Here is a 342,502-nt window from a genome sequence, read left to right on the forward strand (position 1 = left end):
CGCGAGCGCCCTGGCCACGGCCACCCGCTGCCGCTGCCCGCCGGAGAGCTGGCCGGGCAGCGCGCCGGCCACGCCCGCGGGCAGGCCCACCAGGTCCAGCAGCTCACGCACGCGGGCCTCGCGCTGGGCGGGGGTGCCGCGGCCGTGCACGTCGAGCGGGTCGCGCAGGATGCGCCCGACCGGCAGCCGCCGGTTGAGCGCCGTGGACGGGTCCTGGAAGATCAGGCCGACGCCGCCGCCGACGAGCGCGCGCCGCTCGCCCTGCGTCAGCGTCCACAGGTCGCGGCCGTGCAGGCGCACGCTTCCCGAGGTCGGCCGCTGCAGCCCGACCAGCACCTTGGCCAGCGTGGACTTCCCGCAGCCCGACTCCCCCACGATCCCGACGGTCTCGCCGGGCGCGACGGTCAGGGAGGCGGCGGTCAGGGCGTGCACGCGGTCGCGCGAGAACAGCCCTCCCGACCGGGCCTTGTGCACGACGTGCACGTCGTCCAGCTCAAGCATGTCGCTCACTCCCCACGAGTTCGACCGCCGGGTGGTGGCAGGCCACCGCGTGCCGCCTGGCCTCTCCGGCCAGCACCGGGGCCTGCGTACGGCACATGTCGGTGGCCATCGGGCATCGGTCGGCGAACCTGCACCCGGCCGGGAAGTCGGCGGGCGCGGGCACCACGCCGGGGATCTGCGTCAGCCGCTCGGCCCCCGACTCCAGCGACAACACCGCGCCGAGCAGCCCACGGGCGTAGTGATGGGCGGGCTCGCCGACCAGGGCGGCGGTGGCGCCGGTCTCGACGATCTGGCCGCCGTACATGACGACGACGCGGTCGGTGACGTCGGCGACCAGGGCGAGGTCGTGCGAGACCAGGATCAGCGCGAACCCCAGCTCCTCGCGCAGCCGCAGCAGCAGCTCGATGACCTGCGCCTGGACGGTCACGTCGAGCGCGGTCGTCGGCTCGTCGGCGACGATCAGCTTGGGCTCGCGGGAGAGCGCCATCGCGATCAGCACCCTCTGCCGCTGGCCGCCCGACAGCTCGTGCGGGTAGGCGGACAGGGTGCGGCGGGCGTCGAGGCCGACCAGTTCGAGCAGCTCGGCGGGGGTACGCCGGCCGCCCCTGCGGGTGACCTGCCTGAGCTGGGCCCTGATGGTCATGGCCGGGTTGAGCGAGGACAGCGCGTCCTGGTAGATCATCGCCATCTCGTGACCGAGCAGGCGGCGGCGGGCGCCGCGCGGCAGGGCGAGCAGCTCCTTCTGGTCGAAGCGCACGTGCCCGCTGACGTGGGCCGCACGTGGTTGCAGGCCCATGACGGTCAGTGCGGTCAGCGACTTGCCGCAGCCGGACTCGCCGACCAGGCCGACGACCTCGCCGGGCCACACCTCGAAGCCGATGCCGTCCACGATGTCGATGTCCGGCTCGAAGCCGATGCGCAGGCGTTCGACGCTGAGGATCGGCTGTCCTTGGGGCAGCGGGCGGGCGCGTTCGGCCAGCCGGCGCGCCGCCTCGGCCAGGCCGGGCAGTTCGAGCACCTGGCCGGTGCCGGGGGTGGCCTGCTCGTACGCGTCGTCCTTCTTGGGGGCGGCTCTGCGTACCGGGGCGGCCCAGGCGTCGGAGATGCCCTCGGACAGGATGTTCAGGGCCAGCACGGTGAGCAGGATCAGCAGGCCGGGGAAGACCGTGGCCCACCAGCCGCCGAGCAGCACCAGGTTCTTGCCGTCGGCGATGACGCTGCCCCACGAGGGGTTCGGCGGCCGTACGCCGGCGCCGATGAACGACAGCGACGCCTCGAACACGATCGCGTCGGCCACCATCACCGTGCAGAACACCAGCACGGGCGCCGCGCAGTTGACCGCGACGTGCCTGACCACGATGTACGGCGTGCGGGCGCCGATGACGCGTTCGGCCGCCACGTAGTCCTCGCCGTACTGGGCGATCACGTTGGCCCGCACGACCCTGGCCACGGACGGCATGTAGAGGAAGGCCATGGCCATGACCAGCACCGGGATGCTGCCGCCGAACACCGCGACCAGCACGGCGGCCAGCGCGATGCCGGGGAAGGCCATGATCACGTCGAGCACGCGCATGACGGTCTCGTCCACGACCCGGCGCGAGGTGGCCGCGACCGCGCCGACGACCGCCCCGGCCACCAGGGCGAGCCCGGTGGCGCCGAGCCCGATGATCAGCGACCAGCGGGCGCCGTACAGGAGCCTGGACAGGATGTCGCGGTTGGCGCTGTCGAGGCCCATCCAGTGCGCGGCCGACGGGCCGCCGCCGGCGGCCTCCTGGAAGTACGGCGAGTGCGGCGCGATCAGCGGCGCGAACAGGGCGGCCAGCACGACCAGGACGATGACGCCGACCGCCGGCCAGGACGCCAGGGGCAGCCGCCGGAAGGCGACGCCGGGCCTGCCGGCCAACACGACCAGGCGTTCGGTGAGTCCGCTTCTCATCAGGCGGCACTCCTCAGGCGGGGGTTGACCAGCAGGTAGAGGATGTCGACGACCAGGTTGACCACCATGAAGCCGATCGCGATGGTGAGCACGACGCCCTGCACGACGGCCGGGTCGCCGTCGCGCACCGCGTTGATCATGAGCTGGCCCATGCCGGGCAGGCCGTAGATCGTCTCGATGACCACCGTGCCGCCGATCAGGTAGCCGATGCGCAGGCCGAGCACGGTGAGCGGGTTGATCAGCGCGTTGCGCAGCACGTTGCGGCCGACCACGACGATCATCGGCAGGCCGCTGCCGATCGCGGTGCGCACGTAGTCACGGTCCAGCTCCTCGACCATCGACGTGCGGATGATGCGGGTGAGCTGGGCGGCAATCGGCAGCGACAACGACAGCGCGGGCAACGTCATCGACTGCAGCCAGCCGGTGACGGAGTCGGCGGGGTTGATGTAGCCGCCGGTCGGGAACAGTCCCTCGCCGACCGCCAGCCACTGGATCATCAGCAGCGCCAGCCAGAACGCCGGGGCCGCCACGCCGACCAGCGACACGACCCGGATCGCCTGGTCGGGCCAGCGGTCGCGGAACAGCGCCGCGGTCACGCCGAACACCAGCGACAACACGACCGCCACGGCCAGGCCGAGGAACGTGAGCTGGAGGGTCAGCGGCAACGCGGTCGTCACCGACTCGATGACCGGCTTCTTGGTGAGCACGCTGGTGCCCATGTCGCCCTGGGCGAGGTCGGCGACGAAGCGCACGTACCGCAGCGGCAGCGGGTCCAGCAGGCCGTTCTCCTCCTGGAAGCGGTGGATCTGTTCCGCCGTGGGGTTCGCGCCCTGGAAGTAGGCGTACTCGGGTTTGACGCCCGAGAAGCGCATCACGACGAACACGAACGCGACCACGCCCAGGACCAGCGGGATCAGGATGAGGAGCCGCCGCAGCAGCATCCTGAGTACGAGCGTCATGTCCTCTTGGCCTGCAGCAGGTTGATGCCGGGGTAGGGCTGGGCGCGGATGCCGGAGATCTTCTTCGGGTCCCAGGCGGTCATCAGCTCGTTGTGGACGACGGGGTAGAGCACGGCCTCCTCGGCGACCAGGTCCAGATATTTGTGGATCTGCTCGGTCTTCTTGGCCTTGTCCGTCTCCTTGCCGGCCGCGTCCATCATGGCGAACAGCTTCTCGGCGTCCTTGCTGCCGTCCCAGTGGCTGTACTTCATCCACAGGCCGCCGGGCACGTAGTTGTAGTGCAGGATCAGGTCGGCGTCCATGCCGAACTGGTTGGGGTTCGAGGCCGCCGCGACCACCTGGTAGTCCTGGAACTGGTCCATCTTGGTGAACAGCGCGGCCGTGTCCTGCGGCTCCAGCGTGGTCTTGATCCCGACGGCCTCCCAGGAGGCGGCGATGGTGGGCAGGCAGTCGGCGATCCAGCTCACGTTGACGGCCATGAGGTTGACCGTCAGGTTCGTGACGCCCGCCTCCTTCAGCAGCGCCTTGGCCTTGTCGGGGTCGTAGTCGTAGACGACCGAGGCGCGGCGGTGGTCGGGGTGGCCCTCGTTGAGGAAGGAGCTGGAGGCCGTGCCGTGGCCCTTGAGCGCCACGTCGATCATCTTCTGCTTGTCGATGGCGTAGTGCAGCGCCTGGCGGACGCGTACGTCGTCGAAGGGCTTGGCGGCGGTGTTGAACATCAGGAACATGTGGTTCATGCCCTTGCCGCCCTCGACCGTGAGCCCCTGCTGCTTGAGCTGTTCGACGTTGGCGTACGGGATGTTGTCGGCGATCTGCGCCTCGGCCGAGCCGCCGGAGATCTTGGCCACCCGGGCGGAGGCGTCCACGATGGTCAGCCAGTTCATCTTCTTGACGGTGGCCGGGCGCGGCCCGTTGTAGCCGTCGAACGCCTCGAAGGAGGTGTTGGATTTCGGGTTGTGCGCCGTCTGCTTGTACGGCCCGGAGCCGACCGCCATGCCGCTCTTGGCCTTGTCCCACGCGCCCGCCTGGCTGAACACGTGCTTCGGCATGATCTTGGCGATGGTCAGCCGGGGCGCCGCGTCGGGGAAGGGGAACTTGAAGACCAGTTCCACGTTCCGGTCGTCGACCTTCTTCACCTCCTGGAGCCAGGACTTGAAGAAGTTGCCGGTCAGCACGTTGTCGGGGCCGAGGATGCGCTCGAACGTGAAGACCACGTCGTCGGCGGTGACCGGCTGCCCGTCGTGCCACTTGGCGCCCTCGCGCAGGGTGAACGTCCAGGACGTGGCGTTCGGGTCGGCGGGCAGCGTCGTGGCCAGGGCCGGGTACGGCTCCCGGGTGACCGGGTCGGTGTCGAGCAGTCCTTCGTAGACGTGGCTGATCCCGGCCATCGCGAACGCCGACGCGGTCTGCGTCGGGTCCCAGCTCTGGTCGTTGCCGTAGCCGATGACGGCGGTGATCAGGTCTTTGTTCGATCCGGCGCCGACCGAGCCGGTCGAGGCCGGGCCTCCGGAACAGGCGGAGAGGGTGGCCGCGATGAACGCCGCCGCACCCGTGGCCCCGCTGTAGCGCAGGAAGTCACGGCGGCTGAACTCAGAGCTCACGGATGCCTCCTGGGGGGAAAGGTAGAACGTAGGACATCCCATGTCCTATCTTGTGCGTAACGTGGACGCTAAACGCCAGAGCGTCTTGAGGTCAACAGAGGATTTCCGGAATGTTACCTACGATGAAAGGAAGCTCCATGACCGCAGTCCCGCGTCCGGCACGTCCCAGCCGGGCCGTCGAGGCCCAGGAGGGCGTCAAGGACCTGATCGTCAGGCGCGGGCTGGTCGCGGGCGACCCGCTGCCCACGGAGTCGGAGCTCATGGAGGAGCTCCAGGTCAGCCGCAACTCCGTCAGGGAGGCGCTGAAGGCCCTCCAGGCGGTCGGCATCGTGGACATCCGCCACGGCTTCGGCATGTTCGTCGGCCGGATGTCGCTGTCCGGCCTCGTGGACGAGCTGGCCTTCCACAGCCGCATCACCCTCCAGAACGGCCGCAACCACCTGGCGCACCTCATCGAGATCCGCGAGATCCTGGAGAGCGGCCTCGTCCAGCGGCTCATCGACCTGGGCCCGGAGGCCGACCTCGCGCCGGTGGCCGACGTCATGGCCCGCATGGACCACGAGTCACAGGTCGGCGAGGTCTCCCCCGAGACCGACCGGCTCTTCCACGACCTGCTCTACCGGCCGCTCGGCAACCCACTGGTCAGCCAGCTCCTCGGCGCGTTCTGGGACGTCTACCACCAGCTCCGCGACCACCTCGGCGCCCCCGACGAGCCGCCCGGCGACGTGGCCAGGCGGCACCGCGACATCTACGCCGCGGTGCTGGCCGGCGACCGGGCCGCCGCGGCGTCGGCCGTGTACGCGCACTTCGACGGCGTGCGCAACCGGCTGGCCCGGCTGGGAGGCTAGTCCGGGAAGCGGGCCACGCGCCTGGCCCACGGCCGCTGCCATTCCTCGTACCACTCGGCGAACCAGGGGTGGGGCGCGGCCAGCGGCACGATGGAGGAGACGGTCTCCTGGTAGCAGTGCTTCTGGAACCGCCAATGGAGGCGTTGCAACTCCTGCACCTTGCTCACCCCGACGGCCAGCTTCACGAGCACGGCCTGCGCGGGGGCCTTGGCCAGCGCGGCCAGGTGGTCGGCCCCGGCCTGCCCGGCGGGCCTGGTCACCCAGCGGACGAGTCCGGTCACGTCCGCGCCGAACCGCCGCGCGAGCTCCCGCTCGGTGCACGCCGTGTCCTCCAGCACGTCGTGCAGCACGACCGCGGTCAGCACGTCGGGGTCGCGCACCTGTGCCCCGGCCACCGCCACCTCCAGCGCCTCCAGCAGGTGCTCCACGTACGGCCGCCCGGTGGGACGCTGCCGCACGCCGTGCTGCGTCCGCGCGAAGCGCACCGACTCGCGCAACCTCGTGACGGCCTGCGACGGGAGCGCCTCGGCCAGGGGTCCGGCGGCCTGGCCCCACGACATCCAGCTCGTGAAGATCTTCATCGGGCTCCTCTCGACGTCCTAGGCTGAGAATATGACCGAGATCGCCGTTCTCGACGGCTCGTGGACGTTCAACGGAGAGATGCTGCGCGTGGTCCCAGGCGGCGACAAGAACGTCCATGAGCTCCGCAAGGTGCTCGGCGAGGTCGCCGTGCCGCTGGAGGCCATCGCGACGTGCGCGTTCGAGCCCGGCCGCAAGGGCGGCCAGCTGCGCCTTCGCCTGCGCTACGGCGCCGACCCCCTGTCCGACCTCGTCGCCGGGTCGCTGGCCGCGCCCGCCGACCCCTACCGGCTGGCGGTGCCCAAGGAGCGCGCCGGCGCCGCCCAGTACTTCGCCGACGAGGTCCGCGACACCCTGGAGATCAACCAGACGCCGACCGGCCCCTGCGAGCACTACCTCCTCCCCGGCCCCGCCATCCCCGTCTCGGCCACGGCCGGCGACGGCACGGCCGTCTTCGACGGCGAGCGCGTCCGCCTGGAATGGACGGGTTTCGCCAGCTCGGAGAAGGAACGGGCGGGGTCGCAGGAGTTCCCGCTGGCCGACCTGGTGGGCGTGGAGTGGAAGCCGCAGTCCGGCCTGGGCTACGGCACGCTCCGCTTCCGGCTCAAGGGCGACGGGCCCGGGGTCACCCCGCAGAAGGACCCCCACTGCGTCTCCTGGGGCATCCAGCGCTTCGGCGGCGCGACCGCGCTGGTCGGCGCCGCGGTGCTGGCCCGGCTGCCGCGGGAGGAGCCCGCCGAGCTTGAGCCGCCGACCGCCCCCGGCGGTGACGCGCACGACGCGGTGCTGCGCCGCCTGGCCGAGCTGGGCGAGCTGCACCGCTCGGGCGTGCTGACCGACGACGAGTTCGCGGCGGCCAAGCAGGCCATGATCCGCCGGCTCTGACCTGTTGCCTTTTATCCGCTTGGCGGCCGTCCGTGCCCTGTGGGACGGTTGAGCCGTGTCCGACCAGCTTCCCCGTACCGTGGACGAGGCCGTCGCGGCGGAGCGGAACGGCCGCCGGCCGCGTTACCTCTACTTCTGGGGCCACCGCCCGTCCCGCGACGGCGGCCCAGGCCGCGGCTGCCTGTCGCAGTGGTGGCCGGCGACCTTCACCGAGGACGGCCACACCTTCGCCTCGGCCGAGCACTACATGATGGCCCACAAGGCGTGGCTGTTCGGCGACCACGACATCGCGGGCCGCATCCTGCGCGCGGCGACCCCGGCCGAGGCCAAGAAGCTCGGCCGCACCGTACGCGGCTTCGACGAGGCAGTGTGGGACGCCCATCGGCTCGACATCGTCACCCGGGCCTCGCTCGCCAAGTTCGGGGCGCACGCGGACCTGCGGGAGTTCCTCGTCGGCACCCGCGCGCACGTGCTGGTCGAGGCCAGCCCGCTGGACCGGGTCTGGGGCATCGGCCTGGCCGCCGACGACGAGCGCGCCGCCTCCGCGGCGACCTGGCGGGGGCTCAACCTGCTGGGTTTCGCCCTGATGGCGGCCCGCGACGAGCTGAACGCCTGATCAGGTCAGCACCTTGGTGATCTTGGCCAGGTCCAGCAGCCGGAACTCGGCGGGCTCGTGGCACCACACGTCGAGGTCGGCGCCGCGTACCTCCGGGCCGCTGACCGTGAGGTCCTCGCCGTCGTAGGCGATCCGGGCCGTGCCGTGGTACTGCAGCTCCATCGCCACCCGTTCGCGGGCCTTGGGGGGCAGGGCGGTGGCGTACCGGCTGAAGACGTCGCGCAGCCCGTGGAAGACCGGGGCCGGCTCGCCCGCGGTGGCGACCAGCCAGGCGGCGGCGCGTTCGGGGCTGAGGACCGCCTGCTCCCGGCGGGCCGGACGGGCGGGCGCGCGCCTGGAGGTGCGGCCGGTCACGGCGAGCGAGCCGTCGGCCTCGCGGGCCACCGGCGCGTACCCGGCCTCCCTGAGCAGGACCAGGGTCTGCGCCGGATCGAGGGCGCTGGCCAGGACAGTGGGGGCGAGCAGGCGCGGACGCAGCTTCGCCAGCCTGCGATGCGCGGCCACCTCGGCCAGCAGAGCGTGGTCGCCCACCACGCAGCAGCCCACCGGGACCACCTCGACCTCCCCGTGCCGCCGCGCGACGTCGTGGACGAGATACGTCAGAGGCTGCGGCAACGGGCCGGAGGCCACCTCGGCCAGGGCGGAGACGAGGTCGGCCGCGGTGTGGCCGGCGTCGAGGGCGCGGCGCACCGAGGCCGGGCCGAACCGCCACGTGCCGCCGGGCTCGCGGTCGGCGGCCCGGTCGAGCACCTCGGCCAGGGCGGCGGCGGGCGGGCCGGTGACCACGGCGGTCAGGTCGGTGCCGAACAGCGCCTGCTGCCGGGCCGCGGCCAGCAGCCCTGCGGCGGCCTCGCCCGCCTGCGGGGCCGAGGGCGACCGAAGGGCCAGGCCGGGCGGGCTGAGGGCGTCCGCGCCGACCAGGCCCAGCAGCCTCGACTCGGCCAGGACGGCCAGCACGACCTCGCGGCAGCTTGCCCGCTGCACGAGGGGAAGGTGCCAGCTCGCGGCCGCCGCCACCTCCTCGGCGTCCGGGACGGCCGCGCCCTCTCCCGTGGCCGTCACGTCGGCGAGCAGCTCGAAGACCACCTCCCGGATGACGCTGGACGGCGTCCCGGTCCCGGCGGGGGCCAGCGGGGTGCGCGGTTTGCCGTCGTACCGGCGGGTCGGGCTGATCGGCAGCCCCCACCACGCCTCGACCAGCACGGTGTAGCGATCGGCCGGCTCCAGGCGCATCCACGCGTCGTAGCCCTTGGTCGGCGAGACCCCGGTACGCCGCGTCTCCGTCGCGCGCCGGGTGCGCACCTGCGTGACCGGGTTGGCGGCCAGCAGCCCGGCGGCGTGCACGACGTCCAGCAGCAGGCGGACCTCGTCCTCGGCGCAGCCCAGCCGGCCGGCCAGGCGGCGCACCTCCTTGACCCCGACGCCGCCGCCCTTCAGCTCGGGCAACGGCTCCGCCGCCGCGGCCTCCAGCAGGGCCGCGGCCCGGTCCAGGAGGCGGAGGGCGGCCACGGACGCCTCGTGGGCGACGAGCTCTCCGGCGACCGGCCGCGTAGTGATCGCCGGTCGCTCGACCGGCAGGTCGATCCGGTGGTCGCGCCCGCGCAGCGCGAGCGCGACCTCCATGGGCATGACGTACGTGCGCTCCCAGTCGACGCTCCAGACGAGACCGTGGTCGCGGGCCCACCGCGCCGGGGTCGTCGCACGTCGCGGCTGGTGCTGGCCGCGTGGCGGGAACTCGTCGAGCACCCGCGCGGGCCCTCGCTCGACGAAGTCGTCCAGCAGCTCGCGGGTGCCCGCCGGGGCGCGGGCGACCAGCCGGGCCAGCCGGTCGGGGTCGCCGAGCGCCGCCGTGACGGACTCCATCAGGATCGCCTTGCGCCCCGCGCCGGTGCCGCCCAGCCGCCGGTCCACCTCGGCCAGCTCGGCCATGGTGACCTGCGGGAGGATCGCGGCCAGGTCGGGACCGAGCCCCAGGGGCGTGGGCAGCACCGCGGGCAGCCCGGCGGCGAAGCTCAGCGTCCCGTCCTCGTCGCGCCGGACGAGCGCGGCGCGTTCGAGCCGGTCGATCAGCCCTGAGAGGTCGGCCCCGGAGGCCACCAGGCCGGACAGCGGCCGCCCGGTGCGGGCCGCCACCAGGATCGCCTCGGTCAGCAGCAGGCAGGGCAGCGGCGTCCGGGACAGCGCCAGGTGCACGGACTCGGGCGCGTCGAGCCGTTCGGCCAGCTCGACCAGCCGCCGCGGCGGCACGGGCCGCAACACGTCCGGCCGCGACGTCAGCACCTCGGCCAGCCTCTCCCGCCCCAGCCCCGCCAGCCACTCCAGAAGCGTCTCGTCCACCCCCTGATTGTCGCAGCGCCGGGGTGCCGCCGCCCCGATGATCAACTTCCTCGACGGCCGTTCTTGAGCGGCCCGGCACGGGAGCGGCGGGCCGCGGGTGACGCCGAGCGGCTCGGGGGCGTCCAAAGGGTTCCGGGAAAGCAGAAACCCCAGGTCAACACAGTGACCTGGGGTTTCTCTAGGGTGCGCCGCCAGGGACTCGAACCCCGGACCCGCTGATTAAGAGTCAGCTGCTCTAACCAACTGAGCTAGCGGCGCAACAGGGTTAACTGTATCAGCCGCCGGACGGTGCCCGCACATCAGCCGAGCCGCTCCCCCAGCCTCCCGTACGCCCCCAGCACCAGGTCCCAGAACCCCTTCACGTCCACGGACGTCGCCACCAGCGCGTTCGCCTGCCGTCCGCGCAGGTCGAAGTCGGTGACGGTCATCCCCCGTGTGTACGTCCCGACGGTCTCCACGTTCACCACGGCCGGCACGCAGGTGAACAACGACGGGTCCAGCACGTACGCCACCGCGCAGGCGTCGTGGATCGCCGGGCCGCCCTCGGCCGTCACCACGCCGTAGAACTGCGCGGCGGGCACCAGCAGCTCCGACAGCCGGCCGAGCGGGCGCATGCGGTCGAGCACGTCCGTGGTGACCAGGGCGGACAGGGTCACGTCGAGGCCGAGCTGCCGTACCTGCCAGCCGGCCTCGAAGACGATCGCCGCGGCCTCGGGGTCGGCCAGCATGTTGAACTCGGCCGCCGGGTTGTGGTTCCCCCGCGTGTACGAGCCGCCCATGATCACCAGCTCGCGGGCCCACTCGACGACGCGGGGCTCGCGGCGTACGGCGAGGGCGATGTTGGTCAGCGGGCCCACCGCGACCAGCGTGATCTCGCCGGGGGCGGCACGCAGGGCGTCCACGATGAAGTCCACCGCGTGGCCGTCAGACAGGGGGCGTACGGGGGCGGGCAGGACGACGTCCCCCAGGCCGGTGGCGCCGTGGACGTGGCCGGCGCGGACCGTGCGGTGCAGCAGGGCGCCCGCGCTGCCGGGCGTGACCGGCACGTCACCGAGGTCGAGGAACTCCCTGAGCGCCAGCGCGTTGGCGGTGGTCAGCTCCAGGTCGACGTTGCCGCCCACGGTGGTGACGCCCACCACTTCGAGATCGGGAGAGCCGGCCGCGAGGGCCAGGGCGAGCGCGTCGTCGATGCCGGGGTCGCAGTCGATGAGAACTTTCTTCACACCACAGGACAATACGCATGCCCCGCCACCTGTGAGCCAAAGGCGGAGCGGCGGGGAGTGGCAGGGGGTGGGCATGGATCGAGGCCGGGCAGTTTCCCCCAAATCTGCCCGGCCTCGATCGGTGGCGGTCCAGGCCGACGTCTTCCCCCAAAAACGTCGGCGGTCCCGCACTCGCGGACCGCGGTCCCCCTCCGCGTCCGCATCGGTGAAGGTCTGTTGTGGCCTCTCGACCTGCTACAACGCTACCGAGACGAATGCAACGGTCGCGTCATAACGGGGTCGAATAAGCGTTTAATCCGACTAGGGAAGCTCCAATCGAACCTCTGTACCGTCCTGCAACGATCTGCTCACCGTGCAGTACTTGTCGTGCACCCGCCCGGCGACCGCCCTGAACACCTCGTCGGCCTCCTCCGAGGGCAGCTCCACGTCGTAGGTGACCGTCACCGGCCCGAGCTTGTTCGGCTCGACCTTCTCCGACTCCACCGTCATGGCCAGGCGCACCAGCCGGTGCCCGCGCTTGGCCGTGAGCGGCTCGACGGTGACGATGTTGCATCCGCCCACCGCCGCGAGCAGCAGCTCCACCGGGGTGAACACGCCCTCCTCGTCGCCGCCGCCGATCCTCACCTCGGCGCCACGGGCGTTCGTGGCCCGGAAACCGCCGTCTTCTGTCCGCTCAACACGCACGTTAGCCATGTTTCAGACCTTACTCAGAAAGCTCTCATGTTCCTTCAGCATCGTCATAGGCATGGCTAGTGAGGTGAATGCGAGTCACGGTCCCATCCTCTTCTGGTGCGGGGTCGCGGTCGCCGAGTTCGGCGCGATCCAGCCGGGGTTCGGCTACCCCTGGCGGCCCACCGCGTACGCCGCCGCGGCGCTGCTCGTCGCGCTCGGCTTCGCCATCGTCAAGGCCGCCGACCTGCTCCGGACGGAACAGGCCAGGCAGCGGCTGCGGCTCGGCGGCTACCTCGCCGGCGCGCTGCTGGTGGCCCACGAGTTCAGCTCCACCGCGTACGTGACGGCGCCCAGCCGTCTTGGGTCGCTCCTGCTGTACGCGATGGCGGCCGTCATGGCGGTACGCAGCCACACGGTGACCCCCGAGACCAGGGGCAAGGTGCTGATCGCGTCCGGCATGGACGCGGAGACCCTACGCGCCCGGCTGGCCCTCGCCACAGGACCCGGCGCCGGGCCCGACAGCACGCCGAACATCGTGGCCGTGTACCGGACCGAGCGCGCCAGCAGCGAGCTGCGCGACCTGGAGGCCAGGTACGGCCTCATCCTCGTCACCGGCACCGAGCACGACCCGAGGGCCAAGGAGCGCATCAGCGCCTCCGGCCTCAGCCGCCAGATCCCCGACATCGCCGAGCGCGAGGTGGTCGTCGAGGGCCCGCGCCCGTTCACCCGGTACGTCGGCGGCGCGTTGTCACGCCTTGCGATCCCCAGATCACAGGTTCATTTCAAACCGGAGCAAAAGGTTTAGCCCCACGTTACGGCCGACGTGAGAGCGTGGTCTGCGGACAAGGAGGCCAGGTGACGATTTTCCCCGGAAGCGCCCGTGTCGACACGGTCATGGGCATGCCCGTCAGTGTGGACATCCGCACGGCTCTGCCGGCCAGAGAGCTCACCCCCCTGCTCGACGACGCCTTCTCCTGGTTGCGCTGGGTGGCCGACACCTTCAGCCCGGCCAAGGAGGACAGCCAGATCTGGCGGCTCAACCAGGGCCTGACCATCAGGCAGATCCCCGAGCTCGTCGAGGTGCTGCACCGCTGCGAGGAGCTGAGCGAGGCGACCGGCGGCTGGTTCGAGCACCGGATCAACGGCGTGATCGACCCCTCCGGCTACATCAAGGGCTGGGCCCTCGAACGCCTGTCGCGGGCGCTGTGCAACGCCGGCGCCGGGGACCACCGCATCAACGCGGGCGGCGACATCAGGGTGCGCGGCTCGGCCGCCCCGGGCAAGGCCTGGCGCGTCGGCATCCGCGACCCGCGCACCGACGTCGTCAGGAAGGCGCTGTTCGCCCACGACCTCGGCATCGCCACCTCGGGCGGCGCGGCCGTGGTGGACCCGCGCACCGGGGAGCGCCAGCAGACGCTGGGCTCGGTCACCGTGATCGGCCCCGACCTCGGCGTGGCCGACGCCTACGCCACCGCCATGTACGCCATGGGCCCCACCCTGGCCCCGCGCTTCGCGGCCGACCTGGCCGAGGCGGGCGCGTACGACACCATGATCGTTCTGCGGGACGGGCAGGAGGTCAGCACGCCGGGCATCTCCGGGATCGACGCGGGGGCGCGCCTGGCCGGCTGAGCACGGCTCAGGCGTCGGGATGATCCCGCAGATACTCCAGGTAGATCGGGCGCAACGCCTCGCCCAGTTCACCCTCGCCCGCCGCCAGCGCGTCGCTGAGCAGCGCGGAGACCCGGCTGAGGTCGTTGGCGGTCTCACTCTCGTGACCACTGGCGGCCTCGGCGGCGGGGATCACCTTGAGCAGGTTCCACAGGAAGCCCAGATCCCCATGGCGTACGGCGTACCGCACCGCTCGGTCGTGCAACTCCGCCGCGGGCAACGAATCAAGACCATTAGCGTCCATCTCGCTCCCTTTCCCGACAGGAGTCACAGGTAACCGCCACTACCGACAGTGATCGATCGACGTCCCTCCGTCCGTCTATCGCGCCGGCGATCGCGAAGTGGGAGGATCAACCAGCGTGAGATTCATCATCAGAACCGTGGCCGCGGCCGCCGCCCTCTGGGTCGCCATCCAGTTCCTCGACGGCATCAAGATCACCGCCCCCGAGAACTCGGCCAAGTACTGGGGCGTCCTGCTCCTCGTGGCCCTGATCTTCGGCGTCGTCAACGCCATCGTGAAGCCGATCGTCAAGGCACTGGGCTGCGCGGTCATCGTGCTGACCCTGGGGTTGTTCCTCCTCGTCATCAACGCGGCCATGCTGCTGCTGACGAGCTGGATCGCCGGTCAGTTCGACATCCCCTTCCACGTCGACAACTTCTACCCCGCCGCCTTCTGGGGCGCGATCATCATCAGCGTCGTCAGCTGGCTGCTCGGCCTGTTCATCCCCGACAACGACTGACCCCCTCCCCATGCAGCTCAACGGCGCGGACCTGACCTGCGCCCAGGTACACGAAGCCGCCCACGGCCGGGCCCGGGTCACGATCGGCTCCCTCGATCGGGCCCGGGCCTCGTGGGCCACCGCCCAGGGGCTGACCGGCCCGGTCTACGGCCGCAGCACGGGCGTGGGCGCCAACCGGGACGTCCGGCTCGACTCCCCCGGTCTCGACCTGCTGCGCAGCCACGCCTGCGGAGCGGGCCCCCTGGTGGAGGCCGAACGTGCGCGGGCGATGCTCGTCGTGCGGCTCAACCAGCTCATGGCGGGCGGTTCGGGCATCGACCCGGCCGTGCTGCCCGTCCTGGCCGACGCGGTCGCCGGGGGGTTCACGCCGCCGGTCCGCACGTACGGCGCGATCGGCACCGGCGACCTGACCGCGCTCGCCACCACGGCCCTGTGCCTGCTGGGCGAGGTGCCCTGGCGGCGGGCGGGCGAGGAGGCGGCCGGGCCGCGCTTCGCGCTCGCCTCCGGCGACGCGCTGCCCTTCATCAGCTCGGGCGCGGCCACGCTGGCCGACGCCGCCCTGGCCTGCCATCGCCTGGGCGAGCTGCTGGAGGCCGCCGTGGAGGTGGCCGCGCTGTCCTTCACCGCCGTGGACGCCTCCGCCGAGCCCCTGGCCGCCCCCGTCCAGGAGGCCAGGCCGCACGCGGGCCAGTCGCGCGTGGCCGGACGCCTGCGCGGCCTGCTCGCCCACGAACCGGCCCCCCGCGTCCAGGACCCGTACGGCTACCGCGCCTTCGCGCAGGTGCACGGCGCGGCCGTGGACGCGTTGGAGCGTGCCACCGCGACCGTCGAGACCGACCTGAACGCCGCCACCGAGAACCCGCTCGTCACCGGCACCCTGGCCTGGCACAACGGCAACTTCCACTCGGCCCCGGTGGCCCTGGCACTCGACGCGCTGCGGGCTGCCTTGGCCCATACCGCCCAGCTCAGCACCGCCCGCCTGGCCACCCTCATGAACCCCGCCTACACCGGGCAGCTCCCGTTCCTGGCCGACCGGCCGGGCGCCTCCGGCCTCATGATCCTGGAGTACGTGGCCCAGGACGCCCTGGCCGAGCTGCGCCACCTCGCGGCCCCCGTGACGACCGGGACCGCGGTGATCTCGCTGGGCACCGAGGACCACGCCGGTTTCGCCACCCAGGCCGCCCGCCACGCGCTGCGCTGCCTCGAACCGCTGGAGATCGTGCTGGCCTGCGAGCGCGCCGCCGCCGTACGGGCCCGCAAGGGGGCGCGGCCCGACGGCCGGCTCACCGACGAGCTGGACGAGGCGCGGGCGGCGCTTGCGCGACCGAGCCACGCTCCCTGAGCGTCGGCTCCTGGACGACGCGGCGGCGCCGGGTGCCGCCGTCGGCCGCGGCCGCGATGAGACGCACCGCGGCCCTGACGATGCCGTCGATGTCCCAGTCGACGGTGGTCAGGCCCGGGGTGAGCAGCCCTGACATGGGATGGTCGTCGTAGCCCATGACCGACACGTCGCCGGGGATGGACAGGCCAAGCTCCTTGGCCGCGGCGTAGACGCCGTAGGCGATGGAGTCGGCGAAGCAGAAGACCGCCCCCGGCCTGGACGTGGAGAGGATCTCGTGGGCCGCCGACGTGGCCGCCGCCAGGTCGTGGGGGGCCGAGACGACCTCGATGTCGAGCCCCAGGCGGTCGGCCTCGGCCAGGACGTGCACGTCGGCCGGACGGTCGGGCGTGCTGGCCTGGGTGGGCGTGAGCACGGCGACCCGGCGGTGACCGAGCCCGGCCAGATGTTCGAGGGCCAGCGTGACGCCCCGGCGGTTGTCGAAGACGACCTCGCCCGCCGTGCCCGCCAGCGCGTCGCCGATCGCGACGACGGGCAGCGACTCGCACAGCTCGGCCCAGAACGGCGCGGCCGGATCGACCGGCTGCACGATCAAGCCGTCGACGCGCTGGTCGCGGAGCTGCTGGGCGAGCACGCGCTCACGCTCGGGGTCGCCGACCGCGTCGAGGATCAGGGCATAGCGGTCTTTCTCCCGCAGGCCCCTGCTGATGCCGACCGCCAGCGACTGCTGCCACAGGTCTTCGAGCGAGCCGCAGAGCAGGCCGATCATGCCCGTGCGACCGCTGGCCAGGGCCCTGGCGATGGGGTCGGCCTCGTAGCCGAGCTCGGCGGCGGCGGCGCGGACGCGCTCCATCGTCTCCTCCGAGACCTGCATGCCGCGCAGCGCATAGGAGACGGCCGCCGGAGACAGACCGGTCGCGCGGGCCACTTCCCTAATCGTCGCTCTCTTCCGCGGCATCCAGCCAGCCTATTGCCTGCCACCGACAGAAGCCGGGTTCCCGCTCGGGCTCGCGTCCTTCTTCTTGGTCCGGTCTCGACGTGCGAAGCGTTGACAAATAGGACAGTGAAGCGGTTCACTGAACCGTATCACTGAAACGGTTCACAGGTTTGATTTCGCAGTACAGTTCGTTTACCTGTAATCTCAGTAGGAAATAGAGGGAGGTGTGATCGTGAGCATCGACGTGCATCAGCATCTGTGGACGGACTCGTTCGTCGCGGCGCTGCGCGCTCGCACCGCCCCTCCCCGGCTCGACGGCTGGACGCTGCTCCTCGACGGCGAGCCGCCGTACAAGGTCGATCCGGCCGACCACGAGCACCGGGACACGAGCGGGCTCGACCTGGCGCTGGTGTCGATGTCGAGCCCGCTGGGCGTGGAGTTCCTGCCGCCGGAGGAAGCCTGGCCGCTGATCGACGCCTACCACGAGGGCGCGCTCGCGCTGGGCCGGCCGTTCGGGGTGTGGGCGGCGACCTGTCACAGCGAGCCCGATCCTGAGCGGCTGGCCAAGGACCTCGACCGGGGGGCGGTCGGGTTGCAGATCCCGGCCACCGCCGTACCGGACGACCGGCTGCTCGACGTGCTCACCGAGCGGGATCTGCCGCTGTTCGTGCATCCCGGCCCGGCCGCCGTGCCGCCGTCGCCGGGGGCGCCGTCGTGGTGGCCGGCGCTGGTGCCGTACGTGCAGCAGATGCACGCGTCCTGGCACCACTTCCACGCCGTGGTCAGGCCCCGGCATCCTCGGCTGCGGGTGTGCTTCGCGCTGCTGGCGGGCCTGGCGCCGCTGCACTCCGAGCGGCTCATCGCCCGGGGCGGCACCGGGCGCGGCCTGGTCGACCCCGGCTTCTACGTGGAGACGTCCTCATACGGGCCGCGTGCCATCGACGCGATCGTCCGCGAGCTGGGCATCGACGTCGTCGTCAACGGCTCCGACGCCCCGTACGCCACCGCCCCCGACCCCGGCCTCGGCGCCGCCGCCCTCCACGCCATCCGCTCCACCAACCCCCGCCGCCTCCTCTCCCTCCCGACCCCATGACCCCCGCGAGCAAGCACCGGCACCTGGCCGTCAACCCCACCCCACGCAGTGGGGCGGTTGAACCCGCGAGGGAGCGCCGGCCTGCGGGCGACCGAGCCGCCTCACGCAGTGAGGCAGTTGAACCCGCGAGGGAGCGCCGGCGCCTGGAGGAGCGGCGGGAGCGAAGCGACCAGAGCGGGGGAAGGCGCCGGCATTCCGGCGACCGAGCCGCCTCACGGAGTGAGGCCATGAGCACTAGGCCGCCTCACGGAGTGAGGCCATGAGATACAGAAAGGAGACTCGTACGTGAGTGACATCCAGATCCAGGGCGGCGGCGTGTGTGCCGGGCTGCCGGAGCGCGCGCTCGACCGGCGTGAGCTGCGCGACCTGGTCGACGAACTGGCCGCCAACCCGCAGGAGTGGCGCGAGATGGTCGACTTCCCGACCGACGGCGGACGGCACTACGCCTCCCTGTACCGGGACGCCTACGTGGACGTCTGGGTGCTGTGCTGGCGTCCCGAGGACGACACGGGCTGGCACGACCACGACATCTCCTCGGGCGCGGTGCACGTCGTGCAGGGGGCGTTGCAGGAGAGCAACCCGCGCATCGGCGGCGAGCACCTGGAGACCGTGGTGCCCGCCGGGCAGTCGTTCTCGTTCGGGCCCGACCACATCCACCGGCTCGGCGGCGCGGAGGGCGAGAGCGTCTCGATCCACGCCTACTCGCCGCCGTTGTGGCGGCTCGGCCAGTACTCGATCGACGACAGCGGTGTCATGCGCCGCGTCTCGGTGAGCTACGCCGACGAGCTGCGTCCTATGGACGAGCCTGTCGCGGTGGCCTGAGCACGCAGCAGCTCCCGCACGCCTCGACGTCGGGCAGGGTGATCCACAGGCAGCACGTCCTGCGGAAGTAGCCGTCGTCGGCGGGCTCGACCAGCCCGTCGACCGGCCTGCCGATCTCGGCGAGCAGGGCCATGTAGTCGCCCTCGACGATGGTGACCAGCGGATGGGCGAACGCCTCGGCGGTCGAGCCCCACAGCGTGCGCTCGCCGACCTTGGCGAGCACGCTGATGGCCTTGACCAGCGGCTGCTGCGCCTCGGCCAGCGACTCGCGGATGGGCTCGACGCCCGTGCCCCAGGTCACCCGGCTGGCGGCGATGGTCACGCCGGCGTCGGAGACCTTGAAGTAGGTGTCGGCCAGCCGCATGACCGGGACGCGGCCGTCGAGGGCCCAGCCGAGCGCCATGGGCAGGCTGTGCCAGTAGCCGAAGGTCTTCCAGAACAGCGCCGCGCCGACGTGCCTCGGCGCGTTCCAGCGCGCCGCCGTCTGCGCGACCAGCTCTTCCAGCAGCGTGTACGGCTCCCGCGCGAGATCGGCGGCGGCCGTCCAGCTCTCGTCGGGGTCGATCACGAGGCCGGGCTCGACCCCGATGACGCCGCCCCGGCCGTCGGCCAGGCGCTGGAGAGCCTCGGTCAGCACGCTGCGAATCCCTTCTACAGGTTAGCCTTACCTAAGGTAGCAGGGCGTCCGGCCAGCCATCCAGCCACCAGCTGCGCTCCGAGGACGCCCAGGCCGACCGTCAGCGGCAGGGTCCAACCGCCCGAGAGCTCCCTGAGGTAGCCGAACAGCAGCGGGCCCAGCGCGGCCACCAGGTACCCCACCGACTGGGACACGGCCGACAGCGCGGTCACGCCGGCGGGATCGGCCGGGCGCAGCGCGATGATCAGCAGCGCCAGCGCGAACGAGGCCCCCTGGCCGACGCCGAGCACGATCATCCACAACCACGGCACGGTGGCCGGGGCCAGCAGCACGCCGAGGTAGCCGAACACGGTCAGCACGCCCGCGCCCACCACGTACGGCACCTGCGAGGCCCGGCGGCCGGCCAGCACCGGCACCGCGAGCGAGGTGGCGACCTGGACCAGGTTCGTCAGGCTGAGCAGGTAGCCGGCCTGGTCGGCGGGCAGGCCGGCGTCGAGGAAGATCGTCGGCAGCCAGGCCAGCATGACGTAGAAGGTGAGCGACTGCAGGCCCATGAGGGCGGTCACGTACCAGGTGACCCGGCTGCGCAGGATGGCGCCGAACGGTCTCGGGCCGCCCTGCTCGGCCACCCTCCCCCGGACCGCCTGCGGCAGCCAGAGCAGGGCCGCGACCAGCGCGGGCACGGCGAGCAGCGCCGAGACGCCGCGCCAGTCGAAGCCGGTGGCCCGCTCCAGCGGGATCACCAGGGCCGAGGCCCCGGCCGCGCCGGCGACCACGGCCGAGACGTAGACGCCGGTGAGCAGGTTGACCCGGGTCGGGAAGTGCTGCTTCACGATGCCGGGCATGGAGACGTTCATGACGGCGATGGCGGTGGCGGCCAGCGCGGAGCCCAGGTAGAGCATGGGAACGCCGTCGAGCCCGCGCAGCATCTCGCCCGCCGCGACCACGAGCAGGCCGGCCAGCAGCGTCCTGTCCAGGCCGATGCGCCGCGCGAGCAGCGGCGCGAGCGGGCCGAACACGCCCAGGCAGACCACCATGACAGTGGTGATCGCGCCGCCGGCCGACGGCGACAGCCCCAGGTCCTTCATGATCTCGTCGAGGAGCGGCGACAGGCCGGCGATGGCGGGCCGCAGGTTGAGCGCGGCCAGCACGAACCCGGCCACCAGCAAGGCGTGTCTCAACGGCATAGGGCACCTACTCTGGCACAGGCGTCTGACAGCGTTGTCCGCCTGGGTGGAGTAGGACATGATCCATGCGTGAGACCGACGATGAAGGACGTCGCGTCGGCGGCGGGCGTGGCGCTCAAGACCGTCTCGCGCGTCGTCAACGACGAACCCGGCGTCCATCCGGCGACCGCCGAGCGGGTGCGGGCGGCCATCGACCGGCTGGGCTACAGCCGCAACGAGAGCGCCCGGGGGCTGCGCACCGGCATGACCGCCACGATCGGGCTGGTCATCGAGGACGTCGCCGACCCCTTCTACGCCGGTCTCAGCAGGGCCGTCGAGGACGTCGTCATCGACCACGGCTGCCTGCTGCTCAGCGGGTCGTCGGGCGAGGAGCCGGGCCGGGAGCGCGAGCTGGTCCAGACGTTCTGCGCGCGCAGGGTGGACGGGCTGATCGTCGTCCCGGCGGGTGACGACCACGCGTACCTGCGGGGTGAGCTGGAGACCGGTACGCCCGTGGTGTTCGCCGACCGGCCGCCCGAGCCCGGGATCGACGTGGACACCGTGCTCGCCGACAACGCGGGCGGGGCCGAGCAGGCCGTACGGCACCTGCTCACGTACGGGCACCACAGGATCGCGTTCCTGGGGGACGATCCGGCGATCTACACGGCGGCCGAGCGGCTGGCGGGCTACCGGCGGGCGCTCGGCGGGCTGTTCGACCCGCGGCTGGTGGCGATGCGCACGCCGTCCCCGGACGACGTACGGGCCGACCTGCGGCGCATGCTCGCCCTCGACGCGCCGCCGACCGCGCTGTTCACCGGGAACGGGCGGCTCACCGTGACCGCGCTGCGGGTCCTGGAGGGGCGGCGGCTCGCGCTGGTGGGGTTCGACGACTTCGAGCTGGCCGACCTGCTGCGGCCGGGGGTGAGCGTGGTGGCGCAGGATCCGGCGTGGATGGGCCGGGTGGCGGCCGAGCTGCTGTTCCGCCGCCTGCGCGGTGACGGCGGGCCGCCGGAGCACGTCGAACTGCCCGTACGTCTCATCCCACGCGGTTCCGGCGAACTCCCGGCGACGTAACCCCACCAGACGTGGCGGAACCGGACGACGCAGCCTCACCGGACGACGCGACGTGACCGGCCGGCGAGGCCGGGTGCGGCGAGGCCGGGTGCGGCGGGCGCAGGGCCCCGAGCAGGGCCAGCGCCCCCAGGACGCCCGCCGCCCCCGCCACCACGATCGCGGGCCCCGGCCCGATCGACTCGCCCAAAACGCCGACCAGCGCCGCACCGGCCGCCTGGCCCGTCATCAGCCCCGCCGACTGCAGCCCGAACGCCTGCCCGCGCCCCTCCTCGGGCACCGCGTCCACGAACCGCCGCTGCAACCCGAGCTGGTACGCCAGCCCCGCCGCCGCGCACGCGGCCAGCACCGCGGCCCACCCGATGCCCGGCCCCAGCGCGAACGCCAGCCACGGCACCCCGAGCAGCACCGCGAGCGGCGCCGACAGCCGCTCCCGCAGCGGCGGCGCGGCGAACCGGCCCACGGCGAACTCCCCCACCGCCATCCCGGCCGCCGCCGCCGCGAGCACCACGCCCGCCCGCCCCTGACCGCCCAGGTACGGCACGATCATCGCCTCCGCCCCGGCCAGGAACATCGTCGGCACCCATCCGGCCAGCAGCAGCCCGCGCACCCGGGGATCGGCCAGCAGCGACCGGTTCATGCGCAACGTCTGCCGCACGGCCCCCGTCCCGCCCCTTCCCGAGGCGGTCCGGGCCGGCCGGTCGGGCAGGCCGAGGCGGAGCACCACCGCGCCGGCCACCGCCAGCGCGGCGGTGGCGGCCAGCGCGCCGGGCGCCCCGGCGAAGGCGAGGAAGGCGCCCCCGGCCGCGAGCCCGCCGACCTGCGAGGCCGCCGAGGCGACCCCGAGCACCGACCGCCCGAGCACGAACGCGTCCCCCGGCAGCACGTCCGGCAGCGCCGCCGACCTGGCCGCGCCGAAGACCGGCGAGAACAGCCCGCTGACCAGCACCAGCGCCAGCATCGCCCACACCGGCAGCCCGGCGTAGGCGAGCAGCAGGCACACCGCCGCCCTGACCAGCTCTCCGGTCACCATCAGCGCCCGGGGCCGCAGCCGGTCGGCCAGCGACAGCAGGAACATCCCGCCCACGATGTACGGCAGCCACCCCGCCATGTACGCCGCCGCCGACAACCCCGGCGACCCGGTACGCGCGTACACCAGCACGGACAGGGCCAGCATCTTGATCGAGTCCCCGGTGACGAGCAGCGCGAAGCTGCCGAACAACACCCGGAACTCCTTGACGGCGAACACGTCGCCGTACGTCGCCGCTCTCACACCCCCGATGCTGCTGAACCGGTCCCGGCAGGGCCACAGTTTCGGATATAACCGAAAGATGGCACTGAAGATCCAGGTGTCCCCGCAGGACCTGGTGGCCAGCCGGTTCGCGATCTCGCCGCTGATCGAGACCATGCACGCCCACTGGACGCTCGACGGCAGGAACGAGCCGGGCATGCACCGCCGGTGGGTGGAACGGTGGCGTGGCCCGTACCTCGACCTGGTGCGACGGCATCCGGCGCTGCGCGCGCTCGCGGCGGTCAGCGGCAACAAGGGCGACGCGAACGTCGACTTCATCGCGCCGCCCCCGGCCGGGATGAGCGTGCCGTTCGAGACCGAGCTGGCCTCGATGCGCCGGACCCCGGTGGCCCAGGCCCACGAGGAGGTCACCAAGGTGCTGGCGGGACTTCCGCCGCTGCCGGAGCAGCTCCGGGACGTGCTGTTCTCGCCACGGGTGGTCCAGGTGCTGGCGGACGCGTACGAGGCCCTGTGGCGGGAGATCGTCTCGGTGAGCTGGCCGCGCTTCCACACGATCCTGGAACGCGACGTGATCCAGCGCGCCGGACGCCTGGCCGCCTACGGCTGGGCCGCCGCGCTCGACGACCTCAGCGACCAGGTGCGCTGGCGCCAGGACGGGCACATCGAGGTGCGCCTGCACACGCTGCACGGCCTGCACGTGCTGGGCGGCAAGGGCCTGCTGTTCCTGCCGACGGCCTTCTCCCGTTCGGTGGGGGCGTACCTGGAGGAGTCCTGGCCCAACGCGCTGGTCTACCCGGCGCGCGGCACCGGCGCGGGGGTCGGCGTGCCGGACGGCGACCTGGCGCTGCTGATCGGGCGCACCCGGGCGCGCGTCCTCACCGAGCTGGCCGTGCCCGCGACGACCACGCACCTCGCCGCCCTGCTCGGCCAGAGCCTCGGCGCCACCGGAGGCCACCTCGCCGCCCTGCGCCGGACGGGTCTCGTCGTGGGCACCCGCACGGGCCGTTCCGTCCTTTACGCACGTACGCCGCTCGGTGACGCGCTGGTCGGCCGATCGCTGGCGTAGCGGGCCTGGCAGCTCTGGGTGCTGAGAAAGGCCGTCACGGGCCGCCGCCTCGCCGGGACTTGGCCAGGTAGTGGAGCCCGATGCCCAGCCCGGTGGTCAGCAGGACGAGCCCGAGGGCGATCATGGCGATGACGGTGGGCCATTGGAGAGGCTGCGGCAGGTGCAGGGCCAGGAACCACGATCGGGTGACCTGGCCGGTGGTCAGCATGAGTGCGGGCACGACGCCCTGGGCCACCAGGGGCACCCAGGACAGGGTGAGGCTCGCGATGACGTACGCGCGCCGGCCCGCCGGGGCCAGGTCGAGTCCGAGCTTGTCCAGACCGAGCCTGTCCAGGTCGAGGTCGGGCTTGGGCAGGTGCGGCTGCCTCCGGTCCAGGGCGGGGGCCGGTCGCCTCCGCCTGGGCGAGACGCCGGTGCGCAGGTGCAGGAGCAGCTCGGGCGCGCTCGCTTCGAGTCTGGTCGCGGCGAGCCGCCCCAGCAGCCAAGCCGTCGCGGCGCCGCCGCCCAGCCCAATGACCGGTCCCGCCCAGACCGGCCCCAGCCGGACCGCGAAACAGGCGGGGGCGGCGGTCGCCGCGGTGAGGATCAGCACCAGCAGCACCTGGGCGAAGTCGGTGCCGTTCTCCACCAGGTTGCCGCCTCGGCGGTGCGGGTCGGTCATGGGCACCGGTCGCAGCACCGACACCAGCACGGTCACGCCCGCGCCGCCGCCCAGCAGCGCTGGCACGAGCGCCGCCAGCCAGGGCCACAGACCGAATTCGCCGGTGAGGACGACCAGAACGGCGGTCAGGACGAGCGTCGGCGGCGCGGTGACCAGCAGCCAGGCAAGCTGACGGCCGCGCACGTCGTGGCGCGCGGCGCCGGGGACCATCATCTTGCCCCACAGCTCGGTGCCGTCCTCGCCATAGAGGTTGGCGGAGATGGCCGCGACCCACAGGGCGAAGACCGCTCCGGTCCAGGGCAGGAAGATCGTCGCGCCGGCGGCCAGCGGCAGCAGGCAGAACGCCAGGGCGTAACCCAGGGCGAAGACCAGGTAGTGAAAGCGCAGCAGGTCCCGGGACCAGGTGCGCAACTCCCGGGCGGCGACCGCCGTCACCGGCCCCTTGGCCCAACCGCCGGAAGCCACCCGGACCGGGCGGCCGCTCGCACGCCGGGTGGTCAGCCGCCGCTTCAGCAAGGCGGCCCAGCCATACCAGCACACCGCGCCGAGCGCGGCCAGCCCCGCCAGGGCGGCGGCCACCGTCGGCCACTGTCCCTGCCCGGCCGCCCGCACGGCCACCAGACCCCAGCCGGAGGGCAGCGCCGCGACCCAGGCGGAGAAGGGCGCGGAGAACCCGGTGCGCAGGGCGGCCTGCACCAGGGGCGAGAGCACCCAGCTCGAATGCAGGCCGGCCAAGATGACGGCGCTGACGAGAGCGGCCGACGCCGCACCCGCCTTGGACCGCATGACCTGGCCGAGCACCGCGGTGACCAGCCGGGAGGCGAGCACGCACACCATCAGCTGGAGGACGACGGCGAGCGCGCCGACCGCCGTGGCCGCCGCACCGAGCCCGGCCTTGACGGCCACCACCACGAGCGCGGAGAAGGCCACGAGCGTGACCAGAGGTGCGACGCCGACGAACGCGGCCCCCGCCAGCCCGGCCGCCAGGCGACGCGGCGTGAACGACAACAACGAGAAATGCTCGGGACGCAGCGTCTCATCGCCGCCGCCGAACAGCGCCGGGCCCAGCAGCCAGCCCGCCGTCCACACGGCGAACCCCACCCCCAGCAGGTCGAACGGCAGCGACGCGAGCGGGTAGTCCTGCCCCGCGAGCACGATCAGACCCCCCGCGAGGGCCGACCCGGTCAGCGCGCCGGTGATCATCTGGGCGGCCCGCCGGCCGGTCATGGAGTGCCCCAGCACGGCCAGCTTCATCCGGATCAGGAGGACAGCCACGCCAGCTCACCCACCTCGGGGATCTGGCCGGCGACCAGGCTCACGAACCGCTCCTCCAGGCTCCGGCCCGCCCGCACGGCTCCCAGCGGGCCCGAGGCCACGACCCGGCCGGAGGCGATCACCGCCACGTGGTCGCACAACTGCTCGACCACGGCCATCACATGACTGGAGAACACCACCGAGCCGCCGCCGTGCACGAACCGCCGCAGGATCACTTTGATGGTGGCGGCCGAGACGGGGTCGACGGCCTCCAGCGGCTCGTCCAGCACCAGCAGCCTCGGCGCGTGCAGGAGTGCCGCGGCAAGACCGATCTTCTTGCGCATGCCGGTCGAATACTCCATCACCAAGGTACGCTCGGCCCTGTCCAGCTCCAGGATCTCCAGCAGTTCGCCCGCCCGCCGCTCGACCTCCTGGAGGTCCATGCCGCGCAGCAGGCCGGTGAAGCGCAACAGCTCCCGGCCGGTCAGCCGCTCGGGCATGGACAGTCCGTCGGGCAGCACGCCGATCAGTTCCTTGGCTCGCGCGGGGTCGGCCCACACGTCGAGGCTGAAGACCTCGGCCCGTCCGCCGTCGGGACGCAGCAGCCCCACCGCCATCGACAACGACGTCGTCTTGCCTGCCCCGTTGGGGCCGACCAGGCCGTAGAAGGACCCGCGCGGCACCTCCAGATCGATGTGGTCGACCACCAGTTCGCGGCCGAAGGTCTTGGTCAGAGCGGCGAGCCGAAGCGCCGTGTCCGGGCCGGACGATCCCACAGGACCCCTCCTCATCCTGAACGGCACGTGCCGTGCCGCTAATGGAGCATGACGGGGATGATCCGCACTGTCAACACGGCACGTGCCGTTCCATTACCGTGGTGGGGTGACCGACAAGCGCGGCAGCCGTGCCACCGACCGGACCGAGGCCATCATGCGGACCACGCTGGAACTGGGGGAGGAGATCGGCTACGCCAAGCTCAGCATCGAAGCAGTCGCCGCCCGCGCCGGCGTCGGGAAGCACACGATCTACCGCCGCTGGTCGTCCAAGGGCGCCCTGTTCCTCGACTCGCTCCTGTCGCTGAACAAGTCCGATCTGGACTACCCCGACACCGGCGACGCCGTCGCCGACCTGCGCCGGCAGATCCACGCGGCCATCGACCTGCTGGACCAGCCACCCGTGGGCCCCCTGTATCGGGCCCTGATCGGCGAGGCCCTGCTCTCCCCCGAGGTCGCCGCGGCGCTCAACGACCACTTCATCACCCCGCAGGCGGAGAAGACCCTCGGCCGGCTGAAGGCGGCCCGCGACCAAGGGCAACTGTCGCCCGGCTTCGACCTGGACCTGGCGATGGACATCCTGTCGGGCCCGCTGTACTTCCGGGCCCTGATCACCCAGAAGCCGCTGACGCACGAGTACGTCGACCGCTTGATCGAGGCCCTCTTCACCGGGATGGGACCAGAGCCCAAGCCTGAGTCGCAGGGGCCCGCTCGGACCTGACGCGACACTCAGTCACCGTGCGGCCGGCACAGAAGGCGGGGTGCCGCGTCGATCAGCACCGTGAGGCAGGCTCTACCCCTTCAGCGCCCCCGCCATCAGGCCGCGCATGAAGAACCGGCCGAGCAGCACGTAGATCAGCATCGTCGGGACGGAGGCCAGGACGGCGGCGGCCATCTGCTGGCTGTAGGGGGTGGCCTGGGCCCCGGCGATGTTGTTGAGCATGACGGTGGTCGGCCAGCTCTGCGGCCCGGTGATGAAGACCGCGAACAGGAAGTCGTTCCACAGCGAGGTGAACTGCCAGATGATCACCACCGCGATCGCGGGCCACGACACCGGAAGCACGACCGACCAGTACGCGCGCAGCATCCCCGCGCCGTCCACCCGCGAGGCCTCGATCAGCTCGTCGGGGATCGTGACGTAGTAGTTCCGGAAGATCAGCGTGCAGATGGGGATGCCGTACACGACGTGCGCGAGCACCAGGCCCGGGATGCCGCCGTAGAAGACGCCCTGCAGCCCGGTCTGCTCGTTCAGCCAGACCATGAGCTTGACCAGCGGGATCATCACGCCCTGATAGGGGATGAACATGCCGAACAGGAACAGGGTGAACAGCACGTCCGCGCCGGGGAAGCGCCATTTGGACAGCACGTAGCCGTTCATCGACCCGAACGCGCACGACAGCAGCGAGCCGGGGACGGCCAGCAGCACGCTGTTCCACAGGCCGGGGGCCAGCTTCTCCCAGGCCACCCGCCACGCCTCGGTGGTCCATGTCCTCGGCAGGTTCCATGCCTGGCCGGGGTCGGCCTCGGTGAGCGGCTTGAAGCTGGTGGCCAGCAGCACGTAGATCGGGACGAGGACGACGACCACCAGGGCGAGCAGCAGGCAGAACCGCACCACCCCGAACCTGCTCCGGCGCCCGCCGGCGACGGCCGTCATGGCCTGCGCTCCTTGCGCACCGACCAGATCAGGTACGGGATCACGAACACCGCCACGCTGAGCACGATGTACGACGCGATCGTGGCCCCCTTGGCCGGGTCGTGCGAGTCGTAGACCGCCACCCACATGAACACGGCGGGCACGTCGGTGATGATCTGCTTGCCGGACACCGCCACGATGAGATCGAAGACCTTGAGCGAGATGTGTCCCAGGATGATCAGCGCCGACAGGGTGACCGGCCTGAGCATGGGCAGCACCACGTGCCGGTAGACGCCCCACTCGCCGGCTCCGTCCACCCGCGCGGCCTCGCGCAGCTCCTCGGGCACGCCACGGAACCCCGCCAGGAACAACGCCATGACATATCCGGACATCTGCCAGATCGCGGGGAGCGCCATCGCGGCCATCCCCCAGTCCGGATCCCTGAACCACTGCCACTGCGGCAGCCCGATCGCGTCGAACAGCCGATTCAGGCCGACCGCCCGCTCACCCGTCCCCGAGTTCATCAGCCACCGCCACACGATGCCGGTCGCGACGAACGACACGGCCATCGGGAACAGGTAGATCGCCCGGAACGTGCCCTCCCCCCAGATCCCCTTCTCCATGAGGAACGCCAGGAACCAGCCCAGCACCAGCGCCCCCACCACGAACGTGATCGTGAACACGATCGCGTGGTTCACGGAGAGGCGCCAGCGCGCCTGGTCCCAGATGTCGATGAAGTTCTTCAGCCCCACGAACGTGCCCTCGGACACCTCATCGTGCTGGTCGGTCATGGCCAGGCGGAAGTTCCAGCCCAGCATGCCGTACACGAACACGCCGATCGCCACGATCGACGGCGCGACGAGGAGGAGTCCGGGCAGCCAGGTGCGTGCCCGCCTCACAACCGTTTCCCTTCGCGCGGGTACGGCGGGAGCGCCCCGCCGTACCCGCATGCGTCACTGAGCGTTGGCCTTGGCCGCGTCGGCCAGGCCCTGCTGCAGGCCCTTGACGTCCTTGCTGCCGATGAACAGCCCGACCGCCTCGTTGATCGAGGCCAGCCACGGCTGGCTCACCGAGACGCCGTGCTGGATGGAGCCGGCGAGCTTGTTGCCCGACCAGTCCTTCAGCGCGTCGGCCAGGTAGTCGGTGTAGAGCGACTGGTCGGCGTCCTTGCGGGCGGGGATGGAGCCCTTCTTGGGGTTGAAGGCGTCCTGGCCCTCCTTGCTCGCCGCGACCTTCAGCCACGCGACGGCCCCATCCCGGTTCTTGGCGCCCTTGGGCAGCGTGAAGCTGTCCGACAGCCACATGTAGGTGCCCTCGGTGCCGGGCGCGGGCGCCCAGTCGAAGTCCGTCTTGGACGTCTTGCCGAGGCCGCCCTCCGGCGGGTTGTGGAAGTAGCCGTAGGCCCAGTCGCCCATGATGTTGAACGCCGCCTCGCCGTCGGCCACCTGCTTGGCCGCGGGCTGCCAGTCGTCCTGCGGGTCGCCCGCGTACGACATGATCTTGGCGTAGTTCTCCAGCGCCTTGGTCATCTGCGGGCCGCTCCAGTCGGCGCCCGGCTTGAACAGCGCGTTGTAGGCGTCGGTGCCGAGCGAGCCGAGCAGCACGTTCTCCAGCAGGTGGGTGGCGGTCCACTCCGAGCCGACGGAGATCGGGATCTTGCCCTTGGCCTTGACCTTCTCCAGGTCGGCGATGAACTCCTCGATCGTCTTGGGCGCGGCCGCGATGCCGGCGTCCTTGAGCACCTTGGGGTTGAACCACAGGACGTTCGACCGGTGGATGTTGACCGGCACCGAGTAGATCTTGCCCTCGACGCTGATCTGCTCGACGAGCTGGGCCGGGAAGACGTCCTTGAGCTTCAGTTCGTCGTACAGGAACGTCAGGTCCTCCAGGTTGCCCGCCTTGATGTAGCCCTGCAACTCGGCGCCGGCGTGCCCCTGGAAGGTGTCGGGCGGCGTGTTGGCCTGCAACTTCGACTGCAACAACGCCTTGGCCTTGTCACCCGAGCCGCCCGCCACGGCGGCGTCGAAGAACGTGTAGTTCGGGTTCTTGTCCTCGAATATCTTCTTCATCGCCTGGAGGCCGTCGGCCTCGCCGGGGCCGGTCCACCAGGAGAAGACCTCCACCTGCTGCTTGCCGCCGCTGCTCGGCGCGGCCGACTGGGAGGCCTGTCCGCCGCTGCCTCCGCCGCAGCCCGCCAGGCCGAGAACGCCCGCCATCGTGATCGAGACGGCCGCTAACCACCGTCGCATCGCACACCATTCCCTTCGATTCCCCCGAAGTTGGTGACCTTTGACAACGTTGTCAACAACGGATATCAACCCACTTCGCGCGCGCCGACGTCAAGGGCGGAGCAGGTAACAGGTCCGCATACTCAGCCGACGCGCTCCAGCGTGCCGTCCGGGCCGGTGAGCACGGTGACGCCCGCGTCGTAGCCGTGACCGGGCAGGTCACCGCGGCCCGCGGCCACGATCAGCGCCCCCCTGGACAAGGCGAGGCCGACCAGCGCGGGCAGGTCGGCGCCGTCGCCGGGCGGCCACGTGCTGAGCACGACGTCGGACTCCTTCAGGCCGACGGGCACGTCGAGCTCGTCCATCCTGGCCAGCAGGTCGGCGTGGGTGAGCCGGGCGCCGCCGGGGAGCGTCAGCGCGTCCTGCCGCTCGGCGTCGAGCGCGGGCAGCGCGATCGGCTCCAGCACGAGCAGGCCGCGGAAGTCGAACGTGTCGAGCGCCGGGCCGAGGCAGACCACCTGGCGCACGCGGGAGCCGTCGGCCGCCGCGAGCGCCGTCCCGGCCAGGTCGGGGGTGGTGATCAGCGTGCGGGCGTCGCACTCGCGCAGCAGCCCGGCCACCTCGTCGGCGCCGAGCCCGGGATCGATCGGCGCGGCCACCCCGCCGGCCGCCAGCACGGTGTACAGGGCCACCGTCTGCGTGCCGGTCGTGGGGACGTGCACCCCCACCACCTGGTCGCGCCGCGCTCCCCTGCGCACCAGCCCGGACGCCGCCCTGGTCACCTGGGTCACCAGGCTGCGGTAGCCGTAGACGTGGCCGCCGCGCAGATCGATGAGCGCCGGCCGCTCGCCCCGCTCGTAGGCCCGGCGGAACACCTCGTGGATCACGGTGCCGGAGGACGAGGCGGACGGCGTCATGCCCGTCAACGTACGGTCGCCCGCGCGCCGGCCGCATCCACCGATCTATGTAGAGCGGTGTGCATTTCCCCAGCCCAGGGGCGAGGTGGGCGGGCCCGAGCCCTGCGCGACTCGAGCCCGCTGTCACGCGTCCGGGAACCGGGCCCCCACCCCTCCGAGAAGGCCCGGCTCCGTCGGGACGCGTGACGTCCCTCGGTCGACCGGCCGCCGCGGCCCCCGGCGCGAGGACGGGGAGCGCGGAGCGCGTTCGATCACAGGCAGAACGGTAGGCGTCAGGGCCCCGGCGGCACATGCGCTGACATGGCCATTCGACGATGTAAGCGCCGGACGGCGCCGATGTGTAGAGAACCCGCCGGGATCAGCGTCCGCCGATCATCCATGCGGCAATCTGTGTACGCGTGGAGAAGCCGAGCTTGCCGAGGATGTTGGCGACGTGCCGCGCGGCCGTGGCCGGGCTGATCACCAGTTCGTCGGCGATGGCCCGGTTGCTCAGCCCGCGGGCCACCAGCTCGGCGATCTCGCGTTCCCTGGCCGTCAGCCTGCTGTCCTGGACGCCCGGGGCGACCGGCTCGACCGGCAGCTCGGGCAGCGGGCCGCCGAGCGCGCAGGAGACCGCCTGGTCGGCCGTCATCGTCAGGCCCTCGGCCCACAGCAGCGCCACCACGGCCTCGCCGAGCCGTTCGCGGGCGGGGGCCAGCAGCTCTTCGGCGCGGGCGTCGGGGCGGCGGCCGCGCAGCCCCAGCGAGGCGGCCGACAGCAGGACCGCACGCCGGGCGTCGCCCTCGGCGGCCACCAGGCGCGCCCAGGCCGCCAGCCGCCGGGCGATGCCGTCGCGCAGGCCCGCGTCACGGCTGAGCACCAGCGCCTCGGTGAGCCGCGTGCGCGCCTCGGCCAGGTCGCCCTCGTCGAGCGCGACGCGGCCGAGCCCGGCCAGGCAGCTCACGATCTGCTGCCGGGCGTCGATGTGCCGCACCAGGCGCAGGCCGGCCTCGTAGTGCCGTCTGGCGCCCACCCGGTCGCCGGTGCGCCGGGCGATCTGGGCCAGGCCGACGTGGCCGTAGGACTGGCCGAGGTGGTTGTCCAGCCGCTCGCTCAGCGCCAGGACCTCCTCGAACGCCCGCCGCGCCTCGTGCAGGCGGCCGGTCCGCAGGCCGAAGTCGGCCCGGGTGCCCTGGGCGAGCGACTCCAGGATCGGGTCGCCGCGCCGCCGCGCCGCCTCCAGGGCCGGGGTCAGCGGCTCCTGGTCGCCGGTCGCCTGGGCCAGCATGATCAGGCCCACGGCCTCGCCGTAGGCGTCGCGGGCGTCGACGCACAGCGCCAGCCCGATCTGCACGCACCGGGCCGCGAGCTCCGTCTCGCCGGCCGCGAGCGCCAGCTCACCGCGCAGGATCATGGCCTGCCCGCGTAATCCCCCGGACACCTCGGGGGCGTCGAGCGCGAGCAGCCGGTCGAGCCGATCGGCGATGTCGAGCCGGCGTCCGCTGGCCATGAGCAGGTAGCGCACGTCGGTCAGCAGTCGCAGGGCGGTCTGCGGGGAGCCGCTGGCCACGGCCCAGTCGCAGGCCGCGCCCACCTCGGCCTTGAGCCCGTCGAACAGGTTGACGAAGCGCTCGACCACGGGCCACGACGTGTGCGCGCCCGGCGCGAGGACGTCCTTGAACCGCCCGGCCAGCCCGGCGAGGGCGGACAGGTGCGCGCGCCGCAGCGTCACCTCCTCCCCGGACTCGGCGAGCTGCTCCAGCGCGTATTCGCGGACGGTCTCCAGCAGCCGGTAACGGGCCTGGCCGGCGATCTCACCGTCGAGCACGACCAGCGACTTGTCGACCAGGTCGCACAGGCGCGGCAGCACGTCCTCCTCGGGCAGGCCGGAGCCCGCGCACACCGCTTCGGCCAGGTCGAGCGTCCAGCAGGAGCGGAAGGCCGCCACGCGGCGCAGCAGCAGGCGTTCCTGGGCGCTGAGCAGCCGGTAGCTCCAGTCGACGGCGGCGCGCAGCGTACGGTGCCTGGCGTGGGCCGTACGGGCGCCGCCCGCCAGCACCCTGAACCGGTCGTCGAGCCGCTCGACGAGCTGCCTGACCGACAACACCCGGACCATCGCGGCGGCCAGCTCGATCGCCAGCGGCAGCCCGTCGAGCGCCTGGCACAGCTCGACCGCGAGCGGCAACGTCTCCTCGGTCAGCTCGAAGCCGGGACGCGCGGCGCCGGCCCTGGTCACGAACAGGCGCACGGCCTCGCTCTCCTCGCCGACGAGCGAGAGCGGCGGCACCCGCCAGACGGTCTCGCCCGGCACGCGCAGCGGCTCGCGGCTGGTGGCCAGCACGGTGAGCCTCGGGCAGGCGCCGAGCAGGTCGCGGCAGAGCTCGGCGCACTCGCCGACCACCGGCTCACAGTTGTCCAGCACGAGCAGCACGCGACGGCCGCCGACGGTGTCCGCCAGGTCCTCGGCGACGCCGAGCGCGGCCGCGACCCGCTCCCGCAGCTCGCCCTTCTCCAGGTCGGCCAGCTCGACCAGCCACACGCCGTCGGGGTGCTCGGAGGCGACCCTGGCGGCCAGGCGCAGGGCGAGGCGCGTCTTGCCGATGCCTCCGGCGCCGCACAGCGTCACCACCCGCGACACCCGGCTGAGGTGCACCAGCTCATCGAGATCGGACTCCCGGCCCACGAACAGGTTCGGCTCGGCCGGCAGGTTGCGGAAATCGGCGGTTCGCAGCATCACTGTGAGTGTGGCATCAACTACCGTTCGCGCCCAGACTCAAATCTGTGGGGAACTCGGCCGACGGCGGTCAGGCGAGCGCCGCCTCCAGCACCGCGCGGGCGACCCCGGCCACCGCCGCGGCCCGGGGGCCCGGGTCCTCCAGCACCACGCCGACGGCCACCTCGGGGGCCCGCACCGGGGCGAACGCCGTGGCCAGCGCGTGCTCTCCGTCCGCCACCGCGATCTTGGCGGCCACCTCGACGCCGGGGACGGCCACCGCCGCGCCCGGCCCGCCCGCGTGCGTCACCGTGGTCATCATCGCGGCCAGGTAGCGGGCCTGGGCGGGCGTCATGGTGGTGCGGTACGGCGTCGACCCCGCCTGGCCGAGCATCGAGCCGTCCGGCAGGCTCACCTCCTCCACCAGGTACGGCCGCATCAGCACGCCGTTGTTGGCCACGGCCGCCGACAACATCGCGACCATCAGCGGGGTGGCCCGGTCCTGGTCGTGGCCGACGGCCGACAGGGCGGTCCGGGCCCGGTCCATACCCTGCGGGAACGTGCTGGGCGTCGCGGCCAGCGGCACCCGCAGTCCCCTGTCGCCGAACCCGAACGCCTCGGCCTGGTCCCTCAGGATGTCCTGGCCGAGCTGCACCCCGATGCCCGCGTACGCGGTGTCGCACGAGGTCTGGAAGGCGCGCAGCAACGTGGGACGGGCCCTGCCGCACGGCCCGGCGAGCGGGGCGGGCAGCCGCAGGCGGACGGCGGCGTCCACGGGCGCCGTGGGCGTGTACTCGCCCGAGGCCAGCGCGGCGGCCGTCGTCACCAGCTTGAACGTGGCCCCCGGCGGATAGACCTGGTTGAGCGCCCGGTTCAGCAGCGGCCGTCCGAGTGCCTCCCGCAGCCGGCCGAGCGTGGCGTCGAGCCGGGCGGGGTCGAAGGTGGCCAGGGCGTTGGGGTCGTAGGACGGGTAGCTGGCCAGGGCGAGGATCGCGCCGGTCGCCGGGTCGAGGGCCACGGCCGCGCCGGGCACGCCGGCGGCCTCCAGCGCGTGGTAGGCGGCCCACTGGGTGCGCTGGGCGATGGTCAGCCGTACGTCGGCGCCGGCCACGTCGCCGTCGCTGACCATCGAGCGCACCTTGACCTTGGCGTCGTCGCCGGACAGGACGCCGTCCTCGGCCTCCTCCACGCCCGTGGAGCGGTAGAGGGACATGTAGCCGGTGACGGGGGCGTAGAGCTCGCCGTCGGTGTAGACCCGCTGGAACCGGTACGGGCTGCCGGCGGGCGCCGGGCGGCTCCTGGCCATGGTCGCGCCGTCGTAGGTCAGGATGTCGCCGCGCGGACGGGCGAACCGGGCGATGAGCGAGCGTTCGTTGCGCCGGTCGGCGTTGAGCGCCCGCGTCCCGAACGCCTGGACGACCGTGATGTGGGCCAGCAGGACGAACAGCATGGCCGCGCAGGAGGCGGCCAGGTGGCGCAGCGGGACGTTGATCCGCTTCGCCCTGGTGACGGCCATGGTCTTTGGTCTAACAACCGGACCACCAAGGCAGGGCTACAGAACGCTGCGGTAGTAGGAAATCTTGCGGTGGATGTAGTCCTGGCGCTCGGTCAGGTTGGCGATCTGGGCCTGGACCTGCCGGTCGTGCTCCTCCAGGAGCCTGATGCGGTCGGGGATCGTCCGGTCGCCGCCGCGTACGAGCTCGGCGAAGCGCAGCAGCATGGCGATGGGCATGCCCGTGTCGCGCAGGCATCGGATCATGCCGAGCCAGCCGACGTCCTCCTCGCTGAACCTGCGCTGACCGGCCGCGTTGCGCTCGATGCGCTCCAGCAGGCCGATCTTCTCGTAGTAGCGCAGAGTGTCGAGGCTGAAGCCGGTCTCCTCGACGACCTCGGCGGGTGTGTACACGCTCACGCTCCCCAGTCTTTCACCTGGAGCGCACTCCAGGTCAACGGCTTGACATGGAGTGCGCTCCAGGTCAGAGGGTCTGGCCCATGAACATCGCACTCGGCACGATCCCGTTCGGCACCGGCGTCGGCCTGCGGGAGACCTTCGCCATCCTCGACCGCTTCCAGGACGCCGGCGGCACCATGCTGGACACCGCCAACAACTACCCCTTCTGGGACGAGGGCCGCACCGGGGACGAGAGCGAGGAGGCCGTCGGGGCCTGGCTGGCCGCGCGCGGCAACCGGGACCGGATCTTCATCGGCACCAAGGGCGGGGCCCGGCCGACCGTGCCCGGCGACCGCACACTCGGCTCGGCCGAGGGCCTGTCGGCGGCGGCCGTCACGCGGGCCGCCGAAGGCAGCCTCCGGAGGCTGCGGACGGACCACATCGACCTGTACTGGTCGCACATCGAGGACCGTTCGGTGCCGCTGTCGGAGACGCTGGGCGCCCTGAACACGCTGGCCGAACAGGGCAAGGTCCGCGCGCTGGGAGCGAGCAACATCGCCGCCTGGCGGCTGGAGCGGGCCAGGAACGTCTCAGGCGCGCGCGGCTGGCTGCCGTACGGTCATGTGCAGCTCCGCCACACCTACCTGCGCCCGCGGCCCTTCACCCGGCTCCCGGAGGGCGGCCACACGCTGGCCTCGGACGAGACCCTCGACTACGTCGCCGCCGAGCCGGACGTGACGTTGTGGGCCTACAACACGCTGATGTCGGGGGCGTACACGCGGGCGGACCGGCCGATGCCGGAGATCTACGACCACCCGGGCACGGCCCGCCGCCTGGCCGTGCTGCGCGAGGTCGCCGGCGAGCTGGGCGCGACGCCCAACCAGGTGGTGCTGGCGTGGCTGATGGCCGACGGCCACGTGCCCGTGGTGGGCGTGTCCACGACGGCCCAGCTCGACGAGGTCGTCGGCGCGGCGGACGTCAAGCTGGACGCCGAGCTGCACGCCCGCCTCGGCGCGGTCGCCTGACGGGATCAGGGCAGGTGGTCGGCGAGATAGCGGCGGACGAGCTGCTTGCACTCGGCGATCAGGTCGGCGTCGCCGTCGGGATCGACCCGGAAGGCGAGCTTGAGCACGGCGTCCGTGGCCTCGACGGCCACCACGAGCGCCCGGTCGAGCCCGGGGCCGGCGGGCGCGTGGAGCAGGGCGAGGGTGAGCGCGCGCAGCCGGTCGGCCACGATGACGTTGTTGTCGAGGGCGCTGTCGAGCGTGCGCTTGGTGCCCTCCAGCGGCGGCCCGCCGGGGGTGGGCAGCACCTCGCCGAAGTCGACCACCCCGAACCCCGGGGTGGTGCGTTTCATGTCGACGAACTCGTCGATGGCCAGGTCGACCAGGTCGGTCCAGTGGCCGAGGTCGGCCTCGGCGATGCGCTGGGTGACCCGCTGGAGGAACGCCTCCAGGTTGCGCAGCGCGAGGGCGCGCACCAGGCCCTGCTTGTCGCGGAAGAACTGGTAGAAGGTGCCGATGGGGACCTCGGCGCGGCGCGCGACCTCCTTCGTGGTCAACGCCTCGTAGCCGACCTCGTCGAGCAGGAGCGCGCACTCGTCGAGCATCCGCTCCACCCGCTCCACGCTCCGGCGCTGGGCGGGACGGCGGCGCAAGGTACTCGTCATGCTCCCCATCCTGGCTTATTACCAGCAGGTACAGACCGGCCTCTTTGCCGTCCGTTAACATGAGCCATACTCGCATAAAGGAGCCGAGATGTTCTTATGGGGTACGGCGACCGCCGCCTACCAGATCGAGGGCGCGGTGACCGAGGACGGCCGGGGCGCGTCCGTCTGGGACACCTTCGCCCACGAGCCCGGCCGCACCAGGGACGGCCACACCGGCGACGTGGCCTGCGACCACTACCACCGCTGGCCCGAGGACATCGGGCTCATGTCCGGCCTCGGCGTGAACGCCTACCGCTTCTCCATCGCCTGGCCGCGCGTGCAGCCCCTCGGCGCCGGCGAGGTCAACCCCAAGGGCCTCGACTTCTACGAACGCCTGACCGACGGCCTGCTGGCGGCCGGCATCCAGCCCGTGCCCACGCTCTTCCACTGGGACCTCCCCCAGGCCCTCCAGGACGAGGGCGGCTGGACGAACCGCGACACGGCCGGACGCTTCGCCGACTACGCCGCGATCGTCGCCGAGCGCCTGGCCGACCGCATCCCCCTGTGGATCACCCTGAACGAGCCCTTCGTCCACATGGCCTTCGGCCACGCCATGGGCATCCACGCCCCCGGCCAGGCCCTCCTGCTCGACGCCCTTCCCGTGGCCCACCACCAGCTCCTCGGCCACGGCCTGGCGGTCGGGGCCCTGCGGGCGGCGGGCGCGCGGCAGGTGGCCATCACCAACAACTGCACGCCGGTCTGGGCCGCCTCGCAGGAGGAGGCGGACGTCAGGGCCGCCGACGCCTACGACGTCCTGCACAACCGCCTGTTCAACGACCCCGTGCTCCTGGGGAGCTATCCAGACCTCTCGGCCTACGTCCCCGCTCTGGACTTCCTGCGCGACGGCGACCTGGAGACCATCTCCGCCCCCCTGGACGCCCTCGGCATCAACTACTACAACCCCACCCGGATCGCCGCCCCGCCTCCCGGCGAGGTGCTCCCGTTCACCGACACCGGCCTCACCGGGTATCCCACCACCGCGTTCGGCTGGCCGGTCGTCCCCGACGGCCTGCGCGAGCTCCTGACCGGCCTCAAGGCCCGGTACGGCAGCGCGCTCCCGCCCATCCACATCACCGAGAACGGCTGCTCCCAGCCGGACGAGCTCACCCCGCGGGGAACCGTCGAGGACCAGGCCCGCATCGACTACCTGCGCGCCCACATCGACGCCGTCATGGCCGCCCGGGCCGAGGGCGTGGACGTGCGCGGCTACTTCGTCTGGTCGCTGCTGGACAACTTCGAGTGGGCCGAGGGCTACCACCAGCGCTTCGGCCTGGTGCACGTGGACTTCGCCACGGGCCGCCGCACCCCCAAGGCGTCCTACGCGTGGTACCGGGAGCGCGTCGCTCAGAACACCGACACGTGAACGTGGTCGTAGTGGTTGGCGGTCACGCCGCCCCGGTCGGACATGGGGTCCCAGCCCCCGCCTGACCGGATGTCGTAGTACCGCTGCTTCCAGATGATGTACATGACGCCGAGCCGCGAGCCGTTCCTGATGAGCCATTCGGCCAGGGCGTCCCCGCGGTCGGCGTCGGCCCCGGCGGCCATGGTGCCGCCGGGGGACATCATGAAGTCGCAGGCCCGGCCCTTGCCGTGCTCGCCGGGGTCGCCGGGGCGCAGGCAGCCCACGCCGTACTTCATCGGGAAGTTCTGCATGATCTCGGCGCGGACCGCGATCAGTCGCGGGGTCAGGCCGTCGGCGCCGCCGGGCTGCTGGAAGCCGTACTTGGCGAGCAGGCGCTCGATCTCGCGCCGCTTGCCCTGAAGGGTCCTGATCTCCTTCTTCAGCTTGCTGATCTTGTCGTTGGCGTTGAGCTTGGCCTCTTTGGACTTCGCGATGAGCTGCTGGATGCTCTTGACGCGCTCGGTGCGCTCGGTGGCCATGTACGACATGTTCGCGGCCTGCCCGAGCGCGATGGCCGGGTCGACGCTCAGGCCGAAGAGCTGCACGCCGTCGAGGGGGCCGTTGACGTAGGTCTGCCGCGCGATGTCGGCCACGTCGGCCTGGGCCGCGGCCAGGCGTGCCGCCAGGTCGCCGGAGGTGTCGGTGGCGTTCTTGGCCTGGACCCTGATCTCCTCCAGGCTCTGGATCTGGCCGCGGTAGAGGTCGTTGAGCCGGGACGCCTGTTTGGTGAGTCTGCGCAGCTCATCGATGTTGGGATCGGCCGACGCCGGCCGCGGGAAGGGGAAGCCGAGCAGCCCGGAGAGGACGACGACGACCGCGGCGAGCCGCCAGATCCTCACACCCGTCCCCTCCTCGCATAGACGGACCGAAACTATAGAAGATGATCTTGATTGCTGTCATCCGAACGTGCCAAGTGGCGCACCTTTGGCGAAGTTCATGGTCTTGTGTCGGAAACAGCGAGGACCACTTGCCGGCGCCCGGAGGGTTGCGGCACGCCCCTCTTGCGTGTACGGACAGAACATGGTTCGGTCGCCTTGAGGCGTACGGCCAACAAGCAAGCATTCGGTCAAGCAGGAGGCTCACGACATGCGCCAGCACGACAAGCTGTTCATCGGGGGCGAATGGGTGACCCCCGCGGGCACCGGGACGATCGACGTCATCTCCCCGCACACCGAGGAGGTCGTGGGCCGCGTCCCCGACAGCACGGCCGAGGACGTGAACCGCGCGGTGGCCGCCGCCCGCCAGGCGTTCGACCACGGGCCGTGGCCGCGCATGACGTTCGCCGAGCGGGCCGCCGTGATCGAGCGGCTGGCCGCGATCTACAACGAGCGGCAGGGCGAGATGGCCGCCCTGATCACCGAGGAGATGGGCTCGCCCATCACCTTCTCCAACCTCGCCCAGGCGCCGCAGCCGCTCGGCATGCTGCAGTTCTACGCCGGGCTGGGCAAGGAGTTCGCGCAGGAGGAGGAGCGTCCGGGGCTGTTCGGGCCGATCACCGTGCGGCGCGAGCCGGTCGGCGTCGTCGCGGCGATCGTGCCCTGGAACGTGCCCCAGTTCGTGACCATGACCAAGGTCGCGCCGGCCCTGCTGGCCGGGTGCGCGATCGTGCTCAAGCCCGCGCCCGAGACGCCGCTGGACGCGTACCTGCTGGCCGAGTGGGCGGCCGAGGCCGGGATCCCGGCGGGCGTGCTCAACATCGTGCCCGCCGGACGCGAGGTGGGCGAGCACCTTGTCTCGCACCCCGGCGTCGACAAGGTGGCGTTCACCGGCTCCACCGCCGCGGGCCGCCGCATCGCCTCCATCTGCGGCGAGCAGCTCAAGCGGGTCAGCCTGGAGCTCGGCGGCAAGTCCGCCGCGATCATCCTGGACGACGCCGACCTCCAGGCCGGCATGGGCTTCCTGGCCATGGCCACGCTGATGAACAACGGCCAGGCGTGCGTCGCCCAGACCCGCATCCTGGCCTCGCGCAGCCGGTACGACGAGGTCGTGGACGCCGTGGCCGCCATGGTCAACTCCCAGCCCGTCGGCGACCCGGCCGACCCGGCGACCGGCATCGGCCCGCTGGTGGCCAAACGCCAGCAGGAACGCGTCGAGGGCTACATCAAGATCGGCATGGACGAGGGCGCCAAGGTCGTCGTCGGCGGCCTCGACCGTCCCCGCGACCGCGGCTGGTACGTCGCCCCCACGGTCTTCGCCAACGTCAGCAACGACATGCGCATCGCCCGCGAGGAGATCTTCGGCCCGGTCCTGGCGGTGATCCCGTACGAGGACGAGGCCGACGCCCTCCGTATCGCCAACGACAGCGACTACGGCCTGGCCGGCACGGTCTGGACGGCCGACACCGAGCGCGGCATGAACGTCGCCCGCCAGGTGCGCACCGGCACCTACGGCGTCAACTGCTTCATGCTGGAGTCGAACGCGCCCTTCGGCGGCTACAAGGCCAGCGGCATCGGCCGCGAGCTGGGCCCCGAGGGCCTCAACGGCTACCTGGAGTACAAGACGATCGCCCGGCTGGGCTGAGAACGGCGGACGGGAGGGGCCCCGCGCGCCGCGAGGCCCCTCCCGGGCCGGGAAGGCACCCAGCGTGCCCCCGCGACGCTAGGTGCCGGATCGGCCGCCTACAGTGGGCGACTGCCCGACTACTGAAGTATGTCCCACGGCCACCGCACAGGCGGTTTCCTTCCCCAGGGACTTTTCTCCCGGCGGATCCTTTCCATCCGCCTTAGGTAGACGCGTATTACTCACGAAAGGTTCGAGGAGATCCATTTACCGATACGCCGGATGAGTTCGGGGCTGGCGGCCGACTCCGCGTGCCCGTAGCCGGGCTCGATCCACAGCTCCTTGGGCTCGCGGGCGCCGTCGTAGAGCTGGTGGGCGTGGTCCAGCGGGAAGAAGGCGTCGGCGTCGCCGTGCACGATCAGCAGCGGCGCGGGCGAGACCAGGGCGGCCGCCTCGTGCGGCGGCATCGGGATCGGGTCCCACTGCCCACTGGCGATCCTGGTGCGCTTGGCCACCCGCGCGGCGAACCTGCCGAACGGCTGCTCGATGGCCCAGTGGACCTGGCGCATGGGCTTGGTGCCCCGGTAGTACCAGCGGGCCGGGCCGCTGACGGCCGCCACCGCGTCCACGCCCCGGCGCAGCGCCGCATGCCGTACGGCCACCGCCGCGCCCATGGAGAAGCCCACGACCGCGATCCGGCGGTAGCCGACCACCCGGGCATGCCGTACGGCCGCCTCCACGTCGAGGATCTCCAGGTCGCCCACGGTCGTCTCGCCCCCCGAACGGCCGTGCCCGCGGAAGTCGAACGCGAGCACACCGCCGTAGCCGCTGAGCACGTGCGCGATGCGGCGGGCGGTGCGCTCGCGCCACGACCCGGTGAAGCCGTGCGCCATGACGATCCCGATGTCCCCGGCCGCCGAGGGCGTGTGGACGGCGTCGATGCGCACACCGTCCTCGGTTCTGAGCATCACCGGGAAATTGGGCGCGAAAGGCATGAATACCAGCTTATGTGGGGTGCGATTCGAGGCCGTGCTCGGTGGCCCACACCGCGATCTGCGCCCGGGAGGCGAAGCCCAGCTTCTCCATGATGTTGGCTACGTGCCGGGCCACGGTGGCCGGGCTGATCACCAGCTTCAGCGCGATGGCCCGGTTGCTCAGCCCGCCCGTGAGCAGCGCGGCGATCTCCAGCTCCCGGCCGGTCAGCCCGCTCTGCCAGGAGCCGTTCATCGGCCGGGGCCCGCCCGCCGGGACGGCCTGGCCGGGGTCGAGCACGCGCCTGGCGACCTCCTCGGGCGACTGCCGGGCGCCCTTGGCCCACAGCAGCGACACCCGCCCCTCGCCGAGCCCGCCCCTGGCCCGGGTGAGCAGCTCCTGGACCGGGCCGGGGACGCCGTACTGGCCGATGGCCTCGCGCAGCGCGGTCGCGGCGGCGGCGGCCAGCACCGCGCCCTCCAGGTCGCCCTGCTCGCCCGCCAGCGCCGACATGGCCATCAGCGCCCGCACCACGCCCCTGCGCTGGCCGGTGCGGGTGCTCAGCTCCAGGCTCGCGGCCAGATGCAGCCGGGCGGCCGGATAGTCGTGCATCCGCGCCGACACCCGGCCCAGCTTGGCCTGGCAGCGGGCCAGCTCGACCCGGTTGCCCATGTCCTCCAGCAGCGGCAGGGCCGAGGTGTGGCAGGTCACGGCGGCCTCCAGGTCGCCCGCGGCCTCGGCCACCGCGCCCAGGTGGGTCAGCGCCCTGGCCAGCGTCCAGTGGTGGCCGGCCTCCCTGGCCAGGGCCAGCGCCTCCTCGCCGCGCCGGCGGGCCTGGCGGAGCTGGCCGCGGAAGAGCGCCAGGTTGAGCTGGGCGATGCGGACCGTGGCCAGGTTGAACGGGTCGTCGTGCGCGGTGGCCGCCGCCTCCAGCTCCTCCAGGTAACGCAGCGCCTTCTCGCTCTGACCGGTGCGGAAGAACACGGCAAGCGCGACGCTGTAGGTGACGCCCAGCCAGTGGGTGTACGGATGCCGCTTCTGCTCCTCGACGCCCTGCACCACCAGCTCTTCCGCACGGGCCAGCTCGTCGCAGATCTCCAGCCCGTACGCCAGGCCGCCCTTGGCCACGGCGACCACGTCGGAGGGCACCCGCGACAGGTCGAGGGCGAGCAGCCGCCGGTGCCAGCCGACGGTCTCGCCCAGCTCACCGCGTACGGCCAGGATCGCCAGGGCGGCGCGGGCCAGGCGCAGCCCGAGCACCGGGTCGGCCGACTCCACCGCCCGCTCCACCGCCGCCCGGCAGTCGTCCATCAGCGCGCGGCCCCTGGCGAAGTGGGGGACGCGGGCGGGCCAGGGCATGCGAGGGTCGAGCGCGCCGGCCTGGTAGCAGAACTCCATCTCCTCGCAGATCACCCGCAGGTGCCGGTCGCGCAGCCGCGTCAGCTCGCCCGCCTCGGCCAGCCGCTCGGCGGCGTACTGCCTGATGGTCTCCAGGAGGCGGTAGCGCCCGTCGTGGTGGAGCACCAGCGACTTGTCCACCAGGCCGCTGAGCAGGTCGAGCAGCTCGGCCCTGCGCACGATGCCGCCGTCGGCGCACACCCGCTCGGCCACGGCCAGGTCGAACAGCCCGGCGAAGACCGACAGGCGGCGCAGCAGCACCCGCTCCTTGGGCCGCAGCAGGTCGTGGCTCCACTCGACGGTGGCCAGCAGCGTGCGCTGCCGGGCGGGCGCGGTACGGTCGCCCCTGGTCAGCAGGGTGAACCGGTCGCCGATGCGGTCGGCGATGCGGCCGGGGCTCATCAGGCTCGTCCGGGCCGCCGCCAGCTCCAGCGCCAGCGGCAACCCGTCGAGCGCCCGGCACAGGCGGACGACATCGTCCATGCTGCCGGTCACCGAACGGGCCCCCGCCGCCAGCGCCCGCTCGACGAACAGCAGCACGGACTCGGCGTCGGGGTGGTGGTCGTCGGGCAGTTCGAGCGGCGGCACCCGCCAGACCAGCTCGCCGGGGATGTGCAGCGGCTCCCGGCTGGTGAGCAGGAAGCGCAGCTCGGGGCAGTCGGCGATCAGACCGGCGACCAGCTCGGCGCACCGGTCGACCAGATGCTCGCAGTTGTCCAGCACGATCAGCGCCCTGGCCTCGCGCAGCCGTACCCGCAGGCCGTCGAGCAGCCGCCCGGGGGCCTCGTCGCGGACGCCGAGCACGCCGGCCATCTCGTTGACGATCAGCGCCGGGTCCGCCACGCGGGCCAGCTCTACCAGCCAGACGCCGTCGGCGAAGCCCGGCGCGGCCCTGGCCGCCACCCGCAGCGACAGGCGGGTCTTGCCGATGCCGCCGATGCCGCTGAGCGTGACCACGCGTTCGTCGTGGACCAGCGTGCTCAGCTCGATCAGGTCGCGCCCGCGGCCGACGAAACGGTTGGGCTCTGCGGGCAGGTTGTGCGGAACTGGCGGAGTCATGTCGGTGCCCAGGGTCAGCGGAGGATCACATTTCCGCTAAGTCTCCACCTCCGGCCGGGTCCGCGCGATCACTTTCCGTGGACTGTCCGCGACTGTTCGGATACGGATGCCGTCCGTTCAGCTCGGCGACGCTCATCACGATCCGCACCCGTGACTCCTCGGCCGCCTCCAGCGCCGCCGGCACGTCGGAGATCATGACCCGCGCGCCGCTGGCCCGGATGCGCTCACCCAGCCCGGCGCGGTCGAGGTCCACGGGCACCGGCCAGACGACGCCGCCCGCCGCCATCACCGCGTCGGCCGCCACCAGCAGGTCGGGCCCGACGGGCAGGCAGACGAGCACCGTGTCGCCCGCGCGCACGCCTCTGCGCCGCAACTGGACGGTCGCGATCGCCGACCGCTCGTCCAGTTGCTTCTCGGTGAGCTCCAGGCCCGTGCCCGCGTCCACCATGACGATGTGCTCATCCATGGCGTCCACGGTAGGGAGGGGGTCACGTGCCTACATGGGGCGGAATATGCAGATCCCTATGCAGAAGCGCTGGGGTGCTCGGCGGCCCACACCGCGATCTGGGCGCGGGAGGTGTAACCCAGCTTCTCCATGATGTTGGCGATGTGCCGGGCGACCGTCGCGGGGCTGATCACCAGCTCCTCGGCGATGGCCCGGTTGGACAGACCCCGGGTGAGCAGGCCGGCGATCTCCAGCTCGCGCGCGGTCAGCAGCGAGTGCCTGACCGGCTCGGCCGCCACGGGCGGCGGGGACGCCGGCCGCTCCCCCGCCAGCACCTGGAGGGCCGCGGCGTCGGGGCTCATCGCCCGGCCGCGGGACCACAGCGAGGCCGTGCGGCCCTCGCCGAGCTTGGCGCGGGCGCGCGAGAGCAGCTCCTCGATCCTGATCGTGGCCGAGTGCTGGCCGATCGACTCGCGCAGCGTGGCCGCGGCGGCGGCGGCCAGCACCGCGCCGTCGAGGTCGCCCTCGTGCTCGGCCAGCACCGACAGGCCGGCCAGGCACCGGGCCACCCCCTGCCGCTGGCCGCTCTGCCGGCTCAGCGCGAGGCTGTCGGCCAGCCGCTCCCTGGCTGCGGCGAACTCGCCCAGCATGGCGGCCACCCGGCCGACCCTGGCCAGGCAGCGCGCCAGCTCCGAGTCGCTGCCCAGCTCCCACAACCACGGGACGGCCTGCTCGTACTGGGACTTGGCGGTCTCCAGGTCGCCGCGGGCCTCGGCCACCGCGCCGAGCTGGGCGGCCATCCTGGCCATGAGCCAGCGGTGGCCGTGCTCGCGCGCCCGCGCCAGGGCCTCGTCGCCCAGCCGCTGGGCCTCGCGCAGCCGGCCCCTGGTCAGCGCGACCGCCGACAGCCCGGCCAGCCCCGCCGCCTGGTTCCAGGCGTCGCCCGACTCGGTGGCGTCGGCCAGGCCCCGCTCGGCGTGGTGCAGCGCCTCGTCGATCCGGCCCATGCGCAGCAGGAGGATGACCACGAGGCTGTGCATGACGCAGCGCGTGAACGCGTTGCCGCCGTCGCCGCCGAGGCCCGCCAGGCTCTCGGTGGCCACCTCCAGCGACCGGCTGAGCTCGTCACGGGCCTCCAGCCCGTAGGCGAGGTACGCCTTGCCCTGCGCGACCTGCGCGTCGGGGACGAGTGACAGGTCGAGCGAGAGCAGCCGCTCGGTCCAGCCGACGATCTCCGTCAGGTTGCCGGAGATGGGCAGCAGGGCCGTGCTGGCGGCGCACAGCCGCAGGCCGAGCAGCGCGTTGCCGGACTCGGCGGCCCAGTCGAGGGCGGCCCGCTGGTCGTCGAGGAGCTGCTTGCCGGCCATCAGGCACTCCAGCCGCTCCGGCCAGGGCACGCCCGGCCGGACCATCTCGGTCGTGAAGTGGCGTTCCTGAAGGTCGCACAGGACGCTGAGATGCCGCTCGCGGACGGCCTCGCGCTCGCCGGCCCGGTCCAGCCGCTTCATCGCGTACCGCTTGATCGTCTCCAGCATCCGGTAGCGCCTGCGTTCCTCGTCGCACAGCACGAGGGACTTGTCGACCAGCCCGCCGAGCAGGTCGACGATCTCCGCCCGCGCGATGGGCGGCTCGGCGCAGACCTGCTCGGCCAGGTCGAGGTCGAAGTCGCGGGCGAAGACCGACAGCCTGCGCAGCAGCACCTGCTCCTTGGCCGACAGCAGGTCGTAGCTCCAGTCGACGGTGGCCAGCAGCGTGCGCTGCCGCGCCGGGGCGGTACGCCCGCCCGTGGTCAGCAGGGAGAAGCGGTCGTCGAGCCGGTCGGCGATCTGCCCGGGGCTGAGCAGGCTCGTACGGGCCGCCGCCAGCTCCAGGGCCAGGGGCAGCCCGTCGAGCGCCTGGCACAGGCGGACCACATCGGGCAGGGTGTCGTAGCCGAGCCGGGTGCCGGCGGCGGCGGCGCGGTCCATGAAGAGCTGCACCGACTCGGCGTCGGCGTACCCCATCTCGGGCAGGTCGAGCGGCGGCACCCGCCAGATCAGCTCGCTGGCGATGCGCAGCGGCTCCCTGCTGGTGGCCAGGACGCTCAGCCGGGGGCAGCAGGCGACCAGCTCGGCGGCCAGCTCGGCGCACCCGTCGATCAGATGTTCGCAGTTGTCGAGCAGCAGCAGGCAGCGCAGGTCGCGCAGCCGGGCGGTGACGGTGTCGAGCAGCGGGCGCCCGCTCTCCTCGCGCACCCGCAGCACCCGGGCGATCTCCTGGACGATCTGCTCGGGACGGCCGACCCGGGCCAGCTCGACCAGCCACACCCCGCCCGGATAGCCGCCCACCAGCCCGGCGGCCACCCGCAGGGCCAGCCGGGTCTTGCCGATGCCGCCGACGCCGCACAGCGTGACCACACGTGTCTCGCCGAACAGCCCGCGAAGGTCGTCGAGGTCGCGTTCGCGGCCCACGAACCGATTGGGCTCTGCTGGAAGGTTGTGCCGGGGGGCCTCTGGCATGTGTTCACCCTGCGTCGCCGAAGGATCACACTCTTCCACAGTGTCGCACTTTTCACAGGCCAAGCGAGCTGACGATCGCCCTTTCGTCCACAACGCGCAGAATGGGGTTGCCCAGCAGCCGCCTGGCGACGTCGTACGGCGCCACGACCATGGTGGCCCTGCGCTCGGCGGCCAGCACGCGGCAGCCGATGACGGTCGGCTCGTTGGCGGCGATCACCACGTGGGCGCCCGACATCAGGGCCAGGTCGAGCACCCGCAGCCCTTTGAGCAGGTCACCGGCCGCGTTGACGACGACGTCGTCCTTGCCGATCACCAGGCGGGCGGCCAGGTTGCGCAGGTCGGCGGCGAGCTCGTCGTGATCGAGGACGCGTCCTTCGCCCAGCGCCAGCGCCGCGCCCGCCAGCGGGCCGAACTCCACCGGGTTCGCGTTGAGCAGCCCGGCGAACGGGAGCGTGCCGGGCGAGGGACGGAAGGCGTAGACCCGGTCGGCGGCGACCGCGCCGAGGTCGCGAGGGCCGCGGGTGATCATCATGCGGGCCGGGCCCGAGCCGTTCAGCACGGCGACGCCGCCCGCCCAGGACACCGCGTGGACCGCCACCGTCAGGGACACGCCGAGCGGCAGATCGATGAGGACGCGGTCGCCGTAGGTCAGGCCGTCGCGCCGCAACCCGCCCGCCGCCCGGGTGACCCGCCTGGCGAACTGCGCGTACGACAGCACCTCGCCGGTCCTGACGTCGCTCACCGCCGGCTGGTCGCCCTTGCTCGGGGCCGAGCTCATCACCAGCTCTGTCCACGTCATGACGACAATGTAGGGATCGCTGCGGCTCCTGCCATGCACACAAATGTGCAACCTGCTATGTACGTCCCGGCTCGCGCTCGTACAGCTCGGTGAGGGGGGCGAGCCGGTCGGCGGGCACGTTCTGGCGCAGGCCGGCGGCGATCTCCAGGGCCAGCGACGCGCCGCCGATCTCCGCGGCCAGCGTGAGCAGGTTGATGAGGAACGACGCCGCCAGGTTGAGCAGTCCCGCCCGCGGGCCGAGCCGTTCGCGTACGAGGTCGAAGACGGGCCGGCCGGAGACCGCGGCGATCCGGCCGGACATCTCGGCGAACAGGCAGATGCCCACCACGCCGACCACCACGACCCACGCCAGCGACATCCCGAACCGGGCGCCGACCAGCGAGTTGGCCACGAGGTCGCCGATGTCCACGAAGCCGCCGACGGCACTGAGGATGCCGAGCGTGACGGCGAAGAGCTTCTTCACCCCAGCGACTCCAGCTCCCGCACCGCACCGGCGGGGTCCCGATCCGGTTCCGGCGGACCTGGATGAGCAGGTCGTCCACCAGGCTCTCGGCCCGCTGGATGCGGTCGAGCAGCCGGTCGCGCACCTGGTTCTCGGCCCGCTGGATGCGGTCGAGCAGCCGGTCGCGCACCTGGTCGGACCGCTCGGACGGCGGCTGGACCCCGCCGAACTGGTCGCCGACCGCGTCCAGCTCCCCGGCCGCGTCGGTGAGCAGGGTCTTCAGCTACGGCCTGGTCAGCTTGTGGGAGTTCTGCACGGCCAGGCGGACGATCCGCAGGGTCGAGGAGACGCTCTCGTCCGACTGCTCGGCCTTGAGCGCGTAGTCGTGGTCGTCCCAGGCGGGGCTCACGCAACCGGCCACGAGCAGTGCGAGCAGCACGAGGACGGCCGCGGCCCGCTTCACGTACGCCCTCGGAGCAGGAAGTAGGCCAGCAGCCCGAGAAGCGCGGCGAACTGCCCCCACGCGGCGAGCAGCACCAGTCCTTCGTCCCTCACGGTCGCTCACTGCCCGCCCGCCCGTGATCCATGCGGGGGGCGGGAATCAGACACCCCGGGCGGAACGTTCACCCGTACAGCGCCGCAGACGCGTTGTCCCGCTCTTGCCACGAGAGGGGATCAACTAGACTTGGTGGGTCGCGACTTCGCGCGGCCGCCCCCACGACACAGAGCGAGAAGTCATCATGCCTTTGAACAGCCGCGACGACCTGCGGAACATCGCGATCATCGCGCACGTCGACCATGGCAAGACCACACTGGTCGACGCCATGCTCTGGCAGTCCGGGGCCTTCCGCGCGAACCAGGACGTCGACGACCGGGTCATGGACTCCAACGACCTGGAGCGCGAGAAGGGCATCACCATTCTCGCCAAGAACACCGCCGTCCAGCACGGCGGCATGACCCTGAACATCATCGACACCCCCGGCCACGCCGACTTCGGCGGCGAGGTCGAGCGCGGCCTCTCGATGGTCGACGGTGTGGTGCTGCTGGTCGACGCCTCCGAGGGCCCGCTGCCGCAGACCCGGTTCGTGCTGCGCAAGGCCTTCGCCGCCAAGATGCCGGTCATCCTGTGCATCAACAAGGTCGACCGCCCCGACGCCCGCATCAAGGAGGTCGTCGACGAGGTCTACGAGCTGTTCATGGACCTCGACGCCACCGAGGAGCAGATCGACTTCCCGATCGTCTACGCCTCGGCCAAGGCCGGCCGCGCCTCCATGAACCGTCCCGACGACGGCGGCATGCCCGACTCGGAGGACCTGGAGCCGCTGTTCGACATCATCAAGTCGACGATCCCGGCCCCCACGTACGACCCCAACGCGCCGCTGCAGGCGCACGTCACCAACCTCGACGCCTCCTCCTACCTGGGCCGCATCGCGCTGTGCCGGATCCACCAGGGCGTCATCCACAAGGGCCAGCAGGTCGCCTGGTGCCGCACCGACGGCACGATCCAGAAGGTGAAGATCACCGAGCTGCTGATGACGGAGGCGCTGGAGCGCAAGCCGGCCGAGCAGGCCGGCCCCGGCGACATCATCGCCATCGCGGGCATCCCCGAGATCATGATCGGCGAGACGCTGGCCGACCCGGAGGACCCGCGCCCGCTGCCGCTGATCACGGTCGACGAGCCGGCGATCTCGATGACGATCGGCACCAACACCTCGCCGCTGGTCGGCAAGGTGAAGGGCTCCAAGGTCACCGCCCGCATGGTCAAGGACCGGCTCGAGAAGGAGCTGGTCGGCAACGTGTCGCTGCGCGTGCTGCCCACCGACCGTCCCGACGCCTGGGAGGTTCAGGGCCGTGGTGAGCTGGCGCTGGCCATCCTGGTCGAGCAGATGCGCCGCGAGGGCTACGAGCTGACCGTGGGCAAGCCGCAGGTGGTCACCAAGACCATCGACGGCAAGGTGCACGAGCCGGTCGAGCGCCTGACGGTCGACTGCCCGGAGGAGTACCTCGGCGCGGTCACCCAGCTCCTGGCCGTCCGCAAGGGCCGCATGGAGCACATGACCAACCACGGCACCGGCTGGATCCGCATGGAGTTCGTGGTCCCGGCCCGCGGCCTGATCGGCTTCCGCACCGAGTTCCTGACCGAGACCCGCGGCACCGGCCTGGTCCACCACGTGTTCGACTCCTACGAGCCCTGGTTCGGCGAGCTGCGCACCCGCAACAACGGTTCGCTGGTGGCCGACAGGTCGGGCCCGGTCACCGCGTTCGCCATGCTCAACCTCCAGGAGCGCGGCACGCTGTTCGTCTCGCCGACCACCGAGGTCTACGAGGGCATGATCATCGGTGAGAACTCGCGTTCCGACGACATGGACGTGAACATCACCAAGGAGAAGAAGCTCACCAACATGCGCTCGTCCACGAGCGAGGAGACCGAGAAGGTCATCCCGCCGCGGACGCTGTCGCTGGAGCAGGCGCTGGAGTTCATCCGCGAGGACGAATGCGTGGAGATCACGCCCGACGCGGTCCGCATCCGCAAGGTCGTGCTCGACGGCGCCACCCGTGGCCGGGCCGCCGCCCGCGCCAAGCGCGCCTGATCCGTCCAGCACGTCCCGCATCACGGCCGCGTGTCACCTTCCCGGTGACACGCGGCTTCTGTGTAGACGGAGCCGGTCACGAAGGCCGGCGATGCGCTCAGCGGCGCGGCAGCTCGCTGCCCCTGACGTGCGCGCACTGCCACTCGACCAGCGCCGCGCAGTCGCGCCAGGCCCGCTCGACGCGCCCGCGCACCTCGGCCGTGTGCACCCACGGCTCGGGCTCGTAGCGGACGCCCGCGAACAGGGACCTGTGGCGCAGCAGCTCGATGCGGGGATGGTCCTCGTCGAAGCCGCGCGGCCTGGTCTTCAGGCGGTCGCCGCCGATCGTGTAGCCGGCTTCGGCGAGCCTGGCCGTGATCGACTCCAGCGGCTTGCCGGTCAGGTCCTCGTCCACGGCCGCGCGGTAGCGGGCGACCTGGTCGGGGGCCTGGGTGTAGCGGCCGCCCGCGACGTACAGGCCGGCGGCGCTGATCTCGACGTAGAAGCCGATGCCGGGCATCAGGTCGACGAACGCGCCCTGATGGGTCTTGTACGGCGTCTTGTCCTTGGAGAAGCGCACGTCGCGGTAGGGCCGGAAGAGCTGGGCCGGGCCGAACTCGTCGGCCAGCTCGTCGGTGAGCTCCGTCATGGGCGCTCGGACGGCGTCCTCGTACAGGTGCTTGTGGCGGGTGAAGTAGGTCTTGGAGTTGTCCGCCTCAAGACCCTCGTAGAAGATGAACGCCTCGTCGGGGAAGCCGGTGAAACCCATGGCCCAAGGGTGCCATGCCGCTCATCGTGCGGTGTACGTGCGGCCCGGCGTGGGCGGACGGCCGTACAGCTCCGAGACGGTCACGAACGTGTAGCCCTTCTTGGCGAGCGTGTCGAGCACCTTCGGCACGGCCTCGATCGTGGTGGGGTGGATGTCGTGCATGAGCACGATCGACCCGGCCTTGGCGGTGTCGGCGCGCCTGACCACGGCGGCGGGCTCGCGATGCAGCCAGTCGAGGGTGTCGACGTCCCACAGGATCTGGGCCAGGCCCTCGCGGCGGGTCTCGGCGGCCACGGCGTCGTCGGTGCTGCCGTACGGCGGGCGCATCACCCGCATCCTGACCCCGGTCAGCCGGTGGACCAGCTCCTGGGTGTGCCCAAGCTCGTGCTGCACCCCCTCGCGCGACAGGCCGGTCAGCGACGGGTGGGACCAGGAGTGGTTGCCGATCTCGTGGCCCTCGTCCACGATGCGGCGGGTGATCCGGCCGCCGGTGTCGGCCGCCACCATCTCCCCCAGCACGAAGAACGTGGCCTTGACCTGGCGTTGACGCAGCAGGTCGAGCAACTTGCCGGTGTAGGGCCCGGGACCGTCGTCGAAGGTCAGGGCCACACACTTGATCTTGCCGCAGTCGAACCTGCGGCTGCGCGGCCAGTCGGCCTGCTGCGCGACCAGCCGCTTGGCCAGGACCTCAGGACTGACCGGCGGCCGGACCGCGGCGGAATGCCGGCGCGGCACCGGTTGAGCGGCACAGCCCACGAGAACGAACAGAACGAACGGCAAAGCCCAAATGCGCATGTTTTCCCCCGAAACACCGCACGCGGGGGCCTCACGGATAGTCCTGAACCGGTCTCCCCCGTAGTTCCCTGGTCAGGTCGTCCCACCAGGGTGGGATGTCCGCGTGCAGCTCCTTGTAGCGGCGCGCCACACGCATGGCACATCCAACCGGATCCGTACCCAGATGACGACGTTTAACCGGACCTTCCTGCCAACGGTAAAACCCGTCCCTGTAATGCACGACGAGACCTATCCAGACCGAGATGGTCGCTCCGTCCCCCACCTCGTACGCGCTGGTGACACCCAGCCCGTGCAGCTCCGCCTGGAGTTTCTCCGTCGCCGCGCGGGCTTCGGTCACACGCCACCCCCTGCCGACGTTCGCATACACATGCGGTGTACCCAGCAACGGGCATCAGTCGTCCAAGACATGGAGTAATCATCAAACTCCGGGGGGTCATCCGCAGGCGATCGACGTTATTGGTCCGGTTGCGCGGCCGGGCCGGCCCTTGTTACGTTTCCGCCGTGCGCCGGGAGCGGGCACAGTCGCTGAAGCACGTCGCGGTACCGTACGACTCGGATCGGGCCTTCCTCGACCTCGTCGTGCCGCGCGTGCGCACCGCGCTGGACGAAGACAGGCGCGTGCTGGTCGTCAACCGACCCGACCGGCTGGCGCTGCTGTCGGAGGCCCTCGACGGCGACGCGCGCCGCATCGACAGCCGCCTGTCCAGCTCCTGGTACGGCCACCCCCACCGGATGCTGGCCGCCTACCACGAGTACACGCGCGGGCGGCCCACGCTCGTCATCGGCGAGCCCGTCTGGACCGATCTGAGCGAGCCGCGGATCCAGGACCTCATCCGCTACGACTCGGTCGTCAACGCCGCCCTCGCCGCGGCCCCGTCCGTCATGATGTGCCTGTACGACCTGCGCCATGTGCCCGAGCCCGTCCGGGAGCTCACCTCGGTCGTCCACCCGCTGGTGCTGGGGGCCGGGGGCGAGACCGCGAGCGGCCGCTTCGTGGAGCCCCACGAGCTGGTGCTCGACGGCGACGACGCGCCGTTCCCCGAGCCGGGCCCGGGGGCCTGCCTGGTGCGTTTCACGGCCCGCGAGCTCAAGCGCCTGCGTCAGAGCGTCGGCGACTACGCCAGGGCGGCCGGAATGGACCGCAACCTCATCTCGTCGCTGGTGCTGAGCGTCTCGGAGATCGCCGCGAACTCCGTCGAGCACGGCGCCGGGTTCGGCACGATCACGATGTGGGTGGAGGAGCGCGACCTCGTCTGCGAGATCGCCGATCCCGGCGGGACGCTCGACGACCCCTTACCGGGCTACATACCGCCGGAGCCCGAGGCCCCACGGGGGTACGGGCTCTGGATCAGCCGGCAGCTCTGCGACCGGGTGCAGATGCGCGACGAAGGCGGCGTGTTACGCGTCCGCCTTCGTCTGTCCCTGGACTCGCCCGGTTCCTCCTAGGCGGCCGCGCGGGGGGCGGGAAGGCGCACGGCGCCCTCCTCCCGCGCGTAGTCCTCCAGCATGCCGCGGAGCTGGCGGCGGCCACGGTGCAGGCGGGACATCACGGTGCCGATGGGCGTCCCCATGCGCTCGGCGATCTCCTTGTACGCGAACCCCTCGACGTCGGCCAGGTAGACGGCCACGCGGAAGTCCTCGGGCAGGGAGCGCAGGGCGTTCATCACGACGCTGTCGGGCAGCCGGTCGAGCGCCTCGGTCTCGGCCGAGCGCAGGCCCGTGGAGGTGTGGGACTCGGCGGCGTGCAGCTGCCAGTCCTCGATGTCCTCGGCGGCCGACAACTTCGGCGAGCGCTGCTTCTTGCGGTAGTCGTTGATGAAGTTGTTGGTGAGGATGCGGTGCAGCCACGCCTTGAGGTTGGTGCCCTCACGGAACTGGTGATAGGACGTGTACGCCTTGGCGACCGTCTCCTGCACCAGGTCCTCGGCGTCGGCGGCGTTACGGGTCAGGCGCATGGCGGAAGCGAACAGCTGCGACGTCACGGGCACGACATCGCGCTCGAACCAGTCCTGACGCTGCTCATCGGTCATAGTGATCAATTTCATTCCCCCTTGCGCTATCCCCCGTTCGGCACAAGCCGCCTGACAGCGTTCCTCATCCTCGCAACTCCCGAGTAAGGGTGGCGTTAGGAGAGTTCGCCTAGGTCAGAAGGGGTTTCAGTCCATCTGGCTCGCGGCGTGCGTGGTCACGTCCACGGCCGGACAAGTCTCATTATCATAACACTACCCACCCAATATCGTAGGAATAGTGGTCAGAGTCACAGGGGATAGCGTATGGGCATGGAATCTGTGGACCGTCACGACACGGGGACACGCCGGTGGGTGGCGGAGGCCATCCGCAAGGTGGAGGCCGACGCCAACCGGAGTTGTGACACTCACCTGCACGTCTTTCCGCTTCCCTCGGACTGGGGTGTAAACCTCTACCTGAAAGACGAATCGGTGCACCCGACCGGTTCACTCAAACACCGGCTCGCACGGTCCCTGTTCCTGTACGGCCTCGCCAACGGCTGGATCGGCCCGGCCACCACGATCGTGGAGGCGTCCAGCGGTTCGACCGCGGTCAGCGAGGCGTATTTCGCCCGGTTGCTCGGCCTGCCGTTCATCGCCGTCATGCCCGCGTCCACGTCGCCCGAGAAGTGCCACCTCATCGAGTTCTACGGCGGGAAGTGTCATCTGGTCGCCGACCCGGGAACGATCTATGACGAATCTCACCGGCTGGCCGCCGAGACCGGGGGCCACTTCATGGACCAGTTCACCTACGCCGAACGCGCGACCGACTGGCGAGGCAACAACAACATCGCCGAGTCGATCTATTCCCAGATGTCCATGGAGCCGCATCCCGAGCCCGCCTGGATCGTGGTGGGCGCCGGCACCGGCGGCACGTCGTCCACGATCGGCCGCTACATCCGCTACCGCCGCCACCCCACCCGCCTGGCCGTGGTCGATCCGGAGGGCTCGGCGTTCTACCCGGGCTGGGTCTCGGGCGACACCTCGGTGACGGCGGCCGGGTCGCGGATCGAGGGCATCGGGCGTCCGCGGGTGGAGCCGTCGTTCCTGCCCAGCGTGATCGACCGCATGATCGCCGTCCCCGACGCCCGGTCGATCGCCGCCATGCACTGGACCCGCGAGGTCACCGGTCTCGACGTCGGCGGCTCGACGGGCACCAACCTGGCGGCCTGCGTCGACCTCGTCAGGGAGATGCGCGAGGAGGGCCGCCAGGGCAGCATCGTCACCCTGGTCTGCGACCGCGGCGACCGCTACAAGGGCACCTACGACAACCCGGAATGGCTGGCCGGCCAGGGGCTGGACCTCGAACCCCATCTGGCCGACCTGCGGGCCTTCCTGCCGCGCTGAGCGTCCGCGCGGGTCAGGAGGCGGGCTTGGCGGGGTCGACCGAGAACGTCTGGGCCAGGTCGTCCAGGATGGCGTGGGCGCCCTGGATGCCCACGGCGCTCATCCACGTCAGGTCGCTGACCTCGTGCTTTTCTCCCTTGAGCCGGCCCCACAGCGGGTTGCCGACGAACTTCTCCTTGGGGCCGTCGCTGGCCGGGTCCGGATAGGTGGCGACGAAGATGTGGTCGGCGTCGAGGTCGGCGATGCGTTCCTGGCTGACGTCCACGGCGATGGCGTCGTCCTTGGTGGGCTGGCCCTCAGGACGCGGGAAGCCGACGTCCTTCAGCACGACCCCGGAGTAGGACTTCTCGACGTACAGCCGGACGGTGGGCTCGCCGGCGAAGCGCACGATCGAGATCGTCGGCAGCTTCCCGCCCTGCTTGTCCTTGATCGCGGCCCCGATCTTGCCCGCGCGCTCCTCGAACGCCTTGATCCTGGAGTCGGCCAGGTCCTCCTTGCCCAGGGCGCGGCCCATGAGCCGCAGGTTGTCCTTCCAGATGGCGCCGGTCGTCTCGCTGAAGACCGTCGGCGCGATCTTCGACAGCTTGTCGTACAGAGCCTCGTGCCGGACCTTGGCCGACACGATCAGGTCGGGCTTGAGCGCGGCGATCTTCTCCAGGCTCGGCTGCTCCAGCGTGCCGACCGAGGTGGCCTCCTTGCCGTACTGGGCGACGAGCGGGCCGAGGTAGTCGGGCAGCTTGGTGTCGATCGACCGGTAGGTGGTGTAGCCGATCACCGGGGTCTCCAGCGTGAGCACCGCGTCCACGAAGCTCTGGTCGAGCGCGACGACCCGCTTGGGCTGCCCGGAGATCTTGGTCGAGCCCATCGCGTGCTCGATCGTCCTGGCGGCCGGGTCGGCCGTCGACGCGGCCGAGGATCCCGCCGGGGTCTCCGTCGAAGTCCCTGTCGAGCCGCACGCGGCCACCCCCGCCACCAGCAGTGCACCGGCCAGCAACCGCCACGCTCTCATCAGAACCCTTTCCCTAGGTAAGGCGAACCTAAATTAGGTTAGCCCTGCCTAACCTGGCATACTTCACCACGATCGGGCAAACAAGGGGAGGAAATCTGGTGACCGCGCTCGCGCCCCGCCTCATCGGCATCCGGCGCCGGCGGCTCGTCCTCCTGCTCGTCCTCCTGGCCGCCGTCGCGGTCGCGGTGGTGCTGAGCATCACGGTCGGCTCGAAGCCCGTACCGCCGGGCGCCGCCTGGCAGGCCCTCACCGCGCCCACCGGCAGCGAGAACGACATCATCATCCGCTCGCTGCGCGTCCCGCGTACCGTGCTCGGGGTGCTGGCCGGGATCGCGCTCGGCGTCGCGGGCGCCCTCATGCAGGGCCACACGCGCAACCCCCTCGCCGACCCCGGCCTGCTGGGCGTCACGCAGGGCGCGGCGTTCGCCATGGTGGCCTCGATCATCCTGCTGGGCGCCTCCAGCCTGCTCGCCTACATCTGGTTCGGCCTGGCGGGCGCCCTGGTGGCCAGCGTGGCGGTGTTCGCGCTCGGCATGACGGGCGGCAGGGGCGGCCCCACCCCGGTCACGCTGGCCCTGGCCGGCACCGCGGTCAGCGCCCTGCTGTACGCCATGACCTCGGCCATCGTGCTCCTCGACGAACAGGCCATGGACGTCTTCCGCTTCTGGCAGGCCGGCTCCATCGCCGCCAGGGGCCCCGACGTGGTCTGGCAGGTGCTCCCGTTCATCCTCGCCGGCCTGCTGCTCGCCCTGGTCAACGCCCCGGGCCTGAACGCCCTGTCGCTCGGCGAGGACGTCGCCCGCTCGCTCGGCCAGAACATCGCCCTGACCAGGACGGTCGGCGTCGCCTCGGTCACCCTGCTGTCGGGCGCGGCGGTGGCGGCCTGCGGCTCGCTGGCGTTCGTGGGCCTGATCGTGCCGCACCTGGCCCGGCCGCTGTCGGGCACCGACCACCGGTGGCTGCTGCCGTACTCGGGGCTGGTCGGGGCGGCGTTGCTGCTGGTCGCCGACGTGATCGGACGCGTGGTCGCCCCTCCGGGCGAGCTGGAGGTCGGCGTCGTCCTCGCGCTGATCGGCGCCCCCTTCTTCGTCGCCCTGGTCCGCCGCAGAAAGCCGGTACGGCTATGACCGCGCTCCCCCTGCGCCTCGGCGCCCTGTCCTGGCGGCTGCGCCTGCGTGCCGTCGCCGTCAGCGTGACCGGGCTGGTGCTCCTGGTGGTGCTCATGGCGCTGAACATGCGCATCGGCGACCTCCCGATGAGCCTGACGGAGGTGCTCCAGGGCACCTTCGACGTCAACAGCGCGGCCCACTTCGTCATCATGGAGCTGCGCCTGCCGCGCGCCCTGACCGGCGCCCTGGTCGGCGCCGCGCTCGCGCTGTCCGGCGCGATCATCCAGTCCATCGCGCGCAACCCGCTGGCCAGCCCGGAGATCCTCGGCGTCACGACCGGCGCCTCGGTCACCGTCGTGGCCGGCGTGGTGGCCAGCGGCAGCGTCTACGGCGGCACCAGCGGCCTGCTGGCCAGCCTGGGCGTCCCCGCGCTCGCGCTGCTCGGCGGCCTGCTCGGCGCGGCCGTCGTCTACGGCCTGGCCTGGCGGCGCGGCCTGGACGGCTACCGCCTGGTCCTGGTCGGCATCGGCGTGGCCGCCGTGTTCACGAACGTGAAGTTCTGGCTGCTGACCGTCGGCGACGTGAACGACACCGGCCGGGCCATGGTCTGGATCAGCGGCTCGCTCAACGGGCGCGGCTGGGAGCACGTCGTGCCCGTGGCGCTCGCGCTGGCCGTGCTCATCCCGGCCACCCTGCTCGGCACCCGCTCGCTCGACGCCCTGCGCTTCGGCGACGACGTGGTCACCGCCCTCGGCGTACGCGTGAACGCGGCCCGCGCCCTGCTGATCCTGGCCGCCGTGCTGCTGGCCGCCGTGGCCACCGCCTCGGCCGGGCCGATCGCGTTCGTGGCGCTCGCCTCACCGCAGATCGCGCTCAGGCTGGCCCGCTCGGCCCGGCCGCCGCTGCTGTGCTCGGCGGTCACCGGGGCCGTGCTCACCGCCGGGGCCGACCTGATCGCGCGGACCGTCTTCTCGCCGATCGAACTGCCCGTCGGCATCGTCACGGCCGTGCTGGGCGCACCGTACCTGATCCACCTGATCTGGAGGGCACGCAAATGAGGCTGCAGGCCGCGGGCGTCAAGCTCGGCTACGGCGACCGGACCATCGTGGACGGCCTCGACCTCGGCATCGAGGCCGGCACGGTGACCACCATCATCGGCCCGAACGGCTGCGGCAAGTCCACCCTCCTGCGCGCGCTGGGCCGCCTGCTCAAACCCCAGGGCGGCCAGGTCCTGCTGGACGGCAAGCGCATCGACGCCATCCCCACCCGCGAGGTGGCCAAGGTCCTCGGCGTGCTGCCGCAGGCGCCCTCGGCCCCCGAGGGGCTCACCGTGGCCGACCTGGTCGCCAGGGGACGCCATCCGCACCAGACGTGGTACCGGCAGTGGTCCTCCGACGACGAGTCGGCGGTCGCCGCGGCGCTGTCCATGACCGGCCTGGCCGACCTCGCCGAACGTCCGCTCGACGAGCTGTCGGGCGGCCAGCGGCAGCGGGCGTGGATCTCCATGGCCCTGGCCCAGGGCACCGACCTGCTGCTGCTCGACGAGCCCACCACGTTCCTCGACCTGGCCCACCAGGTGGAGGTGCTGGAGCTCGTCCGGCATCTGCACGAGCAGGCGGGCCGCACGGTCGTCATGGTCCTGCACGACCTCAACCTGGCCGCGCGCTACGCCGACCGGCTGGTGGCCATGCGCGCCGGCAAGGTCGTGGCCGCGGGCGCCCCGCACGAGGTGCTGACCGAGGAGCTGCTGCGCGAGGTGTTCGAGCTGGACGCGAAGATCATCGAGGACCCGGTCGCGGGGACGCCTCTCGTGGTGCCGATCGGGCCGCTCGCGGCTCCGCGAGCCTGACCCGCCGCACCGGCGACAGCGCCACGCCCGCCGCGATCACCAGCCGGCCCGCCCCGGCGAAGGCCGCGCATCCCCTCAGACCTCGGCCAGCGCCCGTCCGACGTCCTGGTCGTCCGGGGCCAGCTCGGCGGCTCGGAGCAGGTCCTGTCTGGCCTCCTTCGCCCGGCCCAGCTCCCGGTAGACCATCGCCCGGTTGAACAGCAGCTCGGCCGTCTCCGTCAGCTTCAGCGCGCGGGTCAGGTCGGACAGCGCGCCGTCGTGGTCGCCGCGTTCGAAGGCGGCCACGGCACGGTTCCCCCACGCGGCGGCCAGGTCGGGGTCGATCTCCAGCGCGCCGTCGAAGGCCGCGTACGCCTCCGGGTAGCGCCCCTGGGCCGTCTCCACCTGGCCGAGCACGCACAGCAGGTGGGCGTCGCGCGGCCGGAGCGCCAGGCCGCGCTCCACGTCGCGTCTGGCCTGCTCGTACTCGCCGTGGAGGGCGAGCAGGCCGCATCTGTTGACGTACGCGGGGGCGAAGCCGGGGTCGAGCTCCAGCGTGCGGTCGAGGTCGGCGCGGGCGCCTTCGAGGTCGCCGGCCGCGAACCGCAGCTCCGAGCGGTTGTAGTACGCCTCGGGGAAGGGCGGGCTGAGCCGCATGACGGCCTCGTAGTCGGCCAGGGCCTCGGCCGGTCTGCCCAGCATGTTCAGCAGGTTGCCACGGTCGAGGTAGTAGTCCGGATAGCCGGGGTCGGCGTCGATCGCCGCGGTGTAGTCCGCCAGCGCCTCGTCGTACCGGCCGGCCTGGGCCAGCAGCTGGGCCCTGTTGGCGCGCAGCACCAGCAGGTGGACCGGGTGCTCGCCCGCCAGGTGCTCCTCGGCCAGCGCGACGGCCTGCTCGACCAGCCGCAGCGCGGCGTCGGGACGCCCCGCGCGCAGCTCGACCAGGGCCTTGCCGTTGAGGTCGAAGCCCAGGTGGAAGGCCCGTTCGCGGACGTCGGGCAGCAACGACGTGATCGTGACGGCCTCGTTGATCCACGCCATCGCCTCGCCGGGGTCGCGGCGCGCGGGGTCGTGGTGGCGTACCAGGATCATGGCGGTGGCGTAGGCGATCGTGGCCCGGTGCTTGGGGTCGGTGCTGACGCGCCTGGCCCGGTCGTAGAGCTCGCGGGCCTCCTCCTCGCGTTCCACGGCCTCCAAGGCGGCGGCGACGCGCTGGACGAGCGTGCGCCACCCTTCGGGGTCGTCCTCGTACGCCATGCCGCGCAGCGCCTCCGTGCCCGACTCCGCCATCGCGTGATGGAAGCCTTCGTCGCGGTAACGGTCGAAGTCCCCGCACAACGGGCCCTCACCGGGCGACGACGGGCCTTCCTCGACGCGCAGCAGCCCGGGGTCGAGCCGGCGGCGCAGCACCTCGACCAGCTCGGCGTCGGTGTGGTCGGCCTCGCCCAGGTTCGACACGACGAGCGTGAGCGGCCCCGTGACGGTCAGCAGCTCGCGGACGAACTCGGCCAGCCCGTTGGCGATCCTGAGGCTGCGGCGCGCCCCCGGGATGAGGATGCGCTGCGCCCTCGGCAGGTCGTCGGCCAGCGAGCGCCTGCGCGCCGGGACGAGCGGCCGCAGGCGGGGCGCCGCGACCCGGAGTTCCACGTCGTGGGCGGCCACCAGGTCGGGCCGCCGGTCGAGCGCCTCGGGGACCAGCAGGTCGAGCAGCGCGGCGGCCATCGTGTAGGGGCCGGCGGCCCGGCGGTCGGCGTCCAGGGCGATCGTCCTCACGACCGCCCCCTTCCCAACGGTCGGCGTTCCCGTGCGGAAACGCCGACCCAGAGACAGGTCAAACGCAGTGCCGCGGTGAGGCGAGCGTGGTGGGCCTGACAGTCCCGGGACGATGGACGACGATCTTCTTCATGGGCATCCCCTTGGTGATCGCGGATAACCCGAACATGTCAGCACAAAGCTAACTAACGACTCAAGACTTTTCTGGTAACGGCTATTTCGGCATGAATTAGGACATGACCGATAAAAGCGGTCAGTCGCCCAGGATCGCGTCCACGAAGACCTCGGGGTCGAAGGGCGCCAGGTCGTCGGGCCCCTCGCCGAGCCCCACGAGCTTGACCGGCACGCCCAGCTCGCGCTGCACGGAGATCACGATGCCGCCCTTGGCGGTGCCGTCGAGCTTGGTGAGCGCGATGCCGGTGATGTTCACCACCTCGGCGAACACCTGGGCCTGGCGCATGCCGTTCTGGCCGGTGGTGGCGTCGAGGACGAGCAGCACCTCGTCGACCGTGGCCTTCTTCTCGATGACCCGCTTGACCTTGCCCAGCTCGTCCATCAGGCCGGTCTTGGTGTGCAGGCGGCCCGCGGTGTCGACGATGACGACGTCGACCTTGTCCTCGATGCCCTTGGCCGTGGCCTCGAAGGCCACCGAGGCCGGGTCGCCGCCCTCCGGGCCGCGCACGGTCTCGGCGCCGACCCGTTCGCCCCACGTCTGGAGCTGGTCGGCCGCCGCCGCGCGGAAGGTGTCGGCCGCGCCGAGCACGACCTTCTTGCCGTCGCCGATGAGCGAGCGGGCGAGCTTGCCCGTGGTGGTGGTCTTGCCGGTGCCGTTGACGCCCACGACGAGGACCACGGCGGGCCGCTCGCCGTGCTTCTGGACATGCAGGCCGCGGTCGAGGCCGGGGTTGACCTGGGCCAGGAGCTGCTCGCGCAGCAGGGCCCTGACCTCCGTGGGCGTGCGGCTGCCCAGCACCTTGACCTTGGTGCGCAGTTCCTCGACCATCGCCTGGGTCGGGGCCACGCCCACGTCGGCGGTGATCAGACTCTCCTCGATCTCGTCCCAGACGTCGTCGTCGAGCCGGTCACGCGACAGCAGCTCCAGCAGCCCGCGGCCGAGCGCGCTCTGCGAACGCGCCAGACGCGAACGCAGCCGCACCATCCGCCCCGCGGACGGCGGCGGCACCTCGACCTCGGGCGCGATGACCATCGGCTCGGCCGGCGCGACCGGCGGCGGCACCGTGGTGACCGCGCCGTCGACCTCCTCGACCGGGCCGGCCGGCCGCTTCTCCTCCTCGGGAAGCGGCGGCGCCTCCGGCGGCGGCACGGGCGGCGCCGCCTTGCCACCCGGCTTGAACAGCAGGAAGAGGCCGCCGGCCGCCAGCAGGGCGACGACGACCACGATCACTATGACGCCGAGGTAACCATCCACAAGATGTCAGTTTTCCAGATCGACCGGCATGGTCATGCCCAAGGCACACGGATGATGACAGGCCGGATCAGGCGGATTCGCGCTCCCGCAGGCGCTGGCTGACCACCTGCGTCACGCCGTCGCCGCGCATGGACACGCCGTAGAGGGCGTCGGCGATCTCCATCGTGCGCTTGTTGTGGGTGATGACGATGAGCTGGGAACTCTGCCGCAGCTCCTCGAACAGGGTCAGCAGGCGCTGGGTGTTGGTGTCGTCGAGGGCGGCCTCGACCTCGTCCATGACGTAGAAGGGCGAGGGCCGGGCCTTGAAGATGGAGATCAGGAACGCCACCGCGGTCAGCGAGCGCTCGCCGCCCGACAGCAGGGACAGCCGCTTGACCTTCTTGCCCGGCGGTCTGGCCTCGACCTCGATGCCGGTGGTGAGCATGTCGGTGGGGTCGGTGAGCACGAGCCGCCCGTCGCCGCCCGGGAAGACCCGGGTGAAGATCTGCTCGAACTCGCGGGCGACGTCCTCGTACGCCGAGGCGAACATCTGCTCGACCCGGTCGTCGACCTCCTTGACCACGGTCAGCAGGTCGCGCCGGGTCTTCTTGAGGTCCTCCAGCTGCGAGGTCAGGAACGCGTGGCGCTCCTCCAGCGCGGCGAACTCCTCCAGCGCCAGCGGGTTGACCTTGCCGAGCTGGGTCATCTGCCGCTCGGCGGCCCTGGCCCGCTTCTCCTGCTCCTCCCGGACGTACGGGACGGGCGGGTCGCCGGGCACGAGGGCGTCGGGGCCGTACTCGGAGATCAGCGTCTCGGCCTCGACGCCGAACTCCTCCATCGCCCGCTCCTGGAGCTGCTCCAGCCGCAGGCGCTGCTCGGTGCGGGCCACTTCGCTGCCGTGGGCGCGGTTGACCAGCTTGTCGAGCTCCTGGCCGAGCTCACGCACGCGCACGCGGACCTGCTTGAGCTCGGCGTCGACGGCGACGCGGGCGAGGTCGGCGTCGTCGCGCTCGCGGGAGGCGAGCTGGATCGAGGAGGTGAGCGCCCTGAGCACCTGTTTGGCGCCCTTGCTGACCGCCTCGGCCAGCACGGCCTGCCGCCTGCGCCTGGCCCGCTGTGCGGCGGCCTGGGCACGTTCCTGGCGCTCGCGCTGGGCGGCCCGCAGCAGGCCGTCGGCGCGGCCCTCGATGCCCTTGACGCGCTCCTCGGCCGTGCGCACCTGCAGGCGGGTGTCCATCTCGCGGTGCCTGGCCGTCTCGCAGGTGGCGGCCAGGTCGTCGCGCAGGTCGGTGGTGGGCTCGGTCTCCAGCTCCTGGGCGTATTCGGCCTCGGCCAGCCGGATCTCCAGCTCGGCCAGCTCCTCCAGCCCCTCGGTGCGCGCGTCCTGGGCCGCGGTGACGCTGCGGGCCAGGCGTTCGGCCTCGGCGTGCGCGGCCTGCGCGGCGGCCTCCAGCTGGGCCAGCCGCTTGGCCGCCGCCGCGTTGCGCTGGTCGGCCTCCCGCTGGCGGGCCCTGACCTGGTCGAGCACGCCCTGGGCGGCGCTCACGCCCGCCTGGGCGGTGGTGACCGCGCTCTGGGCCTCGTTGACGTGCGCCTGGGCCGCCTCGACGGCGGTCTGGGCCGCCTGCTCGGCCTCGATCGCCTGGTCGAGCGCCTCGGCCGTGGCCTCCGCCCTGGCCTCGGCCTCCCGCAAGTCGTGGACGGCTTCGTCGAGCGCCGCCCGCACCTGCAGGACGGAGGTGCCGCCGGCCGACCCGCCGCTGGCCAGATGGGCCCCCAGCACGTCGCCGCCCTCGGTCACCACGCGCAGGTCGGGACGCAGCCCCACCAGCTCGCGGGCCGCTTCGAGGTCGCCGACCACGACGACCCCGGCCAGCACGTGGTCGAGCGCGGGCCGCAGCTCGTCGGGCACGGTGACCAGATCGGCGGCCCACCGCCCGCCCTGCGGCGCCTCGGGCCGCGATCGCGCAACCTGGGAGTGATCGGCGCTGTCCGAAACCCCGGCCTGGGCCACCAGCAGCGTGACCTGCCCCGCGTCGGCGTCGCGCAGCAGGCCCAGCGCCTCGACGGCGCTGTCGAGCGTCTTGACGGTGACGGACTCGGCGACCGGGCCGAGCACGGCGGCCACGGCCAGCTCGGCGCCCGGCGTGACCTGCATCGAGGCGGCCAGCGGGCCGAGCACCCCGGCCAGGTCGGCGTCGAGCAGCGCGGCGCCGCCGTCGCCCTTGGCCAGGCCCAGCTCCAGGGCGTCGCGGCGGGCCTGGAGCGCGGCCACCGACCGCTGGGCCTGCTGGTCGGCGGCGCGGGCCGTGGTGACGCCCGCCTTGGCGGCCTGGACGGCGGCCCGCGGCCCGTCGAGCCCGGCCTTGGCCTCGTCGGCGGCCACGCGGGCCTCGTCGGCTGCGGCCCTGGCCTCCTCGACCACGGCCTGCGCGGTGGCCAGCTCCTCGGCGAGCGCCGGATCGACCGCGGGCTCCTCCTCGCGCTGGTTCTCCAGGTCGATCAGGGCCTGCCGCTCGCGCTCGGCGGCGTCGGCCACGGCCTTCTCCAGCCGCCCGATCTCCTCCTCGGCCGCCCGCGCCCTGCTGCGTACGGAGTCGACCTGCCCGCGCAGCCTGGCCAGGCCCTCGCGGCGGTCGGCGGCGGCCCGCGCGGCCATCGCCAGGCGCTGCTCCTCCGCGCTCAGCTCGGCCTCGGCCGCGGCCCGCCCCTGGACGGCCTCCGCCAGCAGCTCCTGGGCGTGTTCGAGCTCGGCTCCGAGGATGTGCTCCTGCTCGCGCACCTCGCCCGCCTCGCGTTCGAGGTCTTCGGGGTCGCGGCCGCGGCGTTCGATGGCGGCGGCGTCGAGGGCGTGGCGGTGGCGTTCGGCGGCGAGCTGTTCGAGGCCGGTGATGCGCTCGCGCAGGGAGGAGAGCCTGAAGAAGGTCTCCTGGGCGGCACTCAGCCGCGGCTGGGCCTCGGCCTCGGCGGCCTCCAGGGCGGCCTCGCGCTGCTGGCCCTCGGCCAGCTCGGTCTCGACCTGATGGCGCCTGGTCGTTACGGCGGCCTCGTCGGCGGCCTCGCGTTCGAGCGTGGCGCGCAGGATGCCCAGGTCGTCGGCGAGCAGCCGCAACCGGGCGTCACGCAGGTCGGCCTGGATGACGGCGGCCTTGCGGGCGATCTCCGCCTGGCGGCCGAGCGGCTTGAGCTGGCGGCGCAGCTCGGTGGCGAGGTCCTGGACCCGGGTCAGGTTGGCCTGCATGGCGTCGAGCTTGCGCAGCGCCTTTTCCTTGCGCTTGCGGTGCTTGAGCACGCCCGCGGCCTCTTCGATGAAGGCGCGGCGATCTTCGGGGCCGGCGTGCAGCACGGCGTCGAGCTGGCCCTGGCCGACGATGACGTGCATCTCGCGGCCGATGCCCGAGTCGGACAGCAGCTCCTGGATGTCGAGCAGGCGGCAGGTGTCGCCGTTGATGGCGTATTCGCTCTGTCCCGACCGGAACATCAGCCGGCTGATCGTGACCTCGGTGTAGTCGATCGGCAGCGCGCCGTCGGAGTTGTCGATGGTCAGCGTCACCTCGGCGCGGCCCAGCGGCGGCCTGGAGGAGGTGCCGGCGAAGATGACGTCCTCCATCTTGCCGCCGCGCAGCGACTTGGCGCTGTGCTCGCCCATGACCCAGGCCAGGGCGTCGACGACGTTGGACTTGCCCGAGCCGTTGGGGCCGACGACGCACGTGATGCCCGGTTCGAGACGCAGGGCGGTCGCCGAGGCGAAGGACTTGAAGCCGCGCAGGGTGAGGGCCTTCAGGTACAAACGCCGACCCCCTGTCTTCCCGGCCTCCGGCTGAACGGGCTTCGGAAAAGCCTACTGGTCCCCGCCGCCCGTCGTGGGCATGTCGGTGACCAGCGCTTTTTCACCAGGGAAAATAACAAGGGACGCCTCTTCGAGACGTCCCTGGGTCTTGCGCTCCGATCACTCTCAGGTGAGTGCCGGCTCGCGCTCCTGCAAGCGACTGAGCGCTTCGTCGCGGGTCTGCGCCGCAAGAGCGTCGTTCGTGGCCTGAAGTCGGATGAGTTCTGCCTCCAGATCCCGGATACGCTGCTGCAAGCGGCGCATCTCCGAGACCATTCGAGGGTCAGGACCGCCGACGTGGCCGAGTAGAGCCTTCGCCATGGTAAAGGGTCCTCCACGCTGAGTGACCAGACTGGTTCGCGCACTTCTATTCCGCGGGAGGGGTGCGCGTGGTACTTAACAAGAGTCGCACCGGCAGTGTGGGCGGTCAAGTCGATCCAACCGCAACGCCCCACTGATAGGCACTCCCGACATATAACTATACCCTATTTGGGCCGTTTAGCAAAAGCGACTACCGCTCTACAAAACCGCTCAAACTACCTCGGGGTTCACTCCATCGTTCCACTACTCCATCGACCCTTCCCGGCGTGTCGCAACCCTTGAGCAGCTCCAACAGCTTGACGCACGCCTCCTGCGGCCCCTCGGCGACGACCTCGACCCGGCCGTCGTCGGTGTTCCGCGCCCAGCCGGTGAGGCCGAGCTCCAACGCCCGTGCGCGCGTCCACCATCGGAAGCCCACTCCCTGGACCCTGCCCCGCACCCAGGCGGTTACTCGGACGTTTCCCGAAGCTTTGTCGCCATTACTCTTCGTATCCGTCATGCCGCCACCGTCTCATGCCGCCGTACGACTTCCATGGCCAACTCGTTGAAGGCCAGGATCGAGGCCGTGCGTCCGGCCCGCAGCCAGGCCAGGCCCAGGATCGACGGAGGCAGGCCGGTGACCGGCACGAACGCGATGTCGGGCCGGCGGTGGTGGTCGGCGCTCGGCTTGCAGAAGAGCATGCCACCGCGGTTCAGGGCGACCTGCGTCAGGCCCTCCTGGGTGGTGGCCACCGAGCCGGCCCGCGCGATCGGCCGCCCGGAAGGGGTGAGGGTGGGGGCGATGTGCTCCTGCCAGCGGCGCGGGGCGGGGTCGTCGAGGCCGAACAGGGCGACCGAGGCCAGCTCCTCGGCGTCCACGCCGGCGCGGGCGGCCAGCGGATGGCGTACGGACAGGCCCAGCTCGACCGGGCAGTGGTTCAGCTCCGCGCCGCCCTCCAGGTCGGGCTCTTCGAGGGGCAGCAGCGTGAACGTCAGGTCCACCCGCCCCTCGCGCAGCTTGCTGAACGGGTCGGAGAGCGGCACCTCCACCAGCTCGACCATGCAGCCCGGGTACCGGCGCTCGAACGCCGCCACGCTCCCGGTGACGATCTCGGTGGGCGTGGCCAGGAACCCCACCCGCAGCAGGCCCGCGACCTCCCGGGCCGAGGCCGTCGCCCGCGACACGGCCGCCGCCATGCCGTCGTAGGCGGGCCGCAGGTCGGCCAGGAAGCGACAGCCGAGCGGCGTCAGGCGCACCCGTCTGCTGGTGCGGTCGAACAGCCGGCCGCCGATCCGGGTCTCCAGCGCGCCGATGAGCTGGCTCACCCGGCCGGGCGACAGATACAGGCGCTCGGCCGTACGCGCGAAGTGCAGCTCCTCGCTCAGCACGACGAAGCACTCCAGTTCCCTGAACTCCATGCCACTCCCCGGGACGCGATCGCTTAGCCTGCCTAAAGCAAGGCTTCGAGCTTCGTCATTGTTCCGCCCCCGGCCGATGACGAGGCTGAACGGCATGACGACTCTTGAGACCTCCACTGTCGCGCGGGCCCGCTGGCTCGCCGTGCTCGCGGTCGCGGTGGGCACCTTCACCGTCGTGACCAGCGAGATGTTGCCCGTCGGCCTGCTGACCTCGATCGCCTCCACCCTAGGCGTGTCCGACGGCACGGCCGGGCTGATGATGTCGCTGCCGGGGCTGGTCGCGGCCGTCTCGGCGCCCGTGCTGGCCCTGGCCACCCGGCGGCTGGACCGCCGCGTCCCCTTGCTCGGCCTGATGGCGTTGCTCGCGGTGGCCAACCTGGCGGCGGCGTTCGCGACGAGCTTCCCCGTCATGCTGGGCGCGCGGGTGCTGACCGGGATCAGCATCGGCGGGTTCTGGGCCTTCGCGGCCGGGCTCGGCCTGCGGCTGGTGCCCGAGCGTTCGGTGGGCCGGGCCACGTCGGTCATCCTGGGCGGCGTGTCGGTGGCCTCGGTGCTCGGCGTGCCCGCGGCCACGCTCATCGCCTCGGCGGCCGGGTGGCGCACGTCGTTCGGGGTCATGGGCGGGGTGGCGCTGGTGCTGCTCGGGGTGCTGGCCGCCGTGCTGCCGCCCATGCCGGGCGAGGACGCCGCCGGTGGCTCGCGCGCGCCGCTGCCGGGAGCGCTGCGGGTCGTGCTGGCGGCGACCGTGCTGATCATCACCGGGCACTTCGCGGCCTACACCTACGTCCGGCCGTTCCTGGAGCAGGTCTCCGACGCCGGTCCCGCCCTGGTCAGCGTGGCCCTCCTGGTGTACGGCGCGGCCGGCGTCGTCGGCAACTTCGTCGCGGGCGCCAGGGCGGCCAGGAACCCCAAGCCGGTGCTGATCGTCCTGGCCCTGCTCATCGCCGTGTCCACGGCGGCGCTGGCGCTGGTCGGGCTGCCCCTGGTGATGCTCGTCGTGTGGGGACTCGGCTACGGCGGCGTCGGCGTGGCGCTGCAACTGTGGATCATGCGCTCGGGCGGGGGCGAGCTGGGCACCGCGCTGTTCGTGGGCGCGTTCAACGTTTCGATCGCGCTCGGCTCGTTCGTCGGCGGCCGGGTGGTGGACGGCGTGTCGATCTCGTCGGTGATGTGGCTGGGCGCCGCGCTGGCCCTGCTCACCGCGGCTTTCGCTGGCATTTGGGGCAGGAGTACGACGACCGGTTCATGAACGCCTCCCGCCTGATGGGCGTGCCGCAGCGGGAGCACGGCAGGTCGCGGCGGCCGTAGACCTCCAGGGAACGGTCGAAGTAGCCGCTCTCGCCGTTGACGTTGACGTAGAGGCTGTCGAAGGAGGTGCCGCCCTGCTGCAGGGCGGCGCCCATCACCGTGCGGACGCCGGCCAGCAGCTCGGCGACCTTCGGACGGGTGAGCGTCTCGGTGGGACGGGCCCAGTGCAGCCGGGCGATCCACAGCGCCTCGTCGGCGTAGATGTTGCCGACGCCGCTGATCAGCGACTGGTCCAGCAGCGCCCGCTTGATCTCGGTGCGTCTGGCCCTGAGCCTGCGGGTGAACTCCGCCTCGTCGAACGACTGCTCGAACGGGTCGGGCGCGATGTGCGCGATCGGCGCGGGCACGCCGCCGACGAGCGGGGTCAGCATGACGTGGCCGAACGTGCGCTGGTCGACGAAACGCAGGTCGGGGCCGCCGTCCTCGAAGCGGAGGCGTACGCGCAGGTGCTTCTCGGGCGGCGTCTGCGGATCGACGACGAGCAGCTGGCCGCTCATGCCCAGGTGGGCCAGGAGGGCCTCCTCGGCGCCCGACAGGGGCAGCCACAGGTATTTGCCGCGCCGCTCGGCCGACAGGACCGTACGGCCCTTCAGGCGGGCGGCGAACTCGTCGGCCCCGGGGACGTGCCGCCGGATCGCCCGTGGGTGCAGCACCTCCGCGGCGGCGATCTCGCGGCCGACGACCCATTGCGCGAGGCCGCGCCTGACGACCTCGACCTCCGGCAGCTCAGGCACCGTGCACCAACCGTCCTCTCGACTTCCCCGGCCGCAGGGCATGCCGCGGCGGAGACGGATCCGCAGTCACAACGCCGGACGCGGGCCGGGGCTTCCCGAGTGCCGGGGTCAGCTCGCGGGCTGGCTCTCGCGCTGCTCGCGGCGGGCCCGGATGCGCGTCCAGGCCGCCTCGGCCGCCTGCTGCTCGGCCTCCTTCTTGCTGCGCCCGGTGCCCGAGCCGTAGGACTCGCCGCCGACGCGGACCATCGCCGTGAACGACTTGGCGTGGTCGGGCCCGCTCTCCTCGACGTGGTACTCGGGCACGCCGAGCGCCTCGGAGGCGGTGAGCTCCTGAAGGGAGGTCTTCCAGTCGAGCCCCGCGCCCAGCGAGGCCGAACGCACGATCAGCGGGTCGAACAGCAGGTGGACGACCCGGAACGCCTCGTCGAGGCCCTTGTCCACGTAGATCGCGCCGATCAGCGCCTCAAGCGTGTCGGCCAGGATCGAGGACTTGTCGCGGCCACCGGTGCCCTCCTCGCCCCTGCCGAGCCGCAGGAACCGGCCGAGGCCCAGGTTGCGGGCGACGTCGGCCAGCGCGCGCATGTTGACCACCGCGGCGCGCAGCTTGGCGAGCTGCCCCTCGGGCAGGTCGGGGTGGTTGCGGTAGAGGGTGTCGGTGACCACGAGACCCAGCACCGAGTCGCCGAGGAACTCCAGGCGCTCGTTGGTGGGCAGGCCGCCGTTCTCGTACGCGTACGAGCGGTGCGTCAGGGCCCGCTCAAGGATGTCGGGGTCGAGGCCGACGACCAGGACCCGCTGCAGCTCTTCCCGGGCGACCTCCACGGCCACCGGCTTAGGACCTGCGCCCACGTGTTTCCTCCTCGGACATCTTCACAAGGCGGCCGCGGAAGATGCCCGAAAACGTGGTGGGCGTCGGGGTAACACGTTAGCCCCGGCGTCCACCACGGCCGCGGGCGAACCGCCGCCGTACGCTTCTACAGACGTTAACGCCGACCGAGGCACAATGGCACCCGGTCGGCATCACGTCAACTGCTGACGGTGAGCCCGCCGCCGGCGTGACGGGCGGGCCGGCTGTCAGTGTGATCAGGCGGACGGCTCGATGACCTGACGACGGTTGTAGGTGCCGCAGGTGGGGCACGCGATGTGCGGCTGCTTGGGCGAACGGCACTGCGGGCAGCTCACCAGGGCGACAGCAGTCGTCTTCCACTGGGAGCGACGGGCGCGGGTGTTGCTCCGCGACATCTTTCGCTTCGGGACGGCCACGTCACTTCTCCTGATCGTTATCGTTCTCGGAAATCAGACCTTGCAACGACGCCCAGCGGGCATCGATCTTCTCGTGCCGGTGATCGGCGCCGGCCTCGGCCAGCTTGATCCCGCACTCCGTGCAGAGCCCCTCGCAGTCCTCGCGGCACACGGGGCTCAGCGGCAGTGCGAGCACCACCGCGTCACGGAACGTCGGCTCGAGGTCGAGCAGCTCCCCGTCGAGCAGCGAGTCCTCCTCCGAGGCGTCCTCGTCGGAGTAGAAGAACAGCTCCTGCAGATCGACCTCGATGTCCGAGGTGATCGGGTCAAGGCACCGCGCGCACTCCCCGGCGAGCGGGGCGTGCGCCGTGCCCGAGACGAGCACGCCTTCCATCACTGCTTCGAGCCGGAGGTCCAGCTCGACTTCGGCGTCTTTGGGGACACCGATCATGTCGACGCCGAGGTTAGCCGGTGCCGGAAGGGACAGGGTCATCTGCCGCATCGTGCCCGGTCGCTTCCCCAGATCATGAGTGGAGAGCACCCAAGGGGAGCGGGGGTCGAGGTGCTGAGTCATCCTGCTCTCGCTAGGCATGGCGAAGACGCTCGCCGTCGTACAAGGCCGAAATGAAAGGATACCAGGTCGCGGTCAGCCCCTGAGACGCTCGATGAGCAGCTTGTGCACCAGGTCAGGGACCAGGCCGGACACGTCGCCACCATACCGCGCGATCTCCTTGACCCGGCTGGAGGACAGGAAGGAGTACTCGGGGTTGGTGGGCATGAACAGCGTCTCGACGCCCGAGAGACGGTAGTTGAGCTGGGCCATCTGCAACTCGTAGTCGAAGTCGCTGACCACCCTGATGCCCTTGACGATGGCGGGGATGTCGTTGTGCTTGCAGAAGTCCACCAGCAGGCCGTGGAACTTCTGCACCTTGACGTTGGGGTACTCCTTGGTCACGGTCTGAAGGATCTCGATCCGTTCGTCGACCGTGAACAGGCTGCTCTTCTCGATGTTGATGAGGACCGCCACGACCACCTCGTCGTACAGGCGGGCGGACCGGCCGATGATGTCGAGATGGCCATTGGTGATGGGGTCGAACGACCCCGGGCAGACAACGCGGCGCAAGACGCCTCCCAGGTCTACGGGTTCCCGGCGGCGCGACCGTACCAAACGGATGCTTCGCCGTATCTACGGACCCTCTCCTCAACATAACCTTCCGGCCATATCAAGGACTTTCCCCTGGTTTCCCGCTCGAACGCCACCAGCCCGTCGTCCACCAGCCAGCCGAGGTCACGCAGCAGCTCCAGGACCCGCGTCACCTCCCCGTCGCCCAGCGCGTACGGCGGATCGGCGAAGACGATGTCGTACGGCTCCTCCGGCGGCTTGGCCAGGACCCGTTCCACCTTGTCGCCCACCAGCTCGGCGCCTTCGAGGCCGAGCGACTGGATGTTGGCCCTGATCGTCCGGATCGCCTTGGCGTCGGACTCGACGAGCAGCGCGTGGGCCGCGCCCCTGGACAGCGACTCCAGCCCCACGGCGCCCGAACCGGCGTACAGGTCGAGCACGCGGGCCTCGCGCAGGCCGTAGAGGGAGTCGAGGGTCAAGAAGATGCCTTCCCTGGCCCTGTCGCTGGTCGGCCTCGTGCCGCGCCCCGGCGGCACGGCCAACCGCCGCCCGCCCGCGCTCCCCGCGATGATCCGAGTCATAAGGGCCATTGTTCCGCATGTTCGCGCAGGTCAAGAGTGGACAAGTGTCGGCCTCGACTGCGCAAGGGTGATTCACATCGGGCGGATCGGCCCGCATGATGAATCTGCGGCCTTCAAGGTGACCCACATGAAGGCCGACCGGCGTGATCGTGAGCCCTTCCGCACGCCGGTTCCCTCGGCACCTGACCCGAGGGTGGGCCCAGCCGGGGACGGCATTCGGGGGGAGGCCGTCCCCGCGGCTGGGCCTGTAAGACCTTCATCTCTTACGGCTTCGCGTGGTTCCTCCACTCGCCGTACTTCGGCTGACGGCCCTCCATGTAACGGCCCCTGACCCTTCACCGGCTTGCCGCCGTTACGCGAGCCCCCGTCGCCCTGCTCCGTGGCTCTCCGTGGCTCTCCGGGGCCCTCACGTCTTCTCCAGGTACTCCGCCTTCTCGTCCTCCAGCAGGCGGGCGATCTCCGCGCGCAGGCCGTCGTGGGTCGCGAGCTCCGGGTCCTCGGCCAGCAGGGCGGCCGCCTCGTCCCTCGCCGTGGTGATGACGTCTTCGTCGCGGAGCAGTTGCAGAAGCTTCAGCGAGCTGCGTTTGCCCGACTGGGCCGCCCCCAGGACGTCGCCCTCGCGGCGCTGCTCCAGGTCGACGCGGGACAGCTCGAAGCCGTCGAGCGTGGCGGCCACCGCGTCGAGGCGGGCGCGGGCCGGGGTGCCCTCGGGGAAGTCGGAGACCAGCAGGCACAGGCCGGGCAGGCCGCCCCGGCCCACCCGCCCGCGAAGCTGGTGGAGCTGGGAGACGCCGAAGCGGTCGGCGTCCATGATGATCATGACCGAGGAGTTGGGCACGTCGACGCCCACCTCGATGACCGTGGTCGCGACCAGCACGTCGACCTCGCCCTTGGTGAAGGAACGCATGATCGCGTCCTTCTCCTCCGGCGGGAGCTTGCCGTGCAGGGTCTCGACCCGCAGATCCTGGAAGGGGCCCTGGGTCAGCAGCTCGGCGACCTCCAGCACGGCCAGCGGCGGACGTCGCTCGTCGTCGCCCCCCGACGCCAGGTCGCCCTCGTCGCCCTCCAGATCGCCGATCCGCGGGCACACGATGTACGCCTGCCGGCCCAGCTCCACCTCCTCGCGCACCCGCTGCCAGGTGCGTTCGAGATAGTGGGGCTTCTCGGCGGCGGGCACGACGTGCGTGGTGATGGGCGCGCGCCCCGACGGGAGCTGCGACAGCGTCGAGACCTCCAGGTCGCCGAAGACCGTCATGGCGACCGTGCGCGGGATCGGGGTCGCGGTCATCACCAGCACGTGCGGACGGCCGCCGCCCGCCTTCTCGCGCAACGCGTCACGCTGCTCCACGCCGAAGCGGTGCTGCTCGTCGACCACCACCAGGCCCAGGTCGGCGAACTGGACGTGCTCCTGGAGCAGGGCGTGCGTGCCCACCACGATGCCCGCCGTGCCCGAGGCCGCGTCGAGCAGCGCCGAACGCCGGGCCGCCGCGCCCATCGAACCCGTCAGCAGGGTGACCGCCGTGCCGCCGAACATGCCGCCCTGGGCCAGCTCGCCCAGCATGTTCGTGATCGAGCGGTGGTGCTGCTGGGCCAGCACCTCCGTGGGCGCCAGCAGCGCGGCCTGGCCGCCCGCGTCGACCACCTGGAGCATCGCGCGCAGCGCCACGACCGTCTTGCCCGCGCCCACCTCGCCCTGCAACAGCCGGTGCATCGGGTGCTCCAGCGCCAGGTCGGCGGCGATCTCCTCCCCCACCTGCGCCTGCCCCTCGGTGAGCGTGAACGGCAGCCGCCCGTCGAAGTCGGCCAGCATGCCGTCGGAACGCCTCGGACGCGCCTTGGCCGGCCACGCCGTGGCCGCCTGACGCCGCTGGAGCAGCACCGCCTGCAGCACGAACGCCTCGTCGAACTTCAGCCGCTTGCGCGCTTTCCCCACCTCGGCGAAGTCCTTCGGCCGGTGGATGGCCACCAGCGCCTCGGCCAGCGGCTGGAGGCCGTGCCTGGCCCGCAGCTCGGCGGGCAGCGGGTCGTCGAGCGGGCCCAGCGTGTCGAGCACCACGCCGACCGCCCGCCTGATCGCCCACGGCGTCAGGTCCTTGCCCGCCGGGTAGATCGGCACCGGCGCCGACGCGAACTCCTCGGCGCTCGCCTCGCCCTCCTCGAACAGCTCGAACTCCGGGTGCGAGAGCTGCCAGCGCGGCTTGGACCGCGCCCCGAACAGCCCCACCTTGCCGGCGAACATGCCGCGCCGCCCCGGCTTGAGCCGCGACTCGGCCACATGGGAGCCCTTGCCGAAGAACGCCAGGTAGATCCGGTTGCCGTTGCCGTCGACGACCTCGGCCTCCAGCCACGTGCCGCCGCGGTTGCGCATCGGCTTGCGCATCAGCCTGGTCACCTCGCCGACCACGGTGACGTGCTCGTCGACCTCCAGCGCGTCGAGCGAGGTCAGCTCGCCGCGCTCGGCGTAGCGGCGCGGGTAGTGGCGCAGCAGGTCGCCGACCGTCTCCAGGCCGAGCACGCTGTGCAGCAGCTTGGCGGTCTTCGGGTCGAGCGCTTTGGTCAGGGGCTCGTCGAAACGGCTCACGGGATCCAGTTCTACCGCCTGCGGCCGACAGGAATCCCGCATCGGGGCTTGGAGTCGCCCCCGGAAGGGGCCTGTGCCGCTACTCGACGCCGATCAGCAGCGGGTAACCGCCCTGCTCGCCGTCGTAGACGACCAGGTCCACGTCCGGCCGGGTGCGCCGCAGGTGGTCCTCCAGGTGGACGGCGAGCCGTTCTGGCAGGCCGGAGCCCGTGACCAGGGTCACCAGCTCGCCGCCGCCCGCCAGCATCCTGTCGACGATCAGCCTCGCCACGCGTTCCAGGTCGCCGCCGATGACCGCCACGTCGCCGTCGATCAGGCCCAGCACGTCGCCCGGCCGGCACACGCCTGCGCTGGTGAACGCCTCCCTGTCCGCCACCGCCAGATGCCCGTGCCTGGTGTGGCCGGCCGCGTCCGTCATGGCCACCACGTCGTCGTCGAACCGGCGCAGCGGGTCGTGCACGGCCAGCGCCGACAACCCCTGCACGGTCGCCCTGGTCGGCAGGACGCTCACGGCCACGCCGTCCTCGCGGGCGATCTCGGCCGCCGCGACGGCCACCGCGAGCACGCCCTCGTCGTTCGGCAGCACGGCCACCTCCGCGCCCGCCTGCCTGATCGCGGCCAGCAGCTCGGGCAGCGCCGGACGGGTGCCGGGCTCGCGGCGCACCACGACCGCGCCGCTCTCCTCGAACAGCGCCGCGATCCCGTCGCCCGCCGCCACCGCCACCACGCCGCTGCCCGCCCTGCCCCGGTGCGTACGCTCGGCCAGGTACGTGATCCTGATCCGGTACGGCCGCCCCGCCCGCAACCCCGCCTCCACCGCCGCCCCCGCGTCGGCCACGTGGACGTGCACGTTCCACAGCCCCTCGCCGCCCACCACGACCAGCGACTCGCCCATGGCGTCGAGCTCGGCGCGCAGCCCGGCCACGGCGCGCTCGTCGGCGTCCAGCAGGTACATCACCTCGTAGCCCGCGCCCACCTCGGTCATCGGCGTCACCCGGGCGGTCGGCGCGGGCACGTCGTAGTGATCGCTGTAGGAGTCCGTGAGCACGGCGGCCAGGGTCTCCAGCACGATCGCCGCCCCCGCCCCGCCCGCGTCCACGACCCCGCTGCGGGCCAGCACCTCCAGCTGCCCCGGCGTACGGCGCAACGCGGCCCGCGCCTCCCGCGCCGCCTGCCGCGCCACCTCGCCCGCGTCGCCGTCCACGTCCTGGGCGGCCCGCGCGGCCGACTCCAGCACGCTCAGCACCGTGCCCTCGACCGGCCTGGCCACGGCCTCCCTGGCGAGCGTGGCCGCCCTGAGCAGCCCGGCACGCAGGTCGGTACCGTCCTTGAGCACCTCGGCCAGCCCGCGCAACGCCTGGCTGACGATGACCCCCGAGTTGCCGTGCGCCCCGACCAGCGCGCCGTACGCGAGCGTCTGCCACACCACGGCCGCGTCGACGTCGTCGGGCAGGGACTCGACGGCCTCGGCCGCGGACAGCATGGTGAGGTGCAGGTTCGTGCCGGTGTCGCCGTCGGCCACGGGGAACACGTTGAGGGCGTCGATCTCCGACCTCGCACCGCCGAGCGCGTCGGCGGCCAGGCGGGCCCAGCGGCGCACCGCGGGCGGGTCGAGGGCCTTCATCTGCGCTCCTTCGACCTCCCCGTATGCGCTACCTTGTTGGAGGAGAATATCCCCGCACCGGTCACCGTCCAGTGCTCTGGTTCGCGCCCAATGGTGTGGATCAGATATTCTCGTCTGGCTGGCCGGTTGTCCCGGCATGCCCTCCGCCCGGAAAGCATCAGCGGACAGGGCTACATCGACTGTTTTAAGGAGCGATACCGTGGCTTCCGTCTGCGATGTCTGCCGCAAGGGGCCGACCTTCGGCAACAACGTGTCCCACTCCCACCGCCGTACCCGTCGTCGTTGGAACCCCAACATCCAGACGGTCCGCGCGGTCATCGGCGGCACGCCGAAGAAGCTGAACGTGTGCACCTCGTGCATCAAGGCGGGCAAGGTCACCCGCTAGTTCTCGTCTTTCGCGAAGCCCGTCGCTCCCGGTGAAGGAGCGGCGGGCTTTCGTCGTGCCCGCCGCCGCCCCCACCAATCCTCCGTCACCCCCACCCGCTCCCCCGTTGCCCCCAGGTCGTCTCCGGTGACCCCAGGAGATTCCGCTACTCCCCGGGTGGTTCTTGGTGACCCCAGGAGGTCCCCCGCTGCCCCTGGTATTGGCCCCAGGAGGTCGGTCGCTGGCCCCTCCCCCGCCGCCCCCGGTAGTCCGCCCCCAGGCGGCGCCGGCCCCAGGGGCCCCCACTGCCCCCAGCCCCTCCCCCGCTGACCCCAGGCGATTCCCCCACTGGTCCCGCTGGGGAACGGTGGGCGAGGGGTGGGGCTGAGCAGGTCCGGGGGCGGGGGTTGGGGCGGGGTGGGGCCCTGAAAGCGGGGAGGGTCAGTGCCAGAGCCAGGCGTGGTCGACCGGGCCGATGCCGTCGCCCAGGGGGAAGCCGTGGGCGATCGCGCCCGTCACGTACTCCTTGGCCTTCCCCACCGCCGTCGGGACGTCGTCGCCCAGCGCGAGGCGGGAGGCGAGGGCCGAGGCCAGAGTGCAGCCCGTGCCGTGGGTGTGGCGGTTGTCGAGGCGTTCGGCGGCGAAGCGGTACTCGGTCGCGCCGTCGGTCAGGAGATCGACGGGAGCGCCGGGCAGGTGGCCGCCCTTGATGAGGGCCCAGGCCGGGCCGAGCGCGAGCACCGCGTCGGCGGCCCGGCGCAGGTCGTCCTCGCCCTCGACCTTGACGGAGGTGAGCTGCTCCACCTCCCACAGGTTGGGCGTCACGACGGTGGCGACGGGCAGCAGACGGGTCCTGAGCGTGTCGACGGCCGCGGGGGCGAGCAGGGAGTCCCCGTGCTTGGAGACCCCGACGGGATCGACCACCACCGGCGCGCCGTACGCCCCCAGCACCTCGGCCACCGTCTCCACCAGCACCGGCGAGGCCAGCATCCCGGTCTTGACCGCCTGCGCCCCGATGTCGCCCAGCACGGAGTCGAGCTGCGCGCGTACGGCCTCCGGCGGCAGCTCCCAGTAGCCCTGGACGCCCAGCGAGTTCTGGGCCGTGACGGCGGCGATCACGCTCATGCCGTGCACGCCCATCGCCATCATGGTCTTCAGGTCGGCCTGGATGCCCGCGCCGCCTCCCGAATCGGAGCCCGCGACGGTCAGCACACGTGGAGGGGTCGTCATGAACCCCATCCAACCACTCGACCCGGACTTGTCCGGCACTCAGCCGATGGCGCACTCCCCGCCGACCAGCCCGCACGCGCCCGGCTCCTGCGCCTTCCCCGTCGCCGAGTACGTGACGTCCACCGAGTCGCCGGCGGCCAGCGAGCCCGACAGGTCGATGATCAGCAGGTCGCCGTCCTGGGTCCAGGCGCCGCCGTTCACGTTCGTGACGCGGCCCTCTACCGGCAGGGAGAAGGTCGCGTTGTCCAGCGGAGCCTGCGACTGGTTGGTGACGCGCAGCGTGGCCGAGTACGCGGTGAGCCGCTGCTTGACCGTCTGCCGCACGTTCACCGAGCCGCCGCTCCCGCCGTAACCGGCCGTCGAGGTGGTCTCGGGCACGGCGCTGCTGCCCACCGTGGGCACCACGCCGCCGTCGGTGTTGCCCACGGTCGTGGCGTCGTCGGTCGGGGTCTCGGTGATCGCCTCCTCGGGGGGCGGCTCGGGGGCCCGCGTCGGCTTGGTCGAGGGCTTCGGCCTCGTCCTGGTGGGCGTGGGGGTGGGGGCCGAGCTGCGGCGCGGGGGCCGGTTGCCGTACGTGGGGGCGGTGGTCGTCGGGGCGTCGGAGGGCGTGCTCGCGTCTTCGTCCTCCGACGGCTCGTCCGTCGGCTCCTCCGAGGGCTCCTCCTCGTCCGTGGGGTCGGAGACCGTGGCGGTCGAGGGGCTGGTGCTGGTGTGGACGGCGGCGCAGCTCGCGTCCGCGCACGTGCCGGGGTCGCCCGAGGAGCTCATGAGCTTCACGCCGGCGACCGTGCCGCCGAGCACGACGGCCACGGCGGCGACCGACAGCAGCGCCAGGCGTCCCTTGTTGTTGCCGTTGCCCTTGCCTCTGCCCCTGCCGCCGCCGGTGGGGGCGTTCAGGTCGTCGTCGTCGCCGTCGCCGCCGCCACCGGACGACCTGCGCCGTCCGCCGCGGCGGCGACCGCGGGACTCGTCGGTCTCGTCGAGTTCGTCGAGGTCCTGGTCGGAGGACCAGCCCGAGCGCAGGAAGCCGGTCTCGGCCTCCGCCCAGGCGGGGGTGTGCACGGCGGTCGGCTCCCCGGCCACCTTCACGTCACCGGGCTCCGGCGGCCTCCCCGGGAAGCCGCCGTCGGGGCCGCCGGGCACGTCGAACCTCGCGGTGCTGCCCGGCTCCGGCAGGTCGAACCTGGCCGTGCCACCGGGTTCCTGGGCGTCGAAGGGGCCGGTGTTCCTGCCCTGCCCGTCGAACGGACCCGTGTTGCGGCCAGAGGCGTCGAACGGACCGGTGTTCCGCTGAGGGGCGTCGAACGGGCCCGTGTTGCGCTGGGGCGCGTCGAAGGGGCCGGTGGTGCGGCCGGAGGCGTCGAAGCTGGGCGGGGCGCCGAAGGCGGGCGTGGCGCCGGGCTGGGACGGCGGCCCACCAGAGGGCCCGACGGCGTCCCAGTCGGCCGGGCGGGCGAAGGCGCCCGTCACCTCGAACGGCCCGGCCCCGTTCGGCTCAGGGTACGGAGCCCCGGGAAACGCGGGCCCGTTCGACTCGGAGTACGCAGACCCGGAGAAGGCGGGCCCGTTCGGCTCAGAGTAGGGAGACCCGGAGAACGCGGGACCGGACGGCGGCGGAAAGGAGCCGGCGGGGTCGTCGGACGGCGTGAACCCTGGGGCGGCGTCGGCGGGCACAGCGAAGGCCCCCGTGGTCTCGAACGGCTCGGGCTGCCTGCCGCGCTGCGGCGGGCCGTCCTCGCGGCGCGGCATCGGGGCCCACTGCCCCGTCACCTCGACCTGGTCCGGCAACGCCGGCCAGCCCGGCGCCTCGGCCGGGTCGTCGGGACCCCAGAAAGCGCTGCCGTTCCCCCGTTCATCCCCATCGTCGGATCCACCGGTGCCGTGGCGGCCCATGTGTGCCCTTTCTCGCGGTTACAGTGGCCGCCAATCTTCATAACACCTTTGCTACGTCCTTGTCACAACAATCCCGCTAGTGCTACCCCAAACCAGGAAAATTTCACGTAAATCGGGACAAGTCATCACCGAAAGTGATCCCAGCCGCCTTGTCCCATCTCGCGGCCGTACACCAGGACGCCCTCCCCCTCGACCACCCGGCCCACGACCTGCCACGCCGGCGGCAGCCGTACGTCAGAGGGGAAGACCGCGGCGAGCGCGTGATCCTCGCCACCCGTGAGCACCCATTCGAGTGGATCGTTCCCCAGCTCCTTGGCCGCCGCCGCCACCGGCTCCCCCACGGTGAACGCCTCGGGATCCAGCTCGACGCGTACGCCACTGGCCTCGGCGACGTGCCCGAGGTCCTGCACCAGGCCGTCGCTGACGTCGAGCATCGCGCTCGCGCCCAGTTCGGCCGCCCGCGGCCCCTCCTCGTACGGCGGGCAGGGCCGCCGATGGGCAGCCACCGCCTCCTCCAGCACGGCGGAGCCCGCGGCGACCCCGGCCCCCAGCAGGGCCAGCCCGGCGGCGGCGTACCCCAGCCGCCCGGCCACGGCCACCACCTCCCCCGGCCGCGCCCCGGACCGCGTCACCGGCGCCCGCCCGCGCAGGTCGCCCAGCGCGGTGACCCCGATGACCACCAGGTCGGAGCGGGTGATGTCGCCCCCGACCACGCTCGCGCCGACCACCGCGCACTCCTCGCGGAACCCGTCGGTCAGGGCGTCGAGCCAGGCCACGGGCAGGTCGGGCGGGATGCCGAGCCCGACCACGATGGACGTCGGCACGGCTCCCATGGCGGCGATGTCGGCCAGGTTCTGGGCGGCGGCCTTGCGGCCCACGTCGCGCCCGCCGGACCAGTCGAGGCGGAAGTGCCTGCGCTCGACCAGCAGATCGGTCGACACGACCACCCGGCCGTCGGGCGCGGCGACCATGGCGGCGTCGTCACCGGGGCCGAGCATGACCCCCTCTCCCTGGGGCAGACGTCCGGCAATACGATTTACGACACCGAATTCGCCGAGATCTCCGACTGTGATGACGCACCTCCTGATGCACACAGGGTACGGTGGCCCTTCGGCGTGATCCAATCGCCCGGGAGGACGTGATGGTGCAGGCCTACATCCTTATTCAGACCGAGGTCGGCAAGGCCGCCGCCGTTGCCGAGGAGATCTCCGGAATTCCGGGGGTCACCCAGGCGGAAGACGTGACGGGGCCCTACGACGTGATCGTCCGCGCGGAGGCGCGCAACGTCGACGAGCTGGGCAAGCTGGTCGTGGCACAGATTCAGGCGGTGGAGGGGATCACGCGTACTCTTACGTGTCCGATCGTTCATATCTGACACATTCGAGGTTCGGGTTCCATGCGCGCCGCCGCTGTTCTGCTTCTTCTTCTCGCACTCGCCGGCTGCGGCGGCGCCGTACAGGTCGATCCGCCCAAGCCTTCGGGGGAGGCGGCGGCGGCCTGTGACAGGCTCGCTTCCCTGCTGCCCAAGACGCTCGACGGCGCCGAGCGCGGCGTGTCGGAGCCGGCCTCGCCGTACGTGGCGGTCTGGGGGGAGTCGTCCATCGCGTTGCGCTGCGGCGTGCCGCGGCCTGCCCGGATGGCGCCGACCGACCAGCTCCAGGAGATCAACGGGGTGGGCTGGTTCGCCGACCCGGACAAGCCCATCCTGTTCACCGCCGTGGCCGCGCCCACGTACGTGGAGGTCACGGCCGGCGGCGACCACTCGGCGCCCGACGTGCTCGCGCAGCTGTCGGGGCCGATCGGGCGGGCGCTCTCAACGCAGTCCGGCTGAGCGCGACAGCGCGAGCTGGATCAGCCGGTCGACCAGCGCCGGGTAGGACACCCCCGAGGCCGCCCAGAGCTGCGGCGCGACCGACAGCGAGGTGAACCCGGGCATCGTGTTGATCTCGTTGAAGACCAGCCGACCGTCGGGCGTGTAGAAGAAGTCGACCCTGGACAGGCCCTCGCAGTCGAGCGCCTCGAAGGCCCGTACGGCCATCGCGCGCAGCTCTTCGGCGGTCTCGGCCGGGATGTCGGCGGGCACGGTGAGCGACATCTGGTCGGGGTAGTACTTGGCCTCGAAGTCGAAGAACTCCTGGCCGCCCTCGACCTTGACCTCGCCGGGGATCGACGCGGCGGCGGGCTCGTCGCCGAGCGACTCCAGCACCGCGCACTCGATCTCGCGGCCCTCGATCGCGGCCTCGATGAGCACCTTGGGGTCGTGCAGCCTGGCGGACTCGACGGCCGACTCCAGCTCGGCGCGGTCGTGGGCCTTGGAGATGCCCTGCGAGGAGCCGGCCCGGGCGGGCTTGACGAACACCGGGAAGCCGAGCTCCTCGGCCTCCTTCAGCACGCACTCGCGGTTGAGCCGCCAGTCGCGGTCGCGGACGACGACGTATCGGCCGATCGGCAGCCCGGCGGCGGCCATCACGGTCTTCATGTGGGCCTTGTCCATGCCGACGGCGCTGGCCAGCACGCCGGAGCCGACGTAGCGGACGCCGGCCATCTCCAGCAGGCCCTGGATGGTGCCGTCCTCGGCGAACGGGCCGTGCATGACGGGGAAGACCACGTCGACCGAGCCGAGCTCGACCGGGATGCTGCCGGGGTCGTAGGCGACCAGCCCGGTGCCGCCGCTGGGCAGCGCGAGCGCGGCGCCCGAGGTGTCGACCTCGGGCAGTTGCCCGGCCTCGATGGCGAACCGCTGGTCGGACGCGGCGAGCACCCACCTGCCGTCCTGGGCGATCCCGACGGGGATCACCTCGTACTTACTCCTGTCGATCACATCCAGCACGCTGCCCGCGCCCATGAGGGACACGGCATGCTCAGAATTGCGACCTCCGAAAACGACGGCGACGCGTGGCTTGCTCATGACGTCCGAATCTACCGGGGTGTCCCCCTGACAGCGAGTCGAGCGCGCGGTGACGTCCGGATTCACACGCCGTACCGTTCGGGTTTGGGCGAGCGGGACATGAGCAGCATGCCCGCCTCCGACGGCGACATGCCGTCGTGCACGACCCCGACGACGACCTCGGTGATCGGCATCTCGACGTCGTGCTTCCTGGCCAGTTCGAGGACGGACTCGCAGGACTTCACGCCCTCGGCGGTCTGCTTGGTGGCGGCGACGACCTCGGCGAGGGTCATGCCGCGGCCCAGGTTCTCGCCGAAGGTGCGGTTGCGCGACAGCGGCGAGGTGCAGGTGGCCACCAGGTCGCCCATGCCGGCCAGGCCGGCGAAGGTGTGGGGGTCGGCGCCGAGCGCGGCGCCCAGGCGGGAGATCTCGGCCAGGCCCCTGGTGATGAGCATGGCGCTGACGTTGTCGCCCATGCCCATGCCCGCCGAGACGCCCACGGCCAGCGCGATCACGTTCTTCACCGCGCCGCCCAGCTCGACCCCGACCACGTCGGTGTTGGTGTACGGCCGGAACCACGGCGGCAGGTGACAGGCCGCCTGGAGGCGTTCGGCGACCGACTCGTCGGTGCAGGCGACGACCGTGGCGGCGGGCTGCCGGTGGGCGATCTCCTTGGCCAGGTTGGGGCCGGACACCACCGCGACCCGCTCCTCGGGCACCTCGGCGACCTCGCGGATCACCTCGCTCATGCGCTTGGTCGTGCCGAGCTCGACGCCCTTCATGAGGCTGACCAGGACCGCTCCGGACGGGATGTGCTCGCGCCAGGCGGTCAGGTTGGGCCGCAACATCTGCGAGGGCACGGCGAGCACCACGAAGTCGGCGCCGTCGAGCGCGCGCACCGGGTCGGTGGTGGCGCGCAGGGCCTCGGGCAGCGTCACGCCGGGCAGGTAGTCGGGGTTGGCGTGGTCCTTGTCGATCGCCTCGACCAGCTCGGGCCTGCGCCCCCACAGCGTCACCTCGTTGCCCGCCTCGGCGAGGACCATGGCGAACGTGGTGCCCCACGAACCCGTGCCGAAAACGGCTGCCTTTGTCATGCCATCACCGCCTGGCGGGGTCGTAGGGAGTTTCGGGGGCCTTCTCGCCGCGCAGCTCGGTCAGTTGCTCGGTGATGGCCGCCATGATGTCGGCGGTCGCCTCCCGCAGCACACTGGCCCGCAGGGGCTGCCCCTCGTACTTGGACAGGTCGACCGGTGGGCCGACGGTCACGTGGAAGGTCTTGCGCGGGAACAGCCTGGGCTTCTTCGCGCCGTACGGGAGCAGCTCCTGGGCGCCCCAGTGGGCGACGGGGATGACCTGCACGCCGCTCTCCAGCGCCAGCCGGGCCGCGCCGGTCTTGCCCACCATGGGCCACAGGTCGGGATCGCGGGTGCAGGTGCCCTCGGGGTAGAACAGGATGGCGGCGCCGTCGCGCAGCCGCTGGGCCGAGGAGCTGAGCGACCTGGCCGCCTCGCTGCTGCCCCGCTCGACGGGGATGGCCAGCAGGCCGTTGAGCGCCGGGCCCAGGAAGGGCACCTTGAACAGCGCGGCCTTGGCCAGGATGACGGGCCAGCGGCCGTTGTTGAACAGGAAGTGCGACAGCAGGACGGGATCGGTCCAGGACAGGTGGTTGGCCGCGATGATGATGCCGCCGGTGCGCGGGAGACGCTCGCCGTTGCGCCAGTCCCTCTTGACCAGGAGCGTCGACAGCGGCTTCACCACCGCTACGGCGAATGACTCCCAGAAACGCGAAGGTCGCGTGGGGCGGCTCATGCTCTCCTCCAACCCGTACGGTATTCGCCCCAAGTCTCCCGGTTGGCCGCGTGGGATGTCGAGGCGAGATGCTTAAGCCTATGAGCAACCGCTGGTCTCTGGTCATTCCGGTGAAGACGCTGGTCGCGGCGAAGACCCGGCTGGCCGCCGCCACGGGGCCGCATCGTACGCGGCTGGCCGTGGCCGTAGCCTGCGACACCGTGGCGGCGGCGCTGGCGTGCCCGATGGTGGCGCGGGTGGTCGTGGTGACCGCCGATCCGGCCGCGGCGGGGCCGCTGGGGGCGCTGGGGGCGGAGGTGGTGCACGATCCCGACCGAGGGCTCAACACCGCGCTGCGCACGGGCGCGGCCCATGCCGTACGCGTCGCTCCCGGTGACGCGGTGGGCGCCCTCCAGGCCGACCTGCCGGCGCTGCGACCGGCCGAGCTGGCGACGGCGCTGACGGCGGCGGCCGAGTTCGACCAGTCGTTCGTGCCGGACGCGCAGGAGGTCGGCACGACGTTCTACGGCGTTCTTCCCGGCCGGCCGTTCACGCCGCGGTTCGGCGGCGAGTCGCGGGCCAAGCACCTGGGCGGCGGCGCGAAGGAGTTGTGCCCGCCGGGGATCGACTCGCTCCGGCGGGACGTGGACACCCCCGACGACCTGCGCGCGGCCCTCGTCCTGGGGCTGGGCCGGCACACGGCGGCGGTGGTCGCCGACCTGTGGCCGGACGCGTGATCCTCCGGGCCGCCTCTCGCCCGCCGGGCGGCGATCGGCTTAGGCTGGTCGGCGTGCAGGCGACGGTACGCAGCTTCGACGAGGTCACCCGTTCCGGCTCGGTCTTCCTCGACGACGGGACGGTGCTGGAGTTCGGCACGCGCGCCTTCGACGCGGGGCCGCTGCGGCTGCTGCGCACGGGGCAGCGGGTGAATCTCGCCACCGACGGCGGGGAGATCACCTACATCACGCTGTCGACGTTCCCGATTCCCGCGCCCGAATGACGACGCGGTCCCGGAAAACAGCGAACGCCCGGGCGTGGGCCGCCCGGGCGTGATGTCCGCTGAGACTATTTCTTCTTGCCGACCTGCTTGCCGCCCTCGTTCACCAGGTCCTTGAATTCAGAGCCGGGACGGAACTTGGGCGCCCAGCTCTCGGCGACCTTGATCTCGGCGCCGGTCGACGGGTTCCTGGCAGTGCGGGCGGGCTTGTTCACCATCTCGAACGCGCCGAAGCCCGTGATGGAGACCTTGTCCCCGCTCGCCACAGCCTTCTGGATGGCCTCGATGACCGCGTTGACGGCCTCGGTGGCCGTCCTTTTGTCGCCCACCCGATCGGTGATGGCGTCGACGAGCTCTCGCTTGTTCATGAAAGTCCTGCTCCCCCAGTGACGGCTCGGGGTTCCAGCTCTCGAGTTCGACGTAGAAACCCCTTACGCGCTCGAAAGTAGGCGGGATCGCGGGGGAACTCAATCACCCTGCGTGTTTTTCCCCTCGCGTGGCGTGTCGAGAGCGCTCAAAAAGGCGTCGAGGCGGGCGGCCGCCCTTTCCGGATCGCGCTTGGCGAGATCACAGATGGACAGGTAGCGGCGGGCCGCCCGTTCCTTGTCGGCGGCGGGGAGCATGCGGACGCGGCGGTGCGCCTCGCGCAACCGCCGCGCCAGTCGGTCGTCCTCTAGACGGTCGTCGGCAGCCATGGCTGCCGACCATTCTCGTACGTGGCCACATCGTCGGCGTGACGCAGGGTCAGCCCGATGTCGTCCAGGCCTTCGGTGAGCCGCCAGCGGGTGTAGTCGTCGATCTCGAACGGCACGACCTCGCCGGCCCAGCGGACCTGACGTTCCAGCAGGTCGACGGTCACCTGGAGCTTGGGGTCGGCCTCGACGGCGGCCTGCAGGGCCTCGACCTTCTCGCCGGGCAGGACGACCGGCAGCAGGCCCATCTTGGTGGAGTTGTTGCGGAAGATGTCGCCGAAGCGGGCGGCGATCACGGCGCGGAAGCCGTACTGCTGCAGGGCCCACACGGCGTGCTCGCGGGAGGAGCCGGTGCCGAAGTCGGGGCCGGAGACCAGGATCGAGCCGCCCTCGTAGGACGGGTCGTTCAGGACGAACGTCGGGTCCTCGCGCCAGGCGGCGAACAGGCCCTTCTCGAAGCCGGTGCGGCTGACCTGCTTGAGCCAGACGGCCGGGATGATCTGGTCGGTGTCGACGTTGCTGCGGCGCAGCGGCACCGCCGTACCGGTGTGGGTGGTGAAGGCGTCCATCGGTCGTTCTCCTTACAGGTCGGCGGGGGCGGTCAGGCGGCCGGTGACGGCGGTCGCGGCGGCGACCTGCGGCGACACCAGGTGGGTGCGTCCGCCCTTGCCCTGGCGGCCCTCGAAGTTGCGGTTGGAGGTGGAGGCGCTGCGCTCGCCGGGCTGGAGCGTGTCGGGGTTCATGCCGAGGCACATCGAGCAGCCGGCCTCGCGCCACTCGGCGCCGGCGGCCTTGAACACCTCGTGCAGGCCCTCCTGCTCGGCCTGGAGCTTGACCAGCATCGAGCCGGGCACGATCAGCGTGCGGGTGCGGACCTGGCGGCCGCGCAGGATCTCGGCGGCCGAGCGCAGGTCCTCGATGCGGCCGTTGGTGCACGAGCCGACGAACACGGTGTCGACCTCGATCTCGCGCAGCGGCGTGCCCGCGGTCAGGCCCATGTACTCCAGCGCGCGCTCGGCGGCCGAGCGCGCGACCGGGTCGGCGAAGCTGTCGGGGCTGGGCACGGACTCGCCCAGCGGCAGGCCCTGGCCGGGGTTGGTGCCCCACGTGACGTACGGGGTCAGGGTCGTGGCGTCGATCTCCACGACCTTGTCGAACACGGCGTCGTCGTCGGTGCGCAGCGACTTCCAGTACTCGACGGCCTGGTCCCACAGCTCGCCCTTGGGGGCGTGCTGGCGGTCCTTGAGGTAGGCGAAGGTGGTCTCGTCCGGGGCGATCACGCCGGCGCGGGCGCCCGCCTCGATGGACATGTTGCAGACGGTCATGCGGCCCTCCATGGAGAGCTTGCGCACGGCCTCGCCGCGGTACTCGACGATGTAGCCCTGGCCGCCGCCGGTGCCGATCTTGGCGATGATCGCCAGGATCAGGTCCTTGGCCGTGACGCCGGCGGGCAGCTCGCCCGAGACCTCGATGGCCATCGTCTTCGGCCGGTAGGCGGGCAGCGTCTGGGTGGCCAGGACGTGCTCGACCTCGGAGGTGCCGATGCCGAACGCGATGCCGCCGAAGGCGCCGTGGGTGGAGGTGTGCGAGTCGCCGCACACGATCGTCATGCCCGGCTGGGTCAGGCCGAACTGCGGGCCGATGATGTGCACCACGCCCTGGCCGGCGTCGCCCATCGGGTGCAGCCTGATGCCGAACTCGGCGGCGTTCTTGCGCAGCGTCTCGACCTGGGCCTTGGAGACGGGGTCGGAGATCGGGCCGAGGACGGTCGGAACGTTGTGGTCCTCGGTGGCGATGGTGAGATCGGGCCTGCGCACCTTCCGGCCGGCGAGACGGAGTCCGTCGAACGCCTGCGGACTGGTCACCTCGTGAATGAGGTGCAGGTCGATGTAGAGCAGGTCGGGTTCGCCCTCCGCACGGCGGACGACGTGCTGCTCCCAGACCTTCTCGGCCAGTGTGCGGCCCATGATCTCCTCCTTGAGATTGCCTCCGACTTGCTTTCTCATATGTCGAGACGGCAGTATCGGTGTATGGACAACTCTAGCGGAGTCGGAGTACTCGACAAGGCCGTTCTTGTACTCAATGCCCTCGAAGCGGGTCCCGCTTCCCTGGCTCAGCTCGTCCAGGCCACCGGCCTGGCCCGCCCCACGGCCCACCGGCTGGCCGTCGCACTTGAGCACCACCGCATCGTGAGCCGCGACACGCAGGGCCGATTCGTGCTCGGGCCGCGGCTGTCGGAGTTGTCCACGGCGGCCGGCGAGGACCGGCTGCTCGCGGTGGCCTCGCCCGTGCTGACGCAGCTGCGCGACCTGACCGGCGAGAGCGCGCAACTCTACCGGCGCCAGGGTGACGAGCGGGTCTGCGTGGCGGCGGCCGAGCGGGCCAGCGGCCTGCGCGACACCGTCCCGGTGGGCTCTGCGCTGCCGATGACGGCGGGCTCGGCGGCCCAGATCCTGCTGGCCTGGGAGGAGCCGGACCGGCTGCACAGGGGCCTGCGCGGCGCCAAGTTCACCGCCGCCACCCTCGCCTCCGTACGGCGCCGCGGATGGGCCCACAGCGTCGGCGAGCGGGAGCAGGGGGTGGCCAGCGTGTCCGCCCCCATAAGGGGCAGCGGAGGCAAGGTGATCGCCGCCGTCTCGGTCTCCGGGCCCATCGAGCGGCTCACCAGAGCGCCCGGCCGGCTGCACGCCGTACCCGTCATGGCGGCCGCAGAACGCATCACCGAGGCCATGCGCCGCACGTCATGATCGGCGAAAGCTCGTATTTCGGGGGCCGACTGCCTCGTGGGCGCACTAGCCTGAGTGCGTGACAGATCGCATCGAGGTAGCCGCCACTGAGCTGCGACCCCTGCTCGAAGAGTTCATCATGTGGGCGCGCTCCAACGCGCCCGGAAGCGACCCCGAGCTCGTGGGGCCTGCCGCACTCTGGCACCGTCTCGCCTTCTCGCAGGACCTCGGCACGTGGAAGCGTGCCGACCTGCGCAACCTGCTGCTCGACCGCATGCCGAAGGTCGTGGAGGATCCCGACGCCGCCGCCGACGGCATGCTGCCCGCCGTCGACGCGTACCTGACGTTCCTCTCCCAGACCGGCAGGCTCGCCAAGGGCTCCGACACCCTCGCCGATCTGCAGGCCGAGCTCGACGACGTCGAGGACGAGTTCGTCGAGCTCATGGAGGAGCTGCTCGACGACGACGGCGCGGGTGACGACGAGGACGAGACCGGCGACCTGGGCGACTTCGAGGCGTTCGCCGACGAGCTGGCCGAGCTCGACACGATCAGGCTGCGGCCCGACTCCGAGCTGGCCGCGGCCGCCCGCCAGGCGCCGCTGGTCGGCAAGGCCCGCGACCTGGCGCTGTGGGTGGGCTCCGGCCGCCGCGTCGGCGAGGACACCCTGCTCACCGACGCCGAGGTGGAGGAGGCGCTGGCCGTCGTCGGCCTGCCCAGGCCCGAGACCGACGGCCCGGTGGCCGAGGCGGTCCCGCAGCTCTGGAACATCTGGAACCTCGCCGTCGACCTGGAGTTCCTCGAACCGGGCGAGGGCAACACCGTGGCCGTCCAGGACGACACCTCCGAGTGGCCGTTCGACGACGACGAGGACGTCCTCGACGCCTGGATGCTCGGCCTGCACTCCGTCGACTACGGCGACCCCGAGCTCGACGACGACGACCTGACGATGGCGCTGGCCGGCCTGACCCGGGGCCTGCTGGTCAGGCTGCTGCTGGCCGGCGGCTCGCGCGAGCGCGACGACCTGGCCCGCGAGCTGGCCGAGGCCGCCGCCGACCTCGACGAGCTGGGCGGCGACGCCTGGGAGGCGGCCGGCGACCCGCTGGCCCCCGCCATCGACTGGCTGGTCGGCTACGGCATGATCGAGGTCGAGGGCGTCACCGTGCGTCTCACCCCGCTGGGCACCGAGGGCGTCGTCCACCTGGTCGACGACGCCGACATCGAGGTCGACGCCCGGCCCGCGATCGAGTCGATGAGCGCCCACGAGCTGCTCGCACTGAGCGCCGAGCTGCCCGAGGACGAGGCCGACGCCGAGTTCGCGGCCTGGATGCGGCTCAGGGAGCCGGCCAAGGCCGCCGAGGAGCTGCTCGACGCCGCCGCCGAGGACGAGAGCGACGCCCTGATCCGGGTGCAGGCCGCCAGCGTGGTCGGCACACTGGGCGAGGCCGCCGTCCCGGCCTGGCAGGAGGCGCTCAAGCAGCCGTCGCTGCGGCCGTACGCGGCGACGCACCTGAGCCAGCTGGAGATCGAGGGGGCGCCCGAGCCCACCCAGGACGACACCCACTGGCTGATCCTCGACATGTGGACGATCTCGGCCGGGCTGGGGCGTTCCGAGTTCGTCAGCAGCCTGCAGGACATCGGCCCCGACATGGTCAACGGGCTGCTCGAAGTGATCTGGAAGATCCCGCACGCGCACGTGGAGGAGCTGCTCGACCTGATCTCGCAGGTCCACCCCGACAAGCAGGTCGCCAAGGCGGCCCGCCGTGCCCTGTTCAAGGCCCGCTCCTCGGCCTGACCCCGCTACGGCCAGGGCTCCACGCGATCGGCGTGGGGCCCTGTTCCCGTTCGGAGGCGGGCCCGTGCAACGCAAAAACGCCCCGGTGCTTGACGCACCGGAGCGTTTTGAGTGAACGTAGTCCCGACCGGATTCGAACCGGCGCTACCGCCTTGAGAGGGCGGCGTCCTGGGCCACTAGACGACGGGACCTTCGCTCAGCTTGTGACAGTGGTAGTCCCGACCGGATTCGAACCGGCGCTACCGCCTTGAGAGGGCGGCGTCCTGGGCCACTAGACGACGGGACCCTGTTCACAAGCTGGTGTGCCGGGTCTCCCCGGCGACGCAGGTAACTCTACCGCACCCCGCAGACCACAACCAACCCGCTTGTCAGCGCATGAGATCAGGCCGGTGGCGGCGGACCCAGTCGCCCATCGGCCCCCGTTCCCACAGCGGGTCGATCTCGCCGAGCGGGATCGCCACCTCGGGCCGTCCGGTGACGGGGTCGACGGGCACCCGGGCCAGGCGCTCGCGCATCCACTGCGGCGCCCGCGGCGGGAGCGTGCGCTCGCCCCACCCGACCAGCCCCACCGAGCGCAGGGCCTGGACGCGTACGCGGACGCCGCCGGGCCGGCCCAGGAGCCGGGGGTCGGCCGGCCGGGTGTCCACCACGCCGATCCGGGCGATGTCGGGCCAGCGCAGCCGCACCCTGAAGCCGCGGGCGTCGGCCAGCTCCACGCCCTCCGGCGAGAAGCGCACGACCGTGCCCGCGACCAGCCGGCGGTGCTTGACGACGAGCACGCCGGTCAGGGCCGCCGTGGCGAGCGCGCCGAGCACGACGCCCAGCGCCGAGCTGCCGGTGAAGATGGCCCCGAGCAGCAGGCAGACGGCGAAGAAGAGCGCCAGCGGCGCGGCGAACGGGGCGACGAAACGGGCAAGGCCGCCCTCGCGCATGCGGAATTCGTCCATGAGGCGAGGGAGGCTACCCGCCGAGCAGCCCGCGGCGGAAGGCCACGGCGGCGGCGCGGTCGCGGACGTCGAGCTTGGCGTAGGCGTGCAGCAGGTGCGTCTTGACGCTGGCCTCGCTGATGAACAGCTCGGCCGCCGCCTGCCGGTTGGTCGCTCCCCCGGCCACCAGCCGCAGCACCTCCAGCTCACGTCTGCTCAGGTCGCCCCGCCTCGGCCTGCGCACGTGGTCGGCCAGCCGTCCGGCCACGGCGGGGACAGGACGTCGGTGTCGAACGTCGTGAGCACCAGCACCCGCGGCCCGCTCCCGCTCAGCTGCCTGATCGCGGCCAGGCCGTCCATGCCGGGCATGCGCAGGTCCATGAGGACGACGTCGGGCCGCAGCTCGGCCGCCAGCCGGACGGCCTGGGCGCCGTCGGCCGCCTCGCCCACGATCTCCATGCCGGGCTCGGCGCCCAGGGCGGCGCGCAGGCCGTCCCGGACGATCGGGTGGTCGTCCACGATGAGCAGTCTCACGGTCGTTCGCCTTCCGCGGGTATGACGGGTACGGCCGCGGCCACGGCGCTCCCCCGGCCCGGCTCGGACTCGACCTCCCGCGTGCCACCCACCGCGCGGGCCCGCCGGCGCATGCCTTCCACCCCGAAGCCCTCAGCAGCCTCCTGCGGAACGAAACCGCGCCCGTCGTCACGGATGTCGAGCATGACGACTTCGTCCGTGTACGACAGGGTGAGGGCCGTCCTGGTGGCATCGGCGTGCTTGGCTGGCGGCGGCGGTCGGCCTCGGCGGTGAGCGTCACGCCCGCCGTCACCAGGCGGGTCGGCAGCAGGGCGACGGCCAGGGGGTAGCCGAGCGAGGCGAACACGACGAGGGCCGGGTTGCCCGCCACCAGCGCGCCCGCGAGGCCCATGAGCAGCACGTAGTACGGGACGACGAGAACGGCCTGCCGGTGCCGCCGGGAATGCAGCCACGGGACGGCGGCGGCGGCCACGGAGATCGCCAGCAACCCGTAGCCGAGCGCGACGTGGAGCAGACGCTCACGTCCTGGTGCCCGGCTCACGCCTCCAGCCCGGCACGCCGCCCGGGTCAACCGATCGGTGGATGGGCGGACTCAGCCGTACGGACCGCCGGACGGGCGATGTGCAGGCCCTGCCGGCCTGGGCGAACATCGGCCCATGAGCGATCGAGAGAGCGGATCCCGGCCCGGCCGGGTGACCACGTTCGTGTTCGTCACCGGGGCCGGCGGCGTGGCACAGGGAGATCCGGAGCTGACGCTGCGCGGGCACCGGACCGTGGGCGTGGAGCTGCCGGGGCACCTGCCCGCCGAGCAGTTCAGCCGCGCCTACCAGGCCCCGCAGGACCCGGCGGCGCTGGCCACCGCGCCCTCGCCGGTGTCCGGGGTGGCCCTGGACGACTACGTCGAGGCCACGGTGAACGTCGTGCGCAGGGTCGCCGCGTACGGCCCGGTGGTCCTGGTGGGCGGGAGCCTCGGCGGAGCGGCGGTCACCAAGGCCGCCGACGAGGTCCCCCACCTGCTCGACCGGCTGGTCCACGACACGGCCTTCTGCTGCACGCGGCTGCGCTCGCCGGCCGAGTACCTGGAGACACCCGAGGCCGCCACGAGCCTGGCGAAGGGGCTGGTGGCCGGGTTGATCGGCGACCCCACGGCGCTCATGGCGGTGCGGATGAACTGGCGGACGTCCGACCCGGCGTTCCTGGCCGCGGCCAAGAAGGCGTTCATGGCCGCGGCGGCCGACGGCGAGTTCCTGGCGCTGCTCAACACGTTGCTGCCGGACGAGAGCCTGCTGGTCTCCGCCGCGGACGCGCGCGGCAGGACGGACGCCTGGGGGCGGGTGCCGCGGACGTACATCAGGCACACCCGGGACCGGATGATCAGGGAGGCGGACGCGGCCACCCCGGGCAACAGGTTCGAGGTGCGCACGGTCGACACCGGGCACGCGGCCACGGCCGCGGAGTACGGGAGGATCAGCGAGATCCTGGACGCCCTGGCGACCTGACGGGCCGCCGACACGAAAAAACGGACGTCTCTCAGGGAGACATCCGTTTCGGTGACTTGCTGGGGTACCAGGACTCGAACCTAGACTAACTGAACCAGAATCAGTCGTGCTGCCAATTACACCATACCCCACCGCTGCGAACCCCTTCGAGGAGCGCGCTTGGCGACGTCCGAAAGAATAGCCCAGCTCGGGGGGTAAGACCAAAACGATTGCCGAAGCGGTCTCCGGCGGACTGCGGCACGGGCTCCGGCGTGCCAAGCTGAAGAGGACAAAACACCACGTGGAGGAGCCCCAGCGTTGGCCGAGAACCCGTTCTTCGCCCCTAGTAGCCTGCCGTACCAGTTGCCTGCGTTCGCGGACGTCCGCGAGGAGCACTACCTGCCCGCGTTCGAGCGCGGCATGGCCGAGCACCTGGCCGAGGTCGACGCGATCGCGAACAGCACCGAGCCGCCCACCTTCGACAACACGATCGCGGCCCTGGAGCGTTCTGGGCGCGTTCTCGGCCGTACGGCCACGGTCTTCTTCAGCATGGCCGCGTCCAACTCCAGCGACGGGATCATGGAGATCGAGAAGGAGATCTCCCCGAAGCTGACCGCGCACAACGACGCGATCCGCCTCAACCGGGCGCTGTGGGCGCGGATCAAGCAGGTCGGCACGTCCGACGCCGAGGAGGCGTGGCTGCTGGAGAAGTACCGGGAGGACTTCGTCCGGGCCGGGGCCGACCTGTCGGAGTCGCAGCAGGACCGGCTGCGCGAGCTCAACGGCGAGCTGTCGAAGCTCTCGACCGAGTTCGCGCAGACCCTGCTCAAGGCGTCCACCGAGGAGGCCCTGGTCGTCACGGACGCCAAGGAGCTCGACGGCTTCGACGAGGCCAGGATCGAGTCGCTGCGCCAGGACGACGGCACGTACGCGCTGCCGCTGCTGAACTTCACCAACCAGCCCGGCCTGGCCCAGCTCACCGACCGCGACGTGCGCCGCCGCCTGTACGAGCTGAGCGTCGGCCGCGCCCCGGCCAACTTCGGGCGGGCGGTCCAGATGGCCACGCTGCGGGCCGAGCGGGCGGCGCTGCTCGGCTTCCCCGACCATGCCGCCTACTCGGTGGCCGACCAGACGGCCAAGACCGTCGAGGCGGTCGAGGAGATGCTCGGCCAGCTCGTCGGCCCGGCCGTGCGCAACGCCGGCAAGGAGGCCGAGGCGCTGGCCGGGCAGGCCGGGTTCGCGATCGAGCCGTGGGACTGGTCGTACTACTCGGAGAAGGTGCGGCTGGCCCGCTACGACTTCGACGCCGACGCCATGCGGCCCTACTTCGAGCTCAACCGGGTCTTCAGGGACGGCGTGTTCTTCGCCGCCACCAAGCTCTACGGCCTCACCTTCACCGAGCGGCCCGACCTGGACGGCTACCACCCCGACGTGGCCGTCTTCGAGGTGTTCAACGAGGACGGCGCCCCGCTGGGCCTGTTCCTGCTCGACCCCTACGCCAGGGCGAACAAGCGCGGCGGCGCGTGGATGAACAACCTGGTCGACCAGTCGTACCTGTTCGACGAGCTGCCGGTGGTGATGAACAACCTCAACATCACCAAGCCGGCCTCGGGGCCGACGCTGCTGACGTACGACGAGGTGAACACCGCCTTCCACGAGTTCGGGCACGCGCTGCACGGGCTGTTCTCGGAGGTGCGCTACCCGCGTGTGTCGGGCACCAGCGTGCCGCGTGACTTCGTCGAGTACCCCTCGCAGGTCAACGAGATGTGGGCCACCTGGCCGGAGGTCCTGACCAACTACGCCAAGCACCACGAGACGGGCGAGCCGATGCCCGCCGAGCTGGTGGAGAAGCTGCACGCGGCCGAGAAGTTCAACCAGGGCTTCACGACGGTGGAGTACCTGGCGGCCACGCTGCTCGACTGGGCCTGGCACCGGCTGGCGGCCGGCGAGCAGGTGGCCGACGCGCAGGCGTTCGAGCAGGCGGCCCTGGAGGCGGCCGGGATCGACGTGGCGCTGGTGCGCCCCCGCTACCGGACGAACTACTTCGCCCACATCTTCTCGGGCGGCTACAGCGCCGGCTACTACTCCTACATCTGGAGCGAGGTGCTCGACGCCGAGAGCGTGGAGTGGTTCAAGGAGAACGGCGGCCTGACCAGGGCGAACGGCGACCACTTCCGCCGCGAGCTGCTCTCCAGGGGCGGCAGCCTCGACCCGCTGACCGCCTTCCGCAACTTCCGCGGGCGCGAGCCGGGCATCGGGCCGCTGCTGGCCCGCCGCGGCCTCGACTGACCGTCCCCTCCCCCGGGAATCGTCTCCCCTACGGCTCCGGCAGCTCCTCGATGCGCTGCCGGAGCCATTCCTTCTCCGCCCGGCTCGACGCCCGGGCGATCTCCAGCATGCCCCGCCGGTACGGGTCCGGCTCGTCCTTGATCCGGACGGGCCGGCCGCCCTCGTGGAAGAAGCTCGCCGGGGCCTCCAGGAAGGCCAGCCTGAGGCGCAGCACCCTTGACCGGTCGGCGGGGTCGGGCAGCGCCGACAGGAACGTCAGCAGGGCGAAGAAGCGCGTCTGGTCGCTGATGTCGAGCTCGCTCGGGTCGCGCAGCCGCCGCAGCAGCTCCTGGCGGCCCTCGCCGGTGAGCGTGAGCACCTGCCTGCGGGCCGCCGCCGCGCCCGCCTCCTCGTGCCGTTCGACCAGGCCCTTGGCCTCCAGTCTCGATATGGCGGGGTAGAGAGCGCCGTCGCTGACCGGGCGGAGGTGGCCGGTGAGCGCGGTCAGGCGGGCCTTGAGCTCGTAGCCGTGCATCGGACGCTCGTTCAGGAATCCCAGGATGGTGAGGGACAGATCCCCGCCGCTTGCCATGGCCCGCATCGTAACGCTATACCTCTAAAAGAGGTATAGCGAAACGAGGTATTGGCATGTTCAGGCTGGCTCTCCCCATCTACGTGGAGCTGCTCACGGCCGTGGTCGCGGTGGGCGTGATCGACCTGCTGTGGGTCTCGGGGCTCGGGGAGGGGGCCATCGCGGCCGTCACCGTGGGCACCACGGCCGAGTACCTGGCCTACGGGCTGTTCCTGGCCGTCCCGACGGGGGTGACCGTGCTCGTCGGGCGGCGTGACGGGCAGGCGCCGATCGGGCCGGTGATCAGGACGGGGTGGATGTTGTGGGCCGCGTTCTCGGTGGCCGTCGCCGTCCCGGGCGTGCTGCTGCGCGAGCCGCTGGCGGCTCTGTTCACCGACGATCCCGGGCCGACGGCGGGGTTCTTCCTGATCTCACTGGGCGGGCTGCCGGTGTTCTTCGCCCAGACGGTCGTGGACGCGATCCTCAAAGGGCTGGGCGACACGAAGACCCCCATGCGGAACGCGCTGATCTGCAACGCCCTGGTCATCGTCCTGGACCCGCTGTTCATCTACGGCCTCGACCTGGGCGTCCAGGGGGCCGCGCTGGCCACCGTGGCGGCGCGGCTGGTCACGCTCGGGGTGGCGGTCACCTCCGTCGTACGGCTGCGCGCCGACCCCGGCGACGGCCTGCTCGCCGGGGAGGTGCTGCGGACCGGCCTGCCCATGTCGGGAGACTTCCTGGCCCGTTCCCTGGTGGGCATGGCGCTGGTGGAGATCGTGGCCGGGTTCGGCACGGCCGAGGTCGCCGGGTACGGCATCGGTCAGAAGATCATGCTGGCGGGGGTCATGGTCTTCTACGCGCTGCGCCAGGCGGCGATGATCCGTACCGCGCGGTCGGAGCCGGTCGGGTCGCCGCTGCGGCTCGGGCTGGCGACCGGGGCGGTGGTCGCGGTCGTGCTCAACCTGGTGGCCGCGCCCGCGGCCGGCCTGTTCACCGGCGATCCGGCGGTGACCGTGGGCTTCCTGCGGTGGATGACGCTCTACCTGGTGCCGTTCGGCGGGCTCATCGCCGTCGGGGGGGTGCTCCAGGCAAGCGGAAGGGGCAGCCGCCTGCTCGCCGCCACGCTGGCGGGCTTCGCGGTGCAGCTGCCCCTCGCCTATCTGCTGAGCTCGTGGCTCGGCGTCACGGGGGTGTGGCTGTCGATGGCCGTCGGGTCGTCGCTCAGCCTCGCAGGCGCCCTAGCGCCGCTCGGATCCGTTCCGTGGCACGCTCGCGCCCGAGCACCTCGATCGACTCGAACAGCGGCAGGCCCACGGTCCGGCCGGTGATCGCCACGCGCACGGGGGCCTGGGTCTTGCCCAGCTTGAGCCCGAGCGGCGCGCCGACCTCCTCCAGGGCCTCCTTGAGCGACTCCGCGTCCCAGGGGACCGTCTCCAGGCGGGTGAGGTAGGCGCCGAGGATCTCCTCCGGGGAGTTCTTCATCGCCTTGTCCCAGGACGGCTGGTCGAAGACGGGCTCGTCGAGGAAGAGGAAGTCGACGTTCTGCCTGATCTCCGACAGCACGGCGATGCGGGTCTGGGCCAGCGCCGCGACCTTGCTGAACAGCTCGCGGTCCCAGGCGGGGTCGAGGTACGGAGAGCAGCGCTCCTCGAAGGTCTCCAGCGGCAGCGCCCTGATGTACTCGCCGTTGAAGGCCCGCAGCTTCTTCTCGTCGAAGAAGGCGCTGGCGGAGTTGACGTCCTCCAGCTTGAACAGCGGGACCATCTCCGCCCACGGCATGATCTCGCGGTCCTCGCCGGGGCCCCAGCCGAGCAGCATGAGGTAGTTGACCATGGCCTCGGCGAGGTAGCCCTCGTCGCGGTAGTCCTCCAGGGCCACCTTGTCGCGGCGCTTGGACAACTTCTTGCGCTGCTCGTTGACGATCACCGGCAGGTGGGCCCAGATCGGCGGGTTCGAGCCGAGCGCCGGCCACAGCAGCACCTGCTTGGCGGCGTTGCCCAGGTGCTCCTCGCCGCGCACGACGTGCGTGATGCCCTGGGTGATGTCGTCGACGGCGTTGGCCAGCACGTAGAGCGGCGAGCCGTCGGTGCGGGCGATCACGAAGTCTTCCTGGGCCTCGTTGGGGAACTCGACGTTGCCCCTGATCAGGTCTTCGACGACGGTGACGCCCTCGTCGGGGGTGCGGAAGCGCACCGCGCCCTCGGTCAGGCCGCGCTCACGGCAGAAGCCGTCGTAGCCCTTGTGCTCGGAGTCGGTGCGGGCCACCAGGGTCTCACGGGTGCAGTCGCAGTGGTACGCCTTGCCGTCGGCCAGCAGCTTGGCCACGGCCTCGCGGTGCTGCGGCTCGTAGGCCGACTGGAAGTAGGGGCCCTCGAACACCGGGTTGGTGCCGTTGATGCCGATCCAGTCGAGCGCCGAGATGATGCCCTCGGTCCACTCCGGACGGTTGCGCGTGGCGTCGGTGTCCTCGACGCGCAGGACGAAGCGGCCGCCGGACTGTTCGGCGAGGGCCCAGTTGAACAGCGCCGTGCGGGCGCCGCCGACGTGGAACATGCCGGTCGGGGACGGGGCGAAACGCACCCGTAGATCAGTCACGGGAGACCACCTTGTTCGTGAGAGTGCCGATGCCTTCGATGCCGACGCTGACCTCGTCGCCGATCTCCAGCGGGCCGATGCCCGCCGGGGTGCCGGTCAGGATGACGTCGCCGGGGATCAGCGTCATGACCGCGCTGACGTAGGCGACCAGCGCGGGGATGTCGTTGATGAGCTGGCTGGTGCGGCCGCTCTGCCGGATCTCGCCGTTGACCGTGGTGGTCAGCGCCAGGTCGCTCGCGTCGAGATCGGTCTGGATCCAGGGCCCGAGCGGGCAGAACGTGTCGAAGCTCTTGGCCCGGGTGAACTGCACGTCCTTCTTCTGCAGGTCGCGGGCGGTGACGTCGTTGGCGCAGGTGTAGCCGAAGATGACGTCCTTGACCCGGTCGACGGGCACGTCGCGGCAGAGCCTGCCGATCACCACGGCCAGCTCGCCCTCGTAGTCGACCCGGTCGGACAGCGAGGTCGGGTAGGCGATGGCCTCCCCGTGGCCGATCACCGACGTGGACGGCTTCATGAAGATGAGCGGCTCGTCGGGCACCTCGTTGCCCATCTCGCGGGCGTGCTCGGCGTAGTTCCTGCCGATGGCGACGACCTTGCTCGGCAACATCGGGGCCAGCAGCTTCACCTGGGACAGCGGGAAGCGGTCACCGGTGAACTGCACCTGGCCGAACGGATGGCCGGAGACCGTGGAGACGAACTCCTCGCCAGGGCCGCCTTCGACCACGCCGAACGACACGCCTTCGCCTGTGGAGAACCTCGCTATACGCACCTGACAAGGCTATCGCCGCCGTCGCAGGGGTCCGCCCACCGCCGCAAAAGTCAGGAACCCTCCATAAATGCCCCCAGAGTCCGTTTTGTTGGGTATCGGAGGTGATTAACCGGATATCTCTGCCTATCTAGAGACTTCTAGGGGGTGATGGAACGTGCCGGACACGATGGTCAACCAGACCTCTGCCGTACCGCGGGCCAGAACACAGGACGGCGGATCGGCGAACCCGCTGGTCACCGACAAGGGCACGACGAGCATCGACGACGTCGTCGTCGCCAAGATCGCCGGACTGGCCGCACGCGAGGTCTCCGGCGTGCACGCCATGGGCGGCGGCGCCGCCAGGGCGCTCGGCAGCATGCGCGGCATGGTCGGCGGGGAACGCAGCGTCGCGCAGGGCGTCTCGGTCGAGGTGGGAGAACGCCAGGCGGCCGTGGACATGGACCTGGTCGCCGAGTACGGCACCGCGATCCCGGACCTGGCCGCCGCCGTGCGCAGGAACGTCATCGCGGCGGTCGAGCGCATGTGCGGCCTGGAGGTCACCGAGGTCAACATCAGGGTCGACGACGTGCACCTGCCCGGCCAGGACCGCGACAAGGACAGGGAAATGGGCGACGGTCGCCGCGAGGTCATCGAGCAGCCGGAGCCCCGGGTCCAATGACCCGGCCCGACGCCCCCGCCTGTGGCAGGGCCGACACCGAGACCGACGCCGAGGCGGAGGCCGAGGCGCTGGCCGAGCTCGTGCGGGCCTGCCCAGGGGTGGCGGGGCTCTCCGGCGGCCCGTTCGGGACGGTGGCGACGTACCTGCGCGGGGAGCGGGTCAGGGGCGTCTCGACCGGCGAGGACGTGGTGGAGGTCGCCATCGTGGCGACCCTGGAACGGCCGCTGCCCGAGACCGCCGAGGACGTCCGCCAGGCAGTGTGGAAGCTGACCGGCGGGCGTCCCGTCAACGTACGCATCGACGACGTGGTGGAGGAATCATGAGCAACGTCCCTTGGCTGCCGGTCATCGGCATGATGGTCGGCATCATCCTCGGATTCGCGGGGGCCTTCGGCGGCCTCGGCGCGTTCCTGCTCGTCCTCGTGCTCGGCGCGGTCGGCTTCCTGGTCGGCAAGATCGCCGAGACCGGCGAACTGAACCTGTCGGGCCTGACCGCGAGGCGGCGATGATCACGACCGCTCCCCAGGTGACGGTCCCCCGGCAGCGGCTCGCGCCGGGGGACGAGCCGGAGCGGCGGGGCCGTACCGAGATCGCCGACCGGGTGGTCGCCAAGATCGCGTGCTGCGCGGCGCGGGAGGTTCCCGAGGTGCGCGACGTGCAGCTGGGCGGCGTGCCGTGGACGCGTTCGTCCAGCGCCGAGGTGCGCGGCGAGCGGGCCACCCTGAAGCTGAACGTGACCGTCGCCTACCCGGCCCCGCTGCACGCCGTGGCCGCGCGGCTGCGGGAGCACGTGCGCAACCGGGTGGCCATGCAGACCGGCCTGAACGTCACGCGCCTCGACGTGATCATGACCGATCTGGCGGGAGGCCCGGAATGACCCGCCCCCTCCCGCCCGAAGAGCCTGAGGAGGCGCAGGGGGCCGTCCCGGCGGATGGGGCCGGGGCCCATCGGGGCTGGGCGGAGGCCGTGCCGCCGCGCGACAAGGGGGCCGACCGGGCCGCGGTGCGCGCGTTCCGGCCGCAGCGCCGGGCGCCCGCCATCGTGGTCGCCGTCCTGCTCACGCTGCTGGGCCTGCTGGTCGCCGCCGAGACGGTGTCCGCGCTGGTCGGCAGCCCGTTGCGATGGCTGCCGTACGACCGGATGCTGGCGTGGGCGTCCACGACGCCGTGGTCGCACCCGCTGGTCCTGGCCGGGGCCGCGATCGTCGCGCTGATCGGCCTGGCGCTGCTGGTCACCGCCCTGGTGCCGGGACGGCCGCGGATGGTCCCCGTACGGACCGGCGACCCCGACCTGATCATCGGGGTGCGTCCCAAGAGCTTCACCAGGGCTTTGGAGCACGCCGCCGAGGAGGTGCCGGGGGTGCGCTCGGCCCACGCCACCCTGCGCGGCCGCACGGTCGCCGTCACCCCCGCCACGTCCGGCTGGGACGACGAGGGCTTCGGCCACGCCGTGCGCGAGGCCGTGCTCACCAGGCTCGCCGGGCTGGACCCGGTGGAGCCGTACCAGGTGGCGGTCAACGTCAAGGAGCGGCGATGAACAGGCGGACCGGGCGCGGCAACCGCTGGGGGCTGGCCCTGGTCGGCCTGGTGCTGGCCGTCCTCGGCGGCCTGACGCTGGCCCGGGGCCTGCTGGGGCCGTCCACGCCGATCGTGGACGCGGGCACGCGCGGGTTCTTCGCCGGCAACAGCCCGCTCGTGTGGTGGGTCGTGGCCGCCGTGTCGGTCCTGGTCGCGCTGCTGGCCCTGCGCTGGCTGGTCGTGCAGGGCCGCAGGGACGCCCGCACCCGGCTGCGCCTGGAGAGCGGCCCGGACGGCGTCACCGAGATCGCGGCGGGCGGGATGGCCCACGCGGTCGCCGCCGACGTCGAGGCCAGCCCCGCCGTCCTGAACGCCGACGCCGACCTGGTCGGCCCGCGCGGCCACCCCGAGGTACGGCTGCGCGTGGCCGCCGACGAGGCCGCCCCGATCGCCGAGCTGAGCGAGCACCTGTCCAGGGTCACCCTGCCGAACCTGCGGGACGCGCTGGACAGGGATCACGTGCCGGCGGTGGCCCGCGTTAGCCTGGAGCCCTCACCTGCGACGCAGCGGGTCGTGCGCTAAGGCTTCGCCGAGAGGGGTCCTCCGTTGTCCATCGTGAAGATCAACGTTCTGACCGTGCCCGACGAGATGCGCGAGGAGCTGGAGAAGCGCTTCTCGGGCCGGGCCGGGATGGTGGAGTCGGCCGACGGGTTCGAGTGGTTCGAGCTGCTGCGGCCGGTCGAGGGCACCGACCAGTACCTCGTCTACACGCGCTGGCGCAGCGAGGAGGACTTCCAGACCTGGCAGCAGGGTCAGGCGTTCCAGCGCGGCCACGCCCAGGCCGCCGCGGCCGCCGGGCAGGGGCAGGGACAGGGGCACGGTCACGGGCAGGGCCCGGCGGCGACGGGCTCCCAGGTGTGGAGCTTCGACGTCGTGCAGAGCGCCGGGCCCAAGGGTTAGGCGTCGAGCGGGTTGTTCGCGATCCGGTCGGCGGCCCCGTTGCGGACGAACCGGCCGGCGATGCTCGACGGCTTGCGCGCCCCCTGGTCGGCGATGCAGGCGGCGAACTCCTTGGCGATCTCCAGCCGCGGATGGCGCTCCAGAACCTCGCGCCGCACGCCGTCGGGGATGTCCTCGGTACGCCGTCCGGAGATGTCCATGCCGGTGGAGAGCTCCAGCAGGTGACCCTCCGGGTCCTCCTCCAGCGGCACCTCCTCCCACATGTGCCGGACGATCACCTCGGAGGCGCGCAGCCGGCGCTCGGGCGACCAGCCGGCCCCCGCGCAGAACGCCCAGGCCACATGGCCGCCGGCCTCCTCGAAGGGCACCGTCTGGCTGTCGAACTCGGCGACCAGGCCGAGATCGTGCAGCATCGACGACACGTAGAGCAGCTCGGCGTCGAAGTCGATCGCCCTGCTCTGGGCGTACGCGGCGGCCCACAGGTAGGCGCGCACGGAGTGGTTGAGCAGCGAGGGCGTCTGGTAGCGCGTGGCCACCTCCAGCGCACCCCGGCAGGCTGGCGTGTCAGGGATCACGATGTCGTCGTATCTCACGGATTCAGCATGACATCCGCGCTGCCGCAGGCACCGGTGGGCATCGGGCCGTTAACGATCCGGTACGCGACTTGACCGCTTGATCGTGATTCCGAAAGCATGTCCCGCCCTCACTTCTTTGTCCGGAAGGAACCCTGGCGTGCGCCGGCTCGCGATACCTCTTGCCCTCATGCTCGCGACCAGCGGGCTGGTGAGTCCCGCGCAGGCCGCCGACAAGGTGACCCGCACCGCGCAGTGCCAGGGAGACTGGCTGCCGGGCACGCCGACGGCCGAGGACGTCATGAAGGGCGAGATCTCCCTGGTGGGGCTGCCGGCGTACAAGCTGGGCAAGAACGTCGACTGGGGGGCGAGCCCGTACCGGAACCGGTCGTGGGAGTTCGTCTTCCAGTCGCTGCGCTGGATGGGCACCCTGGTCGTGGCCTACGAGAACACCGGCGAGCAGCGTTACCTGGATCGTGCCACCGAGATCACCAAGGACTGGGTGGCGAGCAACCGGCGCGGCGCCGCCGCGACCAAGCCGTACGTGTGGAAGGACCACCCCGTCTCGCTGCGCACGCAGCCGCTGCTGTGCCTGAGCATGCACGTCAAGGAGAGCTGGCTGAAGGACAGCCTGGCCGACCACGCCAAGCTGCTGTCGGACGCGCGGTTGTACAAGAAGGGCCACAACCACGGCATCGACCAGGACATCGCCCTCATGGGCATCGGCTGCCGCTACGGCCGCTCCGACTGGTCGAACCTGGCCTCCAGGCGGCTCACCGGCACGGTCAAACTGGACGTCGACTCCCAGGGCGCGCTCATGGAGCAGGCCCCCCGCTACGCGGTCTACGTGTACGGCCGCCTCCAGGTCGCCATGACCAACATGAAGGCCTGCGACCGCAAGGTGCCGTCCGAGATCAGCCGGCGGGCCGAGGCGCTGAAGGACTTCATCGCCCACTCCACGATGCCCAACGGCTACATGGCCCCGATCGGCGACGGCAGCGCCGAGACCGAGCCCAAGATGGAGACCGGCACCCCGAAGCAGAAGGTCAAGGTCTACAAGGCCGGTTACGTCTACGGCCGGACGGCCTGGGGCAAGCCGGACTCGTCGTACTACTCGATCAGGTTCGGCCCGGGCATGAAGTTCCACGGGCACGAGGACCACCTGGGCGTCACGTACTACGCCCAGGGCCACGACATCCTCATGGACGGCGGCTTCCACTCCTACGAGAAGAGCGCCTACCGCTACTGGACGCTCTCCCCCGAGGCGCACAACGTGCCGACGGTCGAGGGGGCCCGGTTCCGGCCGCGCACCTCGTCCAAGCTGACCAAGACCTCCTACGGCAAGGACCGGCAGGCCTTCCGGCTCACGGACAAGGCCTACGGCGTGAGCCGGACGCGTGCGGTGCTGGTGAACCACGGCCAGGACCTGATGGCGGTGCTCGACACGGCCTCCGGGGGCAAGAAGGTCAGGAACCTGTGGCGGTTCGCGCCCTCGTACAAGGTCGTCTCGAACTCCGGCGGCAAGGTGGTGCTGGCCGACGGCGCCTTCAAGGTGACGCTGATGCAGTTCTCCGCGTGCCGCCGGGTCGGCGGGCAGAAGGTGGAGCGCGGCGGCAAGCTGGGCTGGGTGTCGCCCACGTACCTGGCCAAGGAGGCCACCAACGTGGTGGTGTCGCCGGCGGCCAGGTCGCTGCTGACGGTGATCGTGCCGGGCACCGACTCGCCGAAGGTGTCGTGCTCGGGCGGCAAGCTCAAGGTCGAGGGCCAGCCCCTCTCCGCCGGGCTGCTCTAGAACGCGATCCGGCGGTACCACTCGTTGGACAGCATCTGGGCGCGGGCCCGCTCCGGCAGCCCGGTCAGCATGGTCATCGACGCGCCGCGCCCGACCTCGGACTCGTGGGCGAGCATCGCCGCCCACTTGCGCTCCGACCAGCGCGACACGTCGATCGCGGCCGAGACCTGGTCGTCGGGGACCCCGGGCAGGGCCTGGCCCGGCTCCGGGTCGGCGCCGAAGACCGCCCGCCAGTGTGACGTCACGACCGAGCGCGGGATGGTCGCCAGGTAGAGCGCGTGCGGCCGCCAGGGCTCGCCCGCGTCGCGGTGGAGCTGGTCGTACCCGGCCGCCTCGACGGCGGCCAGGGTGACACGGTGCACGTGGACGTGGTCGGGGTGGCCGTAGGCGCCGAAGCCGTCGTAGGTGAGCACGACGTCGGGCCTGACGTCCCTGATGTGCTCGACCAGCAGGCCCACCGCCTCGTCGAACGGCACGTCGAGGAAGCGCGGGCGGCCGAGGGCGGACTCGGGCTTGTTCGCGTCGGCGAAGCCCAGCAGCCGGGGCTTGCCCGCGCCGAGGATGTCGAGGGCCCGTTCCAGCTCCTGCGCGCGCTGGGTGCCCTCGGCCCACGTGCAGGTGACGACGGCCGTCCGCGCGCCCTCGTCGGCGTATTTGGCGAGGGTGCCGCCCGTCCAGATCGCCTCGTCGTCGGGATGGGCGTGCACGCCCAGCACACTGAAGCTCATGGATCACCATCGTATGGAGGCCGGGCACCGCTCCGGACCCACGTAAGCTCGGGCGGAACATCCGGCGCGGAAGAAATGACCCGATGAGCGAGCCCGTACCCCCTGATCTGATGGAGATCGCCGACGTGCTCGTGCCCGGCGCTCCTCTCGACACGGCGCGGCTGGCCCGTGGCGGGATGCACGACGTCGTCCTGGTGCCCGGGGTGGCGGCCGTGCGGGTCGGCCGGCGGCCGAGCGTGTCCGAGGCGCTGCCGCGGCGGACCGAGCTGCTGCGCGCGATCGGTGCCGCCGGGCTGCCGTTCGCCGTGCCCGAGCCGCTGACGCCGGTGACGACGTTCGGGGAGCGCGCGGCCGTGGCGGTGTCCTGGGTGCGCGGCGCCGGGCACGACGCGGGCCAGGGCGACCCGGCGCTGATCGGCGAGCTGCTCGGGGCCCTCCGCGAACTTCCGGTCACCCCGGAGCTGCGTGCCCTGCTGCCCGCCCCGCGCGCGTACGCCGGGCCGGCGAGCTGGAGCACGATCCTCGCCGAGGAGGTGCTCCCCCGCTTCCCCGCCAGGTGGCGCGACGAAGGGCGGCGACGCCTGGACGACGCCCTGGCCCTGGAACCCGTCCCCGACGCGCTGGTCCACGGCGACCTGGTCGGCGACAACGTCCACTGGGACGAGAACGGCAAGCTGGTCGGCGTCCTCGACTGGGACCGGGCGCACCTGTTCGACCCGGCGATCGACGCGGCCTTCATGGGCTGGCACGGCTGGCACACCCTGCGCGACGCCGTCGACGCCGGCACCTACCGGCGGGCGGTCACGTGGGAGCGCGCGTTCGGGGTCAACCAGCTCGTCGCCCTCCTCCTGCTCGGCGGCGAGCCCCTGACCCTCGCGGACAGCTTCACGACCCACGTCGTCGCCTGGCTGGACGAGGACGGTGGCCCGGACCGGCTCTAGACGGCCCGCTCCCGCGCGACCGGCATGCGGATGATCGACACCCCGACGGCTCCGAACGCGGCCAGCAGGATGACCGGACCGCCGATCCCCAGGACCAGGTTCCACGCGCTCGCCCCGAACAGCCACACGACGATGCCCAAGAGCACGCCCGCCGGGAACCACCAGCCGGCCCGCGCGTACGCGACCGCGACGAGCACCAGCCCCAGGAAGGACCCGATCATCCCGGGCAGTTGCCAGGCGGCGATCAGGGCGGGCACGAACAGCACCCAGGCGTAGTGCAGGAGCGTCGCGCTGACGCCCACCGCGCCCGGGTTGCGCGCGTAGACCAGCGGATCCTCGACCCCAGGCCGGGACGGGTCGAAGATCATGCCGAGGATCAGGCAGACCGGGGCCAGGACGAGGCTCGCGCCGGCCAGGAAGCGGCGGATGAGGAGTGCGTCGGTGAACATGCCGGGCACGGTAGGCGTCGCCCGCCGGGCCGGTCGTCAAGGCAGGCTTGGATCCGGCGTCCCCCTCACGGCGGATTCCGCAGCGCATCGCGGCAGGTTTTCGCCCGAACTCGCTGCACAAGGTGACAATCCGGGCGGGCTACTCTCGGCTCATGCTCCACCGCCGTTCCCCCTCCCCGGTCGACTGGCTCGTCGCGGCGATCGTGGCCCTGTTCGCGGTCGCGGAGGAGGTCAGCGTGCGCTCGATGGCCTCCCCGCGCTCGCATGTGCTCCTGTGGGTCGCCGCCGGGCTGGTCACGGCCGCCGGGGTGCTGTTCAGGACGCGCGCCCCCTTCGCGATCCTGGCCGTCTTCTCGGCCGCCGACATCGCGACGTTCGCACTGGCGCTCGGGCCGCCCGCGGCCTGGCAGTTCTACACCCAGCTCGTGCTGCTGTGCACGCTGCTGGCCGAGGTGCGCGCCGACAGCGTGAAGGCCGTGGCGGGGCTGGGGCTGACGGGCGTGTTCGTGGCCGGCATGCTGGCGACGTCCTCGCCGCCGCCGGGCTGGGGGGACGTCGCCGTGGCGCTGGTGATGTGCGCCATCGCCGCCGGAGCCGGGCTGGCCGTACGCCGCCACCGCGTGCTGGCCGTGCAGGCGGCCGATCGCGGCGAGCTGCTGGCCCGCGAGTCCGTGCAGGAGGAACGTGCCCGCATCGCCCGCGAGCTGCACGACATCGTCGCGCACAGCGTCAGCGTGATGACCATGCACACCGGCACCGTACGGCTGCTCCTGCGCGCGGACCAGGAGCCCGAACGGCAGGCGCTCACCACCGTGGAGGCGGCCGGGCGGGAGGCCATGGAGGAGCTGCGGCGCATGCTCGGCCTGCTGCGCGGCACGCAGGCCGGCGACCCGCTCCCGCAGGCCGGGCTCGACCGGCTGGAGGACCTGCTGGAGCAGTTCAGGTCGGCGGGGCTCGACGTGACGCCGGCGATGTCGGGCGAGCGGGTGCCGCTGCCTCCCGGGCTGGATCTGTCGGCGTACCGGATCGTTCAGGAGGCGCTGACCAACACGCTCAAGCACGCCGGCCCGACGCGGGCGGCGGTCAACGTCACGTACCTGCCGGGAGAGCTGCGGCTGGAGGTCACCGACGAGGGCCCGCGCGGAGCCCGGCCGCCGTCGGGCGGGGGCGGCGGCCACGGCCTGATCGGCATGCGCGAGCGGGCCGCCCTCTTCGAGGGCACGCTGACGGCGGCCCCCCTCCCCGCGGGCGGCTTCGCGGTACGGGCGGTGCTCCCCCGGTGACGCCTACCTCCCCCGACCCCGACGACGAGCCCGGACGGATCGGCGTGGTGATCGCCGACGACCAGGCGATGATCAGAGCCGGGCTGCGCCTGATGATCGGCACCCAGCCGGACCTGGCCGTGCTGGGCGAGGCGGCCGACGGGGAGCGGGCCGTGGAGCTGGCCCGCGGCCTGCGTCCCGACGTCGTCCTGCTCGACATCGCGATGCCCCGCCTGAACGGGCTGGAGGCCGCCGGACGCATCCTCGCGGCCCCCGCCCCGCCCCGGGTGATCATGCTGACCACCTACGACACCGACGAGAACCTCGACCTCGCCCTGCACGCCGGGGTCAGCGGGTTCCTGCTCAAGGTGTCGCCGCCCGAGCACCTGTTCGCCGCCATCCGCAGCGCGGCGCGCGGCGACGTCCTGCTGGACCCGGCCGTGACCGGGCGCGTCGTGGCGGCCTACCGGCGTACGGCCCCACCGGCGTCCCCGGCGGCCATGGGGGTGACCGCCCGGGAGGAGGAGGTGTTGCGGCTGGTGGCGCGGGGGCTGTCCAACACCGAGATCGCCGGCACGCTGTCCATCACGGAGGCGACCGTCAGCACCCACATCAACCGCCTGCTGACCAAGCTCGCCCTCCGCGACCGCGCCCAGCTGGTCCGCCACGCCTACGAATCAGGCCTCGTCCGCCCCGGTGACCCCCCGGACGACATCCCATCGATCAGATAATCTGATTCCATGAAGGTGATGACCGCCACCGAAGCGTCCAGAAGCTTCGCCGCCGTCCTCGACGAGGCCGAACACGGAGAGACGATCGTGGTCACTCGCGGCGGGAAGCAGATCGCCGTGATCGGACCGGCTCCCGCGGCACCGGGCCGCATGGTCAAGGCGTTCCTGGCGAGAAGCGCGGCCTCCTTGGACGCCGACTTCGCCACCGATGTCGCCGCAGCCCGCGAGGCGTTCGACGACGAGATGAGGGACACGTGGCCCGACGCCTGATCCTGGACACAGGGGTGCTCATCGCAGCCGAGCCCGGCAGGGCGGCGATCGACGCGGTGATCGGGGACACCGACGATGTGGCGATCGCGGCGATCACCGTGGCCGAACTGCTCGTGGGCGTCGAACTGGCCGACGACGCCCGTCGCCCGTACAGGCAGGCGTTCGTGGACGAGGCCCTCGCCCTGATTCCGGTCGAGGAGTACACCACGGACGTCGCCAGGGTTCATGGGCGCCTCATGGCCCATGTCCGGCGGGAGGGGAAGAAGCGAGGAGCCTACGACCTGCTCATCGCGGCGACGGCGGCGGCCACCGCGCGCGTCGTGGTCACCATGGACGCCTCCGCCGCGTTCGACGATCTCCCCGGCGTACGGGCCGTGGTCCTTCCTCACTGACACCGGCAGCGCCCAGCGATCCGCCACCGGGCCCGCCCGGCTCACCCCTCGCCCCGCGACCCCGACCGAGGGCCACCCCTCCAGGAGGGCGGCCCTCAGCCGCGAAGCCCGCTCGGAGCGAGCGTCGCCTCGGGGGTCAGCCGCAGTCGCGGCCCGCGCGCAGCAGGCCGTACGTGACCGCCTGCTCCAGCGCCTGCCAGGAAGCGTCGATGATGTTCTCGGCCACCCCCACCGTCGCCCACTCGGCGGTGTCGTCGCTGGAGGTGATGAGGACGCGGGTGACGGCGTCCGTGCCGTGGGTGCCTTCGAGGATGCGGACCTTGTAGTCCACCAGCTCCAGCCTGGCCAGCTCCGGGTAGAGCTGCTCCAGCCCCTGCCGTACGGCCTTGTCCAGGGCGTTGACGGGGCCGTTGCCCTCGCCGGTGGCGACGATGCGCTCGCCCTTGGCACGCAGCTTGACGGTGGCCTCGCTGACCAGCTCGCCGCCCTTCGTACGCTCGACGATCACCCGCCACGACTCCACCTCGAAGTGCCGGCGGCGCTCCCCCTGGACGGTGTCGCGCAGCAGCAGCTCGAACGACGCGTCCGCGGCCTCGAAGGTGAACCCCTGCGACTCCAGCTCCTTGACCCGCTCGACCAGCGTCTTGGTGTGCTCCGGGGTCAGCTCGTAGCCCAGCTCGCGGCCCTTGAGCTCGACGGAGGCGCGGCCGGCCATGTCGGAGACGAGCATGCGCATGTCGTTGCCCACGGCGGCCGGGTCGATGTGCTGGTACAGGTTGGGGTCGACCTTGATGGCGCTGGCGTGCAGCCCGGCCTTGTGCGCGAAGGCGGACATGCCGACGTAGGGGGCGTGCGAGTTGGGGGTGACGTTGGTGACCTCGGTGATCGCGTGCGCGATGCGGGTCATGTCCGCCAGCGCCTCCTGCGGGACGAGGTCGAAACCGCGCTTGAGCTGGAGGTTGGCGACGACGGTGAAGAGGTTGGCGTTGCCCGAGCGCTCGCCGTAGCCGTTGGCGCAGCCCTGGACGTGCGTGGCGCCCGCCTTGACCGCGGCGAGGGTGTTGGCGACGGCGCAGCCGGTGTCGTCGTGGCAGTGGATGCCGACGCGGGCGCTGGTCTGGACGGCCGCGTGCACGGTCTCGGCCAGCTCGTCGGGCAGCATGCCGCCGTTCGTGTCGCACAGGGCGATGACGTCGGCCCCGGCTTCGGCGGCGGTCCGCAGCACTTCGAGCGCGTAGGCTGGGTTGGACTTGTAGCCGTCGAAGAAGTGCTCGGCGTCGAGGAAGACTCGCTGTCCCTCCGCACGAAGGTGAGAGACCGTGTCGCGGATCATCGCGAGGTTCTCCTGGAGAGTCGTGCGGAGGGCCAGCTCCACGTGCCGGTCGTGGCTCTTGGCGACAAGGGTCACGACCGGCGCGCCGGATTCGCGCAATGCGGCTACCAAGGGGTCGTCGGCGGCCTTCACACCGGCCCGGCGGGTCGCGCCGAACGCGGCGAGCTGCGCGTGCTTCAGGTCGAGCTCTGTTCGAGCGCGCCTGAAGAACTCTGTGTCCTTGGGGTTGGCGCCCGGCCAGCCCCCCTCGATGAAACCGACGCCCAGGCTGTCCAGGTGCCGCGCGATGGCGAGCTTGTCGACGACGGTGAGGTTGAGTCCTTCCTGCTGCGCGCCGTCGCGCAGCGTCGTGTCGTAGACGTGGAAGCGGTCGTCGGCCATGAGTCTCTTCTTTCGGATCCGTGTCCTGGAAAACAAAAAGACCCCTCACGGACGTGAGAGGTCTGCGCGCTGGCGGTGTCCCTGTGTCAGCCAGCGCGCCTGCCGATAATGAGCAGACTGTAGAACATGGTGCCTGCCAGTCTGCCACAGGGATTCACCATCTGGCACATCGGTCTCAACTCGTGGACACGACCTTTACACTTGCACGCCGGTGCCGCCGACGATGACGCGTTCGAGCGCCGCCGGGTCGAACACCTCGTTGCCGAGCTGCTGCCCGTTGAGCAGGACGGTCGGCGTGCCCTGGATCTGGATCTTCGCGGTCTCCGCCAGGTGCGTCTTGGCGTACGACTGCGAGGTCACGCACTCGTCCACCGAGGCGCCCGCCTTCCTGGCCGCCGCGACCAGCTCCTGCACGGTGAAGCCCGAGGCCGTGCCGTGCGGGGCGGGCTGCATCGCGTAGAGCGCGTCCCTGAAGGCCAGCCAGTTCTCCTCCGGCATGCACCGGGCGGCGGCCGCGGCCCTGATGGAGTTGGAGCGCATGGGCTCGTCCTGGAAGATCGTCACGGGGTGGAAGACGACCTTGAGCCTGCCCTCCTTGGCCAGCTTCTGGATCGTGCCGTCGACCTTGGAGTGCATCTCCTTGCAGATCGGGCAGTCGAAGTCCTCGTACACGTCGAGCACGGGCGCGTCGCTGGACCTGTCGGCCAGGACCATCGAACCGTCGAGCTGCCTGGTCAGGCGTACCGACCCGGCCGTCTCACCCGGCTCCGAGAAAGCCAGCACACCCAGCACCACCAGGGCCGCACCCGCGACCACGACCGCAATCAACCGCTTCATCATCCGCCCATTTCCCCGCTCACCGATCGCGCAGACCCTACCAACGCCAGAACCACTCTCCGGACGGCCGCCCGGCGCGGCTCCCTCATTGGTACCTGATGACGGTGAGAGAACGCTGTGAGGAGAGAATGACCTTCATGAAGGCGAACCTCCTCGACCCCGCGGTGGGCCGGTACATCCTCGACCACTCCACCCCGCCCGACTCCCTGCTGGAGGAGCTGGCACGGGAGACGGCCGAGGCGACGGGCGACCGCGCCGGCATGCAGATCTCCGCCGACCAGGGCCGCTTCCTGACCATGCTCACCCAGCTCGCGGCCCCGGCCGTGGCGGTCGAGGTGGGCACGTTCACCGGCTACTCCTCGATCTGCATCGCGCGGGGGCTGTCCGGCGGGCGGCTGCACTGCTTCGACGTGAGCGAGGAGTGGACCTCGATCGCCCGGCGCTACTGGGAGAAGGCGGGCGTGACCGACCGCGTCTCGCTGACGCTCGGGCCCGCCCTGGAGACGCTGGCCGCCTTCGACGAGCCCGTCGACCTGGCCTTCCTCGACGCCGACAAGGGCAACTACCCCGGCTACTACGAGCTGCTGGTCGAGCGGCTGCGGCCGGGCGGCCTGCTGCTGGCCGACAACACGCTGCGCAGCGGGCACGTGGCCGACCCGGCGCACGCGGAGCCGACGACGGTGCAGATCCGCGAGTTCAACGACCTGGTGATCGAGGACCCGCGGGTGAGCGTGGTCGTGCTGCCGATCGCCGACGGGATCACGATGATCAGGAAGAACCACTAGACCCCCCTTGACCACGGGATCCCGGCGGTGGCCGGCGGCTGAACGCCGGCCTCCCGGGCACGCCCTAGGCGATCTTGTGGATCCAGCCGCGGGTGTCGGGGCGGGCGCCGTACTGGATGCCGACGAGCTCCTCGCGCACCCGCATGGTCACCGGGCCCGGGGTGCCGTCGGCGATGGTCCAGGAGCGGTCGGCGCCCCTGACCGAACCCACGGGGGTCACCACGGCGGCGGTGCCGCACGCGAACACCTCGGTCAGCTCGCCGGCGGCGCAGGCGGACTCCCACTCGTCCACCGAGATCAGCCGCTCCTCGGTCTCCAGGCCGAGCTCGTCGGCCAGCTCCAGGATCGACTCGCGGGTGATGCCGGGCAGCAGGGTGCCGGTGAGCGCCGGGGTGACGAGCTTGTTGCCGAAGACGAAGAACAGGTTCATCCCGCCCATCTCCTCGACGTACTCGTGCTTGTGGGCGTCGAGCCAGACGACCTGGTCGCAGCCGTTCTCGACGGCCTGGCGCTGGGCGACGAAGGCGGCGGCGTAGTTGCCGCCGCACTTGGCGAAGCCGGTGCCGCCGGGCGCGGCGCGCGTGTACTCGGTCGACAGCCACACCGAGACGGGCTTGATGCCACCGGCGAAGTACGAGGCCGCCGGCGAGGCGATGACCATGTACTTGTAGGTCTTCGACGGGTAGTTGACGCCGAGCCCGGCCTGCGTGGCGAACATGAACGGACGCAGGTAGAGGCTGTGGCCCTCGGTGGTCGGCACCCACTCCTTGTCGGCCGAGACCAGGAGCTCCAGCGACTCCACGAACGCCTCCTCCGGCAGCTCCGGCATGGCCATGCGCTCGGCCGAGCGGTTGAAGCGGGCGGCGTTCGCGTACGGACGGAAGGCCACGATCGAGCCGGAGATCTGCCGGTACGCCTTCAGTCCCTCGAACAGCTCCTGCGCGTAGTGGAAGACCGAGGTCGCGGGGTCGAGCAGGAGCGGCCCGTACGGCAGGAGCGCGGCGTCGTGCCACCCCTGGCCCTCGGTGTAGTCGATCGTGATCATGTGGTCGGTGAAGACCTGCCCGAACCCGGGGTTCGCCAGTACCTGCTCCCGCTCGGCCGCGGTGCGAGCGTGGTCGGAATGCTGCACGTCGAAGCTGAGCTTCTGAGCGATGGTCATGACGGCGGTCCTTCTCTCTGCGAATCTACGATCCTGAAAGCTACTGCCCACGAGCAGTATTCGTACTTCCTATTGTCTTGCCATTTGGGATGGCAAGAGGCAGTTGGGATGGGTTCAACCCTCTGGACGCCAAAAAGCGCCTGGCAGTCCTCGTCGGGACCGCCAGGCGCGTACGGGGCTAGACGGTCCTAGCCGGATACTCGCGCGGAGATGTCGTCGCCGATCTCGCTGGTCGAACGGCCGGCGCGGCCGGTGACGCGCTCGGCGATGTCGGCGGCCACGGCCTGCTCGACCTTGGCGGCCTCGGCGTGCAGGCCGAGGTGGTCGAGGAGCATGCCCACGGACAGGATGGTGGCGGTCGGGTCGGCCTTGCCCTGACCGGCGATGTCGGGCGCGCTGCCGTGCACCGGCTCGAACATGCTCGGCGAGGTGCGCTCGGGGTTGATGTTGCCGCTGGCCGCCAGGCCGATGCCGCCGGCGATCGCGGCGCCGAGGTCGGTGATGATGTCGCCGAACAGGTTGTCGGTGACGATCACGTCGAAGCGCTCGGGCTGGGTGACGAAGAACATCGAGGCCGCGTCGATGTGGCTGTAGTCGGTGGTGACGTCGGGGAACTCCTCGGCCACGCGGTTGACCATGCGCTGCCACAGGTCGCCGGCGAAGGTGAGCACGTTCGTCTTGTGGACGAGCGTGAGCTTCTTGCGGGGCCGCGACTGCGCCTTCTGGAAGGCGTAACGAACGACGCGCTCGACACCGTGGGCGGTGTTCAGCGACTCCTGGGTGGCGATCTCGTGCGGCGTGCCGCGCCGCATGACGCCGCCGGTGCCGGCGTAGAGGCCCTCGGTGCCCTCGCGGACGACGACCATGTCGATGTGCTCGGCGGTGGCGCCGGCCAGCGCGGTCTCGACGCCGGGGAACAGCTTGACCGGGCGCAGGTTGACGTAGTGGTCGAACTCGAACCTGAGCTTGAGCAGCAGGTCGCGCTCCAGGATGCCCGGCGGCACGCTGGGGTCGCCCACGGCGCCGAGCAGGATCGCGTCGTAGCCGCGCAGCTCTTCGAGCACCGCGTCGGGCAGCGTCTCGCCCGTGCGGTGGTAGCGGGCTGCGCCCAGGTCGTAGTGGGTGGGCTCGATCTTCGTGCCCACGGCCTCCAGGGCCTTGAGCCCTTCGGCTACGACCTCGGCGCCGATGCCATCCCCGGGGATGACGGCCAGGCGGATGTTACGCGACTCCATGGGCGGTACCTTACCGGCTCGTCTCGGCTGACGAACACATCATCTCAATCTCCGGACAATCCGTTTTGGGGGGATTGCGACCTTTTGACCGTTTCGTTAGAGTCCGACGAGCCTAATCCACGCAGCCGCTGCGTGGAGCCGGGGACCCATCTTTCCCCCCGGGGCGAATCGGCACCGCTCTCAAGCACCGCCGTAGGGCTACTTCCAGGCCCGAGCCCGTCAGCTAACCCGGCCGGCCACGTGGAAGGACAGTCCCCTGTCTAGCATCGCCATTCTCCTGGCGGTGGCGGCGGGCGGAGCGGGTCTCGCGCCCGCCGCTCCCGTCGCTCCCGCCGCCCCCACCCCCGCCATCACCCTCACCGGCCCCCAGGTGAAACAGGTCCAGGAACGGCACGTGCCGAAACCGGCCTGGAAGGTCGCCCTCGAATACGCCATGGACAAGCGCGGCACCCCGTACGTGTGGGGCGGCGCCAGCGAGCGGGGCTACGACTGCTCGGGCCTCATGCTCCGGGCCTACGAGGACGCCGGCATCGAGCTCCCCAGAGTCGCCGCGGATCAGTACGGCGCCTTCTCCAAGAAAATCGCCTGGAAGGACCTCAAACCAGGCGACCTGGTGTTCTTCAGCGGCCTCGGCCACGTCGGCATGATCTCCAAGCCCGGCTACATGGTCCACTCCCCCCACACCGGCGACGTGGTGAAGGAGGAACGCCTGTCGCAGTGGCGCAGGCAGGCCTTCGTCGGCGCGGTACGCCCCGACCCCAAGGGCGTCAAGCGCTGGGCCGACTACGCCCAGCTCCGCAAGGCCCCGGCCCCCGCCATGCTCACCGCGACCCTGTGACGACGACCTTCCCCGGCGAGTGTCCCTCCTCCTGGTAGCGGACGGCCGCCGGGATCTCGCCGAACGGGAAGGTCCTGTCGATGACCGGGGTGACCTCCCCCTGCTCGATCAGCCCGGTCAGCGTCAGCAGGTTCGCCCTGTTGCTCCCGCAGCGGACCACGTCCGCCCTGACGATCCGCTGCGGGACGAAGGACGCCGACGCCAGTGCGGCGAACATGTGGCCGGCCGGCTGCACCCAGCGGCCGGCCGGCCCGCCGACCAGCACGTACGTGCCCTTCCTGGTCAGCACGCGACGGCAGTCCGACAGCCGGCGGCCGCCCGCCACGTCGATGAGGAGGTCGAAGCACCGGCCCGAGGCCGCGAAGTCCTCCTTGGTGTGGTCGACGACGTCGTCCGCGCCGAGCGAGCGGACCAGGTCCGCGTTGCGCCCGCCGCACACGCCGGTGACGTGGGCCCCCATCGACCTGGCGAGCTGCACGGCGAACGTGCCCACACCGCCGGACGCGCCGTTGACCAGCACCTTCTGGCCCGGCTGCACGCGTCCCTCGTCGCGCAGCGCGATCAGCGCGGTGTTGGCCGCCATCGGCACCGCCGCCGCCTGCTCGAACGACAGCCCCCGCGGCTTGGGGGCCACCTCGTCCTGCCGCAGGCAGACGTACTCGCCGAAGCCGCCCCGCAGGGACATCGCGTACACCTCGTCGCCGGGGCGGAACAGCGTGACGTCCTTGCCCGCCGCCTCGACCTCCCCCGCCACGTCGGCCCCGAGGACGGCGATGCTCGGCCGCAGCAGCCCGACCCCGCCGCCCATGACCCGGGCCAGGTACGGCTCTCCCCGCATGAAGTGCCAGTCATAGGGCTGCACGGACGTGGCCCGCACCCGGATCAGCACCTCGTCGTCGCGCGGCACGGGCCGCTCGACCTCGGTCAGGACGAGCTGGTCGGGCGAGCCGAACCTGCGCAGGACGTAGGCCTTCATCGTTTCCTCCCTCGTGGATGTGCCGTCAGTGTGGGCGCGACCTGCGCGGACCCTCAACGGTCGAAAGGCGACGGCTCGATGGCCGAAAGTACGACGGCCCGTCCCGCCGATGGTGCGAACAGGGAGGGGCCGTCCGCGCGATGACCCGGCACGGCCGCGGCCGTCACGCTCTTCCCCATGAGATGGATCGCACCTGCCGGGCTGCTCACGCTCAGCGTCGTCCCCCTGGTCGCCGGCGCCCTCCGGGTGACCGAGCTGGCCTCCGGCGCCGCCGTCACGGCCGACAACGCGCGGTTCTTCGCCATGCCCCTGCCGGTGCTGCTGCACATCCCGGCGTCGCTGGCGTTCTGCGTCCTCGGCACGTTCCAGTTCCAGGCCGGGTTCCGGGCCCGGAGGCCCGGGTGGCACCGGGTGGCTGGGCGGGCGCTGGTGGCGTCCGGGCTGGTCGCGGCGCTGTCAGGGCTGTGGCTGACGCTCTTCTCCGACCTTCCGGCGGGCGACGGCACGCTGCTGGCCGCCTTCCGGCTGCTGTTCGGGACGGCCATGGCCGCCTGCCTCCTGCTCGGCCTGGCCGCGATCCGGCGGCGCGACGTCGCCCGGCATCGGGCCTGGATGGCGCGCGGGTACGCGATCGGGCTCGGCGCGGGCACGCAGGCGTTCACCCTGGCGTTCGGGCTGGCCGCCTTCGGGCCACCCGGCGAGCTGGGCCGGGCGCTGCTCGTCGGCGCGGGCTGGGTGATCAACCTGGCGGTGGCCGAGTCGGTCGTCCGCCGGGGTCAGGTGCGTACGCGGTCGGTCTCGTAGGCCCACATGGCGATCTCGACGCGGTTGCGCACGCCGAGCTTGGTCATCAGGCTCGCGACGTGGCTCTTGACCGTGCTGAGCGAGATGTGCAGCTCGGCGGCGATCTCGCTGTTGGTCCGGCCGCGGGCCACCGCGCGCAGGATCTCCTCCTCGCGGCCGGTGAGCGCCTCGACCGGCTGCGCGGGCGCCTCGGTACGCCCGGCCCCGGCGAACGCGGCCAGCAGACGCGCGGTCACGCTCGGGGCGATGAGCGCCTCGCCGCCGGCCGCCGCGGTCACCGCCTGGGCGAGCAGCGCTGGGCCGGCGTCCTTGAGCAGGAAGCCCCTGGCTCCGGCGCGGAGGGCGGCGTAGACGTACTCGTCGAGGTCGAAGGTGGTGATCACGACCACCGCCATGGGGTCGGCGACGTCGGGCCCGGCCAGCTGCCGGGTGGCCGCGATGCCGTCGAGGCCGGGCATGCGGATGTCGAACAGGCACACGTCGGGACGCAGGCGGCGGGCCAGCTCGACGGCCCGCCTGCCGTCGCCGGCCTCGCCGACGACCTCGATGCCGGGCTGGGCGTCGAGGATCATCCTGAGCCCGGTGCGGGCGATCTCCTGGTCGTCGGCGACGAGCACCCGGATGGCCCCCGCCTCCCGCTGCTCGGTCACGCGGGCTTCCCCTGGTCGGTCACGCGGCCTCCCGTCGGTCGGTCATGCGGCTTCCCCTGCTCGGTCATGCGGCTGCCGCTGGTCGGTCATGCGGCTTCCCTGGGCAGGACGGCGGTGACCGTCCAGCCCCGGTTGGGGTTGGGGCCCGCCTCGCAGGTGCCGCCGAGCAGGGCGGCGCGTTCGATCATGCCGATGAGACCGTAACCGGGGGCGGCGACGCCACCGGCGCGGTCGCCGTCGTCGCTCACGGTCAGGCGGACGGAGGCGTCGTCGGCGGTGACGCGGACGGTGATGTGGGTGGCGTGGCGGGCGTGCCGCCGGGCGTTGGTGATCGACTCCTGGGCGATGCGGTAGAGCGCGGCGCCCGCCGACGGCGGCAGGTCACCGAGCCCGTCCGCGACCTCCACCTCGACGGCCGGGCCGACCCGCGGGCGGCCGGCGAGCTGCCGCAGGTCGTCGAGGTGGCGGCCCGGGGCCAGCTCCGCCGGCTCGTTCCTGCGCAGCACCCGGACCATGGCCCGCATCTCGGCGAGCGTGCGCGACGCCTCGGCCTCGATCACCCGCAGCGCGTCGGTGGCCGCGCCCGGCTCGGAGGCGGCGGTGGCCAGGCCCGCCTGGGCGCGGATGGCCATGGCCGAGACGTGGTGGGCGACGGTGTCGTGCAGGTCGCGGGCGAGCTGTTCGCGTTCGAGCAGCTTGACCTGGTCGAGCTCGCGCAGCCGCGCGCCGGCCCGGTACCGGAAGGCGCTGCCCAGCCCGACGGTCGCGACCAGCACGCCCAGCGCCGGGACGACGTCGCCGATCGCCATGCGGCCGGAGGCCAGCGACAGGCCGACCGCGACGAGCCCCGCCGCCATCCCGATCCCGGCCTCGCGCCCCGAACCCCACCGGAACAGCGCGTAGAGCACGATCGTCACGAAGACCAGCGTGTACGTCTCCACCGGCTCGCCGCCGGTCAGCAGCGGGGCCAGGGTGGTGACGCCGAAGACGAGCGCGACCATGAGCAGCGGCCTGGTCCGGCGCCACAGCAGCGTGGGGATCAGCGCGACGGTGACGGCCGTCGAGACCACCGGCCACCGGAGGTCGGGCCGCAGGACGCCCTCGATCACCGCGGCCGGCACGAGCGCCGCGACGAGCGCCCAGTCGCGCCACACCCGCACCGGCGGGCCAGGGGGACGAGGCTCGCGCCACACGGAACGAAGGAGGCCGGCCACCCCCACATCGTAAAGGCGCCCCCCACCCCCCGCAGAGCCCAAACCCCCACCAAAGCACGCAAGGCGCGCCCCCCAGACCCGCACCGCCCGAAGGCGCGCCACCCGAACGCGCCGCCCCCGTAGCCTCCGGGGGTCCGGGGCCGGGGCCGGGGAGCCCGGGGGTCCGAGGGGCCGGGGCCCGAGGGGCCGGGGGTCAGTGTCTGCGGGCGTCGAAGATGAGGTCCCAGGCGCGGGACTTGGCGTGGGCGACCGCGCCCAGCAGGACGCCGCTGTCGCCGAGCACGCTGGCCACCACCCGCGGACGCAGCGGCCCGAGCTCGGCGATGCGGCGCTCGACGGACGCGCCCAGCAGGTCGAGGTTGCGGCCCACTCCCCCGCTCAGCACGATCACCTCCGGGTCCAGCACGGCGGCCACCGCCACCAGCAGCCCGCCGATGCGCCGGCCCTCGGCCTCCACCACCGACCTGGCCGCCTCGTTCCCGTCGGCGGCGGCGGCGAAGACCTCCCTGGCCGTCTCCAGCTCCAGCCCTGCCGCCCGCGCGGCGCGCACGACACCCGGGGCGGAGGTGACGGCCTCGGTGGCCCCGTGCGCGAACGCGTCGGCACCCTGGGCGAACGAGTCCCCGCCCGCCACGAAGGAGTCGGCGCTCTGCGCGGCGGTGACCGGTTCTTCGGCGGCGGGGACGTAGGAGACCTCCCCGGCCGCCCCCCGCGCCCCCACGTACAGCTCGCCGTTGATCACGATGCCCATGCCGACGCCCGTGCCGATGGACACCAGGGCGAAGTTGGCCTTGCCGCGGCCGGCCCCGTGGGCGTGTTCGCCGACGGCGGCCAGGTTGATGTCGTTCTCGATGACGAGCTCGACGCCGAGGGCCGCGCGCAGCCGGTCGGCCAGGTCCGGCGGGCCGGGCAGGTTGGGGGCGAAGTCGAGGCCGCCGCGGACGGGGTCGTACACGCCGGGCGAGCCGACCACCGCGCAGGTGATCGTGCGCCACTCGACCTCCGCCTCGCGGGCCGCCGCCCTGGCCAGCTCGCCCACCAGCCCGGCCAGCTCGGCCGAGGTACGGGCCGTGTTGCGCCCGTCGGTACGCCCCGCGAACGTGCCGCGCAGGTCGGCCACGGCCACCCGGATCCAGTCGCGGCCGATGTCGATCCCGGCGACGTGGGTGGAGGCGGCGTTCATGTCGTAGAGCGAGGACACCGGGCCGGGCCGCCCGGACACCTCCCCGACCAGGTGGACCAGGCCGTCCTCCGCCAGCCCGGCCAGGGCGGCCGAGACCGTGGGCTTGGACAGGCCGGTGCTCTTGGCCAGGTCGGCGCGCGAGGCCGGGCCGTGCTCGTGGAGCTGGTCGAGCAGGCGGCGCTCGTTGAGCACCCGCAGCAGCCGTGGATTGGCCAGGTCGCGTCGCATGTCCGGCCTCCCTCCGAGGTGCACTCTAGCCAACTCGCCTGATAGTAAACTACCTTTCTTACCAAGCGGGGGCGGGCATCTTCTGAGAGGACGAAGTGCGATGCACCGAGCTTGGCGACTCATCCCCGCGGCGGCGGTCCTGCTGGCCGCCGCCTGCGGGAACAGCACCACCGGCACGACCACCACCACGCAGGCCACCACGCAGACCGACACGGCGCGACAGGGCGGGACGATCGCCCTGTTCCTCCCCGAATCCAAGACCACCCGGTACGAAGCCTTCGACCGTCCCCTGTTCGAGGCCAAGGTCAAGGCGTTGTGCCCCGGCTGCAAGGTGATCTACGGCAACGCCGAGCAGGACGCGGCCAAGCAGCAGCAACAGGTCGAGGCCGCGCTCACCCAGGACGCCGACGTGCTCGTCCTGGACGCCGTGGACGCCAACGCGGTGGCGCCCCTGGTCAACCAGGCCAGGCAGAAGAAGGTCCCCGTGGTCGCCTACGACCGTCTGATCTCGGGGATCGACTACGCCTACTACGTCTCGTTCAACAACGTACGGGTGGGCGAGATGCAGGGCCAGGCGCTGCTCGACGCCATGAACGCCAAGGGCACCACGGCCAAGGGGCAGATCGTGATGATCCACGGCTCGCCCACCGACCCGAGCTCGGCCGACTACAAGAAGGGCGCCAAGAACGTCCTGGACGGCAAGGTCAAGGTCGGCAGGGAGTTCGACACCCCCGACTGGAGCCCCGACAAGGCGCAGCAGCAGATGGAGCAGGCGATCACCGCCCTCGGCCGGGACGACATCGTGGGCGTGCTGTCGGCCAACGACGGGATGGCGGGCGGCGCGATCGCGGCCATGAAGCGCGCCGGCTACAAGGAGCTGCCGCCCATCACCGGGCAGGACGCGGAACTGGCCGCCGTGCAGCGCATCCTCACCGGCGAGCAGTACATGACCATCTACCTGGACATCAGGACGGAGGCGGAGAAGGCCGCCGAGCTGGCCGTCGCCCTGACCAAGGGCGAGCAGCCCGCCGCCACCTCCAAGGTGAACAACGGCACCGCCGACATCCCGGCCTTCCTCCTCGACCCGATCGCGGTCACCGCCGACAAGATCAAGGACACCATCGTGAAGGACGGGTTCTACAAGGCCGAGCAGATCTGCACGGCCGAGGTCAAGGCCGCCTGCGCGAAGGCGGGCATCGAGTAGATGATCGCGGCGACCGGGATCTCCAAACGGTACGGAGCGGTGCGGGCGCTCGACGGGGCAGGGCTGGACCTGCGTCCCGGCGAGGTCGTGGCGCTCATGGGCGACAACGGGGCGGGCAAGTCGACGCTGGTCAAGACCATCTCCGGCGCGGTCGTGCCGGACGAGGGCCAGATCACCGTGGACGGCGTGCCGGTGCGCGTCGCCACCCCGCACGACGCGCAGGCGCTCGGTATCTCGACCGTCTACCAGGATCTCGCGCTCTGCGAGAACCTCGACGTCGTGGCCAACCTGTTCCTCGGGGCCGAACGCCGCCGCTGGTCGGTGCTGCGTCACCTGAGCATGGAACGCGCGACCCGCGACCTGCTGGCCCAGCTCGACGTGCGCATCGGCGACATCAGGGTGCCGGTGTCGATGTTGTCGGGCGGCCAGCGGCAGTCGGTGGCCATCGCCAGGGCGCTGCTCGGCGAGCCCCGGCTGGTCATCCTGGACGAGCCGACCGCCGCGCTCGGCGTCGAGCAGACGGCGCAGGTGCTCGCGCTGATCCGGCGGCTGCGCGAGCGCGGGCTCGCGGTGCTGGTCATCTCGCACAACCTCGCCGACGTGCGCGAGGTGAGCGACCGGGTGGTGGTGCTGCGCCTCGGGCGCAACGCCGGTGAGTTCCGTACGGCCGACGCCTCCCGCGAGGAGATCGTGGCCGCGATCACAGGAGCGGGCGAATGACGGCGATGCCGATCGCGGTGACCGGACGGCTGCGCCAGGGAGAGGTCGGCGCCTGGCCGGTGGTCGGCGGACTGGTGGCGATCACGATCGTGTTCAGCACGCTCAACGACCGTTTCCTGTCGCCCGAGAACCTCACCAACCTCGTCCTCCAGATGGCCGCCACGGGCACGATCGCGCTCGGCCTCATCATGGTGCTGCTGCTCGGCGAGATCGACCTGTCGGCCGGCTCGGTCAGCGGCCTGTGCGCCACGATCATGACGATCGTCCACGTCAAGCAGGGCTGGAACGCGCTGCTCGCCATCCTGCTCGCGCTGGCGGCCGGGGCGGCGATCGGGCTGCTGCACGGGCTCATGCTGACCAAGCTGCGGATGCCGTCGTTCGTGGTCACGCTGGCCGGGCTGATGGGCTGGCTCGGGCTGCTGCTCTACCTGCTGCGCGAGGGCGGGACGATCAACCTGCCGTTCAACGGGTTCGTCTCCGGGCTGAGCGACACCTGGCTGCCGGGCTGGCTGTCCTGGGCGCTGGTGATCGGGCTGGCCGGCGGGCACGCCGGGATCGCCACGCTGGCCAGGCGGGCGCGGCTGGCCGCCGGGCTGCCCGTGGCGCCGGCGTGGCAGGTCCCCGTGTCGTCGGGCGGGCTGGCGGTCGTGCTCGGCGCGGCGGTGGCGGTCATGTCGGCCGACCGGGGCGTGCCGCTGCTGCTGGTGCTCTTCGGCGCGCTGGTCGTCCTGCTGGACCTGGTGCTGCGGCACACCGCCTTCGGCCGCCACCTGTACGCCGTCGGCGGCAACGCCGAGGCCGCCAGGCGCGCGGGCATCAACGTGACCAGGATCAGGATCCTGGCGTTCGTGCTGGCCTCCACGTTGGCGGCGGCCGGCGGCGTGCTGGCGGCCAGCCGGCTGTCGGCGGTCAACCAGGGGTCGGGCGGGAGCGACATCCTGCTCATGGCCATCGCGACGGCGGTCATCGGCGGCACGTCGCTGTTCGGCGGCCGGGGCCGCGCCTACGCCGCGCTGCTCGGGGTGCTGGTCATCCAGTCGATCACCAACGGCATGTACCTGCTGAGCGTGGACTCCTCCGTGCGGTTCATGGTGACGGCCGGCGTGCTGGCCCTGGCGGTGGCGATCGACTCGCTGGCCCGCAGGGGCGCCGCGCGATGAGCCGGGTCCTGGGCATCGACGTCGGCGGCACCAAGGTCGCGATCGGGGTGTCGGGCTCCGACGGGCCCGTGGTCGCCGGTCGCACCCGGCTGGAGACCGGGCCGGACACGCTCGTCCGGGCCCTGGCCGCGGCCCGCGTCCTGGACGGGCGGCCGGCCGCGGTCGGCTTCTCGACCTGCGGGGTGATCAGGGACGGCGTGGTGCGCCTGGCCCCGAACGTCCCCGGTTGGGAGGGGCTGGAGCTGCCCAGGCTGCTGCGGGAGGAGTTCGGCGCCACGCCGGTGGCCATCGACAACGACGTGAACGCGGCGGCGGCGGCCGAGCTGCGGTGGGGCGCGCTGCGCGGCGTCTCCACGGGCGTCTACCTCAACCTCGGCACCGGCCTGGCGGCGGCCCTGGTGGTCGGCGGCCGGGTGGTGGCCGGGGCGCACGGCGCGGCCGGCGAGATCGGCTACCTCCAGGTCACGCCGGGGCAGGCGGCCTTCGCCGACGGGCGGGTGCCGCTGGAGGAGCTGGTCTCCGGCGCGGGGCTGGCGGCCAGGGGCGGCGCGCTGCTCGGCCGCGCGACCACGGCGGAGGAGGTGCTCGCCGCACGTTCCGGGCCGCTGGCGGAGCTGGTGGAGGAGACGCTGCGGGTGCTGACCATGACCGTGGCGAACCTGTGCGTCACGCTCGACCCGGAGCGGCTGGTCGTGGGCGGCGGCATGATGGGCGCGGCCGGGCTGATCGTGCCCAGGCTGGCCTGCGAGGTGCGGCGCGCCGTGCCGTTCCCGCCGGAGATCCGGCCCGGCCGGTTCACGGACGACGCGCCGCTGCTCGGCGCGCTCGCCCTGGCCCACGCCGCGGCGCGGGCCTGAGGGCGGGCGCTACCGGGCCGAGTTCTGGGGCGCGCCGCCGTTGTCCCTGCGGTCCAGGGCGGTCTGCAGGGCCTCGGCGGCCTCGTTCTCGTTCTCTTCGGTACGGTTCCAGGCATACATCTCGTACATGTCGCTCATCTCGTTTCGCGGGCGCATTCCAAAGGGGGGGCGTCGGACCCCGGTCGCGAATCCGACCGGGCCTGCTCTCGCGGGTCCGGGTCACGGACCGGGCGAAGGAAAAGGGACTGACCGGCCGACGACGTCACCACTCACCGCGGCGGGTCGTCGGCCTGCCCTAACAGGCCCCGCCGCGGCAGGTAATGAGTACGAGCACCTGGCGCATTTCCATCCACGGTACCCGGCGGCGGTTTGGCTGTCTCGTTGGATGTCCTACTATCTCGCATTCTGAGACAAGAAAAGGCCGCCACCCGGAACGGTCCAGGTGACGGCCTTCCCCCAGATCTGGGGGTCGGTCCCGCGGCGGCGGAGGTCAGTCCTCCAGGTCGACCGAACGGCCGCTCTCGGCGCCGATCTCGGCCGCGATCTGGTCGATCACGGCGGCCGGGATGGCCGAGTCGACGGTCAGCGCGATCAGCGCCTTGCCGCCCTTGACGTCACGGGCCACCTGCATCGAGGCGATGTTCACGGCGGCCTCGCCGAGCAGCCGGCCGACCACGCCCACGATGCCCGGACGGTCGGTGTAGGTGAAGAACGACAGGTGGGCCGTCGGCTCGATCTCCATCTCGTAGCCGTTGACCTCGACGATCTTCGTGATCTGCCGGGGGCCGGACAGCGTGCCGGAGACCGAGACGTGCCGGCCGTCGGCGAGCACGCCGCGCAGGGTCACCACGTTGCGCCAGTCGGGGCTCTCGGAGCTGGTCACCAGCTCCACGCTGATGCCCCGCTCCTTGGCCAGCAGCGGCGCGTTGACGTACGTGACCTGCTCCTCGATCACGTCGGCGAACACGCCCTTGAGCGCGGCCAGCTCGATGACCCGCACGTCCTGGGAGGCGATCTCGCCGCGGACCTCGACGTCGAGCTTGGTGGCGACCTCGCCGGCCAGGGCGGTGAAGACCCGGCCCAGCTTCTCGGCCAGCGGCAGGCCCGGCTTGACGTCCTCGGCCACCGCGCCACCCTGGACGTTGACCGCGTCGGGCACGAACTCGCCCGCCAGCGCCAGCTTCACGCTCCGCGCGACCTGCGTGCCGGCCTTCTCCTGGGCCTCGTGCGTGGAGGCGCCGAGGTGCGGCGTGGCGACGACCTGGTCCAGCTCGAACAGGGGGCTGTCGGTGCACGGCTCCTTGGCGAACACGTCGAGGCCGGCGCCCGCGACGCGGCCCTCCTTGATCGCCGAGTAGAGCGCGGCCTCGTCCACGATGCCGCCGCGGGCCACGTTGATGATCCGCACGGACGGCTTGACCTCGTGCAGCTCCTTGTCGCCGATGAGCCCGAGGGTCTCCTTCGACTTCGGCAGGTGCACGGTGATGAAGTCGGCCTGCTTGAGCACCTCTTCGAGGCTGAGCAGCTTGACGCCCATCTGCGCGGCGCGGGCCGGCGGCAGGTAGGGGTCGTAGGCGATCAGCTCGACGCCGAACGGCTGGAGCCGCTGGGCCACGAGCTGGCCGATCTTGCCGAGGCCGAGGATGCCGACGACCTTCTCGTCCAGCTCGACGCCGGTGTACTTGGAGCGCTTCCACTCGCCGTTCTTCAGCGCGGCGTGGGCCTGGGCCGTGTTGCGGGCGCTGGCCAGGATGAGCGCGATGGTCTGCTCGGCGGCGCTGGTGATGTTGGAGGTCGGCGCGTTGACGACCATGACACCGGCCTTGGTGGCGGCCTCGACGTCGACGTTGTCGAGGCCGACGCCGGCGCGGGCGACCACGCGCAGCTTCGGCGCGGCGGCGATGGCCTCGGCGTCGACCTGCGTGGCGGAGCGCACGATCAGGGCGTCCACGTCGGCGAGGGCGGGCAGAAGCTGGGAACGGTCCGCTCCGTCGGTGTGGCGGACCTCGAAATCGGCGCCGAGCACGGCGAGGCCGGCCTCGGACAGCTCCTCTGCGACCAGAACGACGGGCTTGTTCACAGGCGTGGATCCTTAGGGGCATGCGGCGGGCTGGAGGGACACGTCGATGGGTCCCTCGGATCTCTCTGAGTCTATCCGCGCTTGTGAACGCGTTCACGAGGGACCCACGATTTGAGACGACCCGCCCGGCGTCACGGGCTCCCGGACGCGGCTCCGGCTACCCCCGTCGCGGCAAAGTCATCCACTTCGCATACATCTTTGTCTTGATCGGGAGATTTATTCGCCATTAGCCTGATAAGCCGTGGCCGACTACCTATGGTTCGTCATATGAGCATCGGGAATCCTGCGCTTGCCGACGTGCTCGCACAGCATGGCACGCCCCATCGCCTGCTGGCGGCCCTCGCCGACGGTGGAGTCCTGGTGGCAGTGCGACCAGATCGATCGGTCGTCCTTGGGACGACCCAGGCGGGTGACCGGGTTCTGCTCGGTTACACCAGCCCTACGACCTATGCCCGGCACCGAGGCAGCCATTCCCTCTCGGTGTGCGACGCCGACACCATCCTGGACATCCAGCGCGTCACCGGCGTGCGGGAGATCGTGATCGACGCCGCCGGCCCCGCAGCCGCGGCCGTGCCCATCGACGATCTCCAGCGCTTCCTCACCGGTACGCGCTCGGGGCACACGCCCGTACTGTCGGGGGCGGTGCCCGCCGCCTACGCGACGGGCGCGATGGCCACCGTCTCGCGCGTGCCCGCGATGGCGCAGGCGGCCCCGCCGACGCCGCAGGCGCCCGCGCTGCCGTGGGTGCCCGCGCCCCGGCCCCACCTGTCGGGGCCGATGCAGCAGGTGGACCCCGGCTACCGCCGGTGCACGCACCCGATCCTGCCGGCGCTGCGGCAGGCCATCGCGCAACTGCTGGCGGACTTCCCGCTCGTGCACCACGTGTGGATCTCCGAGGCCGGCACCGCGTCCGGGGCGACCGGGATCATGCTGCACGTGAAGGTGCACATGTCGGCCGCCGAGGACGTCGTCCGCGACCTGCACCGGCTGGTCCGCGCCCGCCTGCCGCAGTTCGCGGCCAGCGGCGCGCCGATCCTCATGGCCAGAGTCGCCGACGCGCGCAGCGAGCGCCGGATGATCGAGATCGGCGCGCACGTGGTGTGCGCCAACGTCCGGGAGTAGCCGCCGTTCTGGAGTGGCCGCCGGTGGGGCCCGGGAAACTGGGCCCTACCGAACAAGCTCTCGCTCGGCTTGAATAAGGCTCATGATCACAACGCCGGTGAGCGCGCCCACGGTCTCCAGGGGCGTGCGCCTCGGCTACGGCGTGGGCTCCTTCTGCACGGCCACGGTCAGCGCCGTGCCCGGCCTGCTCCTGCTGTACTACATGACCAACTTTCTGGCGGTGCCCGCGTGGCTGGCCGGCGTCGTGGTCACCGCCCCCAAGGTCTGGGACCTGATCATCAACCCGCTGGTCGGCCGGTGGTCGGACCGGACCGTCTCGCGCATGGGACCGCGCCGCCCCTGGCTGCTGGCCGGGTCGCTGACGCTGCCCGTCGCCTTCTTCCTCGTCTTCGCCGGGCCGCCGCTGACCGGCGTCCCGGCCGCCCTGTACGTCGGGCTGTGCTTCATGGCGACGGCCACGGCGTACGCGCTGTACGAGGTGCCGTACAAGGCCATGCCCGGCGAGATGACCGACGACTACCACGAGCGCACCTCACTGCTGCAGTGGCGGATGGTCTTCATCGGCGCGGCCACCGCGATCAGCGGCGTGCTGGCCCCGATGATCGCCACCGGCCAGGGCGAGGAGGGCACGCTCGGCAGCTACCGGCTGATGGGCCTGACGATCGCGCTCATCCTGCTGGCCTCGATGCTCGGCTCCTTCTTCGGCACCGCCCGCGCCCCCATGACCGGCGCCCCGGAGGCCGACCACGGCGGGTGGCGCGAGCAGTTCGCGGCGATCCGGGGCAACCGGGCGTTCCTGTGGCTGACCGTCATGGCCTGCCTGCAGATGCTGGCCGTCAGCATGATGCTGGCCGCGGCGCCGTACTTCGCGTCGTACACGCTGGGGTCGCCCAAGAGCACGCAGACGCTCTTCGCCGCGCTGGTCGGGCCGATGCTGCTGACCATGCCGCTGTGGGTGTGGCTGGCCCGGCGCTTCGACAAGCGCGGCGCGATGATCCTGGCCGCGCTGCTGTTCGGCGGCGGCACGGCGGCGGCCATGGCGACCCCGCTGTTCGGCCCCCTGTACGCCCACCTGACCATCCTGCTGGTCGGCATCGGGATCGCCGGGGTCGAGCTCATGCTCTTCTCGATGCTGGCCGACGTGGTCGCCACGGACGCGGCCGAGTCCGGCAAGCGGCGGGCGGGCGTGCTGACCGGGTTGTGGACGGCCATCGAGAGCGGCGTCAGCTCGTTCGGCGCGCTGATCTTCGGGATCATCCTGTCGATCGGCGGCTTCGTCGAGTCCGACGCGGGCACGCCCGTCCAGCAGCCGGACAGCGCCGTGACCGCGGTCCTCATCGGGCAGACCGCGGTCCCGGCGTTGATCATCTTCCTGTCCGTGCTGGTGACGCTGCGCTACCGGCTCAGGCCACCCGCCGCGCCAGCACCAGCCGCGTCCGGGTGAACAGCCCGGCCACCAGGGCCGCGACCAGCGGCAGCCCCAGCACGAGCGCGGCCAGGAACAGCCACGGGATGTCGATCATGGTGGGACCGTCCAGGAAGGGCCGCGAGCCGGCGTTGCCCTCCCTGGTCGCCGGCCAGGTCGCCGCCACCCCGGCGACGCATCCGGCCAGGAGGCCCACTCCCGCGCCGAGTCCCGCGATGTAGGCGGCCTGGGCGGCCACCACCAGCCTGCGCACCCGGGGCGCCGCGCCGACCGCCGACAGGTTGTTCAGGTCGGGACGCATGTCGGCCGCCGCCAGCCCCGTGGCCGCGAACGTGCCCCCGAGCACGAGGGTCAGCGCCGCACCGAGCAGGATCATGAGGACGAAGGCGCGCTCCTCCCCCATCCCCCGCTCGGCGTAGAGGAACAGGTTGCCGTTCACCTCGCCCCGCAGGTCGGCCTCCATGCGCCGTTCGTCCCGCGGCGGGGACGCGGTGTAGAGCAGCCGCTCGACCACGCCGAACCCGGCCTTGGTCAGCGCCTGCGGCGGGATCATGGCGCCCGCCTGACGGGGCTCGGCCCCGGTGGACAACACGGCCGGGATCCGGATGGTCCTGATGGTCGAGCGGGTGGTCGAGTCCTGGCGGTCGACGGAGACCTCGATCATGCCGTCGCGCACCACGTCCGGGCTGAACGCCACGGCCTTGCCCGCCGCCAGCGCGGCGGCCGCCTGCGGGTCACGGCGCTTCTGGAGAAAGGCGAGCAGGTCGGCGCCGCCGATCGGGGGACGGTCGTGGACCCACGGTGAGCACAGCTCCGTCCCGCACGTCCCGTTCAGGGTCAACCACATGGTCCGGCCCTTGGCGTCCGTCACCTCATGTCCGGTGACGATCTCCGTGCCGGGGAAGCGAACGCGGACGGCCTGCTTCAGCCGGGTCCACGTCTGGTCGTCCATCGCCGTGGCGCCGCCGATCACCGTGCTGCCCAGTGGGAACACCGAGACGTTCATCTCCTCCCGGTGGGCGTAGGCGCTACTGCTGCCGATGCCGAGCGTGACCGCCCCCATGGTGGCCGCCATGACGGCCGCGGCGGCGGAGGCCGTACGGACGCGGTGGCGCGCGGCGTCGCGCACGGACAGGCGCAGCGCGAGCGGCAGCCTGACGGCGATCCGCGAGGTGGCCTGGACCAGCCACGGCATCAACGCGACCACGCCGAGCACGAACGGCACGAAGGCCGCCGTCATCGACACCACGCCCCTGGTCATGGCGTAGCCGGTCGCCCCCAGCCCCACCACCAGCAGCAGGACCCCGAGCACGGGACGCCGGGCCCGCCCCCGGACCTCGGCGGCCCGCCCGGCCAGCACCAGCGCGGTGTTCTGCCGGCTCGCCTGCACCGCGGGCACGATCGCCGCGACCAGCCCGCTGACCAGGCCGAGCACCGCCACGCCGAGCACCGGCAGCCAGGGCACGTCGGCCGGCCCGTGCGTCCAGTCCAGTTCCCTGGCCGCGATCGACTCGACCAGCAGGCCGGGGCCGATGCCCAGGACCACCCCGAGCACGGCCGCCGCGCCGCCGAGCACCAGGCCGTCGGCCAGCACGATCATGCGCAGGTGCCGCGCCGACCCGCCCTGCGCGGCGATCATCGCCAGCTCCCTGCGCCGCCGCCGCAGCCCCACGGCGAACGCCGGCCCGGCCAGCAGCACGGTCTCCATGACGACGAGCACGATCGCGACGCCGAGCTGGACCAGGTCCCGTGTGTTTCCCGGGCCGTCGAAGCGGGAGTCGTCCCCCGCGTGGGCGTCAAGCACCGCGCGGGAGGTGACGCCCAGGCCCACCCGGTTGAGCTGCTGCACCTTCGACCACATGACGGGAACGGCGGTGTCGGCCAGCCAGCCGCTGCTGTTGCCGTCGTTCTGGCGCTGGAGCAGGCCCTCCGGCAGAGCGACCAGCTCAAGGATGCCGGGTCTGTTGGGGTTCTCGACGACGCCGACCACCTTCACGGTGCGCTCCGGCCGCCGCGTGACGAGCGTGTCGCCCACCCGGACGCCGCTGTCGGCCATCTTCGACGAGATCGCCACTTCCCCCGGCGCGGTGGCGAACCGGCCCTGCTTCAGTGGGCGCATCCCGGCCGTCATCGGGTCGCGCAGGTCGATCTCCAGGACGTCCGCCATATTGAAGCCGTCGGGCAGCCGGACGTTGACCACGCTCTCCTGGTAGCGCAGCAGGCGACCGGGGAGCAGCGTGTTGATCTCGGCGGTCGTCCACGGCCGCATCGGGCCGGTGCTCTGGCTCTGGTACGCGGAGTAGCCGTCGTAGTTCTGCTTGACCGGCAGGCGGAACGAGAAGGTGGACAGGCGGGCGTCGGCCGCCCCGATCTCCGACACGGCCCTCTCCTGCATGGTGATGTTGGTCGTGGCGGCCCCGGTGAGCACCGCCGTGATCACCAGCACCGGCAGCCCGATCATCACCATGATCAGCGCGGTACGGCCCTTGGCCCGCCACGCGCTCCGCCTGGAGATGCGCAGGGCGGCGAGGAAGGCGCTCATCGAGAGCTCTCCAGCCGCACCGCCGACGCCTCCGCGATCAGGCCGTCGCGCAGGTAGACCACCCGGTCGGCCCAGGCCGCGTAGCGCGGCTCGTGGGTGACCAGCAGCACCGCCGCGCCCGCGTCGCAGCGCTCGCGCAGCAGGTGCAGGATCTCGTCGCCGGTGGCCGTGTCGAGGGCGCCGGTCGGCTCGTCGGCCAGCAGCAGCCGCCGTTCGCCGACCAGGGCCCTGGCGATGGCCACGCGCTGGCGCTGGCCGCCGGACAGCTCCTCGGGGAACCGGTCGGCGATCTGCTCCACACCCACGTCGGCCAGGACGGCCAGCGCCTCCCGGCGGGCCTGGGCGGCGCGGACGCCGTCCAGCTCCCTGGGCAGCATCACGTTCTCGGCGGCCGTCAGGGACGGGATCAGGTTGAGGTCCTGGAAGACGTACCCGACGCTGCCGCGTCGCAGCGCGGCCAGGTCGCGGACCCCGGCCAGGTCACGGCCCTCGATCAGGACCGCTCCCGACGTGGGCCGGTCGAGGCCGCCCGCCAGGTTGAGCAGGGTCGACTTGCCCGAGCCCGACGGGCCCATGACCGCGACGAGCTCCCCCTGCCCCACCTCCAGGCTGACGCCGCGCAGGGCGTGCACCTGGCCGTGCTCGCGGGTCACGTCCCGCAGCTCCACCACAGTCATTGGTTCTTCTCCTTGACAACGGCCTCGCAGTGGTCAAGCCAGCGCTGCTCGGCCTCGACCTTGAAGATCATCGATTCCAGGACGAGCCGCTGGGCGAGACCGCCCCCCGTGGCCCTCTTGGCCCTGGTCAGGTCCTGAAGCGTGCGCATGCCCGCCATCCGCTGGGCCTGGATGACCTCCCCGACGTCCACGTCGGTGGCGGCGACGGCCATCGCGATCTTGATGACGAGCTCGTCCCGAGGCCGGTCGGAGTGGTCGACGGGGGTGCTGAACCATCGCTCCAGCTCCTCCCGACCGGCCTCGGTGATCGTGTAGACGGCTCTGCCCTGCTCGTCGGCGCCGCCGGGCGCCACCAGGCCGTCACGTTCCAGGCGGGAGAGCGTCGTGTAGACCTGGCCGATGTTGAGCGGCCAGGTCGCCCCCGTCGACGCCTCGAACTCCACCCGGAGCTGATAGCCGTAGCGCGGCGCGCTGCTCAGCAGAGCGAGCAGTCCGTGTCTGATCGACATGGATACTGAGTATGCATACCGAGTATGGCCACCGCAACCGATCCGCGTATTCTGGACACGGAACGCCGTTCAGGCCGATACTCGGGACATGAGCTCCACACAACCGCCGTTCCGCGCCTCCGACGGGGAACGCGACCGTGCGATCGACGAGCTCAAGCACCGGGCCGTGGAGGGCCGGATCTCCCACGACACCTTCGTCGGCCGGGTCGACCAGGCGCTGCGGGCGCGCAACCAGCACGAGCTCGACGAACTGGTCGCCGACCTGCCGCGACGTGCGACGATCAGGCAGCGGCTCACGGACGCGGTCTCGTCGGTGTCGGAGTTCACCACCCGGCTCCAGTCGGCCTGGCGGCGGCCCCGGCTGCCCCGGCTGGCCCTGCCGGACGACGACCGGCTGCGTTACGTCGTCGGCCGGGGCTCGGCCTGCGATCTTGTCCTGTCGGACCTGACGGTGTCGCGCGTGCACGCCGAGCTGCGGCGGGAGGGCGACGGCGGCTGGATGCTGGTCGATCTCGGCTCGCTCAACGGCACCCGGCTCAACGGGTGGCGGCTGGTGGGGCCCGCCCGGGTGAAGTCGGGCGACGAGATCTCCTTCGGCGACTGCGGCTTCCTGCTGGCCTCGGACATTTCGTCCGTCTGACACGGCGCGCCGCCGGAGCTCGCCCCAGAAATACGGATATTTGCGGATTACACGGCGACTGCGCTGATTCATGCTCACATGCGATCCCCCAGTCCCTTGGAGACCACATGCGGCGCACCTCAGCCTCCCTCCTCGCGGGCACGCTCGTCGCGGCACTCGCGTGGGCGTCCGGCCCCTCCACACCGGCGGTCGCCCTCGACCCCTCGCCCGGCGTGGCCGACCTGACCCAGGACATCAACCAGATCCTCGGCGACTCCCGGCTCACGATCGGCCGGGCGGGCGTCGTCGTGAAGAGCGCCGCGAACGGCGAGCAGCTCTACGCCACCGACGCCGGCAAGCTCCTGACCCCGGCGTCCAACACCAAGCTGTTCACCTCGGCCGCGGCGGTGCAGACGCTCGGCCTGGACTACCGCTTCCCGACCACCGTGCTGAACGCCGGCCGCAAGGTCGGCTCGGTGCTCACCGGCGACCTCGTGCTGCGCGGCACCGGCGACCCGACCATGCTCGCCGAGGACTACGACGCGCTGGCGGCCAAGGTCGCCGCATCCGGCGTCAAGGTCGTCACGGGCAAGCTGATCGCCGACGACACCTGGTTCGACGGCCAGCGGCTCGGCACCGACTGGGCCTGGGACGACGAGACCGCCTACTACGCGGCGCCGATCTCCGCCCTGACCGCCTCCCCCGACCGGGACTACGACGCCGGCTCGGTGATCGTCTCGGTGGAGGCCGACGGCGGCCAGGTCAAGGTCTCGACGACCCCGGAGACCGACTACCTGAAGATCGTCAACAAGGCCACCGTGGGCGCCGAGACCGACGTGCTCATCGAACGGCAGCACGCTTCCCGGACGGTCGTGATCACCGGCACGGTCGCGGACCCGTACCAGGAGTGGGTGGCGGTGGACGACCCCACGGCGTACGTGTCCACGCTGTTCCGCAAGGCGCTGGCCGCGCACGGCGTACGGGTGCTCGGGCCGACGGCGACGGGCGCGGCCCCCGCCGGGGCGGCCGAGCTGGCCAGGCACGACTCGATGCCGCTGAGCGAGCTGCTGGTGCCGTTCCTGAAGCTGAGCAACAACATGCACGCCGAGATCCTGACCAAGGCCATGGGCCGCAAGGCCGCGAACCAGGGCACCTGGTCGGCCGGCCTCAAGGTCGCCACGGACTTCGCCAAGGCCAACGGCGTCCAGGTGATCAACATGCGGGACGGTTCCGGGTTGTCGCGCCGGGACGGCTTCTCGCCGGACTCGATCGTGCAGCTGCTGACCGCCGTACGGACCAAGCCGTGGTTCAGCACCTGGTACGAGGCCCTGCCCATCGCCGGCAACGCCGACCGCTTCACCGGCGGCACGCTGCGCAGCCGGATGCGGAACACCCCCGCGGCGAACAACGTGCACGCCAAGACGGGCTCGCTGACCGGCGTGACCTCGCTGTCCGGCTACGTGACCAGCGCCGAGGGCGAGCCGCTGGTCTTCTCCATCATGCTGAACCAGTTCCTGTCCGGCTCGCCGAAGGACATCGAGGACAAGATCGCCGTACGGCTCGCGCAGTTCTCGCGGGCGACGGCGACCGACGTCACCGCCCAGCTCAAGGCCGCCGACCAGGGAACGGCGGGCGACCTGGAGTGCTCGTGGCTCAAGCCGGCCCAGTGCTAGCGGCCCGGTAGAGGGCCTGGCGGCCTCCGACGCATGGGGGCCGCCCCGGCTCGACAGAGGTGATCACGATCCGATCACCTGGAGCCCCAGATATAGTCCACATTTTCACTACATAGCCGACACAGGCGCGCCAGAATTCGGAGTCAACGCCGAGGCGAACCCCCAGATCCCGGGAGCGCCGGGCCGTCACCGGCCACACCCCCAAGCCGGTCGTCCCACCGAATGCCCGGCACGCTCCCTCCCGGCGGGCCCGCGCCGCACGTCCCCCCGCACACCGGACCGCGGCCGGGCCCGCCCCCCCTCGACCGGGGGACCGGCACAGGCCACGCCGCGTCGCGGCACGGCAAAGGGGCCCGCCCGGACGGGCGGACCCCTCGGTCACGCAGTTCAGCCGCTGAGGAATTACGTCAGCTGACAGCGCACTTCGTGTCTTTGCTCTTGATGCCGAGGATCTGGCTCAGGATGTCGCCGGTCTCGAGGACGAGCACACCGCTGGTGCTGTTGTCGACCTCGCCACGGGCGAAGATGTTCTCGTCACCGCAGACGAAGAGAACCCGGCCCGGGTCCTCGTCGGAGTGAGGGACGAAGGCCATGTGAGGGGTCGCCGCTAGAGCCGAGCCGCCGACCATGACCATCCCGCCGACGAGCCCGGCCAGGATGAGCCCTTGTCTGAACATATCGATTCTCCTTGATACCTATCGACTACTCTCCGTAGCTATCGGGAGGAGATTTGCCCTAGGCCCTCTTTCAACAAACGCCGGTATTTCTGTCTTTACCTGCGCAAACACGCGGCATGAGGGAAGGGATGACACGGCCCGCCCTTCTTGACCGACAGGTGTACGCGGCAGAGGAATATCCGGCTCCGCCGTGACCCCGCACTGACGCGTCCTCTCAGGGGAGGGTGAGAACCACCGGGCCGTCGGCGGTGATGGCCACCGTGTGCTCGACGTGGGCGCTCCTGCTGCCGTCCCCGGAGCACACCGACCAGCCGTCCTCGGCCATGCGGTACTCGTCGTCGCCGCCCGCCATCAGGCTGGGCTCGATGGCGATCACCAGGCCGGGACGCAGCCGCAGTCCCAGTCCGGCGCGCGCCTCGTTGGGCACGAACGGCGACTCGTGCATGGCCCGGCCGATGCCGTGGCCGCCGAAGTCGTTCTGCATGCCGTAGCCGGCGCCGCGGCCGACCAGCGACATCGCGTGGCCGATGTCGCCCATCCGGCCTCCGGGCACGGCGGCCGCGATGCCCGCCGCCAGCGTCTCGCCGGCCACCTGGACGAGCTTCAGGTCCTCGGCCCGCGCGCGCCCGACGGAGAAGCTGACCGCGCCGTCGGCGTGCCAGCCGTCCACGTGCGCGCCGAAGTCGACGCTCAGCAGGTCGCCGTCGCGCAGCCGGTACGGCGTCGGCAACCCGTGCAGCATGACCCCGTTCACGGACGTGCACACCACCCCCGGGTACGGCATGGCCCCGAACGACGGATGGTAGCCCAGGAACGACGACCGCGCCCCCGCCTCGTGCATGACCTCGCGGGCCACCTCGTCGAGCTCCAGCAGCGACACCCCGACGGCGGCCCGCTCCCTGACGGCGGCGTGCACGGTGGCCACGACGCGGCCCGCCTCCCGCATGGCGTCGATCTCCCCGGCGGTCTTGAGCGTGATCACAGCGGCCTCCCAGCCCTCGGCACGATAACTATACCGGTATTATTATCACGCTTCACGGGGGCTTCAAGACTCCCCACCGAACCCCAAGACCGGACGGGGATCTCTAGACGGACCCGATAACACCCGACTCATTGACTAATTACGTAGAGTAACCGCTATAGTGCTCGGAGTATGCGTTTCGGACGGTTCTCGATGCTCGCTCTGGCGCTCGCGGCAGGGGCCGTCGACGCGCTGAGCTTCCTTGCGCTCGGCCAGGTGTTCACCGCGAACATGACCGGCAACATCGTCCTTCTCGGCCTGGCCATCGGCACCGGCGACACCTCGCACGTCATCCGCTCGGGCCTCGCCCTGGCCACGTTCTGCCTGGGCCTCACCGCGGGCTTCACCCTGCTGGGCCGCACCCCGTCCGCGGGACGGGATCCCCCGGCGGCGGTGCCGGCGCGTCCCCTGACGGTGCTGCTCGCCGAGCTGGCGCTGCTGGTGCTGGTGGCGGCCGGATGGGCGGCGCACGTGCTGCCGCGTCCGGCGCTGATCGCCGCCTCGGGGACGGCGATGGGCCTGCAGAGCGCGGTCACGCGCTGGGCGGGCGGCCCCGGGCTGTCCACCACCTACCTCACGGGCACACTGACCAGCCTGGCGGGCCGGGCGGTCGGTCCGCGCTCGGGGATGCTGCGCCCGCTGGGCGTGGTGCTCTGCGTGGTCTCCGGCGCCGTCATCGCGGCCCTGGCGCTACGCCTGCACCACCCGCTCACGCCGTTCATCGCCCCGGCCACGGTCGCCGCCGCCATCGCCGCCTGGGCCCTCACCTCCGGAGACCGCGCTCACCGCGGTGAAGGTCAGGACGGCTTGCGGTAGGTCAGCAGGTAACGCCAGAAGAGCCGCCGGCGCAGGGAGAAGCCGGGGAGCAGCGACGCCGCCTCCTGCCGGACCTCCTCCAGGGACATCTCCGGCGGCCGTACAGGCGCGGGCACATGCACGGCACGACGCCCTCCGTCCCGACCTCCCGCCCGCTCCCCCGCCGCCACCGCCACCCGTGCCGCCGCGTTCGCCGGTACGGCCGCCAGGCTCCAGACGAAGTCGGCCGTCGTCCGCTCCGCGTAGCACCCGAGGACGGCCAGCACCCCGCCGGGCGCCAGCGCGTCCCGGAGGGCCGCCACCGTCCCGAACGGCATGTGGTGCAGGCTGGCCAGGCAGGAGATGTAGTCGTAGCGCCCCGGGGGCAGCTCCATGCGCGTGACGTCGGCGCACACGAACCGCACGCCGTCCACCGGCGACGCCGAGGCGGCCTCGATCACCTCCGGGGCCGGGTCCACCGCGTCCACCTCGATCCCGAGGCCCGCGAGCCGCCGCGCGAAGCGCCCGGTGCCACAGCCGACGTCGAGCGCCGTACGGGCTCCTCCGGGCACGAGCCGGGCCATCGCCCGGTGGTAGTGATCGTTGTGATCGAAGGGCATCCCGGCATCATGCCATCGGACCGCCCGAAACCCCCCGAAGTCGGGGAAAAGACATCGCCCGCCCGCTGACCGTGCAGCGGGCGGGCGACGTGCGGCGCGAAGGTCAGCCCTTGAGCCAGCTCATCATCGGACGCAGCTTGGCGCCCGTCTTCTCGATCGGGTTCTCGGCCAGCTCCTCGCGGTAGCGCGTGAAGTCCTTCTGGCCGCCGTCGAACTCCTCGACGAGCTGCCGGGCGAAGGTGCCGTCCTGGATCTCGCCGAGGATGCGGCGCATCTCCTGACGGGTCTCGTCGGTGATGACGCGCGGGCCGCGGGTGTAGCCGCCGTACTCGGCGGTGTCGGAGACCGACCAGTACATCTTGGAGATGCCGCCCTCGTACATGAGGTCGACGATGAGCTTCATCTCGTGGAGGCACTCGAAGTAGGCGACCTCGGGCTGGTAGCCGGCCTCGATGAGGGTCTCGAAACCCGCCTTGATCAGCTCGGAGACGCCGCCGCACAGCACGGCCTGCTCGCCGAACAGGTCGGTCTCGGTCTCCTCGGTGAAGGTGGTGCGCAGCGCGCCGGCGCGGGTGCCGCCGATGCCCTTGGCGTACGACAGCGCCAGGTCCAGGGCCTTGCCGGAGGCGTCCTTCTCGACGGCGACGAGACACGGGACGCCGCGGCCGGCCTCGAACTGGCGGCGGACCAGGTGGCCCGGGCCCTTCGGGGCGACCATGCAGACGTCGACGCCCTCGGGCGCCTCGATGAGGCCGTAGCGGATGTTGAGGCCGTGGCCGAAGAACAGCGCGTCGCCCTCGACGAGGTTGGGGGCGACGTGCTCGGCGTACAGGTGGCGCTGGATGTGGTCCGGCGCGAGGATCATGGTGAGGTTGGCCTCCTCCACCGCCTCGGCCGGGGTGACGACCCGCAGCCCGTCGTTCTCCGCCTTCTCGCGGCTCTTGGAGCCCTCGGGGAGGCCGACGCGCACGTCGACGCCGGAGTCACGCAGGGAGAGCGCGTGGGCGTGGCCCTGGCTGCCGTACCCCAGCACGGCCACATGACGTCCCTGGATGATCGACAGGTCGGCCTGGTCGTCGTAGTAGATCTCGGTCACTTCTGTAGAACCTTTCAGGCGGTACGGTCCAGTGCCCTGAGGGACCGGTCGGTAATGGAACGGGCGCCGCGGCCGATGGCCACCATGCCCGACTGGACGAGCTCTTTGATCCCGAACGGCTCAAGGACCTTGACGAACGCCTCAAGCTTGTCGGGAGTGCCGGTGACCTCTATGGTCACCGCGTCGGCCGCGACGTCCACGCAGCGCGCGCGGAAAAGATTGACGAGTTCGAGCACGTGCGACCGGTTCTCGGCGTCGGCCTTGACCTTGATCAGCATGAGCTCGCGCTGAACGGACTGCGACGGGTCCAGTTCGACGATCTTCAGGACGTTGACCAGCTTGTTGAGCTGCTTGGTGACCTGTTCAAGGGGCAGCTCCTCCACGCTCACCACGATCGTGATGCGCGAGATGTCGTCGTGCTCGGTGGGCCCGACGGCGAGCGAGTCGATGTTGAACCCCCGCCTGCTGAACAGCGCGGAAACACGTGCGAGAACGCCCGGCTTGTTCTCCACGAGCACGGACAGCGTGTGCCTGCTCATCGGTCGCTCCTAGTCATCCTCGTTCTCCCACTTCGGCGCCATGTCCCGGGCGATCTTGATGTCGTCGTTGCTGGTGCCGGCCGCGACCATGGGCCACACCATGGCGTCCTGGTGGACGACGAAGTCGATCACGACCGGCACGTCGTTGATCTCCATGGCCTTCCTGATGGTCGCGTCGACGTCCTCGGCGCGCTCGCATCGCAGGCCCACACAACCATAGGCCTCCGCCAGCTTGACGAAGTCGGGGATGCGACGCGCGGTCTGCAGGTCGGTGTTGGAGTAACGCTCCTCGTAGAAGAGCGTCTGCCACTGGCGGACCATGCCGAGGTTGCCGTTGTTGATGACGGCGATCTTGACCGGCACGCCCTCCAGGGCGCAGGTGGCCAGTTCCTGGTTGGTCATCTGGAAGCAGCCGTCGCCGTCGATGGCCCACACCGTGGCCTCCGGCCGGCCCATCTTGGCGCCCATGGCGGCCGGGACGGCGAAGCCCATCGTGCCGAGACCGCCGGAGTTGATGAACGTCCCGGGGTTCTCGTAGTCGATGAACTGCGCGGCCCACATCTGGTGCTGCCCGACCCCCGACACGTAGTACGCGTCGGGCCCGGCGATGGCGCTCAGCCGCTCCATCACGTACTGGGGGGCCAGCGTGCCGTCCTCGAAGGTCTCGTAGCCGAGCGGGTAGGTCTCCTTGTAGCCGTTCAGGACGGTCCACCAGTCGGTGTAGTCGCCCTTCTGGCCCGAGGCCTGGATCGCGCCGACGAGGTCGCTGATGACCTCCTTGCAGTCGCCCACGATGGGCACGTCGGCGTGCCGGTTCTTGGAGATCTCGGCGGGGTCGATGTCGGCGTGCACGACCTTGGCCTGCGGCGCGAACGAGGACAGGTTGCCGGTCACCCGGTCGTCGAAGCGCACGCCCAGCCCGATGATCAGGTCGGATCTCTGCAGGGCGCCCACGGCCGAGACGCTACCGTGCATGCCCGGCATGCCCATGTGCTGGGGGTGGCTGTCCGGGAACGTGCCACGCGCCATCAGGGTGGTGACGACCGGGATGCCGGTCAGCTCGGCGAGCTGCAGGAGCTCGGCCGATGCACCGGCCTTGTGCACGCCGCCGCCGACGTACAGGACGGGCCTGCGCGACTCGGCGATCAGCTTGGCGGCCTCGCGGATCTGCTTGGAGTGCGGCCTGGTGACCGGGCGGTAGCCCGGGAGCTGCATGACAGGCGGCCAGCTGAAGGTGGTCTGGGCCTGCAGGGCGTCCTTGGAGATGTCCACCAGCACCGGGCCGGGACGGCCGGTCGAGGCGATGTGGAACGCCTCCATGATCGTGCGGGGGATGTCCGCCGGATCGGTGATCAGGAAGTTGTGCTTCGTGATCGGCATGGTGATGCCGGAGATGTCGGCTTCCTGGAAGGCGTCCGTGCCGATCATCGGCGCGGCGACCTGGCCGGTGATCGCCACGATCGGCACCGAGTCCATGAAGGCGTCGGCGATGGGCGTCACCAGGTTGGTGGCCCCGGGGCCGCTGGTCGCCATGCACACGCCCACCTTGCCGGTGGCCTGCGCGTAACCCTCGGCCGCGTGGCCGGCGCCCTGCTCGTGCCGTACAAGCACGTGCCGGACCTTGGTCGAGTCGTAGAGGGGATCGTAGGCGGGCAGAATCGCGCCGCCCGGGATCCCGAACACGGTGTCGACTCCCACGTGCTCCAGCGCCCTCACCAGGGCCTGTGCACCTGTCATCCGTTCGGTCATCGGCTCGTTCCTTGCGTGGCTACTCACTTAAGGACATAAAAAATGCCCCGTCCCACCGGCGGAGGTGGGTGTGGGGCGGCGCGCAGGTCGGAGTGCTTCGCTATCGGCCTGCGCGCCGGCGAAGTACTACGAGAATCTCACTGCGAAGCATGGCTTACACCATAGCCGCTCAGAACGCCCCGGTGTCAACTTGGCGGGACACGAGTCTCAAACGGTGAGACTCGTCCGCATCAGGCTGTCCACGCCGCGCGCCGCCATGGGACGTGCCACCAGGAAACCCTGCCCCCTGGTGCAGCCCATCTCGCGCAGCAGCTCCAGCTGCTCCGGCCGCTCGATGCCCTCGGCCACCACGGTGAGCCCGAGGTCGTGGCCGAGCCGCACGATCGTCCGGGTGAGCAGGGTCAGCGTGTCGTCCCTGCCCAGCCCGGACACGAACGACGGGTCGATCTTGATCATGTCGACCGGGAGCTGCCGGAGGAAGGCGAGGGAGGCGTAGCCGGTGCCGAAGTCGTCGATCGCCAGGCGCACGCCCAGCGCCCGCAGCTCCGAGAGCCGCTTGATGGTCTCCTCGGCGTCCTCGACGAGCATCTCCTCGATCACCTCAAGGGTGAGCGCGGAGGCGGGCAGGCCGCTCTCGGCCAGCGCCTGCTCGACGGTCTCGACGAACCGGGGGGCGGTGATCTGCCGCGCCGACAGGTTGAGCGACAGGCCGATGTCCCAGGACGAGGCCCGCCAGGCGGCCACCTCGCGGCACGCCTCGCGCAGGATCCACTCGCTCAGCGGCACGATCAGCCCGGTGTCCTCGGCCGGGCCGAGGAACTGCTCGGGCGGCACGAACACCGAGCCCCGCCACCACCGCACCAGCGCCTCCACCGCGGTCACCCGGGACGTGGCCAGGTCGACCACGGGCTGGTACTCGATGGCGAACTGCTGCTCGATGAGCGCCCGCTGCAGGTCGGCGGCCAGCTCCAGGCGGCGCACGACGTCGGCGTGCATCTGCGCGGCGAACACCTCGACCCGGCGGCCGCCCAGTTCCTTGGAACGCGCCATCGCCACATCGGCGTTGCGCATGAGGTCGCCGGCGGGCAGGCCGTCCTCGGTGAAGGCCACGCCCACGCTCGCGGTCAGCGCAACGTCGCGGTCGGCCACCCGGAAGGGCTCCTGGGAGACCGCGCGTACCAGGCGCTCGGCCATGTCCACGGCCATCTGCGCGTCGCCGCCGGTCTCCACGAGCACGGCGAACTCGTCACCGCCCCAGCGGGCCAGCGTGTCGTCGGCGCGTACGGCCCCGCGCAGCCGCCGGGCGGCCTGGCCGAGCAGGTAGTCGCCGCTGGCGTGCCCCACCGAGTCGTTGACCGAGGTGAACCCGTCGAGGTCGAGGAAGATGACCGCGACGTTGCCGGACGTGCGGCCCGACAGCACCTCGCGGGTGCGCTCCTCGAAGTAGGCGCGGTTGGGCAGCCCGGTGACGCCGTCGTGGAAGGTGAGGTGGGCGACCTGGTTGCGCAGGGCCTCCTCGTCGCTGACGTCGCGGGTGGTGACGAGCATGAGGTCGTCGCCGCCGATGTGGCGGGTGGCGACGGACTCGGTGGGCCGCCAGGTGCCGTCGGCGGCGCGCACCCGGCAGGCGATCATGCAGGCGCCCGGCGCGGCGCCCTCCTCGTCGGTGGTCATGGCGCGCATCGCGGCCTGGATGCCGGGGACGTCCTCGGGGTGGATGTAGTCGAAGATCGAGCCGCCGACCAGGTCCTCGGGAGGGTAGCCGTAGGTGACCTCGACGCCGGCGCCGATCTGGTGGACCACGCCCTCGTAGTCGCACAGCAGCACCACGTCGCCGGTGCTCTCGGCCAGCTCCCTGAGCTGCCGCTCGCCCAGCGAGACCAGGCCGCGCAGCCGGATGGAGGCCGCCGAGAGCACGAACAGGCGGACGAGCAGGAGCAGCACCACGGAGACCGCGACCACCACGACGCCGGTCACCGGCTGCGCGGCGCGGGAGCCCGCGAGGTGGGCCAGCAGCGTGCAGGCGGCCACGGCGACGAGCGCGAGCGGCATCATCGCGACCACGTTGCGCACGACCGGACCGCCCACCGGCCGCGCCCGCGGCCCCCAGGGCACGGCGGCCAGCAGCAGCAGCGCCACCGGCACGAGCATGACGGTCGTCATGGGCGGCTGCTCGCCGGACAGACGGGCCATGGCGGCCGACAGCCCGCCCACGGTCATGGTGGCGAGCACGCCCACCCCGGCCAGGCCGAGCAGCCAGGAGCCCGCCCTGCTGTTGAGCACCGAGGGGATCACCCCGCAGGTGACGAGCAACGCGATCATCGGCGGCACCATGGCGAACGTGAACGTGGGCGCGTCGCCCGTGTCCTCGTAGTAGTGGCGCAGCGCGACCACCCAGCCGATGAGGAAGAGCGAGGCCGCGCACAGGTACGCGTCCGTGAGATGCCTCAGCACGACCTTGGCCGGGAACCTGCGGTCGGCGGCGATCAGCGCGCCGCCCGCGATGATCACGGTGCCGAGCAGGACGAACAGGTCGGCGAAGCCGACGACGAAGCTCGTGGCAACCGAGCGCAGCGCCACACCCGCGGCCCACACGACCGCGCCGCCGCCCATCCAGCGCGCGGCCATCGCCGTCGAGCGGTGTTCGGCCGACCTGAGCGAGACCCCCAGCAGCGAGGCGGCGGCGACGAGGGCCGCCACGCCTCCGGCCACGGCCCCGGTCAGCAGGGCCGGCCCGCCCGCGAGGAGCGCGGCGGCGAACGCCACCACTCCTGCCGCCCCTGCGGCGGCCAGCGGCGCCCGTGGATCACGCCAGCGGATCACAGTCGTTGCCCATCCTGTCTTGAACCCTGCACCAGTGTCCGCCGAAGCCCGGCGGGCACATCGCCAGTGTGTGCGGTCGCGGATGCGCGGGTGGTGACAACGCCGATGTCGTCACCGATCTGATAACCACACAGACCAATTTCCGCCAAGAGTTCCTTGACAGCGAGTCAGGAACTCCCTGCAGACGCCACCGTACGCACGAAAGGTCACGGACCAGCCACGTTCCGGAATCCTCTCAATACGAGTCGGTAATGACGTTGATCAACTCTTCACCTGCGAGGAAACGGCCGAGCTGCTCGCGGATCAGCCGGAGCGTGCGTCGCACGGAGGCGGGGGTGCTGCCCGCGATGTGCGGTGTGATCAGCACGCCCGGCGCGTTCCAGAGGGGGTGGCCCTCGGGCAGCGGCTCGGGCGCGGTGACGTCGAGCGCGGCGCGTAGCCTACCGGTTTTGAGCTCGGCGATCAGGGCTTCGGTGTCGACCACGCCGCCCCTGGCGGCGTTGACCAGGACGGCGCCGTCCTTCATGCGGGCCAGGAAGGCGCCGTCGACCATGCCGGCGGTGTCGGCCGTGGCGGGCACGAGCAGGACCACGACGTCGGCCGCCGGCAGCAGCGCGGGCAGCTCCTCCATGGCGTGCACGCCCTCGCGCGCGCTCCTGGCCACCCGGACGACCTCGACCTCGAAGCCGCTCAGCCGCCGCTCGACCGCCGCGCCGATGGACCCGTGGCCGACGATGAGCACGGTGGAGTCGGCGAGCACGCCGGTGTGGTGGTAGGTCCACTCACCCCTGCGCTGGGCGTCGGTGAACCCGGGGAACTCCCTGAGCACCGCGATCATCGCGCCGACCGCCCACTCGGCGGTGCCGGCGTCGTGCACGCCGCGGGCGTTGCACAGCACCACGCCCTCGGGCAGGTGCGGCCGGTACGGCTCCACCCCCGCGGTGACGGTCTGCACCAGCCGCAGCGAGCGCATCCGCGCCAGCGTCTCCGCCACGCCGGGCACCACGACCAGCGGCGGGATCCAGACCTCGACGTCCTCGATGCCGTCCGGCATGGACGAACCATCGTAAACAGCGCACTCAACGCCCGGCAGGTCAGACAGGACGTCCGCCGCCGCTTCGGACGGAACCCAGATCTTCATGCCGAGAACCTTACGACCCGCGGGGAAGTATGGAACACATGAGGAAGCTCTGGACGATCGTGCTCCTGGCCGCGCTCACCGCCTGCTCCGGCGACGGCGAGACGCGCCCTGCGGCCTCCGTCCCCACCCCCGCGGCCACCTCCGTCCCGACCGCTCCCACCGCCTCCGTGCCGGCGGCCGTGGCGCCCGGCGCGCCCAAGGACGTGGCGGCCGGCCTGGCCGTGCCGTGGGCGATCGCCTTCCTGCCCGGCGGCGACGCCCTGGTCACCGAGCGCGACACGGCCAGGCTGCTGCGCGTCACCCCTGCGGGCAAGGTCACCGAGGTCGGCCGGATCACCGGCGCGCGGCCCGGGGGCGAGGGCGGCCTGCTGGGCGTGGCGGTCAAGGACCGGCAGGTCTTCCTGTACTACACGGCCGAGCAGGACAACCGGATCGTCCGCTACCGGCTCGGCGACGACGGTCTCCGCGACGAGCAGATCATCGTCCAGGGCATCCCGAAGGGCGGCATCCACAACGGCGGCCGGCTCGCCTTCGGCCCCGACGGCTACCTGTACGCCACCACCGGCGAGACCGGCGACCGCGAGCTGGCCCAGCGGCGCGACTCGCTCGGCGGCAAGATCCTGCGCATGACCGCGGACGGCGCCCCCGCCCCCGGCAACCCGTTCGGCACGCTCGTCTACAGCTACGGCCACCGCAACGTCCAGGGCCTGGCCTGGGACACCGCGGGCCGCCTGTACGCCTCGGAGTTCGGCGCGAACACCTACGACGAGATCAACCTGGTCCGGCCGGGCGCCAACTACGGCTGGCCGGAGGTCGAGGGCAAGGGGAACGACGCCCGCTTCGTCAACCCCATCCTCACCTGGTCCACCGGCGAGGCGTCGCCGTCCGGGATGGCGTACGCGGACGGCGCGCTGTGGGTGGGCACGCTGCGCGGCCAGCGGCTGTGGCAGGTGCCGCTGGGCCGGGACGGCTCGCCGGGCACGCCCGTGGCCCGCCTGACCGGCCGCTACGGCAGGCTGCGCGCGGTCACCGCGGCCCCCGGCGGCGCCCTGTGGGTGAGCACCAGCAACAAGGACGGCCGCGGCTCACCGCGTCCGGGGGACGACCGGATCATCTCGGTCCCCCTGTCCTAGCCAGGTCCTAGCCGGGCGCGCCGCAGGTGAGCGCGGTCTGCGGCCGGTACTTGGTGACCAGCTTCTTGTCCTTCTTGACGACCTCGCCGTCCTTGTAGAACACGCGGGTGACGTCGATCGTGAACCCCTGCTGGCCCGTGGTGGCCACGCAGCCCGCCTCGCCGCTGGTCGCCCGTCCGAACGGCTTGAAGTCGCGCCGCTCGGACTCGACCGCCTCGATCTTGTCGTACCGCTTGGTGCTCCACAGGGAGACGGTGACCGTCGTGGGGGTGGTCGTGGTCTTGATCAGCACGCCGTACTCGGAGTCGTTGCGCCACTTGAGGTCGCGGTCGGGGTAGAGCAGCGCCACGTCGCGCCCGGCGGGGTAGGAGGGCGCGTAGTAGTCCATGGGCTCGCGCTCGACCAGGTCGAAGCCGCCGAGGAAGGCCGCGTTGTACATGGTGGTGGCGAACTGGGAGACGCCGCCGCCGACGATGTCCACCATCCGGCCGCCGACGATCTGGCCGGCCTGGACGTAGCCGTCCTCGACCGTGCGCTCGCCGGTCGCCTCGTTGAGCGAGAACGTCTCTCCCGGCTTGACCAGCCTGCCGTCGAGCTCCTGGGCCATGCGCCGGATGTTGGTGACGCGCGGCGGGCAGCAGTCGAACGTCGTGCTGAACGTGCCGACGTTCTCCTTGATGCCGAGGCCGCGGATCTGGCCGGTGGTGACCTCCGGGGTGACCACGCCCAGCTTGACCTCCACGGTCCGCGGACCGTCCGAGCCGAACAGCTTCTCGATGTCCCGGGCCAGCAGCTTGGCGTTCACGCCCCTGCCCTTGCGCGCGGGCACCAGCACCGGCTTGTCGCCGACGATCTGGTACGTGGCGTCGCGCGGCTGCTGCGTGGCGTCCACGAGGCTGTTCTCCACCGGCGCGAGCGCGGCCTCGGCGTCGAACTCGGGGACGAGCGCGCCGTCGTCGCCGGGCGCGTAGGACAGGTGGGCGGCGATCATCGCCGGGGTGAGCTGGGCCTGCTTGCCGGCGAGGGTCAGCGTGACGGGCGCGGAGACGGCCTTCCTGGCCTCGGCCAGGGCCGACTCGACGGACTCCGCCGAGGTGGCGGGCTTGGCCGGGCGCATGGTGAGCACCACCGCGCCGCCGCCGCGCAGGAACGCCTCGCCGATCCGGCGCACGGCGTCGTCCCGGTCGAGCAGCACGCCGTCCTCGGGCATGCGGGCCTTCGGCACCAGCCCGGAGAAGACCACCTTGCCCTCGCGGGTCTGCTTGTCCACGCCTTCGGCCAGGCCCTCGACGGTCCTGGTGAGCTGCGAGGTGTCGATGGTCAGCTTGGGCGGGACGTCGGTCGTGCCGGTCAGGCCGCGCCAGACCTCGACCGGGCCGGGGAAGCCGCTGGGGGCCTGCCCGATGGTGCCGACCACGTCGAGTTCGAGCCCGGCCTCGTCGGGCTGGATGGTGTCCTTCTTGGCGCCGGCCTGCACGGTGACCGGCCGGCTGAGCCTGGCGCCCAGCTCGGTGCGCAGCTTGTCGGCCGCCTGGGTGACGGTCAGACCGCCGATGTCCACGCCGCCGACGCGGGTGCCGCGCAGCACGGCCCCCGACATCATCACGGCCGGCACCACGTACGCCAGCGCGGCCAGGACGAGCACCAGCACGAGCAGGCCGGGCAGCAGGCGGCGCCGGCGGGCGGGCTCGGGCTCGAAGGAGGACGGCCGGTCGCCGCCGCTCCCCCCGAACACGGGGGCGGACGCGGCGGAGTCCTTGTCCTTCATCGGCCACGGCTGCGCGGGCGGCGCCTTGGGTGGCAGCGCGCCGCCGGTCTGACCGCCGGGCGCGCTCGGTCCTGGGGCCGGCCGGGGCTCCTGCTGGTCCTGCGGGCCGAAGATGTCACGGGACACGCCCGGAGGTAATCCTTCGATCCGCGGCTTCTTGGAGACACCCGACGTGGGCAGAGGCACCGAGGCGAACGGGTCGGTCGGTGATTCGATCGGTCCGGCGTTTCGCACGCCTCAATCTCCTCCCGGTCCGCAGCCAAGTCTCAGGCAACAGTAAGGCACGAGTATCCGACTATGTCACGAGAAACGAATACGGAAGTGTGTCAACCTAGCCACCGGTAGCGATGTTCCGGCCGTCCCGCGGTGCCGTACCTGGGATGCAGCTCGGCCCGGCCCGAGGCGCACAGATGCTCCAGGTACCGCCGCGCGCTCACCCTCGACAGGCCCGTGAGCTCGGCCGTCTCGGCCGCCGACAGGTCCCCTCCGGCCTCGCGCAGCGCCCCTTCCACCAGCGCGCAGGTGGCCGGCGACAGGCCCTTGGGCACCGGGACGGCCTGCCGGGGCGCGCCGAAGAGCCGGTCCACGTCGTCCTGGCGGGCCTGGGGGCCGATGGCGGTGAGCCGTCTGCGGGTGTCGGCGTACTGGCGGAGGCGTTCGGTGAGCGCGGCGGCGGTGAACGGCTTGATCAGGTAGTTGACCGCGCCGCCGCGCATGGCTTCCCTGACCGTGGCCACGTCGCGGGCCGCGCTGATCATCAGGACGTCCACGTCGGTGATTGACTTGAGCACCTCCAGGCCGGACATGTCGGGCAGGTAGATGTCGAGCAGGACCAGGTCGGGCCGGAGCTCGGCCACGGCGGCCAGCGCGTCGGCCCCGCCGTGCGCCACCGCGACGACCTCGAAGCCGGGGACGCGCGAGACGTACCCGCTGTGGATGCGGGCGACCATGAAGTCGTCGTCCACCACCAGGACCCGTACGTCGTTCACGCGCGGGCCTCGGCGGGCAGCAGGGCGGTGAAGACGGCGCCTCCCGCGTTGCGCACCCGGACCCAGCCGCCCCTGCGCAGGCACGCCTGCCGGGTCAGGGCCAGGCCCAGGCCGCGCGGCCCCGAGTGGGCGGCCTTCGTCGTGAAGCCCTCCCTGAAGACCTCCTCCACCAGCTCGGGGGTGATGCCGGGGCCGGAGTCGCCGACCCGGACGTGCAGGCCCTCGGCGTCGGCCACGACCGACACCTCGATCGTCCCGCCCGCGCCGTCGAGGGCGTCGATCGCGTTGGCGACCAGGTTCCCGACCACCAGGACGGCGTCCTGCGGGTCTCCGAGCGCGCCCTCGGGCACGGCGGAGTCCTCCGACAGCACCAGCCGGGCCCCGCGTTCGGCCGCCTCCGCCGACTTGGCCAGCAGCAGCGCGGCCAGCGTGGGGTCCTGGACGCGTTCGCGCAGGCCGGTGGCGTACGCGCCGGCCGTGGTGCGGGTGATGAAGCCGATCGCGGCCTCGTGCTCACCGAGCTCCAGCAGGCCGACGACCGTGTGCATGCGGTTGGCGAACTCGTGGGCCTGGGCGCGCAGGGCCTCGGTCGCGCTGCTGCTGTCGTCCAGCTCGCGGGCCAGGCGGACCAGCTCGGTGCGGTCGCGCAGGGTGACGACCCAGCCGCGATGGCGGCCGCGTACGGCGACCGGGGTCCTGTTGAGTACCAGCACGCGGTCGCCGTGCAGCACCACGCGGTCCTCGCCCGGGTCGGCGCCGGTCAGCACGTCGCGCATGCGCTCGGAGACCGGCATGCTCGTCACGTCGGCCCCCAGGTCGCCGAGCAGGTCGCGGGCCGCGTCGTTGACCAGCGTGACGCGTCCGGCCAGGTCGAGGGCGAGCACGCCCTCCTTCACGCCGTGCAGCACGCCCTCGCGCTGCTCCAGCAGTTCGGCGATCTCACGCGGCTCCAGCCCGAACGTCTGCCTGCGCACCCGGGCGGTGATCAGCGCGGCCAGCGCCAGACCGGCCAGCAGCACGGCCAGCGCCGTCCAGATCAGCGGCGGCAGCGCGCCGCCGAGCTGGCCGGTGACCGTGGTCTGGAGCACGCCGACCGAGACCAGGCCGATGACGTTGCCGTATTCGTCGCGGATGGGGGTCTTGCCCCTGACCGTGGTGCCGATCGTGCCGGTCTCGGTGCCCACCCAGCTCCGGCCCGTACGCAGGACCGCGGTGCCGTCGGTGGACAGCCGTTTGCCGATCAGGGCGGCGTTGGGATGGGCGTAGCGCTTCTGCTCGGCGTTGGCGATGGCCACGTAGTCGGCTCCGGTCTCGTGCTGGACGCTGAGCGCCAGCGGTTGCAGCACCGACTCCGGGTTCTCCAGCCTGAAGGCGTCGCGCACCTGCGGAAGGGCGGCCACCGACTGCGCGATGGCCAGGGCGCGCTGCTGGTGCAGCGCGTCGAGCTGCTCCCGCGTGTGCCCGGCCCACACACCGGCCGTGCCGCCGACGGCGAGCAGCACGATCACCATCTGGAGCACGAACAACTGGGTGCCGAGGGGGGCATCGGTAACCCTGCGCACGCCCACATGGAAACAAAGCCAGGTCACGGCCAGGTCGCGACCAATACGACCACTATGACGGCAATCGCCCAAAGCCTCGACCGGACGGGGAACGGGCATCACCATCGCAGCCCTACGACTGTGAGAATCCCCCTTGGAGTGATCATGCGCTTGCGCGTATTCGCCGCCGCCCTGGCGGCACTCTCCGTCACCACCCTGTCCGGCTGCGGCGGGACCGGCGCCTCCGGCGGCGAAGCGTCCCTGCGGATCATGGCCCCGGCGGCGGCCGGCGGCGGCTGGGACCAGACCGCCCGCACGGCCGAGCAGGCGCTCAAGACGGCCGACCCCAAGCGCAAGGTCGAGGTCTACAACGTGCCGGGCGCGGGCGGCACGATCGGCCTGGCCCAGCTCGCCGGCGAGAAGGGCAACGGCAATCTGCTGATGACCATGGGCCTGGTCATGGTGGGCGCCATCGAGCAGAACAAGTCGAAGGTCACCCTGGCCGAGACCACGCCCATCGCCAAGCTGACCGAGGAGTACGAGATCGTCGTGGTCCCGGCGGACTCCCCGTTCAAGACGCTGGCCGACATGGTGGCCGCGTGGAAGGCCGACCCGGCGAAGGTCTCCGTGGCGGGCGGCTCGGCGGGCGGCACCGACCACATCGTGGCCGGGCTGATGGCCAAGGCCGCCGGCGTGGACCCCAAGCAGGTCAACTACATCGCGCACTCCGGCGGCGGCGAGGCGCTCAACGCGCTGCTGGGCAGCAAGGTCAGCGCGGGCATCTCGGGCGTCGGCGAGTTCGCCGAGCACGTGAAGTCCGGCAAGCTGCGGGCGCTGGCCGTCAGCAGCGGCTCGCGCGTGGCCGGCCTGGACGCGCCGACCCTGAAGGAGGGCGGCCTGGACGTCGAGCTGGCCAACTGGCGCGGCTTCGTCGCCCCCGGCGGCCTGGACGACGCCGCCAAGAAGTCCCTCACCGACCTGGTCACCAAGATGCACGACTCCCAGCCGTGGAAGGACGCCGTCGCAAAGAACGGCTGGATCGACTCCTTCCAGACCGGGCAGCAGTTCACCGACTACCTGAAGTCCGAGGAGAGCAAGGTCAAGGGCATCATCGCCGAAATGGGGCTCGTGTCCTGATGGCTCGCTGGTGGCGGCCCGAACTCGGGCTGGCGGTCGTGGTGCTCGCGCTGGGCGTGTTCGTGGTGGTCGGCACGCTCGACGTCTCGGCCGCGGCCTCCCGGCTCGGCCTCGGGCCGCGCTTCTTCCCCATGCTGGTCGGCGGGGCCATGGTGCTGATCGGCGTGTTCTATGTGATCGACGTCCTGCGCGGCGGCGCCGGCGACCCCGAGGAGAGCGAGGACGTGGACGCGGGCGCCCCCACCGACTGGCGCAGCGTCGGCCTGGTCAGCGGCGTCTTCCTGGCCTTCGCCGCGCTCCTGGACGTGCTCGGCTGGGTCATCGGCGCCAGTCTGCTGTTCTTCGGCCTGTCGGTCGTGCTCGGGGCCGAGCACAGGCTGCGGGCCGCCGTGGTGGCCGTGGTGCTCGGCGTGACGACGTACCTGCTGTTCGTCAAGGGGCTCGGCGTCTCGCTGCCGGCCGGGCCGCTCGGCGGGGTGATGTGAGATGGGCTCGATCGACCTCCTGATGGACGGCTTCGCCGCCGCGCTCACCCCCGTCAACCTCCTGTACGCCCTGATCGGCGTCACCCTCGGCACCCTGGTCGGCGTGCTGCCCGGCATCGGGCCCGCGATGACCGTGGCGCTGCTGCTGCCGATCACCTTCACCGTGCCGCCGGCCAGCGCGTTCATCATGTTCGCCGGCATCTACTACGGCGGCATGTACGGCGGCTCGACCACCTCCATCCTGCTCAACACGCCCGGCGAGTCGTCCTCCATGATCACCGCCCTGGAGGGCAACAAGATGGCCAGGCGCGGGCGGGCCGCGCAGGCTCTCGCCACGGCGGCCGTCGGGTCGTTCGTGGCGGGCACGATCGCCACCGCACTGCTGGTGGTGGCCGCGCCCGCCGTGGTGAGCTTCGCGATCTCGTTCGGCCCCGAGGACTACTTCGCGCTGGCGATCCTGGCCTTCACCGCCGTGTCGTCGGTGTTGTCCCGCTCGATCGTGCGCGGGCTGGCCTCCTTGGGGCTGGGCCTGGTGATCGGGCTGATCGGCATCGACCAGCAGACCGGTCAGGCGCGGCTCACGCTGGGCGTCCCGCAGCTGCTCGACGGCATCGACGTGGTGATCGTCGCGGTGGGCCTGTTCGCGGTCGGCGAGGCCCTGTACGTGGCCTCCCGGCTGCGGCACGCCACCCCCGAGGTGGTGCCCGTGGGCCGGGCGTGGATGGGCCGTGCCGACTGGCGGCGTTCGTGGCTGCCGTGGCTGCGCGGGACCGCGCTCGGGTTCCCGTTCGGCGCGCTGCCCGGCGGGGGCGCGGAGATCCCCACCTTCCTGTCGTACGCGGCCGAGAAGCGCCTGGCCAAGGGCGTGGCCAAGGAGGAGTACGGCAAGGGCGCGATCGAGGGCGTGGCGGGCCCGGAGGCGGCCAACAACGCCTCGGCGGCCGGGACCCTGGTCCCGCTGCTCACGCTGGGCCTGCCCACGTCGGCCACGGCCGCCATCCTGCTGGCCGCCTTCCAGCAGTACGGCCTGCAACCCGGCCCGCAGCTCTTCGACCACAACCCGGCCCTGGTGTGGGCGATGATCGCCTCGCTGTTCGTCGGCAACACGATGCTGCTCGTGCTGAACCTGCCGCTGGCTCCCCTGTGGGCGCGCGTCCTGCGCATCCCCCGGCCGTACTTGTACGCCGGGATCGTGCTGTTCGCCGCGCTCGGCGTCTACGCCCTGAACGGCACGGTCGTGGACCTGTTCGTCCTGTACGTCCTCGGCCTGCTCGGGTTCTCCATGCGCCGCTTCGGCCTGCCCGTCGCGCCCGCGGTGATCGGCATGATCCTCGGGCCGATGGCCGAGATCCAGCTCCGCCGCGCGCTCGCCATCGGCGCGGGCGACGTGAGCGTGCTGGTACGCAGCCCGATCGCCGCCGTGCTCCTGGCCCTGGCCCTGCTCGCGCTGCTGACGCCGCTGTTGCGGCGGCTGATGGCACGCCGGGGCGTCGATGCGGTCACACCCGTGTCACGCGAGGACTGACCGGCCCGCCCACCGGGAACGTCGCCCGGTGGTTCTTGGAGCCCGCCTCCCCGAGGCGGGTGGTCATGGGCGCGACCCCTCGGTGGCCCTGTCGATATGTCCGGATCGACGGGACCACCTGGGGCCCCGCCGATGTGCCGGACCTCCTCCCATCGGCGGAACCACCAGGGGTTCCGCCGATGTGCCGGACCTACTCCGAGACGCCCAGCTTCTCCAGGATGAGCTCCCGGGCGCGGGCCGCGTCGGCCTTGCCGCGACTGGCCTTCATCACGCCACCGACCAGCGCACCGGCGGCGGCGATCTTCCCGGAGCGCACCTTCTCGGCCGCGTCCGCGTTGGCGGCCAGCACCTGGTCGATGATCGCCGACAGCTCGCCCTCGTCGTTGACGATCTTCAGGCCGCGCGCCTCGACCACCTCGTCGGGCGTGCCCTCACCGGCCAGCACGCCTTCGAGCACCTCCCGGGCGAGCTTGTCGTTGAGCGCGCCCGAGGCCACCAGCTCGGTGACCCTGGCGATCTGGGCCGGCGTGATGGGCAGCTCGGCCAGCGCGACGCCGCTCTCGTTGGCGCGTCGCGCCAGCTCGCCCATCCACCACTTGCGCGCGTCGGCCGCCGGGGCGCCGGCCGCGACCGTGGCCTCGACCAGGTCGAACGCGTCGGCGTTGTGCATGGCCTGCATGTCGAGGTCGGACACGCCCCACTCGGCCTGCAGCCGCTTGCGCCGGACCGACGGCAGCTCGGGCAGCGCCGCCTTCAGCTCGGCCACCCACACCGGGTCGGGCTCGATCGGCACCAGGTCGGGCTCCGGGAAGTACCGGTAGTCCTGGGCCTCCTCCTTGGACCGGCCGGACGTGGTGGTGCCGGTGTCCTCGTGGAAGTGCCGCGTCTCCTGGAAGATCTTGCCGCCCTCGGCGAGGATCCCCGCCTGGCGCTCGATCTCGCTGCGCACCGCCCGCTCGACGCTGCGCAGCGAGTTGACGTTCTTGGTCTCGGTGCGGGTGCCCCACTCCGAGGCCCCGCGCGGCATGAGCGAGACGTTGACGTCGCAGCGCAGCGAGCCCTCCTCCATGCGCACGTCGGACACGCCGAGCGAGCGCATGATCTCGCGCAGCTCGGTGACGTACGCCTTGGCCACCTCCGGCGCGAGCCGGTCGGTGCCCGGGATGGGCTTGGTGACGATCTCCACCAGCGGGATGCCGGCGCGGTTGTAGTCGACGATCGAGTAGTCGGCCCCGTGGATGCGGCCGGTCGCGCCGCCCATGTGGGTGGACTTGCCGGTGTCCTCCTCCAGGTGCACCCGCTCGATCTCGATGCGCACGGTCTCGCCGCCGACCTCGACGTCGACGTAGCCGTCGAAGCAGAGCGGCTCGTCGTACTGGGAGATCTGGTAGTTCTTCGGCATGTCCGGATAGAAGTAGTTCTTCCGGGCGAAGCGGCACCACTCGGCGATCGAGCAGTTCAGCGCCAGGCCGATGCGGATCGTCGACTCGATGGCCATGGCGTTGGCCACGGGCAGCGAGCCGGGCAGCGCCAGACAGGTCGGGCAGACCTGCGTGTTGGCCGGGGCGCCGAAGGCGGTCTTGCAGCCGCAGAACATCTTCGACTTCGTGCCGAGCTCGACGTGCGTCTCCAGCCCGAGCACCGGCTCGAACCTGTCGAGCGCTTCGTCATAGACCATGGTCATAGCGACGGGGCCTCCTTCAGCAGCGGGCCGCCCCAGCGGCTCTCCAGGGCCTTCTCGACGGCGGCGCCGACGCGATAGCAACGGTCGTCGGCCAGAACCGGGGCCATGATCTGCAGGCCGACCGGCAGGTTGTCCTCGTCGGCCAGGCCGCACGGCACCGAGATGGCCGCGTTGCCCGCGAGGTTGGACGGGATGGTGCACAGGTCGGCGAGGTACATCGCCATCGGGTCGTCGGTGCGCTCGCCCAGCCGGAACGCCGTGGTCGGCGTCGTCGGCGAGACCAGCACGTCGACCTGCTCGTAGGCCGCCTGGAACTCGCGCGAGATGACCGTGCGCACCTTCTGCGCCTGGCCGTAGTAGGCGTCGTAGTAGCCGCTGGACAGCGCGTACGTGCCCAGCATGATGCGCCGCTTGACCTCGGGGCCGAACCCGGCGGCCCTGGTCAGCGCCATGACCTCCTCGGCACTGCGGGTGCCGTCGTCGCCGACGCGCAGGCCGTAGCGCATGGCGTCGAAGCGGGCCAGGTTGGACGAGCACTCCGACGGCGCGATCAGGTAGTACGCCGGCAGCGCGGTCGTGAACGACGGGCAGGACACCTCGACGACCGTGGCGCCCAGCGACTCGAGCAGCTTGACGGCCTCGTGGTAGCGGGCCAGCACGCCCGGCTGGTAGCCCTCGCCGGCGAACTCCTTGACCACGCCGATGCGCATGCCGGACACGTCGGGGTTCCTGGCCGCCTCGACGACGCTCGGGACCGGCGCGTCGACCGACGTGGAGTCCATCGGGTCGTGCCCGGAGAACGCCTCCTGAAGCAGCGCCGCGTCGAGCACGTTCCGCGCGAACGGCCCCGGCGTGTCGAGCGAGCTCGCGAACGCGATCAGCCCGTAACGGGACGAACCACCGTAGGTCGGCTTCATGCCCACGATGCCCGTGACGGCGGCCGGCTGCCGGATCGAGCCACCGGTGTCGGTGCCCGTGGACAGCGGCGCCTCGTACGCGGCGACGGCCGCGCTGGACCCGCCGGACGAGCCGCCCGGGATCCTGTCCAGGTCCCAAGGGTTGCGGGTCGGGTGGTAGGCGGAGTTCTCCGTGGAGGAGCCCATGGCGAACTCGTCGAGGTTCGTCTTGCCGAGGATGACCAGCCCGGCCTCGCGCAGGCGCGCGGTCACGGTCGCGTCGTACGGCGGCCGCCACCCTTCGAGGATCTTGGACCCGGCCGTGGTCGGCATGTCGCGGGTGGCGAAGATGTCCTTGTGCGCGACGGGCACCCCGGCCAGCGGCCCGAGCTTCTCTCCCGCGCGCAGCCGGGCGTCGACCGCCCGCGCCTGCTCAAGGGTGGTCTCCCGGTCGACGTGCAGGAACGCCTGGACCTTGGGCTCCACCTCGGCCATGCGGTCGAGGTGCGCCTCGGCCACCTCGGCGGCCGACACGTCACCCGCGGCGATCATCGCGCCCAGCTCGGCGGCGGTCTTGCGGATCAGACTCATGCCTCCTCCCCGAGGATGCGCGGCACACGGAAGCGGTCGTCCTCGACGGCGGGAGCGCCGGAAAGGGCCTGCTTGGGCGTCAGGGACTGTCGCACCTCGTCGGCACGGAAGACATTGGTCAGCGGAAGCGCGTGCGACGAAGGCGGCACGTCCTCGGCAGCGACCTCGGCCACCTTCGCGACCGACTCGATGATGGCATCGAGCTGGGTGGCGTAGTGGTCGAGCTCGTCGTCGGTGAGCGCCAGCCTGGACAACCGGGCCAGGTGGGCGACCTCGTCGCGGGTTATGGCGGACATGAGTCGTTGAACCCGTTTCGTGGATGGAGTTTGGGACACTGCCATCCTAGGGGGCTTGACGCCGCAGGCCCGAACCCTTAACCCGCCGGAAACACACTCACCCGTAGAGCTCCTTCAGGCCGATCGCCAGCACGTCGCTCTCCTGGGCCAGTGCGGGGTCGAAGCCGGCTCCGCTGTAGCAGACCAGCTTGGCGTCCCGCACGTCGAATCCCTTGGCGTCGAGCAGGTCTCGTGCCCTCCTGAGCCGGGCGACGTGCCGGGGCCCCATGACCTTGCCCCATTTCACCTCGCCCAGCGACAACACCCGCTTGCGCTCGCCGCGCATCGCGGGTGCGAAGACCGCGACGTCGATCTGGATCTGCTCGTGCCGTACGGGATCGACGACGACCCCGGCCCCGATCTCGCCCGGCGACTTCCCCAGGACCTCGAGTTCCAGCAGGTGGAACTGACGGCACATCTCCTCGAAGTGCGGGCCGAGCACCTGGTCGCTGAAACTGGCCTTGGCGTTCTCCCAGGCGTTGGTGGCCAGGCCGCTCTCCAGCAACCCCCACTGCGGCCGCATGACGACCTCGTAGAAATGGATGAGCGGCTCGCACACGCGGTACACCGATCGTGAGGGACGGAAGACGTCCGGCTCTCTCCGCAGCAGGCTGCTGTCCTCCAGCACGTTGAGGTGATGACCGATGTCGGCCGCCTTGCGCCCCACATAGTTCGCGATTCCGCCTCGTGTGCTGTTCCCCGTGGCCACCGCCGCCAGGACGGACTTGTACATGGAGTCCCGCGTCTCCGTCTCCTCTTCGAGGACGTAGCGAGCTTCCCTGAAGAGCGGGGTTGTGGACCGCAGCGCCGTTCGCCGCACCCAGTCGTCGAAGTCACCGAGGCCTTTCGGCCTGTCGTTGTTGACCAAGGGCAGGTAGGCGGGCGTTCCTCCGGTCACCGCATGCAGCTGGACGGCCAGCCGCGGGTCGGTGATCCCCCAGTACCGGGCGGCGAGACGGTAGTCGAACGGCCGGACCGAGAGCTCCATGGAAGCCCGGCCGCGCAACGGCGCGTTGCCCGCCAGGAGCCGGCCCATCACGGACATCGCCGAGCCGCACAACAGCAGCGACACGGGCAGTTCGTCGAAGACGGCGCGATCGATCTCCCGCTGGATGATCGAGGGCAGCGCCGGCGATGCCCTGCTGAGGTAGGGGAACTCGTCGATCACCATGAGCTCGCGTCGCTCGGCGCTGATGGCGAAGAGGTGCCTGATCGCATCGTCCCAGGTCGCGAAATGGATCGGCGGCGCCCCGAGGTGGCGGCTCAGCGCGTCCGCGAACAGGTTCAGCGACTCCCTCTCCGTGGCCTCCGACGCCCCGAAATAGAAGCCGCCCGTTTCGCGGGCCATGGAGGCGACCAGGAGGGTTTTGCCCTGGCGGCGCCTTCCGCTGACGACGCCCATCTGCGGACGAGAGGTGCGACGCTCGACGAAATCGGACAGCGCCCGCCACTCGAAGTCTCGCGCGAAGATCCGCTTCGGCTTCGGGATCACTGGGCCTCCAGGACATCGAAATCAACTTCGACGAAGTATACTTCGACGAAGTACAGTCCTGTAATCGTTCAAGCCGTCTGGGTGACCTCTGACTGGTAGCCGTACTCGATGCCGGGCGCCGGGGTGAAGCGGTCGACGAGCCAGGCGGTGGCCTCGGCGGCCGGCATGGGCTGGCAGAACAGCCAGCCCTGGCCCAGGTCGCAGCCCATCTCGGCCAGGCGCACGGCGACCGCGTCGCACTCCACGCCCTCGGCCACCGAGCGCAGGCCGAGCGAGCGCACCAGGTCGACGATCGAGCGGACGATGCGGTGGTCGTCCTCGGAGTCGGCGATGCGGCGGACGAACGAGGCGTCGATCTTGACCTCGGAGACCGCCAGGCGCTGGAGCCTGATCAGCGAGGAGTAGCCGGTGCCGAAGTCGTCGAGGGACAGGGGCACGCCGAGCGCGGCCAGCGCCTTGATGGTCTCCTGGGTGTAGGCCTGGTCGCCGGTCAGGATGCGTTCGGTGACCTCCAGCTGAATGGCGGCGGGCGGCAGGCCGTAGCGGGTCAGGCCCACCTCCAGCTGCTCGGGCAGCGCCGCGTCGAGCAGGTCGCGAGCGGAGATGTTGACCGAGATCTGCACCTGCAGGCCGGTGTGCCACCAGCGGGCGGCCTGCTCCAGCGCGGATTCGACGACGTACTCGGTGAGCTGGCGCATCAGGTACGTCTGCTCGGCCAGCGGGACGAAGTCCGACGGCGGGATCGGCCCGTGCACCGGATGGCGCCAGCGCAGCAGGGCCTCCACCCCGGTCACCGCGCCGCCGGTCAGGCCGACCTTGGGCTGGTAGTGCAGTTGCAGCTCGCGGTTGTCGATGGCGCGGCGCAGGTCGCCCAGCAGGTTGAGCCGTTCGGGCGAGTTGCGGTCTTTGTCGGGCTGGTAGAGCTCGACCCCGGTACGCCCCTCCTTGGCCAGGTACATGGCCACGTCGGCGCGTTGCAGCAGCAGCTCGAAGTCGGGGGCGTGGTCGGGATAGAGCGCGATGCCGACCGAGCCGTCGAGGTCGAAGCTCATGCCCTCCAGGCGTACGGGCTCGGTCAGGGCGGCCCGCAGCCTGGCGGCCACCTCCCTGGCGGCGTTGGCGTCCCTGATCGAGGGCAGCAGCACGGCGAACTCGTCGCCGCCAAGCCTGGCCACCACGTCGCCCGGACGTACGGAATGGGTGAGCCGGTGGGCCACCATCTGGAGCAGGCGGTCGCCCACCGGATGGCCCATCGTGTCGTTGACCTCCTTGAACCGGTCGAGGTCGAGGAGGAACAGGCCGACCCGCTCGTCCTGGCGGGACTCGGCCAGCGCCTCCTCCGTGCTGACGATGAGCATCTTGCGGTTGGGCAGGCCGGTCAGCTCGTCGTGCATGGCCTGGTGGTCGCGGCGCATGGAGAGCGTGGCGGTGAAGTAGACGGCGGCGAGGGGGGCGACGAAGAGCGGCACGAGAGCGGGCGAATGGTCCATCACCACGACGACCAGCGGCGCCAGGCCCAGCAACGCCGTGTAGACGAGCCCCTGCGGCCCGGCGGTGACCCGCAGCACGCGGACGATCGAGCGCCGCTCGTGCAGCGCGACCGCCCCGGACACGAGCGCGGCCCTGGTGACGAAGTAGGCCACCCCGGCCAGCACGATCGCCGGCAGGTCGGCCCCCCTGGGCACCCACGGCACGGCCGGGCCCGGCACGACGCCGAACAGCCCGAGCACCACGGCGGCGGCGGTGAGCGCGAGGGTGGACTGGGCGACGTTGAACATGACCCGGTGCCACGCCTTGCGCGTCACGACGCCGTTCATGGCGATGGCGACGGCCTGCATGAGCACGGCGGTGGACAGCCCGAAGTGCAGCAGCACCGCGAAGGTGAACATGGTCGACGGGTACGTGCCGCCGACCGCGGTCGCCGAGGACACCATGACGGGCCGCAGCTCGCCCAGCACCACCAGAACCGCCAGCACCCAGAACAGCGGTGTACGGGCGAGCTCCGCCAGCGCGACCGGATCGAGCCGGAGCAGCGCCACGACCAGCGCGGTGAAGCCGATCACGGTGATGCCCGCGAGGAACGCCCAGAGCGGCGTGCCGACGCGTGGTCCGGTGTCACGGGTGTCGGTTGGGTCAGTCATCGGTAACAGAACCCCCATTAGGTCACTATGGGAGGGTACGACCTTCACCCCACTTCGCGAAACCAAGCGCGTACGTTCCGTCACTTCTCGTTTCCGACATATACCCAAAAACCACTATGGGTAGCGCGGCCATCGACAGTCCGTACACAATCCTGATCCCCGGCCGGCCGGGGCCGCATCCGCGAGGTCACCGAACACGAGCCCCGGCGCAAGGGCGAACCGGCCCGATCTCAGTGCCTTCTCGGCCCTTCCAGGCTTCCCCGGCCCTGCTCCACATCCCCGCTTCCCCTACATCTCCCCGACTCTTCCGCGCATCCCCGACTCCTTCCGCAGGTCCCCGACTCCTCTACGGCTCCCCGGTTCCCTTACGTCTCCTCGGTGACCGCCACCCGGGCGGCGGCCTCCGGGCCCTCCGTCAGCAGCACCTCGAACCCCTGCTCGTCGAGGATCGGCACCTTCAGACTGACCGCCTTGTCATACTTCGACCCGGCGTTCTCCCCCGCCACCAGGAACGACGTCTTCTTCGACACCGATCCGGCCACCTTCCCGCCCCGGCCGGTCAGCGCCTCGGAGGCGGTGTCACGCGTGTACGCCTCCAGCGTCCCCGTGACCACGAACGTCAGCCCCTCCAGAATCTGGGGCTCCGTCTTCTCCGGAGCGGGACCGTCGTCCATCCGCACCCCGGCGGCCCGCCACTTCTCGACGATCTCCCGGTGCCAGTCGACCTCGAACCACTCCCGGATCGTCGCCGCCACACGCGACCCGATGCCCTTGACCGAGGCCAGCTCCTCCTCCGAGGCGTTCATGATGGCGTCGATCGACCTCATGGAGTCGGCCAGGTCGCGGGCCGTCGGCGGCCCGACGTGCCGGATCGACAGCGCGACCAGCACCTGGGCGAGCGGCGCCGCCTTGGCCCGGGCCAGCTCGTCGACCAGCGTGCGGGCGGCCTGGCTGGGCCCGCCGTCGAGGTTGGAGAACAGGGAGACGACCTTCTGCTCACCGGTCTCGGGGTCGAGCTTGGGCAGCCCGGTGTCCTGGTCGCGGACGACCGACCGGATGGGCATGAGCTGCTCGATCGTCAGGTCGAACAGGTCGGCCTCGGTACGCAGGACGGGCTCCTGCGGCGGCACCGGCTGGGTGAGCGCGGTCGCCGCGACGTAGCCCAGCCCGTCGATGTCGAGCGCGCGCCGCCCGGCCGCGAAGTAGAGGCGCTCGCGGATCTGCGCGGGGCAGCCGCGGGCGTTGGGGCAGCGCAGGTCGGCGTCGCCCTCCTTCTCGTAGGCCAGCTCGGTGCCGCACTCGGGGCAGTGGGTCGGCATGACGAACTCCCGCTCGGACCCGTCGCGCAACGCCGTGACCGCGCCGACGATCTCGGGGATGACGTCGCCCGCCTTGCGCAGCACCACGGTGTCGCCGACGAGCACGCCCTTCTTGATCACCGTGGCCGCGTTGTGCAGCGTGGCCCGCTCGACCGTCGAGCCCGCGACCACGATGGGCTCCATCACCGCGTACGGCGTGACCCGGCCGGTGCGCCCGACGCCCACCTGGATGTCGAGCAGCTTGGTGTTGACCTCCTCCGGCGGGTATTTGTAGGCGATCGCCCAGCGCGGCGCCCGCGAGGTGGACCCCAGCTCCCGCTGGGTACGGAAGTCGTCGACCTTGACCACGACCCCGTCGATCTCGTACGCCGGATCGTGCCGGTGCGCCCGGTAGTGCTCGATGAACTCGTCGACCTCGGTGAGGCCGGGCACCACCTTGAACAGGTCGCTGACCGGCAGCCCGAACTCCCGCAGCCGCTCGTAGACCTCCGACTGGGCGCGCGGCACGGCCGAGCCCTCCCAGACGCCGATGCCGTGGACGAGCATGCGCAGCGGGCGCTGCGCGGTGACCCGCGCGTCCTTCTGCCGCAACGTGCCCGCCGCCGAGTTGCGCGGGTTGGCGAACGGCTGCCGGCCCTGCTCCACGAGCTGCTCGTTGAGCTGCTTGAACCCCTCGACCGGGATGTAGACCTCGCCGCGCACCTCGACCAGGCTCGGCACGCCCTCGCCCTTGAGCCGGTGGGGCACCCCCTTGATCGTGCGGACGTTGGCCGTGACGTCGTCGCCGACGCGGCCGTCGCCCCGGGTCGCGCCGCGCTCCAGCTTGCCGTCGCGGTAGACGAGCGCGATGGCCAGCCCGTCGATCTTCAGCTCGCACAGGTAGGGGCCCGGGTCGCGCTCGGCCAGCCGCTCGACGCGGGCCGTCCAGGCGGCCATGTCGGCCTGGTCGAAGGCGTTGTCGAGGCTCTCCATGCGGTTGAGGTGACTGACCTTGGCGAAGTCGCCCGTGACCGGCGCGCCCACCTTCTGGGTGGGCGAGTCGGGCGTCTGCAGCGCCGGATGGGCCTCCTCCAGCGTCAGCAGCTCGCGGAACCACTCGTCGAACTGCGCGTCGCTGACCGTGGGCTGGTCGAGCACGTAGTAGCGCCAGCGCGCGTCCTCGACCAGCTCGCTCAGCTCCGCATGCCGCTTGAGCGCGGCCACGGGCACGCCCCCGACCTCGGTGTCACGCTCGCTCACGCTGGGTCTCCTTCCACGTCCGACACGCTGAGCAAACGCTACCGCCGGGCCCCGACAGGAACGACTCGCCGGCTCATCCGCCCTGGGCCCAGACGCCTTCCCAGACCGAGCAGTTACCGGTGATCTTCCTTGCCGTGCCCCGGCAGACCCGGCCCTCGATGGAGAGCATGTAGCCGGTCTTGACCGAGAACTCCAGCGGCCGGGTGCCCGAGCAGTTGCGGTACGTCTTGTGCCCCTTGCCGCCGTCGTCCTCGACCCAGCGGAACTGCAGCCACGAGCACCCCGTACGGCCCGGGAAGTCGTACAGCCTGCCGCTGACCACGAACCCGGGCCGGTCGAGCAGGACCTTGCCCTTGGCCTTCCCGGCCCGGTCGGCGGAGTAGATCGACCCCCAGCTCCAGACCTCGGGGTTGGCCGAGGCGCCGGCGGGGACGGCGATCGAGGCGGACGCGATCAGCATGATGGCACCGACGGCCAGAGCGCGAACAGTCATGGCCCGGACGGTACTCAGCCGCCTTGCATCCCGCTTGCCGGATCGTCCTTGAGCACCCGGGCGGCCTTCGCGCACGCCGCCAGGGCCGCCCGCGCGTAGCGGGGAGAGGCTCCGGCGAGGCCGCAGGCGGGCGTCAGCGTGACCTTGGCGGCCAGCCCGTCGGGGGCGAACCCGAGCCGGCGCCACAGCTCCACCGCGGGCCTGGCGACCACCCCGGTGTCCGGCAGCGCGACGTCCCGGCCCGGCACGACGCCCAGGAACAGCCCCATCCCGGCCTCGAAGAGCTCGCCGAGCTCGTCGTCGTCCCGGCGGCGCAGCAGCGACGCGTCGACCGACACGGCCCGCGCCCCGGCCCGCCTCAGCAGCGCGTAGGGCACCCCGGGCGCGCAGCAGTGGACCACCGGATCGGGGAACAGCCGCAGCGACTCCTCCACCCGCCACTCCTCGACCGCCGCGAGCCGCCCGAACCCCGACGCGGTCGGGACCGTGCCCGCCAGCACGCCCGGCAGCCCCGGCTCGTCGAGCTGCAACACGATCTCGGTGACGCCGGGCAGCCGCCGCCGCACCTCGGCGCAGTGGTCGGCGACCCCCTGGGCCAGCGACGCGACCAGATCGCGCACGGCCCCCGCGTCGGAGAGCATCTTGTCGCCGAACTTCAGCTCAAGGGCTCCCGCCAGCGTCCACGGCCCGCACACCTGGAGTTTGAGCGGCCCGGAGTAGTCGTGCGCGACCTCCTCCAGCCCGTCGAGGTCGCGGCGCAGGTGGTCGACGGCCCGCCGGTGGTCGCGGCCCGGCCGGTCGGCCAGCCGCCACCCGGACGGCTGCACCTCGGCCGGCAGGTCGACCAGCAGCCCGGCCGTCCTGCCGATCATGTCGGCGCCGACCCCGCGGGCCGGCAGCTCTGGCAGGTACGGCAGGCCGGGCACCTCGCCGAACACGACACGGATCGCCTCAAAATGATCCTCACCCGGATGCGACCCGACCCCGGTGGCTTCCCACGTAGACATGACCACAAGCGTAGGCTCTGCCGAATGGAGCTCACCAAACTCACGCACGCCTGTGTACGCCTTGAGAAGAACGGCAAGGTCCTGGTGATCGACCCGGGCACCTTCTCCCAGGAGCCGGTGCTCGACGGGGTCGACGCGGTGCTCATCACGCACCAGCACTTCGACCACTTCGACATCGAGAAGCTGAAGGCCGCTCCCGCCGGGGTCGAGGTCTGGACGTGCGAGGGCGTCGCGGCCCAGCTGACCGACGTGCCGGTCAAGGTCCAGGTGGTCCGGCACGGCGATGCCTTCGACGCGGCGGGTTTCCAGGTGAAGGCGTTCGGCGAGTGGCACACCAAGAACCACCCCGATGCGCCTGTCGTCCAGAATGTCGGTTTCATGCTGGACGACGAGGTGTTCTACCCGGGCGACGCGCTCACGTTGCCCGGCGTCGACGTGCCCACCCTGCTGGCGCCGACCAACGCCCCCTGGATGAAGCTCAGCGAGATGGTCGAATACCTGCGGACGCTGCGCCCGGCCCGCGCGTTCTCCACGCATGACGGCCTGCTCAACGACATCGGCCTGTCGCTGGTGGACACCTACCTGGAGCTGGAGTCGGACAAGCAGGGCGCCGACATGCGCCGGCTCAAGGTCGGCGAGTCGGTGACGCTGCCCTAGGCGGCCGAGACGATGGTGGCCGAGCCGATGACCGTGTCGCCCGAGTAGAGCACGGCCGCCTGGCCCGCCGCGACGCCGGTGGCCGGGCGGTCGAGGTCGATGCGCAGGCCGCCCTCGGCCTCCTCGAAGCGGCAGCCGTAGACCTCGCCGTGGGCCCTGAGCTGCACGGTCAGGTCGTCGGAGCGGGACGGGCCGTTCCAGACCGGGCGGGCGCAGGTGATCGAGGTGACCTCCAGCGCGGCGCGCGGGCCGACCGTGACCGTGTTGGAGACCGGCTCGATCGACAACACGTAACGCGGCCTGCCGTCGGCGGCCGGACGGTCGATGTGCAGGCCCTTGCGCTGGCCCACCGTGAACCCGTGGGCGCCCTGGTGGGTGCCCACCACCGCGCCCTCCTGGTCGACGATCGGGCCCTCCTCGGCGCCGAGCCGGCCGGCCAGGAAGCCACGCGTGTCGCCGTCGGCGATGAAGCAGATGTCGTGGCTGTCGGGCTTGTCGGCGACGGTCAGGCCGCGCCGCGCGGCCTCCTCGCGCACCTCGGCCTTGGTGGAGCCGCCGAGCGGGAAGATCGCGCGGCTGAGCTGCTCACGGGTGAGCACCCCCAGCACGTACGACTGGTCCTTGCCCTGGTCGACGCTCCTGGACAGCACGCCGTCGGACAGCTTGGCGTGGTGGCCGGTCGCGACGGCGTCGAAGCCGAGGGCGAGCGCCCGGTCGAGCACCGCCTCGAACTTGATCTTCTCGTTGCACCGCAGGCACGGGTTGGGGGTGCGGCCCGCGGCGTATTCGGCCACGAAGTCCTCCACCACGTCGCGCTGGAACCTCTCGGCCATGTCCCAGATGTAGAACGGGATGCCGATCACGTCGGCGGCCCGCCGCGCGTCGCGGGAGTCCTCGACCGTGCAGCAGCCTCGCGCGCCCGTACGGTGGGATTGGGGGTTGGCCGACAAGGCCAGATGCACACCAGTGACGTCGTGACCGGCCTCGGCGATCCGGGCGGCGGCCACGGCGGAATCGACGCCGCCCGACATGGCGGCAAGCACACGCAGTCCCATGACCGTTCCAGCGTACTGTCCGGCGGGGAGTGCGCGGCCATCGGCTCCGTCTGGAAGGATTCAGCGCATGCGACTGTTCGGGCGCAAGGACGCAGAGGAAGAGGCCGACCGGCCCGGCGACGGCGTGGCCGGGTTCTGGGCGTGGTGGCAGGAGGCCAGGCCGCGGCTCGACCCGCTGGTGGCCGCGGGCGCGGCCGAGGGCATCGAGGAGCTGCTCGCCCCCGCCGTGGGCGCGCTCCATCCTGACCTGGTCTGGGAGGTGGCGCCCGGCAGGAACGCCGCGCACGCCCTGGTGGTGACCGCGGCCGGCGACGCCGAGCTGCGCTCGCTCGCCCACCGCTGGGCGAAGGCGGCGCCGCCGGCCGACCTGTTGTGGGAGTTCCATCCGTCCCGGCGGGCCAACCCGCAGGCGCTGGAGCTGACGCTCGACGTGGGCGGGTTCGAGTTCGCCCTCGACAAGCTGGCGTTCGGGCTGCGCGTGCCGCGCAACCAGCCGCGGGTCGACGTGGCCGCCTACCACCCGATCTTCAGCGAGCTCGACGAGGAGACCCGCCTGGAGGCGACGCTGCTCGCCCTCGACTGGCTGCTGGGCGAGGACGACGTGGCCAGATGGGTGGGCGAGATCACGCCCGCCACCTTCCAGCCGATCGACGCGGTCGCCGCCGTCCACCTGCCCGCCGTGGTCGCCGACCTGGCCTCGAACCACCAGGACGAGGAGTGGCTGTCGCTCGAAGGCCGGACCGGCGAGGGCGCGTCGCTGGTCGCCGTCGCGCGCTTCCCGCTGCGGCCCGTCGACCACCCGCTGTTCGACCAGCACATCGAGATCACCCTCCCGTACGCCCACCGCGACGACGACGGCCTGCCCGCCGGCGAGTCGCTGACGGCGCTGCGCGACTTCGAGGAACGCCTGGCCGCCCGCCTGCTGGAGCTGCGCGACGACGCCCTGCTGGCCGCGCAGCTGAGCGCCGCCGGGCACCGGGTCGTCCACCTCTACGCCGACCCGGACTCCGACGCGGCGACCCGTGTCGAGGAGCTGATCGCGAGCTGGAAGGAGGGCGAGCCGCGGATCGACGTGGGCAGTGACCCCGCCTGGGCCGCGGTCTCCCCGTTCCTCAGCTGAGCCCGGCCCTGCGGGCGCGTTCGACGGCTGCGGGCAGCACCTCGATCAGGCGGTCGACGTCGGCGCCGGTCGAGGTGTGCCCCAGGGTGAACCTGAGCGAGCCGCGCGCGGCCGCCGCGTCGGCGCCCATCGCGAGCAGCACGTGCGAAGGCTGCGCCACGCCCGCCGAGCAGGCCGAGCCGGTCGAGCACTCCACGCCCTTGGCGTCGAGCAGCATGAGCAGCGCGTCGCCCTCGCAGCCGGGGAAGGAGAAGTGGGCGTTGCCGGGCAGCCGGCCGGCCGGGTCGCCGTTGAGCACGACGTCGGGGACGGCCTGACGGACGCGCTCGATGAGCTCGTCGCGCAGCGCCGTCAGGCGGCGGCCCAGGGCCTCCTGCTCCTTGACGGCGGTCCGCACGGCGGCGGCGAGGCCCGCGATGGCGGGCGCGTCGAGGGTGCCGGAGCGCACGTCGCGCTCCTGGCCTCCGCCGTGTTGCACCGACACCGGCGTCAGCCCTCTGGCCAGCAGCAGCGCGCCCACGCCCATCGGCCCGCCGACCTTGTGGCCGGTGAGCGTGAGGGCGTCGGCGCCCGAGTCGGCGAAGGAGACCGGGAGCTGCCCGATCGCCTGCACCGCGTCGGTGTGGAACGGGACGCCGTGGTCGTGGGCGATGGCCGCCAGCACGTGGACGGGCTGGATCGTGCCGACCTCGTTGTTGGCCCACATGACGCTGACCATGGCGACGTCGTCGGGGGCGCGCTCGATGGCGGCGCGCAGCGTGTCGGGATGGACCCGGCCGTACTCGTCGACGTCGAGCAGCTCGACCTCGGCGCCCTGGCTCTCGGCCAGCCACGCGGCCGGGTCGAGGGCGGCGTGGTGCTCGACGGAGCTGATCAGGATGCGCCGGCGCGGCCTGCGCGCCCAGTAGAGGCCCTTGATGGCGAGGTTGTCGGCCTCGGTGCCGCCCGAGGTGAACACGACCTCGCTCGGCCGGGCCCCCAGGGCGTCGGCGATGGTCTCGCGGGACTCCTCGACGACCCTGCGCACCTGACGGCCCGCGGCGTGCAGCGAGGAGGCGTTGCCGACGCGTTTGAGTTGCTCCGTCATGGCCTCGATCGCTTCGGGCAGCATGGGCGTGGTCGCCGCATGATCAAGATAGGCCGACGGTCGTGTCACCAGATCAGGGTATCTCGTTTGCCACTGTACCGTCCGGACGGTACAGTCGAGGCATGCGAAGGGACGAGCTGTTGGACGCGGCGGAAGACCTCCTGTGCGACCAGGGGTCGGCCGCGCTGACGCTGTCCGCCGTGGCCGACCGGGCCGGGGTGAGCAAGGGCGGCCTTCTTTACCACTTCGGCACCAAAGAGGCCCTGATCAAGGGCATGGTCGAACGGCTGATCGAAGAGTTCGACGAGCTGATGGCCGCTCAGCCGCAGGGCACGTACACCGAGCGGTACCTCGGGGCCACGCTGGTCGCCGTGCGCTCGGGGCGGCTCCGAAGATGGGCGGTCGTGACGGGCGCGTCGGGCAACCTCTTCCTGCTGGCGCCGCTGCGGGAGGCGATGTCCCGATGGCACCGGGAGGGGCTGGGCGACGAGCCCGACCCGCTGGCCGCGCAGATCGTCCGGCTGGCGTGCGAGGGGTTGTGGGACGTGGCGAGCCATGACCCGCAGCTCAACTCCGAGGCCGACCTGCGGGCCCTCGAAACCCGCCTGAGAGCCCTGCTCAAACCCGGCTGACCTTCGCGCCGCTACGTGTCGCGGGTCACTCCCGCCCCGGGAATGCGCGGGGGTCACTTCTGGTTCAGGTGTCGGAGCTCCTTCGCCGGAGCTTTTCCCGGTGGACTGGAACGGATGGGGGTGGCCTCGCGATGACGATGACGCGCTCCCACGACCCCTGTCGCCGGGCTTCCAGCCGCCCACCCTCAAGACCTGACGCCTCGGCGACGCCCGCCGTCCTCGCCCGTCCGGCCCGTACCGGCCGGACGAACGGGCTCGCCCCGAGCAAACGGTAGACCGGGGCGCCGGGGGCCGGTCGAGCGGCGCGAACGAGCCACTCAGGCGGCACGAACAAGCCGCTCGGATGGCACGGACGAGCCGACCAGGAGTGCGGATCAGACGCTCGGGAGCGCGGACCAGCCGATCAGGGGCGCGGACCAGACGCTCGGGGGCGCGGACCAGCCGGCCTGGCCGGTGAGCCGACTCGGGCGGGCCGTCCGCTTCTGAGCGGCCCCGCCTGAAGCGGGCGCCGCCAAGGACCCGGCACGGTCGCCAGGCGACACGAGGCGAGCCCCCAACCGGCCCACCCCGAACCGCCGCCCTCCCCAGCCGCACCACCCCCCGAACAGCCATTCGCTCTGAGTCGGCCGACTCAGGGCGGTCGGCTTCGGGCCGGTCAACGCCTCGGCGGGCCACGGCCCGCCTCAACACGAGCCGGGCCGGCGCGTCGGGCCGGTGGTTCTTGTCCCTTCGAGTTCTTGTCCCCCCGAATCTTCCAGGCGCCCCCACGCGGGGAGCGCCTGATTTGTGACGACCGAACGATCTTGTGAGAGGTGTGCCTTATGACCCGCGACCTGAGGACGGCCCGCTACGGGGCGATCCTCACCTTTGTCCTTGGCGGCCTGATGGTGGGCACGATGACCGTGCGCATCCCCGCCCTGACCGACAAACTCGGCCTGTCCGAGTCGACGGTCGGCGCGGTGCTCCTCGCATGGGGCCTCGGGGCCCTCGTGACCATGCAGTCCATGCGACGGATCATGGCCCGCGCGGGCAGCAGGGCGGTTCTGCGGATCGGCGCCCCACTCACCGCGATCGGCCTGCTGGCCGTCGCCTTCGCCCCGAACCTCCCCCTCCTCATCGTGGCCGCCACGTTCTTCGGCATGGCCTTCGGCACCGTGGACGTCGCCATGAACGCCCAGGGCTCCACCGTCGAGCAGGCGTACGGCCGCCCGCTGATGAACGGCATGCACGCCGGCTGGTGCGTCGGCGCGATCTCGGCGGGCGCCCTGGGCAGCGTGTCGATCGCCGCCGGCCTGTCGTTCACCGCCAACCTGGCGCTGGTCGCCCTGGTCTCGCTGCCGGTCGCGGTGCTGCTCGGCCGTACGTACCTGCCGGAGGCCCCGGCGACGGAGGCGGCGCGCACGGCCCGGCACCGCATGCCGGCGATCATCTACCTGCTCGGCGCCATCATGTTCTTCGCCTTCATGGTCGAGGGCGTGGTCGCCGACTGGAACGGCCTGTACATGCGCAACGAGCTCGGCGCCCCCGAGGCGCTGGCCGCGCTCGGCTACCCGGTGTTCGAGGCCGGCATGCTGCTGGCCAGGCTCACCGGCGACCGGCTGCGCTCCCGGTACGGGGTGCGCGGCATGCTGACCGTGTCGGGCGTGGCCACGGCCGGGTTCTTCACGGTCGTGCTGATGGCCCCGGCGGCGCTGGTGGCGGTGCTGGCGATGTTCTTCGTCGGGCTCGGCGTGGCGACGATCGCGCCGCTGACGCTGTCCCTGGCGGGCACCGCGACCGACGCCCCCGGACCGGCCATCGCCCAGGCGGGCGCCATGGGCTACGCGGGCCTGCTGCTCGGCCCGGTGGTGATCGGCTTCCTGTCGGACGCCACCTCGCTGCGCGGCGCGCTCGGCATCGCGGTCGTCCTGGGTGTGCTGATCGCGGTGGCGTCGCGGTTCCTGCCCCGGCGGGAGGCGCCGGTGTTCGGAGCCGTTCCCGTGCGGGAGCCGGTGAAGGTCGCCGCATAGGACCTCTGTCGTCCCAACAGCTCCGCCCAGCCGGCGGGCGTCCTCGGGGGTCATGTACCCGGCCCGCACCCGGAGCGCGTCCGCCTGAGACGGCGGAAGCGGCGCCGCACGTCGTGCGGCGCCGCTTCCGTTCGACGCTACTTGCGCTTGCCGACCTCTTCGGTGAGCTGCGGGACGACCTGGTGCAGGTCGCCCACGACCCCGTAGTCGGCGAGCTCGAAGATCGGCGCCTCCGGGTCCTTGTTGATCGCGATGATGGTCTTCGCGGTCTGCATTCCGGCCCGGTGCTGGATGGCGCCCGAGATCCCGGCCGCGATGTAGAGCTGCGGCGAGACCGTCTTGCCCGTCTGGCCCACCTGGAACTGGTGGGGGTACCAGCCGGCGTCCGTGGCGGCGCGCGAGGCGCCCACGGCCGCGCCCAGCGCGTCGGCCAGGCCCTCGATGACGGAGAAGTTCTCGGCGGAGCCCACGCCCCGGCCGCCGGAGACCACGATCGCGGCCTCGGTCAGCTCGGGCCTGGCGCCCTTCTCCTGCTTGACGCGCTCGACGATGCGGGCGGCCTTCGCCGCCTCGCTCAGCGCGACCGACACCTCCTCGACGGCCCCGGCGCCCGCGGCGGCCTGCGGGGCCGTCGAGTTCGGGCGTACGGCGACGATCGGGGTACCCCTGCGCACCTTGGAGTGCACGTTGACGCCACCGCCGAAGATCGACTGGTCGGCCACGAAGCCCTCGGACAGGCCCACGGCGTCGGTGATGACGCCGGAGTCGGTCTTGACGGCCAGGCGACCGGCGACCTCCTTGCCCTCGGCCGTGGCGGCCACGAGCACCGCGGCGGGCGACTTCTCGGCGACGAGCTGGGCCAGCAGCTCGGCCTTGGGCGCCACCACGTGGTCAACGATGTCGGCGGACGCGGCGTCGTAGATCTTCTCGGCGCCGTACTCGGCCAGCTTGGCCTTGGCGGCGTCGCCGAGGCCGGGGCCGGCCCAGACGGCGGCGGGCGTGCCGAGCGAGCGGGCCAGGGTCAGCAGTTCGAGCGTGACCTTCTTGACCTCGCCTTCGACCTGCTCCACGAGAACGAGAATCTCCGACATATCAGTAAAACCCCCGTTCTCAGATGAACTTCTTGGAGGCGAGGAAGTCGGCGGCCTTGGAACCGCCGTCGCCCTCGTCCTTGACGATCGTGCCGGCGGCGCGCGGCGGCGCGGCGGCGAAGTCGACCACCTCGGACCAGGCGGCACCCAGGCCGACCTGGGCGGCGTCGATCTCGGCGTCGGCGATGGCCAGCGTCTCGACCGGCTTCTTCTTGGCCGCCATGATGCCCTTGAAGGACGGGTAGCGCGGCTCGTTGATCTTCTCGACCACGGACACGACGGCCGGCAGCGTGGCCTGGACCTTGTCGTAGCCGTAGTCGGTGATGCGCTGGACGCTGATCGAGGAGCCTTCGACCTCGACCTTGTTGGCCAGGGTGAGCTGGGCCGTGCCCAGGCGCTCGGCCAGCATCGCGGCCAGCACGCCGGTACGGGCGTCGGTCGACTCGGAGCCCAGGACGACCAGGTCGAACCCGATCTTCTTGAGCACCTGGGCCATCGCGTACGAGGTGGACAGCGCGTCGGAGCCGTGCAGCGCGTCGTCGCTCAGATGGACGGCCTTGTCGGCGCCCATGGCCAGGGCCTTGCGGATGGTCTCGGTGGCCTTGCCCGGGCCCATGGTGAGCACGGTGACCTCGCCACCGTGCGCCTCCTTGAGCTTCAGCGCCTCCTCGACCGCGTACTCGTCAAGCTCGTTGACCACGCCGTCGACGGCGTCACGATCGAGCGTGTTGTCATCGGACCGCAGCTTGCGCTCGGTCGCCGTATCGGGGACCTGCTTCACGCAGACGACGATGTTCATGGCCGGTGGCCGACCTCCCGTGTTCGCGTGCGCCCACCGCGTCGCTGCGATAGGCGCCGAATGCAATGCTGACCAGACTGCCAGGTTCCCGACGGGCTCCTGACACGGGGTGGGTCAGAGTCGTGCCCTGGCTCCCGCGGTCATGTTACCCGTGGGTAGCTTACGCGCAAACCAGCGGTTCCCGCGAAAATCCCTCCCGTTCCCACCATACCGAACTTTATTCGGTACGGTCCGACCGCCCCCATGGGGAAGTCAGGCGGACAACAGGAACACGATGCCCACCACCAGGGCCGTACCCGCGAACAGGGCCAGTGTGAACGTGCTGAACACCGCGGCGAGCCCGAAACAGAGCCCCACCACCCCCGCCACGCTCACCAGGTCGGTCACCATCCGGCTCCGCCGGAACGGCCCCCGCGAGAACAGCGCCACCCCGGCGTCGCTCACCACCCCCAGCGCGTAGGCGGCCAGCAGGAAGAGCGCCACCTCCGGCAGCGGCCCGCGGGCGGCCGCCGCCAGCAGCGACACGAACAGGCCCGAGCCGATGAGCCACCGCCTGCGCACCTTCTCCCGGTGCCGCGCCCTGGACTCCTCGACCGACCTGCGACGGCTGTCGCCCGGCCGCCACTCTCTCGTGCTCATGTCGTCGGCCGGCCGGGGACCCGCCGCCGTGGCCGAGGGACGGGGACCGGCCGGGCGTACGTGCGGGACGGCGGCGACGCCCAGCCGGGCGCAGATCCGCGCGGCCGTGGGACGCGCGGCGGGGTCGGTGGACAGGCACTCGCGTAACAGCGGCGCCAGCCACTCCGGCACGCCCTCCAGGTCGGGCGGGTGGTGCACCACCCGGTAGGCCACCGCCGAGGCCGGCCCCTGCCCGTACGGCTGCCGCCCGGTGGCGGCGTAGGCCAGCGTCGCGCCGAAGGAGAACACGTCGGCCTCGACGCCCGCGCTCCCGCCTTCGAGGATCTCCGGGGCCAGGTAGCCGGGCGTGCCGACGACCGCGCCCGAGGCCGTGACCGACAGCGAGTCGAGCGCGCTGGCGATGCCGAAGTCGATGACGACCGGGCCGTCCTCGCTCATCATCACGTTGGCCGGCTTGAGATCGCGGTGGACGACCCCGGACTCGTGCATGGCGAGCAGCGCGTCGGCCAGCCCCGAGGCCAGGGCGGCCAGGTCGGCGACCGGCACGGGCACGGCGCTGAGCGGGCGGCCCTGGACGTAGCGGGTCACCAGGTAGGGCCTGGAGCCGTCGAGGGAGGCGTCGAGCACCTCGGCGACGTGCGGACCGCCGACCCGGCGCATGGTCTCGACCTCGCGGTCGAGGCGGCCGAGCGCGAGGCCGTCGGCCGCGACGTGCGGATGCAGCACCTTCACCGCGACCGTGCGCCCCTGGGCGTCGAGCGCCAGATGGACCTCGCCGAAGCCGCCCGCGCCGAGCCGGGAGAGAAGCTCGTAGGGGCCGAGGCGCTCGCTCATACCTCATCTCTCCCCCGCCACGCCGACGGGGACACTCAGGACCACGGAGTCAGGAAGCCCAACCCCAGTCCGTCGAGCAGACTTTCGATCAGACCGGTGATCAGCCCGATCGTGCTCTGCCTGGCGTCGCTCGCCAGGCCGTCGATCACGCTCTGCGGGGCCCGCCAGGGCGCCCAGACCGGGTCCTGGCCGAGCGCGAACATCGCCGCGAACAGCGCCGCCGTGCCCACCGCGACGACCGCCACCAGCGCGGCGCCGGGGCTGCGCAGCACGCCGGTGAGCGTGCGGGTCACGGCCTTGCGCGGCGCGCCGCCGCCCGGCAGCACGAACAGACCGCCGGCGAACGCGCCCGCGGCGAAGGCGGCGGCCTGGTTGGTGCCCATGCCGCCGGCCCAGTGGAGCGCACCCCAGACGCACGCGCCGAACAGCAGCGCGAGCGGCACGTGGACCAGCGTCACCAGCGCGGCCTTGACCAGCGCCCACGGCGTGCCGACCAGCGCGAGCAGCGGATCGGCCGAGCTGCTGCCGCGGATCTGGCGGCGCTTGACCATGTCGCCGAACAGGTACTCGCCCACGCGCAGCACCACCGCCAGCGCGACGGCCACCGCGCCCACCACGACGGGCATCATGACCGTCAGCGCCACCAGCGTGACCAGCAGCAGCAGCCCGGTCACCTGGGCGCCGAACAGATACCTCTTCCGCTCCGCCGGCGGCACGTGGCTGCGCGGCTGGGGCGGCGGCGTGTAGGGGCGCGGCTGCGGCGGCGGCGCCGGGTAGCCCGCCACGCGCTGGTCGGTGCGCGGCACCGGGCGCGCCGACGTCGGCGCGGGCACGTAGGGCGGCGGCCGCTCGTCGCGCCGCGCGGGCGGCGGAGGTGGCGGGGGCGGCGCGGCCTTGCGGTACTCGACCGGCGGCAGCAGGTCGGAGAACGTGTCCATGGCGCGCGTGCCGCTGCCGATGCGCTTGGTGCCGGTCGGCCCCTCGAACTCGTTGAACGTGGTCACCGACGGGTCGAGCTCCCTGGCCATCCGCAGCAGTTCCTGCGCGCTCGGCCGGGCGGTGGGGTCGACCCGCAGCGCGCGCGACAACCAGCCGCGCAGCCACGCGGGCGCCCGGTCGAGCTGGGCCCGCCCCTCCATGATGTTGAAGCAGACCGCCTCGAACGTCCCGGTGCCGAACGGCGGCGCGCCCGTGGCGGCGAAGAACACCGTCGAGGCCAGCGCGTGCACGTCGGCCGCCTGGGTGATGTCGCTGTCGCGGATGATCTCGGGCGCCAGGTAGCCCGGCGTGCCGACGAACATGCCGGTCTGGGTCAGCCGGGTCGCGTTCACCAGGTGGGCGATGCCGAAGTCGATGACCAGCGGCTCGCCGTCGACCAGCATGACGTTGGACGGCTTGAAGTCGCGGTGGATCACGTCGGCCGCGTGGATGGCGACCAGCGCCTGGCACAGCCCCTGGGCCAGCCTGATGACCTGCCGCGCCTCCAGAGCGCCATCGCTCAGCACGGTCTCTTCCAGCGTGCGGCCCGGGGCGAAGCGGGTCACGACGTAGGGCTGGCCCCCCACCAGCTCGGCGTCGATGACCTCGGCGACGTGCGGGCTGCGCACCCGGCGCATGGTCTCGACCTCGCGCGTGAGCCGGTCGCGGGCCTTGAGATCGGCGGCCACGTGCGGGTGGAGCACCTTGATGGCGACCTCGCGGCCCTCACCGTCGAGACCCAGGTGGACGACCCCCATGCCGCCCTCGCCGATCTTTCTGACGATGCGGTAGGGGCCGAGGCGTTCCGGCGCTTGGATGCTCATCGCCACCTTCCTCGGCTCAGCCGCCCTTCAGGCTGGTGAGCTGCTTCGTCACGGGTGTGACGTCCAGCGGACTCCATACACTCCCCCTTGGCGTGTCCCCGAACGTGCCATAGGCGAGGATCAGCGAGAGCGCGGCGCCCACCGCCAGCACTCCCGCCATCACCATGGCCGCTGTTCTCGAGGGTACGAGCGATGAGAGCGTTCTGCGCATCTGCCGCCCCGGGCCCTCGACGCCCGGCCCCGCGCAGAGGGTCCAGAGCGCGACCGCGGCGCCCCACGCGAGGGCGTTGGCCGAGTCCATCTTGACCACCACGCTGAGCAGCAGCGTCACCGGCAGGCCGAGGATGAGGGCGTACAGGACGAGGGCGAGCGTGATGCCGACGGACTTGGCCAGCGCCTGCGGCCGGGCGAAGACCCTGAGCACGTCGAGCGCGGCGGCGCCGGCGGGCCTGCGGCCGTTGAAGGCCGGCTGGGCCAGGTCGGCCGCCCGCAGCAGCACGGCGATCGGGATCGCCACCACCGCCACCAGGACGGGCGCCGTCACCGCCGCCACGATCATGAGGATCAGCAACATCGCGCTCGCCACCCCGTACGCCTTCGAGCGCTGCAACGTCTGCCCCGGACGCGCGCCCGGGTTGTACGGCTCGTGAGCGGCCTGCGGGTCATGGGGCGGATATTGCTGCTGCACCGGGATGTAGGGCGGCGGCTGCGCGGGCACCGGGCCCGGCCTGCCGTAGTCGTGCTGCTCGGCCGCCGCGTTGCCCCGCCGGTAGTCGATCGCGTCCGGGCCGGCGTTGACCCGTCCGTAGTCCATGGCTTCGGGGCCGGCGTTGGCGCGGCCGTGGTTCACGGGTTCCGGGCCGGCGGCGTACCGGCCGTGGTCCACCGGCTGGGGGCCGGAGCTGAGCCGGCCGAACTCGGCCGAGTCCGGGCGTACGCGCCGGGTGGGCACGTCGGCCTCGTGGTGGTCGACGTGCGGCTGCGGCTGGGGGTGGAGCGGGGGCTGCTGCTGCGGCCAGGGCTGGCTGGGCCCGGCCTCGCGCTGGATCTGGCGAAGCTCCTCCGGCGACACCCGGCGGGTCGGCCACGGGTCACCCGCGCCCGGCAGCTCCGCGCCGTGGTCGGCCGGCCCGGCGCCCTGTCCGGCCAGGCCCTGCCCGGACAGGCCCTGGCCGGGAAGCCCCTGGCCGGGCAGCCCCTGGGCCGGCGGTCCCTGAACGGGCAGCCCCTGGGCGGGCGGTCCCTGGCTGGGCAGCAGCGAGACGAAGTGCGGGTCGGCGGGCGGCTGGACCGGCTGCTCCTGGCCGTCGATCAGCCGGCGCGGCGTCATCGGCGGCGTGGAGACGTCGTAGGAGGGCTTCTCCCCCACGAACGGCGCCCGCCTGGTCGGGTAGTCCTCGGGCGCGTCGGGCCGCGGCACGGTGGAGATCTCGTCGGGCCCGCCCAGCGGCGGCCTCGGCAACATCCGGGCCGTCTGCTCGGCCAGGTCGGCGGCCTTGGGACGCTTGGCCGGGTTGCGCTGGAAGCCCGCCTTGAGCAGCGGCTGCAGCTCGGACGGCACGCCGCTGATGTCGGCCTTGCCGGCGGTGATGTTGTAGAAGATCATCTCCAGCGTGCCCTTGCCGAAGGGCGGCTGGCCGGTGGCGGCGTAGAGCAGCGTGCCCGCCCAGGCGTGGATGTCGACCTCGGGGCCGGCCTCCTGGCCTTCGATGATCTCGGGCGCGAGGTAGCCGGGCGTGCCGATGAACATGCCGGTCTGGGTCAGCCGGGTCGCGTCGACCGCCTGGGCGATGCCGAAGTCGATCAGGACGGGCTCGCCGTCGAGGATGAGCACGTTGCCCGGCTTGAGGTCGCGGTGGATCACGCCGACGGAGTGGACCTCCGACAGCGCCGAGGCCACGCCATGGGCGATCCGGACCAGCGCGGGCAGGTCGAGCGGCCCGTCGTCCTTGACGATCTCGTCGAGAGGACGGCCGGGCACGTAACGCGTGACGATGTAGGGACGATGACCGGTTACGTCCGCATCGACCACTTCTGCAATGAATTTGCTGCGGACCCGGCGCATGGTCTCGACCTCGCGCGAAAGCCGCCGCCTGGCGACCTCGTCACCGGCGACCTCTCCGCGCAGGACCTTGACCGCCACCTGCCGGCCCTGAGGGTCGACAGCGAGGTGGACAACGCCCATCCCGCCTTCACCGAGCCGCCTGAGCAGCCGGTAAGGGCCTAGTCGGTCATCGTTCATGGCATGAAGCACCATACCGGCTTAATCCCCGCCCACGAGATGAACCATGAGGCCACATTCCCAGTCGTACAACGTCCGATACGGCCTCATCGGTTTCCCATCCAACGGTCTCGAATTGGCTTCAGTTCGGCTTCGGCGCCTTCAGGTGGTCAGGGACAGGACCTCGGCGCCCTTCAGCCCGGCCAGCGTGGCGCCCGGGACGGCGAGCTTCGACCTGCGCAGGCCGCTGCCGATCACCACCCTGGGATGGGCGGCGACGTGCTCGTCCACCAGGACGGGCCAGTCGGAGGGCAGCCCGAGCGGCGTGATGCCGCCGTACTCCATGCCGGTCAGCTCGACCGCGTCGGCCATCGGCGCGAAACTCGCCTTCCGGGCGTCGAGGTGCCTGCGCACCACGCCGTTGACGTCGACACGCATCGTCGCGAGCACCATGCAGGCGGCGTAGCGCGTCTCGCCGCCGCGCTTGGCGGCCACGACCACGCAGTTGGCGGACTCGTCGAGCCGTACGCCGTAGCGTTCGCAGAACGCGGCCGTGTCGGCCAGGTCGGGGTCGATCTCCGTCACCTCGGCACCCTCGATGCCCGGGACGGCGAGCGCCACCGGCTCGGCCAGCAGGTCACCACGGTCGGTCGCGGGCACCCAGTGCAACGTCATCCTCGTCTCCTCGATCGCTCTTCCCCGACCGACCCTATGCCGGTCGCGGAAGCAGCGTGCGACGTCACGTGGACTGCAACACCCGCTGGTGCAGCAGGGTGACGACGCTGCGGGCCGACTCCATGGCGCCTGCCTGCCAGGCGATCAAGTGGGTGAGCCAGTCGCCCGCGAAGTAAACCCTTCCGGCGGGGCGTTGCAGAAGAGTGAAGGACGAATCAAAGGAGGGCCAGTACATCCAGCCTCCCTGGATGTGCTCCTGACGGTGCCAGGCGATGGAGACGCTGGACAGGAGGTCCTGACGGTATTTGTCGCCGTGGATCTTCCTGCCCTGGGTGAGCGCCTTGCGCCGTCTGTCCTCGGGGGTGAGGGAGCCGTACAGCTCGGCGTTCTGCTCGGTGTTGTAGTAGCCGACGATCAGGCCGCGTTCGGAGTGGTAGCCGTGGGAGGGGTACCAGATGTGGGTGATGTCCAGGTCGGTCTCGGTGACGCCGCCGTAGATGCGGTCCTCCAGCTCCCACCAGCGCCTGCCGTACTCCAGGCCGATCTTGCCGGCGGCGATCGGGATGGGGGTGCTCAGTGCGCTGGTGATCTGCGCTCCGAGGTTGTGCGGGATCTTGGCGAGGAGGTGCGGGGGGAGGGTGGCGACGCAGTAGTCGGCCTTGACGCTGCCGCCGCTGTACGTCACCTCGACGCCGTCGTCCAGGGTCGTGATCCTGGTGACCTTGGCGCCGGTCCTGATGCGGTCGGCCCCGACGGCCTCGGTCAGCTTCCTGACGATCGCGTCCATGCCGCCGACCGGCTGGAACATGGGGGTGGCCATGTCGTAGCCGAAGTCGTTGGTGATGGCGCGGCCGGTGGCGGCGGCCAGGACGTCGTGCAGGGTGCCGGGGGGCGGGACGGGGGTTCCGGTGTCGAGCGCCGGGTACTTGGTGAACCCGCGCCGGGATGAGCCCTCGTAGTCGAGCTTGGGCCCCAGGTCGCCGAACCGGCGGAGGAATTCGAGCAGGCGCTGCCGGTCGTCGGCGGTGACCGCCTTGTCGAGCGCACCGATATTTGTGGCTTTGGCCAGCAGTTCTGCGACATATCCGTACATGTCGGCTCGGGCGGTGCGGGCCCGCACGGTCCTGCCGTTGGTGTGGACGTACGCGGAGGCGTTGTTGTTGACGAACGTCTCGATCGGGACGCCCAGCTCGCGGCAGTAGTCGAGGGTGACCATCCAGGGGGCGATGCGTCCGGGCCCGGCGTTGAAGTAGACGCCCTCGCCGAGCCTGACGTCCTGGGCCGGGCCGTTCAGCTCGGTCAGGCGGTCGCCGCCGCGCAGCGTGAGGTTCCGGCCGCCGGCCCTGTCCCTGGCCTCCAGCAGGGTGCAGTCGTAACCGGCCTTGCCCAGCTCGTACGCGGCGGTCAGTCCGGCCACGCCAGCGCCGAGGATCACCACCTTGGCCGCGCCCTTGCCGCGCAGGGAGAAGTCGCCGGGGCGCGGCGCGGCGAACTCCTTGTCCTGCTCGGAGGGGGCGAGCCCGAGCGCGCCCATGGCGGCGTACATGGCGCCCGCGCCGCCCACCGCCCCGATCCCGACGAGCAGCCCCCGCCGGGTCAGCGCCGCGCCTTCCACCGTCACCCGCTCCCTAGGTCAGCAGTAACCGACATGTCAGCCGTAGGGCCCGCTGCCGCAGGCCACCTGGCCGCCGATGGTGGCGAAGATCCCGAGCAACGCCATGATCTGGCGGAAGTCGTCGGTGGTGAACTCGATGTGCCGCGAGCCGACGGTCTTCACGCCGGGCACCAGCGCCACCGCCGCCGCGATGGCGGTCGAGTTCCACTCCACCCCCAGCGTGTACGGCGCCTCCACCCGGTAGGGCGTGAAGTCGCTCAACCTGGAAAGCCCGCGAGCGGCGGCCTCACGAATCTTCGCCTGGGCGACGCTCGGCGGCAGCAACTCGGCCGAGAACTTGTCGATCCCCTTCTTCACCGCGACCGTCTCGACGTCGCCGAGCAGCTCGCGCGCCTCCTCGCCGACGGCCTCGTCCCCGGTCACCAGCACCACGGGCACGCCGTGGAAGCCCGCGCACGCCGCGACCAGCCGGGTCTCGCCGCACAGCTCGCCGTTGAGGTAGACGTTCTGGATCTCCTTGCCCATCCACGTGTGGTTGAGCACGCCGTGCTGGACGCCGGCCCTGGCGTGGTAGCCCACGAAGCACGCTGCCTGGAACGTGCCGTCGAGCCCCTGGGCCATGCGCTGGGCCTTGCCCGGCCCCCTGATCAGGGTGGCCCGCGGGTCCAGGAGGTCGATCCGCAGGTTCTTGGTGGACCCGTGCGCGTCGTTGACCAGCACCGACCCGGCGCCGGCCGCGAACGCGCCCTCGACGGCGGCGTTGGCGTCGGCGGTCATCAGCTCGCAGCCGCGGTCGTAGCCGCGCTTGCCGGCGTGCATCTCCTCGGGGTCGGTCAACCCCGTCACGCCCTCCATGTCCACCGACAGATAAACCTTCACGCAGTCAACTCCTCGTACTTCACCGGATCCGTCCCGTGGACGGTCACGCGCCCCACGTCTCCACCCGCCGCACCTCGGCCTCGGTCATGAGACCGACCTTGGAGGTCAGGAAGGCGGCCGCCTCCGTCCGCCACGGCTCGGGGATCTCCTCGATCGCCGGCGGGTAGCAGTGGTCGAGCCAGCTCGTGGACTCCTCGGTGGCCTCGAAGTGGTCGAGGGCCTTGGCGAACAGGGACCGTTCGATGCCGGGGACGCGGGCCAGGCCGTACTCGATCATCTCCTGGCCGCCGTAGGGCGGCGGCTGCAGCCACTTGCGGGCCACGGGACGGTCGGCGGTGACGGGCGTGTCCAGGGGACGGCGCTCGACGGCGGCCTGGATGAGCTCCTTGTACAGGCACTTGCCGCAGGTGCGGCAGGGGCCGTCGGTGCCGCGCAGGCACCAGCGCACCTGGTCCTTGAGCTCTGAGTTCAGGGCCAGCCGCATGGTGACGGCCTCGCTCACGCCGCCGACCGGGAGCACGATGTGCACGCCCGCGGCGGCGAACAACCGGCCCCACGCGCCGTGCGGCGCCCACATGGGGTTGTCAGGCGTGAACCGCAACAAGTAACGGTCGCCGCCGAGCCAGCGTGAACCGAGTTCATAGCCGAAGCCCAGGCCGCCGAGGTTCATCCGGTCGGCCAGCAGCAGCGCCCCCGCCGCGACGGCGTGGTGCTCCGGATAGCCCGGACGCGGCTCGGCGAGGGTGAACTCCAGGTCGGAGGTGACGGTGGTGAGCTCGCGGCCGGTCCGCTCGGCGAGCTTGGCCAGCACGTCGGAGCGGTAGTGCGTCCACCGGTTGGGCACCCTCGGATGCGGCACCCGGCGGAAGTGCACGAACGGCGCCGACGGATGGATGGCCGCCGCGGCCACGGAGTCGGCGCCGCCGCTGTAGGAGATGGCGAGCCTGTCCCCGGCCCGGCGCGGCTCGGCGCCGACCGGCCCGGCCTCGATGCCCCAGCCGTCGTGCAGGGCTCCGGCCACCTCCGCGGAGACGGCCCGGTCGAAGGTGATCCGCCGCCTGGTCCAGGGCGCCACGATCGTCCAGGCGGCCACGGCGAACAGGTCGGGGTGGGCGTCGGCGGGCACGCCGCCGATCGAGCAGGAGTTGGTGGCCAGCTTGACGGGGTGGTCGTCGGCCGCCCTGCCGGTGATCTCGTCCTCGGGGTCGAGGCGGAAGGTCAGCTCGCCGCCGGACCAGGTCACGCGCACGGCCGGCCCCCCTCGGCGGCCCCGGGGACGCGGGCTCTCAGGTCGTCGACGGCCTGCCAGACGAGCACCTCGTTCTGGAGCACGCCGTCGAGGGCCTTCGCGGTCTCCTGCGCCAGCCGGTGCGCGTCGTCCAGCTTGGCCTTGTCGATCAGCGGGGTGATCAGCGGCGGGCGGGCGTCACGCAGGCGCTCGACCTCGCCGTGCAGGGTGGCCATCTCCCTGCGCAGGGTCTGGACCTCCCAGAGCGCGTCCCGGATGTCCTGCCGGTGGTCGGCGACGGAGATGTAACGGGAGTCGAACCACGAACGCACGGCTTGACGCAGCCGGGCGGGGACCGGGACGCGCATCATGGAACGCCACCATACTGGCAAACCCGCTCCCCCCTGGACGGCCTACTCCAAAGGGTTGTATTCGTACGGCGGCCGGACGGTCACCGTCCGGTGAACTTGGGCTTGGCCTTCTCCGTGAAGGCCCGCATGCCGATCCGGGCGTCGTCGGTGGCGAACAGGCCCGAGAACTGCAGGCGCTCGATCTCCAGGCCCGAGGCGAGATCCACCTCGACGCCCTGGTCGACGGCCTGCTTGGCGGCGCGCAGCGCCACGGCCGGCCCGCCGACGAACGTGGCCGCCCACTCCAGGGCCGCCGTGTAGACCTGCTCGTCCGGCACCACCCGGTCGACCAGCCCGATGGCCAGGGCCTCGGCGGCGGCGACGTGCCGGCCGGTGAAGATCAGGTCCTTGGCGCGGGACGGGCCGACGAGGCGGGGCAGGCGCTGGGTGCCGCCCGCGCCCGGGATGAGCCCGAGCAGGATCTCCGGCTGGCCGAGCCTGGCCGACTCGCCCGCGACCCGGAAGTCGGCGCACAGGGCCAGCTCGCAGCCACCGCCCAGGGCGTAGCCGGTGACGGCGGCGATGACCGGCTTGCCGATGCGGGCCACCGTGGTGAAGCACGCCTGGAGCGTGCGGGAGTGGGTGGACATGTCGGCATAGGACATGTCGGCCATCTCCTTGACGTCCACGCCGGCGGCGAAGACCTTCTCGCCGCCGTAGAGGATCACCGCCTGGACCTGGTCGTCGGCATCGACCTGAAGCGCCGCCTCGACGAGCTCCCGCTGCGTCTGGACGTCGAGCGCGTTCATCTTCGGACGGTCAAGACGGATCGTGGCGATCTGGTCGGCCACCTCGACGCTCACAAACTCACCCATGAGGCGAACCTAACAGAGCGCTCCCCGCTCACCCCGCTGCGGCCGACCTCACCGCGTCGGCGGTCTTCTCGCTGTTCGACACGCGTACCAGCGCCGCCGACAGGCGGACGAGCTCGTCGCCGGAGCCGGCCAGGCGGACCAGGCCGCGTTCCTGTCGGGGCAGCCCCAGCCGGGCGGCGCCGTCCAGCACCCGTCTGTCCAGGTGCGGCGCGACCTGCGGCCAGACGCCCTGGACCTCGCGCAGGAAGATGTCGGCGCCGGTCGGGCCGATGCCGGGGAACTCCCGCAGCAGCTCGCCGATCCGCCCGGGATCGCCCCCCGCCTCGTCGCGCAACCTGCGCAGGTCGCCCTTCCAGCGGTCGAGCAGCAGCTCGGCGCCCTTGCCGAGCATGGTCGAGGTGCGTTCGTCGTAACGCCTGTAGTGGCCGCGGCCGAGGGCGTCCACGCGGTCCTGCCAGCTCGCCCGCGTCATGGCCCGTGGCGTGCGGTACCCGGCCGCGAACAGCTCGCGCGCCGCCGCCACCGCCACCCCGGACGAGATCCGCGCGCTCAGCAGCGTGGCCAGCACGAGGAGCTGGTACAGCGGCCGTGGCCGGTCGGCGAGCTTGATGCCCGCCTCCCCGGCGAACGTCTGGCCGCACTGTTCGAGCAGGGCGTCCAGCATGCCCTTGTCCTTGTCAGCCATGACGCTCCGCTACCCCCGTGGAGGGCGCTCATCCCGGCCCGGCGCGTTTGCCGCCCTGGTCGCGGGGGAGGCGGGGGTTCTCCAGCGGGAAGGAGCTCATCGTGCTGACCCTGACTGACAACGCCGTGGTCGCCATCCGTGACCTGATGGTCGGCGAGGACGTGCCCGCCAATGCCGGCCTGCGGATCTCCCCCAAGCCGGACGAGGCGGGCACCTTGGAGGTGTCGCTCGCGAGCACGCCGTACGCCGGGGACCAGGTCATCGAACAGGAGGACGTCCGGGTCTTCGTGGCCGAGGACGCGGCGCCCATCCTCGACGACAAGTCACTGGACGCCCAGCCGGGCACGCCGGGGCATCCGACGTTCCGGCTGGACCGCCGTACCTGACCGCCGTACCTGAACCGCAGCCCCTGACGGACGCTCCCGGTGGCCCGCCCGGCAGCTCAGGGCCGCCGGGAGGCCGTCAGTGCGCCTCGCGGCCGGCGCGCACGGCGTCGGCCAGCTCGACCAGCAGGCGCTCGGTCTCGTCCCAGCCCACGCAGGCGTCGGTGACGCTCTGCCCGTACGTCAGGCCCTCCACCGGACCGGGCTCCTGCCGCCCCGGCAGCAGGAAGCTCTCCACCATCAGCCCCGCGATGCCCTGCTCGCCCGCCGCCAGGCGCCCGGCCACCTCGCGGACCACCGCCGCCTGCCGTACGTGGTCCTTGCCGCTGTTGCCGTGGCTGGCGTCGATGATCAGCCGTTCCGGCAGCCCGGCCTTGGCCAGCAGCGCGAGGGCGTCGCCGATGGACTGGGGGTCGTAGTTCGGGCCGGTGCGCCCGCCGCGCAGGATGACGTGGCAGTCGGGGTTCCCGGTGGTCGAGACGACCGCGGCCCGGCCCTCGTCGTCGATGCCGAAGAACACCTGCGGGTGCGAGGCCGCCTTGACGCCGTCGATGGCGACCTGCACGTCGCCGTCGGTGGCGTTCTTGAAGCCGACCGGCATGGACAGGCCGGAGGTGAGCTGGCGGTGCACCTGGCTCTCGGGCGTGCGGGCGCCGATCGCGCCCCAGGTGACGGCGTCGGCGATGTACTGCGGGCTGGTGGGCTCCAGGAACTCGCAGCCCACCGGCAGCCCGGTGTCGAGCACGTCGAGCAGCACCGTCCTGGCCAGGCGCAGCCCGCGCTGGACGTCGTGGCCGCCGTCGATGTCCGGGTCGTTGATCAGGCCCTTCCAGCCGATGGTGGTGCGCGGCTTCTCGAAGTACACGCGCATGACGACGCAGAGGGCGTCGCCGAGGTCGCGGGTGGCGGCGGCCAGGCGGCGGGCGTAGTCGAGGGCGGCCTCGGGGTCGTGCACCGAGCACGGGCCGACGATGAGCAGCAGGCGGTCGTCGTCACCGGCGAGCACGTCGCGCACCGCGTTCCTGCTCGCCGCCACCAGGGCCTCGCGCTCGGGGCCCAGCGGCTGTTCACCGATCAGCTCGCGGGGCGTGGGCAGGGGTTCGAACGAGTTGATACGCAGGTCGCTGGTCGTGGTCATGGGCTGTGTCCTCCGCTTTCGATGGGAGTTGCGAAGGCGGTACGGCCCACATCCGTGGCCCCCGGAGCCGTCCGCCTGAACGACGAAAGGCAGAGACGGACGTCTCTGCCTTTGGGCTCCGGGTGATCAGTAAGTCAGCGCATGTGACCTTCGGCTCCACCCGGAGCCGCCACATAGCGCCAAAATCGGCTGATCACTGACATGCTGTTGACGCTAGCAGACGCCCGGTGACGGCTCCAAATCCCGTCCGCTATCCGAGATCGGATTCCCAGCCCGGTTCGCGCAGGTCGCCGAGCCCGTAGAGCCCGACCAGGGTGCCGTCGGCGCGGGTGACGACGACGTGGTCGACGTTCGCGCCTTCCATGCGCCTGGCCAGGGCGTCGAGCTGCTCGCTGGGCCGTACGGTGGTGACGCCGGTGTCCATGGCGGCCTCGGCGGTGCCGGTCAGGTCGGCGCCCTTGAGCTGGCGCGACCCGATGACCCCCTGCACCACGTCGTCCCTGTCCACCACGACGGCGAGCCCGGCCGGGTCGGCGACGATGCGTTCGCTGAGCTCCTCCAGCGGGTCCTCCAGATCGGCGGTGACCGGGTCGCGCCGGGCGCCCGAGCCCACCAGGACGGCCTCCCCCTCGTACGGCAGGTCGGCCGACAGCCAGTCCATCTTGCCGAGGCCGTAGTCGTGCACGTCGGCGAAGCCGAGCCGGACGAGCCGGTGGGCGGCGCGCGGGCTGAGGTCGCAGAGCCAGTCGTGGCAGTAGACGACGACCGGGCGCGACCGGTCCAGCAGGTCGTCGGCCAGCCGGTCGAGCGAGCCGAGCGGCAGGTGCACGGCTCCGGGCAGGTGTGCCCAGGCGTACTCCCGCTCGGGCAGCACCTCGGCGAGCTGGGCGCCGCGCGTCGCCAGCAGGTCCTGGACGCCCTCACGGTCGATGATCTCCGTCATGAGACGCTCAGCGCTCCCCGCCGTGGGGCCGTTCGGACTTGGGCCCTTCGGCGCGGTCGCCGCCCACCTTGCGCGGGCTCTTGGCCGGGTCCGACTGGAGTTTCCTGGCCACGCGCTTCTTGAGCTCCTGCTCGCTCAGCCCTTGCCGGTCCAGCTGCTTGCGGAGCCGGCGGCGCTCGTTGTCGTAGGAATGACTTCCGGGTCGAGGCATGACAGCTCCCCCTCTCCTCCGTAGGCCGCCTACCCAGCCCCTCACCTGGTAGTCCTTCGTATCGGCCCGCCGGGCCCGGTCCGGCGGGCCGTTAAGCGATGAAAAATATCTTCGCAAAGTTCTCGCCAGAGAAGGAAAATGTTGAGACGCTGATCGCGCACCACCCCCCAGTCAAGGAGCGGTTCATGCGCAGAGCGCTGGCGATCGCGGTCGTCGCCTTGTTGCCCTTAACCCAAGTGCCCTCGGCCTCCGCCGAAGAGCCCGCCGACCGGCAGCAGGCATTCGCCGCGGCGGCCGACGAATTCAAGGTCCCACAGAGCGTGCTGCTCGGGGTCTCGTACCTGGAATCGCGGTGGGAGGCACACGCGGGCCAGCCGTCGAACAACGCCGGGTTCGGCCCCATGCACCTGACCGACGCGGCCGCGTACACCACCTCGAACCACCACGGAGAGGGCGAGGAGGACGCCCGCGGCGACGAGACCAGGCCGCTCGCGGCCACCCCGGCCCCCGCGCCGGCGGAGATCCCCGCCTCACTGCGCACGATGGAGCGGGCCGCGCAGCTCACCGGCGAGAGCCACGAACGCCTGCGCACCGACGACGCGGCCAACATCCGCGGTGGCGCCGCGCTGCTCGCCGACTACCAGAAGAGCCTCGGCGCGCCCCTGAGCGCCAACCCGGGCGAATGGTACGGAGCCGTCGCCAAGTACTCCGGCGCCGAAGAGGCCGACGCGGCCAAGTTCTTCGCCGACGAGGTCTACACCACCATCCAGGAAGGCGCCGAGCGCACCACGGACGACGGGCAGAAGGTCACCCTGCCCAAGGTCCCGGACCTGGAGAAGATCGAGAAGTGGCTGGAGAAGCTCGGCCTGCGCCCCGCGAGGCGCGACGGCGTCGAGTGCCCGGCCTCAGTCTCCTGCGAGTGGATCCCCTCGGCCTACCAGGAGCTCCCGCCGGACGACTACGGCCACTACGACCTGGCCAACCGGCCGGTCAGCCAGAAGATCGACTACATCATCATCCACGACATGGAGGGATATTTCCTCCCGTCGATCCGGCTGAACCAGGACCCCAACTACGGCGCGAGCTGGCAGTATTCGGTCCGCTCCAGTGACGGGCACATCGCCCAGCACGTCAAGGCCAAGGACGTCGCCTGGCAGGCCGGCAACTGGTACATCAACTCCAAGTCCATCGGCATCGAGCACGAGGGCTTCCTGGCCGAGGGCAGCACCTGGTACACCGAGGCGATGTACCGCTCGTCGGCCCGGCTCGTCCGCTACCTGGCGCTCAGGAACGGCGTGCCGCTCGACCGCGCCCACATCCTGGGCCACGACAACGTCCCTGGCACGATCCCGAGCACGGTGCGCGGCATGCACGAGGACCCGGGGCCGTTCTGGGACTGGGCGCACTACTTCCAGCTCATGGGCGCGCCGCTGCACCAGCTCGGCGGTCCGAAGTCCGGCTCGGTCATGATCAAGCCGGACTTCGCCACCAACAAGCCCTACTTCTACGGCTGCGACCGCAAGAACCCCGAGGCGGCCTGCCCGCCGCTCAGCGCCGGCACCGTGTGGCTGCGCACCGAGCCGCGCGAGGACGCCCCGCTGATCAAGGACATCGGCAAGCACCCCACCGGCGGCTCGCTCTACAGCGTGTACGACCACAGCGCCAGGGCCAGCACGGGCCAGCGCTTCGCCGTCGCCGACCGTCAGGGCGACTGGACGGCCATCTGGTACCTCGGTCAGAAGGCGTGGTTCAACAATCCGGCGGGCGCCCCGACCGCGGTCCCGTCCATGGGGCTGGTCGTCACGCCGAAGCCGGGCAAGGCGACCGTACCGGTGTTCGGGCGGGCCTATCCGGAGCAGGAGGCGTATCCGGCCGACATCCCGTACCAGGCGGTGACGCCGCTGCAGTACACGTTCTCGGCGGGCGAGAAGTACACGCTGGCCGGGCCGGCCGCCGCCGAGTACTTCCGGGCGGTCACGTTCAACCTGGAGGACCACAAGGTGGTCAGGGGGAAGACGAAGTACCTGGAGATCCAGTTCGGGCACCGCGTGATGTACGTCAAGGCTGACGACGTGCAGGTGACGTTCTCCGGGTGAACTCCTTGACGGCGCGCCTGGTGCTCGCGAGCGCCTCCTGAGAGGAGTCGAACGTACGCTGGGCGACGCCGACGAACACGCAGTCGACGACGAGGAGCTGGCTGATCCTGCTGGCCAGGGCGCCGGGACGGAACTCCGTCTCGCGCCCGGCCGAGATCAGCACGTGCTCGGCCAGCTCCGCGATCGTCGAGCGCGGGTTGTTGGTGACGGCCACCGTGGTGGCCCCCGCCTCGCCCGCCCGGCGCAGCGGCTCGATCACGTCGGGGGTCTCCCCCGAGGTGCTGATGCCGATCGCCACGTCGCCCGTCTTCAGCAGGACGGCGCTGGTCAGGGCCAGATGGGCGTCCTGGAAGGCGTGGCTGGACAGGCCGATGCGCAGCAGCTTCTGGGCGACGTCCTCGGCGACTAATCCCGAGGCGCCCACGCCGTAGGCGTCGATGCGCCTGGCCCCCACGATCGCGTCGACGACCAGGCCCAGGCGCTCGCTGGTGAGCTGGGCGACGGTGTCGTTGATGGCCTCCGACTCGGCCCTGGCCACCTTCTGGATGACCTCCGACAGCGGGTCGTCGGGCGCCAGGTCGCCGGGCACGAGCCGGTCGGGCTGCGCGGCCGCCGCGGCCAGGGCCAGCCTGAGCTGGGGGTATCCGGCGAAGCCGAGCAGCCGCGCGGTGCGCACGATCGTGGCCTCGCTGGTGCCGGAGGCGGCCGACAGCTCGGTGATGGTGCTGCGCGCGACCGTCGCCGGATCTTCCAGGATGAGCCGGGCGACGGTCTGCGCGGCAGGCGTCAGGGACGGCAGGACACCGCGGACCGTGGCCACCAGATTGTCGGCCCGCAGGCCGTTCCCGCTGTCGTCCACGGTCCTGATTATGCACCGCTCGACCACCGGCCCGACCTCGTCCGGATATATCAGCGCAACGTACCGTTCGTCATACCTACCGGCTCCTCGGGGACGGCGATCAGCCCCAATTCCGCCGGAGTGGCAGCGAACGGGTGATGCGGGACGACCCGGACGGTGTATCCGAAAGCCCCCGTACGGTCGAGCGGCACCCGGCCCGTGTAGTGGGCGTGGCCGTCATCCTCCAGCGATTCCACCGCCAGCCGGGCGTACCGCGGGTGGACCAGCTCGTCGTGCGGCCCGACCTTGCCGTACGCGGCCTCGACCAGCACGTCGCCGGGCTCCAGGTCGCCGAGGGCGATCGTGGCCCGCAGCTCGACCGCGGCGCCCACCTCAGGGGTGTCGCCCACGCCCGACGCCTCGACATGCTCGACCCGCACCCCCGGCCAGGCCCGCGTGACGCGCACCCGCCAGGCCGCGAACGCCCTGGCCGCGGCGTAGGAGTCGGCCGACAGCGCGCGGGCCGACTTGGCAGCCGGGGTGTAGAGGCCCACGACGTAGTCGCGGAGCATGCGCCCGGCCAGCACCTTGGGCCCGAGCGAGGCCAGGGTGTGCTTGACCATCTCCATCCACCTGCGCGGCAGCTCGTCGAAGGGCCGGTCGTAGAAGCGGTCGGACACCTCGTGCTCGATCAGGTCGTACAGGGCGCCGGCCTCCAGCTCGTCGCGCCGGTCGGGGTCGCTGACCCCGTCGGCGGTGGGGATGGCCCAGCCGTTGGTGCCGTCGTACCACTCGTCCCACCAGCCGTCGCGGATCGACAGGTTGAGCCCGCCGTTCAGCGCCGACTTCATGCCCGAGGTGCCGGACGCCTCCAGCGGCCGCAACGGGTTGTTCAGCCACACGTCGCAGCCCTGGACCATGAGCTGGCCGAGCGTCATGTCGTAGTCGGGCAGGAAGACGATCCGGTGGCGCACGTTGTGCTGGTCGGCGAACTTGACGATCTGCTGGATCAGCTTCTTGCCGCCCTCGTCGGCCGGATGCGCCTTGCCGGCGATCACGATCTGCACCGGCTTGTCCGGGTCGAGCAGCAGACGGGCCAGCCGCCGGGGATCGCGCAGCATCAGCGTGAGCCGCTTGTACGACGGCACCCGCCGGGCGAAGCCGATCGTCAGCACGTCGGGGTCGAGCGCGTCGTCGATCCAGCCCAGCTCGGCGACCGAGGCGCCGCGCTCGCGCCACGACCTGCGCAGCCGCTCGCGGGCCCCCTCGACCAGCCGCCTGCGCAGCTTGCCGCGGATCTCCCAGATCTCCTTGTCGGAGATCTTCTGGACGCCCTCCCAGCCGCGGGCCCGCTCGATCAGCGACGGCAGCTCGCGGCCGGCCAGCTCCATGAACTCGCGCCCGACCCACGTGGGCGCGTGCACGCCGTTGGTGATCGAGCCGATCGGCACCTCGTCGAGGTCGAAGCCGGGCCACAGGTCCTTGAACATCTCCCGGCTGACCTCGCCGTGCAGCTCGGAGACGCCGTTGACGCGCTGGGCCAGGCGCATGCCCATGACGGCCATGTTGAACCGGCCGGGCTCGGCCTCGGCCCCCAGGGCCAGGATGCGCTCGACGGGCACGGTCGGCCAGGCGGCCTCGCCGCCGAAGTGGCGTTCGATCAGGTCGCTGGGGAAGCGGTCGATGCCCGCGGGCACCGGCGTGTGCGTGGTGAACACCGTGCCCGCGCGTACGGCCTCCAGAGCCTCGTCGAAGGACATGCGCGACTCGGTCAGCTCGCGGATGCGCTCCAGGCCGAGGAAGCCGGCGTGGCCCTCGTTGGTGTGGAAGACCTCGGGCTCGGCGTGGCCGGTGACGCGGCAGTAGGCCCTGATCGCGCGTACGCCGCCCACGCCCAGCAGGAGTTCCTGCATGAGCCGGTGGTCGGTGCCGCCGCCGTAGAGGCGGTCGGTGACGTCGCGGGCGGCGGTGTCGTTGTCGGCCACATCGGAGTCGAGCAGCAGCAGCGGCACCCGGCCCACCTGCGCCACCCAGACCTGGGCGTGCAGGACGCGGCCCTCGGGCAGGCCGAGCCGGATCTTGACGGGTTCGTCGCCGTCCTTCAGCAGGGTCAGCGGCAGCCCGCCGGCGTCGAGCGCCGGATAGTGCTCAAGCTGCCAGCCCTCCGGCGAGAGCGACTGGGTGAAGTAGCCGTGGCGATAGAGCAGGCCGACCGCGAGGATCGGCACGCCCAGGTCGCTGGCCGCCTTGAGGTGGTCGCCGGCGAGGATGCCGAGACCGCCCGAGTACTGGGGCATCGCGGCGGCGATGCCGTACTCGGGGGAGAAGTAGGCGATGGCGCGTGCGACGTCGGGCAGCGTCTGGTACCAGCGCGGCGATGTCATGTATTCGCGCAGGTCGTCGGCCGCGTCGGCGAGACGGCGGAGGAAACGGCGGTCGGCGGCCAGCTCGTTGAGCCGGGCCGGTGTGACGGCGCCGAGCAGGGCCACGGGATCGTGACCGACCTGTTCCCACAGAGCCGCGTCGACCTCGGCGAAGAGGTCGAGTGTCTCCGGGTGCCAGGACCATCGGAGATTGTGCACGAGCTCGCCCAGGGCGGCCAGCTCCGTGGGCAGGACGGTGCGGACGGTAAACCGGCGGATAGCTCTCACGTTTCTGCACCCTACGGGCTAGGAGGGACCTCTCAGTCCTTCACCCCCAAGAAGCACCTTCAAACCCCGGCCCGCAACAAGCATGAAGTCGGACGATTGGGGCAACTTTCCTCTTTGTTGGCTCTCCCGGGAACACACTCGGGAGGTCTATCCGCTGCTGTCCAGTATTTACGTGCAAGGATCGTTACTGCCGGGGTAGGCCGTATCCAGCGGTCTCTCACGGTTGCGAAATCTTGCACATACGGAAAGCCTCCGGCGGCGCCGAGCGCGCCGTCGCAAACCCTGCGATTGCGATGATCGGACGAATTCCCATCACGGACATCTCCCCCGTCGTCGACTGCGGGCAGTGGCCCGCCAAGGCGGTCGCCGGCGAGACCTTCCAGGTCTCGGCCACCGTCTTCCGAGAGGGCCACGATGCCGTGGCCGCGGGCGTGGTGCTCACCTCGCCCGATGGACAGCGTGGCCGCCTGAGACCCATGCGCGAGCTCGCCCCAGGCACCGACCGCTGGGGTGTGGACGTGTGCATGCCGGCCGAGGGCGACTGGATGTTCCGCGTGGAGGCGTGGAGCGATCCCATCAGCTCGTGGCTGCACGACGCCGAGATCAAGATCCCGCGCGGGCTCGACAGCGACCTGATGTGCGAGGAGGGGGCCCGCCTGTTCGAGCGGGCCGCCAAAGCCGTCCGTACGGCCGACTGCCCCGCCCTCCCCGGCGGCCAGGCCGGCGCCGCGAACGGCCACTCCAGGAACGGGATGGGCAACAGTAAGGGCAACGGCAACGGCGACAGTGCGTGCGGGCACCGGGCGGCGCTGCTGTCGGTCGCGGCCACGCTGCGTGACGAGGAGCTCGACCCGCGGGCGCGGCTGTCCATCGCCCAGCTCCCCGAGACGGCCGCGCTGCTGGCGGCGCACCCGTTCCGCGAGCTGGTGACCAGGGCGAAGCCGTACAAGGTCAGGGTCGACCGGCGCAGGGCGCTGTACGGCTCCTGGTACGAGTTCTTCCCCAGGTCCGAGGGCGCGGTCGTCAGCGAGACCGGCGTCTCGAAGTCGGGCACCTTCCAGACGGCGGCCAAGCGGCTGCCCGCCATCGCCAAGATGGGCTTCGATGTCGTCTACCTGCCGCCGATCCACCCCATCGGCCAGACCTTCCGCAAGGGCCGCAACAACACGCTCAGCCCGGAGCCCGACGAGCCCGGCTCGCCGTGGGCGATCGGCTCCGAGGACGGCGGCCACGACGCGATCCATCCCGATCTGGGCACCCTTGAGGACTTCGACGAGTTCGTCAGCCGCACCCGCGCCCTGGGCATGGAGGTCGCGCTCGACTTCGCCCTGCAGTGCGCGCCGGACCACCCGTGGGTCAAGGAGCACCCGGAGTGGTTCACGATCCGGGCGGACGGGACGATCGCCTACGCCGAGAACCCGCCGAAGAAGTACCAGGACATCTATCCGATCAACTTCGACAGGGACCCCGAGGGCATCTTCGCCGAGGTCCGGCGGGTGCTGCGGCACTGGATGGAACACGGCGTGCGGATCTTCCGGGTGGACAACCCGCACACCAAGCCGGTGTCGTTCTGGGAGCGCATGCTGGCCGACATCCACGCCACCGATCCGGACGTGGTGTTCCTGGCGGAGGCGTTCACCCGGCCCGCGATGCTCCAGACGCTCGCGAAGGCCGGCTTCCACCAGTCGTACACGTACTACACGTGGAAGAACTCCAAGTACGACGTGGAGACGTACCTCTCCGAGCTCGCGCACGAGACGTCGGCGTTCCTGCGGCCGAACCTGTTCGTCAACACCCCGGACATCCTCCACGAGTACCTGCAGCACGGCGGCGTGCCGGCGTTCAGGATCAGGGCCGTGCTGGCCGCTCTCGCGTCGCCGACCTGGGGGGTCTACTCCGGGTACGAACTCGCCGAGAACGTTCCTGTGCGCCCAGGGAGTGAGGAATACCTTGATAGTGAGAAATATCAGTACAAGCCACGCGACTGGGCGGCGGCCGAACGCGACGGAAGGACCCTCGCCCCGCTCATCACCCATCTGAATTTGTTCCGAAGAGCGCATCCGGCGTTGCAGGAATTGCGTAACCTACGGTTCCACAGGGTCGACCATCCGGACATCGTCTGCTTCTCCAAACGGCTTCCGGGCGCCTATGACACGGCCACACGAAGGCACGGGCTGGGCGACGTCGTTCTGGCGGTTGTCAATCTGGATCCGTACCACACCCACGAGGCGACGGTAGATCTCGACCTGCCCGCCATCGGTCTCGACTGGAACGCCGAATTCGTCGTGGACGACGAACTGTCGGGCGAGTCCTACCGCTGGAGGCAGAGCAACTATGTGCGTCTCGACCCTCACATCCAGCCTGCCCACATTCTCACCGTACGAGCCGCGCCACGGTAGAACAGAATTCAGCGGGGAGTCTTCAACGTGTGTGAAAGCGCCCTCCTCATGAGCCCCTCGTGGGGGAGCTCATGAGCGCCACACCCATTCCCAACACCTTTGACGAGGAAAAACCGCGCGATCCTTACTGGTACAAGCGCGCCGTCTTCTACGAGGTTCTGATCAGGGGATTCGCCGACTCCAACGGCGACGGGACCGGAGACATCAGAGGTCTGATCAGCAAACTCGACTATCTGCAGTGGCTGGGCGTCGACTGCCTCTGGCTGCTGCCCCTGTACGAGTCGCCGCTGCGTGACGGCGGCTACGACATCGCCGACTTCATGAAGATCCTGCCCGAGTTCGGGGACCTTGGGGACTTCGTGAAGCTGGTCGACGAGGCGCACAAACGCGGCATGCGGGTGATCGCCGACCTCGTCATGAACCACACCAGCGACGCCCACCCCTGGTTCCAGGCCTCCAGGCACGATCCGGAGGGCCCGTTCGGCGACTTCTACGTCTGGTCGGACACCGATGAGAAGTACCAGGACGCCCGGATCATCTTCGTCGACACCGAGACGTCCAACTGGACCTACGACCCGGTGCGCGGCCAGTACTACTGGCACCGCTTCTTCCACCACCAGCCCGACCTCAACTACGAGAACCCGGACGTGCAGGAGGCCATGCTGGAGGTGCTGCGGTTCTGGCTGGACCTCGGCATCGACGGCTTCCGCCTCGACGCGGTGCCCTATCTCTTCGAGGAGGAGGGCACCAACTGCGAGAACCTGCCCAGGACGCACGAATACCTCAAGAGCATCCGGCGCGAGGTCGACCGCCTCTTCCCGGACCGGGTGCTGCTCGCCGAGGCGAATCAGTGGCCTTCGGACGTGGTGGAATATTTCGGCGATCCAGTAGGCGGCGGAGACGAATGCCACATGGCATTCCACTTCCCGCTCATGCCCCGCATATTCATGGCGGTCCGCCGGGAGTCGCGTTACCCCATCTCCGAAATCCTGGCACAAACGCCGAAAATTCCCGAACATTGCCAATGGGGGATTTTCCTCCGCAACCATGATGAGCTGACGCTCGAAATGGTGACGGACGAAGAACGCGACTACATGTACACCGAGTACGCCAAAGATCCGCGTATGCGGGCGAACGTCGGCATCCGCCGGCGGCTGGCGCCCCTGCTGGAGAACGACCGCAACCAGATCGAGCTGTTCACCGCGCTGCTCCTGTCGCTGCCGGGCTCTCCCGTGCTCTACTACGGCGACGAGATCGGCATGGGCGACAACATCTGGCTCGGCGACCGCGACGGCGTCCGTACCCCGATGCAGTGGGACCCCGACCGCAACGCCGGGTTCTCCGACTGCGACCCCGGGCGGCTGTACCTGCCCGTGATCATGGACCCGATCTACGGCTACCAGGCCATCAACGTCGAGGCCCACCAGAAGAACGCGGGATCGCTCCTCCACTGGACCAAGCGGATGATCGAGATCCGCAAGCGTCACCCCGTCTTCGGGCTCGGCGAGTTCGCCGAGCTGAACTCCTCCAACCCCAGCGTGCTCGCGTTCGTCCGGGAGCTGGGCGACGACCGGATGTTGTGCGTCAACAACCTGTCGCGCTTCCCGCAGCCGGTCGAGCTTGACCTGCGCAGATTCGTCGGCGTCTCCCCCGTGGAAACCATGGGAGGGGTCCCATTCCCGGCAATTGGCGAACTACCGTATCTTTTGACGCTTCCCGGGCATGGGTTCTATTGGTTCACACTCCCACCGGCACACACCCAGGAGGAGTAGGGCGTGATAGACGAGCTCCTTGCCGCATGGATCGGCCGCCAACGATGGTTCGGCGGCAAGGGGCGCCCGATCGACCGTTTGTCGATCGAATCGGACGTCGAGCTGACGCCAGGACTCCGGCACCTGATCGTGGCCGTCTGGCAGGAAGGCTCGCGCGACCGGTACCAGATCTTCATGGGCGAGCGGCACGAGCTGCCCGACCGGCTCAACCACGCCCTCATCGGCAGTCTCGGCGAGACCTTCTTCTACGACGCCGTCCATGACGCGGACAGCATGAGCTGGCTGCTGGAGGGCATGGCGGGCGACGAGACCCGCAGCGGGCTGCGCATGCGGCACGCGCCCGGCGTCACCATCGACACCGGCCAGCGCAGCCTGGTGCTGGGGGCCGAGCAGTCCAACACCTCGCTCGTGTACGGCGACTCCTACATCTGCAAGCTGTTCCGGCGGCTGATCCCCGGCGTCAATCCCGAACTGGAGATCATCAGCGCCCTGGCCGCCCGGCACGCGCCGAACATCGCCCAGCCGTACGGGTGGATCGAGGCCGACCTGGACGGCACGGACACCACGCTCGCCTTCATGCAGGAGTACCTGTCCAACGCCAACGACGGCTGGGACCTCGCGCTGACCAGCGTCCGCGACCTGTACGCCTCGCTGCCGGAGGTCACCGCCGCCGAGGCGGGCGGCGACTTCGCCGCCGAGTCCGTACGGCTCGGCGTGGCCACCGCCCGCGTCCACCACGAGCTGGCCGCCGCCTTCCCCACCGGGCTGGTCGAGATCCACGAGGTCAAACGCATGGCCGAGGGGTTCCGGCGGCAGCTCGGCCGGGCCGTGGCCGAGGTGCCCGAACTGCGGCCGCACATGCCGGCCCTGGAGGACGCCTATCACCAGGTGGAACTGCTCACCAGGGAAGTGCCCGTGCAGCGTGTTCACGGGGATTACCACCTCGGCCAGGTGATGCGCACGCCCACCGACTGGGTGGTGCTCGACTTCGAGGGCGAGCCGGGGCAGCCGCTGGCCGAGCGCCGGGCGCTGTCGTCGCCGCTGCGGGACGTGGCGGGGATGTTGCGCTCGTTCGACTACGCGGCCAGGCACCTGCTGGCCGACCACTCGCAGGCCGCCGAGCTCCTGCCCCGGGCCGAGGCCTGGGCCGACCGCAACCGCACCGCCTTCCTGGAGGGGTACCGGGAGGGAGGCGGCGTGATCACGGTGGGCGACGCGGCGCTGCTGCGGGCGTTCGAGCTGTCGAAGGCGGTGTACGAAGTGGTCTACGAGGCCCGCAACCGCCCGTCCTGGGTCTCCATCCCCCTGGCCGCCTTCCAGCCCCGCCCCTCCTGACCCTGCCGGCCGGTCCGATGCCGGACTCGGGCTCAGCGCAGCTCTTCGACCAGGCCGGGCAGTCCTTCGGCGCCGTGTCCGCGGGCGACCCGCTGGTCGATGATGGTCTTCATCGGCAGCAGGAGGTCGGGCTTGACCTGCTGTTCCCTGAAGGCGCGCACCAGGTTCTCCATGCCGGACCTGTTGATCTCCAGGTTCGACATCAGGGTCGTGTAGTCGCGAGACTCGACGGACCTGGCCCACTCCGGCTGGAGGGAGGCCATCGCGTTGAGCCACGGGACCAGGAGGGTGCTGGTGAAGTCGGTCAACGGATAACCGGCGGCGTCGACGAGCGCCATCGCCTCCAGGGCGCCGGCGATCTGGCCGTACATGCCGGTCAGCATGGCCAGGTCGAGGAGCGGGGCCATGCCGGGGTCCGTGCCCACGTAGCGGGGCTCGGCCATGGCGCGGAACGCCTCCTCGTAGCGGTCGTACGCCGCCTGCGAACCGCTGTAGAGCACGAGCGCGCCGGGCCGGCCGATCATCTGGGGCACGGCCATGATGCCGCCGTCCACGTACTCGCCGCCGCGCGCGGCCACCCATTCGGCCGCCTGGCGGGCCTCGACGGGCCGGCCGGTGGTCAGGTTCGCCACCACGCGGCCCTCCAGCGGGACATCGGCCAGCAGCTCGTACACGGCCGGGTAGTCGAGCACGCAGACGATCACCAGCGGACTCGCCGCGACCGCCTCCGCCACCGTCGCGGCGCGGGTGGCGCCCCTGGCGACCAGGGGGTCGGCCTTGTCCGCCGAACGGTTCCACACGGTGACGCGGTGCCCGGCGTCCAGGAGGCTGCCGGCGAGCGCCGCGCCCATGAGGCCGAGCCCAATGACCGAAATTTCTTGTGACATTTCGTGATTCCTTAGTGTTTGACTGATGCGTTCACCCTGCCTGCGGGGGGTTATGGTCTGATTCGGAGTTGCTTATGGGGGGCGGAGTGCGGTTCGGGGTGCTGGGGGCGCTCGCCGTGTGGGGGCCCGGGGGCGAGCCGGTCCAGGTGCTGGAGGTCAAGGTCCGGGCGCTGCTGGCCGACCTGCTGATCCACGCCGGACGGCCGGTCTCCGCCGACCGGCTGATCGAGGACCTGTGGGGCGGCAGGCCGCCGGCGAACGCCCTGGCCGCGCTCCGGGTGAAGGTGTCCCAGCTCCGCCGGGCGCTGGGCGACCGGGAGCTGGTGGCCTACCGGGCGCCGGGTTACCTGCTGCGGGTGGAGCCCGAGGCCGTGGACGCCGGGCGGTTCGCGGCCCTCGTCGGGCAGGCGCAACGCAGCGCCGACCCCCGGACCCGCGCCGGGCTGCTGCGGCAGGCCCTCGACCTGTGGCGGGGGGCCGCGTTCGCGGAGTTCGCCGACGAGGAGTTCGCCAGGACGGCCGTGGCCAGGCTCGACGAGCAGCGGCTGGTGGCCGTGGAGGAGCTGGCCGAGGCGCGGCTCGGGCTGGGCGAGCACGCGCTGCTGGCGGCCGAGCTGACCGACCTGGTGACCGAGCACCCGCTCCGCGAGCGGCTGCGGGCCGCGCACGTACGGGCCCTGTACCGGGCGGGGCGGCAGAGCGAGGCGCTGGCCGGCTACGCCGACCTGCGGACGCGGCTGGCCGACGAGCTGGGGCTCGATCCCGGTCCCGAGCTGGTGGCGCTGCACCAGGCGATCCTTGAGCAGGACCCGGCGCTCGACGGGCCCGGACGGCGGCGGACGAACCTGCCCGCGCCGCTCACCGGCCTCGTGGGGCGGGAGGAGGCGGTGGCCGAGGTGCGCGCCCTGCTGCGGGTCAACCGGCTGGTCACGCTCACGGGCCCCGGCGGGGTCGGCAAGACCCGCCTCGCGCTCGCCGCAGCGGACTCCCCCGGCCCGGCGGGCTTCGGCGGCGGCGTGTGGCTGGTGGAGCTGGCCGGGCTGCGCGCCGGGGCGCCGGCGGTCGAGGTGGCCGAGGCGGTCGCAGGGGTGCTCGGCCTGCGGGACGACGTGGCCGGCGCCGCCGAGGACCTGACCGCCCGGCTGGCCGGCGTCCTGGAGGGCATGGAGACGCTGCTCGTCCTGGACAACTGCGAGCACGTCGTCGAGCAGGTCGCCGCGCTGGCCGGACGGCTGCTGCGGGCCGCCCCTGGCCTGCGGATCCTGGCCACCAGCCAGGAGTCGCTGCGCATCGAGGGCGAGGCCCTGTGGAGCGTCCCGCCATTGGGACGGGAGGCGGCGGCGGAGCTGTTCGCCGCCCGCGCGGGCATCGAGCCGGACGCCGACGTCGCCGAGATCTGCGCCCGGCTGGACGGCATCCCGCTGGCCCTGGAGCTGGCCGCGACCCGGATGCGCACGCTCACCCCGCGCCAGCTCGCCGAACGGCTGGACGACCGGTTCAGGGTCCTCGCCTCCGGCCGGCGCGGCGCTCCCGCGCGGCAGCAGACCCTGCGCGCGATGATCGACTGGAGCTGGGAGCTGCTGGGCGAGGACGAGCGCGTCGTGCTGCGGCGGCTGGCCGTGCACGCCGACGGGTGCACGCTGGAGGCGGCCGAGGAGGTCTGCGCCGAGCCGGGGGTCGACGTCCTGGACGCGGTGGCCAGGCTGGTGGACCGGTCGCTGGTGGTGCGGGCGTGGGGTGACGGGGAGCCCCGGTTCCGGCTGCTGGAGTCGGTGGCGGCGTACTGCGTGGAGCGGCTGGACGCGGCGGGCGAGCCGGCGGACGTCCGGCTCCGGCACGTGCGCCACTACACGGGCCTGGCCGAGCGGGCGGAGCCGTACCTGCGGGGGCACGGGCAGCGGCGCGCGCTCGCCCGGCTCGACGCGGAGAGCGGCAACCTGCGCGCGGCGCTGGAGACGGCGGTGCGGCTCGGCGCGGCGGCCGAGGCGCTGCGGATGGTGAACGCCCTGGCCTGGTACTGGGTGCTGAGCGGCCGGCTGGGCGAGGGCAAGCGGGCACTGGAGGCGGCGCTCGCGATCCCGCCGGACGTCAATGCGGACGACGATCCGGGCGCCCCGCGGGCCAGGGCGTGGCTGGCGGGCATGCGCCTTCTGGTGGGACAGCCACCGGGCCCGGACGTGGCGGAGCTGTTCCCGGCGATCGAGGACGCCCGGGAGCGGGCCAGGGCGCGGTGGTTCGTCGGGTTCGCCCTGTTCGGGTACGACGACCTGTCGGTCAGCGCCGGAATGGTCGAGACGGCGTTGTCGGAGTTCGGCGAGCTGGACGACGAGTGGGGCATGGCCGCCGCCCTGACCGTCAGCGCCAGGTGGGCGGGGATGCGCGGCGACCTGGAGGGCATGCGGCACGCCGGCGAGCGCGGCCTCGCGCTGTTCAGGCGGGCCGGTGACCGCTGGGGCGAGCTGCGGGCGGCGGAGTGCCTGGGCAGCCACGCCGAGATCATCGGCGACTACGACCGCGCCGCCGGGCTGCGCGCGGAGGGCCTGCGCATGGCCGAGGAGCTGGGCCTGTGGAGCTCGGTCTCCGACGCGCTGTCCCGTCTGGGCCGGATCGCCATGTTGCGCGGCAACCACGCGGCGGCCGAGGACTACCACGAGCGGGCCAGGCGGCTGGCGGTGTCGCAGTCGAACCGTCCGGCCGAGGAGTTCGCCGAGATCGGGCTGGCGCTCGGCGCGCGCCGGCAGGGACGCCTCGACGAGGCCGAACGGCTGCTGACAACCTGGCTGGACTGGGTGCTGGACGTCTCCGGCGAGCCGGGCGCGGCGCTGATCCTGGCGGAGCTGGGGTTCGTGGCCGAGCAGCGCGGCGACGCGGCGGGCGCGCTGGAGTTCCAGCTTCGCGGGCTGGCCGCCGCGCGCAAGATCGGCGACCCGCGCGCGACCGCTCTCGGGCTGGAGGGCCTGGCCGGGGCGCGGGCGCTCGGCGGGCGGCACGAGGACGCGGCCCGGCTGCTGGGCAAGGCCGCCGCGCTCAGGGCGTCCGTCGGCGCGCCGCTTCCGGCGGGCGAGCGGGGCGACGTGGACCGGATCACGGCGCTCGTGACAACCGGCCTGGGAGCGGCGGCGCTGGCGACCGGCCTCGCCGAAGGGGCCGGCATGACGGTGGACAATCTTCTCCAGGACGCCGCGGGCGGGTGACCCGCGCTCTTCAGGGCGTGTCCAGCCACGACACGGCCAAGGATCATCCATGACGATCCCGCCTACTTCTGCGATCATCCCGGGATTTTGCACATTCGGTGATTGTCACCGTGAAAGCGGGCAGTGCCTGAGATGGACGGTCATCATAAGGCAGGGTTGGGAGCATGCCCATGAGGACAGAGCTCGACCGCCTGGCTGGCGGGGCACACCACGATCCGCACTCCGTGCTCGGAGCGCATCCCGTCTCGGGCGGCGTGGTGTTCCGCGCGCTGCGCCCGCTGGCCGAGCGGGTACAGGTGGTGCTCGACGACGGCACGGCCCACGACATGAGACATCAGGCCCACGGCGTGTTCGAGACCACGGTCGGCGGGCTGGACAAGGTGCCCGACTACAAGCTGCGCGTCCGGTACGCCGGCGGGGAGCCGTACGAGGTCAGGGACCCGTACCGGCATTGGCCCACGCTGGGCGAGGTGGACCTGCACCTCATCGGCGAGGGGCGGCACGAGCGGCTGTGGGAGGTCCTGGGCGCCCGCGTGATGGAGCACCAGGACGTGCCCGGCACCGCGTTCGCCGTCTGGGCCCCGAACGCGCGCGGCATCAGGGTCGTCGGCGACTTCAACCATTGGGACGGCACCGCCTACCCGATGCGCTCGCTCGGCCGGTCGGGCGTGTGGGAGCTGTTCGTCCCCGGCTTGGACGCCGGTGAGCGGTACAAGTTCCAGATCCTCGGCGCCGACGGCCTCTGGCGCGACAAGGCCGACCCCATGGCCCGGCGGACCGAGGTGCCCCCGATGACCGCCTCCGTGATCGACCAGTCCTCCTACACCTGGGCGGACGACGACTGGATGGCCGAGCGGCACGACCGGCCGGCGCAGCTCGGGCCGATGAGCGTCTACGAGGTGCACCTCGGGTCGTGGCGGCCGGGGCTGTCGTACCTGGAGCTGGCCGACCAGCTCTCCGAGTACGTGGCCGACATGGGGTTCACGCACGTGGAGCTGCTGCCGGTCGCCGAGCACCCGTTCGGCGGCTCGTGGGGCTACCAGGTGACGTCCTACTACGCGCCGACGGCCAGGTTCGGCACCCCTGACGAGTTCCGGCACTTCGTGGACCGCATGCACCAGCGCGGCATCGGCGTGCTGCTGGACTGGGTGCCGGCCCACTTCCCCATGGACGAGTGGGCCCTGGCCCGCTTCGACGGCACCCCGCTGTACGAGCACGCCGACCCGGCCAGGGGCGAGCACCCCGACTGGGGCACCTACGTCTTCGACTTCGGCCGCAGGGAGGTCAAGAACTTCCTGGTCGCGAACGCGCTCTACTGGCTGAAGGAGTTCCACGTGGACGGCCTGCGCGTGGACGCGGTCGCCTCGATGCTCTACCTCGACTACTCGCGCCGCGAGGGCGAGTGGACCCCCAACGTCTACGGCGGCCGAGAGAACCTGGACGCGGTCGAGTTCCTCAAGGAGATGAACTCGGTCTGCTACCGGGAGGCTCCGGGCATCTCGACCGTCGCCGAGGAGTCGACGGCCTGGCCCGGCGTCTCGCGGCCGGTGCACCTGGGCGGGCTCGGCTTCGGGTTCAAGTGGAACATGGGCTGGATGCACGACACGCTCGAATACCTGCGCCGCGAGCCGATCTTCCGCCAGTACCACCACCACCAGATGACGTTCTCCCTCATCTACGCCTATTCCGAGAACTACGTGCTGCCGCTGTCGCACGACGAGGTCGTGCACGGCAAGGGCTCGCTGCTGGGCAAGATGCCGGGGGACGAATGGCAGCGCTTCGCCCAGCTCAGGGCGTTGCTGGCGTTCATGTGGGCGCATCCGGGCAAGCAGCTGCTGTTCATGGGCGGCGAGTTCGGCCAGGGCTCGGAGTGGTCGGAGGAACGCGGGCTCGACTGGTGGGTGCTGGAGTTCGACGGGCACAAGGGCGTCCAGCGGCTCGTCCGCGACCTCAACAGGCTCTACAAGGAGACCCCGGCGCTGTGGGAGCAGGACGGCAGGCCGGAGGGGTTCCGCTGGATCGACGCCGACGACGCGTCCGGGAACACGTTCTCGTTCGTCCGGTACGCGGCCGACGGGTCGGCGGCGGCCTGCGTGGTCAACTTCAGCGGCGGACCGCACGAGAGCTACCGGCTCGGCCTCCCGTACGGCGGCCACTGGGCGGAGGTCGTCAACACCGACGCCTACGACTACTGGGGCAGCGGCGTGGGCAACATGGGAGGGGTCGAGGCCGAGGCCGAGGCGTGGCACGGGCTGCCGTTCTCCACGACGTTGCGGGTGCCGCCGATGGGCGCGGTGTGGCTGACCAAGGAGGCGCCGGCCGATCCGCTGAACATTTGAGGTGCGTGCGCTGAAAGTTCGGTGAGAAACAGGGCTGGACCCTGTGCTGGCGGGATAAATCGCCCTAAACTCCGAGATCATCCCCTTCGGAGGACGCGTGCGATTTCGCCCCCTGATCGTGAGCTCGATCGTGCTGGCCCTGTTATCAGCCTCGGTCCCGGCGTTCGCCGACGACCCGACGCCGACGCCCACGCCCTCCCAGAGCAAGCTGGAGGAGGGCCTCGCGCTCGACGGCGACACCACCCGCGCCATCGTGGAGCTGACCGACGCGGCGCAGCACGAGCCGGTGGCCGGCGCGGCGGCGGCCCAGAGCGTCGACGTGCTGCTGCAGCCGCAGAGCCAGCCGTTCATGGTGGTGGAGGGCACCGCCGAGGAGCTGGCCAGGCTGGCCGAGGACCCACGCGTGACCTCCATCCACCGCGACCGGACGTACGCGCCGGCCGAGGTGGGTTCCAACATCACCCAGATCGGCGCGGACAAGGCCCACGAGAAGAACTTCACCGGCGCGGGCCAGAACGTCGTCATCCTGGACACCGGGATCGACCGCGACCACCCGTACTTCGCGGGCCGGCTCGCCGGTGAGGCGTGCTTCTCGGCGGTGGAGAGCGGCGTGGAGTCGCTGTGCCCCAACGGGCAGCCCCAGCAGACCGGCGAGGGCGCGGCCGACGCCACCACCGCCAAGTGCCTGTCCGGCGGCGTGAACCTGTGCGAGCACGGCACGCACGTCGCCGGCATCGCGGCGGGCAGCGGCGGCGTGGCCCCGGGCGCCGGGATCATCGCGGTGCAGGTGTTCAGCCGGGTCAACGACGAGGACATCTGCATGGGCGAGTCGTCGTGCCTGCTGGCCTTCGAGTCGTCGCTGCGGCTGGCCATGGACTACGTGACCACGCTGACCCAGCCCATCGCGGCGGTGAACCTGAGCCTGGGCGGCGCGCTTTCGGAGACCGACTGCGACGCCACCGAGGAGGGCGCGGTCTTCAAGCCGAAGATCGACGCCCTGCTGGCCAAGGGCATCGCGACCGTGGTCGCCGCCGGGAACGAGTTCTTCGAGGGCGCCTCCTACCCCGCCTGCGTCTCCTCGGCGGTCGCGGTCGGCGCGAACGACGGCGCCGACGCCATCGCCGACTTCTCCAACCGGGGCTCGCTGGTCGACTTCTTCGCCCCGGGCGTGGACATCCAGTCCTCGGTGCCGGACAACCAGATGGCCGTGCACAGCGGCACCTCGATGGCGACGCCGCACGTGGCCGGCGCGCTGGCGCTGATGAAGGCGGCCTCGCCGCAGACGCCCATCGCCGACCTGATCAACACGCTGAAGACCACGGGCCGGCCCTACCAGTACGAGGCCAACGGCGCGCAGGTCACCACCCCCCGCCTGGACGTGGGCGCCGCCCTGGCCGGCACCGCCACCCAGCCGCCGATCAGCCAGGCGCCGACGGCCGGCCCCGGACCCGACCCGACGGACGGCAGCGGCCCCACGCCCCAGCCCGACCCCACGGACGAGCGGGACCCCGCGCCGGTCCCGACGTCCTCGGCCACGCCGGTCCCGCTGCCCACGGTCACGGTCACGGTGACCGTCACGCCGACGCCCGCCCCCTCGGCCGCCGCCGTCTGCACGCGCGGCACGGCCGGCGCCCGGATGACGGCCGGGAAGTGGGCCGTGGAGATCCACCGCAGCAGCGGGACGATCCCCGACAACACGCTCAACTGCTACCTGAAGCTGATCGGCAAGGCCAGCAAGGTGTTCCCGGAGCTGACCAAGGCGTCGTCGCTGGGCAAGGCGTACCGGGTGCTGAAGGGCACGAAGACGACCAGGGACAAGCTGGACGGCGCGCTGCTGACGGCCTGGCTGAACTGGGCGCACGGCACGAACGGCACCACTGTGCTGACCGCCGCGGAGAAGGTGCGGCTGAGCGGCTCGGCGTCCAAGGCGGCGCTGAAGAAGGCGACGAAGAACGTGCTCAGATCCCTCTGAGCGGCTTCACCAGGGCGAGGGCCGGTCACCTCCGACCGGCCCTCGCGCTTTCCCGCCGCAAGGCAAAAAGGCACTCAGCTTTCCCTGCTTTCACATAGGTCACGCACATCGCACTTGTCACACCCGGGGATGGACACCTCACATCGGACGATCCTCGGAGGAATAAGTGAGGCTACGGTCCCTGTCGGCCTGCGCCGCCGCGCTGGCCGCGACATCCGCCGTGCTCTGTACGGCGCCACCCGTGCACGCCGACGCGCACGACACCGGCGACCCGGTCATCAGCCCCGCGCTGGTCGCGGAGGTCCAGGCCAAGAGCAAGGTGCGCTCGATCATCCAGCTCAAGCCGGGTCAGAACGTGCAGGCCGTGGCCAAGGACCTCGAACAGGCCTCCGAGGGCAGCCGGGTCCTGGAGGCGGCCCAGTCCCCCCACTTCTTCGTCGCCGAGCTGGACGGGAAGACCCTGGCCCAGCTCAGCAACGACGAGCGCGTCCAGGCGGTCTACAAGGACGAGCTGCGGCCGGCCGTCCTGGACACGAGCACCCGGCTCATCGGCTCCGACCGGGCCAACGCGGCCGGCTGGACGGGCCGGGGCACGACGGTGGCCATCCTTGACACGGGCATCGACCGCGACCACCCGTTCTTCGCCGGCCGGATCGTGGACGAGGCGTGCTTCTCCTCCTCCGACGCGAGCGACGGATCGGTCTCGCTCTGCCCGAACAACCAGCCGAGCCAGACCGGCCCGGGCGCCGCCGACGCCGAGACCGCCCAGTGCGTCGTGAACGGCGTCAACGCCTGCTCGCACGGCTCCCACGTCGCGGGCATCGCCGCCGGCCGGATGACGACCGGCGCCCCCTCCGACGGCGTCGCGCCCGGCGCGGGCATCCTGCCGATCCAGGTGTTCAGCCGCATCGACAGCGCGATGACGTGCGCGGTCATCGGCTCCCAGGCGCCCTGCTTCCTCAGTTACACCTCCGACCAGAAGCTGGCGCTGGAGTACGTCGCGCGGGTGGCCGCGGCCCAGCACGTCGCCGCGGCGAACCTGAGCCTGGGCGGCGGCGGGCCCTACCGGGCGAGCTGCGACTCCGACCCGAACGCGGCGGGGCTCAAGCCGGACTTCGACGCGCTGATCTCCCTCGGGGTCGCGCCCGTGGTCGCGGCCGGCAACAACGGGTTCCCCGACGGCGTCTCGGCGCCCGCCTGCATCTCCTCCGCGATCGCGGTGGGCGCCACCGACGACCGGGACGCGGTGGCCGGCTTCTCCAACCGGGGCACGCTGCTCGACCTGTTCGCGCCGGGCGTGGGCATCAGGTCCGCGGTCCCGGACGACACCTACGCCGACAAGAGCGGCACGTCGATGTCCACGCCGCACGTGACGGGGGCGTTCGCGCTGATGCGGCAGGCGTACCCGAACCTCACGGTGGCGCAGCTCCTCCAGCGGTTGCAGTCCACCGGCCGGAGCATCGGCTACGCCTCGGGCGGCGCCCAGGTGCGCACGGCACGCATCGACGTGTTCGCCGCCACGGCCCAGGGCGCGCCCAGGGCCTGAGACCGGAAGGGCCGGACGCCCGATCCGGCCCTTCCGCGACGAAGCCTCGCAAACCAGCCTCTTCCACGCCTCACCCGAAATGTGTCGCTTAGGGTGGCTATATGGACGCAGGCAGGGCGATCTTCGAAACCGTCGACAAGCTTCGCCAGCGGCGCACCGGCCCGCTGGTCCTGGAGCTCGATCTCACCGAGGGCCTCACGGAGGGACCGCCGGCCGACCCGGTCGCCGCGGTGTTGTCCATGCGCAGGACCCGCCTGTCGGACGTGCTGTCCGGGCTCCGGCGGGCCGGCCGGGACTCCAGGGTCAAGGCGCTGGTGGTCAAGCTCGGCGGCAACCCCCTGGGCCTGGCCATGGTGCAGGAGCTGCGCGAGGCCGTCACCCGCTTCCGCGCCTCCGGCAAGCTGACCGTGGCCTACGCCGAGACGTTCGGGGAGTTCAGCGGGGGCACGGTCCCCTACTACCTGGCCACCGCGTTCGAGCGGGTCTACCTCCAGCCCAGCGGCGACGTCGGGCTCACGGGCGTGGCGATGGAGCAGCGCTTCCTCAAGGGCGCGCTGACCAAGCTGGGCGTGGAGGTCGAGGCGGGGCAGCGGCACGAGTACAAGACCGCGGTCAACACCTTCACCCAGGAGCACATGACCGAGCCCCACCGCGAGTCGATGACCCGCATCGTGGAGTCGGTCGCCGAGCAGCTCGTCCGCGGCATCGCCGAGGGCCGCAGGCTCGACCCCGGCAAGGTGCGCGAGCTGATCGACCGCGGCCCCTTCACCGCGTCCGAGGCGCAGGAGACCGGCCTGGTGGACGCCCTCGCCTACCGCGACGAGGTGTACGACGAGGTCAGGCAGGCCGCGGGCGGCGAGGCGCACCTGCTGTTCGTCTCCCGGTACGCCAGGAGCGCGGCGGTGCGGAAGCTGCCGCATCCCATGGCCGACAGCATCGCGCTCGTGCACGGCCACGGCCAGATCAGGAGCGGCCGCAGCGGACGCAGCCCGCTCGGCGGGGGCGGCGCGATGGGCTCCGACACGATCAGCGCGGCGCTGCGCGCGGCCCGCCGGGACGAGCACGTCAAGGCCGTGGTCTTCCGCGTGGACAGCCCCGGCGGCTCGTACGTGGCCTCCGACACGGTGTGGCGCGAGGTGACGCTGACCCGCCGGGTGAAGCCGGTGATCGTCTCCATGGGCGACCTGGCGGCGTCGGGCGGCTACTTCGTGTCCATGGGCGCCGACGTGATCGTGGCCCAGCCCGGCACCCTGACCGGCTCGATCGGCGTTTATGGCGGCAAGCCCGTCATGACTGACTTGCTCCAAAAAATCGGGATAAATACTGAACTGGTCGCCGACGGGGTGAACGCCGGCATGTTCTCCACCGCCCGCGGCTTCTCCCCCGAGCAGTGGGACCGGGTGAACGCCTGGCTCGACCGCATCTACGACGACTTCGTGGGCAAGGTCGCCCAGAGCCGCGGCCTGACCCGCGAACGCGCCCACGAGCTGGCCAGAGGCCGGGTCTGGACCGGCGCGGACGCCCACGCCAACGGCCTGGTCGACGAGCTGGGCGGCCTTGAGCACGCCCTCGGCCTGGCCCGCGAACGCGCCGGGCTGGCCGACGACGCCCCCGTGCGGGTCTACCCCAGGCTCAACCCGCTGGAGCGCCTGCGGGGCCCGGAGTCCAGCGAGGACAAGTCCGCCGCCCTGGCCAGGATGCGCCTGGACGCCTGGGGCCCGCTGGCCCGCCTGTCGGCCGAACTGGGTCTGCCCGCCACCGGCCCGCTCTCTTTGCCCGGTTGGTACATCATCAGATAATTTGATCTTGTATGCTCCCTGATCCACGGGGAGCGTGGAACCCGGCCAAGCGCGCCTGGACCCGGGTGGACGGCGCGGTCAGCGTCTCCCCGGACGAGCGCTGGCAGGTGAGGCAGAACGACGGTGCGAGTGGCGTGCCGAAGGTGACCTTCCTGGACCGCCGGTCGGGCAAGGAGAGCGAGGTCGAGCTGCCCGTGCCGGAGGACCCCGAGCGGGAGGGCCAGTACCTGCAAACGGTCTGGCCCACCTGGTCGCCGGACGGCCGCCGCCTGCTGCTCAACGTGTTCGAGCCGGGCGGCGAGCCGCGTTCGGCGGGCATCGTGCTGATCGACGTGCCCTCGCTGGAGGCCCGGTTCGTCCGGATCGAGAAGGCGCTCATCACCGTGGGCGGCTTCCAGTGGACGCCCGGCCGCCTCCGGGTTCGGCGCGTTCAGCCCGTCGGGCCGTCGCTTCGTCACCGCCTGCACCTCGCCGGAGAAGGCCGCCTGCGTCTGGGACACCCGTACCGGCAAGGCCGTCACCCAGATCGAGCTGGCCTTCAGCCCGGTGTGGGGCCCGACGCTCGGCTGGTACGACGAGCGGCACCTGCTCGCCCCGGTCAAGGACGGCGTGGGCGTCGTCGACCTCACGGGCCGGGTCGTCGAGACGCTGGTCAAGGCCGGTAAGAAGACGAACCTGTATCCGCATTTCGAGCGCCGGGGCTGAAGAAGGCCGCGGCCCGCTCCAGGGCGCCGGTGTCGCGCAGGATGTCGCCGGGGCGGTTGGCGTAGCCCACGAGCGTGCCGCCCCACGACCCGAAGTACTCCGCCGACAGGCGCAGCGTGCCGACCAGCGGATCGGCCACGGACTCGTCCTCCTCGCTGATCGTGGTGACCGCCCAGACGGTCTTGCCCGCCATGCGCGCCTTGAAGTCGTACCCGGGGACGCGCATCCAGGCCGACCAGTAGTCCAGGTAGAGCTTGGTGGTGGCGGAGACGCTGTACCAGTAGAGCGGGGAGACGATCACCAGGTCGGTGGCGTCGAGCGTGGCCTCGGCGAGCAGCTTCTCCGCGCCCTCGGGGACGGGGTAGACGCCGTCGCCTGAGTGGCGGATGTCCTGGAAGGGCGGGAGCGGGTGGTCGTCCAGGCGCAGCCAGCGTTGCCGGACGTCCGGCGCGAGAGTGGCCGCGGCGTGCCTGGCCAGGGTCTCGGTGTTGCCGTCACGGCGGCTGCTGCCCAGGAGGAAGAGGAAACTGCGCATGCATCATCCCATCGGCCGGTAGCGGGCGCGCAGCCGTACCAGTGGCTGAAGCCCGGGGGTGACATAGGGGACGGCGAGCACCTGGGCGACGAAGAGCGTGTGGTCGCCGGCCGGGACGACCTGGGTCGTCTCGGCCTCCAGGGCCGCCACACCGCCCTCGACCACCAGCGCCTCGGTGTGCGTCCCCCGGTGGTGAGGGGTGCCCGCCACGAGGAGGCGGGCGCTGGGACGTCCGGCGGTGGCGAAGCGGCTGGCGACGGCGGCCTGGCCGGAGGACAGCAGCGAGGCCGCCCACCGGTCCTGCCGGAGCAGCACCTCGCAGAGATAGCCGCGCGAGGCCAGGCTGACCAGCACGAGCGGCGGCTCGGCCGAGACGGACATCAGCGTCGAGACGGTCACGCCCAGGTCGTCCCGCCCGTCCTGGACGGTGATCACCGCGACGCCCGCGGCCAGTTGCGCCATCGCCTCCGTGAACTCGCTCACAGCGGGGACCTCCCCCCGGAGGCCCCCGCCGCGGGCGTCAGGCGAGGCCGTTGGAGGTCAGCCATTCCTTGGCCACCGTGGCGGGCTCGTCCTTGTTGACGGAGATCTTCTGCATCATGTCGAGCAGGGACTGCGTGCTCAGCTTGGCCGAGACGCCGTTGAGCGTGGTGCGGATCGTGTCGTTCGCACCGGCCTTGAACAGCAGGGGCGTGACGTTCTGGGCGGGGAAGATGTTCTTGGTGTCCTGGAGCGGCACCAGGTTGTTGGCCAGCATCTTGGGGTCCGTGGTGAACACGTTGCCGACCTGGATCGAGCCGTCCTTCAGGGCGTCGGCCGTGGCCGGGCCCTTGGGCTCCCACTGCTTGAACTCGATCCCGTAGACCTCCTTGAAGCGCGCCTCCCACCGCTTCTTGAACTCCGGCGGGCCGCCGACCACCATGTTCTTGGAGACCTTGGCCAGATCCTCCATGCTGTTCAGCGACTGCTTGGTCTGGGTCTCCTTGGTGACCGAGAGGCTGTCCTTGTCCTCGGCCGGGGAGGAGTCGAGCACTTCGAGCTCGGCCGGGAGCTTCTCCTTCAGCGCCGCGTTGACCTCGTCGGTCGTCGAGGCGGTGTTCTTCAGGTCGATGAAGGCCAGCAGGTTGCCGTTGTACTCAGGAACGATGGTCAGGCCGCCGTTCTTGACCTGGTCGTAGACCGCCTCGCGGCTGCCGATGCGCGGCTTCTCCTCAACCTGCACGCCCTTGGCCTCAAGCGCCTGGGCGTAGATCGACGCGAGCAGCACGCTCTCGTCGAAGTCGAAGGAGCCGATGACGGCCTTGCCCCCGGCCGCCGCGGCCGACCCGCTGGGCGCCGCGCTCGTGGTGTCGAGCGGGTTGCCCCCACCGCCGCCACCGCCACCGCAGGCGGCCAGCGCCAGCGTCGCCGACACGAGCACCGCCGCGGTGCCGATCATGCGTCTCATCTCGAATTTCCCTTCTAAAGCGGCAGGTAATACCGGAGACTATCGAACCTTCAGTCTCTGGCTCACCCCCGGCGAAACGGTCACCCTCTGGATGAGGGCGAACACGATCTGCACGACAAGCGCGAACAGCACAATCAGTACTGAACCCCCCACGACGCTCGCGTAATCCTTCGTCGCGAAACCGTCGATCACGAATCGGCCGAGCCCGCCGAGCCCCGTGTACGCGGCGACCGTCGTGGTGGAGACCACCTGGATCGCCGACAGCCTGAGCCCGAGCAGGATCAGCGGCAGCGCCACCGGGACCAGCACCCGGCCGAGCACCTGCCCGCCGCGCAGCCCCATCCCGTACGCCGCGTCGCGCAGCTCCGGATCGACGCCCTTGATGCCCTCGTAGGTGTTGACCAGGATCGGCGGCACCGACAGCAGCACCAACGGGATGATCACCGGCCAGATCGAGGACGTGCCCAGCAGCAGCACGAACAGCACCAGCAGGCCGAGCGTGGGCAGCGCCCTGGCCAGGTTCGCCGAGATGACGACCACGACCTCGCCCCGGCCGGTGTGCCCGATGGCCAGGCCCAGCGGCACCGCGATCAGCATCGCCAGCGCCAGCGCCAGGACCGAGAACTCCAGGTGCTCCAGCAGCCGCGCCGGGATGCCGTCGGGGCCGGTCCAGTTCGCCCCGGTGCCGAAGAAGTCGGCCAGCCAGCCGAAGAACGAGCCCAACCAGCTCATGACGTCCCCTTCCGCGCGCGTACCCAGGGGGTGAGCAGTCGCTGGGCCAGGACCAGCAGGCCGTCGGCCACCAGCGCCAGCGCGACGATCAGCACGATGCCGGTGATCACCGGCGGCATGAACGGGTTCTGGTAGGCCCGGGTGAACAACCCGCCGAGCCCGCCCTGGCCGATCAGCGCGCCCACGCTGACCAGGCTGATGCTGGAGACCGCGACCACGCGCAGCCCGGCCAGCACCACCGGCGTGGCGATGGGCAGCTCGACCTGGAGCAGGCGGCGCATGGGCGTGAACCCCATGGCGACGGCCGACTGTCGGACGTGGTCGGGCACCGAGTTCAGCCCGTCGACCACGGCGGGGATGAGCACGGCCATGCCGTAGAAGGTCAGCGGGATGATCACGGTGGTCTGGGACAGCCCGGTCACCGAGATCAGCAGCATGAACACCGGCAGCGACGGCAGCGCGTAGACGACGTTCATCAGGCCCGAGGTGGGCTGGTAGAGCCAGCGCCAGCGCACGCAGGCCAGGCCGAGCGGCAACGCGAGCACCAGCGCGGCCAGGATCGGCACCAGGGACATGGTCAGGTGGTCGGTCAGCAGGTTCCTGATGCTGTCGGCGCGGCCGGTGTCCCAGTTGCGCGCGATCCACTCCCAGATGCTGGGCGGACCTTCACGCATCGGCGGCCTCCGCCAGCGCCTCGTCCAGGGCCTCCCTGGTGGCCACGCCGACGACCCTGCCGTCCTCGTCCACGGCGACCGAGCAGCCGGAGGGCGACAGCAGCGCCGCGTCCAGCGCCGACCGCATCGAGTCGCGGCCGAGCACGAACGTCCCGTACGGCTCCAGTTCCTCGGGCCGCGAACCGGCGAACCAGCCCACGGGCCGGTCGTCGTCGCTCACGACCAGCAGCCATGGCTCGTCGCTGGCCGCCCGCTCGCGCACGGTCAGGTCGGTACGCAGCCTCAGCCCCTTCGTGGAGATGAACTGCAGCCGCCTGATGCCCCGGTCGTGGCCCAGGAACTCGCGGACGAAGTCGTCGGCCGGCTCCGACAGCAGCGTCTTGGGGTCGGCGAGCTGGGCCAGCCGTCCGCCCACGCGCAGCACGGCCACGCGGTCGCCGAGCTTGATCGCCTCGTCGATGTCGTGGGTGACGAACACGATGGTCTTGTTCAGCTCCGCCTGGAGCCTGATCAGCTCGTCCTGGAGGCTGGTGCGGACGATCGGGTCGACCGCGCTGAACGGCTCGTCCATGAGCAGCACCGGCGGGTCGGCGGCCAGCGCCCTGGCCACGCCCACGCGCTGCTGCTGCCCTCCGGAGAGCTGGAACGGGTAGCGGTCGGCGAACGCCGCGTCGAGCCCGACGCGTTCGAGCAGTTCCATGGCCCGCGCGCGGGCCTTCTTCCTGTCCCAGCCCAGCAGGTACGGGACCGTCGCGATGTTGTCGACGATCTTCCGGTGCGGGAAGAGACCCGCCTGCTGGATGACGTACCCGATGCCGCGGCGCAGCGTGGGCGGGTCGATGCCGCTCACGGGCACCCCGTCGAGGAGGATCTGTCCTTCGGAGGCGTCGATCATGCGATTGATCATCCGGAGGGACGTCGTCTTCCCGCAGCCCGAGGGGCCCACCAGCACGGTGATCTCGCCGGTGGGCGCCTCAAGGCTGAGTGCGTCCACGGCGGTGGTGCCGTCTGGATAGCGTTTGGTGACAGCGTCGAATGTGATCACGCGTGACCTCTCGCTCGATGGCAGGGCCGCGGCCCCCCTGCCACGACCGCCGCATGATCTCGGTGGCCCACAAGACTACGGCGGCCCGGACCCCCGTGTCCCCACGGGGGACGGCTTAAGCGTTTCACTGACCAGGGAGATTTACCGGAATTTCCGATCAAGTGGTGCGCCGGACCTGGGTGAGTTGGCATGATTACCTCCACAATCTCCAGACGCGTACCCCTCACCTCAGCGTCCGCACATTTAGCAAGAGGATCGGCCCCGTGCCCCAGCCGCTCACCGGTCAGCGCGCCCGCGCAGAACTGATCGCAGAGCTCTACGACCGCCATGCCGCCGGGCTGTTCGCGTACTGCGCCGACCAGCTCGGCGATCCGGGCACCGCGTCCGACGTCCTGGCGTCCGTGCTCGGCGGAGTGCTCGCCGGCGTCCCCGACGCCGTCCCGCCCCGCGCCGCCCTGTACGCCTACGCCCGCCGCCAGATCCACCGGCGGGACGTCGTCTACACCCCTCCCGTCGTGGACCCGCTCGTCGACCCGGCCTCTGCGCTGGTCGAGCGCGTGCTGCGCGAGCTTCGCCCGCAGCAGCGCGAGGTGCTCGTGCTGTGCGCGGTGTGCGAGCTGAGCAGGGCCGAGCTGGCCTGGGTGCTCGACGTCGCGCCCGACACCGCCGAGGAGCTGGTCGTCGGGGCGAGCCACCGCTTCCGCCAGGTCCTGGGCATGGCCCTGGCCGCGCTGGCCGAAGGGCGGGTGCCGAAGCCGCTGTCCGATGTGTACGGCGCGCTCGCGGTCGCGCCGCTGCGGGACGTCCTCGGACGTCTGCCCTGGCCGGAGCCGCCCGCGATCCTGCGCGTGCACTTCGCCGGGTCGGTTCCCGCCGAGCCGGGGCCGCTGTTCGTCAAGCCGCTCTGGCCCGCGCCGCCGCAGTGGCCGCTGCCGCTCGCCGAGGCCGACCCGGCGACCAGCACCGGGATCTTCCCGGCGGACCTGCTCACGCCGCCCTCCGGCGAGCGGCCGTCCGTGCACGAGGCGACGACCGCGCCGATGCCCAAGTTGCGCGACCCGCTGGGCGCGCTGGACTCGATGGGGCCGCTGCGGGACCCGGCCGCGCGGGCGGCGGCCGTGCGGCCGTTCCTCACCGGACACCCGCAACCGTCGCAGGCCCTGCCGGAGTCGGACCGCCCCTCGCTCCAGCCCTTCAGTACGGGCGACTTCACCGCACCTCCCGTGGCGGACGCCGCGCCCGAGGCCGTCGTTCCGCCGCCTGGGGAGCGGCCCTTCTTCCTGGGTACGCCCGTGCCCGCGGACGTGCTGGACGACGAGCCGGTGACGTTGGAGATGCCCGCCATCAGGGACGTGCCGCCGCACACGGACCCGCCCCACGCCCCGCAACATCCCGCCGCACAAAGCCCCACCGCACAACCTCCCGTCCCGCAACGGCCCGCGCCGCAGCGGCCCCTCGCGGCGGAGCAGCCGGTCAAGGAGGCCGCGCCGCTGTTCACCCCGAGGTCCAGGGCCACCGCCGAGCCGGTCTACCGCATGCCCGCGCCCGAGCCCCCGTCCGGCCCGGCCGCCTCCGACCCGGCCCCCGCCACCTCGGCCTTCTCCGGCCCGGCCCTGTCCGGCTCCGACCTGTCCGGCTCCGACCTGCCCGAATCCACCCTGTCCGGCTCCGGCCTGTCCGACCCCAACCGGCCCGGCGCGGCGCCCGGCGAGCGGAGCCGGGCCGCGGACTTCGCCTTCGAGCTCGCCCGCGAGCTAGCAGCCGACCGCGAACTCCACCCCGATCCGATCCGCGACCTCCAGAGCCCGTCCCGCCGCAAGCCCGGCGCCGGACCGGCCGGCTCACCGGGGAGAGGCGGCGCCAAGCCCGGCGCCCGCAAGCAGCCGCCGGGCAAGAAGAAGGCCGCGGCCAGGAAGAAGGCGCTCAAGCGGCGCAGGGAACGGCACTACGACTGGGCCTGGGAGTTGATCGGGTTCCTGATCTGCGTGGCGATCGCGATGATCGTGTTCTTCTCCGTGCCGATGTTCCTGGGCCCGTGAACGCCTACATGGTGTTGACGATCAGCCCGATGTGCGTGAAGTAGTTCAGCGCGCCGAACAGGAGGAACGCCACCCCGGCGACCCCCCAGCACACCCCGGTCACGGTCGTGACCGGGCCACCCCTGGCCCGCAGCGCGAACGGGAACAGCACCGCCCCCACGCCGACCAGCACGTACAGGCCGGAGATGAAGGTGGCCTCCAGCAGCGGCATGCCGGCGAAGGCCCCCGAGATCGGCTCCTGCGGCGGCGCGGCGAACAACATGTACGTCCACCCCGCCGCGGCGATCCCGAAGCAGGCCAGCCCCATGGCGAAGACGAACAGCGAGATCGGCCCGGCCGTACGCGCCACGAGCTTGCGCCGGTCGGGCGCCACGGCGACCAGCCCCCAGCGTTTCCACAGGTAGATCGCGGCGGCCAGCAGCAGCACGCCGAACGCCAGCGAGGGCTCCCCGAAGATGATGTTGTCGAACGGGAAGCCCTGCCCGGCCAGCGGCCAGGTGAGCGTCATGTGCAGCCCGGTCACCGTCAGGACGGCCCCCATCGCGCCGAACGCCAGCGCCCAGCCCTCCACGTGCTCCAGCGGGTCGCCCCTGAGCAGCCGGCGGCCGAAGGAGACCACGAGCAGCAACCCGACGCCGGCGGCGACCGCCATGATCGTGTTGTACGTGGGCATCCTGGTCCAGTCGATCTTCAGCTCCGGCTGCGCCAGGACTCCCCAGAATCCACTCATACAGACGCGATTACCCAAAGTGTCCAATTGCTAACACAATGTCACGCCGACGACAGGATCAGGCCGCTCGTCGGCACGCCGGTCCCCGCCGTGACCAGGACGTTCCGCACCCCGGCCACCTGGTTGGCGGCCGTCCCGCGGACCTGCCGGACGGCCTCGGCGATGCCGTTCATGCCGTGGATGTACGCCTCGCCCAGTTGCCCGCCGTGCGGGTTGACGGGCAGGCGGCCGTCCAGCTCGATGCCGCCGTCCCGCAGGAAGTCCGGGGCCTCGCCGCGCCCGCAGAAGCCCAGCTCCTCCAGCTGGGCCAGGACGAACGGGGTGAAGTGGTCGTACAGGATGGCCGTCTGGATGTCCTGCGGGGACAGCCCGGACATCTCCCACAACTGGCGGCCGACGACGGACATCTCCGGCAGGCCGCTCATGTCGTCCCGGTAGTAGCTCGTCATCATCATCTGGCCCGCGCCCGCCCCCTGCGCCGCCGCCGTGATCACCGCGGGCGATCTGCGCAGGTCGTGGGCGCGTTCGGCGGACGTCACGACCAGGGCCACCGCGCCGTCGCTCTCCTGGCAGCAGTCGAGCAGGTGCAGCGGCTCCACGATCCACCTGGACGCCTGGTGCTCCTCCAGCGTGATCGGACGCCCGCGGAACCAGGCGGCCGGGTTCGTGGCGGCGTGCCGGCGCATGGCCACCGCCACCCGTCCGAAGTCCTCCGACGTCGCCCCGAACTCGTGCATGTACCGCCGCGCGAACATGGCGACCCACGCGGCCGGGGTCATCAGCCCGTACGGCACGTGCCAGCTCATCTCCAGGCCCTGGGAGGTGGGCTCCCCGGTCAGCCGGGCGTTCGGCTGACCGAAGCGGCGGCCGGAGCGCTCGTTGAAGGCCCGGTAGCAGACCACCGTGCGGGCCATGCCGGTGGCCACGGCCATGGCCGCGTGCGCGACGGTGCCGCAGGCCGCGCCGCCGCCGTACTCGACGCGGGAGAAGAAGGTGAGGTCGCCGACCCCGGTCTCCCGGGCGACGGCGATCTCCTGGTTGGAGTCCTGGGTGTAGGTGACCATGCCGTCCACCTCGGACGGCGGCACCCCGGCGTCGTCCAGGGCGGCGAGCACGGCCTCGGCCGCCAGCCGCAGCTCCGACCGGCCCGAGTCCTTGCTGAACTCGGTGGCGCCGATGCCCGCGATCGCCGCGCGCCCGCCCGGCATCACGCGCTCCCGGGCAGGACGAAGGTGACGGTGCCGGTGGCGTGGTCGCCCAGGCTCACCCGGCCGCGCACCTGCGCGGTGTACCGGTCGCCGTCGCGCTCGACGATCACGCCGCTGAAGCTCAGCCGGTCCCCCGCGTACGCCGGGACGCCCAGCCTGACGTTGATGCTCGTGATGACCGCCTCCGGGCCCGTCCAGTCGGTGACATAGCGTTCCACCAGGCCCATGGTGGTGAGGATGTTGAGGAAGATGTCCTTCGAGCCCTGGGCGCGGGCCTTGGCGGTGTCGTGGTGCACGGGGGTGAAGTCCCTGGTGGCCAGGGCCGTGGCGATCACCGTCGTCGGGGTCAGGTCGACGGTCAGCTCGGGCAGGGCCGTGCCGGTGGCGGGGGTCACGGCTCCTCCGGCGTCCACATCGGCAGGACGAGCTCGTCGTCCATCGACCGGTACGTCACCCGCAGGGCCATCCCGACCTCCACCTTCTCGACCGGGCAGTCCACGACGTTGCCCACGATCCGCACTCCTTCCGGCAGTTCCACCACGCCCACCACGAACGGGACCTCGCGCCCCGGCACCGGCGGATGGTGGTGGACGACGTAGCTGTACAGGGTGCCGCGGCCGCTCACGACGACGTGCGACCGGTTCGCCGAACGGCAGGCCGGGCACATCGGGCCGGGCGGGTGCCGCAGCTCGCCGCAGTCCGCGCAGCTCTGGACGCGCAGCTCGCCGTCCCGCACGCCCTCCCAGAAGAACGCGGTGTCCCTGTTGACCGCCGGCCGCAGCGGGTACGGCTCCCGCGCGCGCGGGGCAGGAGCCTTGGGGCGGAACTTCAGCACCCGGAAGAGCATCTCGGCGACGGGCCGGTCGTCGTCGCCGTACCAGGTGACGTTCCAGGTGGCGAAGTAGCCCTCACCCAGGGCGGTGCGCTTCGGGCCGGACAACGACGTGAAGCGGGTGGCGGGCGTCAGCAGCTCGCCGATCCCGGCGTACCGGTGGTAGGTCTGCTCGCAGTTGGTCGCCACGACCCCGGTGAAGCCCGCGGCGTCGAGCGCGGCCAGCAGGTCGTCCACCGGCGAGCGGTCCTTGGCCCGCGAGCCGGGCCCCTGCATGGTCCACACCTGGGCCATCGCGGGCGGGGCCACCCCCTCCTCCAGGTAGCGCGGGTTGGCGTCGCCCATGGCCTCCAGCCAGTGGCGGATCATGGGCGCGTTCACCGGGTCGGCGGCCGGGGTGCCGCGCAGCTCCCCCATCGCCACCTGCTTGCCGGCCAGCTCGCGCAACTCGGCGTCGGTCATCGGGTCGGTCATCGGGTCGGTCATCGGGTCGGTCATCGGGTCGGTCATCGCGGCGGCCTCGGCAGGCTCAGGCCGAGCATCGCGATCAGCTCGCGCTGCACCTCGTTGACCCCGCCGCCGAACGTCAGCACCACCGCGCCCTTGACGCCGTGGTCCATGCGCTCGGCCAGCTCGGCCGTCTCCGGGTCCGAGGGGTCGCCGTACCTGGACACGACGTCGCAGACCAGCCGGCCGATCTCCTGCATGCGCTCGGAGCCGTAGATCTTGGTGGCCGAGGCGTCGGGCGCGCCCAGCCAGCCGAGGTCCATGTTGGCCGCCACCTGCCAGTTCAGCAGCTCGTTCGTACGGAAGGCGGCCCGCACGCGGGCGAGGGCGCGGCGTACGTCCGGGTTGTCCGTCAGCCCGGCGTGCCTGGCCCAGGCGAGGAAGCGGTCGTAGGTCTGGCCGAGGTTCCCGGCGGGGCCGAGGGTGACGCGTTCGTGGTTGAGCTGGTTGACGATCAGGTCCCAGCCGCGGTCCACCTCGCCGACCACCATGTCCACCGGGACGCGGACGTCGGAGAAGTAGGTGGAGTTCGTGTGGTGGCGGCCGTCCATGGTGACGATCGGGGTCCAGGAGAAGCCGGGGTCGTCGGTGGCGGCGATCATCATCGTGATGCCCTTGTGCTTCTTGGCCTCGGGGTTCGTCCGGGCCGCCAGCCAGATGTACTGGGCGTAGTGCGCACCGCTGGTGAAGATCTTCTGGCCGTTGACGACGTAGTGGCCGCCGTCGAGCACCGCCGTGGTGCGCAGGGAGGCCAGGTCGGTGCCGGCCTCGGGCTCGCTGTAGCCGATCGCGAAGTGGCACTCCCCGGCCAGGATGCGCGGCAGGAAGCGGTCCTTCTGCTCCTGGGTGCCGTACTGCATCAGCGTCGGGCCCACCGTCTGCACGGTGATGATCGGGTACGGCACGCCCGCGCGGGCGATCTCGTTGGCGAAGATCTGCTGCTCCAGCGGGCCGTAGCCGCCTCCGCCGTACTCCTTGGGCCAGCCCAGCCCGAGCTTGCCGTCGCGGCCGAGCCGGCGGCAGTGCTCCATGTACGCCTCGCCGAACGGATCGTCGGCGATCTTGGCGCGGTCCTCGGCGGTCAGGCAGCCGCGGAAGTACTCGCGCAGCTCGTCGCGGAGCGCGCGCTGCTCGGGGGTCAGGTCGATCAGCATCAGACGAGGGCTCCGATCAGGTCGAGCTGGGCGTCGGCGCCGCCGAGCAGGTGGGACAGGTGCTTGGCCTGCGCGAAGTAGCGGTGCAGCGGGTAGGTGACGTCCAGCCCGAGGCCGCCGTGCAGGTGCTGGCAGGTGTAGAGGGCCTTGACGGCCTCGCAGACGTGGAACGCGGCCAGCGCCACGTCCTCGTCGGCGGGCAGCCCCTCGCCCAGCCGCCAGGCGGCCGACCACATGGCGACGTCGAGGGCCCGTCCCGCGATGTAGACGTCGGCGATCTGCATGGTCACGGCCTGGAACTCGGCCAGCGCCCGGCCGAACTGCCGCCTGGTCCTGATGTAGGCGGTGGTCAGGTCGAGCGCCCCGGCCAGGACGCCGCTCGCCTGCGCGGCGACGGCCACGGTGAACAGCCGCCCGGCGTCGGCGGCGGCCTCGGGCCCGGCCACCCGCTCGGCGGGCGTGCCGTCCAGCAGGACCGTGGCGGCCGGCTCGCCGGTCGAGGTGAACTCCGGGCTCGCGGACGGCGACGCCACCAGGAACAGCCCCTCGTCCGCGGTGACCAGGACGTCGTCCGCCGGGTACGGCACCGAGACCTTCCGCCCGGTCAGCGACCAGCCGTCACCCTCGCGGCGGGCGACCGTCTCGGGCGGATCGGCCGGGGCCCGGCCGGGCTCGCGGCGGGCCAGCGTGCCACGCGTGACCCGTCGCCGCTGGTCAGGGCTGCCGTGACGGGCCAGCGCCAGCGTGCTCACCAGGACGGGCAACGCCGGTACGGCCGCCGCCCGCGCCCCGACCTCGCGCAGCACCACGGCCATCTCGACCGGTCCGAGACCCGCGCCGCCCGCCTCCTCGGACGCGCACACGCTCATGAGCCCGGCCCGCCACAGCCCGTCCCCGGCCGTCGCGCCGCCCTCCTTCCCGGCGGCTCCGGTCCCTTCCCCGGCGGCGGCCTCCTCCCTGGTCAGAACTTCGGCGGTCAGCTTTTTCAGGTCCTGCTGGGTCTCGTCCAGGTTGAAATCCATCAGCTCTCCAAAAGGTGGTGCCTGCCGTGCTCGACGAACTCGTCCTCGATCGCCTTGACGTCCGCGCCGGTCAGGGGGCGCAGCCCGGCCGGGGACCGCCACCAGACGGGGTCGCCGGTCCGCCACGCCTCCTTGGCCAGGATCCGCTTGATGACCTTGTGAGAAGGGGTCAGCGGAAGTTCACTACAAATCCGGATATAGCGGGGTAAGGACTTGGGGCCCAGGTCGGTCCGACCTGCCAGGAACGCGGTGAACGCCCCGGCGTCGAAGGGGCCGTCCAGGATCAGCGCCGCCATCACCTGGTCGCCGGCCGCCGCGTCCGGCACCGGGTAGACCGCCGCCTCCACCACGCCGCCGAACTCCCGCAGGGCGGCCTCCACCGGCGCGACCGCCAGGTTCTCGCCGTCCACGCGCAGGCGTTCGGTGCCGCGCCCGGCGAAGAAGACGTGCCCGGCGGGGTCGGCGTAGGCCAGGTCGCCGGACCAGAACGCGCCGTCCCTGACGCGTTCGGCGTCCGCGTCCGGGTCGTTGTAGTAGCCCTCGAACAGGCCAGGGCCGGAGGTGTTGACCAGCTCGCCGACGGCCTCGTCCGGGTTGAGCAGGCGGCCGCCCTCGATGCGGGCGGGCGGGCACGGGCGTCCGGTGAGGGGGTCGAGGATCTCCACGCCCGCGCCCAGCCTGCCGAGGCTGCCGGGCGGGCCGCCGGGGTCGGGGGTGAAGGAGATGGCCGTCTCGGTGGAGCCGAAGGCGTCGATCACCCGGCAGCCGAACCGTTCGCCGAACCGCCTGGTCGCGACCGCGCTGCCCTCGTTGCCGAAGGCGATCCTGAGGGGGTTGTCGGCGTCGTCCGGGCGTTCGGGCGTGGCCAGGACGTAGGAGAGCGCCTTGCCGACGTAGTGCAGGTACGTGCAGCCGTGCCGCCGTACGTCCGGCAGCAGGCCGGAGGCCGAGAACCGCCTGCGCACGGCCAGCGCCGCCCCCGAGGCCACGGCCGGGGCGTAGGCGGCCATCAGGGCCCCGGAGTGGAACAGCGGCATCGAGCAGTAGACGACGTCCTCGGGCGTGAGCAGCGCCGCCAGGCTCAGCCCCGGCAGGGCCAGCTTGCGCTGCGTGATCCGGACGGCCCTGGGCCGGCCCGAGGTGCCCGACGTGAAGATCAGCATCACCAGGTCGCCGGGCCCCGGCTCGGCGGCCCGGCCCTCGCCCTCCCCCAGGGACGACACCGTGGACAGCGGCAGGCTCTCCAAACCCAGCGCCTCGGCGACCGGCCGGGCCAGGCCCGCGAAGGGGGCGTCCCAGAGTAGGAGGTCCACGTCGGTGGCGCGGGCATCCCGGATCAGCTCGTCCACCGGGCGCGTCGGATTCAGCGCGACCAGCACGTGCCCGCCGAGCGCCGCGCCGCCGAGCAGGAAGAGCAGTTCCGGGACGTTCTCCCCCAGCACGCCCACGTGCAGACCCCGGCCGCGCCCGCTCAGCCAGGCCGCCGCCGCCCGGCAGCGGGCGACGTGCTCGCGCCACGACCACACCGCGCCCTCGAACATCAGCCCAGGTCGGTCGTCCTGCGCCCGGTCGAGGAGCAGGGCCGCCAGCGTCTGCGCGATCATCGAGCCTCCAGCAAGCGCTAGGTAAGCCGAATGGCAAACTAGAACAGATTCTAATATCTGTCCAGTGCCGGCCTTGTTCCCCATGTTCCGACTTAGTCCTGTAACGCCGTAGACATGGGCCGATACGGCCTGTTTGTGACTCGCGAGTAACAAGCCGCGTTGTCGAGAAATCAGATAACGTGTTCTTATGCGTACCTCGCCCGGGTCATTCTCCGCGCCCCCCAGCGACACCGAGGGGGCCGCCGAGGGCCGCGCCGCGGCGGGCGGTCGCAGTGTCCGCACCCGCAGCCAGCACCAACGCCGCAAGCGCATCGTCCAGGCCGCCGCCGCGCTGGCCTCGCGCGGCGGCGTCGAGGCCATGCAGATGCGCACGGTCGCCGAGCGCGCCGGCGTGGCGCTGGGCACGCTCTACCGCTACTTCCCGTCCAAGATGGACCTGGTCGTGGCGGTCGTGGGCGAGGAGATCGACCTGCTGGAGAGCAGCATCGAGCGCCGCCCGCCCGGGGCCTCCACGCCGGCCAGCCGGGCCGTCGACGTGCTCATGCGGGCCACCCGGGGGCTGATGCGCGAGCCGGAGCTGGCCGACGCGCTGATCCGGTCGCTGATCATGGCCGAGGTCCAGACACCGTTCGGCGACCGCATGACGGGGCTGCTGCTGCGCGTGTCCGCCGACGGGCTGACGGTCGACCAGGCCGGCGAGGAGCAGCTCGACCTCGCGGGCTCGCTGGCCAGCGTGTGGGTGCAGGAGCTGCTGGAGATGTTGCGGGGGCGGCGCACGTACGACCAGATCCAGCGGCGCATCGAGACCGCCGCGAATCGCCTCCTGTCCGACATCTAGCCTCTTGTCGGACATCTCCGTCATGCCCTAAAACCGGCCGGGGCCGCCACCGAAATTGTCGGTGGCGGGAGCTATACAGGGGGCATGAGCGACAAGCCGACGAGCGACGACTTCCTCCGGCTGGCCGATCCGATGCGGCGCGAGCTGTTCGCACACTGCTACCGGATGCTGGGGTCGGTGCACGACGCCGAGGATCTCGTGCAGGAGACGTATCTGCGCGCGTGGCGGGGTTACGACGGGTTCGAGGGGCGGTCGTCACTGCGTACGTGGCTCTACCGCATCGCCACCACCGCCTGCCTGACCGCGCTCGACAGCCGCAGCCGGCGGCCCCTGCCGACCGGCCTCGGCGCCCCGAGCACCGAGGCGAGCGCGCCGCTGGTCCAGGACGGCGAGGTGCCCTGGCTGGAGCCGGTGCCCGACACGCTGGCCGGGGTCGAGGCGGGCGGCGACCCGGCCTCGATCGTGACCTCGCGCGAGAGCATCAGGCTCGCGCTCGTCGCCGCGCTGCAGCACCTGCCGCCCCGGCAGCGCGCGGTGCTGATCCTGCGCGACGTGCTCAGGTGGCGGGCGGCCGAGGTGGCCGAGGCGGTCGGCCTGTCCACGGCGGCCGTCAACAGCATCCTCCAGCGGGCCCGCGCGCAGCTCAGCGAGGTCTCGCCGACTCTCGACGACCCGGTCGAGCCGCTGTCGGCCGAGCAGCGCCACCTGCTCGACCGCTACGTCGCCGCGTTCGAGAACTACGACGTCGACGAGCTGGTCTCGCTGTTCACCAAAGACGCGATCTGGGAGATGCCGCCCTACGTGGGCTGGTACGAAGGCCCCGACGCGATCGGCGAGCTGGTCTCCAACCAGTGCCCCGCGAGCCGGCCCCACGACCTCAAGCTGCTTCCGGTCGCCGCCAACGGCCAGCCCGCGTTCGCCGTCTACTTCCGCGAGGGCGACACCTACCGCCCCTTCGCGATCATGGTGCTGGCGCTGCGCGACGAAGGCATCAACCACGTCGCCATGTTCTTCGACCTGCAGCTTTTCGACACCTTCGGGCTGCGTGCCGAGATCCCCGCCGGAAGCGAGGCTTCCGCCAGAAAGTAGAACGCGTTACAGTCGCGGCCAGAGCAACGTTCTGGAGGCGACTGTGGGTACACCGATGATCGTCGAGGCCGTTCGCACGCCCATCGGCAAGAAGGCGGGATGGCTGTCGGGGCTCAAGCCGCAGCAGGTCCTGGCCGCGGCGCTGAACGGGCTGGTCGAGCGCGCCGGCGTCGACCCGGCCGCCGTCGGCCAGGTGTTCGCCGGATGCGTCACCCAGGCGGGTGAGCAGGGCGGTCACGTCGGCCGCCATTCCTGGCTCTACGCCGGGCTCCCCTACCAGACGGGGGTCACCACGATCGACGCCCAGTGCGGCTCCTCGCAGCAGGCCGTGCACCTGGCGGCCGCGTTGGTCAGGGCGGGCGTCATCGACGCGGGCATCGGGTGCGGGGTCGAGGTCATGAGCAGGGCGCCGCTCGGCAGCAACGTGCGGCCCGCCCGGCCGCGTCCCGACGACTGGAGCATCGACCTGCCCGACCAGTTCACCGCGGCCGAGCGGATCGCGCGGCGGCGGGGGCTGACCAGAGAGCGGCTCGACTGGTTCGGCGCGCGCTCGCAGCGCCTGGCGGCCAAGGCGTGGGCCGACGGGCGGTTCGACCGGGAGATCGTGCCCGTCGGGTCCGTACGCAGAGATCAGGGGTTACGCGAGACCACGGTGGAGAGCCTGGCCGGGCTCAAGCCGGTCGCCGAGGGCGCCCTGCACACGGCCGGCACGTCCTCGCAGATCTCCGACGGCGCGGCCGCCGTGCTGGTGACGAGCGAGCAGGAGGCCCGCCGGCAGGGGCTGCGGCCCAGGGCGCGCATCCTGGCGCAGGCGCTCGTCGGGGCCGAGCCGTACTATCACCTCGACGGTCCCGTGGAGGCGACCGCGAAGGTGCTGGCGGCGGCCGGGATGACCATGGGCGACATCGACAGGTTCGAGGTGAACGAGGCGTTCGCGTCCGTGGTGCTCTCGTGGGCCGCCGCGCACGAGCCCGACTTCGACCGGGTCAACGTCAACGGCGGGGCCATCGCGCTCGGCCATCCCGTCGGGGCCACCGGCGCCCGGCTCATCACCTCCGCCCTGCACGAGCTCGAACGCTCCGACGGCAACACCGCGCTGGTCACGATGTGCGCGGGCGGCGCACTGGCCACGGCGACGATCCTCGAACGCATCGCCTGATCTACCATTCAACGCACGTGCTCGATCGGGGGAACCGGTGGGGAAGACCAGGCGCAGGCCGTACTCGGAGCAGCGGCCGCAGGAGCTCGGCGGCGGGGTGTGGAGCGTGCCGGTGCCCATCCCGGGCAATCCTCTCGGCTACACGCTGGTCTACGCCGTCGAGTCGCCGCGCGGGCCGGTGCTGGTCGACGCCGGCTGGAACCATCCCGACGCCTGGGAGGCGCTCAGCGGCGGCCTGGCCGAGCTCGGGCTCGACGTCGCGGCCGTGAGCGGCGTGGTCGTCACCCACTTCCATCCCGATCACGCCGGGCTCGCCGGGCAGGTCAAGGAGGCGTCCGGGGCCTGGATCGCGATGCACGAGGCGGACGCGGCGCTGGTCCGGCTCATGCACGGGCTCGCCGCGGAGGAGCACGCGAGCTTCCAGTCCGACATGCTCCGGCGGGCCGGGGCCGATCCCGCCGAGGCGCGCGAGGCGATGGGCGCCCGGCCGACGCCGCCCGCGCTGCCCGACCGCGAGCTGCGCGACGGCGACCTGGTGGACCTGCCGGGCCGCAAGCTGCGGGCCGTGCACACCCCCGGTCACACGCCGGGCCACATCTGCCTGCACCTGGAGGACGCCGACCGGCTGTTCACCGGCGACCACGTCCTTCCCGACATCACCCCGCACATCGGGATCTATCCCTACGACCGGGACGACGTCGATCCGCTGGGCGACTTCATGGACTCGCTCGACCGGGTCGGCGAGCTGGGCCCCCTGGACGCTTTGCCCGCACATGAGTGGATATTTCCTGATGTTGCCGCACGCGCCGCCGAGATCCGCCACCATCACGAGGAGAAGCTGATCCGGTTGCGCACCCTCCTGGCCGAGCGGTCGCGACCGCTGACCATCTGGGAGGTCGCCGCGATGATGACCTGGAACCGGCCCTGGGACGACCTGGCCCCCGTGCTGCGCGGCATGGCGGCCGGCGAGGCCGCGGCCCATCTGCGCACGCTGGAGACCCGGGGTCTGATCCGCCGCGTCCCGAACGTCGATCCCGTACGCTTCCAGGCTCTAGACTCCTAGACATCCGATGTCTAGGGAGAAGAGTGTGGCGGTCACCGACGCGGCCATCGACAAGATCAAGCAGATGATCCTCTCCGGCGAGCTGACTCCGGGCGACCGCCTGCCGAAGGAGGCCGACCTCGCCGAGCGGCTCGGCCTGTCGCGCAACTCGCTGCGCGAGGCCGTCCGCGCGCTCGCCCTGATCAACGTGCTCGACGTACGCCAGGGCGACGGCACGTACGTCACCAGCCTGGAGCCGCACCTGCTGCTCGACACCATGTCGTTCGTGCTCGACCTGCACCGCGACGACACGGTGATCCAGTTCTTCGAGGTCCGCCGCATCCTTGAGCCGGCCGCGACGGCCATGGCCACCGAGCTGATGAGCGAGGCGGACATCGAGGAGCTGCGGCTCATCCTCGACTCGCTGCCCGCCGAGCCGACGGTCGAGGAGCTGGTCGCCAACGACCTGGAGTTCCATCAGCGCATCGCGCGCGGGTCGGGCAACAGCGTGCTGTGTTCGTTCATCGAGAGCCTGTCAGGTCCGACCACTCGGGCCCGGGTGTGGCGCGGCCTCACCCAGGAGGGCGCGATGACGAAGACCCGCGAGCAGCACACCGCGATCTACGAGGCCATCGCCGCCCGCCAGCCGGACGTGGCGCGCTCCTGGGCCACCGTGCACGTCGCGGGCGTGGAGGCGTGGCTGCGCAAAGCGCTCGACTGATCGGCACGCCGGACCGCTCCCCGGGTAGTACCCGTGTCGTGCCCGACAAACTGGAGCGATACCGCAGCAAACGCGACCCCAGCCGGACCCCCGAGCCCGTGCCCGCCACCTCCCCCGAGGACGGTGGCGGCGCCGCGTTCGTCATCCAGGAGCACCACGCCCGGTCCCTGCACTGGGACCTGCGGCTGGAACACGACGGCGTGCTGGCCTCCTGGGCGGTCCCCAAGGGCCTGCCCGCCGACCCCGGCACCAACCACCTGGCCGTGCACACCGAGGACCACCCGATGGAGTACCTCACCTTCCACGGCGAGATCCCCCAGGGCGAGTACGGCGGCGGCACGATGACCGTCTGGGACACCGGCACGTACGAGACCGAGAAGTGGTCCGACCGGGAGGTCAAGTTCGTCCTGCACGGCAGGCGGGCCTCCGGCCGGTTCGTGCTGTTCCGGACGCGGGGCAAGAACTGGATGATCCACCGCATGGACGCCCCCGTCCGCGACCCGTTCCCCGACGTGGAGCCCATGCTGCCCACCGAGCGCGTCCGGCCGCCCAGGGACGCCGCCGCCTACGCCTTCGAGTTCGCCTGGCGCGGACGCCGGCTCCTGGTCCCCATCGACGGCGGGCGCACGACGGCCGCCCGCGAGCACCCCTGGCTGCGTCCGCTGGCCGAGTCGTTCGGCAGCCGGACGGCGGTGCTGGACGGCGAGGTGGTCACGCTGGGCGGGACCGAGATCCTGGTCGTCCACGACCTGCTGTACGACGAGGGCCGTTCCCTGCTGGACGAGCCGTTCGCCGACCGGCGGGCCGCCCTGGAGGCGCTGGAGCTGGCCGGTCCGCGCTGGCAGACCGCGCCCTCGTGGCCCGGCGAGGCCGGTCCGGTGCGGCAGGCGGCGCGCGAGCAGGGCCTGCCCGGCGTGGTCGCCAAACGCCTGGACTCCCGCTACGAGCCCGGCACGTCCAGGTCCTGGCTGTTCATCCCCTCCTGACGCCGCCGGCGTCGCGGTCAGGCCGTCAGCAGGCCCTCGTCGGCCAGTTCCAGCCACAGGTCCTCGGGGACCGGGCGGGACCACAGGGTGGCGTTGGCCAGCACCTCCTCGGGCGCGCGGGCGCCCAGGACGATCGAGGCGACCGCCGGATGCCGCAGCGGGAAGGCCATGGCCGCCTGCGGCAGGGTGACGCCGTGGCGCTCGCAGGTCTTGGCGATCCGGACGGCCCGGTCGAGCAGCGGCGCCGGCGCGGGCGCGTAGTCGAAGGTGCCCGACGGCGTCGGTGTGGCCAGCAGGCCGCTGTTGAAGACCCCGGCCGCCAGCACCCTGACGCCGCGTTCGGCGCACTCCTCCAGCAGCGGCAGCCCCGACTGGTCGAGCAGCGTGTAGCGGCCGGCGAGCATGACGACGTCGATCCCGGTCTCCCGGACGAACCGCAGCGGCGCCCGCCACTGGTTCATGCCGACGCCGATCGCCTTCACCACGCCCTGTTCCCGCAGCTCGGCCAGCGCCGGGTACGCCTCGGCGAGCGCCTGCTCCACGTGGTCGTCGGGGTCGTGGATGAGCGCGATGTCGATCTCGGGCAGGCCGAGCCGGGCGAGGGAGTCCTCCAGGGAGTCGCGCACCCCGTCGGCCGAGAAGTCCCATGCGCGGCCCAGCCCGACGGGGACGTCGAAGATCTCGTCGTCCTCGCGGACCTGCGAGGGCACCACCAGCCGGCCCACCTTCGTGGACAGGACGTAGCCCGACCGCTCGGCGAGCGCGGCGCCCAGGCGGCGCTCGGACAGCCCGAGCCCGTAGTGCGGCGCGGTGTCGTAGAGCCGCACGCCGCTGTCCCAGGCCGCGTCGACCGTGGCGCGCGCCTGCTCGCCGGAGACCGCCTGGTACAGGTTGCCGATCGGGGCGCCGCCGAAGCCGACGCGGGGCAGGTCGATCACGTCATCTCCCAGACCGGCCGCAAACCGCCCGCCGACTTGTCGAAGTCGCCGTCGAGCAGGCGGTTCATCTGACGCTGCCAGGCCTGGTCGGCGGGGTCGTCCCTGAGCGCGGCCTGCAGCGCGGCGTAGTCCTCGACCTCCACGAAGTGGAACAGGTCAAGGCCGTCGCGCCAGATGCGCCACGAGATCACGCCGCCCGCGCGCATGGCGGACTCCAGAGCGGCCGGGATCTCGGCGTGCTCCCTGTCGTAGATCTCCTCGCACCCGGCCTTGAGCCTGGTGCGGAGGGCGAGGCGTTCCATCAGTCCTGCGCCTTTCCGCCGGCGATCCTGCTGATGATCAGTGCGATCAGAATGATGCCACCGTAGATCACCGGTTGCCAGAAGCCGGAGACCCCGATGAGGGTCAGGATGTTCTGGACCAGGCCGATCACCAGCACGCCGGTCAGCGCGCCGAGGACGGTGCCCTTGCCGCCGTCCATGCTGACGCCGCCGATGACGGCCGCGGCGAAGACCATGAAGATCCAGCCGTCGCCCATCTCGTTGCCGATCCCGCCGAGGCGTCCGGTCTCCAGGATGCCGGCCGTGGCGGCCAGGATGCCGCCGAGCACGAACACGCCGAACAGCACGCGGTCCACCCGGATGCCGGCGGCGCGGGCCGCGTCGGCGTTGCCGCCGATGGCGTACAGGGCGCGGCCGAGCCTGAGGTAGGTCAGGCCGAAGACCCCGGCGGCGAACAGCAGCGCGGCGATCCAGATGGCGGCGGGCAGGCCGAGCCAGGTGGCGCTGCCGAGGTAGAGCAACGAGTCGGGCAGCTCGAACAGCGTCTTGCCCTGGGTGAGCCCCTGCTGGAGGCCGTCCACGATGATCAGCATGGCCAGCGTGACGATGAACGCCGAGAGCTGGAACCTGATGATCAGGAACCCGTTGAACGCGCCGATGGCCGCGCCCACGAGCAGGGCCAGCGGGATCACCAGCCAGCCGGGCAGCCCGAGGCCGAACCCGCCCGCCGACGCCGGGACGACCAGCATCACGGCGATGCTGGGCGCGCTGCCGACCGTCGACTCCAGCGACAGGTCGAACTTCCCGGCGATCAGGATCATCGCCTCGGCCAGCACGAGCAGCGAGATCGCCGCCTGCTGCTGCAGGACGTTCGTCAGGTTGCCCGCCGTCAGGAAGGTCGGGTCGAGGAACGCGCCCACGACGAGCAGGAGCAGGATCACCGGCACCAGGGTCAGGTCGCGGAACCTGGCCAGCCGCAGCCGGGGGGCCGGAGCAGTCAATGTGGTCACTCTTGTATGCCTTCCATCACGGCCACGAGCTCGTGGTCGGTCCAGCCACGCGGCACGTCCTTGACGACCCGGCCGTGGAACATCACCAGCACCCGGTCGCAGATGCGCAGGTCGTCGAGCTCGTCGGAGACCACGACGGCCCCCGCGCCCCGGCCGACCGCGTCCTCGACCGCGCCGAGCAGGGCCTGCTTGGCCTTGACGTCGACGCCCGCGGTCGGGTTGATCACGACCAGGGCCCTCGGGTCGTCCACGAGCGCCCGCGCGAACACGACCTTCTGCGCGTTCCCGCCGGACAGGTCGCCGACGGGCTGGTCGGGCCCCTCGGTCTTGATGTCCAGGCTCTCGATCATCTGGACGGCCCTGGCCCGGCGCCGCGCGGGCGAGACGATGCCGTAGGGGCCCAGCTTGTGGGCGATCGGCAGGGTGGCGTTCTCCCCCACGGACAACATCGGGACGAAACCCTCGTGATGCCGGTCCTCGGGCACGAACCCGAGCCCGGCCCGCATGGCGGCGGGCACGTCGCCCGGCCTGACCTGGTCGCCGTCGATCGTGACCGTGCCCGCGTCCGGTTTGCGCAGCCCGACCAGGGTCTCGGCCAGGCCGACCTTGCCGCTGCTCGCCGAGCCGGCCAGGCCCACGACCTCGCCGGACCTGACCGCGATGTCCACGTCCTGGTAGCGGCCGGCCAGCGACAGGCCAGCGCCCGCCAGCACGACCGCCTCGCCCGGCGTGCGCTGCCGGGCCTGGTAGGCGGCCGTGGCCTCGCCGGTCATCGCGTCCACCAGCTCGTTGTGCGGGAAGCCCTCGACCGGCCGGGTCACGATGTGCCGGGCGTCGCGGAAGACCGTGACGCTCTGGCAGATCTCGTACACCTCGTCCAGGTGATGGGAGATGTACATCATCGTGACGCCCTGCTCGCGCAGCGAGCGCATGCGGGTGAACAGCCGCTCGATGGCCGGGCCGTCGAGCCTGGCGGTGGGCTCGTCGAGGATGATGAAGCGCGCGCCGAACGACAGCGCCCGCGCGATCTCCACGAGCTGCCGCTGCTCGACGCTCAGCTCGCCGGCCAGCGCCCGCGGGTCGACGTCCACCTCGTACGTGTCCAGCAGCTCGCGCGCCTTGGCCCGCAGCGTCCGCCAGTTGATCACCCGGCCGCGCTCGGTCTGGCGGTTGACGAACAGGTTCTCCGCGACCGTCAGCGCCGGGATGATCGTGGACTTCTGGTACACGCAGGCGACGCGCCGCCGCCAGGCGTCGCGGTCGCCGAGGGCGGGCGCCGTCTCTCCCGAGAACAGCACCTCGCCCTCGTCCGGCCGCTGGAGCCCGGTGAGGATCGACACGAGGGTGGACTTCCCCGCGCCGTTCCGGCCGACGAGGGCGTGGGTCTGGCCCTCGGCGATGGCGATCTCCGCGCCGTTCAGCGCGGTGGTCGGGCCGAAACGCTTGACGACATTTCGGGCTTCAACGTGATATTTCATCACTTGACCTGGTTACCCCAGAGGTTCTGGTCGTCCACGTTGTCCTTCGTCACCAGCGGCGCCGGGAGCTGGTCCTCGAAGCCGTTGGGGAGCTGGATGATGTTGCTGCCGTGGTCGGTCGGCCCCGGCTGGAACGTCTTGCCGTCGACCGCGGCCTTGGCGTAGAAGATCGCGTACCGGGCGTAGAGGTCGGCCGGCTGCGACACCGTGGCGTCGATGTTGCCCTTGCGGATCTCCTCGAACTCCTGCGGGATGCCGTCGTTGGAGACCACGAAGACGTGCTTGGGGTCGGTCGGCGGGACCAGCAGATTCTTCTGCTTGAGCACCTGCAGCGTCGGGGCCAGGTGCACACCGCCGGCATGCATGTAGATGCCCTTGATGTCCGGGTTCTGCTCCAAGCGGGTCTGGAGCATGGACGCCGCCTTGCTGCCCTCCCACTCGGTCGGCTCGCTGAACACTGTGATGCCGGGGAACTTGCTCTTCATGCACTCGTTGAACGCCTCGGACCGGTCGCGGCCGTTGATCGAGCTGAGCGCGCCCTCCAGCTGCACGACCTTGCCCTTGCCGCCGAGCTTCTCACCGAGGAACTCGCACGCCTTGGTGCCGTACGCGCGGTTGTCGGCGCGTACGACCATGTAGACCTTGCCCTTGTCGGGGCGGGTGTCCACGGTCACCACGGGGATCTTCTTGTTCTTCAGCTGCTGGAGCGTGTTGGCGATGGCGCCGGTGTCCTGGGGGGCCATGACGATCGCCTTGGCGCCCTGGCCGACCAGCGCCTGCACGTTGTTGACCAGCTTGGAGACGTCGTTCTGGGAGTTCGTGGCGGGCATCAGGTCGACCTTGAGCTCGGTCGCCATCTGCGGGACGTACTTGATATAGGAGTTCCAGAAGTCGGAGTCGGCGCGCGGGTGGTCGATGCCCACCTTGCCGCCGCCTCCCCCTTCCGCCGTGGAACCGCTGGTGCCGCTCGTGCCGCTGGAGCCACAGGCGGCGACGACCGCCAGCAGGGCCGCGCTCGCGACCACCGGACCGATCTTCATGGGGGGTTACCTTCCTTGGTTGGTTGGCCGGAGCCGCAGCCCCTGCATGCCGCCGTCGACCGCGAGCGCGGTGCCGGTGGTCGAGGCGGCCTCGGGACCCGCCAGATAGGCGATCGCCGCGGCGACCTCCTCGGCGCTGACCAGACGGCCCATGGGCTGCCGGGCGTTCAGCGCCGCTCGTTCGGCCTCGGGATCGTCGGCCGAGTCGAGCAGCCGCCCCACCCACGGGGTGTCGGCGGTGCCCGGGTTGACGCAGTTGACGCGGATGCCCTCGCGGACGTGGTCGGCGGCCATGGCGAGGGTCAGCGACAACACCGCGCCCTTGGTCGCGCTGTAGAGCGCCCGGTCCGGCAGCCCCGCGGTGGCCGCGATCGAGCAGGTGTTGACGATGGCCGCGTGCCGCGACTCGCGCAGGTACGGCAGCGCCGCCCGGCTCACCCGCACCATGCCGAACACGTTGACGTCGAAGACCTTCCGCCACTCCTCGTCCGGGTTGTCCTCGACCGTGCCCTGGGCGCCGACGCCCGCGTTGTTGATCAGGATGTCGATGCCGCCCAGCCGCTCGGCGGCCTCGGCCACCGCCGCGCGCACGGACGCGTCGTCCGCCACGTCCGCCTTGATCCCGACGAACGGGTCGCCGGGCGGGACGAGGTCGAGGCAGGCGACCTTCATGCCGCGCGCCACGAGCAGGGTGGCGGTGGCCAGGCCGATGCCCGAACCGCCGCCGGTCACGATGGCCTTGAGCGTCATGACGCGGACCTCCAGACCTCGCCGTCGGGGAACGTGTGGGCGGTGATCGACGCCGTGTGCATCTCGGCGCTGAAGCCGGGCGCCATGGGGGCGGCGTAGCGGCCGTTGTCGATGACGACCGGGTGCACGAAGTGCTCGTGGAGGTGGTCGACGTACTCGATCACGCGGCCGTCCATCGTGCCGGTGACGGCCACGTAGTCGAACATCGACAGGTGCTGCACCAGCTCGCACAGCCCGACGCCGCCCGCGTGCGGGCAGACCGGCACGCCGAACTTGGCCGCGAGCAGCAGGATCGCCAGGTTCTCGTTGACCCCGCCGACCCTGGCCGCGTCGATCTGCAGGAAGGAGATCGCGCCGGCCTGGAGGAGCTGCTTGAAGACGATGCGGTTCTGGACGTGCTCGCCGGTGGCGACCGGGACCGGCCTGATGCCCTCGGCGATGGCGGCGTGACCGAGCACGTCGTCGGGGCTGGTCGGCTCCTCCACCCAGTGCGGCCGGTACGGGCTCAGCGCGCCGACCCACTCGATGGCCGAGGCGACGTCCCAGCGCTGGTTGGCGTCGATCGCGATCGGGTAGTCGGGGCCGCAGACCTCGCGGGCCACGCGGAAGCGGCGCAGGTCGTCGTCGAGGTCGGCGCCGACCTTGAGCTTGATCTGGCCGAAGCCCTGGTCGAGCGCCTCCTTGCAGAGGCGTCGCAGCTTGTCGTCGTCGTAGCCGAGCCAGCCGGGAGAGGTGGTGTAGGCGGGGTAGCCGGTCTCGATGAGCCGCTGGATCCGCTCTTCCTTCCCCTCTTCTGCGTTTTTCAGGATCTGGAGGGCTTCGTCCCGGGTGAGCGCGTCGCTCAGGTAGCGGAAGTCGATCAGCCCGACGATCTCCTCGGGGGACATCTCGGACAGCAGCCGCCACACCGGCTTGCCCGCCCGCCTGGCCTTCAGATCCCACAGGGCGTTGACCACGGCGGAGATCGCCATGTGCATGACGCCCTTCTCCGGCCCCAGCCACCGCAGCTGCGAGTCGTTGACCAGCTCCTTGTACAGGGCGCCCAGGTCTTCGACGTCCCGGCCGAGCACGTACGACTCAAGCGCCCGGATCGCCCCGGTCTGCACGTCGTTGCCGCGCCCGATGGTGAACGCGAACCCGTGCCCCTCGACCCCGTCGTCGGTCCTCAGCACCACGTACGCCGCGGAGTAGTCGGGGTCGGGGTTCATCGCGTCCGACCCGTCCAGCTCGCGCGAGGTGGGGAAGCGCACGTCGTGCGTCTCCAGCGCGACGATTCTGTACGACATCAGCCCTGCCCCACCGTCTGGCGCTGGCGGCCGAGCCCGTCGATCTCCAGCTCCATCACGTCACCGGCGCGCAGGTACGGCTGTCCGGGGATGCCCATCGCGACCCCGGCCGGGGTGCCGGTGTTGATCACGTCACCGGGTTCGAGCACCATGAACCGGCTCAGATAGCGCACGATCTCGGCCACGTCGAAGATCATGTCCTTGGTGGCGCCGTCCTGGCGCTGCTCGCCGTTCACCCAGAGGCGCAGCCCCAGGCTCTGCGGGTCGCCGACTTCGTCCGCCGTCACCAGCCAGGGGCCCAGCGGGTTGAACGTCTCGCACGACTTGCCCTTGTCCCACTGACCGCCGCGTTCGAGCTGGAACTCACGCTCGGAGACGTCGTTGGAGATCGCGTATCCGGCGATCACGTCGAGGGCCTCCTCCCGGCTGTCGAGGTAGCGGGCCTGCTTGCCGATGACGACCGCCAGCTCCACCTCCCAGTCGGTCTTCACGCTGCCGCGCGGCACCAGCACCTCGTCGTACGCGCCGATCACGGTGTTGGCGGCCTTCATGAACACCACGGGCTCGGCGGGCGGCTCGGCGCCGGACTCGGCGGCGTGGTCGCGGTAGTTCAGCCCGATGCAGACCACCTTGCCCGGACGGGCGATCGGCGCGCCCACCCGCAGCCCGGCGGCGTCGACGACGGGCAGGTCGCCACGCTCCAGCGCGGCACGCACGCGCGCCACTCCCCCGGAGGCGAGAAAAGCCCCGTCGATCTCGGGCTCCCCGATGTCGCGCAGGGTGCCGGAGGCGTCCATCACCACCGGCCGCTCCTGCCCGACAGGTCCCACTCGCAGCAGCTTCACACCGCACCCTTCAGTCATTCATCGGATGTCTGTGTCTCAGATGCTGCTGCGGGATGGCGGCGCATGTCAAGGGCGTCCAGCGGGATACATCCGATCCGTAACCTGAACCCACACCTCGAACCCCAAGCAAACCACCCAACCCAGCCCCCACAGCTCCGACGGCTTCCTCTTCTCTGCCGATCACCTCGCCTTGGAAAACATCGGACGTGCCTCAGAGGTGCGCCGCTCGGCGTGGAACGGGGGCTGGGGGCCCTGTGCGCCGGCCGTGGTCGTCTCGCACGTGCGCCCGCGGGCCCTACACCCGGGGCGACACCCCTTCCCACGCTCGCTCCCCTGCGTCGTGGCCGGAGCAGCAGCAGCCCGGTGATGGTGAGCGCGCAGGCCGGGATGACGAATTGCACGCCGTAGTGGAGGGGCCTCGTCGGGAGCAGAAGGTGGCCGATGTGCACGCCGACCGCCATCCACAACGTGCCCGTACGCGCCCGCGCCGCCGCGCACGCGAAGCCGAGCGCGACGGCCTGCAGCACGTAGAGCAGGCGTTCGGCCGGTGAGCGCCTCGCCCTCCACCTCAGGGCCACCGACCACCCCACCCCCTGACCGCCCGCCCCCCGGAGGACGGGCGAGAGGACGGCGGTCAGGGGTGGCGTTCTGCGGGGTTACATCGGGGTGTCCGGTCGGACGGAAGCTCGGGGCCGGACCGGGGCTACTTGACGGGCGTACAGTGGCGTAATAGAACACGTTTCAGTACATATAAAACAAGCGCTTGATCAAGAGGTGACCGCGCGTGCATATCGACCTCGTCGACAGGGACCGTTACGCCACTTCCGGCCCACCCCACGAACAGCTCGCCTGGCTCCGCGCCAACTCCCCCGTCCACTGGCACGAGGGCGAGCCCGGGTTCTGGGCGGTCACCCGCTACGAGGACGTCGTGCACGTGTCCCGCCACTCCGAGCTGTTCTCCTCGGCCAAGAAGCTCGCCCTCTTCGACGAGATGCCCGAGGACCAGATCGCCCTCCAGCGGCTGATGATGCTCAACCAGGACCCGCCCGAGCACACCAGGCGGCGTTCGCTGGTCAACCGCGGCTTCACCCCCCGGACGATCGGCGCCCTCGAACAGCACATCCGCGACATCTGCGACGACCTCCTCGACAAGTGCTCCGGCGAGGTGGACTTCGTCACCGAGGTCTCCGCCCCCCTCCCCCTGTACGTGATCTGCGAGCTGCTCGGCGCCCCCGCGACCGACCGCGACAAGCTGTTCTCCTGGTCGAACCGCATGATCGGCGCCCAGGACCCCGACTACGCCGCGACGCCCGAGGAGGGCTCCGGCGCGGCCATGGAGGTGTACGCCTACGCCAACGAGCTCGCGGCGCAGCGCAGAGCCAGCCCCAAGGACGACATCATCACCAAGCTCCTCCAGCCCGACGAGAAGGGCGAGAACCTCAGCGAGGACGAGTTCGACCTCTTCGTCCTGCTGCTGATCGTCGCGGGCAACGAGACCACCCGCAACGCGGCCTCCGGCGGCATGCTGGCCCTCTTCGACCACCCCGACCAGTGGGACCGCCTGGTCGCCGACCCCACGCTGGCCAGGACGGCGGCCGACGAGATCGTCCGGTGGGTGTCGCCGGTCAACCTGTTCCGGCGCACCTCCATGGCCGACCAGGTGCTCGGCGGGCAGCCCGTCAAGGACGGCGACAAGGTCGTGGTCTTCTACTCCTCCGCCAACCGGGACGCCTCCGTCTTCCCGGACCCGGAGGTCTTCGACATCGGGCGCACGCCCAACACGCACATCGGGTTCGGCGGCGGCGGCGCGCACTTCTGCCTCGGCAACCACCTCGCCAAGCTGGAGCTGCGCGTGCTGTTCGAGCAACTGGCCAGGCGCCGCCCGCGCATCCGCCAGGCCGGCCCGGCCCGCCGCCTGCGCTCGAACTTCATCAACGGCATCAAGGAGTTGCCGGTCACGATCGCCTGACCCTCCCGAGGGCGCCGGGAACGCCCTCACGAGAAGCGCCGGTGCCGGGGATGGTGGTGGATCCTGCGGCGGGCCGCGCGGATCTGGCGGAGGACGTGGACAGTGCCCTCCGGGCCCGGTTGCCAGCCTTGCTGGATCAGCGCGTCGGCGACGTGGCGGAGAAGGCCGGCGATCTGGCCGGGGATGACGTCGCGGCGTACGGCGATCACGCGCCAGCCGAGCCGCCGCAGCTCGGCGCGGCGGTCGTCGTCGCGCCGCCGGTCCTCCGGCGAGGTGTGGTGCTCCCGGCCGTCGTACTCGACCCCCACCTTGTACGGCTCCCACCCCAGGTCGAGGTAGGCCCGCCTGCCGCCGCCCAGGTCCACGGCGAGCTGCGTCGTGGGCAGTGGGAGGCCGCCGTCGACGAGGATGACCCGCAGCCAGCTCTCCCGGGGCGAGGCGGCACCCGCGTCGGCCAGGCTCAGCGTGTCGCGCAGCCGCCAGGAGTTGAGCGGACGACGCCACAGGGCCTCCATGTCGACCCCCAGCCGGGCGAACTGGTCGAGCGCCGCCACGGCCTCCGGACGCGGCAGCGACCGGGCGCAGTCGAGGGCCGTGCGCGCCATGGTGGTGAGCCGGACGCCCCGATGGTCGGTGACGTCGTCGGCGGGCAGCTCGCCCACGTACGTGACGCAGCCGGGGATCGCCAGGTGAGCGGGGGCGATCACCTCCACCGGCCAGTCGGCCTCCGGGACGGAGAGCACGCTCAGGCCCCAGACATGTGCGGCCGTCTGCCGGCAGGCGACGGCCTGCCGGCAGGACCGGGTGATGCGCTCGGCGCGGCCGAGCAACGAGAGTGAGCCGTTCACGGGCCCAGGGTGACGGCCTTCCCCAGGCCCCCGCAGAGCCGAGCCACGTTCTGTGGAAAACCAGCGAACTCCGCGCCCTCCCGAAGCCCGCCCGCCCAACCGGCGCCCACCCCCACGTCAGCGCGGAGGCTGATCGGTCCAGCCTGCGGTGACCCAGACGAAGCTCGGGCCCCACGCCACTCCCCCGTCGCCGCCGTAGAGGTAGTTGGTCCGGATCACCCGGGCGCTCGCAGGGTCGACGACCGTCCTGATCTCGGGGCCGCCGTCGGGGTTGGGGAACCGCAGCTCCTGCCCGTCCTCGACCTCGCCCGCGTTCTCGACCCCGGGTGTCGCGGCGAGTGCCCGGAACGCCGCGGACCGGACCTCCGGCGGCGCCGGCAGCTCCGAGATCAGCGCGACCAGTGAGAACAGCGGGTCACCACGCTGCTCGGAGGAGGTCATGTCGCGGGCGAGCCCGGGAAGGGCGGCGATCCGGGCGATCAGGGCGGCCGGCTCCGTCGGCAGCCCTTCGAGCTCCTCGATGCTCACCTCGGCCCCCTTGAGCCTGAGCGGGTTCGGGTCGGGCACGACGACACCCGCGGGGGCGTCCGGCCGGCCCCTGGACCAGCGACGCCCGTCCCGCGCGGTCCAGCTCTCCCGTGAGGGGATGTCGGCGTCCCGGTACTCGCGGGTGACGTGCCAGTACCGGCCGGCGCCCTCGGGCGTACGCTCGGCGCTGGCGGCGGCCATGAGCAGGACGTCCTTGCCCGAGGCCGGTGTGCCGGCAGGCGCGATCACGCCCGTGGCGAGGACCGTGACGACAGCGGCGGCGGCGGCCAGGGCGAGCGACGGCACGAGCCACCGGGTCCGCCGCCGCGCCGTACGGCCGCGCATCCTGTCCTGGAGGCGGCCCCTGCTGCGCGCGATCGCCTCGGTGGCCGGTTCGGGCTTGGCCAGCAGGGTGGCGAGCTCGTTCAGGTCATCCATGAGCGGTCTCCTTGTCGACGAGGGCGTGGATCTTCGCGCGCGCCCGGCTGAGCCGGGAGCCGACCGTGCCGGCGGCGATGCCGAGCGCCTGGGCCACCTCGTCGTAGCTGAGCTGGCCCAGGGCCACGAGCAGCAGGACGTCGCGCTCGCCCCCGGACAGCGCGGCGATCGCCCTGGCCAGGTGCGGCTGCATGCGCTGGGCAGCGACGGAGGCCACGACCCGGTTCTCATGGCCTTCCACGGCTGGTTCCGGGCCCAGCCGGGCCAGCGCCCGGTAGTGGCGGACCTCCTTGCGCCGGTGCCTGGCGATCAGGTTGGTGGCCAGGCCGAACAACCAGGGCCGCAAACCCCCGCGTTCCGGGTCGAACCGGTCGCGCTGGTCGAAGGCCAGCAAGAACGTCTCGGCCGTGATGTCCTCGGCGATCTGCGTGTCCAGCCGGCCGGCGACGTACAGGTAGATGTCGCGGTAATGGCGATCGTGCACGATGGTGAACAGGTCGGGGTCCCGCCGGTACCGGGCGACCAGCTCGGCGTCGGTCAGCTGTTCGCCCGCTTCGGCGATCACGTTGTCGTCTCCGTCATCAGGCGCCTTCACGAAGTGGTGGACTGTCACCCATCCTTCGCCGCAGGCCCGGATCGTCTTCCGCGCGTCCCGCCGCCGGTCAGGAAGTCAGCGCGCGGAGGGCGGGCAGCACCTCCCCGGCCAGGCGCTCCGCCTGGGCGCGCGGGTCGGGGCCGACCGGCGTGAAGTTCATCGACGTGAACCCCATGGCCACGAACTCCGCCAGGCGGCCGGTCACCTCCGACGCCGAGCCCGCGACCATCCCGTCCCCCTCGGCGGCGGCGCCGATGCGGAAGGCGACGTTGTACACGCACTCGACCGGGCGACCGGCCGACAGGACGCGCTCCCTCATGGGTGCCGCCCGTTCCGGCGGCGCGAACCCCAGGGAGGGGATCCAGCCGTCGGCCAGCCGTCCGGTGGCGTCGAGGGCGCGTGGGCCGTACGTGCCCAGCCAGATCGGGATGGGGCTGAGGGGCTTGGGCTCGATGGTGGCCCGATCGGTGTGGTAGCGAGAGCCTTCGTACGTGAAGTGCGATTCGGACCAGAGGCCGCGGATGACGTGGATGGCCTCCACCATGCCGTCCACCTTCTCGCGGGGTGTGGGCACGCCCAGCCCGAACGCGCGGAACTCCTCGTCGGAGTAGCCGCCCCCGAGCCCGAGGATCAGCCGGCCGCCGGAGAGCCGGTGCAGCGTCTCGGCCATCTTGGCGACCATCGCCGGCGGCCGGTACGGCACCCCCAGCACCCGCGTCGCCACCCTGATCCGCGAGGTGGCGGCGGCCACCCAGGTCAGCATCGTCCACAGCTCGTACGTCGGCTCGCTCCCACAGGGATGGTCCGAGGCCGAGACGAAGTCGAAGCCCAGCTCCTCGGCCGCGCGAGCGTCCCCCACAGGATCGGCCCCCGGCCCCGCCGAGGTCGATATGCCCAGTCCGAACACGACGTGCCTCCTCCAGATTGGTTTACATGTAAACCTAGATCTGAGGTCGGTTACACGTCAACTAAACTCCGGGACATGGAGCCCAACTGGCTGGACGACGCCGAGTTCCGGGCCTGGATCGGCTACCGCAGGATGCGCCTGCTGCTGGACGCCCAGGTCAGCCGCGACCTCGCGCGCGACTCAGGGCTGTCGGCCCCCGACTACGACGTCCTGTCCGCGCTGACCTCCGCGCCCGACCACCGGTGGCGGCTCACCAGGCTGGCCGACCGGATGCTCTGGTCGAAGAGCCGCCTCTCGCGGCACATCTCGCGGATGGAGCAGCGCGGGCTCGTCACGCGCGAGGGCTTCGAGGGGGACGGGCGCGGCGCCGTGGTCGTGCTGACCGAGAGAGGTCTGCGGGCCATCCAGGAGGCGGCGCCCGCCCATGTGGCGTCCGTCCGCAGGCACTTCATCGACCTGCTCTCGCCGGAGCAGATCGAGGTGCTCGCGACGATCGCCGAGACCGTCCTCGATCACCTGCCGGACGCCGATCACGACAAACCCGGCTGAACCGCTCAGGACTCGACCCACATCGGACGCCAGTCCGGCACCTCGTGGAAGCGCCGCAGCTCCGCCACCCCGGACAACATCCCGCCCCAGGCCGCGTACGGCGGGCGCTCGGCGTCGAAGCCGCTCTGCACGAGCGTCAGCCGCGTCCGGCCGGCGGACCCGGCGAGCTCCCACGAGCTCACCCCCGGGCCGCCCCAGTCGACGGAGAACCGGCGCTCCGGCTCCAGCTCCAGCACCTTGGCCGGCGACGGGTCGTTCGCGAACCCGCCCATGGCGAACCGGCCGCCGACGTACGGCTCGATCTCGATCGGGAACCCGAACCACTTGGTGGCCGTCTCCGAGTCGATCAGCGACTCGAAGACCTGGGCGGGCGCCGCGTCGATGGTGACCTCGGCGCGCAGCTCGCGCGCGGTGAAGTCGACGCGCGGCGTGAGCGGCCGGCCCTCGACGTGCTCGGCCAGGCTGGCCAGGACCTGGTACCAGTACGTCTGCAGCACGCCGCGGATGCTCGCGCCGGTGACGACGTCCTGGAAGTCGTAGTGCGACTGCGACACCGAGACGATCGTCGCCGACTCGCCGTCCTCCTCGACCGTGATGCCGGCGGTCGTCTCGACCCCGTCCAGCAGCCAGGCGAACTGCACACTGCGGTCGTCGGCCGACAGCACGCGCTGGTGCGGCGCGTCGCCCTCCGGCGTCGTACGCCCCCAGAACTCGAACCGGTCCGGCAGGTCCACCTCGGCGTGCTCGGCCAGCCAGACGCGCGCCGCGGCCGAGTCGGTCAGCGCGTGCCACACCTCCTTGACCGGCGCGTGGACGCGGACCTTCGCGATCATCGGCTCACTCATGCTCTTCTCCCTTGGGGTAACAGGCCACGGCGAGCTTGAAGGCGTCACCCTCAGCGCCGCCGTAGCGAGTGAAAAGCTCCTGCAGCATGCCCTGCAGGTCGTTCAGGAACTGCTGGCGGCTCTCCGGACGTACGTGGATCTCTCCGGACAGGCCGATGGACGGCAGCTCGGGCGCGTCCCGGTCGAGCGCGGCGATGTCGGCCTGGACCTCCTCCATGAGGTCGAGCAGGTAGCCCAGGCTCAGCTCGTCGCGTGCCTTGCGCAGCCCGATGCGCCCGACCAGCCGCGGTGACAGCCAGTACGAGCGGGCGCCGGCCTGGTAGATGCCCTCGTGGATGCCGCGCACCTTGCGCTCGGACACCAGGTCCACGAGGCCCGCCTCGACCAGCCGCTTGACGTGGTAGTAGACCCGCTGCGGCGTCTGCCCGAGGCGTTCGGCGACCTCCGAGCACGTGCGCGGCTCGGCCAGTTGCCTCAGCACCTCGACCCGCTGCGGCTTGAGCAGCGCCTCGGCCTGCTCGATCTGTTCCAGATACAGGACATCTCTCATCGCAAAATCAATCTTTTACGTAAAAATCCTCTTTGTCAATGGGATCCGCGGGATCGCCGTGACGACTCAGAGGGCCCACGGAGCGTCGCGTGACGGCGGGTCACCGGTGAAGGGTCAGCGGCCGTGCCCCTGGAGGGCCCTCAGCCGCAGTACGGCGGATGGCCCGACCACGCGAAGCCGTGAAGAGACAGCAGAACCCGCACCGGAACAGGCGGCCACAACCGCACAGACCCCGGGAAACAACGACCGGCAGCAGTCCGGTCTACGGCCAGGAGCTGTCCTGGTCGGGGTCGCCGCCGGCGGAGAGGAGGCGGAGGTCGCTCTCGACCATCATGGCGACCAGCTCGTCGAACGACACGCTCGGCTCCCACCCCAGCTGCGCCCGCGCCTTCTTCGGGTCGGCGCACAGCAGGTCCACCTCCGCCGGCCGGTGCAGCGACTGGTCGACCACCACGTGCCGCTCCCAGTCCAGCCCGGCGGCCGTGAAGGCGGCCTCCACCAGCTCGCGCACCGACTTCATCCGCCCGGTGCCGATCACGTAGTCCTCGGGGCTGGCGGCCTGCAACATCAGGTGCATCGCCTTGACGTAGTCGCCGGCGTAGCCCCAGTCGCGGCGCGCCTCCAGGTTGCCCAGCCGCAGCTCCGTGGCCAGCCCGAGCTTGATCCGGGCCACCCCGAGCGTGACCTTCCTGGTCACGAACTCCGCGCCGCGCCGCGGCGACTCGTGGTTGAACAGGATGCCCGACACCGCGAACATCCCGTACGACTCGCGGTAGTTCTGCGTGAGGAAGTGCCCGTACGCCTTGGCCACCCCGTACGGCGAGCGCGGGTGGAAGGCGGTGCGCTCGGTCTGCGGCGTCTCGGTGACCTGCCCGAACATCTCCGACGACGAAGCCTGGTAGAAGCGGATCTGCCCCGACGGCGACGATCCCCCACCTCTCGACACGCCCGAACACACCCGGATGGCCTCAAGCATCCGCAGGACGCCCATCCCGGTCACCTCGGCGGTCAGCTCGGCCTGCTCCCACGACATGGGCACGAACGAGATCGCCCCCAGGTTGTACACCTCGTCGGGTTGAACGCGTTCCACCGCGGAGATCAGCGACCCCTGGTCCAGCAGGTCACCCCGTACCACCTGGACGTCGGCGAGCAGCTTGCGCATGCGCGAGACGCGCGGGTTCGCCTGTCCGCGGGCCAGCCCCCACACCTCGTACCCCTGGTCGAGCAGGTGCTCGGCCAAGTAGGAACCGTCCTGGCCGGTGATGCCGGTGATCAGAGCGCGCCTGGCCAAGGGGTCCTCCAACTATCACGTAGGTACGGTGGCCCGCACCGCGTCCCTTTGGGACGGGAATGTACAGCTAAGCGCCTGGACGCAGCACCAAGCCACCTAGAACATGTTTCACCGAACCACGCTCGGTTACCTTAATGTCGCAGTTCGCACGGCCTGTGGAGACTGTTGTGAACAATTCCAGGTGACCTACCGAATGGTAGCCTTCTCGGACTAAGGTCATCTTTCACGGTACACGCCCGCCTCTTGGGGCCTTACCGCAGAAAACATGGGCCTACCGGCGGAGAAAGGGGTGTCCGTGAGCGAGGCGCTGCGGATCGCGCTGCTGTCCTATCGCAGCAAGCCCACCTGCGGCGGGCAGGGCGTCTACCTCCGGCACCTGAGCCGTGAACTGGTCGCGCTCGGTCACCACGTCGAGGTGTTCTCCGGACCGCCCTACCCCGAGCTGGACGAGGGCGTCGTCCTGCGCAAGGTGTCCAGCCTCGACCTCTACCGGGACGAGGACCCGTTCAGGACCCCGAAGCTGGCCGAGTACCGCGACTGGATCGACCTCCTGGAGGTCGGCACCATGTGGACGGCCGGCTTCCCCGAGCCGCTGACCTTCACCCTGCGCGCCTACCGCGAGCTGAAGAAGCGGGTGGGCGACTTCGACGTCGTCCAGGACAACCAGACCCTCGGCTACGGCCTGCTCGGCATCCAGAAGCTGTTCCCCGTGGTCGGCACGATCCACCACCCGATCAGCGTCGACCGGCGGATCGAGCTGGAGGCCGCCACCGGCTACAAGAAGCTCACCATGCGCCGCTGGTACGGGTTCGTGAAGATGCAGTCCCGCGTCGCCCCCAGGCTCAGCCCGATCCTCACCGTCAGCGAGTCGTCGCTGGCCGACATCCACCGGGACTTCAACGTCCCGCAGGCCAACATGCGGCTGATCCCGCTCGGCGTGGACACCCGCTACTTCCACCCGCGCCCGGACAAGCCGCGCCGCAAGGGCTCGATCGTCGCGGTCGCCAGCGCGGACTCGCCGATGAAGGGCGTGGCCACGCTGCTGCGCGCGGTCGCCAAGCTGGCCACCGAGCGCGACGTGAACCTGACCGTCGTCAGCAAGCCCACCCCCGGCGGCCCGACCGAGCGGCTCGTCCAGGAGCTCTCGTTGCAGGACCGGGTGCGTTTCGTGCACGGCATTTCCGACGACGAGCTGGGCGAGCTGATCGCCACCTCGGAGATCTCGGTGGTCCCTTCGCTGTACGAGGGCTTCTCGCTGCCCGCCGTCGAGCACATGGCCTGCGGCACGCCGCTGGTGGCCAGCCGTACGGGCGCGCTGCCCGAGGTCGTGGGCGACGCGGCCGTCCAGGTGCCGCCGGGTGACGCCGAGGAGCTGGCCGCGGTGCTGCGCCGCCTGCACGACTCCCCCGAGGAGCGCGAGCGGGTGGGCAAGGCCGGCTACGACCGCGTCATGGAGCGCTACACCTGGCACGTCGTCGCCAAGCGGACGGTCGAGGCGTACCGCGAGGCGATGGCGGCGCACAAGAGCCGCCGCTGACCCCTGTACGAAGAGCCCCAAGAGCTGATCAAGGAGAAGCGACAAAGTGCTGACCGTGGACTTCGACCGGCTCCCCGTGGGCCCCGGCGTGCGTGTGCTCGACCTGGGCTGCGGCGGCGGCAGGCACGCCTTCGAGGTGCTGCGCCAGGGCGCCGACGTCGTCGCCTTCGACATGGACCAGTCCGAGCTGGACAACGTGGCGGCCATGTTCGTGGCGATGGACAAGGCGGGCGAGGTGCCGCTGGGCGCGACCGGCGAGACCGTCCAGGGCACGGCGCTGGACATGCCGTTCGAGGACGGCGGCTTCGACCGGGTCATCGCGGCCGAGGTGCTGGAGCACATCCCCGACGACCTGGCGGCCATGCGGGAGATCTTCCGCGTGCTCAAGCCGGGCGGCACCGCGGCGATCACCGTGCCGAGCTTCCTGCCCGAGCGCATCTGCTGGGCCCTGGACGAGGACTACCACACCGCGCCGGGCGGCCACGTGCGGATCTACACGCTGGCCGAGCTGTCGGCCAAGCTCAAGTCCGTCGGCTTCGAGATCGGCCCGCACCACCACGCCCACGGCCTGCACGCGCCCTACTGGTGGATCAAGTGCGCGGTGGGCGTCAACAACGACGACCACCCGGTCGCCAAGGCGTACCACGAGCTGCTGGTGTGGGACATCATGAAGCGGCCGGCCGCCACCAGGATCGCCGAGGCGCTGCTCAACCCGCTCATCGGCAAGAGCGTGGTCCTCTACGTCAAGAAGCCATGATCTCCCGCGAGGAGGTCGTCCGCACGGCCCTCAGCATCGCGGCCATCCAGCAGGACGACGGCGGAGTGCCCTGGCCCGAGGGGCACGTGGACGCGTGGAACCACGTCGAGTGCCTGATGGGCATGTGCGTGGCCGGGCTGGCCGAGCCGGTGCGGCGCGGCTGGGAGTGGCTGGCCCGCCACCAGCGCCCCGACGGCTCCTGGCCGATGAAGCTGCTCGACGGCGTGGCGGCCGAGGCGGGCGGCGAGTCCAACCACGCCGCCTACGTGGCCGCCGGCGTCTGGCACCACCATCTCGTCACCGGCGACCGCGAGCACGCCGAGCGGTACTGGCCCATGGTCAAGGCCGCTCTCGACTACGTGGTGGGCCTGCAGACCGAGCGCGGCGAGATCGTCTGGGAGCGGGACGCCCACGGCCGGCCCGCGGCGTACGCGCTGCTGACCGGGTGCGCCTCGATCCACCAGGGCCTGCGCTGCGGCGTGCTGCTCGCCGACCACCTGGGCGACCCGCAGCCGCACTGGGAGCTGGCCGCCGACCGGCTCGCCCACGTGCTGTCGGCGCACCCGGAGGCGTTCGCCGACAAGAGCCGGTTCTCGATGGACTGGTACTACCCGGTGCTCGGCGGCGCCGTACGCGGCCGGCAGGCGTTCGAGCTGCTGGATCGTGAGTGGTCCACGTTCGTGGTGCCGGGGCTCGGCATCCGGTGCGTGTCCGACCAGCCGTGGGTCACCGGGGCCGAGACGTGCGAGCTGGTGCTGGCCCTGGACGCCATGGGCGACCGTACGCGGGCCGCCGCGCTCTTCGCCGACGTGCAGCACCTGCGGCACGAGGACGGCTCGTACTGGACCGGCTGGCAGTTCGTCAACCGCAAGCACTTCCCGCACGAGCGTTCCGGCTACACCGCGGCCGCGGCCGTCCTCGCCGCGGACGCGTTGCAGCGCCTCTCCCCCGGTTCCGGGCTGTTCCGCGACATCGCGGGCACGTCGGTGTCCGATCCGGAGGCGTGCGGGTGCGTGGAGCGGCGGTCCTTCAGGTCGGCGCCCCCCGGCTGACCCGCCGCAGGTGGCGCAAGGGCTTTTGCGGGTTCTTTGCCGGGGACATCCGGTGCGCCGCCGGTGAACGGCGCAATGGGGTTACTAGCTTCGTGTCTGGCCGTAGGAGGCGTCTTCGGGGGAAGCGTGGGCGACACGGGCACAACAGCGTTCTTGGACCAGGTCAGGATCGAGCCGACACTGTCCCCGGCGAGGGGGCTGCGGAGGTTTCTGACCAAGGATCCTTCGGAGTCCGATCTGAGCCGGCGCAGGTTCCGGTCGCGCGCCGGGGCTCCCCGGACAGTCTTCGCGGATGCCGAAAAGTCGTACGTATTCGGCTTCAACGCGGTGATGTCGCGGGAAGTCGAGAAGATCGAAGAACTATCACCTGAGCAGCGGCCTTACGGCTACGAGGGCGCGGCGGCGGCCTGCACCGTGCTCGACCTGCTCACCCTGACCCGGGGCCGGCGCCTTCACGAGCTACTGGCCGGCCCCGCCCAGCATCACCGCCACGCCGCGTACGTCGGCGCCGGACGCGGCTACGCGCTGCTGCGGCTGCGTCCGGTCTGGGGCGCGCGGCGGGCGCACCCGCTGATGCGCTGGCTGGCCGTGGACGGCTTCGGCTTCCAGTGGAGCCTGTCGCGCGCCGACCGCATGGTGGGCCGCAGGAGCATGCCCGACCTGCTCACCCGCGCCCACTGCGCGGTGTTCGACCAGGGGCTCGGACGGCTGCTGTGGTACCACGACTGCGCCTCGCCGGACGACGTCGGCGCGCGGATCGCGGGCTTCCCGGCGACGCGGCGGGCCGACCTGTGGAGCGGCGTGGGGTTCGCGGCCACGTACACGGGCGGCGCCGACAGCGACGAGCTGTGGTGGCTGACCGAGCACGCCGGGGCCGACGGCTTCCGCGCCCACCTCGCGCAGGGCTGCGCCTTCGCGGTCACGGCACGGCTGCGGTCGGGGGCGCTGCCGGACCACGCGCGGCTGGCCGTGCCGATCCTGGCCGCCGTCGCGCCCGACGAGGCCGCCGCGTGGACCGACCAGGCGCTCCTCGCCCTCGGCCACGACGCCCACACGCACGAGGACTTCCAGCGCTGGCAGGCCCACACCCGCAGGTCGTGGAACCGCCGCCACCGCGGCTAGACGCGTTCCGGAACGCTTCTGCCCGGATGCCATGCCCGACGCGTTCGAGGACGCGCGGCGAGCCCTCGGCTAGATGCCCGGGGCCACGCGTTCGAGGACGCGCAGCGAGCCCTCCACCGACACCTCGCGGAAGGCGCCCGACGCGAGGGCCCGCAGGTAGACCCGGTACGGCGCCTGCCCGCCGTCGGCCGGGTCGGGGTAGATGTCGTGGAAGACCAGCGCGCCACCCTCCATGACGTGCGGCGCCCACCCCTCGTAGTCGCGGGTGACCGGCTCCTCGGAGTGGCCGCCGTCGATGAAGAGCATGCCGAGCGGCGTGTTCCACAACGCGGCCACCCGGTCGGACCGCCCGACGACGGCGATCACCTCGTCCTCCAGCCCGGCGGCGGCGATCGTGGCGCGGAAGACGGGCAGCGAGTCCATCCGCCCGAAGCGCGGGTCCATCAGCGTCGGGTCGTGGTGGGCCCAGCCCGGCTGGATCTCCTCCGAGCCCCGGTGATGGTCGACGGTGACGACCACCGAGCCGACGTGCCGGGCCGCCGCGCCGAGGTAGATCGCCGACTTGCCGCAGTAGGTGCCGATCTCGCAGACCGGGCCGCGACCGCCGTACCGGCAGGCCGCCTCGAACAGGGCCAGACCCTCCTTCGGCGGCATGAATCCCTTGGCGTGCTCCGCTGCGAGGAGCAGCTCCGGCGGCATCGTCATAGGCATGCACCCTAGCCGAACCGAACAACATTCCAGCGCCCTCTTGCCGTGCTTCTTTGCAACCTGTTCTACTTGGCACGTGAATCAGCGCGCTCGCATCGCGATGTCCGACGACGAGGTCACGGCGTTCCTGGAGGGTTCGCGGAAGGTCCAGCTCGCGACCATCAACCCCGACGGGACACCGCATCTGGTGACCATGTTCTACGGGCTGGACGAGGGCCGCATCGCCTTCTGGACGTACGGCAAGGCGCAGAAGGCACGCAACCTGGCCCGCGACCCGCGGGTGAGCTGCCTGGTCGAGGCGGGCGACGACTACGACGAGCTCCGGGGCGTCCTGGTGTACGGCGTCGCCGAGCAGGTGGACGACCGCGACCGCGTGCTCGGCGTCGGCATGGCGATCGCCCGCAGGATGACGCCGGGCGTCCCGGACGACCTGCTGAGCCCGTACGTCGAGCAGACCGGGAGGAAACGGATCGCCTACGTCGTCGAGCGCACCAAAGTGGTCTCATGGGATCACAGGAGGCTCACATGAAGGTCAAGGTCGATGAACTGGTCTGCGAGGCCAACGCCGTGTGCATGGGCCTCGCGCCCGAGGTGTTCGAGGTCGATGACGACGACCAGCTCCACATCCTGCTCCCCGAACCACCCCCCGAAATGCGGGACCGCGTCCGCAGCGCGGTCAGGTCCTGCCCGAAAGCCGCCCTGTCGCTAGAGGACTAGCCGTAGCCGGAGGAGGAACCCCATGCGCGCCGCGATCCTGCACGCCGTAGGCAACGACAAGCTGGACATCCGCGACGACATCACCCTGGCCCCCGTCGGGCCGACCGATGTCCGCGTACGGATCAGAGCCACAGGCGTGTGCCACTCGGACCTGTCGGCCATGTCCGGCGTGCTTCCGCAGCCGGTGCCGCTGGTCCCGGGCCACGAGGGCGCGGGCGAGGTGGTCGAGGTGGGCGAGCACGTCACGTCGGTCGCGCCGGGCGACCACGTCGTGATCAGCTGGCGCCCGGCCTGCCAGACCTGCGACCTGTGCGTGGGCGGGCAGCCGTACATGTGCATGAAGTACGTCATCGAGTCCTTCAGCAAGGGCAACTTCCGCTTCGGCGGCGACAACGCGACGGCGTTCGGCATGGCGGGCTGCGGCACCTGGGCCGAGGAGGTCATCGTGCCCTGGCAGGGCGCGATCAAGATCGACGAGGACGTGTCGTGGGAGGCGGCGGCCCTGATCGGCTGCGGCATCACGACCGGCGTCGGCGCGGCGATCAACACCGCCAAGGTGCGTCCCGGCTCCACGGTCGCGGTGATCGGCTGCGGCGGCGTCGGCCTGTCGGTCATCCAGGGCGCCCGCCTCTCCGGCGCCAGGACGATCCTCGCCATCGACCCGCTGGAGTCCAAGCACGCCCTGGCCAAGAAGGTCGGCGCGACGCACGCGATCACGCCCGAGCAGGTCCCCGAGGCCCTGAACGAACTGACCGGCGGCAGCGGCTTCGACTACGGCTTCGAGGTCGTCGGCAAGGCGGCGACCATCCAGAGCGCCTGGCAGATCACGCGGGCGGGCGGCGACGTGGTCGTGGTCGGCGCCGGCGCGGTGGACGACATGGTCTCCATCTCCGCCTTCAGCCTGCTGTTCGAGGGCAAGAAACTGCTGTCCAGCCTGTACGGCGAGGCCGACGTGCGGCACGACTTCCCGTACTTCGCCAAGCTCCACAAGGCAGGGCAGCTCGACCTGGAATCGCTGATCAGCGCCCGCATCCGGCTCGGCGACCTGAACGACGCCGTCGCGGCCCTGCGGGGCGGCGAGGTGCTGCGCCAGATCGTCATCATGGACTGACACCGACCCCCGGTTTCCGGCCCTCGCGGTCGCGGAGCGATCGGCGACCCTGGTCGCATCCCCTTGCTGTCGCAGCCATTGCTAAGGAAACTTTCCTAATAGATACTCCGGGTTGAGTGCCCACACCCCCCAAGGAGTATCCATGCTTCGTCGCGGCCTCGCCCTGCTCTCGCTCGCCTCCGCCGCCCTGCTCGCCGTCGCGGCGCCCGCCCAGGCGGCCGTCGTGGACGTGCCCTTCGGGCCGCTCTCGATCGGCGACTACTGTCACGCCAAGGTCAACTCGGCCTCGTGGATCGGCTTCTACGAGTCCGGCGGCCTGCGCTGCTACACCGAAGGCCCCGGCGGCACCAGGGCCTACGCGGGCTCCGGCGACCCCTACCTGGCCTGCAAGTTCCTCACGACGGACGTGGTGATGTCCGCGCTGCGCGGCACGTCCGACGCCCTGATCTGCCGCGTCGTCCGCTGACCGCCCCCGGCGGCACGGCCCCGGGAGCGGCCCCCGCCCCCACCGTGCCGCCCCGGCCGTCAGGCGTCACCGGGGGCAGGGTTTTCCCTCGTGGGCGGCCTTGGCGGCCAGCGTGATGACCGAGTCGAGCTTGTCGCGCGCCTTGACCAGCTCGCCGATGCGGTCCTCGATGCGGCTCCGCTCGGCCGAGAGCCGGCCGAGCAGCTCCGGGGTCACCTGGCCGCTCTCCACGCACGGCATCAGGTCCACGATCGACCGGCTCGCCAGGCCGGCCGCGTAGAGCTGCCTGATCAGCCAGACGCGTTCCACCGCGCTCTCGGGGTAGTGCCGCTGGCCGCCGGAGCTGCGTTCGGAGACGAGCAGGCCCTGCTCCTCGTAGTAGCGCAGGGCCCGTACGCTCACGCCCGCCCTGGTGGCGAGCTCGCCGATGCGCATGGCGGCTCCCGCCGTGATCCTGCTCACAACACTTGCCTCTCACGTCAACGTCAGGTTTTAGCGTAGCCCCGAACCCGACACCGACCTGCCAGGAGGCAGTCATGGACATCTCCGGATCCGTCGCCCTCGTGACCGGCGCCAATCGCGGCATCGGCCGCCACTTCGTCACCCAGTTGCTGGAGCGGGGGGCGAAGAAGGTGTACGCCACCGCCCGCAGGCCCGAACTCGTCGACCTCCCGGACGTCGAGGTGCTGCGCCTGGACATCACCGACCCGGCCTCCGTGTCGGCCGCCGCCGAGGCCGCCCAGGACGTCACCCTGCTGGTCAACAACGCGGGCATCGCCACCTTCACGAACCTCGTCGACGGCGACCCGGCGAGGATCCGCCAGGAGATGGACACGCACTTCTACGGCACGCTCGGCATGGTCCGCGCGTTCGCCCCGATCCTGGGCGGCAACGGCGGCGGCGCCATCCTCAACATGTTGTCCGCGCTGTCCTGGTTCTCCCACGACGGCGCGAACGCCTACAGCGCCGCCAAGGCGGCCGCGTGGAGCCTGACCAACGGCGTCCGCCTCGAACTGCGCGCCCAGGGCACCCTCGTCACCGGCGTGCACCTCGGCGCCGCCGACACCGACATGATGGCCGGCTACGAGGGCCCGACCCTCGACCCCGCGGACGTGGCCGGGGCCGCGCTCGACGGCGTCGAGGCCGGCCGGTGGGAGGTGGTCGTGGACGAGTGGAGCCGCACCGTCAAGGCGTCCCTGGCGGCCGACCCCGGCCTGTTCTACGCGCTCTGAGCGCGCGGCGGGGCCGACCGTCGAGGGCGGCTCAGGACGGCAGGAGAGTGTCGAGGGGGACGGCGGGGTCGGCGAGCCCGGCCCGGTCCACGGGCTTGCGGGAGCGGATGAGGGCCTGGGTGTGGTCGGTGACGTCCCAGACGTTGACGTTCATCGCGGCCAGCACCTTGTCCTCCTCGTCCAGCCAGAACGCGATGAATTCGCGGGCGTCCAGGTCGCCGCGCACCACGACGTCGGGGGTGTGGCCGGGCGGGATGTGGCCGACGTACTCCATGCCCAGGTCGTACTGGTCGGTGAAGAAGTAGGGCAGCTTGTCGTAGGCGTCCTCCCGGCCGAGCATCGCGCGGGCGGCGGTGGCGGGCTGGTTGAGCGCGTTCGCCCAGTGCTCGACCCGGACGTGGTGGCCCAGCAGCGGGTGGTAGGCGTTGGCGATGTCGCCGGCCGCGAAGATGTCGGGGTCGGAGGTGCGCAGGTCGGCCCCGACCTTGACGCCGTCCTCGACGGTCAGCCCGGCGGCCCGCGCGAGGGCGGTGTCCGGGTCGGCCCCGACGCCGGCCACGACGACGTCCGCCTCGACGTGGGCGCCGCCTTCGAGCAGGACCCCCGAGTCGGTGATCTCGGCGGGGCGGGCGTCGAAGAGGAAGTTCACGCCGCGCTCGCGGTGCAGCGCGGTGAACACCTGGGCGACGTACGGCCCCAGCACGCGCAGCAGCGGCGCGGACGCCGTCTCGATCACGGTGACCTCGGCCCCGGCGGACCGCGCGGCGGCGGCCACCTCCAGCCCGATCCAGCCGGCTCCGAGGATCGCGACGCGACCGGCGCGGGCCAGGGTGGCGCGCAGGCGTTCGCTGTCGTCGACGGTACGCAGGTACAGCACGTCGGACCGGTCGGCCCCGGGGATGCCGGGACGGCGCGGCCGGGAGCCGGTGGCCAGCAGCAGTTTGTCGTAGCCGAGCCGCTCACCGCCGGTGAGCGTGACCTGGTGGCCGCCGGGGTCGATGGCGGTGACCTCGACGCCCAGCCGCAGCTCGACGTCGTGCTCGGCGTACCAGGAACGGTCGTGGACGAAGATCTTGTCGCGCTCGGCGCCGCCCTGGAGGTAGTCCTTGGACAGCGGCGGCCGCTCGTACGGCAGATGGGTCTCGCTGCCGACCAGCACGAGCCGGCCGTCGAACCCCTCCTCGCGCAGGGCCTCCGCGGCCTTGGCGGCGGCGAGGCCGCCACCGGCGATCACGATGGTCACGGGTTCAGGCATGGTCGGATCTCCTCTTCCTGTCCTGGACGACGGGCTCGGCGCCCGGACGGGGCCGGGCATCGACGCGATGATCGCGGCGCACCTCAGCTCTTACCCACACCGAGCGCGCTGAGCAGCACCAGGACGACGGTCACGACCGCGAACAGCCCATGACCGGCGACGACGGCGACGGGGAAACCCCGTTCGGCCGGAACCGGCGAGCCCGCCGCCGGCCCCGGGCCCGAGCCGAGCCGGGCGACGCGGGCACGATGGACGGGGATCCACCGCGCCAGCATGACGAATCCGAGCAGCGCGACCGGCACGAGCAGCCCGAACGCCGGCCAGGCCGGGACACCCCGACGCTGGTCCGGCTGCACAAGCCTCGACGCCCCCGCCGTCCAGGCCACCCTCATCCCCCGTCCGGGCCACTGCTGCGTCGAGCTCGGCGTCCCGGAGGGCCCCGGCGGTGAGGAGGCGGGCGAACCGGCGTGCGCCAAGGACGGGGGCGCCTCCCCGGAGTTCTGACCGGGTTCGGGCAAGGGTTGCGCATTGGCCGGTCCGCAGCCGGGCGGGCGCTCTATCTTGGGACCCTCCAGCTCCGCCGGAGCGGCGACGTGGTCGGGGAAGGCGTCTGATGGTCGCAGCCATCGCCAGGGTCCATGGCCTGTCGGCAGCGCTGGTCCCGTGCGCGTACGGGGCCGCGGTGCTGACGCTGACCTGGCTGACCCAGGACGGGAACCTGGGCGACGTGATGTACGGGGACCTCGCCATGATCGTCATGGCCTTCCCGCTCTACCTCGCCGCCGGCCCCCTGAACGGCACACTGCTCCAGGCGGTCCGTCCGAGGCCGTACGACCCCGCCTACGGATGGGATTACCCCTACAGCTGGGACTACGTCCTCATGGCGTGGCCGGGGGTCGTCATGGCGGCCCTGCTGGCGGTCCTGCTGGCACGCCGGCGCACCCGTACGGCGGGCCGGGTGCTCGGGTGGCTGTCGGCCGCGGCCGTCACCCTGGTGGGGGTGGCGACCACCTTCGACGGCTGGGGACCGCGCCGGCCGTTCGGGTGGCCGTTCCTCGTCTACGGGCTGGCGATGATCATCGGGTTGATGACCGCGCGGAGCCCGGCCACGAAGAAGACCGCCACCCCGGACGTCTAGCACGGTCCCCTGGTGGGCCGGGCGTCCTACGTGGTGGAGAAGGCCGCGTCGAAGGACGTGGCGGGCGGCGTGATGGAGTTGAGCCTCCTGATGTACCCCAACGCCTCCCGGGCCCCGTCCAGCCGGTCCATGCCCGCGTCCTCCCACTCGATCGAGATCGGGCCGTCGTACCCGATCGAGTTGAGCGCCCGGAAACAGTCCTCCCATGGCACGTCCCCGCGCCCGGTGGAGACGAAGTCCCAGCCCCGGCGCATGTCCGCCCAGGGCAGGTGCGACGACAGCCGCCCCTTCCGCCCGTCGCCGATCCGGACCCGCGTGTCCTTGCAGTCCACGTGGTAGATCCGGTCCTTGAAGTCGAGGATGAACGCCACCGGGTCCAGGTCCTGCCACACCATGTGCGACGGGTCCCAGTTCAGCCCGAACGCCGGCCGATGCCCGATCGCCTCCAGCGTCCGCTGCGTCGTGTAGTAGTCGTAGGCGATCTCGCTCGGGTGGATCTCGTGCGCGAACCGCACCCCCACCTCGTCGAACACGTCGAGGATCGGGTTCCAGCGGTCGGCGAAGTCCTGGTACCCGGCCTCCACCATCGACGCCGGCACCGGCGGGAACATGGCCACGGTGTGCCAGATCGACGACCCCGTGAACCCCACCACCGTGTCCACGCCGAGCGCCGCCGCCGCCCTGGCCGTGTCCTTCATGTCCTCGGCCGCTGCCCGCCGTACGGACTCGGGGTCGCCCGAGCCCCAGATGCGCGCGGGCAGGATCGCCTTGTGCCGCTCGTCGATCGGATGGTCGCAGACGGCCTGGCCGACGAGATGGTTGGAGATCGTCCACACTTTCAGGCCGTGCTTGTCGAGCTGGGCGCGCTTGTGCTCCACGTACGACGGGTCCGCCACGGCCTGCGCCACGTCGAAGTGGTCACCCGAGCAGGCGATCTCCAGGCCGTCGTAGCCCCATTCGGCCGCCAGCCTGCACACCTCCTCGAACGGCAGGTCCGCCCACTGCCCGGTGAACAGCGTTACTGGTCTCATCAGTCCTCCACAGGGGTGTACCGGCTGCCGTCGGCCGCGCTCGCCTCCACCGCCGCCAGCACGCGCTGCACCCGCAGCCCGTCGGCGAACGACGGCGAAGGGTCGGTTCCGGCCGCGACGGCCTCCAGGAAGTCCTTGATCTCGTGGGTGAAGGTGTGCTCGTAGCCGAGCCCGTGCCCCGGCGGCCACCACGCGCCGACGTAGGGGTGGTCGGGCTCGGTGACCAGGATCCGCTCGAACCCGCCCCCGCCCGCGCTGAACCACAGCTCGTTCATGGACTCGAAGTCGAACGCCAGGCTGCCGAGCTGCCCGTTGATCTCGATGCGCATCGCGTTCTTGCGCCCGGTCGCGAACCTGGTGGCCTCGAAGGAGGCCAGCGCGCCGCCCGACATCCGCCCGATGAACAGCGCGGCGTCGTCGACGGTGACCGCCCCCCGCTCCTCGGTACGCGAGCCGCCCAGCCCCGCCGACTCCCCGGCCAGCGGACGTTCCTTGACGAACGTCTCCGTCAGCCCCGACACGCCCACCACGTGCTGGCCGGTGACGAACTCGGCGGCGTCCACGATGTGCGAGCCGATGTCGCCCAGCGCCCCCGCGCCCGCCTTGTCCTTCTGCAACCGCCACACCAGCGGGAACTCCGGGTCCACGATCCAGTCCTGGAGGTACTGGGCCCGTACGTGCCGGATCTCGCCGAGCCTGCCCTCCTCGACGTACCGGCGGGCCAGCGCGACCGCGGGGACCCGCCGGTAGTTGAAGGCCACCATGCTCCTGCCCGGCGCCTCGGCCGCCGCCGCGACCATGGCCTCGGCCTCGGCGACGGTGTTGGCCAGCGGCTTCTCGCAGATCACGTGCTTGCCGGCGCGCAGCGCGGCGACGGCGATCTCGGCGTGCGAGTCACCCGGCGTGCAGATGTCGACGATCTGCACGTCGTCCCGCCGTACGAGCTCTCTCCAGTCCGTCTCGACGTCGGCCCAGCCGAGCCGGGCCGCCGCGGCCGCGGTGTGCTCCTTCGACCGGCCCGCGAGCACCGCCATGCGCGGCGTGAGCGGCAGGTCGAAGAACGCGCCGACGCTCCGCCACGCCTGAGAGTGGACGCGGCCCATGAACGCGTAGCCGATCATGCCCACGCCGATGGTGGTCTTGTCTGACATGCAACCCCCGATCAGGATTCGAATCCGAGCGCCAGATACTTGTCGACGTTCTCCTTGGTGATCGTCTCCGACGCGAGGGTGATCGACTGGGGGACCTGGTTCTCCACGAGGTCACTCATGCCCTTGCCCTGCGCGATCAACCTGGCGAGCCTGATGGCCGAGGAGGCCATCGTGGGACTGTAGGTGACGGTGGCCTTGAGCACCGAGGTGCCGGCCTGGATCTCCTTCATCGCGTTCAGCGAGCCGGCGCCGCCGACCATGACGAACTCGTCGCGGTTGGCCTCCTTGATGGCGGCCAGCACGCCGATGCCCTGGTCGTCGTCGTGGTTCCACAGGGCGTCGATCTTCTTGTGCGCCTGCAGCAGCGAGGTCGCCACCTGGTTGCCGGTCTCGACGGTGAACTTGGCGTCCTGCTTGGCCGTGACGCTGAACCCGTACGTCTTCAGCGCGTCGGCGAAGCCCTTGCTGCGGTCCTGGGTCAGCGGCAGCGTGGCGATGCCCTGGATCTCGACGATCACCGGGTTCGCGACGCCCTTGTCCTTGAGCTGCTTGCCGATGTAGTGCCCGGCCGCGACGCCCATGCCGTAGTTGTCGCCGCCGATCCACGTGCGGTAGGCCAGCTTGTCCGGGAACACCCGGTCGAGGTTGATGACCGGGATGCCCGCCTGCGCCGCCTGCAGCGCGACCTGGTTGAGCTGCTGGCCGTCGTTCGGCAGGATGACCAGGGCGTTCACCTTGGCCGCGATCAGCGACTCGACGGCCGAGATCTGCTGGTTGATGTCGTTGGTCGGCTCGACGGGCTTGAAGTCGACGTCGCCGAACTGCTTGGCCGCGGCCTCGGCGTTCTTGGCGATGGCCGCGATCCAGCCGTGGTCGGCGGCCGGGGCGGAGAAGCCGATCGTCACCTTCTGACCGGGTTCGTCGTTGCCGCTCGCGGCGGGGGCGGGCGCGGGCGCCGCCGAGGTGGGTGCGGCCGCGGGCTCGTTGCTGGTGCAGCCCGCAGCTAACAGCACTGCCCCGCCGACGAGGAATCCCCTGCGCGCGACGTTCTCACTCATATTGCTCTCGCTTTCAGGTTCCGCCGCTGGAGAAGGACGGCGACGACGATGATCAGGCCCTTGGCGATCAGCTGGTCGCTGGTGTTGAGCCCGTTGAGGATGAACAGGTTCGTGATGAGGGTGAAGATCAGCAGGCCCAGGATCGAGCCGATGATCGTCCCCCTGCCTCCGGTGAGCAGGGTGCCGCCGATGATGACGGCGGCGATGGCGTCGAGCTCGTACAGGTCGCCATGGGTGGACGAGCCTGTCGTCGTGCGGGCCATGATGAGGATCGCGGCGACGCCGCAGCAGAAGCCGGACAGGGCGTACAGGAGCATCGTGTGCCTGCGTACGTCGATGCCGGCCAGCCTGGCCGCCTCGGGGTTGCCGCCGACCGCGTACGTGCGGCGGCCGAACGTGGTGCGGTTCAGGACGATCCACCCCAGCACCACGACCAGGGCGAACACGTAGACCAGCAGCGGGATGCCGAGCAGCCTCGTGGTGGACAGCTGCACGATGCCCTCGACCTGGATGAGCTGCGTCTTCCTGTTGGACATGCGCTGGGCCAGGCCGCGGGCGGCCACGAGCATGGCGAGGGTGGCGATGAACGGCACCATCCGCCCGTAGGCGATCAGCAGCCCGTTGACCAGCCCGGCCCCGGTGCCGACGAGGATCGCGCAGACGGCCATCACCACCGGCCCGTACGACTGGGTGGCCAGTGTGGTCGCCCATACCGAGGCCAGGGCCATGACCGCGCCGACGGACAGGTCGATGCCGCCGCCGATGATCACGAAGGTGGCCCCGACGGTGATCACGCCGATGGTGGCGGCCAGGGCGAGGATGCTGACCAGGTTGGAGGTGGTGGCGAAGTTGTCGAACCGGGTGACGAGGCCGACGACCACGAGCAGCGCCAGCGCGCCCAGCAGGCCGAGATGGCGGACCTCGGCGATCCCGTTCAGCAGGGACGGTCTCGGCCGGGCGACCCCGGCGGCGGGTCGTTCGGGCGCCTCAATGGGGTCGCTCATCACGCGGCCCTCCCATCCATGATCATGTCGAGTACGCGGTGCTCGTCCAGGCCGGCCGCCTCGCCCTGGTGGATGACGGCGCCCTCGCGCAGCACGAGCACCCGGTCGGCCAGGCCGAGCACCTCGGGCACCTCGCTGGAGACCAGCAGCACGCCGATGCCCTGGTCGGCCAGGTCGCGGATGACGGCGTACAGTTCGGCGCGGGCGCCGACGTCGACGCCGCGGGTGGGCTCGTCGAGCAGCAGCAGCCTGCGTCCGCCGAGCAGCCAGCGGGCGAGCACGGCCTTCTGCTGGTTGCCGCCCGACAGGGTCCTGATCGGGCGTTCGGGGTCGGGCGGGCGGATGTCGAGGAGCTCGGCCAGGCGGGCGGCCTCGGCCCGCTCGCGCCGGCGGTCGATCCAGCCGAACCTGGAGAACTCCGGCAGCGTGCCGAGGGTGATGTTCGCGGTGACGCTCTGGTCGAGCAGCAGGGCCTGGGCCTTGCGTTCCTCGGGGGCCAGGCCCATGCCCTGCCGGACGGCGCCGGTCACGCGGCGGCTCGCCGGGCGGCCGGCGAGCGTGACGCGGCCGGAGGCCGGACGGGCGCCGTAGACCGCCTCCAGGATCTCCGAGCGTCCGCTGCCGACGAGCCCGGCCAGCCCGACGATCTCCCCGGCGCGGACGGAGAAGGAGACGTCGGCGAACAGGCCGGGCGCGGTCAGGTTCTCGACGCGCAGCACCTCCTCGCCGGGGGGCCGGGTGGGGCGGGGCGGGAAGACGTACTCGACGTTGCGGCCGGTCATGAGGGAGACGATCCGGGCGGTGGGCGTGTCGCGGGCGGGCAGGCCGACGGCGACGGTGCGCCCGTCCTTGAGCACGGTGACGCGGTCGCCGATCTCGCGGATCTCCTCCAGCCGGTGGGAGATGTAGACGACGGCCACGCCCTGGGCGGTGAGCTCGCGGATGATGCGGAACAGGTTGGCGACCTCGTCGTGGGCCAGGGCGGCCGACGGCTCGTCCATGATGATCAGGCGGGCGTCGTGGGAGAGGGCGCGGGCCATCGAGACGACCTGCTTGGCGGCCGGCGAAAGCCGTCCGACCTCGGTGGACGGGCGGATCTCGCCGTGGCCGAGCCGTTCCAGCACCTGGCGGGCGGCCCGGCGGCCGGCCTGGCGGTTGACGAAGCCGAAGCGGGCGTGCTCGTGGCCGAGGAAGATGTTCTCGGCGACGCTGAGGCCGTCGACGAGGTCGAGTTCCTGGTAGATGGTGGCGAAGCCGAGCCGGATGGCGTCGATCGGGCTGCTCGGCCGGACCGGCGCGCCGTTGAAGACGATGGTGCCCTCGTCGGGCTGGTGGGCGCCGGCCAGCACCTTGATCAGGGTGGACTTGCCCGCGCCGTTCTGGCCGAGCAGGCAGTGCACCTCGCCCGCCCGTACGTCGAGGTCGACCCCGTCGAGCGCGCGCACGCCGGGGAACTGTTTGACGATGCCCTTCATGACCAGCATCGGGGGTCCCCTTCAGGCGTTGACGATGCGGTTGATGTTGTCCGGTGACAGGTAGTGCTCGATGGCGAGCAGGCCCGCGCCGAGCGCGGCGGCGTTGATCCCGGTGCGGCTCGGGGTGATGGACAGGTGGTGGGTGGCCAGCGGCAGCGACCGACGGTAGATCGTCTCCCTGATGCCGGCGAGCAGGTGTTCGTGGACACGGGACAGCGCGCCGCCGATGACGATGACCTCGGGGTTGAAGAAGTTGACCAGCCCGGCCAGCACCTCGCCGATGAGCCGGCCGGCCTCCCTGACCAGCCGCAGCGCCTGGGTGTTGCCCGACTGGACGAGCGCGACGACGTCGGCGCCGCTCTCGGCGGCCAGCCCGAGCTCGGCGAGCCGGCGGGCGATGGCGGCGCCGCCGGCCACGGCCTCCAGGCAGGCGCTGTTGCCGCAGCGGCAGCCGGCGTCGTCGTGGCCGCTGACGCGGATGTGCCCGATGTCGCCGGCCGAGCCCTGGGCCCCTCTGTGGAGCTTGCCGTCGGCCACGATGCCGCAGCCGATGCCGGTGCCGACCTTGACGAACAGCAGGTGGCTGGTGCCGGCGAAGGCGTTGCGGTGCTCGCCGAGCGCCATGACGTTGACGTCGTTGTCGACCAGCACCTGGATGCCGTCGAAGTACTCGGGGACGGGGTAGTCGTTCCAGCCGGGCATGATCGGCGGGTTGTTGGGGCGGCCGGTGGCGAACTCCACCGGGCCGGGCACGCCGATGCCCATCGCGCGCAGCGCGGCGCGTGGGCGTCCGACCTCGGCGAGCAGCCGGTCGAGCCGCTGGTCGACGTGGGCGAGCACCTTCTCGGGGCCCTCGCCGATCTCCAGCGGGTCCTCGCATTCGGCCAGCAGGCCGCCGGTCAGGTCCATGAGCGCGACCCGGCAGTGGGTGGCGCCGAGGTCGACGCCGGCGAAGGCGTGCTGCTCGGTGTGCAGGCGGAGCTGGCGGGGCGGGCGGCCGCCGGTGGACTCGCCGCTCTCGGTCTCCTCGACGAGGCCGCGCTCGATGAGCGCGTCGACGCGCTGGGAGATCGTGGATCTGGCCAGTCCGGTGAGGCGCGCGAGATCGGAACGGGTGGTCGCCGATCCGGCGCTGATGAGCGTCAGGACGTCGGCAGCCGAGCCCGGCTGGGGGGTCATGCGGGAACAATAAGATCACTCATGCGGCAAATCAAGAGTCTGATTCGACCGAACTTCCCAGACTTATGCCGAAGATCGAACAAAGCCTGCCATGTGACGCCCGCCGAAACCTCCCCGAACGCGCGGAAGCCGGCCGCCGCCCGGACGGGCGGTGACCGGCTTCCGGCAGGTGCGGGCGCTAGAGCATGGCCTTCATCGAGTCACCGGCCGTCAGCACGTACGGCTGCTCGGCCATCACCGATCCCCAGTTGTCGGCGATCGCCTCGGGCGTGAGGTCGTCGGTCTTCCAGCCCGGCCCCTCGGCCACGAACACGCGGGCCACCCGCCCGCCGCCGACGGTGAACACCTCTCCGCTCGACTCGCACGAGTCGTGCGCGAGGTAGGCGACCAGCGCGCTCACCCGCTCGGGCGTGAACTTCGCCTCGAACTCGGCCGGCAGCAGCGCCTCGGTCATCCTGGTCCAGGCGATCGGCGCGATGGCGTTGGCCTTGATGCCGTTGCGCGCGCCCTCGATGGCCAGCGTCTTGGTCAGGCCCACCAGTCCCATCTTGGCCGTGGAGTAGTTGGCCTGGCCGAAGTTGCCGAACAGGCCGGCCGGGCTGGAGGTGTTGACGATCCGGCCGTGCCCGGCCTCCTTCATCAGCGCGTACGCGGCCTGGCTGACCAGGTACGACCCGCGTACGTGCACGGCCAGCACGCCGTCGAAGTCCTCGACGGTCATCTTCCCGAACGACTTGTCCCGCAGGATGCCGGCGTTGTTGACGACGATGTCGACCCCGCCGAACGCGTCGACGGCCGTCTGCACGAGCGCCCTCGCGCCCTCGGGGGTGGCGACGTCGTCGGCGTTGGCGACGGCCTGGCCGCCGTTCTTGGTGATGAGCTCGACCACCTCGGCCGCCGGGCCGGTGGAGGCGCCGGTGCCGTCGAGGGCGCCGCCGAGGTCGTTGACCACGACCTTGGCGCCCCGCTCGGCGAGCAGGAGCGCGTGCGCCCTGCCGAGGCCGTGCCCGGCGCCCGTGATGATCGCGACCCTGTCATCGAACCGAAGCATCGAACCTCCAGAGCAAGAGAACAACATTCTGGTAGGAGTACGATAACCGACCGGCTCAGGCGCGTCTCCAGAGCTCGGGCTCGCCCTCCTCCCTGCGTACCCTGCCCCGTCCGGCCAGCCACACCAGGTGGGCCAGCGTCTCGTTGTTGGCCGCGCGGCGCATGAACGGCGGGATCGTCTCCCAGGGCCGCGACCAGCTCAGCCGGGTGGCGACCTCCCAGCAGGTCACGCCGTCGTCCTCGCCGACGACCCGGTCGATCTCGGCCAGCCGCTCGTCGTGGTGCGCCAGCACGTGGTCGACGCGTCCGGCCAGCTCCAGGAAGCGGTACTCGTGGCCGGGCAGCACCTCGTCCACGTCCAGGTCGCGCACGGCGGCCAGCGAGCCGAGGTAGTCGGCCAGCGGGTCCGGGCCCGACTGGGGGTGCACGGCCACGATCGGCGTGATCTTCGCCAGCACGTGGTCGCCGGACAGCAGCAGCCGGCGCCCCGGCGAGACGAAGCACAGGTGGCCGGGCGTGTGCCCGGGGGTCCAGACGGCCCGCAGGTCCCAGCCGGGCAGCCCGAGGTCCTCGCCGTCCTCGATCAGCCGGTCGGGGCGGGCCGTCGTGACCATGTGCCTGATCATCATGGAGGCCCCGGCCAGCTCGTCCAGGCTCAGCTCGGGCACGCCGGAGCGCCGGAGCAGGGCCCGCTCGCGCTGGACGAGCGAGTCGATGGCGTCGTCGTCGTACCGCTCGCGCACGAGGCCCGCGTCGGCCGGGTGCAGCCCGATCCAGGCGCCCGACGCCTCGCGGACGCGCCCCGCCAGGCCGTAGTGGTCGGGGTGCAGGTGGGTGACCAGGACGGCCTTGACGTCGGCGATCCCGTAACCGGCCACGGCCAGCCCGGCGGCGAGGGCGTCGTACGCCTCGTCGGTGTTCCAGCCCGCGTCCACGATCGCCACGCCGTCGGGCAGTTCAAGGGCGTAGACGAGCACGTACCGCAGCGGGTTGACCGGAATGGGCACCGGGATCGACCACAACCCCGGCCGGACCCGCTCGACCTCGGGAACCGCCCCACTCACCCATGCCTCACGCTGCGCCACGCTGGAAGGAGTCACCACGAACTTCGCCATGGCCCCGAATATAGTTCTGGTCCCGAATCATGTTCTACTAGGGGTCATGAAGCTGAGCCGCGAGATCTCAGACGATGGCCGCTTCGTCCGGCAGCCGAACCGCTTCACCGACCGGCTCGGACCGCCCGAGCCCGGCCGTTACCGGCTCTACGCCTCCTACGCCTGCCCGTGGGCACAGCGCGTGCTGATCGTCCGCGCCCTGCTCCGCCTGGAGGACCTGCTGGACGTCACGATCGTCGACCCCGTCCGCGACGACAAGGGCTGGCGGATCCCCGACGGGGACCCGCTGTACCTGTCGGAGCTCTACCACGCCACCGAACCGGGCTACACGGGCCGCTACACCGTGCCCTGCGTCTGGGACGCCCGGGACGAACGCATCGTCACCAACGACTTCCCACAGATCACCCTCGATCTGGAGACGTCGTGGGGCACCGCGCCCGACCTGTACCCGGAACGCCTGCGCCCGGACATCGACATCATGAACGACCGCCTCTACCACGGCCTCAACAACGCGGTCTACGAGGCCGGCTTCGCGCGCGGGCAGCAGGCGTACGAGGACGCGGTCACACGCGTGTTCACCACGCTCGACCTGCTGGAGGTACGCCTGGCCGAGTCGGAGTTCCTGTTCGACACGCTCACCGACAGCGACGTGCGGCTGTTCACCACGCTGGTCAGGTTCGACACGGTCTACCACGGCCACTTCAAGTGCTCGATCAGGCGGCTGACGGACTATCCAGCGTTGTGGGCGTACGCCCGCAAGCTCTACGCCATCCCCGCCTTCCGCGACACCACGGACTTCGACCACATCAAGCGCCACTACTACCTGACCCAGACGAACATCAACCCGAGCAGGATCGTTCCGGTAGGGCCGGAACTCGACTGGAGCCTGTGACCCCCGGCCTCGGCATCGCCACGAACAGCAGCGCCGAGGCCAGCACCACCCCCGAGGCCACCCACCAGGCGGCGGACGCCCCCGTCTGCGCGGCGAGCAGGCCGAGCGTGGAGTTGGCCAGCACCCCACCCGCCTGCAACGACAGCGAGGACGTCGAGGTGACCGTGGTGCGCTCGGCGGCGGACACCGCGCTGTGCTGCATCTCCAGGCAGAGCAGCCCGGTCACCGACAGCCCGGCGAACATGACGAGGTAGGCCAGCCCGGCCGTCACCAGGCCCGGCACGCCGTCCAGCCCGGCGGTGGCGGCCAGCGAGCCGACCGACAGCGCGCAGAGCACCGCGCCCGCGGCGGCCCCCCGGGCCGAGCTCCCGGCCAGGCGCGCCACGCGGGGGGCGAGCACGCTGCCCGTGGCGCTGGCGGCGTAACCCAGGGCGGCCACGACGGCGTAGGCCAGGCTGCCGCGCTCGGCGGTGCCGGCCAGCTCGGCCAGCCGCCCGGGGGTCAGCAGCTCGATCGTCATCAGCAGCACACCGGACGCGGCGGCGGCGAGCATCAGGCGGCGCAGCACCGCGCCCCCGGCCGCCAGCCGGATCCCGGAGACCACCGTGGCGGGCACCTCGCGCAGCACGCCGCCCAGCGACCGCCGCGCGTGCGCCGGCTCCGGCAGCGCGAACACCACCACGACCAGCAGCACGACGGCCGCCGCCGCCCCCAGCAGGGGCGGCACGGCCAGCGGCGTCATCAGCCCCGGCGGCACCAGCAGCGGCACCGCGCCGCCCACCAGCACGCCGACGCACAGGGCCACCGACTCCATCGCGCCGCCGCGCGCCAGGCCCGGCTTGAGGTCGGCGCCCTCGCCTTCGAGCCCGTGCAGGGTGTCGACGTACCAGGAGGTCGCCGGACCGCTGGACAGGGCCCTGGCCACCCCCTTGAGCACGCCGCTGACCACGAACATCCAGAACGCCGTGGAGACGCTCATCAGCGCGAGCCCCGCCGCGGTGAAGACCGCCGAGCAGGCCAGCACCATCCGCCGCCCGACGACGTCGGCCAGGCCGCCCGTGGGCAGCTCCAGGCTCGCGGTGACGACCGAGAAGACGGTCACCGACAGGCCGATCTCGGCCAGGCCGAGCCCCCTGTCGGTCATCAGCAGCACCATGCAGGCGACCATGAGCCCGGGCGGCAGCCAGGTCAGGAAGCTGACGAGCATGTAGCGCCGCAGGGCGGAGCGAGCGGTCATCGGTCCTGCTCCTCTTCCTCGGTACCGGGGCGGGGGAAGCCGCCCCTCCAGATGTGCACCTGCCGGACGTCGGGATCTTCGGCGTGTCGCGCCACGAGCTCGCGGAGCAGCTCGTCGACCCGCTCGTCGAACTCCCTGAGCCCGGCCGGCGACAGCTCGACGAAGTCGTCGCTCAGGCCCGCCGCCCGCACCCACTCGGGGGACCAGCGGCTCTCGTCGTGGTCCTGGGCCACGCGGGCGAGGGTCTCGACCTGGCGCATCCGCATGATCCGGACCGCCTCGCGGCCCTCGTCGGTGCCGGACAGCTCGCTGTTGTCCCAGGAGGTGTAGCGGTGGCGGGCCCGCCAGCGGCGTTCGCGCCCGTCGCGCCGGTCGGGGTCCTCCTCGATGAAGCCGTACTTGAACAGCTCGCGCAGGTGGTAGCTGGTCGAGCCGGAGCTCTCCCCCACCTTGCGCCCCAGCTCGCTGGCGGTGGCCGGGCCGTCGCTGCGCAGCAGCCCGAGCAGCCGCACCCGCAGGGGGTGGGCGACCACTTTGAGCACCTGCGGGTCACTGATCTTGTACTGCTCCTCCATGAGGACGACTCTAGACCGCAAAGGCTTTTTTGCAAAGTGATTTTTGCGAATTTCCCGGCCTTCTAAACTGGGCGCATGCTCGACGACATCCGCGTGGACGACGCCGTCCTCGCCCTGCGCCCCGACTTCGCCGTCCTGGTCATGCTGGCCCACGACCTGCGTAACGGCCCCACCGACGACCTCACCCGCGCCTGGCTGGCCGAGGCGTCGCAGGCCGAGGTGCAGAGCGACAAGATCGACGCCTGGAAGGACGCCTACCGCGCCTTCGGCGCCAAGCCGCAGCGCACCAGGCCCTCGGTCGACGCCCTGACCCGGCGCATGCCGCTGCCGGAGATCAACCGGGTGGTCGACGCGTACAACACGATCAGCGTCAAGCACGCGCTGCCCATCGGCGGCGAGGACCTCGACCGCTACCAGGGCCCGGCCCGGCTGGTACGGGCGACCGGCGACGAGCACTCGGAGGAGGCGCTCGGGCAGCCCGAGCCCGGCGAGGTGATCTGGCGCGACGACACCGGCGTGACCTGCCGGCGGTGGAACTGGCGTCAGGTGGCGCGCACCCGGCTCACCGAGGAGACCACCAACGCGATCTTCCTTCTCGAACGCCTTGAGCCGATGTCGATGGAGGAGCTCCAGCAGGCCGGGAAGGAGCTGGCGGACCTGCTGTCGCAGCTGTCACCCGGGGTGCGGATCACCAGCAGGATCGTGCCCGGCGGGAAATAAACCTGGCGGCCACACGTTGATACCAAACAGTAACAATGGCGACTCTCCCTGGATTGACTAGGCGGGCGTGACCTCTTCGGCGTGTCCTGAGAGGATCGTTCGGGGCGGCACGTGCTCTTCGGCGCGCGCTGCCGGTCCGGGCGAGTAGCCTTGGACAGGTTCTCTAACATCAACGCCGATCTGCGGAAGAGGGCGATTTCCGCCGTGTCGTCTGAGTCGTCGCGGACAAACCCGCTGGCAAGCTTTGGTCAGAACGAGTGGCTTGTCGACGAGCTGTACCAGAAGTACCTTCAAGATCCAGAGTCTGTCGACAAGGCCTGGTGGAACTTCTTCGCTGACTACAACCCTGATAGCGGGCCGGGCCGTACCCCGGTCAGGGAGGCGGCGAACGGCACTGCGACCGCGCCCGCTCCTCCCAAGGCGCCCCCGAAGGCGCCTCCGGCAGCTGAGAAGCCGAAGCAGCCGGCCACCCCGGTGCCCAAGGGCGCCGAGGAGGTGAAGCTGCGCGGCGCCGCCGCACGCACGGCCGCCAACATGGACCTGTCCCTGACGGTCCCCACGGCGACCAGCGTCCGGGCCATCCCGGCCAAGCTGCTCATCGACAACCGCATCGTGATCAACAATCACCTCAAGCGGGGGCGTGGCGGCAAGATCTCCTTCACGCACCTGATCGGCTTCGCGATCGTCAAGGCGCTGAAGGCGATGCCGGAGATGAACCACTCCTACACGGAGATCGACGGCAAGCCGACGCTGGTCAAGCCCGAGCACGTCGGGTTCGGCCTGGCGATCGACGTCCAGAAGAGCAACGGTGAGCGCCAGCTCCTCGTGCCCTCGATCAAGGGCGCCGAGGAGATGGACTTCCGCCAGTTCTGGGTGGCCTACGAAGAGGTCGTCCGCAAGGCCCGCGCGGGCAAGCTGGGCGTCGACGACTTCTCCGGCACCACGATCTCGCTGACCAACCCCGGCACGATCGGCACGGTCCACTCGGTCCCGCGCCTGATGCCGGGCCAGGGCACGATCATCGGCGTCGGAGCGATGGAGTACCCGGCCGAGTACCAGGGCGCCTCGCCCGACACGCTCTCGCGCCTGGCCGTCTCCAAGGTCATGACGCTGACCAGCACCTACGACCACCGGATCATCCAGGGCGCCCAGTCGGGCGACTTCCTGCGCCAGATCCACCGGCTGCTGCTCGGCGAGGACGGCTTCTACGACGAGATCTTCGAGGCGCTGCGCATCCCGTACGAGCCGGTGCGCTGGGTCCAGGACATCTCGGCCTCGCACGACGACGACGTGGCCAAGTCGGCCCGGGTCATCGAGCTGATCCACGCCTACCGTGTGCGCGGCCACCTGATGGCCGAGACCGACCCGCTGGAGTACAAGCAGCGCAAGCACCCCGACCTGGACATCCAGTCCCACGGGCTGACCTTGTGGGACCTTGAGCGCGAGTTCGCCACCGGCGGTTTCGGCGGCCGTGCGCTGATGAAGCTCCGCGAGATCCTGGGCGTGCTGCGCGACTCCTACTGCCGCACGGTCGGCATCGAGTACATGCACATCCAGAACCCCGAGGAGCGGGCCTGGATCCAGGCGCGGGTGGAGAAGCCGCACGCCTCTCCCGAGCGCGACGAGCAGCTCAACATCCTGTCCCGGCTCAACACCGCCGAGGCGTTCGAGACGTTCCTGCAGACGAAGTTCGTCGGCCAGAAGCGCTTCTCGCTGGAGGGCGGCGAGTCCCTGATCCCGCTGCTCGACTCGGTGATCAGCGACGCCGCCGACGAGGGCCTCGACGAGGTCGTCATCGGCATGGCCCACCGCGGCCGGCTCAACGTGCTGGCCAACATCGTGGGCAAGTCCTACGCGCAGATCTTCGGTGAGTTCGAGGGCAACATCGACCCGCGCACCGCCCACGGCTCCGGCGACGTCAAGTACCACCTGGGCGCGAGCGGCGAGTTCACCGCGCCCAGCGGCAAGACGATCACCGCGTCCGTGGTGGCCAACCCCTCCCACCTGGAGGCGGTCGACCCGGTGCTGGAGGGCGTCGTCCGCGCCAAGCAGGACCTCCTGGAGCGCGGCGAGGAGGGCTTCACCGTCCTTCCCGTCCTCGTCCACGGCGACGCGGCCTTCGCCGGCCAGGGCGTGGTGGCCGAGACGCTCAACCTGTCGCAGCTGCGCGGCTACCGCACCGGCGGCACCGTGCACGTGGTGGTCAACAACCAGGTGGGCTTCACCACCTCGCCGGCCTCCTCCCGCTCGTCGGTCTACGCGACCGACGTCGCGCGGATGATCCAGGCGCCGATCTTCCACGTCAACGGCGACGACCCCGAGGCCGTGGTGCGCGTGGGCCAGCTGGCCTACGAATACCGCCAGGCGTTCCGCAAGGACGTCGTCATCGACCTCATCTGCTACCGCCGCCGCGGCCACAACGAGGGCGACAACCCCGCCTTCACCCAGCCGCTGATGTACGACCTGATCGACGCCAAGCGCTCGACCCGCAAGCTCTACACCGAGGCGCTGATCGGCCGGGGCGACATCACGGTCGAGGAGGCCGAGTCGGCGCTGCGCGACTACCAGGCCAAGCTGGAGCAGGCGTTCACCGAGACGCGCGAGGCGGCCAAGAAGCCCAAGGAGGCGGCCGCCATGCGGGTGCCCCCGGCCGAGGTCGTCAAGTGGTCCCACGCCGACACGCCGACGGCGATCAGCGACGAGACGCTCAAGCGCATCGTCGACACCCAGCTCAACCTGCCCGACGGCTTCACGCCGCACCCGCGCCTGGCGCCGGTGCTGCAGCGCCGCGGCCAGATGGTCGAGACCGACTCGATCGACTGGGCGATGGGCGAGACGCTGGCGTTCGGCTCGCTGCTGATCGACGGCCACCCGGTGCGCCTGGTCGGCCAGGACTCCCGGCGCGGCACGTTCACCCAGCGGCACGCGGTGCTGGTCGACCGGATGACCGGCGCCGACCACACCCCGTTGAAGCAGTTCAACGAGGGCACCACGAAGTTCTACATCTACGACTCGCTGCTCAGCGAGTTCGCGGCGCTCGGCTTCGAGTACGGCTACAGCGTCGTGCGTCCCGATGCCCTGGTGGCCTGGGAGGCGCAGTTCGGCGACTTCGTCAACGGCGCCCAGACGATCATCGACGAGTTCATCTCGTCCGGTGAGCAGAAGTGGGGTCAGCGGTCGTCGGTCGTGCTGCTGCTGCCGCACGGCTTCGAGGGTCAGGGCCCCGACCACTCCTCGGCCAGGATCGAACGGTTCCTGCAGGTCTGCGCGCTCGACAACATGACGGTCGCGCAGCCGTCCACGCCGGCCAACTACTTCCACCTGCTGCGCTGGCAGGTGGAGTCCAACCGGCACAAGCCGATGGTGGTCTTCACGCCCAAGTCGCTGCTGCGGCACAAGGCGGCCACGTCGAAGGCGTCCGACTTCACCACCGGCACCTTCCAGCCGGTCATCGGCGACACCACGGTCGATCCGGCCAAGGTCACCCGGGTCGTCCTGGTCTCGGGCAAGCTCTACTACGACCTGGCCGCGCAGCGTGACAAGACGGGCCGCGACGACGTCGCGATCGTCCGGCTTGAGCGGCTCTACCCGTTCCCGACCGAGGAGCTCACCGCCGAGCTGGCCCGTTACGGGCAGCAGGCCGAGCTGGTGTGGGCACAGGACGAGCCGGTGAACATGGGCCCGTGGCCCTACCTGACGCTGAAGCTGGCCGAAGACCCGCAGACGCTCGGCGGCCGGTCGCTCCGTCGCGTCTCGCGCACCCCGAACAGCTCGCCTGCGACGGGTTCGCACAACTCGCACGACACCGAGCTGGAGGAGATCCTCCACCAGCTCTTCGGCTGAGCAGGCCGCCAGTGAGCCCCCGGCCGTCCGGCCGGGGGCTTCTGTGTTGACCGGCGGGGGTGAGGCCCTGCCCGCACGAAGGAGAAACCCATGTACTTCACCGATCGAGGCATCGAGGAGCTGGTCGATCGGCGGGGCGAGGAAGAGGTCAGCGTGCTCTGGCTGGGCGAGCGGCTGCGCGAGTTCGTCGATCTCAACCCCGAGTTCGAGACCCCGATCGAGCGGCTGGCCACCTGGCTGGCCCGCCTCGACGACGAGGACGACGACTGACGCGAACCGGCCCTCCAGACGCGATACATCTTGAGTTTTCGAGTAACGCGACATATCGTGTTCTCGTAGCAGACGTACTCGTCGAGGAGGCATACGTTCATGGAGAAGTGGACGCTGGAGGCCCCTGAGCAGCTCACGTTCGGGCCGGTGGAGTCACTTGACGTGCGGATCGTCGCGGGCAGGCTGGCCGTCCTGGCCAGCGAGGGCCCGCCCACGCTGGAGCTGACGGAGATCGAGTCGGCCGCGCCGCTGCTGGTCAGCTACGACGCGGTGACCAAGGAACTGGTCGTCACCTACGAGGGCCTGACCCTGGACGGCCTGCTCACCTGGCTGCGGCGCGACCGGCGCAGGACCAACCTGACCCTCACCGTGCCCAAGGGATGCAGGGTGAGCACCGAGGTGGTCTCGGCGTCCACGGTGCTGGCCGGGTTCGAGCGTTCCACCCGGGTCAAGAGCGTGTCCTCCGAGGTCGTCCTCGACGGCGTGAGCGGCGAGGTGAGCGCCACGACGGTCTCCGGCTCGATCGAGAGCCGGGCCATGGAGGGCGACCTGGCGTTGAAGACCGTCTCGGGCGAGCTGACGCTGGCCGACGGCAGCCCGCGCCGGCTCAAGGCCAGCACGGTGTCCGGCCGCATCACCGCCGACCTGAGGCTCCGGCCGACGAGTCACGTGACGCTCAACAGCGTCTCGGGTGCCATCCTGGTGCGGGTGCCGGAGAACGCCGAGTCCGACGTCAGCATGAGGTCCACCTCCGGCCGGCTGAGCTCGACGTTCGACGGGCTGTCGGCGGCCAACAGCCCCGGCTCCAAGACGCTGTCCGGGCGGCTGGGCGGCGGCATGGCCTCACTGTCGGCGTACACCGTCTCGGGCGAGGTCGCGTTGCTCAAGGGAGAGAAGGAATGAGCCCTGTCTTCGGTCACGGCCGGCTCCGGCTGTACCTGCTCAAGCTGCTGGAGGAGAGCCCGCGGCACGGCTACGAGGTCATCCGGCTGCTCCAGGACCGCTTCCTCGGCGTCTACTCGCCTTCCCCCGGCACGATCTACCCGCGCCTGGCCCGCCTGGAGGAGGAGGGCCTGGTCACGCACGAGGTCGTCGACGGCAAGAAGGTCTTCTCCATCACCGACAAGGGCCGCGAGGAGCTCAACGCCCGGCTCGACGAGCTCGACGACCTGGAGCAGGAGATCTCCGCCTCGGTGCGCGACATCGCCCGCGAGGTCAAGGAGGACGTCCGCGACACGGTGAAGTCGCTGCGCGACGAGCTGACCCGGATGGCCAAGGACGTCCGCACCGGCACCCGCGACAGCGCCAAGACCCGGGCCGAAGACCTCAAACAGCTCAAGGAGCAGCAGAAGCGGCAGTGGATGGCGCACGCCAGCCAGTGGCAGGTGGAGAGCGACCGGCTGGCCGGCGAGTGGCGCCGGATCTGGTCGGACATCTGGACCACGCTCGGCGGCGACACCGTGCGCCGCATCGAGCTCGACAGCGAGCTGGGCGAGCTGCTGGCCGACTTCGTGGCCCAGGCCCGTACGGAGGCCGCCGACGCCGCCCTGACCACGCAGAAGCTGGCCGAGCTGCACGCCGTGCTCGACGAGGCGTCCGCCCGCATCCGCGACATCCTCGAACGCTGAGCCGCCACTGGCCGCCACTGGCCGCCACTGGCCGCCGCTGAGCCGCCTGCCTGGCCGCCGGTGAGGCGTCGTCAGGCGGAGCGCAGTGAGCGTGCCGGGCGTTCGAGGCCGCGGGCCGCCCTGCGGGCGTGGTAGGCGGCCGGCATGTAGCGCAACCGCTCGGGCAGGCGCGCGGTCAGCATCGCCACCGCGTGCCCGAGGTGCCGCAGCCGCCGCTCGTCCCGGGCCGTCCAGCGCAGGCCGAGCTTCCTGCGGGCGGCCGGCGGCAGGGTGCCGACGGTGACGAAGTGGTTGAACTCCCCCGACCCCAGCCCCACCGGCGTCCACAGGCGGCGCAGCGGCCTCGGCAGGCCGGGCGGGGCGGGCGTGCCGTGCATCACGGCGAGCACCTCCAGCGCGGTCGGGTGCGGTTCCAGCCGCTCGGCGATCATCATGTCGAAGTAGCGCCAGAACGCCTCCAGATCCGCCGGCATCTCCCGCTCCGGCACGTGCAGGATCGCGCCGAGCCGGCGCGACTCGGCGTACATGCGGCGTTGCTGCTCCTCGGTGTACGGGGTGCCGAAGTAGCGGTTGAGCGTGACGAACCGCTCGAACAGCGACAGGTGCACCCAGGCCCACGCCTCGCCGTTCAGGGCGTGGTAGGCGCGGCCGTGCTCGTCCACGCCGCTGATGGACCGGTGCAGCTCGCGCAGCCGCCGCCCTTCGGCCAGGCCGCCCTCCCCGCCGTAGACCCACTTCTGGACGGAGGCGAGCGTGCGGTTGAGCCGCCCCCATGGGTCGTCCTTGTACGTCGAGTGCTGCGCCACGGCCGCGCCGACCGCCGGATGCATGGTCTGCAGGACCAGCGCGCTGCCGGCCACGAGCAGGTTGCGGTATTCGCCCGCGGTCTCCCAGTGCATCGAACCCGGGCCGAACGGCTCCACGTCCATGGTGACGCCTCCAGGGTGATACGGCCTCATTCTTCGTGTATCACCCGGAAGGCGGACAAGTAACCCTTCACTTATTCAGCCGGTAAAGACGATCTTTCCGAAGATCTCCCCTTCGGCCATGGCGGCGAAGCCGTCGCGGGCCTCGGCCATCGGCAGCGTGCGGTCGATCACCGGCCGCACGCCGGTCTGCTCCAGGAACACCGCCAGCCGCTGGAGCTGGTCGCGCGTGCCCATGGTGGTGCCGACCACCGAGAGCTGCAGGAAGAAGACACGGTTGAGGTCGGCGGGCGGGACCGCGCCGCTGGTGGCCCCGGAGACCACGATGCGGCCGCCCGGCCTGAGCGACTTGAGCGAATGGTCCCAGGTGGCCTGGCCGACGGTCTCCATGACCGCGTCCACCCGCTCGGGCAGCCGCGCGCCGGTCTCGAAGACCTGGTCGGCGCCGAGCTCGCGGGCCCGCTCGCGCTTCTCCTCCGAGCGGCTGGTCGCCCAGACCCGGAAGCCGCCCGCCCGGCCGAGCGCGACGAGCGCGGTGGCGACGCCGCCGCCGGCCCCCTGCACCAGCACGGTCGAGCCCGGTTCGAGCCCCGCCTTGTCGAACAGCATGCGGTAGGCGGTCAGCCAGGCCGTCGGCAGGCAGGCGGCCTCCTCGAAGCTGAGCGCGGCCGGCTTGGGCACGAGGTTGCGCCGCGGCACGGCCACCCGCTCGGCGAACGTCCCGTCGTACACCTCCGACAGCAGGGAGCGCCTGGGGTCGAGCGTCTCGTCCGCGCCCGTGCCGATGACCGCGTGCACGATGACGTCGTTGCCGTCCTCGTCCACGCCGGCGGCGTCGCAGCCGAGCACGATCGGCAGGCGGTCCTTCCTGATGCCCACGCCCTTGAGCGTCCACAGGTCGTGGTGGTTGAGGGCCGCGGCGCGTACGGAGACGGTCGTCCAGCCGTCGGGCGCCTCGGGGTCGGGGTGCTCACCGAGCGTCAGCCCGGCGAGCGGATTGTCGGGATCGGTCTGTGTGGCGGTTACGGCGAACATGGCCGCACCTTACTAACCGGCCCACCGCCACCCACGGCACCGCCCCGCCGCGCGACACCTTGCCGGCGTTCGACCTTCACCCGGACCCCCTGGCCCGCCTGTCACCGCCCGACCTTCACCCGGACCCCCTGGCCCGCCTGTCAGCGTTCGACCTTCACCCGGATCCCCGCCAGGGCGCGGCGTCTGAAGTCCTCGGGGCCGGCGACGGCGACCTCCACGTCCCCCCGGCACGTCCACTCGCCCGGACGCCCGCGCCCCTCGATCACCTTCGGCAGCCGGGCCTTCTCCGCGCAGTCGGGCGTGGGCACCAGCACGACCATCTCCCGCACTCCCCCGCCGAACCAGAGCTGCGGCCCGGCCGGATCCCCCTGCACCGTGGCCCCCGGCCCGGCCAGCCGCACCGACCCCTTGCCCGACAGCACGAGGTAGCCGTCCCTGGTCACCTTCCCGCGCAGCTCCCGCGCCAGGGCCGTGCGCTGGTCGAAGGTCAGCCCCTCGCCCCGGTCCTGCATCGCCACCCGCCACCGTCCGAACGAGAACAGCAGCACCTGCCCGCTCCCCCCGCCGGGCTGACGCGGCCACAGGGTGACGCCGGGGCCGTAGCTCCTGATCGGCCGGCCGCCGCCGGTCACCTCGGCGACCCCGTTGTACGGCACGCCGAACTGCCGGAACTGCCCGTCTATCCACGCCCCCTGGAACGGCCGCACCCCCAGCTCGTTGAGGTCGAGGTCGGCCGGATAGCGCACCTCGGCCTTCAGCCCGTCGGGGAAGACGACGTCGATGATCTCGTCCCGTCCCTTGGTCCTGGCCGGGATCCGCAAGGTGCTGGGGCCGTTGTCGATCGTCGTGAGGGACCGGATGGGCGCGGTGGCGGACGGCGCGGGCGGCGGCTGCGGGTCGCGGCTGAGCAGCAGGCTGACGGCCGGGATCACCAGCAGGGCCACTACCGACGCCAGCCCGATCCATCGGCGGCGGCCACGCCCACCTGCCTCGATGACGTCGAACTGGTCGGACACGACGTGCCTCGCCGGGTTAGTGCGGGTTGCGCCCTTCACTCCCAGTTCAGTTGAGCGACCTCCACCCGCGCAAGCCCTCGGACCCGGCGAAGTCGCCGTCCGAGGTCACAACTTCACAACCTCCCGGGCTCACCAGGTGGCGACGTTGAGCCTGCCGTCGGTGACCAGCTCGACCCGCTGCCCCACCAGCTCCCTCGACATGGCGTCGGCCAGCAGCTCCGGCTCCAGCACGTGCGCGTGCGCCCGCCCGCCGTCCGGCAGGTCCACGACGAGGATGCCCTTCTCCGGCCCGCCGTCCCGGCCGTGCGCGACCGTGTACCCCGCCACGGCGGCAGGGCCGGCGTACGCGTCCACCACGGGCACCCCGGACGCCGTGAACACCGGCGTGGCGTCCCCCAGGAGCCCTCCCGGCTCGCTGGACCACACCGCGTACGTGTGCTTCGTCAGGTGCATCCCCACGCCGGTCACCAGCCCGTGCCCCGGCCGCGCGCGCAGCAGCCCGGCCATCGTGGCCGTCGAGTGCAGCACGTAGTCGCTGGACGGGCCGCCGGCGTACGGCAGGCCGCCGGTGACCGTCAGGCCGCGCCGGTCGAACGGGTCGAGCCCGATCGCGTCGCACGCCTGCCGCAGCGCGACGGCGAAGCAGCTGTACAGGTCGAGGGCGTCCATGTCGCCGAGGCCGAGCCCGGCGCGGCGGAAGGCGGCCTTCGCGGCGGCCCCGATCGCCCGCGAGGAGCCGAGCGCGGGCCGGGCCGCCACCTCCCAGGTGTCCTCCGCGTACGCCCAGCCGCGCAGGTGGACCCGCCGCTCGTCCGGCACCCCGAGGCGGTCGGCCAGCTCCGCGGAGGCCAGGACGACGGCCGCCGCCTGGTCGACCTCCATGACGGCCACGGTGTTCCTGGTGTACGGCCAGCCGACGAACCTGTTGCCCTTCACCAGCTCCTCGGGCGTGCGCACGGACCGCCGCCACGCGTACGGGTTGGCCGCGGCCAACTCGGTCATCGGCGCCATCATCCGCCCACGGTCGAGCATCTCCTCCTCGACCGTCATCCCGGCCGCCGCCCGCCGCGCGGTCTCCATGATCGCGTACGTGTGCACCGGCAGGAACAGCTCGTGCGCCAGCTCGGCGGGGTGCGGCGGACGTTCCCAGCCGTAGGGCGGCTTGGGGTCGGCGGCGTGGCTCCACGGCACGTGCTCGCCCGCCTGCCGGTAGGCCCGCCGGGTGGCCAGCGCCTCGGCCCCGGTGATCAGCGCGCAGTCCAGCTCGCCCGCCGCGATCCGGGCCGCGGCCTCGCCGACGAGGAGCTGCGGAGCCGTGCCGCTGACCTTGGAGTAGGACTCGTGGCGCGGGGTGGCGCCCAGGCGCTCGGCCAGCCGTCCGGTCGGGGAGTCGTACTGCCAGGAGTCGGTGTACACGACCTGGATCGAGTCGAGCCGTCCGAGGGGGAGCCGGGCGTCCTCGGCCGCCTCGCGGGCGACCGACTCCCACAGGTCGAGCGGTTCGGGGCCGGGCTGATCGCGAATGGTCCGTTGGGCGATGCCGATGAGACAGGGGGTGCGTGGATCCATGCACACATCCAACCAGAACAACATTCGGTTGATAAGTGTCAGCGTTTGATAATCAGCGTTACCGGTATTGCCACAGGCTAATTACCGCCACTCTGACCTGGGAGAACGCCTTCTTTTTCGTAACGGGACCGAACCGGTGCCCGCTTTTTCGCGTTCCTTCCTGGCCGACGGGTTGCGCCATTCATCAGCGTTCTCGACGTCTTCCTGGCCCACCGGCGGACTGGCGACATGCCGCGATCCGGCCCGTCGGTCGAGGCCCCGGATCCTCCTCGGGCGGGATCCGGGGGCCTTCCCCCGCCGTTTCGCGTCCCACGGCCCCCCTCAGGGGATTGGTTCAGACGCGGAAGACCGGTCCCGTGGCGACGGCGAGCGCGCAGGCGTTGGGGAACGTCTGCGAGTAGCGGTAGCGGTCGCCGTCCCAGACACCCCACGCCCGTACGTCCACCGGCTCATAGTCGGCGGTGCAGGAGACGCCCGGACGGCCGGTCAACTTGGCCGGGTTCCCGTGCACCTGTTCGAGAGCGGCGCAGGCGGCGACCTGCCCCGGGGCGACCCGGCCGGGCGTGCACTGCAGCACGCCTTGACGATCTCCCACACTGATCCGGAAAAGCCTTTGGTCCTTGTGCGGCGTCTGGACATCGGACGGGCCGGTCGTGGCGTACGCCACTGGAGCGGCCGCGAATGCCGCACAGGAAAGCGCGGCGATGGCGAGAATTCGGTGCATACGCGAAGCCTCTATCACCCCTCTGACCTGCGGCAACGACCGACACGCGTGATCATTTAGACGTATCGGGAGGGATCGGCTGATGGTGTCCTTATCGCACACGGTGCACTCTTGATCAGGTAACGAATCTCTATCCGGGCTGCAATACAGGCAGTTGATCTGGAAAAATCCACCCTTACGACCCTAAGAAAGGCATTTCATGATCTCCCGGGCCAGGCAACTGGCAGCGGCCGCCCTGGGCGGCGCGCTGCTGCTGCTGCCTGCCTTCACGGGGATCGCGAACGCCGCGCCGGCGAGCGCGTGGACGAGCGCGTCGGCCAGCAAGGTCTTCGGCGTCACGCTGGCCAGGACCGCCACCGACATGAGGAAGGTCGCCGACTACTGGCGGCCCGACCGGCTCAAGCAGGCCGACAACTACAGCCCCGCCACGCCGGGCGCCCAGGCCGCCCCGACGTCCTCGGCCGGCGCGGTCTCCGGCCCGATCTCGCCCGCCACGACGGCGCGGCGGACGTCCGCGACGCAGGACGTGGTGCCCGTGCTTCCCAGGCAGGGCGGCGCCGCCAAGACCATGGGCAAGGTCTTCTTCCGGTTCGGCACCAAGGAGTACTGGTGCTCGGCCAGCGCGGTCGCGTCCAGGAACCGCAGCGTCGTGGCCACGGCCGGGCACTGCGCGTACGACTCCCGGCAGGCCAAGGCCGCCGAATACTGGATCTTCGTCCCCAACCCCGGCCCCAACGGCGAGACGCCCGACGGGATCTACGTGGGCGCCGCGCTCAGCCTGCACGAGGACTGGCCCGGCAAGGGCGACTACGACTACGACTACGCGTTCGTGACCGTGCACCGCGGGTTCGTCTGGGAGCAGGCCAAGGACGGCACGTACTCGATGAAGGACGTCGGCAGGCTCCAGGACAACGTGGGCGCCCAGGGTATGGAGATCAACAAAAAGCCGGCCGCCTACACCGTGGCCGCCTTCGGCTTCCCGGCCGGCGCGCAACCCGACGGCACCCGCCCGTTCGACGGCAAGACGTTGCGGACGTGCCAGGGCGGCGTCACGTACTGGACCGTGGCCCCCGCGCTCGACCTGCAGAAGGGCGTGCGACTGCAGCCGTGCGACTTCAGCCCCGGCGCCAGCGGCGGCCCCTGGCTGGTCGACTACGACGCCACCCGCAGGCTCGGCAGCCTGAACGGCGTCAACAGCCTGACTTGGAACAGAGACGCCAAGGGGGCCTACGACGCGGTGTCGTCGCCGTACTTCGACACGACCACCGCGGAGGTCTACCGACGCGCCGCCGCGATCACCACACCGGGAAATGTGGCGTAAGTCACATGTTGCGGTGTGATCACTGCTGGTGATCAGCCCATCCGTTGATCTCGACACGGTAACGGGGCACTTGGGAGCGCTGACACGATCTTCCTAAAATTTTCATAAGCACTGTCAGCGTTATAGGTTCCGGGTCGTCCGTTTGCTGAGTTATGGGGTGCAAGAGGCGCCTCCTGTCAGCGCAACCTGGAGATACCTTGAAGCGAATCCTCCTCCCCGTCGGCGGCGCGGTCCTGGCGACCGGTCTCCTCGCCGCCGGGCTCTCCGCCACCGCCCAGGCCGACGGCGACGTCTCCAACGACCCGATGGCCGGCAGCAACTCGCAGGCCGCCTCGATCGCCTCCTTCTGGATCGCCTCGAACGGCGCCGCGCTCCGCCAGGCCACCCAGTACACCTGGGACTCCAAGGAAGTGCGGAAGGTCGTCTCCAAGGGCGGCTACGACCCCGACGGCCGTCCCGGCATGACCGCGCCCACCGGCGCCCAGAAGGCCGGCGCCTCCCAGAACGTGAACCTCCCCAAGAGCATCGGCAAGGTCTTCTTCGTCGACGGCTCCGGCAAGTTCCGCTGGTGCTCGGCCACGTCCATCCAGTCGGGCAACCGCAACCTGGTGGCGACCGCCGGCCACTGCGTGTACGACACGGACAGCAACAGCGACACGCTGTCCAACTGGGTCTTCGTCCCCGGCTACTACCAGGGCAAGGCTCCGTGGGGCATCTACGTGGGCAAGCAGGCCTTCACCCACTACGACTTCGACAACTACGAGGACTACGACCGCGACTACGCGTTCGTGACCGTCTACAACGGCATCCAGTTCGACGGCGTGAAGCAGGTGGACCGCAAGGACTACGACAGCTTCAGCGGCCCGAAGCGCTCCTGGGGCGGCCACTACTACATCCTGCTGTCCAAGGACGCCGGCCGGCTCGGCGACGCCGTGGGCGGCCAGGGCTTCGCCTGGAACCAGCCGACGGGCAAGTTCGTCCGCACCTTCGGCTACCCGGCGGCCCCGCACCCCGACGGCAACAAGCCGTACAGCGGTGTGACGCCGAAGAACTGCTACGGCAAGACCACGGCCAAGACCGTGGGCGCGTCCTGGCTCAAGATCGAGGAGCACGTCGGCCTGAAGTGCGCCGTCACCCCCGGGTACGACGGCGGGCCGTGGCTGCTCAACTACAACAACGCCAAGCGCCTCGGCTACGTGAACGGTGTCACCAGCACCTTCGCGGACCAGGACGGCAACGACCGCATCGACTACATCACGTCGCCTTACTTCGACGGTGAGACGGCGGCCGTTTACAAGGCAGCCACCAACTTCCCGTCGGGGAAGATCGTGGGCCCGAACGGCGAGCTGTACAAGTAAGCCCTCACCAGGGGAAAGAGGGTCCCGGCGTTGCTCCTTGCCGCCGGGGCCCTCACTTGTGTCCAGACCAATCGTCGGACGCTCCACGCCCACAGAGGCCATCGAGCGCCCTCGGCGCCATGGCCCCCGATGGGCCTGCCACCACCCGCCCCCTGATCGCCTTCGCCGAAGAAGGCGTTTCGCGCCTACAGCGGCGCAGGGCCTTGATCCGGCGCCTGGCGGCGTGACCCACGCGCGTGCGGCCCACTCCCTGGAATGAGTCACCGGCGGGGATTGCCGTCTTCCCGGCACGGCTCCCGCTCACCACGCGGCTCGGCGTCTCCGCGGGGAAGCTGGGGCCATACCCTGCGCCCACCCGTCTCCCTGTTGTCGACCGGCTCCGCGGAAATCCGGCCCCTTGCACTGCCTCGCGAATCCGAAGCGTTTCGGGACGTGATTCGCCAGCGCTTGTGGCGCAAGATGTCGGTATGACCGAGGATCACCGCGAGACCACCACCGCCCCCGCCTTGCCGGGCCCAGAGGTCACGATCACCCTCGACCCTCACGTCAAGGCGTACGTCGACCGGGCGGTCGAGAACGGTGAGTTCGAATCCGTGTCCGCCGCCTTCAACGAAGCGATGCTGGAACGTATGCGCCGCCGCCCCCGCGTCCGCAGCTGGTGACCACGACGGCCGTACGAAAGCCACAGGGCCCTCCCGGACTCCGCCGGACAGAACGACCCGGCCGTCCGCCCAGGACGCACGGCCGGGCCCATGACTGGCGGACGGTGACGCGGTCGCCCGCCGGCGCCGACACCGGCGCATGGGCGACCAGGTAGCCCGCGAGCGCCCCGGTGTCGTCCGGCCCGCTCGTGTACGTGGTCGTCCCCTCCCAACGCGGCCACCCGTCGAAGCCGGCGATGAGACTCCAGGCGCCCGCGACCTTGATCTCTTGTGTGGCGCTCACCGGCACCCCGTCGAGCGTCATCGACAGGACCTTCCCGCCGCCGAGGGTGTAGCGCAGCCCGGCCGACGGGGTCAGCACCCAGCCCGCCGGATTGGGTGTGGCCAGCAGGGCCATGAGCTGCCCGCCGCTCATGGTCTGCACATTGACGGCGAGCCCGCCGGGATGCACGTTCCACAGGTGCTCGAACCCGATCGGGCCGGCAGGCAGGTCCGCCTTGACGTCGTACCTGTTGACGAGCGCGACCTGCGCGCCGGAGCGCCTGCACCGACGCGAGCTGCGCGTCGGCCGCCAGTTCGGCCAGCGGCCCGCCGCTCGCCGTACGCGTGATGTTCTCGGCGGCCTCGCCGAACGTCTCTCCGGAGGGCGGGGTGTTGCACTTGAAGTAGTAGAGGACGTTGGACCGCAGGCCGTCGGGCTGATTGATCTCGATCTGGACCGAGTAGTCACGCGAGTCCGGCGCCGATTCCCACGTGACGGTCTCCAGCAGAGCCCGATGGACGATCAGCCGCTTCGCGGGCACGACGAGCGTCGTCCACTCCTGGGCGCCGACGAGCCGGTACTGGACGGTCTGCTCGCCGGGAGGCAGCCCCCGGAAGTAGCCGTGGACGTCGAAGCTGACCGGGCACTTCGACGCGGTGGTGCGCTCGAAGGCGATGGGGCTCGGCCTCGACACTCCCCCGATGCGTACGGGCGTCCCCCATCCACGGACAAACCCTCTTCAGTGACGCAAGGGCCCGATGTCTAACATGACCCCCATGCTGATCGACGCGGTGACCGAGATCCTTCGCGAGACCGCCGAGATCGCGATCCTCCCCCGGTTCCGCGCCCTCGCCGCCGGTGACGTCTCCGAGAAGACGCCGGGCGAAGTGGTCACCGTGGCCGACCGCGAGGCCGAAGACCTGATCAGCCGCCGCCTCCGCGACCTCCTGGACGCCCCCGTCGTCGGCGAGGAGGCGACCGCCGCCGACCCCGCGCTCCTCTCCGCCCTCCAGGACGCCCCGACGGCCTGGCTCGTCGACCCCCTGGACGGCACGGCCAACTTCGTCGCCGGCCGCCCCGAGTATGCGGTGATGGCGGCCCTGGTCCGGTCCGGCGAGACGGTCGCGTCCTGGGTCGTGCGCCCGGCCGAGGACGACGTCTACGTCGCCGAGCTCGGCTCCGGAACCTGGCGCAACGGCATCCCCGTCCACCGCGCCCCCGCTCCCGCCGACCCCGCCCACCTCCGCGGCGCCGCCCTCACCCGCTTCCTGGACGACGCCACCAAGGCCCACGTCAGCTCAGCCGCCCACCGCTTCGCCGCCCTCACGCCAGGCACGAAGTGCGCCGGCGTGGACTACCCCCGACTCCTGAACGGCGACCAGGACTTCCTCCTCTTCCACCGCACGCTGCCCTGGGACCACGCGCCGGGCGTCCTGCTGCTGACGGAAGCCGGCGGAACCGCCCGCCACCTCGACGGCACCCCGTACAGCCCGTCGATCCCCAAGGCCGGCCTGCTCGCCGCCGCCGACGAAGCCTCCTGGCAGACGGTTCGCACCCTCCTTCTCCCCTGACACCCCGCAAACGCGGGGCCGCCTAGGGACGAGCTCCCCCTTGAAGACGCACCGCCGGAGATCCCGGCGGCGCTTCGCCATGCCCAATACCGACAAAAGGCACAAAAGGCACACGGACCGAGCGGTCAGGTTGCCCCCACACCCCCTGCAAAATCGGCCAGATTGTCGAATCCTGAGGGCTCCCGACGCGAACCTGAAGATCACCTGTGAACGATGGACCGATTTAGACGGATGAGCCCTAAATCTGGTTCCTGTGATCTGAGTCACATTCAACCGGTCACAGAGAGCGACAGGCCACTAACGGAACTTTCGTTCCAATGGTCAAATTCCCTACAGGGCCAGCGAAAACATCACCTTCCGGTAACATCACGCTAAAGCCTCTGACAGATAACAGCACGGTCACGGGGGAAACGGCGCTTACCGATCGCGTCAGAACGGCTTTCACCTGCGGAGATCACTGGCTATGTTCCTTGCTATCCCTTTACTGACGCATGGGACGCATGTTGCGACCCACGACAGAGCAAGGAGCAGTTCCCTTGAAGCGCATCCTCATCCCCGCCGGTGGCGCCATCCTGGCTACCGGCCTCCTGGCCGCCGGCCTCGCCGGCACGGCCTCGGCCGACAGCGACGTCTCCACCGACGCGATGGCGGCGAGCGCGGCCAACGCGAAGGCCATCGCCCAGTTCTGGGCCGAGAACAACGGTGCCGCCCTCAAGGCCGCCACCGAGTCCAACGTCTGGGACAAGGCGGACGTCGCCAAGCTGCAGAGCAAGGGCGGCTACAGCGCCGACACCAAGCCGGGGTCCACCGCCCCGATTGGTGAGGAGAAGAAGACCACCGCCAAGACGCAGAACGTCAACATGCCGCGGACCATCGGCAAGGTGTTCTTCGTCAACGGCAAGGGCGAGAAGAAGTGGTGCTCCGCCACTTCGATCCAGTCGAAGTACCGCAACCTGGTCGCCACGGCCGGTCACTGCGTCTACGACACCGGCGCCAACGCCGACGTCCTGTCCAAGTGGGTCTTCGTCCCCGGTTACTACCAGGGCAAGGCTCCGTGGGGCATCTACGTGGGCAAGCAGGCCTTCACCCACTACGACTTCGACGTGTACGAGGACTACGACCGCGACTACGCGTTCGTGACCGTGTACAACGGTGTCTCCCTCAGCGGCAAGACCACCAAGGTCACGCCGAGCGAGTACAAGTCGCACGTCGCCAAGGGCGGCATCGGCTACGTCGAAGAGAAGACGATCACCAAGGAAGAGTTCGACGCCGGCTTCGAGAAGTACGGCCAGGACGGCCCCTTCAAGTCGAAGGCTGTCGACCCCAAGGTCGAGACCGTCGCCAAGCCGGGTGACGTGACCGACAAGAACATCGACGCCTACATCAAGGGCGAGGGCCCCACCAAGGGTGTCCAGCTCACCGGCGCCGAGGTTTACAAGTCGCAGTACACCGCGGCCGGCACCGGCTGGGACAACGGCGACAAGTTCGAGCGTCTGAGCAACGAGGTCCCCGTCAGCAAGGAGGACTACGAGTCGCTCAAGTCCGCCAAGGCTGACGGCAAGTTCCTCGGTGAGGTCCGTGCCGAGCTCGGCAAGGACGGCAAGACCGAGATCGCTTGGTACAAGCAGCAGTTCTTCATCAAGAAGTGGATCAAGACCACCGCTCAGATCAAGTACTGGGTCGAGGACTACTACGTCGTCGACATCTCGGGCAAGGACTACGGTCGCCTCGGCGACAACGTCGGCGGCCAGGGCTTCGCGTGGAACCAGCCCACCGGCAAGGACGTCCGCGTGTTCGGCTACCCGGCCGCGCCGCACCCCGACGGCCACAAGAACTACACCGGCGTCACGCCGAAGTGGTGCTACGGCAAGACCACCAAGAAGCTGGTCGGTTCGGCCGCCAAGAAGATCGAGGAGCACGTGGCGCTCAAGTGCGCCATGACCGAGGGCGCCGACGGTGGTCCTTGGCTCCTCAAGTACAGCAACTCCAAGCGCCTCGGTTACGTGAACGGTGTCACCAGCACCTTCAACGACCAGGACGGCAACAACCGCGTGGACTACATCTCCTCGCCGTACTTCGACGGTGAGACGAACGTCGTCTACAAGGCCGCTGCCAACGTTTGGTCCGGCAAGATCGTCTAAGGACGGCTCCCGACGAATGGCTCTGACCGTTCGTGAGAACCGTTAGCAGCTGAAGGGCCTGGCATCCGCCGGGCCCTTCAGCCTTTCCGGCCCGGAAAGTGAAGGCGGTTGGACGCACGCGACGCCGAATCGGTGCCATCAACCTAATGTGATCTGCGTCACATCGCCCGAGCGAACCGGATCGCCGGCGACCGGAGAGCCCGCCGGTCCGGCTCACGCCTTCTTTATGTTGATCAGGGCAAACGGTCTCAAGCCCGACTTCATTCAACTCCTGCGCAACATCAGCCTAAACATCACAGAACGATAACGCCCGGCTTGTCGCATCTTTTCCTCTCAAAGCGGCTACCGGATCTCAAGATCGACACTGTATGTTCCTGGCTATCCCTTTACTGACGCATGGGACGCAAGAAGCGTTCCACGACAGCGCAAGGAGTTACCTTGAAGCGCATCCTCCTCCCCGCCGGTGGCGCCATTCTGGCCACCGGTCTGCTGGCCGCCGGTCTCGCCGGTGCCGCCCAGGCCGACCCGGACGTCGACGCTGCCGCTCTGGCTGCCAGCCAGCAGAAGGCCGCCGAGGTCCTGAACTTCTGGACCAAGTCCGACAACGCTGCCCTGAAGCAGGCCACGGCCTACTACTGGGACAACAAGGACGTCAAGAAGATCGTGCAGAAGGGCGGGTACGTCGCTGACGGCAAGCCCGGCTCCACCCCGCCGATCGGCGCCGAGAAGACCACCACGGTCAAGTCGCAGAACGTGAACCTGCCGAAGTCCATCGGCAAGGTGTTCTTCGAGGGCCGCGACGGCAAGCTGTACTGGTGCTCCGGCACCTCGATCCAGTCGAACTACCGCAACCTGGTTGCGACGGCTGGTCACTGCGTGTACGACATCGCCGCCAACGACGAGGTCGTGTCCCGCTGGGTGTTCGTCCCGGGTTACTACCAGGGCAAGGCTCCCTGGGGCATCTACGTGGGCAAGCAGGCCTTCACCCACTACGACTTCTCGAACTACGAGGACTTCGACCGCGACTACGCGTTCGTCACCGTCTACAACGGTGTTGGCGGCACGCTGGGCGCCAAGAAGTCCGAGGTCACCCGTAGCGAGTTCGACGGCTACAAGGGTGTCGGCGACAAGTACTTCGAGGACGAGGAAGTCACGAAGGCCAAGTGGGACGAGCTTGCGGCCAAGTACGGCCCCAAGGCTGTCGACCCCACCAACGGCCCGCTGATCAAGGTCGAAGAGGGCGAGACCACCGACAAGGTCGGCCACGACTTCGCTGGCGCGAAGAAGCTGGTGGACCTCGAGGTCGACGTCAAGACCTGGCAGGCCGCTCCGGACTCCACCCGTGAGAACAAGAACGGCGAGCAGTCCAACACCGGCCGTGACGGCATGGTCGTGACCCCGGTCTCGGAGTCGCAGTACAACGAGTTCCTGAAGAACAAGGCTGACGGCAAGGAGCTGGGCTTCGCCATCAAGCAGGGCGACCAGATCAAGCACCGTCGCTGGACCTGGACCTCTGACGGCTGGTACATCGTTCGTACCTACGTCAAGCAGTGGTACAAGAAGACCGACGTCAAGTACATCGTGCGCCACTACTTCATCGTGGAGCACGACCTCAAGGACGCCGGCCGTCTCGGCGACAACGTCGGTGGCCAGGGCTTCGCGTGGAACCAGCCCACCGGTAAGTACGTCCGTACCTTCGGCTACCCCTACGCCAAGCACCCCGACGGCTCGAAGCCCTACTCCGGCGTTACGCCGAAGTGGTGCTACGGCAAGACCGGTGCGAAGGCCACCAAGGTCCCGAGCCTGAAGATCGAAGAGCACATCTCGCTGAAGTGCGCCGTCACTGGCGGCTACAACGGCGCCCCGTGGCTCCTCAAGTACAGCAACGCCAAGCGCATGGGCTACGTCAACGGCGTGACCAGCGTTCTGTACGACACGGACAACAACGACCGCTGGGACTACATGTCCTCCCCGTACTTCGACGGTGAGACCAACTCGGTCTACGCCGCCGCGGCGAACGTGTGGTCGGGCAGCATCCTTCCGAAGGCCGACAGCTGATCTTCGGACGGATCCCGGGCTGAGGGTCCAAACCTCCGCTCAACCTAGCTTCACCCGAAGGGCTCGGCATCTGCCGGGCCCTTCGGCCTTTTCTGGCGAAAGAGACAGTAACCCTTACCAGAGTGACTAAAGGGTCGATAGTGTCTTTACGCCATTCTTGACAACTTCGTGGAGCCTCCCTTGAAGCGCCTGCTCATCCCCCTCGCCGCCGCCGGCTTGAGCGCCGCCCTGCTTGCCCACCCCTCCAGCGCCGTCCCCAGCTGGGTCAGCGACAACCTCATGCCGAAGCCCGCCGACGCGTACAGCACCGCCAAGTTCTGGCTGGGCGCGAACGGCGCGGCCCTGCGCAAGGCGACGCAGTACCACTGGGACGCCAAGAACGTCTCCAAGCTGGTCGCCACGCAGAGCAAGGACGGCGCCCCCGACGGCAAGCCCGGCCTGACCGCTGCCACGAGCGCGCCGAAGCCCAGCGCGAGCAAGAACGTCAACCTGCCCAAGACCATCGGCAAGGTGTTCTTCGTCGACAGCGCCGGCCGCCACCGCTGGTGCTCGGCCACCTCCATCCAGGCCCGCTACCGCAACCTCGTGGCGACCGCCGGCCACTGCGTGTACGAGACGGGCAAGGACGTCTACTCCAAGTGGATCTTCGTCCCCGGTTACTACCAGGGCAAGGCTCCCTGGGGCGTCTACGTCGGCGCCTACGCCTTCACGGCCTACGACCTCGACACCTACGACGACTACGACGGCGACTTCGCCTTCGTCGCGGTGCACAACGGCTTCTCTTTGACCGGCAGCAAAGAGGTCACCAAGAGCGAGTTCACCGCCTGGGGCGGGGACAAGTGGATCGACCAGGAAGAGGTCAAGAAGGACGAGTACGACACCGGCCGGGAGAAGTACGGCTCGGCGGGACCGTACTGGTCGAAGGACTTCGACGTCACCCCGGACAAGGTGGGCCACGACTACAAGGGCGAGAAGGCCCTGACCAGGGTCGAGGTCACCGACGCCGACTACGCGAAGGCTCCGGCGGGCACCCGGGACGACAAGAACGGCGAGCAGTACGAGAAGGTCGGCCCCACGCCCATCAGCCAGGAGACCTACAAGAAGCTCGTGGCCGACAAGGCCGACGGCAAGGTCCTCGGCAAGCTCGACGTCACCAAGGACGCCAACGGCACCGAGACCGGCTGGTTCGAGACGCACTACTACCTCAAGCAGTGGGTCAAGGCGGGCAAGACGGTCCGCTACTTCCGCGACCACTACTTCATGGGCATGGCCAAGGACATGGGCCGGCTCGGTGACGTGGTCGGCGGTCAGGGCTTCGCGTGGAACCAGCCGCGCGGTCAGAAGGTCACCGTCTTCGGCTACCCCGGCGACCCGCACCCCGACGGCGACAAGCCCTACACCGGCGTGACCCCCAAGTGGTGCTCCGGCAAGACCGGCACGAAGACGTACCAGGTCAACACCTTCCGGGTGGAGGAGCACCAGGTGCTCAAGTGCTCCATGACCGGCGGCGCCGACGGCGGCCCCTGGCTCATGAAGTACGACAACGGCAAGCGCACCGGCTACGTCAACGGCGTGACGAGCATGTTCCACGACCAGGACGGCAACGACCGGATCGACTACATCAGCTCCGCCTACTTCGACGGTGAGGTGGCCGATGTCTACAACAAGGCCAACTACGCCGAGACCAAGAGCATCGTCGGCCCGAACGGCGAACTCCTCAAGTAGCGCAGCGAAGCCCCGGACCGCCAGGAAAGGCGGCCCGGGGCATCACACGGACGTCAGCTCGCGCGTACGCTCCCGCAACGCCATCACGGCCCGCTCGTTCTTGAACGGCTCCAGCCGCCGCCGCAGATCCGCCGCGTACGACCGCGACCGCGCCGACTGCAGCTCCCCCGCCAGCGAGAGCGCGCTCCCCGCCGCCTGGCACGCCTCGTCGAGCTCGCCGCACTCCAGCAGCCCCGCCGCCAGCAGCGACAGGTTGAACATGCGCCCCCGGACGTACCGGGTGTCCATGTCGAGGGAGCGCCGCGCCAGCCGCACGGTGCGCTCCCCCTCCCCCAGGTCGCGGAAGCAGTGGGCGAACTTGGCCGACAGGTAGGCCTCGTCGAAGTAGCTGAGCCAGCGCGGCTCCTCGGTGGGCCTGCGGGCGTCGAAGGCCAGCTCGGCCTGGTGCAGGGAGGCGCCGCAGGACCTGGGGTCGCCGAGACCCGCGTGCGCGTGGGCCTCCAGGACCTGGGCGGAGGCCAGCAGGGTCTGGACGCCGGCCCGCCGGGCCGCGAGCTGGGCGGCCCTGGCGAGGTCGAGCGCGTGGGCGGGCTGGCCCATGTAGATGGCCTGGTGGGCCATGCCGGCCAGGATCTCGCCGCCCAGGGTGTGGTCGTCGGCGCCCCTGGCCAGGCGGAGGGCCTGGATGAGATAGCGCTGGGCCAGGCCGTGCTGCTCCATGTCGTAGGCCATCCAGCCGGCCAGGCGGGTCAGCTCGGCGGCCGCGGCGGCGAGCTGCTTGCCGGTGGACTCGCCGTAGCTGCCGTCCTTGAGCAGGGGGGAGACGGCGGTGTCGAGGTACTTCACGACGGACGAGCGCACCCGGCCACTGCCGAAGCGGTTGTCGAGCTCGCCGAAGGACCGGGTCACCTCGTGGATCGCGGCGACGTCCGCCCGGCCCACCCGGCGTGCCCCGGTGCCGCTGGGACGCCCGTCGGCGGGCGCCGTCAGCCACCGTATGGCTCCGACGGAGCCTGCTCCGATCGCGAAGGTGGAGTCGATCAGAAACCTCCGTCTCTCTACGTCGGCCCGCCACAACGCCGTCACGGTCGCGACCCCCTCCTGCCACGTGTGGGTGAACTCCTGACCGAGGTCGAGGGGCGTGATGTTGGTCGGCATGCCCAGATCCTCCGAGCTCACCGGGCGACCGAGCCGCAACGCGAAGATCTCCGTGAGCAGGCACGGGACGGGATCCCGTGGTTTCTGGCCGCCGATCCACCGCAGCACCGAACTGTGGTCGTACTTGAGGCCCGGCGTGCCGCGCGCGGCTCCGAGATCGTTGAGGCGCCGGGCCAATCCCTTGTGGGAGAAACCCGCCTCCGCGATGAGCTGCTGCAGCAATCGATTAGGCTCGCGTTCCATCGCTCTCCTCGTCACAGGAGTCGGCGCCCACAACCTTACAGAGAGCTATTGTTATAGCACGTTGTGTAAAGGCTTTCCGGCAGTTCCCCAAGGTCACGCGAACTCCATCGCAATCCCTCCGCCAGCCCTGCTCGGGACCCGGATCCGCATCCGTTTCCCCTGGACGGGGAACTCACCTACCCACGCCGCGGCCGGGAAACAGCAATGCCCTCCGACCTGCGGGGAAGCGCGAAAAAGCGGCGAACGGGGGCCGATCGGCCCCCGTTCGCAACAGTGTGGATCAGGCGCGGGCGACGCCGTCGGCGCGGGCCTGGGCGGCCACGGCTGCGGTCACGGCCGGGGCCACGCGCTGGTCGAACGGGCTCGGGATGACGTACGTCGCCGAGAGGTCGTCGCCGACGACGGCGGCCAGCGCCTCGGCGGCGGCCACCTTCATGTTCTCGGTGATGGTCGTGGCCCGCACGTCGAGCGCGCCCCGGAAGACCCCGGGGAAGGCCAGGACGTTGTTGATCTGGTTGGGAAAGTCGGAGCGCCCGGTGGCGACCACCCTGGCGTGCCTGGCGGCCACCTCCGGGTGGACCTCCGGGGTGGGGTTGGACAGGGCGAAGACGATGGCGTCGGGGGCCATCGACGCGATGGCCGCCTCGGAGACGGTCGAGCCGGACAGGCCGAGGAAGACGTCGGCGCCGGCCAGGGCCTCCTCGGTGGAGCCGGTGTGGCCGGCCCGGTTGGTGTCGCGGGCCAGGGCCTCCTTGACCGGGTTGAGCCCTTCGCGGCCCTCGTAGATCATGCCCTTGGAGTCGGCGACCGCGATGTCGCCGATGCCGGCGCCCAGCAGGATGCGGGTGACGGCGACGCCGGAGGCGCCCGCGCCGGCCACGACGGCGCGCAGGTCGCCGAGCGTGCGGCCGGTCAGGCGGGCCGCGTTCTGCAGGGCGGCCAGCGCGACGATGGCGGTGCCGTGCTGGTCGTCGTGGAAGACCGGGATGTCGAGCAGGTCGCGCAGGCGGTCTTCGACCTCGAAACAGCGCGGGGCGCTGATGTCCTCCAGGTTGACGCCGCCGAACGACGGCGCGAGACGCACCACGGTCTCGACGAGCGCGTCGACGTCGGTGCAGTCGAGGCAGATCGGGACGGCGTCGACGTTGCCGAACTCCTTGAACAGCAGCGCCTTGCCCTCCATGACCGGCATGGCGGCCGACGGCCCGATGTCGCCCAGGCCGAGCACGGCGGTGCCGTCGGTGACGACGGCGACCACGTTGGAGACCCAGGTGTAGTCGTTGACCAGCGAAGGCGTCTCGGCGATGGCGGTGCAGACCCGGGCGACCCCGGGCGTGTAGGCGAGCGACAGGTCGTCGGCGTCGCGGACGGGAATGGTCGAGCGGACCTCCAGCTTGCCCCCGCGGTGGAGCGCGAAGGCCGGATCGAGGTCGAGCGATTCGACGGAAGCAGAAGCGGGCGTGGCAGACACAGCGACCCCAGTATTCATCGGAACGGACGAAACCATCGGCGTACGAGCGCGAGTGGGCCGGCTTCGGTAGCTGCCGGGCTCCCCTCGTCGGTCGTCTCTGAGGGGTTACGGGGGTCACCCGTCTCCCCATAGTGCCACATGGTGAGATGGTCGATGGTGTCGGAGCCGACGCCGTTCCGTTGACGCATCGTTAAACGCAGGATGACGGACCGCTGCTAAACCCCATTTAAACTGCACAAAACGCAAGTTACGTGGCATAACTCTTTCGAGGAGGCCGTACATGGCCCTCAGCCCCCAGGGCCGCCGTGGCTACGCTGTCGGCGCGCTCGCCCTGACCGCCGCTCTCGCCCTCAGCGCGTGTGGCAGCGACACCGGAGGCTCCTCCGGCAGCACGACCGGTGCGAGCTCCTCCGCGGCCGGCGGCGTGAAGCTCGTCCAGCCCGGCAAGCTCACGGTCTGCACGAACATCCCGTACGAGCCGTTCCAGTTCAAGGACGACAGCGGCAAGATCGTCGGGTTCGACGTGGACATCGTCGACCTCGCCGCGAAGAAGCTGGGCGTGACCCAGAACATCGTGGACATCGACTTCGCGGTGATCAAGAGCGGCGCCGCCATGGCCGCGGGCAAGTGCGACGTGGCCGCCGCCGGCATGACGATCACCGACGAGCGCAAGCAGAACATCGACTTCTCCGAGCCCTACTTCGACGCCACCCAGGCCCTGCTGGCCAAGAAGGGCTCGGGCGCGAAGTCGCTGGAGGACGTCAAGGCCAAGAACCTCAAGCTGGGCGCGCAGGCCAGCACGACCGGCCTCGACTACGTCAAGAAGCAGGGCTTCAACCCCACCGAGTACGCCGACTCGGCCAAGGAGCTGCTGGCCCTCCAGGCAGGGCAGGCCGACGTGATCGTCCAGGACCTTCCCGTGGTGCTGACCTGGCTGAAGAAGCCCGAGATCGCCGAGAAGTTCGAGCTGGTCGCCAGCCTGGACACCGGCGAGCAGTACGGCATCGGCCTCAAGAAGGGCGCCGACCCGACCCTGCTCAAGACGATCAACGAAGAGATCACCAAGGCCAAGCAGGACGGCTCCTACGAGAAGATCTACGTGAAGTGGTTCGGCAAGAAGCCCGGCGAGCTGGGCTGATCCATGGCCGACCAGCCGAAGACCGCTGAGCCCGGCCGTGCCGGGCTCAGCCCTCGGAAGAAACAGCAGATCACGCGTACGGTCCAGTACGTCGTGCTGGCCGCCGCGCTCGTCGCCGTGGTCCTGTACGCGGACTGGGCCAGCCTCGCGCAGAACTTCACCAAGGCCGACGTCGCCAAGCAGGCGCTGCCCGACCTGTTCACGGTCGCGCTGCGCAACACGATCATCTACACGGTGGGCGGGTTCGTCGTCTCGTTCGTGGCCGGGCTGCTGCTGGCGCTCATGCGGTTGTCGCAGGTGCGGCCGTACCGGTGGATCGCAGTCGTCTACATCGAGATCTTCCGCGGCCTGCCGGCGCTGCTGATCTTCCTGATGATCACCTTCCTGCCGCTGGCGCTGCCCGGGTTCGAGGTGCCGTTCGGCACGTACGGACAGGGCATCCTGGGCCTCGGCCTGGTCGGCGCCGCCTACCAGGCGGAGGTCTTCCGCGCGGGCCTTCAGGCGGTCCCCAAGGGCCAGACGGAGGCCGCCAGGTCGCTGGGCATGTCCGCGACCCGGGCACAGGTGACGGTGGTCATCCCGCAGGCCATCCGCATGGTGATCCCGCCGACCACCAACCAGTTCGTGTCCCTGCTCAAGGACTCCTCGCTGGTGCTGTTCCTGGGCGTCTCCGGCGAGTACGTCGAGCTGGCCAAGTTCGGCAACGACCTGGCCTCCCAGTACGCCAACGCCACGCCCATCATGGTCGCCGGCGTGACGTACCTGATCGTCACGATCCCGCTGGGCTACCTCGCGTCCCGGCTTGAGGGGCGTAAGCGGAGGAGCCAATGACGCACGCCATCGAGCTACGAGACCTGCACAAGTACTTCGGCAAGAACCAGGTGCTCAAGGGCATCGACATGACGGTCGAGCCGGGTCAGGTGGTGTGCGTCATCGGGCCGTCCGGCTCGGGCAAGTCCACGCTGCTGCGCTGCGTGAACCTGCTGGAGGAGCCCACCAAGGGCAAGGTGTTCGTGCAGGGCGTGGAGGTCACCGACCCCGACGTGGACATCGACGACGTACGACGCCGCATCGGGATGGTCTTCCAGCAGTTCAACCTGTTCCCGCACATGACGGCGCTGGAGAACGTCATGATCGCGCAGCAGCGGGTGCTGAAGCGCGGCAAGCGGGAGGCCGAGGTCGTGGCCCGGGAGAACCTGGAGAAGGTGGGCGTCGGCGCCAAGTGCGACTCCTACCCCACCCAGCTCTCCGGCGGGCAGCAGCAGCGGGTGGCCATCGCCAGGGCGCTGGCCATGAACCCCGACCTGATGCTGTTCGACGAGCCGACCTCGGCGCTCGACCCCGAGCTGGTCGGCGACGTGCTCACGGTCATGCGCAAGCTGGCCGAGGAGGGCATGACCATGCTCGTGGTCACCCACGAGATGGGCTTCGCCCGCCAGGTGGCCGACCGGGTGGTCTTCATGGACGGCGGCGTCGTCGTCGAGGACGGCGACCCCGCCCAGGTGATCGGCGACCCGCAGCACGAGCGCACCCGCACGTTCCTGCACCGGGTGCTGCACCCGGAGGAGTGACCCTTCCGGGCCCCCGGAGGTGCCGGGGGCCCGGCAACTCGTGTAATACTCCCGCATGGACCTGACCTCTTACGCGGAGTGGGCGGTCCGCCTGATCAACGATCCCGCCCCGCCCCCGGAGCTGACCGGCCTGCGCGCCGAGCTGGCCGCCGTGTTCGACGCCGCGGGCGACGCGCACGCGGTGGCCGACCGCCTCAACGCTCTGCTGGTGCGCTACCCGGTGCACCCGCGGCTGTCGGACCACGACGGCCAGGGCTGGCACCTCCATCTGGCCGAGGACTCCGCCGCCAGCGCGGTGATGGGCCTGGCCGCCGTCGTCGCCGAGCTGGGCGCCGACCGGCTGGGCCGCTGCCACGAGCCGCGCTGCGCCCGCGCCTTCCTCGACACCTCCTCCAACCGCTCCCGCCGCTACTGCTCCTCCCGCTGCGCCACGCGCGCGAACGTGGCGGCCTACCGGCGCCGCAGGAGCGCCCAAGAAGGCTGAGGGGCCGCCCACGGGGTCGCAGCGGTCGCCTGAGAGGTCAGCTGCGGCGCACCAGCGGCCAGTAGCGCAGCACGACGCGCCCGACGATCTCCTCGACCGGCCCGAAGTCCCAGCTGTCCCGGCGCCCGCCGGCGCGCTGGTTGTCGCTCTCCAGCCACCAGCCGCCCTCGCCGTGCCATTGGGCGCGTTTCACGATGAGCTGCTCGGGATCGCCGGGCAGCCTGGCCACGACGAGGTCGCCGGGATGGACGACGGCTCCCCGGCGGACCAGGAGCCAGTCGCCGGGAACCAGCGCGGGACGCATCGAATCGCCCTCGACACGCACTCTCATGGGCAGAGACCCCCTACTCCACAGGCGTTGGGACCCGAGTAAGGTCGGTTGTGGACCAAGCTGATTCAGCATCAAGGAAGGACTTTCTGATGCTCGCACGACTGCTACGACCCAAGCATGTCGCTTCCGCCCACTGCGACCTGCCCTGTGGTGTCTACGACCCCGCCCAGGCCCGGATCGAGGCCGAGTCGGTCAAGGCGATCATGGAGAAGTACGAGGCCAGCGACGACCCGGTCTTCCGTACCCGCGCGCTCATCATCAAGGAGCAGCGCGCCGAGCTGGTCAAGCACCACCTGTGGGTGCTCTGGACCGACTACTTCAAGCCGCCGCACCTGGAGCAGTACCCCCAGCTGCACCAGCTCTTCTGGGAGGCCACCAAGCTGGCGGGCGCCGCGGCCGCCAAGGGCACCGTCGACGGCGGCAAGGCCGACGAGCTCCTGGCCAAGATCGACGAGATCTCCAAGATCTTCTGGGAGACCAAGGCCGCCTAAATCGGCACAAAAGGCTCTGTGCGGTCCAGACCGCACAGAGCCTTTTCCGTTGATGGCGAGTCTGAATCCGCCAAGCACCTCCCGGGAGCGGTAAGTTGCAGTTGGCGTCGGAAACGCGAGGAGGAACGTGACCGAGGAAACCGAGACGCGTCCGGAGGGCGTGGCCGGCATCCGTGACGTGGTGAGCATCAGGCTCCCGGCCGCGAGTGCCTACCTGTCCGTGCTGCGTACGGCCACCGCCGGCCTGGCCGCCCGGCTCGACTTCACCCTGGACGAGATCGAAGATCTGCGCATCGCGGTCGACGAGGCGTGTGCCATGTTGCTGAGCGAGGCGGTCCCGGGCACCGACCTGACCGCCGAGTTCGAGCTGACCGGCGACGTGATGAAGGTCAGCGTCGAGGTGGCCACGGTAGGCAACTCCGCCCCGAAGCGCGACGACTTCGCCTGGATGGTCCTGACCGCCCTGGCCGACGACGTCGACGCCGTGACCGACTCCCCCGACCGCATGGCGATCGTCCTGCGTAAGCGCCGAGGCGCAGCGAGGCCGGCGTGACGGAAAGGACTGGAGCCATGGCCACCAGCGAACACGCCGTGCCCGACAGGGTGCGCGCCCGCATGCTCTTCGCCGAGCTGGCCGAGCTGGGTCCCGAGGAACCGCGCCGCCAGCGCATCAGGGATGAGCTGGTCGAGCTTCACCTTCCTCTGGTCGAATACCTGGCCCGCCGCTTCCGCAACCGCGGCGAGTGGCTCGACGACCTCACCCAGGTCGCCACGATCGGCCTGATCAAGTCGATCGACCGGTTCGATCTCAAGCGCGGGGTGGAGTTCTCCACCTACGCCACGCCCACCATCGTCGGCGAGATCAAGCGGCACTTCCGCGACAAGGGCTGGGCGGTCCGGGTGCCGCGCCGCCTGCAGGAGCTGAAGCTCTCGCTGACGAAGGCGATCAGCGACCTGTCGCAGCGCGAGGGCCGCGCGCCCACGGTCGCCGAGCTGGCCGCCTACCTCAAGATGACCGAGGAGGAGGTGCTGGAGGGCCTGGAGTCGGCCAACGCCTACTCCACGGTGTCCCTCGACGCGCCCGACTCCGGCGACGACGACGCCCCCGCGGTGTCCGACTCGCTGGGCATCGTGGACGAGTCGCTGGAGGGCGTCGAATACCGCGAGTCGCTCAAGCCGCTGCTCGAACGGCTGCCGCCGCGCGAGAAGCGCATCCTGCTGCTGCGGTTCTTCGGGAACATGACGCAGTCGCAGATCGCGACCGAGCTCGGCATCTCGCAGATGCACGTGTCCCGGTTGCTGGCCCGTACCCTCGCCCAGTTGCGCGAGGGGCTGACCGCGGAGGACTAACCGTCCCCGTAGAGAGCATGGGTGGTGGGGGGCGCGAGCAGCGCCACCAGCCCGGTCAGGGCCACCACGATCAGCGGAACGCCGATCAGTGGCTGGTCCGACTGGATGAGCGTGACCCCGACGGGCAGCAGGAAGATCTGTGCCAGCACGCCCGGCGACCTCCCCCACCGCTCCGCCCGGAGCAGGCCGCCCCAGGCGACCCAGAGCAGCCCGGCCCCGATCATCAGCCCGAAGGCCGACTCCGCGATGGCCGTGGTGAGGCTGTCAGGCGTGCTCACCACCGTCTCCACCGCTACGTAGATCCCGAGCCCGACGGCGACGAGCCCCTCCAGGGCCACGACGACGGCGGCGACGAGCAAACTCCACGGACGCTTCGACACAGCCAAACCCTATCCGCCCCGGGGTTCGGTCCCGCCGGGGATGTTCCCCCACCCCGAGCAGGTCGGCGATCAGCGGCTACGCTGGCGATATGCGCGCAATGTTGCTGGTCAATCCCAAGGCCACCACCACCAACGCCCGCACGAGAGACGTGTTGATCCGCGCGCTCGGCGCGGCCGTGGAGCTGTCGGTGGAGGAGACCGGCTACCGGGGGCACGCCGCGACACTGGCGGCCACGGCCCATGCCAAGGGGTTCGACGTGGTCGCGGTGCTCGGCGGCGACGGCACGATCAACGAGACCGTCAACGGCCTGCTCAACCCGGTCAACGGCCACGACACCCCGCCGGCCGATGACCCCAGCTCCGGCCGCCCCGGCCTCATCGTGATCCCCGGCGGCAGCGCGAACGTGTTCGCCCGTTCACTCGGCCTGCCGAACGAGCCGGTCGAGGCCACCGGCGCGGTCCTGGAGGCGCTGCGCGAGGGCCGGCGCCGGACCGTGGGCCTGGGGCAGGCGCTGTGGGAGGGGCACAACCGGTATTTCACGTTCTGCGCGGGCATGGGGTACGACGCCGAGGTCGTGCGGGCCGTGGAGGGCCTGCGGGGCACGGGGAGGAAAGCTACCCCGGCCCGGTATGTGAACACCGCTCTGCGGCACTATCTGGCCACGGACAAGCGGCATGCTCCGATGACCCTGACCGGGCCGGGCATCCCGGCGGCCGAGGGCGTGTTCATGACGATCATCACCAACACCTCGCCGTGGACGTACCTGGGGGGCAAGCCGGTGACGCCGACGCCGTGGGCGAGCTTCGAGACCGGGCTCGACCTGCTCGGGCTGAGGCGGATGGGGCCGGTCCAGATCGCCGGGTTGATCCGGCAGATCCTCACGGAGAGTGACGCCGTCCCGTCCGGCAAGCATCTCGTCCAGCTGCACGACGAGGCCGAGTTCACCCTCACCGCCGACCGTCCCGTGGCCTTCCAGCTGGACGGGGACTACCTGGGCGAACGCGAATCCGTAACATTCCGGTCTACCCCGAACGCGTTACAAGTTCTGGTCTAGCCGGTTACATTCGGTCATTGTGTGACGCATCCGACATCCATAACCCCCAAAACTTCGCCCCAACCCTCTTGCGTGCACTCTGCGTGGCTGAAAAGCTCAACACTGACGTCGGAACGTAGGACCTTTAACAACCCCAAGGCCCTCCGGCTGTCGGCGGACAACCCCGGTCCAACACCTGGATGCGGGTAATTGTTCGCGCGAGTTAGTGAAACTCTTCACAAAGTAGCCGCACGGAGCCGACCAAAGGTTCCATCTACTAAGGAGTGGACGCATGGACTGGCGCCACCGAGCTGCCTGCCGTGACGTGGACCCCGAGCTGTTCTTCCCGATCGGCAACACCGGCCCTGCCCTGATGCAGATCGAAGAGGCCAAGCAGGTCTGCCGGTCCTGCCCGGCCGTCGACGCGTGCCTGAAGTGGGCGCTGGAGTCCGGACAGGACGCCGGCGTCTGGGGCGGTCTGAGCGAGGACGAGCGCCGCGCTCTCAAGCGCCGCACCGCCCGCGCCCGCGCCCGCGCCTCCGCCTGACCCCGCTGTTCCCCGCAGGAGCCGTCCAGCTTGGCGTGATCGACGTTTCCGCCAAGACCCCGTCGCGACGCGTACGCGGCGGCCAGGCTCGTACGGACCGGGCGCGCCGCCCCTGAGGCGGCCGCCCGGACCTGCGGAACCTCACGCGGACGGCATCGGGATCGACAACCCGACGTGCGTGCCGCCCCCCTCGCGCGGCTCGATCGTGAGCCTGCCCGACAGCTCCCCCTCCACCAGCGTGCGGACGATCTGCAGCCCCAGACTGGTGGACTTGTCGAGATCGAAGTCCGCGGGAAGGCCGCGCCCGTCGTCCCAGACGGTGACGTTCAGCCGGTCGGGAGCGGGCTCGACCACCACCTCCATGCGCTTGGGACGCCCGTGCTGCAACGCGTTCTGCAGCAGCTCGGTCAGCGCCATGGCCAGCGGCGTGGCAATGAGCGAGGGCAGCACGCCGAACGCCCCCACCCGCCTCGGCGTGACCGCCGCCTCGGCCGCCGACACCTCGCCCGCCATCGCGATCACCCGGTCGGCGATCTCGTCGAAGTCGACGAACTCCTCCGGCGCGTGCGACAACGTCTCGTGCACGATGGCGATCGAGCCGACACGGCGCACGGCCTCCTCCAGCGCCTCGCGGCCCTCGGGCACCTGAAGGCGCCGCGCCTGGAGCCGCAGCAGCGCGGCGACGGTCTGGAGGTTGTTCTTGACGCGGTGGTGGATCTCGCGGATCGTGGCGTCCTTGGTCATCAGCTCGCGCTCGCGCCGCCGCAGCTCGGTGACATCCCTTATGAGGACGAGCGCGCCGATGCGGCCGCCGCCGACGATCAGCGGGATCGCCCTGAGCTGCACGATCGTGCCGCCCGACTCGACCTCGGTCTCCTTGGCCGCGCGCCCGCTGGCCACGATCATCAGGTCTTCGTTGATCGGCTCGTCGGAGTAGCACAGCGTCGCCGTCACCCGGCCCAGCTCGGCGCCCACCAGGTCGGCGTGCAGGCCGAGCCGCCGGTAGGCCGACAGGGCGTTGGGCGAGGCGTACGTGACCCGCCCGGCCCGGTCGAGCCGCAGCAGGCCGTCGCCGACGCGGGGCGAGCGGACCAGGATCGGCTCCTCCCCCGAGAACGGGAAGCGCCCCTCGGCGACCATCTGCGCCAGGTCGGACGCGCTCTGGAGGTAGGTCAGCTCCAGCCGGGACGGCGTGCGGGCCGAGGAGAGGTTCGTGGAGCGCTGGATGACGCCGAGGAAGCGGCCCTCGCCGTTGTCGACCGCCCGGCGCACCGGGATGGTCTCCTCGCGGACCGGGACCCCCGTGGACCAGTCGGGGTCGCCCTCGCGGCAGATGCGGCGCTCGTTCCAGGCCGTGTCGATGAGGTGGCGCTCGCCCTTGGCGGCCATGCTGCCGACGATGTCGTCGTGGTAGACGGTGGGGCCGGTGGTGGGGCGCATCTGGGCGATGGCGATCCAGCCGTTCTCACCGAGCAGCGGCGCCCACAGGATGAGGTCGGCGAAGGACAGGTCGGCCAGCAGCTGCCAGTCGGAGACCAGTGAGTGCAGCCAGTCGAGGTCCGCCTCGTCGAGTGCGGTGTAGCGGGCGACGAGGTCGCTGAGAGTCGGCACGAGTGCATCATGCGTGCTTCGGCCGCCAACAGCCAAACCGACCCCCTGATCGAATGCGCAGCTCCTGGCCGGGGAAGGACTCCGCGCACCGCACACGGGTGCGCCACCGTGCGCCCGGCGCGACTTTCGGGGAATCTCATGGTGTGAGAACCGTCACACGGCGGGGTCGCCCGATCCCCATGACGGGACTTCACGGGCATGCCGGAGGTGATCGACACGGGCGGGTGGCTCCTCGATGACGCGGGCCCGGCACCGGCCTCGGTTGCGATCGCGCACGCTGCTGTGGATATCCTTCACAATCAGTCTGAGCTGCCCGGATTCGCGCGTACTTGGTGGTGTGCGCGCTCCGTGCGGATATGCCGTCCCTCCAGGTGGTTGACCGCTCGGGCCGATATGAGTTCCGATGATCTCGCGGTGATCAGACACGCCCTCACCGCCGTGCCAGAAGTGAAGGTGAGAGCGTGACCGACGACGGCCCCCGCGTTCCCAAGTACTACGACGTGAAGCGCAGTCTTCTGGAGCTCACCAAGAGCCTGCCCACGGGCACCGCCCTGCCTCCCGAGCGCACGCTGGCGGTGCGGTTCGAGACCTCGCGCACCACCGTCCGCCAGGCGCTGACCGAGCTGGTCGTCGAAGGCAGGCTGCTGCGCATCCAGGGCAAGGGCACGTTCGTGGCCCAGCCGAAGGTCGCGCAGGTGCTCCAGCTCACCTCCTACATCGGCGACCTGCGCACGGCGGGCCTGGAGCCGGACACCAAGATCCTGGAGATCGGCTACATCACCGCCGACGAGGCGCTCGCGCGGCGGCTGGCCATCAACCCCGGCGGCCGGGTGCTGCGCATCCACCGGCTCCGGCTGGCCAACGGCGAGCCCGTCTCCATCGACACCACCCACCTGTCCGCGCGGCGCTTCCCCCGCCTGCGCCGGGAGCTGGAGGTGCACGCCTCCCTGTACGAGACGCTGCACAACGCCTACAACGTACGGCTCACGGACGCCGAGGAGATCATCGAGACCGTCCTGGCCACCCCGTACGACGCCAAGGCCCTGGGCGTGGACGTGGGCCTGCCGATGCTCCTGCTGACCCGCCACGCCTTCGACGCCGACGGCCACCCGGTGGAGTGGGCGCAGTCCCTCTACCGCGGCGACCGGTACAAGTTCGTCACGCGCCTGCGGCGTCCCTGACCGCGATCGCGGACGGCGGCTTCTAGGCTGGGACGATGAGCGTTCTCGTCGTGGCCGGCACCGACTTCGGCGTGGGCAAGACCGTCGTGTCGGCCGCGCTGGCCGCCCTGGCCGTGGAGCGGGGGTCGTCCGTGGCCGTGGTGAAGCCGGCGCAGACCGGCGGCGGCCACGACCTCGACGAGGTGATCCGGCTGTCCGGGGTGAGCACCACGTTCGAGCTGGCACGCTACGCCGAGCCGCTCTCCCCGGCCGCCGCGGCGCGGGTCGCCGGGGTGCCGCCGGTGTCGCTGACGGCCGCCGCCCGGTTCGTCGAGGAGCTGGCCGAGAGCAACCGGCTGGTCGTCGTCGAGGGCACGGGCGGGCTGCTGGTGCGGTTCGACGAGGACGGCGCGACGATCGCCGACCTGGCCCGCCTGGTGGGCGCGCAGGTGCTCGTGGTGGCCGGGGCCGGGATCGGGGCGCTCAACCACACGGCGCTGACCCTGGAGGCCCTGGCGCACCGGGGGCTCGACCCGGCGGGCGTGGTGATCGGGCGCTGGCCGGCGGAGACCGGGATCATCGAGCGGAGCAACGTCGCCGATCTGGAGATGCTGGCCGCGCGGCCGCTGGCGGGGGTGCTGCCCGAGGGAGCCGGGAGACTCGGCCGCGAGGCGTTCGTCCGGGCGGCGCGCGAGGGGCTGGGCGCCACGCTGGGCGGTTCGTTCGACCCGTCCGCCTTCAAGCGGCGGGTGGGGGTGCTCTAGCAGGCGGCCTCGGGGAGGCGGCAGACCCTGACGGTCATCTCGCGCGCCTGTCCGATCAGGCCCTTGAAGCCCTTGAGCGGCAGGCTCCTGGTCGGCCAGGCCGACTCGCCGGCGATGTAGAGGGCCGCGCCGCGCCTGACGGCGACCGCGTGCTCGCCGTTCTCGAAGAAGCGGCCGCCGGCGCGCAGGCCGTCGTCGCCCACGTCCAGGGGCCGGGTGAAGTAGCGGCGGCGGTTGACGCCCTTGCCGACGTCGGCGCAGCGCCTGAGGTCCGCGCGCAGGACGCGCATGGCGGCCTCGGCGTGCCGGACGTCCTGGTAGACGACGAGCTGCTCGTACTTCATCTCGTCCTCGCTGGAGTACAGGACGGCCCGCGCCTCCAGGCGGCCGCCGTCCCGCCTGCGGTACGACAGGCACGGGGCGAGCTGGAGCGGCAGTTCGACGGAGTTCTTGACGGTGTAGGTCTCCCACTGCCTGGCGGGCGGGTGCTTCTCCAGGAACAACATGCCGTGCGGTAACCCGCCCAGCAGCGTGGACGCGGCCGCCAGCGCGGCGACCCCTGCTGCGAACATGCGAACCTCCCCTTGGTCTGTTGGGAAATGAGATGTCCGGTGCGCGGCAATGGTTCGAGGGTGGGGTTAGCCCTACCGTCCACCGGCACACCAGACCCATTTCGCGGGGGTCTGGTGGGTCAATACCTTTGACGCATGAAAGTCCCCCGTCCCTGGTCGGCACGTGCCTGGCTCGACACGTCCCACGTGATGATCGGGCTGCCGGTCGCCATGGTGCTCGGCGGGCTCACGTTGCTGCTGGCCGTGGCCCCGCCGGTGCTGCGGCGCGGCGTCCCGGTGTTCACCCGGGTGCAGCGGTCCAGGTTCGCGGCCTTCCTCGACGTACGCATCCCGCCGCCGGTGGGACCGGCCGGCTGGCGCAGGGCGACCACCTGGCGGCAGATCGCCTACCACCTGCTGTCGCCCTTCGTGGGCGCGGCGGCGGCCTTCCTCGTCGCACTGGCGTGGGGCGGCGCCGTGGTGGGGCTGCTGGCGTTCCTGCCACCGCGCATACAGGCGCCGCCGCTGGTGTTCCTGGTCGACCTGCGCGATCCGGTCATCGTGGGAGTCTCCATGGGGACCGGCCTGGCGCTGCTGCTGCTCGCCCCCCTCCTGGCCAGGGGCATGGCGGCGCTCGACCTGTCGGTGGCGCGCACGCTGCTCGGGCCCAGCCGTAACGAGCTGGGGCAGCGCATCGAGACGCTGACCGAGAGCCGGGCCGGCGTGATCGACGCCGCCGACGCCGAGCGCCGCAGGATCGAGCGCGACCTGCACGACGGCGCCCAGCAGCGCCTGGTCTCGCTCGCCATGAACCTCGGCCTGGCCAGGGCCACCCTCACCGACCTGCCCGAGCCCGCCCGCGAGGCGATCGAGCGGGCCCACGAGGAGGCCAAGCAGGCGCTCAAGGAGCTGCGCGACTTCGTCCGCGGCCTGCATCCGGCCGTGCTCAACGACCAGGGGCTCGACGCGGCGCTCTCCGGCGTCGCCGCCCGCGCCCCGCTTCCCGTACGCCTGCGCGTCGACATCGACCGGCGCGTCTCCCCGACCATCGAGGCGGTGGCCTTCTTCATCGTGTCCGAAGCACTGACCAACATCGCCAAACACTCCGCCGCGACCAGGGCCGAGGTGACGGCCCGGCGCGAGCGCGACCGCCTGCACGTGCTGGTGCACGACAACGGCTGCGGCGGCGCCCGGCTCGACGGCGGCACCGGGCTGCGCGGCCTGGCCCAGCGCATCGACTCCGTGGACGGGACGCTGCGCCTGTCCAGCCCGCTCGGCGGGCCGACCACGATCGAGGTGGACCTGCCGTGCGAGTAGTGCTGGCCGAGGACTCCGTCCTGTTGCGCGAGGGGCTGATCAGGCTGCTGGACGCGTCCGGCATGCGGGTGGTGGCGGCCGTGGACGAGGCCGAGGGCCTGCTGCGGGCCGCCGAGGAGCACCGGCCGGAGCTGGTGATCACCGACGTCCGGATGCCGCCCACGCACACCGACGAGGGGCTGCGCGCCGCTCTCGTGCTGCGCCGCCAGCATCCCGGCCTGCCCGTGCTGGTGCTCTCCCAGTACGTCGAGGAACGCTACGCCGCCCGCCTGCTGGCCACGGCGACCGGCGGCGTCGGCTACCTGCTGAAGGACCGGGTGGCCGACGTGGCCGACTTCATCGACGCCCTGCGCAGGGTCGCCGGCGGCGGCACCGCCCTCGACCCGGAGGTCGTCGCCCAGCTCCTGCTGCGCGGCGACAGCGACCCGTTGGAACGGCTGACGCCACGCGAGCACGAGGTGCTCAAGCTCATGGCCGAGGGCCGCTCGAACGCCGGCATCGGCCAGGCGCTCGTGCTCAGCGAGGGGGCCGTGGGCAAGCACATCGGCAACATCTTCACCAAGCTCGACCTGTCCCCCGCCGAGGGCGATCACCGCCGGGTCCTCGCCGTCCTGCAGTTCCTCAAGATCAGGAGCATGCCGTGAGGGCCATATGGCTGACGGCGGGAGCCGTGGCCACGGTGGCCGCCCTGCTGCTGTCCGTCCTGCTGGTCTGGAACGGGTTCGCCCGGGCCACCGCGCCGCAGGAGAGGCAGGTCAGGTCGGTGCCGTTCGAGCTGAGCACGCTGAAGGTCACGACGGGCAGCGGCGAGGTGAACGTGGAGATCGCCCCGGGCCCGGCGGGCGAGCTGACGATCGCGCGGAACGTGGGCTGGACCTCGATCGACCGGCCGGTGATCACCGAGGACTGGAACGGCGACACCCTGCGGCTCGACATCCGGTGCGGGGCCTCGCGCGACCCGGACGGTCCCGTGTGCCGGGCCGACTACACGCTTCTGGTGCCGTTCGAGACCGGGATCGAGGCCCGGACGACCGTCGGCGACCTCTCGGTCGGCAACGTGGTCGGCGCCGTGCGGCTGACCACCGTGTCGGGGGACGTGCGGGCCGAGGGGATCACCGGCGGGCTGTGGGCCAGGTCCGGTTCGGGGACCGTCAACGGCAACTCGCTGCTCGGCACCCAGGCCGACGTCGAGACCGGCTCGGGCGACGTACGGCTCGACTTCGCCAACCCGCCCCTCACGGTCAGGGCCGTCGCGCGGGCCACCGGCGACGTCGAGCTGCGCCTGCCGCCGGAGACCTACGACGTGACGACCGAGGGACGGCGCACCGAGGTGGAGGTCGACGCGTCCACGGGCGCGCCCAGGAAGGTCGAGGCACGGGCGCCGCTGGGCTCGGTCCGCGTCTGCTGCGGATAGCGGCAGAGCACCCGGTCCAGTCCAGACGCAAGCCTGAGGATCTGTTTACTCTTATCACTGGTTGGTAAGTTCCCGGCATGGAGTCTGCGAAGCACGCCGGTGACGTCGCCGTCGCCGTGTCCAAGGCCTATGGCGTCGAGACCATGTTCACCCTGTCGGGAGGCCACGTCTTCCCGCTGTACGACGGCGCGGTGCACGAGGGCATGCGCATCCTCGACGTACGCCACGAGCAGAGCGCGGTCTTCGCCGCCGAGGCGACGGCCCGGCTGACCAGAAAGCCCGGCCTGGCCGTGCTCACCGCCGGCCCGGGCATCACCAACGGCGTCAGCGGCATCGCGACCGCGCACTTCAACGGCTCGCCGGTGGTCGTCATGGGCGGCCGCGCCCCCCAGTCGCGCTGGGGCAGCGGCGCCCTCCAGGAGATGGACCATCCGCCGCTGCTCGGCCCGATCACCAAGCTGTCGTTCACCTCCTCCGGCGCCGACTCGGTCGGCCAGGACGTCGAGTCGGCCTTCCGCACCGCCGTCGCGCCCCAACGCGGCCCGGTCTTCCTCGACTTCTACATGGACCACCTGTTCGCCCCCTCGCCCGCCCACGAGGTGCACACGCAGTCGCCCTCGCCGCTGGAGCCCGACCCCGACGACCTGGCCTCCATCGCCCGGCTGCTGGCCGAGGCCCAGCGTCCGGTGCTGGTCTACGGCTCCGACGTGTGGATGGACCGGGCCGAGGAGGCCGCGCGCGACTTCGCCGAGACCTGGCGGCTGCCGGTCATCCCCAACGGCCAGGGCCGCGGCATCCTGCCCGCCGGGCACGAGCTGCTCGTCACCCGCGCCCGCGGCCTGGCCTTCTCCCAGGCCGACCTGGTCATCGTGATCGGCACCCCGCTCGACTTCCGGCTCGGCTACGGCTGGTTCGGCGGCAAGGACGGCGCGCCGCTGGCCCGCGTCGTGCACATCGCCGACGCGCCCTCGCAGCTCGCCACGCACATGCAACCCGCCGCCAAGGCCGCGGGCGACCTGTCGGTGGTCCTGTGGAGCCTCGGCGCGGCCTGCGGCGACGCCGGGGTCAAGCCCGGCTCGTACGCGTCCTGGCTGTCCACGCTGGCCGACGCCGCCGCCGCGGCGATCGAGGGCGACGCCGGCCTGCTGGCCGCCGACACCGACCCGATCCATCCCATGCGCATCTACGGCGAGCTGGGCAAGGTCCTGGCCGACGACGCCGTGGTCATCGGCGACGGCGGCGACTTCGTCTCCTACGCCGGCAAGTACGTCGAGCCCAGGCAGCCGGGCAACTGGCTCGACCCCGGCCCGTACGGGTGCCTCGGCACCGGGCTCGGCTACTCCATCGCCGCCCGGCTGGCCCGTCCGTCCTCGCAGGTCGTGCTCCTGCTCGGCGACGGCGCCGCCGGCTTCTCCCTGATGGACGTCGACACCCTCGTACGCCACCGCCTGCCGGTCGTCATGATCTGCGGCAACAACGGCATGTGGGGTCTGGAGAAGCACCCCATGCAACTCCTGTACGGCTACGACGTGGCCGCCGACCTCCAGCCGCAGTGCCGCTACGACCAGGTCGTGACGGCACTGGGCGGCGGCGGCGAGCTGGTCACCAAGCCGTCGGAGATCGGGCCCGCGCTGCGCAGGGCGTTCGACTCCGGCATCCCGTACATGGTCAACATCGCCACCGACCCGCAGGTCGCCTACCCCCGCAACACGACGGGGATCTGACCCCCTACGACTTGGGCGTGGCCGAGGGGGTCGGCGACGGCGTCGGCGTCGTGCAGATGCCGTCGATGACGTAGAGCGTGATCACCTTCGTCTCCGGGACCACCGTGCCACCGGCCGGCACCGTCTTGGTGATCTTGCGGCAGGCGGGGTCGTCGGTGGTCACGGAGGTGTCGCGGACGTGGACCTGAAGGCCCGCCGCCTCGATCATCTCCTGCCCCTTGAGGAAGGACAGGCCGGCGACCTCGGGCACCTTGATCTTCTTGACCGTCGACGTCGGCGTGCTCGTCGGCGTCTTGGTCGGTCCCTTCGTGGTGGTCGGGGTGGTGGTGGGCGTGGTCGTCGGCTCCTCCTCGGGCTCCGACGGCTCCTCGCTCGGAGGGTGCGTGGGCGGCCTGGTGGTGGGCGGCAGGGCCGGCTTCGTGGCAGGCGTCGCCGTGGGCTTGCCGCCCTTCTTGGGGCCGGACTTCGTCGGCGTGGGGCCGTCGTCGCTGTCGCCCTGATGGGTGATGGTCGAGGTCGGCGTCGGCGTGCCGGGGACCATGCCCGTCAGCGCCACCGCGCCGGCGCCCACGCCGAGCACCACCGCGGCCGTGAGCCCGACGACCAGGCCGGTCCTGCGCGGCGCCTTGGCGGCGCGGCGGCCACCCGGGCGGCGCTCGCCGACGGCGGCGGTGGTCTCCTCCGCCGACGCCGGCAGGTGCGTACCCGTCTGGAACGCGCCACCCCCGGCCGGCGGCTGCCCGCCCTGGTAGGCGGGCGGCTGCCCCTGCTGGTAGGCACCGGTCTGCGAGGGCTGCCCCTGCTGATAGGCGCCCGTCTGCGAAGGCTGACCCGGCTGGTAGGCGCCCGTCTGCGGGGACTGGCCCGCCTGGTAGGCCCCGGTCTGGTACGACTCGGGCGGCGGGGCCATCGCGGCCCCCGTGGCCGGCGGCGCGATCTCGGCCACCGGCGTGATCGCCTGGCCCGACCCGGCCGTGCGGGCCGCCTCGCTCATCGCCTTCGCCGTCGGGAACCGCCTGGCGGGGTCCTTCGACAGCGCCACCTCCACCAGCGTCCGGATCGGCGCCGGGATGTCGGCGGGCAGCGGCGGCGGCGCCTCCCGGATGTGCTTGAGCGCGATCGTGACCGCGCTGTCACCGTCGAACGGCCGCTGACCCAGCAGGCATTCGTAGGCGACCACGCCGAGCGCGTAGATGTCCACGGCCGGCGTGACGGGCGCGCCCTCGGCCTGCTCGGGCGCGCAGTAGGCGGCCGTGCCCAGCACCATGCCGGCGTCGGTCAGCCGGTTGGCCAGGTCGGAACGGGCGATGCCGAAGTCGGTCAGCACCAGCGTCCCGTCGCGCTGCACCAGCAGGTTGCCCGGCTTGACGTCACGGTGCACGATCCCCTGGTCGTGCACCGCCTGCAGCGCCGAGGCGGCCTGTGCGATGAGCTCCATGGCCGCCTGGGGCGGAATCCGGCCGAGCCGGGCCAGGAGCCGGTCGAGCGGCTCCCCGTCCACGAACTTCATCACGAGGTAGACGGTGTCGCCGCTCACCCCGTAGTCGTAGACGTCCACCACGCCGGAATGGTTGATCGTGGCCATCGCCCTTGCTTCCCCCTGGAAGCGGGCGACGAATCCGCGATCATCCATGCGGCCTGGGAGCAGCACCTTGACGGCGACGGTGCGGGCGAGCACGATGTCCTCGCCTCGCCACACCTCGCCCATGCCGCCGGCGCCGATGCGGGTATCCAGCCGATACCGCCCCGCCAGCGTCGTGCCTTGGGCAACCATGACTCCCCCGCTACCCCCCTACATCGGTAACCTCGCCCACCCCGCGGTTCTCCAACAAAGCGAACTTTTGTCGCGGTGAGGTAACACCGTGGTCACGGAAACTCCGAGAGTGTACCGGTCTCAGGAGTCCCATATGCCACTCAAATGCCGCAAGCCGTACAAACCCTATCCTGGAGCCTTATAGGCGTTGTTGTCCGCGTTTCCTGGAGATCAGAATCGCCCTGGGTAGGCTGATTCCCATGACGCTCTCACCTGGACTCCGCTCCCAACTGCTCACCATGGTCGAGAGATCCGACACAGCCGAGAAGTTCGGCAGCGGCGACGTGCCCGTGCTGGCCACGCCCAGACTGCTCGCGCTGGCCGAACGGGCCACCGTCGAGGCCGTACGCCCCCATCTGGCCGAGGGCGAGACGTCGGTCGGCACCCGGGTCGAGCTCGAACACCTGGCCGCCAGCCCCCTCGGCGCCCACGTCGAGCTCACCGCCGAGCTCACCGAGGTGGACGGCCGCCGGCTGGTCTTCACCTTCGAGGCCCGCGACCTGCAGGGCACGGTCGTGGGCAGGGGCACGGTCGAGCGAGTGGTCGTCGACCGCGCCAGGTTCCTGGCCCGCGTCAGTCGATGACGGCGATCAGATCGCCCTCCTGGATCACGTCGCCCTCGGCGACCTGGAGCTGGGACACCACGCCCCCGTCCTCGGCGAGCACGGGGATCTCCATCTTCATCGACTCCAGGATGACCAGCGTGTCACCCTCGGAGACCGCCTCGCCCTCCCGGACGACCACCTTCCACACGTTCGCCACCATCTCGGCGCGCACCTCAGCCACCGGGGCTCCTCTCTTCCGACGCCACCAACCATGTCAACAGGGTCAAGCCCGCATTCGCCCGACCAGTCCTGTGTCGTAGTCTCCCGCGACGAATGCCGGGTTCTCCAGCAGCTCGGCGCAGAAGGGCAGATTGCTCTTCGGCCCTTCCACGGTGAACTCCGCGACCGCCTTGCGGCCCAGCTCCAGCGCCTCGGTACGGTCGGCCCCGACCACGCACAGCTTGGCCATCAGCGGGTCGTAGTACATGCTCACCGTGTTGCCCACCTCGTAGCCGGAGTCGACGCGGACGCCGTCGCCGGCGGGCTCGTCCCAGGCGGTGATCCGGCCGGGCCCGGGGAGGAAGCGCTTGGGGTCCTCGGCATAGACCCGGAACTCGATCGCGTGCCCGGTGGGCGCCACCGTGATCTCCGGGCTCTCCCCCGCGGCCACGCGCAGCTGCAACTCCACCAGGTCGAGGCCGGTGACCAGCTCCGTGACCGGGTGCTCGACCTGGAGCCTGGTGTTCATCTCCAGGAACACGAAGTCCTGGGCGTCGGCGTCGACCAGGCACTCGACCGTGCCCGCCCCGACGTAGCCGACGGCCTCGCCGGCCCGCACGGCTGCGGCCAGCATGCGTTCGCGCAGCTCGGGGCCGATGCCGGGGGACGGCGACTCCTCGACGACCTTCTGGTGGCGGCGCTGCACCGAGCAGTCGCGCTCGCCCAGGGCCAGCACCCGGCCGTCGGGCAGGCCGAGGATCTGCACCTCGACGTGGCGGGCGCGTTCGACGTAGCGCTCCAGCAGGACAGCGGGCCCGGCCAGCGCGTCACCCGCGCCGCCCGCCGCGGCCGCCGCGGCGAACCTGGCCGCCGCCCTGGCCGCCTGCTCGAACGCCTTGGCCAGCCCGGCGTCGTCGCGGGCCACGCTCATGCCGATCCCGCCACCGCCGCCGGCGGTCTTGACCATGACCGGGTAGCCGATCAGCTCGGCCGCGTCGAGCGCGGCGACCAGGTCGGTGACCGGTTCCCTGGTGCCCGCGGCGACGGGCACGCCCGCCTCCTCCATGAGGTTCCTGGCGTTGATCTTGTCGCCCATACGGTCGATGCACTCCGGCGACGGCCCGATCCACACCAGCCCGGCCTCGATCACCGCCCGCGCGAACGCGGCGTTCTCCGACAGGAAGCCGTAACCGGGGTGAACCGCCCCCGCTCCCGTGGCACGGGCCGCCTCCAGGAGCCTGGCGGGGTCGAGGTAGCTCTGCGCGGGGTCGGCCGGGCCGATCAGCACCGCCTCGTCGGCCTCGCGCACGAACGGCAGCCCGGCGTCGGCCTCGGAATGGACGGCGACGGCCCGCAACCCCATCCGCCTGACCGTGCGGATGATCCGCCGCGCGATCTCCCCGCGGTTGGCGATCAGAACGGGCCCGAGCGTCTCAGCAGTCACGCAGACAACCCTATGACCGCCGTCAGCTCGTCCCCTTTCCCCTGGGCGCACCGATCAACAGAGCATGATCTGTAGGAACCCCACAAAACCGGGCGATTCAGCTAGATGCGGCCTCTGCCGACCACCCGGGTCAGGGCGTCGAGCGCGGCGGCGTCGTACGCGCTGCCCGCCGTGAGCCTGATGCGCTCCAGCGCCGCCCCCGCCCGGTCGCGATCGGTGGACGGCCCCACCAGGTCGTCGTAGGCGTTGGCGACCCTGATGATGCGGCTGGACAGCGGCGGGTCGTCGGCGATCTCGTCGCACTGCCTGCGGACCACCTCGGCCACCCGGTCGAGCACGCCCGTCTGCCTGATCACCTCGGCCCCCAGCTCGGCGATGCGCCGCGCCTGCTCCGGATCGGCGAGCACGGTCGCGCCCCCCGGGATGGGGTCGCGCAGCGAGAGCTGGCCGATGTCGTGCATGAGGGCGGCGTACTCCAGCTCCAGCAGCTCGGGTTCGGCCATGCCCAGCTCCCGGCCGACCGCCACGGCCAGGCGGGAGACCCTGCGGGAGTGGCCGGGCTCGACGTAGCCGCCGACCTCGGTGACCCGCGACAGGGCGCGGACGGTCTGCAGGTAGGTGGCGCGAATGCCGGCGTACTTGCGGAAGGCCACCTGCGTGACCAGCAGCGGCGCGGCGAAGACCAGCAGGGCCACCAGGTCCATGCTGTGCGTGGCGAGCGCGAGCAGCACGCCGGAGGCGGCCACGGCGGCGCCCAGCGGGAACGCCATGTTGATCTCGTCGCGCACCGCCACCCGGAACGCCGTGCGCAGCCGCTCGGCCCGCAGCAGCGCGGCGATCAGCACGTCGACCAGCAGCGTCACCGTGATCAGCGAGACCATCACGACGAGCGCCGGCCACCAGGTGTGGGCGCCCGGCGGCGGCTTGGTGAGCTGGTAGAGCGGGTCGGCCAGCGGGCGGAAGGCGAAGGCCAGCAGCGCGCCGGTGAGCAGGCGGCGGGCCATCGCGTCGAGCCGCGGCGGCCGGCCGACGGCCAGGTGGGGCAGCGCGCCGGCGACCATCCCCGCCGCGATCACGGCCACGACCTGCAACGCGGAGTGGCGCAACTGGTTCTGGCTGAGGTCGAGCAGCAGGGTGTAGCCGAGCGCCGCGGCGGCGCCGATGGGCGCGACCTCCCTGTTGCCCGGCATGGTCAGCCGGGCCAGCTCGCCCACCGCGATCAACGCGCCGAACCCGATGGCGATCTCGGGACGGTCGAGCCCGACGGCCGCCGTGTGCGCCACCCCCGCGACGGCGACCAGGCCGGCCGCGCAGATCAGCAGCAACTGGCCGGAGTCGAGCCTGCGCAGGACGGTGGCCTGCGCCCTGTCGGCGCGCCGGACGCGCTCGGTGGTGGTCATGGCCCGCTCACGACCTGGATGGGCATCGTCGGGTCGTCGTGGTCCTTGATCGTGGCCTCGGCGGCGTCGGGCGGCGGCGCCTCGACCCGGCGCGGCGGCTGCCACGGATTGCGTTCCAGCGCCTTGATGAACGCGGCCACCATGATCGGGTCGAAGTGCGTGCCGGAGCATTTGCGCAGCTCCTCCACGGCCACCTCGACCGGACGCGCCCCCCGGTAGGAGCGGTCGGAGGTCATCGAGTCGAACGCGTCGGCCACCGCGATCACCTTGGCGAACTCGGGGATCTCGTCGCCGGCCAGGCCCATCGGGTAGCCGGTGCCGTCGTGGCGCTCGTGGTGGTGCATGATCCCGGCGTAGGCCTCGTCGAGGAAGCCGATGCCGCGGACGATCTCCAGCCCGCGCATCGGATGGAGCTGGATCGCGGCGAGCTCCCCCTCGGTGAGCGGCCCGTCCTTCTGCAGCACCTTCGTGGGCACGCCGAGCTTGCCCACGTCGTGGAGCATGCCGGCGTAGCGGATGGCGCGCACGCGTTCGAGGCCCATGCCGATCTCCTGGGCGATCATGCTGGAGGCGAGCGAGACACGCGTGCAGTGGCCCCGCGTGTAGTAGTCCTTGGTCTCGACGGCCTGGCAGAGCGCGGCGATGGTGGCGTCGTACGAGCGCTGCTGGGCGTGGTACTGGCCGAACGCCCAGCGGGCCACGAACAGCGGCATCAGCACGAGCACCGCCGAGATCGACTGCACGGTCGCCCACAGCCCGGCCACCAGCAGCCCGAACGTGCCGTAACCGAGGTAGGACAGCAGGAACTGCACCATGCCGCGCAGCGGCACCTCCGTGGCCCGCACGCTGGTCGCCAGGCTGATCATGGTCAGCGTGAGCACGATGTTGAGCGGCACGAAGACGGCGGTCGCGGCGGCGTAGGGGCCGATGAGGCTGTCGAACTCGTTGACCCGCGGCACCCCGATCGTGCCGTGCAGCCACTCGTAGACCCAGCCGGAGGCGTAGCCGCAGACGGCGAACTGGGCGCCGTTGAACAACCGTTTGATCAACGGCAGCCCCGGCCGCACGCTGACCGCCGCGGTGAGCCCCACGACCGCCGCGCCCTCCGGCCCGATCAGCACGACCGCGGCCAGCGACGCCGAGAAGCTCACCGACACCGCGAACTGCTCGACGTTGAGCAGCGTCGGCATCGACTCGCACACCAGGAAGAGCAGCGCGAGCACCAGCAGGATGTCGAGATTCTCCGGCGCCACGAGCGGGCCGGAGACGATCGCGCTGTGCCCGATGAGAGCGGCCGCCGCCGCGATCACGGCGACCAGGTAGACCCTCGCGGGCCAGGGCAGGTCACGCATTGCCGCCCCCTACTGCGGTCAGGTCCAGGACACCCCTGGCGGAAGCGCGCCGATACCGGCCAGGACCACCGTCGAGGCGACCACGATGACGGCGGCGAGCAACCAGGTGAACCTGTCCTTCAACATCCCACATGCCTCCACGTCGACTTCTGGAGTTCACGCTACAGAAGAGGACGTCACCGTACGGGCCGAGCGGGAAATCGCAAGCAAAGTGTAATCAAGCAACTACCTGGCGCGACTCCGCGCCCAGGCCACGGTGCTCTTGACACCGGTCGGCAGGTCGGTGCGCGGCTCCCAGCGCAGCCCCTCGTGGGCGGGCACCGGGTCGACGGCCATCGCGGGCAGGTCGCCGACGCGCGGCGGCGCGAACCCCGGCTTGTCGTGGGCCCCGGCCGCGTCGGCGATCAGCGAGTGCAGGCGCCTGTCGGTGGTCTGGATGCCGGTGCCGAGGTTGAACCGGCGGCCGTTGCCATCGCTGCCGCAGGCCCGGACGAAGCCGTCGACCACGTCGTCGACATAGACGTAGTCGCGGGTCTGGGTGCCGTCGCCGTAGAGGACGGTGGGGGTGCCGTTGAGCAGGGCGTCGGTGAAGATCGACACGACGCCGGCCTCGCCGTCGGGCGACTGGCGCGGGCCGTAGACGTTGGAGAGCACCAGCGTGGTGTACTCCAGGCCGTAGAGGGCGCGGAAGGTCGCCAGGTAGGTCTCGGCGCTCAGCTTGGAGGCCGCGTACGGCGAGCGCGGGTCGGTGGGCGCGTCGCCCGGCACGGGGATCGTGGACGGCCGGCCGTAGACCGCCACGGAGGAGGCGAACACCACCTTGCGCGTGGTGCCCTCCTTGGCCGCCGTGAGCACCGAAGCGGTGCCCTCGACGTTGAGCCGGGCGTCGTGGACGGGGTCGGCCACGCTCTTGCGCACACTGATCTGGGCGGCCAGGTGGCAGATGACCTCGGGCCGCAGCTCGGCCGCCAGCCCGATGATCGCCGGGTCGCGCACGTCGAGCACGTGCAGGCTGAAACGGTCGCTCTCGGCCGCGTTGACCAGGTTGTCCCTGCTGCCGGAGGACAGGTCGTCTACGGCGACGACCTCGTGTCCGTCCGCGAGCAGGCGGTCGACGAGATTCGACCCGATGAAACCGGCACCACCGGTGACTAGGACGCGCATGGCGTGAATCCTAGTCGGCCAGCTCCGACCTCACCTGCTCGATCCGCGCCAGCACCTTGGAACGCAGATCGGCGGGGACGGGGTCGCAACCGCAGTGCTTGGCCACGAGCGCCTTGACGGCCTTGTCGAGGTCGTACTCCTTCAGGCACGGGCTGCACTCGTCGAGGTGCACCCGGATGTCGGAGACGTCATGGTCGGTCAGCTCGCCGTCGAGATAGGCGTAGACCTTGTCCAGCACCTCGCGACAGTCGGTGTCGTGCGGGTTGCCACAGCTCATTTCGTTCCCTCCGAGGGGACCAGGCCGCGCTCGCGGGCGTAGTCCTCAAGGAGGCCCCGGAGCTGCCTGCGTCCCCGATGCAGCCTGGACATCACGGTGCCGATGGGAGTGCCCATGATGTCGGCGATCTCTTTGTAGGGGAAGCCTTCGACGTCGGCGAGGTAGACGGCGATCCTGAACTCTTCCGGCAGTGCCGCGAGCGCCTGCTTGATGTCGCCGTCGGGGAGGTGTTCGAGCGCCTCGACCTCGGCCGACTTCAGCCCGCTGGAGGTGTGGGACTCGGCCCGCGCCAGCTGCCAGTCCTCGATCTCCTCGGTGCCGGACTGCTTGGGCTCGCGCTGCTTCTTGCGGTAGCTGTTGATGAACGTGTTCGTCAGGATCCGGTAGAGCCACGCCTTGAGGTTCGTGCCCTCCTGGAACTGGTGGAACGACGCGAACGCCTTGGCGAAGGTCTCCTGAAGCAGGTCCTCCGCGTCCGCTGGATTCCGGGTCATCCGGAGCGCGGCGGAGTAGAGCTGTTCGAGATACGGCATGACGTCGCGCTCGAACCGCTCGCTGCGCTGCTCCAGAGTCTCCGCGCCTGTCGCGGGCACCGGACCCACCCCCCTAAGATCACCGGTGGCCGGCTGTGGCGGTACACCGTACTCAGGGGAGAATACCCGCTGGCCGATGACCTCCTGGTCATCGGGGCGCGGTCTTTCCAATGTGAGCATGCTCGTCGCAACACGCCCGCGCCCTTGTCTGTTCCCGCAAGATAGAAGGTACAGAGGACCCGGTGCGGGGAACGTCAATACGTACCGGCTGGTAGCCCTTTTTCCGGAACTCAGGAGTCGCGTGTGCTGCCCATTCCGGCCGAGGAACTGAACGGCTCTGGGACGCTCGGGCCGTACTGGACCTTCTACCGCGCCGTCGCCGCCGAGCAACTGAACCGATGGCTCCCCGGCGAACCATCGGTGATCCTGGATCTGTCCGGCGGCCGCGGACGCTGGTCCGGCCAGGCCGCGAGGGCGGGACACCGGGTGATCGAGGTGCTCGACTTCCGCCGGACCGTGGACGCGCAGTCCCGTTTGCGGGACGCCGACCGGGTTCGGCACGTACGCGCCGATGATCTGGCGTTTCTTCCCGACGAGAGCGTCGACGCGGTGCTCGCCGAGGAACGCGCGATGTCGATCGAGCTCATGGCCGAGTCGGCGATGAGCGACGTGGCCAGGGTGCTGCGTCCGGGCGGGCGGGCGCTGGTGTGCGTCGACTCGCTGGTGCTCGGCATGGCGATCCTGGCCGAGCAGGAGCAGTGGCAGCACCTGCGGCAGACCGGCGAGGTCATGCTGGTGCCCTGGCCCGACGGCAGCATCACGCGCTGCTTCAGCAGCGGTCAGCTCCGGGAGCTGCTGATGGGGGCCGGGCTGGAGGTGGAGTGGATGCGGCCGCGCACGGTGTTGTCGCCGTCCACGGTCGACCACGTGCTCGGGTCCGACGGGCGGTCGCTGACCTGGCTCGTGCGCACCGAGCTCGACGCCCATCCCGACGACGACGACACGGTCGGGATTCACCTGGTGGCCAGCGCCCGCAAGAGCTGAGCCGCCGGCCGGTCCCGGGGGCCGCCGTTCTTCGTGTCCGGCGGCCTTCGGCTCCCGCCCGCGCGGCTCCCGTCCGCCGGGGCGGCGTCCGGGCGGTCAGCGGCGGCGTTCGCGTCTTCCCTGGCACTGTACGCAGCGGGCGGCCTCCGGGCGGGCCTCCAGCCGACCCTCGGGCACCGGCTTGTCGCAGTCGACGCACCTGCCGTACGCGCCTTCGTCCAGGCGGGTGATCGCCTCGGTCACCGCGCGGCGCTGCGCGGTCGCCGCGGTGAGCATGGCCTGCGCGCGGTCGGCGTCGGTGAGGTCGGAGCCCGCGTCGGCCGCCGAGCGTTCACGGATCGCGACGGGGTCGCCCCGAAGGACCCCGATCGAACGGTCCAGCTCCACGAGCATGTCTTCGAGCCGCCTGCGAGCGGTCGCGACGTCCACGAATCCGCACCTCCGGGTGAAAGGGGGACGCCCGCGGCGAGGACTCCCCGGTTGTCCCGCCCGGCGCAATTAGGGGCATGTCAGAGCGGTGACACCGAGTGAACGGTTGCATCGCTTTCCTCACCGAATGCCCACTTACCCTGCTTCTTACACCTTTAGAAAAGGCCGGCTTCTTCCCCGTCGGGCAGCGGTTTGATGAGATCCGGTCCATTGTTCCGGACATTATTGACATCAGTGGAAACGGGATATGCCGCCAGCCTCCCGGCCTCCGCGGGCACCAGGAGACGCGAGGCGCGGTCGGTGTCGGTCAGACCCGGGTCGAGCCAGTCGGCCCAGCGGTCGCGCTCGATCATCATGGGCATCCTGTCGTGGATGCGGCCGAGGTGGTCCTCCGCGTCCGTCGTGATGACCGTGCAGGTCACCAGCCACTTGAGCGGGTCGTCGTCGTCGCGCGTACGGTCCTTCCAGAACTCGTACAGGCCGGCCATGGCCAGCACGCCGCCGTCCTCGGGGTGGATGAAGTACGGCTGCTTCTTCTTCTCGCCCTCGACGGCCATCCACTCGAAGTAGCCGTCGGCCGGGATCAGGCACCTGCGCTTGGCGAACGCCTGCCGGAACGACGGCTTCTCGGCCAGCGTCTCGGCCCTGGCGTTGATCAGCCGGGAGCCGATCGACGGGTCCTTGGCCCAGACGGGCACCAGGCCCCACTTGACGATCCTGAGCTGCCGGACCGCGTGCTCGTCCTCCTTGGACGTCCGGCTCATGACCGCGTAGACGTTCTTGGTGGGGGCGACGTTGAAGTCCGCGCCCAGCTCCTTGTCGGGCTCGCCGTCGAGCTCGACCTGGAACTCCTCCAGCAACTCGTGCTTCTTGCGCGCCGAGGCGTATCTACCGCACATGTCCCCACATTGCCATACGTGTGTTCGCTTCCGGCCCCGCCGGACGGGGTAGGCGTGCTCGCGTGAAGGCTTACCAGCTCGTCGAGCCCGGCAGAGCCGAGCTGACCGACGTCGACGTGCCCTCCCCCGGACCCGGCCAGGTGCTGCTGCGCGTGGCCGGGTGCGGCGTGTGCCATTCGGACCTGCACCTGCTGCACGCCGCCTCGGGGCTGCCGTACCCGATGACGCTCGGGCACGAGCCCGCGGGCACGGTGGCGGAGCTGGGGGCCGACGTGCGCGGGTGGGAGGTCGGCCAGGGCGTCGTCGGGTACATCGTGTGGGGCTGCGGGGTGTGCCGCCGGTGCGCCGAGGGGGCCGAGAACGCCTGCGAACGGTTCCCGCGCGGTCTCGTGCCCGGCCCCGGGCTGGGGTTCCCCGGGGCGATGGCCGAGTACATGGTGGCCCCGGCGCGTTCGCTGGTGCCGCTCGGCGGGCTCGACCCGGTGGAGGCGGCGCCGCTGGCGGACGCGGGGCTGACGCCGTACCACGCGATCGACCGGTGCCGCGCGCTGCTCACGCCGGCCGCGACCGCGGTGGTGATCGGGGTGGGCGGGCTCGGGCACATGGCGGTGCAGATCCTGCGGGCGGTCACGGGCAGCAGGATCGTCGCCGTGGACCTCGATCCGGCCAGGCTGGCCGCCGCCGGGGGCTACGGCGCCGACGAGACCGTCCTGTCGGACGGCGACGCGGCCGGACGCGTGCTGGAGCTGACCAAGGGGGTGGGCGCGGACGTGGTGCTCGACTTCGTGGGCGCCGGGCCGACGCTGTCGCTGGCCGCGGCGGCGGTGTCCTCGTACGGGCAGGTCGTGGTGGTGGGCCTGGCGGGCGGGACGCTGGCGTTCCCGGCGGCGAGCCCGCCCCAGGGCCTGCCGTGGGGCGCCGCGGTCGTCAAGCCGTACGCCGGGACGCGGCGCGACCTGCACGAGGTGCTCGCGCTGGCCCGTGAGGGGCGGATCAGGGCTCGGGTGGAACGCCGGCCGCTGGCCGAGGCCGCGTCGGTGCTGTCCGAGCTGGAGTCCGGCGCGATCGAGGGGCGCGCGGTCCTGACCCCTTGACCCCTCGAACACGTGACGACGCGTTGTCCACAGGCTGTGAACGCGCCGTACCAGGCCCAGTAGGCTTTGGACATGCCCGCTCAGCACTGGCCCGCGCCGACGGCCGCCACCCCCGTCAACGCCTCCGTCCGCCTGCCCGGCTCCAAGTCCGTCACCAACCGCGCGCTGCTGCTGGCCGCGCTGGCCGACGGTCCGGGCGTCGTGCGCCAGGCGCTGCGCAGCCGCGACGCCGACCTCATGGTCTCGGCCCTGCGCGCGCTGGGCGCCACGCTGACGGCCGTGCGCGAGACCACCGACGCGGTCGACTGGGAGGTGACGCCGGGCCCGGTCAGCGGCGGCGCCCGCATCGACGCCGGTCTGGCGGGCACGGTCATGCGGTTCGTCCCGCCGATGGCGGCGCTGGCCGACGGGCCGGTCTTCTTCGACGGCGACCCCTACGCCCGCAGGCGCCCGATGGGCCCGATCCTCGACGCCCTGCGCGTGCTGGGGGCACGCATCGACAACGACGCGCTGCCGTTCACGATCAGCGGGCCGCTGACCGGCGGCGAGGTCACGATCGACGCCTCCGGCTCCTCGCAGTTCGTCTCGGGGCTGATGCTGACGGCGGCGCGGTTCGAGAAGGGCGTCACGATCCGCCACGTCGGCCCGCCGGTGCCGTCCCAGCCGCACATCGAGATGACCGTGCACATGCTGCGGGAGGCCGGGGTCAGGGTCGACGACGCCGAGCGCGACGTGTGGCGGGTCGAGCCGGGCCCGATCGCGGCCAGGGACATGACGGTCGAGCCCGACCTGTCCAACGCGGCCCCCTTCCTGGCCGCCGCGCTGGTCACGGGCGGCACGGTCACCGTCCCCGGCTGGCCACCGGAGACCACCCAGCCGGGCGACGCGCTGCGCGGCCTGCTCACCACCATGGGCGCCACGGTGACCCGCGACGGCGACGACCTGCTCGTCACCGGCACGGGCGAGGTCAAGGGCCTCGACGCCGACCTGCACGAGGTGGGCGAGCTGACCCCCACGATCGCCGCGCTGGCCGCCCTGGCCACCACGCCGAGCCGCATCCGCGGCATCGGCCACCTGCGCGGCCACGAGACCGACCGGCTGGCCGCGCTGGCCACCGAGATCAACGCACTCGGCGGTGACGTCGAGGAGACGGCCGACGGCCTGCTCATCCGCCCGCGCCCGCTGCACGGCGGCGTGTTCCACAGCTACGACGACCACCGCATGGCCACGGCCGGCGCCGTGATCGGCCTCGCGGTGCCGGGCGTCGAGGTGGAGAACATCGCGACGACCGCCAAGACGCTGCCCGAGTTCGTCCAGATGTGGGCGGCCATGCTGGAGTCCCGATGAGCGGCGTTGATCGGGCGTTTCGCGGCAGGCGGCGGGGGCAATTCGCAGGAGGGTCCGGCATGGTGAGAGGAAGCGAGCGCATGGGAGCGGACCGCTGAGAAAGCGGGAGTACGACGAGGACGACGTACGGGTCAGGCCGGGCAAGGGCTCGCGCCCGCGCACCCGCATCCGTCCCGCGCACGAGGACGCCGTGGAGGGCTTCGTGGTCGCCGTCGACCGGGGCCGCTACACGACCCTGGTCGAGCCCGAGCGCGGCCACAAGCGCAAGCAGCAGCAGCGCCGGCTGGTGGTCGCCATGAAGGCCCGCGAGCTGGGCCGCAAGGGCATCGTGGTCGGCGACCGGGTGGCCCTGGTGGGCGACGTGTCGGGCCGCCCCGACACGCTGGCCAGGGTGGTCCGGGTGGAACCGCGCACCTCGATGTTGCGCCGCTCGGCCGACGACACCGACGACACCGACGGCATCGAGCGCCCGGTCGTGGCCAACGCCGACCAGCTCGTGATCGTCACCGCGCTGGCCGACCCGCCGCCCCGGCCCCGGATGATCGACCGGATCCTGGTGGCGGCGTTCGACGCCGAGATCGACGCGCTGCTCTGCCTCACCAAGTCCGACCTCGCCCCGCCGGACGAGCTGGTCGCCCTGTACGAGCCGCTGGGCGTGCCGCACATCGTGGTCCACAAGGGCGGCTCGCTCGACGAGCTGCGCGAGCATCTGGCCGGCCGCATCAGCGTGCTGGTGGGCCATTCGGGCGTGGGCAAGTCCACCCTGGTCAACGCCCTGGTGCCCGACGCCAACCGCGCGGTCTCGCACGTCAACGCGGTCACCGGCCGCGGCCGTCACACCTCCACCTCGGCCGTCGCGCTGGAGCTGCCCGAGGGCGGCTGGATCATCGACACGCCGGGGGTGCGCAGTTTCGGCCTGGCCCACGTGTCGGTCGAGACCGTGCTGGCCGCCTTCCCCGATCTGGTCGAGGGCACGGTCACCTGCCCGAAGGGCTGCACCCATCTCGGCGACGGGTGCGCGCTCGACGCCTGGGCGGCCGAGGGCAACGCCGACCCGGCCCGCCTGGAGTCGCTGCGCCGCCTGCTGTCCAGCCGCGAGGGCGCCCCCGACGAGCCGGCCGCCTGACCCCCGGCGGGTTCAGGGGCGGTTGGGGCGCAGGGTCCAGGTGACGGTCAGGCTGGTGACCAGGGTGCCGGCCGCGTCCCGCACGTCGACCAGCACGTCGAAGACCGGGCGCTCACCGGCGTCCAGCTTCGCGACGACCTCCTCCCTGGTGGCCGCCACCCGCGCCTCGGCCCGCACCTCCCCCAGGGCCACCTTCCGGAACTCGATGGTCGCCGTCGTGGGCAGCGGCACGCTCCGGCTGAGCTGGTCGCCGAACCTGGACAGCACCGCCGCCCCCGACGCCGACTCGGCCAGGGTGAACAGCGTGCCCGCGTGCGGCCCGGCCACGTGGTTGTGCAGCTCGGGCCGGTCCGGCAGCCGGCACTCCGCCCGGCCGTCCTCGACCGAGTCGAACACGATCCCCAAAGTACGGGCGAATGGAACGGTTTCGAGGAGGAAGGCACCTACATCAATGGACATAGGAGACATGTTACTGGTCAGTAGGTGAAAAGGGAGTTACCAGAAAAGGGCGCCGGTGACTGATGTCCGGCACGACTGACGCGATAGCGTGGCTGACCGTGCAGGGTTACAACGACAATCTACGCCTCGCTCACGTCATGGCGGACGCCGCCGACGACCTGACCATGCGGCGGTTCAAGGCGGTCGACCTCAAGGTCGAGACCAAGCCCGACCTGACGCCGGTCAGCGACGCCGACCGCGCCGTCGAGGAGGCCATCCGCGGCACGCTGCGCCGCGCCCGGCCCCGCGACGCGGTGGTGGGCGAGGAGTTCGGCAAGACCGGGTGGGGAGCCCGGTCGTGGATCATCGACCCCATCGACGGCACCAAGAACTACGTGCGCGGCGTGCCCGTCTGGGCCACGCTGATCGCGCTCATGGAGTACGGCAAGGTCGTCGTCGGCCTGGTGTCGGCCCCCGCGCTCGGCCGGCGCTGGTGGGCGGCGACCGGCGGCGGCGCGTGGACCGGCAGGAGCCTGGCGAAGGCCACCAGGATGAACGTCTCCTCGGTCGCCAGGCTGGAGGACGCCTCCTTCTCCTACTCCAGCTTCGGCGGCTGGGAGAAGCTCGGCAAGCTGGACAACTTCCTCGACCTCGGCCGCACCTGCTGGCGCACCCGCGCATACGGCGACTTCTGGTCGCACATGATGGTCGCCGAGGGCTCGGCCGACGTGTCCGCCGAGCCGGAACTGTCCCCCTGGGACATGGCGGCCCTGACCGTGATCGTCGAGGAGGCCGGCGGCGTGTGGACCGACCTCGCCGGCGTGCGCGGGCTGGAGGGCGGCAGCCTGGTCTGCACGAACGGCGCCCTCCACGACGAGGTGCTCAACCGCCTCAACGGCACCACGATCATCTCCTGAGCCGGGGCGGCCCGCCCTCAGGCCGTCTCGAAGTCGGTGCACAACCATTGGTGTCCGTGCCGCTCCAGCCGTACGGCCAGAACGTGGCTGCGTTCACCGCAATGCACCAGCAGGCACATCTCCACAGCCCCTTCCCTGGGCTCCTTGACGTGCGGGCTCCCGACGAACGGCGGCCGCTCGGCGGAGATCATCCGCCCGGCCCTGACGAGGTCGCGGTAGGCCCGGCCGGTGAGCCGGTCGGCCACCGACTCCGGCGGACGACGGCCGGTCAGCACCTCGGCCAGCGCCTGCCCGAGCTGACGCAGCCTGCGCCCGTCGGGCCGGGCCCCGGGCGGCCCCCAGACCAGCGGGGTCAGGGCCAGTGCGCCGTGGGTGAGGTCGTCCGCCATGCGTCCTCCAATTACTCAGGGGGAAGAAGGAAACGCCTTAATGAGTTTCCGGCCGGGGCCGCCGGATACGAAATCCGCCAACTTTACCCGGCCATCGTCCTCTTTCATCCGCTTGGGCGAAGAAAGGCTTCCCCGAGCTGGATCCCCTATTTCTTTATCGGTTGTTCACAGCGACAACACCCTGGCGACCGCATTCATCAGTGAATCGCGGTAGGAACCTCCGTACAGGACCACGTGCACCAGCAGCGGATGCAACTGGTGCAGCGGCACCCGCTCCCGCCACCCCGGCGCGAGCGGGAACTCCTCCCGGTAGGCCCCCATCACCTGATCCAGGTACGGCAGCCCGAACAGGGCGAGCATGGCCAGATCCGTCTCCCGATGCCCGCCGTGGGCCGCCGGATCGACGAGCACCCCCGTGCCGCCGGACCACAACACGTTCCCGCTCCACAGGTCCCCGTGGACGCGGGCCGGGGGCTCGGGCGGCCCGGCCACCTCGGCGAACCGTTCCACGGCCCGCTCCACCAGCGCCGCGTCCCGGGCCGGCAGCCGCGCCAGGCGCAGGAACGGCAGCACCCGCCGGGTCGCGTAGAAGGAGGGCCAGTCGCCGTCCGGCGAGTTGTCCATGGGCAGCTCGGCGATGAACCCCGGCCAGGGCGCGCCGAACCCGTCGGCCCCGGCCCGATGCAGACGGGCCAGGTCGCCGCCGAACCGCACGGCCGCCGCCGCGGTGGGCGCCTCCTGCGGCACCCACGACAACACCAGCCGGTCCGGGCCCACCTCCACGACCTCGGGCACGGTGATCGCCTCACCCAGCCAGCGCAGCGCGGCGGCCTCGGAGGCGAACACGTCGGAGGCCGCGCCGAGCTTGGCGAACACCTCCCGCCCGTCCGGCAGCACGCCTCTGAGCAGCCGCCAACCGTGGGAGGAGCCGAGGTCCTCAGTCGATCTCATCGGCGATGTGCCCGGCCACGCCCTCCGAGGCCGTCTCCAGCATGGTCAGCACCTCCTCGAAGCCCTCGCGGCCACCGTAATAGGGGTCGGGCACCTCGGCACCGTCCGGCGCGCCGGCGTCGAACGAGCGGAACAGGCGCACCTCGACCCCGCCGGGGACCAGCCGGCGCAGGTTGGCCGCGTTGTCCCGGTCCATCGCCAGCACCAGGTCGTAGCGGTCGAACCAGTCCTCGGTGAACTGCCTGGCGCGGTGGGCGGCGCCGTCGTAGCCGTGCTCGGCCAGGATGCCCAGCGCCCGCTCGTCCATCGGGTCGCCGACGTGCCAGCCGCCGGTGCCCGCGCTCTCGACGACGACCCGGCCGCCGAGCCCGTGCTCGTCCAGGGTGCGCCGGAGCACCACCTCGGCCATCGGTGAACGACAGATGTTCCCCATGCACACGAGACACACGCGATAGCTCATGGATCCCATCTTCCCTGGTCAAATTGATGGAGATGACCAGGCGCGTTCACCGAACGTTCACCCTTGTTGGGGGGTCTGAGTCACTTTGCCTGCATAACTTCATGGACGACTAAGGACCAAGTGAGGGGAACCCAACCGTGAAGTATGCAGGCCGGCTCGCCGCCGTCGCCGTCGTCGGCGCGCTCTCGCTCGCTGCGTGCGGCACAGACAACAACAGCTCGGGGAGCACGAACGGCACCACCGCCGCCAGCGCACCCGCCGCGGGCAACGACAACGGCCTGAGCGGCACCATCAACGCCGCCGGCTCCTCGGCCCAGGCCAACGCGATCGACCAGTGGAAGAAGGACTTCCAGGCCAAGAACTCGGGCGTGAGCCTGAACTACCAGCCGAGCGGTTCGGGTGCCGGTGTGCAGTCGTTCATCGCGGGCACGGTCGACTTCGCGGGTTCCGACTCCGCCCTCAAGGACGACAAGGGCGAGCCCGCCCAGGCCGACGCCCGGTGCAAGACCGGCAAGGCCATCAACATCCCGATGGTGACCGGCCCGGTCGCGGTGGTCTACAACGTCCCCGGCGTGGACGGCCTGCAGCTGTCGCCCAAGACCATCGGCGGCATCTTCGACAGCAAGATCACCAAGTGGGACGACGCGGCCATCAAGGCCGACAACCCCGACGCCAAGCTCCCGTCGACGCCGATCTCGGCCTTCCACCGCTCGGACGAGTCGGGCACCAGCGACAACTTCACCAAGTTCCTCAAGGCGACCGCCGGCTGGCCGTACGAGCCCGCCAAGGCGTGGCCCGCCGAGGCCAAGGGCCAGGGCGCCAAGGGCTCCGACCAGGTCGCGGCCAGCGTCAAGAGCACCGAGGGCTCCATCGGCTACGTCGAGCTCTCCTTCGCCGAGAACTCCCAGCTCAGCAAGGCCAAGGTCGCCAACGGCTCCGGCGAGTTCGTCGAGCTGACCGCCGACAGCGCGGCCAAGACGGTCGAGACCGCCGAGATCACCGGCACCGGCAACGACCTGAAGCTGAGCATCGACTACGCCACCAAGACCGCGGGCGCGTACCCGATCGTGCTGGTGACGTACGAGATCACCTGCGAGAAGGGCCTCGCGCCCGAGCAGGCGAAGATCGTCAAGGAGTTCCTCACCTACACCTCCAGCGACGAGGGCCAGGCCGCGCTGAAGGAGCTCGGCTACGCCCCGCTCGCGGGCGAGCTGCTCACCAAGGTCCGCACCGCCGTCGGCGCGATCTCCTAGCAGAACATGACGACCAACGTTCGTACCCGTGGGGGCGGGCCGGCCACGGGCCGGTCCGCCTCGCGGCGCAGCCATGGTGAAGGCCCCTTCAAGTTCGTCTCCACCGGTGCCGGCGTCCTGCTGTTGGGGATCATGGCGGCCATCGCCGTCTTCCTCATCAGCGAGGCCGTCCCGGCCCTGCAGGCGAACAAGGGCAACTTCTTCACCGACCTGATCTGGGAGCCCAACGGCAGCCAGGTGTTCGGCATCGGCGCGCTGGCCTTCGGCACCGTCCTCAGCTCGGCGATCGCGCTGGTCATCGCCACCCCCATCGCGGTGGGCGTGGCGCTGTTCATCTCCCACTACGCGCCCCGCCGCCTGGCCGGGCCGCTCGGCTACCTGGTCGACCTGCTGGCCGCCGTGCCCAGCGTCGTCTACGGCCTGTGGGGCGTGACGTTCCTGGTGCCGCTGCTGCGCACGCCGTCGCAGTGGCTCAACGAGAACCTCGGCTGGTTCCCGCTGTTCTCCGGCGAAGGGGCCATCGGCGGCAAGACCATGCTCGCCGGCGGCATCGTCCTGGCGATCATGATCCTGCCGATCATCGCGGCCATCTCGCGCGAGGTCTTCCTCCAGGCCCCGAAGATGAACGAGGAGGCGGCCCTGGCGCTCGGCGCCACCCGCTGGGAAATGATCAGGATGGCCGTGCTGCCGTTCGGCCGCCCGGGCGTCATCAGCGCCGCCATGCTCGGCCTCGGCCGCGCGATGGGCGAGACCATCGCGGTCGCGCTGATCTTCCCCGCCACCTTCGACATCAGCTTCGAGATCCTCACCCCGCACGCCAACAGCATCGCGGCCAACATCGCCAACGGCTTCGGCGAGGCCACGCAGGTCGGCCGAGGTGCGCTGATCGCCTCCGGTCTGGTGCTGTTCGTCATCACGCTGCTGGTCAACATGGGCGCACGCATGGTGATCAACCGGCGCAAGGAGTTCAGGGCGGTAGGGGCATGACCATCCAGCACATCTCAACCGGCCGCCGGATCAAGGACAGGTTCGTCCAGGGGCTGGTCTATCTGGCGTTCGCGCTGGCCGTGGTGCCGCTCATCTCGGTCCTCTGGCTGGTGATCTCGAACGGCCTGCCCCGCTTCGACCTGGAGTTCCTCACCCACTCGATGCGGAACATCGGCGCCCGCGACGTCGGCGGCGGCGCCTACCACGCCATCATCGGCACGCTGGAGCAGGTCCTGCTGGCCTCGCTCATCTCGGTCCCGATCGGCCTGTTCACCGCCATCTACCTGGTCGAGTACGGCCACGGCGGCCGGCTGAGCCGGGCCATCAGCTTCTTCGTGGACGTCATGACCGGCGTCCCTTCAGTCGTTTCCGGCCTGTTCATCCTCGCCTTCTGGGTGCTCTTCCTGGGCAACCCGTTCTCCGGCTTCGCCGGCGCGCTCGCGCTGTCGATCCTGATGATGCCGACCGTGGTCAGATCGGCCGAGGAGATGCTCCGGCTGGTGCCCAACGACCTGCGGGAGGCGTCGTACGCGCTGGGCGTGGCCAAGTGGCGCACGATCCTGAAGGTCGTGCTGCCGACCGCGTTCACCGGCATCGTCACCGGCGTCATGCTGGCCGTCGCCCGCGTGGCCGGCGAGACCGCGCCGCTGCTGCTCACGGTGTTCTTCACCGACTCCATCAACAACGATCCGTTCAGCGGGCCGCAGATGGGCCTTCCTCTCTTCGTCTTCGACCAGGCGGCCCGTCCCAACGACACCGCCATCGACCGCGCCTGGGCCGGAGCCCTCACGCTGATCCTGATCGTCATGCTGCTCAACCTGGTGGCGCGCCTGATCGCCTGGTGGCGCAGGCCCGCCAGGGGCCGATAGGGGGTAACCGCCACAATGTCCAAGCAGATCCAGGTCTCGGGCCTCGACGCGTACTACGGGTCGCACAAGGCGATCGAAGACGTGTCGATGACCATCGAGCCGCGCTCGATCACCGCGTTCATCGGCCCGTCCGGATGCGGCAAGTCGACGTTCCTGCGCACGCTCAACCGCATGCACGAGGTGATCCCCGGCGCCCGCGTCGAGGGCAAGGTCCTGCTCGACGGCGAGGACCTGTACGCCCCCACCGTCGAGCCCGTCTCGGTCCGCCGGATGGTCGGCATGGTCTTCCAGCGCCCCAACCCGTTCCCCACGATGTCGATCTACGAGAACGTGGCCGCCGGGCTCCGCCTCAACGGCCGGGTCGGCAAGTCCACCCTCGACGGCATCGTGGAGGATTCGCTGAAGGGCGCCAACCTCTGGAACGAGGTCAAGGACCGGCTGAACAAGCCCGGCGCCGGCCTGTCCGGCGGTCAGCAGCAGCGCCTGTGCATCGCCCGCGCCATCGCGGTCAAGCCGCAGGTCCTGCTCATGGACGAGCCGTGCTCGGCGCTCGACCCGATCTCGACGCTGGCCATCGAGGACCTGATGGCCCAGCTCAAGGAAGAGTTCACGATCGTGATCGTGACCCACAACATGCAGCAGGCCGCCCGCGTCAGCGACCGGACCGCGTTCTTCAACCTGGCCGCCCAGGGCAAGCCCGGCAAGGTCATCGAGATGGACGAGACCTCCCGCATGTTCACCAACCCCTCGGAGAAGGCGACAGAGGACTACATCACGGGACGCTTCGGCTGATGACCCCACAGCAGGCGGCATCCACGATGAACGGGGACACGCGGACCAAGCCCGTACTGCTCATCGCCGACCCCGACGAAGGCGTCGTCGAAGACCTGGCCACGGCGCTGGAACGCGAGGGCGTGGCCGTCACCGGCGCGCCGGACGGCGCCCAAGGGCTGCTGCAGGCCGGGGCGCTGCAGCCGGACGTGGTGCTCGTGTCGGCCACGCTCCCGGTCATCGACGCGGTGGAGTTCGTCCGCGCGGTACGGCTCGCGCGAGCCGTACCGGTCCTGCTCGGCGTCGGCGAGGGCAACGCCGAGCAGGCCGTACGCGCGCTCGCGGCGGGGGCGGCGGCCTGCGTCGCCCGGCCGTACCGGGTGCCGGAACTGCTGCCCTTCATCCAGGCGGCCTCCCCCGAGTCCCGCAAGGTGCTGGCCGTCGGCGCCGTCGAGCTGGACGTCCAGGCGTATCAGGTACGCGTCGACGGCCGCGCGGTGCACCTGCCGCTGCGCGAGTTCGAGCTGCTGCAGTACCTGATGCGCAACGCCGACCGCACGGTCACCCGCGAGCAGATCATGCGGCACGTGTGGCACGCCGCCGCGACCACCTCGACGAACACCATCGCGGTGCACGTCAAACGCCTCCGGGCGCGCCTGGGCGACAACGACGACCGGCTCATCCAGACCGTTCGCGGCGTCGGCTACCGGCTGGTCACGCCGGGCAGCTCCGGAAGCCGCGCCTGATCCGTTCGGCGACGCCGCCCCCACTTCGGCGAGGACGGCGACCGCGTAGTCGTGCCCGCGGCCCCGGACACCAGCGCCTCCATCAGGCGAACGTGGTCATCCACTGCGCCTCCCGCCGGCCTATGTGAATCCCGCCGCGCCGCCATCAGAATCTGGACCTTGGCCGTGCCGGCGGTGATCAGCCGTTCGCCAAACGTTCTCGCGCCGCCCGCGATCACGCCGTGAATTATCACGAAGAATGACGACAGACCGCCAGGAGTGGCTGGAAATCATCTTCACCTACTCCACCTTGCGCGAAGACCCCGACCACCCCCCAGACTGGCGATGTGACCACTGGTACGATTCCCCTCTTTCGGGGTTTCCCAGCACTCTCGGGGCAAAAGTGACAACGGGGCCGACTTATCCGCAGTATCAGGGGCAACAGCAGCAACAGTGGCCGGGCATGCAGCCGCCGCCACCACCACCTCCCACTCCTCTTCCTCCTCCCAGGCGCAGGACCGGCTTCTGGGTCACCATGGGCATCGTCTCGCTCGTGGCGGCGATCGCCGTGGGCGCCGGGGTCGGCTTCGTCCTGCGGGGGCGCATAGGCGGCGTCCAGGACCCGCTGCGGCAGGAGGCGTCGGGCAAGAGCGACCCGAACGCCGTGGTCGTCACCGACCAGGAGATCAACAAGCTGGTCTACGAGCACGGCAAGGCGTTGAGCAGCGGCAACGCCGACGCGTTCACCTCCATCTTCGACAAGGGCAACGCGGCGCTCATCCGCGACCAGCGCAAGGTGTTCACGAACCTGCGCAAGGTGCCGCTCAGCGAGGCGTCGTACAAGGTGATGCGCCGCGAGGGCCGCGCCGAGGACAGCTTCGGGCGGGCCCTGAAGTTCACGCAGGACGTCGCGTTCGTCCACCGGTTCGCCGGCATCGACCTGCGGCCGGTCTCGGAGTGGTACCGCTGGACGCTGGAGAAGGCGTCCAAGGACGCGCCGCTGGTCGTCACCAAGGTGGACGGCGCGCCACCGCCGATGGTGAGCGAAGGCTCCAAGTCCGTGTACTACCCGGGCCCGTGGGACATCTGGCCGGACATCGCCGTGGTCCGCGCGGGGGCCAGCGTCGTCCTGGCCCGTCCCCAGGACGCGGCCATGGCCAGGCGCGTCGCCCCGGTGGTCGCCGGCGCGGCGAAGAAGAACCTGGACTTCTGGAAGCGCAACGGCGACCCGTCCGCGCCCGTACCGGCCGGATTCGTGGTCGCGCTGGTGGAGGGACAGAACCAGCTCGGCAACCTGTTCCGCAAGGAGAAGGCGCACGAAGCGGGCGTGTCCATCCCCATGCTCGCCTGGAACTCGCTGGGCGACGACGTGAAGGTCGGCGGCACGCGGGTCGTCATGGACACCACCTCAAGCTTCTTCCGGTCCTCCGGCGGCATCCTGGAGATCAGCACGCACGAGCTGGCCCACTCCCTCCTGGCCGGCCTGGACAGCGCCGACTTCTCCCTCTTCGGCAAGCCGAACTGGGTCATCGAGGGCTTCGCCGAGTACGCCGCCAACCGCGGCCGGCCGCTCAACCAGAACATCCGCGTCCAGGAAGGCCGCGCGTACGTGGCCGGGCGCCTCAGCACGCCCTTCTCCGGCCATCTCCCTGACAACCCGTCCTGGGACTCCAACGGCATGACGAACGTGCACTATCTGATGGGACACCTCGCCATGCGCTACATCGCCCAGAAGTACGGCGAGCAGAAGCTGACCACCGCCGTGGTCGCGTCCTACCGGGCCAAGGGCGACGAGGGCGAGACGGCACTGTTCAAGGTGCTGGGCGTGAGCAAGGCGGACTTCGAACGGCAGTGGACGTCGTACGTCCGCGGGCAGCTGGCCTGAACGGGGAACCAACCATGACCGACCACTCCAACACCCCACCCGGCCCGTACGGCCACCAACCCCCCAACCCGTACGGCCAGCCGGCGTCCACTCCCGGCTCCTACCCCCCGCCCTCCCAGCCGTGGCCCCAGAGCCCCGCCGCATATCCCCCACAAGGGACGCCCCCGACCGCCTACCCACCCGCGGGCCACCCACAACCGACCGCGGGCCCGACCTCCTACGCCCCCACCGGGGCGCCTTCCTACCCTCAGTCCCCGACGGGCTATCCCCCGCCCCCGACGGGCGCGGCTCCCTACCCGCCACCGACGGGCAACCCAGCCGCATACCCACCGAACTCCCCCTCGCCCGGCGCTCCCTCGCCATACGGACAACGCCTGCAGCCTCCCGCGAACGGCGGCTACCCCGCGCCCACGCACCCCCAGCAGAGCCCCCGCCCCAAGTGGAAGACCGCCCTGCTCGCCACCGGCGCGGCCGTGGTCCTCCTCTCCGTCAGCACGGGCACCGCCTGGTTCGTCGCCACCACGGGAACCACCAGCGGGGGCATCACCGCGTTCGGCGGCGGGGACAGCGCAGGTGAATGGGACGTCCCCCTCCCCAACGCCGGAAGCTGGGACTTCACCACCGCCCTGGCCTTCGGCAGCTGGCTGACCGACAAGGTCGTCATCCGCGCCCAGAAGGACGGCGTCCTGGCCTACGACCTCACCTCCGGGAAACGTGCCTGGGGCATCCCCTCACCGGGCGCCCAGCTCTGCGGCGCCACCCCGGACCTGTCACAGGGCAAGGCCGCCATCGCGTACGGCAGCAACACCTCGTGCGACCACCTGGCCGGCATCGACACCACCACGGGCAAACTCACCTGGAAGATCAAGATTCCGGCCGAGAAGTCCACCCTCGCGAACTCCATCAACGTCCCCCGCATCATGAGCGCCGACGGCGTGGCCGTCACCGAGCTGAACGACTCGGTCACCGCCTACCGCCTCTCCGACGGCCGCAAGGCGTGGAGCGCCACCACCTCCCGCGACGACGGCTGCCATATCAAGGACATCAACACCGCCCCCACCCGGGTCGCCGTGATCCTCGACTGCACCTTCAGAGGCGGCACCCGCCTCCAGTACATCGACCCGGGAACCGGCAAGATCACCAAGCAGGCCCCCCTCGGCCAGCTCGGCCTGATGAGCAGCCTCCTGTCGGCCTCCCCCGCCATCATCCGCAACGAGTCCGGCGGCCAGAACAGCTTCACCGTCTACTCCGACACCGCCACCAAGGTGACCGAGATCAAGACCGCGGAGGTGGACATGCTCGCCATGAACACCGTGGCCTTCGTCAGCGGCCTGTACGAACAACGCCGCTACACCATCCACGGCGACCGCCTCTACCTGGCCTCGTTCCCGGAGAACGTCCCGCAGAGCATGCGCTCCCGCAACAAGGCCCTGGCCTTCGACCTGAAGACCGGCAAGCAACTGTGGGAATCCTCCGGCACCCACGACACGATCCTCACCTACATCCGCGCCGACGATAAGGGCCTGCTGGCCGTGGAAACGGGCGACCGCCGCGACCTGGCCCCCCGCCTCATCCGCCTGGACGCCGCCACCGGCAAGGTGACCGAACTGGCCACCCTCCCCCAGAAGTACGGCACGGAAGCCGAAAAGGCCCACGTCTTCGAACGCAACGGCGCAGTGATCACCGTCCCCTGGACCTCCGTAGCCACCAAGTACGCCGTCACCTACGTCAACACAAAGTCCGACTGACCTCCAACGCAGAAGGGCCCCACGCATCCCGCGTGAGGCCCTTCTCCCATATCCAGCAACCCCACAGGCCTCCCGCTAGAACCCCCGCCGCCCTACCGAGCCTCTCTGCCGAGAGCAGGTGGTGGAAGAGCCACGTTGTCAGGCGCAGGGCTTCGGACAGGCCCGGGTTGTGAAGGCTTTGAAACGGGCCCGGTGGTGGGGCAGTGCGCTGCTGTGTGAAGGTCTCTGATCGGGCGGGGGACGCAGGGTGGGGTTCGCCTTCTCATGGAGGGCGCGGTTGTGATGCTCGTGAGGGGCGCTACTGGAGGGTGGAGGCGCCTGGGTGTGGTTGGGCGGAGCCCCCGGGGAGGTGTCCCTGGGATCTGGGGCAAGAGGGTGGGGAAACTGAGGGTGTGGGCTGGTTCCCTGGGTGTGTGGGGGGTGTCGGTTTCAGTGGGAGGCGACCGTCGGCTGTCTGCCCCGTCAAACCGGACCGTTCGCTGCCCGCCTCTAACGAGCCGGTGACGCCGCGCTCAATGGCCTACCGCTCCGACACCATCCCAGCCGTCGCCTCTCAAATGCCGACGGCCCGGCGCGCAGCACCCGCCGCCACGCCCATTGCCCCACACCTGCCGCCCGCCAGGGGACCCGCAACCGCGCTCGCCAGCTGTTTCACCCGGCGCATCCCGCAGTCCCCATCGCACGGCCTCGCCCCATCACGCACCCGAAGCCCCGGCCCACCCAGCACCGGCCCGCACCCTCGCGAGTGCCCACCCTGCCGGCCCACACCTCACGCCAGCCCGAGCGCAGCACCAGCCGCGACATCCCGGAGCGCGGCCAGCCACACCACCACGCCCATATGCCCTCGAAGAGAACCAGGCGCGTGGAGAATGCTCCAGACATGCAGAAAGGGCCCCGACCTAAGTCGAAGCCCTTTCAAAAGATTGTCCGGCGGTGACCTACTCTCCCACACCCTCCCGAGTGCAGTACCATCGGCGCAGAGAAGCTTAACTTCCGGGTTCGGAATGTAACCGGGTGTTTCCTTCCCGCCATAACCGCCGTAACCCTATGAAACTGTCAAACGAACAACGCCGTTTGCTGTCTCAGAATTGCCTAGTGGACGCGAGCAATATGCTTTGAGGTCAAGTCCTCGGCCTATTAGTACCGGTCAGCTCCACACGTTACCATGCTTCCACCTCCGGCCTATCAACCCGGTCGTCTACCGGGAGCCTTAC

323 protein-coding genes, 4 tRNA genes, 2 rRNA genes, 1 pseudogene and 1 riboswitch (1 of these 331 only partly in view) are annotated in these 342,502 nt (G+C 71.3%); of the genes and pseudogenes, 137 read left to right on the top strand and 193 right to left on the bottom strand.

What is annotated here, in order from left to right:
• The 4 genes in view from ACIA8R_RS10030 to ACIA8R_RS10045 are tightly spaced (each overlapping or abutting the next) and all read right to left on the bottom strand, a layout consistent with a single transcriptional unit that may run on beyond the window.
• Window positions 1-501, bottom strand: partial view of an ABC transporter ATP-binding protein gene (locus tag ACIA8R_RS10030; protein WP_364084876.1) — the 5' portion only. It extends 492 nt beyond the left edge of the window; the window shows 501 of its 993 coding nt (coding positions 1-501); the start codon lies at window positions 499-501; its stop codon lies off the left edge, out of view.
• Window positions 494-2,437, bottom strand: a complete 1,944-nt coding sequence (locus ACIA8R_RS10035) for a dipeptide/oligopeptide/nickel ABC transporter permease/ATP-binding protein (RefSeq protein ID WP_364084879.1) — start codon at window positions 2,435-2,437, stop codon at window positions 494-496. Before ACIA8R_RS10035 ends, ACIA8R_RS10030 begins: the two co-directional genes overlap by 8 nt.
• Window positions 2,437-3,396 (bottom strand): ABC transporter permease, encoded by a 960-nt coding sequence (locus ACIA8R_RS10040; protein WP_357698994.1) that lies wholly within the window; start codon window positions 3,394-3,396, stop codon window positions 2,437-2,439. Before ACIA8R_RS10040 ends, ACIA8R_RS10035 begins: the two co-directional genes overlap by 1 nt.
• Complete coding sequence (locus ACIA8R_RS10045) at window positions 3,393-4,997, bottom strand: ABC transporter substrate-binding protein (protein ID WP_397037702.1); 1,605 nt, start codon at window positions 4,995-4,997, stop codon at window positions 3,393-3,395. Before ACIA8R_RS10045 ends, ACIA8R_RS10040 begins: the two co-directional genes overlap by 4 nt.
• Window positions 4,998-5,134: 137 nt before the next feature.
• On the opposite strand from ACIA8R_RS10045, the gene ACIA8R_RS10050 reads away from it, so the two are divergent.
• Window positions 5,135-5,845, top strand: coding sequence for a FadR/GntR family transcriptional regulator (locus ACIA8R_RS10050; RefSeq protein WP_397037704.1), 711 nt, complete (start codon window positions 5,135-5,137; stop codon window positions 5,843-5,845).
• Here ACIA8R_RS10050 and ACIA8R_RS10055 read toward each other — a convergent pair.
• The gene (locus ACIA8R_RS10055; protein ID WP_357698988.1) at window positions 5,842-6,426 is read right to left on the bottom strand and encodes an HD domain-containing protein; all 585 of its coding nucleotides are present in this window, start codon (window positions 6,424-6,426) and stop codon (window positions 5,842-5,844) included. The genes ACIA8R_RS10050 and ACIA8R_RS10055 overlap by 4 nt on opposite strands.
• 31 nt (window positions 6,427-6,457) lie before the next feature.
• Between ACIA8R_RS10055 and ACIA8R_RS10060 the strand changes: the two genes are divergently transcribed.
• Both ACIA8R_RS10060 and ACIA8R_RS10065 read left to right on the top strand, forming a co-directional pair.
• Window positions 6,458-7,309 carry a DUF4429 domain-containing protein gene (locus ACIA8R_RS10060; protein WP_397037706.1) on the top strand — a complete coding sequence of 284 codons (852 nt, stop codon included), beginning with the start codon at window positions 6,458-6,460 and terminating at the stop codon, window positions 7,307-7,309.
• A gap of 55 nt (window positions 7,310-7,364) precedes the next feature.
• Window positions 7,365-7,925 carry an NADAR family protein gene (locus ACIA8R_RS10065; RefSeq protein ID WP_397037708.1) on the top strand — a complete coding sequence of 187 codons (561 nt, stop codon included), beginning with the start codon at window positions 7,365-7,367 and terminating at the stop codon, window positions 7,923-7,925.
• Here ACIA8R_RS10065 and ACIA8R_RS10070 read toward each other — a convergent pair whose 3' ends face one another.
• The 4 genes from ACIA8R_RS10070 to ACIA8R_RS10085 form a co-directional block, all read right to left on the bottom strand.
• Entirely contained in the window at window positions 7,926-10,262 is a 2,337-nt protein-coding gene (locus ACIA8R_RS10070; protein WP_397037710.1) for a helicase-associated domain-containing protein, read from the bottom strand.
• Between the two features lie 184 nt (window positions 10,263-10,446).
• Window positions 10,447-10,520: transfer RNA gene (locus ACIA8R_RS10075), tRNA-Lys, on the bottom strand.
• 41 nt (window positions 10,521-10,561) lie between these two features.
• Entirely contained in the window at window positions 10,562-11,485 is a 924-nt protein-coding gene (locus tag ACIA8R_RS10080) for a nucleoside hydrolase (RefSeq protein ID WP_357698980.1), read from the bottom strand.
• A gap of 300 nt (window positions 11,486-11,785) precedes the next feature.
• Window positions 11,786-12,178 carry an OsmC family protein gene (locus ACIA8R_RS10085; protein ID WP_357698978.1) on the bottom strand — a complete coding sequence of 131 codons (393 nt, stop codon included), beginning with the start codon at window positions 12,176-12,178 and terminating at the stop codon, window positions 11,786-11,788.
• 52 nt (window positions 12,179-12,230) lie between these two features.
• On the opposite strand from ACIA8R_RS10085, the gene ACIA8R_RS10090 reads away from it, so the two are divergent.
• The gene (locus tag ACIA8R_RS10090; RefSeq protein ID WP_364084898.1) at window positions 12,231-12,962 is read left to right on the top strand and encodes a hypothetical protein; all 732 of its coding nucleotides are present in this window, start codon (window positions 12,231-12,233) and stop codon (window positions 12,960-12,962) included.
• Window positions 12,963-13,012: 50 nt separating this feature from the next.
• Window positions 13,013-13,786 (top strand): FAD:protein FMN transferase, encoded by a 774-nt coding sequence (locus ACIA8R_RS10095; RefSeq protein WP_357698974.1) that lies wholly within the window; start codon window positions 13,013-13,015, stop codon window positions 13,784-13,786.
• Window positions 13,787-13,793: 7 nt separating this feature from the next.
• Here ACIA8R_RS10095 and ACIA8R_RS10100 read toward each other — a convergent pair whose 3' ends face one another.
• The gene (locus ACIA8R_RS10100; protein WP_352319467.1) at window positions 13,794-14,069 is read right to left on the bottom strand and encodes a hypothetical protein; all 276 of its coding nucleotides are present in this window, start codon (window positions 14,067-14,069) and stop codon (window positions 13,794-13,796) included.
• Between the two features lie 115 nt (window positions 14,070-14,184).
• Between ACIA8R_RS10100 and ACIA8R_RS10105 the strand changes: the two genes are divergently transcribed.
• Both ACIA8R_RS10105 and ACIA8R_RS10110 read left to right on the top strand, forming a co-directional pair.
• On the top strand, window positions 14,185-14,565 hold the full coding sequence (locus tag ACIA8R_RS10105) for a phage holin family protein (RefSeq protein WP_357698972.1): 381 nt from the start codon (window positions 14,185-14,187) through the stop codon (window positions 14,563-14,565).
• Between the two features lie 10 nt (window positions 14,566-14,575).
• Window positions 14,576-15,907 (top strand): aromatic amino acid ammonia-lyase, encoded by a 1,332-nt coding sequence (locus tag ACIA8R_RS10110; RefSeq protein WP_397037714.1) that lies wholly within the window; start codon window positions 14,576-14,578, stop codon window positions 15,905-15,907.
• On the opposite strand, the gene ACIA8R_RS10115 is transcribed toward ACIA8R_RS10110, so the two are convergent.
• On the bottom strand, window positions 15,849-16,832 hold the full coding sequence (locus ACIA8R_RS10115; RefSeq protein WP_397037716.1) for a LacI family DNA-binding transcriptional regulator: 984 nt from the start codon (window positions 16,830-16,832) through the stop codon (window positions 15,849-15,851). The two genes, ACIA8R_RS10110 and ACIA8R_RS10115, sit on opposite strands and share 59 nt — an antisense overlap.
• Window positions 16,833-17,073: 241 nt before the next feature.
• On the opposite strand from ACIA8R_RS10115, the gene ACIA8R_RS10120 reads away from it, so the two are divergent.
• Both ACIA8R_RS10120 and ACIA8R_RS10125 read left to right on the top strand, forming a co-directional pair.
• On the top strand, window positions 17,074-17,934 hold the full coding sequence (locus ACIA8R_RS10120) for an amidohydrolase family protein (protein ID WP_397037718.1): 861 nt from the start codon (window positions 17,074-17,076) through the stop codon (window positions 17,932-17,934).
• Between the two features lie 285 nt (window positions 17,935-18,219).
• On the top strand, window positions 18,220-18,756 hold the full coding sequence (locus tag ACIA8R_RS10125) for a cysteine dioxygenase family protein (protein WP_357698964.1): 537 nt from the start codon (window positions 18,220-18,222) through the stop codon (window positions 18,754-18,756).
• Here the strand turns inward: ACIA8R_RS10125 and ACIA8R_RS10130 are convergent.
• Both ACIA8R_RS10130 and ACIA8R_RS10135 read right to left on the bottom strand, forming a co-directional pair.
• Entirely contained in the window at window positions 18,728-19,393 is a 666-nt protein-coding gene (locus tag ACIA8R_RS10130; RefSeq protein ID WP_397037720.1) for a hypothetical protein, read from the bottom strand. The genes ACIA8R_RS10125 and ACIA8R_RS10130 overlap by 29 nt on opposite strands.
• Before the next feature lie 14 nt (window positions 19,394-19,407).
• Window positions 19,408-20,574 (bottom strand): MFS transporter, encoded by a 1,167-nt coding sequence (locus ACIA8R_RS10135; protein WP_364084913.1) that lies wholly within the window; start codon window positions 20,572-20,574, stop codon window positions 19,408-19,410.
• A 75-nt stretch (window positions 20,575-20,649) separates the two neighbouring features.
• Here ACIA8R_RS10135 and ACIA8R_RS10140 point away from each other — a divergent pair, with 75 nt between their 5' ends.
• The gene (locus ACIA8R_RS10140; RefSeq protein ID WP_397037722.1) at window positions 20,650-21,633 is read left to right on the top strand and encodes a LacI family DNA-binding transcriptional regulator; all 984 of its coding nucleotides are present in this window, start codon (window positions 20,650-20,652) and stop codon (window positions 21,631-21,633) included.
• On the opposite strand, the gene ACIA8R_RS10145 is transcribed toward ACIA8R_RS10140, so the two are convergent.
• The gene (locus tag ACIA8R_RS10145; protein WP_397037724.1) at window positions 21,596-22,903 is read right to left on the bottom strand and encodes an MFS transporter; all 1,308 of its coding nucleotides are present in this window, start codon (window positions 22,901-22,903) and stop codon (window positions 21,596-21,598) included. The two genes, ACIA8R_RS10140 and ACIA8R_RS10145, sit on opposite strands and share 38 nt — an antisense overlap.
• Window positions 22,904-22,961: 58 nt before the next feature.
• Here ACIA8R_RS10145 and ACIA8R_RS10150 point away from each other — a divergent pair, with 58 nt between their 5' ends.
• Window positions 22,962-23,948 (top strand): ArsR family transcriptional regulator, encoded by a 987-nt coding sequence (locus ACIA8R_RS10150; RefSeq protein ID WP_397037726.1) that lies wholly within the window; start codon window positions 22,962-22,964, stop codon window positions 23,946-23,948.
• 34 nt (window positions 23,949-23,982) lie between these two features.
• Here the strand turns inward: ACIA8R_RS10150 and ACIA8R_RS10155 are convergent, their stop codons facing one another.
• Window positions 23,983-25,884, bottom strand: coding sequence for a hypothetical protein (locus ACIA8R_RS10155; RefSeq protein WP_397037728.1), 1,902 nt, complete (start codon window positions 25,882-25,884; stop codon window positions 23,983-23,985).
• Complete coding sequence (locus ACIA8R_RS10160; protein WP_397037730.1) at window positions 25,869-26,639, bottom strand: ABC transporter ATP-binding protein; 771 nt, start codon at window positions 26,637-26,639, stop codon at window positions 25,869-25,871. The genes ACIA8R_RS10155 and ACIA8R_RS10160 overlap by 16 nt, the downstream gene beginning before the upstream one ends.
• A 106-nt stretch (window positions 26,640-26,745) precedes the next feature.
• Between ACIA8R_RS10160 and ACIA8R_RS10165 the strand changes: the two genes are divergently transcribed.
• On the top strand, window positions 26,746-27,357 hold the full coding sequence (locus ACIA8R_RS10165; RefSeq protein ID WP_364084925.1) for a TetR/AcrR family transcriptional regulator: 612 nt from the start codon (window positions 26,746-26,748) through the stop codon (window positions 27,355-27,357).
• Window positions 27,358-27,429: 72 nt separating this feature from the next.
• Here ACIA8R_RS10165 and ACIA8R_RS10170 read toward each other — a convergent pair whose 3' ends face one another.
• The 7 genes from ACIA8R_RS10170 to ACIA8R_RS10200 all read right to left on the bottom strand — a co-directional run bounded on the left by ACIA8R_RS10170 (window position 27,430) and on the right by ACIA8R_RS10200 (window position 36,018).
• The gene (locus tag ACIA8R_RS10170; RefSeq protein ID WP_397037732.1) at window positions 27,430-28,290 is read right to left on the bottom strand and encodes a carbohydrate ABC transporter permease; all 861 of its coding nucleotides are present in this window, start codon (window positions 28,288-28,290) and stop codon (window positions 27,430-27,432) included.
• Complete coding sequence (locus ACIA8R_RS10175; RefSeq protein ID WP_364084929.1) at window positions 28,287-29,168, bottom strand: sugar ABC transporter permease; 882 nt, start codon at window positions 29,166-29,168, stop codon at window positions 28,287-28,289. The genes ACIA8R_RS10170 and ACIA8R_RS10175 overlap by 4 nt, the downstream gene beginning before the upstream one ends.
• Window positions 29,169-29,222: 54 nt before the next feature.
• Window positions 29,223-30,518 carry an ABC transporter substrate-binding protein gene (locus ACIA8R_RS10180; protein WP_364084932.1) on the bottom strand — a complete coding sequence of 432 codons (1,296 nt, stop codon included), beginning with the start codon at window positions 30,516-30,518 and terminating at the stop codon, window positions 29,223-29,225.
• A gap of 122 nt (window positions 30,519-30,640) precedes the next feature.
• On the bottom strand, window positions 30,641-31,414 hold the full coding sequence (locus ACIA8R_RS10185; protein WP_364084935.1) for an AMP-binding protein: 774 nt from the start codon (window positions 31,412-31,414) through the stop codon (window positions 30,641-30,643).
• 358 nt (window positions 31,415-31,772) lie between these two features.
• Window positions 31,773-34,127 (bottom strand): ATP-binding protein, encoded by a 2,355-nt coding sequence (locus tag ACIA8R_RS10190; protein ID WP_397037735.1) that lies wholly within the window; start codon window positions 34,125-34,127, stop codon window positions 31,773-31,775.
• Window positions 34,128-34,197: 70 nt separating this feature from the next.
• Complete coding sequence (locus tag ACIA8R_RS10195; RefSeq protein ID WP_397037737.1) at window positions 34,198-35,622, bottom strand: penicillin-binding transpeptidase domain-containing protein; 1,425 nt, start codon at window positions 35,620-35,622, stop codon at window positions 34,198-34,200.
• A gap of 36 nt (window positions 35,623-35,658) precedes the next feature.
• Window positions 35,659-36,018, bottom strand: coding sequence for a MerR family transcriptional regulator (locus ACIA8R_RS10200; RefSeq protein WP_357697748.1), 360 nt, complete (start codon window positions 36,016-36,018; stop codon window positions 35,659-35,661).
• A gap of 80 nt (window positions 36,019-36,098) precedes the next feature.
• On the opposite strand from ACIA8R_RS10200, the gene ACIA8R_RS10205 reads away from it, so the two are divergent.
• Window positions 36,099-37,022 (top strand): aldo/keto reductase, encoded by a 924-nt coding sequence (locus ACIA8R_RS10205; protein ID WP_364084944.1) that lies wholly within the window; start codon window positions 36,099-36,101, stop codon window positions 37,020-37,022.
• A gap of 5 nt (window positions 37,023-37,027) precedes the next feature.
• Here the strand turns inward: ACIA8R_RS10205 and ACIA8R_RS10210 are convergent, their stop codons facing one another.
• Window positions 37,028-37,666 carry a TetR family transcriptional regulator gene (locus ACIA8R_RS10210; protein ID WP_357697746.1) on the bottom strand — a complete coding sequence of 213 codons (639 nt, stop codon included), beginning with the start codon at window positions 37,664-37,666 and terminating at the stop codon, window positions 37,028-37,030.
• Window positions 37,667-37,754: 88 nt separating this feature from the next.
• Here ACIA8R_RS10210 and ACIA8R_RS10215 point away from each other — a divergent pair, with 88 nt between their 5' ends.
• A complete protein-coding gene (locus tag ACIA8R_RS10215; protein WP_357697744.1) occupies window positions 37,755-39,068 on the top strand; it encodes a GH1 family beta-glucosidase in 1,314 nt (437 codons plus the stop codon).
• Here the strand turns inward: ACIA8R_RS10215 and ACIA8R_RS10220 are convergent.
• Entirely contained in the window at window positions 39,050-39,946 is an 897-nt protein-coding gene (locus ACIA8R_RS10220) for a coiled-coil domain-containing protein (RefSeq protein ID WP_397037740.1), read from the bottom strand. The two genes, ACIA8R_RS10215 and ACIA8R_RS10220, sit on opposite strands and share 19 nt — an antisense overlap.
• Before the next feature lie 247 nt (window positions 39,947-40,193).
• Between ACIA8R_RS10220 and ACIA8R_RS10225 the strand changes: the two genes are divergently transcribed.
• Window positions 40,194-41,627 carry an aldehyde dehydrogenase gene (locus ACIA8R_RS10225; RefSeq protein WP_357697740.1) on the top strand — a complete coding sequence of 478 codons (1,434 nt, stop codon included), beginning with the start codon at window positions 40,194-40,196 and terminating at the stop codon, window positions 41,625-41,627.
• A gap of 221 nt (window positions 41,628-41,848) precedes the next feature.
• Here the strand turns inward: ACIA8R_RS10225 and ACIA8R_RS10230 are convergent, their stop codons facing one another.
• The 7 genes from ACIA8R_RS10230 to ACIA8R_RS10260 form a co-directional block, all read right to left on the bottom strand.
• Window positions 41,849-42,601, bottom strand: a complete 753-nt coding sequence (locus ACIA8R_RS10230) for an alpha/beta hydrolase (RefSeq protein ID WP_397037742.1) — start codon at window positions 42,599-42,601, stop codon at window positions 41,849-41,851.
• Window positions 42,602-42,611: 10 nt separating this feature from the next.
• The gene (locus tag ACIA8R_RS10235) at window positions 42,612-45,035 is read right to left on the bottom strand and encodes a LuxR C-terminal-related transcriptional regulator (RefSeq protein ID WP_397037744.1); all 2,424 of its coding nucleotides are present in this window, start codon (window positions 45,033-45,035) and stop codon (window positions 42,612-42,614) included.
• Between the two features lie 25 nt (window positions 45,036-45,060).
• The gene (locus ACIA8R_RS10240; protein ID WP_397037746.1) at window positions 45,061-45,501 is read right to left on the bottom strand and encodes an AMP-binding protein; all 441 of its coding nucleotides are present in this window, start codon (window positions 45,499-45,501) and stop codon (window positions 45,061-45,063) included.
• A 56-nt stretch (window positions 45,502-45,557) separates the two neighbouring features.
• On the bottom strand, window positions 45,558-47,978 hold the full coding sequence (locus ACIA8R_RS10245) for a LuxR C-terminal-related transcriptional regulator (protein ID WP_397037748.1): 2,421 nt from the start codon (window positions 47,976-47,978) through the stop codon (window positions 45,558-45,560).
• A gap of 52 nt (window positions 47,979-48,030) precedes the next feature.
• On the bottom strand, window positions 48,031-48,777 hold the full coding sequence (locus ACIA8R_RS10250; protein ID WP_357697732.1) for an AMP-binding protein: 747 nt from the start codon (window positions 48,775-48,777) through the stop codon (window positions 48,031-48,033).
• A gap of 55 nt (window positions 48,778-48,832) precedes the next feature.
• A complete protein-coding gene (locus ACIA8R_RS10255) occupies window positions 48,833-49,240 on the bottom strand; it encodes a divalent metal cation transporter (RefSeq protein WP_397037750.1) in 408 nt (135 codons plus the stop codon).
• Window positions 49,241-49,502: 262 nt separating this feature from the next.
• Window positions 49,503-49,682 (bottom strand): hypothetical protein, encoded by a 180-nt coding sequence (locus ACIA8R_RS10260; RefSeq protein ID WP_397037752.1) that lies wholly within the window; start codon window positions 49,680-49,682, stop codon window positions 49,503-49,505.
• Between the two features lie 277 nt (window positions 49,683-49,959).
• Here ACIA8R_RS10260 and typA point away from each other — a divergent pair, with 277 nt between their 5' ends.
• The gene (gene typA / locus ACIA8R_RS10265; protein WP_357697726.1) at window positions 49,960-51,810 is read left to right on the top strand and encodes a translational GTPase TypA; all 1,851 of its coding nucleotides are present in this window, start codon (window positions 49,960-49,962) and stop codon (window positions 51,808-51,810) included.
• Window positions 51,811-51,907: 97 nt separating this feature from the next.
• On the opposite strand, the gene ACIA8R_RS10270 is transcribed toward typA, so the two are convergent.
• Window positions 51,908-52,558, bottom strand: coding sequence for a DUF2461 domain-containing protein (locus ACIA8R_RS10270; RefSeq protein WP_364084976.1), 651 nt, complete (start codon window positions 52,556-52,558; stop codon window positions 51,908-51,910).
• A gap of 21 nt (window positions 52,559-52,579) precedes the next feature.
• Window positions 52,580-53,293 carry a polysaccharide deacetylase family protein gene (locus ACIA8R_RS10275; RefSeq protein WP_357697722.1) on the bottom strand — a complete coding sequence of 238 codons (714 nt, stop codon included), beginning with the start codon at window positions 53,291-53,293 and terminating at the stop codon, window positions 52,580-52,582.
• Between the two features lie 561 nt (window positions 53,294-53,854).
• On the opposite strand from ACIA8R_RS10275, the gene ACIA8R_RS10280 reads away from it, so the two are divergent.
• The gene (locus ACIA8R_RS10280) at window positions 53,855-54,799 is read left to right on the top strand and encodes a sensor histidine kinase (protein WP_364084980.1); all 945 of its coding nucleotides are present in this window, start codon (window positions 53,855-53,857) and stop codon (window positions 54,797-54,799) included.
• Here ACIA8R_RS10280 and ACIA8R_RS10285 read toward each other — a convergent pair.
• On the bottom strand, window positions 54,796-55,383 hold the full coding sequence (locus ACIA8R_RS10285) for a sigma-70 family RNA polymerase sigma factor (RefSeq protein WP_352324845.1): 588 nt from the start codon (window positions 55,381-55,383) through the stop codon (window positions 54,796-54,798). The genes ACIA8R_RS10280 and ACIA8R_RS10285 overlap by 4 nt on opposite strands.
• A 249-nt stretch (window positions 55,384-55,632) precedes the next feature.
• On the opposite strand from ACIA8R_RS10285, the gene ACIA8R_RS10290 reads away from it, so the two are divergent.
• A complete protein-coding gene (locus ACIA8R_RS10290; RefSeq protein ID WP_397037756.1) occupies window positions 55,633-56,706 on the top strand; it encodes a PLP-dependent cysteine synthase family protein in 1,074 nt (357 codons plus the stop codon).
• Window positions 56,707-56,719: 13 nt separating this feature from the next.
• Here ACIA8R_RS10290 and ACIA8R_RS10295 read toward each other — a convergent pair whose 3' ends face one another.
• The gene (locus ACIA8R_RS10295; RefSeq protein ID WP_397037758.1) at window positions 56,720-57,715 is read right to left on the bottom strand and encodes an ABC transporter substrate-binding protein; all 996 of its coding nucleotides are present in this window, start codon (window positions 57,713-57,715) and stop codon (window positions 56,720-56,722) included.
• 98 nt (window positions 57,716-57,813) lie between these two features.
• Here ACIA8R_RS10295 and ACIA8R_RS10300 point away from each other — a divergent pair, with 98 nt between their 5' ends.
• The 3 genes from ACIA8R_RS10300 to ACIA8R_RS10310 are packed head-to-tail and all read left to right on the top strand — an operon-like array spanning window position 57,814 to window position 60,673.
• Entirely contained in the window at window positions 57,814-58,842 is a 1,029-nt protein-coding gene (locus ACIA8R_RS10300; RefSeq protein WP_357697715.1) for an iron ABC transporter permease, read from the top strand.
• Entirely contained in the window at window positions 58,839-59,882 is a 1,044-nt protein-coding gene (locus ACIA8R_RS10305) for a FecCD family ABC transporter permease (RefSeq protein ID WP_397037760.1), read from the top strand. The genes ACIA8R_RS10300 and ACIA8R_RS10305 overlap by 4 nt, the downstream gene beginning before the upstream one ends.
• The gene (locus ACIA8R_RS10310; protein WP_357697711.1) at window positions 59,879-60,673 is read left to right on the top strand and encodes an ABC transporter ATP-binding protein; all 795 of its coding nucleotides are present in this window, start codon (window positions 59,879-59,881) and stop codon (window positions 60,671-60,673) included. The genes ACIA8R_RS10305 and ACIA8R_RS10310 overlap by 4 nt, the downstream gene beginning before the upstream one ends.
• Before the next feature lie 75 nt (window positions 60,674-60,748).
• Here ACIA8R_RS10310 and ACIA8R_RS10315 read toward each other — a convergent pair whose 3' ends face one another.
• From ACIA8R_RS10315 to ACIA8R_RS10340, 6 genes are all read right to left on the bottom strand, one after another.
• The gene (locus tag ACIA8R_RS10315) at window positions 60,749-62,425 is read right to left on the bottom strand and encodes a tetratricopeptide repeat protein (RefSeq protein WP_397037762.1); all 1,677 of its coding nucleotides are present in this window, start codon (window positions 62,423-62,425) and stop codon (window positions 60,749-60,751) included.
• Window positions 62,426-62,678: 253 nt separating this feature from the next.
• A complete protein-coding gene (ftsY, locus tag ACIA8R_RS10320; protein WP_397037764.1) occupies window positions 62,679-63,854 on the bottom strand; it encodes a signal recognition particle-docking protein FtsY in 1,176 nt (391 codons plus the stop codon).
• A gap of 67 nt (window positions 63,855-63,921) precedes the next feature.
• Entirely contained in the window at window positions 63,922-67,623 is a 3,702-nt protein-coding gene (smc, locus tag ACIA8R_RS10325) for a chromosome segregation protein SMC (RefSeq protein WP_397037766.1), read from the bottom strand.
• Window positions 67,624-67,788: 165 nt separating this feature from the next.
• Window positions 67,789-67,983 (bottom strand): hypothetical protein, encoded by a 195-nt coding sequence (locus ACIA8R_RS10330; RefSeq protein WP_026214481.1) that lies wholly within the window; start codon window positions 67,981-67,983, stop codon window positions 67,789-67,791.
• A gap of 190 nt (window positions 67,984-68,173) precedes the next feature.
• The gene (locus ACIA8R_RS10335; RefSeq protein ID WP_357697705.1) at window positions 68,174-68,482 is read right to left on the bottom strand and encodes an acylphosphatase; all 309 of its coding nucleotides are present in this window, start codon (window positions 68,480-68,482) and stop codon (window positions 68,174-68,176) included.
• A complete protein-coding gene (locus ACIA8R_RS10340) occupies window positions 68,479-69,381 on the bottom strand; it encodes a LysR family transcriptional regulator (protein WP_364085007.1) in 903 nt (300 codons plus the stop codon). Before ACIA8R_RS10340 ends, ACIA8R_RS10335 begins: the two co-directional genes overlap by 4 nt.
• A gap of 94 nt (window positions 69,382-69,475) precedes the next feature.
• Between ACIA8R_RS10340 and ACIA8R_RS10345 the strand changes: the two genes are divergently transcribed.
• Complete coding sequence (locus ACIA8R_RS10345; protein WP_364085010.1) at window positions 69,476-70,630, top strand: MFS transporter; 1,155 nt, start codon at window positions 69,476-69,478, stop codon at window positions 70,628-70,630.
• Here ACIA8R_RS10345 and mutM read toward each other — a convergent pair.
• The 8 genes from mutM to ACIA8R_RS10385 form a co-directional block, all read right to left on the bottom strand.
• Window positions 70,578-71,423, bottom strand: a complete 846-nt coding sequence (gene mutM, locus ACIA8R_RS10350; RefSeq protein WP_357697699.1) for a bifunctional DNA-formamidopyrimidine glycosylase/DNA-(apurinic or apyrimidinic site) lyase — start codon at window positions 71,421-71,423, stop codon at window positions 70,578-70,580. The genes ACIA8R_RS10345 and mutM overlap by 53 nt on opposite strands.
• Window positions 71,424-71,531: 108 nt before the next feature.
• Window positions 71,532-72,251: a ribonuclease III gene (gene rnc, locus ACIA8R_RS10355; protein WP_357697776.1), complete on the bottom strand. Its 720-nt coding sequence runs from the start codon at window positions 72,249-72,251 to the stop codon at window positions 71,532-71,534.
• 255 nt (window positions 72,252-72,506) lie between these two features.
• On the bottom strand, window positions 72,507-72,686 hold the full coding sequence (rpmF, locus tag ACIA8R_RS10360) for a 50S ribosomal protein L32 (protein WP_033409409.1): 180 nt from the start codon (window positions 72,684-72,686) through the stop codon (window positions 72,507-72,509).
• Window position 72,687: 1 nt separating this feature from the next.
• Window positions 72,688-73,257 carry a YceD family protein gene (locus ACIA8R_RS10365; RefSeq protein WP_397037770.1) on the bottom strand — a complete coding sequence of 190 codons (570 nt, stop codon included), beginning with the start codon at window positions 73,255-73,257 and terminating at the stop codon, window positions 72,688-72,690.
• 54 nt (window positions 73,258-73,311) lie between these two features.
• Window positions 73,312-73,788 (bottom strand): pantetheine-phosphate adenylyltransferase, encoded by a 477-nt coding sequence (coaD, locus tag ACIA8R_RS10370; RefSeq protein WP_352324821.1) that lies wholly within the window; start codon window positions 73,786-73,788, stop codon window positions 73,312-73,314.
• Between the two features lie 14 nt (window positions 73,789-73,802).
• Window positions 73,803-74,369, bottom strand: a complete 567-nt coding sequence (gene rsmD, locus ACIA8R_RS10375; RefSeq protein WP_397037772.1) for a 16S rRNA (guanine(966)-N(2))-methyltransferase RsmD — start codon at window positions 74,367-74,369, stop codon at window positions 73,803-73,805.
• Between the two features lie 406 nt (window positions 74,370-74,775).
• The gene (recG, locus tag ACIA8R_RS10380) at window positions 74,776-76,950 is read right to left on the bottom strand and encodes an ATP-dependent DNA helicase RecG (protein ID WP_364085018.1); all 2,175 of its coding nucleotides are present in this window, start codon (window positions 76,948-76,950) and stop codon (window positions 74,776-74,778) included.
• Window positions 76,951-77,029: 79 nt separating this feature from the next.
• Window positions 77,030-78,574, bottom strand: a complete 1,545-nt coding sequence (locus tag ACIA8R_RS10385) for a DAK2 domain-containing protein (RefSeq protein ID WP_364085021.1) — start codon at window positions 78,572-78,574, stop codon at window positions 77,030-77,032.
• Between the two features lie 199 nt (window positions 78,575-78,773).
• Between ACIA8R_RS10385 and rpmB the strand changes: the two genes are divergently transcribed.
• A complete protein-coding gene (gene rpmB / locus ACIA8R_RS10390) occupies window positions 78,774-78,959 on the top strand; it encodes a 50S ribosomal protein L28 (RefSeq protein ID WP_049556934.1) in 186 nt (61 codons plus the stop codon).
• A 420-nt stretch (window positions 78,960-79,379) separates the two neighbouring features.
• Here the strand turns inward: rpmB and thiD are convergent, their stop codons facing one another.
• The 3 genes from thiD to ACIA8R_RS10405 all read right to left on the bottom strand — a co-directional run bounded on the left by thiD (window position 79,380) and on the right by ACIA8R_RS10405 (window position 83,149).
• Window positions 79,380-80,177: a bifunctional hydroxymethylpyrimidine kinase/phosphomethylpyrimidine kinase gene (thiD, locus tag ACIA8R_RS10395; RefSeq protein WP_357697689.1), complete on the bottom strand. Its 798-nt coding sequence runs from the start codon at window positions 80,175-80,177 to the stop codon at window positions 79,380-79,382.
• 30 nt (window positions 80,178-80,207) lie between these two features.
• Window positions 80,208-81,956: a hypothetical protein gene (locus tag ACIA8R_RS10400; protein WP_397037775.1), complete on the bottom strand. Its 1,749-nt coding sequence runs from the start codon at window positions 81,954-81,956 to the stop codon at window positions 80,208-80,210.
• 230 nt (window positions 81,957-82,186) lie between these two features.
• On the bottom strand, window positions 82,187-83,149 hold the full coding sequence (locus ACIA8R_RS10405) for a thiamine-phosphate kinase (protein ID WP_364085646.1): 963 nt from the start codon (window positions 83,147-83,149) through the stop codon (window positions 82,187-82,189).
• A gap of 53 nt (window positions 83,150-83,202) precedes the next feature.
• Between ACIA8R_RS10405 and ACIA8R_RS10410 the strand changes: the two genes are divergently transcribed.
• Window positions 83,203-83,436, top strand: a complete 234-nt coding sequence (locus tag ACIA8R_RS10410; RefSeq protein ID WP_125637145.1) for an Lrp/AsnC family transcriptional regulator — start codon at window positions 83,203-83,205, stop codon at window positions 83,434-83,436.
• A 21-nt stretch (window positions 83,437-83,457) separates the two neighbouring features.
• On the top strand, window positions 83,458-83,892 hold the full coding sequence (locus ACIA8R_RS10415; RefSeq protein ID WP_357697683.1) for a DUF3515 domain-containing protein: 435 nt from the start codon (window positions 83,458-83,460) through the stop codon (window positions 83,890-83,892).
• On the opposite strand, the gene ACIA8R_RS10420 is transcribed toward ACIA8R_RS10415, so the two are convergent.
• The 3 genes from ACIA8R_RS10420 to ACIA8R_RS10430 all read right to left on the bottom strand — a co-directional run bounded on the left by ACIA8R_RS10420 (window position 83,875) and on the right by ACIA8R_RS10430 (window position 86,703).
• Window positions 83,875-84,969 (bottom strand): D-alanine--D-alanine ligase family protein, encoded by a 1,095-nt coding sequence (locus tag ACIA8R_RS10420; protein WP_364085029.1) that lies wholly within the window; start codon window positions 84,967-84,969, stop codon window positions 83,875-83,877. The two genes, ACIA8R_RS10415 and ACIA8R_RS10420, sit on opposite strands and share 18 nt — an antisense overlap.
• Before the next feature lie 62 nt (window positions 84,970-85,031).
• Complete coding sequence (locus ACIA8R_RS10425; RefSeq protein ID WP_357697679.1) at window positions 85,032-86,042, bottom strand: NAD(P)H-dependent glycerol-3-phosphate dehydrogenase; 1,011 nt, start codon at window positions 86,040-86,042, stop codon at window positions 85,032-85,034.
• Between the two features lie 4 nt (window positions 86,043-86,046).
• The gene (locus tag ACIA8R_RS10430; protein WP_364085032.1) at window positions 86,047-86,703 is read right to left on the bottom strand and encodes a lysophospholipid acyltransferase family protein; all 657 of its coding nucleotides are present in this window, start codon (window positions 86,701-86,703) and stop codon (window positions 86,047-86,049) included.
• A gap of 134 nt (window positions 86,704-86,837) precedes the next feature.
• On the opposite strand from ACIA8R_RS10430, the gene cofC reads away from it, so the two are divergent.
• Together cofC and ACIA8R_RS10440 are read left to right on the top strand one after the other, a co-directional pair.
• On the top strand, window positions 86,838-87,473 hold the full coding sequence (gene cofC, locus ACIA8R_RS10435; protein WP_357697675.1) for a 2-phospho-L-lactate guanylyltransferase: 636 nt from the start codon (window positions 86,838-86,840) through the stop codon (window positions 87,471-87,473).
• A gap of 53 nt (window positions 87,474-87,526) precedes the next feature.
• Entirely contained in the window at window positions 87,527-87,736 is a 210-nt protein-coding gene (locus ACIA8R_RS10440; protein WP_357697673.1) for a hypothetical protein, read from the top strand.
• Between the two features lie 65 nt (window positions 87,737-87,801).
• Here ACIA8R_RS10440 and ACIA8R_RS10445 read toward each other — a convergent pair whose 3' ends face one another.
• The 4 genes from ACIA8R_RS10445 to leuC all read right to left on the bottom strand — a co-directional run bounded on the left by ACIA8R_RS10445 (window position 87,802) and on the right by leuC (window position 90,392).
• Window positions 87,802-88,101 (bottom strand): HU family DNA-binding protein, encoded by a 300-nt coding sequence (locus ACIA8R_RS10445; protein ID WP_125637152.1) that lies wholly within the window; start codon window positions 88,099-88,101, stop codon window positions 87,802-87,804.
• Between the two features lie 99 nt (window positions 88,102-88,200).
• Complete coding sequence (locus ACIA8R_RS10450) at window positions 88,201-88,428, bottom strand: hypothetical protein (RefSeq protein WP_364085037.1); 228 nt, start codon at window positions 88,426-88,428, stop codon at window positions 88,201-88,203.
• Entirely contained in the window at window positions 88,407-88,994 is a 588-nt protein-coding gene (gene leuD / locus ACIA8R_RS10455) for a 3-isopropylmalate dehydratase small subunit (RefSeq protein ID WP_357697668.1), read from the bottom strand. Before leuD ends, ACIA8R_RS10450 begins: the two co-directional genes overlap by 22 nt.
• A 12-nt stretch (window positions 88,995-89,006) precedes the next feature.
• Complete coding sequence (leuC, locus tag ACIA8R_RS10460; RefSeq protein WP_397037779.1) at window positions 89,007-90,392, bottom strand: 3-isopropylmalate dehydratase large subunit; 1,386 nt, start codon at window positions 90,390-90,392, stop codon at window positions 89,007-89,009.
• A 63-nt stretch (window positions 90,393-90,455) separates the two neighbouring features.
• On the opposite strand from leuC, the gene ACIA8R_RS10465 reads away from it, so the two are divergent.
• Together ACIA8R_RS10465 and ACIA8R_RS10470 are read left to right on the top strand one after the other, a co-directional pair.
• Window positions 90,456-91,172 (top strand): IclR family transcriptional regulator, encoded by a 717-nt coding sequence (locus ACIA8R_RS10465; protein ID WP_357697664.1) that lies wholly within the window; start codon window positions 90,456-90,458, stop codon window positions 91,170-91,172.
• Window positions 91,173-91,230: 58 nt separating this feature from the next.
• Complete coding sequence (locus tag ACIA8R_RS10470) at window positions 91,231-92,943, top strand: hypothetical protein (protein WP_397037782.1); 1,713 nt, start codon at window positions 91,231-91,233, stop codon at window positions 92,941-92,943.
• A gap of 118 nt (window positions 92,944-93,061) precedes the next feature.
• On the opposite strand, the gene ACIA8R_RS10475 is transcribed toward ACIA8R_RS10470, so the two are convergent.
• The 5 genes and pseudogenes from ACIA8R_RS10475 to ACIA8R_RS10495 form a co-directional block, all read right to left on the bottom strand.
• A tRNA-Glu gene (locus tag ACIA8R_RS10475) sits at window positions 93,062-93,134 on the bottom strand.
• 19 nt (window positions 93,135-93,153) lie between these two features.
• Window positions 93,154-93,229, bottom strand: a tRNA-Glu gene (locus ACIA8R_RS10480).
• A gap of 82 nt (window positions 93,230-93,311) precedes the next feature.
• Window positions 93,312-93,890, bottom strand: coding sequence for a hypothetical protein (locus ACIA8R_RS10485; protein WP_397037783.1), 579 nt, complete (start codon window positions 93,888-93,890; stop codon window positions 93,312-93,314).
• A gap of 13 nt (window positions 93,891-93,903) precedes the next feature.
• Window positions 93,904-94,403: pseudogene (locus ACIA8R_RS10490) on the bottom strand (response regulator transcription factor).
• Window positions 94,400-94,588: a hypothetical protein gene (locus tag ACIA8R_RS10495; protein ID WP_397037785.1), complete on the bottom strand. Its 189-nt coding sequence runs from the start codon at window positions 94,586-94,588 to the stop codon at window positions 94,400-94,402. The pseudogene ACIA8R_RS10490 and the gene ACIA8R_RS10495 overlap by 4 nt, the downstream one beginning before the upstream one ends.
• A 471-nt stretch (window positions 94,589-95,059) precedes the next feature.
• On the opposite strand from ACIA8R_RS10495, the gene ACIA8R_RS10500 reads away from it, so the two are divergent.
• A complete protein-coding gene (locus ACIA8R_RS10500; protein ID WP_397037787.1) occupies window positions 95,060-95,902 on the top strand; it encodes an alpha/beta fold hydrolase in 843 nt (280 codons plus the stop codon).
• 59 nt (window positions 95,903-95,961) lie between these two features.
• On the opposite strand, the gene ACIA8R_RS10505 is transcribed toward ACIA8R_RS10500, so the two are convergent.
• Window positions 95,962-96,033: transfer RNA gene (locus ACIA8R_RS10505), tRNA-Gln, on the bottom strand.
• 166 nt (window positions 96,034-96,199) lie between these two features.
• On the opposite strand from ACIA8R_RS10505, the gene ACIA8R_RS10510 reads away from it, so the two are divergent.
• Window positions 96,200-98,170, top strand: coding sequence for a M3 family metallopeptidase (locus ACIA8R_RS10510; RefSeq protein ID WP_357697652.1), 1,971 nt, complete (start codon window positions 96,200-96,202; stop codon window positions 98,168-98,170).
• Window positions 98,171-98,198: 28 nt separating this feature from the next.
• Here ACIA8R_RS10510 and ACIA8R_RS10515 read toward each other — a convergent pair whose 3' ends face one another.
• Window positions 98,199-98,741 (bottom strand): PadR family transcriptional regulator, encoded by a 543-nt coding sequence (locus tag ACIA8R_RS10515; protein ID WP_357697650.1) that lies wholly within the window; start codon window positions 98,739-98,741, stop codon window positions 98,199-98,201.
• A gap of 56 nt (window positions 98,742-98,797) precedes the next feature.
• Between ACIA8R_RS10515 and ACIA8R_RS10520 the strand changes: the two genes are divergently transcribed.
• Complete coding sequence (locus ACIA8R_RS10520) at window positions 98,798-100,048, top strand: MATE family efflux transporter (RefSeq protein ID WP_397037789.1); 1,251 nt, start codon at window positions 98,798-98,800, stop codon at window positions 100,046-100,048.
• Here the strand turns inward: ACIA8R_RS10520 and gltX are convergent.
• Both gltX and ACIA8R_RS10530 read right to left on the bottom strand, forming a co-directional pair.
• Window positions 99,942-101,315 (bottom strand): glutamate--tRNA ligase, encoded by a 1,374-nt coding sequence (gltX, locus tag ACIA8R_RS10525; RefSeq protein WP_397037791.1) that lies wholly within the window; start codon window positions 101,313-101,315, stop codon window positions 99,942-99,944. The genes ACIA8R_RS10520 and gltX overlap by 107 nt on opposite strands.
• Window positions 101,308-102,084: a fumarylacetoacetate hydrolase family protein gene (locus ACIA8R_RS10530; protein ID WP_364085062.1), complete on the bottom strand. Its 777-nt coding sequence runs from the start codon at window positions 102,082-102,084 to the stop codon at window positions 101,308-101,310. The genes gltX and ACIA8R_RS10530 overlap by 8 nt, the downstream gene beginning before the upstream one ends.
• Window positions 102,085-102,250: 166 nt before the next feature.
• Between ACIA8R_RS10530 and ACIA8R_RS10535 the strand changes: the two genes are divergently transcribed.
• The 7 genes from ACIA8R_RS10535 to ACIA8R_RS10565 are packed head-to-tail and all read left to right on the top strand — an operon-like array spanning window position 102,251 to window position 105,218.
• Window positions 102,251-102,742 (top strand): Asp23/Gls24 family envelope stress response protein, encoded by a 492-nt coding sequence (locus ACIA8R_RS10535; protein WP_397038025.1) that lies wholly within the window; start codon window positions 102,251-102,253, stop codon window positions 102,740-102,742.
• On the top strand, window positions 102,739-103,065 hold the full coding sequence (locus tag ACIA8R_RS10540) for a hypothetical protein (protein ID WP_397037793.1): 327 nt from the start codon (window positions 102,739-102,741) through the stop codon (window positions 103,063-103,065). Before ACIA8R_RS10535 ends, ACIA8R_RS10540 begins: the two co-directional genes overlap by 4 nt.
• Window positions 103,062-103,250, top strand: coding sequence for a hypothetical protein (locus ACIA8R_RS10545; RefSeq protein ID WP_364085071.1), 189 nt, complete (start codon window positions 103,062-103,064; stop codon window positions 103,248-103,250). Before ACIA8R_RS10540 ends, ACIA8R_RS10545 begins: the two co-directional genes overlap by 4 nt.
• Window positions 103,247-103,618: an Asp23/Gls24 family envelope stress response protein gene (locus ACIA8R_RS10550; RefSeq protein ID WP_364085074.1), complete on the top strand. Its 372-nt coding sequence runs from the start codon at window positions 103,247-103,249 to the stop codon at window positions 103,616-103,618. Before ACIA8R_RS10545 ends, ACIA8R_RS10550 begins: the two co-directional genes overlap by 4 nt.
• Window positions 103,615-104,277, top strand: a complete 663-nt coding sequence (locus ACIA8R_RS10555) for a DUF6286 domain-containing protein (protein WP_397037794.1) — start codon at window positions 103,615-103,617, stop codon at window positions 104,275-104,277. Before ACIA8R_RS10550 ends, ACIA8R_RS10555 begins: the two co-directional genes overlap by 4 nt.
• The gene (locus ACIA8R_RS10560; protein ID WP_364085080.1) at window positions 104,274-104,840 is read left to right on the top strand and encodes an alkaline shock response membrane anchor protein AmaP; all 567 of its coding nucleotides are present in this window, start codon (window positions 104,274-104,276) and stop codon (window positions 104,838-104,840) included. The genes ACIA8R_RS10555 and ACIA8R_RS10560 overlap by 4 nt, the downstream gene beginning before the upstream one ends.
• A 24-nt stretch (window positions 104,841-104,864) precedes the next feature.
• A complete protein-coding gene (locus tag ACIA8R_RS10565) occupies window positions 104,865-105,218 on the top strand; it encodes an antibiotic biosynthesis monooxygenase family protein (RefSeq protein ID WP_397037795.1) in 354 nt (117 codons plus the stop codon).
• Here ACIA8R_RS10565 and ACIA8R_RS10570 read toward each other — a convergent pair.
• Window positions 105,215-105,811, bottom strand: a complete 597-nt coding sequence (locus tag ACIA8R_RS10570) for an HD domain-containing protein (RefSeq protein ID WP_357697628.1) — start codon at window positions 105,809-105,811, stop codon at window positions 105,215-105,217. The genes ACIA8R_RS10565 and ACIA8R_RS10570 overlap by 4 nt on opposite strands.
• Before the next feature lie 139 nt (window positions 105,812-105,950).
• On the opposite strand from ACIA8R_RS10570, the gene ACIA8R_RS10575 reads away from it, so the two are divergent.
• Window positions 105,951-107,582: a heparinase II/III family protein gene (locus ACIA8R_RS10575; RefSeq protein ID WP_397037796.1), complete on the top strand. Its 1,632-nt coding sequence runs from the start codon at window positions 105,951-105,953 to the stop codon at window positions 107,580-107,582.
• Here ACIA8R_RS10575 and ACIA8R_RS10580 read toward each other — a convergent pair.
• Window positions 107,579-108,310, bottom strand: coding sequence for a PIG-L family deacetylase (locus ACIA8R_RS10580; protein ID WP_397037798.1), 732 nt, complete (start codon window positions 108,308-108,310; stop codon window positions 107,579-107,581). The genes ACIA8R_RS10575 and ACIA8R_RS10580 overlap by 4 nt on opposite strands.
• Window positions 108,311-108,393: 83 nt before the next feature.
• Between ACIA8R_RS10580 and ACIA8R_RS10585 the strand changes: the two genes are divergently transcribed.
• Complete coding sequence (locus tag ACIA8R_RS10585; protein WP_364085092.1) at window positions 108,394-109,251, top strand: phosphotransferase; 858 nt, start codon at window positions 108,394-108,396, stop codon at window positions 109,249-109,251.
• On the opposite strand, the gene ACIA8R_RS10590 is transcribed toward ACIA8R_RS10585, so the two are convergent.
• Window positions 109,248-109,700 (bottom strand): hypothetical protein, encoded by a 453-nt coding sequence (locus ACIA8R_RS10590; protein ID WP_397037801.1) that lies wholly within the window; start codon window positions 109,698-109,700, stop codon window positions 109,248-109,250. The genes ACIA8R_RS10585 and ACIA8R_RS10590 overlap by 4 nt on opposite strands.
• A gap of 152 nt (window positions 109,701-109,852) precedes the next feature.
• Between ACIA8R_RS10590 and ACIA8R_RS10595 the strand changes: the two genes are divergently transcribed.
• Genes ACIA8R_RS10595 through ACIA8R_RS10610 form a run of 4 tightly spaced genes read left to right on the top strand, consistent with a single transcriptional unit; the run spans window position 109,853 to window position 112,355 of the window.
• Window positions 109,853-110,983 carry a sensor histidine kinase gene (locus ACIA8R_RS10595; protein ID WP_397037803.1) on the top strand — a complete coding sequence of 377 codons (1,131 nt, stop codon included), beginning with the start codon at window positions 109,853-109,855 and terminating at the stop codon, window positions 110,981-110,983.
• A complete protein-coding gene (locus tag ACIA8R_RS10600; protein WP_397037805.1) occupies window positions 110,980-111,693 on the top strand; it encodes a response regulator in 714 nt (237 codons plus the stop codon). Before ACIA8R_RS10595 ends, ACIA8R_RS10600 begins: the two co-directional genes overlap by 4 nt.
• A gap of 9 nt (window positions 111,694-111,702) precedes the next feature.
• A complete protein-coding gene (locus tag ACIA8R_RS10605; RefSeq protein WP_397037807.1) occupies window positions 111,703-111,963 on the top strand; it encodes a type II toxin-antitoxin system Phd/YefM family antitoxin in 261 nt (86 codons plus the stop codon).
• Window positions 111,948-112,355, top strand: coding sequence for a PIN domain-containing protein (locus ACIA8R_RS10610; protein WP_397037809.1), 408 nt, complete (start codon window positions 111,948-111,950; stop codon window positions 112,353-112,355). Before ACIA8R_RS10605 ends, ACIA8R_RS10610 begins: the two co-directional genes overlap by 16 nt.
• 136 nt (window positions 112,356-112,491) lie before the next feature.
• Here ACIA8R_RS10610 and cimA read toward each other — a convergent pair whose 3' ends face one another.
• Together cimA and ACIA8R_RS10620 are read right to left on the bottom strand one after the other, a co-directional pair.
• Entirely contained in the window at window positions 112,492-114,069 is a 1,578-nt protein-coding gene (gene cimA, locus ACIA8R_RS10615; protein WP_364085110.1) for a citramalate synthase, read from the bottom strand.
• Between the two features lie 195 nt (window positions 114,070-114,264).
• The gene (locus ACIA8R_RS10620) at window positions 114,265-114,909 is read right to left on the bottom strand and encodes a thioredoxin domain-containing protein (protein WP_364085113.1); all 645 of its coding nucleotides are present in this window, start codon (window positions 114,907-114,909) and stop codon (window positions 114,265-114,267) included.
• A 134-nt stretch (window positions 114,910-115,043) separates the two neighbouring features.
• Between ACIA8R_RS10620 and ACIA8R_RS10625 the strand changes: the two genes are divergently transcribed.
• Entirely contained in the window at window positions 115,044-115,691 is a 648-nt protein-coding gene (locus ACIA8R_RS10625; protein ID WP_357697613.1) for an O-methyltransferase, read from the top strand.
• Between the two features lie 64 nt (window positions 115,692-115,755).
• On the opposite strand, the gene ACIA8R_RS10630 is transcribed toward ACIA8R_RS10625, so the two are convergent.
• Window positions 115,756-116,853 carry a branched-chain amino acid aminotransferase gene (locus ACIA8R_RS10630; protein WP_357697612.1) on the bottom strand — a complete coding sequence of 366 codons (1,098 nt, stop codon included), beginning with the start codon at window positions 116,851-116,853 and terminating at the stop codon, window positions 115,756-115,758.
• A gap of 188 nt (window positions 116,854-117,041) precedes the next feature.
• On the bottom strand, window positions 117,042-118,088 hold the full coding sequence (locus tag ACIA8R_RS10635) for a 3-isopropylmalate dehydrogenase (RefSeq protein ID WP_397037812.1): 1,047 nt from the start codon (window positions 118,086-118,088) through the stop codon (window positions 117,042-117,044).
• Between the two features lie 99 nt (window positions 118,089-118,187).
• Window positions 118,188-118,341, top strand: a riboswitch (cyclic di-AMP (ydaO/yuaA leader).
• A 30-nt stretch (window positions 118,342-118,371) separates the two neighbouring features.
• Here ACIA8R_RS10635 and ACIA8R_RS10640 point away from each other — a divergent pair.
• A complete protein-coding gene (locus ACIA8R_RS10640; RefSeq protein ID WP_397037814.1) occupies window positions 118,372-118,926 on the top strand; it encodes a C40 family peptidase in 555 nt (184 codons plus the stop codon).
• Here ACIA8R_RS10640 and ACIA8R_RS10645 read toward each other — a convergent pair.
• Window positions 118,910-119,902: an NAD(P)-dependent alcohol dehydrogenase gene (locus ACIA8R_RS10645; protein WP_397037816.1), complete on the bottom strand. Its 993-nt coding sequence runs from the start codon at window positions 119,900-119,902 to the stop codon at window positions 118,910-118,912. The two genes, ACIA8R_RS10640 and ACIA8R_RS10645, sit on opposite strands and share 17 nt — an antisense overlap.
• Window positions 119,903-120,079: 177 nt before the next feature.
• Between ACIA8R_RS10645 and ACIA8R_RS10650 the strand changes: the two genes are divergently transcribed.
• Window positions 120,080-120,706: a DUF2306 domain-containing protein gene (locus ACIA8R_RS10650; RefSeq protein ID WP_397037817.1), complete on the top strand. Its 627-nt coding sequence runs from the start codon at window positions 120,080-120,082 to the stop codon at window positions 120,704-120,706.
• On the opposite strand, the gene ACIA8R_RS10655 is transcribed toward ACIA8R_RS10650, so the two are convergent.
• From ACIA8R_RS10655 to ACIA8R_RS10665, 3 genes are all read right to left on the bottom strand, one after another.
• Window positions 120,679-121,356 carry a response regulator transcription factor gene (locus ACIA8R_RS10655; protein WP_364085124.1) on the bottom strand — a complete coding sequence of 226 codons (678 nt, stop codon included), beginning with the start codon at window positions 121,354-121,356 and terminating at the stop codon, window positions 120,679-120,681. The two genes, ACIA8R_RS10650 and ACIA8R_RS10655, sit on opposite strands and share 28 nt — an antisense overlap.
• 86 nt (window positions 121,357-121,442) lie before the next feature.
• Window positions 121,443-122,570 carry a sensor histidine kinase gene (locus tag ACIA8R_RS10660; RefSeq protein ID WP_397037819.1) on the bottom strand — a complete coding sequence of 376 codons (1,128 nt, stop codon included), beginning with the start codon at window positions 122,568-122,570 and terminating at the stop codon, window positions 121,443-121,445.
• Window positions 122,571-122,763: 193 nt separating this feature from the next.
• Entirely contained in the window at window positions 122,764-123,981 is a 1,218-nt protein-coding gene (locus ACIA8R_RS10665) for an ROK family protein (protein ID WP_397037821.1), read from the bottom strand.
• A gap of 100 nt (window positions 123,982-124,081) precedes the next feature.
• Between ACIA8R_RS10665 and ACIA8R_RS10670 the strand changes: the two genes are divergently transcribed.
• The 4 genes from ACIA8R_RS10670 to ACIA8R_RS10685 are packed head-to-tail and all read left to right on the top strand — an operon-like array spanning window position 124,082 to window position 127,922.
• Complete coding sequence (locus tag ACIA8R_RS10670) at window positions 124,082-125,185, top strand: sugar ABC transporter substrate-binding protein (RefSeq protein WP_397037823.1); 1,104 nt, start codon at window positions 124,082-124,084, stop codon at window positions 125,183-125,185.
• Window positions 125,186-125,905: an ATP-binding cassette domain-containing protein gene (locus ACIA8R_RS10675; protein WP_357697595.1), complete on the top strand. Its 720-nt coding sequence runs from the start codon at window positions 125,186-125,188 to the stop codon at window positions 125,903-125,905. It begins immediately after the preceding gene.
• Entirely contained in the window at window positions 125,902-127,065 is a 1,164-nt protein-coding gene (locus ACIA8R_RS10680) for a sugar ABC transporter permease (protein WP_397037825.1), read from the top strand. Before ACIA8R_RS10675 ends, ACIA8R_RS10680 begins: the two co-directional genes overlap by 4 nt.
• Window positions 127,062-127,922, top strand: coding sequence for an ROK family protein (locus ACIA8R_RS10685; protein WP_397037827.1), 861 nt, complete (start codon window positions 127,062-127,064; stop codon window positions 127,920-127,922). The genes ACIA8R_RS10680 and ACIA8R_RS10685 overlap by 4 nt, the downstream gene beginning before the upstream one ends.
• 490 nt (window positions 127,923-128,412) lie before the next feature.
• On the opposite strand, the gene serA is transcribed toward ACIA8R_RS10685, so the two are convergent.
• Window positions 128,413-130,002, bottom strand: a complete 1,590-nt coding sequence (gene serA, locus ACIA8R_RS10690) for a phosphoglycerate dehydrogenase (RefSeq protein ID WP_357697589.1) — start codon at window positions 130,000-130,002, stop codon at window positions 128,413-128,415.
• A gap of 297 nt (window positions 130,003-130,299) precedes the next feature.
• Here serA and ACIA8R_RS10695 point away from each other — a divergent pair, with 297 nt between their 5' ends.
• Both ACIA8R_RS10695 and ACIA8R_RS10700 read left to right on the top strand, forming a co-directional pair.
• A complete protein-coding gene (locus ACIA8R_RS10695) occupies window positions 130,300-131,124 on the top strand; it encodes a hypothetical protein (RefSeq protein ID WP_357697587.1) in 825 nt (274 codons plus the stop codon).
• Window positions 131,125-131,206: 82 nt separating this feature from the next.
• Window positions 131,207-132,568, top strand: coding sequence for an MFS transporter (locus tag ACIA8R_RS10700; RefSeq protein ID WP_364085142.1), 1,362 nt, complete (start codon window positions 131,207-131,209; stop codon window positions 132,566-132,568).
• Here ACIA8R_RS10700 and ACIA8R_RS10705 read toward each other — a convergent pair.
• The 3 genes from ACIA8R_RS10705 to ACIA8R_RS10715 are packed head-to-tail and all read right to left on the bottom strand — an operon-like array spanning window position 132,528 to window position 136,278.
• Window positions 132,528-135,092, bottom strand: a complete 2,565-nt coding sequence (locus ACIA8R_RS10705) for an FtsX-like permease family protein (protein ID WP_397037830.1) — start codon at window positions 135,090-135,092, stop codon at window positions 132,528-132,530. The two genes, ACIA8R_RS10700 and ACIA8R_RS10705, sit on opposite strands and share 41 nt — an antisense overlap.
• On the bottom strand, window positions 135,089-135,769 hold the full coding sequence (locus tag ACIA8R_RS10710) for an ABC transporter ATP-binding protein (RefSeq protein WP_397037832.1): 681 nt from the start codon (window positions 135,767-135,769) through the stop codon (window positions 135,089-135,091). Before ACIA8R_RS10710 ends, ACIA8R_RS10705 begins: the two co-directional genes overlap by 4 nt.
• Window positions 135,766-136,278 carry a helix-turn-helix transcriptional regulator gene (locus tag ACIA8R_RS10715; protein WP_357697579.1) on the bottom strand — a complete coding sequence of 171 codons (513 nt, stop codon included), beginning with the start codon at window positions 136,276-136,278 and terminating at the stop codon, window positions 135,766-135,768. The genes ACIA8R_RS10710 and ACIA8R_RS10715 overlap by 4 nt, the downstream gene beginning before the upstream one ends.
• 88 nt (window positions 136,279-136,366) lie before the next feature.
• Here ACIA8R_RS10715 and ACIA8R_RS10720 point away from each other — a divergent pair, with 88 nt between their 5' ends.
• A complete protein-coding gene (locus ACIA8R_RS10720; RefSeq protein WP_397037834.1) occupies window positions 136,367-136,918 on the top strand; it encodes an FHA domain-containing protein in 552 nt (183 codons plus the stop codon).
• A gap of 107 nt (window positions 136,919-137,025) precedes the next feature.
• Window positions 137,026-138,570 (top strand): D-alanyl-D-alanine carboxypeptidase/D-alanyl-D-alanine-endopeptidase, encoded by a 1,545-nt coding sequence (dacB, locus tag ACIA8R_RS10725; protein WP_397037836.1) that lies wholly within the window; start codon window positions 137,026-137,028, stop codon window positions 138,568-138,570.
• Window positions 138,571-138,977: 407 nt separating this feature from the next.
• Here the strand turns inward: dacB and ACIA8R_RS10730 are convergent, their stop codons facing one another.
• Both ACIA8R_RS10730 and map read right to left on the bottom strand, forming a co-directional pair.
• A complete protein-coding gene (locus ACIA8R_RS10730) occupies window positions 138,978-139,247 on the bottom strand; it encodes a hypothetical protein (RefSeq protein WP_352318980.1) in 270 nt (89 codons plus the stop codon).
• A 214-nt stretch (window positions 139,248-139,461) separates the two neighbouring features.
• Window positions 139,462-140,229 (bottom strand): type I methionyl aminopeptidase, encoded by a 768-nt coding sequence (gene map / locus ACIA8R_RS10735; RefSeq protein ID WP_364085156.1) that lies wholly within the window; start codon window positions 140,227-140,229, stop codon window positions 139,462-139,464.
• A 171-nt stretch (window positions 140,230-140,400) separates the two neighbouring features.
• On the opposite strand from map, the gene ACIA8R_RS10740 reads away from it, so the two are divergent.
• A complete protein-coding gene (locus tag ACIA8R_RS10740; protein ID WP_397037838.1) occupies window positions 140,401-141,084 on the top strand; it encodes a YoaK family protein in 684 nt (227 codons plus the stop codon).
• On the opposite strand, the gene ACIA8R_RS10745 is transcribed toward ACIA8R_RS10740, so the two are convergent.
• The 6 genes from ACIA8R_RS10745 to ACIA8R_RS10770 form a co-directional block, all read right to left on the bottom strand.
• Window positions 141,066-141,683: a class I SAM-dependent methyltransferase gene (locus tag ACIA8R_RS10745; RefSeq protein WP_397037840.1), complete on the bottom strand. Its 618-nt coding sequence runs from the start codon at window positions 141,681-141,683 to the stop codon at window positions 141,066-141,068. The two genes, ACIA8R_RS10740 and ACIA8R_RS10745, sit on opposite strands and share 19 nt — an antisense overlap.
• Before the next feature lie 103 nt (window positions 141,684-141,786).
• The gene (ilvC, locus tag ACIA8R_RS10750; protein WP_125637313.1) at window positions 141,787-142,770 is read right to left on the bottom strand and encodes a ketol-acid reductoisomerase; all 984 of its coding nucleotides are present in this window, start codon (window positions 142,768-142,770) and stop codon (window positions 141,787-141,789) included.
• A 23-nt stretch (window positions 142,771-142,793) separates the two neighbouring features.
• A complete protein-coding gene (gene ilvN / locus ACIA8R_RS10755) occupies window positions 142,794-143,318 on the bottom strand; it encodes an acetolactate synthase small subunit (RefSeq protein WP_352318972.1) in 525 nt (174 codons plus the stop codon).
• Between the two features lie 9 nt (window positions 143,319-143,327).
• Complete coding sequence (locus ACIA8R_RS10760; protein ID WP_357697567.1) at window positions 143,328-145,094, bottom strand: acetolactate synthase large subunit; 1,767 nt, start codon at window positions 145,092-145,094, stop codon at window positions 143,328-143,330.
• Between the two features lie 180 nt (window positions 145,095-145,274).
• Complete coding sequence (locus tag ACIA8R_RS10765; RefSeq protein WP_397037843.1) at window positions 145,275-147,890, bottom strand: putative bifunctional diguanylate cyclase/phosphodiesterase; 2,616 nt, start codon at window positions 147,888-147,890, stop codon at window positions 145,275-145,277.
• Between the two features lie 235 nt (window positions 147,891-148,125).
• Window positions 148,126-148,944, bottom strand: a complete 819-nt coding sequence (locus tag ACIA8R_RS10770; RefSeq protein ID WP_357697564.1) for a 2-hydroxyacid dehydrogenase — start codon at window positions 148,942-148,944, stop codon at window positions 148,126-148,128.
• Window positions 148,945-149,069: 125 nt separating this feature from the next.
• Between ACIA8R_RS10770 and ACIA8R_RS10775 the strand changes: the two genes are divergently transcribed.
• On the top strand, window positions 149,070-150,164 hold the full coding sequence (locus ACIA8R_RS10775) for a PQQ-dependent sugar dehydrogenase (RefSeq protein ID WP_397037845.1): 1,095 nt from the start codon (window positions 149,070-149,072) through the stop codon (window positions 150,162-150,164).
• A gap of 7 nt (window positions 150,165-150,171) precedes the next feature.
• On the opposite strand, the gene ACIA8R_RS10780 is transcribed toward ACIA8R_RS10775, so the two are convergent.
• The 3 genes from ACIA8R_RS10780 to ACIA8R_RS10790 form a co-directional block, all read right to left on the bottom strand.
• Complete coding sequence (locus ACIA8R_RS10780; RefSeq protein WP_397037847.1) at window positions 150,172-152,058, bottom strand: VanW family protein; 1,887 nt, start codon at window positions 152,056-152,058, stop codon at window positions 150,172-150,174.
• Between the two features lie 200 nt (window positions 152,059-152,258).
• The gene (locus ACIA8R_RS10785) at window positions 152,259-152,882 is read right to left on the bottom strand and encodes a response regulator (RefSeq protein ID WP_397038027.1); all 624 of its coding nucleotides are present in this window, start codon (window positions 152,880-152,882) and stop codon (window positions 152,259-152,261) included.
• Between the two features lie 35 nt (window positions 152,883-152,917).
• Window positions 152,918-154,483, bottom strand: a complete 1,566-nt coding sequence (locus ACIA8R_RS10790; RefSeq protein ID WP_364085180.1) for a sensor histidine kinase — start codon at window positions 154,481-154,483, stop codon at window positions 152,918-152,920.
• 144 nt (window positions 154,484-154,627) lie between these two features.
• Here ACIA8R_RS10790 and ACIA8R_RS10795 point away from each other — a divergent pair, with 144 nt between their 5' ends.
• From ACIA8R_RS10795 to ACIA8R_RS10805, 3 genes are read left to right on the top strand one after another with little or no spacing between them, the layout of a single operon-like run.
• Window positions 154,628-155,599, top strand: coding sequence for a tripartite tricarboxylate transporter substrate binding protein (locus tag ACIA8R_RS10795; protein ID WP_397037849.1), 972 nt, complete (start codon window positions 154,628-154,630; stop codon window positions 155,597-155,599).
• Window positions 155,599-156,084 carry a tripartite tricarboxylate transporter TctB family protein gene (locus ACIA8R_RS10800; RefSeq protein WP_397037851.1) on the top strand — a complete coding sequence of 162 codons (486 nt, stop codon included), beginning with the start codon at window positions 155,599-155,601 and terminating at the stop codon, window positions 156,082-156,084. The genes ACIA8R_RS10795 and ACIA8R_RS10800 overlap by 1 nt, the downstream gene beginning before the upstream one ends.
• Window position 156,085: 1 nt before the next feature.
• Window positions 156,086-157,609 carry a tripartite tricarboxylate transporter permease gene (locus tag ACIA8R_RS10805; RefSeq protein ID WP_357697553.1) on the top strand — a complete coding sequence of 508 codons (1,524 nt, stop codon included), beginning with the start codon at window positions 156,086-156,088 and terminating at the stop codon, window positions 157,607-157,609.
• Window positions 157,610-157,799: 190 nt separating this feature from the next.
• On the opposite strand, the gene gatB is transcribed toward ACIA8R_RS10805, so the two are convergent.
• The 8 genes from gatB to ACIA8R_RS10845 all read right to left on the bottom strand — a co-directional run bounded on the left by gatB (window position 157,800) and on the right by ACIA8R_RS10845 (window position 168,806).
• Window positions 157,800-159,287 carry an Asp-tRNA(Asn)/Glu-tRNA(Gln) amidotransferase subunit GatB gene (gatB, locus tag ACIA8R_RS10810; RefSeq protein WP_364085651.1) on the bottom strand — a complete coding sequence of 496 codons (1,488 nt, stop codon included), beginning with the start codon at window positions 159,285-159,287 and terminating at the stop codon, window positions 157,800-157,802.
• Between the two features lie 2 nt (window positions 159,288-159,289).
• Complete coding sequence (gene gatA / locus ACIA8R_RS10815) at window positions 159,290-160,780, bottom strand: Asp-tRNA(Asn)/Glu-tRNA(Gln) amidotransferase subunit GatA (protein ID WP_357697551.1); 1,491 nt, start codon at window positions 160,778-160,780, stop codon at window positions 159,290-159,292.
• Entirely contained in the window at window positions 160,777-161,076 is a 300-nt protein-coding gene (gene gatC / locus ACIA8R_RS10820; protein ID WP_397037853.1) for an Asp-tRNA(Asn)/Glu-tRNA(Gln) amidotransferase subunit GatC, read from the bottom strand. The genes gatA and gatC overlap by 4 nt, the downstream gene beginning before the upstream one ends.
• A gap of 97 nt (window positions 161,077-161,173) precedes the next feature.
• Window positions 161,174-162,607, bottom strand: coding sequence for an ATP-binding protein (locus tag ACIA8R_RS10825; protein WP_397037855.1), 1,434 nt, complete (start codon window positions 162,605-162,607; stop codon window positions 161,174-161,176).
• A gap of 68 nt (window positions 162,608-162,675) precedes the next feature.
• Window positions 162,676-164,748, bottom strand: a complete 2,073-nt coding sequence (locus ACIA8R_RS10830; RefSeq protein ID WP_364085191.1) for an EAL domain-containing protein — start codon at window positions 164,746-164,748, stop codon at window positions 162,676-162,678.
• A gap of 365 nt (window positions 164,749-165,113) precedes the next feature.
• Entirely contained in the window at window positions 165,114-167,306 is a 2,193-nt protein-coding gene (gene ligA, locus ACIA8R_RS10835) for an NAD-dependent DNA ligase LigA (RefSeq protein WP_364085193.1), read from the bottom strand.
• A 73-nt stretch (window positions 167,307-167,379) separates the two neighbouring features.
• Window positions 167,380-167,799 (bottom strand): hypothetical protein, encoded by a 420-nt coding sequence (locus ACIA8R_RS10840; protein WP_397037858.1) that lies wholly within the window; start codon window positions 167,797-167,799, stop codon window positions 167,380-167,382.
• Between the two features lie 14 nt (window positions 167,800-167,813).
• Complete coding sequence (locus ACIA8R_RS10845) at window positions 167,814-168,806, bottom strand: methionine synthase (RefSeq protein ID WP_397037860.1); 993 nt, start codon at window positions 168,804-168,806, stop codon at window positions 167,814-167,816.
• Window positions 168,807-168,830: 24 nt separating this feature from the next.
• Here ACIA8R_RS10845 and ACIA8R_RS10850 point away from each other — a divergent pair, with 24 nt between their 5' ends.
• On the top strand, window positions 168,831-169,463 hold the full coding sequence (locus ACIA8R_RS10850) for an MBL fold metallo-hydrolase (protein ID WP_364085202.1): 633 nt from the start codon (window positions 168,831-168,833) through the stop codon (window positions 169,461-169,463).
• On the opposite strand, the gene mnmA is transcribed toward ACIA8R_RS10850, so the two are convergent.
• A complete protein-coding gene (gene mnmA / locus ACIA8R_RS10855) occupies window positions 169,460-170,518 on the bottom strand; it encodes a tRNA 2-thiouridine(34) synthase MnmA (RefSeq protein WP_397037862.1) in 1,059 nt (352 codons plus the stop codon). The two genes, ACIA8R_RS10850 and mnmA, sit on opposite strands and share 4 nt — an antisense overlap.
• Before the next feature lie 67 nt (window positions 170,519-170,585).
• On the opposite strand from mnmA, the gene ACIA8R_RS10860 reads away from it, so the two are divergent.
• Window positions 170,586-171,638 (top strand): DUF695 domain-containing protein, encoded by a 1,053-nt coding sequence (locus ACIA8R_RS10860; RefSeq protein ID WP_397037864.1) that lies wholly within the window; start codon window positions 170,586-170,588, stop codon window positions 171,636-171,638.
• Here ACIA8R_RS10860 and ACIA8R_RS10865 read toward each other — a convergent pair.
• Window positions 171,631-172,794, bottom strand: a complete 1,164-nt coding sequence (locus tag ACIA8R_RS10865; RefSeq protein WP_397037866.1) for a cysteine desulfurase family protein — start codon at window positions 172,792-172,794, stop codon at window positions 171,631-171,633. The genes ACIA8R_RS10860 and ACIA8R_RS10865 overlap by 8 nt on opposite strands.
• 53 nt (window positions 172,795-172,847) lie before the next feature.
• On the opposite strand from ACIA8R_RS10865, the gene ACIA8R_RS10870 reads away from it, so the two are divergent.
• Both ACIA8R_RS10870 and ACIA8R_RS10875 read left to right on the top strand, forming a co-directional pair.
• A complete protein-coding gene (locus ACIA8R_RS10870; protein WP_357697532.1) occupies window positions 172,848-173,357 on the top strand; it encodes a TetR/AcrR family transcriptional regulator in 510 nt (169 codons plus the stop codon).
• Between the two features lie 821 nt (window positions 173,358-174,178).
• Window positions 174,179-175,366, top strand: coding sequence for an MFS transporter (locus ACIA8R_RS10875; protein WP_397037868.1), 1,188 nt, complete (start codon window positions 174,179-174,181; stop codon window positions 175,364-175,366).
• A gap of 137 nt (window positions 175,367-175,503) precedes the next feature.
• Here ACIA8R_RS10875 and ACIA8R_RS10880 read toward each other — a convergent pair whose 3' ends face one another.
• The 12 genes from ACIA8R_RS10880 to ACIA8R_RS10935 all read right to left on the bottom strand — a co-directional run bounded on the left by ACIA8R_RS10880 (window position 175,504) and on the right by ACIA8R_RS10935 (window position 189,059).
• Window positions 175,504-176,457 carry an electron transfer flavoprotein subunit alpha/FixB family protein gene (locus ACIA8R_RS10880; RefSeq protein ID WP_397037870.1) on the bottom strand — a complete coding sequence of 318 codons (954 nt, stop codon included), beginning with the start codon at window positions 176,455-176,457 and terminating at the stop codon, window positions 175,504-175,506.
• 19 nt (window positions 176,458-176,476) lie between these two features.
• Window positions 176,477-177,256, bottom strand: coding sequence for an electron transfer flavoprotein subunit beta/FixA family protein (locus ACIA8R_RS10885; protein ID WP_357697526.1), 780 nt, complete (start codon window positions 177,254-177,256; stop codon window positions 176,477-176,479).
• Between the two features lie 252 nt (window positions 177,257-177,508).
• A complete protein-coding gene (locus tag ACIA8R_RS10890) occupies window positions 177,509-178,729 on the bottom strand; it encodes a serine/threonine-protein kinase (RefSeq protein ID WP_397037872.1) in 1,221 nt (406 codons plus the stop codon).
• 35 nt (window positions 178,730-178,764) lie between these two features.
• On the bottom strand, window positions 178,765-180,531 hold the full coding sequence (locus ACIA8R_RS10895; RefSeq protein ID WP_397037874.1) for a serine/threonine-protein kinase: 1,767 nt from the start codon (window positions 180,529-180,531) through the stop codon (window positions 178,765-178,767).
• Between the two features lie 16 nt (window positions 180,532-180,547).
• Window positions 180,548-182,788, bottom strand: coding sequence for a serine/threonine-protein kinase (locus ACIA8R_RS10900; protein WP_397037876.1), 2,241 nt, complete (start codon window positions 182,786-182,788; stop codon window positions 180,548-180,550).
• Between the two features lie 126 nt (window positions 182,789-182,914).
• Complete coding sequence (locus ACIA8R_RS10905; protein WP_357697520.1) at window positions 182,915-183,427, bottom strand: YbaK/EbsC family protein; 513 nt, start codon at window positions 183,425-183,427, stop codon at window positions 182,915-182,917.
• 64 nt (window positions 183,428-183,491) lie between these two features.
• The gene (locus tag ACIA8R_RS10910; protein WP_397037878.1) at window positions 183,492-185,048 is read right to left on the bottom strand and encodes a flavin monoamine oxidase family protein; all 1,557 of its coding nucleotides are present in this window, start codon (window positions 185,046-185,048) and stop codon (window positions 183,492-183,494) included.
• A 30-nt stretch (window positions 185,049-185,078) separates the two neighbouring features.
• Window positions 185,079-185,921 carry a M55 family metallopeptidase gene (locus ACIA8R_RS10915; protein ID WP_364085228.1) on the bottom strand — a complete coding sequence of 281 codons (843 nt, stop codon included), beginning with the start codon at window positions 185,919-185,921 and terminating at the stop codon, window positions 185,079-185,081.
• Window positions 185,922-185,964: 43 nt separating this feature from the next.
• Window positions 185,965-187,170 carry a DUF6395 domain-containing protein gene (locus tag ACIA8R_RS10920; protein WP_364085231.1) on the bottom strand — a complete coding sequence of 402 codons (1,206 nt, stop codon included), beginning with the start codon at window positions 187,168-187,170 and terminating at the stop codon, window positions 185,965-185,967.
• A complete protein-coding gene (locus ACIA8R_RS10925; RefSeq protein WP_357697512.1) occupies window positions 187,161-187,520 on the bottom strand; it encodes a hypothetical protein in 360 nt (119 codons plus the stop codon). Before ACIA8R_RS10925 ends, ACIA8R_RS10920 begins: the two co-directional genes overlap by 10 nt.
• An 80-nt stretch (window positions 187,521-187,600) precedes the next feature.
• Window positions 187,601-188,374: an enoyl-CoA hydratase-related protein gene (locus ACIA8R_RS10930; RefSeq protein WP_364085236.1), complete on the bottom strand. Its 774-nt coding sequence runs from the start codon at window positions 188,372-188,374 to the stop codon at window positions 187,601-187,603.
• A 28-nt stretch (window positions 188,375-188,402) separates the two neighbouring features.
• Window positions 188,403-189,059: an endonuclease gene (locus ACIA8R_RS10935; protein WP_364085238.1), complete on the bottom strand. Its 657-nt coding sequence runs from the start codon at window positions 189,057-189,059 to the stop codon at window positions 188,403-188,405.
• 101 nt (window positions 189,060-189,160) lie between these two features.
• On the opposite strand from ACIA8R_RS10935, the gene ACIA8R_RS10940 reads away from it, so the two are divergent.
• The gene (locus ACIA8R_RS10940) at window positions 189,161-189,445 is read left to right on the top strand and encodes a Fe-S cluster assembly protein HesB (RefSeq protein ID WP_357697506.1); all 285 of its coding nucleotides are present in this window, start codon (window positions 189,161-189,163) and stop codon (window positions 189,443-189,445) included.
• Between the two features lie 76 nt (window positions 189,446-189,521).
• Here the strand turns inward: ACIA8R_RS10940 and ACIA8R_RS10945 are convergent, their stop codons facing one another.
• The 3 genes from ACIA8R_RS10945 to ACIA8R_RS10955 all read right to left on the bottom strand — a co-directional run bounded on the left by ACIA8R_RS10945 (window position 189,522) and on the right by ACIA8R_RS10955 (window position 191,734).
• The gene (locus tag ACIA8R_RS10945; protein ID WP_364085242.1) at window positions 189,522-190,580 is read right to left on the bottom strand and encodes a 3-deoxy-7-phosphoheptulonate synthase; all 1,059 of its coding nucleotides are present in this window, start codon (window positions 190,578-190,580) and stop codon (window positions 189,522-189,524) included.
• A gap of 250 nt (window positions 190,581-190,830) precedes the next feature.
• On the bottom strand, window positions 190,831-191,523 hold the full coding sequence (locus ACIA8R_RS10950; protein WP_364085245.1) for a CBS domain-containing protein: 693 nt from the start codon (window positions 191,521-191,523) through the stop codon (window positions 190,831-190,833).
• A 7-nt stretch (window positions 191,524-191,530) separates the two neighbouring features.
• Complete coding sequence (locus tag ACIA8R_RS10955; protein ID WP_364085248.1) at window positions 191,531-191,734, bottom strand: hypothetical protein; 204 nt, start codon at window positions 191,732-191,734, stop codon at window positions 191,531-191,533.
• Window positions 191,735-191,919: 185 nt separating this feature from the next.
• Between ACIA8R_RS10955 and ACIA8R_RS10960 the strand changes: the two genes are divergently transcribed.
• Window positions 191,920-193,830: an N-acetylmuramoyl-L-alanine amidase gene (locus ACIA8R_RS10960; RefSeq protein ID WP_364085251.1), complete on the top strand. Its 1,911-nt coding sequence runs from the start codon at window positions 191,920-191,922 to the stop codon at window positions 193,828-193,830.
• Here ACIA8R_RS10960 and ACIA8R_RS10965 read toward each other — a convergent pair.
• On the bottom strand, window positions 193,793-194,689 hold the full coding sequence (locus tag ACIA8R_RS10965; protein WP_357697496.1) for a MurR/RpiR family transcriptional regulator: 897 nt from the start codon (window positions 194,687-194,689) through the stop codon (window positions 193,793-193,795). The genes ACIA8R_RS10960 and ACIA8R_RS10965 overlap by 38 nt on opposite strands.
• Window positions 194,690-194,739: 50 nt before the next feature.
• Entirely contained in the window at window positions 194,740-197,319 is a 2,580-nt protein-coding gene (gene glgP, locus ACIA8R_RS10970) for an alpha-glucan family phosphorylase (RefSeq protein WP_364085255.1), read from the bottom strand.
• Between the two features lie 293 nt (window positions 197,320-197,612).
• Here glgP and ACIA8R_RS10975 point away from each other — a divergent pair, with 293 nt between their 5' ends.
• From ACIA8R_RS10975 to ACIA8R_RS10985, 3 genes are all read left to right on the top strand, one after another.
• Window positions 197,613-199,718: an alpha-1,4-glucan--maltose-1-phosphate maltosyltransferase gene (locus ACIA8R_RS10975; protein WP_364085258.1), complete on the top strand. Its 2,106-nt coding sequence runs from the start codon at window positions 197,613-197,615 to the stop codon at window positions 199,716-199,718.
• Window positions 199,719-199,789: 71 nt separating this feature from the next.
• Window positions 199,790-201,490 (top strand): maltose alpha-D-glucosyltransferase, encoded by a 1,701-nt coding sequence (gene treS / locus ACIA8R_RS10980; RefSeq protein WP_357697490.1) that lies wholly within the window; start codon window positions 199,790-199,792, stop codon window positions 201,488-201,490.
• 3 nt (window positions 201,491-201,493) lie between these two features.
• Window positions 201,494-202,825, top strand: a complete 1,332-nt coding sequence (locus ACIA8R_RS10985; protein WP_397037884.1) for a phosphotransferase — start codon at window positions 201,494-201,496, stop codon at window positions 202,823-202,825.
• A gap of 32 nt (window positions 202,826-202,857) precedes the next feature.
• Here the strand turns inward: ACIA8R_RS10985 and ACIA8R_RS10990 are convergent, their stop codons facing one another.
• Window positions 202,858-203,712, bottom strand: a complete 855-nt coding sequence (locus ACIA8R_RS10990) for an NAD(P)-dependent oxidoreductase (RefSeq protein WP_397037886.1) — start codon at window positions 203,710-203,712, stop codon at window positions 202,858-202,860.
• Between the two features lie 74 nt (window positions 203,713-203,786).
• Between ACIA8R_RS10990 and ACIA8R_RS10995 the strand changes: the two genes are divergently transcribed.
• From ACIA8R_RS10995 to ACIA8R_RS11020, 6 genes are all read left to right on the top strand, one after another.
• On the top strand, window positions 203,787-206,906 hold the full coding sequence (locus ACIA8R_RS10995; RefSeq protein ID WP_397037888.1) for a BTAD domain-containing putative transcriptional regulator: 3,120 nt from the start codon (window positions 203,787-203,789) through the stop codon (window positions 206,904-206,906).
• Window positions 206,907-207,076: 170 nt separating this feature from the next.
• Window positions 207,077-209,245, top strand: a complete 2,169-nt coding sequence (glgB, locus tag ACIA8R_RS11000; protein ID WP_397037890.1) for a 1,4-alpha-glucan branching protein GlgB — start codon at window positions 207,077-207,079, stop codon at window positions 209,243-209,245.
• A gap of 97 nt (window positions 209,246-209,342) precedes the next feature.
• Window positions 209,343-211,217 carry a S8 family peptidase gene (locus ACIA8R_RS11005; RefSeq protein ID WP_397037892.1) on the top strand — a complete coding sequence of 625 codons (1,875 nt, stop codon included), beginning with the start codon at window positions 209,343-209,345 and terminating at the stop codon, window positions 211,215-211,217.
• A 166-nt stretch (window positions 211,218-211,383) separates the two neighbouring features.
• A complete protein-coding gene (locus tag ACIA8R_RS11010; RefSeq protein WP_397037894.1) occupies window positions 211,384-212,763 on the top strand; it encodes a S8 family peptidase in 1,380 nt (459 codons plus the stop codon).
• A 101-nt stretch (window positions 212,764-212,864) separates the two neighbouring features.
• Window positions 212,865-214,562 carry a signal peptide peptidase SppA gene (gene sppA / locus ACIA8R_RS11015; protein ID WP_364085280.1) on the top strand — a complete coding sequence of 566 codons (1,698 nt, stop codon included), beginning with the start codon at window positions 212,865-212,867 and terminating at the stop codon, window positions 214,560-214,562.
• Window positions 214,563-214,573: 11 nt separating this feature from the next.
• Window positions 214,574-215,227, top strand: a complete 654-nt coding sequence (locus ACIA8R_RS11020) for a hypothetical protein (protein WP_397037896.1) — start codon at window positions 214,574-214,576, stop codon at window positions 215,225-215,227.
• On the opposite strand, the gene ACIA8R_RS11025 is transcribed toward ACIA8R_RS11020, so the two are convergent.
• Genes ACIA8R_RS11025 through ACIA8R_RS11050 form a run of 6 tightly spaced genes read right to left on the bottom strand, consistent with a single transcriptional unit; the run spans window position 215,215 to window position 219,700 of the window.
• Entirely contained in the window at window positions 215,215-215,802 is a 588-nt protein-coding gene (locus ACIA8R_RS11025) for a flavodoxin family protein (RefSeq protein WP_397037898.1), read from the bottom strand. The two genes, ACIA8R_RS11020 and ACIA8R_RS11025, sit on opposite strands and share 13 nt — an antisense overlap.
• Window positions 215,803-215,805: 3 nt before the next feature.
• Window positions 215,806-216,285 (bottom strand): flavin reductase family protein, encoded by a 480-nt coding sequence (locus ACIA8R_RS11030; protein WP_357697471.1) that lies wholly within the window; start codon window positions 216,283-216,285, stop codon window positions 215,806-215,808.
• A gap of 37 nt (window positions 216,286-216,322) precedes the next feature.
• Complete coding sequence (locus ACIA8R_RS11035; protein WP_364085290.1) at window positions 216,323-217,249, bottom strand: ABC transporter substrate-binding protein; 927 nt, start codon at window positions 217,247-217,249, stop codon at window positions 216,323-216,325.
• Between the two features lie 39 nt (window positions 217,250-217,288).
• On the bottom strand, window positions 217,289-217,981 hold the full coding sequence (locus ACIA8R_RS11040) for an ABC transporter permease subunit (protein WP_357697468.1): 693 nt from the start codon (window positions 217,979-217,981) through the stop codon (window positions 217,289-217,291).
• Entirely contained in the window at window positions 217,978-218,655 is a 678-nt protein-coding gene (locus ACIA8R_RS11045; RefSeq protein ID WP_357697466.1) for an ABC transporter permease subunit, read from the bottom strand. Before ACIA8R_RS11045 ends, ACIA8R_RS11040 begins: the two co-directional genes overlap by 4 nt.
• The gene (locus ACIA8R_RS11050; protein WP_357697464.1) at window positions 218,648-219,700 is read right to left on the bottom strand and encodes an ABC transporter ATP-binding protein; all 1,053 of its coding nucleotides are present in this window, start codon (window positions 219,698-219,700) and stop codon (window positions 218,648-218,650) included. The genes ACIA8R_RS11045 and ACIA8R_RS11050 overlap by 8 nt, the downstream gene beginning before the upstream one ends.
• Before the next feature lie 263 nt (window positions 219,701-219,963).
• Here ACIA8R_RS11050 and ACIA8R_RS11055 point away from each other — a divergent pair, with 263 nt between their 5' ends.
• Window positions 219,964-221,739 carry a sigma factor-like helix-turn-helix DNA-binding protein gene (locus tag ACIA8R_RS11055; protein WP_397037901.1) on the top strand — a complete coding sequence of 592 codons (1,776 nt, stop codon included), beginning with the start codon at window positions 219,964-219,966 and terminating at the stop codon, window positions 221,737-221,739.
• A 4-nt stretch (window positions 221,740-221,743) separates the two neighbouring features.
• On the opposite strand, the gene ACIA8R_RS11060 is transcribed toward ACIA8R_RS11055, so the two are convergent.
• From ACIA8R_RS11060 to ACIA8R_RS11090, 7 genes are read right to left on the bottom strand one after another with little or no spacing between them, the layout of a single operon-like run.
• Window positions 221,744-222,469, bottom strand: coding sequence for a DUF981 domain-containing protein (locus ACIA8R_RS11060; RefSeq protein WP_364085299.1), 726 nt, complete (start codon window positions 222,467-222,469; stop codon window positions 221,744-221,746).
• Window positions 222,470-222,510: 41 nt separating this feature from the next.
• Window positions 222,511-223,677: a lipid-transfer protein gene (locus ACIA8R_RS11065; RefSeq protein ID WP_397037903.1), complete on the bottom strand. Its 1,167-nt coding sequence runs from the start codon at window positions 223,675-223,677 to the stop codon at window positions 222,511-222,513.
• Window positions 223,677-224,072, bottom strand: a complete 396-nt coding sequence (locus ACIA8R_RS11070; RefSeq protein ID WP_364085305.1) for a MaoC/PaaZ C-terminal domain-containing protein — start codon at window positions 224,070-224,072, stop codon at window positions 223,677-223,679. The genes ACIA8R_RS11065 and ACIA8R_RS11070 overlap by 1 nt, the downstream gene beginning before the upstream one ends.
• Complete coding sequence (locus ACIA8R_RS11075) at window positions 224,069-225,019, bottom strand: bifunctional MaoC family dehydratase N-terminal/OB-fold nucleic acid binding domain-containing protein (RefSeq protein WP_397037906.1); 951 nt, start codon at window positions 225,017-225,019, stop codon at window positions 224,069-224,071. Before ACIA8R_RS11075 ends, ACIA8R_RS11070 begins: the two co-directional genes overlap by 4 nt.
• Window positions 225,016-226,170: an acyl-CoA dehydrogenase family protein gene (locus ACIA8R_RS11080; protein ID WP_357697452.1), complete on the bottom strand. Its 1,155-nt coding sequence runs from the start codon at window positions 226,168-226,170 to the stop codon at window positions 225,016-225,018. The genes ACIA8R_RS11075 and ACIA8R_RS11080 overlap by 4 nt, the downstream gene beginning before the upstream one ends.
• A complete protein-coding gene (locus ACIA8R_RS11085) occupies window positions 226,170-227,192 on the bottom strand; it encodes an acyl-CoA dehydrogenase family protein (RefSeq protein ID WP_397037908.1) in 1,023 nt (340 codons plus the stop codon). The genes ACIA8R_RS11080 and ACIA8R_RS11085 overlap by 1 nt, the downstream gene beginning before the upstream one ends.
• Window positions 227,192-228,796: an AMP-binding protein gene (locus ACIA8R_RS11090; RefSeq protein WP_364085315.1), complete on the bottom strand. Its 1,605-nt coding sequence runs from the start codon at window positions 228,794-228,796 to the stop codon at window positions 227,192-227,194. The genes ACIA8R_RS11085 and ACIA8R_RS11090 overlap by 1 nt, the downstream gene beginning before the upstream one ends.
• A 187-nt stretch (window positions 228,797-228,983) precedes the next feature.
• On the opposite strand from ACIA8R_RS11090, the gene ACIA8R_RS11095 reads away from it, so the two are divergent.
• From ACIA8R_RS11095 to ACIA8R_RS11120, 6 genes are all read left to right on the top strand, one after another.
• Window positions 228,984-229,634, top strand: a complete 651-nt coding sequence (locus tag ACIA8R_RS11095; protein ID WP_357697446.1) for a TetR family transcriptional regulator — start codon at window positions 228,984-228,986, stop codon at window positions 229,632-229,634.
• Window positions 229,635-229,718: 84 nt separating this feature from the next.
• The gene (locus ACIA8R_RS11100) at window positions 229,719-230,723 is read left to right on the top strand and encodes a sigma-70 family RNA polymerase sigma factor (protein ID WP_397037911.1); all 1,005 of its coding nucleotides are present in this window, start codon (window positions 229,719-229,721) and stop codon (window positions 230,721-230,723) included.
• A 43-nt stretch (window positions 230,724-230,766) separates the two neighbouring features.
• Window positions 230,767-231,882 carry a steroid 3-ketoacyl-CoA thiolase gene (locus ACIA8R_RS11105; protein WP_397037913.1) on the top strand — a complete coding sequence of 372 codons (1,116 nt, stop codon included), beginning with the start codon at window positions 230,767-230,769 and terminating at the stop codon, window positions 231,880-231,882.
• Between the two features lie 37 nt (window positions 231,883-231,919).
• On the top strand, window positions 231,920-232,945 hold the full coding sequence (locus ACIA8R_RS11110; protein WP_364085323.1) for an MBL fold metallo-hydrolase: 1,026 nt from the start codon (window positions 231,920-231,922) through the stop codon (window positions 232,943-232,945).
• A 25-nt stretch (window positions 232,946-232,970) separates the two neighbouring features.
• Window positions 232,971-233,645 carry a FadR/GntR family transcriptional regulator gene (locus tag ACIA8R_RS11115; RefSeq protein WP_357697438.1) on the top strand — a complete coding sequence of 225 codons (675 nt, stop codon included), beginning with the start codon at window positions 232,971-232,973 and terminating at the stop codon, window positions 233,643-233,645.
• Between the two features lie 38 nt (window positions 233,646-233,683).
• On the top strand, window positions 233,684-234,631 hold the full coding sequence (locus ACIA8R_RS11120; RefSeq protein ID WP_397037915.1) for a DNA polymerase ligase N-terminal domain-containing protein: 948 nt from the start codon (window positions 233,684-233,686) through the stop codon (window positions 234,629-234,631).
• 17 nt (window positions 234,632-234,648) lie between these two features.
• Here the strand turns inward: ACIA8R_RS11120 and ACIA8R_RS11125 are convergent, their stop codons facing one another.
• From ACIA8R_RS11125 to ACIA8R_RS11160, 8 genes are read right to left on the bottom strand one after another with little or no spacing between them, the layout of a single operon-like run.
• Complete coding sequence (locus ACIA8R_RS11125; protein WP_357697434.1) at window positions 234,649-235,569, bottom strand: aldo/keto reductase; 921 nt, start codon at window positions 235,567-235,569, stop codon at window positions 234,649-234,651.
• Complete coding sequence (locus ACIA8R_RS11130; protein WP_397037917.1) at window positions 235,566-235,871, bottom strand: L-rhamnose mutarotase; 306 nt, start codon at window positions 235,869-235,871, stop codon at window positions 235,566-235,568. Before ACIA8R_RS11130 ends, ACIA8R_RS11125 begins: the two co-directional genes overlap by 4 nt.
• Window positions 235,871-236,860 carry an ABC transporter permease gene (locus ACIA8R_RS11135; RefSeq protein WP_357697430.1) on the bottom strand — a complete coding sequence of 330 codons (990 nt, stop codon included), beginning with the start codon at window positions 236,858-236,860 and terminating at the stop codon, window positions 235,871-235,873. Before ACIA8R_RS11135 ends, ACIA8R_RS11130 begins: the two co-directional genes overlap by 1 nt.
• Entirely contained in the window at window positions 236,857-238,338 is a 1,482-nt protein-coding gene (locus tag ACIA8R_RS11140) for a sugar ABC transporter ATP-binding protein (protein ID WP_397037920.1), read from the bottom strand. Before ACIA8R_RS11140 ends, ACIA8R_RS11135 begins: the two co-directional genes overlap by 4 nt.
• Complete coding sequence (locus ACIA8R_RS11145; RefSeq protein ID WP_397037922.1) at window positions 238,338-239,378, bottom strand: sugar ABC transporter substrate-binding protein; 1,041 nt, start codon at window positions 239,376-239,378, stop codon at window positions 238,338-238,340. Before ACIA8R_RS11145 ends, ACIA8R_RS11140 begins: the two co-directional genes overlap by 1 nt.
• 6 nt (window positions 239,379-239,384) lie before the next feature.
• Entirely contained in the window at window positions 239,385-240,128 is a 744-nt protein-coding gene (locus tag ACIA8R_RS11150) for an SDR family oxidoreductase (RefSeq protein ID WP_357697424.1), read from the bottom strand.
• Window positions 240,125-241,414: an L-fuconate dehydratase gene (locus tag ACIA8R_RS11155; RefSeq protein WP_397037924.1), complete on the bottom strand. Its 1,290-nt coding sequence runs from the start codon at window positions 241,412-241,414 to the stop codon at window positions 240,125-240,127. Before ACIA8R_RS11155 ends, ACIA8R_RS11150 begins: the two co-directional genes overlap by 4 nt.
• Entirely contained in the window at window positions 241,414-242,259 is an 846-nt protein-coding gene (locus ACIA8R_RS11160) for a fumarylacetoacetate hydrolase family protein (protein ID WP_357697421.1), read from the bottom strand. The genes ACIA8R_RS11155 and ACIA8R_RS11160 overlap by 1 nt, the downstream gene beginning before the upstream one ends.
• A gap of 784 nt (window positions 242,260-243,043) precedes the next feature.
• Between ACIA8R_RS11160 and ACIA8R_RS11165 the strand changes: the two genes are divergently transcribed.
• Window positions 243,044-244,228 carry a cytochrome P450 gene (locus ACIA8R_RS11165; protein WP_357697417.1) on the top strand — a complete coding sequence of 395 codons (1,185 nt, stop codon included), beginning with the start codon at window positions 243,044-243,046 and terminating at the stop codon, window positions 244,226-244,228.
• Between the two features lie 26 nt (window positions 244,229-244,254).
• Here the strand turns inward: ACIA8R_RS11165 and ACIA8R_RS11170 are convergent, their stop codons facing one another.
• The 4 genes from ACIA8R_RS11170 to ACIA8R_RS11185 form a co-directional block, all read right to left on the bottom strand.
• The gene (locus ACIA8R_RS11170; protein ID WP_397037927.1) at window positions 244,255-245,076 is read right to left on the bottom strand and encodes a hypothetical protein; all 822 of its coding nucleotides are present in this window, start codon (window positions 245,074-245,076) and stop codon (window positions 244,255-244,257) included.
• A 117-nt stretch (window positions 245,077-245,193) separates the two neighbouring features.
• On the bottom strand, window positions 245,194-246,042 hold the full coding sequence (locus ACIA8R_RS11175) for a CU044_5270 family protein (protein WP_397037929.1): 849 nt from the start codon (window positions 246,040-246,042) through the stop codon (window positions 245,194-245,196).
• Window positions 246,035-246,607, bottom strand: coding sequence for an RNA polymerase sigma factor (locus ACIA8R_RS11180; RefSeq protein ID WP_364085352.1), 573 nt, complete (start codon window positions 246,605-246,607; stop codon window positions 246,035-246,037). The genes ACIA8R_RS11175 and ACIA8R_RS11180 overlap by 8 nt, the downstream gene beginning before the upstream one ends.
• Window positions 246,608-246,704: 97 nt before the next feature.
• Window positions 246,705-247,544 carry an LLM class flavin-dependent oxidoreductase gene (locus tag ACIA8R_RS11185; RefSeq protein ID WP_357697409.1) on the bottom strand — a complete coding sequence of 280 codons (840 nt, stop codon included), beginning with the start codon at window positions 247,542-247,544 and terminating at the stop codon, window positions 246,705-246,707.
• A 75-nt stretch (window positions 247,545-247,619) separates the two neighbouring features.
• Between ACIA8R_RS11185 and ACIA8R_RS11190 the strand changes: the two genes are divergently transcribed.
• Window positions 247,620-248,093 carry a MarR family winged helix-turn-helix transcriptional regulator gene (locus tag ACIA8R_RS11190; protein WP_397037931.1) on the top strand — a complete coding sequence of 158 codons (474 nt, stop codon included), beginning with the start codon at window positions 247,620-247,622 and terminating at the stop codon, window positions 248,091-248,093.
• A gap of 5 nt (window positions 248,094-248,098) precedes the next feature.
• Here the strand turns inward: ACIA8R_RS11190 and ACIA8R_RS11195 are convergent, their stop codons facing one another.
• From ACIA8R_RS11195 to ACIA8R_RS11205, 3 genes are all read right to left on the bottom strand, one after another.
• The gene (locus ACIA8R_RS11195) at window positions 248,099-248,938 is read right to left on the bottom strand and encodes an SRPBCC family protein (RefSeq protein ID WP_397037933.1); all 840 of its coding nucleotides are present in this window, start codon (window positions 248,936-248,938) and stop codon (window positions 248,099-248,101) included.
• Entirely contained in the window at window positions 248,931-249,488 is a 558-nt protein-coding gene (locus ACIA8R_RS11200) for a helix-turn-helix domain-containing protein (protein WP_357697404.1), read from the bottom strand. The genes ACIA8R_RS11195 and ACIA8R_RS11200 overlap by 8 nt, the downstream gene beginning before the upstream one ends.
• 262 nt (window positions 249,489-249,750) lie before the next feature.
• Complete coding sequence (locus ACIA8R_RS11205) at window positions 249,751-250,779, bottom strand: GDP-mannose 4,6-dehydratase (protein WP_397037935.1); 1,029 nt, start codon at window positions 250,777-250,779, stop codon at window positions 249,751-249,753.
• Between the two features lie 265 nt (window positions 250,780-251,044).
• On the opposite strand from ACIA8R_RS11205, the gene ACIA8R_RS11210 reads away from it, so the two are divergent.
• The 4 genes from ACIA8R_RS11210 to ACIA8R_RS11225 all read left to right on the top strand — a co-directional run bounded on the left by ACIA8R_RS11210 (window position 251,045) and on the right by ACIA8R_RS11225 (window position 255,247).
• Complete coding sequence (locus ACIA8R_RS11210; RefSeq protein WP_364085369.1) at window positions 251,045-252,316, top strand: glycosyltransferase family 4 protein; 1,272 nt, start codon at window positions 251,045-251,047, stop codon at window positions 252,314-252,316.
• A gap of 46 nt (window positions 252,317-252,362) precedes the next feature.
• Window positions 252,363-253,073, top strand: a complete 711-nt coding sequence (locus ACIA8R_RS11215) for a class I SAM-dependent methyltransferase (RefSeq protein WP_397037937.1) — start codon at window positions 252,363-252,365, stop codon at window positions 253,071-253,073.
• Window positions 253,070-254,125 (top strand): prenyltransferase, encoded by a 1,056-nt coding sequence (locus ACIA8R_RS11220; RefSeq protein WP_364085372.1) that lies wholly within the window; start codon window positions 253,070-253,072, stop codon window positions 254,123-254,125. The genes ACIA8R_RS11215 and ACIA8R_RS11220 overlap by 4 nt, the downstream gene beginning before the upstream one ends.
• A gap of 75 nt (window positions 254,126-254,200) precedes the next feature.
• Window positions 254,201-255,247, top strand: a complete 1,047-nt coding sequence (locus ACIA8R_RS11225; protein WP_364085374.1) for a DUF1702 family protein — start codon at window positions 254,201-254,203, stop codon at window positions 255,245-255,247.
• A gap of 69 nt (window positions 255,248-255,316) precedes the next feature.
• Here ACIA8R_RS11225 and ACIA8R_RS11230 read toward each other — a convergent pair whose 3' ends face one another.
• Window positions 255,317-255,958: a class I SAM-dependent methyltransferase gene (locus tag ACIA8R_RS11230; protein ID WP_357697392.1), complete on the bottom strand. Its 642-nt coding sequence runs from the start codon at window positions 255,956-255,958 to the stop codon at window positions 255,317-255,319.
• A gap of 73 nt (window positions 255,959-256,031) precedes the next feature.
• Between ACIA8R_RS11230 and ACIA8R_RS11235 the strand changes: the two genes are divergently transcribed.
• The 4 genes from ACIA8R_RS11235 to ACIA8R_RS11250 all read left to right on the top strand — a co-directional run bounded on the left by ACIA8R_RS11235 (window position 256,032) and on the right by ACIA8R_RS11250 (window position 258,249).
• Window positions 256,032-256,484: a pyridoxamine 5'-phosphate oxidase family protein gene (locus ACIA8R_RS11235; RefSeq protein WP_397037940.1), complete on the top strand. Its 453-nt coding sequence runs from the start codon at window positions 256,032-256,034 to the stop codon at window positions 256,482-256,484.
• Entirely contained in the window at window positions 256,481-256,672 is a 192-nt protein-coding gene (locus ACIA8R_RS11240) for a ferredoxin (RefSeq protein ID WP_357697388.1), read from the top strand. Before ACIA8R_RS11235 ends, ACIA8R_RS11240 begins: the two co-directional genes overlap by 4 nt.
• Window positions 256,673-256,694: 22 nt before the next feature.
• Window positions 256,695-257,783, top strand: coding sequence for a Zn-dependent alcohol dehydrogenase (locus tag ACIA8R_RS11245; RefSeq protein ID WP_397037942.1), 1,089 nt, complete (start codon window positions 256,695-256,697; stop codon window positions 257,781-257,783).
• Between the two features lie 142 nt (window positions 257,784-257,925).
• A complete protein-coding gene (locus ACIA8R_RS11250) occupies window positions 257,926-258,249 on the top strand; it encodes a hypothetical protein (RefSeq protein ID WP_357697384.1) in 324 nt (107 codons plus the stop codon).
• 66 nt (window positions 258,250-258,315) lie between these two features.
• Here the strand turns inward: ACIA8R_RS11250 and ACIA8R_RS11255 are convergent, their stop codons facing one another.
• Window positions 258,316-258,684 carry a MerR family transcriptional regulator gene (locus ACIA8R_RS11255; RefSeq protein WP_357697768.1) on the bottom strand — a complete coding sequence of 123 codons (369 nt, stop codon included), beginning with the start codon at window positions 258,682-258,684 and terminating at the stop codon, window positions 258,316-258,318.
• A 101-nt stretch (window positions 258,685-258,785) separates the two neighbouring features.
• Between ACIA8R_RS11255 and ACIA8R_RS11260 the strand changes: the two genes are divergently transcribed.
• Window positions 258,786-259,481: an SDR family oxidoreductase gene (locus ACIA8R_RS11260; protein WP_397037944.1), complete on the top strand. Its 696-nt coding sequence runs from the start codon at window positions 258,786-258,788 to the stop codon at window positions 259,479-259,481.
• A 31-nt stretch (window positions 259,482-259,512) separates the two neighbouring features.
• On the opposite strand, the gene ACIA8R_RS11265 is transcribed toward ACIA8R_RS11260, so the two are convergent.
• Together ACIA8R_RS11265 and ACIA8R_RS11270 are read right to left on the bottom strand one after the other, a co-directional pair.
• Complete coding sequence (locus ACIA8R_RS11265) at window positions 259,513-260,736, bottom strand: NAD(P)/FAD-dependent oxidoreductase (protein WP_397037946.1); 1,224 nt, start codon at window positions 260,734-260,736, stop codon at window positions 259,513-259,515.
• Between the two features lie 83 nt (window positions 260,737-260,819).
• A complete protein-coding gene (locus tag ACIA8R_RS11270) occupies window positions 260,820-261,011 on the bottom strand; it encodes a hypothetical protein (protein ID WP_397037948.1) in 192 nt (63 codons plus the stop codon).
• Here ACIA8R_RS11270 and ACIA8R_RS11275 point away from each other — a divergent pair.
• Both ACIA8R_RS11275 and ACIA8R_RS11280 read left to right on the top strand, forming a co-directional pair.
• A complete protein-coding gene (locus tag ACIA8R_RS11275; protein ID WP_364085410.1) occupies window positions 261,010-261,240 on the top strand; it encodes a hypothetical protein in 231 nt (76 codons plus the stop codon). The two genes, ACIA8R_RS11270 and ACIA8R_RS11275, sit on opposite strands and share 2 nt — an antisense overlap.
• 109 nt (window positions 261,241-261,349) lie before the next feature.
• Window positions 261,350-261,874 (top strand): hypothetical protein, encoded by a 525-nt coding sequence (locus ACIA8R_RS11280; protein WP_397037950.1) that lies wholly within the window; start codon window positions 261,350-261,352, stop codon window positions 261,872-261,874.
• Between the two features lie 26 nt (window positions 261,875-261,900).
• Here ACIA8R_RS11280 and ACIA8R_RS11285 read toward each other — a convergent pair whose 3' ends face one another.
• From ACIA8R_RS11285 to ACIA8R_RS11320, 8 genes are all read right to left on the bottom strand, one after another.
• Window positions 261,901-262,908 (bottom strand): sugar phosphate isomerase/epimerase family protein, encoded by a 1,008-nt coding sequence (locus ACIA8R_RS11285; RefSeq protein ID WP_357697766.1) that lies wholly within the window; start codon window positions 262,906-262,908, stop codon window positions 261,901-261,903.
• Window positions 262,905-264,056: a Gfo/Idh/MocA family oxidoreductase gene (locus ACIA8R_RS11290; protein WP_357697377.1), complete on the bottom strand. Its 1,152-nt coding sequence runs from the start codon at window positions 264,054-264,056 to the stop codon at window positions 262,905-262,907. Before ACIA8R_RS11290 ends, ACIA8R_RS11285 begins: the two co-directional genes overlap by 4 nt.
• An 11-nt stretch (window positions 264,057-264,067) precedes the next feature.
• Window positions 264,068-265,114 carry a substrate-binding domain-containing protein gene (locus ACIA8R_RS11295; RefSeq protein WP_397037952.1) on the bottom strand — a complete coding sequence of 349 codons (1,047 nt, stop codon included), beginning with the start codon at window positions 265,112-265,114 and terminating at the stop codon, window positions 264,068-264,070.
• Window positions 265,111-266,118 (bottom strand): ABC transporter permease, encoded by a 1,008-nt coding sequence (locus tag ACIA8R_RS11300; protein ID WP_357697373.1) that lies wholly within the window; start codon window positions 266,116-266,118, stop codon window positions 265,111-265,113. Before ACIA8R_RS11300 ends, ACIA8R_RS11295 begins: the two co-directional genes overlap by 4 nt.
• Complete coding sequence (locus ACIA8R_RS11305) at window positions 266,118-267,602, bottom strand: sugar ABC transporter ATP-binding protein (RefSeq protein ID WP_364085424.1); 1,485 nt, start codon at window positions 267,600-267,602, stop codon at window positions 266,118-266,120. The genes ACIA8R_RS11300 and ACIA8R_RS11305 overlap by 1 nt, the downstream gene beginning before the upstream one ends.
• Window positions 267,603-267,614: 12 nt before the next feature.
• On the bottom strand, window positions 267,615-268,772 hold the full coding sequence (locus ACIA8R_RS11310; RefSeq protein WP_357697369.1) for an ROK family transcriptional regulator: 1,158 nt from the start codon (window positions 268,770-268,772) through the stop codon (window positions 267,615-267,617).
• Window positions 268,773-268,950: 178 nt separating this feature from the next.
• Entirely contained in the window at window positions 268,951-269,823 is an 873-nt protein-coding gene (locus ACIA8R_RS11315) for an SDR family oxidoreductase (protein ID WP_397037955.1), read from the bottom strand.
• 55 nt (window positions 269,824-269,878) lie between these two features.
• Complete coding sequence (locus ACIA8R_RS11320) at window positions 269,879-270,937, bottom strand: MBL fold metallo-hydrolase (protein ID WP_397037957.1); 1,059 nt, start codon at window positions 270,935-270,937, stop codon at window positions 269,879-269,881.
• 46 nt (window positions 270,938-270,983) lie between these two features.
• Here ACIA8R_RS11320 and ACIA8R_RS11325 point away from each other — a divergent pair, with 46 nt between their 5' ends.
• Complete coding sequence (locus ACIA8R_RS11325; protein WP_397037959.1) at window positions 270,984-271,829, top strand: glutathione S-transferase family protein; 846 nt, start codon at window positions 270,984-270,986, stop codon at window positions 271,827-271,829.
• Here ACIA8R_RS11325 and ACIA8R_RS11330 read toward each other — a convergent pair.
• Together ACIA8R_RS11330 and ACIA8R_RS11335 are read right to left on the bottom strand one after the other, a co-directional pair.
• Entirely contained in the window at window positions 271,777-273,066 is a 1,290-nt protein-coding gene (locus ACIA8R_RS11330; RefSeq protein ID WP_397037961.1) for an MFS transporter, read from the bottom strand. The genes ACIA8R_RS11325 and ACIA8R_RS11330 overlap by 53 nt on opposite strands.
• Entirely contained in the window at window positions 273,063-273,641 is a 579-nt protein-coding gene (locus tag ACIA8R_RS11335; RefSeq protein WP_397037962.1) for a winged helix-turn-helix domain-containing protein, read from the bottom strand. The genes ACIA8R_RS11330 and ACIA8R_RS11335 overlap by 4 nt, the downstream gene beginning before the upstream one ends.
• A 75-nt stretch (window positions 273,642-273,716) precedes the next feature.
• Here ACIA8R_RS11335 and ACIA8R_RS11340 point away from each other — a divergent pair, with 75 nt between their 5' ends.
• The 5 genes from ACIA8R_RS11340 to ACIA8R_RS11360 all read left to right on the top strand — a co-directional run bounded on the left by ACIA8R_RS11340 (window position 273,717) and on the right by ACIA8R_RS11360 (window position 280,102).
• Complete coding sequence (locus ACIA8R_RS11340) at window positions 273,717-274,361, top strand: B3/4 domain-containing protein (protein WP_397037964.1); 645 nt, start codon at window positions 273,717-273,719, stop codon at window positions 274,359-274,361.
• A gap of 204 nt (window positions 274,362-274,565) precedes the next feature.
• A complete protein-coding gene (locus ACIA8R_RS11345; protein ID WP_357697355.1) occupies window positions 274,566-278,204 on the top strand; it encodes a multifunctional oxoglutarate decarboxylase/oxoglutarate dehydrogenase thiamine pyrophosphate-binding subunit/dihydrolipoyllysine-residue succinyltransferase subunit in 3,639 nt (1,212 codons plus the stop codon).
• Between the two features lie 90 nt (window positions 278,205-278,294).
• Window positions 278,295-278,474 (top strand): DUF6104 family protein, encoded by a 180-nt coding sequence (locus tag ACIA8R_RS11350; protein ID WP_352323532.1) that lies wholly within the window; start codon window positions 278,295-278,297, stop codon window positions 278,472-278,474.
• A gap of 99 nt (window positions 278,475-278,573) precedes the next feature.
• On the top strand, window positions 278,574-279,377 hold the full coding sequence (locus ACIA8R_RS11355) for a DUF4097 family beta strand repeat-containing protein (protein WP_357697353.1): 804 nt from the start codon (window positions 278,574-278,576) through the stop codon (window positions 279,375-279,377).
• Entirely contained in the window at window positions 279,374-280,102 is a 729-nt protein-coding gene (locus ACIA8R_RS11360; protein WP_357697351.1) for a PadR family transcriptional regulator, read from the top strand. Before ACIA8R_RS11355 ends, ACIA8R_RS11360 begins: the two co-directional genes overlap by 4 nt.
• A gap of 71 nt (window positions 280,103-280,173) precedes the next feature.
• Here the strand turns inward: ACIA8R_RS11360 and ACIA8R_RS11365 are convergent, their stop codons facing one another.
• The 5 genes from ACIA8R_RS11365 to ACIA8R_RS11385 form a co-directional block, all read right to left on the bottom strand.
• A complete protein-coding gene (locus tag ACIA8R_RS11365; protein ID WP_397037968.1) occupies window positions 280,174-281,031 on the bottom strand; it encodes an oxygenase MpaB family protein in 858 nt (285 codons plus the stop codon).
• Window positions 281,032-281,106: 75 nt separating this feature from the next.
• On the bottom strand, window positions 281,107-282,063 hold the full coding sequence (locus tag ACIA8R_RS11370; protein ID WP_357697347.1) for a zinc-binding dehydrogenase: 957 nt from the start codon (window positions 282,061-282,063) through the stop codon (window positions 281,107-281,109).
• Between the two features lie 140 nt (window positions 282,064-282,203).
• Window positions 282,204-283,079 carry a hypothetical protein gene (locus ACIA8R_RS11375; protein WP_397037970.1) on the bottom strand — a complete coding sequence of 292 codons (876 nt, stop codon included), beginning with the start codon at window positions 283,077-283,079 and terminating at the stop codon, window positions 282,204-282,206.
• A 129-nt stretch (window positions 283,080-283,208) separates the two neighbouring features.
• Window positions 283,209-284,648 carry an acetyl-CoA synthetase gene (locus ACIA8R_RS11380; protein WP_397037971.1) on the bottom strand — a complete coding sequence of 480 codons (1,440 nt, stop codon included), beginning with the start codon at window positions 284,646-284,648 and terminating at the stop codon, window positions 283,209-283,211.
• Between the two features lie 334 nt (window positions 284,649-284,982).
• Window positions 284,983-285,225, bottom strand: coding sequence for an SSI family serine proteinase inhibitor (locus tag ACIA8R_RS11385; protein ID WP_357697341.1), 243 nt, complete (start codon window positions 285,223-285,225; stop codon window positions 284,983-284,985).
• A 346-nt stretch (window positions 285,226-285,571) separates the two neighbouring features.
• Between ACIA8R_RS11385 and ACIA8R_RS11390 the strand changes: the two genes are divergently transcribed.
• The 3 genes from ACIA8R_RS11390 to ACIA8R_RS11400 all read left to right on the top strand — a co-directional run bounded on the left by ACIA8R_RS11390 (window position 285,572) and on the right by ACIA8R_RS11400 (window position 288,713).
• Window positions 285,572-286,693: a hypothetical protein gene (locus ACIA8R_RS11390; protein WP_357697339.1), complete on the top strand. Its 1,122-nt coding sequence runs from the start codon at window positions 285,572-285,574 to the stop codon at window positions 286,691-286,693.
• A 197-nt stretch (window positions 286,694-286,890) separates the two neighbouring features.
• A complete protein-coding gene (locus ACIA8R_RS11395) occupies window positions 286,891-288,051 on the top strand; it encodes a hypothetical protein (RefSeq protein WP_357697338.1) in 1,161 nt (386 codons plus the stop codon).
• A gap of 467 nt (window positions 288,052-288,518) precedes the next feature.
• Window positions 288,519-288,713, top strand: coding sequence for a hypothetical protein (locus ACIA8R_RS11400; RefSeq protein WP_364085482.1), 195 nt, complete (start codon window positions 288,519-288,521; stop codon window positions 288,711-288,713).
• Here the strand turns inward: ACIA8R_RS11400 and ACIA8R_RS11405 are convergent.
• Window positions 288,658-289,443 carry a 5'-nucleotidase C-terminal domain-containing protein gene (locus ACIA8R_RS11405; protein ID WP_397037974.1) on the bottom strand — a complete coding sequence of 262 codons (786 nt, stop codon included), beginning with the start codon at window positions 289,441-289,443 and terminating at the stop codon, window positions 288,658-288,660. The genes ACIA8R_RS11400 and ACIA8R_RS11405 overlap by 56 nt on opposite strands.
• A gap of 308 nt (window positions 289,444-289,751) precedes the next feature.
• On the opposite strand from ACIA8R_RS11405, the gene ACIA8R_RS11410 reads away from it, so the two are divergent.
• The 4 genes from ACIA8R_RS11410 to ACIA8R_RS11425 all read left to right on the top strand — a co-directional run bounded on the left by ACIA8R_RS11410 (window position 289,752) and on the right by ACIA8R_RS11425 (window position 296,470).
• Entirely contained in the window at window positions 289,752-290,546 is a 795-nt protein-coding gene (locus ACIA8R_RS11410; RefSeq protein WP_397037976.1) for an inositol monophosphatase family protein, read from the top strand.
• A gap of 536 nt (window positions 290,547-291,082) precedes the next feature.
• On the top strand, window positions 291,083-292,687 hold the full coding sequence (locus ACIA8R_RS11415; RefSeq protein ID WP_357697326.1) for a hypothetical protein: 1,605 nt from the start codon (window positions 291,083-291,085) through the stop codon (window positions 292,685-292,687).
• 438 nt (window positions 292,688-293,125) lie between these two features.
• Entirely contained in the window at window positions 293,126-294,745 is a 1,620-nt protein-coding gene (locus ACIA8R_RS11420) for a hypothetical protein (RefSeq protein ID WP_364085493.1), read from the top strand.
• Window positions 294,746-294,925: 180 nt separating this feature from the next.
• Window positions 294,926-296,470: a hypothetical protein gene (locus ACIA8R_RS11425; protein WP_364085499.1), complete on the top strand. Its 1,545-nt coding sequence runs from the start codon at window positions 294,926-294,928 to the stop codon at window positions 296,468-296,470.
• Between the two features lie 42 nt (window positions 296,471-296,512).
• Here the strand turns inward: ACIA8R_RS11425 and ACIA8R_RS11430 are convergent, their stop codons facing one another.
• Both ACIA8R_RS11430 and ACIA8R_RS11435 read right to left on the bottom strand, forming a co-directional pair.
• Window positions 296,513-297,871, bottom strand: coding sequence for a hypothetical protein (locus tag ACIA8R_RS11430; RefSeq protein ID WP_364085502.1), 1,359 nt, complete (start codon window positions 297,869-297,871; stop codon window positions 296,513-296,515).
• 280 nt (window positions 297,872-298,151) lie between these two features.
• A complete protein-coding gene (locus tag ACIA8R_RS11435; protein WP_364085505.1) occupies window positions 298,152-299,360 on the bottom strand; it encodes an NADP-dependent malic enzyme in 1,209 nt (402 codons plus the stop codon).
• Window positions 299,361-299,622: 262 nt separating this feature from the next.
• Here ACIA8R_RS11435 and ACIA8R_RS11440 point away from each other — a divergent pair, with 262 nt between their 5' ends.
• Genes ACIA8R_RS11440 through ACIA8R_RS11455 form a run of 4 tightly spaced genes read left to right on the top strand, consistent with a single transcriptional unit; the run spans window position 299,623 to window position 302,535 of the window.
• Window positions 299,623-300,480 (top strand): ABC transporter substrate-binding protein, encoded by an 858-nt coding sequence (locus ACIA8R_RS11440; RefSeq protein WP_357697317.1) that lies wholly within the window; start codon window positions 299,623-299,625, stop codon window positions 300,478-300,480.
• A 3-nt stretch (window positions 300,481-300,483) separates the two neighbouring features.
• Window positions 300,484-301,311, top strand: coding sequence for an amino acid ABC transporter permease (locus ACIA8R_RS11445; RefSeq protein ID WP_397037980.1), 828 nt, complete (start codon window positions 300,484-300,486; stop codon window positions 301,309-301,311).
• Window positions 301,308-302,051, top strand: coding sequence for an amino acid ABC transporter ATP-binding protein (locus tag ACIA8R_RS11450; protein ID WP_357697313.1), 744 nt, complete (start codon window positions 301,308-301,310; stop codon window positions 302,049-302,051). The genes ACIA8R_RS11445 and ACIA8R_RS11450 overlap by 4 nt, the downstream gene beginning before the upstream one ends.
• A 55-nt stretch (window positions 302,052-302,106) precedes the next feature.
• Complete coding sequence (locus ACIA8R_RS11455; RefSeq protein ID WP_364085510.1) at window positions 302,107-302,535, top strand: CGNR zinc finger domain-containing protein; 429 nt, start codon at window positions 302,107-302,109, stop codon at window positions 302,533-302,535.
• 37 nt (window positions 302,536-302,572) lie between these two features.
• Here ACIA8R_RS11455 and ACIA8R_RS11460 read toward each other — a convergent pair whose 3' ends face one another.
• Window positions 302,573-302,866, bottom strand: coding sequence for a S24 family peptidase (locus tag ACIA8R_RS11460; RefSeq protein WP_364085514.1), 294 nt, complete (start codon window positions 302,864-302,866; stop codon window positions 302,573-302,575).
• An 89-nt stretch (window positions 302,867-302,955) separates the two neighbouring features.
• Here ACIA8R_RS11460 and sodN point away from each other — a divergent pair, with 89 nt between their 5' ends.
• The 3 genes from sodN to ACIA8R_RS11475 all read left to right on the top strand — a co-directional run bounded on the left by sodN (window position 302,956) and on the right by ACIA8R_RS11475 (window position 304,707).
• Window positions 302,956-303,357: a superoxide dismutase, Ni gene (gene sodN, locus ACIA8R_RS11465; protein WP_352331376.1), complete on the top strand. Its 402-nt coding sequence runs from the start codon at window positions 302,956-302,958 to the stop codon at window positions 303,355-303,357.
• Window positions 303,358-303,484: 127 nt separating this feature from the next.
• Window positions 303,485-303,910: an anti-sigma factor gene (locus ACIA8R_RS11470; protein WP_357697307.1), complete on the top strand. Its 426-nt coding sequence runs from the start codon at window positions 303,485-303,487 to the stop codon at window positions 303,908-303,910.
• A 17-nt stretch (window positions 303,911-303,927) separates the two neighbouring features.
• Window positions 303,928-304,707 (top strand): RNA polymerase sigma factor SigF, encoded by a 780-nt coding sequence (locus ACIA8R_RS11475; protein WP_189646565.1) that lies wholly within the window; start codon window positions 303,928-303,930, stop codon window positions 304,705-304,707.
• Here the strand turns inward: ACIA8R_RS11475 and ACIA8R_RS11480 are convergent.
• A complete protein-coding gene (locus ACIA8R_RS11480) occupies window positions 304,704-305,087 on the bottom strand; it encodes a hypothetical protein (protein ID WP_364085521.1) in 384 nt (127 codons plus the stop codon). The genes ACIA8R_RS11475 and ACIA8R_RS11480 overlap by 4 nt on opposite strands.
• 89 nt (window positions 305,088-305,176) lie before the next feature.
• Between ACIA8R_RS11480 and ACIA8R_RS11485 the strand changes: the two genes are divergently transcribed.
• Window positions 305,177-306,142 carry a diacylglycerol kinase family protein gene (locus tag ACIA8R_RS11485; RefSeq protein WP_357697303.1) on the top strand — a complete coding sequence of 322 codons (966 nt, stop codon included), beginning with the start codon at window positions 305,177-305,179 and terminating at the stop codon, window positions 306,140-306,142.
• A gap of 271 nt (window positions 306,143-306,413) precedes the next feature.
• Window positions 306,414-306,668, top strand: a complete 255-nt coding sequence (locus ACIA8R_RS11490) for a WhiB family transcriptional regulator (RefSeq protein WP_113705541.1) — start codon at window positions 306,414-306,416, stop codon at window positions 306,666-306,668.
• Window positions 306,669-306,809: 141 nt separating this feature from the next.
• On the opposite strand, the gene ACIA8R_RS11495 is transcribed toward ACIA8R_RS11490, so the two are convergent.
• The gene (locus tag ACIA8R_RS11495; protein WP_357697301.1) at window positions 306,810-308,279 is read right to left on the bottom strand and encodes a histidine kinase N-terminal domain-containing protein; all 1,470 of its coding nucleotides are present in this window, start codon (window positions 308,277-308,279) and stop codon (window positions 306,810-306,812) included.
• A gap of 461 nt (window positions 308,280-308,740) precedes the next feature.
• On the opposite strand from ACIA8R_RS11495, the gene ACIA8R_RS11500 reads away from it, so the two are divergent.
• Both ACIA8R_RS11500 and bioD read left to right on the top strand, forming a co-directional pair.
• Window positions 308,741-309,460 (top strand): GntR family transcriptional regulator, encoded by a 720-nt coding sequence (locus ACIA8R_RS11500; protein ID WP_357697299.1) that lies wholly within the window; start codon window positions 308,741-308,743, stop codon window positions 309,458-309,460.
• A 35-nt stretch (window positions 309,461-309,495) separates the two neighbouring features.
• On the top strand, window positions 309,496-310,203 hold the full coding sequence (gene bioD / locus ACIA8R_RS11505) for a dethiobiotin synthase (RefSeq protein WP_397037986.1): 708 nt from the start codon (window positions 309,496-309,498) through the stop codon (window positions 310,201-310,203).
• Here bioD and ACIA8R_RS11510 read toward each other — a convergent pair.
• The gene (locus ACIA8R_RS11510) at window positions 310,200-310,775 is read right to left on the bottom strand and encodes a hypothetical protein (protein ID WP_397037988.1); all 576 of its coding nucleotides are present in this window, start codon (window positions 310,773-310,775) and stop codon (window positions 310,200-310,202) included. The two genes, bioD and ACIA8R_RS11510, sit on opposite strands and share 4 nt — an antisense overlap.
• A gap of 135 nt (window positions 310,776-310,910) precedes the next feature.
• Here ACIA8R_RS11510 and ACIA8R_RS11515 point away from each other — a divergent pair, with 135 nt between their 5' ends.
• The 4 genes from ACIA8R_RS11515 (at window position 310,911) to ACIA8R_RS11530 (ending at window position 315,209) form a co-directional block, all read left to right on the top strand.
• Window positions 310,911-312,071: a histidine kinase gene (locus ACIA8R_RS11515; RefSeq protein ID WP_397037990.1), complete on the top strand. Its 1,161-nt coding sequence runs from the start codon at window positions 310,911-310,913 to the stop codon at window positions 312,069-312,071.
• Window positions 312,062-312,715, top strand: a complete 654-nt coding sequence (locus ACIA8R_RS11520) for a response regulator transcription factor (RefSeq protein ID WP_357697291.1) — start codon at window positions 312,062-312,064, stop codon at window positions 312,713-312,715. The genes ACIA8R_RS11515 and ACIA8R_RS11520 overlap by 10 nt, the downstream gene beginning before the upstream one ends.
• Window positions 312,712-313,485, top strand: a complete 774-nt coding sequence (locus ACIA8R_RS11525) for a DUF4097 family beta strand repeat-containing protein (RefSeq protein ID WP_397037992.1) — start codon at window positions 312,712-312,714, stop codon at window positions 313,483-313,485. The genes ACIA8R_RS11520 and ACIA8R_RS11525 overlap by 4 nt, the downstream gene beginning before the upstream one ends.
• A 77-nt stretch (window positions 313,486-313,562) precedes the next feature.
• Window positions 313,563-315,209 (top strand): acetolactate synthase, encoded by a 1,647-nt coding sequence (locus ACIA8R_RS11530; protein WP_364085549.1) that lies wholly within the window; start codon window positions 313,563-313,565, stop codon window positions 315,207-315,209.
• Between the two features lie 4 nt (window positions 315,210-315,213).
• On the opposite strand, the gene ACIA8R_RS11535 is transcribed toward ACIA8R_RS11530, so the two are convergent.
• Window positions 315,214-316,983 carry a protein kinase gene (locus ACIA8R_RS11535; RefSeq protein ID WP_397037994.1) on the bottom strand — a complete coding sequence of 590 codons (1,770 nt, stop codon included), beginning with the start codon at window positions 316,981-316,983 and terminating at the stop codon, window positions 315,214-315,216.
• Between the two features lie 239 nt (window positions 316,984-317,222).
• Here ACIA8R_RS11535 and ACIA8R_RS11540 point away from each other — a divergent pair, with 239 nt between their 5' ends.
• On the top strand, window positions 317,223-317,606 hold the full coding sequence (locus ACIA8R_RS11540; protein ID WP_397037996.1) for a thioesterase family protein: 384 nt from the start codon (window positions 317,223-317,225) through the stop codon (window positions 317,604-317,606).
• Here ACIA8R_RS11540 and ACIA8R_RS11545 read toward each other — a convergent pair.
• The 7 genes from ACIA8R_RS11545 to ACIA8R_RS11575 all read right to left on the bottom strand — a co-directional run bounded on the left by ACIA8R_RS11545 (window position 317,596) and on the right by ACIA8R_RS11575 (window position 324,136).
• Window positions 317,596-317,808 carry a biotin/lipoyl-binding carrier protein gene (locus ACIA8R_RS11545; RefSeq protein ID WP_357697281.1) on the bottom strand — a complete coding sequence of 71 codons (213 nt, stop codon included), beginning with the start codon at window positions 317,806-317,808 and terminating at the stop codon, window positions 317,596-317,598. The genes ACIA8R_RS11540 and ACIA8R_RS11545 overlap by 11 nt on opposite strands.
• 42 nt (window positions 317,809-317,850) lie before the next feature.
• On the bottom strand, window positions 317,851-319,230 hold the full coding sequence (locus ACIA8R_RS11550; protein WP_364085568.1) for a biotin carboxylase N-terminal domain-containing protein: 1,380 nt from the start codon (window positions 319,228-319,230) through the stop codon (window positions 317,851-317,853).
• Between the two features lie 101 nt (window positions 319,231-319,331).
• Window positions 319,332-320,630 carry an HD domain-containing phosphohydrolase gene (locus tag ACIA8R_RS11555; RefSeq protein WP_357697277.1) on the bottom strand — a complete coding sequence of 433 codons (1,299 nt, stop codon included), beginning with the start codon at window positions 320,628-320,630 and terminating at the stop codon, window positions 319,332-319,334.
• Window positions 320,627-321,982, bottom strand: a complete 1,356-nt coding sequence (locus ACIA8R_RS11560) for an HD-GYP domain-containing protein (RefSeq protein ID WP_357697275.1) — start codon at window positions 321,980-321,982, stop codon at window positions 320,627-320,629. The genes ACIA8R_RS11555 and ACIA8R_RS11560 overlap by 4 nt, the downstream gene beginning before the upstream one ends.
• 225 nt (window positions 321,983-322,207) lie before the next feature.
• Window positions 322,208-323,146: an NAD-dependent epimerase/dehydratase family protein gene (locus ACIA8R_RS11565; RefSeq protein ID WP_357697273.1), complete on the bottom strand. Its 939-nt coding sequence runs from the start codon at window positions 323,144-323,146 to the stop codon at window positions 322,208-322,210.
• 10 nt (window positions 323,147-323,156) lie between these two features.
• Window positions 323,157-323,423 carry a mycothiol system anti-sigma-R factor gene (gene rsrA / locus ACIA8R_RS11570; RefSeq protein ID WP_357697271.1) on the bottom strand — a complete coding sequence of 89 codons (267 nt, stop codon included), beginning with the start codon at window positions 323,421-323,423 and terminating at the stop codon, window positions 323,157-323,159.
• Window positions 323,420-324,136: a sigma-70 family RNA polymerase sigma factor gene (locus ACIA8R_RS11575; RefSeq protein WP_397038000.1), complete on the bottom strand. Its 717-nt coding sequence runs from the start codon at window positions 324,134-324,136 to the stop codon at window positions 323,420-323,422. Before ACIA8R_RS11575 ends, rsrA begins: the two co-directional genes overlap by 4 nt.
• A gap of 123 nt (window positions 324,137-324,259) precedes the next feature.
• Here ACIA8R_RS11575 and ACIA8R_RS11580 point away from each other — a divergent pair, with 123 nt between their 5' ends.
• Window positions 324,260-325,000, top strand: coding sequence for a methyltransferase domain-containing protein (locus ACIA8R_RS11580; RefSeq protein WP_357697268.1), 741 nt, complete (start codon window positions 324,260-324,262; stop codon window positions 324,998-325,000).
• A gap of 96 nt (window positions 325,001-325,096) precedes the next feature.
• Here ACIA8R_RS11580 and ACIA8R_RS11585 read toward each other — a convergent pair whose 3' ends face one another.
• Window positions 325,097-325,429 carry a TraR/DksA C4-type zinc finger protein gene (locus tag ACIA8R_RS11585; RefSeq protein ID WP_357697266.1) on the bottom strand — a complete coding sequence of 111 codons (333 nt, stop codon included), beginning with the start codon at window positions 325,427-325,429 and terminating at the stop codon, window positions 325,097-325,099.
• A 155-nt stretch (window positions 325,430-325,584) separates the two neighbouring features.
• On the bottom strand, window positions 325,585-326,328 hold the full coding sequence (locus tag ACIA8R_RS11590) for an SOS response-associated peptidase (RefSeq protein ID WP_364085585.1): 744 nt from the start codon (window positions 326,326-326,328) through the stop codon (window positions 325,585-325,587).
• Between the two features lie 62 nt (window positions 326,329-326,390).
• Between ACIA8R_RS11590 and ACIA8R_RS11595 the strand changes: the two genes are divergently transcribed.
• From ACIA8R_RS11595 to rsgA, 3 genes are all read left to right on the top strand, one after another.
• Complete coding sequence (locus ACIA8R_RS11595) at window positions 326,391-327,422, top strand: NAD(P)-dependent alcohol dehydrogenase (RefSeq protein WP_397038003.1); 1,032 nt, start codon at window positions 326,391-326,393, stop codon at window positions 327,420-327,422.
• A 72-nt stretch (window positions 327,423-327,494) separates the two neighbouring features.
• Window positions 327,495-328,769: a 3-phosphoshikimate 1-carboxyvinyltransferase gene (aroA, locus tag ACIA8R_RS11600; protein WP_397038005.1), complete on the top strand. Its 1,275-nt coding sequence runs from the start codon at window positions 327,495-327,497 to the stop codon at window positions 328,767-328,769.
• Window positions 328,770-328,863: 94 nt separating this feature from the next.
• Window positions 328,864-329,895, top strand: a complete 1,032-nt coding sequence (gene rsgA / locus ACIA8R_RS11605; RefSeq protein ID WP_357697764.1) for a ribosome small subunit-dependent GTPase A — start codon at window positions 328,864-328,866, stop codon at window positions 329,893-329,895.
• Between the two features lie 12 nt (window positions 329,896-329,907).
• Here rsgA and ACIA8R_RS11610 read toward each other — a convergent pair whose 3' ends face one another.
• Window positions 329,908-330,363, bottom strand: coding sequence for a DUF4442 domain-containing protein (locus ACIA8R_RS11610; RefSeq protein WP_357697258.1), 456 nt, complete (start codon window positions 330,361-330,363; stop codon window positions 329,908-329,910).
• Window positions 330,364-330,416: 53 nt separating this feature from the next.
• Between ACIA8R_RS11610 and hisN the strand changes: the two genes are divergently transcribed.
• Window positions 330,417-331,250, top strand: a complete 834-nt coding sequence (hisN, locus tag ACIA8R_RS11615; RefSeq protein ID WP_397038007.1) for a histidinol-phosphatase — start codon at window positions 330,417-330,419, stop codon at window positions 331,248-331,250.
• A gap of 17 nt (window positions 331,251-331,267) precedes the next feature.
• On the opposite strand, the gene ACIA8R_RS11620 is transcribed toward hisN, so the two are convergent.
• From ACIA8R_RS11620 to ACIA8R_RS11630, 3 genes are all read right to left on the bottom strand, one after another.
• The gene (locus ACIA8R_RS11620; protein WP_397038009.1) at window positions 331,268-331,639 is read right to left on the bottom strand and encodes an Rv3235 family protein; all 372 of its coding nucleotides are present in this window, start codon (window positions 331,637-331,639) and stop codon (window positions 331,268-331,270) included.
• 165 nt (window positions 331,640-331,804) lie between these two features.
• The gene (locus ACIA8R_RS11625) at window positions 331,805-332,590 is read right to left on the bottom strand and encodes a fructosamine kinase family protein (protein WP_397038011.1); all 786 of its coding nucleotides are present in this window, start codon (window positions 332,588-332,590) and stop codon (window positions 331,805-331,807) included.
• A complete protein-coding gene (locus ACIA8R_RS11630) occupies window positions 332,577-333,050 on the bottom strand; it encodes a low molecular weight protein-tyrosine-phosphatase (RefSeq protein WP_397038012.1) in 474 nt (157 codons plus the stop codon). Before ACIA8R_RS11630 ends, ACIA8R_RS11625 begins: the two co-directional genes overlap by 14 nt.
• Window positions 333,051-333,187: 137 nt before the next feature.
• Between ACIA8R_RS11630 and pstS the strand changes: the two genes are divergently transcribed.
• The 7 genes from pstS to ACIA8R_RS11665 all read left to right on the top strand — a co-directional run bounded on the left by pstS (window position 333,188) and on the right by ACIA8R_RS11665 (window position 341,288).
• Entirely contained in the window at window positions 333,188-334,303 is a 1,116-nt protein-coding gene (pstS, locus tag ACIA8R_RS11635; RefSeq protein WP_357697250.1) for a phosphate ABC transporter substrate-binding protein PstS, read from the top strand.
• Between the two features lie 6 nt (window positions 334,304-334,309).
• Window positions 334,310-335,290: a phosphate ABC transporter permease subunit PstC gene (gene pstC / locus ACIA8R_RS11640; RefSeq protein WP_357697248.1), complete on the top strand. Its 981-nt coding sequence runs from the start codon at window positions 334,310-334,312 to the stop codon at window positions 335,288-335,290.
• Window positions 335,287-336,159, top strand: a complete 873-nt coding sequence (gene pstA, locus ACIA8R_RS11645) for a phosphate ABC transporter permease PstA (RefSeq protein WP_364085615.1) — start codon at window positions 335,287-335,289, stop codon at window positions 336,157-336,159. Before pstC ends, pstA begins: the two co-directional genes overlap by 4 nt.
• Window positions 336,160-336,174: 15 nt before the next feature.
• A complete protein-coding gene (pstB, locus tag ACIA8R_RS11650; protein ID WP_397038015.1) occupies window positions 336,175-336,951 on the top strand; it encodes a phosphate ABC transporter ATP-binding protein PstB in 777 nt (258 codons plus the stop codon).
• Window positions 336,951-337,676: a response regulator transcription factor gene (locus tag ACIA8R_RS11655; RefSeq protein ID WP_397038017.1), complete on the top strand. Its 726-nt coding sequence runs from the start codon at window positions 336,951-336,953 to the stop codon at window positions 337,674-337,676. The genes pstB and ACIA8R_RS11655 overlap by 1 nt, the downstream gene beginning before the upstream one ends.
• Window positions 337,677-338,190: 514 nt before the next feature.
• A complete protein-coding gene (locus ACIA8R_RS11660; protein WP_397038018.1) occupies window positions 338,191-339,540 on the top strand; it encodes a hypothetical protein in 1,350 nt (449 codons plus the stop codon).
• Window positions 339,541-340,013: 473 nt separating this feature from the next.
• On the top strand, window positions 340,014-341,288 hold the full coding sequence (locus tag ACIA8R_RS11665; protein ID WP_364085631.1) for a PQQ-binding-like beta-propeller repeat protein: 1,275 nt from the start codon (window positions 340,014-340,016) through the stop codon (window positions 341,286-341,288).
• A 925-nt stretch (window positions 341,289-342,213) separates the two neighbouring features.
• Here the strand turns inward: ACIA8R_RS11665 and rrf are convergent.
• Together rrf and ACIA8R_RS11675 are read right to left on the bottom strand one after the other, a co-directional pair.
• Window positions 342,214-342,330 (bottom strand): 5S ribosomal RNA (gene rrf / locus ACIA8R_RS11670).
• Window positions 342,331-342,405: 75 nt separating this feature from the next.
• Window positions 342,406-342,502, bottom strand: a 23S ribosomal RNA gene (locus ACIA8R_RS11675); the annotation flags it as partial.

It is taken from the genome of Nonomuraea sp. NPDC051191, assembly GCF_044455665.1.
Lineage (GTDB): Bacteria > Actinomycetota > Actinomycetes > Streptosporangiales > Streptosporangiaceae > Nonomuraea.

Bases quoted from the DNA above. Each gene is read 5' to 3' on its own strand.
- ACIA8R_RS10580 (WP_397037798.1), bottom strand. From the start codon at position 108,310: ATGAGCTTCAGTGTGCTGGGCGTGCACGCCCATCCCGACGACGAGGCG.
- ACIA8R_RS10700 (WP_364085142.1), top strand. From the start codon at position 131,207: ATGATCACAACGCCGGTGAGCGCGCCCACGGTCTCCAGGGGCGTGCGC.
- ACIA8R_RS11435 (WP_364085505.1), bottom strand. From the start codon at position 299,360: ATGAATACTGGGGTCGCTGTGTCTGCCACGCCCGCTTCTGCTTCCGTC.
- ACIA8R_RS11365 (WP_397037968.1), bottom strand. From the start codon at position 281,031: ATGGACGTGGAGCCGTTCGGCCCGGGTTCGATGCACTGGGAGACCGCG.
- ACIA8R_RS11065 (WP_397037903.1), bottom strand. From the start codon at position 223,677: ATGCCGGGCGGGCGCGCGGCGATCGCGGGCATCGGCGCCACCGAGTTC.
- ACIA8R_RS10685 (WP_397037827.1), top strand. From the start codon at position 127,062: ATGAGCCGGGTCCTGGGCATCGACGTCGGCGGCACCAAGGTCGCGATC.
- ACIA8R_RS10235 (WP_397037744.1), bottom strand. From the start codon at position 45,035: ATGACTCCGCCAGTTCCGCACAACCTGCCCGCAGAGCCCAACCGTTTC.
- pstC (WP_357697248.1), top strand. From the start codon at position 334,310: ATGACGACCAACGTTCGTACCCGTGGGGGCGGGCCGGCCACGGGCCGG.
- ACIA8R_RS10770 (WP_357697564.1), bottom strand. From the start codon at position 148,944: ATGCCGGACGGCATCGAGGACGTCGAGGTCTGGATCCCGCCGCTGGTC.
- ACIA8R_RS10385 (WP_364085021.1), bottom strand. From the start codon at position 78,574: ATGAAGGCCCTCGACCCGCCCGCGGTGCGCCGCTGGGCCCGCCTGGCC.
- ACIA8R_RS10240 (WP_397037746.1), bottom strand. From the start codon at position 45,501: ATGGATGAGCACATCGTCATGGTGGACGCGGGCACGGGCCTGGAGCTC.
- ACIA8R_RS11590 (WP_364085585.1), bottom strand. From the start codon at position 326,328: ATGTGCGGTAGATACGCCTCGGCGCGCAAGAAGCACGAGTTGCTGGAG.
- thiD (WP_357697689.1), bottom strand. From the start codon at position 80,177: ATGGGGTTCATGACGACCCCTCCACGTGTGCTGACCGTCGCGGGCTCC.
- ACIA8R_RS11200 (WP_357697404.1), bottom strand. From the start codon at position 249,488: ATGAGAGATGTCCTGTATCTGGAACAGATCGAGCAGGCCGAGGCGCTG.
- ACIA8R_RS11150 (WP_357697424.1), bottom strand. From the start codon at position 240,128: ATGACGCTCAAGGCCATCGTGACCGGCGGCGGTTCGGGCATCGGCCTG.
- ACIA8R_RS11280 (WP_397037950.1), top strand. From the start codon at position 261,350: ATGGTCGCAGCCATCGCCAGGGTCCATGGCCTGTCGGCAGCGCTGGTC.
- ACIA8R_RS10225 (WP_357697740.1), top strand. From the start codon at position 40,194: ATGCGCCAGCACGACAAGCTGTTCATCGGGGGCGAATGGGTGACCCCC.
- ACIA8R_RS11350 (WP_352323532.1), top strand. From the start codon at position 278,295: ATGTACTTCACCGATCGAGGCATCGAGGAGCTGGTCGATCGGCGGGGC.
- ACIA8R_RS10270 (WP_364084976.1), bottom strand. From the start codon at position 52,558: ATGGGTTTCACCGGCTTCCCCGACGAGGCGTTCATCTTCTACGAGGGT.
- ACIA8R_RS11305 (WP_364085424.1), bottom strand. From the start codon at position 267,602: ATGCTGGTCATGAAGGGCATCGTCAAACAGTTCCCCGGCGTGCGCGCG.
- ACIA8R_RS11660 (WP_397038018.1), top strand. From the start codon at position 338,191: ATGGGCATCGTCTCGCTCGTGGCGGCGATCGCCGTGGGCGCCGGGGTC.
- ACIA8R_RS10085 (WP_357698978.1), bottom strand. From the start codon at position 12,178: ATGGCTAACGTGCGTGTTGAGCGGACAGAAGACGGCGGTTTCCGGGCC.
- ACIA8R_RS10905 (WP_357697520.1), bottom strand. From the start codon at position 183,427: ATGACGTTGCACTGGGTGCCCGCGACCGACCGTGGTGACCTGCTGGCC.
- gatA (WP_357697551.1), bottom strand. From the start codon at position 160,780: ATGAGTCTGATCCGCAAGACCGCCGCCGAGCTGGGCGCGATGATCGCC.
- ACIA8R_RS11625 (WP_397038011.1), bottom strand. From the start codon at position 332,590: ATGAGATCGACTGAGGACCTCGGCTCCTCCCACGGTTGGCGGCTGCTC.
- ACIA8R_RS10110 (WP_397037714.1), top strand. From the start codon at position 14,576: ATGCAGCTCAACGGCGCGGACCTGACCTGCGCCCAGGTACACGAAGCC.
- ACIA8R_RS11045 (WP_357697466.1), bottom strand. From the start codon at position 218,655: ATGCGTGAAGGTCCGCCCAGCATCTGGGAGTGGATCGCGCGCAACTGG.
- ACIA8R_RS11155 (WP_397037924.1), bottom strand. From the start codon at position 241,414: ATGTCGTACAGAATCGTCGCGCTGGAGACGCACGACGTGCGCTTCCCC.
- ACIA8R_RS10870 (WP_357697532.1), top strand. From the start codon at position 172,848: ATGCGAAGGGACGAGCTGTTGGACGCGGCGGAAGACCTCCTGTGCGAC.
- ACIA8R_RS10900 (WP_397037876.1), bottom strand. From the start codon at position 182,788: ATGGTGCTTCATGCCATGAACGATGACCGACTAGGCCCTTACCGGCTG.
- ACIA8R_RS10550 (WP_364085074.1), top strand. From the start codon at position 103,247: ATGATCACGACCGCTCCCCAGGTGACGGTCCCCCGGCAGCGGCTCGCG.
- ACIA8R_RS11630 (WP_397038012.1), bottom strand. From the start codon at position 333,050: ATGAGCTATCGCGTGTGTCTCGTGTGCATGGGGAACATCTGTCGTTCA.
- ACIA8R_RS11085 (WP_397037908.1), bottom strand. From the start codon at position 227,192: ATGGATTTCAACCTGGACGAGACCCAGCAGGACCTGAAAAAGCTGACC.
- ACIA8R_RS11310 (WP_357697369.1), bottom strand. From the start codon at position 268,772: ATGACCCCCCAGCCGGGCTCGGCTGCCGACGTCCTGACGCTCATCAGC.
- leuC (WP_397037779.1), bottom strand. From the start codon at position 90,392: ATGGGCCGCACACTGGCCGAGAAGGTCTGGGAGCAGCACGTCGTCCGC.
- ACIA8R_RS10170 (WP_397037732.1), bottom strand. From the start codon at position 28,290: ATGACGGCCGTCGCCGGCGGGCGCCGGAGCAGGTTCGGGGTGGTGCGG.
- ACIA8R_RS11335 (WP_397037962.1), bottom strand. From the start codon at position 273,641: ATGGAGGAGCAGTACAAGATCAGTGACCCGCAGGTGCTCAAAGTGGTC.
- ACIA8R_RS11555 (WP_357697277.1), bottom strand. From the start codon at position 320,630: ATGACCACCACCGAGCGCGTCCGGCGCGCCGACAGGGCGCAGGCCACC.
- ACIA8R_RS10585 (WP_364085092.1), top strand. From the start codon at position 108,394: ATGAGCGAGCCCGTACCCCCTGATCTGATGGAGATCGCCGACGTGCTC.
- ACIA8R_RS11300 (WP_357697373.1), bottom strand. From the start codon at position 266,118: ATGAGCGACCCCATTGAGGCGCCCGAACGACCCGCCGCCGGGGTCGCC.
- ACIA8R_RS11140 (WP_397037920.1), bottom strand. From the start codon at position 238,338: ATGAAATATCACGTTGAAGCCCGAAATGTCGTCAAGCGTTTCGGCCCG.
- ACIA8R_RS11515 (WP_397037990.1), top strand. From the start codon at position 310,911: ATGAAAGTCCCCCGTCCCTGGTCGGCACGTGCCTGGCTCGACACGTCC.
- ACIA8R_RS10335 (WP_357697705.1), bottom strand. From the start codon at position 68,482: ATGACGGATACGAAGAGTAATGGCGACAAAGCTTCGGGAAACGTCCGA.
- ACIA8R_RS10885 (WP_357697526.1), bottom strand. From the start codon at position 177,256: ATGAACATCGTCGTCTGCGTGAAGCAGGTCCCCGATACGGCGACCGAG.
- ACIA8R_RS11275 (WP_364085410.1), top strand. From the start codon at position 261,010: ATGACGAATCCGAGCAGCGCGACCGGCACGAGCAGCCCGAACGCCGGC.
- ACIA8R_RS11560 (WP_357697275.1), bottom strand. From the start codon at position 321,982: ATGCGTGACCTGCCCTGGCCCGCGAGGGTCTACCTGGTCGCCGTGATC.
- ACIA8R_RS10520 (WP_397037789.1), top strand. From the start codon at position 98,798: ATGTTCAGGCTGGCTCTCCCCATCTACGTGGAGCTGCTCACGGCCGTG.
- ACIA8R_RS11270 (WP_397037948.1), bottom strand. From the start codon at position 261,011: ATGCTGGCGCGGTGGATCCCCGTCCATCGTGCCCGCGTCGCCCGGCTC.
- ACIA8R_RS10895 (WP_397037874.1), bottom strand. From the start codon at position 180,531: ATGAGCATCCAAGCGCCGGAACGCCTCGGCCCCTACCGCATCGTCAGA.
- pstB (WP_397038015.1), top strand. From the start codon at position 336,175: ATGTCCAAGCAGATCCAGGTCTCGGGCCTCGACGCGTACTACGGGTCG.
- typA (WP_357697726.1), top strand. From the start codon at position 49,960: ATGCCTTTGAACAGCCGCGACGACCTGCGGAACATCGCGATCATCGCG.
- ACIA8R_RS10930 (WP_364085236.1), bottom strand. From the start codon at position 188,374: ATGGGTGAGTTTGTGAGCGTCGAGGTGGCCGACCAGATCGCCACGATC.
- ACIA8R_RS10680 (WP_397037825.1), top strand. From the start codon at position 125,902: ATGACGGCGATGCCGATCGCGGTGACCGGACGGCTGCGCCAGGGAGAG.
- ACIA8R_RS10840 (WP_397037858.1), bottom strand. From the start codon at position 167,799: ATGACTGTTCGCGCTCTGGCCGTCGGTGCCATCATGCTGATCGCGTCC.
- ACIA8R_RS10050 (WP_397037704.1), top strand. From the start codon at position 5,135: ATGACCGCAGTCCCGCGTCCGGCACGTCCCAGCCGGGCCGTCGAGGCC.
- ACIA8R_RS11020 (WP_397037896.1), top strand. From the start codon at position 214,574: ATGCTCCCTGATCCACGGGGAGCGTGGAACCCGGCCAAGCGCGCCTGG.
- ACIA8R_RS10035 (WP_364084879.1), bottom strand. From the start codon at position 2,437: ATGAGAAGCGGACTCACCGAACGCCTGGTCGTGTTGGCCGGCAGGCCC.
- ACIA8R_RS11655 (WP_397038017.1), top strand. From the start codon at position 336,951: ATGACCCCACAGCAGGCGGCATCCACGATGAACGGGGACACGCGGACC.
- ACIA8R_RS11090 (WP_364085315.1), bottom strand. From the start codon at position 228,796: ATGATCGCGCAGACGCTGGCGGCCCTGCTCCTCGACCGGGCGCAGGAC.
- ACIA8R_RS11530 (WP_364085549.1), top strand. From the start codon at position 313,563: ATGGAGTCTGCGAAGCACGCCGGTGACGTCGCCGTCGCCGTGTCCAAG.
- ACIA8R_RS10860 (WP_397037864.1), top strand. From the start codon at position 170,586: ATGCGACTGTTCGGGCGCAAGGACGCAGAGGAAGAGGCCGACCGGCCC.
- ACIA8R_RS11485 (WP_357697303.1), top strand. From the start codon at position 305,177: ATGCGCGCAATGTTGCTGGTCAATCCCAAGGCCACCACCACCAACGCC.
- ACIA8R_RS10495 (WP_397037785.1), bottom strand. From the start codon at position 94,588: ATGCTCGACATCCGTGACGACGGGCGCGGTTTCGTTCCGCAGGAGGCT.
- ACIA8R_RS11445 (WP_397037980.1), top strand. From the start codon at position 300,484: ATGGCCGACCAGCCGAAGACCGCTGAGCCCGGCCGTGCCGGGCTCAGC.
- ACIA8R_RS11035 (WP_364085290.1), bottom strand. From the start codon at position 217,249: ATGAGACGCATGATCGGCACCGCGGCGGTGCTCGTGTCGGCGACGCTG.
- ACIA8R_RS10310 (WP_357697711.1), top strand. From the start codon at position 59,879: ATGAGGCTGCAGGCCGCGGGCGTCAAGCTCGGCTACGGCGACCGGACC.
- ACIA8R_RS11565 (WP_357697273.1), bottom strand. From the start codon at position 323,146: ATGCGCGTCCTAGTCACCGGTGGTGCCGGTTTCATCGGGTCGAATCTC.
- aroA (WP_397038005.1), top strand. From the start codon at position 327,495: ATGCCCGCTCAGCACTGGCCCGCGCCGACGGCCGCCACCCCCGTCAAC.
- ACIA8R_RS11295 (WP_397037952.1), bottom strand. From the start codon at position 265,114: ATGAGTGAGAACGTCGCGCGCAGGGGATTCCTCGTCGGCGGGGCAGTG.
- ACIA8R_RS10295 (WP_397037758.1), bottom strand. From the start codon at position 57,715: ATGAGAGCGTGGCGGTTGCTGGCCGGTGCACTGCTGGTGGCGGGGGTG.
- ACIA8R_RS10625 (WP_357697613.1), top strand. From the start codon at position 115,044: ATGAAGGCGAACCTCCTCGACCCCGCGGTGGGCCGGTACATCCTCGAC.
- ACIA8R_RS10850 (WP_364085202.1), top strand. From the start codon at position 168,831: ATGGAGCTCACCAAACTCACGCACGCCTGTGTACGCCTTGAGAAGAAC.
- ACIA8R_RS11370 (WP_357697347.1), bottom strand. From the start codon at position 282,063: ATGTTCGCCGTAACCGCCACACAGACCGATCCCGACAATCCGCTCGCC.
- ACIA8R_RS11330 (WP_397037961.1), bottom strand. From the start codon at position 273,066: ATGACCGCTCGCTCCGCCCTGCGGCGCTACATGCTCGTCAGCTTCCTG.
- ACIA8R_RS11380 (WP_397037971.1), bottom strand. From the start codon at position 284,648: ATGGATCCACGCACCCCCTGTCTCATCGGCATCGCCCAACGGACCATT.
- ACIA8R_RS10555 (WP_397037794.1), top strand. From the start codon at position 103,615: ATGACCCGCCCCCTCCCGCCCGAAGAGCCTGAGGAGGCGCAGGGGGCC.
- ACIA8R_RS11100 (WP_397037911.1), top strand. From the start codon at position 229,719: ATGAGCGACAAGCCGACGAGCGACGACTTCCTCCGGCTGGCCGATCCG.
- ACIA8R_RS11260 (WP_397037944.1), top strand. From the start codon at position 258,786: ATGGACATCTCCGGATCCGTCGCCCTCGTGACCGGCGCCAATCGCGGC.
- ACIA8R_RS10875 (WP_397037868.1), top strand. From the start codon at position 174,179: ATGACCCGCGACCTGAGGACGGCCCGCTACGGGGCGATCCTCACCTTT.
- ACIA8R_RS10995 (WP_397037888.1), top strand. From the start codon at position 203,787: ATGGGGGGCGGAGTGCGGTTCGGGGTGCTGGGGGCGCTCGCCGTGTGG.
- ACIA8R_RS11265 (WP_397037946.1), bottom strand. From the start codon at position 260,736: ATGCCTGAACCCGTGACCATCGTGATCGCCGGTGGCGGCCTCGCCGCC.
- ACIA8R_RS11130 (WP_397037917.1), bottom strand. From the start codon at position 235,871: ATGGAACGCCTCGCCCTCCGCACCAGGCTCAAGGCCGGGTGCGAGGAG.
- ACIA8R_RS10290 (WP_397037756.1), top strand. From the start codon at position 55,633: ATGGAATCTGTGGACCGTCACGACACGGGGACACGCCGGTGGGTGGCG.
- glgB (WP_397037890.1), top strand. From the start codon at position 207,077: ATGAGGACAGAGCTCGACCGCCTGGCTGGCGGGGCACACCACGATCCG.
- ACIA8R_RS11095 (WP_357697446.1), top strand. From the start codon at position 228,984: ATGCGTACCTCGCCCGGGTCATTCTCCGCGCCCCCCAGCGACACCGAG.
- ACIA8R_RS10705 (WP_397037830.1), bottom strand. From the start codon at position 135,092: ATGAGCGCCTTCCTCGCCGCCCTGCGCATCTCCAGGCGGAGCGCGTGG.
- ACIA8R_RS11340 (WP_397037964.1), top strand. From the start codon at position 273,717: ATGCTCGACGACATCCGCGTGGACGACGCCGTCCTCGCCCTGCGCCCC.
- ACIA8R_RS11400 (WP_364085482.1), top strand. From the start codon at position 288,519: ATGACCGAGGATCACCGCGAGACCACCACCGCCCCCGCCTTGCCGGGC.
- ACIA8R_RS10945 (WP_364085242.1), bottom strand. From the start codon at position 190,580: ATGACCACGACCAGCGACCTGCGTATCAACTCGTTCGAACCCCTGCCC.
- ACIA8R_RS10305 (WP_397037760.1), top strand. From the start codon at position 58,839: ATGACCGCGCTCCCCCTGCGCCTCGGCGCCCTGTCCTGGCGGCTGCGC.
- ACIA8R_RS11540 (WP_397037996.1), top strand. From the start codon at position 317,223: ATGACGCTCTCACCTGGACTCCGCTCCCAACTGCTCACCATGGTCGAG.
- ACIA8R_RS10720 (WP_397037834.1), top strand. From the start codon at position 136,367: ATGAGCTCCACACAACCGCCGTTCCGCGCCTCCGACGGGGAACGCGAC.
- ACIA8R_RS11490 (WP_113705541.1), top strand. From the start codon at position 306,414: ATGGACTGGCGCCACCGAGCTGCCTGCCGTGACGTGGACCCCGAGCTG.
- ACIA8R_RS10410 (WP_125637145.1), top strand. From the start codon at position 83,203: ATGGTGCAGGCCTACATCCTTATTCAGACCGAGGTCGGCAAGGCCGCC.
- ACIA8R_RS10180 (WP_364084932.1), bottom strand. From the start codon at position 30,518: ATGCGACGGTGGTTAGCGGCCGTCTCGATCACGATGGCGGGCGTTCTC.
- ACIA8R_RS10285 (WP_352324845.1), bottom strand. From the start codon at position 55,383: ATGACCGATGAGCAGCGTCAGGACTGGTTCGAGCGCGATGTCGTGCCC.
- ACIA8R_RS11390 (WP_357697339.1), top strand. From the start codon at position 285,572: ATGATCTCCCGGGCCAGGCAACTGGCAGCGGCCGCCCTGGGCGGCGCG.
- ACIA8R_RS10670 (WP_397037823.1), top strand. From the start codon at position 124,082: ATGCACCGAGCTTGGCGACTCATCCCCGCGGCGGCGGTCCTGCTGGCC.
- ACIA8R_RS10745 (WP_397037840.1), bottom strand. From the start codon at position 141,683: ATGCCCTTCGATCACAACGATCACTACCACCGGGCGATGGCCCGGCTC.
- ACIA8R_RS10595 (WP_397037803.1), top strand. From the start codon at position 109,853: ATGCTCCACCGCCGTTCCCCCTCCCCGGTCGACTGGCTCGTCGCGGCG.
- ACIA8R_RS11620 (WP_397038009.1), bottom strand. From the start codon at position 331,639: ATGGCGGACGACCTCACCCACGGCGCACTGGCCCTGACCCCGCTGGTC.
- sodN (WP_352331376.1), top strand. From the start codon at position 302,956: ATGCTCGCACGACTGCTACGACCCAAGCATGTCGCTTCCGCCCACTGC.
- ACIA8R_RS10950 (WP_364085245.1), bottom strand. From the start codon at position 191,523: ATGACGGAGATCATCGACCGTGAGGGCGTCCAGGACCTGCTGGCGACG.
- ACIA8R_RS11040 (WP_357697468.1), bottom strand. From the start codon at position 217,981: ATGAGCTGGTTGGGCTCGTTCTTCGGCTGGCTGGCCGACTTCTTCGGC.
- ACIA8R_RS10210 (WP_357697746.1), bottom strand. From the start codon at position 37,666: ATGACGAGTACCTTGCGCCGCCGTCCCGCCCAGCGCCGGAGCGTGGAG.
- ACIA8R_RS11060 (WP_364085299.1), bottom strand. From the start codon at position 222,469: ATGAGTGGATTCTGGGGAGTCCTGGCGCAGCCGGAGCTGAAGATCGAC.
- ACIA8R_RS10785 (WP_397038027.1), bottom strand. From the start codon at position 152,882: ATGGTCGCCCGCATCCACAGCGGGTACGTCTCGCGCGTCCCCGGCTTC.
- ACIA8R_RS11320 (WP_397037957.1), bottom strand. From the start codon at position 270,937: ATGGCGAAGTTCGTGGTGACTCCTTCCAGCGTGGCGCAGCGTGAGGCA.
- ACIA8R_RS11080 (WP_357697452.1), bottom strand. From the start codon at position 226,170: ATGCTGATCGACCTGACCCCCGAGCAGCGCGCGCTCCGCGACGAGCTG.
- ACIA8R_RS10100 (WP_352319467.1), bottom strand. From the start codon at position 14,069: ATGGACGCTAATGGTCTTGATTCGTTGCCCGCGGCGGAGTTGCACGAC.
- ACIA8R_RS10250 (WP_357697732.1), bottom strand. From the start codon at position 48,777: ATGACGTGGACAGAGCTGGTGATGAGCTCGGCCCCGAGCAAGGGCGAC.
- ACIA8R_RS11325 (WP_397037959.1), top strand. From the start codon at position 270,984: ATGAAGCTGAGCCGCGAGATCTCAGACGATGGCCGCTTCGTCCGGCAG.
- ACIA8R_RS11210 (WP_364085369.1), top strand. From the start codon at position 251,045: ATGGGCCTACCGGCGGAGAAAGGGGTGTCCGTGAGCGAGGCGCTGCGG.
- mnmA (WP_397037862.1), bottom strand. From the start codon at position 170,518: ATGGGACTGCGTGTGCTTGCCGCCATGTCGGGCGGCGTCGATTCCGCC.
- bioD (WP_397037986.1), top strand. From the start codon at position 309,496: ATGAGCGTTCTCGTCGTGGCCGGCACCGACTTCGGCGTGGGCAAGACC.
- ACIA8R_RS10535 (WP_397038025.1), top strand. From the start codon at position 102,251: ATGGTCAACCAGACCTCTGCCGTACCGCGGGCCAGAACACAGGACGGC.
- ACIA8R_RS10955 (WP_364085248.1), bottom strand. From the start codon at position 191,734: ATGCCTCGACCCGGAAGTCATTCCTACGACAACGAGCGCCGCCGGCTC.
- ACIA8R_RS10645 (WP_397037816.1), bottom strand. From the start codon at position 119,902: ATGAAGGCCTACGTCCTGCGCAGGTTCGGCTCGCCCGACCAGCTCGTC.
- ACIA8R_RS10890 (WP_397037872.1), bottom strand. From the start codon at position 178,729: ATGAGCGAGCGCCTCGGCCCCTACGAGCTTCTCTCCCGGCTCGGCGCG.
- ACIA8R_RS10740 (WP_397037838.1), top strand. From the start codon at position 140,401: ATGCGTTTCGGACGGTTCTCGATGCTCGCTCTGGCGCTCGCGGCAGGG.
- ACIA8R_RS10775 (WP_397037845.1), top strand. From the start codon at position 149,070: ATGAGGAAGCTCTGGACGATCGTGCTCCTGGCCGCGCTCACCGCCTGC.
- ACIA8R_RS10730 (WP_352318980.1), bottom strand. From the start codon at position 139,247: ATGTTCAGACAAGGGCTCATCCTGGCCGGGCTCGTCGGCGGGATGGTC.
- ACIA8R_RS10880 (WP_397037870.1), bottom strand. From the start codon at position 176,457: ATGTCGGAGATTCTCGTTCTCGTGGAGCAGGTCGAAGGCGAGGTCAAG.
- ACIA8R_RS11290 (WP_357697377.1), bottom strand. From the start codon at position 264,056: ATGTCAGACAAGACCACCATCGGCGTGGGCATGATCGGCTACGCGTTC.
- ACIA8R_RS10420 (WP_364085029.1), bottom strand. From the start codon at position 84,969: ATGAGCAAGCCACGCGTCGCCGTCGTTTTCGGAGGTCGCAATTCTGAG.
- ACIA8R_RS11410 (WP_397037976.1), top strand. From the start codon at position 289,752: ATGCTGATCGACGCGGTGACCGAGATCCTTCGCGAGACCGCCGAGATC.
- ACIA8R_RS11220 (WP_364085372.1), top strand. From the start codon at position 253,070: ATGATCTCCCGCGAGGAGGTCGTCCGCACGGCCCTCAGCATCGCGGCC.
- ACIA8R_RS10450 (WP_364085037.1), bottom strand. From the start codon at position 88,428: ATGGCTGCCGACGACCGTCTAGAGGACGACCGACTGGCGCGGCGGTTG.
- hisN (WP_397038007.1), top strand. From the start codon at position 330,417: ATGTCCGGCACGACTGACGCGATAGCGTGGCTGACCGTGCAGGGTTAC.
- ACIA8R_RS11430 (WP_364085502.1), bottom strand. From the start codon at position 297,871: ATGGAACGCGAGCCTAATCGATTGCTGCAGCAGCTCATCGCGGAGGCG.
- ACIA8R_RS10445 (WP_125637152.1), bottom strand. From the start codon at position 88,101: ATGAACAAGCGAGAGCTCGTCGACGCCATCACCGATCGGGTGGGCGAC.
- ACIA8R_RS10830 (WP_364085191.1), bottom strand. From the start codon at position 164,748: ATGACTGACCCAACCGACACCCGTGACACCGGACCACGCGTCGGCACG.
- ACIA8R_RS10800 (WP_397037851.1), top strand. From the start codon at position 155,599: ATGGCTCGCTGGTGGCGGCCCGAACTCGGGCTGGCGGTCGTGGTGCTC.
- ACIA8R_RS10990 (WP_397037886.1), bottom strand. From the start codon at position 203,712: ATGTCACAAGAAATTTCGGTCATTGGGCTCGGCCTCATGGGCGCGGCG.
- ACIA8R_RS10605 (WP_397037807.1), top strand. From the start codon at position 111,703: ATGAAGGTGATGACCGCCACCGAAGCGTCCAGAAGCTTCGCCGCCGTC.
- cofC (WP_357697675.1), top strand. From the start codon at position 86,838: ATGAGCAACCGCTGGTCTCTGGTCATTCCGGTGAAGACGCTGGTCGCG.
- ACIA8R_RS10090 (WP_364084898.1), top strand. From the start codon at position 12,231: ATGGCTAGTGAGGTGAATGCGAGTCACGGTCCCATCCTCTTCTGGTGC.
- ACIA8R_RS10935 (WP_364085238.1), bottom strand. From the start codon at position 189,059: ATGGCTGACAAGGACAAGGGCATGCTGGACGCCCTGCTCGAACAGTGC.
- ACIA8R_RS10545 (WP_364085071.1), top strand. From the start codon at position 103,062: ATGAGCAACGTCCCTTGGCTGCCGGTCATCGGCATGATGGTCGGCATC.
- ACIA8R_RS10055 (WP_357698988.1), bottom strand. From the start codon at position 6,426: ATGAAGATCTTCACGAGCTGGATGTCGTGGGGCCAGGCCGCCGGACCC.
- ACIA8R_RS10195 (WP_397037737.1), bottom strand. From the start codon at position 35,622: ATGGCCGTCACCAGGGCGAAGCGGATCAACGTCCCGCTGCGCCACCTG.
- ACIA8R_RS11440 (WP_357697317.1), top strand. From the start codon at position 299,623: ATGGCCCTCAGCCCCCAGGGCCGCCGTGGCTACGCTGTCGGCGCGCTC.
- ACIA8R_RS11240 (WP_357697388.1), top strand. From the start codon at position 256,481: ATGAAGGTCAAGGTCGATGAACTGGTCTGCGAGGCCAACGCCGTGTGC.
- ACIA8R_RS10560 (WP_364085080.1), top strand. From the start codon at position 104,274: ATGAACAGGCGGACCGGGCGCGGCAACCGCTGGGGGCTGGCCCTGGTC.
- sppA (WP_364085280.1), top strand. From the start codon at position 212,865: ATGGACGCAGGCAGGGCGATCTTCGAAACCGTCGACAAGCTTCGCCAG.
- gatC (WP_397037853.1), bottom strand. From the start codon at position 161,076: ATGTCCGCCATAACCCGCGACGAGGTCGCCCACCTGGCCCGGTTGTCC.
- ACIA8R_RS10205 (WP_364084944.1), top strand. From the start codon at position 36,099: ATGAACATCGCACTCGGCACGATCCCGTTCGGCACCGGCGTCGGCCTG.
- ACIA8R_RS11575 (WP_397038000.1), bottom strand. From the start codon at position 324,136: ATGCTCACATTGGAAAGACCGCGCCCCGATGACCAGGAGGTCATCGGC.
- ACIA8R_RS10630 (WP_357697612.1), bottom strand. From the start codon at position 116,853: ATGACCATCGCTCAGAAGCTCAGCTTCGACGTGCAGCATTCCGACCAC.
- dacB (WP_397037836.1), top strand. From the start codon at position 137,026: ATGCGGCGCACCTCAGCCTCCCTCCTCGCGGGCACGCTCGTCGCGGCA.
- ACIA8R_RS10365 (WP_397037770.1), bottom strand. From the start codon at position 73,257: ATGCCTAGCGAGAGCAGGATGACTCAGCACCTCGACCCCCGCTCCCCT.
- ACIA8R_RS10805 (WP_357697553.1), top strand. From the start codon at position 156,086: ATGGGCTCGATCGACCTCCTGATGGACGGCTTCGCCGCCGCGCTCACC.
- rsrA (WP_357697271.1), bottom strand. From the start codon at position 323,423: ATGAGCTGTGGCAACCCGCACGACACCGACTGTCGCGAGGTGCTGGAC.
- cimA (WP_364085110.1), bottom strand. From the start codon at position 114,069: ATGGCCGACGACCGCTTCCACGTCTACGACACGACGCTGCGCGACGGC.
- ACIA8R_RS11610 (WP_357697258.1), bottom strand. From the start codon at position 330,363: ATGTCTCCTATGTCCATTGATGTAGGTGCCTTCCTCCTCGAAACCGTT.
- ACIA8R_RS10515 (WP_357697650.1), bottom strand. From the start codon at position 98,741: ATGGCAAGCGGCGGGGATCTGTCCCTCACCATCCTGGGATTCCTGAAC.
- treS (WP_357697490.1), top strand. From the start codon at position 199,790: ATGAGCGCCACACCCATTCCCAACACCTTTGACGAGGAAAAACCGCGC.
- ACIA8R_RS10465 (WP_357697664.1), top strand. From the start codon at position 90,456: ATGGACAACTCTAGCGGAGTCGGAGTACTCGACAAGGCCGTTCTTGTA.
- ACIA8R_RS11230 (WP_357697392.1), bottom strand. From the start codon at position 255,958: ATGCCTATGACGATGCCGCCGGAGCTGCTCCTCGCAGCGGAGCACGCC.
- ACIA8R_RS10795 (WP_397037849.1), top strand. From the start codon at position 154,628: ATGCGCTTGCGCGTATTCGCCGCCGCCCTGGCGGCACTCTCCGTCACC.
- ACIA8R_RS10675 (WP_357697595.1), top strand. From the start codon at position 125,186: ATGATCGCGGCGACCGGGATCTCCAAACGGTACGGAGCGGTGCGGGCG.
- ACIA8R_RS10425 (WP_357697679.1), bottom strand. From the start codon at position 86,042: ATGACAAAGGCAGCCGTTTTCGGCACGGGTTCGTGGGGCACCACGTTC.
- ACIA8R_RS10190 (WP_397037735.1), bottom strand. From the start codon at position 34,127: ATGCTGCGAACCGCCGATTTCCGCAACCTGCCGGCCGAGCCGAACCTG.
- ACIA8R_RS10230 (WP_397037742.1), bottom strand. From the start codon at position 42,601: ATGCCTTTCGCGCCCAATTTCCCGGTGATGCTCAGAACCGAGGACGGT.
- ACIA8R_RS11175 (WP_397037929.1), bottom strand. From the start codon at position 246,042: ATGGATGACCTGAACGAGCTCGCCACCCTGCTGGCCAAGCCCGAACCG.
- ACIA8R_RS10715 (WP_357697579.1), bottom strand. From the start codon at position 136,278: ATGTCGATCAGACACGGACTGCTCGCTCTGCTGAGCAGCGCGCCGCGC.
- ACIA8R_RS11245 (WP_397037942.1), top strand. From the start codon at position 256,695: ATGCGCGCCGCGATCCTGCACGCCGTAGGCAACGACAAGCTGGACATC.
- ACIA8R_RS10620 (WP_364085113.1), bottom strand. From the start codon at position 114,909: ATGATGAAGCGGTTGATTGCGGTCGTGGTCGCGGGTGCGGCCCTGGTG.
- ACIA8R_RS10650 (WP_397037817.1), top strand. From the start codon at position 120,080: ATGAGATGGATCGCACCTGCCGGGCTGCTCACGCTCAGCGTCGTCCCC.
- ACIA8R_RS11535 (WP_397037994.1), bottom strand. From the start codon at position 316,983: ATGGTTGCCCAAGGCACGACGCTGGCGGGGCGGTATCGGCTGGATACC.
- ACIA8R_RS10960 (WP_364085251.1), top strand. From the start codon at position 191,920: ATGCGCAGAGCGCTGGCGATCGCGGTCGTCGCCTTGTTGCCCTTAACC.
- ACIA8R_RS11225 (WP_364085374.1), top strand. From the start codon at position 254,201: ATGGGGTTACTAGCTTCGTGTCTGGCCGTAGGAGGCGTCTTCGGGGGA.
- ACIA8R_RS11450 (WP_357697313.1), top strand. From the start codon at position 301,308: ATGACGCACGCCATCGAGCTACGAGACCTGCACAAGTACTTCGGCAAG.
- pstA (WP_364085615.1), top strand. From the start codon at position 335,287: ATGACCATCCAGCACATCTCAACCGGCCGCCGGATCAAGGACAGGTTC.
- gatB (WP_364085651.1), bottom strand. From the start codon at position 159,287: ATGGTCTATGACGAAGCGCTCGACAGGTTCGAGCCGGTGCTCGGGCTG.
- ACIA8R_RS10925 (WP_357697512.1), bottom strand. From the start codon at position 187,520: ATGATGCGCGTCCCGGTCCCCGCCCGGCTGCGTCAAGCCGTGCGTTCG.
- ACIA8R_RS10975 (WP_364085258.1), top strand. From the start codon at position 197,613: ATGATCGGACGAATTCCCATCACGGACATCTCCCCCGTCGTCGACTGC.
- ACIA8R_RS11360 (WP_357697351.1), top strand. From the start codon at position 279,374: ATGAGCCCTGTCTTCGGTCACGGCCGGCTCCGGCTGTACCTGCTCAAG.
- ACIA8R_RS10665 (WP_397037821.1), bottom strand. From the start codon at position 123,981: ATGCGACGCGACCTGGCCAATCCACGGCTGCTGCGGGTGCTCAACGAG.
- ACIA8R_RS10415 (WP_357697683.1), top strand. From the start codon at position 83,458: ATGCGCGCCGCCGCTGTTCTGCTTCTTCTTCTCGCACTCGCCGGCTGC.
- rsmD (WP_397037772.1), bottom strand. From the start codon at position 74,369: ATGACTCGGATCATCGCGGGGAGCGCGGGCGGGCGGCGGTTGGCCGTG.
- ACIA8R_RS10330 (WP_026214481.1), bottom strand. From the start codon at position 67,983: ATGGCGAAGGCTCTACTCGGCCACGTCGGCGGTCCTGACCCTCGAATG.
- ACIA8R_RS10060 (WP_397037706.1), top strand. From the start codon at position 6,458: ATGACCGAGATCGCCGTTCTCGACGGCTCGTGGACGTTCAACGGAGAG.
- ACIA8R_RS11460 (WP_364085514.1), bottom strand. From the start codon at position 302,866: ATGAGAGTGCGTGTCGAGGGCGATTCGATGCGTCCCGCGCTGGTTCCC.
- ACIA8R_RS10635 (WP_397037812.1), bottom strand. From the start codon at position 118,088: ATGGAGTCGCGTAACATCCGCCTGGCCGTCATCCCCGGGGATGGCATC.
- ACIA8R_RS11250 (WP_357697384.1), top strand. From the start codon at position 257,926: ATGCTTCGTCGCGGCCTCGCCCTGCTCTCGCTCGCCTCCGCCGCCCTG.
- ACIA8R_RS10540 (WP_397037793.1), top strand. From the start codon at position 102,739: ATGACCCGGCCCGACGCCCCCGCCTGTGGCAGGGCCGACACCGAGACC.
- ACIA8R_RS10245 (WP_397037748.1), bottom strand. From the start codon at position 47,978: ATGCCAGAGGCCCCCCGGCACAACCTTCCAGCAGAGCCCAATCGGTTC.
- ACIA8R_RS10590 (WP_397037801.1), bottom strand. From the start codon at position 109,700: ATGTTCACCGACGCACTCCTCATCCGCCGCTTCCTGGCCGGCGCGAGC.
- ACIA8R_RS10845 (WP_397037860.1), bottom strand. From the start codon at position 168,806: ATGTCTACGTGGGAAGCCACCGGGGTCGGGTCGCATCCGGGTGAGGAT.
- leuD (WP_357697668.1), bottom strand. From the start codon at position 88,994: ATGGACGCCTTCACCACCCACACCGGTACGGCGGTGCCGCTGCGCCGC.
- ACIA8R_RS11195 (WP_397037933.1), bottom strand. From the start codon at position 248,938: ATGAGTGAGCCGATGATCGCGAAGGTCCGCGTCCACGCGCCGGTCAAG.
- ACIA8R_RS11475 (WP_189646565.1), top strand. From the start codon at position 303,928: ATGGCCACCAGCGAACACGCCGTGCCCGACAGGGTGCGCGCCCGCATG.
- ACIA8R_RS10500 (WP_397037787.1), top strand. From the start codon at position 95,060: ATGAGCGATCGAGAGAGCGGATCCCGGCCCGGCCGGGTGACCACGTTC.
- ACIA8R_RS11355 (WP_357697353.1), top strand. From the start codon at position 278,574: ATGGAGAAGTGGACGCTGGAGGCCCCTGAGCAGCTCACGTTCGGGCCG.
- ilvN (WP_352318972.1), bottom strand. From the start codon at position 143,318: ATGAGCAGGCACACGCTGTCCGTGCTCGTGGAGAACAAGCCGGGCGTT.
- ACIA8R_RS10215 (WP_357697744.1), top strand. From the start codon at position 37,755: ATGTTCTTATGGGGTACGGCGACCGCCGCCTACCAGATCGAGGGCGCG.
- ACIA8R_RS11025 (WP_397037898.1), bottom strand. From the start codon at position 215,802: ATGCGCAGTTTCCTCTTCCTCCTGGGCAGCAGCCGCCGTGACGGCAAC.
- ACIA8R_RS10345 (WP_364085010.1), top strand. From the start codon at position 69,476: ATGACGACTCTTGAGACCTCCACTGTCGCGCGGGCCCGCTGGCTCGCC.
- ACIA8R_RS11145 (WP_397037922.1), bottom strand. From the start codon at position 239,378: ATGAAGATCGGTCCGGTGGTCGCGAGCGCGGCCCTGCTGGCGGTCGTC.
- ACIA8R_RS10340 (WP_364085007.1), bottom strand. From the start codon at position 69,381: ATGGAGTTCAGGGAACTGGAGTGCTTCGTCGTGCTGAGCGAGGAGCTG.
- ACIA8R_RS10485 (WP_397037783.1), bottom strand. From the start codon at position 93,890: ATGGACGAATTCCGCATGCGCGAGGGCGGCCTTGCCCGTTTCGTCGCC.
- ACIA8R_RS10150 (WP_397037726.1), top strand. From the start codon at position 22,962: ATGGCACTGAAGATCCAGGTGTCCCCGCAGGACCTGGTGGCCAGCCGG.
- ACIA8R_RS10040 (WP_357698994.1), bottom strand. From the start codon at position 3,396: ATGACGCTCGTACTCAGGATGCTGCTGCGGCGGCTCCTCATCCTGATC.
- ACIA8R_RS10185 (WP_364084935.1), bottom strand. From the start codon at position 31,414: ATGACGCCGTCCGCCTCGTCCTCCGGCACCGTGATCCACGAGGTGTTC.
- ACIA8R_RS11510 (WP_397037988.1), bottom strand. From the start codon at position 310,775: ATGTTCGCAGCAGGGGTCGCCGCGCTGGCGGCCGCGTCCACGCTGCTG.
- ACIA8R_RS11255 (WP_357697768.1), bottom strand. From the start codon at position 258,684: ATGCGCATCGGCGAGCTCGCCACCAGGGCGGGCGTGAGCGTACGGGCC.
- ACIA8R_RS10710 (WP_397037832.1), bottom strand. From the start codon at position 135,769: ATGACTGTGGTGGAGCTGCGGGACGTGACCCGCGAGCACGGCCAGGTG.
- ACIA8R_RS11315 (WP_397037955.1), bottom strand. From the start codon at position 269,823: ATGCTTCGGTTCGATGACAGGGTCGCGATCATCACGGGCGCCGGGCAC.
- ACIA8R_RS11075 (WP_397037906.1), bottom strand. From the start codon at position 225,019: ATGACCGACCCGATGACCGACCCGATGACCGACCCGATGACCGACCCG.
- ACIA8R_RS11455 (WP_364085510.1), top strand. From the start codon at position 302,107: ATGGACCTGACCTCTTACGCGGAGTGGGCGGTCCGCCTGATCAACGAT.
- ACIA8R_RS11190 (WP_397037931.1), top strand. From the start codon at position 247,620: ATGGAGCCCAACTGGCTGGACGACGCCGAGTTCCGGGCCTGGATCGGC.